Here is a 459,667-nt window from a genome sequence, read left to right as displayed (position 1 = left end):
CGGCGCGTCTGGGGTCTGGCAGGTGATCCAGCGCAATCACCATGATGAGGGAGAAGCTGCCGCCAAGGCCGGCGCCGCACAGCAGGCACCAGAGGATGGGGGCGGCCTGGGGGGCGAGCCAGAGGCCGCCAAAGCCCGCCACCTGCATCACTATGGCCAGCCCCATCCAGGGGCGCCTGTCCTCCTTGCGTGCCGCCAGCAGCGGCAGACCCAGGCCGCTGGCGGTCTGGGCCAGGGCCAGCCAGGCCACCAGCTCGCCCCCCTGCTGGGGGCTCCAGCCCAGCGCCAGGTAGGCGGGGGCCAGCCAGGCCACGACTATGCCGTAGCCGCTGTTGATGATGCCAAAGCAGGCGATCAGCAGCCAGGCGCGGGGCAGCGCGATCAGCCGCGGCTCCCCTGAAGGAGGGGAGTGCGACCGCGGCGGCCCGTGGCAGGCGCACCCGCCACCCTAGCCAGACGAGGGCCAGCAGCACCGGCAGGCTCCAGAGGGCCAGCGCCCGGGACCAGTCGAGGTGCAGGGCGACCCTCGGGGTGAGCACGGCGCCGAGCGCCCCGCCCCCCATCATGCAGGCCGAGAAGATCCCCATCACCAGGGGCACCTTGCCCGCAAAGGTCCCCTTGATGAGGCCGGGCAGTGTCCCCTGCACCAGGGCCGACCCCAGCCCGCACAGGGCGGCGCTGGCGATGAGCAGGGTGCCGCTGGACAGCCTGAGGCGCAGGGCGCTGCCCAGCCGTCAGCAGCAGCAGGGCCGCCCCAGCAGTTGGCGCGGCACTGGCGTGCCGAGCAGGGCTGGGGGTGAGCAGCACGCCGACCCCGATCAGCAGCAGCGGCAGCAGGGTGACCCAGGCCAGGGTGTCCATCCCCAGCGCCAGGGCTGCGTCCATCTCCCCGCCAGCCAGCGGGCCGATGGCGGTAAGAAAGGGGCGCAGGTTTAAGGCCCGTAGAGGGCGGCGGCCGGTCTTGGCAGGATCACCAGCACCAGCAGGGCGGTCTGGCCTGCTGGTTGATCCGCATTTTGTTGCTTCATTGGGTGCAGTTTGCCCCTCCCGGGTTCTGGGAGAAACAGGGAGCATTTGGGACGCGGAATCATCGGGGCTGAACATGGCAGATCACCGTCAAAGGAGGCAAAAACGTCAGCCTAGCGGGGTCTAAAGTCATTTGGAAATTAAATGATAGAATGACTTTCAGTGGTTTTGTAAATGGAGCGCCCCATGCTGGATCCCCTGTTACTGCGCAGTTTTGTCGCCATTATCGACACCGGCAGGTTTCACCCGCGCCGGTGAACGGGTCCATCTGACCCAATCCACCATCAGCCAGCAGATCCGCCGCCTTGAACAGCAGCTCGGCTGCCCGCTGCTCGATCGCGCTGGCCGTCAGGTGGTGGCGACGGCTGAGGGGGAAAAATTGCTGGGGCTGGCCCGCCGCATTCTGGCGCTGCTGGCCCAGGCCGAGGAGCAGGTGAGCGAGGGGAGCACCCCGCTGCGCCTCGGAGTGCCGGAGGATTTCGCCGCAGGTGCCATGACGGCTGTGCTGGCCGCCTTTGCCCGCGACTATACCCGAGGTGAGGCTGGAGGTGCAAAGCGATCTTAGCCACGTCCTGTGGCAGGCCTTCGAAGGGGGGGAGCTGGATCTGGCGCTGATAAAGCAGGGGAAGGGGCAGGGGGAGCCCATCGCCCGCTGGCGCGAGCCGCTGGCCTGGGTCGACAGCCGCGACTGGCCAGCCTGCGAGCGGGAGCCTGTTCCCCTGGTGGTGTTTCCGAGCGAAGGCCTCTATCGGCGCCAGATCACCGAGGCCCTGGATGCCAGGGGGATCCTCTGGCGCATCGCCTACGTGAGTGCCAGCCTCGCCAGCCTGCAGGGGGCGGTGAGCGCGGGCATAGGAGTGAGCCTGCTGCCCGCCCGATTGCTGCAGCCCGATCAGGTGGCGCTGGTGGACTGGCCGGCGGTGCGCTCGGTGGAGCTGGCCTTGCACCTGGGAGCAGGAGACAGTGAGCCCCTCAGCCGGCTGTGCGAGGCCCTGATCGCGCTCTGTGACGAGGTGATGGGGCCCAGGTAGGTACAAGCCAGGCCCGAGGCCTCAGGCCAGGGCTTGCCTCGGCACCACCGCGAGGCTGCCGCTAAAAGGCGTCGCCATAGCGCTCGAAATCCGGCTTGTGGGCGGATTCCCAGCTGGACCGAGCCAGCCAGTCGAGGGCGGCCTGCCAGGTCTGGGGCAGGGCATCGACATGGCCCAGATGGCGAAAGACCGCATACAGGTCTGGACCTCCGCCAGCTTGCGCTCGCTTGCGCTCGTAATCCTGTTTCACGATGGCCAGCGCCGCCAGCACCAGCTCGGGGGCCAGCTGGTTGGTCTCCAGCAGTTCGATGAGATCCACCGCGAGTTTTACCTCGGGCGGGGCAGTTTCCAGTGACATGGGCAGGGTTCCGGTTGCGGGAAGAGGGGGGATTATACAGGGGCGCCGCCGTTGGCCGAAAGCGCCCGCTGTATGTCGGGCAGGGGAATCACCAAGGTCAGAGGTGCTGGCGCATCTCTTTGTCGAGCTCTTCGCGCAGGGCCATCAGCTTCTTGGCGTAGTGCTGCAAGCTCAGATCCTGCTCGCTCACCGGCTGCCACTGGGGCACCGGGCTCGGCTTGCCGTGCTCGTCCATGGCCACGAAGATGATGATGCAGTGGGTGGTCTTGTGGCGAGCCGGGTCGGTGGGGTGGCGGCTATAGACATCCACCGCCAGGTGCATGCTGGTGGTACCTGTGTGGATCACCTTGGCATGGACCTCGACCAGCTGGCCTATCTGGATGGGACGTAAAAAGCGAATGCCCCCCACATAAACGGTGACGGCATAGCCGCCACACCAGCCGGCGGCGCAGGCGTAGCCGGCCTGATCGATCCACTTCATCACCATGCCGCCATGGACCTTGCCACCGAAGTTGACGTCGGCGGGTTCGGCGAGAAATTGCAGGGTCAGCTCATGATTTGGCACAGTTACATCCTTATTGCCTGAAGGGTTTCCCTGAGCTTTGCCCCCTCGGCCTGCCCGGTCAAGGGTTCATCCCCGATTCAGCACAGGGGCGAGGTGGTGGTGCGCATCCTGATCTGGCTCTATCAATGCACATGGCAAACATATTCACCTTGCAGGAGTGAGCTCATGCCATGAAACAGATGCTGGAACAGTTGCTGGGGGCTGGCAAAGGCTGGCTCAACGAAGGCGGTGACAAGCGCAAGGGGCAGATGCAGGGGGCGCTGGCCGGTGGCGCGCTGGGTCTGCTGCTGGGCAACAAGAAATGCGCAAATATGGCGGCAAGGCCGCTGCCGTGGGCGGCGCGGCGGCCCTTGGCGGGCTGGCCTACAAGCTCTATCAGGATTGGCAGGCCCAGCAGGCGGCACCGGCCCAGCCGACCCATCCCGTCAGCACTCTGGAAGGCAATGCGCTGGATGCCCGCGCGCCCTCTGGTGCGCGCCATGGTGGCGGCGGCCCGGGCCGATGGCCATATCGACGGCGCCGAGCGCCAGAAAATTCAGGAGTACCTGACCGAACAGGGCCAGAGCGATGCCGCCCGCTGGATTGACGCCGAGCTGGCCCGCCCCTGGATCCCCACGCGCTGGCGCGGGAAGTGACCGACATGGAGCAGGCCACCGAGGTCTATCTCGCCTCCCTGCTCGCCGTCGAGGTGGATCACTTCATGGAGCGCGGCTATCTCGATGAGCTGGCCCGTGCTCTCAAGCTCGATGACAACCTGAAAGCCAGCATAGAGCGCCAGGTGGCCCAGCTTAACGCCCCCGCCTGATACCCTCACCGCCATGGATTGCCGATAACGCCCCGCTCAAGGGGCGTTGTTTGGTTGCCCGCGTCAACTTTCCATGCGGATGAGCCTATTTGGATTGCGGGTGCCGACACCCCTATGATGGGTTTTTCCCCAGGCCACTGGGGTGAGGTCATCAGCCACAGGCAAGGAGCACCCATTGGAAATACGCAAGGCAACCGAGCAGGATCTCGATGCCATCGTCGAACTGGATCGGCAGATAGGGCAGATCCACTTCGAGCAGGCTCCCGAGGTGTTCTGCCCTCCCTCTTCGCAGCAGCGGGCGTTTCTGCTGGACGCCATCCAACGGGAGGGGCGGCTGTTTTGTGTCGCCGTGGTGGAGGGGGTGGTCGCGGGGTTTCTGACTGCCCGAATCGATATCAATGAAGCCATTCCGTTTCTTACCAAGCTGCCCGTCTGCCGCATCACGACAGTGGTGGTGGATGAGCACCACAGATCCCGTGGCATCGGCAAGGAGCTGATCGCCCATTGTGATGACTGGGCCAAGGCCCATGATGCCAGCCAGCTCAAGCTGGAAGTCATGTCATTCAATGACAGGGCCAGGTCGCTCTACGAGTCTCTTGGCTTCAAGCGCCAGTCAGAGACTTACGCCAGATAGCCCGACGTCCGGTGAATAAACAAAGGCCCCGTCATGGGGCCTTGTTTCGCCAGCGGCTCTTTGCCTCGATGGGGCGTGAGCTGCTGTTTTATCAGGCCCGCCAGCTGGGTGGAGCGCCTGCTCCAGCTGTTCGCTCCAGGGATGGGAGCTGTTGAGGCGCAGGCAGTGGTTGTGCTGTCCCTGACTGGAAAAGAGGGCGCCGGGGGCCATGGAGAAGCCGCAATCCAGGGCCTGGGCGTGCAGGGCGCGGCTGTCGAAATGGGCAGGCAGCTCCAGCCAGAGGAAGTAGCCGCCATCGGGGGAGGAGATCCGCACCTCGCCCGGCAACAGCCGCAGCAGGGCCGCCCGCATCTGCTGCTGGCGCTGGGCCAGGGTGTGGCGCAGGCGGCGAAAGTGGGCATCCACCCCGCCCTGGCGCAGCATGTCGGCGAGCGCCAGCTGGCTCGGCACATTGGTGGAGAGGGTGGACATCAGTTGCAGCCGCTGGATGCGCTCGGCATGGGGTCCCGCCACCACCCAGCCGACCCGAAAGCCCGGCGCCAGGCACTTGGTCCAGGAGCCGCACAGCAGGCTGTCGCCCCGGGCGTCCCAGCGTTTGATGGGGCTGGGGCGCTCGCGGCCAAAGTAGAGCTCGGCATAGACGTCATCCTCCACAAGCGGCACCTTGTGGCTGTTGAGCAGTGCCATCAGTTGCGCTTTGTGACGCATCCGGCATGGTGTGGCCCAGCGGGTGCTGCACATTGCCCATCAGCCAGCACGCCTTGACCGGAATGCGGGTGAGGGCGTCTTCCAGCAGCGTCGAGATCGATGCCCACCCCGGGGATCACAGGGATTTCCACCACCTTGAGCTGCAAGCGCTCTATGGCCTGCAGGGCGCCGTAGAAGGTGGGGGACTCCACCACTACCCAGTCTCCGGGCTCGGTCAACACCTGCAGGCTGAGGGAGAGGGCCTCCATGGCGCCTGTGGTGATGATGATCTCCTGGGGATCCACCGCCAGGCCGTCGCTGGCGTAACGCTGGGCGATGGCGCGGCGCAGCGCCTCGTTGCCGGGGGGCAGATCTGCGACAGTGCTGAAGGGGTCGAGGCGGCGCATGCAGCTCGCCAGCGCCCGCCCAAGCTGGGGATGGGGAACAGGGTCGGGTCGGCCACCGACATGCCAAGGGGCACCAGCTCCCGCGATTTACTCGCCTGCAACATCTCGAACACCAGATCGTTGATATCCACCGAGCCGCTGTAGTGGGTCTGGCTCGGCGTGTGCTGTACCAACTTGGGCGAGGCGGCCTTGACGTAGTAGCCGGACTGGGGGCGGGCGAGGATCCGCCCCTGGCTCTCCAGTAGTTGATAGGCCTGCAGCACCGTCATCGGGCTCAGGTTGTGGGTCTTGCAGCTCTGGCGAATGGAGGGGATGCGCTCCCCCGGTTGCCAGATACCGTCATCGATCTGGCTTTGCAGGCGGTCGGCCAACTGCTGGTAAAGGGACATGATCTGGATCAACTGTTATAGGTGTAACTCAATATAACTGCATCTGTTATAGGTGTCATGCTCCGTGATGTACTTGTCACGCACGAAACGTGCAAGGCAAATACAACAAAAGAGAGTGACGCATGATCAATCCGGATGATGTGGTCAGCCTCTCCCGAATACAGTTCGGCGCGACGGCGATGTTCCACTTTCTGTTTGTGCCCCTCACCCTGGGGCTGTCCTGGATCCTGGTGATCGCCGAATCCGCCTACGTGATGACCGGCAAGGTGATCTACAAGGACATCACCCGCTTCTGGGGCAAGCTGTTTGGCATCAACTTCGTCATGGGGGTCACTACGGGGATCACCCTGGAGTTCCAGTTCGGGACCAACTGGGCCTACTACTCCCACTACGTCGGCGACATCTTCGGCACCCCGCTGGCGGTGGAGGGGCTGATGGCCTTCTTCCTGGAGTCCACCCTGGTGGGCCTCTTCTTCTTCGGCTGGGACAAGCTCTCCCGGGGCCAGCACCTGCTGGTGACGGCGCTGGTGGCGCTCGGTTCCAACCTCTCCGCCCTCTGGATCCTCATCGCCAACGGTTGGATGCAGAACCCGGTCGGCGCCGAGTTCAACCCCATGACGATGCGCATGGAGCTGGTGGACGTGGCGGCGGTGATCTTCAACCCCGTGGCCCAGGTCAAGTTCGTCCACACTGTGGCGGCGGGTTATGTGGCCGCCTCCCTGTTCGTGATGGGGGTGAGCAGCTGGTATCTGCTGCGCCGCATGGAGGTGCGCTTCGCCCTGCGATCCTTCGCCATCGCCTCGGGCTTTGGCCTGGCCGCCATCCTCTCTGTCATCGTCCTCGGGGACGAGTCGGGCTACCGCTCCGGGGAGGTGCAGAAGGTCAAGCTCGCCGCCATAGAGGCGGAGTGGGAGACCGAACCTGCTCCGGCCTCCTTCACCCTGTTCGGCCTGCCGGATCAGAGTGCCGAGACCACTCACGGGGCCATCAAGATCCCCTATCTGATGGGCATCATAGCCACCCGCTCCCTGGATGAGCAGGTGACAGGCCTTAAAGATCTCAAGGCCGAGCACGAGGTGCGCATTCGCAGCGGCATGCTGGCCCACGAGGCCCTGGAAGCCCTGCGAGCGGATGGTAGCAATGCCGAGGCGAGAGCCACCTTCGAGCGCCACCGCGCCGATCTAGGCTATGGCCTCTTGCTCACTCCCTATGCCAAGGAGATCGGCAAGGCGGACGAAGGGGCCATTGCCAAGGCGGTGGACGACTCCATCCCCCAGGTGGCGCCGCTGTTCTGGAGCTTCCGGCTGATGGTGGGCATAGGGGGGGTGTTGCTGCTGCTCTTTGCCGCCGCCTTCCTGCAACTGTGCCGGGGCAGGCTGGTGCAATCCCCGCGTCTGCTCAAAGCCCTGTTCTGGAGCATACCGCTGCCCTGGATTGCCATAGAGGCGGGCTGGTTCGTGGCCGAGTTCGGTCGCCAGCCCTGGACCATCAGCGACGTGCTGCCGGTGTCGGCGTCGGTCTCCTTGCTGCAACCGGGTCAACTCTGGTTCAGCCTCATCGCCATCTTCCTCATCTACAGCAGCCTGCTGGTGGTGGAGCTGTTCTTGTTGCGTCATGTGATCCGCAAAGGGCCCGCCAGCCTGCAAACGGGTCGTTATCAAGGTGAAGTGTTGCAAAACGGGAGTCCCATCTGATGGATTACGAAACCCTGAAACTCGTCTGGTGGGGGCTGGTGCTCTTCCTGCTCATCGGCTTCGTGGTGATGGACGGCTTCGATCTCGGGGTCGGCCTGCTGCTCCCTGTGGTGGCCAAAACCGATGAGGAGCGGCGGGTGCTGCTCAACAGCGTGGGGCCCGTGTGGGAGGGTAACCAGGTGTGGCTCATCGCCGGTGCTGGCACCCTGTTCGCCGCCTGGCCCCTGGTCTATGCCGCCTCCTTCTCGGCCCTCTATGTGCCCTTCATGTTCCTGCTGTTCGGCCTCTTCCTGCGCCCGGTGGGCTTTGACTATCGCAGCAAGCTGCCGGACCCTGCGTGGCGCCGCTGGTGGGACAGGGCCCTGGTGATGGGGGCCCTGCTGCCGACCCTGGTGTTTGGCGCTACCCTCGGCTTCCTGCTGCAAGGCTTGCCGTTTCGTTTCGACTCGGCCCTTCGCATCCACTATGGCGCCTTCGATTTCAACTGGCCGCTGCTCTTCACCTGCATGGGCACGGCGCTGGCCTGCTGATGCTGCACGGTGCCAGCTTCCTGCAGTGCAAGACCCAAGGGGTGATAGCCGAGCGCTGCGCCCACCAGAGCCTCTGGCTCGGGCCCCTGGCGAGTGCTCTGTTTGCCCTGGGCGCGGTCTGGCTCAGCCAGATGCGTGGTTACCGGATAGCCGAGATTGGCGATCTCAACAGCGCCCTGACGCCCCTGATGAAAGAGGTGACGACGGCGCCGGATGGCTGGCTTGGCAACTTCGTGGCGCACCCGCTGCTCTGGGCTGTGCCTGTCCTCGGTCTCCTGTTGCCGCTCTTGAGCACGCTGGCAAGCCACCTTGGCCGGGCGCGGCTGGCGATCCTTGCCAGCGGCGGTGCCTGCGCCGCCATGATGCTGACCGTGGCCATCGCCCTCTTCCCCTTCGTGCTGCCCTCGTCCCTGGATCCGTCGAGCAGCCTGACCCTGTGGGACGGCACCTCCAGCGAGGGCACCCTTCTTATCATGCTGGGAATCGTCGCCGTGCTGATGCCCATCAACCTGGGTTATACCCTCTGGGTCTATTGGGTGGCGCGGGGCAAGATGAGTACCGAGCAGGTGCGCGAGCAGGGCCATAGCCTCTACTAACACCGGAATTGAGGAGTCTTCGATATGTGGTATTTCACCTGGATACTGGGGTTGGGGTTTGCGCTGCTGTGCGGCCTGGTCAATCTGCTCTGGCTGGAGGCGCGCTGGGCCGCGGATGAGGATCTCAAGGAGCCTTGATCCCGCCCCTGAAAATGAGAAAGGCCGACACCAGGTGTCGGCCTTTTTGTTTTTTTGCGCGGCGGATTAGATTGCCAGCGCCAGCCTGGCCTCGCGCTTCTCGCTTGCATGGGTGAGGCCATAGGCCAGCAGCACTATGAGGGCCCCGATCCAGGGTGTGTGCATCAACCCCAGGTGCTCCACCACAAAACCGCCCACCACGGATCCCAGCGCTATGCCGACGTTAAAGGCGGCGATGTTGAGGCCGGAGGCCACATCCACGGCGTTCGGGGTATGGCGCTCGGCCTGTTTTACCACCAGCACCTGAAGGCCCGGCACGTTGCCAAAGGCGAAGGCACCCCACACCAGCACTGTGAGCACCGCCAGCACCGGATGGGGCGCGGTGAAGGTGAGCATCAGCAGGATAAGTGCCAGGCCGCCAAACATCAGCTTCAGCGCGGGCAGCGGGCCCATCTTGTCCGCCAGCTTGCCGCCCCAGATGTTGCCGACCGCCACCGAGACCCCGTACACCAGCAGGATCAGGCTTACCGCATTGGCACCGAAACCGCTCACCTGTTGCAAGATGGGGGCGAGGAAGGTAAAGGCGGTGAAGGCGCCGCCGTAACCCAGGGCCGTCTTGGCGTAGACCATCAGCAGGGGCTTGTGGGTCAGCACGGCGAGCTGCTCGCGAATGGTGGAGGCTGTCCCCTTGGGCAGGTTGCTCGGGATCAGCAGCAGGCTGCCGACCATGGCGATGACCCCGAGTGCGCTCACCACCAGGAAGGTCTCGCGCCAGCCGAACTGCTGACCAATCCAGGTGCCGAGCGGTACGCCTGTCACCAGGGCGACGGTCAGGCCGCTGAACATGATGGCGATGGCGCTCGCCGCCTTCTCCCTGGCCACCAGACCCGTGGCTATGGTCGAGCCCACCGAGAAGAAGACCCCGTGGGCCAGGCCGGTGAGGATGCGGGCGACGATCAGGCTCTCATAGCCCGGTGCCTGCCAGGCCAGCAGGTTGCCGGCGGTGAAGAGCGCCATCAACCCCACCAGCAGCCACTTGCGCGGCAGCTTGCCGGTGAGCGCCGTCAGCACAGGCGCGCCTATGGCGACGCCCAGGGCATAGAGGCTGACCAAGAGGCCCGCCGAGGGGAGCGAGACATTGAGCTGCTCGGCTATGGTGGGGATCAGCCCCACTATTACAAATTCGGTGGTGCCGATCGCGAAGGCACTCAGGGTGAGGGCAAATAACGCCAGTGGCATACAAACTCCTTGGATAGTGGCTCCCGACGGGAGAATGGCGCCAGTATGCCGATGAGCTTTGTTGGCAAAAATGACGGCAACGTCAAATTACTTTTGCCAAATTAGCAGCAATGGATCCGTGGAATGGGGTAGAGGGAATGGCTGAGGCTGCGGAGACAAAGCGCGTAGAAGCAAGGCGTACAGACCGAGCTGGGAATAAAGAGGAAAGGGGCAAGGGCAGGGGGGCTGCTGCGCGGGCGGCGGTGGCGCGCGGTATTGGAGACAAAAAAAGCGGGAGGCACTGGGCCTCCCGCTGGTGTTCAAGAATGTCATTAGAGCGTTATTTGCTCCCTTCTCCCCTTGCGGGAGAAGGGTTGGGGATGAGGGGGAGGTAGCTTGCCCCTCACCCTAACCCTCTCCCGCAGGGAGAGGGGATAGCTCGTGGTTGCAATTGGCTAGTGAGGGTTGCCGGTATCCGCCGCCGCAGCGATAGATACAATGCGTCCTCTCCCGTTTAATCCCAATTCGGGGCGAAGTCCGGGTTGGCGCAGCGCTCCCCTCGCTCCAGGGTGGCAATCTGTGCCATCTCCTCGGGGCTGAGTTGCACCTTGAGGGCGGCCAGGTTGGCGGCGAGATTCTCCCGCTTGGTGGAGCTCGGGATCACCGTCATGCCCTGGGCCAGCAGCCAGGCCAGGGACACCTGGGCCGCCGAGACGCCGTGGCGCTTGCCTATCTCCATCAGCAGCGGCTCGCTCAGCACCTTGCCATAGGCCAGCGGCATATAGGCGGTGATGGCGATGCCCTGATCCTGGCAGAACTCCACCACCTTGCGGTTTTGCAACAGGGGATGGATCTCCACCTGCTGGTGGGCGATGGCGCCCGGCCCCAGGATAGCGATGGCTTCTTTAAGCTGGGCCACCGTGAAGTTGGAGACCCCGATCTCCCGGGTCAGGCCCCGGGCCTTGGCCTCGGCCAGCTGCTCCAGATAGACCGCCATCGGCACCTCATCCTTGGGGGAGGGCCAGTGAATAAGCGCCAGATCCAGATAGTCGGTGCGTAGTTTCTCCAGGCTCAGCTTCAGGCTCGGGATCACCTTGCTCGGGCCAAACTCGCTGATCCACACCTTGGTGGTCAGGTAGATATCCTGGCGGGGGACGCCACTTTCGCTCATCAAGCGGCCCACGTCGGCCTCGTTGTCATAGATCTGGGCGGTATCTATGTGGCGATAGCCGAGATCCAGACCCTGCAGCAGGGAGTCGCGCAGGGGCTGATCTTTCAGGCGAAAGGTACCAAGACCCAGGTTGGGCATCTTCATCATCATATTCCTCAAGTTATTGTTTCTACGCTCAATATTTTGTCGGCCCATCCTCGCATCCAGGGCTGGCAGAGGACAGGCCCCGGCTGGATTCAGGCTAGCTGATAGCGGCGAACGCTGGTGCTGGCAAACCAGCCCCGGGTGTTGGCCACGAAGGCGAGAAAATGGGGCTGCTGCTGGTGGGTACTGAGCGCCGCATCGCTCTCCCACTCCTCGTGGATCATCCAGCCGTGGGGGCTCTCCAGGCTCTGGTGCAGCCGGTAGCCAAGGCACCCGGGCTCTTGCCGGCTGGCGTTGACGAGCGGCGCCAGGGCGGCCCGACACTCGGCGGCGAATTCAGGTTTGGCCTCAAGTTCGGCAATCACGATCAGGGGGGATGGCATCTGAACCTCCTTGCTAAAACGACGGTCAGTATGCCCCCGGCAGACTGGGGGAAACAGGGCAGCAGTCGCAAAACACTATTGAGGGGAGAGCAGCAATGGGATGCAGTCAGAAATAAAGAGACCGGTTAAGCACCGGTCTCAGGCGATAACGAAACTTGCAAAAAATATTAATGCTCATGCTGTTCGAAAAAATTAGCTGGATAGTAAATGCTGCCTTTCAAATACAGACGCATGATGTTGTTCTATTTTATCATTTACGTAATTATCTGTGGCTCTAACTAGGTCTTTGATAAAGCGAATAACTTTTTCAAGCTCATCGCGTTTAATAAGGTGGGCTGATGGGATGCCTGAATTTATTGGCTTTGAGCGATGCGCAGCATCACCACGTTTTTTTATCCATTGATTTAGAGTGGCTCTGACCTTTTCTGGTTCATAGTTAGACCATCGCCATCCCTCAGTAACGTCAAAGCCTAAATAATCTTGAAATATTTTCTTGGTTTTATCAGAGCTGGGGTTATGGAATGTCTTTAAGTCGGCATGCAGCTTTTTTAGTATAAAATCGCCAAGGTAACTTCCTTGTACAATAGCAAGCTTCTTGTGCATTTCCTCGATGAGGCGATCTTCTACATATGTTTCCCATGCAGTGAGAGCCATTACAAGGCCTGCACGTTTTAATACTTCACTATTTGGAGGTGGGGGGTTAGCATTGACACTGTCAAAATGGGCTAATAACTCTTCGGCATCCTTTATTGCGTATTCAAATCCTTGAATTGCTTTTGACATGTTTTTCTTTCCAATGAAACTTATTTCGATAATGAGTTGGATTTTATAAATAGAGTGTCATCAATAACATTAATTGGCTCTAGCGGCAGAGTGATAGACCATTCTCCCTTAATCTGAAAGTTACACGATCACAAAATAGATGTTCTATCAGCGAATTTAAAGCTAAAAGAGCGAACGGTAAGCTTGAGGTATGGCTGAGGGTAGAGATTGTGCTTATCCACCCCTCGCCATCAGGCGGCCGGTTCGGACCAGACCGCAAACTCGTTGCCGCTGGGTTCGACAAAGTGGAAGCGGCGGCCACCGGGGAAGTCAAACAGCGGGCGGTTGATGATGCCGCCATGGTGCTGCACCTTGGCCTGGGTTGCCTCTATGTCGGCGCTGTAGAACACCAAGAGAGCCCCGCCCTGTGCGCTTTGGTTGCTGAGATCAGCGCGATAGAAGCCGCCATCCAGCCCCTCGCCCTCAAAGGCGCAGTAGTCGGGGCCGTAGTCGGCGAACTGCCAGCCGAAAGCGGCCTGAAAGAAGGCCTTGGTGGCGGCAAGATCCCTGGCTGCAAACTCCACATAGTTCAGTTTTTCATGGGCCTTGGTCATAAGGGTCTCCTTGTCCATGTCGGTGGTGATGTCGGTTGTCAGCGTTTTTTCGTGCGGATCGTGGAGTGCGGCAAGGCGTCCCAGGGGGTCAGCTTGAGCTGCTTGCGGCGCACCCAAACGATGATTCCCATCAGCAGACCGAAGCCTATGCCGAACAGCAGGCTCTGGCGCAGGGCGAAGGCCGGACTCACCTCATCTTGCCAGCCGAGGTACCACATCAACATCCCCCAGATGGCACCTGTCGGCAGACCAAAGGCAAGCAGGTTGACCAGAAAGCGTTCATGGTGGGGCGGTCTGAGTCGCAGGCCCAGTCTGCGCAGCAATCTGAGCAAGGGGGGATTGTAGTTGGCGTGCCACACGCCTTTGCTTTCAAGCTCCTGGTGGGCTGCCGCCAACCGCTCTTCGAAGTTCATGATGTTCATCCTTGCGATGGTTTGGCGCCATACGGTGCCTTCTTGGCGACATTGTATCGACAAAGCGTGTTGGTGGTTTGAGTTGGTCATCACGTTATTTATCTGTGGAAATAAAGAATTTGGCACCCTGCCTGCCTTGCCAACCCAGGGCCATTGCGCCTATAAAGCCCCATGACTCTTGCCAGGATGACAACAATGAAGACCCATTCCGATGAACTGACCCTGTTCGTGGCCGTGGTGGAGGCGGGCAGCTTTCGCCAGGCGGCGGAGAACCTCGGCATGGACAACTCCGTTGTGAGCCGCGGCATCAAGCGCCTCGAGGAGAAGCTCGCCACAGTGCTGCTCAATCGCACCACCCGGCGGGTCAGCCTGACCGAGGAGGGGAGCTGGTTCTATCAGCGAGCGGTGAAGGTGCTGACCGAGATGAGCGAGGCGGAGAGCCACCTGCTGATGCGACGGGAACAACCCGAAGGGATTCTGAGAGTCGACGCCGCCACCCCCTTCATCCTGCACCGGCTGGTGCCCATCATAGGGGAGTTCCGCCGCCGCTACCCCGGCATAGAGCTGCAACTGCACAGCTCCGAGGGCTTCATCAACCTGATGGAGCGGCGGGTGGACATGGCCATTCGTATCGGCGAGCTGACGGACTCCTCCCTGCGCGCCCTGCCCCTCGGGCGATCCAAGCTGCGGCTGCTCGCGTCCCCCGACTATCTGAAGGAGCGCGGCACCCCGCGCCAGCCAGCTGACTTGCTGGCGGGCCACGAGCTGCTCGGCTTTTTGCACCCCGATCACCTCAACCACTGGCCCCTGCTCAGCACTGAGCAGGGGGACAGGTTCGCCATCACCCCGACCCTGAGGGCCAGTAGCGGCGAGACCCTGCGCCAGCTGGCACTCAGAGGTCAAGGGATCGTCTGCCTGTCGGACTTCATGACGGGGGAGGACAGGGCGAGCGGCGCCCTGGTGGAGGTGCTGGCCCGCAGCAACAGCGGCGCCTCGCGCCCCATTCATGCGGTCTTCTACTCCGATGCCCAGCGGGATATCCGGCTGCGGGTCTGGCTCGACTTCCTCAAAGAGCAGCTCGGGGCCGAGGCGTTGTAGAGGGCATGCCGACAGTGCCAACCCCCTCCCGGCCTCCCCCTCCACGAGGGGAAGGGGTCATTTTCTCCCATCCCTTGGCAAGGGGAGGGCTGGGGTCAGGTGCGGTCAGAACACCCGCGCTCGCCAATAAAAAGAGGCCGACATCGCTGTCGGCCTCGTTCGTTTTCATCTCAAGGATGCATCGGCTGCCCGATTAATCCTCTTCGGCCCAGCGGCGTGAGCGTTCAACCGCCCTCTGCCAGCCGCTGTAACGCTTGGCGCGATCGGCTTTGTCCATCTGGGGGATGAACTCCCTGTCCACGCTGAACTTGTCTTCCAGCTCGTCGGAGCTCTTCCAGAAGCCCACGGCGAGGCCTGCCAGGAAGGCGGCGCCCATGGCGGTGGTCTCGATGCGGGTCGGACGCACCACAGGGGTGTGCATCATGTCAGCCTGGAACTGCATCAGGAAGTCGTTGGCGACGGCGCCACCGTCAACCTTGAGCGCGGCCAGCTTGATGCCGGAGTCCTGCTGCATGGCATCCAGCACGTCGCGGCTCTGGTAGGCGATGGATTCCAGCGCGGCGCGGATGATGTGGTTGCGGTTGGCGCCACGGGTCAGGCCGACCATGGTGCCGCGAGCATAGGGATCCCAGTAGGGTGCGCCCAGGCCCACGAAGGCCGGTACCAGGTAGACGCCGTTGGTGTCCCCCACCTTGCTCGCGAAGTAGTCGGTGTCGCGGGCATCGTGGATGATCTTCAGCTCGTCACGCAGCCACTGGATGGTGGCGCCGCCCATAAACACAGCCCCTTCCAGCGCGTAGTTCACTTCCCCTTTCGGGCCGATGGCGACAGTGGTCAGCAGGCCGTTGTTGGAGCGAACCGGCTCTGTGCCGGTGTTCATCAGCAGGAAGCAGCCGGTGCCATAGGTGTTCTTGGCCATCCCCTTCTCGAAGCAGAGCTGGCCGAACAGGGCGGACTGCTGGTCACCGGCGATGCCGGCGATGGGGATGCGGGAGCCGCCGCCACGGGTGGTGTAGCCATACACCTCGGAGGAGGGTTTGACCTCCGGCAGCATGGAGGCGGGGATGCCCAGCTCGTCCAGCATCCGCTCGTCCCACTTCAGATCGCGGATGTTGTAGAGCATGGTGCGGGAGGCGTTGGTCGGGTCGGTGACGTGCACTTCGCCGTTGGTCATCTTCCACACCAGCCAGGTGTCTATGGTGCCGAACAGCAGCTCGCCGCTCATCGCCTTCTCGCGGGCCCCTTCCACGTTGTCCAGGATCCACTTCACCTTGGTGCCGGAGAAGTAGGCGTCCAGCACCAGGCCGGTGTTTTCCCGCACGTACTCTTCCAGTCCGCGGGCTTTCAGCTCTTCACAGATGGCCGCGGTGCGGCGGCACTGCCAGACGATGGCGTTGTAGATGGGCTTGCCGGTGGCCTTTTCCCACACAACGGTGGTTTCACGCTGGTTGGTGATGCCGATGGCGGCGATCTGCTCGCTGTGCAGGCCGCTCTTGGCCAGCACCTCGGTGAAGACGGAGGACTGGGTCGCCCAGATCTCCATGGGGTCGTGCTCGACCCAGCCCGCCTTGGGGTAGTGCTGGGTGAATTCGCGCTGTGAGGTCGCGACTATGTTGGCGTCCTGATCGAACACTATGGCACGGGAGGAGGTGGTACCTTGATCCAGCGCGACGACAAATTTCTTTTCAGCAGACATGATGTTCTCCACGTTTGGGGGGACCGCTCTTAGGCGGCGGCCTCTTCTTTATTGGACAGCTTGGCGGCTTCTTCGGTCACGACACGGTTGCCCGGGACGCAGGGAGCCAGCACTTTCACATACAGAGCGGTACCCAGCTGGGCGCCGACTATGGGGCCGAGGATGGGAACCCAGAAGTAGGGGTTGTCGCGACCGCCGGTCAGGGCCACATCGCCCCAGCCTGCAAAGAAGGCGAACAGTTTGGGACCAAAGTCACGGGCCGGGTTCATGGCAAAGCCGGTCAAGGGGCCGAGGGAGGCGCCAATCACCGCGATCAGTATGCCGATCAGCAGGGCGGCCGCGAAGCCTTTGGGGGCGCCGTTGTTGTTGTCACCCAGCGCCATGATGCCCAGCATCAGGACGGCGGTGATCACCAGTTCGACCGCGAATGCCTGCATGTTGGAGAGCAGGGCATTGGGGTAGGTGGAGAAGATGCCGGCGGTGCCGAGGCTCTCTACGCTGCCGCGCACCACGTTGTGGGTCAGTTCCCACTGGGTGAAGAGGTTGCCGTATAGGAAGTAGACCAGGGCGGCGGAGGCGAAGGCACCCGCTATCTGGGCGATGATGAAGGGCACTACCTTGCGCTTGTCGAAGCCGCAGAAGGTCATCAGTGCCAGTGTCACCGCTGGGTTCAGGTGGGCGCCAGAGATGCCGCCGGTCACGTAGATGGCGATGGCGACCCCCAGGCCCCAGGTAATGGAGATTTCCCATTGCCCGAAGTTGGCGCCAGCCAGCACCAGGGCAGCCACACAACCGACGCCGAAGAAGATCAACAGGCCGGTGCCGATAAACTCGGCGAGGCACTCGCCGAGCAGGGTATTGGGTCTTTGTATGCTCATAGTTGTTATTCCTTATATCCACCCAGAGTAGGTTTGATGTTCCGTTTCGTTATCTTGCATTCCCATTTATTGCGTCCGAAAACGTTTCTTCTTGTTATTTGAGCTGACGCAAACGTTATGCTCGTTTGCGCTCGTTATTGGACGAGAGAGAAAATAAACCTTCTGTGCCAATTCACCAGACCCCCGCCACCGGAAATGTGGACAAGATCCCATTCATTGCTAAGAAAATGTGACGAAAAGCAACTGTTAGCGGTGTTAATACTCCTTAGTGAGTAGTCATGTTCCTTGCCCTGCAAGGGCTGGCGGCCGATGAGCGATCACTCACCGGGTGATATTTTCTGTAATAAAACTGCAATAATTTAGCCTTCATCACAGATTGAATGTTCACAAATGAGCACAATAGGCTCGCTTGCGAATAAGGACTCATCTGGTCGCAGGCATGATCGGGGCACCCTCAACCGCCCATAACAACAATAAGGAAGCAGAACATGCTTAGTCTCTTCAGGCCTGCACCCCACATAGAGCGGCTACCGGCCGACAAGGTGGATCCCTTCTACAAACGCATGCGCTGGCAGGTGTTTTTCGGGATCTTCTTCGGTTATGCCGGCTACTACCTGGTGCGCAAGAACTTCAGTCTGGCGATGCCCTACCTCATCGAGCAGGGCTTCTCCCGCGGTGATCTGGGCCTGGCCCTCTCCGGCGTCTCCATCGCCTATGGCCTCTCCAAGTTCCTGATGGGGAACGTCTCTGATCGATCCAACGCCCGCTACTTCCTCTCCGCCGGCCTGCTGCTCTCGGCCGGTATCATGTTCATGATGGGGACTGTGCATTGGGCTACCTCCAGCATCGCCATCATGTTCGTGCTGCTGTTCCTCAACGGCTGGGTTCAGGGCATGGGCTGGCCGCCCTGCGGTCGCACCATGGTGCACTGGTGGTCACAGAAGGAGCGGGGCGAAGTGGTCGCGGTCTGGAACGTGGCCCACAACGTGGGCGGCGGCATGATAGGTCCGCTGTTCATCCTGGGCATGGGCTGGTTCAATGACTGGCGCAGTGCCTTCTATGTACCGGCTGCTGCTGCCGCCGCCATTGCGGTGATTGCCTTCTTCGTGATGCGTGATACCCCGCAATCCGTGGGTCTGCCCCCCATCGAGGAGTACAAGGACGACTACCCGAAGGATTACAACGAGAGTCACGAGCAGGAGTTTTCCGCCAAGGAGATCTTCGTCAAGTACGTGCTGCACAACAAGCTCTTGTGGTACATCGCCATCGCCAACGCCTTCGTTTATCTCATTCGTTACGGTGTGCTGGACTGGGCTCCGACCTACCTGAAAGAAGCCAAAGACTTCAGCGTGGATCACTCCTCCTGGGCATATTTCCTGTACGAGTGGGCCGGTATTCCGGGCACCCTGCTGTGCGGCTGGATCTCTGACAAGATGTTCCAGGGCCGCCGCGCCCCGGCCGGCATACTCTTCATGGTGCTGGTGACCCTGGCTGTGCTGGTCTACTGGCTCAACCCGGCGGGCAACCCCACCGTCGACATGCTGGCACTGGTCGCCATCGGCTTCCTGATCTATGGCCCCGTCATGCTGATAGGTCTCTATGCGCTGGAGCTGGCGCCGAAGAAGGCGGCCGGTACAGCGGCGGGCTTCACCGGTCTGTTCGGTTATCTGGGTGGCGCCGTGGCGGCCAACGCCATGCTGGGCTACACAGTCGACCACTTCGGCTGGGACGGCGGCTTCATGGTGCTGACCGCATCTTGCGTGCTCTCCATAGTGCTGCTGGCAATGACCCTCAAGCATGAGAACATCGCCGTCGCTGCCAAGAAGGCCGCTGCCGACAAGGCATAAAACGTGATCCTGCCCTTATCGATTCGAAAAGGGATAGGGTACACTGCCAAAGGCCCCGCAATGCCGGGGCCTTTTTTCGTCTCTCAAGCGGAGTGCAAGCGTGAAGCAAACCCAACGACATCTGGAGATCCTGGACGTTCTGACAAGGCAGGGCTTTGTCTCGACCGACGATCTGGTGACCCATTTTGACGTCAGCCCCCAGACCATTCGCCGGGATCTGAACGATCTCGCCGAGCAGAACAAGATCAGGCGCCATCACGGCGGGGCCTCCCTGCATTCGAGTACAGTCAATACCGCCTACAGCGCCCGCAAGGTGATGCAGCTCAAGGAGAAGGAGCGTATCGCTCGCGAGGTGGCCGCCAATATTCCGGATGGCTCGTCGCTGTTCATCGACATCGGCACCACCACAGAAGCCATAGCCCGCGCCCTGCTGGATCACCGGGAGCTGCGCGTGGTCACCAACAACCTCAACGTCGCCAGCATTCTCACCGCCAAGGATGATTTCACCGTCATCATCGCCGGTGGCGAGATCCGCAACCGGGATGGCGGCATCGTCGGGGAGGCGACCCGTGACTTCATCGGCCAGTTCCGCATGGACTATGGCGTCATCGGTATCTCCGGCATCGACAACGACGGCTCATTGCTCGATTTCGACTACCACGAGGTGAAGATAGCCCAGGCCATCATAGCCCACTCCCGCCAGGTGTTTCTGGCCGCCGACCACACCAAGTTCGGCCGCAATGCCATGGTCAACCTCGGCAACCTCAACCAGATCCACGCCCTGTTCACGGATCAGGAGCCGCCCGAGAAGTTGATGCGACTGATGTCCCAGCATCAGATAGCCTGCCACATCTGCTGAGTCTCCCCACGCCGTATTAGCATCAGGCCGCCACCGGGCGGCCGCTTTCTTGTCGCTCTCTCTCGGGGCCTCTCCCCATGGCGGCCGCCTTGCTCCTGCTACCTTTCCCCTTTGTCCCTTTGTCCCTTTGTCCCTGTGCTCTGCTGGTCGCTGCGAGGCTTGAGCTAAAAACAACGGCTCTCTCCTCGTCCTCCATGGTGTGTCTCTGTGCTGGTGGCCCTCTCAGAGTCGGGCCCTGTCGGCCTCGGCCTCGGGCTGCCGCGCCCGCATCCGCTGCGGCAGATTTGCCCTGGCAGCAGTGACTATGGCAAGGGCCGGGGTGGCATCTTGTCACCGACCGGCAGCATTTTTAGCATTGTCAGAACAATCGCGATCACATTTCCCTCATAAAATGTTCGTTTATCATTTTTTCATGTTCTAATATGAGCGAAATCAAACATTGCCGGCATGGCGAACACAAAATAAGAAAGTAGGTGAACATGAGCGAACATTATGATCTGGTCGTCGTCGGCGGCGGCATCAACGGGGTCGGCATTGCGGCGGATGCGGCGGGGCGGGGGCTGAAGGTGGCGCTGTTCGAGGCGCAGGATCTCGCCTCGGCCACCTCGTCCAACTCCAGCAAGCTGATCCACGGTGGCTTGCGCTATCTCGAACATTACGAATTCAGGCTGGTGAAAGAGGCGCTGGCGGAGCGGGAGGTGCTGCTCGGCATGGCGCCGCACATCGCCCGTCCCATGCGTTTTCGCCTGCCGCACCGCCCGCACCTGCGCCCGGCCTGGATGATCCGCGCCGGTCTCTTCCTCTACGACAACCTGGCCAAGCGCGACAAGCTCAAGGGCAGCTGCGGCCTGCGCTTCCTGCCGCAAGATGGCCTCAAGAACGGCATCAACAAGGGCTTCGAGTATTCGGACGCCTGGGTCGATGACGCCCGCCTGGTGGTGCTCAACGCCATGATGGCCCGGGACAAGGGCGCCGAGGTGCAGACCCGCACCCGCTGCGTCAAGGCGGTACGCGGATCCAAACACTGGACCCTGACCCTGGAGCGGGAAGGGGGCGAGCAGTTCACCGTCACCTGCCGTGGTCTGGTCAATGCGGCCGGTCCCTGGGTCAAGACCTTCTATGACGAGAGCCTGCACGAGAAATCCCCCCGCGGCATCCGCCTCATCAAGGGCAGCCACATCATAGTGCCGCGCATCCATGAGCGCGAAGAGGCCTATATCCTGCAAAACGAGGACAACCGCATCGTCTTCGTCATCCCCTACCAGCAGGACTACTCCCTCATCGGCACCACGGACGTGGAGCACCATGGCAGCCCGCGGGAGGCGAAGATCAGCGAGGCAGAGATCAATTACCTGTGCAAGGTGGTCAACGCCCACTTCACCCGACAGATTGCGCCCTCCGAGGTCATCTGGACCTATGCCGGGGTGCGGCCGCTCTGCGATGACGAGTCCGACTCCCCGCAGGCGGTGACCCGCGACTACACCCTCGAGCTCTCCGGCGAATCCGACGGGGCGCCGCTCTTGTCGGTGTTTGGCGGCAAGCTCACCACCTATCGCAAGCTGGCCCAGGCCGCCTGCAACAAGCTCAAGCCCTGGTTCAGCCAGATGGGCGAGGATTGGACCGCGAGCAGCCGTCTGCCCGGTGGCGAGTTCGACTGCTCCACCACAGAGCTGGCCCGCGCCTACATGCTCGAATTCGACTGGCTGGATGAGCGCAACGCCCGTCGTATCGCCGAGGCCTATGGCAGTCACGCCCGTCTCTGGTTGCACGAGGAGCGCGGCCAGCACTTTGGCGCCGGCCTGTACGAGTCGGAAGTGCGTTATCTGATGAGCCGCGAGTGGGCCCATTCGATGGAAGACATACTGTGGCGCCGCAGCAAGCTGGGGCTGCGCCTCTCCGATACCGAACAGCAGCAACTGCACGCCTGGCTGGAGCAACACCATCACGCCCTGCCCAAGGCAAGCTGATGACAAGGCGGGCGGCCTTTGCCGCCCGCCGTTTAACTGCAATAAACCTCTGCTATAACAACTACCTACATCCAATAAACAATAACAAAGAGCCGTTTTTATGAAACAACCTCACCTCTCCCTGGTGGCCCTTGGCCTCGGGGTTGCCCTCGCATTGCCCGCCCTGGCCGCCGATGACGGCAAGATAGTGATCGCCCACCGTGGCGCCTCCGGCTATCTGCCGGAACACACCCTGGAGTCCAAGGCGCTGGCCTATGGCATGGGGGCCGATTACCTGGAACAGGACCTGGTGATGACCAGGGATGATCAGCTGGTGGTGATGCACGATCACTTCCTCGACGGCATCACGGACGTGGCGACGCGCTTCCCCGGCCGCGCCCGTCCGGACGGTCGCTACTACGTGGTGGACTTCACCCTGGCCGAGGTGCGCTCCCTGCGCATGACGGAGCCCTTCCAGCTGGTGGAGGGCAAGCAGGTGCCCGTCTATCCGGCCCGCTTCCCGCTCTGGAAGTCCGACTTCAAGATCCACACCTTCCAGGAAGAGATAGAGATGATCCAGGGGCTCAACAAGAGCACCGGCAACAACATCGGTATCTACCCGGAGATCAAGGCCCCCTGGCTGTTCCGCCACGAGGGCAAGGACATTTCGAAAGCCGTGCTTACCGTGCTCAAGGAGTACGGCTACACCGACAAGGGCGACAAAGTCTATCTGCAGAGCTTCGATGTGGATGAGCTCAAGCGCATCAACGGCGAGCTGATGCCGGCGCTGGGCATGGACTTGAAGCTGGTGCAGCTGATGGCCGAGACCGACTGGAACGAGACCATGGTCTACGACACCAAGGGCAAGGCGACCCCCTACGACTACGGCTGGATGTTCAAGCCGGGGGCCATGAAGACCATAGCCGCTTACGCCGACGGCATAGGCCCCTGGAAGCCGATGATAGTCACAGAGCCGGGCACGCTCGGCAAGCCGGTGTTCACCACCATGGTCAAGGAGGCCCACGCCGCCGGTCTCAAGGTGCACCCTTATACCTTCCGCCAGGATCAGGGGCAGATCCCGGCCTACGCCAAAGACTTCACCGACCTGCTCAACATCTTCCTCTATCAGGCGGATGTGGATGGGGTGTTCAGCGACTTCCCGGACAAGGCGGTGGCGGTCATCAAGGCCCACGGCAAATAATAAAAGAAGAGCAACACGGGAACGCAAGCGGGGCCAGGTGCCCCGCTTTTTTATGGCGGCAGGCCAGCCCCGGGAGTGATGAGGCATAGGGTGTAATTATTTGTTTACGATTTTCGTGGTGCAGAGGGGCTTTTGCACGCTACTTTCTGGCTGTTTTGGTCACAAGAGTGGTCATTAATCCATCTGTTGATGCAGTAAACCGCTAGTTTCACTTGATTGTTTGTTTTTCCTTGGTAAGGTGAGGGCGGTTGCGTAACAAAGCGCTGACTTGTGTAAACAAATTAATACACCTTGGCGCAATTGGCTTAAATACAGTAGAGAGAATGAGAAAATGCAAAGAGACCCCCTGAACAACATCCATATCCAGTCCGAACAAGTGATGATCACGCCTGCCCAGCTCAAGGAGAAGTTACCCATCTCCGACAAGGCGCTGGCATTCGTGCAAGGGGCCCGCAATACCATAGCCGACATCATCCACCGTCGGGATCACCGCCTGCTGGTGATCTGTGGACCCTGCTCCATTCACGACATGGACGCCGCCAAAGAGTACGCAACCAGACTCAAAACGCTGCATGATGCCTACCAGGACTCTCTCTACATTGTCATGCGGGTCTACTTTGAGAAGCCACGCACCACTGTCGGCTGGAAGGGCTTTATCAATGACCCCAATCTCGACGGCACCTTCGACGTGGAGCTGGGGTTGCACCGCGCCCGCGAGCTGCTCTGCTGGCTGGCGGAGCTGGAATTGCCGCTCGCGACCGAGGCGCTCGATCCCATCAGCCCCCAATACCTGGCGGAACTCTTCTCCTGGTCGGCCATCGGCGCCCGTACCACAGAATCCCAGACCCACAGGGAGATGGCCTCCGGCCTCTCCATGCCGGTCGGCTTCAAGAACGGTACAGACGGTAACCTCGGCACCGCCATCAACGCGCTGCAGGCGGCCTCCAGCCCCCACGCCTTCATGGGGATCAACCAGCAGGGCCAGGTTGCCTTGCTGCAGACCCAGGGCAACCCGGATGGCCACGTGATACTGCGCGGCGGCAAACACCCGAACTACGATTCGGTCAATGTGTCGCTCGCGGAAGAGGCGCTGGAAAAGGCGGGTCTGCTGCCTGGTCTGGTGGTGGATTGCAGCCACGGCAACTCCAGCAAGGATCACCGTTTGCAGCCCAAGGTGGCGGACAACGTCATCCACCAGATCCAGGAGGGCAACCGCTCCGTCATAGGGGTGATGCTCGAATCCAACCTGTTCGAGGGCAACCAGTCCAGCGAGCAGCCCAAGGAGCAGATGCGCTACGGCGTCTCCATCACCGATGCCTGCATCGACTGGGAGACCACGGCAACCCTGCTGGCCCGCTGCCACAGCCAGCTGGCGGCGCCGCTCAAGAGCAGAACCGCGCTGTAAGTCGTGGTATCTTGTCGTAACTGATTGAACCATAGAGGTATCACTGCCCACGCAGTGATACCTTGTTGCCTCTTGAATCACAGGGCGCCGCCGCCAGCGGCGCCGGCAGGGACTGGATATGGCTGAAGAGTTGAATGCCCTCAGGGACAAGATAGATGTGGTGGACAAGCAGCTGATCGATCTGCTGGCCGCCCGTCTGGCCCTGGTGGGGGAAGTGGGTGAAGTGAAGAGCCGCCACGGCCTGCCCATCTATGCGCCGGACAGGGAGGCGAGCATGCTGGCACGCCGCCGCGCCGAGGCCGAACTGCTGGGGGTGCCCGGCGATCTCATCGAAGATGTGTTGCGCCGGGTGATGCGCGAGTCCTACATCCTCGAATCGGCCAGCGAAAAAGAGAACCACTTCAAGTGCATGAAGCCGGATCTTGGCAAGGTGGTCATCATCGGCGGCCAGGGTCAGCTTGGCCGCTTGTTCGGCCAGATGTTCGGCCTCTCCGGCTACCGGGTCGAGAGCCTGGAGCAGGGCGACTGGCCGCGCTCTGACGAGATCCTCGCCGATGCGGGTCTGGTGATGGTGGCGGTGCCCATTGACATCACCTGCCAGATCATCGACCGGCTCGGCAAGCTGCCAGCAGATTGCCTGCTGGTGGACGTCACCAGTGTGAAGGCGGCGCCGCTCGAGCATATGCTGGCAGTGCACCAGGGGCCTGTCTTGGGGCTGCACCCCATGTTCGGGCCGGACGTGGCGAGCCTTGCCAAGCAGGTGATCGTCTGCTGCCAGGGCCGTGACCCTGCCGCCAGCCAGTGGCTGCTGGATCAGATGACTATCTGGGGCGCACGGCTGCAGCAGGTGGAGGCCAAGGCCCACGACGAGGCCATGACCCTAATCCAGGCGCTGCGCCACTTCGCCACCTTCGCCTACGGCTGGCACCTCTCCCGGGAGCAGGCCAACATCGACCGCCTGCTTAACTTAAGCTCCCCTATCTACCGGCTGGAGCTAGCCATGGTGGGGCGGCTGTTTGCCCAGGATCCCCACCTCTATGCCGACATCATATTGTCGTCACCGCAGAACCTGGCGATGATCCGCCGCTACTACCAGAACTTCGGCGAGGCGCTGGGGTTGCTGGAACGAGGGGACAGAGCCGGCTTCATCGAGGCCTTCTCGCAAGTATCCAGCTTCTTCGGCGAACATGCCGACGAGTTCCTGCGCGAGAGCCGCACCCTGCTGGCCCAGGCCAATGATCGTCGTCACCACGGCTGATGGCACGCATCCATAACAAAGGGGCCGCTTGGCCCCTTTTTTCATGCTGACCAGGCTGAAGCCCGGCTACTCGGCGGATGGCAGCCGCAGATCGGCGCCATCCCAACCCAGCGGCAGGGTGAGCAGCTGATCGATCAGCTCCCGACGATCGGATTTCTCCAGATAGGCGAGGTAGAGCGGGCGGCTCAGCGCCTGCCCCCCTTCCACCAGGTGCAGTTGTCCCTGCTCCAGGAAGGGGCTCACCATGCGCCGCGGCAGATAGGCGGCGCCCCCATTGGCCAGCACGAACTGCAGCGCCATGCTGGCTGAGCTCGAGTGCAGCACAGGGGTCTTCTGCAGGCTCTGCAACCGGCTCGAGGGCGGCTCGAAGCTGGTGCCCCAGTCGAGGTGAATATGGGGCATCTGCATCAGGCTGTCGGCATTGGCGGCCGGCTCCCGGCTCACCAGCTCGAACACCAGCTCGCCTATGGGGTGCAGGGCTATCTCGTCTATCTTGGTCGGCTCGGAGAGCAGGGCGAGATCGAGGGAGCGCTCCAGCAACTGGCGGCACAGGTGCTCGCGGGAGGCGGTTTCGAGCCGCACCGCCAGGCCGGGGGCCAGCGCATAGACATGGTTGAGCCAGTCGTTGAAGTCGAGCTCCCAAAACACTGCGGGCGCACCTATGGCGAGCTGCTGGCTGAAACCGGGGGAGAGGGCCACGTCCTGCTTGGCGCGGCCTAGCGTGTGCAAGATGGCGTCTGCATAGGGCAGCAGACGCTCACCCGAGGCGGTCAGACGGATGTTGTTGCGATGGCGGGCAAACAGGCTGACCCCGAGTTGTTGCTCGAGCTGGCGGATCCGAAAGCTCACCGCCGATTGGGTCAGGTAGAGATTCTCGGCAGCCCGGCCAAAGTGCCGGGTCTTGCTGACCTCGATGAAGGTCCGAAGCAGCTCGGTATCCATTAATCGAGGGACTCGTCGCTGCCACCACCGCCGCCACCTTCAAAGCTGCCGCCCGTGTCCTCATTGGCGCCACCCGCGACTGTGCACAGACGGTGCACCCGCTTGGGACCTATCACCTTCAGGTACTTGAACCATACCTTGGCGTGGGGGTTGCTGCCGGCTGCGCCAGACTTGACCTGCTCGATGAAGGCACTTTCTACGTCATCGCGTGGGGCCAGGTTGCCCTGATAGAGCGCCAGCATCACAGTGCCATATTTTTCCAGACTGTCCGCTTCGGCCACGGTGAATTCGCCACTGCGACGCAGGCCACGGGGAAAATGTTTGAAGTCGTTGAAACGCTTGTCTGATTCGAAGCTCATAGTGCTCTTGTTCTGGTTAGTTTGACCTTTGCGGGCAAGTATCATCAGGCCGTCGCAGAGTGCAAAATCAATTTTCTTACTATGTTAATAAATATCTTTTATCGAACAGCCTTTGTCTCATCCCGAGGGTGAATTTTGCGGTCAGCTGCACAAAAAGCCTGAAAAATAGTGGAGTTATGTCAGGTTTTGTACAGCTGAGCCCGCTCTCTGCAGGGTGAAAACAATAAAATAAAGGCGCCATACGGCGCCTTTTTGTGTTCATGAATTGGCTGAACCTGAGCGTTGGACACTCATTCAATCATGGCTGGCTGGGCCAGGTTGTCGGCACGCCACAGACGGTAGCGCACTTCATACTCCTGCGGCACATAGATGACGAACGGCAGCTTGGAGTTGTAGTTCACGAAGAAGCCCTGACCATAGATCTGGACGAAGCTCTCTTTCTTCTGGCCATCCGGGCAGGCCATCAGGGTGCTGACGGGGCCCGAGACCTGGCCCAGGGTCAGGTAGTTGTAACCCCAGCCCTTGACGCTGTGCTGTTCCAGGTTGCCGGCGAAGCGTGGCAGGTTGCAGTCAACCAGCATCTTCTTGCCCACTTGCAGCTCGACCATCATGTCGGCTTCGTTTTCGACTTCCGGCAGGCGGATCACGACACGTTCCTGGTTCACTTCGGCGGCAGGGAACATGCTGATATCAAATTTTTTCGGTTCGGCGGCGAAGGCATGGCCGCCCAGTAACAAGGCGCCCAGCAGGCTAAAACGCAATACGGTTTTCATCTGTACCTCATGGGATTGGTTCAACGCCGCTAGACTAACCGCTCTGCCCGTTTCACGCCAGCGCTCCGGCGCGCAAAACCCGCCTGAACCGGCACAGGGTGACGTAATTTGATGCTTTTTTGACGCCTTCCACCACAAAAAGGCCATTCGGGAGTAAACCGGGCAGGGGAGTCCCCGCCCGGACGGCTCACCTTACCAGCAGCACCTGCTTCGCCCAGGAACCGGGGGCCCGCATGCCGACGGCGCCACTGGTGATGTCCAGATAGGCGACCCCCTTGCTGGCGGGTACCGGGGTCGAGGACCAGAGGTAAACATAGCCGTCGTTCACCTCCTTGCCGTCACCGGCCATGGCGCGGGGGAAGAGGGTCTCGTTCAATGCCGGCTTGTAGCAGGCGGACTCCAGTATGCTGATGAGCTCCTTGATGGTAGGCAGGCGCCAATCGGTGTGGCCGCCGAAACCGTGGAGGGCATGGCTCGGCTCGGTGCGGATCCGCTCTGCGGTCAGCAGGGCCTGCTGCCAGTAGAGCCGGGTCGGCTCGCCGCTGCAGCTCCCATTTTGCCAGCGTTGACCGAGCTGGCAGCGCATCCAGGTGAGGCCGGAAGCCCGGTCGGTGACTGTGCCGTTGCCGCGATCCAGGAAACGGGAGCTGGGACTGGTGCGCGGCATGGTGTCGTCGCAGATGGCGATGGCCAGTGCCAGCGGGCTGCACAGGGTGAGCAGCAGGGTCAGAAGATACTTGTTCATCGGGTTACCTCGGCCACAAGGCGCAGTTGTATGGCATTGATTTCATTTTCGTTCTGGACGCCATAGGGGTAATCGGTGCCCGCATCCTCCCCCAGAAACTGGGGGCTGATGACGGCGATGGGGACGCTCTCTAGGCGCCGGGACGGGGTCAGGGTCTGGGTCCAGTAGCTGCCATCGAAGTCGCCGCTCGAGGGACCGACGTCGGGGAAGTAGCGCACATCCAGGCTGACCAGCTGGCCATCCTGGCGGGCGAGGGAGCCGTAGTGTTGCAGACTGCCGAGCTCCTGGGCCGTGGGCAGACGCCAGTGCCCTATGCCGCACAGCCGCTGCGCATTGAGCCATTGGCGATACTGCTCGGTGGAGCAGATGGCCTCCCCCTGGGGGCAGGCATAGTCCAGCTCCGCCTGACTGGGGTGATAGTTGCCAAATGCCCAGGCGAAGACCCTGTGCAGATCCCGCGGACTGTCGGCATCATCGAGCTTCTTCTCCCAGATGAGGCCGGTATTGAGATCCTCCACGCACTCCCAGTCGGGGGCATTGTCCGCCAGGGGCTGCCCCTTGCCGTCCAGCTTGCGATAGCGCAGGGGCGCCTGGTCCAGACTCGCCTCCTGGCCCGGGTGATCCGCAGGCTCCTGGGTCAGCAGGTAATCCACCCCGTCCGTGTAGGTGGTGACGCCGCCGGCGGTCACCAGGGCCCGGGGTTGCTGCTGCAGCACGGCGGCGAGCCGGGTCTGCTGGCTCAGGAGCTCGGGGCTGGCGGCAAAGTGCTGGGCGAGCTCGGGCAGCAGGGTGACCAGCCCCTGCCAGATCTGGCGCAGGCGCTCGCCCTCGGCGAGACCGGGCAGGGTGGCGACGTCAGCGCGCGCCGCCAGGGCCAGCTCGCCGAGGGCGCCATTGAATCCTTCCAGTTGCGCCAGGGCCGCGAGTCCCTGACCCGGTTGCAGGGGCGCCAGGGCGCGCAGCAGCTCGGTCAGGGCCTGGGCTGGCGGCAGCCCGTCCGCGACCCGGGTCTGCAATAGGGTGCTCAAGGGGGTGGGCGTCAGGGTCTGATCGTCCAGGCGCGCCGCCGGGTGGGTCAGGGTCAGGGCGCCCGGATCCTGGGGGATGAACAGCAAGGGGCTGGTGAGCAGGCCGGGGGCGCTGGCGCTCAACTGACGGGCACCCGCCTCGCCACTGACCGCGGGTTCACCGGCCTCGCAACTGTCGTTCTGGTTCAGGTTGGCGCACAGGGTACCCGTCGCTGGCAACTGGACCGTGAGGCGATAGTCGGGGGGCGTCAGGGGCGCATCGTCGGACTCGCCACCACCACAGGCGCTGAGCAGGGGGGCCAGCAGGCAGGCCAGCGGGGTCATTCTCATCTTCATTTCTTGTCCTTGGAGGGGCCTTGGCCCCTCTTTGCTTTTATAGGGATGGATCAGGTGCGACGGCAGAGGCGGCGCCAGAGGGCCAGCGGTAGCAGCCAGAGCAGGTTGAGGGCTCCGCCCCCGCTGCTGTCCGCGGTGTTGAAGTGGATGATGCCGTCATCCGGCGGGGCGACGGGCTCACCACACTGGGCGCCGATGCGCTGGCTGATGCTCCAGCCGTTGATGCGCCCCTGATTGCCCGGCTTGCTGTCCACCACTTCCAGGGTCCAGCGACCGGCCAGCGGCTCTCCCACCAGGGGAGTGAAGGGTTGCAGGGGCAGCAGCTCGGTGGGGAAGACCCCTTTGAGCCGTGGCAACGGGCTGTACCCCTTGTCCCAGATCTGGATGCGGGTGCCTGAGGGGGAGTTGAGCCAGATCTCCAGCTCATCGAGGGCCTGGTGCTGCAAGTCCAGGTTCAGTTGAAAACGATCGCTCACCCGGGCGTCGCTCTTCTCCAGCACCAGGCTGGTTTCGCTGATGCCGCGCACCTCCTCGCTCTGGGCATCCTTGAGGGCCAGCGGCTGGCCGTTGGCCCGGCTGATGACGGGGGTACCTATGGGCAGGGTCAGCGACTGCTGCCACTGACGCTCGGTCGGGCTGGTGCCGCTCATGGCGAGGCTTATCGGCAGGCTCACCTCGTCGCCACAGGCCAGCGGGCTCTGGGCCAGCAGCCGCAGGGTGGCGATGGTGCTGGCGCCGGCCGCCAGTGTGGTCGCTGACCAGGCCAGGGGATCGGCCTGCAAGCCGGCGGGCAGGGACAGGGTCAGGGCGTTGAGGGTCACCGGGCTGCTGCCGGGGTTGCTCAAGTTCAACTGCACCGACTGGCGCTGATCCAGCACAAGGGCGCTGCCCTCGGCCAGGGCTATGTTGACGGGCGCCTGCAACAGGCCGTGCTGGCGGAAGGCCTGCTCCAGATGGCTGGCGTAGTGACGGGCCGGGTAGAGCCGGGCTGCCGTGTCCACCGTGATGCGGGCCAGCTGTGGCATGCGGATGGCCGGGCCTAAGCCGAAGTGGGATTCGATGATGACGCGGTCAAACTCGTCCCTCGCCCCTTCCCCGTGCTCGGCCACCGACGCCAGCAGGGCCTGGAACAGCGGTGTGCCCCACAGCTGATCCCCGTTGCTGCCGTTGATGGTGCGGTGGGCCGGGTAGTTGTAGTCCGGGTGGTAGCGGGCCCGAGCATCGTCCAGCTGGCGCGGGGTGCGGTCGGTGAAGCGGGCATCCCAGTTGAACACAATGGCGGGCTCGAACTGGCGGCCCGCCTCGCTGCGCTGGCGATGGCTGGCGGCCAGGAAGTCGCCGAAGCCCTCGCCGATGGCGCCCCAGTCACCCTCTTCCCCGAGATCCGGCACTATGTGGTGCTGCACGCCGTGGCCGAACTCGTGCCAGATGACCATGGGATCCTCGGCATCGGGGACGCCGCTGCGACCCAGCTCCAGCCTGCGCTCGAACGGATCGTAGAGGGAGTTGTCCTGATAGCCTGCGTCCGTGTCGATGTCGAGGGCGCCGGGGATGAGGTCGGTGAAGCCGAGCGCCTTGAGGTGGCGCTGGGCCAGGTCCAGGTGGTAGTAGGCGTTGATGTCGGCAAAGCCCGGATCGTCCCGGGTCAGGCGAAAGGCCTGCTGGTTGTCTGCCCCGTAGGGGGCAATAGTGGGCTCGATGGCATCCACCACTCGAGCATGGGGGCCGCTCAGCACATAGTCAGTGCCCAGCAGGGTGACCGGCAGTTCCACCTTGTCCTGATAGGCGGCATCCGCCAGCACCAGGGCCTGGTGCCAGACCAGGCTGGCGTCTTGCAGCTGGGTGCGGGGATCGGGATCGAACACCCGCGCCAGGACCCGCTGATCCCCCGCCTCAGGGGTACGCACCGCCTGGGTGCTTGCCTGATCCCCCCAGCGGCCAAGTTCGCGATCCCCGTCGCAACTGGCAAACAGCTGGACTCGGCTGGCCTTGGCATTGCCCGCCTTGTGCTCGCTCACCCGCTGGCGCAGGGCCGGCACCAGGGTGTCGCCGTCACGCCAGTACCAGGCTTCGACCTGTCCCAGCGGCGCTATCTGGTTGCCGTCGGCGCGCAGCAAGTCCAGCAGGGGATCCAGGCTGGTGCTGGCATCGCAGCCGGGCGCTGCGCTCTGCAGGGGGCGCAGATTGTGATAGAGGCGCCAGGGTCTGCCGGTGCTGTCTATGCTGACGGCGGCCTGGGTGGTGGCCACCGGCAGGCCGTTGACCAGCATGCGGAAGCTATGGTGGTGGCCGAGCAGGCTGGCCCTGTCGTAGTCGGGGGCGAGGGTCACGCCGAGGCGCTGCTCCAGCCAGGCCTGGGGCGTGGTGGTCAGGGGTTGTTCATCGACAAACTGCAGCTCGGCCGCCAGCAGGGGCTGTGAGAGCAGGGTTGCCGCCAGCCAGAGGGCCAGGGAGGAGGGTTTCATGGGTGACTCCAAAACAGAAAAGGTGAATGGGGGCATCAGTGACGGACCCCCGCCAGGGAGAGCAGGAAGGCATACTCCCGGGCTGCGCGCAGCTCGGCCGTGCGGGGATTGGCCAGGTGGCCCCCCTCGAGTTCGGTGTGCAGCAGATAGGGGCCGGCCCCTGTGCTGTGGGCTCGCAGGCGGGCCAGCCACTTGAGGGGCTCCCAGTAGGGCACCTGGCTGTCGTGCAGCCCGGCCGTCACATAGAGGGGCGGGTAGGGGGCCGCGTGCAGGTTGTCGTAGGGGCTCAGGCGGCGCATGGCCGCATAGTCGGCCGGGATGGCCGGATTGCCCCACTCCCCGTACTCCTGGCGGGTGAGGGGCAGCTCGGGATCCTGCATGGTGCCGAGCAGGTCGACGAAGGGCACCTGCAGCACGGCCCCGGCGAATCGGGTCGGCGCCTGATTGAGGGCAGCCGCTACCAAGAGACCGCCGGCGCTGCCGCCCATGGCGAACAGCCGGGCGGGATCGATGGCGGGATCCCGGGCCAGGCTCTCTGCCACCGCCAGGAAATCGTCCACGCTGTGTTGCTTCTGCTGGCCGCGACCCTCCTTGTACCAGGCCTCTCCCAGCAGACCGCCGCCGCGCACATGGGCAATGGCGTAGACGAAGCCGCGATCCAGCAGGCTCAGCACCTGGGGCTGGTAGTAGGGGCGCATGGGGGTGCCGTAGGCGCCATAGCCGTAGAGCAGCAGCGCCTTGGGGGCCTGAATGTCCTTGCGCCACACCAGGGAGACAGGCACCCGGACGCCGTCCCGGCCGACCACCCAGCGCCGCTCGCTCCGGTAGGGAGAGGAGGAGGCCGGCTGCTCCTGGCCCCAGGTGCCGGAGGCCAGATCCAGCCAGCGCTGGTGCGGCGCCTCGGCCATGCCCTGGCGGCGGATCAGGATCTGCCCGCTGGCGGGGTCGTGGGCACCCTGGATCCAGGCCGTGCCGGCCCCTTCGGTGAGCGCCAGGCTGTGGGTCAGCTTGCCGCCTGCATCCAGCACATCGAGCCAGTCGTCCCCGGCCTTGCGGTATTGCAGCACAGTGTGGTGGGCAAACAGGCGCCACTTTTCGAGCTCACGGCCCTCGCCTGACCAGAGGGGTTGCCAGGGCCCGCTCGCTACCTGAGCCAGGCTGGGCGCCTGATAGAGACCCATGGCCCCGTCCCGGTTGCTCTTGACAAGCACCCTGTCCCCCTGGGTATCCAGATAGTATTCGAGCCCGCGCTCACGGGGCTTGAGCAGGGTGGGGCCGCCCTCATCCAGCAGGTATTGCTCCGAGCTGTCGTGGTTGTTGCTCTGCAAAATGAGGTGACGCTTGTCCGTGGTGCGATAGAGGCTGAGCAGCCAGGCGGGATCGGCCTCCTGGTGCACCAGCGCCTCCTTGCCTGCCTGCCAGGCCCACAGTTGCCAAGGGCGCAGGGTGTGGCGCTCGTTGGCGACCGTATAGAGGGTCTTGCCATCCAGGCTCCAGAGCAGGTCGGCGGTTCGGTGTGCCAGGGTGGCCTGGGTCTCGCCGCTCGCCAGATCCAGCACGGTGATGCGGTAGTCCCTGTCCCCTCGGTTGTCTTCGGCCAGGGCAAGCAGGCGGCCATCCGGGTGCAGGGCCCAGGCGGCAATCTCGTAGTAACCCTGGTCGGGTTGACGGGGGGCCAGCCGCTGGCGGGGGGCGGAGCCTGCGTCGCTGCGCTGCCACAGGCTGCCGTCCGCCGCCATGCGCCACTGGCTGCCGGCCTCGGTCAGCCACTCCTCTGGCAGAGGTTCGCCCCGCTCTCTGGTCTGCCACTCGGCTTGCAGCGTCTTCGCAAGCGGCTGCTGGCCGGCGAGCTGCTGTTCGGTCCAGCGGTTCTGCTCGCGCAGCAGCGTTAGCAGCTCGGGGGCGCGGCGACTGTCGTCACGCCAGCCGCCATAGGGATCGAGGCGGGCTATCTCCCCCTTCATCAGCTGTGGGCGCTCGGGGATAAGGGGCGCGGCCTCCTGGGTTGCCTCAGGAAGCGGGGCGGCAGGGGCCGGGGTGGCCAGCAGGCTGGCCAGTAGAAGCAGGCTGTGCATCAGATCCCCACGAAGGTGTAGCGCAGGCTGGCACTGAAGGTGCGGCCGCTCTGGGTGAAGAGTCCGGCGTCGGTACCGGCTTCCAGCCCGGCTACATCCTGATAGCGGGTGTAGCGGGTGTCGAACAGGTTATCGAGCTTGAGGTTGACCTTGAGGGCATCGGTGATCAGCCAGTCCGCCGTCATGGCGAGGCTGAACCAGCCCGCGCTGGTGAGGCAGGCATCCTGGCTCTTGGTCAGGCTGTTGCCGCAGCTGGGCACCCTGTCCATGGCGGCGGCGTAGTCTGCCTGCACCCCCAGGCTCCAGTCATTGGTCTGGTAGCTCAGGCGGGTGTTGCCCTCGAGAGGCGTCAGGGTGCGCAGCGCCTCGCCCTGGCTGTCTTCCCCATCGACCCAGCCGAGCTTGGTGGCCAGCTCCCACTCCTGGGTCAGCCAGTAGCTAGCGGCGATTTCCGCCCCCCAGGTCTCGGCCTTGGCCACGTTGCGGTACTGGCGAAGTATGACGCCGTCACTCAGGCGCAGCCCCACCTCGCGCCAGTCGATGAAGTTGTAGTAACGGTTGTAGAAGAGGGCCGGCTTGATGCTCCAGCTCTCCCCCTCGCCACTCAAACCCCACTCGAAGCTGTGGCTGGTCTCCTCCTTCAGATCCGTGTTGGCGATGATCTGGAACGGCGGCAGGGCGAAGTAGTGGGGAATGTTGCCGTACACCTTGTCGTAGGAGGGAGCCCGAAAGCCGTTGGCATAGCTGAGCCAGCTGCGCCACTGCTCGTTGACGCGGTAGCTGGTGGCCAGGCTCGGGGAGAGATGCCAGCTGTGGTTCTCGCCCTGATTGCCATCTTGCGGGCGCAGCCACTGGTGATCCATGCGCAAGGTGGGGGTGAATTGCCACCGGCCCAGGGTCGCCACGTCGCCGAGCCAGACCCCGGCCCGGTCGGTGCGGGCACTGCTGAAGGGCTCGGACTGGCTGGGCTGGGGTACGCCCGCCTCCAGGCTCAGCTTCTCCACCGGCCGCTCGTGGCGGGTACGCTCCAGCTCGACGCCGTAGCTCAGCTTGTGGACAAGGTCGCCGGTGACGAGATCCCGGCGCACGTCCAGCTCGCTGCCGACGCGGTCTTCGGTGAAGGTCGAGAGCTCCCGCTCGCTGCGGTAGCGGGGATAGCCGCTCAGCAGGTCGTTTTGCAGCAGGCTGCGTTTGTTGGCGCTGTTCTTGGAGTGGTTGCCATAGAGGCTCCAGGTGAACTGATCCGCCAGCAGGCTGCCGAGATCGCTGGCCTCCCAGCCAAGCTTGCCCCCCTGGGTGCGCTGGCTGCCTTGCTCATTGTATTGGCGCACCTGCCACTTGCCGTCGGGCTGGGGTACTTCGCGCGGTCCCTGATCCCGCTTCGCATTGTCCTCGAAGTAGTCGAGCTCGAGGCGCAGCAGGTGGTGATCGCTTAACGGGAAGCGGGAGCTGGTGGAGGCGCTGAGGCCGTCCAGATCCGCCGGGATGCGGCTCTCGTCATAGTTGGCGGTCTCGTGTCCCTGCCAGCCGGAGACCCGCAGCAGGTGCTCGCTATCCAGCACCCGGGCGGCGCCGGTGGCGCTCAGCTTCTGCTTGTCGCTGCTGCCATCCTGCAGCACCTTGCCGCCGAGATAGGCATCCTGCCCCTGCAGGTAGTCCTCCGGCTGCTTGGTGGAGATGACTATGGTACCGCCGATGGCGTCGGAGCCATGGAGGGAGGAGCCGGCACCCTTGGCGACCTCGATCTGCTTGACGTCATCGAGATCGAAGCTGAAACGGCCCACCTTGTCGTTGAGGTCGTCGGCGCCGAAGCCGTCGCTGACCCGCCCCCCATCCTTGATGATGAGCACCCGGTTGCCGCCCATGCCGCGGATGATGATGTTTTGCGGCCGACCGGCGGAGCCGGTCACCGAGACCCCGGGTTCGTTCTTGAACACATCGGTGAGCTCGGTGGCGACCTGGCGATCCAGCTCTTCTTCCGTGATGACAGTGATGGAGCCGGAGACATCGGACAGCTTCTGCTCGATGCGCTGCCCCTTGACCACTATGGTCTCGTGGGCCCTGGGTTCGGGATCTGTCCCGGCGGGATCGCTGGCGGCCAGGGCTGTACCGGACAGCAGCATGGGCCAGTAGTGAAGCAGTGTTTTCATTGTTGATAATGATTTTTATTTAAGCCTGAAGGGCGCGGATTATTGCAGATGAATCCCTCTGTATCAACGATTGATAATCATTATCATCTTTGTTTTATGATCTTGATCGGACTGAGGTTTTTTGAGAGAAGAGTCAGTAGTTGCAGGGCATACGTTTGCGAATGGCACTGGCCGGTGGAGGGGAAGAGGGCGTCCCGACTGGATCTCGAGACAATAAAAAGCCCGCCGAGAAGGCGGGCTGATTGGATCCATCAGAGCACCTAGGGGGTGCGATAGAAGCGGTTGAGTTCGTTCATCACCTGGATCATGGCGCCCATATCCGGGGTGCCGTGCTTGATGGGGCGATAGGTGTTGCGATCCAGCAGCTCGAAGTCACCCTGTTTGTTGAACTGGGTGATGGTGTTGTCCTGATAGATGGCAAAGTCATTCTGATCGCCGGCCAGCAGCCAGGTGCGCGGGCTGGTGTCAAACAGGCTGCGCCCCGTGCTGTAGTCGCGAGGGGGGTTGCGTACCCCCAGCATGCCCTTCATCAGGGTCGGCACCAGATCCAGGTGGCTGCTTGCCTGCTCCTGTGGCTGGCTCTCGACCCCGGGCCAGGCGAGCACCAGGGGAACCTGCACCTGATAGGGGGAGTAGTTGCTGCCATAGCCCCAGCTGTTGCTCTGGGTTTCGTTGAACTCCTGGCCGTGATTGGAGGTGATGACGACTATGGTCTGTTCGCTCAGCCCCTGCTGCTGCAGCTGGGAGAGCATCTGCTCCAGCAGCTGATCGGTGTAGAACACCGAGTTCTTGTAGCGATTCTCCAGCTTTTGCAGGTTCTCGGGTCTATAGGCGGTGGCCGGGTTGAACCGGGTCAGCTCGGGCTGGAAGGGGCCCTTGAGGCTGGCGGGCACCTGATAATCGCCCGGGCTCGAGAGATAGACCAGAGAGAACCAGGGTCTGTCCGCGGTGCGGGTGCCAAGCCACTGCTGCCAGTCGCCGATGAGGCGAGTGTCATCACTCTGGCGGGAGACAAACACCTGCTTGCGCAGGCCGGCGAGCAGGCTCTGCTGATATTGCTTGGCGTCTTCCAGCGCACCGAACAGGCCGAACTGGTAGTCCTGGCGCAGCATCTCGTCGAACAGCACCGGCGGGCGCTTGTCGGCACGGATGTCGCCATAGTAGTGGCCGGGGCAACCCGTAGAAGAGGCCGAACATCCCCATGGCGTCATCGTTGCCGCCACTCATGTGGCGTCTGTAGTTGAGGTGCTGATCCGCATAGCGCTGCAGATTGGGCATGTTGATGTTGTTGAGCATGTCGGCCCGCAGGGAGTCGACCACCACCACCAGCAGGTTCTTGTGCTCGCTCGGCGCACTCACGCTGAGGGGGCGCAGGGGATAGAGCAGACGATGCTCGGCGCTGCCCTGGTTCTCGGCCTTCTTCTCATACTGCTCGAGATCGAGCCAGCCATGCTTGGCCAGGAAGCTTCGGGCTGTCATGGGGTAGGAGAGCGGGAAGTTGGCGCGCTGCATGGTGATGGGCTGATACAGGGTCGCATCGGCCCAGCTGTTGACCAGGTGAGTCAGCATGAAGCAGACCAGCAGGGCCAGCCCTACCTGATTGCCGTACTGGCGGCGTTTACGCTTGTTGATCTTGCGCCACACATAGGCCGACAGCAGCAGTTGCAGCAGGAAGATGGTGGGCACGGCGACGAAGATGATGCTCCAGATAGAGCCCTCTTCGGTCTGGGCCTGATCCAGCAGCAGTTGCCACACCTGACCATTCAAGTGGAACTTGAACAGCTGGAAGACCTGGGTGTCGATGAGCAGCAGCACCTGCGCCAGGGTGGCGATGATGGCCGAAATGAAGCGCAGTGGCTTCTCCCTGGGCAGCACGAAGCTCAAGGGGAAGACGGTCAGCAGATAGGTGACGAAGCTCAGGAACGAGAAATGACCTATCCAGCTGATGATGAGATAGGTGACCCCGAGCGTGGTCGATGGCCAGCTGATGGAACCCAGATAGCGGGTCGCGATCAGCATGGCCAGGATGATGTTGAAGAAGGAGAACCAATGCCCCCAGGTGATCAGGCGAGAGACGTTATCACGATAGGGGTTGCCGGTTTCGACCATAATGATCCATCTGCTTGAAAAACATCAAAGAATGCGAAGAAACTCAGTGAGCATCGTGGCGATGATCCACCGAGGCGGTGAGCGCCTGGATGTACTTCTCGGTGATCGCCTGACGCTGGGCCGGGGCCATACCGTTGATGATGTTGGTGGTCAGGTTGCCAAGCACCATGAGACTGAGATCCACCGGCGCCTTGTGTTTCTCCAGGGCGGTGATCAGGTCGTTCATCAGGGCGTCAAACTGCTCGTTATTGTACTTTGATACGATGGGCATAATCTTGGGTTCATCTCGGTTCAAAGCGCCTTATAATACTTCACCCTTTCGGCTAACACTATGGCTTTGTGACATGAGTCTCGATATCGACAAGATCATTCTTCACTCCCTGCGCGCCGGCAATGACGGTCAGCCGCACGCCGATACCCGCAGTCAGACTCTGCCTGCCGACGAGGCGGTGCAAGGGCTGATGGCAGAACTGCATCGCATCTACAACGGCAAGGGTGGCAAGGGCTTCGGTTTCTTTGCCGACCCGGAAGCCGCCGTCGCCGAGCTGGCAGAAGGTGAAGAGGCTCCCAAGCAGCCGTCTCCGGCCTTTCGCATCGCCCTCGAACAGCTGCTTGGCGAGCAGACCGAATTCGTCCCCTTCTCTATCACCCTGACCCAGATGCTGGTCAAGCAGCTGGTGGAGCATGCCCTGGACGAGCAGGGCGTGCTGCTGATTGCCAAATACAACTATGTCGGGGTCGATTATCTGATGATTGCCCTGCTGGAGGGCAAGGAGAGCGTCACCGTCAGCGAGGCGCTGGACCTGCGTCACATCCATTACCTGGATATCGGCAAACTCAACCTGGTGGCCCGCATCGATCTGACCGAATGGAAAACGCAAGCAGATTCTCGCCGTTATATCACCTTCAGCAAGGGGCGGGTCGGTCGCAAGCTGGGGGACTTTTTCATGGATTTGCTGGGTGCCCGCGAGGGCATGGATGCCAAGGTACAAAATAAAGGCTTGCTGCAGGCGGTGGACGATTACTGCGACAGCCGCCAGCTCGAACCCGCGGAGCGCAATGATTACAAGAAGCAGGTCTTCAAATATTGCACCGAGCAGGCGAGCGCCGGTGAAGAGATCGAAATCAAGGAGCTGTCGGCGGAATTGCCTGGCGATGGCGATCTCGATTTTTACAGCTTCATCGGTCAGGAATATGAGCTGGAAGATCGCTTCCCGGCCGATCGCTCCACCCTGCGCGGTCTGACCAAGTTTGTCGGCTCGGGTGGCGGCCTGACCCTCAGCTTCGAGCAGAAATTGCTGAACAGTCGGGTCTTCTACGATCCCCAGACCGACACCCTGACCATACGTGGCGTGCCGCCCAACCTCAAGGATCAGCTGCTGCGCCAGTCATAATGTGATCCAGTCACCATTTCTGGCAAAAAGGCACCGGAGTTCGCTCCGGTGCCTTTTTATTTAAGGGGGAGATGAACCTGGAATCCGGCTTGGTACTTTTGTTAACACATTAAACAAAATAATGGAGTTGAAAGGGTTTTCAATGGGGTGAAACCCCTTTCAATGGTGTAAATTTATTTCTTTTTGGTAATTAATTTTCCATGCAAGGCCAAAAATATGGCGATAAATCCCGATAAGTCGCTGAAATAAGAAAATGTTTTCATAACTTTCTGGAAGAAAATACGTAATTGCATTTCAAAAATGCGAGGCGTGTCATGTGAGGCGTTGCAGGCTTGGGATAATATTCATCTCGCACACAATGCTCTTACAGCGCGGAACTAATACAAGGAAAGGCTCATGAAAAAGAAATTGCTGTCATCCCTGATCGGTCTGGCTACCCTGGGTGTGGCTTGTTCAGCCACTGCTGCGATTGACGAAGGTCAGCTGACCATCTGGATCAACGGTGACAAGGGCTACAACGGCCTGGCCGAAGTAGGCAAGAAGTTTGAAGCCGAGACCGGCATCAAGGTGACCGTCGCGCACCCGGACCAGGTAGAAGTGAAGTTCCAGCAAGCCGCCGCCACCGGCAACGGCCCGGACATCTTCTTCTGGGCTCACGACCGTTACGGTGAGTGGGTCAAGGCCGGTCTGCTGGTGCCAGTGACGCCGAACGCCGCCACCAAGGCCAAGTTCGAGCAGTTCGCCTGGGACGCCATGGCAGTCGATGGCAAGACCTATGGCTACCCGGTCGCGGTCGAAGCCGTCAGCCTGATTTACAACAAGGATCTGTTGCCCAACCCGCCCAAGACCTTCGAAGAGATCGCCAAGATCGACGAAGAGCTGAAGAAGAGTGGCAAGCGCGCCATCATGTGGGCCTATGACACCCCCTACTTCAGCTACCCCCTGGTGGCTGCCAACGGTGGTTACGCCTTCAAGAAGACCGCTACCGGTTATGACGTGAAAGACACCGGCGTGAACAACGCAGGCGCCAAGGCCGGTGTGGGCTACATCTCCGAGATGATCAAGTCCGGTCACCTGGAGAAGGGCATCGACTACGGTGTGATGGATGCCAAGTTCAACAAGGGCGAAGTGGCCATGATGATCAATGGCCCCTGGGCCTGGAGCAACCTGGACAAGAGCGGCATCAAGTACGGCGTAGCGCCGCTGCCGACCCTGAACGGCAAGCCGGCCAAAGCCTTCGTTGGCGTATTGGGTGCCACCATCAACGCCGCCAGCCCGAACAAGGATCTGGCCATCGAGTTCCTGGAAAACTACCTGCTGACCGACGCCGGTCTGGCACCGGTGAACGCCGACAAACCGCTGGGCGCCGTGGCACTGAAGTCCTTCCAGAAGACTCTGGAATCCGATGCCAACATCAAGGCCACCATGCAGAACGCCCAGAATGGCGAGCCGATGCCGTCCGTGCCTGAGATGAGCCGTTTCTGGTCTTCCTTCGAAACAGCCCTCAAGAACGTCACCTCTGGCCGTCAGAGCGTTGACGAAGCCCTGGATACCGCTGCCAAGCGCATCGTCCAGTAAGCTAGCACCAGGGAGGCCTTCGGGCCTCCCACTCTCTCCAATCTCTCTTGGCGCAATAAAGGTTAATTGGCATGGAAGTTGTACCTTCTATCGAATCCTATGCCGGTCCGAAGAAAGACAAGTACGTCTGGCTGAAGTGGACCATGGCGGCACTGATTGCAGTGCTTAATGGTTATGCGGCCGTGATGATGTATGCCAGCGGCGAGTGGGTGTTTGCCCTGCTCGATCTGGTGGTCGTTTCTGTCGGTCTCTATGTCTTCATGAACAAGAAGACCTATGCCCACCGCTATATCTTCCCCGGTGTGGCAGGCATGGTTGTTTTTATCATCTTCCCTCTTGCCTACACGATCGGCATCGCCTTCACCAACTACTCGGGTGCCAACCTGCTCTCTCTCGAGCAGGCACGGGATTTCCATCTGAAAAAAATCTATAAGGTGACTGGCGGTGAATTCGATTTCACCCTCCTGGGTGGTGAGAACAATCAGTTTCAGCTGCTGCTGCAACAGGACGACCAATCCTTTATCAGTCAACCCCTTACCCTGCTGAACAACAAGGCGCGTACCCTGGCCGTCCGTGAAGGACGGGTCCGTGACGAGCCACAGGTTGTTCAGCTGCAACCCCTGAACGGGGAAGCGCTCGACCAGGCGGCACCCATACGTGCCATCGTCGATCACCGCACTCACCTGAGTGCCCTGGATCTGGTACTGCCGGATGGCAACATCCACCTGACCCTGAGCAGCCTGCGCAAGTTTGCGGCGCAAAAGCCGCTCTATACCCAGCTGGTTGACGGGGCCGTGCTCAAGTCCGGTGTCGTTATCAAGGACGGCAACCTGCTGCGGGACAACCAGAACGGCGAGCTGATGCTGCCCAACGGCGATACCGGCTTCTATCAGTACATAGATGCTGACGGTCACTTCGTCGGCAAGGGCATGGCCCCTGGCTTCGTGGTGAGCGTGGGCTGGAAGAACTTCGTCCGCATCATGACAGACCCGGGTATCCAGGGTCCCTTCATGCAGATCTTCGTCTGGACGGTGATCTTCTCCGCCTGCTCCGTGGCCTTCACCCTGGCCATCGGCATGGTGATGGCGTGCCTGGTGCAGTGGGAGCAACTCAGGGGGCGCGGTTTCTACCGGGTCATGCTGATCCTGCCCTATGCGATACCGGCGTTCATCTCCATCCTGGTGTTCAAGGGCTTGTTCAACCAGAACTTCGGCGAGATCAACCTGTTCCTGGAAGCGGCGTTCGGCATCAAGCCGGACTGGTACACCACCCCCTTCCTGGCCAAGGTGATGATCCTCATCGTCAACACCTGGCTCGGCTACCCCTACATGATGATCCTCTGCATGGGCCTGCTCAAGGCCATCCCGGAAGATCTCTATGAGGCGTCCGCCATGGACGGTGCGGGTCCGGTACAGAACTTCTTCAAGATCACAGTGCCGCTCCTGATGAAGCCGCTGACCCCCCTGTTGATTGCATCCTTTGCCTTCAACTTCAACAACTTCGTGCTTATCCAGTTGTTGACCAACGGGGCGCCGGACATCATAGGGGCCAGTACCCCGGCCGGGACCACGGATCTGCTGGTGAACTACACCTACCGGATCGCGTTCCAGGGCTCGGGTGGTCAGGACTACGGTCTGGCCAGTGCCATCGCCACCGCCATCTTCCTGATCGTCGGCGCGCTTGCACTGCTCAACCTGAAATTGTCCAAAGCGGACAAGCTGTAAGGAGGCTTCTCAATGGCTATCGTACAACCCAAATCAGTGAAATACCGGGTGTGGGCAACCCACCTGGTCATGTGGGGCTTCCTGGCGCTGATCATCTTCCCGGTGATCATGGTTATCGCCATCTCGTTCCGTAACGGCAACTTCTCGGTGGGGGAGATAATCCCCTCCAACCCGACCCTGGATCACTGGAAACTGGCGCTTGGCATGTCCATCACCAACGCCGATGGCAGCATAACGCCACCGCCGTTCCCTGTGCTGACCTGGCTGTGGAACTCCATCAAGATCGCGGGCATCACGGCCCTGATGATAGTGGTGCTCTCCACCACCTGTGCCTATGCGTTTGCCCGTCTGCGGTTCCGTGGCAAGCAGACCATATTGCAGGGGATGCTGATCTTCCAGATGTTCCCGGCGGTGCTGGCGCTGGTGGCCATCTATGCGTTGTTCAACAAGATTGGCGACTACATCCCCTGGCTGGGTCTGAACACCCACGGCGGTTTGATCCTGGCCTACATGGGCGGCATAGCGCTGCACGTCTGGACCATCAAGGGCTACTTCGAGACCATAGACTCTTCCCTGGAAGAGGCGGCGGCCATCGATGGGGCGACCCCCTGGCAGGCATTCAGGTTGATCCTGCTGCCCCTGTCGGTGCCCATACTGGCGGTGGTCTTCATTCTGGCCTTCATCGGCTCCATCACCGAGGTGCCCGTGGCCTCCATCCTGCTGCAGGATGTGAACAACCTGACCCTGGCGGTCGGTGCCCAGCAATACCTCTATCCGCAGAACTATCTGTGGGGTGACTTCGCCGCAGCCGCCGTGCTGTCCGGCCTGCCCATCACAGTGGTGTTCCTGATGGCGCAGCGCTGGTTGGTCGGTGGCCTCACCGCGGGCGGTGTGAAAGGTTAAGTGGCGCCACGCAGCCAGCACCAAAGTGTTCCTGATGGTCAATCACAGGGCTGGTTAGTTGGTGGTCTCACCGCAGGCGGTGTGAAAGGTTAAGGTTTTAATGGCCGGGGGAGTGCTCCCCCGACTATCACGATTTGCACAGATTTCAGAGCGGAGCTCGTCATGGCTGAAGTAGTACTCAACAACGTTCGCAAAAACTACGATCCGGCTGTCCACAAGGACACGCTGCGCAACATCAACCTGGCCATCAAGGAAGGGGAGTTCATCGTCTTCGTCGGCCCGTCCGGTTGTGGCAAGTCCACCCTGCTGCGGATGATCGCAGGGCTGGAGGACATCACCAGCGGTGAGCTGACCATAGGCGGTCGTTACATGAACGACGTGCCGCCGGTGGAGCGCAACGTGGGCATGGTGTTCCAGTCCTACGCCCTCTACCCGCACATGAACATCTACGAGAACATGGCCTTCGGCCTCAAGCTCAAGAAGATGGACAAGGAGAACATCCACAAGCGGGTGATGCGTGCCGCCGAGATCCTTGGCCTCGAACCCCTGCTGGACAGAAAGCCCAAGGCCCTCTCCGGCGGTCAGCGCCAGCGGGTGGCCATAGGTCGCTCCATCGTACAGCAACCCCAGGTGTTCCTGTTTGACGAACCCTTGTCCAACCTGGATGCGGCCCTGCGGGTCAAGATGCGCATCGAGATCGCCAAGCTGCACAAGGAGCTCAACTCCACCATCATCTACGTGACCCACGATCAGGTGGAGGCCATGACCCTGGCCAACCGCATCGTGGTGCTGAGCCCGCTCAAGGGCGAGGCGACCACCAACCTGGAGCAGTTCGGCACGCCGCTCGAGCTCTACCACAACCCGGACAACAAGTTCGTGGCGGGCTTCATCGGCTCACCCAAGATGAACTTCCTGGCGGGGGAGCTGCTGGAGATAGGCGAGCAGGAGTGCGTGGTCAAGCTGACTTCCGGCGACACAGTGCGTGCCCGGGTCGATGCCCGCAGTGGCGCCGTCGGTGACAAGGTGGAGCTGGGCATTCGTCCCGAGCACCTGGTGCCGCTGGATCACGCCCACGCCGACAGCAAGGTGAGCGGCATAGTCCAGGTGGCAGAGCACCTGGGGGCAGAGTCCTTTGTCTACATGGACGTGGATGGCCACGACTTCACCGTCAAGGCCAGCTCGGATGTGGACGTGGCCACGGGTCAGGAGTACAGCGTCGGCATTCCGGCCGAGGCCTGCTACCTGTTCGATGTCAAGGAGCAGGCGTTCCCCCGTACCGCCAGATATATCCGCACCTGATGGTGTTGTTGTGCAGGTTTCCATAGTATTCAATGCCTTTTTGCCGGTCGAATGACCGGCTTTTTATTGCCTGCCCTGTGGGAAACCGGGCAGGCGGGGTGCCGGGGTGAAGGCTTAGAGCTCGGCGGTGATGTCGGGTACGAAGTTCTGGCTGGCCAGGGGCGGGCGCTCATAGCCCTCTGTCTTGATGGGGGGCAGCTTGATGGGCTCGTAGTGGATCGCCTCGTAGGGCACCTTGCCGAGCAGGTGGGCGATGCAGTTGAGGCGGGCACGGCGCTTGTCGTCGGCATCGACCACGAACCAGGGGCTGTCCTCGGTATCCGTGTAGGTGAACATGTCATCCTTGGCGCGGGAGTACTCCACCCAGCGGGAGCGGGACTGCAAGTCCATGGGGCTGAATTTCCAGCGCTTGATGGGGGTGTTGATGCGCTCCTTGAAGCGCTTCTCCTGCTCTTCATCACTGACCGAGAACCAGTACTTGATGAGGGTGATGCCCGAGCGAGTCAGCATCCGCTCGAACTCGGGGCAGGCACGGAGAAACTCGCGGTATTCGGCGTCGGTGCAAAAGCCCATTACCCGCTCCACCCCGGCCCTGTTGTACCAGGAGCGATCGAACAGCACCATCTCGCCCGCCGAGGGCAGGTGGGCGGCATAGCGCTGGAAGTACCACTGGGTGCGCTCCCTGTCCGAGGGGGCGGGCAGGGCGGTGACCCGGCAGACCCGGGGGTTGAGGGGCTCGGTGATCGCCTTGATGACGCCCCCCTTGCCGGCGGCATCGCGCCCCTCGAACAGCACCACCACCTTGAGCCCCTCCTGCTTGACCCACTCCTGCAGCTTGACCAGCTCCTCCTGCAGATGAGTGAGGTGGTGTTCATAGGTCTTCTTGTCCAGGCGCGGGCGTTTCTTGCTCTTTTCCTTCGGCATGATCTTCTCCTGTTTGAGTCCTTTCTGGGGTGACTCTTTGAGTCACTTCCAGCTTGCACCAGGGAGGCGCCACTGCCAAGGGGCGTGTTACACTGCCGCCCCATGAACAGCAGAAACAGAAAAAACATCAAGCCAATTATGGCGATTTACACTGCCGCCTTATCAGCCGCTGGCAATAGCAAAAACATCAAGCCCTTTATGGCGATTTGCACTGCCGTCTCATCAACGGCAGCTGGCAACAGGAGATAACATGAAGCATTTTATGGAGATAGCGGGCCGCCGCATGGCCTATCTGGACGAGGGGCAGGGCCCTGTGCTGCTCTTTGGCCACAGCTACCTGTGGGACAGTGCCATGTGGGCGCCACAAGTCGAGGCGCTCAAGGGCCAGTACCGCTGCATAGTGCCCGAGCTCTGGGGCCACGGGGATTCCGACCCCGTGCCGGAAGGCCCCTGCTCCCTTGAGACCCTGGCCCGGCATCACCTGGCACTGCTCGATGCCCTCGGCATCGAGGAGTGTGTGCTGGTGGGCCTCTCCATCGGCGGCATGTGGGGCGTGGAGCTGGCAGGATGGCACCAGCCGCCTCAAGGGCCTGGTGCTGATGGACAGCTTCGTCGGCCTCGGAACCGCAGATCACCTGCGAGCGCTACCTCGGCATGCTGGCGATGATCGAGCAGCTCGGCACCGTGCCGGCCCCCATCATCGAACAGGTGGCGCCGCTCTTCTTTGCCCATGAGCCGGATGCCGACTTGATGGCGGATTTCAAGGCGCGTCTGGCCGCCTGGCCAGCGGACAAGGTGGCCGCCATGGTGGCGGTGGGCCGCAGCTTTGTGACCCGCGAAGATCGCATCGAGTGGCTGGAAGAGATCACCACTCCCGCGCTGGTGATGACCGGCTGCGAGGACAAGGCGCGCCCGGTGCTGGAGGGCTATCTGATGGCCGAGGTGCTGGGTTGCCCGTTCAGGGAGATCCCGGCGGCTGGCCACATCTCGTCGCTGGAAAATCCCGCCTTCATCAATCAGCAGCTGACCGAGTTTCTGGCGGCGTTGTAAGCCTGAATTGGCTGCAGGCTGTACGACAGCTTGATGGTCGTGAAAGGGAGCCGAGGGCTCCCTTTTGTTTGTTCGTGTCTCACGGTTCGATTCATAACTGTTACCAGATATAGCCCAGCGCAAAACCGGCATAGAGCTCGCCGTCGTGCTGGACGATGGGGCTGTTTTTGATGTCCCGATCATACAATTCGTAGTTCATGGCAAACATGCCAATCCAGTTGGGGCTGAAGCGGTAGCTGGTGATGAGGCCGCCATGGGGAGAGGGTGGTGCCCGTATCCCAGGCGGGCGCTGGGCGGTGGCCTCGCTCCCGGAGATGCCGCCGAAGTAGTAGTTGGCCATCTTGTCGCTGCGCAGCATCAGCCCCATGCCGGGCATGATCAGCAGGTTGTCGCGCAGGATGGGGAAGTCGGCCCACAGCAGCAGCTCCTGTCCCTTGCTGCGGCCGGTGACATCGCTGTTGGCACGCACGGTCAGCAGGGCGTAGGGGGTGATGATGTTGCCACCGATCCCGCCTTCCAGCTGCCATTTTCGCTGCTCCATGCCGCTGAAGGCGGGGGAGTCCTCGGGATCCAGATTGCCAAAACGGACCCGGCCATAGCCGTAGAGGGCGACGTTCTCATCCTTGTGGAAGTAGTAGCGGGCCCGATCTCCCAGAAACATAAAGTCGTCGCCGAAGTAGATAAAGCCCGGGATGGCGTAGAGGGCGTTGTCCTGCGCTTCATAGCGGGCCTGTCCCCCGATGAGCGCCGCACCGGCGACAAAGCCCTTGTGGCACCGGGCTGGTAGGGCTGTCGCTGGTGAGCAGAACCATGGAGCCAAGATCGATATCGGCACGCGCTGGCATGGCGGCAGCGAGGAGCAGGGCCGTTAGCCCTGCCGCTCTGATTTGACGGAAAAATATCATGGACACTCCGTTGTCACGATTGCAGGGGAAGCAGGTTATTTCGCGGCACTGGGCATTTCGTCCCGCTTGGGCCAGGCGTTGAGCACAGCTTTCACCAGGGTCGCCAGGGGAATGGCGAAGAAGACTCCCCAGAATCCCCAGAGCCCGCCAAACACCAGCACGGCGATGATGATGGCCACAGGGTGCAGGTTGACCGCCTCGGAGAAGAGCAGGGGCACCAGCAGGTTGCCGTCCAGCGCCTGAATGACCAGATAGGCCACCATCAGCCAGGCGAAGTCCGGGGTCAGCCCCCACTGGAACAGGGCCACCATGGCGACGGGCACAGTCACCGCCACCGCCCCTATGTAGGGGATGAGCACGGAGAAGCCGACCGCCACCGCCAGCAGCACCGAGTAGCGCAGCCCCATCAGGGCGAAGGGGATGTAGGTCGCCACCCCGACGATGAGGATCTCGATCACCTTGCCGCGGATGTAGTTGATGATCTGATCGTTCATCTCCACCCAGACCCGGTTGACCAGGGTGCGATTGCGGGGCAGGAAGCGGCGCAGGCCGCCCATCAGCACCTGCTTGTCCTTGAGCATGAAGAACACCATCAGGGGCACCAGGATGGCGTAGATGAGGATGGCCACCACGTTGATGAGGGAGCTGAGGGAGGCGCTCACCAGATGCTCGCCGCCACTGAGGATGCGTTGGCGGATGTTGTCGATGATGGTCTCCACCAGGGTGACGTCGATGAGCTCGGGGTATTTGTCAGGCAGGGTGCGCACATAATCCTGAGCATGGGTCAGCATGGCCGGCGCCTCTTTGGCCAGATTGATCCCCTGACTGACCAGCGTCGGGATAAGACCCAGCAAGGAGGCCATCACTGCTACCGCAATAAAGAGCAGCAGAATGACGCTGGTGGCCAGGGTGCGCGACAGCCCCGCTTTTTGCAGCCGGCTTACCGGCCACTCCAGCAGATAGGCCATCACCAGCGCCACCAGCAGGGGGGCCAGCAGATCGCCAAACAGCCAGAGCACGGCAAGCAGAACACCAGCAGCAGGAAAAGGGTGACGGCATCGGGGTCGGAGAAACGGGTCTGATACCAGCGCTTGAATACTTCTAACATGACGACATCCTTTGGTTACTGGGGCTTGCCGTGGTGCTTTGCCCCGACAACCAACTGCAAAGAGAGGGTATTTGTCCGGCTTCTTGCTGCAACGTGACAGGCATGACCCTGGCGTTGCAGATAGGCCGGAATATCCTGCCGGGAGCCCGCATCGGCCAGCCGGATGGACAGGGATTGACCGGCGTTGGCCTGACGCAACCAGAGCTTGAGCCGGATCAGCGGCTCGGGACAGCGCCAGGGGGTCAGGTCGAGATATTCCATGGGGGCTCCATCACGCAGATGGCCGCTATTATGGCCGTGATAAGAGCATGAAACAACGCTTGTAGCCCTTGATGGGCAAGGGTATTCTGCCGAGGCCCTTTCTGATGGAGATAGAGATACTGTGGCCCGTTTTTCCCCCTTGATGGCATCGCTTCCCCTGCTGATATCCCTGATGAGCGCGACCTTTCAGGCTCAGGCGAACAACCAGCTGCCCGACATCGGCACCGCCGGGGTTGCCGCCCTGCCCATCGAGCAGGAAGTGCGCTATGGCAATGCCTTCATGCGGTTTGCCCGGGCGGGCTTGCCCATCATCGATGATCCCGTGCTGAGCGAATACATCGACGATCTGGGTCAGCGCCTGCTCACCAATGCCGACGGGGTGCGTTTCCCCTTTACTTTCTTCCTCATCAATGATCCCAGCATCAACGCGGCCGCCTTCCTCGGCGGGCGGGTCAAGGTCCACACCGGCCTCTTCCTCTACGCCGACAACGAGAGCGAGCTGGCCTCGGTGCTGGCTCATGAAATCACCCACGTGACCCAGCGCCACATAGCCCGCTACATGGAGGCGCAGGCGAGCAGCTCGGCCATGACCCTGGCCGGTCTGGTGGGCTCCATTGCGCTGGCGGTGATCAACCCCACCGCAGGTATAGCCGCGCTGCAGACCACCCTCGGGCTCTCCATGCAGTCGGCCATCAACTATACCCGGGACAACGAATACGAAGCGGACCGCATCGGCATGAAGACGCTCTATGACGCCGGCTTCGATCCCATGGGCATGGCCAGCTTCTTCCAGAAACTGGCGGCGGAGTACCGTTACGCCAGCAAGCCGCCCGAGATGCTGCTGACTCACCCCCTGCCGGAGACCCGGATCAGCGAAGCCCGCGCCCGCGCCAACAGCTATGGCCGCCGCGCCTTGCCCCCCAGCCTCGATTTCTGGCTGGCCAAGGTGCGCATCCAGGTGCGTTATGGCACAGAGAGCCCCCAGGCGCTGCTCACCTACTTCGACAGCCGCCTGCAGAAGGGGGACTACCCCCTCAAAGACGCCGCCACCTATGGCAAGGCGCTGGCCCTGCTGCAGCTCAAGCGCACCGACGAGGCCGATACCCTGATGCAGAGTCTGGCCGCCCGCCATCCGGAAGATCTCTTCGTGGTGGATGCCCTGACCGACATCGATCTCGCCAAGGGGCGCAGCGCCCAGGCCATCGCCCGGCTGGAGCGCTTCCGCACCCGGATGCCGGACAACGAGGTGGTAGTGGTCAACCTCGGCAACGCCTATCTGGAGGCGGGCAACTACAAGAAGTCCATCGCCATCCTGGATCCTTACGCCCGGGAGCACGACGAGAACAGCCTGGCCTGGAGCCTGCTGTCGGATGCCTATCGCAAGGCGGGAAGGATGACGGACTTGCACATGGCGCGGGCGGAGACCCTCTCCCTGCGCGGTGACTACCAGGCGGCCATCGACGAGCTGATCGTGGCCCGTGGCACCACCAGCGACAAGCTGACCCTGGCCCGCATAGAGGCGCGCATCACCCAGCTGGAGCGGGCGAAGAAGGATCTGGACAGCCTGAAGGGCTAGTCCGGCTGACCACGCCTGCATGCAACGGGGTGCACCAGAGATGGTGCACCCCGTGTCGTCATGGGGCCATCAGGGCCGTGCCGAGGAAGCTTGTGTGGCGGCCCAGGCCCGGAGGGCGGCGAGCTTGTGCTCATCGAGCTCCCCCACCAGGGTCTTTTGCAACTGCCCCTTGTCATCGAGCAGGTAGCTGGTGGGCAGTGCGCCAGGCCTTGGGAAGGGGAGGCTGGCCTCATCGAAGGGGACCATCAGGGGCACGGCTATCTGATAGCGGCGGGCCAGCTCGGCCAGCTCGCCGGGGGAGGCGGGATCATAGTTGATGGCGATCACCCCTATCTGCCCCTCCCGGTGCAGCGTTGCGAGCAGGGGCATCTCCCGCAGGCAGGGGGCGCACCAGGGGGCGAAGTAGTTGACCAGCAGCGGCTTGCCCGTCAGGGCGCTAAGGCTGAGTTTTTTGCCCGCCCCGTCGATGAACTGGGGGGCCGGCGTGCAGGCGCCCAGCAGGGCGGCCACAATCAGCCAACATATTCGTTTCATTTCCACAGCCCTCCCGCTTACCCTGCCCATCCGTTTCCCCTACAATAGCGCCATTTGTTGTCCCATCTTGCAATATCAGGGAGTTACCATGAGCGAGACCCAAATCTATCACAACCCGCGCTGCTCCAAGAGCCGTGAAACCCTGGCCTTGCTGGAACAGCACGGGGTAGCCCCCGAGGTGGTGCTCTATCTGGAACAGGCGCCGAGCGAGGATGATATCCGCACCCTGCTGGGCCAGCTGGGCTTTGCCGATCCGCGCCAGCTGATGCGCACCAAGGAAGATCTCTACAAGGAGCTGGGGCTGGCTGATGTGAACGGCGATGCCCTCATTCGCGCCATGCACCAGCATCCCAAGCTCATCGAGCGCCCCATCGTCATCAAGAATGGTCAGGCCCGCATCGGCCGCCCGCCCGAGCTGGTGCTGGAGATCCTCAAGTGAGCACCCGCTTCGCCCGTCTGCTGACCCTGGTCGGCTTCTTCGGCCTGCTGGCCTGGGTCATCCTCTGGCATCTGTGGCTCTCGCCCCACCCGGATCTCAACCCCTGGTTGCTGCCGGTGATCTGGACTGTGCCGCTGCTGTTCCCCCTGAAGGGCATAGTGCAGGGTAACCCCTACACCCACGCCTGGGGCAACTTCGTGCTGATGCCCTACTTCCTCCACGCCCTGACCCTGATCACCACGGATGAAGGGGAGCGGTGGCTGGCGGTGGTGGAGTTGGTGTTCACCACCCTGGCCTTCGTCGGCACCATCTATTACGCCCGCCAGCGCGGCCGTGAGCTTGGCCTCAGCATCCGCAAGAAAAAGGATGAAGTGCAGTAATACCTCCCTCTCAACGCCCCGCTCGGGGCGTTTTTTATTGTCTTGAACCGGCCTCGCCCTGGCCCGCGCGGTAGTGGGTGAGTTGCCCCTCACTAAAGCGCATCACCTCGGGATAGAAGCGCAGAAACCCCAGCTCACAGTCGCGCCAGCGGCCCTCATCCAGGGTATGGAGCGCCTCCCCCAGCAGCAGGGGACGACGCAGGCGCCGGCCTATGCCGTTGAGGGCCTGACCCAGTCCCTCCCGGCGTCCGTAGGAGGCGATCCAGTCCTGCTCGGCCATCCGTTTGAGGGCCATGGGCAGCCCCTCCGGCAGGCGGGCGTGATCCGCCAGCAGCTGGCCATAGCTCTGCTGCAGGAAGCGGGGCAGGGGATCCTGACTGAATTGTTGCCAGTGGTGGCTCAGCCAGTGGTCGTAGAGCATGTCCACCAGGATGCCGCCAAAGCGGCGCCAGGGTGCCTCGAAGCAGGCGACCGCCGCCCTGTGCTCGGGGTGGGCATCGGTGAAGGCATCTATCTTGCGGTGCAGCCAGATCCCCTCATCGAAGGGGGCCGCGAGGCCACTGGGCAGTGGCCCCTTGACGAAGTCCCCCAGCAGGTTGCCGGTGAGGGAGCTTCGGGTGTGGGCCGCCAGATGGAGGTGCGCCAGGTAGTTCATGGGATCAGGGTCGTTGGCAGGTCGATGACAAGGTGCTCAGAGCCTAGAGGATCCTGGTTCTGTTGGCCATGGTCAGGATTTTGCGATGGCCCTGCAAGCCCCTCTTGCAGGGCAAATTTGGGGCGTGCTAAGGTGGCTTTCATCTTTGTCACAGGACGCGACAAACCATCATGATGCGCAAAGCCAGAGGTTTCTTTCTGGCCTTCTACTTCAAGCCTTTCTACCTCTCCGAGTGGTTCGACGAATAGATCGAGGCCCCGGAGCAGCTCATTGACGCCCGTCGATCATTGATACCCGCCGATCATTGATATCTGTCGATCATTGATACCCATGGGGGCGTGATCTCGCTCATCCGCGTTTTGCCGTTTGTTGGCCATCGCTTGCCCAGGCTTGCGATGCCTTGACCGCGCCTGTGCGCTTTCTATGTAATGGAGTACTCATGATGAATACCAAACTGACCCTGTCAGCCCTCTTTGCTGCCTGCCTGCTCACCACCCCCGTCATGGCCAAGGAGTGGAAAACCGTGCGCTTCGGTGTGGAGGGCGCCTATCCCCCCTTCTCCTGGACCGATGCGTCGGGGGAGATCAAGGGCTTTGACATCGATCTCGCCAATGCCCTGTGCCAGCAGATGGCCGTCAAGTGCGGGCTGGTGGCGCAGGATTGGGACGGCATGATCCCGGCCCTGTTGTCGCGCAAATACGACGGGATCATCGCAGCCATGTCGATCACCGACGAGCGGCGCAAGAAGGTGGATTTCACCGCGAAATATGCCCATATTCCCAACCGCTTCGTGGCGGCCAAGGGCACAACGCTGGAGCTGACCCCGGCGGGGATGGCAGGCAAGCGCATAGGTGTGCAGCGTGCCACCACCCACGACAAGTACCTGACGGATAACTTTGGCTCCGATGTCACCATAGTGCGCTACGGCAATGCCGATGAGGCCTATCTCGATCTGAAGGCGGGCCGGGTGCTGGCCTTGCTGGCCGACGCCTCGGCCATCGATCAGGGGCTGCTCAGCAAGGCGGGCGGGGACAAGTTCGAGTATGTGGGGCCGGCCCTGACCGATCGCCAGTGGTTTGGTGACGGCATGGGAATTGCGGTACGCAAGGGCGATCAGGATCTCAAGGCCAAGCTGGACGAGGCGATCAAGACCCTGCGGGCCAATGGCAAGTATCAGGAGATCAACCAGAAGTACTTCAAGTACGATATTTATGGTGGTTGATGGGGGGGAGGGAGCTTGCTCCCTCTCTTTTTTCGCAGCAAGTGGTGATGAAACAAGGAGATGCCCATGTTGACCCTGATCGAGGGTGCGGAAATTCATAGCCCGGCCCCGCTCGGCCAGCAGGATCTGCTGGTGGCCGACGGCCGCATCGCCTGGCTGGGCAAGGGGCTGACTGTCCCTGCAAATTGGCCGTTGACTCGGGTCGATGGTCGCGGTCGCTACCTGGTGCCCGGACTGGTGGATCCCCTGGCCCATATCACCGGCGGCGGTGGGGAGGGCGGCTTTGCCTTTCGCACCCCTGAACTGGCCGCTGGGGAGGCCCTGGCGGCGGGTGTCACCACCCTGGTGGCGGCGCTCGGCACCGATAGCCTGACCCGCACCCCGGCCCAGGTGCTCGGCAAGGTGCGCGAGTTTCGCGCCGCCGGGGTGAGCGCTTACATGTATACCGGCTCCTATCACCTGCCGGTCAAGACCCTCACCGGCAGGGTGGAGTCGGACATCATGCTGATCCCCGAGGTGCTGGGGGTGGGGGAGCTGGCCATCAGCGATCACAGATCCAGTGCGCCGACTCATGACGAGCTGGCACGGCTGGTGAGCGAGGCGCGGGTGGCCGGGCTGCTTGCGGGCAAGAGCGGGGTCAGCTTCTTCCACGTCGGGGACGGCCGCGGGGCCCTGGCACCGCTGCGGGCCCTGCGCGATGGCACCGACATTCCCCTGCGCCAGCTCTATCCCACCCACTGCAACCGCAACCCCTGGCTCTTTGCCGAGGCCATCGACTGGGGCAGGGCGGGGGGCTGGATAGATCTCACCACCTCGAGCTTCCCCGAGCTGCTGGACGATGGCGAGCAACTGGCGGCAGAGGCGCTGGTGGCACTGCTGGCGGCCGGGGTGCCTGCCGATCGCATCAGCTTCAGCTCGGATGCCAACGCCAGCTTGCCGCGATTTGACGGCGAGGGGCGCCTTGTGGAGATGCGCTGCGGCCAGATTGCCAGCCTGTGGCAGGAGTGCGTTCGTGCCTGCGCCCTCGGGGTGTCGCTCGAGGTCGCCCTGGGGGTGGTCACGGTCAATCCGGCGCGGGCCCTGGGGTTGGCGGGCAAGGGGGTGATAGGGGTGGGGCAGGATGCGGATCTGCTGCTGATAGCGCCGGGGAGCCTCGCCATCGAGAGGGTGATGAGCGGTGGTCAATGGCGAACCTGAGCCAGTGTGCGCCCGTCAGTAAACGAAAAGCCCGGCACTGCTGCCGGGCTTTTTTCCGCCTGAGTAGTCGCGCCAGGCTCAGATAGCGAGGAAGCCCAGGATCAGGATGGGGCCGAGCAGGCTCAGGATAAAGCCCGAGACGATGGCCACCGGCACCACCTGGATGCCGCCGGATTTCTGGATGACCGGCAGGGTGAAGTCGAGCGCGGTGGCGCCGCCATAGCCGATGGCGGCGGAGGGGTGGCGACGCATCAGCACCGGAATGATGAGGATGGCGATGAGTTCGCGCCCCAGATCGTTGATGAAGGCGGCGGAGCCGAGCACGGGCCCCAGCTTGTCGGCCACCAGTATGCCCGACAGCGAATACCAGCCGAAGCTGGAGGCGAGCGCCAGGGCGTGGCTAGAGGGCATCCCCAGCAACTGGGCCGCCAGCAGGCTGCCGAGCCAGCTGCTGAGGATGACGGTGGCGGCTATCTTCATGCCCCAGGGGTTGAGCAGGATCTGGCGCAGCCGCATGCCGGAGTTGCGCATCTGGATGCCGATGAGCAGCAGCAACAGCATCAGGGCCCACTCGCTCCACTTGTCGATGGGCAGGGCGCGCAAGTCCACCAGTAGCCCCAGCAGCACGCCGCCGAGCACCACGAAGCAGAGCTGGAGGGACTCCCACAACAGATGCAGCTTGCTCGGCATCTTGGCGTCGCTCGCCTCATGGGTGGGGGGGCTGCGCCTGTCCAGCCACCAGAGTGCCAGCAGGTTGCAGGCGGTGATGGCGGCCAGCATCACCCCGGCCACCTTGAAGATCACCGCCAGGTTGCTGCCGAGGTTCTCCACATAGGCCAGCCCCAGCCCCATCAGGAACAGGATGAGGTAGACCATCTTGCCCAGCGACTGATTGATCAGCTTGATGAGCCGGGTGGAGGAGAGGGGGACAAGATAGCCAATCACCAGCGGCAGCAGGATCAGCAACACATTCAGCAACATTGGGGCCTCGGTCACAAAACTGGGAAAACGACACATTACCACTACTTATTGGCCAAGAGTCATAAATCCATGAGTTTGTATGCTTCATTCGACCCTTTTTTTATCGGTTTGTTACTTTTGCATGGCGAGGCCGCCTTCCCAGAGCCCTCTGGTCTCGGGTCGTCATCGTCAATAAAATCAATTCCATTTCGAAAAAAGTGCGTTTTGTTCGGCCGAGGCGGGGTGAATAAAGTGACTCTGAATGGCTTCTGACTGAAATGGCTGAATCTTCTTGCTACTGGTGCGTTCCGGGTATAAAAAGGCGGTATCTCAGAGATGGCGCAAAGCGGATTTTATGCAGACAAAGTGCTGAAAAATACCGCCAAGGCCAATAAAAATACAGATAAACCACTAAATACCTCGGTTCTGTATTGTTTTTTAACTACCTGAATGATATTTTCGCTGAAGGTTGCCATCGGTTAACTTTTTGTTAAATCTGCGATGGTGGAGTCACGCCGTAGCGGCGTCTAGGGACAGACAAGGTTGTAATGGATGAGCGACGTTGCCGCACTGGAAGTTCGTGAACTGCACAAGTATTTTGGCACCCACGAAGTGCTCAAGGGCATCGATATGACGGCCCGCAAGGGGGATGTTATCTCCCTGATCGGCTCCTCGGGTTCGGGGAAGTCGACCTTTCTACGCTGTATCAATCTGCTGGAAACCCCCTCTTCCGGCACGGTCTCACTCCATGGCGAGCTGATCCGCATGAAGAGCAATCGGGCCGGTGAACGCCTGCCCGAGGACATGCGTCAGGTGGAGCGCATTCGCAGCCGTCTGGCCATGGTGTTTCAAAGCTTCAACCTCTGGTCGCACATGACCATAATGCAGAACATCATCGAAGTCCCCATCCAGGTGCTCAAGGTGCCCCGTGCCGAGGCCATCGCCAAGGCGGAGCAACTGCTCAACCGGGTGGGCCTGTGGGAGCGGCGCGACTACTACCCCGGTCACCTCTCCGGCGGCCAGCAGCAGCGGGCCGCCATCGCCCGTGCCCTGGCGGTCGAGCCCGAGGTGATGCTGTTCGATGAACCCACTTCGGCGCTCGATCCCGAGCTGGTGGGCGAGGTGCTCGGCCTGATGCGCGAGCTGGCCGAAGAGGGGCGCACCATGCTGGTGGTCACCCACGAGATGTCGTTCGCCCGTGACGTCTCCAACAAGGTGATGTTCCTCCACCAGGGGCGGGTGGAGGAGGAGGGCAACCCCAAGGAGATCTTCGCCCATCCCAAGTCGGAGCGATTCAAACAATTCATCTCTTCCATCTATTGATGGGGGAGCGGTATGTTCAATATTCTGCGTTTTCAACGATCGACGTGTTTATCAAGGAGAGATACATGAACAAGCTGATGCTGGCGACTGCCGTGATGACGGCCCTGTGTTCCGGTAGCCTGATGGCCAAGGAGTGGAAAGAGGTACGGATCGGGGTGGAAGGTGCCTATCCTCCCTTCTCCTGGACCGAGCCGAGCGGCGAGGTGAAAGGCTTTGATATCGACATCGCCAACGCCCTGTGTGAAGAGATGAAGGTGAAGTGCACCCTGGTCAAGCAGGACTGGGACGGCATCATTCCGGCGCTGCTGTCACGCAAGTATGACGCCATCATCGCCACCATGGACATCACCGAAGAGCGCAAGAAGAAGGTGGACTTCACCCAGAAGTACCAGCACATTCCGGCCCGCTTCGCCGCCAAGAAAGGCACCGAGGTGCAGCTCGACAAGGCCTTCATGGATGGCAAAACCATAGCCGTGCAGCGCGCCACCTCCATGGACACCTACATCACCGACAACTTCCCCAACGCCACCATCAAGCGCTACGGCACCGCAGACGAGGCTTATCTCGATCTGAAATCCGGCCGGGTTGACTATGTGATGGCCGACTCCGCCGCCATCAGCGACGGTCTGCTGAAGAAAGAGGGTGGCGATGCCTTCGAATTCGTCGGCCCGAAACTGACCGATCCCAAGTGGTTTGGCGAGGGTGCCGGCATAGCGGTACGCAAGGCTGACAAGGATCTGAAAGAGAAATTCAATGCCGCCATCCTGGCCCTGCGCGCCAACGGCAAGTACAAGGAAATCAACGACAAGTACTTCGACTTCGACGTTTACGGCGAGTAACCCCCAGGCGCGCTACCCCGGGTAGCCGCCGAAGGGATTGCGGCGAATCATCACGACAGGTTGACCCTAGTCTGTAGTCATCGGGCCCGTTGTCTCTCGCAAGGGAGCGATGGGCCCGCTTAGTTGCAATGGAGCTGCATGTGTTTGGTTTGAAAGGATATTGGGACGGGCAAGCCCGCTCAATGCGTTGCAATGGAGCCGCATATGTTTGATTTGAAAGGATACGAAGCCTCCCTGCTGGAGGGGGCCTGGGTCACCCTGGAGGTGGCACTGGCCTCCCTGCTGCTGGCGCTGGTGCTCGGCATGCTGGGGGCGCTCGCCAAGCTCTCCCCCTACAAGTGGGCGCGCGGCATCGCGACCGCCTACACCACCGTCATTCGCGGCATCCCTGATCTGGTGCTGATGATGCTGCTGTTCTTCGGCGGCCAGGTGCTGATCAACGGGATCTGTACCTGGGTCAACGAGGCCTACAACAACTACCTGCTGGAGAGCAATCCGAACCAGGAGTGGGTCTCCCTGCTGCCGGATTACATCGACATCAGCCCCTTTGCGGCCGGGGTCGCCACCATAGGCTTCATCTTCGGCGCCTACATGACCGAGACCTTCCGCGGCGCCATCCTGGCGGTGGACAAGGGAGAGCTGGAAGCCGCCCGCGCCTTTGGCATGCGGGCGACCCAGGTGTTTGTACGGATCCTCTTCCCCCAGATGATGCGCCACGCCCTGCCGGGCTTTGGCAACAACTGGCTGGTATTGCTGAAAACCACGGCCCTGGTCTCCATCATCGGGCTCGATGACATGGTGCGAAAGGCGTCCCTGGCGGCAGGCTCGACCCAGCAGCCGTTTACCTTCTACATGGCGGTGGCGTTGATCTTCCTGATCTTCACCGCGGTCTCGACCTCGGCGCTCAAGTGGGCCGAGCGTCACTACGCCATCAAGACGAGGTAAGCCATGCCGTATTCAATGCAGTCATTCGTTTACTGTGATAGTCGCGGTGTCAGTGCCGAGCGTATCTACATCACGATCAAGACGAGGTAAGCCATGGATTTCTCCATCATTCTCAAGGAGTGGCCCACCTACTGGGAGGGCTTCTACACCACCATCTGGCTGGTGGCGGCCTCCCTTATGCTCGGCCTCATGCTGGCGGTGCCCATGGGCATTTTGCGCAACAGCCGCAACTGGCTGATCAAGGGGCCGATCTGGGCATATATCTACTTCTTCCGCGGCACCCCGCTGCTGGTGCAGCTGTTCATCATCTACTACGGCGCCGCCCAGTGGGAGTGGCTCAAGAACGGCCCCGCCTGGGTGCTCTTCTCCGAGGCCTGGTTCTGCGCCCTGCTGGCGTTCACCCTCAACACAGGTGCCTACACCGCCGAGATAGTGCGCGGCGCCGTGCTGAACATGCCCAAGGGGCAGATTGAGGCGGCCAATGCCTTTGGCATGAGCCGCTGGCAGACCCTCACCCGCATCATCTTGCCCAACTCGTTTCGCCGTGCGCTGCCCGCCTACAGCAACGAGGTGATCTTCATGCTGCAGGGCTCGGCGGTGGCGGGCATCATCACCATAGTCGACCTGACAGGTGCGGCGCGGATCATCAACTCCCGCTACTACAGCCCGTTCGAGGCCTTCCTGACCGCAGGCCTGCTCTACATGCTGCTCACCTTCGCCATCGTCTGGCTGTTCAAGAAGTGGGAGGCCCGCTGGCACGCCCACCTGCGCCCCCGCAGCGTATGACAAAAATGAAAAAGCCCGCAGCTGCGGGCTTTTTTATGGCGCCGGCCTCTGCAGGCTCAGCGTCCCAGATATTCCCTGTCGAAGAAGGTGTTGACCCAGTGGGGTCGGTAGACGGCGAGCAGTGTCATGGCCATGCCGTTGAGCAGGGCCTCGGGGAAGAGCAGCAGCGGCCAGATGGAGAGGTAGTCGGCACTGATGGTGTGCCAGGGGTAGGCGCCGCTCATCCCCATCAGCAGGGCACTGGCGAGGATCTTGACCGAGATGCTGAGCGCCCCCCCAAGAAAGGCGGCCACGAACAGGTAGACGAAGAGGTGGCGGGGCAGCCAGGCCCAGCTTGCCAGAAACAGCAGCCAGCTGGTGGCCACCGGCAGCGCGACACCGATGAGCGCCTGCCAGCCGAACTCCGCCAGATCGGTGACACCAAATGCCCCGAGGATCAGCAGGGTGAGGCAGGGGGCCAACAGGGCGAGGCGCCAGCCCAGCAGCAGGGTCAGGCTGGTGAGGCCGAGAAAGTGGATCTCCAGCCCCTCGTGGAGGCCTGCCCGCAAGGTCCAGAGCGGCACCAGGACGATGGCGCTCCCCAGGCAGAGGTGCTGATAGAGGGGGTTGGCGTGGAGGGTGCGCAGCAGGGAGGCGTTCAGGCTGAAGGCGAGCAGCACCAGCCAGAGCAGGAGGGCGGCGACTTGTCCTTCACTCATGACATGTTCCCTCGGATGTCACTGCCCGGGGATGAGACCGGGCGCTGGCGGCGCAATAAAAAGAGGCCACCCAGTGCCGGGCGGCCTCTTGTCTCAATACTTCACGTTGGGGTGGTATTTGCCGAGGATGGCCTGGACCCTGTCCATGGTCTCCTTGCTGGGGGGCTTGATCCCGGTCAGATCGTAAGTGTCTCCCAGCACGTCCCACTTGTGCTTGCCGAGTTCGTGGTAGGGCAGCAGCTCCACCTTCTCGACGCACTCCCCCAGCTCTGCGATGAACTGGCCGAGGCCTTCGGCGCTCTCGTCATCGTCGGACCAGGTGGGCACCACCACGTAGCGGATCCACATGGTCTGGCCGCGGGACGCCAGGTAGCGGGCAAACTCCAGGGTGTACTTGTTGCTGACGTGGGTGAGGGGGATGTGCTTCTCGTCGTTGATCTGCTTGATGTCGAGCAGCACCAGATCTGTGTTGTCGAGCACCCGATCGAGCAGCTCGTCGTAGTGACGCACGAAGCCGTTGGTATCCAGGCAGGTGTGGATCCCTTGCGCCTGGCAGGCGGCAAACAGCTCGGCGATGAACTCTTGCTGCAGCATGGCTTCCCCACCGGAGGCGGTGACGCCGCCACCTGAGGCATTCATGAAGTGGCGGTAGCTGGTGAGATCCTGCATCAACTCGGGCACAGTGACCTCGCGGCCGCCCTGGGTGTCCCAGGTGTCCCGGTTGTGGCAATACTTGCAGCGCATCAGGCAGCCCTGCATGAACACGATGAAGCGGATGCCGGGGCCGTCGACTGTGCCGCAGGTCTCGACGGAATGGATCCGGCCAATGATGTCGGGATTGCTGGTGTCGCTAACGGTGGCGGCAGGGATCCGCTGAGTGCCCTGATCGGCAGGGCCGCTGGTTTCAACGGCAGGGATCCGGTTAATGACTGACATAGACGACTCCAATTGTTCGGACAGGGTTCGAGCGGTCGTTATTTTATGACATAAAGCCCTATAAATCCTACCAGTTTAGCCTGCCGGGGTGGCACCCAGCAGACTCTCCAGTGCCTTGACGGGGAGCGGGCGGCTGGTCAGGAAGCCTTGGTAGTGCTGGCATCCCAGGGCCTTGAGCACGGCCAGCTGCTCCTCGTCCTCCACCCCTTCGGCGGTCACCGTGAAGCGAAACACCTTGGCGAGATCCAGGATGGCCTTGACGATGGCCTTGTCCTGCTCGCTGTGCACCAGCGTCTGGATGAAGCTCCTATCCAGTTTGACCTCATCGGCGGGCAGATCGCGCAAATAGGCGAGAGAAGAGTAACCAGTACCGAAGTCATCGATGGAGATGAGGATGCCCAGCCCCTTGAGCTGGCGGATCTTGGCGATGCTGTCCAGCCGGTTCTCCAGCACCACGGACTCGGTGACCTCCAGCAGCAGGCGCGACGGCGGAACCCCGGTATCGCGCAGCACGTACTCCACCTGCTGCACGAAGCCGGCGGTGTGGAACTGGCGGGCGCTGACGTTGACCGACAGATGGGGGATGGCGAGGCCGTTGTTGAGCCAGAAGCTGTACTGGGCGCAGGCGGTCTTCATCACCCAGTAGCCTATCTCCTGGATCAGTGTGGTCTCTTCGGCGATGGGAATGAAGTCCCCGGGGGGGATCATGGTGCCGTCCATCTTCTGCCAGCGCAGCAGGGCCTCCACGCCCGAGAGGCTGCCGTTGTCGACCCTGTACTGGGGTTGATAGTGCAGCACCAGCTCGTTGTTGCGCAGGGCATCGCGCAGCTGGTTGTTCAGGGAGAGCTTGCTCTTCTCCTTCTCCGCCATGGCCTCGCTGAAGAAAATGTGGTTGCCCTGGCCGGCCCGTTTGGCCATGTGGACGGCGGTATCGGCCTGCTGCATCAGGATCAGGTGATCCTTGTCATCGTCGCTGAACAGGCTGATCCCCACGGAGGCGCTGCAGTGCAGCTTGTGATCGCCGATGTCGAAGGGGAGCCGGAAAATGCTCATCAGTTCGCGGGCGAAGTGCTCCGCCAGTATCTTGGCGGTGACATAGCCCTGGCCCAGCGCCGTGAACAGCAGGGCGAACTCGTCCCCCGAGGTGCGGGCCAGCACCAGGTTCTCCTGGGGCAGGGACTTGAGCCGCACCACCACGGCCTGGAGCAGCAGATCGCCGCAGGCGTGGCCGAGGGAGTCGTTGATCGACTTGAAGTTGTCGAGATCCAGCAGCAGCAATGCCCCCCACTGCCCGTTCGGGATCGCAAGGGTGCGCTGCATGATGTCGTTCAGGCTGCGCCTGTTGTAGAGGTCGCACAGGTCGTCGTAATAGGCGAGCCGCTCTATGTGGCGGGCCGTTTCCCTCTCCTGGGTGATGTCGTGGAAGCTGCAGACGAAATGGCTGATCTCGTCCTCCTCATCCTTGACGCCGCTCACCATCAGCCGCACCGGGAAGAGATGGCCCTCCTTGTGCAGGCACTGCTCCTCGCCGAGCCAGTATCCCTGCTTATCGACGGCGGCAATGACCTCCTGCTTGAGGCTGTCGCCATAGTAGGTGGGCCTCAGGGCCTCGATATGCTGACCGAGCATCTCGTCATCTCCGAACCCTGTGATGCGGCTGAAGGAGTCGTTGACCTTGAGGATGATGCCGCCGTGATCCATCACCAGCAGACCGTCGTGGGTATTGAAGGCCACCTCGGCCAGGCGCAGGGCATCGTCGTTGGCGAGGCGCTGCAGCTCGATGGCGGCCCGCTCACGCTGCTCGTAGAGGGCATCGAGCAGGGGAATGGGGTCGGCCAGCGGCCCGTCGAGCAGCAGGGTGATCTGACCCAGGGGGACGCCGCCCTGGCCCTGGAGGGGAATGCCGATGTAGGCCTTGGCGTTGAGGGCCAGCAACTGGGTGGCCTGGGGATAGCGCAGGGGCAGGTCTTCCACATAGAGGCTCTGGCCGTGCTGGAAGATCTCCCGGCCCGGGCCTATCTCCATCCGCATGGGCTTGACCGCGGAGAAGGTCTCTCCTTCCAGCACGCAGCGGGGAATGAGCCAGAGATCCTGGCCACGCAGCTGAAACTCCCCGAGCCAGCCGATGCGGGCGCCGCTCGCCGTCATGGCCCAGCGCACCAGGGCGCGGCAATACTCATTGCCGGTCTTGCAACTGAGCCCGCTTGGCAGGGTGAAGGGGGAGGCCTCGGTCACCTCGAGTTCGGGCTGCCAGTGGCCCAGCAACTGGGCGCAGTGGCGCACAAGCTGCAGCGTATCTTCGCCTATCAGGGTCGTCTCGGCGTATTCGAGGCTGAGCACGCCGATGAGCTTCTCCTGCTCCAGCAGGGCGCCGTCCAGGCGGGAGCTGACATTGGCATTGGCCAGATAATAGTGCTGGCTCAGCATGGGTTGGTGGGCAGCCTCCGAGAAGCTCAGGGCGCCCCGGGTACGCAAGGCCCGGATGTAGCGGCTGTCACCGCGAATGGCACCGACAGAATCCGCATTCAGGGTGAAGACAGGGGTCAGCTGCTCGCTGCCGAGGGGGCCATTGGCCTGGTAGTGCCAGAGGATGAGGCGATCGGCCCCCAGGCACTCCCTGAGGCTCTCCAGCATGGGGGCATACTGCTGCTGGCTGGCCATCTGGCTCAGGCGCGGCAGTTGCAGCGACAAGCTGGCCGCACTCTCCTGGGGTTGGGTCTGCAGGCAGATGAGCCAGAAGGCGTCCTGTTCATGGGAGAGGGAGATATGCCACTGCTGGGCGGCAAAGCGCAGCAGCAGCTTGCCCCCCTTGCCGCTGGCGAGCCGCTGCTCTATGGGCTGGCGCAGGGCATCGGGCAACTGGGCCGGCCAGGCGCTGCGGGGCTCATCGAGCCAGTGGAGCGGGGTCTGCATCACATCGGTCAGGGCGACCAGCCGTTGACTACGGGTATCCAGGCGAAAGAACAGGGGGGCCTGGCTGGCTGTCGGGAGATGACTGAGCGCGGTAGACGACATGAACTGACACTATCCTGTTGAGCAATTGTCGGAGGGCAAGAATACTGCAAATCCGCGGCAAACAAAATTTCATTGAAACCTAAATTAGATTACTCTAATTTAATGTCAATTTCTCGTTGAGTGTGGAGTCTTGCAGATGAAACGGATCCTGATTGTGGGTGGTGTCGCCGGGGGGGCGTCGGCGGCGGCTCGCGCCCGTCGTTTGAGCGAAGAGGCAGAGATAGTGATGTTCGAGCGGGGCGAGTTTGTCAGCTTCGCCAACTGCGGTCTGCCCTATCACATCGGAGGGGATATTCCCAATCGGGATGCCTTGTTGCTGCAGACGCCCCAGAGCTTCAAGCGCCGTTTCAACGTCGATGTGCGGGTCTTCCACGAGGTGATCGAGATAGACAAGGGGGGCAAGAGCCTGCTGGTGCGCAACCTGCAAACCGGCGAGGAGCGGCGCGAGCCCTACGATATGCTGCTGCTGAGCCCGGGGGCGGTGCCCATTCGCCCTCCCTTCCCCGGCATCGACAGCCCGGGCGTGCACACCCTGCGCAACATCCCCGACATGGATCGCATCCTGGCGGCTTTGCACCATGACAAGCCGCGCCATGTCACCGTGGTCGGCGGCGGCTTTATCGGGCTGGAGATGATGGAGGCGCTGCACCAGCGCAAGCTGGAGGTCACCCTGCTGGAGCTCTCCGATCAGGTGATGGCGCCGGTGGATAAAGAGATGGCCAACATGCTCCATGCCCGTATCCGGGAAGAGGGGATCGATCTGCGTCTGCGCACCGGTCTCTCTGCCATCGAGCGTTTGGATGTGCCGGCAGAGAAGACCTCGGCCGTATCTGTCGCAAGCTGTGCCGGCCTGCGCCTGACCCTCAATGACGGCACCCATCTCGACACCGGCATGCTGATCCTCGCCATAGGCGTCAAGCCCGAGACCCTGCTCGCCGCCAAGGCGGGGCTGGAATTGGGCCCGCGCGGCGGCATCAAGGTGGATGCCGGCATGCGCACCTCGGATCCCTTCATCTACGCGGTGGGGGATGCGGTGGAGGAGACCGACTTCGTCACCGGCGAGTCCGTGCTGATCCCGCTGGCGGGCCCCGCCAACCGGCAGGGACGCATCGCCGCCGACAACATGCTGGGCCGAGCCGAGACCTACAAGAAGACGCAAGGCACCGCCATCTGCAAGCTGTTCGACCTGGCGGTGGCCAGCACAGGCCTCAACGAGAAGCGACTGGTGCAGCTGGGGCTGCCGTTCGAGAAGGTCTATGTCCACCCCGGCAGCCACGCCGGCTATTACCCCGGCGCCCATCCGATCAGTCTCAAGCTGCTGTTTGCCCCGGATGGCAAGATTTATGGCGCCCAGGCCATCGGCAAGGATGGCATCGACAAGCGCATCGACGTGCTGGCGGTGGCCCAGCGCGCCGGGCTCACCGTCTTTGACTTGCAGGATCTGGAGCTCACCTATGCGCCGCCGTTCGGCTCGGCCAAGGATGTGATCAACATGGCGGGCTTCGTGGCGAGCAACCACTTGAAGGGGGATACCATCCTCTGCCACGCGGCCGAGGTGCAGGCCCGCAACCCGCACCAGCTGGTGGTGGATGTGCGCAACGCCCCCGAGCTCGACAAGCTGGGGCGCATCCCGGGGGCGCTGCATATTCCCCTCGACGAGTTGCGCGGTCGTCTCGATGAGCTGCCCAAGGATAAAGAGCTGCTTATCAGCTGTCAGGTGGGCCTGCGCGGCCATGTGGCCTGTCGCCTGCTGAGCCAGCACGGCTTTCGGGTGAAGAACCTCTCCGGTGGCTTCAAGACCTGGCAATTGGCCATCGCCGAATAGGCCTGCCCGGCCGAAATGGCCCAATCGACTGCGTTGCATGAAAATGGGCCACTCCATGGAGTGGCCCATTTTTACACCATGAGCACAGCCCGATCAGGGGGCGCTGTCATTGAGCTGCTTGCGAATGTGGTGCTGCAAGACCGCCAGCATGGAGGCGCCGGAGAGGCCTATCATCAGGGCGCCGTTGACCGCCTCGAGGGGGCCGAGCAGCTTCCACTGCGGGCTCATGACGATGTCGCCATAGCCCAGGGTGGCGAAGTTGACCCCGGAGTGATAGACGGCCTCCTGCAGGGTGTCGAACTCCCCGAGCCACAGGAAGAGCCCGCCCCAGACGCCGATCTGTGCCAGGTTGCCCAGCATCACCAGGGTGATGATGCCAAACAGCGCCAGCATGCCTGCCAGCACCCCCTCACGCTTGCCGAACCGTTTGATGTAGAAGCGGATGCACCAGACGGATACCAGGGATTGCAACAGCATGTTGATCAGGATCACCGGGATGCCGACCATAAATATGAGAAACATGTCAGTCTCCTAACTTGGCTTCTGCCAGTGGGCGGCCGACCGGCCACCACTGCTCGAGCAGCAAGATACACAGCCAGCCATAGCCGGCCACCACCAGATAGAGGCCACAACGCATGGCCGCCGCCAACCACACATCCTTGCCGGTGGCGCTGTCCTCGATGGCCGGGCCAAACAGGATGAGCGCCGTGATCCAGGCGTTGCTCCAGAACGACGGCGAGCAGCGGCTCGCCACCAGGCGGATCAGACGCCGCGCCAGCCAGAGGGTCATCAGGGCCAGCATCAGTACCAGCATCAAGAGCGAGGGCCAGAGGCTGAGCCCCAGCCAGAGTGCGCAGGCCAGCAGGGCGCCCATCAGGGTCGAGAGCACCAGCTCCTGGCCCGCCTGTCTGGCGTTGAGGGAGGTGCTCTGCTGTGCCAGTGCCACCGTCTTCATCACCGCCGGAATGTAGAACGCCGGGTTGCCGAGAGCCAGCAGCCACACCGGCAGCACTATGGCGACGGCGCGCAGCGCCAGCCGTTTGGGATGTTCGGGGGGCAATGGCACCGGCCTTGCCGCCGCTCCCGCCACCGGCAGGGGAGGGAAGAGCGCGTGAGCCATGCGGTTGACCAGGGTGCCTATCAGGATCCCCAACCCCATCATCTGGGCGATGGCGATGGCCAGCGACTGCTCGATGAGCCCGGCCACCGGGATCACCGTAATGGCCATGATGAGCAGCATGGCGGCGGCCCCCTTGCCGGCCATCGACTGCTGCATCAGCAGGTAGAGCAGCAGGCCGATGAGCAGCACGGCCGCCAGGGCATAGTGGGTCAGCAGGGGGACCAGCAGCACCCCGGCGGCCATGATCCCCAGCAGCAGGAGCCCCCCTGCCAGCCCCTTCTTCAGGCCGAGCGCCTCCCCAGGGCGGCACAGCACCACCCAGGCCATGATGACGCCGAGGTGGGGCATGGGCAGGGCCAATCCGTAACAGATCCCCGCCGCGAGCCCGATGCCCGTGCCAATGCGCAGTACAGCCCTGTCGGCGTTATGCATATGGCGCCTCAATAGAGGAAGGAGAAGAGGCTCATCAGCCGGATATAGAGCGCCCCCAGGAAGTGCATCACCCCGCTCTCGCCGGTGTAGACCAGCACATCGGCCTGGCCGCCGACCCGCAGCGCCTCGACCGGCGGAAAGTCATCACTCTGGAAGGCGATTTTGACCGGGAAACGCTGCGCCTGACGCAGCCAGTCGCGGTTGTTGTCCACCGTGGGCAGGGCACCGGCGGGCTGGCTCTTGCCATCGCCTACCCCGTAGCCGACGCTGCGGATCTCCCCCTTGAACAGCTGTCCGGGCAAGCTGTCGAGCAAGATGGTGACCTTGTCCCCTGGCCGGACGTTGCCCAGGTTGTTCTCCGTCAGATCCGCCGACACCCAGACGTCATGGATGGCGATCAGTGTCATGGCCGGTGCGCCGGCCCCGATGAACTGGCCGGCATCCGTGCTGAGATCCGTGATGAGGCCGCGACCCGGTGCCACCACGCGGGTGTTCTGGCGATCCAGCTCGGCCTTGTGGACAGCCGAGCGGGCGCTGAGCAGCTGGGAGTTGTCATCGCCGCTCGCCCCGGCGGCCTCGATGGCGCGGCGGACGTCGGCTTCCGCTGCCGCCACCTGGCTCCTGGCCGTCTCGCGGGTGGCCTGGGCCACCTCGAGGCGACGCACCGAGATGGCGCCCGGATCCTCGCGATAGAGCCGCTCCTGGCGCTCCGCATCCTTGGCCGCGTTGTCATAGGCGGCGCGCATGGCCATCAGGGAGGCCTCGGCCGCCTTGACCCCTTCGGTGTTCGCCTTGACGCCGCTCAAGACCGTCTGGTAGTCGGAGTTGGCCTTGGCCAGGGCGATGTCATAGGGCTCGGGGTCTATCTCGAACAGGGGGGAGCCTGCGTCCACGTCCTGATTGTCGTGGACATAGACCCGCTTGATCTGGCCGGACACCTCGGCGGCGACGGGGACCACGAAGGCCTGCACCCGGGCCTGGGAGCTGTATGGAGTCAGCCGGTCCGCCAGCAGATACCAGATGAGCAGGAGGAGGATTGCAGCCAGCAGCCCTAGGGTGGCGCGGCGGCTGGCCTGGCCGGGAGATGCAGTGCTGTCAGTCATGGGAGCTTGCCTTCTTTGTCATGGGGGAGTGGGTTGCGTCGAGCAGGGGAGCCCAGTCGGCGCGCGTGCGCAGCTGGGCCTCCACCTCGGGGGTCACCAGGGGGCGTTCACGCCCCTGTTCCCAACCGCCACCCAGAGCCTTGTAGAGCGTGATGAGATCGCGCATCCGGGCGCCACGGCTGTTGACCAGGCGCTCCTGCTGGTTGAACAGGGCGCGCTGGGAGTCGAGCACCCGCTGGAAGTCCGCCATCCCCTCGCGATACTGGGTGTTGGCTATCTCGAGAGAGCGACGGGCGGCCTCGCCGGTCTGGGTCAGCAGGGCGATCTCGTCCTGGCCGTTGGCGTAGGCAACGGCCGCGTCATCCACCTCGCGGGCCGCCTTGAACACGCTGTCACGATAGCGCTCGTGCAGTTGCTGGAAGCGGGCGTCCTGCACCAGGATCTGGTTGCCGAGCCGTCCCTGATCGAGCAGGTTCCAGCTGAGCGAGGGACCGACGGCCCAGGAGAAGGTGCCGCTCTCCCCATTGGTGGCGTTGACGCCCAGGGTGCCAAGCAGGGTGATGGAGGGGTAGAGCTCGCTCTCGGCCACCCCTATCAGGGCCGACTGGGCGGCCAGTTGCCGCTCCGCGACCCGCACGTCGGGGCGTCGGCGCAGCAGATCGGCCGGCATCTCGGTGACCAGAGCCAGTTCGCCCTGGGGGATCTTGCCGGTGTTGGTGCCCATCTCGGGCAGGGGGCCCGGGGGTCTGGCAATCAGGGTCGAGAGGGCATTCTGGCTCTGGCGCAGGCTGGTCTCGAGTTGCGGAATGCCGGACAGGGTGCCCAGGTACTGGGTCTTGGCCTGCTGCACGTCCAGCTCGGCGCTGTTGCCGCTCTTGAACAGCCGCTCGGTGATCTCCAGGCTGCGCTGCTGGAGGCGGGCATTCTCCCGGGCTATGTAGAGGCGAGCCTCCACGGTGCGGATGCTCACATAGAGCTGGGCCACCTGGGCGGCCATCAGCACCTGGATGTCATCATACTGGGCCAGGGTGGCGAAGTAGTTGGCATCCGCTGCTTCGATGCCGCGTTCGAACTTGCCCCAGAAGTCGAGCTCCCAGCCGAGGTTGAACCCGGCGCCATAGCTGCTGCCGGCGCTGCTGTGGCCGTTGCGGGTCTGTCCGGCTTGCAGGAACTCGCCCGTGCCCACAGTAGCCTGGGGGCCGAGCAGGCTTTCGGCGATGCCGAGCTGGGCCTGGGCCTCGAGGATCCGCAAGCCTGCGATCCGCACGTCCGGATTCTTTCGCAGCGCTTCCTCAACCAGGGCACTCAGCACGGGATCGTTGAGCCGGTTCCACCATTGGCGATAGTCGGCGGTTGCGCTCGCCTGCTGACCCTCGCTGGCGCTGTGCCAGCTGGCCATCTCTTCGACTCTGGGAGCCTGATAGTCGGGGCCTAGCACTGTGCAGGCACTCAATAACAGGCACGCGCCCCCCGTGAACAGGGGGCGCATGGTGTGACGTTGGACGGCCATGGGGTTATTTATCCGCAGAAGCCAGACCTTCGTTGACCCAGGCCATGAAGATGCGATAGCCGATGGAGAGCAGGGTGGCGCCGATGAACATGCCGAGGATGCCACTGGCAGCCATGCCGCCAAGGGCGCCCAGCAGCACCACCGGCATGGGAGCATCGACACCGCGACCCAGCAGCAGCGGTTTGAGGACGTTGTCGGCCATGCCTGCGACGATCAGCAGAACGCTGTAGATGATGTTCACCGCAGTGCCGTGATCACCCGTGCTCCACATGTAGGCGATGGCGGGCGCCGTCACCAGGATCACGGGCACCTGGGCGATGCCGAGGATCAGCGCCAGGACGAAGAAGATGCCGACGGCCGGGATCCCTGCCAGCATCATGACGATGCCCGCCAGCAGCGCCTGGATGAAGGCGACCCCGATGACCCCTTGAGCGACGGCACGTATGGTGCTGGTGCACAGCTTGGTCAGCGCCAGACCCTTGCGTTCATCCGTGATGCGCATGGCGATGCGATCGGCGCTCGCAGCACCCGGTGCGCCCCAGGCCATCATGATGCCGGCCACGATGAAGGAGAAGACGAAGCCGAGTAAGCCACCCCCCATGCTGGCCAGGATGCCGACGACCTTCTTGGCCAGATCCCCGAGCTGTGGTTTGTAGCTGACGATGAGGCTGGGCAGATCCACCGAGGCCTTCAGCCAGACGGCATGGAGCTTGGCGCCCACCAGGGGGATGTCGGCGATGTCGGCGGAGGGCGCCGGGATCACCAGGGTGTTGTTGTTCACCTTGTCGACCAGGGAGCTGACGCTGTCACCCAGGGAGCTGACCATGACGACGGTAGGGGCCACGATGAGCAGCACCCCCAGCAAGACCAGCAGGGTAGAGGCCTTGCCCTGTTTCCCGCCCAGGCGCGCGGCAAAGCGCTGATGGAGGGGATAGAGGGTGACGGCCAGTATCAGGGCCCACAACATCATGTTCATGAAGGGGGAGAACACGGTGAAGCAGAAAGAGCCCAGTGCCAGGATAAGGCCAAACTTGATGAACATATCCAGGAATCTGGCAACCAACCTTTTTTCGACTATGGACAGATCATTATTTTCCATTCTGGTATGACTCCGACGGGGGATGAGCACACAACCATGCTGGCCCAACACAGGTGTCGGGCCAGCAGGCATAGGGTGTGTAGTGATAAAGAACACTGAGTTCAGCGTGTGGGGGGCACTCTGACCTTGCCTGCATTTAATTTATGGCACAGGAACTCAATGTTTAAAAAATATTTAACTGCTTGATATTAGGCTGATTGCTTCTACAACTTCAGCGGTGCCAGAGAATAAAGAGTATTCCTATACCACACAAGGGAACTGTTGCCCCCAGTCTAGCTTGGGTTCAGAAAACGGGGAGGAGTTTACCTGTATAAAATAACTGTCGAAAAAAGAGTTTCGAATGGGAAATATTATTTACTGGCTAATGAATAGCTATTTCTGCTGCCAGTAACCGCATGCCGTGGATGATGTGTCCGCCGCACTGAGCTTTGTGTTAATGGGGGCGACGTTTTATCCTATTGGCTCCTGCGCTGCGCTGGCGGCGACTCAACCCGGGATCAAACCTATGCGTCTCCTCAAGCCCTCTCCTGTGTCTCGCGTCCCTCGCTTACTGGCTTCGTTATTGGCGGGGTTGGGGGCTCTGCTGCTGGCAGGCTGCGGCCCGGACACCCCGGCGCCCGCATCCCCCCCAACCGAGGCGCAGCAGGAGGCCGGGGCACCGACCTCAGTGGTGCAGGCCAATGCCCGCCAGTACAGGGACGCCCCGGCGCTGGCATTGGTCTTCTCCGGCCCCCTGACGCCCAAGGCGAACTGGCAGAGTTGGCTCATTGTCAATGAAGGGGGCAAGCAGGTGCAGGGGGAGTGGATCCTGGCCGAAGATGGCCGCACCCTCTATTTCCCGAACGTCCAGCCCGACAAGAGCTATGAGGTGAGTCTCAAGGCGGGGCTGGGCCCATCTCCCCAGCGCTGGACCCTCAAGACCCGGCCGCTGGAGGCGGGGGCCTCCTTTACCGCCAGCGGCATGGTATTGCCCCTGCGCGAGGAGCTGCGCCTGCCCATCAGCGCGGTGAACGTGGACGAGGTCAACATCGACTTCTTCCGGATCAATGCCGAGTATCTGCCGCGCTTCCTGGCCGAGTATCGCCCCGGCGCCGGCATGGGCAACTGGGATCTGGAGCAGGTCACCCAGCGTGCCAAGCGGGTGTTCAGCGGTCGTTATGCCCTGGCGCTCGATGCCAACCGGCGCGAGACCCGCCTCATCAATGTGAAGGAGCCGCAACTGGCTGAGGCCGGGGTCTATTTTGCGGTGATGTCTCCCCTTGGCAACTACGACTGGCGCAAGGAGACCACCTATTTCGCGGTGAGCGACATGGGGCTCAGTGCCCGCCGCTATCGGGATCGACTAGAGGTGTTCGTCAGCTCCCTGGCAACCGCCGACCCCCTCAAGGAGGTGCAACTCTCCCTGCTCGACGAGAAGGGCAACCGGCTGCAGGTGCAGCAGACAGATCCGCGCGGTCACCGGCGTTTCGAGCAGGTGCAAGGGGCCCGCCTGCTGCTTGCCGAGCAGGGCAAGCATCTGGCGGTGCTGCGCCTCGATGGCGCGGCGCTTGATCTCTCCACCTTCGATCTGGGCACCCAGCCCTGGCAGGCCCAGCAGCTCTATCTGTTCAGTGGGCGAGATCTCTACCGCCCCGGCGAGCGGCTCGACAGCGAGATCCTGCTCAAGGGGCAGGATGGCCAGCTGTTGCCCGGCATGGCGGTGGAGCTGGAGGTGAAACAGCCGGACGGTCAGCTGCTGGAGCAGAAACGGCTGCTGCCTGACCCCCTGGGCGCCGCCCACTACGGCCTGCGCCTGCCGCAGGATGCCCCCCTGGGGCGCTGGACCATCACCCTCAAGACATCGGCAGGCAGCCGCTTCGAGTGGCCCTTCCTGGTGGAGGAGTTCCTGCCCGAGCGGCTGAAACTGCAGCTCGGCAAGGGGCCGGATGGGGAATTGCAGAGCCCGGAAGCGGCCCTCACCCTGCCGCTGCAGGGGGACTACCTCTATGGTGCCCCGGCGAGCAGCACCAAGGCGAAGGCGGAGGTAAAGATAAGCCGCGCCACCATGCCCTTCACCCAGTGGCAGGAGTTTACCCTGGGGGACGTGCTGCTCGCCGAGCAGGCCAAGGCGCTCGAACCCGTCAACCTCACCCTCAATGAGCAGGGGCAGGGAGCCTTCTTGCTGCAAGATGAGCTCGATGGCGTGCGTGCCCTCGGGCCGCTGGAGGTGGCCTACCGGGTGTCGCTCTCCGAGCCCGGTGGCCGCGCCGTCAATCGCAGCCGTACCCAGTACGGCTGGCCCGCCGGCAGCCAGTGGCCCGCCCTCAGGGCCGATTTCGTGGCGGAGCGGGCAGAGGGGGGCAAACCGCTGCCTTTCCAGATCCTCAACCTAGACGACAAGGGCCAGCCGGTGGCGGGCGAGGTGAAGGTGCGCCTGGTCAACGAGTACCGCGACTACTACTGGCACTACGCCGACGGCGAGGGGTGGAAGTACGAGTTCAACAGCCAGCCCTATCTGGAGCAGGAGCAGACACTGCAGCTGGACGGCAAGGGGCCGACCCCCCTCAGCTTGCCCTTGGCGGCGGGCTGGTATCGGTTGGAGGTGGAGAACAGCCAGGGCCATCAGTCCAGTCTGCGGGTCGAGATCGGCAGTTACGCTTGGGGTGGCGGTGGTGAGCAGGCGCGGCCCGACAAGATTGCCATCACCCTCGACAAACGTGCCTATCAGGCGGGCGACAAGGCCAAGGTGACCCTGGTCGCCCCCCGTCCGGGCAAGGGGTTGCTGCTGGTGGAAGATGGCGACGGCCTGCTCTGGTGGCAGCGCATCGAGCTGAACGCCGAAGGCGCCGGGCAGGGGGAAGGGCGTGGCGAGTTTGAGATCCCCATCAGCCCCGAGTGGCAACGTCATGATCTCCATATCTCGGCGCAGATCGCCGTCCCTGACAGCGAGTCGAGGCCGGCGAGCAGCAAGGGCATTCAAAGCCTGCGCTCGGTCGGCCTGGTGCCGCTGACGCTGGACCGGGAGGCTCGCCGCCTGCCGCTCACCCTGAGCGCGCCTGATAAAGCGGTGCCGCTCACCCGGCTCGAAGTGACCGCTACCTCCACCCCCAACAGTCAGGGGCGGGTGGTGCTGGCGGCGGTGGACAGGGGCGTGCTCAACATCAGCGACTACAAGCCACTCGACCCGTTCGAGATCTTCTTCGGTCGCAAGCGCTTCGCACAAGACTTGTTCGACAACTACGGTCAGGTGATCCCGCCCCAGGACGGCAAGCTGGCTCGCCTCAACTACGGCGGCGATGCCCCGGCCCTGAAGAAGGGGGGCGCACTGGAGAGCCGGGTCGAGGTCGCGGCGCTCTGGAGTGGCGAGGTGAGTTTCGACGAACAGGGCAAGGCGGTGATCCCGCTCGATCTGCCCAACTTCAACGGCGAGCTGGCGCTGATGGCGTTGGCCTGGAACGAGCAGCAGGTTGGAGAGGCTGAGCGCGCCGTCAAGGTAGTGGCGCCCCTGGTGGCCGAGATCGGCTGGCCGCGTTTTGGTGCTCGCGGGGATCAGACCCGGGCCCTGGTGCAGCTGCGCAATATGAGCGGCGAGGATCAGCGCCTTTCTCTTGAGTGGACCCTGAGCGGCGGCTTGCAGGCGGGGGGTGAGCTGCCCAGCACCCTTTCCCTGAAAAACGGCGAGGAGCAGTGGCTGACCCTGCCACTCACAGTGACAGGCGCCAGCGGCGTAGCAAGCCTGCAACTGGCGGCGAGCGGCAAGGATTTTGCGATAAGCCGCGACTGGTCGCTGCCGCTGCGCTCCCCCTGGCCTGCCCAGACCCGCCAGCGCTACCAGATGCTGGCCCCGGGTCAGCAGATGAGCTTTGCCCAGAGCGAGCTGGCCGGGCTGGATAGCACCAACCTGCAGGGGCTGCTCAGCCTCTCAGGCACGCCGCCCTGGGATCCGGCCGCCCAGTGGCAGGCGCTGGCCGATTACCCCTATGCCTGCCTGGAGCAGACCCTGTCGCGCGCCTGGCCTTACCTGCTGACCACGGCGGATGAGCGTGCCGCCTGGGCCAAACCTGCAGAGGGGAGCAAGCCGGTGAGCGAGGCGGATCTGCAGCGCGCCCTGCTGCAACGCTTGCAGCGGCTGCAACTGCCGAGCGGCGGTTTCGGTTTGTGGGATGGACGCTCCGACGAGGAGCAGTGGCTCACCGCCTATGCCGCCGACTATCTGCTGGCCCGCAAGGAGGCGGGGGATGCCGTGCCGGAGGCCATGCTGAGTCAGGCGTTGAACCGGCTGCAAAGCTATCTCACCGACAGCCAGTACGGGGAGCGCTGGAGCAGTGCCCCCGAGCATAGCCGGCTGGCCTATCAGGCCTACAGCGCCTATGTGCTGGCACGGGTGGGCAAGGCGCCGCTTGCCACCCTGCGCCTCATCTGGGAGCAGCAGGCCGATCACGCTCGCTCCGGTTTGCCGCTGCTCCACCTCTCGCTGGCGCTCTCGGCCATGGGGGATGAGCAGAACGCCGCCAAGGCCCTTGCCCGGGCGCAGGCGACCGAGCGCGGTGAGGATTATCTGGGGGATTACGGCTCTCCCCTGCGTGACCAGGCCCTCGAGCTATCCCTGCTTCGTCAGCACAAGCTGGCCGAGGAGCGCTGGCCAGCGCTGAGCGCCAAGGTAGCCGACACCCTGGCCCATCGCCAGTGGCTCAGCACCCAGGAGCGCCTCGCCCTGCTGCGGCTGGCGCAAGTTGATCCCGCCGCCGACTGGCAGGCCAGGTTGGTATCTACCGATGGCGAGCGCCCCTTTGCCGGCGAGGCCAGTGTGCAGCTCGGCGCCGCGGAGGCGCTGACAGCCAGCGCCGTTACCAACGAGGGCAAGGGCTCGCTTTATGTGCAACGCACTCTGATCGGCTACCCCGAACAAGCTCCTACTCGGTTGAGTCAGGGCATGAGTGTCACCCGCAGCTGGTTCAACGGTGACGGCAAGCAGCTTGATCCGGCCAAGGTACGGGTCGGCGATCTGGTGGTGGTGCGGCTCAATGTGAGTAGCGAATCGGCGGTGCCCGATGCCCTGCTGGTGGAGATGCTGCCGGCCGGTTTCGAGCTGGAGAATCCGGCCCTTGGCAACAGCATCAAGCTGGAAGAGCTTTCGATTGAGGGGAAACCGGCGTGGCAGAGTGAGTGGAACGACTACCTCAAGCATCAGGAGTTTCGTGACGATCGCTACACGGCGGCACTGGATCTGAGTGCGGGGGGCAACCAGCAGCTGGTCTACCTGATGCGGGCGGTGACGCCGGGCCGTTATCAGGTGCCGCCGACCCAGGTGGAGGACATGTACCGGCCTGAGCTGCGGGCCCTGGGGGAGGATATTCATGAGGTGAGCATCTCTGAGTAATCTTCCCTCCCTCGAGCGGGTTCGCCCGCTCACCCTCTGGCGGCGCGGCTGGCTGCGACTTTGTCACGATGGCCGTGTCTGCCTCGTCTGGTTGGGCCGTCTGCCGCGCTGGCTGCGTTTCTCGGTGCTGGGGGCTGTTGCCCTGCTCCTGTCGCTGCTGGCGCTGGATCGCCTCTTCCCGCCGCCACCGCTGGATCCCGCCTACGCGCGGGTGGTGCTCGATATGAAGGGTCGGCCGCTGCGCGCCTTCGCCGACACCAGCGGCGTGTGGCGCTACCCCGTGACCCTGGAGCAGGTCTCCCCCCGCTATATAGAGGCGCTGCTGGGTTACGAGGACCGTTATTTCTGGCGCCATCCCGGGGTCAACCCGGTTGCCATGGTACGCGGGGTTTGGCAGTGGCTGCGCTACGGGCGGGCCGTCTCTGGGGGCTCGACCCTCACCATGCAGGTGGCCCGCCTCATCGAGCCTTACCACAGGAGCGTGCCCGGCAAGCTGCGCCAGATGGCGCGGGCGCTGCAACTGGAGTGGCACTACGACAAGCGCACACTGCTCACCGTCTACCTCAACCGGGCCCCCTTTGGTGGCAATCTGGAGGGGGTGCAGGCGGCGAGTTTCGCCTATCTGGGCAAGAGCGCGGCCAAGCTGACCCACGCCGAGGCGGCGCTGCTGGCTGTGCTGCCCCAGGCCCCCAGCCGTTACCGGCCGGACAGGCACCCCGAGCGTGCCCGCGCCGCCCGCGACAAGGTGATGCTGCGGCTGGTGGCGCAGGGCGCCTGGCCCGAGGCAGTGTGGCAGGAGGGGCGTATCGAGCCTGTGCTGGCCCGCGGTCACTTCACGCCTATGGAGGCGCCGCTCTTTGCCCGGCTGGCGGCTGGCAGCCAGCCGGGGGCCCTGGTGCACACCACCATAGACGGGGATCTGCAGCGCTGGCTGGAGGCGCGGGTGGCGAGCTATATCCGCCGCTTCCCCGAGCAGACCTCCGCCGCCTTGCTCCTGGTGGACAACAGCACAATGGCGGTGCGCGCTTACGTGGGTAGCGCCGAGTATGGCAATCTGCGCCGCCACGGCTACCTCGACATGGTGCAGGCGATCCGCTCCCCCGGCTCCACCCTCAAGCCTTTCATTTACGGTCTGGCCCTGGACGAGGGGCTGGTGCACTCGGCCTCCCTGCTCTCCGATGCCCCGAGATTGGGTTCCGACTATAGACCCGCCAATTTTACCGGTGCCTTTCAGGGGCCTGTGACCCTCACCCAGGCGCTGCAGCAATCCCTCAACGTGCCGGCGGTGCAGGTGCTGGAGGCGCTTGGGGCGGACAAGCTGGTCAGCCGCCTCGACAACGCCGGGGTGCGGCTAGCGCTCTCGGACAAGCCCAACCCGGCCATTGCGCTGGGGGCGGCGGGCATTCGGCTCGAGCAGCTGGTGGCGCTCTACAGCGCCCTCACCCGGCAGGGGCAGGTGGCGATGCCGGTCTGGCTGGCGGGGCAGCAGGCGGTGCCCCGCCCCTTGCTGAGCCCGGGGGCCGCCTGGATCATCTGGCAGATCCTGAGCGCGCAGGGGCGTGCGGATCAGCCTTTTGCCAGCGAGGCGACCGGCCGGGTCAATCGACTGGCCTGGAAGACCGGCACCAGTTATGGCTATCGCGACAGCTGGGCGATGGGGGTCTCCGGTCGCTGGACCATCGGCGTCTGGTTGGGGCGCCCCGACGGCACCCCCATGCCCGGTTTTTACGGCCAGAGCGCGGCGGTGCCACTGCTGCTTTCGGTCTACTCGCGGTTGGCTGACAACAGCCCCCTGCCGGCACAACCCAACACGGTGAGCGAAGCCGAGACCTGCTGGCCGCTGGGGCGCAAAATGAGCGCGACCCTGCCTGAAGCCTGTTTGCAGCGCCAGAGCGCCTGGTTGCTGGAAGGGCGCGATCCTCCCACCTTGCCGGATCCCATGGACTGGCCCTCGCCACTGCGGCTGGTTGCGCTCACTGCCGGGGGCAAGCCGACTCTGACCCGTTGCTCCGATGCGGCGCAGTCGGGCTTCCGGGCACTCTGGCCATTGTCGCTGGAGCCGTGGCGGTCCCCCGGCGAGCGACGGCAGGCGCTGCTGGCCAGCGGCTGCGCTGGGGAGGGGCAGAGTGCCGAGCTGCAGGCCCCCATTCGCATCGTGGCGCTGGGGGAGGGCAATCTTATCCGCAGTCAGCGCTACCGGTTGCAGCCCAAGGTGTTGGGCGGTGTCGGTAAGCCAGCCTGGTTTCTCAATGGTCAGCGGCTGCGTTGGGATGGGGATCAGGTGCTGAGTGTGGCGGGGCGCTACCAGCTGGTGGTGGTGGACGAGGCGGGCAACAGCGATCGCATCGAGTTTCGGCTGGAGAATCCCTCCTGAGGCAGGCGGGTCAGAGGGGCCACCCGTTCAGGGCGACAATATCTTGACGGCAGCCCCTGTGCTGGCGCTGGATCAGGGTTTGACCTGACCCAGCCGGGTGAAGAAGTGCTGACTCTTGCGCTGGTGAAAGTGGCTCTTCTTGATGGGATGGAAGACAAGGTTGCTGCCGGGGTGACTCTCCTTGAGCCTGTGGATCATTGCCATGGCGGGCAATGAGCAGCTGACAAGGGTGGTGAGTGGCAGGCTGCGGGTCTCTGGGCCCAGCAACTGGTTGAGCCCCTGCTGCGCCTGCTCGAAGCGGGCCAGTACGGCAGGGTCGGCGTAGCCGCTGCCCAGCATGGTGAGCAGGGCATCCAGAGCCTGGTGGAAGGCCGCCAGCTGCTGGCGAAAACCGCTGCGCCCGCGCAGGGCAACCAGCTCATCGAAGGAGATCTCGGCGAGGTGAGTGGGCACTTGCAGCGGGATCTCGAGGTGGAAGCAATCCTGGCCGCCCCGGTTGTGGTAGCGGGATTCGAGCAGGTGAAGCAGCCTGTCCAGGTAGTCGTGATCCGTGATGAGGGCCCCCTCATTGGCGAGCGCCCACTCACGGGCGAGGCGCATGGAGAGCAGGTTGGCAAAGCGTCGCGCCATTCTGATCCCCCCCTCATCCCGGGTCGCAAAGCCGTGGCTCAGGCAAAAACCGTGCAGCCGCTCCAGACCCGGCTGGGCGGGGCAGAAGCAGTCGTGGTTGGCATGCTGGCGCCAGCGAGCGATCAACTCCTTGTTGCCAAACACCTTGTGGCGGACGAAATCGGGGGCGATAAGGCCGGTAATCTGATTTTCGATTTGGGGGGTGATGGCGGCAAAGAAGGTTGGTGCCGGCCGCTCGGCCAGCAGATCGCTCTGCTGGCGCAGGGTATCGAGCAGGGCGGTGAGGCCGCTCTTCTCGCTGACGGTGAAGACGAAGGCGAGCCGCTCCAGATAGACAAGAGCAAACTTGAGCCAGAGTTCATCCCGTACTTCCATGCCGGGGTAGTAGATATAGGTCTTCATCGGATCGTCAGTGTTCAAGCCGGTGGCCAAGGCGCAGGCTCGGGAATATACGCAAGATTGCCGCTTTGCGGCAAACATTGTGTGGGAAAATCTGCCGTCACCTGGCCAGTAGGCGCTGGCGCCAAACTTCTGATATAATTCGCGCCCTTAAATCAAGGCCACCCGAGTCAACACCATGAAGTTCATTATCAAGCTGTTCCCCGAAATCACCATCAAGAGCAAGTCAGTGCGTCAGCGTTTCACCAAGATGCTGCAGGGCAACATCCGTAACGTGTTGCGCCGCTTTGACGAAGACGCCCGCGTGCGGATGGACTGGGACAAGCTGGTAGTGAGCTCCCGCAACGATCAGTTCCACACCCAGTATCTCGAGACGCTAAGCTGTATTCCTGGCATCCAGTATTTCCTCGAAGTGAAGCTGAGCAACTTTACCGATCTGCACGACATCTTCGAGCAGACCCGCGCCGTCTGGGGCGATCGCCTGAAAGGCAAGACCTTCTGCGTGCGTGCCCGTCGCGTCGGCAAGCACGACTTCAGCTCCCTGGAGCTGGAGCGCTATGTGGGTGGCGGCCTCAACCAGCACTGTGAAACCGCCGGTGTGCGCCTGAAGAAGCCGGATATCCAGGTCAACCTGGAAGTGGAAAACGACGAGCTCTACATCATCAGTGCCGTCCACCACGGCATGGGCGGCTTCCCCATGGCGACCCAGGAAGATGTGCTGAGCCTGCTCTCCGGCGGCTTCGACTCCGGCGTGGCCTCCTACCAGTTCATCAAGCGCGGCTGCCGCGTGCACTACTGCTTCTTCAACCTCGGTGGCGCTGCCCACGAGATCGGGGTCAAGCAGGTCGCCTATTACCTGTGGAGCAAGTTCGGCGCCTCCCACAAGGTGCGTTTCACCGCCATCGACTTTGAGCCCGTGGTGGCCGAGATCCTCGAGAAGATCGACAACGGCCAGATGGGGGTGGTGCTCAAGCGGATGATGATGCGCGCCGCCGGCCAGGTGGCGGAAACCTTCCAGATCCAGGCCCTGGTGACCGGCGAGTGTGTGGGCCAGGTTTCCAGCCAGACTCTCACCAACTTGAACGTGATCGACCGGGTGACCGACAAGGTGATCCTGCGCCCGCTCATCACCTGGGACAAGCCGGACATCATCAGCGAAGCCCGTCGCATCGGTACCCTGGAGTTTGCAGAGACCATGCCGGAGTATTGCGGCGTCATCTCCAAGAAGCCAACCATCAAGGCAGTGCTGTCCAACATCGAGGCGGAAGAGGCCAACTTCGACTTCGCCATCCTGGACAAGGTGGTGAGCGAGGCCCGCTATCTCGACATTCGCCGCATCGGCGAAGAGACTGCCGCCCAGGTGCAGGAGGTGGAGACCACCCAGGTGCTGGCCGCCAACGAAGTCATCCTGGACATCCGCTCCAGTGATGAGCGCGACGAGAAGCCGCTGGTGGTGGAAGGGCGCGACGTCCTGCACATCCCCTTCTTCAAGCTGGCGACTGCCTTTGGCGATCTGCCCAAGGAGCAGACCTACCTGCTCTATTGCGATCGCGGCGTGATGAGCAAGTTGCAGGCGCTCTATCTGAAAGAGCAAGGCTTTGACAACGTCAAGGTCTACCGTCCCTGATAGCGGTGTGCATGCGCCCATAAAAAAATCCGGCCAAGGTGCCGGATTTTTTTATTTCACATCTTCGGTGACGATCAGGGGCAGGGGACTGGGGTAAAGGTCTCCTGGCCCTGGCAGCGCCAACCCATCTCGGCCTGACGCATCTGCCACAGGTTGTTGCTGCGAAACAGGGTCAGGATGTAGAGCATGTCGCTCTTCTGGCCATCGAGGGCCACCGAGAGCACCAGATCGTTGTCCAACTGCTGGGCATGGATGCGGGTGGGCACGTCTTCATGACCCACGAAGCGGCGAGCCACTTCGCGATAGTCGTTGACCCAGCCCTGCTGACTGCTGCTCGCCTGACGGATCTGCTGGTTGAACTGCTGCACCGGGGTGGATGCCAGGCGCCCGAACAGGGCCTGTGCCCCCGCATGAGCCGCTGCCACCATCATCAGAATCAGCGTGGTAATGAGCCCAAGTTTTTGCATGAGGTAATCCGGCTTGAAACGACCACTCTATGACAACAGAAAAGCGGGCTTGGTTCAATCTTGCCCCTGCAAGGGTGGGATCTCGCCCACCCAGACCCGGTTCAGTTGCGCTGCAACGAGAAGGTCGGCAGGGAGAGATGCCAGTAGATGGCGGCCACGCGCAGGCCAAAAACGGCCGTCATGCAGATGAGCATGGCGGTGACCCTGTCCATGTTGACCTCCAGCGCCAGGGTATAGAGGATGCCCCCCAGGATGCAGGCGGTGGCATAGATCTCCTTTTGCAGCACCATGGGCACTTCCCGGGCCAGCACGTCCCGGATCATGCCGCCCGCTACCCCCGTCATGGTGCCCATGAGCACAGCAATCAGCCCCGAGGTGCCGAAGTTGAGCGCCTTCTGGGCGCCAATCACGGTAAAGAGCGCCAGCCCGAAGGCATCGGCCACCGGCAACACATACCAGGGCATGCGGCGGGGCAACTTGACCATCCACATGCCGATGAGTGCCGTGGCGATGACGACCCAGATGTAGAGGGGGTCGCGTACCCAGAATACCGGGGTGGCGCCCAGGATCATGTCACGTATGGTGCCACCGCCGATGGCGGTCACCGCCGCCAGCACCATGACGCCGAAGCCGTCCATTCTGAGGCGCCCTGCCACCAATACCCCCGAAAACGCGAATACCGCAGTACCAAACATGTCGCTGATGTAAACAATCTGCTCAACCAGTGTCTGCATGGAGAACAACTCACGTCCAATAAATGATGGGGCGGCGATTTTAGGGGCAAGTGAGCCCAATCGCCAACAGTGCTCGACAAAATTGAGAGTCGGGACGGATTTTTTCTCGCAGCACGAACGGTAGTGTCTCATGGCCCCTGCCCCCGCCGTTGGCTAGCTTCAGAAGGTTGAGTCTGTCACTGGTTTTGGGCGTTTTTTTCCTTAAGTTTCCCCGAGAACATGCCGATATATAAGGTAAGCGGCGTTAATGCGATGAAGCGTTGAAAAAAATGCTAAAGACATCCAAAAACGAGCCGTTAAATAAGACGCATCGGGCACAGAAAATAATAAAGCCAGAGCAAATAGAAGAGTAAATTTAATAGCTTAGGAGAATAGTCATGGGCCTGTATATCAACACTAACGTTTCATCACTCAACGCGCAGCGTAACCTGATGAATACGACCAAATCACTGGATACTTCCTACACTCGACTTGGCATCTGGCTTGCGTATCAACAGTGCCAAAGATGATGCCGCGGGTCTGCAAATTTCCAATCGTTTGACCTCTCAGATCAATGGGTTAAATCAAGGTAACCGTAACGCCAACGATGGTATTTCGGGCGCAAACAGCGGAAGGGGCCATGGATGAAGTGACCGGCATGCTGCAGCGAATGCGTACGCTCGCTCAGCAGTCTTCCAACGGTTCTAACTCCGCCAGGACCGGGGCCCTTTGACAAAATAGGTGGAGTTAATGGGGGCTGAGGTCAACCGTATCTCCACCGCGACCACTTTCGCCGGCACCAAGCTGCTCGACGGTTCCTTCGGCGGCACCTTCCAGGTCGGTGCGGATGCCAACCAGACCATCAGTTTCAGCCTGAGTCAGGCAGATGGTTTCAGCATCTCCGGGATTGCGGCGGCGGCGGCAACCACCATTGCTGGTACCGCAGCTGCGGTCGGTATATCAACAGTCTTTGTTGGCGGTAGTGCTGGTGGTATCAGCATCAGCAGTCAGAGCAATGCCCAGAACGTACTGGCGGCTGTTGACTCCATGTTGACCGTGGTCGACAGCAAGCGCGCCGAGCTGGGTGCGGTGCAAAACCGGTTGGACTCCACCATCCGCAACCAGTCCAATATTTCGGAAAACGTCTCGGCTGCCCGCTCCCGTATCCGCGATGCAGACTTCGCCACCGAAACGGCCAACATGACCAAGCAGAATATCCTGCAACAGGCTGCCTCCAGCATTCTGGCTCAGGCCAACCAGCGTCCGCAGTCTGCGCTCTCCCTGCTGCAAGGCTAAGCTGACTGATTGCAAGAAAAAGAAAAGGGCGGTTGTTCAGGCCGCCCTGGTAAGCAAGATGGAACAATGGGGTGTTCGGATTTACGCCTTGTCCTATCGAAAGAGAGTTTCTTTTATTGGTATTACCCCTCGAGTGTTGCGCAGATCGTTCACTCTGTCACCCTCGAGGTTGTTCTCCTGAGCGTAAGCTCTTCTTTGGCCGACATTGTCGGCCTTTTTTATGGGCGCCGATAAACTGGCGACACATAAAACCCAGCATAAAACATGCCAATCTCTGTTGCGCAGACATGCATGAGTCGCGTCGGAGTGTCTCGTGACGACAGGGTTTTGCAGCCACGTCGCCTGGAAAAGGGCTGTTGTCCGTTTTTTGCGTGGGGAGGTTGAATAAATTGCTTAAAGCTTCTGATGGGACTGCCGTTACAGAGGGTGAAGCAAATCGAGGGGTGTTCGGAAAACCAACATTTGCGCAACTGCGGGTCCTGTGTCCGTTCAAACAGGGGGCCCGCCAGATGGCACAGATCGTTCAATCTGTCCATCTGAACGGTGGGACCCTGGCTGCATAGATGCAAACAGAGCCCGCAGTTTCTTGTTCATCAGGAGAAATCTTTTATGGCCATGTTTATCAATACCAACACTTCATCATTGAACGCCCAGCGTAACTTGATGAACACCACCAAGTCGTTGGATACCTCATACACCCGCCTGGCATCCGGTCTGCGTATCAACAGCGCCAAGGACGACGCGGCCGGTCTGCAGATCTCCAACCGTCTGACCTCCCAGGTCAATGGCCTGGATCAGGGCAACCGCAACGCCAACGACGGCATCTCCCTGGCGCAGACAGCAGAAGGGGCCATGGATGAAGTGACCGGCATGCTGCAGCGTATGCGTACCCTGGCCCAGCAATCTGCCAACGGTTCCAACTCCGCCAAGGATCGCGAAGCCCTGCAGAAGGAAGTGGATCAGCTGGGGTCTGAAATCAACCGTATCTCTACCGATACCACCTTCGCGGGTACCAAGCTGCTGGATGGAAATTACAACGGCAGCTTCCAGGTCGGGGCGGATGCCAACCAGACCATCAGCTTCAGCCTTTCCCAGGCGGGGGGGTTTAGCATTTCCGGTATTTCTGCTGCTGCGAACACAACTGTGACGGCAGCGAGTGGCGGTACCCTTGCCGTGAGCACTATCTTCTTGAGCGGCAGTGCCGGTGGCATCAGTATCAGTACTCAGACTAATGCGCAGAATGTCCTGGCCGCAGTTGATTCCATGTTGGGAATCGTCGATGGCAAACGTGCCGAGCTGGGTGCGGTGCAGAACCGACTGGATTCAACCATTCGCAACCAGTCCAATATCTCGGAAAACGTCAGTGCCGCCCGCTCCCGTATCCGTGATGCGGACTTCGCCACCGAAACCGCCAACATGACCAAGCAGAACATCCTGCAACAGGCGGCTTCCAGCATACTGGCCCAGGCCAACCAGCGTCCGCAGTCTGCCCTATCTCTGCTGGGCTAACGATGGACAGTGGCTGATTGAAACGGGAGAGATAAGATGACAACTGAACTCGGTAATCTGTCATCTGCCAATGGCGCTTCCTTACAGCTAAGTGACAAGAGCGGCCAAGTGGCCGCTCAACTGCTTTCTGGTTTAGTGGAAGAAACCTGGTGTTGCACTGCGGAAAAATCAGGATGTGACAAAAACTGATTCCAGCCGGTACAAAGCCAAGCAGAGATTGAAAAACAGGTACAAAATTTGCAAGAATTTGGCTTGCAACAAGGCTGGACGGTTAATTTCAGCATGGAGCAAGACTTGGGGCAGGTGGTGATCAAGGTGATGGACTTGATACCCGATCCGTTATACGGCAAATTCCGAGTGAAGAGCTGCTCGCAATTCACAAGCGGATCCAGGCTCTGCGTCAAGGGCTCCGGTCGCTAACCCGAAGCTTGGCCTGTTGCTGGATAGTGAGAATTTAAATCGAACAAATGAGGAGACGATAACATGGCAATTACCTCTGCCGGTGCGGGTTCTGGGCTTGATCTCGACAAGTGTGATTGCGGCCAGTGTGGCGGCGAAAAAAGCCCAGTTGCAACAACCGATCATCAAAACAAAACAGTACCCAGATCACCTTGTCTGGCATAGGTCAGCTAAATCATCTCTCACCACCTTCACTGACATCCTCGACAAGTTGAGTGCCCCCGGTGCTTTCAACAAACGGGCTATCAACATCACCCAGAGCAAAGATAACCCAGTGATGAAAGCGTGGAGAGCAAGTCTGGCGCCTCCAATGGCCAGTACAACGTCACAGTCAGTAAATTGGCGACCACCAGCCGCCAAGAGGGTATCTTTGATAGTTCCACCACTGCACTGGTCACCCAGGATGGGCAACTGACCTTCAAAGCCGGCGACAAGACGTTCAAGGTTGATGTTAAAGCGGGCGATACCCTGCAAGATATTCGCAAGAGCATCAACAGCAATAGTGACAACTTCGGCCTCAGCGCAAACATTGTTAACACTTCGGATGGTAAGGCAAAACTAATTATTGATTCGGGTATCTCTGGAGATGGCAAGGACTCGACCATCACTGGAAATACAGTCAGAACTTGGGATGTTCTCCATCGGTGCTCCTGGCAGCGTGATGAATCAAAAACATGCCGCGAGCAGTGCCGAAATTATAGTTGATGGCAATACACTAAAAAGTGATACCAATGTTTTTGATGATTCTATTCAGGATTTGAAACTTACGGTATTACGAGTATCTGATAAAGATAGCAGCGGTGATTCTCAAACCTAACAAAGTGGATATATCTACCGATAAATCTTCAATTGAAAGTATGGTGAAACAGTTCATCGATGGCTATAACGCACTTCAGGATAAGATGGACGAGCTGGGCAAGCGTAACAGTATTGTCGGTGGAGTTAGACAAGATGATGGTGGTGCTCTCGCCGGTGATGCCAGTACGCGAACAATTAGCAACTTTATGGATAATACCGTCACAGGAAATGGGTTGAGTACACATATTCAAGTAATTGAAATTGGCATAAAAATGGATAATAAGGGCAAGTTATCTCTAGAAGAAAAATTTGGCCAAGCAGTGGATAAGAATTTCGATCAGGTTGTGGCTCTATTCGGGGTGAATGGCCTTGCTGGTACGTTGAATAAAGGACTTAAAGTATACCAAGTCAGGTGGCATGTTGGCTGTAAGTGTACCGGTGAAGACCGAACGGAGACTTACGGTAACCCAGAAAACCGCAACGGCCAGTGCACAATTGGCAAAATATGAAGCCTCACTGCGTGCCCAATATGGCAGCCTGGATGCCTTGCTGGTCAAGATGAACAACTCGGCCTCTGCATTGTCCAGCCTGCAGACGAATTATCAGAAATCTTGATAGATCGAGAGTATTGAAATATGTACAAGCGCAATATCAAAGCCTATACCGCGGGCAACCTCGCAGCCGATCTGGCCACGGCGGATCCTCACCGTGTCATTCAATTGATGATGCAGGGTTGCCTGGAACGCCTGGCACAAGCCAAGGGCGCCATCGAACGCCAGGACATGGAAGCCAAATCGGTTGCCATCTCCAAGGCACAGGGATTGCTGCATGGTTTGCAGGATGCGCTGGATATGAGTCAGGGCGCCATGGCAGAAGACCTGTATGGGCTTTACGCCTATATGGACGAACGTATCTGGGATGCCAGTCTGGCACGGGACATTGCCCCCCTCGACGAGGTCATGGGACTGATGCTGACCATCAAATCCGGTTGGGATCAATTGCCCGAGGCTGAAAAACAGCAAGGTTTTCAGATGAGACAGCAGCTGGGTGAGCTGTGAGAGCCACTCTCACCGAGCTCGATGACGCACTGCGGGAAAATACCCGCTTGATGGACGCACTATTGCAGCAGCAGCAATATGATGAGGCCCTGCTCTGCATGGATGAGCGGCTGGCGTTGATAGGTCGTCTGGTGCAGTTTGTTCAAGATGACCCTGAACAACAAGAGGCTGTTGCGGTCCTGGCTGGCGAACTGTCCATTCAAGAAGAGAGCACGAAAGCCCTGGCAGCCAGCCATCATCACGCCATTTTCGAACAGCTGACCCACGTTGGGAAAGCCAGCAGGGCCGGGCAAGCGTATCGTGCAAACAGCAAGGAGTTCTGATGCCAGTCAATATTGATGCAGCCCTGATAAAAGCGGAACAGGATGCACTGCGACTTCAGCAGCAAGCGGAGCAGGAAGCTGCCATGAAGGTGGCGTTGCCCCTTCGCTTTGCACAAAATATGGCCGCGTTTCGCCAATATATTCCCCATATCGCTGACATGTATGAGGGCTATCAGCCTGCCCGTCCGTTCAAGTTCTTCTGCAATGAAAACGGTCAACCCAATCTGGCTTGGCTCGACGATGATGTCGCCGTGTACGGCGCCGAACCTTATCTCATCTGTGAGACGCTGGTGAAGGAGTTCATGGAGAAGGGGGGCTTGTCCAGGTTCTCCTTCAGCCAGGAGGCTAATGCGATAGGTTTCGTGCATGTTGATTATCTCAACAGGCTCAATGCCTATCTTGACGACATTTCTACGCGGGAAAAAATGCTCGGCCAGGTGCCCCATGAGGTACCGAGTGCCCTTATCTTCGGGGTGGGTCTGGGGTATCACCTCGGTTATCTCTATGAAAGATGCAAGATCGGTACTCTCTTCCTGTTTGAGCCGGACCTGGATCTCTTCTACGCCTCCTTGTTCTGCTTCGACTGGGCGCCATTGCTGACTTATCTGCATCAGGAGAATCTGGGGCTGCATATTTTGCTGGGGCAGGATGAAGAAACCATTGTCAAGGATTTTGCTTCGGCCATTCACAGCCGCGGCTCTTTCCTGATCGCCAACGCTTTCATCATGTGGGGTTATCAGAACGAGAGGATAAGAAAGCTGATAGAGAAGGTGCAGCAGGAATATTATCTGCTGGTCATGGGGTGGGGCTTCTTCGATGACAATTTGATCGCCCTGTCTCACACCATCAATAATATCGAGCGTGCTGTGCCCTTTTTGAAAAAGGGAGGAAAGGTCCCCGCTGGTTATTCTCGGACACCTGTCTTTATTATTGCCAATGGCCCCTCGCTGGATGATGCCATTGCTGTCATCGAGAAAAACAAAGACCAGGCCCTAATTATCTCCTGTGGCAGCGCGATTTCGGCCTTGCACAAGGTCGGCATCAAGCCGGACATTCACGTTGAAACGGAGCGGACCAAGATAGTCTATGACTTCCTGGTCAACTTGAACGATCCTGATTACCTGCGCGATGTCCTGTTCCTGAGTACGGATGTGATCCACCCCGATTGTGCTTCGCTATTCAATCAATCAGTGCTTGCATTCAAACTCAGCGAGCCCGGGGCGGCGATCTACCATAATTACTTTCCCCATTTGAACGCCTGCGCCGCCCTCGGTGGGGTGAACCCCCTGGTGGGCAATATAGGTCTCAGTGCCCCCATCCACCTTGGCTTTAAAAACCTGTATCTGTTCGGTCTGGATAACGGCTACAAGCACAAGGGGCACCATCATTCCAAACTCAGCTCGTACTATAACAACGAGGAGAGTGCGGGGGCTTTGGGGGAGATGATGTATGGCGATAGTTTGTGGCAACGGGAAGGGAATTTTGGCGGCATGGTGATCAGCAATGCCATGTTTGATACCTCGCGGCGGGTGATGGAGCAAGTACTGGCCACCAACGAAGATGTACGCTGTTTCAATTGCAGCGATGGCGCCAAGATAGAGAAGGCGAGGGCCCTGCCCAGTGCCGAGATAAACCTCTCTATCCCGGTTGAAAAATCCGCTCTGCTCGGGGAAATAGTTGCCTTGTGTGCACCAATTTCCTTGTCAAAGCAGGATGTCGAGTCGTTGCTGGATATCGAGTTCTTTAATATCTTCATCGACAAGATGGTGGCCGAATGGCAACAAGACTTCACATCTCGCAATGAGATAAATCAGCTGATGCTGCGCAACTTTGGCTATCTTGCCCAGATTTCTGCTACACGACAGCAGCATATTGCACAAGTCATGATAGGTTCGATGAACTATGTATTTACCCTGCTGAGCTCCATTCTCTACTCCTTCGAGGGGGAGGAAGAGACGCTGGTGCTGATGAAGCCGGCCATCGAACTCTGGCTGGAGTTCTTGGCGAAAGTCAGAGACATGTATCCCAAGGCGCTCGACAGTGTAGATATGAATGACAATGAACTGATGGCTCTGTTTAGAAAGAAAAGTTAGATACTCTGTCTATAACCTTTTTTAGACAAAAAGCACAGTTCCAAGGGGATAATAGCGAACAGTCAAACACCTTTTTGACTGAATGTTCGTTAATTTGAATATTCAGAGTTGTTCCAAGGTTAGAGGGTCAATATGACTGAAACCCTTCCCCTGACTGGCATTCAATAGTAAGAGGGAGGCATCATGCCTCCCTCGCTTTTTAGCTCTTATACCACGCGGGTTTGGACTCAAATTCGCTTAACTGACTTGCATTAGGCCCTTGGGTCGGTGTTTTTCTATCCCTTGGGATAAGGATTCTGTGCCGCGAGCAGGCGTACATCTTTTCGCAGGATCTGCACCGAGATCAGCGCATCCGGCTCAAGTTCAGCGCCACCGTCGTGATGCTGCACGTGTTCAAACAGGCGATGGTAGCCCGGGTGCCAGCCAAACAACTCTCCGTAATTCATCTTGTAGCTGAAGAGATTGGCGTGATGCTGATAGTCGTTGCGATAGTGGCCGGCCGGGGGATTGAAATCCAGTATGGTCATGAGGCCCCGATCCGTCAGCAGGGCATCACTGCCGGCGGCAATCCTGAACAGATCCTGGGGATCGCACAGATAGAGGCAGAAGCCGAAGATGATGAGATCGACCGGTTCTATTTCGGGCAGGCTGTCCGCTGTTCCCACAGTGAGCTGCAACCCTGGATAGCGGGAGAGCCCATCCTGGATGGCGCTGGCGGACGGATCCACCCCATAGCAACGGGCGCCGTAGTGCTCGGCCAGCTGCGCCAGCCGCCAGCCGTTGGCACAGCCTATCTCCAGGATCCTGGCAGGTTTGCTGCCCAGGTATTCCAGCGCCTTGAAGATGGGGTCACTCGCCAGAGATTTCTCGAGGATGGCGGCCTTATTGCGCTCGTACCACTCGTTCCCTTCCCGGGCCATGAAGACGTTTTTCTGTTGCATCTAGCGCTCCTCGGCAACTTGGGCAATCAATGGCCATGCCAGCGGTGTGCCAGCCTGAATATCCTGGCTTGCACGGCGACCCAGCAGGGAGGGGAGGTGAACCGGGGGTAATCCATCCGCAGGTCGGACGGAGCGGACATTGCGGGAGGTAAAGACCTCTCCGGCTTTCATCGGCTCACAGACGAAGAGTGAGCGGGAGAAGTGCCGGTTTGCCATCGCCTTGTCATTGAGGCTGTAGCAGACCTCCCCCAGGGCTGCTTCAACCTGCCTGATCCCGTCGACCATATGGCAGAACTCGTTCGGTGTCATGGAGAAGGAGGCGTCCGGCCCACCCAGGGCGCGATCCAGAATAAAGTGTTTTTCAATCACGCGAGCCCCCAGCGCCGTGGCGGCCATGGCCACGGCCTCTCCCAGGGTATGGTCGGACAATCCTACCTTCACCCCGAATGTCTGTCGCATATTGGGAATGGTGAGCAGGTTGGCCTCCTCCACCGGGGCGGGGTAGGAGGAGGTGCACTTGAGCAGGGTAATATCCTGATTGCCCATGCGGCGGCAGGCCTGCACGGCCGCATCGATATCGGCCAGGGTCGCGATGCCGGTCGAGATGATCATCGGCTTGCCCTTGCTGGCCGCGTATTCGATCAGGGGAATGTCGGTGATTTCGAACGAGGCGATCTTGTAGAGGGGAACATCGAGGTCTTCCAGAAAATCGACTGCTGTGACATCAAAGGGGGTGGAGAAGAAGACCAGCCCCTCTTTCTGCGCCTCGGCCTGGATGGCGGCATGCCACTCCCAGGGGGTATAGGCCTCCTGATAGAGCTTGTAGAGCGTGGTGCCATCCCAAATGGTGCCCTGATTGATCTGGAAATACTCATTGTCGCAATCCAGGGTGATGGTGTCGGCCGTGTAGGTCTGGATCTTGATGGCATCGGCACCACATGCCTTGGCCGCGCGTACCGTCGCCAGCGCCGTCTCCAGGGAGTGGCCATGGTTGGCAGACAGTTCGGCGATGATGAAGCAGCGATCCGGATTGATGGCGCTCGCCATGGCTTGGGTCATGAATGTGTCCACTCCTGTTCAGTGATCCCCATCAGCACGAGATCGACATGGTTTGTTGTTTGGGGGCGATAGACCGCCTCCCGCCAGGCGCCTTCATGGCGAAAGCCTGCTCTCAGATAGGCTTGAATGGCTCTTTCATTGTCCGCTGCGACCTCCAGCTTGAGACTGTGCAGATGGGCGACCTCGAAGGCGAGCCGGTTGACGGCGGTCAGTAGACGCGCGCCAAGCCGTTTCTCGCTGCGCCAGGGATTGCGATAGATCCCGAGCCAGGCCAGGCGATTGTGCCAGTCCAGCCGGTGCAGGGCGAGTACCCCCAGGAGCCCTTGAGGGTCCTGGCAGAGGTAGTTCAGGTTGCGGGTCTCCTGCTGTTGGCGTGCCATGAAGGCGCGATGCGCCTCCAGGCTGATGTCACCTCCGGTGTTCATCCAGCGTGCAATCTCCGGATGGTTGCGCATCTGCCAGACAGCCACTAGCTGCTGCTCGTCCAGCATGGAAAAAGGGATGAGGGTGACATCTGCCAGCTCGAAGCGCCGCTGCAGATCTATCTCTGGTTGAGCCATGAGAGGGCCTCCAGGGTGCCGTTTCCTGCCATCAGCGCTTGCAGCCTGTGTGCTCGTCTGGTGCGTTCATCCGGTGCAGCCAGTCTTGCCAGCCCTTGTTCCAGCCGGGAGAGCAAGCCGGCATCATGCCACCAGCCGCCCGGGAGGAAGGCGTCCGGCCCGCACCAGCCAGCCAGCTGGCTGGCCTGGTTGTCGGCAACGCCGATGAGCAGGCCCGGCAGACCGCAGCGCGCCAGCTCATAGGTCACCTGTCCTGCACTGCTGATGGCCAGATCGCAGCGACACATGAGAGCGGCCATCTGGTTGGCATCGAGGCGGTGATGTTGCCTAGATCCCGACAGTCGCGGATCGTGCTCCCGGATGACGACGTCCAGCGCCACCTCCGGACAGTGCTGGCGTAGCCAGGTGACCAACCCGGGAGTCAGGTCGCGCACGTCGGTTCCCCCCATGATGATCAGGATGCGCTCGATGCGCTCGGGAACCCGGGTTCGGGCGGGAACGGACCAGAACGGAGGGCGCAGGGGTTGCCAACCCGGTCCCCACTGCCAGAGGGCGGCACCGCACTTGTTGCCTGGGATTCCGGGGCTGGCATGGATCACCATCCCCTCTGGATAGTCCAGGCGCTCGGTGTCATCGAGGTAAATCACCCGCACAAACCCCGCCGCTATGCTCTGCAGTGTCGTCAGGCTCGCCGAATAAGAGTCGACAATGGCGACTGCCTGCTGCGGGGAGATGGGCTCTTGCTGCCAGTTGCCCCAGCGAACGGACTCCTCCTTGAGCATGGTGCTGGCCAGCTCATCGCCCTCGACCACCCAGTGGACAGTGCCGCCCTGTTGCCGCCAGGCGGCGGCATAGGCGCTGCAGCGACTGAGGTGACCCAGACCCCGCCCCTTGTCCCCTTCGCTGAAAATCCACAGGGGCAGCACTCAGCGCACCTTGAACACCGGCTGGATCGGCTCGCCATCCAGAGATTGGTGAATGGCCTTGTCGGCATCCAGACGGATAAGCGCTGGCAGCACCTCGGCATAGACGCTCAACAGGGTGTGAACGTCCTGCTCGCTGTGGGCGAGGTTGAGGTTGTGGCTGCCGAGGCTGAGAATGCCCCGCTTGCACAACTCCTGGATGAAGTAGCTTTTCAGCAGCCAGCTGGAGTGGTTGGCCGAATCGCCGATCAGCAGGAAGCTCCAGCTCGGGTGACCGGCGCTTTGCAGCCAGCTCGGGGCGTTTATTTGTTGCAGCAGTGCGTTGAGCCCATCGAGCAGTTGCTGGCCCCGCTCGGCCAGTCGTGCTGGCACGTCGAGCCGGCGCATCTTCTTGATGACGGCGTTGGCTGCCGCCAGGGCGATGGCATCGCCGCCAAAGGTGCCGGAGAAGAAGATATCCTCCATGCGGCACATGTACTGGCGGCGGCCTACCACGGCGGAGATGGGGAAGCCGTTGGCCATGCCCTTGCCAAAGGCGGCCAGATCCGGCGTGACGCCGAACAGGGTCTGGGCACCGCCGAGGTGGAAGCGAAAGCCGGTGATAGTCTCATCGAAGATGAGCAGGGCGCCGTGCTCATCACACAGCTGGCGCAGGCCGGGCAGAAACTCGGGGGTGGGCCAGGCGACGTTCATGGGCTCCAGGATCACGGCGGCAAATTCGCCGGGATGGGCCTCCAGCTGGGCCTTGAGGGAGCCCAGATCGTTGTAGTCGAAGCGATGGGTCAGTTCGCGTACGCACTCGGGCACCCCCAGATGGCGAGTGGTGGAGCCGATGTACCAGTCCTGCCAGCCGTGGTAGCCGCAGACGGCGACTCGCTCCCGACCGGTAACGGCGCGGGAGAGGCGGATGCAGGCGGAGGTGGCATCGGTGCCGTTCTTGCCAAAGCGCACCATCTCGGCACAGGGGATAAGCTCGATCAGCTGTTCGGCCACCTCGGTTTCCAGCCGATGGGGAAGTGAGAAGATGGAGCCCAGATTGAGCTGCTCCAGTACGGCCTGGTTCACATCCTGGTCGCAGTAACCCAGGCTGATGGCCAGCAGACCGCTGGCAAAGTCCAGATAGTCGTTGCCATCCACGTCCCATACCCTGGCGCCCTGGCCGCGGTCGATAAAGAGCGGTGCGGCGCCATAGGGGAAACAGAGGCGACTTTTGGAGAAGGTTTGGGAGCCCAAAGGAATGCTCTGTTCCGCACGTGCCGAGAGAGCCAGTGAATGTTGATAACGTGAGGTCATATGTGCTTCTCCTTGGCCAGCGAGGTTAGCCAATCCTTCGTTGCGCTGGTGCCGGGTATTCAGTGTTGCCAGCTCCGGCTGCTGCGCCAGCAGGGCGAGGATATCGTCTGTGGTGAAGGCGGGCTGGAGGAGAGAGCGGCGGTAAATGCGCTCTACCAGTTCAAAATCGGCAGGCTCATCGACGGTCCAGCGCAGGTGGGCCAGCGAAGGGTGCGGCTCAGTGTCCCGATGGAAAACTGCTCGGGATGACAGCGAACGTAATAGGTGACATGTTCGCGCTGGGCCGGGGTGTGTGGCTTTTTCCAGCAAGGTTGAGGGTCGCTCCTGCTCAGGATCTCCGCATCCAGTCCGTCCGGGTAGCTGGGATCCCAGCAGTTGCTGCTGTAGTCATAGCCGCCGGTCAGATGAAGCTCGATGAGCTCGTCGATGAGGGCGGGATCCGCGAGGGGGCAGTCGCCGGTGAGCCTGACAATCTGGCTGGGGCCAAAGGGTTGTGCCGCCAGATGAAAGCGCTGCAGCACATCGTTCAGGGGGCCGCGATAACAGGGAACATCCAGCTCTGCGCAGAGGGCCGCTATGGCCAGGTCGTCGGCCTGGTCACTGGTGGCAACCACCAGCTGATCCAGTCTGGCCGAGCGCTTGAGCCGTTCAATCTGGCGGGCGAGCATGGGGGCGCCTAGCAGGGGCTTGAGCACCTTGCCCGGCAGCCGGCTGAAGAACCAGTTCTGGCCTGCAGAATACCCAAGATCATCGTGTTCTCCAGAGTCCGGGGTTGATAAGGCCCTGCTCTATAGACGCCAGCGGGGCAATATCGGCCTCGTTGCTGATCCGCGCATGTAATGACTGGCTGATACGATAGCGGCCAGCTCCTGGGCATGGCACACACCGACAACAAAGCGGCTTACCTGTGGTAGGGCCGTCATGATGGAGAGGGCTCTGCCAAGCGGGGCCATCGAGGGATGCCAGTGGTCAAACCGTTCAAGTGCGGTAGCGAAACGCTGAAAATAGTCAGCTCGCTGTGTCGGCTGCATCAGCAACAGCCCCTGCAAAAAGAGCGAGCGAACATGGATTTCACACCCCATTTCTGCCAGCTTGTCGAGCCAGCCAGTGCGCAAAAAGCGTTGATCGAGCAAATTGGCAGGTAATTGTACCAGTTCCAGAGGATAGCCAGCTGCGCTCCAGGTATCGAGCTCTCCGGGGAGTAGACGGATATCCCGAGTTTGCCGATCGAGCCCTGTTGCTGCAAATCGGTGAGTAACTCGAACATGGCTGGAGAGGCATCCTGGCTGCGGTGCAGCAGCAAACCATCGAGCCGTTTTCGCCCCAGCAAACGCAAACTGTTGTTAATCGCGGCCTGAACATCGGAGAGCGGTAGCCCTGGTGCCAGCTTGTCGATTAGCGTGAAGCCGGTGGTATCTCTTTGCCCCAGCCTCTGCTCGGCATTGCCATAGGCCTGCGCTGTATCCAGGGTATCGATACCTGCTTGACGAGCCAATGCAATGATCGCGTCGAGTTCCTCATCGCTGACTTGTCCGTCGTGATTGCTGATCCCGTAATCCAGACCGAATTGCACTGTGCCCAGGGCTAACCGCATAGTGCCTGCTCCAGCGCATCTACGACCTGTTGCTGCTCTGAGTGTGTCAGAGCCGGAAACAGCGGGAGGGAGATTGCTCTCTGGTAGTAGGCTTGCGCGCCCGGATAGGCGGCTGGATCATGTCCCAGCCCACGGTAGTAGGGCTGGGCTGGGATAGGAATATAGTGAACGTTGACGCCAATGCCGGCAGCACGCAGGCGGGCAAACACCTGATCGCGTTCAGCTACCTGAATGACATAGAGGTGATAACCGCTCTGGCGGTTATTACTCTGCTGCAACGGCTGGACTGGCAAGGGGGATAACAGCGCGTCATATCGCCTGGCAAGTTCACGACGCTGGGCAATGAACTGATCAAGACGGCTCAACTGACTAAGCCCTAGTGCCGCCTGAATGTCGGTCAAGCGATAGTTGAAGCCCAGCAGTTGCTGCTGAGGAATACCACTCTCCGGGGGAGGGCATGAGCAGCGTTGCGGATCACGAGTGATTCCGTGGCTGCGATAAGAGTCGCAATCGGCTGCCAGCCGCTGATCCCGGGTGGTGACGGAGCTCCCTCTGCGGTCGTAATCGGCTTGACCGGATCAAAGCTGAAGACCGTCATGTCGCTGTGAAGGCAACTACCGATAGGTGACCCCTGATAGTGGGCACCCAGTGCATGGCAGGCATCCTCGATGAGAACGCCGTACTGGCGACAGAGCACCCCGATCTCTCGAGATCGCAAGGCTGCCCGGCCAGATGCACCGCAATCAGGGCTTTGGGCAGGGTGTGGGTAAGCACTGGACGCCTTGCAGCTTCGCGCGCAGCGCCGCCACGCAGAGGTTGCCGGTCTCGGGTTCCACGTCGACGAAATCCACCTGGGCACCGCAGTAGCGGGCACAGTTGGCCGAGGCGACGAAGCTGATGGCCGAGACCCAGACCCAGTCGTCCGCGCCCAGTTCCAGCGCGGCGCAGGCGAGATGCAGGGCCGTGGTGCCGTTGTTGCAGGCGATCACATGGGGGGCCCGGCAGTAGTCGGCCAGTCCCTGCTCAAAGGCGGGGACCATCTGACCTTGTGTTAGATAGTCCGACTTCAGAACGGCAACGACGGCATCGATATCTTCATCTGTGATGGATTGGCGTCCATAGGGGATCATTCGGTTAGCACCTGCTGGTTCATCGTTTTCAATTCCTCTATCGACAGGAAATGGCGATTATTGAGGGAATTGTATTCGAAGCCGGGCTCGACCAGGGTCGCCTGCTCCCCCAGGGCATTGATCGCGAAGTCATTGTTGCGACTCGTGAAGGTGATGCTGGGGGCGATGACGTAATAGTCATTGAACTCATAGGTATGGTAGGAGTCATCGGCCGGGCACATCACCTCGTGGAGCTTCTCGCCCGGGCGTATGCCGATGATCTCCTGGGGCAGCTCGGGGGCCATGGCGCTGGCGAGATCCGTGATGCGCACCGACGGGATCTTGGGAACGAACACTTCCCCCCCCTTCATGCGGGCAAAGTTGGTCAGCACGAACTCCACCCCCTGCTGCAGGGTGAGCCAGAAGCGGGTCATCTCGCCATGGGTGATGGGCAGGCGGCTAGCCCCCTCCTTGATCAACCGGTCGAAGAAGGGCACCACAGATCCGCGCGACCCCACCACGTTGCCGTAGCGCACCACTGAGAAGATGGTCGGGTGCTTGCCCGCCATATTATTGGCGGCCACGAACAGCTTGTCGGAGCAGAGCTTGGTGGCGCCATAGAGGTTGACCGGGTTGGCGGCCTTGTCGGTGGAGAGGGCGATCACCTTCTCGACCCCGTTGTTGAGCGCCGCCTTGATGACGTTTTCGGCGCCCCCGACGTTGGTCTTGATGCACTCCATGGGGTTGTACTCGGCGGCCGGCACCTGCTTGAGGGCGGCGGCATGGACCACGAAGTCCACGCCGTGCATGGCCATGTTGAGCCGCTCGGCATCGCGTACATCGCCGATGAAGTAGCGCATGCAGGGATGGTTGAAGCGCTGCTGCATCTCGAATTGCTTGAGTTCATCACGGGAATAGACGATCAAACGGCTCGGCGTGTACAGGGAGAGGACAGCCTCGATGAACTTCTTGCCAAAGGAGCCGGTACCCCCGGTGATCAGGATCGTTTTTCCGTTGAACATGTCATAGTCCCGTTATGGAGTGAGTATCTGTCAGGATAGAAAGCATATTTTATGCCATATCTTGTGGCGAGCCATCGGAGGGCTCGCCCGATGTGAAGCCCGGGTCTCAGGCCGATGGCGGCTTGCTGCGGGCGATGGCCTCACACAGCTGCTCCACCGCATTGAGGGCTCGCGGGGTGAAGCGGTGCAGCTCATCGGGATTGATGAGGAGGAGCCGCTGCTGCTTGACGGCATCCAGCATGGACCACTGGCGCCAGTGGGCCAGCACGGCAGGATCCCGGCTGCCAGCCAGGATGAGCGTGGGGTTGGCCTTGATCACCTGCTCCAGCCCGACCTGGGGGTAGGGGGAGCTGGCATCCGCCATGATATTGCGGCCGCCACAGAGCCTGATGGCGTGGCCCGGCCAGGTCGAGTCATTGACGCTGGTCAGCGGCGGATACCAGAGCTGATAGAAGACCGAGACCGGCTTGGGCTTGCCGTAGCGCTGTTTCAGCGCGTCCAGCCTGGCCAGATAGGCGTCGGCCTGCTGGTCGGCTTTCTGCCGGGTGCCGAGCAGGCGCCCCAGGCTGCGCATCTCTGTGGCCAGGGAGGCAAAGTCGGTGGGCTCCGAGTAGAAGACGGGGATGCCGAGCTTCTCGACGGGGGCCAGCATGCGGGACTGGGCCGAGCGCCAGGCCACCACCAGATCCGGCTTCTGGGCCAGCAGGGCCTCCAGGTTGATGCTGCGGTAGTTGGCGACCCGGGGCAGGGGCGCCACCTCGGGGGGGAAATCGGAGGCATCGTCGGTCGCGACTATGCGATCCCCGGCCCCTATGTCGTACAGCAGCTCGGTCAGATGGGGGGTGAGGCTGATGATGCGCTGCGGGGTGGCTGCCGCACCGGACAGGGGCCAGCCGAGCAGGCACAGCAACAGGCACAGGGCGCGAAGGGGGATAAGGTTAACCATGGCGAAGCGTCATCAGGGTCAGGAGCAGCGAGAGCCCGAGCCAGCCCCAGCCGATCAGCAGCAGGCGATGGAGCAGGCGCCGGGGCAGGGTGGCGTCGGGCTCGGTGCCTTCGTCAAACACCGGGAGGCGTACCAGCTGGCCCTGATAGTAGCGGGGGCCCCCTAGGCGGCAACCCGTGATCTGTGCCAGCAGGCTGAGCAGGCCGCCCATGGCCGGATAGGGCCAGCGCAGGGCAAGGCGCAGCTTGCTCCCAAGCTGGCGCAACCGGGTCAATGCGAGGGGGAGTGCCAGCAGCAGTATGGCGGGGGCGCAGAGCCCCTGATAGAGCGCACTGGCGGCGCGGCCGAAGTGGACGAACTCCGCCTGTTTCGGGCTCCAGGCCTGATTCATCAGCTGGGCGAGACGCCAGAGCAAGGCCCCTTGCACCCCGGCGAGGGCAAAGCCCAGCAGGGGGCCGGCCCACTGGCCGACGAGGCGTAGCACGCAGGTCTCGCTCACCGCCTTGTTCAATCCCATCACCGACAGGGCGCCCGTCTCTCGCCTGAGCCAGCTCGCGGCCTGCAACCTCGCCACCACCAGCGTCTCCTGGGTTGCCAGGGCGCGGCTCGTCTGGGCGAGTTCCCGCAGGGGGCGTGATTCCAGCATCAGCAGCAGGAACAGCAGGTCGAACAAGGGCTCGGAGAGGGAGAGATTGCGCACCGCCCAGAGGCCGGCGGCGCAGGGCACCCAGACCACCAGCAGGGCCAGCAGCCCCGCCTGGCGTTGCTGACTGGGGGAACCGTCCGGGCGATACACCTTGTGGCCGAGGCGGGTCAGCAGCGGCACAGTAGCGCCGGGCCTGAAACGGGCAGGCCAGGGCAGCAGGGCCTCGAGCAGGGCGGCACCCACCATGATGGCCGCCGTCGTCGAGGCGAGGGCGGTCATCAGGGCGTCCCAGGAGAGGGTATCGATCACAGCTTGCCGAGCAGCGCCATGATCACCTCGGCGGAGTGTTGACCCGCCACCTCGATGAAGGCATCGAAGGATTCCACCTGCTCCTTGCCGGCGATGTCGGACATGGCGCGCACCACCAGATAGGGCACCTTGAACATGTGGCATACCTGGCCGATGGCGGCCCCTTCCATCTCGACTGCCAGCATCTGCGGGAAGTCGGCGCGGGCCTTCGCAATCGCCTCGGGCTTGCACATAAACTGATCACCGGTGCAGATGAGGCCGACCTTGGTCTGATGCTTGCCTTGCTCGGCGATGCAGGACTGGGCCAGGGCGATGAGCTTGTCATCGCAGGGGAAGGCGGCGGGCTGCTGGGCCATCTGGCCCATCTCGTAACCGAAGGCGGTCACGTCCACATCGTGGAAACGCATCTCGCTGGCGATGACCACGTCTCCGATGTGCAGATCCTGGGCGAAGCCGCCGGCGGAGCCGGTGTTGATGACGCAGTCGGGGGCAAATTTTTCCAGCAGCAGGCTGGTGGCGACGCTGGCGGCAACCTTGCCGATGCCGGAGCGGGTCAGGATCACCTCTTTACCGGCCAGACGGCCCTGATAGAACTCGCAGCCGCCCAGTTGCAGGGTGGTGGGTTCACTCAGCTGGCTGCGCAGCAGGGCAACTTCCTGCTCCATGGCGCCGATAATACCTACTTTCATCATCTACCTCGTCTCTGTGGCCGCTGGGCCGGAAAAGTTGGCGGGGATGATAACAAAACTTGGCGGTGGCGCCGAGCATTCCTGTGGGGCTGCCGGGGCATCTCCTGCGTCAGTGGTAGTGATCGACCAGGGCGGCAAGCTCGCCGCTCGAGGCCAGCTGCTGCAAGGTGTTGGCAAAGAGCGCCAGCCGCTCTGGGGTAGTGCGGCGGTGGAACAGTATGTAGAAGGGGGTCTCTTCCATCACAGTGGGGAGAATGCGGATCCGCTCCCCCAGCCCGTGCTCGCGCAGATCGGATTCAAACCCCGGGGAGCGGTAGTAGACGAAGCGCCCCCGCTTCATCAGCAGCTTGTCGTAGTTGGCCTTGCTGCCGATCCCGCCGCTGTCGATGATGAGGCCGCCGATGGCCTGGAGCCGTGCGATGGCGCCGCTGCCGTGATTGATGAGGATGATCCCCTGCTGACCGAGTGCCCTGACATCCTCCCAACTGCGTATCTCGACCGGATCGTCGCTGCGTACCGCCAGGTGGTAGCGCACCGTGAAGATGGCGGGTTGCAGGTAGACGAACTGGCTGCGCCGCTCCGGGCTGTCCCCCACGCCGCAGATGAAATCCAGCTGGCCGTGCCGCACCTTCTTCTCCAGGCGCTTGAGGGGCAAGGTGCTCTGATCCCCCGCGATGCGCAGGGCCGGCTCCCGCGCCTCCATCCGTCGGAACAGATCGACGCAGATCCCGCCTGTTTTCCCTCCCGCCAGGGTCAGGTACTTGGGGGCCGAATCGGCTTGCGCCGCCGTGTGGTACACCTCGGTGGCACCGACGGCCCCACTGGCTGGGGCAAGCAGGCAAAGCAGCAGAGCCATCCGGACGATCATCTCATGCAGGGTCTCGATAGGGGGGGCGCGCACCCATCATCAGCCGGATCAGGAACGCAAGGAACTAGACATTAGGCTATTTATCAGCGTGTTATCAACCCAAGGCTGTATCCAGCGTCATCATCAAAGCAAAGCTGGCCATCGGCCCCGGTAGGAGATGGGTCTGATGGCCGTAGCGATTGGCTCGGGGATCACTGAGTGGGAAAAGACGGCTTGCATCCTGCCCCGGCCTCTTGCGCCCATATCAACCCAAGGCCGTATCCAGCGTCATCATCAGGGCAAAGCCGGCCATCAGGCCCAGGGTGGCATGGGTCTGGTGACCGTTGCGGTGGGTCTCGGGGATCACCTCGTGGGAGACCACGAACAACATGGCTCCGGCCGCGAGCCCGAGACCTATGGGGTAGGCAATGGCCATGCCGCTGGCGAGCCCGACCCCGAGCAGGGCGCCGAGCGGTTCCAGCAGGCCGCTGCCGATGGCCACCAGCACGGCGACCGAGGGACGAAAGCCGGCGGCGGACATGGCGAGCGCCACCGCCAGTCCCTCGGGGATGTCCTGCAGGGCGATGGCGGTGGTGAGCGGCAGCCCCACTGCCATGTCCCCCTGGGAGAAGCTGACCCCGATGGCCATGCCTTCCGGCAGGTTGTGCAGGGCGATGGCAAACACGAACAGCCAGACCCGGGAGCAGCTCTCGTGGCCGGGGCCGCAGGGGCCCGTCTTGTCGTGCTCGTGGGGGGTGAACTGATCCAGCCCCAGCATCAGCAAGACCCCCAGGGTCATGCCGGCCACCACCACGGCGGCGGCGAGAAAGCCGTCCCCTGTGATCCCCTCGGCCGCCTCCAGCCCAGGCAGCAGCAGGGAGAAGGCGCTGGCCGCCAGCATCATGCCGGCGGCAAAGCCCAGCATGGCGTCTTCCACCCGCTGGGGGACAGATCGCAGGAACAGGGCGGGCAGGGCGCCGAGCGCCGTGGCGGCAAACCCCGCGACGCCGCCGATGAGGCCATAACGCACCCCGGGGCTGATGTCACCGGCCGCCAGCATGATGAGGCTCTGCAACAGCAGCAACAACACGGCTGCCAGCGCGATAAAGAGGCCGATGGCGATCACCGGGCGTGTCCGCAGTTGTTCGCGCAGCTGGGCAGACCAGGAGGAAGCGGGCAGATACGAGCTGTTATCCATGAAACAGGGCCTCTTGTTACAGCAAATTGATGGCGTGGACGGCGAGGCGCCATCGGATTATGTTGGTCATTACAGCGAGCTGGGCCCCTTGTCCATGTCACTGCATCGATTGCATTTATCGGTTAACTATTTGAAATGATTTGGTCGCCTTCAATATTTTGTGATGAATGTCGGGTTGTACGGAAAAACAACTTGCTTTTTGCAACACGAAAGCTGGTGAGGAGTAGGCAGCTTTGTGATAGAGTGCGCGCCTCGCGAACGCGCCTTCCCCCGCTTTCGCAACCTTCCATCTCCCGTCAGGAAAGTCCGGGATACCAGCTTCATACGGATGTGATCGCCACTGTGCACCTGCTTGTCAGCAGTCGAGGATCACCAGCCAATCATGTTTTACAAAAATCTGTCTATCGGCAAAAAGATTGCCGTGGTTTTTGCGGTCATTGCCGCCGTCAACGTGATATTCGGTATTTTTCTCTCCAGCGAATTGCGCGGCGTGCGCGATCGCGTGCTGAATTTTACCGACTCCACCCTGCCGAGCGTGCTCTGTCGGTCGAAACCTGCTCTACGACGTATCCTATGTGCGCCGTGCCCAGTTTGCCCTGCTGATGGTGGATGACGCCGCCGACTGCAGGCCCGTCGTGGCCGTATCCAGGAGAGCGTGGCCAAGGTGGACAGGCCTTTCGTGCCTATGAGGCCACCGTCGGTGCCGACCATGAGCGCCAGGTGTTCAACCGCGCCAAGCAGGAGTGGCAACGCTATCTGAGCTCGGTCAATGTGGTGGATCAACTGCTGGTGCAGGGTCAGCTGGCCCAGGCCAGGGACGCGCTGTTCCAATCCAACGGTAGCTACACCGAGCTGGAGCAAGGGGTCAACGCCCTGGTGGAGGTGAACCTCGGCTTCGTGCAGGAGAACCGCGGCAGCCTGCTTGGCAGCGTCAACATGGTGACTACCTTCGCCACTGTGAGCATCGGAGCCCTGCTGCTGTTCATGGGGGTGATGACCTGGTTCCTCACGCGCCAGATCTGCCTGCCGCTGCAGGCCGTGGTCGCCCAGGCCAACGCCATAGCGCAGGGGAACTTGACCCACAGACTGGATCGCCAGCACATAGGGCAGGATGAACTGGGCATGCTGGCCAGTGCCTCCCTCAAGATGCAGGACAACCTGCGCGGTCTCATCGAGGAGGTGGTTGCCGCCGTGACCCAGCTGGGGGCCGCCATCGAGGAGGTGAGCGCCGTCTCCGAGCAGTCGGCCCAGGGGATCCAGAGCCAGCAGCAGGAGATCTCCCTGGTGGCGACCGCCATGGCCCAGATGAAGGCGACGGTGGCCGATGTGGCAGGCAACACCGAGACCGCGTCCGAGTCGGCCAGCTCCGCCAATACCTTGGCACGCCGTGGCAACCAGGATGTGCAGAGCTCGCTGATGTCCATTACCCGGGTTGCCGAGGAGATTGAACAGGCGGGCACCCTGGTCACCGAACTGGAGCGCGAATCAGCAGATCAACGTGGTAGTTGACGACCGAGGCCGGTTCCTGTGTCTTTCTTGGCGATCAGCTCAATCTTGTAACCGTCCGGGTCTTCCACGAAGGCGATGACGGTGGTGCCCCCCTTGACCGGGCCCGGCTCGCGGGTGATCTTGGCGCCGGCGGCGCGCAGGGCGTCGCAGGTGCCATAGATGTCGTCCGCTTCCAGGGCGATGTGGCCGTAGGCAGAGCCCAGCTCGTACTCGCTCACGCCCCAGTTGTAGGTGAGCTCGATGACGGCCTCGTCCTTCTCGTCACCGTAGCCGACGAAGGCCAGGGTGTACTTGTATTCGCTGTTCTCGCTCTTGCGCAGCAGTGTCATGCCCAGCACGCGGGTGTAGAAGTCGATGGAGCGTTGCAGGTCGCCGACGCGCAGCATGGTATGCAGAATTCTCATTGCTCAATTCTCCGGGTTGGTGATTGGTACTGCTTTCAATCTAGGTTGAGAGGCGGTCACGAGCGTACACCGTTTGCATGCTGCCCAGTCGATCAGCTCTCCGGGTAGACCTTTTCTTTGTACTCGCACAGGTCTTCGATGATACAGGAGCCGCAGCGTGGCTTGCGCGCCAGGCAGGTGTAGCGCCCGTGCAGGATGAGCCAGTGGTGCACATCCAGCTTGAACTCGGCGGGCACCACCTTGAGCAGCTTCTCCTCCACCTGATCCACGTTCTTGCCCACCGCGAAACCGGTGCGATTCGACACCCGGAAGATATGGGTGTCGACGGCTATGGTGGGCCAGCCAAATGCCGTGTTGAGCACCACGTTGGCGGTCTTGCGACCGACCCCGGGCAGGGCTTCCAGTGCCTCGCGGTTCTCCGGCACCTCGCCGCCGTGGCGCTCCAGCAAGATGGCGCAGGTCTTGATGACGTTCTCGGCCTTGGTGTTGAACAGGCCTATGGTCTTGATGTACTCCTTCACGCCGTCCACCCCGAGAGCCAGCATGGCGGCTGGGGTATTGGCCACTGGATAGAGCTTGTCGGTGGCCTTGTTGACGCTGACATCGGTCGCCTGGGCCGACAGCAGCACGGCGATCAGCAGCTCGAACGGCGTGGTGAAGTTGAGCTCAGTGGTGGGATGCGGGTTGTTCTCTCGCAACCGCTCCAGTATCTCTCTGCGTTTTTGGTTGTTCATGCCTTGCGTCCGATCATAGCTCGGTCGCCCGGACGCGGGCCGGGGCAACGTTGCAGTGGGCTACGGTAGCGGCCTGTTTGCGACCCATCCAGTCGTTGATGGCATTCTTGCCGGCGATGAGCAGGCCCAGGCCGATGAAGCCCCCCGGCGGCAAAATGGCCAGCAGCAGGCTGGCATCGGCATGGAACAGCTCGATGCGCAGGGACTTGGCCCAGTCCCCCAGCAGCAGATCGGCGCCGTCGAACAGGGTGCCCATGCCGATGATCTCCCTAAGCCCCCCCAGCACCAGCAGCACCAGGGTGAAGCCCAGCCCCATCATGAAGCCGTCGATCGCCGCCAGCAGGGGCGGGTTCTTGGAGGCATAGGCCTCGGCCCGGCCTATGATGACGCAGTTGGTGACGATGAGGGCGATGAAGATGCCGAGCGCCTGATAGAGGCCATAGGTGTAGGCGTTCATCAACAGCTGCACGCTGGTCACCAGGGCCGCGATGATCATCACGTAGACAGGGATGCGAATGTCCTTGGGCACCCAGTTGCGCACCAGGGAGATGGCCAGGTTGGAGCTTATCAGCACCACCATGGTCGCAAGACCCAGCCCCAGGGCATTGGTGAAGGTGGAGGAGACCGCCAGGGTCGGGCAGAGCCCCAGCACCTGCACCAGGGAGGGGTTGTTCTTCCACAGCCCCTGTAGCATCAGCTCCTTGAGCTCTTCGCGGCGGCTTTCCAGCTCGGCGATCGGGGCTGCGCCCGTTTCAATCTGTTCCATCTGGTTCATGATGGCTCGACTCCGTTAGTTCGCCGCCGGACAAGCCGGGGCGTTGCTGCAGCAGTTCGGGTTGCTCCTGCTGCAGTTTAAGCAGGTTCTTCACCGCCTTGACCACGGCTCGCGGGGTGATGGTGGCGCCGGTAAAGGCATCGAACTCGCCGCCATCTTTCTTCACCGCCCAGCTGGCTCGTTGTCATGGGTCAGGAATTTTCCGGCAAAGCTGTTGATCCAGTCCGATTTCTTCAGCTCGATCTTGTCACCAAGGCCCGGGGTTTCCTTGTGAGCGAGCACCCGCACGGCGGTGACGGTGCCCTTGGCATCAAAGCCCGCCACGATGCGGATTGCCCCGCTGTAGCCGTCCGGCGCGACGGTTTCCAGCGCATAGCCGGTCACCACGCCATTTTTGCTGGCGGTGTAGAGCGGCATGCGGCTGATCGCTGCCCAGATACTCCTGCTGGTCACCAGCTTGCAGCTGGCCACCAGATCGTTGTCATAGCTCCCCTCCGGCAGCAATACCGAGAGGGTCTGCAGCTTCTCCAGCTGCTGCTGGTGGGCGATTTTATCCTTGGTCAGCTCGTTGGTCAGCACCACCACGGCGGTGCAGGCCAGGGCGAACAGGGCCAGAATAAGGCCGTTTTTGCGCATGCTCTTTAACATGTCCCTGGGCTCCGTCAGCTGTGATGGTCAAAGGGCAGAAACATCATTTGCGGACGGGCTCCATACACTTTCGGGCGAGTCAGGCTGTCAATAAAGGGTACGCACAGGTTGGCCAGCAGCACGGCAAAGGCGAAGGCATCCGGATAGCCGCCAAAGCGGCGAATGATGTAGACCAGCACGCCGATCAGCACGCCATAGACCAGTCGGCCGCGCGGCGTGGTGCAGGCGCTGACCGGATCGGTGGCGATGAAGAAGGCCCCCAGCATGGTGGCGCCGCTGAACAGGTGGAACATGGGGGTGGCAGTCGCATCCGGGCTCACCAGATAGCCGATGGTGGAGGCCGCCAGCAGGGCACCGAGAATGGCGGTGGGAATGCGCCAGTTGATCACCTTCTGCTGCAGCAGGAACAGGCCGCCCAGCAGGTAGCCAAGGTTGACCCAGCTCCAGCCGATGCCGCCCCAGCCCTCAAACAGCGGGCCGCTGGGATCTCGCCGGTGGTGAGCCCCTGAGTCAGGCCCGGTTTTCAGGGTATCGAGGGGAGTCGCCATGGTCAGCCCATCCACCCCCTGCTTCAGCTGCGCCATGCTGTAGCCGTCGAGGCTAAAGCCGGTGAAGATCACCGACGCCGCATCACCAAAGCCGAGGCTGTAGGCGCGCACGCTCTCCGGCGGCAGCCAGCTGGTCATCTGCACCGGGAAGGAGACCAGCAGCAGCACATAGGCCACCATGGCCGGGTTGAACAGGTTCTGACCGAGCCCGCCATAGAGGTGCTTGGCGATGATGATGGCAAAGGCGGTGCCGAGTACCAGCATCCACCAGGGCAGCAAGGGGGGCAGGGAGAGGCCGATCAGCACGGCGGTGAGCGCCGCACTGCCATCCATCAGGGCTGGCTTGATGGCGCGGCCCCGCAGCTTGAGCACCAGCGCCTCGCACAGCAGCGCGGTCACCAACGCCAGCAGGATCTGGATAAAGGAGCCCCAGCCGAAGAACCAGGTCTGGGCCAGCAAGCCCGGCACGCAGGCCAGGATCACCAGCAGCATCAGGGTTCGGGTCTGTTTGCGGTTATGGGCAAACGGCGCAGTCGCAATATTGAACATGAGTCTGTCGATTACCTTGTGGTTGTTCGGTCGGCTGACGGGACATCTTCAGCGGCGGTCTCTGCGGCTCTGGCTGCCTCGGCCGCCAGCTTCTTCGCCTTGGCGCGGGCCACGGCGGCTGCAATGGCCGCTTTTTTCGGATCAACCGGGGCATCAGCCGCAGGGCGCTCGCTTCAGGCCGGCAGTGACGGCAAGTGGTTGCTCACTGCTGGCTGCATCGGTTTGCATCGGCTCGGCCGGTGCGCGCTCACCCTCAGTTCCGGCACTCTCTACCTGAGTACCAGCGCTTTCTACCTCAGCACTGGTACTTGCGCTCTGCTGGGCCAGCTTTTTGGCCTTGGCCCGGGCGATGGCTGCGGCGATAGCGGCCTTCTTGGGATCGACCGCTTCGCTTGCAGCCGTATCGCTTTGGCTGGTGGTTACTTCGCTCTTGGCTAGCGCCATGTCGCGGGTCTCCGCGCTTGCTGATAGCTCACCTTGCGTACCCTCAGCACCGGCACTTTCGCCCTGCTGGGCCAGCTTTTTGGCCTTGGCGCGGGCGATGGCAGCGGCGATAGCGGCTTTCTTGGGATCAACTGCTTCGCTGGCCGCAGATGGCGCATCGCTTTGGGTTGCAGCGGATTCGCTGGTGCCAGCATTTGCGGTCAGGTCGCCCTCAGCGCTGTCACCCTGCTGGGCCAGCTTCTTGGCCTTGGCACGAGCGATGGCTGCAGCGATAGCCGCTTTCTTGGGATCGACGGGCGCATCACTTTGGATGTCTGCTTCGGCTGCCGTGCCCTTGGCAGCGCTTACCGGTTCACCATTCGCCTCGGCCTTTTTGGCTTTGGCACGGGCAATGGCGGCGGCAATCGCCGCTTTTTTCGGATCAACCTCTGCCTTTTGCTGATCAGCATCTACCGCAGGCGCAGCAGTGGCTTCGGCAGTCACAGGCTCGGCGCTCTCGCCTGCCTGAGCGGCTTTCTTGGCCTTGGCGCGCGCCAGTGCGGCGGCGATGGCTGCTTTCTTGGGATCGCTGGCGGGGTCAACTGCTTCGGCGGATTGCGGCGCAGCGGCCGCTGTGTCGCTGTTTGCGCTCTCCGCCAGTTTGGCGGCGCGGCGCGCCTCCGCTTCCCGTTTGCGGGCTTCGCGGGCGGCAATCACGGCGCTGTTGTCGGGCAAGCCCTCGGCGGTGGCGGTAATGGCTGTGATGGGGGCATCCTGCTTGGCCTTGATGCGGGCCAGAGAGCCGCTGCCACCGGATCTTCCCCGCCTGCGGCGGCCATGGCCTGGCGACGCTGGGCTGCGGCCTCGGCGTGGCGAGCCTCCCGCGCGGCCTTGTCCCGCTCGAAGCGGGCCTGCTTGGCCTCGAAGCGCTGCTTGGCGCGCTCCGCCTTCTCGGCCTCGGCACGGACTTCGCGGATGTCATCCTTGGCAATCTTGTAGTACTGCACCAGGGGGATCTCGCTCGGGCAGACCCAGGCGCAGGCCCCGCACTCTATGCAGTCAAACAGGTTGAGCTTCTCGGCCTTGTCATACTCCTTGACCCGGCTGTACCAGTAGAGCTCCTGGGGCAGCAGGTTGGCGGGGCAGGCGTCGGCACAGGCGCTGCAACGGATGCAGGCCTGTTCGGGGCCGGGGGGCGGCAGCTCGGCGCGGGTGGGGGAGAGCAGGCAGTTGGTGGCCTTGACCACGGGCACCATGGCATGGGGCAGGGTGAAGCCCATCATGGGGCCCCCCATGATGACCCGCTGATCCGCCTCCGGTTGCAACTCGAAGCGTTGCAGCAGCCAGCGCACCGGCGTGCCGAGCCGCACCCAGGCATTGCCCGGCTGCTTGAAGGCATCCCCTGTGAGGGTGACGATGCGCGAGATGAGCGGCTCGCCGTCTATGATGGCGCGCTTGATGGCAAAGACGGTGGCGACGTTGAGCACCATGATGCCCATGTCGACCGCCCGGCCCCCCTTGGGTACCTGGCGCCCGGTGAGCAGCTCTATGGTCTGTTTGGCGCCGCCGGAGGGGTACTTGGTCGGCACCGACTTGACCAGCACATCCGGGTCTGTGGCATGGCGGGCCAGGGCGTCGATGGCCGCCGGCTTGTTGTCTTCCACCCCGATCAGGGTCAGCTTGGGCTTGAGCAGGTGCTTGAGCACCCGTATGCCGTCCATGATCTCGTCGGCATACTCCTGCATCAGGCGATCATCTGTGGTGATGTAGGGTTCGCACTCCAGGCCGTTGACGATCAGGATCTCGGTGAGCTGGCCGCGGCCATCGAGCTTGCTGTGGGTCGGGAAGACGGCGCCGCCGAGCCCCGCGACCCCCGCCTGCTGGATGCGCTCGAGCAGTTCGCCCCGCTCCAGATTCCAGTAGTCGGGTTGGGCCTGGCGTTCGCACCAGGCATCTTCCCCGTCCGGGGTCAGGATGACGCAGAGATCGTCAAGGCCCGAGGGGTGCGCCACCGTGTGCTGTTCGATGGCGGTGACAGTGCCCGAGGTGGAGGCGTGCACCGGCACTATGCGCCCCTTGTCGTGACGGGTCAGCGGCTGGCCCTTCTTGACCCTGTCACCCACCCGCACCAGCAGTTCGCCGGCCGGGCCCGCGTGCTGGCGCACCGGTATGATGAGCTGGGGGGGCAGACCCGCGTCCACGACCGGGGTCAGGCTGGACTGGTGCTTGTTCTCGGGAGGATGAATGCCACCGTGAAAATCCCAGAGGGTGCCGGCTTTGATGCGTTCTAGCAGATGCTGCATGGTTACTCCGCTGTTTATTCCACTATCTTGACCGGAATGGCGACCTTGGCCAGATCCCATTTCCAGTTGTCGACCGTGGTCGGCACCGGGATCATCTCGATACAGTCGGTCGGGCAGGGGTCGACGCAGAGATCGCACCCCGTGCACTCGGCCGCGATGACGGTATGCATCGCCTTGGTGGCGCCCAGGATGGCATCGACCGGGCAGGCCTGGATGCACTTGGTGCAACCTATGCACATGTCTTCGTGAATGAAGGCGACCTTCTTGACGGGGACGGCTGCTTCGTCGCCACCGTCCAGCGGCTGGGGCTCGACCCCCATCAGATCCGCTATCTTGCGCATGGTGGCATCGCCACCGGGCACGCACTTGTTGATCTGATCGCCGTTGGCCAGCGCCTCGGCGTAGGGCTTGCAGCCCGGGTAGCCGCACTGGCCGCACTGGGTCTGGGGCAACAGGGCATCGAGCTGGTCGACTATGGGGTCGGCCTGCACATGAAACTTGACGGCGGCATAGCCCAGAATGATGCCGAAGGAGAGGGCCAGCAGGGCCAGCACCAGAATGGCAAAGAGTATGTGAGTCATAGCGCTATATCTTGATGAGGCCGGTAAAGCCCATGAAGGCCAGCGACATCAGGCCGGCGGTGACCATGGCGATGGAGACGCCGCGAAAGGGGGTGGGCACGTCGGCGGCCACCAGACGCTCACGCATGGCGGCAAACAGGATCAGCACCAGCGAGAAACCGCAGGCAGCCCCGAAGCCGTAGATGATGCTCTGGATGAAGTTGTGGCGCTCGTTGATGCTCAGCAGCGCGACGCCCAGCACGGCACAGTTGGTGGTGATGAGGGGCAGGAAGATGCCGAGCAGGCGATAGAGGGTCGGGCTGCTCTTGCGGATCACCATCTCGGTGAACTGCACCACCACGGCGATCACCAGGATGAAGCCCAGGGTGCGCAGATAGGCGATGTCCAGCGGGATCAGGATATAGTGCTCCATCAGATAGGAGCAGGCGCTGGCGAGCGTCATCACGAAGGTGGTGGCCAGTCCCATGCCGATGGCGGTTTCCAGCTTGCCAGAGACGCCCATGAAGGGGCATAGGCCGAGAAACTTCACCAGCACGAAGTTGTTGATCAGCACGGTACTGACCAGTAAAAGCAGGTACTCAGTCATTGACGATGGGTTTTCCGGTGTGAAGGCGGCGGTATTATCTGATGTTAGGTGCCTTTAGACAACCGCAAGGCCGTATGGTTATTATTCGGGGGCCCAATTCATGGAGGCATTGTGCGCCCGCTACCCATACTGACCCTCACCCTGGCCATGCTGCTCTGGTCCAGCTCCTTCATCGCCCTCAAACATGTGCTGGAGGTCTGGTCCTTCGGCCAGGTGCTCTTCATGCGGATGTTGGTGGCCTCCTGCTGCTGGCTGCTTTGCTATCGCCAGCTTGGCCGGTTCAGCTACCAGAAGGGGGATTGGCGCTGGCTGGCCCTGATGGGCGCCCTGGAGCCCTGTCTCTATTTCCTGCTGGAGGTCAACGCCCTGCGCTACACCAGTGCCGGACAGGCGGGCATGGTCTGTGCGCTGCTGCCCCTGATGGTGGCCCTGGTGGCTTTCGTGTTGCTGAGGGAGCGGGTGAGCCGCCGCCAGCTGCTGGGTTTTGCCATCGCCATCTGCGGCATCGCCCTGCTGGGGCTGGCCGAGGGGGCGGATGAGTTCGCCTCCAACGCCCTGCTCGGCAACAGCCTGGAGATGGGGGCCATGCTCTGCGCCGCCACCTATTCGGTGGTGTTCAAGAAGCTCTCCAGCCGCTACGGCGTCATGACCCTGACCGCCCTGCAGGCCTTCGTCGGCACCCTCTTCTTCGCCCCCTTCGCCTTCAGTGCCCCCTGGCCTGCGGACTGGGACTGGCAGGACATGGGGGTCATCCTCTTCCTCGGTGCCTTCGTGACGCTCGGCGCTTACCTGCTCTACAACTGGTCGGTGACTCAGGTGAAGGTGACCCTGGCGGCCGCCTACGTGAACCTCATCCCAGTCTTTACCCTGCTGCTCGCCTATCTGCTGCTGGGGGAGACGCTGGGTTCCTTGCAATGGGTTGCCTGCGCCGCCGTGCTGGCCGGCATCGGGGTTGGTCAGTTGCCCGGGGGCAAACACCGGGTGCGCAGCGCCGCCGCCCAGAGTTGACTTCCCCCCGATCGGCTACAGTCTGGACAGGGACCTATGCTGGCCATGAAGGAGCCACACCATGAGCGATATGAAGTTGCTGGCCGAGGCCAAGACCTTGCTGAGCCACCACCCTTTTACCCTGGCCGATGCCAGGGCCCTGGAGGCCCTGGAGGAAGCAGCGGTGGGGGAGGAGGGGCTGTGCATCGCCGAGTTGTGGGAGCTGGCCCTGGGTCAGGCCGACGAGGAGGCGAGGCGCTATCTGCAGGGGGAGGATTGACGCCTCTTCAAGCCTCCTGGATGACAAAAAACAACGCGGGGCCTGGCCCCGCGTTGTTATTGGATGGCGCACTCCTGGCTCAGATGGAGAGACTCTTGACGGTGTCCGAGACGGAGTTGGCGTCTTCGATGATCTCCTTGATGACGTCGGCGATGATGTTGGCCTGATCCTGCCCCGCCACCGCCTTGCCTGAGACGACGGAGACGGTCTGGGTGATCTTGGAGGTGATGTCTGAGTTGTGCTTGATCACGGAGACGATCTCGTTGGTGGAGGTCGAGGTTCTGGCGGCAAGCTGCCTCACCTCGTCGGCGACCACCGCAAACCCCCGGCCCTGCTCGCCGGCCCTGGCCGCCTCTATGGCGGCATTGAGTGCCAGCAGGTTGGTCTGATCCGCGATGCCGCTGATGGTGGAGATGATGGACTCTATGCTCTTGGATTGCTGATTGAGCAGGTCTATCTGCTTGCTCACCTCGTTGACCGAGGTGTTGATGTGGGAGGAGGTCTCCAGCACCTTGTCGATCACCTCGCGCCCCTTGGCGGCACTGGCGACGGTTTCGCTGGCGATGGCGCAGGCCTTCTGGGCCGCCTCCCGGGTGGAGATGGATTTTTCCACCCGCTCAGTGATGTCGCTCGCCAGCTTGATGATTTTGACCACCTTGCCCTCGTGGTTGAAGATGGGGTTGTAGGTCGCCTCCAGCCAGATCTTCTCCCCGCGGTTGCCAAGGCGCATGAAGAGCCCGGACTTGATGTCCCCCGAGCCGAGATCGCGCCAGAAATTGGGGTTTTTCTGGTAGAACTCCGGATCGCAGAACTGGCGGTGGTGTTTGCCGACCACCTCCTCCAGCCGGTAACCGAAGCAGTGGAGGAAGTTCTGGTTGGCGGTGATGACGGTGCCGTCGGGCTGGAAATCGATCACCGCCAGCGACTTGTCGAGCGCCGCCAGCAGGGCCTGGGTGCGCTCCAGGGAGGACTGCTGCTGGGTCACGTCCGAGGCAACCTTGGCGACGCGTGCCACCTTGCCATCGATCATGATGGGGAAATAGGTAGCCTCCAGCCAGATAGCCTTGCCCGACTTCGACTGGCGGATGAAGCGGCCGTTGCGGGAGATGCCGCCGCGCAGATCCTGCCACAGGCTCTCGTAATCACGGGTCTTGACGTCCTCGGGGAAGCAGAGCGCACTGTGGTGCTTGCCAATTACCTCCTCACGTTGAAAGCCCACGATCTTCAGGAAGAGGTCGTTGACGAAGGTGACCATGCCCGCCGGGGTAAACAGGATGAAAGGCACCTGGGACTGGATGGCCTGCTCGAAAGCACCCAGCTCCGCCATCTTCGCTACCTGTTCACTCGCTTCCTTGCTTGCTTTGTGATTCCAGAACATACGGAGCTCCTCCATGAGACCCTTGAATGACAGACCGACAGTAATCTGAGTGAATTAACAATAGCATTGCTGCCTGATGAAGCTTCATCGACTCCGAATCAACTTTTTGAATATTTAATTTCAATCCTGATGAATTTTTCTCCCTCAATCAGGTTTCTAACGAAGATTGCTCCTGGCCGGATAGAGGCGAACAGCCAGACACTGATAGTGGCATGAGGGTGACCCTGTTGGCACTGACGACAGTGTTACCTTTTGGTGTCACAGTGCGGGCAGTGAGCCCATCCGGTGAAAAACGGGCCTGTGCACAGGGCAGGGGGAGGGGATTATTTTGACTGCTGGAGGGTGTTTATCTTCTTGTTCAGCGCCTCCATCTCGTTCTGGTATTGGCGCGCCACGGCCTGCCTTCTGGGAGAGCGTACTCTGCCCTCTAGATCGCTCGTCTCTGTCGTCGTCGCCCTCTGTTCGTTGTTGTCACCGGCTATCTCACGGTTCATCTGCTGTTTCTTTGTCTCCATCTCGGCGCGAAGCGCGTCTATCTGGCGCTGTTTCTGGCCGCTGGCTAGGTTCTCTTCGATCTCCCGGGTCTGTCTGGTGGCCCTCTCTACCTCCTCGGGGGAGGGGGTGTAGATATTGAGTGGCAGCGGCTTGGCGTCACTGCTGCAGGGGATGTCGCTGAAGGTGACCTGGCCGTTGCGGGTACATTGATAGACATCGGCACGGACAGCCGGGGCTGTGACGGCAACCAGACAGCCAAGCGTGATAATCAGCACGGGTGACATAGACTCCTCCTTGAATCCTCTCTTTGCACAGTAGTACAGAGGCCCTGACCAGACAATCAGCCACTATCGACGCCGCCAGTATGGGGCCGGCCATTTCCCCTGTCGTGTCGCCACTCGTCCGGGCTCCCTCGTGCCCCCGCCGGGATCGGGCGATCGGCATATGGGGTGTGGATTGAGGTGACATACGGCGGGATCTTGGCCGGTTTTCCCCGCAGTTCAACACATCAGAGCACCATAGCGGGCCACAATGAGGTATCTTATGCCCCGATTTCATCCATTTAACGGATCCGAGACCCCTATGATTATCAAACCCAAGGTTCGCGGCTTTATCTGCACCACCACTCACCCGGTCGGTTGTGAAGCCAATGTTCGTCGCCAGATTGCTTACACCCAGGCCAAGGGCACCATCGAGAATGGTCCCAAGAAGGTACTGGTGATCGGCGCCTCCACCGGTTATGGTCTGGCCTCCCGGATTGCCACTGCCTTCGGTAGCGGCGCCGCCACCATTGGCGTCTTCTTCGAAAAGCCGAGCACCGAGACCAAGACGGGCTCCGCCGGCTGGTACAACTCCGCCGCCTTCGACAAGGCTGCCAAAGAGGCCGGTCTCTACGCCAAGAGCGTCAACGGCGATGCCTTCTCCCACGAGTGCCGCGCCAAGGTGATCGAGCTCATCAAGCAGGATCTGGGTCAAATCGATCTGGTGGTCTACTCCCTGGCCTCCCCGGTGCGCAAGATGCCGGACACCGGCGAAGTGGTGCGCTCTGCCCTCAAACCCATCGGCGAGGTCTACACCTCCACCGCCATCGACACCAACAAGGATCAGATCATCACCGCCACCGTCGAGCCGGCGAACGAGGAAGAGATCCAGAGCACCATTACCGTGATGGGCGGTCAGGACTGGGAGCTGTGGATGGGAGCCCTGCGTGATGCGGGCGTGCTGGCCGACGGCGCCAAGTCCGTGGCTTACTCCTACATAGGCACCGACCTGACCTGGCCCATCTACTGGCATGGCACCCTGGGCCGCGCCAAGGAAGATCTGGACCGCGCCGCCACCGCCATCCGTGGCGATCTGGCTGCCAAGGGCGGCACCGCCCACGTGGCCGTGCTGAAATCCGTGGTGACCCAGGCTTCCTCTGCCATTCCGGTGATGCCGCTCTATATCTCCATGGCCTTCAAGATCATGAAGGAGAAGGGCATCCACGAAGGCTGCATGGAGCAGGTGGATCGCATGCTGCGCACCCGTCTCTATGCTTCCGACATGGCGCTGGACGAGCAGGCCCGCATCCGCATGGATGACTGGGAGCTGCGTGAAGACGTGCAGCAGACCTGCCGCGACCTCTGGCCCTCCATCACCACCGAGAACCTCTCCGATCTCACCGATTACGCCGGCTACAAGCAGGAGTTCCTTCGCCTGTTCGGTTTCGGTCTGGACGAGGTGGATTACGATGCGGATGTGAATCCGGATGTGACCTTCGACGTGGTCGAGCTCTGAGCCTGACAGCGTGACAACAGGGCCCTGCGGGGCCCTGTTTTTTTGCCGCTCATTCAAGCTGTTGCCGCAGGTTTATTATCCGCGATCACCTTTTTTCACTATCAAACCCGCTAGTCTTGCGCTGATCGGATCACAGACGGCATTGCCGAGGAACGGAAGCCATGACCACTCCAAACAAGGTGCCCAAGAAGCGCCAGCTCCCCACTGTCTATACCCTGCTTTTCATCATCATCGCCCTGATGGCGGCCCTCACCTGGGTGCTGCCGGCGGGCAAATACAACTATGTGACCGCCAAGACCCAGCAGCCTGTCGCGGCGGCGGCCGTGGCCGACTACAGCGGCGATGAGCGATTGCTGCCTGTGCCCGGCAGCTATACCGAGCTGCCTTCCCGGCCCCAGGGGGTGTTCGAGGTGCTCAAGGCCCCCATCCAGGGCTTCCACAAGGCGGCCGACGTGGCGCTCTTCGTGCTCATCATCGGCGGCTTTCTGGCGGTGACCATGCAGAGCGGGGCGCTCGATGCCGGGGTCGGGGCAATCGTGCGCGCCTTCGCCGGCCGCGAGCGGCTGCTGATCCCGGTGCTGATCGCGCTCTTTGCCCTCGGTGGATCCACCTTCGGCATGGCCGAGGAGACGGTGGCTTTCTGGGCGCTCATAGTGCCGGTCATGATGGCGGCGGGCTTCGATCGCATGGTGGCGGCGGGGATCATCCTGCTCGGCTCCGGGGTCGGGGTGCTCGCCTCCACCGTCAACCCCTTTGCCACCGGCATCGCCTCCGGTTTTGCCGGCATTCCCATCGGGGAGGGGATTGGTCTTAGGGTCATCCAGTGGCTGCTGTTGGTGATCTTCGCCTCCTGGTTCGTGATGCGCTACGCCAAGCAGGTGCAGCAGGACAAATCCCGCTCCGTGCTGGCCGACATCGTCTATGACGACGAATTCTCCCAGATGAAGAGCGGCAATCTTGCCTTCAGCGGCAAGCAGAAGCTCACCATGCTGGTGTTCTTCGGCACCTTCCTGCTGATGATCTATGCGGTGGTGCCCTGGGTGGATCTGGGGATAGATCTGCTGCCCACCTTTGGCTGGTGGTTCGACGAGCTATCCACCCTCTTCTTCAGCGCCTCCATCCTGATTGCGATCATCAACCGGATGCCCGAATCCAACTATGTGGCGACCTTCCTCAACGGGGCTCGGGATCTCATCGGGGTGGCGCTGGTAGTGGCGGTGGCGCGCGGCATCTATGTGGTGATGGAGCAGGGTGTCATCATAGACACCATATTGCACTGGGCCGAAGGACTGGTGACCGGACTCTCCTCGTCGGTCTTCATCCTGATGGCCTATCTGGTGCACATCATCCTGAGCTTCTTCATCCCCTCCACCTCGGGGCTGGCAACCGTCTCCATGCCGCTGATGGGGCCGCTGGCGGACTTCTCCGGCATTTCGCGGGATCTGGTGATCACCGCCTATCAGTCCGCCTCCGGCTGGATCAACCTGTTCGCTCCCACCGCCGCCCATCTGGTGGCGGGTCTGGCGCTCGCCAGGATCCCCTACAATCGCTTCGTGCGCTGGGTGCTGCCCTTCATCATCGGCGTGGCCCTCATCACCATGGCGGTGCTGGTGGCCGGTACCCTGCTCCACGGCTGAAAAACGACAGACAGCAAAAAGGCTCCCGAGGGAGCCTTTTTCATGAGCCTGCTTACTGCTTGTAGCCCTTGAGGAAGCGGGCGAGACGGCCTATGGCCTCTTCCAGCTCCTCTTCCCGGGGCAGGAACACCAGCCGGAAGTGATCCGGTGCCGGCCAGTTGAAGCCGGTGCCCTGCACCAGCAAGAGCTTCTCTTGCTGCAGCAGGTCGAACACCATCTTCTGGTCGTCGCGAATGTCGTACACCTTGGGGTCGAGGCGCGGGAACATGTAAAGCGCCCCCTTTGGCTTGACGCAGGAGACGCCGGGGATCTCGTTCAATAGCTCCCACGCCTTGTCCCGCTGGCGGCGCAGGCGGCCACCCGGCAGGATCAGCTCGTTGATGCTCTGATAGCCACCCAGCGCAGTCTGGATGGCGTGCTGCATGGGCACGTTGGCACAGAGCCGCATGGAGGCCAGCATCTCCAGCCCTTCGATGTAGCCCCTGGCACGGCCCTTGGGCCCGGTGATGACCATCCAGCCCTGACGGAAGCCGCAGGCGCGGTAGGCCTTGGAGAGGCCGTTGAAGGTCACCACCATCACATCGTCACACTGGGTGCAGACGCTGGTGTGGGAGATGTCGTCGTAGAGGATCTTGTCGTAGATCTCGTCGGCGAAGATGATGAGGTTGTGCTGGCGGGCGATCTCGATCAGCTCCAGCTGGAATTCGCTGCCATAGACGGCGCCGGTCGGGTTGTTCGGGTTGATCAGCACCAGGCCGCGGGTGCGCGGGGTGATGCGGGCGCGGATGTCGTCCAGATCCGGATGCCAGTCGGCCCCTTCATCGCAGCGGTAGTGCACCGCATGACCACCGGAGAGGGTGACGGCGGCGGTCCAGAGCGGGTAGTCGGGGGAGGGCACCAGCATCTCGTCGCCGTTGTTGAGCAGCGCCTGCATGGCCATCACGATGAGCTCGCTGGCGCCATTGCCGATGTAGATGTCGTCGATGTCGACCTTGCGCATGCCCTTTTGCTGGTAGTACTGCATCACCGCCTTGCGGGCCGAGAAGAGCCCCTTGGAGTCGCAGTAGCCCTGGCTCTGGGGCATGTTGAGGATCACATCCTTGATGATCTCTTCCGGCGCATCGAAACCGAACGGGGCCGGGTTGCCGATGTTGAGCTTGATGATACGGTGGCCTTCGTCCTCGAGACGGCGGGCCTCTTTATGCACCGGGCCGCGAATGTCATAGCAGACATCGTCGAGCTTGTGCGACTTGTCGATAGTGAACATGGTGAGCGTGATTCCTTCCCCTGGGGGCGCGTTGGCAGAAAAGCTTTTTTTAGTATCAAATTTCTCTACCCCTATTCTTCACAGAATTGAATGCTAGAACAATCTAATTTATGGAATAAATCCCTGATATTTACCCCTGAAACAGGGTTGCCAGTCTGTTAAATTCAGCAGGATCGTTTGCCTGTCTCGCGAGAGACTAGTGAAAGATGAGGGGGAGGTTCATAAAGCAGCAAGAGTGTATTGAATTATCCACCCCATCTGGCACGATTGGCTGGGGTAAAAATCTGCTCCCACCCCTGCTGCCGGCCAAGGGCGCGCGCAGCTCAGGGCGTCCTTTCATCCTGTCATCGAGGATCTTCATGCACGCACCCGCCACCGGTCGCTACCGCCACTTCAAGGGGGGTTACTATCAAGTGCTCGCCCTGGCCCTGCACACCGAAACCCAGGAACAGCTGGTTGTCTACCAATCCGAGCAGGATGCACAGGTCTATGCCCGCCCGGTTGCCATGTTCATGGAGTGGATTGAGCATCAGGGGCAGGTGGTGAGCCGCTTCACACCTGTGGCATGAGGGGGTGATCAAGGTCCATAAGAAAAGGCGCACCAGGCGCCTTTTTCATATGGGTATCGGGCTTACAGGCCCAGATTGGCTCTGGCATAGGCCTCAAAATCGGTGCAGCCACCGATGTGCTGCTCGTCCAGGAAGATCTGCGGCACTGTGGTGACGGGCTTGCCCGCCTTGGCGGCCAGATCGTCCTTGGTGAGCCCGGCGACGTTGATATCCACATAGCGGAATTCGAAGTCATCGCGCTCCCCGGTCAGTTGCTCGGCAATCTGCTTGGCACGAACGCAATAGGGGCAACCCGGGCGACCAAAAATTTCTACAAACATCTTTTCTCTCCGTTAGATAAGGCCGTTGAGACGAGGCTGGCGACAGCATAGCCTCGGCTTTGGGCCAGTCAAAGCTGAAAATACCGATACGCGCATTCGCCGTGCTCGATTGCACCCCGCCAGGTGCCGACACAGAGGTCGGCACCTTGGGCGGCACTCTGGATTCGTGGCTGCTGAGCGATGCGCTCCACTCAAGCCAGCCTTACTGCTTGGCACTCAGGATTCGTGGCTGCCGAGCGATCCGTTCCGCTCCACTCCACTCAAGCCTGCCTTACTGCTCGGCAATCTGGATGGGTTGCTGCTGATAGATGCTCTCCAGCACCCCCTTCTCGAACACCGTCCAGGGCCAGGCGGCCTTGCTGGCGCGGTAGCGCTCGTGGGTCGCCGGATCCTGGGAGAGGCCGCGCTGGAACATCACGAAGGCCTTGCGCTGGCCACCGGCGGTGTCGATAAAGCCGGCCAGGTTGGAGGTGCCGGTGATGGTGCCCGTCTTGGCGTGCACCTTGTTCTTCATCATGGGGGCGGTGACGCTGCGTCGCCAGGCCAGGGTGCCGTCCACCTGGGAACTCGGCAGCAGCTTGATGAAGTCGAGCTCGGCGTCGTTCTTCTGGATGAAGTTCAGCACCGACAGCATCTGGCGTGCGCTGATGAGGTTGTGAGCGGAGAGGCCGGAGCCGTCGGCCAGGGTGGCGTTGCCCAGATCTATGCCGTGCTTGGTCAGGATGGCGCGCACCGCCATGGTGCCGCTGCGATAGCTGCCCGGCTTGTTGTAGTAGTGACGACCCACGGTTTTGAGGAAGGTGTCGGCGTAGAGGTTGTCAGATTTCTTCAGCATCTTGGAGAGCATCACCGGCAGGGAGACCGAGTAGTGGGTGGCCAGGGTATCGGCGCTCACCGGAGCCTGATGGGTGACCCGCAGCAGACCATCGTGGCTGATCCCGGCGCGGTTCATGGCCCAGCGGATGTTGTCCCAGCCCCAGGCTTCCACGTCGTGGATAGCAAAGCGCAGGCCCTGCGGCTCCTTGTTCGGGGTGATGCAGCCCTTGAGTTCGTAGAAGTTGCCCTTGGCCATGTCCACTTCCAGGGCGCAGAACTGACGCGCCATGTCGCCATAGCTCATCACCTCCACGTTGTCGGCACCTATGCCGATAGGGACGCCGGTGGCGACGTTGCCCACCGCAGGCCTGCCAATCTGGGTGGCGGTGATGGTGCCGTAGGCGCAGTTCTTGTCGATGATGACGGCGGAGACGGGGGCTGCGAAGCAGAGGGTCTGATCCCCCCAGGACCAGCCGTTGCCGCGCTCATAGCCGTTGTAGGCGCCGGTGTTGACGTAGACATTGCCCTGGATGCGGGTGACCCCTAGCTGCTTGAACAGGGCCACCAGATCCATCCGCGACAGTGTGGGGTCGCCGACGAAGTTGATCCAGATGTCGCCATTGATGGTGTTGCCTTGTCTGGCGCCAGCCTGGGCCTGGATCTCGGTGGCGAAACGGAAGTCGGCGCCGAGCTCGAGGCGGGCGGCCAGGGCGGTCAGCACCTTCATGGTGGAGGCGGGGGCTATCATGTCGTCGGCGTGACGGGCAAATTCCACCCCGCTGTTGCCCTGGACTATGACGGCGTACTGGCCCCCCTTGGGCGGGGTCAGCGGGGTGGCCTGGGCCACCAGGGAAAAGAGAGCACAAAAACCAATCAACAACCGCTGCATAAGATCCTCTAACTGAACGAAGGGCGCCGGCAGTGCGATGCGCCCCTGATAATCAAACCTGGTGACTGTCATTTGCCCGCCAGACGGCGTGGCTAGGCAAAGGCGTTGGCAGTGCGGTACCGCCCTTCATAATCAAAAATTTTCTCCTTCACCTGCCAGAAACGCCCCGACTTGCGTGCGATGACGAAATCCGGGTGACGGAACTGGCTTTGCGCAGCCAGCACGCTCGCCAGAGTGGTGAATTCGGGCTCCAGGCCCGGGGCGGGCCAATGATGACGCACAAAGCGTTGTTGAAACAAGCGCCGCGCACCGCTGGTGTGAAAGGCGAAGTACTCCGTCAGGGTGAGACCGTCCTCATCGTGGTAGGTCACCTCCAGCCGCTCCCCCTGTTTGCCGCGCCCTGCGGTGAGGGTCAGCCCCGCGCAGCGAATGACCATGCAGTCCTTGAGATTGAGGGCTTCCTTGAGCTTGTCGTCGGGATCCACCAGCAACTGGTCGCAGCTCTGGCAGCGGCGGGCGGCGATGTCGTTTTCGGCGCCGCAGGCGGGACAGATCTTGGCGCGAAAGCGGTAGTCGCACTCCTCGCGGTGGCCCTCGTCATCTTCAAACAGCCCCTGGCAGCGGCGGCCGTAGTGCTCGACCACCTTGCCCTCCTCGTCTGTCTTGCCCCAGAAGGTGTTGGCAAAGCCGCAGGCGGGGCAGGGGACCTGTACCGGCTCTGTGCCGGCGTGGGGTCTTGGCTCTCCCACTTCGGGGGCAAACAGGTTGAAGTTGTTGCCTGCATAGTCGAGCACCAGACAATCTGTCTTGCCCGGCGACAGGCGCAGGCCGCGCCCGACGATCTGCTGATAGAGCGACACCGACTCGGTGGGGCGCAGCATCACGATGAGATCCACGTGGGGGGCATCGAAGCCGGTGGTGAGCACCGCCACGTTGACCAGAAACTTGATCTCCCGCTCCTTGAAGGCATGGATCAGGGCATCGCGCTCCGGCCCCGGGGTTTCGCCGGTGACGAGGGCAGCCGTCTGGGATTTGGCGAGCAGCAGCCCCTGAATTTCCCGGGCGTGCTCGACGGTGGCGGCGAAGATCATCACCCCTTGCCGCTCGGCGGCATACTCTAACACCTGACTCAGGATATGGGGGGTGACCCGCTGCTGGCGCTTGAGCTCGCCGTTGAGGTCCGCCTCGCTGAAGAGGCCGTTCTCCCTCGGCACCAGCTTGCTGAAGTCGTAGTGGACTATGGGGGCGTCTATCATGCGTGGCGGCGTCAGGTAGCCGTTTTTGACCATGAAGCGCAGGGGCAACTCGAACACGCAGTCGCCAAAGAGCCGCTCGCCGTGGCTCTTCACCATGCCGTGGTAGTGGCGCCGGTAGATCCAGCCCAGCCCCATCCGGTACGGGGTGGCGGTGAGCCCCAGGATCTTGAGGGCCGGATTGGCCCCCTTGAGATGGTCGATCACCTGATGGTACTGGCTGTCGTCATCGAGCGAGATTCTGTGGCACTCGTCGATGATGAGCAGGGAAAACGCCCCATCAAACGCGGTCAGGTTGCGGGCCACCGACTGCACCGAGCCGAACACCACCTGGGCGCTCGCCTCCTTGCGGGCCAATCCGGCGGCGAAGATGTCGGCCTTGAGTCCCCAGGCCTCGTACTTGGCGTGGTTCTGCTCCACCAGCTCCTTGACGTGGGCCAGCACCAGCACCCGGCCACGGGCCTTGCGGGCCAGTTCGGCGATCACCAGACTCTTGCCTGCCCCGGTGGGCAGCACCACCACGGCGGGATCCGGGTGCTTGCGAAAGTGGCTGATCACGGCGTTGACGGCGTCGGTTTGATAGGGTCTGAGAACGAACATGGGGGCGTGGCGTGTGAGCATGGTGCGGCGCAGGATGGCGCCATTATAGGGATCTTGGGGCCACAAAAACAGCGGGCCGGCATGATGCCGGCCCGCAGGTACCACCAAGGTGCTTAGTGGAAGGGGAACAGGTAGTTGAGCCAGCTGCCCATGCGCAGCAGGATCTTGCGCATGATGGCCACATGGTGCATGTGGTCGGTGTAGATGGCGGCCTGACCGCTGGAGCCCGCGATCACCTGATACTGGGCCCAGTCTGGATCCGTGATGCGGATGAGCACCGGCAGGCGACCCGGTTGCTGCGCCGAGCTCTGATCCACCAAGGGGGCGTTGGCTTGCACGTTGCCGGACGCTATGGCCGGGATGATGGCCTCGACCTTGCCCTTGAAGATACGGCCTGGGGCACCATCGATGACCACTTCCGCTTCGTCACCCGCCTTGAGGCGTTGCATGCTGTTCTGCCAGAACCAGCCCACATAGAAGTTCTCGTCCTTGTGAACGAAGGTCATCACGGGGCGATACAGGTAGGGAGTGGCCACCATGCCGGGGCGCAGGGCCATTTGCACCACATGACCATCGCTCGGGGCATAGACCACGGTTTGGGACTGCTGGTACTTGGCTTCCATCAGTTGGGCCTGCAGATCGTTCAGGGTGGCTTTCTGCTGGTCAATCTGGGCCACGATATCGTCCACGTTGGCCTGCGTCACGTCCAGATCGCGCTGTTTGCCGACGCCACGGCGCATCAGGTCTTTGGCGCGATCCCGGTCCAGCACTGGCGGAGCGGAGTCTGGCGCTGATGGATTTGAGGTGCTCGCGGCGGTGAGACGGTGCGGTGAGGCTGTTGACTTTCAGGCGAACGGCTCGTCATCGATCGAAACAGCACGTCGCCTTTTTCACCGGCTGGTTGGGCTTGCACCGGGACCTCGGTCACTCGTCCCTTCACCAGCGGAACGACAGGGGTGGAGACGTAGTAATTGCGCGCCATCTCGGCAGTAGGGGTGGTTGTAGTTCATCAGCATGATGAGGGTGCCGATGAGCAGACGCCACCCAGTGCTGCGGTCGGTACAGTCCACTTGTTGAGCGGGATGCGGAAGATTTTGAATATGGCTACACAGAGCGCCGTATAGGTCAGGATCAGTAGCAGGTCCATGGTTTATCCCTGTTGCTCACTCTGTTCGATAGTGTTGATACGGCTCTTCAGATCCGCCAACTCCTGCTTGAGGGCCGCCAGCTCCTCTTCATCTTTTTGCAGCCGCTGGCTAAAGCCCCAGCCGCGATCGGGGCGATAGATGGTTGCCCAGATCCAGAGGAAGGGCCACAGCACATGCAGGGTAAACAGGCTGACCCAACCTGCCACGTGAATGGCATCCTGATGAGGGTGATTACGATGTTTGGCAATCTCGTAAGGAATATCGTGGATAACGATGACTCCATAAAAAATGACCAGCCCGACAAAGACGAGCAGACCAAGTGCAAAATAATCAAGGGCCATTTATAACCTCCGCTGGCATGACGCACAGCTTAATCATTGGTTCCAACAAGCACTAAAGCAATTAAGAATCACACATTTATCGTCAGTTCGCCCGGAATCTTAAAGCTATTCGCTGTATTGAAGCTGAAGCCATTCAACAGTTGTTTTATTAGTCTTTTTGTCATTAAAAAAGGCGCCATCAGGCGCCTGAACCTCTGGTTGGGGCTGCTGCTCATGCTAGCCCAGGTCACGGCAGCATGGGCCGCCGAACCCCGGCTGGAGCCGACCGTGCAGGAGAAGGCACAGACCCTGGTGCTGCTCCATGAACCCATCGTCATGCTCCAGGCCAAGTTTGGCAGTCTGGATGGGGCGGGCAGGGTCCGGCTGGTGCAGGAGCGGCTCAAGCAGATGCAGGCCTCCGATCTTGAACAGCCGGTGGCCGTGGTGAGCGCCAGGCGCTTCGGTCAGGACAGCCGGGAGTTCCTGGTCAACGGCAAGCGGATCCTGGTGCTGGTGGAGGGGGATCTGGAAGCCCTCGACGAGCTGACGCTGGATCAGGCGAGCGAGCGTGTCCGGCAGCGGCTCGACAAGGTACGGCTCAAATACCTCGAGTTGCACTCCACCCCCTATCTGGTCAAGGCTGGCGGCTTGGCGCTCTTGTCCAGCCTGTTCTTCTTTGGTCTTATCTGGTCTCTGCAATGGGGTCATAGACGAGTCAGGAAGTGGCTCGCCAATCGCCTCCTGCTGCAGAAGGGATTGATCCCCCATCAGTGGCGCCAGGTAGCGGGCAACGTGGAGGTCCGCCTGCTCGGCCTGCTGACCCTGTTGCTGATCTTCATGCTCACCTATGGCTGGCTCACCTATGTGCTTGGTCTCTTCCCCCAGACCCGGGCCTGGAGCGAGCGGCTGGGAGACTCCCTGTTTGCCCTGTGCGGCGACATGCTGGAGGGCATGATTGCGGCCATGCCGGGCCTGGTGACAGTGATGCTGATCGTCATCATCACCCGCTTCTTCATCCGTATGCTGGCCATTCTCTTCGATCGCATCGAGCGGGGGCAGTTTCGCGTGCAGGGGCTGCATGCCGAGACCATAGGCGCGACCCGGCGGCTGCTCTCGGTGGTGATCTGGCTGTTTGCCCTGACCGTGGCCTACCCCTATCTGCCCGGTGCCGACTCCGACGCCTTCAAGGGGATCAGCGTCTTCTTCGGCCTCATGGTGACCCTGGGGTCGGCGGGCATCATGAACCATGCCATGAGCGGCCTGGTGCTCATCTACTCCCGCGCCCTGCGGCCAGGCGATCTGGTGCAGATTGGCGAGGTGGAGGGGATGGTGAGCGAGCTCAATGCTCTCTCCACCAAGCTGGTGACACGCCAGGATCACGAGGTGACCCTGCCCAATGCCGTGGTGGTGGGGGGCAAGGTGGTGAACCTGACGCGGCTGGCGGGGGAGAAGGGGGTCGCACTGCTGACCAAGGTGACGATCGGCTACGATGCGCCCTGGCGTCAGGTGCACGCCATGCTGGAACTGGCGGCCCGGCGCTGCACCATGCTCAATCAGACCGAGCCGCCCCTGGTGCGTCAGCTCAATCTGCAGGACTGGTATGTGGAATACGAGTTGCAGGTACGGATGAAGGCGGACTTGCTCCCCGCCGTGGTCAAGACCGAGCTCCACGGCCACATCCAGGATGTGTTCAACGAGTTCGGTGTGCAGATCATGTCCCCCAACTTCATCGCCCAGCCGGAGCAGGCGGTGCTGGTGGCCAGGGAGCACTGGTATCAGGCGCCCGCCGAGGCGCCCGGGACGCCCGCCAAGGAGTGAACCCCTGGAAAATGAAGAGGCCCGGCAGCAATGCCGGGCCTCTTGTCATGGGGAAAACACAGTCTCTGGACTCAGCTCTCCTTGGCTTCCCTTAGCTGGGAGGGTCTGAACTTCACCAGGAAGGCCAGGGTGATGAGGGCGGTACTCACCAGACCTATGATGGTGGAGACGTTCATCGCCAGCCCGAAGCCGATGGGAGCGTTGGCCAGGTAGGTGATGACCACGGCTGTCATGAAGATGGCGGGTATGGTGCAGATCCAGTGCAGCTTGCCCTCCTTGATGAGGTAGGCGGCGGCGGCCCACAGCATGATGACGGCCGTGGTCTGGTTGGCCCAGCCGAAGTAGCGCCAGATCACCCCAAACTCGGCCTTGGAGATGATGAAACCGAGGATGAACATGGGGATGGCGATGAGCAGGCGCTTGACCAGCGGCTTCTGGGTCATCTTCAGGAAGTCCGCCACTATGAGGCGGGCGCTGCGAAACGCGGTGTCACCTGAGGTGATGGGCAGGATCACCACGCCCAGGATGGCCAGAATGCCGCCCACTGTGCCGAGCAGGCTGGTGGAGACCTCGTGTACCACGGCCGCCGGGCCGCCGTTGGCCATGGTGGCGTTGAGCGCTTCGGTGCTGTCGTAGAAAGAGAGACCCAGGGTGCACCAGATGAGGGCGATGATCCCTTCCCCTATCATGGCGCCGTAGAAGATGAAGCGACCGGACTTCTCGTTCTGCATGCAGCGCGCCATCAGCGGTGACTGGGTGGCGTGGAAGCCCGATACCGCGCCACAGGCGATGGTGATGAACAAGAGCGGCCAGAGCGGCAGCTCGGTCGGGTGCAGGTTGGAGAAATCCATCCCTGTGTTGTAGAAGCCTTTGCCGGAGACGATGAGGCCTATGATGAGGCCGACCGACATGAACACCAGCAGGGCGCCGAAGATGGGATAGAAGCGGCCGATGATCTTGTCGATGGGGACTATGGTGGCGAGGATGTAGTAGGCAAAGATCGCCACTATCCAGTAGACCAGATCGGTGGAGGTGAGGTTGGCGAGCAGGCCCGCCGGGCTCAGCACGAAGACCACGCCCACCAGCATCAAGAGCACCACGGCGAACAGGTTCATGAAGTGCTTGGCGGCGGTGCCGAGGTGCTCACCGACCACGGTCGGTACAGAGGCCCCCTTGGCGCGCACCGACAGCATGCCGGAGAAGTAGTCGTGAACCGCGCCGGCGAAGATGCAGCCGAACACTATCCAGAGCATGGCGACCGGGCCGTAGAGGGCACCGAGTATGGGGCCGAAGATGGGGCCGACGCCGGCGATGTTGAGCAGTTGAACCAGGTAGACCTTCTTGTCCGACATGGGGACATAGTCCACTCCGTCGGCCATGGTGATGGCGGGGGTGGCCAGCTCGGGTTTGGGGCCGAATATGCGTTCGACGAATTTGCCGTAGATGAAGTAGCCCGCTACCAGCAGGCCGACACAGAGGAAGAACCAGATCATTGTTACGCTCCAGCATTGTTATTTTATGGTGTGCGCGGTCAGTCTAAAACGGTGGCGCCTGGCTGGCAGGTGAAACTCCCCGAGCGGCGCTTTGGCGCGCCGAGCGGTCGGCGGCTGTGATCAGGCGCACACTCCGCGGCTCAGTCCAGCCCCAGTTGATCTTTGAGCTCCTTGAGATAGCGACGACTGACCGGCACCCGGGCGCCGCTCGGGGTGACAATCTCTGCCAGCTGGTTATCCAGCAGCCGGATCTCGAAGATGGCGTTGGGGGAGACCAGATACTGGCGGTGACAGCGCAGCAGCGGGCTCTTTTCTTCCAGCGATTTGAGGGTGAGCTGGGTGTGGAACAGCTCGCCCTGACAGGCCACATGGACCCCGCCCAGATCGGAGAAGGCATATTCCACCTGCGCGATGGGCAGCAGCCTGACCCGATTGTGCAGATAGCCCGGAATGTGTTCGATGGTGGGGGCCAGCCGCTCGATGGGCTGCGGGGAGATATCCTGCTTGAGGCGAGCGAGGGTCTTGGCCAGCCGGGCGGGCTCCACCGGCTTGAGCAGGTAGTCGAAGGCGTTCTCTTCGAAGGCCTGAATGGCATATTCGTCAAAGGCGGTGACAAAGACGATGCGGGGCAGGGGGTCGAGCATGGCGACCAGCTCCATACCGCTCAGCTTGGGCATCTGGATATCGAGGAACACCACATCGGGCTTGAGGCGCTGAATAAGCGGCAGCGCCTCGATGGCGTTGGCCGCTTCCCCCACTCTCGATGGCGGGATCGCAGGCCAGCTGCAGCCTCAGCTCTTCGCGGGCGTAGTGTTCGTCATCGACAATCAGGGTGCGGATCATGGTTGCTCCTTGGGGATGGTGAACGACACCCGGGTCCACTGCTCAGGCTCGCAGGCAATGGTCACGCCATAGCGCTCGCCAAAGGCGCTTTTCAGTCGCCGATCGACAATGGTCATGCCAAGACCGTCGCCAGCGGGGTGCGCTTGCCAGGTGCCTGCATTATCTTCCACGTGGATGGTGACGCTGGTGGGATGCTCATCGGTCCAGAGGCGAATGCGCCCCTGCTCCAGCAGGGTCGAGATGCCGTGCTTGATGGCATTCTCGATCAGCGGTTGCAGGGTGAAGCTGGGCAGTCGCAGTGTGGCCAGATGGGGCGGGATCTCGTTTATCACCGTCAGCCGATCGCCAAAGCGGGCCAGCTCGATCTCCAGATAGGATTGGCAGTGCTCCTGCTCCTCCTGCAGGGTCGCAAGGCCGCTCTGGCGCTTGAGGTTCTTGCGAAAGAACAGCGAGAGGTGCAGCAGCAGGTCTGCGCCTTGTCCGGATCGCGCCGGGTGATGGCACTGATGGTGTTGAGGGTGTTGAACAGAAAGTGGGGGTTGATCTGGGCCTGGATCAGCTTGAGTTCGGACTGCACCAGCAGCCGCTGATGCTGCTCCAGCCGACCGGCCAGCAACTGCTGTGACAGCAGGTTGGCAATCCCTTCCCCAGGGTGTGGTTGATCTTGAGAAGACAGCCGCTTCTTCGGCTCGTAGAGCTTGATGGTGCCGATCACTCCTTTGTCCCCCTGCAGCGGGATCACCAGCACCGAACCCAGCTGGCATGCGGGGAGAGGCTGCAGCGATAGGGCTGGCTGTTGCCATCGGCAAACAGCACCTTGTTCTGGGCAATGGCCTGCATGGTGATGGCTGACGCAATGGGGGTGCCCGGCAGATGGTGATCTTCGCCGGTGCCGATAAAGGCGAGGATCTGCTCGGTGTCCGTGATGGCGACCGCCCCCACGCCGGTCTCCTCCTGAATGATGCGGGCAATCTTGTTGCTCGCCTCCGGGGTAAAGCCCTGACTCATGATCCCCACTGTGCGGTTGGCGATATTGAGCGCCTTGGCGGAGAAGACCCGGGAGAACTTCTCATACATCCGCTGCTGGTCGCGGATCATGCTGATAAAGAGCGCCGCGCCGCAGGAGTTGGCCAGGATCATGGGGGTGGCGATGGTGCGCACCAGCAGCAGGGATTTGTCGAACGGGGTCGCCACCAGCAGGATGATCACCATCTGCATGATCTCGGCATAGAGGGTGGTAAAGAAGGCGATGCGTGGTTCAAACAGGGCATCCGTTCGCCCCGAGCGCATCAGCCGCCAGTGCACTATGCCCCCGAGCAACCCCTCGCAGGTGGTGGAGATGGCGCAGGCGAGATCGGTAAATCCCCCCAGCGTATAGCGGTGCAGGCCGCCGGTCAGCCCCACCAGAAAGCCCACCAGCGGCCCCCCCAATAGCCCCCCAGCACGGCGCCGACCGCCCGGGTGTTGGCGATGGCATCATCGATATCGAGGCCCACATAGGTGCCGAGGATGCAAAAGCTGGAAAAGATGATGTATATCAGTATCTTGTGAGGTAGTCTCACGGAATAGTTGGCAAGCGGGCGCAGCAGCGGGCTTTTCGAGAAGAGATAGGCGATCACCAGGCTGACGCTCATCTGTTGCAGCAAGGAGAGGACCAACTGCATAAAAAACGCTTCCTCATAAGCCAGCTGAAAAAATATTCAGCCCGTGAACTGTGATCAAGATCTTGTTCTGTTGGCCCAACTGGGCGCAACGGGGGTCAGTTTGCCAGAACAAGTGGATAAAACCATATAAAATCAGCATGTTAAATTGATATTTGTGTAAGCGGCAGCGGGTTGATATTGATGGATGGAGCATGAATGTATCCGCTGGATACGCCACACGGAGGTGGCATGCTCCGCCCGGCCCCTTCGGCTGGGCGTTTTTTATACATGGTCAGTTGGCAACCTTCTGATGGGGGTTCGAGCAATTATTCCGGTTTGTCCAATGAGTTATCCCCAGCTTCTGGGGATAACTCAGAAGGCGAAAGTAGTAGCAGAAGCGGCGGGTCAGGTTGAAGAATGCCGTTGTCCCTCATCCAGCTCTTCCTGTTTGATAAAAGCAGTGATGGTGCGTTCATCTTCCCGCAGATCGATCATGGCGACGGCTTCCGGCCGCTGGGCCTTGATATAGGGCAGGATCTTCGGTTTGAGGGGCATGGTGGGCTCGGTCGAGAGCACCAGCGCAATGCTCTCGTCGGAAAGTTTCACCAGTGAACCCGGCGGATAGACCCCCAGCACCTTGACCAGCAACTGACCAGATTCTGGTCGAACTTCTTCTGGGATAACTTGTAGAGCTGGCTGATGGCCTGACTCGGCGCGGCCGGGTTACCGCTGTTGCGGGGATGGAGCAGCTCGTCGTAGAAGTCGACCAGCCCGATGAGGCGCGCCAGCGGCGGGATCTCCCCGCCCTTGATCCCGAGCGGATAACCGCTGCCGTCGAGCCGCTCGTGGTGCAGATGGGCGACCTGACGGATTTTCGGTTCAAAGGCGTTGAGCTGGGTCAGCATCTCCAGCCCGTACTGGGGATGCATATTGAGGAAGTTCTGCTCGGCCTTGCTGAGATCCCCCGTTTTTGGGTGATCTGGCTCGGGATTTTCAGTTCGCCGATGTCGTGGATAAGTCCCGCAAGTCCCGTCTCCTCAATCTCGATGGGGTTCATGCCGAGTTCGCGTGCCATCAGCATGGCGATAAAGGCGACGTTGAGGCTGTGTTGCAGCAGGATATCGGTGTGCTGGCTGCGGATAAGGTGCAGGCCCAGAGAGGCCCTTCATGCTCGGCGAGACGGGTGGCGACTGTGCGCACCATCTGGGCGGTGTTGGCCAGCCCCTCGTCGGGCTTGAGATTGAGGGCGCCGAGGGCGTCGCGAAGATCTGACAGGGATTGGCCGAATGCCTTGTCGGCGGTGCGAAGGGAGCGGCGAAAGGCCTTTTCGTCGAACGCGGGTTCAGTCGGGAGGGCGGAGGCATCTTGCGTCGCCCCGAGATCGGGTGAAGGTGCCGGCTCGGCCCGCAGCAGGGGCTCGACGGGCAGATCGCTCTTGTCGGGATCCACCATCAGCAGGGTGAGTTCGAGGTGGCGGAGAATGTCGAGCTGTTGCTGATCGCGGATCTTGAAGGCGTTGAACATGAAAGGGTGGCTGGTCCATCCCGTGGGGAGATGGATGTAGTGGCCGACTCTCAATTGTTCGATGGAGGCCTGGATCAGCGCCATAGACTCACTCTTCTGTCGAATTTGCCTATCAACAAGCTAGCAAAATTAAACAGATAGACAAACAAAAAAGCCCGCGCATGTGCGCGGGCTCTTGTCATCCTGGCCGGTTATCAGGCTTTGGATTTTTTCTTGCTGTCTACCTTGGCGTCGACTTTGGCCTCAACCTTGGTCGCTACCTGAGCTTCCTCGGTGAAGGGGCGGCCGTAGTAGGTGTCCATCAGTATGGCTTTGAGCTCGGTGATCAGCGGGTAGCGCGGGTTGGCGCCGGTGCACTGGTCATCGAAGGCTTCCAGGGCCAGCTGGTCAACCTTGGCCAGGAAGTCGGTCTCGTTCACGCCGGCTTCACGGATGGAGGCCGGGATGCCCAGAGTCGCTTTCAGCTCGTCCAGCCAGGTCAGCAGCTTCTCGATCTTGGCCGCGGTGCGGTCACCGGCGGCAGTCAGACCCAGGTGGTCGGCCACTTCGGCGTAGCGACGACGAGCCTGCGGACGGTCGTACTGGGAGAACGCGGTCTGCTTGGTCGGGTTGTCGTTCGCGTTGTAGCGGATGACGTTGCTGATCAGCAGGGCGTTGGCCAGGCCGTGCGGGATGTGGAACTCGGCACCCAGCTTGTGGGCCATGGAGTGGCACACACCCAGGAAGGCGTTGGCGAACGCGATACCGGCGATGGTGGCGGCGTTGTGCACCTTCTCACGGGCAACCGGGTCGTTGGCACCGTTCTGGTAGCTGGACGGCAGATACTCTTTGAGCAGTTTCAGGGCTTGCAGCGCCTGACCGTCGGAGTATTCGTTGGCCAGCACGGAGACATAGGCTTCCATGGCGTGGGTTACGGCATCGATACCACCGAAGGCACACAGGGACTTGGGCATACCCATGACCAGGTTGGCATCGACGATGGCCATGTTCGGGGTCAGCTCGTAGTCGGCCAGCGGGTACTTCATGCCGGTGGCGTCGTCGGTCACGACCGCGAACGGAGTCACTTCAGAACCTGTACCGGAAGTGGTGGTGATGCAGACCAGTTCTGCCTTCACGCCCATTTTCGGGAACTTGTAGATACGCTTGCGGATGTCCATGAAGCGCATGGCCAGATCTTCGAACGCTGTGTCCGGGTGCTCGTACATGACCCACATGATCTTGGCGGCATCCATGGGTGAACCACCGCCCAGGGCGACGATCACGTCCGGCTTGAAGGAGTTCGCCATCTCGGCGCCCTTGCGTACCACGGACAGGGTGGGGTCGGCTTCCACTTCGTAGAAGATTTCCACTTCCATGTTCAGCTTCTTGAGCAGACGAACCACTTCATCGGCATAGCCGTTGTTGAACAGGAAACGGTCGGTGACCACCATGGCGCGCTTCTTGCCTTCCAGGTCGCCCAGGGCGATCGGCAGGGAACCACGACGGAAATAGATGGATTTCGGAAGTTTGTGCCACAGCATATTTTCTGCCCGTTTTGCGACTGTCTTCTTGTTGATCAGGTGCTTGGGACCGACGTTCTCGGAGATGGAGTTACCACTCCAGGAGCCGCAACCCAGGGTCAGGGACGGGGCGAGAGCGAAGTTGTACAGGTCACCGATACCGCCCTGGGTGGAGGGGGTGTTGATCAGGATACGAGCAGTCTTCATCTTGTCGCCGAAGTACTTGATGCGGTCGGCGTTGCGATCCTGGTCGGTGTAGAGGCCGGAGGTGTGGCCGATACCACCGATGTTGACCATGTCGCAGGCCATTTCGACGGCTTCTTCGAAGTTCTTGGCGCGGAACATACCCAAGGTCGGGGAGAGTTTCTCGTGAGCGAACTCGTCCTCTGCACAAAGCTCCAGACCTTCACCGATCAGGATCTTGGTGGTGGCAGGCACTGTCACACCGGCCATGGCGGCGATCTTGGTGGCGGGCTGGCCCACGATGTCGGCGTTCAGGGCGCCGTTGATCAGCAGCACTTTACGCACCTTGTCGGCTTCGTCCTTGGAGAGGATGTAGCCGGCGTGAGTAGCGAAACGCTCCTTGACCTGGTTGTAGATGGAGTCAACCACGATGACGGCTTGCTCGGACGCACAGACCACGCCGTTGTCGAAGGTCTTGGACATCAGGATGGAGGCGACGGCGCGCTTCACATCGGCAGTCTCGTCGATGACGATGGGCACGTTGCCGGCACCCACGCCGATGGCGGGCTTGCCTGAGGAGTAGGCGGCTTTCACCATGCCCGGGCCACCGGTGGCCAGGATCAGGTTGATGTCATCGTGCTTCATCAGCGCGTTGGAGAGTTCGACTGACGGTTGGTCGATCCAGCCGATGATGTTCTTCGGGGCACCGGCGGCGATGGCTGCATCCAGTACCAGCTTGGCAGCGGTATTGGTGGAGTTCTTGGCGCGGGGGTGCGGGGAGAAGATGATGGCGTTGCGGGTCTTCAGGGAGATGAGGGCCTTGAAGATAGCAGTGGAAGTCGGGTTGGTGGTCGGCACTATGCCGCAGATGATGCCTACCGGCTCGGCGATGGTGATGGTGCCCATCTCGTCGTCCTGGCTCAGGATGCCGCAGGTCTTCTCGTCTTTGTAAGCGTTATAGATGTATTCGGAGGCGAAGTGGTTTTTGATGACCTTGTCTTCGATGATGCCCATGCCGGACTCAGCCACTGCCATCTGGGCCAGAGGGATACGGGCGTTGCTGGCGGCCAGTGCGGCGGCGCGGAAGATCTTGTCTACCTGCTCTTGCGAGAAGCTGGCGAATTCACGCTGGGCTTCTTTGACGCGGGCAACCAGTGCATCCAGTTCAGCCAAATTGGTTACTGCCATGTTTATCTCCTGATGATTTGAAAACTGTTTAGTAAGACCTTGGCAATGCCCGGCAATTATAGCCGCCCTGTCAAGGAGAGAATCACCATAACGGGGTATTTACATGCCTTACTAAATTGTTTTCTGGCTCGATTATAGAGCCGGGATGTGTCAGAAAAGATTGATCTGGATCATATGTAACAAAAGAACAAAAGAAATTTTGTTTCACCATCCCGACCGGCCAGATGTTACGCATTTGTAGAGTAGAGCGCCGGGGGGATGAACACGAGGTGAACAGCCATTTTTTCGCCTGGTGTCAAACCCTTGCCTCATATCCTCCCCTATTTCGCCGCTGGCAGGGGGGGCGCTGAGGCCCTGCCTGGCGGCGGCCCTTGAAAGCCTCTCGCCCCGAAGAGAGGCAGGCGTTTCATTTCTGTTGGAAAAAATGGTGGTTGTTTTCATCCAGTGCAGGGCCTTTGCGCCGGACTTTGGATGGCTGTTCGGCAAACACCATAACGACGCCTTTGTGGGGGCACTGCTTGCGCCATGGTTGTCCCGGGCACATCAGGATGAAGATTGGGCGCCAGCCAGGGGCGAGCCGTGGGGATGAATAGGGGTTATCCCCTGGGGGCCTCCGGATCAATCCATGAAAATGACGCTTTATTGAAGGGAAATAGGGTGATGGCTGGGCGTTTCGACATAAAACGCCACCATACTTTGCTGGCGTGTTAAATGGTCTCCATAACGGTTAACAACTCGATATGTTGATTTTTGTCGATTCATTAGAGGAACTAACTGAAAAGCCCCGGAAAGGGTGAGATTATTTGATTGGAGAAGGGAAATATCATGGTGTAAATTTACGCGCAGTTTGACGGGGATGGCCCTCGGTGGCCCGAATTGGTTCTGGATGGCGCTTATGGCAGCAATTGACTTCTCTTTATACCTGAAATTTTTCGTCGGCCTGTTTGCGATCATCAACCCGCTGGGTCTGTTACCGGTCTTTGTGAGCCTGACGGGCCACATGCAACCGGATGAGCGCAGGAAGACCAACACCACGGCCCACATTGCCGTGATGATTATCCTCATGGTCTCCATGACCATGGGGCAGCTGATCCTCGACGGTTTCGGCATCTCGCTGGCGTCGTTCCGCATTGCCGGCGGCTCGCTCATCACCCTGATCGCCTGGTCCATGTTGCAGGGCAAGCTGGGGGAGGTGAAGCACAACAAGCAGGAGAAGGGTGAACTGGCCGCTCGCGAATCCATCGCCGTGGTGCCGCTGGCACTGCCCCTGATGGCAGGCCCCGGGGCCATCTCATCCTCCATCGTCTATGCCAGCCAGAAGACCCTGACCGAGCTGATGGGCATGTTCGTGGTGGTGATGGCCTTTGCCTACTGCTCCTGGCTCATCTTCCGTGCCGCCCCTCTGCTGTTCAAGCTGATGGGCAATACCGGCATCAACGTGGTGACCCGTATCATGGGTCTCATCATGATGTCCCTCGGTATAGAGATCATGGTGGCAGGGATCAAGGGAGTCTTTCCCGGATTGATGTGATTCAGGTCTGTTTTGTCGGAGCCGGTCCTCGTGACCGGCTTTTTATTGTTTCTTTTTTGTTAGTCATTTCCTAGAATCGAGCGGCTTTGTATGAAAAACACCCATTGCGCGATATTTAAATGCTGAATAAATGGTTTAAAGCTGTTTTTTTGACCGCCAAAGCCGTCCCTACCTGATGATATCTATTGCATTATCAGAATTGTCAGGGAATTATGCGGGCAGCGGGATTTTTATCTCGTGAATGGACAAATGCATGGAACGTTCTTGTTGGAGTATGGAAATGACTCATAGAAAAACAATTATTAATACCCTTTTATTGACCGCACTCTTTGGTGGCGCCACCCTGGCCCACGCCGCCGACGTCCCCGCCGGCACCAAGCTCGCCCCCGAGCAGACCCTGGTGAAAGGCAATGGCTCCGAGCCAGCCACCCTGGATCCGCACAAGACCGAAGGAACGGTTGAATCCAATATTCTGCGCGACCTGTTCGAGGGTCTCGTCAGCTCCGGCCCCAAGGGTGAGACCCTGCCCGGCGTCGCCGAGTCCTGGGAAACCAAGGACAACAAACACTTCGTGTTCCACCTGCGCAAAGATGCCAAGTGGTCCAATGGCGAGCCGGTGACCGCCCATGATTTCGTCTTCGCCTTCCAGCGTGCAGTAGATCCCAAGACTGGCTCTCCCTATGCCTGGTACATGGAACTGCCGACCATAGTCAACGCCAGTGCCATCATCGCGGGCAAGAAGCCTGCCGACACTCTGGGCGTGAAGGCCAGCGACGACTACACCTTCGAAGTCCAGCTGGAAAAAGCCATCCCCTATTTCGTCAGCATGCTGTCCCACACCACCACCTACCCGGTCCCCAAGGCGGTGATCGAGAAGTTTGGTGACAAGTGGACCCAGCCGGCCAACATGGTCTCCAACGGCGCTTACAAACTGAAGGGCTGGGTCGTCAACGAGCGCGTCGATGTCGAGCGCAACCCCAATTACTGGAACAACGCCAAGACAGTGGTCGAGAAGGTCACCTACCTGCCCATCCAGTCCACCAACGCCGAGCTGAACCGCTACCTGGCCGGGGAACTGGATATCACCTACAACATGCCCATCGAGCGCTTCAAGCAGATGAAGAAGGAGCACCCGAGCGAGGTGCAGGTGAGCGGCTATGTGGGCACCTACTACTACACCTTCAACACCAAGCGCAAACCCTATGATGATGTGCGGGTGCGTACCGCGCTCACCTATGCCATCGATCGCAACGTGATCGCCGACAAGGTGATGGGCAAGGGCGAGACCCCGGGCTATGCCCTGGTGCCCGACTTCGTGGACGGCTTCAAGCCGGTGGCCCCTGCCTGGTCCAAGCTGACCCAGGCCGAGCGCGACGCCAAGGCGAAAGAGCTGCTGACCGAGGCCGGTTACGGCCCAGGCAACCCGCTCAAGTTCGAGCTGCTCTACAACACAGACGACAACCACAAGAAGGTGGCCGTGGCCGTCGCCTCCATGTGGAAGAAGCTGGGGGTGCAGGTGAGCCTGGTGAACCAGGAGTGGAAAACCTACCTGGAAACCCTCAAACAGGGTCAGTTTGATGTGGCTCGTCGTGGCTGGATTGCGGACTACAACGAAGCCTCCTCCATGCTGGATCTGATGCAGACCACTCACGGCAACAACGACGGCAAGTACTCCAATGCCGCCTTTGACAAGCTGATGAGCGAGTCGCGCAATCAGGTGGATGCGGATGCGCGCAACAAGCTCTATGTCCAGGCCGAAGAGATCCTGGCCAAGGACATGCCGATCGCCCCCATCTATCAGTACGTGACCTCGCGCATGGTCAAGCCCTATGTGGGCGGTTACCCGGCCAACCCGCTGGATAACCTCTACAGCAAAGACATGTACATCATTGCTCACTGAGTAAAGCAACAAGTCGCATAACAAGCAGGCCCGCCAGACGGCGGGCCTTAGTATTAAAACCGCGACCCTTTGGAAGCAGTACAGGACAGGAAATGTCTATGTTGAAATTCATCCTTAAACGTCTACTGGAAGCGATCCCGACTCTGCTGGTCTTGATCACAGTCTCCTTCTTCATGATGCGTTTCGCACCGGGTAACCCCTTTACCAGCGAACGCGCCCTGCCGCCGGAAGTGCTTGCCAATATCGAGGCCAAGTACGGCCTGGACAAGCCCATAGGCGTGCAATACCTCACCTATCTGGGCAACCTGGTCCAGGGAGATCTGGGGCCCTCTTTCAAGTACAAGGACTTCACCGTCAATGATCTGGTGAGCCAGGCGCTGCCTGTTTCCGCCAAGATAGGGAGCGCGGCTTTCGTCCTTGCCGTCTTGCTGGGAGTCACCTTCGGCACCATTGCGGCCTTGAAACAGAACACCTTCATCGATTATCTGCTGATGTCGTCGGCCATGGCCGGGGTGGTGATACCCGGCTTCGTGCTGGCGCCCTTGCTGGTGCTCTTCTTCAGTATCTACCTGGGCTGGTTCCCGGCGGGAGGCTGGCAGGGGGGCGGGGTGCAGTTCATGGTGCTGCCGGTGTTCGGCATGATGATGTACTACATCTCCGCCATCTCCCGCATCATGCGTGGCAGCATGATTGAGACCATGAACTCCAACTTCATCCGTACCGCCCGCGCCAAGGGGCTGCCGCTGCGCCATATCATCCTGAGGCACGCGCTGCGTCCGGCCATGCTGCCTGTGGTCTCCTATCTGGGCCCGGCCTTTGTGGGCATCATCACCGGCTCAGTGGTGATCGAGACCATCTTCGGTCTGCCGGGGATTGGCCAGCTGTTCGTCAACGGTGCCCTCAACCGTGATTACTCCATGGTACTCGGCCTGACCATTTTGGTCGGGGCGCTGACCATCACCTTTAACGCCGTGGTCGATATTCTCTATGCCGTCATCGATCCCAAGATCCGTTACTAAGCCGGGAGTACATCATGGTAGTCACAACTGAAAAGCGCGAAGCCGTCGAGGCGTTCGCCCAGCAAGTGGAAGTGGTGGAAGGACGCTCCCTGTGGAAGGATGCCCGTCGCCGTTTCCTGCGCAACAAGGCGGCCCTGACCAGCCTCATCATCCTGACCATCATAGGTCTGGCGGTGATCGTCGGGCCGCACCTGTCCCAATACACCTTCGACGATCCGGACTGGGGCGCCATGCAGGCCGCCCCTGACATGGAGACGGGTCACTGGTTCGGTACCGACAGCCTGGGGCGCGATCTCTTCGTGCGCACCCTGCTCGGCGGCCGCATCTCGCTCATGGTCGGCATCATGGGGGCCGTGGTGGCCGTCATCATTGGCACCCTGTATGGCGCCGCCTCCGGCTTCATCGGCGGTCGCGTCGACAGCCTGATGATGCGGGTACTGGAGATCCTCAACGCCTTCCCCTTCATGTTCTTCGTCATCATGCTGGTGACCTTCTTCGGTCGCAACCTGGCCCTCATCTTCCTCGCCATAGGCGCGGTGAGCTGGCTCGACATGGCGCGTATCGTGCGAGGCCAGACACTGAGCCTCAAGAGCAAGGAGTTCATCGAGGCGGCCCACGTCTGTGGCGTCTCCAAGTGGAAGATCATCACCCGTCACATAGTCCCCAACGTGCTGGGGATAGTGGCGGTCTACGCCACCCTGCTGGTGCCGGGCATGATCATGTTCGAATCCTTCCTGAGCTTCCTGGGGCTGGGTGTGCAAGAGCCCATGACCAGCTGGGGTGCCCTGCTGGATGAAGGCTCCAAGTCGATGGAAGTGGCCATCTGGCAACTCCTGTTCCCCGCCGGTTTCATGGTGGTGACCCTGTTCTGCTTCAACTTCCTCGGGGATGGTCTGCGTGATGCCCTCGATCCAAAGGATCGGTAAGACGCCAACGGATCGATAAGACGCCAACGGCGCCATAAGACCCATCCGCTGGACGCGCGGCGTCAGCCGGATGGGCAGGAAAGCATCACGAGAGATCGATAAGGAGTTTTGATATGAAGTTACTGGATGTGAAAGATCTGCGGGTCGAGTTCAAGACCCCGGATGGCAATGTGGTGGCGGTCAACGACCTCAACTTCTCCCTCTCTGCCGGCGAGACCCTGGGGATCGTCGGTGAGTCAGGCTCAGGCAAGTCTCAGACTGCCTTTGCCATCATGGGGCTGCTCGCCAAGAACGGCGTCATCACCGGCTCGGCCAAGTTTCAGGGGGACGAGATCCTGAATCTGCCGGAGCACAAGCTCAACAAGATCCGCTCCGAGAAGATCGCCATGATCTTCCAGGACCCCATGACCTCCCTGAACCCTTATATGAAGGTGAAGGATCAGCTGATGGAAGTGCTGATGCTGCACAAGGGAGTGAGCAAGGCGGCGGCGTTCGAGGAATCGGTGCGCATGCTGGACGCGGTGAAGATCCCCGAGTCGCGCAAGCGGATGAACATGTACCCCCACGAGTTCTCCGGTGGCATGCGCCAGCGGGTGATGATCGCCATGGCGCTCTTGTGCCGGCCGCAGCTGCTCATCGCCGACGAGCCGACCACGGCGCTGGACGTGACGGTGCAGGCCCAGATCATGACCCTGATGAACGAGCTCAAGCGGGAGTTCAACACCGCCATCGTCATGATCACCCACGATCTTGGCGTGGTGGCGGGCATCTGTGACAAGGTGCTGGTGATGTATGCCGGTCGCACCATGGAGTACGGCCGGGTCAACGACATCTTCTATCGCCCGAGCCACCCCTATACCGAAGGCTTGCTGCGCGCCATTCCCCGCCTCGATACCGAAGGGGAAGTGCTGCCCACCATACCCGGCAATCCGCCCAACCTGCTGCGTCTGCCCACCGGCTGCCCCTTCCAGGAGCGTTGCCACCGGGTGCACGAGATTTGCGGCCAGCAATCTCCAGTCCTGACCCCCTTCGGCGACGGACGGACAAGGGCCTGCCATTGGGTATCGGATGCCATGATCAAGGGGGTGAACTGATGGGTACTGACAAGAAACTGCTGCTGGAAGTGTCTGACCTCAAGGTTCACTTCAGCATCAAGAGTGACAAGGCCTGGCCTTGGGCCAAGCCCTCCGCCCTGAAGGCGGTGGATGGCGTCACCCTGCGCCTCTACGAGGGGGAGACCCTGGGCGTAGTAGGGGAGTCCGGTTGTGGCAAGTCCACCTTCGCCCGGGCCCTGATTGGTCTGGTGCCGGCCACCGACGGCAAGGTGGTGTGGCTGGGCCAGGATCTGACCAAGCTCGAGCAGGGGGCGCTGCGGGAGAAGCGCAAGGAGATCCAGATGATCTTCCAGGACCCGCTGGCCTCCTTGAACCCGCGCATGACCATCGGCGATATCATCGCCGAGCCTCTTGTCACCTTCTATCCCAATCTCTCCAGGGATCAGGTGAAGGAGAAGGTGCGGGCCATGATGACCAAGGTGGGGCTTTTGCCCAACCTGGTGAACCGCTACCCCCACGAGTTCTCCGGCGGCCAGTGCCAGCGCATCGGCATCGCCCGGGCGCTGATCCTGGAGCCCAAGATGATCATCTGTGACGAGCCCGTCTCGGCGCTGGATGTCTCCATCCAGGCCCAGGTGGTCAACCTGCTCAAGTCCCTGCAAAAGGAGATGGGGCTCTCCCTCATCTTCATCGCCCACGACTTGTCCGTGGTCAAACACATCTCGGATCGGGTGCTGGTGATGTATCTGGGCAACGCGGTGGAGCTCGGGACCCGTCAGGAGATCTTCGCCAACCCCCTGCATCCCTACACCAAGGCGCTGATGTCGGCGGTGCCCATTCCGGATCCGGATCTGGAGCGCAGCAAGGTCATCCAGATCCTGGAGGGGGACCTGCCGTCGCCGATGAATCCGCCGTCCGGCTGCGTGTTCCGTACCCGCTGCCCGGTGGCGGGCCCAGAGTGCGCCAAGACCCGCCCCATGCTGGAGGGGAACTTCGATCACGCGGTCTCCTGTCTCAAGGTGGATCCGCTCTGAGGGCGAGGGTGTGAACGAGCATGCGGGGCGCCCAGGTGGCGCCCCGTTTTATTTCCATCCGCGGTGAAGATGCCCCTTGGCGCCACCTTTGGAGGCTGTTACTATCCGCCGCACAAGGGGAGTAACTTCTCGCCGGTTTGTCGTCATTACGGTGCACCCATATCCTGCAGTGCACCCGGCAGCCGGGCAGTCGATGAAAATTGGCTGTAAGTGAGACCTTGCCGAGAGGCAAGGTGTATCTGCTCCAAACGCAAACCCACGCCTCTCGGTCGTGGGTTTTGTCGTTTTGGGAGAAGTGAATAATGGGTGAATGGTGGATGTGGACCGGTTTCTTCAGCATAGTGCTGGTCCTGTTGTGGATTGACATCCGCTTTGTCGGCGGCGGCAAGGCGCACAAGGTGTCCCTCAAAGAGGCGGGGATCTGGTCCCTGGTCTGGGTCAGCGTGGCCCTGCTGTTCAACCTGGCCATCTGGCTCTGGCTGGATCACAGTGCCGGGCGCGAAATCGCCAACGAGAAGGGGCTGGAGTTCCTCACCGGCTACCTCATCGAGAAGGCGCTGGCGGTGGACAACGTCTTCGTCTGGCTGATGCTGTTTGGCTACTTCGCCATTCCGGCCGAGCTGCAGCGCCGGGTGCTGCTCTACGGGGTACTGGGTGCCATCGTCATGCGCGCCGGCATGGTGTTCGCGGGCAGCTGGCTCATCGAGCAGTTCCACTGGATCCTCTATCTGTTTGGCGCCTTCCTGCTGCTGACCGGGGTCAAGATGCTGTGGGCCGCCGACAAGGAGCCGGATCTCGCCAACAACCCGTTGCTGGGCTGGATGCGCCGCCGCTTCAAGGTGACCGAGACCCTGGAGGGGGAGAAGTTCTTCGTCTGGCGTGACGGTGTGCGCTATGCGACGCCCTTGCTGCTTATTCTGGTGCTGGTGGAGGTGAGCGATCTCATCTTCGCGGTGGACAGCATCCCGGCCATCTTCGCGGTGACCACGGATCCCTTCATAGTGCTGACCTCCAACATCTTCGCCATCATGGGCCTGCGCGCCATGTACTTCCTGCTGGCCGGCGTCGCCGAACGCTTCGCCCTGCTGAAATACGGTCTGGCGCTGATCCTGATGTTCATCGGGGTCAAGATGCTGCTGCTCGACATCTTCAAGATACCGACCGGCATCGCACTGGGCGTGGTCGCGCTGATCCTGCTGGCCTCCATGGGGCTCAGCCTCTGGGTGACCCGCAAGAAAGTGACCGACCAGAAGACGGTGTAAGTAACCACAAGAAGGGCTCCCTCGGGAGCCCTTTTTCATTTCAGATCTGTGCTTAGCGCTTGATCTTCTTGGGGTTGGTGTAGCCCCAGATGGTGTACATGTCCGCCAGCAGGGCGCCGTTGTACTCCTCCAGATCCGCCTGCTTCACCTCGGCCTCACCCTGACGGCCGAACAGCACCACTTCATCACCGGGTTTCACCCCTTTGAGATCGGTCACGTCCACCATGATGGTGTTCATGGAGGTCTTGCCCACCACGGGCGCCTTCTGGCCCTGGATCAGCACATAGGCCTTGTTGCTCAGCGCACGGCGGTAGCCATCGGAGTAACCGAGCGGCAGGTTGGCGAGCAGGGAGTCGCGCTTGAGGGTGAAGGTGCGGTCATAGCCGACGGTGTTGCCCGCCGGGTAGTGGTTCACCGAGGCGACCTGGGTCTTGAACGCCATCACCTTCTTGTATTCGGTGTAGGAGGGGATGGTGTCACCGTAGATGATGCCGCCCGGGCGTACCATGTCAAAGTAGGCTTCCGGCACTTCCAGGGTGGCGAAGGAGTTGGCGGCGTGTATGGTGAGCTTGCTGCGATCCAGTTTGCCCGCGTCGATCAGCCACTGGTAGTCCAGCTTGAACTGGGCCAGCCCCAGCTTGACGTCCTCTTTCTCCTCCACCGGGAAGTGGGTCATGATGCCGACCGGGGTGATCCCCTTGAGCTTGACCATGGCCAGGGCATCTTCCTTGGCGTCCGCCTGGCGCAGGTCGATGCCGTTGCGGCTCATGCCGGCGGAGTTCAGACCTATGTGCACCGGAATGGTGGTATTGTGGCGCTGGGCGATGTCGGCGATCCCCTTGGCGCTCTCCAGGCTGCCGACCAGCTCTTCCAGCTTGTAGGGCAGGGCCTGTTCCACTTCGGCCGGGGTGGCGGCACGGACCCGCATCAGGCGGCCCTCGAAGCCCTTCTCGCGGGCCACGCGGGCCTCTTCATTGCTGGCGATGCCGATGCAGGGAATGCCCGCCTTGACCACGGAGGGGACCAGCAGATCGATGCCGTGACCGTAGGCGTCGGCCTTCATGATGGCGCAGATCTGCGGGCCCTTGTCGCCGAGACGATCCTTGAGGGTCTGGATGTTGTGCTCGAAGGCGGTCAAGTCCACCTCCAGCCAGGCGTTGGCGGCGGTCTGCTCCTGACCGTTGCGGGTGTCGCTGGCCAGGGGCAGATAGGGGGCGGCGACGGCCTGGCCAGCGAGCAACCCGAAGACCAGGGTCGCGAGCAGGGTTTTCTTGTGCATGGGATGGTTCCTTTTTTATTGTTTCGTTGAGGATGGGCCCGTGTCAGATGCGGGCCGCGGCATGGCTGGGTCAGCATGTTGCTATGCTAATGATATGTTTCACTTTTTACCCAGATGCCGACGCTGCGAGTGTATCGCAATGGCGTCATTTGTGGCACTTGTTGCAGGAAGAAAATATGCGTTTTGAGCTGCGTATTCCGCCCTTGTTGCTCTTTGTCCTGCTCGCCCTTGCCATGTGGCTGGGACGGGGGGAGGAGAGGGGGAGCGGGGTTTTGCTGGTGCTGGCCACGGCGTTGCTGCTGGCGGGGGCCGTGCTGGGGGGCGGGGCGCTGCTGTACTTTCGCCGGGAGCGTACCAGCGTCCATCCAATCCGCTTGCAGCAGAGCCGGGTGTTGGTGACCCGGGGGGTCTATCGCATCAGCCGCAACCCCATGTACCTGGGGCTGCTCTGCTGGTTGCTGGCGCTGGCTTGCTATCTCGGGGGCCCCTGGGTCTGGCTGGGGCCGCTGTTGTTGCTGGGCTGGCTCACCCGCTTTCAGATCTTGCCGGAAGAGCGCGCCCTGCGCGCCCGCTTCGGCATCAGCTATGTGCAGTACTGCCGGCGGGTGAGGCGCTGGTGCTGACCGCCAAACGAAAAAAGGCCCGCAGTTGCGGGCCTTTTGCTGGGTGTCCTTGACTCAAGCCTTGGCGAGTTCGCCCTCGGGCTGGGTCTCTCCCAGGCTGTCTTCGGTCTTGGCCACCACGCTGGCGGCGATGGCGTTGCCCAGCACGTTGGTGGCGGAGCGACCCATGTCGAGGAAGTGGTCTATGCCGAGCAGCAGCAGTATGCCGGCCTCCGGGATCTGGAACTGGTTCAGGGTGGCGGCAATCACCACCAGGGAGGCGCGCGGTACCCCGGCCATCCCCTTGGAGGTGACCATCAGCAGCAGCAGCATGGTGATCTGCTGGGCCATGCTGAGCTCTATGCCATAGGCCTGGGCGATGAACATCACCGCGAAGGTGCAGTACATCATGGAGCCGTCCAGGTTGAAGGAGTAGCCCATGGGCAGCACGAAGCTGGCGATGCGCTTGTCACAGCCGAACTTCTCCAGCCTGTCCAGGGTCTTGGGATAGGCGGCCTCGGAGCTGGCGGTGGAGAAGGCGAGCAGTATGGGCTCGCGGATCATGGCCAGCAGGGTCAGGATGCGGCGGCGGATGAAGAGGCTGCCCATGGCGATGAGCAGCAGCCAGAGGCAGGCCAGGGCCAGGTAGAACTGGGCCATGAAGGTGCCATAGGTGGCGAGGATGCCGAGCCCTTCCTTGGCGACCATGGCGGCGATGGCACCGAACACCGCGAAGGGGGCGAAGTTCATCACGTAGCCGGTCACCTTCAGCATGATCTCGGCGCTGCTTGCCATCAGCTTGACCACGGGTTTGGCTGCATCCCCCAGGGCGGCGGCGGCCAGCCCGAAGAAGAGGGAGAACACCACTATCTGCAGGATTTCGTTGGTGGCCATGGCCTCGATCACGCTTTTCGGGATGGCGTGGGTCACGAAGTCCTTGAGGGAGATGGCGGTGGCGGCCACCCCTGAGCTGGCGCCGTCATCGGGCAGGGAGAGGGAGAGGCCGACCCCTGGCTGCATCAGGTGCACCATCACCAGCCCCAGGGTCAATGACATCAGGGAGGCCAGCATGAACCAGCCCAGGGTCTTGGCGCCGATGCGGCCCACGGTGCGGGTGTCGCCCATCTTGGCGATGCCGACCACCAGGGTAGTGAACACCAGGGGGGCGATGATCATCTTGATGAGGCGCAGGAAGATGTCGGTCAGTATGGTGATGTCACTGGCAAAGGTGGCGGCCTGGGCCGGGGCAAACAGGCGATAGCCTTGCCCGGTAAAAATGCCAAGCAACATCGCAATGAGGATGGCAACGGTCAATTTGTTCATTTTCATGGGGGGACAGTCTCGATATGTGCAGTGCCTGTGCAGGTGGGTTTGGTGCCACCTAAGTCCGTTTTTGTGATCCGGGCCATGGAATCCTGACAGCCGGTATGCTGGCAGCATGCCTAATCATGGAGGGGAAATCCAGCGACTTATATCAGAACTTTATGTTGCAATTAGTTGTATGTGATGTAGATCTTGTAAATTAATTATATTAATCACTGTTTGTTTTCATCTTTGCCAGATAAATGGCTTCCAGGCTCTGGTCGTCCAATGGGGCTCTCCCGAGGGAGAAGATCAGCAGTGCCGAGGTGCGATGCTCTACCTGCATCTCGTCCATGAAGGTATCGGGTTCGTACTCATCGAAGCCGAACTGGGGGCGGGTCGGGGTGACCCTGACCGCATCCCGCGACAGGGTCAGCGACTGCACTTGCACCCAGGCATACCCCTGCGCCAGCGCCATCTCTCCCGCTCGCTTGAGCACGTACTTGCGGGCCGTCTCCCTGTCCACCAGATCGTTGCCCACAAACTCCAGCTGCCAGCGGGTCTCCCCGAGCTGGGTCTGGGAGAAGCCTGTCTGGCCGTTCCAGAAGGACTTTTCGCTGTCATAGGCGGTGGCGCAGCCGCCGAGCAGCAGCGAGCCGCACAGGGCGAGGACGAACAAGAGGGGGGAAGCTTGGTGACATGGTGCTGGCCCTTGGCTGAGAGGAGGTCACTACAGCACAACGGCGCTCATGAGACAATCGCCTGCCAGGGCGTTGCCGCGGAGAGACAAAAAGAAAAGGCCTTGTCGTTTGACAAGGCCTTTCTCGGGGAATTTGGTCGGTGTGAGAGGATTCGAACCTCCGACCCTCTACACCCCATGCAGATGCGCTACCTGGCTGCGCTACACACCGACGGAGTCAGCTCGGCTGACGGGGAGGGAGTTTATGGAGATGCCCCGATCCTGTCAACAGGGGAAATCCCGTGCCGAGATCGTTTGCCTGCTTTGCGAGCAACTTCGGATCAAAGTGCGACCAGTCGCGCATTTTGTCAGCACCCCACCGCCGTCTTGCATGAAAAACGGCCGCCCTGGTGGGCGGCCGTTTGGCGTGACGCTTTCAAGCAGAGATCAGCGGTTGAAGGTGAGCCGCTTGCCCAATACCTGGTCGGTGACCTGACCGTTCTGCCAGGCGATCTGGCCGTTGACCAGCGTCATCTCAATGGTGCTCTGGAAGCGGTAGCCATTGAAGGGCGACCAGCCGCACAGATAGAGCAGGTTGCTGTCGTTGACCACATAGGGTTTGCCGAGGTCCAGCAGCACTAGGTCTGCGAAATAACCCTCGCGGATGTAGCCGCGATCCTGCACCTGGAAGCGCTCGGCTACCGCGTGGGAGGTCTTCTTGACGATAGTCTCCAGCGAGAAGACGCCGTTGTGGTAGAGCTCCAGCAGCGCCTGCAGGGAGTGCTGCACCAGGGGCACGCCGGACGGCGCCTTGAAGTAGCTGTTCTGCTTCTCTTCCCAGGTGTGGGGGGCGTGGTCGGTGGCGATGATGTCGAGCACGTCGTTGCGCACCGCATCCAACAGGGCGTGCTGGTCGGCGGCGCTCTTCACCGCCGGGTTGCACTTGATCTGGCTGCCCAGGGTGTCGTAGTCCGCCTCGTTGAAGAACAGATGATGGACGCACACCTCGGCGGTGATGTTCTTGTCCTTGAGATCCTTCAGATCCGGGGTGGCGGTGAAGAGCGACAGCTCCTTGGCGGTGGTCAGGTGCAGCACGTGCAGCTTGGCACCGTACTGCTTCGCCAGCCCCACCGCCATGCTGGAGGATTTGTAGCAGGCGTCGGCGCTGCGGATGCGGCCGTGCTCGCGCATGGGCACATCCTCGCCCCACTTGGCGCGGGCCTCGTCTTCCAGCACCTTGATGGAGGGGGTGTCCTCGCAGTGGGTGACTATCATCACCGGGCTCTCGCGGAAGATGGCCGCCAGTGTCTCCTGGTTGTCCACCAGCATGTTGCCGGTGGAGGCTCCCATGAAGATCTTGATGCCGCAGGACTGCTTGGGATCCAGCTTCTTGATCTCTTCCAGGTTGTCGTTGGTGGCACCCAGGTAGAAGCTGTAGTTGGCGGCGGCGGAGTTGGCGGCTATCTGGTATTTGGCTTCGAGGGCGTCGATGGTGGTGGTCTGGGGATTGACGTTGGGCATTTCCATGAAACTGGTGGTGCCACCGGCGACGGCGGCCCGGGATTCACTGGCGATGGTCCCCTTGTGGGTCAGGCCAGGTTCCCGGAAATGGACCTGATCATCGATCATCCCGGGGATGAGGTGACGGCCTGCGGCATCGATCACCACGGCATCGGGGGCGCTGATGTCCGGGGCGATGCGGGCGATCCGCTCACCCTCGATCAAGACGTCGGAAGCATAGATGCGGCCTTCGTTGACCAGGGTGGCATTCTTGATAAGCAATTTGTTCATGGGGGGTTCCAGTTCCTTTGCCGATAATCCGGGGTCATAATATCGCAAACTGCACTTTCTCTGTAGCAAGGCCTGAGTGATGAAGTTATTTGTTAGAGATTTGACTGTGATCGATTCCAGCTATCTGTGCGAGCGTCGCGGCATGGTGGGGGAGAGCTGGCTGGTGGACATCGAGATGAGCGGCGAGCTCAACGAGATGAGCATGCTGCTGGACTTTGGTCGGGTGAAGAAGCTTATCAAGTCGATCATCGATGAAGAGGTGGATCACAAGCTGCTGGTACCGACCGAGAGCGCCCTGGTGCACATCCACCCCCTGGACGACGACGAGTGCACCGTGGATCTGCTGCGCCCGGGTCGCTCCATTCACCTGCGCTGCCCGGCCCAGGCGTTTGCCTTCATTCCCGCCCCCCAGGTGGACAAGGAGTCGGTGACCCGCTATCTGCTGGCGGTGCTGGCCAAGCGCTTGCCTGGCAACATCAAGGATCTCTCCCTGACCCTGCGTCAGGAGCAGATCGAGGGTGCCTTCTACCACTACAGCCATGGTTTGAAGAAGCACGACGGCAACTGCCAGCGCATCGCCCACGGCCATCGCTCTCCGGTCGAGATAGAGGTGGACGGGGCGCGCAACGAAGAGCTGGAGCTGAACTGGGCCGAGCGCTGGGCCGACATCTATCTCGGCACCCTGGAGGACAAGGTGGTCCTCTCCGAGCTGGAATTAAGCGATCTGGCCAAGGCCGAGCTGGGAGAGCATCACCTGGGCTTCAAGTACACAGCGCCCCAGGGGCTGTTCCAGCTCGCCATGCCGGCCGCCGAGGTCGAGATGATAGACACCGACACCACCATAGAGCTGCTGGCCCACTATATCGCCCGCGAAGTGAAGAAGCAGGTGGGGGACAAGTTCGTCAAGATTGTCGCCTATGAAGGGGTCGGCAAGGGCGCCATCGCCTACGCCTGATCTCCTTGCAAGCCGCAATAAAAACGAGGCCCCGCATCTGCGGGGCCTCGTCGTTTCAGGGCAATGGAAAAACAGACGGCCTCATCAGGCGCTGAGCCGGAAGCGCTGTACCAGCCCCTCCTGCTGCTCGGCCAGGCTGTCGAGCTGCTGGCTGGTCTCGGCGACCCGCTCTATGCCCTGATAGTTGAGATCCGAGATGTCCGAGATGCGGTTGAGGTTGGTGGCGATGTCGGCGCTGGTGGCCTGCTGCTGCTCGGCGGCGGAGGCTATCTGGCTCGACATGTCGCTGATGAGCACCACTATGCCCTGCACCTCCTCCATGGCGTTGTTCGCCTGGGAGCTCTGATCCACGCAGCTGTCCATCTCGCGGGAGCACTCCTGCATCACGTTGACCGCCCGGGCGACCCCCTGCTGCAGGTTCTCTATCATGGTCTGGATCTCGCTGGTGGACTGGGCGGTGCGACCGGCCAGGTTGCGCACCTCGTCCGCCACCACCGCAAAGCCACGGCCCTGCTCGCCGGCCCGGGCCGCCTCGATGGCGGCGTTGAGGGCCAGCAGGTTGGTCTGCTCGGCGATGCCGCGGATGACGTCGAGGATATTGCCAATCTGGCCGCTCATGGCGCTCACATCACCGATCACCTTGCCGGTCTGCTGCAGCTTGCCCGCCAGCTGATGGGTGGTGGTGATGTTGCCTGCCATCACCTTGCGGCCCATCTCGGAGGCCTTCTCCACGTCCTGCACCCGCTCCAGGGTCTGGTTGGCGGCCTGGGCCACCTCCCGCACCGAGGCTTCCATCTGGGTCATGGCGGCGGCGACCGAGGCGGTCTCCTGACGCTGCTTCTCCAGATCCGCCCGCACCGATTCTGTTGTGTGGCGGTTGTCGTGGGCGGCGCTGTTGAGCTGGGTTGAGGCCTGGGAGAGCTGCCTGAGCACGTCTCCCATCTGCTGGATCAGCAGGTTGATCTGGCTGCCGAGCTGGCCGAACTCGTTCTGGCTCTTGAAGCCGACCCGCTGGGTCATGTCACCCTGGGTCACCTCGGTCAGTACACGCAGCAGCTCTTTCAGGGGGCGGCGTATGGCCTTGCCGAGGGTGAAGGCCACCAGTATGGCGACGAAGATGGCGATGGCGATGCTGATCCCCTGGGTCAGGGTGCTCTGGGTCTGCACCCGATCGGAGGCCTTGATGCTGGCGTTCATCAGCTGCTGGCTCTGGGTGGTGATCCCCTCCAGCTTGTTCTGGATGCTGACGATGAGCTGGCTCGCCTGCTTGCTCTGCTCGCGCATGGTCTGCTGCTGCTTCATCAGCGCCAGGTATTGGGAGAGCACCCCTTCATTGGCGGTGGTGTCGCGCACGAAGCCATGGACGTAGTGGCCCATGTTGTTGTCGAACTCCTTGAGCTCCCCCTGGAGATCCTTGATGGTGCTGTTGAAGCCCTCGATCTGCATCTTGTTGCGCTTGAGCGCCGCTTCGATGGGGGCGGGGATGCTCTGGTTGAGGGCATCCATGGTGGAGAGCTCGATGGCGGAGAGCTTGGTGGTCAGGGTCTCGGAGAGCATCTTGATGAAGCTGTCGTCGACGGTGACCATCATGTCGCCGAGGTTCTTCTTGAACTGGGGCAGGCTGACCTGGAACTGGCCCTTGGCCTGGTTGACCTTGTGCAGCCGGGTGAGCAGGGCCTCGTGCTCGGTGGGCAGGGTCTGGGTCAGCTGCAGGTAGTCAGCCACCAGCTTGCCGAGGGCCGTCATCTCCCCCTGCAATTCGGGGTGCGTCGCCACCTGCTGCCTGAGGGTCGTCAGCATCTTGTCGACCTGACCCTTGGCCTGCTGCAGCTCGGCCACTTCCGCCGGCAGTTGCTTGGGATCCTGCTCGGTCAGCACGTCGGTGAGCCACTTGTTGGCGCTGAGCAGGCTTATCTGGGTCTGGCTGCTGGCGATCACCAGCGGCATGGACTCTTGTGTTACCTGATCCAGGGCATCGTTGAGTTCGCTCTGGCCGCGAAAGGTCAGTACCGCGCTGGCGACCATGACGGCGACCAGGATGGCAAAGCCCAGATAGACTCTCTGTAAGATCGAGAGGTCTGACATTGTTTGTTTCATTATTGTCCCGCTGTCTATGCAAAAGTCCCTTGCCTGAGTACCCCGTCCCTTTGGTACCCTGCATGCCCCCACGGGGAATGCCGCTGGGGTACTCGGGACGTCATCCTCACTATCGGTATTCTTCACAATAACTGAAGTGATTGGGACAACGGCTGTGTCAAATGTCGGCTTGTGTCACACTTGGCGGGCTGTGGCGACATTTTTGGGAGTCGCTTGAGTTTTGCATTGAATTTTCTTTTTCATATAAAGGAGTTACCCATGGCGCAAGAAACCATTTTCAGCAAAATCATCCGCAAGGAGATCCCCGCCGACATCCTTTATCAAGACGATCTGGTGACCGCCTTCCGCGACATCCAGCCCAAGGCCAAGACCCACATACTGATAGTGCCCAATGTGCTGATCCCCACGGTCAACGACGTGGAAGCGGATCACGAGCTGGCGCTCGGCCGCATGTTCACCGTGGCCCGCAAGCTAGCAAAGGAAGCCGGGATCGCCGAGGACGGCTATCGCCTCATCATGAACTGCAATCACCACGGCGGGCAGGAGGTCTACCACATCCACCTGCACCTGGTGGGTGGCCAGCCGCTGGGACCCCTGCTCAGCCTGTGATGCGTCCCGCCTCATTGACCGGCCTGCTGTTGGCCGGTCTGCTGCTGGGAGGCTGCGCCTCCCGCTGGCAAGATCTCTTCGTCTCCTATTCCGATCAGATGGTGCCACTGCGCAACCAGCTGCTGCTGGGTCATGCCGCCGAGGCGCTGCCGAAGGTGCGGGAATCGACCCCGGGGGACGACACCTATGTGCTGGATCAGCTTGAGAAAGGGCGCATCGCCTGGCTGGCGGGTCAGGATGCGATCAGCAAGCAGGGCTTTGCCGCCGCCGACAGCCGGCTCGCCTGGGAAGAGAACCAGGCCCGGTACCGCCTGAGCCAGGGGCTGGCCCAGGCGGGCAGCCTGCTCACCAATGATCAGACCATGGCCTACCGGACGCCGGACTACGAGCGCACCATGCTGCACCACTATCTGGCGCTGAACTACCTGCAACGGGGGGATGCCGAAGGGGCCCTGGTGGAGGTGCGCCGCGCCAATCAGGTGCAGGAGCGGGCGCTCAAGGCGCGGGCCGACGAGGTGCGCAAGGCGAAGGAAAAGAGCGAAGAATCAGAAACAGATGGGGAGATGCGCCAGCTGATGTCGCGCGGGGCACCCGAGCTCGATCGCCTGATAGGCCAGGTGAAAAACGGTTTCCAGAACGCCTACACCTTCTATTTCTCCGGCGTGCTCTATGAGGCGGCCGGGGATCTCAACGACGCCTGGGTGGACTATCAGCGGGGCTACCAGATAGCGCCGGACAACCAGAGCCTGCAGGATGCCCTGCTGCGCCTGGCCCGGCTTCGCGGCTCCGCGGACGAGCTCAAGGAGACCGAGAAAAAGGTGGGTCGCAAGGCGCCTCCACCGGCCAAGGATCGGGGCCAGCTGGTGGTGCTGTTTGAAGATGGCCTGATCCCGGCGCGGCGGGAGATCTTCCTGCCGCTGCCCATCTCCACCTCCAGCGGCGATTTTCGTACCTTTACCGTGGCGGTACCCTATTACGACAACAGGGCCAGCGACACAGGCCCGCTGATGGTGTCGGTGGGCAAGCAGGCCGGGCGGACCAGCTCGCTGGTACGACTCGAATCGCTGGCGGCCAAGGATCTGCAGGAGCGGCTGCCGGGCATGCTGACCCGTCAGGCCCTGCGGCTGGTGGCCAAGGAACAGCTGCGTCGCAGCGCCGCCAAGGAGGGGGGCGATGTGGGCAATATCCTGGTGGGCATCTTCAATACCCTCTCGGAGCGGGCCGATACCCGCAGCTGGCTGACCCTGCCCGCCGAGGCATCGAGCTGGCAGGGAATGGTCCCGGCCGGGGAGGTGCAACTCCAGCTGGGGGCGGGCAGCGCCATGCGCACACTCCCCCTCACAGTGCACGCCGGGCGCACCACGCTAGTCTGGGTGCAGCGCCTCGGCGCGGGCCTGAGCACCCGGGTGATGCCCCTATGAGTGCCCCTTTGGGCAAGGATCACAGACTGACCGGTTCGGCCCCTCGGCCACCGGCAAGGAGAACAAGATGAAAGCACATGGCTTGGCCCTCGGGCTGGTACTGCTGCTGGCGGGGTGCGCCACCAATACGTCCGGCGTGGCGCTCTATGGCGCGGCCGGGGCGGCTGCGGTGGCGGAGCAGCACCAGAACGTCAACGTCACCCTGACCGAACTCAGCCGCCGTCAGCAAAACGGCCTGCTGCAGGTCAACGTGGCCGCCGCCAGCACCCAGCGCGGCGACAACAAGTTGCAATACCTGTTCTATTGGTATGATGACGCCGGGCAGGAGGTGGCCAGCGATGGCCGCGGCTGGACCCCCATCAAGCTGCACGGCTACCAGACCCGCACCCTGTCCGCCCTGGCGCCGAGTCCGGCCGCCCGGGGCTACCGGATTTACGTACGCGAAGTGATTGAGGAATCGAACTGATGAGAATGAACCATGCCCTGCTGATATTGACCTCGGCCCTGCTGCTCGGCGGCTGCTCCAGCACCACAGTCAGCTATGGCGATCCCACCGAGACAGAGACGGTGACGGTGGATTACGGCTCCTCCGACTTGCAGGCCATCGCCGACAAGATGGCGGACTCCATGCTGGCCTCACCGGTCACAGGCGAGATCACCGCAGGGGGCCGTCCCGTGATGTTCATGGACTCCATCCGCAACAAGACCTCGGAGCACATCGACACCGAGGCCATCACGGACACCATCCGCACCAAGCTGCTGCGATCCGGCAAGTTCCGCTTCGTCGACATGAGCAAGGTGAGCGCGGTCAAGCAGCAGCTCGAGTACCAGCAGAGCAGCGGCATGGTGGATCCCGCCTCCATGGTGCGCCTGGGCAAGCAGACCGGCGCCCGCTACATGGTCTATGGCAACCTGGCCAGCATCGTCAAGGACAATGGCAAGGTGAAGGACGTCTACTACCAGATGACCATGAACCTGATGGATCTGGAGAATGGCGAGCTGCTGTGGGCCGATCAGAAAGAGATCCGCAAGCAGGCGAAGACCTCCACCTTTGGCTGGTGAGGCGACCCGGCAGCAGGGGGATCTGGCGGAGCTGAGCCTGTTGGCCAGCCTGCCGGCCCCCTGGCACCAGGGGCGCCTTGAGCCACTGGCGAGCGGCCTGACCAACGGCAACTACCGGCTGCGTCTGCCCTCGGGGCAGAGCGGCTTCCTGCGGCGCGGCCACCCGGATCCGGTCCGGCTCGGCATAGACCGCGCCACCGAGTGGCAGCTCTATCAGGGGGCAGTGGGGCAGGGGCTGGCCTTGCCCTGTCATCACGGCGATCCCGCCAGCGGCCTGATGCTGCTGGCGTGGTGCGACGAGCCGAACTGGGCCGTCTCCCCGCCGCCCCTGGCGACCCAAGCCCCCTTGCTGGCCGAGGTGCTGAGACGGCTGCACCGACTGGCGCTGCCCGCCGTGGTGATGGCGGTGCGGGCTCATGCCGCCGGTTATCGCGGCCGCCTGGCCCGGATCCCTGACTGGCTGCCTGCGCTGGAGCGGGCCCTGCTCGCGAGCCGCGAGCCGGACGACTGCTGGCTCCCTTGCCATCATGATCTCAATCCGGCTAACTTGTTGGGCCACAGGCCCTGGGTCATCGACTGGGAGTATGGCGCCGCCGGTCATCCCGGCTTCGAGCTGGCCAGCATACAACGCACCCATGGCTGGAGCGAAGAGCTGCGGTGCCAGTTGGAGAGCTGCTATCTTGAAGGCAGGGGAGGCGCTCATAAGCTGCTCAATGGCAAGGGATTCCAGGCCGATGCCTTCCTGCCCTGGGTCGATTACATCGGCCTGTTGTGGGCGCTGCTGATGGCGGAGCAACAACCCGGGCCCGACTATCAGGCCCTCATCGACATGAACCGCCAGCGCCTGGAATGAGATAGGCCAGAGGCCAGCGCGACGCTTATTTTCTACGACTTGGAGGCATGCATGGTGACCAGATTCTCATGGCGTCAACCCCGCAGCTGGAGCCTGCTGCTGCTCTGCCTGCTGCTGACCGGCTGCGCGACCCGGGTGATCTACTACTGGCTCGACTCGGCCATCGTCTGGCAACTGGACGACTACTTCTCCCTGGACCGCAGCCAGAAGACCCTGCTGGACAAGGAGGTGAAGGGGCTGATGGCCTGGCATCGCCAACACGAGCTGCCCATCTATGCCCGGGATCTCGATGCCCTGGCGAGGGCAGTGGCCAGCCCCATGACCCCGGCCCAGGTCACCCTGCACCTGGACCGCACCCAGGCCAGCCTGACCCGCACCCTGGAGAACGCCATTCCCCGCACCGTGCGTCTCGCCAGTACCCTGACCGATGCCCAGGTGGCGCGCTTCATGACCGATAGAGTGAAACGCCAGCAGGAGCGCAAGCATGACTTCGCCACCGAGCCCAAGGCGCAGATGCTCAAGGAGTTCAGGGAGAAGATGAGCGAGCGGCTGGTGTTCTGGATTGGCAAGGTGAAGCCGGCCCAGGAGCCGCTGATTGCCCAGTGGGCCGAGTGGCAATACGAGATGATGCCCCCCTGGCTCGAGTTTCAGGAGGCCTGGACCAAGGAGCTGGAGCGGCTGATGAAGCAGCGCCAGGACCCGGACTTTGGCAAGGAGCTGACCCGGTTGCTGCAACAGGGGGACGGCCTGATGGATGGCCGCTTCACCGGTTACACCGACCAGTCACGCCAGCGCACCATACAGTGGCTCAGCGCCCTCAGCCAGTCGATGGATCTCTCCCAGCGCGCCCACCTCTACACCCTGCTCAAGGACTATGCCGAGGACTTCGAGGCCATGACCCGCAGCCGCTGACGACCGCGTTCCGCACCGCAAGGGCGGCAGGCGTCATGGCCCGCCGCCCTTGTCCTTGTGGGGGGGCTATGGTAGTTTGCCCTTTCTATTATTCGGGAATTAACTTTTTGAGCCTGCTGGACAAAGTGAAACTGGCGGCGATGACCCTGCTCATCGCGCTCACTCTGTTGCTCTCTACCGTTTCGGTGGAGGGGCTCAAGGTACCCGCTTCCCAGCACGCCGCCCAGCTGATGGGGGAGGCCGCGGATCCCGCCGACGGCGCCCAGATGAACCACGGCGCCAGCGACAGCGACGACGGTGTCGTCAAGTTCGTCGGCTCCCACCAGAGCCACCTGCTGCGCCTCGAGCACTCCCTGAGCCGGGATCATCAGCCCGGCAGCGTGGTCTACGAGCTGGTCATGAGCTGGGCCCAGCAGGCCATACTGCTGCTGCTGTGCGGTCTGCTGCTCTACGCCGCCCTCTTCTACCCGAGGACGAGCTTTCGCGATCACTTCGCCAGCATCCACCGGCGCCGCCTGCAGCGCCGGCACCTGCAATACCGCTTCTCCCAGAGTTTCCTCGCCTGACCCCGATGGGGTCAGTCTGCCTGCTGTTGCCTCATCTTCTCTCTGTTGCTGTTCACTTTTAGTGAACGGCTAGGCTGTCTTGTTTCATTTTTTTGCACGGTGCGACCCGGCGTCGCCCTTGCCATCGCCTGACAGAGGCCGATTTCATGAGAAAAAAGAGTCATACCATACTGAACCGCATGAGCCCGTGGCAGTACGCCCTGCTGCTGCTGATGCTGGTCACCTTCACCTTCTATTCCCTGCCCACCTTCTTCGGTGAGCAGCCCTCCCTGGGCCTCCATGGCCAGACCCACCTGAGCGGGGCGCAGCAGCGCCTGCTGCAGGAGCACCAGATAGCGCCCCAGAAGCAGATCGAGCAGAAGGAGCGGATCGAGCTGGTGTTCGCCACCCAGGCCGAGCAGCAGCGGGCCAAGCAGTTGCTGGAGCAGCAGGGGGTGGACAGCGCGGCCCTCACCCTGGAGTTTCACTCCAATGCCCCGACCTGGATAAGCCAGCTCGGCGCCGATCCCATCAAGCTCGGGCTGGACTTGCGCGGCGGCTCCCAGCTGCTGATCGGGGTCGATGTGGACTTTGTCATCGACAACCAGACCAAGAACCTGGTGGATACCCTGCGCACCCGCTTCCGTGAGGCCAACCTGCGCGGCGCCAGCGTGATGCGCACCGCCCAGGGGGCCCTGGTCGTCACCCTGCCGGACGTCGACGGGCAGGAGGGCTGGCTCACTATCATCAAGGAGAGCGCCGGCACCCGTCAGGATCAGTGGAAGCTCTCCCGCTCCGGCAATGAGCTCAAGCTGGTGCTGAGCGAATCTGAGCGCACCCTGCTGGTGAACAACGCCGTGACCCAGAACCTGTCGATCCTCAAGAAACGGATCAACGAGCTCGGCATAGTCGAGGCCTCGGTCCAGCGTCAGGGTCAGGACGGCATCCGCATCGAGCTGCCCGGGGTGCACAACCCCAAGCAGGCGAAAGAGGTGATAGGCGCCACCGCGTCCCTGGCCTTCTACGAGGCCAAGGCCGACAGCCGCTTCTTCATGGCGGATCGCAACGGCCAGGCGGTCGGTCTGGCCCGCAAGCCGGTGCTGAGTGGCGAGCACATAGTCGATGCCCGCGCCAACATGGGGGAGATGGGTCAGCCCCAGGTAAACATAGTGCTCGACACCCTGGGTGGCAGCAAGATGAACCAGTTCAGCCGCCAGCACGTGGGCAAACCCATGGCCACCGTCTTCACCGAGTACAAGACCAACGCCGAAGGCAAGCTGCGGGCCAGAAGCGAGGTGATCAACGTCGCCACCATACAGACCGCCCTTGGCAACCAGTTCCGCATCACAGGGATTGGCAGCCTGCCGGAGGCCCAGGAGCTCGCCATGCTGTTGCGGGCCGGCGCCCTCACCGCGCCGCTGAAGATCCTGGAGGAGCGCTCAATCGGCCCGACCCTGGGGCTGCAGAACATAGAGGCGGGCTTCACCGCCCTGGCGTTCGGCATGGCGGGCATGATGCTGTTCATGATGGCCTGGTATCGCAAGTTCGGCTGGGTCGCCATCACGGCGCTCATCGGCAACCTGCTGATGCAGGTGGGGATGCTGGCGGTGCTGCCCGGCGCCGTGCTGACCCTGCCCGGGATCGCCGGTCTGGTGCTGACGGTGGGCATGGCGGTGGACACCCATGTGCTCATCTTCGAGCGGATCAAGGACAGGCTGCGGGAGGGGGGCTCCTTGGCCAACGCCATCGACTTTGGCTATCGCTCGGCGTTTCGCACCATCTTCGATGCCAACATCACCACCCTCATCTGCGCCGTGGTGCTCTATTCCATCGGCTCCGGGCCGCTGCAAGGCTTCTCGGTCACCCTTATTCTGGGTCTGCTCTCCAGCATGATCACCGGGATCTGGGGGACGCGCGCCATCATCAACCCCCTGTGGGGACGCAGCAGCGAAGCACCTGAAGGTGTAACGGGACACACCCTATCAAGATGCGGCTTTGGCGCGCCATCGGCCATGGATATGGCCGGGCGTCCGGAGCAGAACGGGGCCACTTGTTTCGCGGTTGAAAAATCATCGCGTAATAGCCATGCTGGCTGTGCCAACCCGGAGAGAATTATGTTGAGAATGATTGTGGCAATGGGATTGACTCGTTGGCGTTATATCGGCCTGTGGGCCTCTATCGCCCTGACTGTGGCCAGCGTGGCCATCTTGCTGGTGAATGGCCTGACTCTGGGGCTCGACTTTACCGGCGGGATCCTGCTGGAGTTCAATATCCAGACCCTGAAAGAGGCCCATGATCTCAATGCCATGCTGGTCTCCCCGCTGGCGGGAGCCGTGGAACTCAGCTCTGCCGGTGTTCCTGGCGAATGGCTGATCAAGTTGCCCCCCCATGAACTGCCCTGGCCCGCGGCGGATCTCGCCACCATGCTGACCCAGCAGTTGGGGATGCCGGTTGAGCCGCTGCGCACCACCATCGTCGGCCCGCAGGTGGGTGCCGAGCTGTTCCAGCAGGGGATGCTGGCGGTGCTGGTCGCTTCGCTGGCATGTCCGCCTATCTGGCGTTTCGCTTCGAGTGGCGTCAGGCCATCGGCATTCTGCTCTCGGTAGTCCATGACGCCATCGTAGCCCTGGGGCTGCTGGCGCTGTTCAATATCGAGTTCGACCTCAACGTCATCGCCGGCCTGATGGCGGTGATCGGCTACTCGCTCAACGACAGCATCGTCATCTCGGACCGGCTGCGGGACCTGCTCGGCTCACGCACCCAGATGGGGATACACCAGTGTTCCGATGTGGCCATCAAGGCCACCTTCAGTCGCACCATGATCACCTCGGGCACCACATTGTTCACCGTGGGGGCCCTGCTGTTGTTCGGCGGCGATGCCCTGTTCGGCTTCTCCTTCACCCTGTTCGCCGGCATCCTGGTGGGCACCATCTCCTCCATTACTGTGGCTTCCACCGTGCAGGAGCTGCTGGGGCTCTCCCCCCAGGCCTACCAGAAGAAAGAGGAGGAGCTGGCAGAGGCGGCCTGATGCCTTTGCCATTCCCTGAATGCAGAACGGGCCCCACTGGGCCCGTTTTTTTGTCTCTGTGGCTGGGCTAGAAGCCGGAGCCCGGTTGCTGCAAAAATTCGGCCTCTTCCGGGGTGCTGGTGCGCCCCAGGATGGCGTTGCGGTGGGGGAAGCGGCCAAAGCGCTGGATGATCACCTGATGGCGGCGGGCGAAGTCGGCGAATCCCTCGAAGGTCTCCCGGGCAGGGCCGTCCGCCTGCTCGGCCGCCAGTGCCTCGAACAGGGCCACGCTTCTGGCCTGCTGCTCCCGGGACTCCGCATGCTCCAGCGGCAGGTAGAAGAAGACCCGCGCCAGCGGGGAGAGGGCCTTGTCCGCGCCAAGGGACAGGCCCCTGAGGCAGAGATCCCGGGCCTTGGCATCCTGGGCAAAGGCCGCGGGCACGGCGCGATGTATGTTGCGCGGCAACTGGTCCAACAGCAGGATCAGCGCCAGCCTGCCCACCGGCACCTCGGCCCAGTGGGCGAGCTCGCCCTCTGCGGCGGCCTGTGCCAGCTCGCCAAAGCGGTGCGCCAGCAGCGCGTCCGTCTCGCGGCTCTTGCCCCACCAGAGGGGGGCTTGCCGGGCGGCGCGGGGGGCGTCGCCTGAGTCGTCGCCAAACCAGAAATCGAGCAGAGGTTGCCAGGGTTGCATGGGAACTCCTTGGGCCTGGGGCCTTGAGGTGAAACAAGGCCGATTGACCCTGTCATGGGGGGCTGCCGAAAGGGCGGCTTCTCGTTACACTGTGCCATCTTTTGCCCGAAATGCGGAACCCCAGATTAGCAAGGTCGTCGCCAGGCCACCTGCCCGAGGGGGTCTCACCACTGATATAAGGAATGCCTGATATGGCTGGAACCAGTTTGTTGGCCCTGCTCGACGATATCGCCAGCGTGCTCGATGACGTGGCCCTGATGACCAAGATGGCGGCCAAGAAGACCGCCGGTGTGCTGGGGGACGATCTAGCCCTCAATGCGGAGCAGGTCTCCGGGGTACGGGCCGAGCGGGAGCTGCCTGTGGTGTGGAAGGTGGCCAAGGGCTCGTTTCGCAACAAGCTGATCCTGGTGCCCGCCGCCATCGCCATCAGCGCCCTGATCCCCTGGCTCATCACCCCCTTGCTGATGCTGGGGGGCGCCTACCTCTGCTTCGAGGGGGCCGAGAAGCTGGCCCACAAGTTCCTGCCCCACGACAGCGGTGAGGCGGCCTCGTCAGCGCAGGCGATCCCGGACGATCTGGAGGCCTTCGAGCAGCAGAAGATAAAGGGGGCCATTCGCACCGACTTCATCCTCTCAGCCGAGATCATCGTCATCGCCCTCGGCACAGTGCAGGGCTCGAGCCTGGGCCTGCAGATCGCCGTGGTGGCGGGCATAGCCCTGCTGATGACGGTGGGGGTCTACGGCCTGGTGGGGCTCATCGTCAAGCTCGACGACATAGGCCTGCACCTGTTGCAAAAACCCGATGCCGGCGTCCTGCGCCGGGCAGTGGGGCGGGGGCTGCTGGTAACGGCGCCCCGGCTGATGCACCTGCTGGCCCTGGTCGGCACCATCGCCATGTTCATGGTGGGGGGCGGCATTCTGGTCCACGGCTGGCCCTTTGCCCATCACCTCATCGAGGGGGTGGCCGCCAGTCTGGCACCCCTGGCCGGGGGCGCCGTGCTGGCCGCGGTGACGCCGACTCTGCTGAGCGCCCTGGTGGGAGTGGTGGCCGGTCTGCTGCTGGTGCTGGCCATGACCCTGGTGGGCAAGCTGACCCCCGCGAAGTAGTAACGGCGGCCGCTCAGGAATCGTCCCCTGCCGACAGGGGGCGTCGCAGGCCGGATCTGCTGTTTGTTGACCAGAATGGGGGCTAGGCAAGGGCTGGCCCCCTTCGTACTATTTGGCGGCCACTGCCCACAGAGGCGGGGCGCCCACATGGACGCAAACAGACAAGGACAGTTATGACCAACACCCTTTGGCAGGATGATCACATCTATGCCGCCCCCGATTGCCCAGCCATCGACGCCGACTTCCAGCGCGCCGCAGAGACCCTGACCGAGATCGCCAACCTGCTGGCAAGCCTGCCAGAGACCCGGGACATCAATGCCTTGCGCCACCTGCTCAGGGCCATCCGCCGCCAGGCCAATGCCGTGAAAGCCCAAGCCTGGAACAGCCAGACCTTCGCCTACAACAGGCTTAGCCGCAACGGCCGCGACGAGGCCGCCCGGGTGCTGCTATCCCGTGGCCAGCAGTTGCAGGCGAGGCTGGCCCAGCTCGTCAAGCCGGTGGCCCTGTTCTGGCTGAATGCCCCCGAGGATCAGGTGCGGGCCCTGCTGCAGGATCCCGAGCTGTTCGAGCTGGCCTACCTCATTCGCCACGATCGCCGGTTGCAGGATCAGGCCCTCTCCCTCGAGAGCGAGCAGTTGATCGAGGGATTGGCGGTGGACGGCCTGCAAGCCTGGGGGGACCTCTACGACAGCCTGGTGGCCAGGCTCAGGCCAGTGGTTGCGGGGGAGCCCATGGGGCTGGCCCAGGCGGACAACTTGCTCGCCCACCCGGACAGGGCGCGGCGCGCCAGCGCCTGGCACGGCATTCAGGCCGCCTGGGCCGGGGAGCAGGAGACGGTGGCCGCCATCCTCAACGCCATCAACGGCTGGCGCAACGAGCTGGCGGCCCAGCGCGGCAAGGGGCGGCGGCTCGATGCTCTGGATCTCTCCTGTCATCAGGGGCACCTGGAGCGCGCCACCCTGGAGACCCTGATGACGCAGGCCGAGGCCCACAAGGCGCTCGGCAGGCGGGCCCTGCGAGCCATGGCCTGTGCCCAGGGGATAACGGATTTCGCCCCCTGGGATCTCTATGCCCCGGCGCCTTATGGGGCGCAGGCCAGCGTTGGTTTCGGACAGGCGCTGACGCTGGTGGCCGATGCCTTCGCCGCCTTCGATCCCGAGATGGGGGACTTCGCCCGCATGATGGCGGATCGGGGCTGGATAGATGCCGCGCCGAGCGACAACAGGCGCAGCGGCGCCTATTGCACCGAGTATGCCGACCCCGCCGAGCCCCGGGTCTTCCTCACCTTCGAGGGCACCATGGACAACGTCATCACCCTGGCCCACGAGCTCGGCCACGCCTGGCACAGCTGGCTGTTGCGGGACGCGCCACTGGCGCAGCGCGACTACCCCAAGACGCTGGCCGAGACCGCCTCGCTGTTTGCCGAGACCCTGGTGCGGGAGGCCCTGCTCGCCCGTGCGCAGACCCGCGAACAGCGCCTGGCCATCGCCTGGATGGACGGGGAGCGGGTCGCGAGCCTGCTGCTCGACGTTCCCTCCCGCTTCCACTTCGAGCGGGCGCTGGTGGCAGGCCGGGCCGAAGGGTATCTGGGGGCGGGCCAGCTGAGGGCCATGATGAAATCCGCGAAGCAGCAGTGGTATGGTGACAGCCTCAGCGAATATGACGAGCTGTTCTGGGCCAGCAAGGGCCACTTCTCCATCGCCGATCTCGGGTTCTATAACTACCCCTATCTGTTTGGCTACCTGTTCAGCCTGGGACTCTATGCCCAGAAGGAGCGGGTCGGTGCCGACTTCGTGCCGGCCTATCGGGCGCTGCTCGCCGACACCGGCCGCATGAGCGCCGAGAGCCTGGTGGAGAAGCACCTGGGGGTCGACATTCGCGAGCCCGCGTTCTGGCAAGAGAGTCTGCGCTATGTCGAGGACGCTGTGGTGCGCCTCGAGCGGCTGGTGTAGTCGCCCGTGTTTGATCCGGCTGGTGTCGCCGCCAGCCTTGGTATTCCTGTTCGTGGCCCTGGGGCCACCCCTGTTTCACGACGGGCCGGACCCGTCTCTGACAATGAGCGTTCGATGCAACAACGAGTCTACCCACAGCAGTGGCAAAATCAGCACATCTACCCCTCCCTCGACAGCAGCGTACTGGAAGCGGACATGAGCCTGGCCCGCGCCAGCCTCGCCGAGCTGGCGGTCTTTATCGACGGCCTGGGCCCGCTGCGTGATCAGGGCGCCGCCCTGCAGGATGGCTTGCGGGAGGTGCGGCTGCGGGCCCGGCGTATCCGCGAGATCGGTTGGAACATCGCCGTGCTGGCGGCCTGCACGGGGAGCCAGGATGCCCGGGATCCCCTGGCCAAGCAGCTGGCCTCCCGGGCCCGGGCCCTCAATGCGGACCTGTTCAAGACGCTGGCGCCCATCGAAGATCTGATGCTGGGGCTGCCCGAGGCCGAGTTCGGGCAACTGATGCAGGATCCCCTGCTCGGGGAGGAGGAGTACCGACTGCGCCACGAGCGCCGCTTGCAGGATCAACGGCTGCCGGTGGAGGCGGAGCAGCTGGTCATCGGCCTTGGCACCGACGGCCTGCACGCCTGGGGCAACCTCTACAACGATCTGGTGGGCAAGATCCGGGTGCAGGTAGCCGGCCAGGAGCGGGGGCTGGCAGAGGCGAGCAACCTGCTCTCCAGCCCGGATCGGGCGCAGCGCAAAGAGGCCTTCGACGCCATCAGCGCCGGCTGGGAGGGGGAGCAGGAGACGGTGGCCGCCATCCTCAACGCCCTCAACGGCTGGCGCCTGGAACTGGCTCGCCAGCGCGGCAGGGTGCGGACCCTGGATGCCCTGGATCTCTCCTGCCACCAGAGCCACATCGAGCGGGCGACCCTGGATACCCTGATGCAAGAGACCTGGCAGGCGCGGGGGCTGGGCCAGCGGGCCCTGGGGCTGATGGCCCGGCGGCTCGGCATAGAGGAGCTGGGGCCTGAGGATCTGTTCGCGCCGCCCCCGGCGAGCAGCCACCGCAGCATACCGTTCGAGGAGGCGATCGAGATCATCGCACTGGCCTTTGCCGGTTTCGATCCCGAGATGGGGGCGTTTGCCCGCATGATGGCCGAGCGCGGCTGGATTGATGCCGCCCCCACCCCGAACCGGCGCACCGGGGCTTACTGCACCAAGTTTGCGGATCCGGTGGAGCCGCGGGTCTTCATCACCTATGCCGGCACCATGGACAACGTCATCACCCTGGCTCACGAGCTGGGGCACGCCTGGCACAACTGGCTGATCCGGGACTTGCCCATGAGCCAGCGCAGCTACCCCATGACGCTCGCCGAGACAGCCTCCATCTTCGCCGAGACGCTAGTGCGCAGCGCCCTGTTCGAGCAGGCCCGAAGCGCCGAGGAGCGCCAGGCCATCGCCTGGGCGGAAGCCGACGGCGCCGCCACCTTCCTGGTCAACATCCCGGCCCGCTTTGACTTCGAGCAGGCCCTGGTGGCCGAGCGCGAGCAGGGCTATGTGTCATCTGCCCGGCTCAAGGCGCTCACCGACGAGGCCTGGGGGCGCTGGTATGAAGAGAGCCTTGGCCGCTATCACCCCATGTTCTGGGCCGCCAAGGCGCACTTCTCCATCGCGGGCTTCGGTTTCTACAACTACCCCTACCTCTTTGGCTACCTGTTCAGCCTCGGGGTCTATCAGCAGCTGATGAGCCGCAAGGGGGCAGGGGAGGCGAACGTGGCCGAGGCCTATCGCGCCCTGCTGCGAGACACTGGCCGCATGAGCGCCGAGGATCTGGTCGCAAAACACCTGGGGCAGGATATCCGCGAGGCGGCCTTCTGGCAGGGGAGCCTGGCCCTGGTGGCGGCGGCGGTGGATCGTTTCGAGCAGACCCAGAGCTGAGACCGGGCGTGGGCAGGGGCGCCGTGGATGCCTCGTCAGGGGCCTGGCGCCCCTTTTCCCCTGCCGAATGCGCCCAAAGGGGGTGGAAAAAGGATTTTCCGGCGGCGGGGGGCGTGATCCAAAGCAAGAAAGTGCGATGTTTTGGTGGCGCCTCGGCCGTTCGCTGGGGTAGTTTCGATAGAACCGACACAGTTCTTGAGGTCTTATCCATGATCATCTATCTGCATGGCTTTGATGCCACCAGCCCCGGCAATCATGAGAAAGTGCTGCAGTTGCAGTTTATCGATGATGATGTGCGCTTCGTGCACTACAGCACGGTTCACCCCCGCCACGACATGAGCCACCTGCTCAAGGAGGTGAAGAAGCAGCTCGACATGAGCACAGACCCCAAGCCCCTCATCTGCGGAGTCGGGCTCGGCGGCTACTGGAGCGAGCGGATCGGTTTTCTGTGCGGCATCAAACAGGTGGTCTTCAACCCCAACCTGCACCCGGAAGAGAACATGCAGGGCAAGATCGACAGGCCGGAAGAGTACGATGACATCGGCACCAAGTGTGTAACCGAATTTCGTAATAAAAATTCAGGAAACTGCCTGTGCATCCTTTCCGTTCAGGATGAAATCCGCGATAATCGGGACACTGAACGTGAATTGAAGAACTATTACGACATCGTATGGGATGAGCGCGAGACCCATAAGTTCAAGAACATCTCGCACCATCTGCAACGGATGAAGGCCTTCAAAGAAGCCTGAGCCATCACGTCAACCGATTTCGTTTTAGGGAGCCAATGGCTCCCTTTCGTTTTGAGGAACCAAGGAAAATCATCATGATGAATATTGTCGTTGTAGGCGGTGGCGCCGGCGGTCTCGAGCTCGCGACCAGCCTGGGCCGCAAGCTGGGCAAGAAGAACAAGGCCAGGATCACCCTGGTGGATCGCAACCGCACCCACCTGTGGAAGCCCCTGCTGCACGAAGTGGCCACCGGCTCCATGGATGCGGGCATCGACGCCCTGAGCTACCAGTCCCACGCCAAGAACCACGGCTTCGAATTCCAGCTCGGCAGCCTGACCGACATCAAGCGCGACGAGAAACGCATAGTGCTGGCGCCTATCCACGACGAGAGCGGCGCCCTGGTGGTCAACGAGCGGGAACTGGCTTACGACGTGCTGGTGATGGCCATAGGTTCTGTCTCCAACGACTTCAACACCAAGGGCATCAAGGATCACTGCATCTTCCTGGACAGCCCCTCCCAGGCGCATCGCTTCTACAACAGCATGATGAACCGCTTCCTGCAGTTCGCCACCGAATACAAGCCCGGTGACAAGGTGAAGATCGCCATCGTGGGTGGCGGCGCCACCGGCGTCGAGCTTTCCGCCGAGCTCTACAACGCGGTGGAGCAGCTCTATGCCTACGGCTTCAAGAACCTCACCACCGACAGCCTCAAGGTGACGCTGGTGGAAGCGGGCCCCCGCATACTGCCGGCGCTGCCTGAGCGCATCAGCGGCTCCGCCCACCAGGAGCTGGTCAAGCTCGGCGTGGACGTGCGCACCGCCACCATGATCACCGAAGCCACTAGCGATGGGCTGCACACCAAGGATGGGGAGCTGATTGAAGCAGACCTCATGGTGTGGGCCGCGGGCATCAAGGCACCGGACTTCATGAAGGAGATCGCCGGCCTCGAGACCAACCGCATCAACCAGCTGGTGGTCAAAGAGACCCTGCAGACCACCCGTGACGAGAACATCTTCGTCATCGGCGACTGCGCCGCCTGCCCGCAGCCGGACGGCAAGTTCGTGCCGCCCCGCGCCCAGTCCGCCCACCAGATGGCGACCCAGGCGTTCAAGAACATCCTGGCCAAGATGAACGGCGGCGAGATGAAGCCCTACCTCTACCACGACCACGGCTCCCTGGTGTCCCTCAGCCGCTTCTCCACAGTGGGCAGCCTGATGGGCAACCTGATGCGCGGCTCCATGATGGTGGAAGGTTACATCGCCCGCATCGTCTACATCTCCCTGTACCGGATGCACCAGGTCGCCCTGCACGGCTACATCAAGACCGGCCTCATCATGCTGGTGGGCCGCATCAACCGGGTGCTGCGCCCGAGCATGAAGCTGCACTAAGCCTGTGCCTTGAGTGGCAAGCACAAGACAAACGACAAGGAGAGGCCAGGCCTCTCCTTTTTTTATGGTCCAAGAGGGGGCTGCCTAGAAGCGCTTGCCGTAGTTCACGGCGAAGAAGTAGAGCGCCGGGGTGGGATAGTGACCTGAGAGGGATCTTTCATCGACGCTGGCGCTCTCCATGTGTATGTACTCAAAACCGGCCCCCAGGGTCTCCTGGGCGTTGAACGCATAGATAACTCCTGTGCCGAGGCGCAGCGCACTGCCGCTCGGCACCGTCAGGGAGGTGTGGCTCTGATCCCGATAGGCACTGCTGTCGTAGGCCACGCCGCCATTGAGGGTCCACTGCGGCGTCAGATCGTGCTGGAGCCCGACCGCCAGGTGGTAGCTGTCCTGATAGAGCCCCTTCTCTGAGGAGGTGCGGTCAAAGACGGCGACCTGGTTGTCGTTGTAGCGGCTCCAGTCCTGCCAGCCCAGATTGCCCATGATGGCCCAGTCGTGGGCGAAGGTGTGAAAGGCGCTCACCATCAACTGTTGGGGGCTGTTGACCATGCCGGAGAGGGGGATGGTGGCGCTGATCCCGGGCAGATTGGGGCGCGAGAAGGTGATGTCGCGGCCTATGTCGAAGTGATAGGTCACCTCGCTGGCATAGCCCAGCCCGACGCGGCTTCCCGGGTTCCACTCATAGAGCAGCCCCAGCTTGGCATTGAGGGCCCAGTCACTGTCGTCCTGCTTCTGCTCCCCGCCACTGCCCTCCCGGGTGAGGGCGAACAGGCCGTAGTTGATGCCGACCCCGGCCCCGAGCGACCAGTGCTCGTCGACGCGATAGGCAATGGATGGCTGCAGGGTGAGGCCGATCAGGGTGGCCTCCTTGATGAGCTGCTTGCCGGCCCAGTCGCCAAAATCCAGTCCCAGCCCGAAGTTGCCATAGAGCGCCAGGCCCGCCGACCAGCGCTCATCGAGCTGCTGGCTGTAGTAGGCGGAGGCTGCGGGGAACCAGCCGATGACGGTATCGACATCTCCCTCGGCGGGATCGTCCAGATCGTAGGGCACATCCCCGTAGAGCAGTTGCCCGCCCAGGGTAAGGTGGCGCCCCTCCAGGTGGCTCAGGCCAGCGGGATTCACCAGCTGCACAGTGGCATCCTGGGCCCTGGCGGCCATGCCGGCGGAGGCGAGCCCGAGATCATTGGTGCCGGTTTCGTACAGATAGAGGCCGGCACCCTCGGTGGGGGCGCTCAGCAAGGTGGCCAGTGGCAACAGCAGCAGCGTTCGTTTCATCAAGGTCCCTCTCCCATCAATCCGGAGGATCGGCCCCCTCCTGCAAGTGCCAGATGCATCTGTAAAAGGGGGAAAAGATCCGCGACACAGGCAGTATAGATGGCACTTTGGATGCTGAATCAATCACTTGTTCGCTCCGGGTGCGCGGCGTCTCCCGCTGTCCCCGGCAAGGCGGGGTTATGCTTTGGTCTTCGCCTTGCTACCATGGCGGCAACGGTGCCCAGCGCATCCTATTGAACCCACAGGAGACCTCATGATCCTCTCAACCACCCCCACCCTGGAAGGCAAGGCCATTCGTGAATACCGCGGCATAGTCGTGGGTGAAGCCATCCTGGGTGCCAACATCTTCAAGGACCTGTTCGCCGGCATCCGCGACATCATAGGTGGCCGCTCCGGTGCCTACGAAAAGGAGCTGGCCCGGGCCCGGGAGATCGCCTTCGAGGAGCTCAAGGAGCGTGCCCAGGCCCTGGGTGCCAACGCCGTGGTCGGCATCGACATCGACTACGAGGTGGTGGGCCAGAACGGCAGCATGCTGATGGTGAGCATCAGCGGCACCGCCGTGGTGATCTAGCTCGCCTTTGCCCCCTGGCCGCCCGCAGCAAGCCGACCCCGAGGTCGGCTTTTTTATTGGGCGCGGCACTCCTATGGTATGGGGGGCGATTCACCCTTCTCACCTTGCGGGAGAAGGGCTGGAGATGAGGGGGAGGCCCCGGGCCGGGAATATTGTTTAATTTTTCTGTCCAACCTGGTTATGTCGTTTGATTTATCTAAACAAAAAACGGCCTGCCCGGTGCCAGTCAGCCCTTGTCGGGATGAAAACACCTGGATTAGGATGGAGCCTTATGCCGGATCATGGGGATCCCGGCCCCCAGACTCTCAGGAGCGACTGTCATCCATGGCACTGCGCAAGCCCGCTGGGCTCAAACCCGGCGATACTATAGGCTTCTTCTCTCCCTCCAGCGCGGCCACCGCCTGGGCTCCCCGGCGATTCGAACGTGCCAGGGCGTTTTTGGAAGGGCAAGGTGTCAGGCTCAAGGCGGGCAGCCTGACCGGGGAGCGGGATCACTGGCGCTCCGGCTCCATAGCGGCGCGGGCCGCCGAGCTCAATGCCCTCATCCGGGATCCAGAGGTGCGCGCAATCATGTCGGTGATTGGCGGCAGCAACTCAAACTCCCTGTTGCCCTATGTGGACTACGAGGCGCTGAGAGAGGATCCCAAGATCATCGTCGGCTATTCGGACGTGACGGCCCTGCTGCTCGGCATCCACGCCCAGACCGGTTTGGTTACCTTCTATGGCCCGGCACTGGTGGCCTCCTTTGGCGAGCTCCCGCCGCTGGTGGACGAGACCCTGGCGGGTTTTCGCCAGATCTGTCTGGCGAGGGAGGCCAGCGCACCTCATACCCTGCCGACCCCAACCCACTGGACCGACGAGCGGCTGGATTGGGAAAACCAGAGCCGGGCCAAGTTGTGCCAGCCTAACCGGCTTGTCTCGGTGGGCAGCGGCCGGGTGCGGGGACGGCTGATGGGCGGCAACCTCAACACCCTGGCGGGGATCTGGGGCTCTCCTTATATGCCGACCATCCTGCAAGGGGATATTCTGCTGCTGGAAGACAGCCTCCATTTGGCAGAGACGGTGGAGCGTTCGTTTGCCCACCTCAAACTGTGCGGGGTGTTCGACCGCATAGGCGCGCTCATCCTCGGCAAACACGAGCTGTTCGACAGCCAGGGCAGCGGCCGGCGGCCCCTCGATATCCTGCTGGAGGTGGTGGGGGAGCCCGGCTTCCCCATACTGGCGGAGTTCGACTGTGCCCACACTCACCCCATGCTGACGGTGCCGCTCGGCATAGAGGCCGAACTGGATCTCGACAGGCAGACCCTTACCCTGTGCGAGTCCTGGCTCCGTTAGTCGCCAGAGAAATGCAAAGAGGCCGCAGTTGCGGCCTCTTTCACTTTCTCAGGTCAGGGATCAGGGCAGGGCATAGGCCCTGAAGGTATTGCAAGGATCTGCGGCCCCCATCTCTTCAATGTTTATTGATCTCAGGGTAATGCATCGGCCCGGAAGGTGTGGCAAGGATCTGCGGCCCCCGTCTCTTAAATGTTTATTGATCTCAAGGTAATACATCGGCCCGGAAGCTGGCGCGGATCTGCGGCACCAGGGGGGAGGGGTCGAAGCCCTTCTCCTCCCCCAGCACCGGATGGAGCACGGGCTTGTCCTCTATGGGGGTGAAGTCCCCTGCCAGCAGCGCTCGGGTGGCCTGTCCCATCTGGTAGAGCTGGCGCACCGGGGCGAACTGGCGATCGAGCGTGATGGCGCCGTCGTTGCGGGTGAAGGCCATCATGGGGATCTGGTAGGGGGCATCCCGGGGCGGCTTGGCGCCATGGATGTTCTTGCCCGCCGACATCAGGAAGGGCTGGTGATCCCCGAAGGCCACCACCAGGTAGCGCTTGCCGGAGCGATCGAGCGTCTTGAGCAGCCGCTCCAGGGAGGCCATGGCGTCCACCACCCCTGTGTAGTAGGTGTTGAGCAACTGCCTGTCCGCCGGGCTCTGATCCGGGCAGGCCCTGTCGATCTGCTGGGCCCGGTAGCGATCCCCGTCGAAGGGGCCGTGCCCCTGCATGGTGACCGCGTAGGCGAACAGCGGCTTGTCATCCTGCTCGCTGCGTCTGATCAGGTGATCGATGAGGGCATCGTCCGAGATGTAGAGCCCTTTATGTTCAAGCGTGGTGAAGCGGGTGTCGAACCAGCGCTCCTCGTAGCCGAGGGCCGGGATCGCCTTGGCGCGGCCCCAGAACTTCTCCACATAGGGGTGGGCGAACAGGGTCTGGTAGCCGTTCTGCCTGGCGCTCCTGGCAAGGCCGGGCACCTTGTCCGAGAGGTAGTAGTAGGGCACCACCCCCTGCTTGAGCAGACCCACCGGCAGGCCGGTGTTCATCTCGAACTCCGCCAGCACCGTCATGCCCCCTGTGGTGGGGGAGTGGATGGTCTTGTGCCACTGGGCCACGTCGGCGGGCAGGGAGAGGGTGGGGGCGGGGGCGCAGATCTTGCCCTGCCAGTCGAGCCAGAGCGACTCATATTGCAGCACTATCACCAGATCGAAGCGGGGCGGCTGGCCCGGTGCCGGCTGGCTGAGCTCGGGGGTGCGCTCGTTGATCTGCAAGGGGTAGCGGAAGATGTTGCCGCTTTGCAGCATCTCATCCACCAGGTTGAACAGGTAGAGGCCGGGACCGGCGCGGATGATGTCCCTGTGGTAGTTGACCGCCCTGTCCACGTAGCGGATGTTGGCCCCCAGCAGCTTGTTGCCGGTCTGGGTGGCGAACACGCAGAGCGCGAAGAAGGCGGCGGTAGCTGCGGCCGTGCGCAGGATCCAGCGAGACAGGGCGAAGCGCCAGCACAGGAACAAGAGCCCCAGCACGGCCAGTACCGGCAGCACGGGGTGTTGATCGAGCAGTATGTGCAGCAGGGCCATCAGGTTGCCGAGATCGTCCCCCCCAAGGGGCACCCCGTAGATGGCTATCTTCATGAAGTTTGCCAGCAGGCCTATGCCCGAAAGTGCCGTAAAGACCAGCCCCATATAGAGGTTGAAGCCCGCCAGGGCGCAGAGGCTCCAGCCCAGCACCATGCTGCCCCAGGCGAGGTAGTAGTGCTCGGGCCTAAAGCCGGACCAGAGCAGAAACTCCCCCAGCTTGAACACCACGAAGCCGTGCAGCAGCACGAAGGTGAGGTTGCCGAGCAGCAGGCTGCCCAGCACCCGGGAGCGGTAGCTGCGGCGCAGCCGCGGCAGCAGGTTTCAGCACGGCGGCGCTCAGGGCCAGCACACCAGAGAGGCTGGTCACCAGATAGGTGAGGTTGAAGCCTTGCTCCGGCAGGGTTTGCAGGATCTGGCTGAAATCGCCGCTCTCGGGGCGATCTTTGCCAGCAGCAGGCCAATGCGCAGTTGATAGCGGCTATCCAGCGCATCGTCCGGGGCACGCAGGGTGCTGTTGAGATCCAGGGTGCAGCGGTTGTTACGGCACACCTGACGTTTATCCACCGCCTGACTGAGCTGATCGATCCGCTCGCCCTTGTCGTTGAGCAGCTCCACCCGCACCTTGTCCCCCGCTTGCAGCGGCCCCCGCAACTGCCACTGACTGCGCACCACCAGATAGAGGCCACGGCTGTCGCTTTTATAGAGCAGGGCGTGGCGGCTGAGGGTGGCCAGCGGATTGTCGGCAGGCCCCAACACCAGCGGTTGGCCTTCCCAGCCAGCTGCCGGGATCCAGCGGCAACAGCAGGGTCAGCAGCAGCAATCCGCCTAGCAGAGCGAGTACCACAGAGGGCAGACTCAGGACCGGTTGGCGGCCTGAGGAGGGACGGTCATATGGGCTCATCCTTTGAGCGAGTGAGGGAGCAACGCTGCATCCGTATAGGTTTTGACCCGATGGTGCGGGCCTTGTTCCAGCTTGTCAATTTAATGACCGTTTAATGAATATTTGGTTACTGTTCAACCCTGCAAATTGTGATCCCGATCGAGGGGTTGCACGGAATATGTGATGAAAGCGTCATCATGGGGTTTTGCCGCTGGCCTGGGAGGGGAGCGCTGTTAGGCTCTCAATAGCGACAGGAGGTACATGTATGAATCCTAAAGTGATGGCGCGTCAGGCCAGATTGCTGCGCATGCTGGAGAGCGAGGAAGGAATCCGGATCGGGCGCGAGCGCGACTGCCCGTTGCCCCTGGCCCAGCTGACAAAGCTGACCGAGGATCACCCGGACGTCGTCAAGGTCTATGGTCAGGGGCTCACCGCCGAGGTGTTCCACCTCAAGGTGGAGGGCCATCACTGGTGCCTGAAGCGCTGCCGGCCAGACTCCCTGGTGGCCAACGTCGACGGCAAGACCGCCTTTCTCACCGAGCTGGAGCGGCGCCGGGAGATAGAGAGCCTGCGAGAATTGCACCCCACCATACTCTCCAACGTGGTCTGCACCAGCTTCGGCTCCGCCCGCGCCGGGGTGCTGGTCTCCCCCTGGCTGAGGGGAGACCCGGTGCGCAGGCTCAATGAGCGCAACCTGGCGCAGATGCTGGCGGTGGAGGCCGAACTGGCCCGCTGGGGCTGGTTTGACTGGGATCCGAGCCCGGGCAACCTGCTCGACGACGGCCAGCAGATCTCGGTGTTCGACTTTGGCTACATGTGGCCCTTCGATCCCCTGCACGAGTTCAACTCCAACGGCCTCACCGATCCGGCATTTCATGTGGCTGAGCGGCTGGAGACCCGCACCCTGTCCGGGCTCTGGCTGGAGGAGGCAGACCCCCTGCCGCTGTTTCGCCACTGGCGCGAGCTCTGCCTCGCCTGGGCGAAGGGGGAGTTGCAATATCTGTCACGGGAGGGGGCCAGCGCCCCCGTGCTGGCCCGGATGCAGGGGCTGGTGGGGGAGTGGAGTGCGGCGCTGGCAAGCGAGCAGGCGCTCGCCGCCAACTGGTGGCGCGACATGTATCGCAGCCACCGGCTCGACATTCTGGACGATCTCAGCGGCAAGAGCTGCGGCCCTGTGACCCTGCGCCGCCTCGACTGGCTGGAGCAGGCGGTGCGGGATCAATTCCCGGCGCTGGCCGATAACCTGGGATTTGATGAGGCCGGTCTCAACCAGGCGGCGCTGTTGCAACGGCTGGGGGGGCTGCGCGAGCAGATCCGGGCCAACCTGTTGCCGACCCGGACCAGCCAGCCTGCGCGCTGACATGGGGATGACAGAGTGACAAGAGGGGCGCATGGGCGCCCCTCTTCGTTGGTATAGCTTCTGGCGCCATGGCCTTCCCCCGATACCAGACCCTTCTGCCCCAGGGGGAGAAGGGTCTGGCCAGGTTTCGTCAGGCTCAGTCGAGCAGCTCCTGGTGGAGGCGGTTGACTATGTTGCCCGCCTCGCTCTCTTTCACCAGGAAGCAGAGGTTGTGGGCGCTGGCGCCGTAGCAGATCATCCGGATGTTGTGCTCGCGAATGGCGTCGAACACCCGGCTGCCCACCCCGGCGGCCTCGCTCATGCGGTTGCCGATGAGGGCCACCAGCGCGAAGTCGGTCTCCACCTCCACCTTGCACAGCTGGCCGAGCTCCGCCAGCACCTTGTCGCCCAGGATGGGCTCGCCGTTGCTCTGGCTGCCGGTGTGATCCAGGGTCAGGGAGACGCTCACCTCCGAGGTGGTGATGAGATCCACCGAGATGCGGTGACGGGCCAGGATGCCGAACACCTCCGCCAAAAAGCCGTAGGCGTGGAACATGTTGAGGCTGTGCAGGGTGACCAGCACCTGCTGGCGGCGCAGGGCCACGGCGCGAAACAGCGGGCTGGTCTCGGTGCTGGCGCGGATCCAGGTGCCACCGGCCGCGGGATCCCTGGCGGAGCCGACGAACACCGGAATGTCCTGGCGCAGGGCGGGTTGCAGGGTGGCCGGGTGCAGTACCTTGGCACCGAAGGTGGCCATCTCGGCCGCCTCCACAAAGCTGATCTCGGGGATGGGGCGGGCCCGGGTGACCAGGCGCGGATCCGTGGTGTAGATGCCGGGCACGTCGGTCCAGATCTCTATGCTGCCTGCGTCCAGCGCCTCGGCGAGCAGGGCCGCGCTGTAGTCGGAGCCGCCCCGGCCCAGGGTAGTGGTGCGGCCATCGGCATCGGCGCCGATGAAGCCCTGGGTGATGACCAGGCTGTCACCGAGCAGCGGGCCCAGCGTGGCTTGGCAGAGGGTGCGGGTGGCGGCGAGATCCACGGTCGCCTTGCCAAAGCGGCTGTCGGTGCGCAGCAGCTGGCGCGCGTCCTGCCACTGGGCCTTGATGCCCCGCTGGTGCAGCAGCTCGGTGAAGAGGCGGGTGGACATCAGCTCGCCGCAGGCGATGAGGCGGTCTGCCAGCTCGGCGTCCGTGTGCTGGCAGGCCTGGCGGGCCATGGTGCGAATGTCGCCGAGCTGGGCGTGAATGAGCGCGCTCACTTCGCCCGGGTTGCCGAGCGCCGTCAGTATGGCTTGCTGGATCCCGGTCAACTTGTCGAGCTGGGCATCCTGCCCGGCTTCGTCCAGTTCACCCTGGGCCAGGCTCACCAGCAGGTTGGTGACACCGGCGCTGGCGCTCAGAACCACCACCCGGGTCGCCGGATTGGCCAGCACCACGTCGGCGCAATGGTTCATGGCCGCGGCATCGGCGACACTGGTTCCGCCAAACTTGGCGACGTTGATCGGGTTCATTGCATACTCCTGTCTCAAGGTGAAAATCCGGTTTCATCGGGCAAAAGAGAGGAGGAGGCAGAAAATGGCAGGAAAACGTAAGGATCCCGGCCAGAAGCACTCCATCCGCGGTGCCCATCCCACAAGGATCCTGCTGGATGCCTGTGGGATGCACACGACCGATGACAACCCGGGGGATTCAGCCCCCGCAGCCGACGTTGAGGTATCCAGTTGCCTCACTCGTCTCGGCGCTGCTCCCCCTGACCCAAGTTCACCGGACTCTGGTGTCCTCCCTTGGGCTGCCTGGGCAGCGCTCCTCTTCTGGTGCCACCTCGGAAGGTGGCGTGCATGTAGAAATACCCTGCACTGGATTGCACTGTCAATCGAGTTTGTAAAAAAGTACACAATTGGCAACAACCAGGCACAAGATCAATCAGTTACGAAATCGTCTTGGACAAAACCTTGGAGCGACGCTGCCAGTTGTAGAGGCGCTGGCGCGCCACCGGCAGATCTTCCACTTCCAGGGGATCGAAGCCCCGCTCCCGGAACCAGTGGATGGAGCGGGTAGTGAGCACGAACAAGCGGCGGATGCCGAGCCGCTTGGCCCGCTCGGCCACCTTGGCCACCAGCTGATCCCCCCGGTTGGAGTTGCGGTACTCGGGATGGATGGCGACGCAGGCCATCTCGGCCATGGCTTCTTCCATGAAGCAGTAGAGCGCCGCGCAGCCGATGATCAGGCCGTCGCGCTCTATGATGGTGAACTTGTCTATCTCCATCTCCAGCTGCTCGCGGGAGCGGCGCACCAAGATGCCTTCCTCCTCCAGCGGCCGGATGAGGTCCAGGATGCCGCCGATGTCCTCTATGGTGGCGGCCCGCGCCCGCTCGGCGCTCTCGCGCACTATCTGGGTGCCGAGCCCCTCGCGGCTGAACAGCTCCTGCAGCATGGCACCGTCATCCTGATAGCTCACCAGGTGGGAGCGCGGCACGCCGCCGCGGCAGGAGGCGATGGCCGCGCGCAGGTAGCGGGCGGTGCCGGACATCTCCTCGCCCGCCTGCTCCAGCTCCACCAGCAGCTCCTCGGCCTGTTCGGGGAAGAGCTCGGAGATGGCCACGCCCTGCCTGTTCATCACCCCCTGGGTGCTGCTGAAGCAGATGAGTTTGTCGGCTTTCAGATCCACCGCCACCCGGCGCGCCACCTCTTCCGAGCTCAGGTTGAAGCTCTCGCCGGTGACCGAGCAGCCGATGGGGGAGATGAGCACCAGGCCATGCTGATCCAGCTGGCGGGTGATCCCCTCCACGTCGATGCGCCGCACCCGGCCGCTGTGGCAGTAGTCGATACCATCTTCCACCCCGAGGGGCTGGGCGGTGACGAAGTTGCCGCTCACCACGCTGATGCGCGCCCCCTGCATGGGGGTGTTGGCCAGCCCCATGGAGAGCTGGGCGGTGATGTCGTATTGCAGGCCGCCGCACACCTGCTTGATGATGGCGAAGCTCTGATCGTCGGTGACCCGGATCCGTCTGTGGTACTGGGCCTCGATGCCGGCACGGGCCAGCGCCTCGTCGTTTTGCGGACGCGAGCCAAACACTAGCACCAGGCGAATGCCGAGCGTCTGCAGCAGGGCGATGTCGCTCACTATGTTGGCAAAGTTGGGGTGACAGATGGCTTCCCCGCCCATCATCAGCACGAAGGTGGCACCCCGGTGCACGTTGACATAGGGGGTGGATTGCCGAAAGGCATGGACCAGGCTGGGTTCGCGTTCACGCACGTGTTTCGTTCCATAAAAAAGCAGCAATTTGCTCAATATATGAAAATAAATTCACAAATCAAGACTAAATATTGGTTTTGCTGTTTTGTGCCGCCATTTTGACCAGCCGCAGGCACCCTGCGCCTGGGCGAGCCGGGCGGCGGTCAGCCCGCTGAAGGGGCCGCCTTGGTTGATCCGGGCTCATAACCTGTTATCTTCGGGGTTCCTTTTCGTCAGCCGCCTCGCGCGGGATTTTATTCAAGGACAGGGCATATGGAGCAGATTATTTCACCGGCAGAGGCCCTGCCGGGACGACGGGAAGCGCTGGCGATCGGCCAGCAGCATGCCGTCAACGGCCACCCGACCCAGGGCCCCTGGCCCGAGGGGATGGAGCTGGCCTGGTTTGGCATGGGCTGTTTCTGGGGCGTGGAGCGCCTGCTGTTCTGGCAGCAGCCCGGCGTCTATTCCACCGCCGCCGGTTATCAGGGGGGCCTGACGCCGAACCCCACCTACAAGGAGGTGTGCAGCGGCCTGACCGGTCATGCGGAGACGGTGCAGGTGGTGTTTGACCCCAAGGTCATCAGCTATGGCGATCTGCTCAAGTTGTTCTGGGAGCAGCACGATCCGGCCCAGGGCATGCGCCAGGGCGGCGACATCGGCACCCAGTACCGCTCGGTGATCTTCTATGGGGATGAAACCCAGGAGGCCATCGCCCAGCAGAGCCTGGCGGCCTATCAGCAGGCCATGATGGCGAGCGGCGATGCCCGTGCCATCACCACCCGGATCCTGCCGCTGGCGCCCTTCTACTACGCCGAGGATTACCATCAGCAATATCTGGAGAAGAACCCGGAAGGCTATTGCGGCCTGGGGGGCATTGGCGTCTGCCTGCCGCCCAGCCTGAACCGCTGAGGCGCAGCCTGGATAAAACAGGGGCCATTAGGCCCCTGTTTCGTTTTTTTGAAAGAAATATTAAAAAAAGCGTCACGACCGGGAACTTAACCCAACCTCGGCAGACTAATCAGGGTAGCTACCATGGACGGCAGCCAAGACCAGACACATTTCTTGCCTCGATATTCATTCAACTGACAAGCGCGATGAATCGGAAGTGATAGCAAGCAGGGCTGCCCTTTGAGGCGGCCCTTTTCATTTTGCGGATCTTTGCGGGCCATGCGGCCGCGGGGAGGGGACTAGCCGATGGTGCTGTCGAACAGGTTCTTGATGAGATCGATGAACTCATCGAGGAAGGCGTGCTGGGCCGGGGTGGGCGCCCGCAGCCAGACGGCGGAGAGCACCTCCTCCAGATCGGCCACCACGGCGTCGGCCTCCTGCATGATCATGAAACGCACCTTGGGGTCGAGCTGGGGGTTCTGCTCGCAGATGGCCATGAGGTTGTCGGCCACCCGGTTGCTCACCAGATCCTCAATGGTCTGGGTGCCCGTGCCCTGCTGCTGGCTCTCGAACAGGCCCAGACTCTCTACCAGATACTCGATCAGCGCAATATAACCGTCGCTCTCTACCACCATGATGGCTGCCTTCATTCATTGCTTTGGGGAAATGGTGGGTATTTTAGTGGCTGGCCCTGGCTTGGCAAGCGGCAGTAGAGGCGATGGCGGACAAAACTGACCCCGCCGCGCTCCACGGTTTCCAATCCGGCCTGCTCGAAACCATGGCGCAGAAAGAGCGCGAGGCTGAAGGCGCTGGCCTCCGTGGTCAGGCTGTGCAGGCCCAGCTGGCTGGCCGCCTGCAAGGCCCGCTCCAGCAGCAGGCCGCCGAGCCCCTGGCGCGGATGATCCGCGCTCACATAGAGCAGGCTGAGGTGGCCGTCATCGCTTAAGGTGACAAAGCCAAGGGGCATGCCCTCCTGCTCCATGACCCAGCCGTGGTGCTCGCGCAGCTGGCTGGCGAGACCCGGATGACGGGCGCCCTGGGCCCATTGCTCCACCTGCTCCGGGCTGTAGTGCTCCGGGCCCAGGCGGCGCACCGACTGCTCGAACAGGGCGAGCAGGGCGGGGATGTGCTGCTCCCTCAGGGGCCTGATCCGGGCGGGCGCGGTTTTTTGTATCTGCGGCATGGCTGTTATCCTGCCTTTGCTGATAAGGTCGGCGCCTGCGGCCGCTTGGCCTTGGGCAAGCCCGCCACCACGCGCTGGTAGGAGTGTTCAATCCAGCCCTGCCAGAGCTCGGCGTCGAGGCTCTCGCTCAGGGTCACCGTATTCCAGTGCTGCTTGTTCATGTGCCAGCCGGGTTTCACTTCGGGGTGTATCTCTCGCAGCAGCAGGGCGAGTTCGGGCTCGCATTTGAGGTTGATGGTCAGCGGCTCTGCCTGCCAGTCCACCAGGGCGAACATCTTGCCGGCGATGCGATAGACCAGGATCTCTGGGCCAAAGGGGGTATCCTCGGTGGCGCCGGGCTGGCTTAGCAGAAATTCACGTAACGATGCAAGGCTCATACAAGACTCCATGCTGGTCCGATGATGGGTGGCAGCATATTCAGCGGGGCGCCCCTTCTGTTAATATGCCCGCCGAGTATATCCCCCAACCCCCCCGGGAGCCCATAAGATGTTGTACCACAAGACCTTTGAGCTTGGCCCCGAGCGGGATTGGGTGGTGTTCGTGCACGGTGCCGGCGGCAGCTCCTCCATCTGGTTCAAGCAACTGCGCGCCTACCGGGAGCACTTCAACGTGCTGCTGCTCGATCTTCGCGGCCACGGCCAATCCAACCAGTTGCAACAGGTGGTCAAGGGACACTACAGCTTCAGGGCCGTGACCGAGGACATACTGCGCCTGCTCGATCACCTGCGCATTCCCCGCGCCCATTTTGTCGGCATCTCCCTTGGCACCATCCTCATTCGCCACCTGGCCGAGCTCTGCCCCGAGCGGGTCAAGAGCATGGTGCTCGGCGGCGCCATACTGCGCCTCGACATTCGCTCCCGGGTGCTGGTGCAGCTTGGTCGGGTCGGCCAGCACATACTGCCCTACATGTGGCTCTACCGCTTGTTCGCCTTCATCATCATGCCGCGCCAGCACCATCAGGAGTCCCGCAACCTCTTCGTGCGCGAGGCCCGGAAATTGTGCCAGAAGGAGTTCAAACGCTGGTTCCGCCTCGCCACCGAGGTGAACCCCTTGATGCGCTACTTCAAGGAGCGCGCCCTGCCGATCCCGACCCTCTACCTGATGGGGGAGGAGGACCATATGTTTATCGCCCCGGTACGGGAGCAGGTCGCCCGAGACCCCTACAGCCAGCTCGAGATCATCGAAAACTGCGGCCATGTCTGCAATGTGGAGCAGCCGGAGCACTTTAATAGACAGTCGTTGGCGTTTTTGTCTAGCCAGACGGTCGCGGCCTAAGCTATTTAATGGGGGAAGGTTGGGTTTAGGGAGTTCAATTGAAAGTACATGAAAGAAAAGTCTTTTTTCGGCAGAATCATTTTCATCCAAGCTCCGATATTTAAATGTGAATTTTATAGTCTCAATTTTAAGGGGGCTTTAACGTCAGATTATGCTTTGCTGATCTAACCTACGACTCTATTTTGACTCCTCTGCTTTTTTTATTTTATTTTCAAGTTCAAAAACTAATGGCTCAATAATTTCAATCACTCGTTCTGGAGATTTAATTTCTCCGTATTTATTGAACATGAAGAAAGTCAATGGATCTTCGCTACGTAATGGATATTCATTTTTGAAAGATCGTGATAGTGCCTCAGAACAAAACTTTATTATATTGTCACCAGAATAATCATGCTCTCCATATGCTGATCGTAGGCCATGTTCTATGCGAGTCGATTTAGACAAATTCCAATACCTATCCTTGCATGATAAAACACGATCTAACAACTCTCTGAATCGCATAGAGTATATCGCTTTACTCGAATTAATCTTTAATTCTGTAAGTGATGCTAACTGCACATTTGTCATTTGAGCTGCTTCAAAAGCACCACTTTGAAATCCAGACTCGGATAACAATATGCCCCTATCCGCACCAATATCTGCCACTATTTCCCTGAGGGCCAAAATATGCAACTTATTCACTGGCTTCTGCCAATACTTACATTCAACAATCCATATTACATCAAACCCTTCAAAATGAGAGGTGACATATACATCTACATCATGACTGGTTCTTACCCCTTTCACGGATACATCTGTTCTCGCGTCTAATCCTATGGAACGGAAATATTCGGCAGTGTCCTCTTGATATTTTTTCCAATCTTTCATTTTATAATCACCGATTAACAGCTTTGGCTTTGCTCTAAAGATTACATTAGCGATTAATTAAAACTATTGAGAGTCTATCTTTTTTGTTAAAAAGTTTTTTTCAGCTCTGCTATGCATCTCATTAGTTCTTTTCCTTTTGTTGTGACAAACCACTTACCAGAAACATCCGTAATTAGCCCTAAGTCAGACAAATATACATGATGGAATGATTTTGGATCTCTAGCAATACCAAGTGTATAAGTAGATGCAAGGGCTTGGAAAATGAGCTTAGTTACAGAGGAGCTTTTTGAGTGAAGTTCAGATAGTACTACTAAATCAGGTGCCGTCAGTTTTGAAAACGTCCTCGCTATTTCAGGATGAATACTCCCTTCACTCATTTCCCTAGCTGTAAGGTTAGCCCACAACGACCGAATGAAATCATCAGATTGGCTGTCGGAGTTTTCTAATACAGTGTAAATTACTTGAGGTTTCACTACAACAAAACTAAAATCTCGAACGCCAGAATTCCTTACTTTTTCTGTCGCTTCTCGAAGTGTCTGTTCAGCAATGATTTTTTGGACTTCATTTAACGTATTGAACTTATGCTCGATTAGTTTCCCAATGCCAACTGTTGTAGCCGTAATTGGAAATATTAACTTGTTTACGATATCAATCGTCGCTCCCCAGACTTCCTTCGGTATGTTCTTAAGCACGTCCATATATACCCTCTGAATTATTATAATGCCTTTTATTATGAACACCTAAATAAACGGAATTCGTTATATCGGTAGGTCCGATTCACAAAGCGTAATCAGATTTTCGCGGATTTTTTGTTGGACTTACAAGCCAAAGTAATAAAATATATATTGCAAGGCAACAAAGGACCCACTGGGAAATGGTATCAAGCACCCACCAGTCTGCAGAGTAAAAAATCACTCAAAGCTAGGAATTTGAATGGCTTTTTGACGCCGATCAGATTCCAAGGTGCTCAATACCCCGTCATCTCCAAGTAGCCCAGCCCTTGCGCATCTCCCCCCACAGTCACAGCCCCCTCCCAATAGTCAAAACGCCCCGTCATGGCCTGATTGGGTTGGCGGGCACGGATGGTTAGATTGATATCGGCGGCCTTAAGCTGCCACTCGATGGGGTAGGGCTGACCCTTGGGGCCGCGCCAGGTCTTGCCCGGGGTGAGGCTGATGCTGTCGGGGGCGAGCACCCGGCTGCTGCCATCCTTGTCGATCAAGATGCCGTAGCGGTTCTCGGGTTCGGGGCGGCCCGCTTTGGTGCGCAGGCGAAACAGCATCAGCTCGCGGCCATCGGCAAGTTGCAGGGAAAACCAGTCCCAGCCCGACTGCCACTGGGCCAGTACCGAGCTGCTCCACTCGTGATCGAACCAGCCCTGGCCCGTGACATTGCGGGTCTCCCCCTCCAGGGTCAAAGTGCCGCTCAGTGTCAGGCGCGGGTAGGAGTAGTAGAAGGAGGCGTTGCCCGGGCTCTTCTCGCTGTAACCCGCTTTGCCCTGCAGCACCGCCGGCTTGGCGGCGCTCACCTCGAGGTTCAGCTCACCCATCTTGCTCTGCACCTTCAAGGTGGCGGGGAAGAGCGCATCGCCTTGAGAGGCCAGCCGCCACTCTCTTAGCCAATATTCGCCGCCGCTGGCCCCGGCGAGCCCCGGCCCCTGGCGGCTGGTGCGCTCATCCTGGCGGTGGGTACCACGGGCGAGATCCGTGATGGCGAACTGGGCCAGCCAGAGCTGGGGGCTGAGCCAGGGGTTGTCCGAGGTGAACTCCTGCTCGATACCCTGCCGAAAGAGGGTCCACTGCATGCCGTAGTCGCGCCCCTGCTCGTCTTTCAGGTTGCCGGTGAGATACCACCACTCGGATCTGTAGTCGGGGTGGGCGCCGTGATCGGCGGGCAGGCGGATGGGCTGGCCGGGCAGGGCCTTCCTGAACTGATCGCCGCCGCCCCCGAGCAGGGTGCCCAGATCGCTGGCACCGACCGCAGCGCCATGGAGGATGCAGGCGATCATCAACGGCCACTTCCAACTCAATTTCATACCACTCTCCTTGCGGCATACCAGGAGGCGAGCGCCCCGCACAGGGGGGCGAGCAAGAGCGCCGTGACAGCGTGCAAGGGGGCGGCTTCGAAGGCGAGGCGCCAGCCAAAGGCGCGGGGGTTGACCACCTCAATCAGCACCCAGGCGAGGCCATAGCCCACCGGCAGGGCCAGGAGCGCCGTGAGCAGCCCCAATCCCGCCCCCTGCCACACCAGCAGGCGGCGGCAGTGGCGGGGGCCTATCCCAAGGCTCTGCAGGGTCTGCAACTCGCCACGGCGGGCCCGCCCCAGCACCATGAAGGCGGAGCCGATGCCGACGAAGGCGATGCCGAGGATCAGCAATTTCAGCAGCTCGGTCACCACAAAGGTCTGATCGAACACCTTGAGCGCCGCGGCGTGGATGGCGGGGGCGGGCAGCAGGTTCACCCGCTCGCCAAAACGGGCACGCAGCCGATCGCTTAGGCCCTCGGGGTCTCCGTGCTGAAGAGGGCGAGGGATTGCACCGCGCCCCCTTCGAAGGCGTGCAGTATCTGCCCCTTGTCGCTGCCGTAATCCTGATAGACGCCAGTGACGGTGAGGGCCCTTGGCTCCCCTTCGCTCGTTACATCCAGGGTCTGACCCACTCTGACCCCGAGGCGCACCGTGAGCGGCTCGCTCGCCAGCACCTCGTCGGGCGCGGCGGGCCAGCGCCCGGCCAGCAAGGGATAGGCGGCCTTGAGCTCGGGGATAAAGTCCATCTGCGCCCACTCGATGGGCTGCCCCTGCCAGCGGGCGGGATGCACGGCGCGGCGCGAGGCGGCGCTCACTTCTGGCTCGGCGAGTATGGCGGTCAGGGTCTGCTCGCTCAGCTGGCCTCTGCTGCCTGCCACCCCCTTGGGGGCGCTGACATAGAGGTCGGCGGCGAGCCGCTGGCCGAGCCAGATCTCCACGCTCGAACGAAAGCTCGACACCATGACCCCGATGCCGATGGCCGCGGCTATGGCAAGTTGCAGCGCCATCACGGCGATGGCGGTGCGATCCAGATGGTATTGGGTCTCGGCCACCCCGAGCCGGACGCTGAGGGGGCCGTGCCCGCGCAGCCGCCCCAGCAGAGCGCGCAGGGCATCGGGCAGGGCGAGGGCCATGGCGAGCAGCCAGCCTCCGGCCACGAAGAGGGCGCCCCCCAGGCCGGTCTGCGGCAACAAGAGGCAGAGGGCGCAGAGCAACAGTATGGCGATGGCGAGCAGACGCCTGCGCCAGGGATGAACCGGCGGGCGGCTGCTCCCCTCCCGCAGTTCAAGAGGGGATTGGCGCAGCAACTGCCACCAGCCGGGGAGGTTGGCGGCAAGGGTGCCAGCCAGGCCTATCAGCAGCGCCTTGATGAGGCTGGTCGGGGAGAGGCGCAGCAGGTCGATGGGATTGGGGCCATAAAGGTCTGCCAGCGCCTGGGTGAGGTGTCCCATGAGGGCCAGCGCCAAGAGGCTGCCCAGCAGCAGCCCGAGCAGGGTGCCTATGGTGGCGAGAATGAGCAGCTCCAGGGCCAGATAGCGGAGTACCCGGCTTGGCGGCATCCCCAGGATGATGAGCTGGGCGAGCTGGGGGCGGCGCACGCTCTGCACGAAGCGCTGGGCGTTGAACACCAGAAACAATCCCACCGCCATGGCGAGCAGGGAGAGGGCGCTGAGGTTGAGGGCCAGGGCATCCCCGAGCTGGCTGGCATCGAGGGCAGGGCTGATGGGTTCGAACCAGAGCGGCTGATGGGGGTAATAGGTTTGCAGCGCCCTTTGCAAGGCATTGGCCTCTTCGTCGCTTAACTTGAAGACGATGCGATCCAGCCTTCCTGCCTTGCCAAGCAGGGGTTGGGCCAGGCCTATGTCGGTGACCAGCAGCCGCTCCATGGGGACGGCGCCCGGCTCGAAGGTACCCGCGAGGGTGAGGGTGAGCGTACGGGCGCTGTCCGCCTCACCGCCGCCCAACATAAAGCTCCGCGACTGCCCCGGCGACCAGCCGAGGCGTTTGGCCTCGGGGGCCGAGAGCCAAACGCTGTCGGCGCGGCTCAGGGGGAAGTCGGGTTCGCGCCCCGGCTGCTCGCCAAAGAGTCGGCGCAGGGGGCCCGGGTTGAAGAGATCCATCCCCAGCAGCTGGAAGCTGCGCCCCTGCTCATCCTTGAGCCAGGCGTGCAACTGGGGCATGGCGTCAAGATCCGGCTGGCTTCGCACCAGCCGAACGTAGAGCCCCTCATCCAGGCCACCGCTCGGGGCCAGGCGGTAGTTCGCTTCCCCCGCGAGCTGGCTGCGGGCGGCGACGAAATTGGTGCGGGCGCTGTGGTTCAAAAGCTCGATGGCCACCACCAGGGTGACCCCCAGCATGAGCCCGGCCAGGCTCATCAGGAGCAGCCAGGGGTGGGCGCGATAGAGGCGCAGCAGCGCCTTCAGCGGCAGCATGATGCATACCAGCGGCGGGCGTCACCCATGGGGTCCGGCCTCGAGCAACTGCCCCCCTTCCAGGCGCAGCACCCTGTCTGCCAGGGCGCCATAGCCGGGGTTGTGGCTCACCAGCAAGAGGCCTGCGCCGGTATCGCGCACCGCCGCCATCATCAGCCCCATCACCTGCTCGGCGTTGTGTTCATCGAGGCTGCCGGTGGGCTCGTCAGCGAGCAGCCACTTTGGCTGGTGAACCAGGGCCCGGGCCAGGGCTACCCGTTGGCGCTGGCCGCCGGAGAGCTGCTCCGGCCAGGCGTGGCGCTTGTGGCTCATCCCCAGGCGTTCGAGCAGGGCATCGAGGCGCGCCATGTCGCGGGGAAGGTGGTTTATCTCCAGGGGCAGGCAGAGGTTTTCCAGCACAGTGAGGGTCGGCAGCAGGTTGAAGTCCTGATAGACGATGCCAAAATGCCGGCCGCGCAGGCGGGCCCGCTCGTCCGGTGACTGGGTGTCGAGCCGGGTCTCTCCCAGCCAGATCTCCCCCTCATCCGGGGGGATGAGACCGGCAATGAGGTTGAGCAGAGTGGACTTGCCACAGCCGCTCTGCCCCAGCAGCAGACAGGTTTCGCCGGGGTTTAGCTTGAGATCCAGCCCGGCAAACAGGGGGGGCGTCTCACCGCCGTTGGCGAAGTGTTTACCGAGGTTGTGCAGATTCAGCATGGGATAACCGGTTGATGGCCAATGGCTTTCACAATGTCAGTCACTACTATGCCAGTTAGTGATCGCGCCTGCAAAAGGGATGAGGATCCTTGCTGGATCCCGCTTGCCAGAGGTGGTTAGAATAGGGGCTTCCATGGGTCACAGGATGAGCAAGGATGTTACACAAGCAAGTCAGTTTTATCGTCGACAGCAAGGGGGCCAAGCAGGCTGCCGTGGTCCCCATCGATATCTACAACGAGCTGATGACCCTGCAAAAGGCGCTCTCCGACAACAAGCCCGGCGAGCGCGAGCTCTACCACTTCAACGGCAAGGGGGCCGAGGCCCATGGCTATCCGGTGGGCAAGCGGCAGAACCCCGGCTTCATGGTGCAGGCGGGTTCCACCGCCAACGGCGAGGATGCCGCCTCCCTGCGCGAGGCGGTGATCGAGCTGCGCCAGGAGCTGCTGGCCAAGGGGGTGCTTGTGCCCCGAGCCGAGGGGGGCTTCGTGTTCAGCGCCGATCAGCTGTTCAACAGCCCGAGCCTGGCAGCCAGTCTGGTGGCGGGCAACAACAGAAGCGGGTTGGACGCCTGGCAAAACAGTGCCGGCTACACCCTCAAGCAATCCGGTTTCGGCAAAAAATCCCCCTGATGGCAAAACAGCGCCGGCTACACCCTCAAGCAATCCGGCTTTGGCAAAAAATCCCCCTGATCCCCTTGAGCCACGCCGCCTGCCCGGCCGAGGCGGGCAACAATGGATGGCAAAACAGTGCATACACCCTCATTGACCTGGATGAACCTGCCCGGCCGGGTGAGCTTTTGAGGGTGACTTCCCTGTCCGCTGCTAGCCTCAATGCCAGACAGTTCTCAAGAGACGCGCACTCATGTCTGGATCCTCACGCCTTGCCCCCTTGTCCGGGCTCTGCCTGTTTTGTGGCCCCGCCCTGGCCGAGGGCGGCCCCCTTGCTCTGACCCACAGCGGCGTCGGCCTCTTTGCCCTCGTCATCTTCGTGCTCGCCTACCTCCTGGTGATGGCCGAAGAGTACCTGAAGCTGCGAAAATCCAAGCCGGTGCTGATCGCCGCCGGCATCATCTGGATAGCCATTGGCGTCGTCTATGCGGACGCGGGGCTGAGCCCCCTGGCCCACGAGGGGTTTAGGCAAAACCTGCTGGAATACGGGGAGTTGATGCTGTTCCTGCTGGTGGCCATGACCTACATCAACGCCATGGAGGACAGGCTGCTGTTTGCCGCCCTGCGCGCCCGCCTGGTGCGGGCCGGGCTCAGCCTGCGCACCCTGTTCTGGCTCACCGGGTTCCTGGCCTTCTTCATCTCCCCCGTAGTGGACAACCTCACCACTGCGCTCCTGATGTGCACAGTGGTGCTCAATGTGGCCAACGAGGATCGCCGCTTCATCAACCTGGCCTGCATCAACATCGTAGTGGCGGCCAATGCCGGCGGCGCCTTCAGCCCCTTCGGCGACATCACCACCCTGATGGTGTGGCAGGCGGGCAAGGTGCCCTTCGGCCAGTTCTTCGCGCTCTTCATCCCCGGCCTGCTCAACTTCCTGATCCCGGCCCTCCTGATGAGCCTGATGGTGCCGCGCCATGCCCCCAGGGTGCTGGACGAGGAGGTGACGCTCAGGCGCGGGGCCGCCACCATAGTGCTGCTCTTCCTCCTCACCATAGGGACAGCCGTCGCCTGCCATCACTTCCTGCAACTGCCCCCGGTGCTCGGCATGATGACGGGGCTGGGCTATCTGCAATTTTTCGGCTTCTACCTGCGCAAGACCCAGCCTGGTGTCCTGGCGCGAGAGCGCGCCCTCTATGAGCGCACCGGTGACGAGGCGCGGCTGCTGCGCCTCGGCTCCATAGTGCCGTTCGACGTGTTCAACAAGATTGCCAAGGCGGAGTGGGACACCCTGCTCTTCTTCTACGGGGTGGTGATGTGCGTCGGCGGGCTCAGCTTCATGGGGTATCTGGCGCTGGCGTCCCAGCTCCTCTATCAGGGGGATCCGACCCAGGCCAATGTGGTCATAGGCCTGCTCTCCTCCGTCATCGACAACATTCCGGTGATGTTCGCCGTGTTGTCGATGGAGCCGCAGATGTCGACCGGGCAGTGGCTGCTGGTGACCCTGACCACGGGGGTGGGGGGCAGCCTGCTCTCCATCGGCTCCGCCGCCGGTGTGGCCCTGATGGGGCAGGCCAGGGGCATGTATACCTTCGTTGGCCATCTCAAGTGGTTGCCTGCCATTTTGCTTGGCTATATGGTCAGCATAGGGGCGCATCTGTGGCTCAACAGCGCCCTGTTCTGAGCACCATGAAGATTGCAAGGGAAGGGACTATGGGACAACTGTTCGAGGCGCTCTCGCCGCGCCATGTGGCCTTTATCGAGGCGCAGAAGATCTATTTTGTCGGCACGGCGGCGGAGGGCACGGTCAACCTCTCCCCCAAGGGCGGGGATTCGTTGCGCATTCTCGATGCCCATACCCTGGCCTGGCTCAACCTGACCGGCAGCGGCAACGAGTCGGCGGCCCATGTGTTGCAGAACCCGCGCATGACGGTGATGTTCTGCGCCTTCGAGGGGGCGCCCATGATACTGCGGGCCTATGGTCAGGCGCGGGTGCTGCACCGGGGTGACCCGGACTGGGAGACGGCCCTGGCGCGCTTCCCGGCCAGCGTGGCGGCCCGCCAGATCTTCCTGCTCGACATTGAACGGGTCCAGACCTCCTGCGGCATGTCGGTGCCCCTGTTTGACTACCAGGGGGACAGGGAGGATCTCGCCAACTGGTCGGCCCGCCAGGGCAAGGAGGGCATAGAGGCCTACTGGCGCAAGAAGAATCAGCTGAGCCTGGATGGCGTGGAGAGCGAGATCCTGGCCCGCAGCGGCTTGCCAGCAGACGCCTGAGGAGCCGCGTCCCTGATGCAAAAAGCCCTGTCCGGTGGACAGGGCTTTTTCGTGTCGGCATCGCGGTGAGCCTAAGAGCGCGTCAGGCCGCCCTGGCACGTTTGCCGGTGAGTATCCAGTAGCTGAGCGCCGAGCCCAGGCCACAGGCGGCGATGGCGATGGCCATGGGCAGCGGCGACTCGGGGGGATTGAGGTTGACCAAAATGCCCACCACGGCGCCTATGCCAAAGCGCAGTGTGCCCGCGAGCGCCGAGGCGGTGCCCGCCGACTGGGGGAAATGGCCCATCAGGCCCGTCATGGCGTTGGCCCCCACCAGGCTGATGTGCCCGACGAAGAGCACCACTGGGATGACGATGCCCCAGAGGCCCCCGGTCTGGCTCCAGGCGTTATAGATAAGCAGGGCCCCGGCCAGCGGCAGCACAGTCAGGCCGTATTGCAGCATGCGCTCGGCGCCCACCCCCTTCACCAGACGGCTGTTGACGAAGGTGACCACCATCATCAGCAGGATATTGAGGCCAAAGAGCCAGCCGTAGTGCTCGGTCGGTACCTTGAAATACTCGATATAGACATAAGGGGAGGCGCTCAGGAAGGCGAACATGCCAGAGCTCGACAGGGCGCCGCACAGCACATAGCCCATGGCGCCGCGGTGGGAGAGCACGCCCCAGTAGTTGCGCAGCACCTGGCCAAGCTTGAGGGGCTGCCTGTGTTCGGGTTTCAGGGTTTCCTGGATCTTCCACTGCATCACCACGCAGATGAGCAGGCTCACCCCCACCAGCAGCCAGAAGATCACCCGCCAATCGCTGTGGGCGCTGATGTAGCCGCCCACCACCGGGGCCACCAGGGGGGCCAGCGTCATCACCAGGATGACGAAGGACATGGCCCGCGAAAACGCATCCTTCTCGAACAGATCTCGCAGCAGGGCATTGACCACCACGGATCCCGCCGCGCCCCCTGCGGCCTGCAGCATACGCCAGGCCAGCAGCTCCGGCAGGGAGTCGGCCATGGCGCAGCCCACCGAGGCCACGGCGAACATCGTCAGTCCCGCCAGGATCACCGGCTTGCGGCCGAAGCTGTCGGCGAGCGGCCCGTAGAACAGCTGGCCGATGGCAAAGCCGCCGAGGAAGGCGCTGATGGTGAGCTGGGCCCCGTCTATGCTGGTGGCCAGATCCCGGGCTATGGCCGGAATGGCGGGCAGGTACATGTCCACCGCGAGCGGGGTCAGGCCCGCCAGGGCGCCGAGCAGGATGAACAGGAAGCGGGGAGAGAGGGGCGTGGCTTGAGGCATAGGGTATCCGAGTCGTGGCAGGGCCGGGAAAAGGGGCGAGTGTTGAGTCTATCAGCTTTGGCAGGCTTGAGCAGGTCTATCCTGCCCCGGCCCTTGAGGTCAGATCTGCGGCGAGATCAGTGCCCCGGACGCCTTGCCCTGTGGTGGCACAGAAGCAGCAGCCAGCCCAGCCACCCGAGCAAGGAGAGGGCATTGCCTGCCCGCTCGGGCCAGCGCGCCGTCAGCCTGAGGGTGAGGCTGTGGCTGCCCGCCGGCACCCAGAGCTGCATCAGGCCCTGGGGATTGGCACCCACCGTCAGCATCAGACGCTCGTCGAGCCAGGCCTGCCAGCCGGGGTAATCATACTGGTGCAGGACCAGCCGGGTCGGCACCGCCGCCGTCACCGCCAGGGTCAGGGCCCTGGGCTGCCAGCGGTGCACTGTCCAGCTGGCGCCCGGGGGCTCGGCGCTCACCGGGGGCTGGAATTCGTCCTTCCAGGCGAGCAGGGTCGGGGCGAACATGCCCCCCGGCACCTGCCTTGGCCTGTACTCCCGGGCGCTGCGCTTGCTGTCGAACTCGAGGGCCATGGCCTCCCGGGTGGGGGCCTGGGTGAGGGGGGCGTGACGGACGTAGGCGAGGGTAGTGATCAGGGTCAGCAGGAGTGTTCCCCACCAGAGCCACTGCCAGGGGCGGTGAGTGGGGGTGCCCAGCGCCACCACGGCGACCGTGGCCAGGGTGAGGATGAGATTGAGCCGCCAGGGAAACTGCACCCGTTGCAGGGGGGGCAGCAGGCTCCAGAGGGGCTGGCTCAGGGGCAACATCATCAGGAAGGCACCCACCCCGAGCGCCCCCCAGCACAGGAGCTCGGGGTGGCGCGGCTCGCGGGCGGCGGCCCAGGCGATGAGCAGCAGGGCCAGGGTCAGCAGGCTCTGCCATGCCAGGTGGCCGCGAAAGCGCCAGTCCCCCCAGCCAGAAGGCAGGCGGTCGAGGAAGTTGCGCCGAAAGTCGAACATGCCGCCGCGCATCAGCTCCATGGAGATGGCCCCCTGATCCGCCAGGGCGGGCAGCAGCAGGGCCGCCGCCATGCAAAGCCCCAGCCCCTGAGCCCCCAGGGCTATCCAGCAGGGCGCCAGGGTGCGGGATCGCCAGGCGAACCAGAGGGCGCGCACGCTGACCAGACCCATCATCAGCAGCAGGCTGGGCAGGTGGGAGAAGGCCAGCAGCGCCAGCCCCAGGATCAGCAGGGGCAGGCCCTGGCGCAGGCCGCGATGGGCGAGATCCTGGCCAAGCAGGATGAGCGGCGCCCAGGCGAAGGCCCAGAACTCCGCCAGGGCGAAGCGGGCATAGAGATCCATGGCCAGGTGATAGGGCAGGATCAGGTAGAGCAGGCTGACCGCCAGGGCCCGGCCCGTGGGCGTGGTGGCGCGCAGCCACAGATAGGCGAACGCGCCTGAGAGCAGCAGCGCCAGGGTGGCGCTGCCGAGCAGGGGATAGATGGCCTGCTGGGCGGGGGAGCCGGGGCCGGCAAAGAGGGCGCTGACGTAGTAGGGGAGCGGGGGATAGAAGAAGAAGGTGGGGCTGCCAAAGCCGCCATTCATGGCCATCAGCCAGCGGGGATAGAGCTCCCCTTGCCACAGCTGGCGGGCAAAATAGTGGCCGGAGAGCAGGTGGTGGAACAGATCGTGCCCCTGAGTGCCCCCCTGCAGCCAGATTGGCAGCACCAGGAGCGCGCTGGCCAGCGCCAGGATCAGGGGCACCAGTGCCCACTCCTTGCCTCCCTTCATGCATCCTCTCCCTGCCACGCCCATGCGCAGTGAGTGTAGACGAGTCAGCTGGCGCAGCGACGCGTTTGGGCCAGAGTCCCGCGCCTGTCAGCGTGGTATGGCGAGCCAGAGGCCGGGTTCGGCGCCAAAGCGGGGGGCAAACCAGTGCGCCTGGTGGGGGAGCGGCATCTCGCTCTGCGCTATGGAGCTGCGGCTGAGGCGGCAGGCCCCCTGGGTGAGAGCAAGGGCCGCATCCCCCTGGTACCAGCCATCGGTCACCGGCAGGGCCGTGGTTTCCCTAAGCAGCCGTACCCCCCACTGGGTCACCAGGGCCGGGCAGGTCCGTTCGGCCAGTCGGGCGGCCTGCACCATGGCGGGCGCGGCAGGCGGGGTGAGAGTGCTCATCAGCAGCAACAGGGCCCCCAGCATGGCAGGTCGCTCGCCCCATAGCGGCAGCCTGCCCGCCAGCAGCACTATGCCGAGCAGGGTGAGGGGAGCCAGATGGCGGGGATTGTCCGGGTTCTGGCCAAACAGGGTCCAGAGCAGCAGGGCGAGCCAGTAGAGGGGCCAGAGCGGCGACAGGGCTGCGGCTTGGTCTTTTGATCTTTGCCAGAGCGGCAGTACCAGCAAGGCTCCGACAGCCAAGGGCCAGAGCGGAGTGAGCTGATCATGGAAGGTGCGGGCCCAGCTCAGCAGCCGGTCGCCGTGCGCCGCCGCCGTGTTGCCCCACAGAGTGAAGTGGCCGTCGGTAAAGCGCCGCCCCTCGCCAAAATAGGCCCAGCCATCGGCCTGCCAGACAAAGAGCAGACTTATCAGCCCTACCAAAGCGATGGGCAGCAGAAATTTGCGCCGCTCACCCTTGTGCTCTATCCCGAGCCAGAGCGGCAGCAGGGCCAGCACAAAATAGGAGGGGCGCAGGGCCAGCAGCAATCCAACCATGAGGCCTGTCAGCGCTATCCTGCGATGCTGCAAGGCCAGCAGAGCCCCGAGCCAGGCGGCGAGCGCCGGCCCGTCCGAGAGGCCGGAGAGGGCAAGTGTCGGGGTGAGCGGCAGGGCCAGCACCAGCAGCCAGACGGGGGCGAGCAGGCTTGGTCGTTGCCATATTCTCACCGCCAGCAAGGCGGTGAGCGGCGCTATCAGCGCTGTGCCCAGGAGGCTCGCCCACTGCACCGCAGCGGCTGGGTCATCCACCGCCAGATTGATCAGCCGCGCCAGCCAGATAAAGGCGGGGTAGCCCGGGAAGTGGGGGGAGAACTCCAGCACGCTAAAGCGCACCACCCCGTGGGCGAAATTCAGGGCATCGTCGGAATCGAGGGCCACAGGGAAGGTAAATAGCCAGCCCGTCCAGACCAGTTGCAGAAGGATCAGCAAGTAGGGTCGATTAGCGAAGCGTAATCGGCCGTGGTGACGCCCCCCTTCTCCCCTTGCGGGAGAAGGACCGGGGATTAGGGGGGCCGTCATCATCGATGAAATGTCATCAGAGCGGCGCCAGCACGGCCATCAGCGCTTTTTCGGCTTCTGCGAAGGCGGCAGCATCGGCGGGCTTGGCGCCCACCCCGAATACCCCAGGGTTGCCGATGGCGTCCAGCACCTTGGCCAACGCCTGTTCGGCGGCCTTGCGATCCCCTTCACCGAGGGAGGGGAGGATCAAATCGAGGAAGCGCTTGCTCTTGACCACCAGCACCTTGGCGGTCTGGTAATCGCCGAGGTTCTGCCCGGCCCCCTCGAGGCGGCGCTCGATCTCGGCCTTGTAGGCTCGGTTGAGCAAAGCGGCTGTGGCAGCGGCATCTTTCCCCTTGATGGCGGCGGCCAGGGGCGCTTGCAGTGTCACCTTGTGGTGCTCTTCCAGATAGGTCAGCTCGTCGGCAATCTCGCTCAAGGTGGCGCTGGCATCCTTGCCGTCACTGGCGGCGCCAAGCAGCGCCTCGCGGGCGTCGATCAGCGGCTCCTTGCCTGCGGCGGCGTAGGAGTATGCCTGCGCCTGGCCGCTGAGGGTCAGCAGCGGGCCCGTCAGTAGGGCGAGGGCGATCAAGCCGTGGCGTATGGTCATCCTGTTCTCCTTGTTGATTTGTCCTGACGGCATGGCGCCAGTCCTGATTCGTTGGACCCCACCCCGCTCCCAAGGGGGAGGCCGGGAGGGGGTTGTTCCTGTTGCTACGCCACGCTCTGGGTCTCGATCACTGTGTTTTCGTTGCGATGATTGAAGATGGCGTGGCGTCTGTCCACCCCGTCGATCACCATGTCAGCGGCCATCATCCCCATCTCCATGGCGGTGTCGGTGAAGATGTAGCGAAACGTCCCCTGGCGACCTGTCATGATGAGGTTGCCAATCGGCATCAGCGCCTTGATGGCTTCGTTGCGGCGGGTCTGATAGCCAAGATCCATCAGCGGATAGGCGTATTCGCTGCGGGCCTCGAAGGTCTCATCGCCAAGCCTAGCGGTATCAACGCCTAGGCTCGCGAGATCGGCGGTGACCCGACCCCGCAGCTCGGCCAGCGGCGCCTGCCAGGTGGCATCCCCCGGATTGCAGGGGATCTCCAGCATCACCGAGGTCTGGCCCTGTGGCGCCATAAAGGGGCTGCGGCGGCGCGGCTCCTGCAGGCGGGTCGCCAGAATATGGGGGTCGGAGAGGTACTGCCAGGTGTTGTCCGACAGGTTCTCCTGTTTAAGCGGCATGTTGACGAAGCGCAAGGATCGGTAGTGCAGATCGCACGGCAAGCCCAGATGCTGGCAGGTGAGCGGCAGCGGCAGGGTGGAGATCACCTGATCGAAGGATTCGCTTTGCTCAATACCCTCTTGTTGCCAATAGACCCGCTCAATGCGGCCATCGACCTGCTCGAGGCGGCTGATGGTGGCGCCTGTCTTGACCGTCACGCCCTCTGCTACCAGCCGCTCCCCCAGGGTGGTGAAGATCTGGCCGAAACCATACTTTGGATAACGGTATTTGCGGGCATAGGTGCGCACCGAGAGGTTGCCCTTGCGTCTTGGTAGCAGGCGGCGTGCCACGTCTTTCAAATCGATGAGACTGATGCGCTGACCGGCCCAGTCGGCGGAGAGTTTGTCCGGGTTGATGCCCCAGAGCTTGCCGGTGTAACCCTCGAAGAACTGGCGGTAGAGGGTGCGGCCGAAGTGGCTCTGGATCCACTCGGCAAAGCTCGCCTTGGCGAAATCGTCCGGCTTCTTGGCAAAGGGCAACAGCAGCAGATCCTTCACCGCCCCCGCCATCAGGGTTAGGGGGGCAGTCCTCAGCAGGTTGGTGAGGTTCAAGGGGTAGTCATAGGTGCGCCCGCCGAAGCGGATCACGCTCTTTCGCTCGGCGTGGAGCAAGTCGTCCCCCATCAGCTCGTCGATAAAGGCGAGCAGCTCGGGGTTCTTGGTGATAAAGCGGTGGCCGCCGTAGTCGAAGCGATAGTCACCATCGTGCCCCTTGAAGGTCTGGGTGGCGCACATGCCCCCCACCACGCTCTCCTGCTCGAACAGGGTGACCGCAAAACCGGCCTGGCACAGGCGCCAGGCGGCCATCAGACCGGCGGGACCGGCACCCAGTACCGCAATCTTCTTGTTGTTGTCGCTCATGAGTGTTCCGAAACGGCTTGATAGCTAAGGGGACCGCGCCAGGGCGCGGCCCCCGAATGGGGTTGCAACTGGGGCGGGTTTATCCCTGCACCCGAGGGCGATAGCTGCGATGCCAGAGGGTGACGAAGATGGCCAGATAGGTGGCCCAGGTCAGCAACTGCAAGCCGGCCGGTGAGGCATTGTAGCCAAACAGGGCGCGCAGGAAGGTGCCGAAGACCCCTTGATCGTCGAGGATGTGGCTGATGTTGAACACGGGCGTGGTCCAGAAGGTGATGACGTCCGCCGCCTGCAACATGTTGACGGCGGACGACAGCAGCCCCGCGGCTATGATGATGATCAGCAGCCCGGTCCAGCGGAAGAAGGGGGCCAGCGCCACCTTGCGGGTGGAGCGCAGCAGCCCCCACACCAGCACCACAGAGACCAGCAGCCCCGCCAGCGCCCCCATCAGTCCCTCGTGCAGATCCACCCCTTGCCCGGAATAGACCAGGGCGGAGAAGAAGAGCACTGTCTCAAAGCCTTCCCGCATCACGGCGAGGAAGGCGAGCAGCACCAGGCCGAACAGGTTGCCGCCGTCGACAGCGGCATCGATGCGCGCCGTCATGGCCCCCACCTGGGACTTGGCCTGTTTTTGCATCCAGATCGCCATATAGGTGAGCACCAGGGTGGCGAAGATCAGTATCCCCGCCATCAAGAGGTGGTTGTAACGTTCGCTCTCGAACTGGCTCACCACCACCTGGAACAGGAAGGCGACGACGAGGGAGGCGACAAGACCCAGCCCCACCCCCAGATAGATGAACTTGTTGTAGCGACTCGCCCCCAGCTTGGCGAGGTAGGAGAGGCAGATGCCGACCAGCAGGAAGGCTTCCAGCCCCTCGCGCAGGGTAATGAGAAAACTTGCAAACATCAGGATTGAGGCTCCGTATCGGGCGTGATGGGGAGAGGCTGCAGGGTGAGTTGCAACCGATTTAGCTGCACTATGGGTGGCTCCGGCAAGCTCGGCTCGGCGGCGCGCACCGCATCACTGACCCACTTGGGGTAGGTGCGGAAATTGAGTTTGATATCGGCCTTGAAGGGCCCTTGGGCATCTGCGGGTAGCTGCCAGGCTTCATCGCGCCAGCCATCGGCCGGGATACGGGTGTCTTCCAGGAGCTTGGCGTAACGCCAGAACTTGAGCCCCACCGGTTTGCCGTCGGCATCGCCGAATACTTTGCGGAACAAGCGCGCATCCTCGGGCACGGCGCCCTCCACCGGCTGGCCGCTGGTGAGCACTATGTTGCCGCTGGCGTCGGTGACGGTCAGCTCCAGCCAGAGTTCGCGAAAATCGGCCACCCCGGTGGGCAGGGCATGGCCTGCGCCTGTATTGGCGACCCGCACCACCAGCTGCTGCCCATCGGCAGCCTGTTCTATACGGGCTGAGAGGGTAGCGCTGGAGCGCAGCAGGGCCAGGCTCTCCTGTTCAAGGTCGGGATTGCGCAGCCCCACCAGCTGGTGCTGGGCGCCGGTGAAGTTGTGGCGATAGAGCCGTTCTTTCACTGTGCCATTTTCGGTGGACTGGCCTGCCACCGGCGCGCCGCCGTTGCCCGGCTCCGGGTTCATATGGCAGTCGATGCAGCTGCGCCGCTTGGCGGGATCCTCGGCCTTGGCGAAGCTGGAGTTCTCCCACTCGTCCCAGGTGTTGACGATATTGGCGCCTGTGCCCGGGGCAAACTCGTTGTGGCAGGATTTGCACAGGGCCGCATCCTGATAGAAATCCTTCTGGTAGGAGGCCTTGTGCATGGCGGGACGGGCGTTGATCTGCCGCTCTGCCAGCCAGTGGCGGGCGCTGCCCCCCGGGGCATCCTCGAACACATAGCTTTCGCGGTCTTTGAGGTTCACCGTGAAGGCGCTGTTGCCGCCGGCATCTTCGAGCCTTGTGATGCGATGGCAGAGCACGCAGCCTGTCCCTTCCTCCACCACGGGTTCGCCTGCCTTGTGGGCGGCAATGAGCGAGGCGCCCCCCTGCTCGAACATGTGGGAGCCCTTGGGCAGCTCAGTCTGGCCGTTCAGCACCTGCTGGGGCATGTGGCAGCCCTGGCACCACTGACCGAAGGCTTCCCCTTCGGTTTCGCGGGCCAGGGCCTGCACCACCTTGTAGTAGGGGTGGGAGTTGCCCATCAGTCTGTGGTTGCTCTCGCTCCAGTCCTTGAACGCCTCTTGGTGGCAGTTCTGGCAGGAGGCGGAGTTGAGCCACTCCTTGGGATGGGTCGTCGGCGCCTTGGCCGGATCCCTGCGCGGGGCATCGAGCCGCAGCCAGTTGGCGAGATAGGGGAGGTTGCCATCTGCGGTGACGAAGGCGTGCAGATCTTCCATCATGGCCTTCACCTCGGGCTGGGGCTTGGCGGGATCCACAGTCTCGGCCCCATCGCGACCATCGTGGCCCATGCCGCCCTGAGTCTGCTGGGTCATGCGCAGGTATTCGCCGACGAAGTCCCCCGCCACCATGTTGGCGAGGTTGGCGTGGCCGTTGATGGCGTTGTCGCCGCTCTGCTGGCGATGGGCCGCCATCAGATGGCGGTTGGTGAAGTTGAACCCGTCCAGATGGCAGGAGTTGCAGCTCATCCAGTTGTCCCCGGCCATGGGGAAGCGGGCATTGGCGGCGGTGTTGCCCAGGTTGAACAGCAGCTCGCCACGCTTGAGGGGCTCGGGGCGTGGATCCGTCTCTACCAGCTTGGCGAAGTGGGGCACATCGACAGTGACCCGGGCGAAGGGGCCGCTGCCGCCGGTGTTGAGGCGGGTGAGATCCTGCCCCATGACGTTGTGCACCAGAATGTGGTCGCCGTCTACAAACAAGTCCCGTGGGTTCTGGCCCGGCAGGTGGCGCAAGAGCTGGGTCGCCTTGGCGCCTCCCTGAAACTTCTTGCGTCTGTGCCGGTTGCTGTTGGATTTACCGCTGCGCGACAAGTCGAACACCAGCAGATCTTCCGAGCCCGCCAGGGTCAGGTAGACCCGCTTGCCATCGGCGGCGAAGCGCGCGGCGAAGGGGTTGGAGACGATCTGGCTGCGGTTGCCGACGCTTGGCAGATTGATCTGCAAGAAGAGCTGCTTTCTTTCATCCACCCGCTCTTTCTCTTCATCGAGATCTATGATGGAGACGGCCGGGAAGACGGTGCTCTGGAACTGGAAGGGGTGGTCGAAACTCCACAGCACATGAGGCAGCCAGGCTTCGCTGCCATCGGGGGAGAGGGCGATGCCGTCCAGCAGGCGTGGCAATCCCTGAGAGTCGCTCGGCGTGTCGCTATGGGTCTCGGCCAAGGTAATGAGCTTGGGCTTGGGTAAGGCGGCGCCCTTGGCGCCGTTGCCAAGCTTGGCGAGATCATAGATGGCAAGCTGGCCCGTCATGGCGTGGGTGAGCAGCAGGCGATCGTCGTTAGTCAGGGCCAGTCCACGCGGAGTCTCGGCAACGGTCACATCCAGCTGGAGCTTGCCCGAGCTGTCGTAGGCCTGCAGGCGGCCAGCCTCGAACAGCGTGACCCAGAACCAATGCCGCTTGGCATCGAAGATGATGCCGTAGGGCCTGTGGCCGGTGGGGATCGTCTTTTCCAGATCGAGATCATCATCCAGCAGCAGCAGGCGATCGCCGCTGTAGTCGGTGACCAGCAGGGTGCCGTCATCGGCGCGGGCAAGCTGGCGCAGATCGCCCCCCAGCTGCACCTCCTTGAGTCGCTTGCCGCTGCCCCGCTCGAGCAGGGTGACGGAGCCCGCGCTCTGGTTGGCCACCAGCAGGCGAGGGGCGTCGCCCTCGTCATAGGCTAGCATGGCCGTGCCCATCTCCTGGGCGCTGGCAAGGGAGCTGCCCAGCAGCATGGAGAGGGCGAGTAGGCAGGAGAAGAGCAGCTTCAACATAAGATCAGGCACGCCATTTCAGGATGGTCCAGCGCCAGGCGTGGCGCAGCACCAGGGGCGTCAACGCTAGCGCGCTCAGCCAGTGGGCCCAGCTGGCGAGGTTGCCCAGGCTGTCCCCCGGGGTGCCGTGCAGCACCAGCAACAGGCCGCTGGCGAGACAGACCAGCAGCAGGCCTTCGATGATGCGGCCCGTGGTGCGCAGAAAGGGTTTGCGGCTCTTGTTCAGCAGGCTGCGATGGGAGAGCCAGAAGGCGCCAAACAACAGGGGAAACAGGGAGAGGGAGAGCATCACATGGAGAAACAGGTTCCAGCGTGCCAGGGACCAGACAGGGGTCAGTGGCTCCCACAGCAGCAGGCCGGAGAAGAACATCAGGTAGAGGGAGCCCTCGGCGGCCTGATGGTGATAGGCCAGCCATTGCCAGAGGTGTCGCGGTGAGAGGGAAAGGCTTGTCATAGGTGCTCCAGCACCCGGGCGGTTCGGCCCGGGGCGAGCAAGTTTACAATGGGGTAAGGGTAATGAAAAGAGTTATCAATTCGGCCGCTGATGAATAGATCCTGAATGAAATCAGGGCCGGGTCACTTGTGATCCGCCAGCCGCTCCGTGATGGCGTAGATGAGGGCGGCGGTGGAGAAGGCCAGGAAGACGATGACAGACCACTTCATCTCGATCTCGTTGCCGGTGCCATCTTCCAGGAAGGCCTTGAGCACTTCGATCCCGGCTATGGTCACCAGGGAGTTGATGACGATGAGTTTGAGGGACGCAAAGTTGATCTTGCTGAGCCAGTTGTCCCCCAGGGCCGCCCGCTGCTCCGGGGTCTTGATGAACTGCACATAACCGCAGATGGCCACCAGGATCAGCATCTGGGCCACCAGCACGAAGTCCACCAGGGTGAGCACCCCTGTGATGAGATCCAGATAGTCGATCTCGATGATGTCGCGGCACAGCACATAGAGCTGCATGGCGAACTTCACCATCAAGAGGGCGACGCACACCAGGATGCAAACATAGAAGGGGAACATCATCAGCCGGCTGCCGTTGAGCATGAAGTTGAAGCGGCGCATGGGGACTCCATCGAGAGGGAAGCGAATGGCAGCCAGAATATCTGGAAAGAGGGGGGCGGGAAAGCGCCATGGCGCTCCCTCGCCCGTTCAGAGGGGGAAGGGGGGAAGCTCTCGGAACAGCCGTTGCAACCCCTCGCCCCAGGCCTTGCGTAGGGCCTGGAAGTGGGGGTTCTGCTCTGTGATGCGGTGCAGCTGTGCCGCCGAGAAGCTCCCCTCGGAATAGACGAGCGCATCCAGGGGCAGGCCCACCGAGAGGTTGCTGCGCAGGGTCGAGTCGATGGAGATGAGGGCGCACTGCATGGCGGTCTGGAGTGGCGTCTCGTACTGGATGATGCGATCTATGATGGGCTTGCCGTACTTGCTCTCCCCTATCTGGAAGTAGGGGGTGTCCGGGCCCGCCTCGATGAAGTTGCCCTCCGGGTAGATGTGGAACAGGCGGTGGCGCTCCCCCCGGATCTGGCCCCCCAGCAGTATGTTGCAGCCGAAGTTGACATGCCCCTGCTGCTGGCCCCCATCCCGGCTGATGACGGTGCGTATGGTCTGGCCTATGAGGGCCGCGACCTCGTACAGACTGGGAAGGGCAAGGAGCTCCTGCCCCTGTGCCAGCAGGCTGATGACACTCTGGGTGGTGGCCAGGTTGCCGGCGCTTTGCAGCACTATCACCCTGTCCTCCCGGGTGAAGAGGTGCAGCTTGCGGAAGGTGGCTATGTGGTCCACCCCCGCATTGGTGCGCGAGTCGGAGGCGAAGACGATGCCATCTTGCAGGCACATGGCGACGCAATAGGTCATGGCCGCGCTCCCGCCAGCACTCCCGCCAGCACTCCCTGGGCCCTCATTGCTGCTGCCCATCCAGGCGAGTGACCCGCGCCTGGCTCTGCAACTGCTCGCAGCCGCCGCCGTAGCGCACCCCGCGCACCGGGCAGGCATCCAGGTAGTCCATGCCGACCGCGAGCTTGAGGTGCTCGTTGGCGGAGCAGGTGAGGTTGGTCACATCGAAGGTGTGCCAGCGAGCCTCAATCCACACCTCGGCCCAGGCGTGCATCGCCACGTGGCTGCTGTCCTGGCTGTAGAGGTAACCGCTCACGTACCTGGCCGGCAGACCGGCGTGGCGGCAGCAGGCCAGGAAGACATGGGTGTGGTCCTGACAGACGCCGCTGCCCGAGGCGAGGGCCTCGTCGGCGCTGAAGGTGGCGTCTGTGCTGCCCGGCTGATAGGGCATGCGGGCCAGGATGCGCGCCATCAGGCCCTGCAGGTCGGCCTGGGTCGGCTCGGAGGGCAGGCACTCCTGCGCCAGGGCGCGCAGGGCCTCGCTTGGGCAGGTAAGGGTGGTGGGCCTCAGGTAGCTCAGGGGAGAGATGAGGGAGTGCTCTTCGTCCTCCTGTGCATCGTCGCGGATCTCCACCTCGCCACGGGCGCGGATGAGGATCCCCTCGTGGGGGGACTCCAGGCTCAGCACGTGCAGTATGTTGCCGTAACCGTCCGTGGTGCAGGTGGCCTCCCCCGGCAGCTCCAGCTGCCAGGAGAGGATCTGCTGGCGGGCCGTGCTGTGCGGGGTCAGGCGCAGGTACTGGGTGCTGCGGCGCACCACGTCGGCATAGTGGTAGCGGGTCTGGTGATCGATGATGAGTCTCATAATACCTCCAGGTAGGCGGCGTGGATGCTCTGGCCGATGGCGCCGATGTCGCTGAGAAAGTCCCTCAGGTACGCCTGCATGCCGAGGGCAAACACATCCTCGATGGCGCCATAGGTCAGATGGGCGTTGAGTATGGTGGTGAGGCGGCGCGGCGTCTGGCCGGCGTTGCCTTCGATCTGGGCCAGGATGTGCTCCATCTCGTCGAGGCAGGCCCGCAGGGAGCGCGGCACCTCGTTGCGCAGGATCAGCAGCTCGGCGATGGAGGCGTGGGAGAGGGTCTTGTAGAGGGTCTGGTGCGCCTCGTAGGCCCCCACCGAGCGCAGCAGGGCGTTCCAGCGGTAGAACTCGCGCACGCTGTCCTCGTCCTCCCGGATCACCTGATACTTGACGGTGAGGATGCGCGCCGTGTTGTCGGCCCGCTCGATGAAGGTGCCAAGGCGCAGGAACCAGAGCACATCCCCCCGCATCATGGTGCCGTAGGTGGCGCCACGGAACTGGTGGGATCGCTCCTTGATCCAGTCGAAGAACTCCTGGGCCTGGCCGCTGGACAGCCCCCCCTTGCGGCGCCGGCGTATCTCTATCCAGGCGGCATTGATGCTCTCCCACACCTCTCCCGGGATCTTGCCGCGCACCCCGTGGGCATTGTCCCTGGCCATGCGCAGGCAGCTGAAGATGCTGCTCGGGTTCTCCTCGTCGAAGCAGAAAAATTGCAGCAGGTTCTCCATGTTCACCTGGCCGTAGCGGGCGAGGAAGGGTTCGTGGGTGCCGCTGATGGTGAGGGGGGCCAGCAGCTCGCTGTGATCGGCGTCGATGGAGGGCATCAGCGACATGGTCTGGGTGACGTCCAGCATGCGCGCCGTGTTCTCCGCCCGCTCCAGGTGGCGGGACATCCAGTAGAGTTCGCTTGCGGTGCGGCTCAGCATGGGTTGCCCTCCATGACCCAGGTGTCCTTGGTGCCGCCGCCCTGGGAGGAGTTCACCACCAGGGAGCCCTCGGTGAGGGCGACCCGGGTCAGGCCGCCCGGCACCAGGCGCAGCTCCTGGCCGGTGAGCACGAAGGGACGCAGGTCGATGTGGCGGGGGGCTATGCCCGCCTCGACGAAGGTGGGGCAGGTGGACAGAGAGAGGGTGGGCTGGGCTATGTAGTTGTCGGGCCTAGCCTTGAGCAGCTCGCGAAAACGGGCCAGCTCCTCGCGGCTGGCGCAGGGGCCGATCAGCATGCCGTAGCCACCGGCGCCATGGACCTCCTTGACCACCAGCTCCTCCAGGTGCGCCAGCACATAGGCCAGGGCATCGGGTTCCCGGCACTGCCAGGTGGGGACGTTGTTGAGGATGGGCTCCTCCCCCAGGTAGAAGCGGATCATCTCCGGCACATAGGGGTAGATGGACTTGTCATCGGCCACCCCGGTGCCGATGGCATTGGCCAACACCACGCCGCCGGCGCGGTAGACAGAGAGCAGGCCCGGCACGCCTATGAGAGAGTCCGGGTTGAAGGCCAGGGGATCCAGGTAGTCGTCGTCGATGCGGCGATAGATGACATCCACCCGTTTCAGCCCAGTGGTGGTGCGCATCAGCACCTGACCATCCTTGACCACCAGATCCGCACTCTCCACCAGCTCCACCCCCATCTGCTGGGCGAGGAAGCTGTGCTCGAAGTAGGCGCTGTTGAAGCGGCCCGGGGTCATCACCACCACGCAGGGGTTGTCCACCGGGCTGCTCTCGCGCAGGGTCTGCAGCAAGAGAGCCGGGTAGCGCTCCACCGGTGCTATGGGCTGGTTGTGAAACAGCTCCGGGAAGAGGCGCATCATCATCTTGCGGTTCTCCAGCATGTAGGAGACCCCGGAGGGGGTGCGCAGATTGTCCTCCAGCACGTAGTAGTCACCGTCGCTGTTGCGGATGATGTCGACCCCTGTGATGTGGACATAGGTGTTGCGGTGCAGGTCGACCCCCTGCATGCAGGGCTGGTACTGGGCATTGGTGAGGATCTGGGCGGCCGGAATCACCCCCGCCTTCAGGATGCGCTGATCGTGATAGATGTCGTGCAGGAAGGCGTTGAGGGCGGTGACGCGCTGGCGGATCCCCTTGTCCAGATGCTGCCACTCCTGGGCGGGGATGATGCGGGGAATGCTGTCGAACGGGATGAGGCGCTCGGCGCCATCGCCATCCCCATAGACGTTGAAGGTGATGCCGACCCGGTGAAACAGCAGATCGGCCTCCTCACGCTTGCGTTCTATGCTCTTCTCGTCGGTCTGGTGCAGCCACGCCAGGTAGGCGTGGTAGTGATCGCGAAACTGGTTGTTGGCGAGCAACATCTCGTCGTAGCAACCGGGTCCGGGCGGCTTGATGGGTAGCATAGGCAACTCCTTGTGACGTCCCTGAGGTCAGGAATTGCAAGGGCTGTGCCAGTCAACTGAGTCGCTATGAAGGCCGATATCAGTAATTTTATACTGATAAATCAGAAGGATGAGTGCAGTGTCATCAAAGAGGAAAGGACGCTGCACCAGACTGGTACCCCAGAGAGGGTAGTCCTGCGTCATCTTGTGGCAGCGCCCCAGGCGCGATGAGCAGAGGCGGACAGGGAGGGGAGGCCGCGCAGCTTCGCCTTGCCCCGCGCTGGGGCAGGGGAAACGAAAAAGCCCAGTCCTGAGACTGGGCTTTAGAAGATGGCTCCCTCGACAGGACTTGAACCTGTGACATACGGATTAACAGTCCGCCGTTCTACCGACTGAACTACGAGGGAATTGGCTCCTCCTACTGGACTTGAACCAGTGACATACGGATTAACAGTCCGCCGTTCTACCGACTGAACTAAGGAGGAATTGCCTGTCTCGTCGAGACGGAGCGGATATTAATGATCCCCCGGACGGGTGTCAACCCGCCATTCCACGGAAAAATGGCTTTTCGGCCCGTTTGCCCAAAACTTGGGCGCTGTGGACTATTTTCAGCACAATCAGCAGCTTGAGATGGCCCCGCCGGCAGCCACGGTTGAGCTGGCCGTGAAGGCGCGCCCCGGCCTGGAGGGGGCGGGGCAATGGATAAGCCGATCATGGAGGGGGGAGGTGATGCATGTGCCTCTCGATGGGCTTGCCTCTGAGGCGTTGGGCGGGGGATGCGGGCAGATGCAGGTTCGTGATGAGTAGATAACTAAATAGAGATGGCAGGGAATATCGGCGATATACCGATTGTCGATGAGCTTGCCTCTAAGGTGATGGTCGAGGGATGCGGGGAAGATACAGGTTCGTGATGACCGGGTAACTGAAGGGATGGCTGTGAAAATCGGCGATATGCGAGCTATCGATGACAATAATGCGGGGTAATGGCCATTTCTTGATCCTGCCCATCGAATTATCGGGCCGGCTCGGGTATGGTTGCTCTGGATACCATCGCCGCGTCGACAGCTCTGCCGGCCCTTGATGATGATCGGGTGCCGGTTCACTCCGGCCTTTGTCTCCCTCTTCTGGTATTACCCTAGACATGCACAATCAAGCTTCCTTACAAGGCGTGAAGCTGGCTATCGCATTGCGCCAATCCTGCATCGATGAACCCTATAGCGTGGCGCGCTTCGGCCGCGACCTCATCGCCGGCATCACGGTCGGTATCATCGCCATTCCGCTCGCCATGGCGCTGGCCATCGCCAGCGGGGTGCCGCCCCAGCACGGCCTCTACACCGCCATCATCGCCGGCATCGTGATTGCCGTGACGGGGGGCTCGCGCTTCTCCATCTCGGGGCCGACCGCCGCCTTTGTGGTGATCCTCTATCCGGTGGCCCAGCAATTCGGGGTGGGGGGCCTGCTGATGGCAACCCTCATCTCCGGCTTCTTCCTGGTGGCCATGGGGATGGCGCGCCTCGGTCGCCTCATCGAATACATTCCGCCCTCGGTGACCCTGGGCTTCACCGGCGGCATCGCCATCGTGATCGCCACCTTGCAGATCAAGGACTTCTTCGGCCTGCACGTTCCCGAGATGCCGGAAACCTATGTCGGCAAGGTGCAGGCGCTGGCCCATGCCCTGCCCAGCTGGCAGTGGGGTGATACCCTGGTGGGGGTGGCCACCCTGGCGGTGCTGCTGCTCTGGCCCAGATTGCGGCTGCCGGTGCCGGGTCACCTGCCGGCCGTGCTGGTGGGGGTAGGCCTGGGGGTCGGCCTGCACGCCCTGGGAGTGGACGTGGCCACCATAGGCAGCAAGTTCAGCTATACCCTGGCCGATGGCACTCAGGGCATGGGGATACCCCCCATAGCGCCGACCCTGGTGATGCCCTGGGCACTGCCCGGGCCGGACGGCGCCCCCGTGGTCTGGGATCTGGCGGCCATAGAGCGGCTGCTGCCCGCCGCCTTCTCCATGGCCATGCTGGGAGCCATCGAATCCCTGCTCTGCGCCGTGGTGCTGGACGGCATGACGGGGCGCAAGCACAGCTCCAACGGCGAGCTGGTGGGGCAGGGGCTTGGCAACATACTCGCCCCCTTCTTCGGCGGCATCACGGCGACGGCCGCCATCGCCCGCTCCGCCGCCAACGTGCGGGCGGGGGCCACCTCGCCCATCTCCGGCATAGTCCATGCGCTGGTGGTGCTGGCGGCCATTCTGGTGCTGGCCCCCTGGCTCTCCTGGCTGCCGCTCTCTGCCATGGCCGCCCTGCTGCTGCTGGTGGCCTGGAACATGAGCGAGGCTCACAAGGTAGTGGATCTGGTGCGCAGGGCGCCCCGCTCGGATGTGCTGGTGCTGCTGGTCTGCCTGTCCCTCACCGTCATCTTCGACATGGTCATCGCCATCACCTTCGGGGTGATCCTGGCGTCCCTGCTGTTCATGCGTGAAATCGCCAAGATGACCCGACTGCACAACCTGGCCGAGCACGGCCGTTATGCCAGCGAAGTGCCGGCGCAGACCCTGCTCTACAAGATCAACGGTCCCCTGTTCTTTGCCGCCGCCGAGCGGGTCTTCGAGGAGCTGCTGGCCCAGGTGGGGGAGCACAAGGCGCTGATCCTGCAGATGGAGGCCGTCTCCATCCTGGACGCCGGCGGGCTCTCTGCCTTCCAGCAATTTGCCAAACGCATGGCCAAGTCGGGCGTCCAGCTGAAGGTGGCCGAGTTGCAGTTCCAGCCCCTCAAGACCCTGGCGCGGGCCAAGGTGCGTCCTGTCCCGGGTGAGCTGGAGTTCTACGGCTCGCTGGAGGAGGCTATCAGAGGGGAACATTTGCACGAAGCGGTTGAAAATTGACGTAAAGGGATAGGAAACGGCATCTTTTTGGTCAGTTGGTTCGCAAATTGAGCAAACGATAGCAAAAGATGAAAAATGAGATTGACCGGCTTGCTCCTATCCCTTACATTACGCCCCGTTCCAGCGCAGCAGCGCAACGAACCACGTGGCGATTGAACACGTTAAAAGCAGTCAAAAATTTGGTGAGGTGTCCGAGTGGCTGCCCACCGCCGAAGTCGGTAAGAAAGCGCGCGTAGCGTGCTCCGAAAGCCACTTCAAAGAAGTAAAAATTTGGTGAGGTGTCCGAGTGGCTGAAGGAGCACGCCTGGAAAGTGTGTATACGGCAACGTATCGAGGGTTCGAATCCCTCCCTCACCGCCAAATTGAAAAACCGACCTCAGGGTCGGTTTTTTGCATCTGGGGACACCGCAAACCTGATGCCCATAGAGGGAGGGTGAGAACCCTCGCCGGGTTCGAGCAGAGCAGCTTGCTGCGATGAACGGCCAACGGCCGCCCCGAAGGGGTGAGCCACGCAGTGGCGAATCATCCCTCCCTCACCGCCATATTCAAAGCCCGACCTGATGGTCGGGCTTTTTTGTTGTTGGGATCGTCATCTCCTCGGCTTCAGCGCAGGGTGGCTGTGTCTCCTCGCCGGAGACGGCAATCCGTCCGTCTCAGGCCACCTTTTCCTTCCCTATCTGCATCAGAAGATCACCCCCACCAGCCTGTCGAGCAGTGTCTCGAAGGAGAAGAGGGTGAGGAGCAGGGGCAGGAAGGGCACCACAGTCGCGAGCACCAGTTGCAGGAACATGTCCCGACTGAATGGCATGGGCCTGACCTCCTTGATGACGGCATAGGCAGTACCCAGATCGGCGAGGGACTGGATATCCGAGGCGCCGAGCAGGGATTCCCCGTCTCTGTCCGCCGTGCGCAGCCAGCGGTGCTCGAAGCTGCGGCTGTACTCGGCGGCGAGGGCGCCATATTCCCGCAGTCCCAGACGCTTGGCAGCCAGAATATGGGGGGCAAAGACCGTCAGAGGCGCCAGCACCAGTAGCAAGCCGAAGCCGGCGAGCAGAATGATCTCCGGTTTGTAGGCGGTGAGTACGGCGGCGTCATAGAAGATCCGGTTGGCGATAAAGCCGGCCAGCTGGGCCCCCAGAGCTGTCAGCAGCGGCGAGTAGGCGTAGGCCGAGCCCCCAAGAAAGCCGAGGCCGCAGTTGCGATCGGGATGGGTCGGCATGAGGGAGAGGGGGATCCGGGAGACCTGCCAGAGGAAGCGGGTCCAGATCAGGAGCCGGTAGAGCCAGCGCAGGAGCAGAAACTGGATGATGGGGTTGCTCACCCAGAAAAACCAGAAACCGGGCAGGGTCAGGGTCGGGCTACCCCCTTCCATGGTGGCGTACCAGGTCGAGGACTCCAGGACGAAGGTGTGGGTCCGGATGAAGTACCCCATAGAGAGGACCAGCAGGATAAGCCCGACCTCCGCGGGGATCGAATTTCGCCAGATCATGGCGCTGCGAATGGCGTCATGAAAGCGTGGCAAGGAGAGCGGCGAGATCAACCCCCGTTCGATGAACTGGCTGACGATCCCCCGGATGCGCTGGTGGACGACGAGTTCGGCGAACACCAGCAAGGAGACGCAGATGAGAAAGCGGACATGGGTCTCTACGTCCAGCAGAAAGGGCACCGCCACCCCTTGCAGCAGGCTGCCGTCCCACCCGCACAGCAACAACAGGGGCAGCCAGCAGATCCCGCTCAGGACGAGGATCCGTCGCCTGATGTGCGCCTCTATGTCACCAAGATGCGCCCGGCTCCACAGCTGATAGAGGGGGCCCCCCAGGATCAGGGAGAAGTTGCTGGGATCGGACAGGGGAGGGCTGAGGGGATCGGGCGGGGTGACAGGCCTGTGATGCGACATGATTGGACCACCTTGCTGTGCGACAAATGTGCTATCCGACCGCCACCGGCTACCCTTGCCACCAGGGTGGAAGGGGAGGCTGCTGCATGCCGGGATTCGGGCTTGGAGTCATGAGTGCACCATGACGGATCCTCTGAGCTCAGCCTCTTTGCTGGCTGAAAACCCCATATGAAAACAGGATTAGCAGAGGAAAATGACTGCCGTGACGGCGGGTTCCACCGCAATGCCCCTGAGCCAAGCCCCATGGCTATAGGTATAGCGTTTGCCATGGACTGGCGATGTGATCTGCCCACGACAATTTTACCCTTGGGGAGCGCCAGCTTTCCCGATGATGGCTGGTATGGCTCCTTGCCTCAGGGCCGAGCCGTGTCAGAGAAAGAGGGGCGGCGATGGGTGAGATAACGGCAAGAGGATCCATGTATTCATCGCTGATGGCAGTATCACATGCTGGTGTGGGCAATATCTTGCCGCAATGGTGGGGTTAAATGCTGTCATTGCAATAAATGCCAGCGATAGACTCTGGATGCGCAAGGCGTTGCGGCATGCCGATGGGGGTGCGGACAAAAAATAACTTCAAGCTTTTGTTTTATAACAAAAAAATGAATTGGCATGGTCACTGCTAATGGTTTCGGTTGAGTGTCATTACCGTTCAACCCATCAGGAGCAAATCCATGCCAACTCCATGTTATATCAGCATCGAAGGTAAAACCCAGGGCAACATCACCGCCGGTGCCTTCACCTCCGACTCCGTCGGCAACATCTTCGTGCAGGGTCACGAAGACGAGATGCTGGTGCAAGAGTTCCAGCACGTCGTCACAGTCCCGACCGACCCGCAATCCGGTCAGCCTGCGGGCCAACGTGTCCACAAGCCGTTCAAGTTTACCGTGGCCCTGAACAAGGCCGTGCCGCTGATGTACAACTCCCTGGCCTCCGGCGAGATGCTGCCGAAAGTGACCCTGAAGTGGTACCGCACCTCGGTGGAAGGCAAGCAGGAGCACTTCTTCTCTACCGTGCTGACCGATGCCACCATAGTCGACATCGACTGCCAGATGCCCCACTGCCAGGATCCGGCCAACGCCGACTTCACCCAGCTGATCCAGGTCTCCCTGGCCTACCGCAAGATCGACTGGGAACACACTGTAGCCGGTACCTCGGGTGCCGACGACTGGCGTGCCCCCATCGAGGCTTGATGCCATGAGGGAGCACTCGACCGGGTGCTCCCTTTTATGAATCAGACAAGGAGGCAGCATGCCAAGAGAGTCGTTCTATCCCGATACCAATGAACCGCACATCCACCTGCACAGAGGGGGGGCCACCTTCACCGACATTGGCCACAGCCATAGAACCCTGGTGCGGGGCTCTTTGGTGTATCGCGGCACTCTGCAAGAGGTGCTCGCCGAGCTGCAAAGACGCGGTGATGCCCGCAGCCTCCAGATGGCGCAATACATCCAGGCCAATCTGGCGTGACCTCGAAGGCCGGGATGCCGGCCTGCTTGTGACTCCCACTCAATAACGCCCTGTCTGTTTTTCTTCTGCTCGTTTGCAGCTGTGAGCGAGCACAAGAAAGATCTCGACTGAAGTTCCAACCGCGCGCCTTTGGGCGTGCGGTAGCCATGGCGGCGAAAAAGTGGCAGCCAGGGCGGATCTCTCACTCCCCTTGACGTCACCCGGCAGTATTGCAGGGCCGGGTTCACAGCAGAGGCGCACCGATGGCAGACAGCACAGGATTACAATTTACCGTCAAGGTGGGGGCCCTGCCCGAGAGCACCTTTGTGGTGGCGGAGTTTGCCCTGGACGAGGGGCTGAACCAGCCATTTCGCCTGCGCCTTGAGCTGGCAAGCCCTGAGCCCGATGTGGATTTCGGCGCCGTGCTGGACCAGCCGTGCGAGCTCTTGGTGTGGTACAGCGGTGAACTTCAGCGCCGGGTGTGCGGTGTGGTGAGCGACATGGCGCAGGGGGACAGCGGTTTTCGCCGCACCCGCTACACCCTTGAAGCTAAACCGGCGCTATGGCGGCTTTCCCTTCGCCAGAATTCCCGCATCTTCCAGGCGCAGAAGCCCGACGAAATCCTCAGCATCCTGCTGCAAGAGCACGGCATCACCGACTACGCCTTTGCGCTCAAGAACGAGCACGCCAAGCGGGAATACTGCGTCCAGTACCGTGAGTCCGACCTCGACTTCGTCAATCGCCTCGCCGCGGAAGAGGGGCTCTTCTACTTCTTTGAGTTCGAGCAGGGCAAGCATCGCATCGTCTTTGCCGACGATGCAGCGGCCCTGACCGCTGGCCCCGCGCTCTTCTTCAACTTGGGCAATCGCTCGCTGGAACAAGGGCCCAATGTGCGCCAGTTCCACTACCGGGAGGCGGTGCGGCCTTCTGACGTAGAACTCAAGGACTACAGCTTCAAGACCCCGGCCTATGGCCTCTCCCACAAGAAGGTGGGGGCTGAGCTTGCGCACCAGCGCGATACCTACCAGCACTTCGACTACCCGGGCCGCTACAAGCTGGACCCGAGCGGCAAGGCCTTTGCCCAGCATAGGCTGGATGCCCTGCGTAACGACGCCGTCACCGGCAGTGGCAAATCCAACTGCGCGGCTCTGCTGCCGGGTCAGACTTTTACCCTCACCGAACACCCTAACGGGGCGCTCAATGCCGACTGGCAAGTGGTGCGCATCAGCCACACCGGCTTGCAGCCCCAGGCGTTGGAAGAGGAGGGGGGTAGCGGCCCCACCGTCTACCACAACGAGTTTGGGGTGGTGAAAGCGAGCACTACCTGGCGGGCGCTGATGCCGGCCAGGCCTATGGTGGACGGTCCGCAAATCGCCATAGTGGTGGGGCCTGAAGAGGAGGAGATTTACTGCGACGAGCATGGCCGGGTGAAGCTGCAGTTCCCCTGGGACCGCTATGGCTCTAGCAATGACATGAGCTCCTGCTGGGTACGGGTCAGCCAGGGCTGGGCGGGCGGCCAGTACGGCATCATGGCCATCCCGCGTATCGGCCACGAGGTCATAGTGAGTTTCCTCGAAGGGGACCCGGACCAGCCCATCATCACCGGTCGCACCTTCCATACCACCAATCGGCCGCCCTACGAGTTGCCGGCCAACAAGACCCGCACCGTGCTGCGCACCGAAACCCATCAGGGGGAGGGCTTCAACGAGCTGCGCTTCGAAGACCAGGCGGGGCAGGAAGAGATCTATATCCACGGTCAGAAAGACCTGAACCTGCTCATCGAAAACGACGTCGCCTGGCATATCAAGCACGACGAGCACAGGGACATCGACAATGAGCGGGTGACCCGCATCAGAAAGGTGCCGGGAAAGGAGGGGGCCCCATCGAGCCTGGGCAATGACCATCTGACGGTGGAAGGCGAAAAACGCGACCAGATCAAGGGCGATTATTCGCTGACCGTGGATGCGTCTATGCACCAGAAGCTCGGACAGAGCTGGCTCACCCAGGCCGGGCAGGAAGTGCACGTCAAAGCCGGTGCCAAGGTGGTGCTGGAAGCGGGATCTGAGATCACCGTCAAGGTGGGCGGCTGCTTTATCAAGGTCGATGGCGGTGGCGTCACCCTGGTGGGCCCCACCATCAAGATGAATTCGGGCGGCAGCCCGGGCTCGGGCGCCGGTTGGGCGGGCAAGTCTCCCATCGATCCCCAGGGGGTTACCGTACCTCCCCCACCCAAGGTGCCGCTGAGCCCGGCTCAGCTCGCCACCATGAAGAGTGCGGCTCCTTTCTGTGAGGAGTGCGAGAAGTGCAAGGAGGGGGCTTGTGAGATCTGAGGTCATCTCGTTACCCGAGTGGATCGGCGCACACAGCTCATCCTCTTTGTATGCCGTGCTGGCGGGGGCCAGCGATGCCGCCCCCTTACAGCACTACTACCAGCTGGATGGCCGTCATACCCCCCGTGGCCTCTATCTCGGCACTGCCTATGCAGACTGGCACCCCGTCATGCCCTATCTGGTGGCGCTGGATAAAGGCAGTGCCTTTCTGGAGTGGGCGTCCAGCACCTCGGCCCGTGATTGGGGATTTCTGCTCTCTACGGAGCAACTCGCCGACACACTCTATGCCCATCTGCAAGGGCTGACCCAGATCTGGCATCAGGGTGAAGCCGTGTTCTTTCGCTATTGGGATGGCGTGTATATGTCTGCCATCGTGTCGCAGCTTGGTGATGGCATGACAACTCTGTTGCCGCAACTGGATGCGATGTGGTGTCAGGGCAATGCATTTTCATGGGAACCATCGGAACCCTGTGCTGTACGTCCATTTCCCTGGTGGGAACTTCCTCCAGCTATCGCAGCAGTATTGGCCGGGCAAGATACAGGTCCCCTTATCAACAACCTGATGCAACAACTGGCAGATGAGAATGGCCAGCTTTACTGGTCTTTCCCCGAGGCCAATCTCAGGTGCAAAGTTGCCCGTTTCGTTTCCCGTTACCCATCCCCTGATATCGATCTATTTCCAGTGCTGGAAGCGGCGCTGCTCAATGAGGTTCAAGCATGAATAATGCCGGCCAGGCCGTCTTCACCCAGGTGATCGCCGATTATCGCAATGCCCTGACTGAGTACCGCAAGGATGCCGAAAGTTTCTTTCTCGGCGACATGCTGGGTATGGACATGGAACAGACCATCAAGGTTGGTGACAAGACGATAAAAGCCTCCTCGAGCAGCAAGAAGGCGCAATCCGTGGTGACGCAGTGCCCGTTGAGTGGCACTTTGCGGCTGGTCCATCTGTTTGAATCCGTGCGCTTTATTCCTATCGGTAATACCCCCTACAAGGTGGAAGCGGGCAAGATAGTTCGTGGACGTTTTGTCAGTGAAGCGGTAGCGAAGGAGGGAACCCTGGATGCCAAGGGGATTGCTGAAGTCGGGAAACTGACACCGGGCAAGTCCTATCGGGTGACCTTTTACCCCAAGGTGAAGAAGAGTGACCTTGACGCCTTGTTTGCCTCCTATGCTCCAGTGAAAAAAGATCTGGAAGCATGGCTTACCAAAGAATGGAACAACGAACACAAGGCGGCCTGGGGCCGTTACAGTGCCAAGGGGGCCGGATTTGGCAGTCATGTACTGGCGGCCGCCAGCGGCATTGGTAAAGCCCTGGTCGGGGTATGGGATGATCTCAAGACCATCTACGAATTGTTGGCCGATCCGGTGGGCAATGCCAAGAAACTGGCTGAATTCGGTGTAGATGCTGCAGCCATGGCCAAGGCGGGGGCATCCCAGATGGAAGCCGCCATGCTGGTATTGCAGGATGAAGCGCTTCTTTATCTTTATGCCTATGCCCTGGTGTGCTGGGTCAAGATGTTGCCGCCAGATCAGCAGACCGAGTTTGGGTCTCAGGTGATCTCCTCTGTGCTGATTGATGTCATCATCGGTGTGATTTTGACCGGTGGGGCTGGCCTTGCCGCCCGCTATGGTGCCAAGGCTGCATCAGTGGCTAAGAACAGCGATAGGGTGATGCGTCTGGTGACCTCGCTGGTTAACCTCTCCAAAAAGCACAATCTGGCTAAACATGCCCAAACGGCGAAGAAGGTGTTGATCGCCGGGTCTGCCAAGCTGACTCCTGCCAAGAAGGCTGATCTCAAACTGGTAGATGGCAGCACAAAAACGCTGGTAGAGAAAGGGACGGCAGCCAAGCGCAAATTCCAGCCCCATTCCGAGCTTAAGCAGCTTAAAAAGACGCCGGATGCTTCGAAAGCTGCGAAGACACCAGCCAATAAACCTCATCAAGCTGACGCCAAAACGAGCAAGAACAACTGCCCTGTCTCCATGGTGACGGGAGAGGAGTTGTTGGCGCTGGAAGATGCGCTGCTGCCCGGCCTGCTGCCCTTTACTTTTGGTCGCCTCTATCGCACGTCAGCTGTTGAACGTTCCTGTGGCATGGGGGCGGGGTGGAGTCATGCGCTGGCCCATCGGCTCGAACGTCACGGTGATAGTTTGACCTGGTGGGATCAGGAGTCGTTAACCATCGAACTGCCGCTGCCGTCGACAGCGAGGCCCATGATCACCAACCAGTTGTCAGAGGCGGCCGTTTATCTGGGGGATGAGCCTGACGAGGTGATAGTAGCCAAGGCGGGATCGCCCTTCCTGCATTTCACCTGGTATGGCAAGACAGGCCGTTTGACGGCCATGTCAGACCTTTATGGCAACCGGCTCACTATCCGTGCCGATGAGCAGGGGCGCCCCTGCTGGATAGAGAACGAGGGCGGTCTGGCTCTTCGCATTGTCTATCAGAAGGCATATCTGGCTGCTGTCGAATTGCAGCATTTTGACGGTATTAACTGGCAGCCAGAAGCGACCTTGCAACGTTATTACTATGACGATGCAGGACACCTGGTGGTGGCTGAAAACGGGGCCGGTGAGTGCGAACGTTACCGCTATCGTTCCGATGGGGTGATCCTGGAGCGCCGACTGGCGGGCGGCGCAGGGTTCTTCTGGGAATGGGAACGGGAAGGAAAGCTTGCGCGCGCGGTTCGCCACTGGAGTGATGTGGCTCGTTTTGATGTCAGTTACACCTGGGATGATGGCAAGGGTGAAGTGACGGTCAGCAATGCGGATGGCAGTCAGGAGGTGTACCAGCATGACAGCAACGCCCGGCTGATCCGTCAGCAAGATCCGGACGGTGCAGTCACTGAATTTATTTACAACGACAAGGGCCAAAAGGAGCTGGCTCGTGATGCCCTGGGGGGGGAGACCCTGTATCACTATGACGATGCAGGCTTGCTCTCCCTCGAGGTTGCCCCGGATGGCAACCAGACGGCCTATAGCTACTGGGATGGCCGTGTTCGCAAAGTCGTACAAGGGGATCGTGAGTGGCGTTTCGAGCGCAACCAGCAGGGCGATGTGGTTGCGAGACGGGATCCCCTTGGGCGGGAGACTCGCTACAGCTATAACGCGCAAGGCAAGCTCAGCACCGTGGTGCAACCCGATGGCAGCCGCATCGAACTGGGCTGGAACCGCCTTGGGCAGCTGATTGAGGAGAAGGGTGCCAACGGTGGCGTGACCCGCTGGCGCTATGACGAGCGGGGTCGCCAGATAGTACGGCGCGACCCGCGCGGCGCGATTACCCGTTATGAATGGAATGCGGCAGATCGCTTGCAAGCCGTGTATCTGCCTGGTGGTGGCTCCCGCCGTTTCGAATATAACGCCTACGGTAAGGTGACGGCCGAGTGGGACGAGCTGGGCCGCGAGACCCGCTACGAATATCACCCCGGCCTGCATCTGGTGAGCCGCCGCATCAACCCGGACGGCAGCGAGCTTAAGTATCGCTACGACAATGCCAAGCTCTTCTTGAGCGAGATTGAGAACGAGCATGGCGAACAGCACCGCATTCACTACTTCCCCAATGGCCTGGTCGCGCGGGAAACCGGCTTTGATGGCCGCACCACCGCTTACCGCTACGACCTTAACGGCCACCTGAGCGAGAAGGTCGAGTTTGGCAAGCAGGAGACCGAGTTGGTCACCCGCTATGAGCGAGACCCCATGGGGCGGCTGCTTAAAAAAACCTTGCCCGATGGCCGTGAAATCCAGTTCAGCTATGACCAGTACGGTCAGTTGACCCAGGTGGATGATGGCGCCTGGCCGCTCACCTTTGAATACGATACCGCAGGCAATCTGCTGGCCGAGCATCAGGGCTGGGCTTCCAGCTATTTCAAGCATGATGCCATGGGGCGGCTGGCCCACTGGCAGTTGCCCGATGGCAACAAGTTGGCTTACCACTACCTGCATGGCGAGCTAAGCGGGATTGATCTGAACGGCGCCGAGCTGACTCGCCACCAGAGGGTGGGCGGACTGGAGATGCGACGCAGCCAGGGGGCGCTGACCCAACAATACGAATATGACGAGCAGGGGCGCCTGACGGCGCTGCGACTGCAACGGGGCAAACAGGTCGCCCGTGAGCGGCGCTACGGCTATGACCGCACCGGCAATCTGCTGCAGATCAATGACAGCGTACAAGGGGAGCAGCACTACAGCTACGACCCGCTGGACCGCTTGCTGGAGGTGCGTGGTGAACTGACCGAGCGGTTCCTGCACGATCCGGCGGGCAACCTGTTGAGCCAGACGCTGGGTGGTAAGTTTGAGGGGGCGCGCACCCAGGGTAACCGGCTGCTGTTGAGTGGCGATCGCCATTTTGAGTACGACGAATTTGGCCGACTGGCAGTAGAGCGACGTGGCAAAGGCCAGTCGTTGGTTACCCGTTATCACTACGACTGTCAGCATCAGCTAGTCAGGGCTGAACTGCCGGATGGCACCACGGCCAATTATGACTACGACGCTTTTGGCCGCCGTATTCGCAAGACGGTGAGTGGGGCAAAGGACGGGCTGGTCACCGAATTCTTGTGGCAGGCCAACAACCTGATTGCCGAGAGCAGTTATCAGCTTGGTGGTGATAAACGTCGTACCGACGAGCAATACCGCAGCTTTATCTATGAGCCGGGCAGCTTCAAGCCATTGGTGCAGCTGGAAGGGGAAGGGCAGGAGGCCGAGGTATTCCATTATCAACTTGACCACCTCGGTACCCCGCTGGCGTTGACTCGTGATAATGGGGCGACCGCCTGGCAGGTGCGCTATCACGCCTATGGCAATGTGTGGCGGGAAGAGATCGCCGATGTTACCACTCCCTTGCGTTTTCAGGGGCAATATTTTGATGCCGAGACCGGCCTTCACTACAACCGGCACCGCTACTACCAACCTGAGACGGGTAGATTTATCACCCCCGACCCGATAGGCTTGGCGGGCGGTTTGAACAACTACCAGTACGCTCCCAACCCGACCGGCTGGGTGGATCCGCTGGGGTTAAGTAATGTACCGGGGCAATGTCCTGGTTCAGATAAAGATCTTACAAGACGAGAATATCTAAATAATCAGTTTGGCCGTACTGGTGATATCAATGCTGACATAAATCAGAGAGCTAGGAAAAAAATTGCATTTGACTTTTATAAGGGGCAGGGTTTTGCCGAGGAAAGCATACCTAGTCATTTGAATGGAATTGACTTCAGTCACGATGTGCGTGTTGAAACCCTCAATAGAGGTAAAAAAGTATATCAGTATCAATCACCAGGTGCCCCACAAGGTAATTACTATGCACTGCATAGCAGTGTAACGCCATCAGAGTTGGGTATTGGTAAGATGGGGGAGAATAGGGCTAAAGGTACAGTGGAACTTAAACTGAAAAAACAATATGTAGTTAATGAAAAAACTAAAGTGATTCGTTCTACCTCTAAGGAAATTGATGATACTTGGTCTGTTAGAGGTGTGAGTCAGCCATCTTCTGGTGGTGGCACCCAGCTCTTTACCACAGAAAAACATATATTTGTAGAGGGTGTTGAATAATGATTGATAAAGATGATTTTCAACAAATGGCTTTGAAAAACCGTTTTTTATTAGAGCAGTTTACAGATTTCAAAGAATTTTTTTTGTCATGGACCGCTTTGCTAAAAAAGAATGGTGATAGTTATCTAATTGAGAATGATGGTAGGGAAGGATGGTTGATTCTATATTCAGAGAATTCTAATGGAGGATGGGATGAGGTGGAAAAGGTTGTTTCTCATAAATTTCAAAAAGATGACTACGTAAAGCAATGTGAACTATGGTTGTCTAGAATATAAAGATAAAAATGTAAGTGTTGTGGTGTATGCGATTTTGGGTGAGCCTTCTAATGGTTGAGGTTGTATACCAAGCAGAGTCGTAGGCTCGATTTTTCCCCGCGTAAGCCGGTATTTTCTGAGTGATCAGTGCAGATCAGGTTATAGCTGGATACTCTTATTAACTCAGTTATTTTTTCAAAATGTGGATGTGTAAAGGTCAGAATAACGCCATTTTCTTATCTTTTTATATGTTGACTTCCCCTTTACTGTCAGGTGACGAGCTAGTGGGGCTGGCTGGGCAGCGAGACTCGCTACGAATATCAACTCGGGCTTCATTTGGTGCGTCGCCACATCCCGTGGGTGGCAGGGCGCTGACGTATCGCGACGACACCACCAACCTCTTCTTGAGCGAGATTGAAAACTAGGATAGCGAGAAGAGCATCGAATTCTTGTAGCAGGCCAACAACCTGATTGCCGAAAGCAGTTATCAGCTTGGTGGTGATAAACGTCGTACCGACGAGCAATACCGCAGCTTTATCTATGAGCCGGGCAGCTTCAAGCCATTGGTGCAGCTGGAAGGGGAAGGGCAGGATGCCGAGGTATTCCATTATCAACTTGACCACCTCGGTACCCCGCTGGCGTTGACTCGTGATAATGGAGCGACCGCCTGGCAGGTGCGTTATCGCGCTTATGGCAATGTGTGGCGGGAGGAGGTTGCTGAGGTGGCAACTCCCTTGCGTTTCCAAGGCCAGTATTATGATGCCGAGACAGGGTTGCACTACAACCGCCACCGCTACTACCAGCCCGAGACAGGTAGATTTATCACCCCCGACCCGATAGGCTTGGCTGGCGGGCTCAACAACTACCAGTATGCTCCCAACCCGACCGGCTGGGTGGATCCGCTGGGGTTAAGTAATGTACCGGGGCAATGTCCTGATGTTAATGAGGTTGCTCGACCTAAGCGACAAGGCGGGCCGGAAGAGCCGCCGCGTGTTGATGGTAGTAAACCTGACTTTTATGTTGGACCAAGTGGCTCGGATTCGACTTTGCCGAGTACTGGGTATCGGTATGATAGATATTTAAATGATGATGGCTCATTATATAAATACGGCCAAGATGCAATTAATACGGGAGAGGCTCGACTATCATATTTTGGTTTTGATAAATTAGATACAGGTGATCAGGTTACAGAGGCATTCCAGATCCGAGCACCAAAACATGTGACGATGAATGATCCAGATAAGTCATGGAGTGATGGACGATTACGTGTCAAGTTTGATACTTTGCAATTATATGATGAATCAGGTGTTCCAAGAGTGGAAGTGCCTAGAAGTCATGGGGGGAAAGGGCCTGATCTAGAACCATTCACTGAGGCTTATCCAGAGTATGGAAAGGGTGGTGCTAGACAATTAGTTCCTAACACGGATGAATCTTTATATATAAAGGCTGATGCAATTGATATTTTACCAAAGGAATGATTATGACCGAAGGTGAATACTTTAGAGAACAATTAATAATTCTTATTGAAAATCATAAAGAGGATTTTTTTTATGACTATGAAAATCTGATTGAAATTCTCAAAGATAAGAATAGACGAATACCCATAAGGGGGATTTGGGAGAGTATGAAAGGGTATGACCAATCAAAGTACTCTGATGCTGAGAAAGAGCTACTTGATGAAGCTATGTATCGTTATGGTTAGACCAATATAAATATTGAGATTCTCACGATTTTTACTGAGAACAAGCGTTCGAGGCTGAGTCGTAAGAGAGAATTTTAACTCAATAGAGATAACTTGGGTTGGATTGTTTTTTAACCAGCGCAAGGCGATCTGTACTATCGAGCAGTGGTTGTGACTAGGGCGGTAGGCTCGATTAGTTCAGCGTAATCTGCGTTCGAGAAGCAATCTGTATAGGTCTGGTTATCGCCGGACAGCGGACTGAACCGTTATTAACGCAGTTAGCCCTCTTTCAATATGTGGATGTGTAAAGGCCAGGATAACGCTATGTCCTGACTTTTCTATCTCTTTACTTCCATATCCCATACGGCAAGGTGACGGCCGAGTGGGACGAGCTTGGCTTCCAGCTATTTCAAGCATGATGCCATGGGGCGGCTGTCCCACTGGCAGCTGCCCGATGGCAACCAGCTGGCTTACCACTACCTCAATGACGAGCTAAGCGGTGTGTAGTGGTCACATCGATCATGCATAGCCTGCATGATCGATATATCTCTAACCAGGTGACATTTTGCTGCTATTGCGACATGGCTTGGTCCCGTGGTTCTGTATGAAAAGGAATTGAGGAAAACAAGTGAAGGTGATAAAAAAAGTATTCCTGCTCCTCTCTGTCATCATCTTGTCTCCCCTGTTGATTCCCATGGTTTATGTCGAAAGACGAAGAAAAAAATGGTTTTTATCAACGTTGCTATCCCCCCTGCCTGAAGAGATCCGAGTCGGCAGGTTGAACTCTCTGATGAATACCAATGCCGATGCGCTACAGAACGGTATAGTGTCAACACTTGTGGCGCTGAATTCCGATGAGCATTGGGGATGTCTCAATATCGACTGGCGAGATGTCGAGGAAGTTGAGTTACAGGGCAACGCATTGGCGGATATGCATGGTTTGAAGGAGCACTTCATTTGCTCCGAGCCGGATGAGGATGCATCGGTTTGGAGCATGTTGGTGCTTTATGACTTGTGGCTGCAAGCGCGAGGATATGAAGTTGTGCTTTGGGATTTAGATGCTGATCAATATACAGGTTTTATTTGTCGCTCTGATATTCTCGATAAGCTGTTAAACGAGGGGCGCAAGCTGGGTCTGAACCTGGTCAAGCTGGACCACGTGAACGAGCAATAGTGCTTTGTATCGGCATGAGGGTCTCTAGAAAACGGTCAATTTTAAAGAGAGCTGAAGAGAAATAGCAAATACATCAGGTGGTCAAAAAGTGTTATGCACGCAGCCACCCCCTCCATCTCAATTATTCGCAGATATAGATAATGACATACCGCACATTATGGTTGGTACTGGCTAGCAGCTGGTTAATCGCTTGTACCACAACTACACCACTCACCGAGTCTGAACTCTCTCAAGCTGCCCGCCAGGGCCAGGGCAAGGCGCAATATGAGCTTGCCAATCGTCTGGCTGCCAAGCCCGATTATCCAGAGGCGATGCGCTGGATGAAGCAGGCCGCGGATCAAACCGGGCCTTTGGCGGCGGATGCCGATATTCGCGGTAAAGCGGCGCTGCAGGTAGGGAGCTGGTATCAGGCTGGTTTGGGTGAGCCCAAGAACCCCAGGCTGGCCCATGACTGGTGGCAGCGTTCGGCCAAGCTGGGCAATCGGGACGCCAGCTATCAACTTGGCAAGGAATGCCAGCGTCAACACCAGGATAAGTTGGTGAGCGCGTGTCTCGAGTGGTTCGAGCAGGCTGCCAAACGGGATCATGCCGGCGCTCAGTTGATCCTGGGGGAGTGGTATGCCAGCCAGCCCGGCGCCGATGTCGATGCGGTTCAGTGGCTGGAAAAGGCCGCCGAGCAGGGTAATCGTGACGCCCAATATCGGCTCGGCCTGCGTTATGAGCAGGGCAAGGGGGTGAGCAAACGTCCCGACCTTGCCCAGCGTTGGTACGAAAAGGCTGCCGCTCAGCAGCAACCGGATGCCTTGTTGACCCTGGCTCGCAAAGCGAATACGACAGAGGCGTTTCCCCTTTATCAGCGTGCCGCCAATGCGGGCTCGCCATCAGCTCAGCTGTGGCTGGGGCAGGCCTATCTGGCGGGTGAACAGGTGCCCCAGGATCTGGCGCTGGGCAGGTACTGGCTGGAGCTGGCCGCAGGCCAGGGCTTCCATGAGGCCGAATACCAGTTGAGCCTGCAGCAGACCGATGAAGTTGCCCGTGAACATTGGCTGACCCTGGCTGCTGCTGGCGGTGTGAGTCAGGCTCAACTTGAGCTGGCAATCTTGCAGCAGGAGAGGGGAGAGCTGAAGGCGGCTCGCCAGAGCCTTTCCCTTGCGGCGGGTGAAGGCAATGTGGATGCCCGCTATGCCTATGGCGAGATGTTGCGGCTGGGACTCGGCGGCGAGGCGGACTACAGCCTGGCATTGAAACAGTACCGACTGGCGGCAAATGCCAACCACCGTCAAGCCCAATATCGTATGGGTACCATGCGTGAACAGGGCTGGGGGGCGCCTCGTAATAGATTGCATGCCTATGCATGGTATTTGCTGGCAGCCACGGATGGCAATACAGATGCGACAGCCGCCAGCCGTGAGCTGGAAAAAGGCATGACAGAACAAGAGAAGGGAGCTGGACAGAAACTGGCGCAGCACTGGTTTGTGACACTGGAAAAAAACCGTCAGCTGGTGCAGCCACGCAACGACATTTAGCGCCACGAATATGGTTGCCGATGTCACATATTCGCAGTGAATGAATGACATCTTTCCCCCCCTATTGCTCCGGTTCTCTTGTCACTAATCAGTCATGAAGCCGTTATGATGCCGTCATGAAACTACATCATGGCGGCTTTCTTATTTATCAGCAGATACCTTTTGTTACATAATCAATCTTTAAATAGATTGTTGATTGACCTTTTTCATGATGTGAAGTTCACTTCACATCTTTGGTAAATATCAGATTTATCCTACATTAATAATGGTTTTTTCTGATTTACTCTTGTTTGTTACAATTCTGTATTAAGCTCCCGACCATTCACTAACTAGTTGTTTTTATTTGGTTTTTTATTTCATTGTGCTTTTAAAATCCATATTTAATAATTTATTGTTGACTCATTGATATTTTAAAATATACCATTTGTCGCAAATGGCTCTCTAGCCAAGATGATCTCTAACAAAGAGTAGAGACGTTATCGGGTTGTATTAAGTAACAAGATGCATACTGTGTTTTCGGTTGCCAAGCCTCGCCTTGGCATATATCGAGAATGCACCGTCGGCTGATGTTTTTTTGTCAGGATCCCTGCCGATCCCGTCAACTGTCATTTGTTACAGTTGCTGACAGATGCATTGGCTATAAGCTTTAGGGTCTTCATGGATCCTTAACTTGGTATTTAGAGCATGGGAAAAGGAATTGATGGCGCCACTGTTGCGCCCAAAGAGCGTATCAATATCAAATATGTGCCGGCAACCGGTGGTCAACAGGCGGAAATAGAGCTTCCGTTGACCATGATGGTGGTTGGCAATATGAAAGGACGCACGGAAGAGACCCCCATTGAGGAGCGTCAAACCGTCTCCATCGACAAGAATAATTTTTCCTCTGTCATGAAAGAATCTGCACTGGAGCTGAAGTTCTCCGTTCCCAACCGTCTGGAAGAAAACAGCCAGGACGAGTTGCCAGTGTCGATCAAGATCCAGTCTCTGGAAGACTTCACCCCCGACAGCGTAGCCCAGCAGGTTCCCGAGCTGCGCAAGCTGCTGGAACTGCGTGAGGCCCTGGTTGCCCTGAAAGGACCCCTGGGAAATATCCCGTCCTTCCGCAATCGTTTACAGGATCTGCTGTCCAGTGACGAGGCTCGCGAGCAACTGCTCAAGGAGCTGGATCTGATTAAGCCTGCCGAGTGATCCGCAGATTAATTGACTGACTGATAAGGAAAAAATATGTCTTTGGTCGAAGAACAGGTTCAAGCGGGGGCGAGTGCGGCCTCCTCGTCCTTGCTGGACGAAATCATGGCGCAGGCCCGCATCACACCGGTGGATGAGGGATACAGTGTCGCCAAGCAGGGGGTTGCCGCCCTGATCGCCAACATTCTGGACAGCGGTACCACCTCGGAGCCGGTCAACAAGGCGCTGGTGGACAGCATGATTGTCGAGCTCGACAAGAAGCTGAGCAAGCAGATGGACGTCATCCTGCACGCCAAAGAGGTGCAGGAGCTGGAGTCCTCCTGGCGCTCCCTCAAGCTGCTGGTGGATCGCACCGATTTTCGTGAAAACATCAAGATCCAGGTGCTCCATGCGACCAAGGAAGAGCTGCTGGAGGATTTCGAATTCTCGCCCGAGATCACCCAGTCCGGTCTCTACAAGCATGTTTACTCGACCGGTTACGGCCAGTTTGGCGGCCAGCCTGTCGGCGCCGTGATCGGCGACTATGCCTTCACCCACAGCTCGCCCGACATCAAGCTGATGCAGTATGTCAGTGCGGTGGGGGCCATGGCCCACGCGCCTTTCATCTCCTCTGTCGCACCGGCCTTCTTTGGCGTGGACAGCTTCACCGATCTGCCGTCCATCAAGGATCTCAAGTCGGTCTTCGAAGGCCCGTCCTACACCAAGTGGCGCTCCCTGCGTGAATCGGAAGATGCCCGCTATCTGGGGCTGACCGCACCGCGTTTCCTGGCCCGTCTGCCCTATGATCCGACCGAAAACCCCATCAAGGGCTTCAACTATCAGGAAGACATCAGCTCGGATCACGACCATTACCTGTGGGGCAACACCGCCTATCTGATGGGCACCTCCCTGACCGACAGCTTCGCCAAGTATCGCTGGTGCCCGAACATCATAGGTCCCCAGAGCGGGGGGGCCATCCATGATCTGCCGGTGCATGTCTACGAGGCCATGGGTCAGCTGCAGGCGAAGATCCCGACCGAGGTGCTGATCACGGATCGCCGCGAATACGAGCTGTCGGAAGAGGGCTTCATCACCCTGACCATGCGCAAGGACAGCGACAACGCGGCCTTCTTCTCCGCCAACTCGGTGCAAAAACCCAAGGTGTTCCCGAACACCAAAGAAGGCAAGGAAGCGGAGACCAACTACAAGCTCGGCACCCAGCTGCCCTACATGTTCATCATCAATCGCCTGGCGCACTACATCAAAGTGCTGCAGCGCGAGCAGATCGGCTCCTGGAAGGAGCGTCAGGATCTGGAGCGTGAACTGAACGGCTGGATCAAGCAGTACGTGGCCGATCAGGAGAACCCGCCGGCAGATGTGCGCAGCCGTCGCCCGCTGCGTGCCGCCCAGATCAAGGTGCTGGACGTGGAAGGGGAGCCGGGCTGGTATCAGGTCGCCATGGCCGTGCGCCCGCACTTCAAGTACATGGGTGCCAGCTTCGAGCTGTCCCTGGTGGGTCGTCTGGACAAGGAATAATGCCCGATGCCGTATCTCTCTTCCTGGGATAGAGGCAATGCGGCCAGTCTGTTTGACCGGATCCGGGGGGAGGGGCTCGTCTCCTCCCCCCAATCGGACGTTGAGGAGCTGATCGACTCGGTCAAACGCCAGCTCGATCAGATCCTCAACACTCGCCCCGGCAATTGCCGCAGCGCGCCCGAGCTCGGTGTCATCGATCTCAATGATGCCACCCAGGGCAGCGCCGACATCCGTGGGCGGATCCGTGAGGCGATCCGGCAATGCATCCGCCGCTATGAGCCGCGGATCATTCATGTGGATGTCCGTTCACCCGACCATCAGGCGAGCCCGCTTGAGATGTCGTTTCAGGTGACGGCCCACGTGAGACTGGAGCATATCGAGCAGGTTACCTCGTTCAACGTCCATATGGACAGCCACCGTCACTACCGCATGGTCTGATCTCAATGTCGCTGGAACATTACTTCAGGGATGAATTGGCATTTTTGCGCCTGCAAGGGCGCGAATTTGCCGATGCGCATCCCGAACTCACCCGTTTCCTGTCGGAGCAAAATACCGATCCGGACGTGGAACGCTTGCTGGAAGGCTTCGCGTTTCTCACCGGCAATCTGCGCGCCAAGATAGAGGATGAGTTCCCCGAGCTGACTCACGGTCTGCTCAATATGCTCTGGCCCAACTATCTGCGCCCCGTGCCCAGCATGACCATCATGCAGTTCTCGGTCATTCCGGGAGCCATCACCCAGCCGGCGCTGGTGAAGCAAGGCTGCCAGCTCGACAGCCTGCCCATGGACGAAGTGACCTGTCACTTCCAGACCAGTCACGATGCCTGGGTCTATCCGGCCGATATCCGCCACATCGCTGCCCAAAGCGGCAACGATCTCTCCACCATTTCGCTGGATATCGCCCTGCATGCCCCCTTGCCATTGAGCGAACTGCAGCTGGACAAGCTGCGTTTCTTCCTCGGTGGCGACAGTTACACCGCCTATGAGCTCTACTTCTGGCTCTCCAACCAGCTCTCCCATATCGAGCTGGAGATCGACGGCAAGCGCTTTCGCCAGGAGGCCAAGGCACTCAAGCCCGTCGGCTTCGAGCGCGACGATGCGCTCCTGCCCTATCCGAACAACGTCTACTCCGGCTACCGGATCCTGCAGGAGTACTTCTGCTTCCCGGAGAGCTTCCTCTTCTTTGAACTCAGCGGTGGCGACTGGCCCAAACAGCCGCTGCCGGTGAGTGAATTCCAGATCCACTTCTGTTTCGACCGGCCCCTGCCGGCGGAACTCAAGATCCGCCCCGACTCCTTCATGCTCAACTGCGTGCCGGCCATCAATTTGTTCCAGCACGACAGCGAGCCGGTCAACCTCAACGGTCGCCAGACGGAGTACCCCCTCAAGGCGAGTTATCGCCATGCGGACAGCTTCGAGATCTTCTCGGTCGATGAGGTCGAGGGCTGGGTCGAGGGCAACCTGGGACGTTCCCGCGGTACGCCGCGCATCTATCAGCCGTTCGAGAGTTTCCAGCACCAGATAGAGCGGGCCAAGCAGCGGCTGGCGCTCTATTACCGGGTGCGGGTCAGAGAGTCGGTGAGCGGCGACGGTTTCGAGCACAGCCTCTCCTTCGTGCGGGGGGATGAAACCACCACAGTCAATCTGGATGAGTCCATCTCTGTCACCCTGACCTGCACCAACCGCTCCCGTGCCGCCCGTCTCAAGGTGGGCAGCATCTGCGTGCCCACCGGCAGCTCGCCCTCGTTTGCCACCTTCCGCAACCTGATCCGGCCGACCCGGCCGTTGCGGCCGGCCCTCGATGGCAGCCTGCACTGGACGCTAATCTCCAACCTCTCGCTCAACTATGTCTCCCTGCTGCGCCGCGATGCCCTGGTGCAGGTGCTGCGCACCTACGATTTTCCGGCACTGCACGACAAGCAGGCGGAGCAGGCGTCGCGCAAGCGGCTGGCGGGGATAGAGCAGATCGAAACCAGCCCGGTGGACAGGCTGGTGCGGGGCATGCCGGTGCGCGGGCTCAAGTCGGTGCTCTCCATCCGCCAGTCCGCCTTTGGCAGCGAAGGGGAGCTCTACCTGTTCAGCACAGTGCTGGCCCACTTCTTCTCGCTGTATGCCAGCGTCAATGCCTTCCACCTCCTTGAGGTGGTCAATCTCGACAACAAGGAGCGTTACCTGTGGCCAGTCCAGATCGGTCAGCACTCCCTGATGTGACGTCCGCCAGGGACGCACCCCGCTTCAGTTTCTTCCAGCTGGTTGAGCTGCTCAACCGGCTGGACGGTACCGATCAGGAGCGCAGGCTGGATCACCTGCCCGGGGATGAGGGGATCCGCTTCAAGGCGACCGCCTCCCTCGGTTTTCCCACCAGCGACGTGCTGCAGATCGGCCGCGATGGCAAGGGGCGCCACGAGCTGGAGGTGGCCTTCCTCGGTCTGCACGGCAGCCAGTCGCCCATGCCCGGCTACTACCTGGACTCCCTGGCGTGGGAGTACGCCCAGGGGGAGCAGAAGCTGGGTCTGTTTCTGGACTTCTTCCACCACCGTCTGCTGACCCTGCTGCACCGGATCTGGCGCAAGTATCGCTATCACGTGCGCTTTCAGGACAACGGCGAGGATGGTTTCTCCCGTCTGATGTTCGCCCTGGTGGGGCTGGGCAACGAGGCGGTCTGCCAGAGCCTGCCGGTCAACCGCGCCAAGATGCTCTCCTATGCGGGGCTGCTGGCCAGCCCCAGCCGCTCCCCCGAGGTGGTGGCCGGTCTGGTGGCCCACTGCTTCGATCTGGCGCAGGTGGAGGTGAGTGCCTGGCAGTGGCGCAGGGTGCCCATTCATCAGGATCAGCAAAACCGGCTGGGCAGCGCCTGCGCCACCCTGGGGGATGATTTTGTCATCGGCGACAAGGTGAATGACTGCGCGGGCAAGTTTTTATTGAAGATCAACAACCTGAGTTTTGGGCAGTTTCTCGGGTTTCTGCCGAACGGGGAGCACTTCCCCGCCCTGGTGACCTTTGTCTCCTTCATCCTGCGCGATCAGCTGGCCTGGGATCTGCGACTTGGTTTCGGCCAGGAGCAGGCCAGGGGGCTGCGGTTGGGGGAGGAGCAGAGTGCCCGCCTGGGGTGGAGTACCTTTCTTGGCCAGCCGCCGAGTGATCCCTTCGTGACCATTTGTGTGCAGGAGTGAATGTGGACGACTTTAACCAGCAACTTTCCCTGGTGGTGCTCAACAGCGAGCAGCTCGACGGCAACCAGCAGGGGCAATACCGCTTCGACGAGATGGGGGGGACCCTGGGGGCCTCCGAGCAGGATGACTGGCAACTGCGCGACAGGTTGGGGGCCGTGATGCCGGCCCACGCCAGGGTCGAGCACCAGGATGGCCGCTTCTGCCTGTGCGATCTGAGCGGCCAGACCTATATCAATGGCGCGACCTCGCCCATAGGGCGGGCCCGCAAGGTACATCTGGAGCAGGGGGACGAGCTCGTCGTCGGCCCGTTCCGGCTGCGGGCCTACCTGGGGGCCATCTCGGCCGAGCAGAGCCTGCAGCAGGTGCTGGGTACGCGCCCGGCCGAGCAGCTCGACGAGTGGCTGACCGGCGATGATCTGGCCAGCCAGCCCATGGCCGATCCGCGTGCCCTGGCCGTCGACCCCCTGCTGGCGCTGCAGCATGAGCGCTCCGCTCTGACCCCGCTGGTCGATGCTCGTCACCAGCCTGACTCGAACCCGCAACCGGGCAGGGAATACCCCTCCCTGTCCCCCTTTTCTGCCGCCGAGAACACCATGAACCAAGAATTTCTGGATATGCCCACCATAGAGAACCATCCCGATTATGCCCATCCGCTGGAGGGGGTCGATCACGTCGCCCTGACTCCGCTGATGCGTGGCCTGGGTCAGCCGTTGCAGTTGCAGGATACCCAGCAGGCTCACGACATGCTCGAAGAGATGGGCAAGACGGTGCGGGCCATGGTGGAGGGGCTGCTGCAACTGCAAAGCGATCAGGCGGCGCTGGCGGACAAGCACCTGCGTCCCATCGAGGACAACCCGCTGCGGCTCGGGCTCGACTATGACGAGACCCTGGCGGTGATGTTTGCCGAGCAGAAGAGCCCGGTGCACCTGACCGCCCCGGCGGCGGTGGCCGAGAGCCTGCGCAATGTGCGCATTCACCACGTGGCAAACCAGCAGGCGATCGGCGCGGCGCTGGACAGCATCCTTCAAGCCTTCTCGCCCGAGGCCCTGCTCGGTCGCTTCGAGCACTACCGCCGCACCGGCACCCCCGGCATGGCCGACGAGGGCTGGGCCTGGAACATGTATCAGCACTACTACCGCGAGCTCACCTCGGCCCGGCAGCAAGGGTTCGACAAGCTGTTCCACCAGGTGTATGCCCAGGCCTATGACCAGGCCGTGCGTCAGCAACAGGGACTGATTTGATGATACGTGCGTTGATGCTGGGGGCCTGTGTGCTGACCCTGGCAGCTTGTACCACCATGGGCAAGATGGCCGACGTGGCCATGAACCCGGACATCCAGGTGGGCAGCAATGACAGCCAGCCCTCCACCCTGGGGCTGAGCCTGGTGGCCGAGCCCGACGTCAACCCCAACGAGAGCGGGGAGGCGGCGCCGATCGAGTTTCAGGTGCTGTTGCTGGCGGAAGATTCCAAGCTGCTCGCCACCGACTACGACCAGGTGACAGAGGACGTGGAGAAGGCCCTTGGCAAGAACTACCTGGATCATCAGGACTACACCCTGCTGCCGGGGCAGTTCAAGTATCTGCCCCCCATCAAGCTGGACGAGAAGACCCGCTACATCGGGGTGATCGCACGTTATGCCGATCCGGACAGCGCCGAGTGGCGCAAGGTCATCAAGGTCAAGAGCAAGGGCGCGGCCTATCAAATCCTGGTTCATCTGCGTCTGGATGAAGTGGAACTGCAACAAGAAGAAGAATAACCATGTCGAGTCGAAATCGGGTTATCTGGCGTGAGGGGCTCTTCATCAAGCCCCAGCACTTCCAGCAACAACAAAGGCATTCGGACTACGCGCTGCACGCTCGCCTGAGCGCGCTCTCCGACTATTTCTACGGCTTGCAGTCGCTGGCCATCAACGAGGATTACCTCGGCTTTGGCCGCATCGCCCTGGTGGGAGCCACCGGCATACTGCCGGACGGCACCGTCTTCAATATTCCCAATGACGACGTGCTGCCATCCCCCCTGGAGGTCACCGACGCCTCGGTGGCGAACCAGAAGGTCTATCTGGCGCTGCCCCTCTCGGTGAGCGGTGTCAACGAGGTGGGGCAGGGGGGGCTGGTCTCCAGCCGGTTGCAGGCCCATCGCCACGACGTGCGGGATCTGCACAGCGAAGGGGGGGACGTGGTCTCCCTCGAGGTGGGAAGGGTCAGCCTGCGGCTGATGCTGGAGCGGGAAGATCGCAGCGCCTATGCCTCCCTTGCCATCGCCCGGATCCTGGACAAGCGCCCGGACGGCGGCCTGGTGCTGGATCCCAACTTCATGCCCTGCAGCATCAGCGTGTCGGCCATCCCGACCCTCAAGCGCTTCCTCGGCGAGTCGGCGGGGCTGGTGGCAGAGCGGGCCCGCAGCCTCTCCCAGCGCATCGCGGCGCCGGGTCAGCAGGGGGTCGCCGATGTGGCCGAGTTCATGATGCTGCAACTGCTCAACCGGGCCCAGCCCCAGCTGTCGCACCTCTCGCGTCTTGGCACCTTGCACCCGGAGCGGCTGCACGAGGCGCTGGTGCAGTTGTGCGGGGAGTTGATGACCTTCACCGACGAGTCACGCCTGCCCCCGGAATTCCCCGCCTATCGTCACGACGATCAGCAGGTGAGCTTCGAGCCGGTGATGCTGGCCCTGCGGCAGGCGCTGAGCACGGTGCTGTCGCCCCGCGCCGTCTCCATCCAGCTGCGCAAGCACCAGTACGGCGTCATGGTGGCCGTGGTGGGAGAGAGCGAGCTGATGCAAAGCGCCGACTTCGTGCTGGCGGTGCGCGCCCGTATGCCCCAGGAGCAGCTGCGCAAGCAGTTGCTGCAACAGACCAAGGTGGCCTCCAGCGACAAGATCCGCGAGCTCATCAGCCTGCAACTGCCCGGCATTCCGCTGCTGCCGCTGCCGGTGGCGCCTCGTCAGCTGCCCTATCACGCCGGTTACAGCTACTTCCAGCTCGATCGGCAGAGCCCGGCCTGGCAGATGCTGGCGGTGGGCAACACGCTCGCCTTCCACATCGCCGGCGATTTCCCGGAGCTCGACATGCAGCTCTGGGCCATCCGTAGCCAGTGATAGCACCAAGGAAACAAGCAAAGATGACCACGGACATTATCAAGAACGAGCAACTGAGCGACCTGCTGTTCGATCATGCCGAGCAGCTGGACATGGACTCGGACCACTGGTTCCGCCTGCGCGGCCAGAGCATCAACCCCATGATAGATGCGGTGACCCCCTTGCTGGGACTGGTACAGCGGGTGCGCCTGCTGTCGCGCCACGACAGGGTGCCCGAGCTCTATCAGCGGGTGGTGACCGAGATCCAGGCCATCGAACAGGAGCTGATGGCCCAGGGTTACGAGAATGGCGTCGTCCTCTCGTTTCGCTACATCCTCTGCACCTTCATCGACGAGGCCGTGATGGGTCGCGACTGGGGCAGCCAGAGCGAATGGTCCGAGCACTCCTTGCTGACCCGTTTTCACAACGAGACCTGGGGCGGCGAGAAGGTGTTCGTGCTGCTGGCCCGCCTGCAGGAAGATCCGGTGCGCTATCGCGACATCCTGGAGTTCATCTATCTGTGTCTCTGCCTCGGTTTCGAGGGGCGCTACAAGGTGATGAGCCAGGGACGGGACGAATTCGAGCGCATCGTCAGGCAGTTGCACAAGCAGCTGGCCCCCGAGGTCGGCGGCGAGGCCCCCAGCGTGTTTCACCTCGACCTCGGTCGTCAGGCCTCCCGCTACCAGCTGCGCAAGCAGGTTTCCCTGCGCAGCCTGTTCATGGGCGGGGCCCTGATCCTGGCCATCATCTTTGGCCTCTATCACCACCAACTCAATAACCAGACCCAGGACGTGCTGCGTCAACTGGGCGAATTATTAAAATAAATACTTAAGGAGAGCACGCCTTGATCCGTATAGAGCTACCCGTACTGGTGGAAAGACTCAACCCCATCTGCCGTCACATGCTGGAGGAGGCCGCGGCCCTCTGCGTCAACCATCAGGGGGCCGAGATCCGCATCGAGCATTTGCTGTTCAAGATGCTGGAGACCCCCCTCAGCGATGTGCGCCAGATCCTGAAAATGGCCGGGGTGGAGGTAGAGGAACTCAAGACACTGCTGCAGCCCTCGAGCGCAGACAGCGGTTATGGCCAGGGGTACCCCTCCTTCTCGCCGCTCCTGGTGGAGTGGCTGCAAGACAGCTGGCTGCTGGCCTCGGCCGAGCTGCAACACGCCCAGCTTCGCAGCGGCGTCATGCTGCTGGTGCTCTTGATGACACCCCAGCGCTACCTGCCGGGGTCGGTGACCCGGCTCCTGGCCAACGTCAATCGGGAGCTGCTGCGCCAGCAGTTCGACGAGTGGGTCAAGGATTCTGCCGAAACCCAGGTCACTGTTTCTGCAAACGGCACCTCGACCCAGGCCGCCTTGCCGGCCGATGCCAGCCTGCTGGCCCGCTTCACCGTCAACGTCACCGAACAGGCCCGTCAGGGCAGCCTGGATCCCGTGCTCTGCCGGGATCATGAAATTGACCTGATGATCGACATCCTCTCCCGTCGTCGCAAGAACAACCCCATAGTGGTGGGGGAGGCGGGGGTCGGCAAGAGTGCCCTCATCGAAGGGTTGGCCCTGCGCATGGTGGCGGGCCAGGTGCCCGAGAAGCTGCGCGGGGTCGAGCTGATGACCCTGGATCTCGGCGCCATGCAGGCCGGTGCCTCGGTCAAGGGGGAGTTCGAGAAGCGCTTCAAGGGGGTGATGCAGGAGGTCAAGGATTCGGTACGTCCTGTCATCCTCTTTATCGATGAGGCCCACACCCTGATCGGGGCCGGCAACCAGGCCGGCGGCCTGGATGTCTCCAACCTCATCAAGCCGGCCCTGGCCCGGGGGGAGCTGCGCACCATAGCCGCCACCACCTGGGGCGAATACAAGAAATACGTGGAAAAAGACGCGGCCCTGTCGCGCCGCTTCCAGCTGGTGAAGGTGGGCGAGCCCAATGCCGACGAAGCCACAGTGATACTGCGCGGCCTGCGCAGCATCTACGAGAAGGCCCATGGGGTGCTCATCGACGAGGAGGCGCTGCAAGCCGCCGCCCAGCTCTCCGCCCGCTACATCTCCGGCCGTCAATTGCCGGACAAGGCGATCGACGTACTCGATACCGCCTGTGCCCGGGTGGCCATCAACCTGACCACGCCGCCGCGCGCCGTCAGCCACCTGCAAAACGCACTGCGCCAGCGTGAGCTGGAGATCCGCCAGCTGGAGCGCCAGAGCCTGATTGGTCTGGGCGACAACGCCGAGCGCCTGGCCGAGTTGCAGGCCGCCCAGCAGGCTTGCCGCGAGTCGCTGGCCGAGCAGGAGGCCCAGTGGCAGCAGCAGCAGGGGTTGGTGCACCAGATTGTCGAGCTGCGCGCCGCCCTGCTCGCCGATCAGCAGGATGAGATGCTGGCCAGAGAGGCGCTGGATCTCGCCGATGCGCCGCTGGATCTGCAAGCCGCCGCCGAGACGCTGGCCGGCCTTGAGCGCGAGCTGGCCGCCCTGCAGCAAGGAGAAGTGCTGGTCTCCGCTCACGTCGACAAGACCCAGATTGCGGCCGTGATCGCCGAGTGGACAGGGGTGCCCCTCAATCGCATCTCCCAGGGGGAACTCGACGTGGTGACCCGGTTGCCGGAGTACCTCGGCGAGCTTATCAAGGGGCAGGATGTGGCGGTGGCCCACCTGCACAAACACCTGCTGACCGCTCGCGCCGACTTGCGCCGCCCGGGCCGACCGCTGGGTGCCTTCCTGCTGGTGGGGCCAAGCGGGGTCGGCAAGACAGAAACCGTGCTGCAGATTGCCGAGCTGATGTTCGGCGGTCGCCAGTACCTGACCACCATCAACATGTCCGAGTATCAGGAGAAGCACACAGTCTCGCGCCTGATTGGCTCGCCGCCCGGCTATGTCGGCTTTGGCGAGGGGGGCGTGCTGACCGAGGCCATTCGTCAGAAGCCTTATTCGGTGGTGCTGCTGGACGAGGTGGAGAAGGCCCATCCGGACGTGCTCAACCTCTTCTATCAGGCGTTCGACAAGGGCGAGCTGGCCGATGGGGAAGGGCGCATCATCGACTGCAAGAACGTGGTCTTCTTCCTCACTTCCAACCTCGGTTTCCAGACCATAGTGGATCATGCCGAGCAGCCGGACGATCTGCTGGATGCGCTCTACCCCGAGCTCGCCGCCTTCTTCAAGCCGGCCCTGCTGGCGCGGATGGAGGTGATCCCCTACCTGCCGCTGGGCCACGATACCCTGGTGCAGATCGTGGGTGGCAAGCTCAACCGTCTGGTCAGGCTGCTCAAGGAGCGTTTCGGTGCCGAGGTGGTGCTGGAAGAGGAGGTGGCCGAGGAGATATTGCGCCGCGCCAATCGCAGCGAGAATGGCGCCCGCATGCTGGAATCCGTCATCGACGGTGCCCTGCTGCCCCCTGTCTCCCTGCAACTGCTGCAGCGTCTCTCGGCCGGTGAACCCATCAAGTGCGTCCGTTTCTCGGTGGCCGATCACCAGTTCGTGGCCGAGGTGGAGGGCTGACCATGGAACAAGCCCTCGCCTTTGCCCTCGCCTTGACCCAGCAGCGCGACGAACAGCACCTGTGCCACTGGTGGAGCTCGACCCTGGACGCCAGCTTCCAGCCCAAGGGGATACTGCTTGGCATGCTGGATGTGAGCGGACGCCAGCTCGAATGCACCGGCTGGGTCAAGGGACAGGCCGTTGCCCTGGCCCTGGCGGTGGACGACTTTTCCCACCCGCTCGCCTATGTGCTGCACAAGGCCCAGTCCCGCACCTGGGACTCCCTCCATGGCGGCGCCCGCATAGAGCACGCCGGATTTCGCGCCCTGCTGGGCAATCTCGGTCAGCACTGCGGCCTGCATGCCTTGCCGCTTCTGGACGGCAACGGCAAGCCGTTCGCCGTGCTGGCCATGATGGATGAGGGGGCTGTGTTGCAGGGGTGGGCGGAGAGCCCCGAGCTGGCACAGCTGTCCCAGGTCTTTTGCAACCAGCTAACCCTCATTCGGGATCTGGGGCGCAGCCGCCGGGATCAGAGCGTGCTGCGGGACTCCCTGCGTCAGATGAAGGGGGAGGGAGAGCGGTTGCGCCAGCATGAGAAGCTGCTCGGCGATCAGCTGGTCGGCCAGTCGGCGGTGATCCGTGGGCTGCGCGAGCAGATAAGCCTGGCGGGCCAGCACAAGCTGACCGTGCTCATTCAGGGGGAGACCGGCAGCGGCAAGGAGGTGGTGGCCCGCCTGGTGCACCAGTGCTCGGATCGGGCGGCCAAGCCGTTCGTCGCCATCAACTGCGCCGCCATTCCGGAGAACCTCATCGAGAGCGAGCTGTTCGGTTACCAGAAGGGGGCCTTCTCCGGGGCGCTGGCCAACAAGGCGGGGCTGGTGGCCCAGGCCAATGGCGGCACCCTCTTCCTGGACGAGGTGGGGGACATGCCCGCCGCCATGCAGGCCAAGCTGCTGCGGGTGCTGGAAACCCGCAGCTACCGGCCCCTTGGGGCCGAGCAGGAGTACCACTCCGATTTTCGCCTCATCGCCGCCACCCATCAGCCCCTCAGCCGTCATGTGGAGGAGGGGCAGTTTCGGGCCGACCTCTACCACAGGCTCTGCCAGTGCCTGCTGTTGATTGCTCCCTTGCGGGAGCACATGGACGACGTGCCGCTCTTGTGCCAGCACTTCATGGCCCAGTTTGCCGCTCAGGATGGCAAGACCCTGGCGGGGTTGCAGCGCAAGTTCTTGAAGCAACTGCAAAGTTATGACTTCCCCGGCAACGTGCGAGAGCTGCGCAACCTCTTGGAGGTGGCCTGTGCCCACACCCGCCACGGGGAAGAGGTGGTGCTGGAGGCGCTGCCGCCTGAGCTGCGGGAGCGGGTCTGTGTGGAGCTGCCTGCCTCGATGGACGACTACAACCATATCCGGGATCTGCGCCGGGCCATGCAGCAGTACGAAGCCTCCGTTATCGAGGCGCGCCTGCGCCACTTCCAGGGCAACCGCATGCTGGTGGCCGAGAGCCTCAACATTCCCAAGCGCACCCTGGATCACAAGTGCCAGAAACTGGAGGTGAATTGATGAGCGTCCTCGGCCTATTGCTGCTGGCCGCCGGCAGCGCGGCGCCGCAGCTGGATATGCACGGCTGGCAACAGTGCCGCCGCGAACCCTCTCCCCTGGTGCGGCTCGCCTGCTATGACGCCCTTGGCAGTGGCCCCGACACAGAGTCAGGCGCGGGGGCTATGTCTGCCGCCTGGCAAGCCATCCGGGATCAGGAGCAGAGCCGTACCCCTGACAGCCCACCCTTCCTGCTGCAAAGCGACGAGGGGCGCGGCAGCGAGACGCTCACCCGTCCCGCCTTGCGGGGGGCGACCCTGGCCATAGGGTGCGTCGACAGCATCACCCATATCCGCCTGCGGCTCGATGCGCCCTGGGTCGGCGAGCAGGTGCAGATAGCGCTCGACGGCTCCCCCGGCAACAGCGCCCAGGGCTGGTTTATCCGGGACAAGGGAATGTTGCTGGAGTATGGCCGCGGCCTGCCCGCCATCGAGGAGCTCAAGCGCTGGATTGGCCATCGCGAGCTGCAGGTTCGGGCCGACAACGGCACTCAGGCTCGGGCCGCTAACGGCGTCGTGCTACGGGTCGACTTGAGCGGCCTGAAAGAGGCGCTGGCGCCGCTGCGCCAGCAGTGTCGCTGGTAGGGGGCGCCATGAGTTATCAACACCCCTGGTGTGCCCGGCTGCTCACCCCCTTGCCGGATGAACAGACGAGAGGCGCCGTGCTGGCCGACGAGCCGCGCTGGGACTATGTGGAGACAGAGCTGGTCAAACTGGGATCCCTGGCCCATGGCCAGGTGGATCTCAATGCGGTGGCAGAAGCCTGTCTGGGGTTGCTGGAGAGCCGCACCAAGGACATGCGGGTGCTGGCCCAGTTGCTGCGCTGTTTGCAGCATCCGGCCAAGGCGACCCCCCTGGGGGCCGCGCTCAGTCTGCTGGAAACCTGGATCCAGGCTTATTGGCTGCTGGCCTGGCCCGGCAATGCGAGCCAGAAACAGCGGCTGATGGTGCAAGTCGTCAAGCGCTTCGAGGGGGCTCTGCCACGGGTGAGTGACAGCGCCTCGGCGGCCGAGCTGGCCCAGTTGCTGGCCCAGGCCGAGCAGCTGGAGCGGGTCTGGCTGGCCCTGTGTCCGGACAAGGGCGAGCTGCTCGATCCCCTGCTGATGGGGTTGAAGCGGGCCCAGCGTCAGCAGGTGGCCCAGGCCCAGGCAGATGCCGGTGTGCAACCCGGGAGCAGCGCCGTCGTGGCGACGGCCGCCGCTACCGGCATGGCGGGTTCCATGGTGCTCAGTGGCAGCACCAAGGGATCCGGCGTCGAGATCGACAGCTCCAATGACAGGGCCTGGCGCCAGACCCAGCTCAAGGTGGCGGATCTGCTCATCGAGCGCCAGCCGGAGGCAGCGGTGGGCTATCGCCTGCGTCGTCACGCCATCTGGGCCGGCATCACGACTCCGCCCATGGTGGCCCGGGACAACAAAACCCAGCTGGCCCCCATGTCGGTGGACATGGTGGATGAATATCGCGCTGCCATGAACACCCCCGAGCAGGGGCTCTGGCTGCGCATCGAGCAGAGCCTGACCCTGGCCCCCTACTGGTTCGAGGGGCATCGCCTCTCGGCCGAGGTGGCCCAGAAGCTGGGATTTGCCGCCGTGGCCAAGGCCATCGCAGAGGAGCTCGATGGTTTCTTGCAGCGTCTGCCGGCCTTGCGGGACCTCGCCTTCAGTGACGGCAGCCCCTTCCTCTCCCCCGAATGTGGCCGCTGGCTGCAACCCGTCAGGGGTGGTGGGGGAGGCGAGGGAGAGTCCTGCCTGGCCGAAGAGATAGCCCAGCGCCATGGGGAGCAGGGGGTGGCTGCGGCCCTGGCCCTGCTCGATGAACGTATGGCGCAGATGAAGGAGCCAAGAGATCGCTTTCACGCCCAGCTGGTGCAGGCGGAGCTGTTGGCACAGGAAGGCATGGAGGCGCTTGCGCGTCAGCACTATCAACACTTGTGGCAAGAGGCGAGTCGCCTTGGGCTGTCGCACTGGGAACCCGGGCTGGTCAGCCGTCTGGAGAGCCAGGCGACCCCGTTGTCGAAATAAGTGCCGAAATGAGTCATTGAGTCGGAGTTGGATCACATTTTATGTTCAAAACCATATTTACCTGGTCAAGGCAACAGCTGCCGAAATTGAAACCCTCCTGGCCTCTGCTCGGTGTGGTGCTCTGGGCGCTTGCCCTGATCCTGGCGTGGTGGCTGGGCCCTCGCCTCGAGATCCGTGACGCCAAGCCGTTGGCGCCGCTGTGGGGGCGGGTGGTGTTCACCCTGCTCTGGCTCTGGCTGCTGCTGGGGGTGCTCTCCTGGCGGATGTGGCGCAAGATGCAGCAGCTCAAGGCCGAGCGCCAGCACGAGGTGGTGCTGGAGCAGGATCCGGTCAAGGGGCTGCTCGACAGGCAGGCGCTGTTCCTCGAACGCTGGCTGCAGGCATTGAATACCCATCTGGGCAAAGGGGCGCTCTACGCCATGCCCTGGTACCTGGTGCTGGGGCTGCCCGGCAGCGGCAAGAGCAGCCTTATTCACCGTGCCAACCCGGCCAACAAGCTCAATCCCAGGCTCGACACCGAGCTGCGCGACGTGGCGCAGGATCAGCTGGTGGACTGCTGGCTGGGGGAGCAGGCGGTGATGCTGGATCCCGCCGGCGAGCTCTTGTCCCAGTCCGAACCCGAGCTGGAGCCCCTGGCGCGCAAGCACGAGCGGCTCTGGCTGCACCTGCTGACCTGGCTGTCCGAACATCGTCGTCGTCAGCCCCTCAACGGCCTGGTACTGACAGTGGATCTGGCCTGGCTCTCCCACGCCAGCGTGGCCGAACGCAAGGCCTACGCCCAGCTGATGCGCGCGCGCCTGCAGGAGGTGTCGGCCACCATGAACACCCGGTTGCCGCTCTATGTCACCTTCACCAAGCTCGACCTGCTGCGCGGCTTCGACGTGGTGTATGAGCAGCTTGACAAGGAGGCCCGCGAGGCCGTGCTGGGGGTGACCTTCCAACCCGGTGACGGTCAATCCTGGCAGCAGGATCTGGCCCTGTTCTGGGATCAGTGGGTGGACAACCTCAACCAGAATCTGCCGGAGTTGATGCTGGCCCGGCTCGATGCCGCCCAGCGCAGCGCGCTCTTCTCCTTCGTGCGCCAGCTGGCGGGGCTGAAGGATTATGTCACCAGCCTGCTCGACGAGACCCTGGCCATAGAAGAGAGCAAGCCGCTGCTGGTGCGCGGTGTCTACATCAGCTCCGTCTATCAGCAGGGGGTGCCGTTCGATGCGTTCGCCCAGGCGGCCTCCCGCCGCTACAACCTGCCGGAGCCCATTCACTCCGCCTTGCGCGGGGAGTCCAACACCTATTTCGTGCGCAAGCTCTTTTCCACCATCATCTTCCCCGAGGCCCATCTGGCCGGGGAGAACCGGCTGCACACCCTCTATCGCCGCCGCCGCATGGCCATCGGCCTCGGTTGCTTGTCGCTGTTCTCGGCGCTTCTCATCGGTGGCTGGCACCACTTCTACCGGGTCAACGAGGAGGCGGGTCGCAATGTGCTGACCAAGGCCCAGGCCTTCATGGAGACCAACGAGGTGGCGGACGCCCACGCCTTCGGGGTGAGCCAGCTGCCGCGCCTCAATCTCATTCGCGAGGCGACCCTCTCCTTTGGCAACTACCGCGACCGTACCCCGCTGGTGGCCGACCTTGGCCTCTATCAAGGGGACGAGATTGGCCCCTATGTGGAAGGCTCCTATCTGCAACTGCTGAGCCTGCGCTTCCTGCCGGCCCAGATGCAGGGGCTGCTGGCGGATCTCGAGCAGGCACCGGCCGGCAGCGAGGAGAAGCTCTCCATCCTGCGGGTGATGCGGATGCTCGACGATGCGTCGGGTCGCAACAAGGAGCTGGTGGCGCAATACATGGCCAGCCGCTGGCAGAAGGCCTTCCCGGGACAGGGTGCGGTGCAGGAGCAGCTGATGGGGCATCTGGATTACGCCCTCGATCACACCGACTGGCACGGCGCCCGTGCAGCCCGGGATCAGGGGGCCATCACCGCCTTCGTACCCTTCAAGGAGCCCATCTATGGTGCCCAGCGCGAGCTTGGCAAGCTGCCCATGTATCAACGGGTCTATCAGAACCTGGTGGTGAAGGCGAATGATGTGTTGCCACCGGACCTCTATGTGCGCGACGAGGTGGGACCCACCTTCGACACCGTCTTTGCCCTGCGCAGCGACAGCGCCGGCCAGGTGCCTCGTCTGCTGACCTGGCCCGGTTTCAGCGACTTCTTCCAGAAGCAGGACAAGACGCTGATCGATCTCACCGCCATGGATGCCTGGGTGCTTGGCCAGCGCAAGCTGACTCAGCTGAGCGAGGCGGATCGCAAGGAGATCACCCGTCAGGTCAATGAGCGTTACGTCACCGACTACGTCAACCAGTGGCAAAAACTGCTGACCAATCTGGACGTGCAGACCCTGGAGAGTCCGGAGCAGGCACTGGACGTGCTCTCCGCCATCACAGGCAACGATCAGCCGTTCCAGCGGGTGCTGGCGGCTCGATGACAACACCCGCATTCGCAAGATCTCCGACGTGGAAGGGGATCCGGCCCAGGCCATCACGGCCCGCATAGGTCGCCCCTTCATGGCCACCAACGCGGCGCTGGCTGGCCGGGGTGAGCAGGGCCCGCTCATCTCGGAGGTGAACCAGAAGCTGGTGGAGTTGCAGCACTATCTGGAGCTCATCGTCAACGCCACCGAGCCGGGCCAGTCGGCCTTGAAGGCGGTGCAGCTGCGCCTGACCAACAAGTACGCCGACCCCGTGTTTGCCTTGCAGCAGTATGCCCGTGGCCTGCCGGCCCCGCTGGATCGCTGGGTGGGGCAGATCTCCGATCAGAGCTCGCGGCTGGTCATCGATCTCGCCATGTCCTCCCTCAATCAGGAGTGGCAGGACAAGGTGCTGGCCCCGTTCAACAGCCAGCTGGCGGGGCGCTATCCCTTCGAGCCCGGCTCCGCCAAGGATGTGCCCCTCTCCGAGATGGAGCGCTTCTTCGCGCCGGGCGGGACCCTGGACAGCTTCTACCAGGTCAATCTCAAGCCCATGGTGGAGAGCGGTCTGATGGAGGGGGAGCTGAGCTCGCCCATCCAGGCCGAGCTGGTGAAACAGCTGGATAGAGCCGCCCGCATCCGCCAGATCTTCTTCAGCCAGCAGGGCAACCTGGAGGTGCAGTTCGCCCTCGAGCCCATAGAGCTCACCGCCAACAAGCGGCGCAGCGTGCTGAACCTGGATGGCCAGTTGCTGGAGTACGCCCACGGTCGGCGCACCAAGATCCCGCTGGTGTGGCCCAACACCATGCGCGACGGGGCTGAGAGCAAGATCACCCTGGTGCCGGCTGCCCGCGAGCGCTCGCCGCGCAGCGAAGGCTTCGTCGGCCCCTGGGCCATGTTCCGCCTGATGGACAAGGGGGAGCTGACCCAGGTCAACGAGGCCACCTTCGATGTGCGCTTCCCGGTGGATCAGGGGTCCATGACCTATCGCGTCTATACCGACAGCGCGCAGAACCCCTTCACCGGCGGCCTGTTCAGCCAGTTCAGATTGCCTGAATCCCTCTATTGATCGAGTCGGGGGGACAGAGTGCCCCCGCATTTTGGAAGCTGATATGTCACAGAATCAACAAGGTCAGCAGGCGCTGAAAGTGGGGCGCGACCCCAGAATGTTGCCTGAATACGAGGCGCTGCGAGCGGAGATCAACAAGCTCAGCCACGCCTCCCGTCCCGAGGTGGACTGGCTCAAGATCCATCAGCTCGCGAGCCAGATCTTCGAAAAGCACGGGGTGGATCTGCAGACCGCCATCTATTTCACCCTGGCGCGCTCACGGCTGCAGGGCCTGAGCGGCTTTACCGAGGGGTGCGAGTTTCTCGCCAACCTCATCGTGACCCAGTGGGATAGCTTCTGGCCGCCGGTCCATCAGGAGCGGGCCCGCATCGAGATGCTGGACTGGTTTATCGCCCGCATCAGCGACGTCATTCGCCAGTACCAGATCAGTCACGAGGACAAGCGGCTGGTCTACCGCTGCGAGCGGGCGTTGCAGCTCATCAGCGAGAAGCTGCACAACGCGGGCTTGAGCCGCATTCCCCGGGTCGAGAACCTGGTGCACTTCATCGAGGGCTATACCCACCTCTTTGACGAGACTGAGATCGTCATCGTCTCCGATGAGCCCGGCCTCAAGGATGAGCTGCAGATCCCGCCCATGGTCTTCTTCAAGTCGGATATGGAGAGCGACCAGGGCGCTTCTGCCGGGGTGGCGACCGGGCACCTGCCCCAGGGCAGCATACTGGTGGGCCGGGAGAAGGGGCAGGTCAAACCGACAGTGCTCAAGATTGAGCAGCATAGCAAACAGCGTCCAGCCTGGTTCTGGTTTGGCTGCGGCCTGCTCAGCTGCGCCCTGCCGGTGATGGGCTGGCTTGGCTGGCAGCAGCAGCAGCAGGAGAAGATGGTGGTCGCCCAGCGCTTGCAGCAGCCGGCTGCCGAGTTGCCCAGGGCGCTCAGTTATGACGATATCCGCCAGGCGCGCATCGTGTTGGGGGAACAGGCCCTGCAAGGGATGGAGAGCGATCTGGTGGCCCGTTATCAGAACCAGCTTGCCCGGCTGGAGCAGACCTCGCCGCTCTATTGGTATCGCTATGGCGAGGGACTGCGTGCCTCGCTGCAGATGCTTTACCCCGACTCGCTGGCGGTCAAGTCGCTCGACAAGCAGTGGCAAAGCGCGCTGGCCGGCCAGCAGGGCGACGCTCTCGGCGTGCCGACCTATCTGGATGCCCGCGCCGGGGTGGATGCCCTGCTGGATCAACTGCTGGAGCTGGAGCGCCAGCGCAAGACGGTGACCATCTCCTATCTCAAGTCCCAGCTCTACGAGGTGCAGAAGAACCTGATGCAGAACATTCCGTTCAGCCTGCGCCTCGATGAGCTGGAGGCGAGAAGGGCCGCCCGGGAGCCCATCACGGCGGCGGATCTGAAGGGGCTGGAGAACGAGCTGAAGGCGCTCAATATCCGCCTCTATCAGTTGCAGCAAGGCAATGTTGGTGGGTGATCATGTTGCCCCGAGCAAGATATTGCGCAAGGAATAGAGAAATTCTCTATGTGGGCAAGGTTTTGCCATGTTTTCACGCAGTCCTGTGCCATCCATTGCAGTGCGCTGCGTCATGGTCGGAGTGGCTGGTTGTAATTGACTGATATAAAACAACATTTTCGCGTCATTTGCGTTGGCATGGAGGCTGCTGGACAGCCACCCCAATGTGCATTTACGCCTCCTGCCCACCCGGGTGGGCAGGAGCCATGGCAGGGCCGTCATCCGTGGCGCGCCCTTGCCCACACGGAGAATCCAGATGTGCCCTTCCATTGCATTGCTCGGTGACATAGGCACCGACCACGAGGGATTTCACCCCTCCCCGGTGATTGCCGCCAGCCCCGATGTGTTCCTCGATGGCAAGCCGGTGGCCCGGCAGGGGGATCCGCTGGCCCCCCACGACAAACCCAACAACCCCCCTCATCCGCGCAGCATCTCGGGGGGCGTTGGCTCGGTACTGGTCAATGGCAAGCCCATCGCCGTGACTGGCACCGCCATCGGCTGCGGCGGCGTTGTCATTGGTTCTGGCAGCGGACAGGCAGGATAAGGAGTCACTGATGGCAGACAGCACAGGATTACAATTTACCGTCAAGGTGGGGGCCTTGCCAGAGAGCACCTTTGTGGTGGCGGAGTTTGCCCTGGAAGAGGGGCTGAACCAGCTATTTCGCCTGCACCTCGAACTGGCAAGCCCCGAGCCCGATGTGGATTTCGGCGCCGTGCTGGATCAGCCCTGCGAGCTGCTGGTGTGGTACAACGGAGAGCTGCAGCGCCGGGTGTGCGGGGTAGTGAGCGATTTTGCTCAAGGGGACAGCGGTTTTCGCCGTACCCGCTACCAGCTGCTGGTGCAACCGGCCCTGTGGCGACTGTCGCTTCGCCAGAACTCCCGCATCTTCCAGGCGCAGAAGCCCGACGAAATCCTCAGCATCCTGCTGCAAGAGCACGGCATCACCGACTACGCATTTGCGCTCAAGAACGAGCACGCCAAGCGGGAATATTGCGTCCAGTACCGGGAGACCGACCTCGACTTCGTCAATCGCCTCGCCGCCGAAGAGGGGATGTTCTACTTCCACGAGTTCGAGCAGGGCAAGCACCGCATCGTCTTTGCCGACGATGCGGCGGCCCTGACCGCCGGCCCCGAGCTCTTCTTCAATCTCGGCAACCGCTCCCTGGAGCAAGGGCCCTATGTGCGGCAGTTCCACTACCGGGAGGCGGTGCGGCCTTCTGACGTAGAACTCAAGGACTACAGCTTCAAGACCCCGGCTTACGGCCTCTCCCACAAGAAGGTGGGGGCTGAGCTTGCGCACCAACGGGATACCTACCAGCACTTCGATTTTCCGGGCCGCTACAAGCAGGACCCGCAGCGGCAAGGCCTTTGCCCAACACCGGCTCGATGCGCTGCGCAACGATGCGGTGGCGGGCAGCGGCAAGTCCAACTGCGCGGCCCTGCTGCCGGGCCAGACCTTCGCCCTCACCGAACACCCTAACGGGGCGCTCAATGCCGACTGGCAAATCGTGCGTATCCAGCACACCGGCTTGCAGCCGCAGGCACTGGAAGAGGAGGGGGGCAGCGGCCCCACCGTCTATCACAACGAATTCGGCGTGGTGAAAGCGAGCACCACCTGGCGGGCACGCGTCGATGCCGGGCCCCTCACAAGCCGATGGTGGATGGCCCGCAAATCGCCATGGTGGTGGGCCCCGACGGTGAGGAGATTTACTGCGACGAGCACGGCCGGGTGAAGCTGCAGTTCCCGTGGGACCGCTACGGCTCGAGCAACGACCAGAGCTCCTGCTGGGTGCGAGTCTCCCAGGGCTGGGCCGGCGGTCAGTACGGCATGATGGCCATCCCGCGCATCGGCCACGAGGTCATTGTCTCGTTCCTGAAGGGGGACCCCGACCAGCCCATCGTGACTGGTCGTACCTATCACGCCACCAACGGCCCCCCTACGAGTTGCCGGCCAACAAGACCCGCACAGTGCTGCGCACCGAGACCCACCAGGGTGAAGGGTTCAACGAGCTGCGCTTCGAAGACCAGGCGGGGCAGGAAGAGATCTATATCCACGGTCAGAAAGACCTGAACCTGTTGATAGAAAACGACGCCGCCTGGCATATCAAGCACGACGAGCACAGGGACATCGACAATGAGCGGGTGACCCGCATCAAGGCCAATGACCACCTGACGGTAGAGGGGGAGAAGCGGGACCAGATCAAGGCTGACTATTCCCTGACCGTGGATGCCAGCATGCATCAGAAGCTCGGCCAGTCATTGTTGGTGGAGGCCGGGCAGGAAGTGCATATCAAGGTGGGCGACAAGCTGGTGCTGGAGGCTGGCTCCGAGATCACTCTCAAGGGGGGTGGCAGCTTTGTGAAAGTTGACCCGAGCGGCATCAAGCTGGTCGGCCCCGCCATCAAGCTGAATGCCGGCGGCAGCGCAGGGTCAGGATCCGGCTGGGCAGGAAAAATACCGATTGACCCTAAAATGCTAGAGTCGGTATCTCTCTCTAGAGAGACTGTATTTCAAAAAAGTGCCCTACGTTTTGCAGCAGAGCATGCAAATTTTTTTATGAGTGATCAGTATATGGGGGCACAATACGTCATTAAGGATGCCCAAGAGAATACTGTTTTATCTGGACGTATCAGTGAGGATGGCAAACTTCCTTCATATATACATGATGGCTCCCCGCAAGAAATGACTCTCTATCTTGGCGCGTTAACTTGGACAAGCCAAGAGTTGCCATGGGAGGACGTTCTCGAGGAGGATGAACCAGATGATTATGATTGGAGTGAACTTGATGAGCATTATCTATCAATGTTGGATGATGACAGTAGTTGTTTACTGATGGCTTGGGATCATGATGAAGTTTTTAGAGAGGTTTGAGCGATGAATCAATGGATTGCTTGCCTGTATGATGGAAAAACAAAAACAGCCCAATATCAAGGACTTAAAGGTGCGTGTCTGCTAAGGAAGGGTGGGACTTTGCCTTGGCGAACGAATAATCCTGGCAATCTCAGGCCCAGAATGGTTAATGGAAAACCTCAACCTAAGAAAGTTACGAGTCATATCGGGTTCGCAAAGACAGAGAGTAATGGTTTTTTTCTCATTTTTCCTAGTTATGAAGTAGGATTTGCAGAGTTAAAGAAAAATTTGATTCGTATGCATGGTTATAAAACCGTAGAAAATGGAATCAGAGCGTATGCTCCGTCTCATGAGAACAATACATCGAAATATATATCTGATCTAGAAAAGCTATCAGGTATTTCTCGTTCAAAAACCATAAATAAATTGAGTGTTTCCGAGCTTGATGATGTTGCCCATGCTATAGAGGTTATTGAGGGATATCACAATAATAAGGATGATCGTAAGGAGGTGATAACAAAGCTTAGCAATGTAATTGTAAGTGATGGCTCCAGACCTATTTCAGGTCAAGTTGTAGTCTTGAAAAGTGGTGATATTCAGAAAGAATTCATTACAGATGAACGTGGTTTGGTACCTCCTATACCTCATATTGTATTTACATGTACAATAAACGTATGTGTTCCTAATCCTATAGATGGATCCATGAAGGAAATTGCCATTATTGATCCTAGTGGCCCGGCAAAAAATGTTTTAGCTGTTTTTGATGGGATTGTTGCAAAAGCAAAAACGATGCCTTTAGATCCACCAGTAGGGCAGCCATTACCTGAACGTAAAAAATTTCAGTACACAATAAAATCAGGCGATTCGCTATGGAAGGTTGCCAAGGTATTAAAAACCAGTGTTGATGCCATAGTGAATGCTAACAATATAAAGGATCCCGCTAGAGTCTACCCAGGGACCAAAATATGGATATTGCCAAAAGCTAATAATAGCACTGAACTAATAACTGCTCAGTCTGCAGTGCCAAAGAAACTCCAATCTAAATCGCCTATATCTATAAGTGCAGGAGCTGGGAAAAAGGCTAGCAAAGCGGTAGCAACTGTAGCTATTGATACTACAAGGGATAGCAAAGGAAAACCCTTAGCTACGATACCAATTATTGGGGAAGAGGCGCCTTGGATGAGTATTGCTATTAGGGAGGCAAAAAAATGGCATGGTACCAAGGAGGATAATATTACTGATAATTATCATGCTTTAACTGGCAATGCGTGGCTTAAAAGTTTATCTGGCACGAATAATGCTTGGTGCGCTTCTTTTGTTAGCTATTGTCTACAAGAAGCAGGTTATGCAAAACCTAAAAACTCTCAGAGGGCTAAATCTTTTCTTGAAGATACTTCGAGGTTTGTAGAGATAAAAGATCCTATATATGGCTGTATTGCATGTGGGAGATCACATGTGACTTTTTTTTATGGTGAGGGTAGCAATGGCTTTATAATAGGGTTAGGTGGTAATCAAGGAGATAGTATTAAATTTTCTAATTTTAAAGGGATGAGGTATGTTGTGCCTGTTTCATATTATGAGAAATATAAAACAACTAAAAGCAAGGCTATGAGAAAATTTAATATAGATGAGCTAAACAAAGAGTTTTCAATCAATGAAAAAACTCAAAGAAATGAGAGCACAAGATGAATAAGTTTATTTTTGCTTTTTTATTTGTGGCCTTTTCATCAGCCGCATTTGAGGTTAAGTTAGATGATGGACACTCATTTTTGTTTGTAGTGAAAAAAAACAATCTAGATGTAAAAATGACAGCGAAATCTATAGGAAAAGAAAAAATTGATTTTGAGGTTCATGATTATATTTATAATTGTGAGTTAGACTCAGAATTGTCTTTGATTAAAACCTCCTTGGAAAGCAAGTCTATAGGTGGAGTTCAAACCACCCTTTTCGCCTATCGTATAGGTTGTTTCGGTGGTGTTGAACCTATCCCAATAAAGTATTTTGCATTTCAAAATGGTATTAAATATGCCCTCAGAGGCGAAGAAACGATACAAACGCCAAATGGAAATTATGGCGGAGAAGGAGGGGCTATACCTGGACGGAATCTTAAAAAAAATACCATTCTTTATAAATATATGCGAGATAGATGGAAGAGTATATCACTACGTAAATATGAGGGATAATAAGGAGGGGAATTCTGGGGATGTACAAATCTATTTATCATCTAACACCGGCCTCAAACCGGTGTTTTCTTGTGTCGTCATCAATTTAGAAGGCGTGATCGCAGCTCTTCCAAATAGTTGATTTGGTGGTGTGTCTCTGGCATGGAGGCATTCATTTAAGTGATGAGGGCGATTCAGCTCGGATCCCGACGGATTCCTGGACAAGGCTGACACTGACGGCAAGGAGGGGGGAGACTTTTTCAGTTCCCTCTATGAAGAGCTGGTGACAGATCGGGATGGCGATGGCAGTATCAGTGCCGATGAAATCAAGGCGGCGATGGCTGAGAAAATGGTTGCAGACAAAGTGCGAAAGCTGTTTATTAAGCACGAAAGTGAATGGATAAAGCGCAATACGTGCCCAAGGCTCGAGCAAGAGCTGAAAAACATGCCAAACTTATGCAAATACGTACTGGAAGTCACCAATAAGATGGCCTGGATAGAAGAGGCCACTGCTGTGGTGGGGGATACCAAGCCTTGGTTTATTCATCCTACGGGGATGATGGGGTTAGTGGGAGATATTAACAGTAAGGAGTTGTCACTAAAAATTGATTATGACTTTATTCATACTTTAGAAGGGGGGATGATTTTAAATGGTTATGTACCTGAGCCAGAGAGAAGTCAAAGTAGTGTGACTGTCTCAGTTGGTTTTTACTTAGGTGCAAGGGATTTATCAGACCTTAACAGGCTTAATCTGAAACCGTCTTTGATCTCCAAGCTAACACCATATTTAACTAAGAAAAAACTCGAGGCTGACCGCTTTGTAAAAGCCAATCCTTTAGTTATAACTCCGGATGAAGCAAATGAAATCTACTTGGCTGTAAAGAAACAAAGTACAGAGGATTTAATTAGAAAATATAACTCTGAAAGTGCAGTTAAGTTCGAATCCTTGCCTAAGGAAGCGCAGACTGTTATTGCTTCTGTGGAGTATCAATATGGATCCCTGAAAATTAAAACACCAGCTTTATGGGAACAGGTTGTGAATCAAGAGTGGCAAGATGCATATGACAACCTATTAGATTTTGGTGATGCCTACATTTCAAGAAGACGTAAAGAAGCAAAATATTTAGAGGCTATTCTATGAAACTCTTAGTGATTATTTCCATGTTCTTATCGTTCTTTGTTTCAGCTAAACAAGACACATTTTCAAAATCAGAGTTGCAAGGTATATATGATAATTTAAATATATCAACATTTAGAAGCTCTTTAATGCCTAAGCGAACAAAAGACAAAATATATCTAAGGCAAATGGAATTATCTAATCCAGTTTTTTTTAAAAATGGTTTTTTAATAGAGACCAGTGACTGGAAATATACCTTTACCATTATAGAAAAAAAAGATAAAAATCGAGATGGAACTCTTGATTATGCACTTTGCTTTTCTGATAAATCAACGGTGGGGACATATAGTTCTATGCAACCCATGCTAATATCACCACTAGGTGTCAATGGTCAGTTTATAGCTCTGGCATTTACGGTTGATGGCTGCTGACTCGACTGCAGTAAATATCTATTTTATACATTCATGCTAGCTAGATGAACTGCATAATAATATTTTAGTTAGTAATATTTATATGTCAGTCAGCCATCTCTTGGCTGACTGGTATGTTCTAAAAATTTATTTTTAAGAAAAATAGCCACTCTCTAGCAAATCATAATAATAACCTATGATTTAATACGGTGCTGCTCCAGAACCGTATTGGTGACCTCTTTTATACTTATTTAAGGTATTCAGGATGGAGGCTTCACTATGGACAATGGTTCCCTCTTCGCATTGCTTGTACAGATCTAGTTATAACCTGACAGTGGCCTCAAACCGGAGTTTTTTTACGCTACATTATTGCGCACTTCCTTCGGTATCTATTTCAGGCTTTTCTTGAGCATGTGGTAGGGGGTCGGATCAATTTATATTATCAGAAAAGGAGCTTCGGCGCAGGGATTGTGGAATGAAACTGGCTCTGGTAGGGGGCAAATGATAGCCCACAAAAAGCTCTAACAGGATATAGACGCTTTTTAACCCTACTAGATGCACAACCATTTACTCAGCAGGAAGCCGATAAAAAGTGGTATAGACGGATCTGCCAAGATTGGCGAAAATTTATTGAACAGCGTATAGTAACTCTAGAGTGACTGATATGAAAAAATATTTATTCTTAATGTTTATTATACTATCTTCGGCTTGCCATGCTGAAGATGTCGGTGCAGATTATCGGTGCTTTGTGAGCACAGATGGTAAAATCAAAATGCGAATGATGTGGGCCTCAACTGCAGGTTGGGTTGGGGGATATGTGCAATACGGAAAAAGTAAAGATAAAATAACTATAGTCCAAGTGAATTATGAAGAAGAGACGAATGACGAAGGTCGACCATATGCTGTTAATAGTGACTGGGTTGAAATAATTGATGGCAAGATAAATGGACGGTATCACTTTGGTTACCAAGGTGCTAACTTTGACAATGTGTTTTATATAAATGCTAAAGGAAAGAAATTTGATTTTTCTCAAGCGTTAGAAAATCATGAGGATTGTTTTTGATTACGAAACTTGTGGAATTTATACATCGAGGTGTCACCACCTCTTAGAGGTCATGGATTACAGTTGGGGGACAATCATTCCCCCAGCATAGCTTTGTTCTCAAGGGGCACGCATATAGGTTTAGTCGATACAATCGTATTATCATCCCACTCAATAGATCTTAAATAAAGTGTAACTATTTATGATTATCCTAGGGTATTTTTTTGCATCATCGATAGCAATGTTTGATGTAAAGCAATGCGAGAAACTTGATTTAACAGCACGATTTAAGTGTGTTGAAATGTTGTATAACAAGTCAGATGCAGAACTGAATAAAGTTTATAAAAATCTTTTTTCATACTTACAGAATGATTATGAGGGGATTGGTGAGCCTAGAACGAAATACTTAAAATTAGCTCAACGTGACTGGATTAAGTTTCGTGATTCTAGTTGTAACTTTGAAAATCCACAAGGTATGGGGTCTGGCGGAGAGGGTTTTGGTGTCGAATACCTAACCTGTCAGCTTGAAAAGACTGCCGACAGAATCGATTATTTAAATAAATTTAACCAGAATTAAAAATTGTCTAAGAAGAGATTTAATTTCACTAAAAGGCAGAGCTGAAAAAATTCGACTCTGTCTGCTATGATTATTTGGTTCGCTAATACAATAAAATCTGGGATATTCATCTTTTTGAGAGATACACACTGGCTGTACAGATTTAGTTATCACCTGACACCGGCTTAAGGCCGGTGTTTTTATATCCAAGATCATGAAACAGCGGCGGCATCACTATCTTTCTTGATTTTTCTTTTCGCGTCAGGGAGCAGATCTCGCTGTTGTCGTGTTTGTAGAGGGCTTGCGAAAGGAGGATTACTTGAGGCTCACACTAGGCAGGAGATTAAAAAGAGGGGTTATCGGGTGCAGATGTCCTGAGACTGACGCTCAGCAACCAGGTATTCCGATTAATTAATCGACTCTGTAGTGCCAGCTTCTTGCCTTTCTTGGGTATATCTCCTTAAAAAATTGTGATCTCTGTTGCGAGAATATCCGATATCAGCCACGAGAAAATGTTTCTGTGACAACGCTTTCATTTTCGAATATACGATGCTCGAAATAAGTGAAGTTTATAAGTATTTAATACACCCCCTCCCAAAAATAACCCCTAATGGGTATTTTGTAGTTGAGAATGGTTTTCGGTAACCTATCGCTGCATATGAATTTTTTGTTTTGTGGCGATGAGTTTTATCGGCGACTAATACCCTTCGACTTGATAAAGATCAACATACAGAGCGAGGGGGAGGCATAGCATTCCCGCCATTAAGCATTTGTCAAACAATGCTCACTGACGGGAATAAAAAGAATGGTCGAGGATACATTTTTATCGGCTCATGGAATTAATCGCCGTGACTTTATGAAATTGTGCGCCGGGATGGCCGCAACCCTGGGATTAAGCCAGAATGCCGTGGCCAAGATGGCCACGGCGCTCACCAGCCCCGAGCGGCCGCCGGTGATCTGGATTGGGGCGCAGGAGTGTACCGGTTGCACCGAGTCACTGCTGCGCGCGACCCACCCCACCATAGAAAACCTGATCCTCAACACCATCTCGCTGGAGTACCACGAGGTGCTCTCGGCGGCCTTTGGTCATCAGGCGGAAGAGAACAAGCACAACGCCATCAAGCGCTATAAAGGCAAGTATGTGCTGGTGGTGGATGGCTCCATTCCCCTCAAGGATGGCGGTGTCTACTGCATGGTGGCCGGTGAGCCCATCGTCGACCATATTCGCCGTGCGGCCGCCGATGCGGCTGCGGTCATCGCCATCGGCTCCTGCTCCGCCTGGGGCGGCGTGCCCGCCAGTGGTGGCAACCCGACCGGCGCCGTCAGTCTGGAGGAGGCCCTCGGCAATATCGGCACCCCCATCATCAATATCCCGGGTTGCCCGCCCAATCCCCACAACTTCCTCACCACAGTCACCTACTACATCACCTACGGCAAGCTGCCGGCGCTGGACAGCAAGAAGCGTCCGCTGTTTGCCTATGAGCGCCTGATCCATGAGAACTGCGAGCGTCGTCCGCACTTCGACGCAGGCCGCTTTGCCAAGGAGTTCGGTGACGAAGGCCACCGTCAGGGCTGGTGCCTCTACCATCTGGGCTGTAAAGGACCGGAGACCTATGGCAACTGCTCGACCCTGGAGTTCTGCGACGTGGGCGGCGGCATCTGGCCGGTCGGTATCGGCCACCCCTGTTATGGCTGCAACGAGCAAGGGGTCGGTTTTAGCAAGGGGATATTCCAGCTCGCCAAGGTGGAGAACCCGACCCCGCGGGTGGATAAACCCGATGTGAAGATCCAGGAGGGGGGCTATACCTCGCCCACCGCGACTGGCCTTATCGGTGGCGCCCTCGGGGTGCTGGTAGGGGTGAGTCTGATGACGGTGCGTGAACTCGGTCGCCAGCAGAAGCGCCACGAAGCCGGGCAGCACCCATCACGGGAGGAATGACCGTGAACAGACGCAACTTCCTCAAATTCGCCTCCGTCGGTGCATTGGCGGCGGGCACAGCCGTCCCCGGCACCGCACTGGCGGCAGCCAAGAACAAGCCGCCCATTCCCGGGTCGCTCGGCATGCTCTACGACTCCACCCTCTGCGTAGGCTGTCAGGCCTGTGTGGCGGAGTGCCAGCGTTTGAATGGCAACCCGGCCAATCCGGAGGGAGCACAGACCTGGTCCACCAACGACAAGCTGACCCCCTACACCAACAACATCATTCAGGTGTGGAAGAGCGGCAGCGGCGAGCACAAGGATCAGCTGGTGGATGGCTATGCCTACATCAAGAAGCAGTGCATGCACTGTGTCGATCCCAATTGCGTTTCCGTCTGTCCGGTGCAGGCTCTACGCAAGGATCCCAAGACCGGCATCGTTCACTACGACCCGGACGTCTGCACCGGCTGCCGCTACTGCATGGTGGGTTGCCCCTTCGATGTGCCCAAATATGACTACGACAATCCGCTTGGGGCCATCCACAAGTGCGAGCTCTGCAACCAGAAGGGGCTTGAACGGATTGATCAGGGCAAATTGCCCGGCTGTGTCGAGGTGTGCCCGACCGGCGCCGTGATCTTCGGTACCCGCGAGGATCTGATGGCCGAGGCCAAACGCCGCCTGCTGGCGAGCCCGGGCAGTGAATACGCCTATCCCCGCCAGACCCTCTCCGCCAACGACCCTTATCTGCATGAGGTGCCGAGCTACCAGCCTTACGTCTATGGCGAGAAGGAGGGGGGCGGCACCCAGGTGCTGGTGCTGGCCGGGGTGCCCTACACCAGGCTCGACATGCCGGACTTGCCGGAGCTCTCCTCCGGTGCCCGCTCGGAGCATATCCAGCACACCCTCTACAAGGGGATGGTGCTACCCATGGTGGTGCTGACCGGGCTCTCGGTGCTCATTCGCCGCAACAGCAAGAAGAATGGCCACGATCACCATGATGACGAGGGCCATGGGCCTGACAGTCACCAGGATCAGGGCTCGGCAAAGGGAGGCAAGGATCATGAGTAATCACAAGGCGCATCCGCTGGGCGGCAAGCTGGTCAGCTGGCCCGTGCTTGTGCTGGCCCCCTTCGCCGTGTTGTGCGGCATGCTTATTCTCAAGCGTCTCTTCTTCGGGCTGGGCTCGGTCACCGATCTCAACGGGGGTTATCCCTGGGGGCTCTGGATCTCGTTTGACCTGCTGATAGGCACCGGCTTTGCCTGTGGCGGCTGGGCACTGGCCTGGGCTGTCTATGTGTTTAACCGGGGTGAGTATCACCCTTTGGTGCGACCGGCCCTGTTGGCGAGCCTGTTCGGCTACTCGCTCGGTGGTCTCTCCATCACCATAGACGTCGGGCGTTACTGGAACCTGCCGTACTTCTACCTGCCCGGTCACTTCAACACCTCCTCGGTACTGTTCGAGACGGCGGTCTGCATGACCATCTATATCGGAGTCATGGCGCTGGAGTTCGCGCCCGTGCTGCTGGAGAAGTTCGGCTGGAAGGCGTCACTCATTCGCCTCAACAAGATCATGTTCTTCGTGTTGGCGCTGGGGGCCCTGCTGCCCACCATGCACCAATCCTCCATGGGCTCCTTGATGATAGTCGCGGGGGAGAAGATACATCCGCTCTGGCAAAGCTACGAGTTGCTGCCGGTCTTCTCCTTGCTCACCGCCTTCATCATGGGCTTCTCCATCGTAGTGTTCGAGGGCTCTTTGGTGCAGGCGGGGCTGGCGGGGCGTGGGCCCAACGAGAAGTCACTCTTCTACAAGCTGACCCAGGTGATCGACATCTTCCTGATCCTGTTTGTGGCGCTGCGCTTTGCCGAGATCGTCATCAACGACAAGTCGGAGTACCTCTCCGAGTGGAATCGCTACGCCTTGATGTTCTGGAGCGAGATCGCCCTGATGATATTCCCGCTGCTGGTGTTCCACTGGGACAAGAGCCGCCGCGACTCGCGCATGTTGTTCCTGGGGGCCCTCAGCATGCTGCTGGGCGCAGCCCTCTGGCGACTGGATTACTCCCTGCTCGCCTTCAACCCCGGCAATGGCTACCACTACTTCCCCTCTGCGGAGGAGGTACTGATCTCCCTGGGCTTCGTCGCCATCGAGGTGTGTGCCTATTTGCTGTTGATCCGGCTGCTGCCGGTACTGCCATCACTTGAACGTGTTCACCAAGATTATCAGGCCCGAGGGAAAGCCAACGTATGAGCCAACGTATCACCATAGACCCCATCACCCGCATTGAGGGGCACCTGCGTATCGACTGCGAAATCGAAGGCGGCAAAGTGACCAAAGCCTGGTCGTCCGGCACCATGTGGCGCGGGATGGAGGAGATCGTCAAGGGCAACGACCCGCGCGATGCCTGGATGATAGTGCAGCGCATCTGCGGGGTCTGCACCTCGATCCATGCCATCGCCTCGGTGCGGGCGGTGGAGAACGCCATCGGCGCCAAGGTACCGGTCAACGCTCAATTTATCCGCAACCTCATCATCGCGGCCCACAACATTCACGATCACATAGTCCACTTCTACCAGCTCTCGGCGCTGGACTGGGTGGACATCACGGCGGCCCTTGAAGCCAATCCGCAGAAGGCGGCGGACATCCTCAAGGGGGTCTCTACCTGGTCCCTCAACAGCGCCGAGGAGCTCGCCAAGGTGCAGGAGAAGATCCGCGCGCTGGTGGCGAGCGGCCAGCTCGGCATCTTTGCCAACGGCTACTGGGGTCATAAGGAGATGAAGCTGAGCCCGGAGGTGAACCTTATCGCCGTGGCCCACTATCTGCAGGCGCTGGAGTGCCAGCGCGATGCCAACCGCATCGTCGCCATCCTGGGGGGCAAGAGCCCGCACATTCAGAACCTGGCGGTGGGCGGCGTGGCCAACCCCATCAACCTGGATGCGCCGAGCGTGCTCAACCTCGAGCGGCTGCTCTATGTGAAGAGCTTTATCGACCGGCTCGGCGAGTTTATCGAGCAGGTCTACAAGGTGGATGCCGCCATCATAGCCGCGCACTATCCCGAGTGGCTGGCACTGGGGCAGGGGGCCAAGCACTACCTGAGCGTGCCCGAGCTCCCCACCGACGCCGACGGCGGCAGCTTCCTGATGCCGGGCGGCTATATCGAGAATGGCGATCTGGCGAATTACCGCCCCATAGAGAGCCATCAGGATGCCTGGCTGATGGATGGCATCGCCGAGAGCAACAAGCACGCCTGGTACAAGGATGACGAGCCGCTCAAGCCGTGGGAGGGCAAAACCGAGCCCAACTACACCGGCTGGCAGGATGACGGTAAGTACTCCTGGGTCAAATCCCCCACCTTCTACGGCAAGGTGGTGGAAGTGGGGCCGCTCGCAGACTTGCTGGTGAAGCTCGCCGCCAAGCACCCTGGCACTGTGACCCATTTCGATCAGCTGAACGGCATCTACAAGGCGCTGACCGGTTCGGCCATCAAGACTGAACAGCTGCACTCCACCCTGGGCCGCATCATTGGCCGCGCGGTGCGTTGCTGCGTGCTGAAAGACACCCTGGCGCACCAGTGGCAGGCGCTCATCGACAACATCGGCAAGGGGGACTTCACCGCCTACATCAAGGCCGAGATCCCGGCGGATAAAGAGTTTCGCGGGGTGGGCTTTGAAGAGGCGCCGCGGGGCATGCTCTCCCACTGGGTAGTCATCAAGGAGGGCAAGATCGCCAACTATCAGGCAGTGGTTCCATCGACCTGGAACTCGGGCCCGCGCAACTTCAACGACGAACCCGGCCCCTACGAGCAGGCGCTGGTGGGCACCCCGGTGGCGGATCCCGCCAAGCCGCTGGAGGTGGTGCGCACCATCCACTCGTTCGACCCCTGCATGTCCTGCGCGGTGCACGTGGTGGATACCCAAAATGGCGAAACGACTCAGGTGAAGGTGCTGTGATGAACACCCTGATCCTGGGAGTGGGCAACCTGCTCTTGAGCGATGAAGCCGTCGGCGTGCGTATCGTCGAGGCGCTGGGGCGCGAATACCGTTTCGCTCCCGGCATAGAGCTGCTGGACGGCGGCACCGCCGGCATGGAGCTGCTCGAAGCCATGGCCAGTCGTGACCACATCATACTGGCGGACGCAGTGCGAAGCGGTAACCCGCCGGGCACTGTGGTGACCCTGCAGGGCGAGGAGATCCCGACCCTGTTTGGCCGCAAGCTCTCCCCGCACCAGCTGGGATTGGCAGACGTGCTCTCGGCGCTGCATATGACGGGGGAATCCCCCAAGCGGCTCACCCTGATCGGCATAGAGCCTGAATCCCTCGAACCTCGCATCGGTCTCACCCCGCTAGTGGCGGCGGCCATGGGGGAGGCGACGGATAGGATCTTGACCCTGCTGGCCAGCGTCGGCGCCCCCGCCATTGCGCTTTCTGAACAGGAAAAGGCAAAACAGCAGCAGGAGGGCCTATGGCGCAGTCCCATTTAAGCGAGTTTGATGCCGTACAGGAGTTTTCGGGTTTTGCCACTAATCCCGCGCCCCTGCTGGTGGCCCAGTATGAGCGAATTGCCCGGGAACAGATGCAAGGGCTGCCCTTCTATCACGCCACCATGCCAATCGTGGTGGAGTGTGTGCTGTTTGAGGGGCAGTGGCTCGGCTGCGTACTCACCCCCTGGATGCTGAGCCTGGTGGTGCTGCCGGGGCCGGATCAACGTTGGCCGGTGCGCAGCAGCAGCGATCGGCTCGCCCTGCAGCTCCCCTGCGGCAATATGACCTTTATGGTGGGTGAGCTGCCCGAGACGGGGCAGCTGCTGGCCTGCTCTCTGATGTCGCCGCTCGATCCGCACCTCGGTGCCGAGCAGGGGCGCACTCTGGTGAGCAGCACCCTCAAGATGCTGCACTCCTTGCCGGTGCAGCAAGGCGGTGACGTGGATCTGGGTCGCAGACGGCTGTTTGGAGCCCGCCTCAGCCAGGGGCTAGGCGCTACCGAGTCCTAGTTTCAGGGAGCATCCGCCATATATCGGGGGCCCCTGTCGGCCCCCTCGTTCGATGTGTCGCCCGGCGCCCTGCGTCGGTTGGCTCAGATGGATAAGGAGTCTTATGACCATCCCCCGTCATGCCCGCAGCCAGGTTCGCCCTTATGGCGGCGCCCCTGTGGTCGCCACCCTGCTGCTGGCCCTGCTCTCGGGCATGTCTCATTCGGTGCAGGCCGCCCAACCTGTGCCCACCGAGCTCAAGCTTGCCATCGGCAGTGAGCCCACCGAAGGGTTCGACCCCCTGCTTGGCTGGAGTCACGGCAGCCATCTGCTGCTGCACAGCCCGCTGCTCAAGCAGATTGCTGGCGATAGTGCGGATCTCGGCTGGCAGGATCTGCTCACCGAATCTGTGACCCCGAACCAGGATGGCAAGGGGTGGCTTATCCGCCTCAAGCCCGGCCTGAAATTCTCCAACGGCGCGTCGCTCACCGCCGAAGATGTGGCTTTTACCTACAACAGCGCAGCCAAGGGCGGCGGCAAGATCGATATGGGCAATTTCGTGAAGGCTGTAGTGGTGTCGCCCACCGAGGTCGCCATCGTCTTGAGCGCCCCCCAGAGCACCTTCGTCAACGTGCTGGGCTCCTTGGGGATAGTGTCAAAGCGGGATTACGACGCCAAGGCGTATGCCCAAAAGCCTGTCGGTGCCGGCCCTTATCGGCTGGTGAGCTTCCTGCCCGGTCAGCAACTGGTGGTGGAAGCGAACCCCTATTACGCCGGTGGCAACAATGATTTCAAACGGCTGGTGTTTGTCTTTATCGATGAGGAGAGCGCCTATGCCGCCGCCCAGAGCAGCCAGCTCGATCTGGTGCGCATCCCCCCGTCGCTGGCGCCCACAGTGCCGGATTCGCTGCGGCTCTGGGTGCGGCCGAGCGTGGAGAACCGCGGCATCGTCTTCCCGATCCCGCCTGCGGGCGGCAAGGATGCCAAGGGTTATCCCATCGGCAACGACGTGACCGCGGATGTGGCGGTGCGCCGCGCCATCAACTACGCCATCGACCGCCAGCTGCTGGCCGATCAACTGCTGGAAGGGCACGCCATTCCCGCCTACAGCGCGGTGGAGGGGCTGCCCTGGCAGGGTAAATCGACAGCCTTCAAGGATGGGGATGCCGCCCATGCCAACGCCCTGCTCGACGAGGCGGGCTGGAAGATGGGCAGCGATGGCATTCGCCACAAGGGCTCCCTGCGAGCCGCCTTTACCCTCTGGTACACCAGCGGTGACAGCACCCGCCGGGATCTGGCGGAAGCGGTGCGCGCCATGCTCAAACCCATCGGGCTCGAAGTGAGCCTCAAATCAGGCAGCTGGGAGCAGGTGGAGCGCGAGATGCACGCCAATCCGGTGTTGATGGGGTGGGGGAGTCTGGACCCCATGGAGCTCTATCACCACTACCAGAGCGGTTCCGGCGGCGTGGAGTTCTACAACCCTGGCTACTACAGCAACCCTGTGGTGGATGGCCACCTCAAGCAGGCGCTGGATGCTCCTAACTGGCAGGCGGCCGTGCCGTTCTGGCAGCAGGTGGAGTGGGATGGCAAGAGCGGCGCCGGGGTGCAGGGGGATGCCGCCTGGGCCTGGCTGCTCAACGTGCAGCACACTTATCTCGCCAACCGCTGCATCGACCTTGGCAAGGGGGCGCCAGAGATCCACGGTAGCTGGTCTTTGCTCAACAACCTCTCTGACTGGCGGTGGACGTGCCGTTAAGTTCGCCCTTGAGTCATTCAGGTTATCTGTTGCTAAAAGCCCTGCTGCGTCTGGCAGGGCTGTTATGTCTGGTCTCTGTCGCCACCTTTGTGCTGCTGAGCTACTCCCCCATCGATCCCATCAAGGCCTATATCGGCAACGATCTGCTCCATGTGCCGCCCGAGCAGTACGCCCGCATCGCCGCTCGCTGGGGGCTGGATCAGCCGCTCTGGCTGCGCTATTGGCACTGGTTCGGTCAGGTACTCCGGGGGGATCTCGGCTACTCCATGCTCTATAACGCGCCTGTGGGTGAAGTCATAGGCCAGCGCTTTGCTGCCTCCTTCCTGCTGCTGGCGGGCGCTTGGCTGCTCTCCGGCTTTTTCGGCATCTTGCTGGGGCTCTGCGCTGGTCGCTATCTCAACCGCTGGCCCGATCGCCTGATTTGCCGTTTTGCCTACCTGCTCGCCTCCCTGCCCACCTTCTGGGTCGGCCTGTTGCTGCTCGCCCTGTTTGCGGTGCACTGGCCGTTACTGCCGGTCTGCTGCGCCTGGACGCCGGGCCTCTCTGCCGATGAGGCGGACTGGTTGATGCGATTGCGTCATCTGCTGCTGCCGGTGACCACGCTGGCGCTACTCGGGGTGGGCAACATTGCCCTGCATACCCGGGGGCGAGTGGCCGAGGTGCTGGAGAGCGACTTTATTCGCTACGCCCGCGCTCAGGGGGATGGCGGCTGGCCCATGCTGCGTTTTCATGTGCTGCGCCATGCTCTGACCCCGGCGATCTGCCTACAGTTTGCCTCCCTCGGTGAGCTGATTGGCGGGTCGCTGTTGGCGGAGAAAGTTTTCTCTTATCCGGGGCTCGGGCAGGCCACCGTGGATGCGGGGCTGCGAGGGGATATCCCCTTGCTGATGGGCATAGTGCTTTTTTGCACCCTGCTGGTTTTTATTGGCAACACGGTGGCTAGTTTGCTGCTGGCCCGTATCAATCGGGGTTGGGAGGGTGAGCATGCTGTTTAATCCGCTCCCCTCCATACTGCGGCTGGGTTTTGCCCTGCTCGGATTGGCGCTGCTGGCCGCCTACGGCTGGAGCCTATCTCATCAAGATGTGCCCATGGATCTGCTGGCTCGCCAGCAGCCCCCCTCGCTGGCGCACTGGTTCGGGACCGATCAGATGGGGCGGGATCTCTGGTTGCGCGCCTTTCAGGGTACCCTCACCAGTCTTGAGCTGGGGATCAGCACGGCCCTGTGCAGCGGCCTGCTGGCCATGGTGGCGGCCAGCGTGTCGCTCATTCATCCCAGATGCGATGTGGCGGTGCGCCTCGTGATCGACGCCATGCTGGCGCTGCCCCATATGCTGCTGCTGATCCTGATCTGCTTTACCCTGGGGGGCGGCATGCGCGGGGTGATCCTGGCGGTGGCGCTGACCCACTGGCCCAAGCTGGCGCTGATCCTTTGCGCAGAAGCGCGGCGGATCGCCTGCAGCGACTATGTGGTGCTGGCCCGTTGTCAGGGGATGGGGGCGCTGCGTCGCTGGCGCACCCACCTGCTGCCGGGGCTGTTGCCCCAGTGGTTTATCGGCACCCTGCTGATGTTTCCCCATGCGGTGCTGCACAGCGCCGCCTTGAGCTTTCTCGGCTTTGGTCTGGCGGCCCATGAGGCCTCCCTTGGCCTGCTGCTGGCCGATGCCTTGCGTTATCTGGCCGGTGGCGGCTGGTGGCTGGCCCTCTTCCCCGGCCTGATGCTGCTGACGTTGGTTTTACTGTTTGATCAGGCTACCCGGGCCCTGCATCAGCTCTGGTTTAGGGGTGAACCATGCTGATATTTGAAACCGCCATCTGGCGTCAGCACAGTCTGGCTGGCGCTGCTGTTCGATCAGGTTACTCGCGCGCCCTGAAACAGTTGCTGTGGCAAAGGAGTGAACCATGTTGAGTTTTGACCAGGTGACCATAGAGGCGGCCCACTACTCCTGGCTGGGACGGCGCAGCTGGCAGCCATTGCTGACCGATATCAGCCTGCAACTGGCACCGGGGGAGATAGTGGCGCTGGTGGGGGGAAGCGGCGAGGGCAAGAGCCTGCTGCTGCAAAGTGCCCTGACCCTGCTGCCGGACAACCTGCGGATGCGTGGCACCATCTCCCTTGATGGCGTGCCCCTGTGCGACGCCAGCCGTGCCCGTCTGCGCGGCCATACCCTCTGCTATGTGCCGCAGGGGGTGAGCGCCCTCAATCCACTACTGACGGTGGAGCGCCAGCTGGGCCGGGCGGCGCGTCTCTGTGGCCAGAACGGTTCCCGCGAGCGGCTCGGCGAACAACTGCAGCGCTACCAGTTGCCCGCTGCCACCCTGGAGCGCTATCCGCGCCAGCTCTCCGGCGGCATGGCCAAGCGCATTCTGGCCTGCACTGCGGCGCTCGGCGGTGCCCGCTACATTCTGGCGGATGAGATCACCGCCTGGCTCGACGAGGGGCTGGCCTGCCTGCTGCTCGGCCAATTGCGCGAATTGGCCAATCAGGGCAGTGGTATTCTCTGGGTCACTCACGATCTGGCGCTGGCGGCTCGGTTTGCCGATCGCATAGTCGCGCTGCATCAGGGGCAGGTGAGCGATACCCTGAGCTGTCACCATCTGCGCCAGGGGCAGGGGAGCGAGATGCTCCGTGCCCACTGGCAGGCGCTGCCGGAGTTCAACGCGCTTTTCTCGGTGCCGGAGGTTTCATAATGTTGGAAGTACGAAATCTCACCATCGCCCAGGGGGAACGCCCTCTCTGGCAGGGGCTATCACTGGCCGTCAAAGCGGGCGAACGGCTCGGCATCTTTGCCCCAAGCGGTTATGGCAAAACCACGCTGGGGCGGGTATTGGCGGGTTGGCAACCAGTTCGGGGAAGCGGGGAAATAGTGCTGGATGGGCAGCCTTTACCTAAGCCAGTGAAAGGCTACAACCCCATCCAGCTGGTGCCCCAGCACCCGGAACTGACCTTCAATCCCTATCGCACCACAGGGCAGGCGCTCTGGGACGTGTGGCGCCCGGACGAGGCCATGCTGGCCCGTTTTATGGTCAAGCCCGAGTGGCTTGGTCGTAAACCCGGTCAGCTCTCCGGTGGCGAGCTGGCCCGCATCGCGCTGCTGCGTGCCCTCGATCCCCGCACCCGGTTGCTTGTCGCCGACGAGGTGACCGCCCAGCTGGATCCGCAAATCCAGCGCCACATCTGGCGGGAGTTGATGGTTGAGTGCGAGCAGCGCGGGCTTGGCATGCTTGTCTTCAGTCACCAGCAGGCACTGCTGCGCCAGGTGTGCCACCGGCTGATCCGTGTCGGCGAGGGGCCATCCGAGCAGGCGGCTGCCGTGAGCAGCGCGGCCTGAGCGCTGGCGTACCCCCTCATCCCCAACCCTTCTCCCGCGAGGGGAGAAGGGAGCAGATGGTGCCCTCTCCCTGGGGAGAGGGCCAGGGTGAGGGGACGCGAGTATGAGTCGCTTGCCATTCGGTATAGAGAGAACACCTGATAAGGTTCGCAGATAAAGAGAGGGAGGCATCGCCTCCCTCTCTTGTTTTCTACCGTTATCAGAGGCGTTTAACCGGTTCTGGTTCAAGCCGTAGCCAGCCAGTTGAGCCAGGCATCCATTCCTTCGCCTGTGGTGGCGCTGACCTGGATCACCTGAATATAGGGATTGACCCGTTTGGCGTTCTCGATGCAGCGGGCCACGTCAAAGCTGACATGGGGCAGCAGATCGATCTTGTTGATCACCATCAGCTGGGCGGCGGCGAACATGTCGGGATATTTCAGCGGCTTCTCTTCCCCCTCGGTGACCGAGAGGATCGCCACCTTGTACTTCTCGCCGAGATCGAAGCTGGCGGGGCAGACCAGATTGCCCACGTTCTCGATAAAGAGGATGCCCCCTTCATTGGCAGGCAGCTGGTGGCAGGCGTCGTGAACCATTTTGGCATCCAGATGGCAGCCCTTGCCGGTGTTGATCTGCACGGCAGGGACGCCGGTGGCACGGATGCGATCCGCATCGGCACTGGTCTGCTGATCCCCTTCAATCACAGCGCAGGGGCGTTTGTCGGCCAGTTGGCGCAGGGTTTCGCACAGCAGGGTGGTTTTGCCTGAACCCGGGCTAGAGACGAGATTGAGCACCAACTGGGCCGCCTCGTCGAAGTGTTCGCGGTTGTGGGCCGCCAGCGCGTTGTTCTTGGCAAGCACATCCATCTCGATGGCGATCAGCTGGCGTTGCCCCATGCCGGGGACCGACAATCCCGCTTCCCCTTTGCCGTAGTGCAGATCAGCCTGCAGATGCTCATGCTCATGCTCATGCTCATGCTCATGCTCATGCTCATGGCTGTGGTCATGTGGATGCGCGTGGGAATGGCCGTAGTCATGGGTGTGGTCATGATCATGCTGATGGTCGTGGGGGTGATCATGGTGGTGCTCGTGAGGGTGATCATGACCCTCTGCCACCGCGGGGGCCCGCACACCGTGGTAGTGGTGATGGACATCCCCCTGATGGTGATAATGGTGGTGAATAATCAGGGTGCGCGGTGCGCTCTGCTCATGGGAATGTTGGTGATGAGCCTCATGAGCATGATGATGGCCGTGCTCATGATCGTGGGGGTGGGCATGGTCGTGTTCATCTTCATGGCCGGCGATCCGCGCCTGGCCGCATCCGCATACGCTACACATATCAACTTACCTCGATGTCGGTGATGCGCAGGCTGTTCCCTTGCGCGACTCGTAATTTGTATCCGCCACACTCGGGACAGGCCTGCCCGCGCTCGGTGAGGGTGACCGTCTGGTTGCAGTCGTAACACCAGGCCTCTGCCGCCTGGTGCTGAAAGTGAAGTTGGGCCCCCTCGACGACTGTGCCCTTGGCGGCCGCCTCGAAACAGAAGGCAATGGTATCCGGGTCAACGCAGGAGAAGCTGCCGACCTCGAGCCAGAGAGCGGTCACCTTGTTAAAGCCCCGCTGGGTGGCCTGTTCGGCCGCCAGATCGATGGCGGCCATGGCCAGAGACATTTCGTGCATGGTGGCTCCTTAACCGATATGGGAAGGAGCAGTGGCTCCTCCCTGTCATTGGGTGAACGGCATGGCCGATCAACAGATCCGCGGGAGCAGTTCCCCTTGCGGCAGCTCCAGATAACGGCGGCTGCCCCAGGGGTTGTTCAGGATCACCTTGTGGCGATCACTTGCCAGCACCACGCCGATCTGGCTGGCGGCTGGGTTGAATTGCCGCAAGATGCCCAGCGCGTCCTGCGCCTGTTCGGCAGGCAGGGCCAGCACCATGGTCCCCTCGTTGGCGAGATCATGGGGCTCGAAGCCGTAGAGCTCGCACAGGCCGCGCACCGGATCGCACACCGGGATGGCGGACTCCTCCAGCTCGATGGCCACCTGGGAGGCGGTGCTCCACTCATTGAGCACGGCGGCGAGGCCACCGCGGGTGGCATCGCGCAGGGCATGGGGGGTAATGCCAGCTTTTAGCAGCGCTTCTACCTGTGGCCAGAGGGTGGTGCAGTCGCTTTTCAGATCAGATCCCAGTTGCAGGGCGTCGCGGGCCATCAGGATGCAGGCGCCGTGGCTGCCGATATCCCGCGACACCAGAATGGCGTCACCGGCCTTGAGGTTGCGCACCGAGATGCCCCGGCTCTGTTCAGGCAGCGGGAAAGTGCCGACCCCGCTGGTGTTGATAAAGATCTTGTCGGCCGCCCCCTTGGGCACCACCTTGGTGTCGCCGCAGACGATGCGGGCGCCGCTCTTGGCCAGCTCTGCGGCCATCGACTCGACGATGCGGGCGAGATCTGCGTAGGGGAAGCCCTCCTCGATGATAAAGCTGGCGCTCAGATACTCGGGCTTGGCCCCCATCATGGCCAGATCGTTGACCGTGCCGGCGATGGCCAGCTTGCCGATATCGCCCCCCTCGAAGAAGAGCGGCGAGACGGTAAAGCTGTCGGTGGTGAAGGCGACGGGGCCGCTCACCGGCAGCAGGGCGGCATCTTCACCGCGCAGCAGGATCTCGTTGCCAAAGTGGCGAAAGAAGAGCTGGTTGATCAGCTGGTTCATCTCGACACCGCCGCCGCCGTGGCTTAACTGAATTTCTCTCATCGGGTCTGGTTCTCCACAAGATTGTCGAAACAGGCTGGTTCATCTCCACCCATCACCCGACCACTGTGGCTAAGTTGGATTTCTCTCATTGTTCCTGGATCCCCATATATCGGTAGTAGGCATTGCAGGCCCCCTCGGAGCTGACCATGCAGCTGCCCATGGGCTGGGTCGGGGTGCAGCCCCGGCCAAAGACTTTGCACTGATTGGGCTTGGCCAGGCCGCGCAGAATATCGGCGCACTGGCACGCCTTGTGGTCATCGATGGGGGTCTGGCTGAGCTGGAAGTGACGCTCCGCATCGCGCTTGGCAAAGGCATCCCGCAGGCGCAGGGCGGAGGCATTGATGTCCCCCAGACCTCGCCAGCGAAAATGCTCGCGAGTCTCGAAAAAGCGCTCGACCAGCCGCTGGGCGGCTTTATTGCCACTGGCAGTGACGGCGCGGGTGTACTGCACCTCCAGCGCGTAGCGACCCTCCACCTTCTGGCGCACCATCATCAGCAGCGCCTCCATCACATCCACCGGCTCGAAACCGCTCACCACCACGGGTACCTGATAGCGCTGGACTATGGGCAGGTAGATATCGGCGCCTGTGATGACGCTGACGTGAGAGGGGCCGATAAAAGCGTTCACCTTGGCCACCCCGTCGGCCATCACGGCGTGAATGGCGGGGGGCACCAGCACATGGTTGATATGAAACAGCAGGTTCAGGGCCCCTTGTTCTTCAGCTGCTGCCAACAGCGCGGCCGTCATCGGGGTGGAGGTTTCGAAACCTATGGCGAAGAAGACCACGGTTTTCTCCGGGTTCTCACGGGCGATGCGCAGGGCGTCTAGGGGGTCATAGACGGGGCGGATATCGCTCCCCTTTGCGCGCTGCTGGGCCAGCGTGCCTTTGGAGCCCGGCACCCGGACCATGTCTCCCAGGGTGACCAGAATGACGTTGGGTTGGCGGGCCAGCTCGATGGCCTGATCGATGCGTTCTTTGGGCATGATGCAGACCGGGCAGCCGGGACCGTGGACAAACTCGATGCTGGCGGGCAGCAGCTGGGGCAGGCCGTACTTCATGATGGTGTGGGTATGGCCGCCGCACACCTCCATCACCCGCAGCGGCTCGGGGAGTAATTTGGCAAGCTCGGTGATCTGGGCGGCGAGGGCTCGGATGACGTCGGGCTGGCGAAAGCCCTGAAACAGGTCATTCAAGGTCAGCATGGCAAGATGTCCTGCTCTGGCATCAGGGCCACCATCTGGCGGAAGCTCTCGAGGCTGGCCTGCGCCTCCTCTTCGTCAATCTTGCTCATCACAAAGCCGATATGGAGCAGCACATAGTCGCCCACCTGGAGAGGCTCTTCGAGCAGCATGCAGCTGACGCGCCGCTGCACCCCCAGGGTGTCGACGGTGACGCAGTTATCTTCGGGGTGCAGCTGCACCACCTGAGAGGGGATGGATAGACACATGGATTTCAGGACTCCGACAAGGTGGCACAACCGGTTGTGGCAGGCTGGTGCGTGGCAATATGGTGGATGGCAAACCAGAGCTGACCGGCGGCGATGCCACCGTCATTGAGCGGCAGGGTTTCGCTGGTCAATACCTGCCGGCCAGCGGTTTCGAGAGCGGGCACCAGCTGGTCCATCAGCACCCGGTTTTGAAAGACGCCGCCCCCGAGCGCCACCGGATAGCCGGGGAAGCGCTCGGCCAGAGCAACGACCAGATTGCTGATGGCACGGATAAAACCGGCGGCCAGGCTGGCGGTGGAGGAGCCTTTTCTCTGCTCGCTGATAAGGGTTCTGAGCAACTCTGCCCACTCGATCTGCAGTGGTCCCTCTGCGCTCTGGTGCAGGCCAAAGACGAGGGGGAAGGGCAATTCATCGGGGGGCAGCTGCAAGGCCGCTGCCTCCAGCAGAAGCCCCGCTTCGCCCTCGTAATCCGGGGTATCGATCACCCCCAGCAGCGCCGCCACGGCATCGAACAGCCGGCCGATGGAGCTGGTATAGGGGGCGTTGCGGCCCAGGTGCCAGAGCTGGTGCAGGTTGCTGATCCGCTTAAGGGGCAGTCGCTTGATCGCCGGAATATCGAGGGCGCTGATCTCCTCCACGCCATACGACTCAAACAGCAGCCCCAGCAGCTGGCGCACCGGCTCGCGGATGGCCGCCTCGCCGCCGATCAGCTTGAAGGGGGCAAGGTGGGCAACGCGTGCAAAGCCCTTCACATCGGCCAGCAGCAGCTCACCGCCCCAGAGGGTGCCATCATCCCCAAGGCCGGTGCCATCAAAGGCAAAACCCAGCACCAGGTCTGTGATGTCGTGCTCGGCCATCACAGCCAGCAGGTGGGCGTGATGGTGCTGCACCTCGAGATGGGTCGCACCCTGATGGTGGCAATAGCCCTTGGCCCACTGGTGGCTGAGGTAGCCCGGGTGGCAGTCCGAGACCAGCAGTTCGGGTTTGAGATCGTAGAGATCACGGAAGGTAGCCAGGGTCTGCTCGAAGTGGCCCTGCATCGGCAGGCTGTGCAGATCGCCGATATAGGGGCTGTAGATGCGCTGGCGGCCGAAGGCGAGCGCCAGCTGGTTCTTCTGCTGCGCGCCGACCGCCAAGAGCGGCACCTTGACCGCCAGTTTCAGGCTGGGGGTGCAGGGGGCATAGCCCCGGGCCAGCCGCAACGTCTGGCGGCGTCCACCCGCCCACTGCACCAGACTGTCGTCGCAGGGGTGCAGTATGGGGCGGTTGTGATCCAGGATGCCGTCAATCTCGCTGCCGAGCTCCCTGACCACAGCCTCGCACTCGATGAGGATCGGGCTGCCGCGACCATTGGCGCTGGTTGCCACCAGCGGTAGGGCGCATGCGTCCAGCAGCAGTTGATGGAGCGGGGTGTAGGGGAGCATGACCCCAAGGTAGGGGATGCCGGGGGCTATCCCCTCGGCCAGCGGCGCCGCTGGTTGTGGTGATTTTGAGAGCCGATCATCCTTGGTGCGTTTGCGCAGCAGGGTAATGGGTCTGGCCTGAGAGGCGAGCAGCGTCCACTCCGCCTCGCCGCCGGTGACATGCAATTTGGCCTCTGCAAGGGAGCCCATCATCACCGCCAGCGGCTTGCGCTCGCGCCGCTTGAGCTGGCGAAGCCGCGCCACGGCGGACTCGCTGCGCGCATCGCACATCAGGTGATAACCCCCCATCCCCTTGACCGCAATCAGCGCCCCCGCTTGCAGGGCGTGGGCGGCCATTTGCAGGGCATCCTCCCGCTCGGCCAGGGCATCACCCTTGCCGCTGCGCCAGCTGAGGTGGGGTCCGCACTCGGGGCAGCTCACCGGCTGGGCGTGGTAGCGTCTGTCCAGCGGGTTTTCATAGGCCGCCGCGCAGCGCGGGCACATGGCAAAGCCCGCCATGGCGGTGTGGGGTCTGTCATAGGGGAGGCGGCGGATGAGGGTGTAGCGCGGGCCGCAGTGGGTGCAGTTGGTAAAGGGGTAGTGATGGTGGCGATCGCTCGGGTTGGCCACGTCCCGGGCGCACGCCTCGCACATCCCCTGATCCGGCGAGATGGCGACCGTAGCGGCGCTCTGCTGCTGACTCGCCTTTATATGGAATTGACCGTCATAATGGCCATCGAAGTCGGGGTCATCGTTTTGGGGCAGAACCCGCTCGCTGAAATGATCGATACGGCTCAGCGGCGGCGCCAATTCCCGCAGTTCGCGGGCAAAGGCGGCCAGCTGCTCGGGGGAACCCTCGGCACCGATAGTGACGCCGCTCGCATCGTTCAGCACATAGCCGGCAAGGCCGTGGCGCAGCGCCAGCCCATAGACGAAGGGGCGAAAGCCGACCCCCTGCACGATGCCGTCGATATGAAATTCGCGGCGCGGCAGGCAAGCGGGCCGACTCCTCCCTTAGGCGCGGCTTTAAAGGATATCCCCATGAAATTCAGTCCCCTGCTCGATGAGATGATGAAGGCGCTGCAGGTCTTGCCGGGCGTGGGCCCCAAGTCGGCCCAGCGCATGGCGTTCACCCTGCTGGAGCGCGAGCGCAGCGGCGGCCTGCGTCTCGCCTCCCTGCTCAATCGGGCGCTGACCGAAATCGGTCATTGCAGCCACTGCCGCACCTTCACCGAGAACGATCGCTGCGAGATCTGCGCCAATCCCAAGCGCGAGGAGAATGGTCTGCTCTGCGTGGTGGAGAGCCCGGCAGACGTGGCGGCCATCGAGCAGACTGGCCAGTTCTCCGGTCGCTACTTCGTGCTGATGGGCCACCTGTCGCCCCTGGACGGCATAGGCCCCGAGGAGCTGGGGCTGGAGATCCTGGAGCGGCGCCTCAAGGATGAGCACATCAAGGAGCTGATCCTCGCCACCAACCCCACCATAGAGGGGGATGCCACCGCCTGGTATATCGCCGACATGGCCCGCGCCGCCGGGGTGGAGGTGAGCCGCATCGCCCACGGGGTGCCGGTGGGCGGCGAGCTGGAGCTGGTGGATGGCACTACGCTGTCCCACTCCCTGATGGGACGCCAGCGTATCTAAACCAGCGGATGAGCCTGCTGCGAAACCGTGATCAAGGCTCATGTGCTGCTCGCTTATGTGAAACCAGGGGCTCACGTATACCTATACGTTCCGGTTCCTGCGCTGCGCTTCACCTTGCTGACGGCTTCTCGCGACGGCTCATAAACAGGTTTGGCTGGATGGTACAAAAAATGGGCAGTCAAGCCTGCGACGAGGGGCCAGTGTGCAACTTTGCTCTCAAGATTGCACGCAAGCCCCTTGATATTTGGTGGGCCAACCCCATCTAGGTTGGGAATCTGTTCAACCCGACGTTTTGAGGACTGGTCGATGACCCAAAGTGTTCACGCCGAAACCCACGGCTTTCAGACTGAAGTCAAACAACTGCTGAGCCTGATGGCTCACAGCCTCTACTCCAACAAAGAAGTATTCCTGCGCGAGCTTATCTCCAACGCCTCCGATGCGGCGGACAAGCTGCGCTTCAAGGCGCTTTCCGATGCCTCTTTGTTCGAAAACGACGGCCAGCTGCGCGTGCGCCTGGTGGTGGACAAAGAGAACAAGACCCTGACCATCTCGGACAACGGCATCGGCATGACCCGTGACCAGGTAATCGAGCACCTGGGCACCATAGCCAAGTCCGGTACCGCCGAGTTCTTCAAGCACCTCTCTGGTGATCAAGGCAAGGACTCCCAGCTGATCGGTCAGTTCGGGGTGGGCTTCTACTCCGCCTTCATCGTCGCCGACAAGGTGACCGTCATCTCCCGCGCCGCCGGCACCGAGCCGGGCCAGGGCGTACAGTGGGAATCCGAAGGGGAAGGCTCCTTCACGGTCGCTGACGTGACCAAAGAGGGTCGCGGCACCGACGTCATCCTGCACCTGCGTGCCGATGAAGAGGAGTTCCTGGACGACTGGCGCCTGCGCGCCGTGGTCGCCAAGTATTCCGACCATATCTCTGTGCCGGTGGAGATGTTCAAGGAGGGCACCCCGGATCGGGAAGAAGATGGCGAGACCATAGTCGGCACCCCGGGCGAGTGGGAGCAGGTCAACCGTGCCACCGCGCTCTGGACCCGCAACCCCAAAGACATCAAGGACGAGGAGTATCAGGAGTTCTACAAGCACGTCGCTCACGACTTCGAAGACCCGCTCTTGTGGGGTCACAACCGGGTGGAAGGGGCCCAGGAGTACACCAGCCTGCTCTACATCCCGGCCCGCGCGCCTTTCGATCTCTACAACCGCGAGCAGAAGCACGGCCTCAAGCTCTACGTGCAGCGCGTCTTCATCATGGACGACGCCGAGCAGTTTATGCCGACCTACCTGCGCTTCGTCAAAGGGGTGCTGGACTCCAACGATCTGCCGCTCAACGTCAGCCGCGAGATCCTGCAAGACAACAAGGTGACCGCCTCCCTGCGCAAGGCCTGCTCCAAGCGCGTCCTGACCATGCTGAACAAATTGGCCAAGGACGATAGCGAGAAGTACGCCAAGTTCTGGAGCGAGTTCGGCAACGTGCTCAAAGAGGGCCCGGCCGAGGATTACGCCAACCGCGAAGAGATCGCCAAGCTGCTGCGCTTTGCCAGCACCGCCGGCGAGGGCGAGGCCCAGACCGTGTCGCTGGAGGATTACGTTGGCCGCATGAAGGAAGGCCAGCAGAAGATTTACTACATCACCGCCGACTCCTATGCCGCGGCCAAGAACAGCCCGCACCTCGAGATCTTCCGCAAGAAGGGCGTCGAAGTGCTGCTGATGTGGGAGCGGGTGGACGAGTGGCTGATGAGCCACCTCACCGAGTTCGACGGCAAGCAGCTGGTCTCCGTCACCCGTGGCGAGCTGGACTTGGGCGAGCTGGAGGACGAGGCGTCCAAGCAGGCCCAGGAGGAGGCTGAAAAAGCCAACGCCGGTCTGGTGGCGCGGGTCAAGCAGAGCCTGGCCGATGCGGTGAAAGAGGTGCGTGTCACCCACCGCCTGACCGACTCGCCGTCTTGCATCGTTACCGACGACCACGGCATGAGCACCCAGATGATCAAGCTGATGCGCGCCGCCGGCCAGCCGGTACCGGAGCAGAAGTACATCTTGGAGCTCAACCCCGACCATGCGCTGGTGAAGAAGCTCGACACCATCGAAGACGAGGCGCTGTTCGGTGAGTGGGTCAGCCTCTTGCACGAGCAGGCCCAGCTGGCGGAGCAGGGCGGCCTCAATGATCCGGCGAGCTTCGTCTCCCGTATCAACCGTCTGCTACTCCAGGCGTGATGTGATTGGCCCACTGCAAGGCAGTGGGCTTTTTTTTGGCCGACGCCGCCCCCGGGGCGGCGTTGTCCACCCTGGATGTCTGCTGCATTTTCAATCATTTTTCGTGGCAGGGGCCTGCGTCTTTGGTCGCAGAGACGGCGCCAGGGGCTGGTGATAATCTGGCCACTCACACGGGGCGAGCTTGTTAATATGGGCGAAAACGTGTAGTTTTTTGCCTTCTCAAGAATTGAATAACCAATCAATTAGGAGCGTGTATGCGCATTGTTCTGTTGGGAGCACCGGGTGCCGGCAAAGGTACCCAGGCTCAGTTCATCATGGAAAAACACGGTATTCCGCAGATCTCCACCGGCGACATGCTGCGTGCGGCGATCAAGGCGGGTACCGAGCTGGGCCTCAAGGCCAAGGCCGTGATGGACGCAGGTCAGCTCGTCTCCGACGACATCATCATCGGCCTGGTCAAAGAACGTATCGCGCAACCGGATTGCGCCAACGGCTTCCTGCTGGACGGCTTCCCCCGCACCATCCCCCAGGCGCAAGCCATGAAGGATGCCGGTGTGGTGGTGGACTTCGTGCTGGAATTCGCGGTGCCGGACGAAGAGATCGTCAAGCGCATGAGCGGTCGCCGCGTGCACTCCGGCTCCGGCCGTACCTACCACGTGGTGTTCAACCCGCCGAAAGTGGAAGGCAAGGATGACGTGACCGGCGAGGATCTGGTGATCCGTGCCGACGACGAAGAGACCACGGTTCGCAAGCGTCTGGATGTCTACCATCAGCAGACAGCGCCGCTCATAGGCTTCTACGGCAAGGAAGCGGAAGCGGGCAACACCCGTTACGTCAAGATCGACGGCACCCAGCCGGTGGATCAGGTCAGCAAGCAGCTGGCCACCATCCTGGGCTAAGCCCGTTACATTGCCATCGTCACAGTCCCCTGGGCCATCAGGCAAATGCCATAAAAAGGGCCCAGCATGGGCCCTTTCTTGCATTCAGACATAACAACAGAACGACAGGAAGCATACGTGACCACGAAAACCGGAATCTTGCTGGTCAATCTGGGTACCCCAGCCGCCCCCACCACCGCCGCCGTCAAAGCGTTTCTCAGCCAGTTTCTGCACGATCCCCGGGTGGTCGACCTGCCGCGCTACCTCTGGTGCCCGCTGCTCCACTTCATCATCTTGCCAACCCGCTCGCCCAAAGTGGCCAAGCTCTATCAGCAGGTGTGGACCGAGCAGGGCTCGCCGCTGATGGTGATAAGCAAGCAGCAGCGCGCTGCGCTGGAGCAGGAGCTCAAGCGGGAAGGGGTCGATGTGCCGGTGGAGCTGGCGATGACCTATGGTTCCCCTTCGCTGGATGAGGGCTGGCAGGCGCTCAAGGCCAAGGGGTCAACCGGGTGATCCTGTTGCCGCTCTATCCGCAATATTCGGTCAGTACCACCGCCTCGGTGTTCGATGCCTGGGGCAAGGCGATGAAGCAAGAGCGCAATCTGCCGGTGGTGCGGCTCATTCGTGATTACCACGCCCACCCCGAATACATTCAGGCGCTGGCCATGAGCGTGCGCCGTCACTGGGAGCAGCACGGTCAGGGTGATCACCTGCTGATGTCGTTCCACGGTATTCCCGAGCGCTACGAGCACGAAGGGGACCCCTATGGTCACCAGTGTCGCGCATACCGCCAGCCCTGCTGGCCGAGGCGCTCGGGCTGGAGGCCAGGGCAGTGGACGGCCAGCTTCCAGTCCCGCTTTGGCAAGGAGGAGTGGCTGAAGCCCTACACCGATGACCATCGGCGGCATGCCTGCAGCGGGTATCAAGCGGCTCGATGTGATCTGCCCGGCCTTTGCCGCCGACTGCCTCGAAACCCTGGAGGAGATCCAGGTGCAGAACCGCGCCGTCTTCATGGACGCGGGGGGAGAGCAGTTCCACTACATACCAGCCCTCAACAGCGATCAGGCCCACATCCGCATGATGGTGTCGCTGATCTGCCGCGAGCTGGCGTGAGGGGGCTTCACGGCCGCGACTATGCGCGCCGGGTGTTCGGGTTCAACGATAAAGGAGTGTCTTGATGATGCATATCACGCTGATCTACGGCGGCCTGCTGGGGCTCTTGTTCCTGCTGCTCTCGTTCTGGGTGGTCAAGCGCCGTGCCCAGTTCAAGGTGATGATAGGGGAAGGGGAGGCGCCCGAGATGCTCTCCGCCATCCGTGCCCACGGCAACTTCGCCGAGTACGTGCCGCTCACCCTCTTGCTGATGGCCCTGTGCGAGCTGGCCGGGGTGGGAGCGCTCTGGCTGCACCTGGGTGGGGCGCTGCTGCTGGTGGGGCGCATACTGCACGCCATCGGCATCCAGATCCCCAAGGCGCCGAACAAGCCGCGCCTGTTTGGCACCCTGTTTTTCTGGCTGTCCCTGGGACTCTTCTCGGTGCTGGCGCTGGTGCAGGGCTTGTCATTCGGCTGATGCCAGAGGCCACTTGAGTGCGAAAAACCACCTCAGCGCGAGGTGGTTTTTTGAGGGGGGAAGATCAAACGTTTTCCTCGCAAACCCTTGCCTATACTGACCCCATATTTTAATCGGGCGACTTTTCGGCGGGGTGGATTGTGTTAAAATCCCGCCCCTCTTTCCCCCAGAGCACAGAAGATTGCCATGAAATTTCCCGGTCAGCGCAAGTCCAAACACTACTTCCCGGTCGACAGGCGTGATCCCCTGATCCCGCAAAATCCCCAGCTCACCGAACTGGGCAAGGCCTATGTGGTGGGTATAGATCAGACTCTGGTGGATATCGAAGCCCATGTGGACGAGGACTTTCTGAACCGGTACGGCCTGAGCAAGGGTCACTCCATGCTCATCTCCGATGACGTGGCCGAGCGGGTCTATGAAGAGCTCAAGGCCAACAACATGGTGGTGAGCGAGTTTGCCGGCGGCACTATCGGCAACACCATGCACAACTACTCTGTGTTGGCCGATTCCCACTCCATCCTGCTCGGGGTGATGAGCCAGGACATCCGCATCGGCAGCTACGCCTACCGCTATCTGTGCAACACCTCATCCCGGGTCAACCTCGACTACCTGCAGCCGGTGGACGGCCCTGTCGGTCGCTGCTTCACCTTCATCACCGAAGGGGGCGAGCGCAGCTTTGGCATCAACGCCGGCAAGATGGACCACCTGGATGTGGAGCACATCCCTGAGGCCATCATCAAGGACTCCTCCGCCCTGGTGATCACCGCCTACCTGGTGCGCGGCGCCGACGGCACTCCCATGAAGGAGGCGGCCATGGCTGCCGTCCGTTATGCCCGCGAGGCCGGTGTGCCCGTGGTGCTGACCCTGGGCACCCGTTTCGTCATCGACGAGAACCCCCAGTGGTGGCGTGACTTCATCAGCGAGAACGTGACAGTGCTCGCCATGAACGAGGACGAGGCCGAGGCCCTGACCGGGATCAAAGATCCGCTCGGCGCAGCCGACAAGGCGCTGGACTGGGCCGACATGGTGCTCTGCACCGCCGGTCCCATCGGCCTCTACATGGCGAGTTACACCGAGGAAGACTACAAGCGCGAGACCACCCATACCCTGCTGCCCGGGGTGATCCCCGAGTTCAACATGTATGAGTTCAGCCGCCCCATGGCCCGCGAGAAGTGCCGCAATCCGGCGCGGATCTACTCCCATATCTCCCCCTACATGGGCGGCCCGGAGAAGATCAAGAACACCAATGGTGCCGGGGATGGTGCCCTGTCCGCGGTGCTGCACGACATGGTGGCCAACGCCTATCACCGCATGAATGTGCCGAACTCCGCCAAGCACCTCTCCGAGTTCCTCACCTACTCCTCCCTGGCCCAGGTGTGCAAGTACGCCAACCGGGTGAGCTACGAGGTGCTGGCCCAGAGCAGCCCGCGTCTCTCCCGCGGCCTGCCGGAGAAGGAAGACAGCCTGGAAGAGGTGTACTGGGAGCGCTGATACCGTCATCCGGTCGACAACAAGAAAGGGTGCCACTGGGCACCCTTTCTTGTTTTTGGGGCTGGATCATGTTTTTGGCACTGCTTTTGCTGTCATCGTGGACAGGCCGCGCCATGGCGACATACCTTGTTAACAACATGTAGCTGGTTCGGGACTAGGGTATGTTGAGACAATGGAGTATCGGCCGGCGCCTGTCGCTGGTGACCCTGATGGTGCTGGCGCTACTGGGACTGCTGCTGTTCTTCTGCCTGCAGATCTATCAGCAGGGGCTGATGGGGGAGAAGAGCCGTCAGACCCGGGCCCAGGTCGAGACCGCCTACAGCCTGGTGGCCGGATTCGAGGCCAGGGTACGCAAGGGGGAGCTCGACGAGGGGCGCGCCAAGGCCGAGGCCCTCGCGGCGATCAAGGGGCTGCGGCTACGGCGAGGAGGATTACTTCTGGATCAATGACAGCCACCCCACCATGGTAATGCACCCCATGAAACCCGAGCTGGACGGCAAGGATCTCTCCGGGGTGGAGGACAAGCAGGGGCTCAGGCTGTTTGTGGCCTTCGCCGATCTGGCGAAGGCGCAGGGCGCGGGAGAGGTGGCCTACTACTGGCCCAAGCCCGGGGTGGAGGAGCCGGTGCGCAAGATCTCCTACATCAAGCGCTTCGCCCCCTGGGACTGGATCATCGGTACCGGCGTCTATGTGGACGACGTCGAGGCCCAGTATCAGGAGGTGCTGCGCACCCTGCTCGGGATAGGCCTGGTGCTGGCCATACTGCTGTTTGCCGTGGTCGGGCTCATAGTGCGCAGCATAGTGGTGCCCCTTTCCCAGTCGGTATCGGCCCTCGGCAACATCGCCAGGGGGGAGGGGGATCTGCGTTTTCGGCTGCCGGAGTCGGGCCGGGACGAACTGAGCCAGCTCTCGGTCAACTTCAACCTCTTCGCCGGCCAGATGGCGCAACTGGTGGGGCGCAGCCAGCAGATCACGGCCCAGAACCGGGAGCAGGCGCACCAGCTGGCCCAGATCGTCGACCGGACCGGCGCCATCGTCACCGGCCAGGAGCAGGACACCCTGCGGGTGGCCAGCGCCATGGAGCAGATGACGGTGAGCAGCAGGGAGGTGGGCCAGCACGCGGCCCAGGCCGCCGAGGCGGCGGACTCCGCGCTCAATCTCGCCCAGCACGGGCGTCAGGTGGTGGCCCAGACCAGGGAGACCATCAGCCAGCTGGCGGACGAGATGGTGGAGACGGTGCAGGCGGTGAGCCAGCTCGAGCAGGAGACCCAGCAGATTGGCTCAGTGCTTGACGTGATCCGGGGGGTGGCGGAGCAGACCAACCTGCTGGCCCTCAATGCCGCCATTGAGGCGGCCCGGGCCGGCGAGCAGGGGCGTGGCTTCGCTGTGGTGGCCGACGAGGTGCGCACCCTGGCGACCCGCACCCACAGCTCCACCGACGAGATCCGGCAGATGATCCTGCGGCTGCAGGAAGGGGCGGGCCGGGTGGTCAGTGGCATCACCCAGTTGCAGCAACTCTCCCGCTCCACCGCCGACAGGGCAGGTGATGCCGACGGCGCCATTCATGCCATCGATGGATCTGTGCACACCATCAATGCCATGAATAGCCAGATCGCCACAGCCGCCAGCGAGCAGAGCAAGGCGGCCGATGAATATAATACGACCGCCCTGGTCTCCATCTCCCAGCAGGCCAGGGAAGCGCAGGCCCAGAACTGCCAGACGGAGCAGGCGACGAGCGCGTTGGCACACTCGAGCGATGAGTTGAGTGCGCTAGTGAGTCAATACCGTACCTGATCCCCGACGCGTCAGGGATATTGGGGCGCAAGAGCGGTAAGATGCTTGAGTCCATGTCACTTTTGCGACACCATTTGGCCACCGCATTGCCACTCGGCACTGCCGTGGCCGCAGCACCCGATAGAGAGAGAGCCCCATGAGTAAGTTAACTGACAATCTTGACGCCAATTTCCAGCTGTTCATCGAAGAAGTCCGCGAGTCGGGTCAGGTGTGGGGTCTGCGTTACGGTGAAGACTGGGTGGTGTGCCGCTCCGCCGAGTTCGAAGATGCCGACGTCATGCCGCTGTGGTCTGCCGAGGGCGATGCCCGTCTGCACTGCGTGGACGAGTGGGCGGACTACGAGCCGGAAGTGATCGAGCTCGAAGAGTTTCTCGACATCTGGATCAACGATCTGGACGAAGACGATGTGCTGGTCGGCCCGAACTGGAACGCCGATCTGGAAGGCCAGGAGCTCGAGCCCATCGAGCTGGCCAAGGCGCTGGTTGAGCTAGACGCCTGAACCACACTGCATTGAGCCGGGCCTGCCCCGTCTGATGAGAACCGATATCCGCGAGGATGTCGGTTTTTTTATGGCCGGCTTGCAGAATACTGAATGAAAAGGCGATTTGCCTTTGCACCCGTCAGAGGGATGGTCCATCATCAACCTTTTGCCGAGCGGGAGGAGCCATGTTTGTATTCGACGTCACCGGCGTTGCAGGGGCGCGAGCCGAGATCCGGGTTCAGGCGCTGGACTGGGGGCAGAGCGGCCCCGTCACCTTCCGCTGCGATGACGATCAACTGGCGGTGCTGCTGCTGACCGACTGCCGCTGCGATGCGGTGGGCTTCTTCAATCTGCTGGCGGGCTGCAAGCCGCTCTACCTGGAGCAGTGGCTCAGCTATCTGCAGGAGACCGGCCGCATCGCCAAGCAGAGCTGCCAGCTGGAGAGCCCGGCCCAGGAGGATTACCTCGCCCGGGCGGGACTGGCGGACGAGGAGCTCAATGCCTTGCTCGGTCAGGTCTACAAGGTGGCCGGTTTCAATCGTCTGCAGATCAACCGTTACCTCAAGAACCGCCACAACCCGACCATGCTGGCGACCCGTTACGATCAGAAGGAGCTGGAGCGCTATCGCCAGCTCAATGACATCATTCTGACCCTGCTGAAGTTGAAACGTCCCCAGTGAAGACCCCCGGATGGCTGATATCAGGCCGCAACTGCTGGGGCTTGGCGATGAGATAGCCCTGCAATCCCGTCCACATACATGCCCTGCAGCAGCTGCTTCTGACCCAGCTGCTCCACCCCTTCCGCTATCACCTGACACCCCATCCGGTGTGACACGTCGACTATCATCCGCACGAACTGCTGGTTGGTCAGTCCTGCTCCAGCCCGGTGATGAGGGCGGATCCAGCTTGATGTAGTCGGGCTTGAGCTCGCGAAGCAGGGTGAAGGACCCTATCCCCTTGCCGAAGTTGCAGATGGCGGAGCGACTGCCGTTGCGCCTGAGCAGTTCAACACCCGCTTGGCCCCGGTCAGGTTGCGCTCCAGATGCTCTTCATCCAGTTCGAACACCAGGTTGGCGCTGGTGTTGGGGTCCTTGAGCAGCTGGCGGTCCAGCCAGATCAGAAAGGCGCTGTTTTGCAGCAGGTTGCTGGAGAGGTTGATGCCCCAGCGACTCTGATTCGCGCCAAAGGCCCGGTACTGGCGCATGATGTGGGTCACCAGCATCTGTTCCAGCCGCATCACCATGTCCAGCCGCTGGGCCATGGCGAACAGGGTGTCGGTGGGCAGCACAGTGCCGTCGGCACTGCTGAAACGGGTGTAGATCTCGTTGTAGGCCAGCATGCTGCGGTGCAGGGCTGGATCGGCTGGTAGGTGAAGCTGATGCGCTCCTGCTCCAGCAGCTCGGTCAGTACCAGCTTCCAGTGATGCTGCCCCTGCAGCTCCACCACGCTGTCATCCTGCTGGATGGCCCAGCCGTTGACCGTCTCGGTCTGGGCGCGGGCCAGCGCCAGATCCGCCCTGGCCAGAATGGCCTCGATCTTCTGGCCGCTGCTGAGCCGGGTCAGCCCGGAGTAAGCGGCGCTCTCCAGTTCATGCTGCTGCTGATAGTGATCGAAGGCCATCTTCAGATCCCGCCCGAGCAGGGGGGGCGGGATGTTGGCGACCGGCTGCACCAGCACCGCGAAGTCGGCCCCCGAGATGCGATAGACCTGATGGCCCGGGAAGCGGCTGACCACCCTGGTGATGATATTGGCGATATCCTTGATGTAGGCATCCCCGGACTGAAAGCCGCGCTGGGCGTTGAGCTTGCCAAGCTCGGTGGCGCGGATCAGCACCAGGGTGGCGGTCTGGGTGTCCTGATCCCGCTGCAGCAGCTCGGTCATGTCGCGGCGAAAGGCGTGGCGGTTTTGCAGCTGGGTCAGTTCGTCCTGGGTCGCCTGGTTGTGCAGCTCGCTGATCTGGCGGTGAGCATCGCGCTCGGCCTCGTTGAAGTGGGCGAGCAGTTGCAGCAGGGCTGCCTGGGCCTCGGGGGTGGTCAGGCAAGTGGGGTCGCGCAGCTGCAGCGCCCGGCACCACACCTGCTCCTGATGCTGCGCTGCCATCTGCTGGAGGCGCAGGGTCAGCATGCTCAGCAAGCCGAAGCCGAGCAGGCTGGTGGCGAGGATGATAAGCAGGGTCAGCAGCGTGCTGGTGAAGGCGAGCCAGAGCCCCTGCAACAGCAGCAGGGGAGCACAGAGGAGAGCGATCACCAGCAGTGGTTGCTCCCGAGCTTGTTCAACATGGTGTCATCCTTGATGATGTGCTTGATGCTGAAATTAACCAAGCTCGCGCCGCAAAGCATGAGATCCTCGAGCAACTCCATGGAAAAGGGCCAATTGAAATCAGTTAAATGTGAGTGAAACCACTTTCATGGCGCCGGAAACAGGCGAAGATGAATCGAAAATGGACCAAAACAAGGCAGAGGTAGATATGTTGCTAGAACCCGTAGACACAGCCAAAGCACGGCAACTATTGAATCAGAGTATGGCCTTGGTGCTCGCAGGGGGACGCGGTAGTCGCCTGAAGCAGTTGACCGACAATCGCGCCAAGCCCGCCGTCCATTTCGGCGGCAAGTTCCGCATCATCGATTTCGTGCTTTCCAACTGCATCAACTCCGGCATTCGCCGGGTGGGTGTGGTCACCCAGTACAAGTCCCACAGCCTGCTGCGCCACCTGCAATCTGGCTGGTCCTTCCTGCGCTATCAGATGAACGAGTTCATCGATCTGCTGCCCGCCCAGCAGCGGGTGGACGAGGTGCACTGGTATCGCGGCACCGCCGATGCCATCTACCAGAACGTCGACATCATTCGTGACTACGGCCCCAAATACATAGTGGTGCTGGCGGGGGATCACATCTACAAGATGGACTATGCCGCCATGCTGCTCGATCACGTGCGCCTCGGCGCCAAGGTGACGGTGGCCTGCATCGAGGTGCCGCGCGCGGAGGCGTCCGCCTTCGGGGTCATGGACATCGACGAGCAGCGCAAGATCCGCGCCTTCGTGGAGAAACCGGCCAACCCGCCCGCCATGCCGGGCAATGACCAGATCTCCCTGGCCTCCATGGGGATCTACATCTTTGATGCGGAATACCTCTATCAGCTGCTGGAGGAGGACATCCACAATCTGGAGTCCAAGCACGACTTCGGCATGGACGTGATCCCGCGCATAGTGGGAGAGGGCAAGGCCTTTGCGCACCCCTTCACCATCTCCTGCGTCGGTGCCAAGGAAGGGCAAAAGCCCTACTGGCGCGACGTGGGGACTCTGGACTCCTTCTGGGAGGCGAACATGGATCTCGCCTCCGTGGTGCCCGAGCTCGACATCTATGACGAGAACTGGCCCATCTGGACCAGTCAGAACATGTCGCCCCCCGCCAAGTTCGTGCAGGACAGAAACGGCCAGCACGGCATGACCATCAACTCCATGTTCGCGGGCGGCTCCATCGTCAGCGGCTCCTTCGTGCTGAACTCTGTGCTCTTCACCAATGTGCGGGTGCACTCCTTCTGCACCCTGGATCAGGCGGTGATCTTCCCCGGGGTCGAAGTGGGGGCGGGCTGCCGCCTGCGCCGGGTGGTGGTGGACAAGGGCTGCAAGCTGCCCGATGGCCTCTTGTGGTGGGGGAGAACGCGGACGAGGATGCCCGTCGCTTCTACCGCTCCGAGCAGGGAATCGTGCTGGTGACCAAGGAGATGGTGGCCAAGCTCGGCTGATGAGCCTGAGATGTCTAGTCCTGAAATAGGTTTACACATTTTCGTCTAGCTTCACGTGACTCAGAACCCCCGATGTACTGCATCGGGGGTTCTGTATGCCAACGCATGATGTGGTCGCTCCAGGTTGTAAATATCCACCGCCTCGCGCACCATCTCCCGCGCTTGCGCCAGGTCCTGTGGGCTTTGCAGCAGCAACTCTCCTTTCAATATCCCATTCACCCGCTCCGCCAACGCATTCTGGTAACAGTCATAGCCATCCGTCATCGAGCATTTCACCCCGTACCGTGCATGCAATGACTGATACAGGCCCGAGCAATACTGCACGCCGCGGTCCGAGTGATGGATAAGCTCCCCGCCGCCACGCCGTTGCTTCAGCGCCTGTCTGAACGCCATCGCCACCGACTCGGCGTGCATCCCTTCGTGCACGTGATGACCCACTATCTTGCGTGAGTAAGCATCCGTCACCAGGCTCAGGTACAGCGGCCCGCTCCTGGCTGGCAGATAAGTAATGTCGGCGACCCAGACTTGCTCTGGAGCCACCGGCGTGACCTGCTCCGGCCCTGCCTTGAGCAAGTTGGGATGACGGTAGAAGCGGTGAAAACTGTGGGTGGTCTTGTGATACGCCCGCCCGGGCGGCACCAGCAGGCGGTGCTCGGCCAATATCTGAAACAGCCTGTCCCGCCCGACCTTCAGCCCGGCATCGTCCTGGCCCTGCAGCAGATAATGCAGCTTACGGGTGCCCACCCGTGGCTGTCGCAGCCGAACTTTGCGCACAAAGCGCACCACCTGCAATCCTTGTGCGTGGCGCAGGTCTGCAACCCGATTGCGCTTGTAGTAAGCCTGACGGCTTATCCCCAGAAACCGGCAAGCCCTGACGATGGTCAGCCTCTCGACTTGCCGTTGCGAGAGGACTTGCCGGGTCGCTTTTTTACGATGGAGACGCCGTAGTCGTTCTTCAATACATCGACGACGGCCTCAAAGAACTGGGCCTTCTGGCTCATCAGCGCTAGCTGCTGCTCGAGTTCCTTGATGCGCTGTTCGGGCGTCTGGTTGTCGGGGTCAGGCATGGTGATGCTCCTGCCGGCGCGCACAGAAGCCCCCTGGCTCCAATCCTGCCGACCATGTTTACGCAACCATACCAGAACGGTGGAGTTGCCCTGAATGCCATATCGGGCTTGTGCCTGCTGGCAGGTGAGCTCGCCTTTTTCAATCTGCTCGACCAGCGCCAGTTTAAAAGTCAGCGAGTAATCGCGCTGTGTCCGTTTCACACCTTGTCCCATCGGGTTCTCCATTGATTGGGGGGAAAGGTGTAAACCATATTCAGGACGGGACAAGACCAACAAAAAGGGAGCCTTGAAGGCTCCCTTTTTCATGCGGTCATCGCTGACTTATTCGCTGACGATGGCCTTGCCGGCCATCACCATGGCGGTGCCGTGCTTGCCGCCCGCGGCAGTCACCTGGGGCACGCCGTCTTCGTCGGTGTCACCACCGGCGCTGTCGATGACGTTCTCGCCGGAGTCGCCGACCCACTCGGCCATCTGCATGCCGCCGTTGACTGTGCCACGGAACCAGCTAACGTACTGGCCGGTCAGCTTGGCCAGCTCCAGCTCGGGTGCCTTCTCGGCCCCTTCGTTGCGCAGGTTCAGCATGGCAGAGCGCAGGGCGCCGGAGATGGCAGCCTGGGTCCAGGGGGTGTATTCACCCTGCTTGCCCGCCAGCCAGGTGCCCGCCTTGGCATTGAAGTAGGCCTTGTCGGTGGCGATGAAGAGATCCCGTGCGGCAGTGCGGTACTTGGCATCCGAGGTGGCCAGGAAGGCGGCGGTCAGGCCACGGATGGCGGCAAATTGCGCCTCTATGGATTGACCGGCATCCAGCGACCCACCCAGGGTCAGGCCGTCGTGGACCAGGCCGTTCTTGCCCACCAGCTTGCCGAGGATGAAGTCAGCCTGCTTGCGTACCAGCTCGAGTGCCTGTTGACCCTGCTGGGTCTTGAGGTTCAGCTCGCCGTTGTCACCTGCGGCGTAACCGACCGGCAGGGCATCCTGGGCGCGCTGGAAGATCTGCAGGGCGACCAGGGCGTAGGCGGCGTCGAAGGTGGTGACGTGAGCGCTCTGCTTGCCCTCTTGCCAGCTGTCCACCAGGGTACCGGCCTTGGGCTCGAAGTGCAGGGCGGCCAGGTTCTTGAAGGTCAGGTTGGAGAGGTTCAGCGCCAGGGAGAAGGCATCGCTGCCCGCCACTGCCTTGGCCAGATCATTGGCCTTGTTGGCGGCCGGGGCGGCGGCGAAGGGGGCGCCGTCAAACACGGCGTGGAAGGCCGGGTTCTGGTTGGTGTTGGCGCTGCGCTGATCGCTGAAGGCGTAGAACTCGGAGAGCGGCCACAGCAGCATCCAGGCATCGCGCAACTGGGCTGAGCCGTCCACCACCTCAAGCTTGCCGATGGCACCGACGTCGTTCTTGCTGGTTTCGGTCACTTTCACCTGATGGGGGAAGTAGACGACACTCTTGGCCGGATCGTACTGGGGGCTGATCTTGGCGCCGAGCTGCTTGCCATCGAAGCCGAGCTGGCCCTGCAGTATGGCCAGCTTGTCGATGGACTGCTCGGTCAGCATCATGCCGTTGAAGCCGTCGGCGGCGGAGACGCCGAGCTTGTGCTTGCCATCCTGATCCATGGTGGCGGACGCGGCTTCCACCTCTTCATCGCTCTCGGCCACGTGCATGCCGCCGAGGAAGTCCTGGGACCACATCACTTCCTTGAGCAGTATGCCGCCCACGGCCGCCGGGACCAGCAGGTTGTCACTGCCGCTCCAGCGCAGGGTGGCGTAGTCGCGGAAGTAGGCCGGGACCTGGGTCTTGACCGATTTCTCGGTGCCCTTGGCGGTCTTGATGGTGAGCTGATCGCCGTTGACCGGGGCGGCGTTCACCGCTTGGGCGAACTCCGGGTTGGCGGAGGCGTAGGGCAGGGAGAGGGGGATACATGCCTTGGGGCACCTCATCGGCCGGGAAGCCGACGGCGTCGGCCATGGCCAGTACCCGCTTGCCAAGGTCGGCCAGGGTGCCGCCACGGGCCTGGTTCTGCGGCCCGTTCACCAGGTGCGGGCCCATGCCGGACTGGTAGTTGAGGGCGTACATCGCCTCTTCGGAGTACTCATAGGATTCGATGCCGGCGGCGAAGTCGAAGGGAGTCGGTTCATCGGCGCGGTTGGCGTCCAGCACGTCCAGATCCAGCCCCAGGGCTTCGGCCAGCGGCTCGCCGGAGAGTTCGAATTCGGTATAGGCCAGCATGCTGGCGGCGGTGTTGAAGGTCTTGTCTTCCACCTTGACGGCAGCGTGCGCGGCGCTGCTGAGCAGTGCACAGGCGATCGCCTGCACCAGTACGGTTTTTCTCATGTCCTTTTCACCCATATGTTTGATTTTATTATGACGCTTCTCATGAATCTAAATGAGAATGGTGTGCATTATGAGGCAAGGGAGGAAACTTTAGAAGCGAAAAACCGCGCCCCTGGGGTCTGGGGAGAGGGGGGCGCGGCGGCAGGGGTTACATCAGCTTGAAGGGGATCACCAGACGACCGGGCTCCACCTTGAGGGCCTCGACCTTCTCCTTGATCCTGGCCTCGTTCTTGCGACTGCCATCCAGCCGATAGACAGGGGTCTGGGAGAGGAAGAGGGAGAGGGACTGGTTGAAGGTGGGCAGCAGCGGCGTGAGGGCGGCGCCCACGTCGGCCGGCTCTGTCTTGACCGAGATGAGTTCGAGGTCACGCAGGTAGATGGCGCCCTGCTCGGCCACATAGTCCGGGCGGGCACTGAGGGAGAGGCGGATCTTCATCTGCTGGCTGCCAAGGGGGCTCGCTACCTCCAGATCACCGGCGGCATCCAGCTCTACCCTGTCGGCGCGGGTGCGACCGATGCGACTCTCCATGTCGTCCAGGCGGATCTTGCTCGACATGATGCCGGGGATCCCCAGCTGTTTCTCGAAGGCGACTCGCTCCTTGAGGTACTGGTTGATCTCGCCCTCGCTGACGCTGTACTGGGTGAGGGAGCAGGCCGCCAGCAGCAGGGCGAAGGGGAGCAGAAGCAGGTGCTTTAACATGGGAAGGTTCCATCAAATGGGTGGCAACAACAGATGGCGCCATCTTAGGGGCAAAGCGGGTCGGCCGCCAGTGGGGGCAGCCTGACCCCGTTTCTGTCGCATCCCCCATATGGGGATGGCATTTCGTGTTCATTCGAGTAGCGTTGCCACCCCTGCGCCGGCAGGCCAGCCGCGGCGCCATAGTGCCAATACCCATAGAAAAGCCCCTGTTTTATCGACTCAAAATCCCATTGACCCCGTGATTTCAAAGCGAGTATTTTACCGCCGCACAAAATCAAACTGATAATCATTATCATTTTGAATCTTTTTGAGGGTGTAACGTGAATACTCGTGTAATGGAAAATGGCGCACCTGCCGAGGCGGACACACCGCCAGACTTCTTGTTTACCTCGGGTCAGGGGAGCCTTGGTGCCTATGACCTGGGTCAACCCATAGCGACCCCAGCCGGTGACTGGCCTCTGTTGGCGCAGCAGATAACCCGGGCCCTCGATGCCGCCAAGGCCGCCGGCCAGGCCAACCCCTTGCTCATCGGTGCCTTCGCCTTCGATCCGGCGGAAGCCTCCTGTCTCTATGTGCCCGGCCGCTATGAGCGGGGGGAGCGTGCCGCGCCCGAGGCCATGCCCAACATGGCCAACCAGGTGATCTCGGCCAACAGCACGCCCGCCGCCGCCGAGTTCAAGTCTTCGGTCAGCGCCGCGTTGGATGCGTTCGCCCAAGGCAAGCTCGCCAAGGTGGTGCTGTCGCGCAAGCTGATCCTTACCCTGCACAAGCCCGCCGACCCCGAGCGGGTGCTGGCCCGCCTGATGGCTCAGAACCCCCACGCCTTCCACTTCTCCCTGCCGCTCGGCCAGGGCCGTCGACTGCTTGGGGCCAGCCCCGAGCTGCTGCTGCGGGTCAGCGGGGGAGAGGTCTTCACCCACCCGCTGGCGGGTTCCGCCAGACGGGCGAGCGAGCCGGTGCAGGACGAGGCGGTGGCCCGGGATCTGCTGGCCTCTCGCAAGGATCAGCATGAACACAAGTTGGTGATCGACGAGATCCGCCGGGTGCTGACCCCTCATTGCCGTGAGCTGGCGATCCCCCAAAAACCCACCCTGATGAGCACCGACACCCTCTGGCATCTGGGTACCCCCATAGCGGGCCAGCTGCATGGCAGCGATGCCTCAGTGCTCTCTCTTGCCTGCCAACTCCATCCCACCCCGGCCCTGTGTGGTTATCCCACGGATCTGGCGCGCCAGTTCATCCGCGAGCAGGAGCCCTTCAGGCGCGCCCTGTTTAGCGGCATCGTCGGCTGGTGTGACAGCCAGGGCAACGGCGAGTGGGCCGTGGTGATCCGCTGCGGCGTGCTCGATGGCCACCAGGTGGAGCTGTTTGCCGGCGCGGGCATAGTGGCAGGCTCGGATCCCGCCATGGAGTGGGCCGAGACCGGCACCAAGCTGGGTACCATGTTGAAAGCCCTGGGCCTGAGTCTGGAGGTGGCGCAATGAGCGATGCCAGCCGTTTCCTGCCCTATAGCCGCTGGCCCGAGGAGCTGGCCCAGCAGTACCGCGCCAAGGGCTATTGGCGCGGAGAGCCCCTGACCGCCATGCTGGCGCGCCAGTGCGAGCTGGCCCCCGATGCCGAGGCTATCCTCTGCGGCGAGCGCCGCTTCAGCTATCGCGAGCTGGACGCCGCCTCGAGCCGATTGGCCGGGCGATTGGCCCACTGCGGCCTGGGGGTGGGGGATACCGCTCTGGTGCAGCTCCCCAACGTGGCCGAGTTCTATCTGGTGTTCTTCGCCCTGCTCAAGGCTGGCATTGCTCCGGTCAACGCGCTCTTTAGCCACAACCGGCTGGAGCTCCTCTCTTATGCCGAACAGATCACACCGCGCCTCTTTGTCGGCTCGCTGGCCCATCCGCTGTTTGAGAGCAAGGGTCGCGAGAGCGAGCTGCTGACAACCATCGGCGCCGAGCTGGTGCTGCTGGATGGCGACGGGGGGGAGCTGGGGCTGACCCGCTGGCTGGCGCAGTTGGATGAGAGTGAGCCGGTGAAATGTGGCCCGACTCCGGCGGACGAGGTGGCCTTCTTCCAGCTCTCCGGCGGCAGCACAGGCACCCCCAAGCTCATACCCCGCACCCATGACGACTACTACTACAGCGTGCGCCGCAGCAATGAAATCTGTGGACTCGGCCCCCATACCCGCTATCTGTGCGCCCTGCCGGCGCCCCACAACTTCCCCTTGAGCTCCCCTGGCGCCTTGGGGGTGTTCGAGGCGGGCGGCGCCGTGGTGCTCGCACCCGATCCTAGCCCCATCAGCTGTTTCCCGCTGATTGCCCGCCACCAGATCAACCTCTGCTCACTGGTGCCGCCGGCGGTCTCCCTCTGGTTGCAGGCGGCCGAATCTGATCCGTCCGTCCGCAGTCAGCTTGAGAGCCTCGACCTGCTGCAGGTGGGCGGTGCCAAGCTCGCCGAAGCGGTGGCGCGCAAGATCACCCCGCTGCTCGGCTGTCGGCTGCAGCAGGTGTTCGGCATGGCGGAGGGGCTGGTCAACTACACCCGGCTGGATGACCCGGACGACAAGGTCATTCACACCCAGGGCCATCCCATGAGCCCGGATGACGAGGTGCGCGTGCTGGACGAGGAGGGCAACCCGGTTGCCCCGGGCCAGCCCGGCGCCCTGCACACCCGGGGCCCCTACACCTTCCGCGGCTACTACCAGAGCCCGACCCACAACGCCCGTGTGTTCGATGCCGATGGCTTCTACTGCTCCGGCGATCTGGTGGTGCAGGATGCCGATGGCTACCTCACGGTTGTGGGGCGGCTAAAGGATCAGATCAACCGGGGCGGCGAGAAGATAGCGGCGGAAGAGGTGGAGAACCAGCTGCTGCACCACCCGGCCATCACCCAGGCGGCCCTGGTCTCCATGCCCGACAGCGCCATGGGGGAGAAGAGCTGCGCCTTCATCGTCAGCACGGATCCCGCCTTGAAGCCGCTGGCCTTGCGCAAGTTTCTGCGTGAGCGCGGCGTGGCGGATTTCAAGCTGCCCGACCGTTTCGAAACTCTGGATGCCCTGCCCATGACGGCGGTGGGCAAGATTGACAAGCAGGGGCTGCGGGCGCGTATCGCCGAGATCATCGCCGCCGGCCAGCCCCTGACAACAGCTTAAAACTAAAAAGGAATCATGACGTTATGGCTATCCCAACCCTGAACAACTACGCCATGCCCAGCCAGTGGAAGGCCAACAAGGTCAACTGGACCCTGAACCCCAAGCGCGCCGCCCTGCTGATCCACGACATGCAGGAGTACTTCACCGCCTTCTATGGCGAAAACAGCCCGCTGATCGCGGCCCTGACCGAGCGCCTGGTCGCCGTGCGCAAGCAGTGCAAGGCCCTCGGCATTCCGGTTTTCTACACCGCCCAACCCAAGGATCAGGCCCCCGAGGACAGGGCCCTGCTCAACGACATGTGGGGCCCGGGTCTCAACAAGAGTCCCGAGCTGCAACAGGTGGTGGCAGCACTGCGTCCGGAGCGTGACGATATTGTGTTGGTCAAGTGGCGCTACAGCGCCTTCCAGCGCTCCGAACTCGAACAGATGCTCAAAGACCTGGGGCGGGATCAGCTCATCATAGGCGGCATCTACGGCCATATCGGCTGCATGATGACCGCCTGTGACGCCTTCATGCGCGACATCCAGCCCTTCTTCTTGGCGGACGGGGTGGCGGATTTCTCCCTGGCCGACCACCAGATGGCGCTCGACTACGTGGCGACCCGCTGCGGCAAGGTGGTGCTCAGCGAGGAGGTGCTGGCCCTTGCCCCGGCTTCTGCTTCTGCCGCCCAGAGCAATCCGCTCCTGACCAATCCGTTGCTGACATATGAGGGGCTCAAGGCGCGGCTGTTGAGTCATATCGACGAGGAGGAAGGGGAGTTTGACCCGGACGAGAACCTTATCGACTACGGCCTCGACTCGGTGCGTATCATGTCCCTGCTCACCGAGTGGCGCGCCGCCGGGGTGGAGTTGGGCTTCGTGGACTTGGCCAAGCTGCCGACCCTCAATGGCTGGTGGCGCCTCATCGAGGCCAGGCTGGCAGCCCAGGCGCTGGAGGTGACCCCATGAACCGCTTCCCCTTGACCATACCCCAGCAGGGGCTCTGGTCCGGACATCTGCTCAATGACGACAAGGCGATGTTCAACACCGCCGAGTGCATCGCCTTTGACGGCAAGGTCGAGGCGGCCGTGCTGGCTGCGGCCCTTGCCAAGGCGGTGGGGGAGTGCGAGGCGCTCAAGGGCCACTTCGAGCAGGACGGCGAGACGGTCTGCTTCGTCCCGGCCGAGCTGCCCCTGGCCTATGAAGAGGTCTCCCTCGAGCGCGATGACGAGACGTTGGCCCGCACCTGGGCCTGGGCAGATCTGCGCCGTCCGTTCGAGCTGACGAGCCAAGCACCCTGCCGCTTCGCCCTGCTGCGTGGCCCCGGCCGCGATTACCTCTACAGCTGCGTGCACCACATCGCTCTCGACGGCTTTGGCACCACCTTGCTGTTCCAGCGTATCGCCGAGCTTTATGCAGAGGAGCTGGTCGGGGAAATGGACTCCCCATCCCCCTTCGGCTCCTTGGCTGAGGTGCTGGCCGAAGAGGCGAGCCGCGAGCAGAGCGGCAAGAACGCCGCCGCCCGCAGCTTCTGGCAGGAGCAGCTGCAAGGCTGGCCCGAGGTGAAGTCCTTTGGTGACACCCGCGCGCCCATCGCCGCCGAATTTATCCGCGAGAGCCGCCCCCTGCCGGCGGCGCTGTGGCAGGCGCTGACCGGCTTTGCCGACGAGCACAAGCTGGGCTGGCCGGATCTGCTGCTGGCCGGCCTCTCGGCCCAGCTGTCGCTGTCGAGCGGCCAGAGCCAGACCCTGCTCGGCCTGATGATGATGAACCGCATCGGGTCTGCGTCCCTGACCGTGCCCTGCATGCAGATGAACATCACCCCCCTTGCCCTCGATCTTGGTGAAGAACTGGATCTGGCGGGGGCGGCCGGCGCCGTGGCCAAGGCCAAGCGCGGGGTGCGCAAGCATCAGCACTACCGCTACGAGCTGCTGCGCCGCGACCTTGGCCTGGTGGGGGGGGACAAGCGGCTGTTCGGCCCCCTGGTCAACATCATGCCGTTTGATCACGCCCGCCGCTTCGGGCCGCTCAGTGCTCATATCCTCAACATCAGCGCCGGGCCGGTGGAGGATCTCACCATAGAGGTGCAGGTCGGCGCCGATGGCCAGCCCAGACTGGATCTGGACGCCAACCCCGGCTGCTACCAGCAGGGAGATCTGGCGGCCATCGCCGATACCCTGTTTGCCCTGCTGGGACGCTGGCTGGCCGAGCCCGCCCAGACCCTGGGGGCGCTCAAGGCCGACTGGCTGGCGGAGGATCGAGCCAGAGCCCTGATCGCCGGCCCAGCCCATGAAGCTCTCCAGGTGCGCCCCGTACTGGATGCGCTCTGCCACTTCGCCGCCCAGACCCCGGACAAGATTGCCTTGATTCAGAGCACGGAGCAGGGAGAGGCGAGCGTCAGCTACGAGGCGCTACTGGCCAGATCCGAACAGATGGCGGCCGCTTTGCAGACTGCCGGTGTCGCTCCCGGCGACAAGGTGGGGGTCATGCTGGCCCGCACCCCCCAGGCCATCTTCGCCCAGCTGGCGGTGCTGCTGGCGGGCGCCGTCTATGTGCCCCTCGACCCCGAGCAGCCGCTGGAGCGCCAGGGCCATATACTGCGGCTGGGGGAGGTCAAGACCCTGATCACCCAGGCCGAGTATCGTCACAAGCTGGCCAGCCTGTTTGAGGGCCGCACCCTGCTGGCGGGGGACCTGGTGAGCGACGATCGGCTCAATCAGCCTGCCGCCGGCCGCGCCGTCGCCTACCTGATGTTCACCTCGGGCTCGACCGGCCTGCCCAAGGGGGTGGCGGTCAGCCACGGGGCGCTGGATCACTTCGCCGCCGCGGCCCGCTGCCGCTATCACCTGGATGAAGGAGCGCGGATGCTGCAATTCGCCCCCTTCAACTTCGACGCCAGCATAGAGGAGGTGTTCGCTACCTTAAGCGCCGGTGCCACCTTGGTGCTGCGCACCGACGCCCTGCTCGAATCCATGCCCGCCTTTGCGGCCGGGGTGGAGCAGATGGGGATCACCCACCTCGATCTGCCAACCGCATTCTGGAACGAGTGGGTGGTGGCGCTGACGGCGGGTCAGGCCCACATCCCTGCCAATCTGGCCACCGTCATCATAGGTGGCGAGGCGGTCTACCCCGAGCAGCTAGCCCAGTGGCAGCGCCAGGGCCGCTCCGATGTGCGTCTCTTCAACACCTACGGCCCCACCGAAACCACAGTGGTGGTGACCACCCAGGAGCTGCAGCAGGAAGATCCGAACCAGGCCCAGCTGCCCATAGGCCTGCCGCTGCCCGGCATGCAGGCGCTCATTCTGGGGGCGGGGGAGCAACCCGCCATCGAGGGTGAGCTGGTGCTGCTCGGGCCACAGCTGGCCAACGGCTATGTGGGGGGCGTGCAAGGGAGCTTTGGCACCCTGAGGATCGGTGAAGAGGATCTGCCCGTCTATCGCACAGGCGATCGGGTGCGGCTGGCGGCCGGCCGGCTGGTTTATCTGGGCCGGCGCGACAACGAATTCAAGATAAGCGGCTATCGCATTCAGCCCGGTGAGGTGGAGGCCCAGTTGTTGGCCCTGCCGGGGGTGGATGAGGCCTGTGTGCAGGGGGTGAGCATCGGCAGCGTGCGCCGGCTGGTGGCCTTCGTGGCGGGGCCGGAGCGCGACAGTCGGGTCATCAAGGCGCAGCTCGCCAGGGTGCTGCCCGCCGCCATGATCCCCACCGACTATCGCCACTATGACCAGCTGCCTCGCACCGGCTCCAACAAGCTGGATCGCAAAGCCCTGCTGGCCGCCTACCAGGCGGGCGGCGAAGCCTTGACCCTTGGCAGCGAGACTGAGAACAGAGTCGGCGCCATCTGGCAGCAGATCCTGGGGCTGGCCACCATGGCGCCTGCGGACAACTTCTTCGAGCTGGGGGGCCAGTCCCTGCAGACCATACAGATAGTCAACCGGCTCGGCGCCGAGTTCGGGGTGCAGGTCAAGGTCTCCGATGTCTTCGATCACCCCCGTCTGGACGACTTCTGCCGCTTCCTCGACAGCCTGCTTTCCGAGGATGAAGAGAGCGTGGAGATGGTGTGGTGATGAACAAGGAGCAACAAGCAATGGCCTTTGATTTCAGTGGCAAGCGGGTCTGGGTGACCGGGGCCGGGCGCGGCATCGGCCGCGAGGTGGCGACGCAGTTCGTGGCGGCCGGAGCAATCGTGGTGGGACTGGATCTGGCGTTTCCCGAAGCCGACTACCCCTATGCCCCCCGGCTGCTCGATATTGGCGATGCCGCAGCGGTGAACGCCTGCTGCGAGCAACTGCTGGCAGACGGAGGGCTGGATGTGCTGGTCAACGGGGCCGGTGTGCTGCGCCTCGGCCCCACCGAGGCGCTGAGCGATGACGACTGGCACGATTGCATGACGGTCAACGCCAGCGGTGTCTTCTATCTGCTGCGGGCCCTGGTGCCCCACTTCAAGGGACAGAAGCGCGGTGCCATCGTCACCATAGGCTCCAACGCCGCCCATGTGCCGCGCATGCAGATGGCGGCCTATTGCGCCTCCAAGGCGGCGGTCACCAGCCTGACCCAGACGGTGGGGCTGGAGCTGGCACCCTTCGGCGTGCGCGCCAATCTGGTGTCGCCGGGCTCGACGGACACCCCCATGCTGCGCGGCATGCTGCCGAACGAGGAGGCCATGGCCCGCACCATTGCCGGGCTGCCGGAGCTGTTCAAGCTCGGTATCCCCCTGCGAAAGGTAGCTACCCCGGCGGAGATCGCCCATACCGTGCTCTTCCTGGCCTCGGACTTGGCCAGCCATATCACGCTGCAGGATCTGGTCGTCGACGGCGGCGCCACACTAAGTGCCTGATTGCACACCGCCTAGAAGCGCCAGAGGTAATTTATGAACAATATGATTTTGCTGTTGAAACAGCTGGAACGGCAGGGGGTGAAGCTGGCTCTGAACGACAAGGGCCAGCTCATCTCCCAGTCGAGCAAGGAGGCGGTGACGCCGGCCATCGGCGCCACCATCAAGGCGCACAAGGATGAGCTGGTGCGCTGCCTGGCGGCCCGCGTCGCCTTCGAGGCACCTATCGAGGTGCAAGGGGCATTGAGCGGCCCGCTCTCCTCCTCCCAGAGCGGACTCTGGTTTATCGAGCAGTACGAGGAGGCCTCCCACCTCTACAATATGCCGGTCTACTTTCGGGTGAGCGGCGAGCTGGACACGGCGGCGCTGGAGTTTGCCTTCGACCATCTGTTTGCCCGCCACCCCAGCATGCGTACCCGTTTCATCAAGGACGAGGCGGGCAGGGGGGCGCAGGAGATCCTGCCCCACACGCCCTTCAAGCTGCAGATCGAGGACGTGAGCGCAGAACCCATTGCCGAGCGCGAGGCCTATGTGGCCAGGCGGGTACGCGAAGAGATTGGGCGCCCCTTCTCCCTGACCCAAGGGGACTTGAGCCGGGTGCACCTCATTCGCCTCGGCAGCCGCGAGCACGTGCTGCTGATCACCCAGCACCACATCATCTCCGACGGCTGGTCGGTCAAGAACATGTTCGCGGATCTCAAACGCGCCTTTCTTGCCCATCAGAACCGCGAACCCCTGCAGGTGAGCGAGCTGCCGCTCACCTACATCGACTATGCCCGCTGGTTCAACTCGCCGCGTTTTCTGGATTATCACGCCGAATTCAAGCCGTTCTGGGTCGACAGGCTCGGTGGCAGCCCCGAAGTGCACGGTCTGCCGCTGGACAAGCCCCGCCCGGCCCATCAGGCCAGCGGCGGCGAGCTGGTCTTCTCCACCATAGACAACGCGCTATGGGAGAGCTTCAAGCGCCTGTGCCAGCGCCACAGCACCTCCAATTTCATCGGCCTGCACGCCCTCTTTGCCCTGCTGATGGTGCGCCAGAGCGGCGAGAAGGAGGTCGTCATAGGCACGCCGCTGGCGTACCGCGAGCGCCACGAAATCGAGTCCCTGGTGGGCTTCTTCGTCAATACCCTGGTGCTGCGCACCCGGCTGGAGGGGCGCCCCAGCTTTGTCGACTATCTGCAGCAGTGCCGGGAGGAGGATCTGGCGGCCTTCGATCACCAGCTCTACCGCTTCGAGGCGCTGGCCGAGGCCATTGGCGCCGATCGCACCACCGCCATCAACCCCATCTTCCAGATCATGCTGGTCTATCAGGCCAAGGTGGATTTCAACGATCTCATCCCCGGCTGCCAGCTGGTGGAGGAGACCTCCCCCGTGTTGCCCGCCAAGACCGACATCTCGGTCAAGGTGACCGAGCTGATGGACTCGGTGCGGGTGGACTGGCTATTCGCCACCGCCCTGTTCGAGCGGGAAACAATCCAGGCTTATGCCGATCGCCTGCTGCACCTGATGCGCGCCGTGGTAGCGGCCCCCGAGACCGAGATCTGGCAACTGCCGCTGGAGGCGGGCACAGACCGGGCCGCGCTGGCCGCCGAGCTTGCCGAGCTGCCGCGGGATTACCCCAGCCGCGACACCCTGCTCTGCCATATCGAGCGGCGCGCTATTCAGTTGCCGGACGCGCTGGCGGTCAGCGACGGCGCGCAATCGTTGACCTATGGCGAGCTGGAGGTGCGTGCCAACCGGCTGGCCCACTGGCTGCTGGCCCGAGGCGTAACGCCGGGGAGCGCCATCGGCATCCAGGCCAAACGGGATGTGGCCTTCGTGGTCGCCCTGCTCGCCTGCTGGAAGGCGGGGGCGGCCTGTGTGCCGCTGGATCCTGCCTATCCCGCCGAGCGGCTGGCTCATATCCTGAGCGACGCCAGCATTGCGCTGGTGCTGGGGGGAGAGCCGGATGCGCGGCTTGGTGAGGCGTTGGCGGGCACGACTGCCGCGTATCACGATCTGCACCAGCTTGCGCTGGACAAGATGCCAACCAGCACGCCGGCACTGCCTCGGGACGCCGCCATGCTGGCCCAGATCATCTACACCTCCGGCAGCACCGGCCTGCCCAAGGGGGTCATGGTGGAGCAGGGCAGCCTGGTCAACCTGATGGGGGATCACAGGGCGCGCATCGAGCTCGATCAGAACGGCGCCATGTTCAACTGCATGTCTCTGTCGTTCGATGCGGGCAATATGACCAGCTTGCTGCCGCTCTACTGCGGCGCGGCCCTGCACTTTGGCGAGCCGGGCGAGGGGGCCATCATGGCCGCGATCAACTGTGGCGCCAGCCACATGATACTGCCGACCGCCTTGCTCGCGAACCTGCTGCCGCCGGCGGATCTCGGTTCCCTCAAGGCCATAGGTTTTGGCGGTGAAGCCTGCCCGAGCAGCCTGGTGGAACGCTGGGGGGAGCGGGTTGCGCTTTACAACATGTACGGCCCGACCGAGTGCACAGTCACGGCGCTCTGCGCGCGGCTCGTGCCGGGTCAGCCCATCACCATAGGCCAGCCCATCAACAATTTAAAAGCGCTGATCCTGGACGAAGGGGGCAACCTCTGCCCGGTGGGGGTGCCGGGCGAGCTCAGCCTGAGTGGTCTGGGTCTTGCTCGTGGCTACCTCAATCTACCGGAGCGAACCCAAGAGGCTTTTATCGAGCTGGCTCTCGACGGTCGTACCCATCGCCTCTACCGCACCGGCGATCGGGCGCTCAGGCGCCGCGACGGCAACATCCAATATCTGGGCCGGATTGACGAGCAGATCAAGCTGCGGGGCTATCGCATCGAGCCGGGGGAAATAGAGACCCGGCTTGCCGAATTGTGCCCGGCTATTCGCCAGATCAAGGTGGTGGTGCAGGAGGGGCGCCTGCTCGCTTACGCCTGTTTGCAGGCCGGGGCGAGCGAGCCCGACGGCGATGCCCTGCTGCAGCGGGCCGGCGAGTGTCTGCCCGAATACATGGTGCCGGCGCGCCTCTGCTGGCTGCCCGAGATGCCGCTCACCCCCAACGGCAAGCTGGACTTGCGCCGCCTGCCCGCCATCGTCTGGCAGCAGAGCAAGGGCGAGCCGCAAAACGAACTGGAGCAGACAGTGCTTGCCATCTGGCAAGGGGTGCTCAAGCAACCGCTCGGGGTGGAGGATGACTTCTTCCGCTTAGGCGGTGACTCCATCCTCAGCATCCAGCTCACCACCAGGCTGCGGGATGCGGGACTGCACTGCAGCGTCAAGGACGTGTTCGAGGCCAAGACGGTGCGCCGCCTCTGCCGCCAGCTCGGCCAGCAGCAGGCCGTCAGCCACAGAAGCGAGCAGGGCAGCCTGACCGGTGAGTTCCCGCTCCACCCCATTCAGCACTGGTTCTTCGAGCAGGGCTTCGCCAGGCCCGGCCACTGGAACCAGGGGGTAATACTGCGCCTGCCCGCCGGGGTGGACGATGCTGCCCTGCGCGGCTGGCTGGATGCCTTGCGCCAGCACCACGATGCGCTGCGTCTGGCGGTGACCCCGACCGGCCAGCGCTATCTGGCCGAGCTGCCATTGCCGCCGTTGCCGACCCTGGATGCAGGGGTACTCGGCGGGGCTGAACTACAGACTCGCCTGACCGAGCTGCAGGGGGATCTCGATCCCGCCAGTGGCCACACCCTGGCCTGGGCCCGCCTGCGTAATCTCTCTCTCGAGGGCGAGCGGGAGGGTGAGCGTGAGACGGTGGAGGGGCTCTTCCTCGCCTTCCATCACCTGGTGATCGATGCCGTCTCCTGGCGCATTCTGGCCGAGGATCTCGCCCGGGTGAGCAGGGGCGAGCCCCTGCCCGCCAAGGGCAGCAGCTATCGCCAGTGGGGCGAGGGGCTCGCGGCCTACGCCAGACGGGAAGAGAAGCAGCTTGGCTTCTGGCTGGCCCAGGGGGAGGGCAGCCAGCGAGGCCTGCTGGAGGCCGAACGCGCCGAAAATGGCCGCGCCGCCGCCAGCCTGCTGCAATTGGACAAGGAGACCACGGCCCGCTTGATCGACCCGGCCAATCAGGCCTTCTTCACCCGGGTACCCGACTTGTTGCTGGCCGCCCTGACTCGCACCCTGAGCGAGCTGGGTTATGGCACACGTCACTGCGTGATGCTGGAAGGGCACGGCCGCGAGGCAATCGATGCTGAACTCGATGTGAGCCGCACCCTGGGCTGGTTCACCAGCACCTATCCGCTGGCGCTGGCCGATGAGCCAGAGTGGGATGCGCTGGTGTGCGCCACCAAGGAGCGGCTGCGGGCCGTGCCGGACAAGGGGGTGGGTTTCAACGCACTGCGTCTGCACCATCCCCGTGGCTGGGAACTGCCAGAGGCACTCATCGTCTTCAACTATCTGGGAGTCAGCCATCAGGGTGAGGCTGCTCAGCCCTGGCAGCCCCTGCCGATGGCGCCGGGGGCGCCCTCCTCACCGGACAACCTGCCGCGAGAGCTTGTCAGCCTGCACGGGGGCGTCTATGACGGCTGCCTCACCCTGCGCCAGGTCGGCGCTCTCAATCAGCTGGCGAGCGACGCCCTGATGGCGCGGCTAGGGGCCAATATCGAGGCCCTGGTGGTGCACTGCTGCGCCCAGAAGGCCCCGCGCCACACCCCGAGCGACTTCCCGGGGCTTGGACTCTCGCAAGCCGCGCTGGATCGGGTGCTGAGCGGGCGCGAGGTGGAGACACTGCTGCCCATGACGTCCTTGCAGCAGAGCATGTTCCATCACAGGGCGCTGGCGCCTCGTGACACGGCTTACCACCTGCAGACAGAGATAGACTACCACCAGCCGCTGGACATGACGGTCTATCGTCAGGCCTGGCAGGCACAGATCGCCCGCTGGCCGGCCCTGCGCAGTGAACTGGTGCTGGCGGACGGGATTGCGTTGCAGCGCATCCTGCAACGGGCCGAGCTGCCGTTCCACTATCAGGATCTGGTGGGGGATGAGCAGGCCGAGGCCCATATCGCGGCCTATCGCCAACGGGATCTGGCCCGGCCCATAGCGCTGGATGCGGCCCCCTTGCTGCGGGTCGCCTGCTTCAAACTGGCCCCCGATCACCACAAGGTGATCTTCAGCGCCCATCACTGCGTGCTGGATGGCTGGAGCGGCCCTGTGTTGCTGGGCAGCCTGCACAGTCACTATCAGCAACTGATGAAGGGCCAGCAGCCCCAGGCAGAGCCGGATACCGCCTGGCTCGAATTCGGCCGCCATATGGCGAGCCAGGCCAGCGCAGCTGAGGCCTACTGGCAGGGGCGTGGCGCGCTGCTGGCCAGACCCAATGATCTCTCCCGCCTGTTCGGGATGACGCTGGATCCCCACCTGCCCCAGCGCTATACGCAACATAAGCCTGCGGTGTGCGGCCAGCCCCTGGCACCGCACATGTCGGCTCGACTGGAAGCCCGCGCCCGCGAGTTGGGGGTGACCCCGGGGCTGCTGGCCCAATACGCCTGGCATCGCCTGCTGGCCCGCCGCTGTGGCGATGCCGTCACCCTGGTGGGCAACGTGACGCCGGGCCGGGACTATCCCATCGAGGGGATCACCGCGAGCGTCGGCCTCTATATCAACAGCCTGCCTCTGGCCCTGGAGTGGCGCAACGAGTTAAGCCTGGCCGAGCATATAGCCAGGCTGCAGTCGGATTTGATGGCGCTCAATGAGCACGGCATCCAGTCGCTCTCGGCGCTGACGAAAGGCAGGGCGCGCCTGTTCCAGAGCCTGTTCGTGTTCGAGAACTACCCCATGCCGGCGGCCCCTGCCGCCCCCGAGCCCCATCAGCTGGTGCCCCGCTTTGGCGCCGTGGTGGAGAAGGTGGAGCTGCCGCTCTCCCTGGTGGTAAACGCCCGCGGCGGCCGGCTCAACCTGCGCCTCGAGTTCGACGGGGATCTGATCCCCATGGCGCGGGCCGAGGCCGTGCTGGCCGCCTGGATAAGTGAGCTGGAATGGCTGGCGCAGGCGGACCTGAGCCAACCCGCCAAACCGGCGGCGGCCGTGCTATCCCCAGCGCAAGGGGCAGCCACACCATCGGCAGTCACACAGGTGGCCGCTTACAGGGCTGAGTCCGGGCTGGTTCAGCCACCGGCCGAGGCCCGCGTTCTGGTGGCCCTGTGGGAGCGCCATTGCGGCGTGCCCGGTGTCTGGCAGCAGAGCCTGCAGGATCTGGGGGTGGACTCGGTGCAGCAGCTCGCCCTGCTGGCGGCCCTCAATGAAGCCTTTGCCGATGGGCGGGGCCCCCTCAGCCTGGGGGATCTCAAGACATACGGCTCCCCCTGCCGGCTGTTCAACCATTGGCTGGTGCGCCAGCCCGAGGAGGTGCTATGACGATGGCGATAGGCTCAGGCAAGGGGGTCGGGGCAAGGGAGCACTCCCTCGGCTCTCGGCTGGCGGCTTGCCTCGCCGCCACCCCGCTGGCCCCCGCCATCCGCCTGGGCGGGGTCGGTATGAATGAGCTTGACAGGAGTGAGTCCGAGACAGCAGAGCCCTGGCTCAGCTACGGGGAGCTCAATGGGCGGGTCGAGCAAGTCGCCGCCCGCCTGCAAGGGCTGGCGGTGGGGGAGCGGGTCGGCCTCTATCTGGCGCGCAGCCCGGATCTGGTGGCCAGCCTGCTCGCCTGCCTGCGCCTCGGCCTCACCTTGGTGCCGCTCGAGCCTGATTTCCCGGTGGAGCGGCTGCAGGGGATCGCCCGTCAGGCGCGCCTGTCGGCGGTGATCTGCGATGACGAGGTGGGGGCCCCGGATTTCGGTTGTCCCCTGCGCTCCCTCAAGGGGCCCGCCCCTGGCGGGACTCCCTCCTGGCCCAGGGTGGACGACGCACTGGCGGCCTACATGATGTTCACCTCGGGATCCACCGGCGAGCCCAAGGGGGTAGTCATCAGCCGCCGGGCTTTGCTCTGCTTCCTCGACGGGATCCGCGAGCGGCTCGGGTTATCACCTAACTGCCACTGGCTCTTTATCACCACACCGGCCTTCGACATCTCCTTGCTGGAGATGCTGGGGCCGCTCTGGGGCGGTGGCCGGCTGACGGTGGCGGGCGGCGAGCACAACAAGGATCCCCTGGGGATGCTGGCCCTGCTGGCGACAGACCCCTCCATCAACGTCCTGCAGGCCACCCCGGCTTGCTGGCGCATGCTGCTCAAAGCCGGCTGGCAGGGACGCGAGCAGCTCACCGCCTTGTGCGGCGGCGAGGCGCTGGACTCAGGATTGGCCGAGCAGCTCTGCGCTCGCACCCAGCGACTGTGGAACTGCTACGGGCCCACCGAGGCCACCGTCTGGTCCCTGGTGAGCGAGGTGTGCTGGCCACCGTTTGATGGGCAGATCACCATCAACCACAGCCTGCCCGGCTACCGCCACTGGGTGCTGGACGAGGCGGGGCAGCCGGTGGCAGAGGGGGAGTGCGGCGAGCTTTGCATCGAGAGCCCGGCCCTGTGCGAGGGTTACTGGCGCAAGCCTGCTCTGACGGCGGCCGCCTTCCTGCGCCTGGAGAGCCACCGCCTCTACCGAACCGGGGATAGGGTGCGACGGCTGGGGGCGGACAGCTTCCTCTATCTCGGGCGGCGAGACGATCAGGTAAAGCTGCGGGGCTTTCGCATCGAGCTGGGGGAGGTGGAGGCTGGCCTTCGCCGTCAACCTGGGGTGCAGGAGGCGGCGGTGCGCCTGGTGGGCGAGGGGGACGAGGCCATGCTGGTGGGCTACGTGGAGGCGAAAAGCGGGGTGATCCTCAACCGGCTGGCCCTGCGCAAGGGGCTGCAGGCCAGCCTGCCGCACTACATGGTGCCGGCGCGGCTCATGCTGCTGGATGCCCTGCCCAAGACCGGCAGCGGAAAATTGGACAGAAAGGCGCTGCCCTTGCCGGAGTAGCATTGTCCGAAAGCGTAGAGAAACAAAGAAGCCCGCATGATGCGGGCTTCTTTTTGGCAGTCAATCGAGGGTGGGATCAGTGAGGGATGGGGGTCGCGTCCGGCTTGGAGAGCAGCCCCTCGACATCCTCAATGACCCTAAGGGCCGCCTGGGGGCCGCCGGTGGAGGTCCAGAGCGACCCGTCCACGGCGCCGAAGCGCTTGCCCTTGATGGCGCCGAGCTGCTGGAAGGCCGGGGTCTGCTCGGCCTGCTTCATGGCATCCACCGCATCGCCGCTGGCGCTCAGGGTGCCGACCACCAGCCAGTCACCGTCCAGCAGGTTGAGGGATTCGAGGCTGAGGGCCGGGGAGTGGGGGCTCTTGTCGCCTATCTGGTGGGCAGGGCGAGCCAGCCCCATCTCGGTGACCACGCTGCTGGCGAAGGTGCCGCCGTGCATGTAGCTAGGCCCCTTGGGGTTCCAGCGCACTATGCTCACCTGCTCCCCCTGGTGCTTGGCGAGCTTGCTGCGGGCCTGTGCCAGGCGGGCGTCATACCGGGCGAGGAAGGCCTTGGCCTCGGCCTCCTTGTTCATCACCTGGGCGCTGCGGTTGAACACGGTTTTCCAGGGCTCGCCCCAGTTGCCGGTGACCACTGTGGGGGCTATCTCCTGCAGCAGAGCCAGGAGCTCTGGCTTGGTCTGGCCGGTGAGGATGAGGTCGGGCTCCAGATCGATGAGTTTCTCCAGATTGGGGTTGTCGAGATCCCCGACCACCTGGATCGCCTTGCCCGCCTTGTCCAGCAGATAGCGGGGCAGGGTGCCCTGGCCGCGGCCGTTGACTGTGCCGACTGGTTGCACCCCCAGGGTCAGGGCGCTGTCGAGATCGAGCTCGCTCAGCACCACGACGCGCTGGGGATCATCGGGGACAGTGTGGGACTGGCCGTTGGCATCGAGCACCTGGCGGGTGCCGGCCTGGGCCTGAAAGCCGACCAGACTGGCCAGCATGAGCGCGGCGGCCAGGGGGGAGGAGATCTTCATGGTTACATCCTTAATGGGTGAAATCGGCGGCACTCTTGGCCCATGCCGGGCGGCCCCTGTTGGTCGTGCCTGCCAGTCAGCCTAAAACCGGGGTCCAAATGGGCGGGGACATGCTACCACAGAAGCGTAAGTGAGAAACATTGTCATTTGTATTTGTGGTGCTGGCCCTGGCGGTTTTGTTACCATAAGGCTCCATTGCGAGGAGCCCAGATGCCCCCCTTATCCCCTCTCACCCCCTTCCTTTTGCAACGGGATCGCCTGCTGCTGCCGGGCTCCCCAGATCTCCTGTTGCACCGCATCTGCTTCGATGCCGCCGCCTTTACCCCCGCCTGCTTCGAGGCCCAGGGCATGGCGTTGCCCGCCAGTCTGCAAGGGGCAGCCCCCAAGCGGCTGGGGGAGTTTCTGGCGGGGCGCCTCGCGGCCCGCGAGGCCCTGCGCCCCTTCGGCCTGGCGGGGAGTACAGTGGCCATAGGGCGCGCCCGCGAGCCGCTCTGGCCTGCGGGGATGGAGGGGAGCATCAGCCACAGCCAGCTGGCGGGACAGGGGGTGGCGCTCTGCGGGGTGCGCCCCACCCAGGGGGGGATGGGGCTGGATCTGGAGGCCTGGCTGGGGGATGAGCAGGGGCGCCAGCTCTGGCCCGGCATAGTCGATGAGGATGAGTGGGGGCGGCTGGAGGCCGGGGTCGGCGCGGTAGGGCTCGACAGAGCCCGGGGGCTGACCTTGGTGTTTTCCGCCAAGGAGAGCCTGTTCAAGGCGCTCTATCCCAGGGTGGGGCGCTATTTTGACTTTCTCGATGCCCGCTGGCTGGGGATGATGGATCAGACCCTCACCCTGGAGCTTAAGGCCCCCCTGACGCCGACCCTGCCCGCCGGCTGGCGCTGCACCCTGCACTGGCAGCGGTTGCCGGGGGGCGTGCTCACCACCTTGCTGCTGTGAGCGGCGCCCGGGCTCTCTTGCCCCGTCACTGCCCAGACAGAGAAACCGCCATCAGGCGGTTTCTTGCTATCTCTCTCAGGCCGACTGCTTGCCCCGCGCTGTATCCTGGCGCTCTTCACTGCGCCGGCGCGGCACTATGACGGGGGCGCCATCGCCGGGGGCGTGAAGTATGTCCACATCGGTCTGGTAGAGACGATCGATCAGGGACTTGGTCACCACCTCACGGGCCGGGCCCATGGCCTGGATGCCGCCGTCCCCCAGGGCAATCAGCTCGTCGCAGTAGCGGGCGGCGGTGGCGAGATCATGGATCACGATGAGCACCGTCTTGCCCTCGGAGGCGACCCTGTGGATGGCCTCCATCACCTCGGTCTGGTGGCCTATGTCCAGGGCGCTGGTGGGCTCGTCCAGCAAGATGAGATCCGCATCCTGGGCCAGCACCATGGCGAGCCAGACCCGCTGGGCCTGTCCGCCGGACAGCGAATTGGCGCTCTGCTGCCAGATGGCATCGAGCTGCATCCGCTCCCGGGCCCAGTCCACCATGCGGGCGTCCTCCTCGCTCCACTGGGTGAACCAGCCCTGATGGGGATGGCGGCCATACTGCACCAGCTGCTCGACCCGGATGCCAGGCGGCACCAGCGGCCGCTGGGGCAGGTAGGCCAGTTCCCGGGCCAGGGCCTTCATGCCATAGCTACCCAGGGGCTTGCCCTTGAGCAGTATCTCCCCGGACTGGGGCTGCTCCTGGCCTGCCAGGAGTTTGAGCAGGGTGGACTTGCCGCCCCCGTTGGGGCCGACTATGCCCACCAGCTTGCCCTGGGGGATGGAGAGGGAGATCTCCTTGAAGATGGCCTTGTGCTGGTAGCCGAAATGGAGTCGATTCACGGTGAGCGTCATCAGGCGGCCCTCGGTCTGTCTTGGAAATGGATGAATGGCATGGTCAGTCCGCCCGTTGTCTGTCTTTGATCAGGATGAAGAGCAGCAGCAGGCCGCCGAGAATGCGGGTCATGATGCCGGTGGCCACCTCGTGGGGGCTGGCCAGCACCCGCACCAGGGTGTCGCTGGCGAGCAGCATCAGGGCGCCGCACAGGGCCGCTATCCAGAGTGGCACTATGCGATCCCGGGAGAGCCAGGAGGCGAGTATGGGGGCGGCCATGGCGATGAAGACCACGGGGCCGCCGATGGCGGTGCCAAGGGCCGCGACTATGATGGCCTGGGCCAGCACCCCGAGCTGCACCCGGTTGACGTTCACCCCCAGGGTTCTGGCGGTGACGGATCCTAGGCGCAGCACGCCGAGGGCGCGGGAGAGATAGACGACCCAGGGGCAGATGAGCAGGATCAGTATCCCCACAGGCACCACAGTGCCGTAGCCCTGGCCGACGAAGTTGCCCATGTTCCAGAGATAGAGGCTGGTGAGGTGCACCAGGGACTGGGTGGACATGGCGAACTGGCCGATGGCGTTCATCAGCTCGGAGACGCCTATGCCGATCACCACGAACAGGTAGCCCTGCTCACCCGGCTTGTTGCACAGGGCATAGAGCACGGCGGCGGCAAACAGGGCGCCGAAGGGCGCGGCCCACCAGGGCCAGCTGCCCAGGGTCAGGTAGAGGGAGAAGATGATGATGGCAAGCGACGCCCCCTCGTTGACCCCTATCATGTCCGGGGTGGCGAGGCGGTTGCGGACCAGGGTCTGTACCAGGCAGCCGGAGAGACCCATGGCGGCGCCGGCCACCAGCACGGCGACGATGCGCGGCAGCCGGATCTTGAACACCGTCACCTGGTCGAGCCGGCTCCCCTCCCCAAGCAGTGTCTGGACGACCCCCATCATGGTGATCTTGCCGGAGCCCAGGGTCAGGGCCAACAGGGAGAGCAGGGTGAGGGCGAGCACTAGCCCGAGGGTGATTAGCCAGGCGCGGAGCTCCAGCAGCAGGGTGCGGCGGCCGAGGCGCAGGCAGAGGGTGCCGGTGGGGAGTGAGGTCTCGGGCAGGGTGCCCGTCAGGGTGTCATTCATGGGGTTGTTCATGGGAGGGCACCTTATTTGACGGCCAGCAGGGAGCGGAAGCCGCCGCTGCGCACCACCAGGATGAGCACGGGGGCGCCGATCAGCGCCAGGATGACGCCGTTGGGCAGTTCGAACGGCTGCAGCAGCCAGCGCGCCAGTATGTCGGCGCCGAGCAGGAACAGCACCCCGAACAGGGCGGAGAAGCGCACCTGGATGGCCAGGCGCACCGGCTCCACCAGACGGGCGCAGTAGGCGGCCAGGAAGCCGACGAAGCCGATGGGACCTGCGATGGCGATGGCGCAGGCGGTGAACAGGGTGGCGGCCAGCAGCACGCCGATGCGCACCCGGGTCGGCCGTATGCCGAGCGCCTGGGCCTGGTTGTCCCCCATCTGCATCAGGGTGAGCTGGCGGCAGAGCGCCAGGGTCAGCAGCAGGGCGGCCAGCGCGAAGGGGATCACCGTCAGCACGGACTCCAGGCTGGAGGCGGCGAGCGACCCTAAGTTCCAGAAGCGGAACTGCTCCAGCACCACCCGGTTGGAGAGCAACAGGAAGTTGGAGAGGCCGCCGAAGGTGGCGGAGAGGGCGACCCCCACCAGGATGAGTTTGAGGGGGTTGGAGCGCCCCACCATGAGGCCGAGACCCAGCACGATTAGGTTGCCGAGCAGGGCCCCCATGCCGGACCAGAGCAGATAGCCGTAGGCGGATTCGACACCAAAATAGGTCAGCCCGATGACCAGGGCGAAGACGGCGCCGGCGTTGACCCCGAGCAGGCCGGGTTCGGCCAGGGGGTTGCGGGTGGCGCTTTGCAGCATGGAGGCGGCGAGTGCGAGACAGACCCCCACCACCAGGGCCGCCAGGGTGCGGGGCAATCGCAGGGTATTGACTATCATGGCGAGTTTTTCATCGGCCACCAGGGCGGGATCGCCCAGCAGGAAACCGGCGACCTCGCGGCCACCATAGACACCGGCGCCTGTGGCCAGTGACAGAGAAATCAGCAATATGAGGAGCAGCACTCCGAGCCAGAACAGCTGAGCTTGGTATCTGAGCACGCAACAACTCCTTTGATAGGGGGCAGTAGAAACGCAAAAAGGGAGCCCCGATCTCGGGGCTCCCGCAGGGAGATCTTACAGCTTGTAATCTACGCCAGCGTAGACGGTGCGACCTTCCAGGATGAAGTCGGCGTCGGTGGCCACCTCATCACGCTTGGTGTTGGTGAGGTTGGTGATGCCGAGCTTGAAGTCCAGCGCCGGGGTGACAGTCCAGTTGGTGTTGACGTCCAGGGTCTGGTAGTGCTTGGAGGTGAACGCCTGGGAGTTGCGGGCCGGGACCTTGATCACCTGGCTGCCGACATATTGCCAGGCCAGGTTGGCGCTGACGAACTCGCTCGCCTGCCAGTCCAGACCGAGGTTGCCGGTGTGATCCGGGGTCTTGGCCAGATCATCCCCTGTGCTCCTGTCCACTGAGTCCAGCAGGGTGAAGTTGCCGGTCAGCGTCACGTTGTCCAGCACGTCGACCCAGCCGGTCAGCTCCAGACCCTTGATGCGGGCCTCCTTGACGTTGAGGTAGGTCATCACGGTCGGACGGTAGCCCGGGCCCCACTGATCGCTCTGGATCAGATCCTCGATCTCGTTGTGGAAGCCGGTCACCCCGGCGCCGAAGCGCGCGGCCTCGTAGGCGGTGCCCAGCTCATAGCTGACGGCGGTTTCCGGCTTCAGATCCGGGTTGCCGATGACCTGGCAGGCGCCGCGGCAGGCGGTGGTGGAGAAGCCTTCGCTGGACTGGGCCAGGGTCGGGGCCTTGAACGCCTTGCCGGCGCCCCCCTTGATCACCCACTCGTCGGTCAGGGTGTAGAGGGCATAGGCGCGCGGGCTGAACTCGGTGCCATAGGTCTCGTGGTGATCCAGACGACCGGAGAGGGTCAGGGCCAGATCGCCGAAGCCGAACTCGTCTTGCAGGTAGACGGCGCTCTGGGTCGCATCCACGCTGCCATTGGCGATGTTGCGGCTGTGTTCCAGCTCTGTCTTGCGCAGCTCGGCGCCTGAGGTGAGCAGGTGATCACCCAGGTAACCGCTGACCTGACCGTCCACAGTGTTGTTGGTCTGGGTGACATCGGCGGCGCCGCCATTGAGCTGGGAGTCATCCATCAGATCGATCTGCTCGAAGTAGTAACGAGCCCGGCTGTCGAAGTGCTCCCAACGGCCGTTGTGGGTCAGCCCCAGGCTCAGGCGATCCAGGTTCTGCACGTTGTGGGGGGTGGCCGGTGCGGTCGGGGCGCGGGGCACGTTGTTGAAGTAGCTGTCCATGTCGTTCTGGTTGTAACCCAGATCGAAGTCGATGTCCTGGTTGTCCGCTACCAGCCACTTCAGGCTGGTCAGCACGTTGACCACTTCACGCTTCTCCAGGGCATCGGCGTCCGGGTTGTTGGACTGATCGCTCTTCCAGTTGTCGCGCTGATAGCCTTCCACCACCACGCTGCCCAGCAGCTTGTTGTCGATGAGGGCGCCGGAAACGTAGGCGCTGGCCTGGTTGGCATCGCCGCCATCACCCTCGGTGGGCATGCTGTGGGTGTAACCGACGGCAGCCTCTGTCTTCTCCCTGGCCTGGCGCAGGATCACGTTGACTACGCCGCCCAGGGCATCAGCCCCGTACAGGGAGGAGACGGGGCCACGGATCACCTCGATGCGCTCGATGGCGGCCATGGGGATGGAGCTCAAGTCGAAGTCGTTGCCGTAGGCGCTGCCCAGGGTCTCGCGGGCGTTGACCCGTTTGCCGTTGATCAGCAGCAGGGTGTAGTCACCCCCCATGCCACGGATCTTGATCTCGTTGCGGCCGGTGGGGTTGGTGGAGACTATGTTGACCCCCGGCACGTGCTTGAGGGCATCGCCGATGTTGTTGACGTTCATCTTGTCCAGATCGGCACGGGTCACCACCGAGACGCTGGCCGGGGCGGACAGCTCGGTGTGCTTGGTCTGGGTGGCGGTGACCACCATGGTCTCGTTGGCCTTGACCGACTCTGCCTGGGCCAGGCCAGGTACGGCCAGCAGGCCGAGGGAGAGCAAAATCGGGTTCAAACGAAATACGCCATGCTGCAACTGCATTGTCAAAACTCCATGAATAAACAGAGGTTATGGGGTAGGGCGCTGTGGGCCCAAATGCTCACTGACTTCCTTGTCTGGCCGTACCAGACGCGGGGTTATTGTTATTCCTTGTCTGCGCCAGTCCCTTGAGCAGGAGCCAGACGCCACCGCAGGCCAGCAGGCCGCAGCCGATATTGATCCAGGCCAGGGTGGGCAAAGCCGTGCAGGGCACCCGTGCTGTCCGAGACCAGAGATACCTGGCCGAGAGCAGGCTGCCGAGACCGGCCGCCACATTGGTGACCGTGCCCTGAAAAGACATGAAGGCGGCGCGCTGATGGGGGCCGGAATGGAGGCCGTGATGGCGAGGGTGGTGCTGGCGCGGGCCGAGCTCAGGGCCATGAAGAGGGTAAACAACAGGTAGACGGGCAGGCCGACTGGCATGGCGAAGCCGAGCAGGGTGACCAGGGCCAGCAACAGGCTGGTGAGCAGTATGGCGCCCTGGGCACGCCCCTGGTCTATCCAGCCGCCGCACAGGCGCATGGTGGCCATGCTGGTGAGGCCACCGCACAGATAGAGGGCGGCGATCTGCTCCCGTGGGAAACCTAGGTTGAACTGGAAGTAGTTGGCAAAGTGCGGGATCAGCAGGAAGTGGCCGAACATCTGCAGACAGAGGATGCACAGGGCCCCCTGACAGAGCGGCGAGCCCAGCAGCTGGCGCAGCCCCTGGCCCTGCGGGGCTCGGGTCACCGGCAGTGAGGGCAGCAGGCGGGCGCAGAGCAGGGCCAGCAGCAGGCCGCTCGCACCAAACAGCAGGAAGGGGCTCTGCCAGCCGAGCCACTGGGCCAGCACCAGGGCGACGGGCACGATCAGGATGGCGGCCAGCGAGAATGCCATCCCCACGTAGGCGAGGCGACGCCCGCGATCGCTTGGGGGCACCAGATCCAGCACGGCGGCCATCAGGATGGCGGCAAGGGGCCCGGCCACACAGCCGGACAGGATGAAGAGCAGCAGCAGTTGCTGACTGTCTTGCACCAGGGCGCAGGCCATCAGCAGCAGAAAACGCAGGGTGAGCAGCACCAGCAGGGCGGGTTTGCGGTTGACCCGATCGAGCCAGGGGGCGGCCAGGAGTCCCATCAGGGCGGCTCCCAGGGTGGCGCCGCCACTGAAGTAACCGGTCTGCTCAGGGGCCATGCCGAGGCTTGTCACCAGATCCGGCCCGAGGGGCATCACCATCATCATGCTGCCCATGGAGAGCATGTTGATCAGCAGGGCCAGATGGATGGCAGCAGGGGAGGAGACGACAGGTTCTGGCTTCATCAGAGGCTGACTCGAAAAAATGAGTCCGAATTGTATCCGAGGGATATTGTTGTGACAACAAATGATAACCATTTTTATTTGTATTGAGTGGTCTCTCAATGAGTCTTTTCTTTGGGCTCGAAAACGAGCCGGATAAGGACCTTCATGACTCCGTCATGGGCCCGGCAGTTTTGCCCCTTGCCATTGCAATCGGGGCGCCATGGCCCATGATGGCAAGGAGTGATGAGAGAGACGCCATGAGAGACGGCAAAAGGGACGGCAAAAGGGACGGCAAGAGGGGGACGAGGATGAGAGCTTGGTGTTGGGTGCTCGGGTGCTGCGTGCTTTGGGCCTTGCCCCTGCGGGCCGAGGTGAAGGTCATACCTGTGTTTGAGGCAGAAGGGATGGTGCAGACCCTCAAGGAGCTATACCCCGAGCTTGGGGTCAGTGCCATGGGCAACCAGCTGGTGCTGAGCGGTACGCCCGCCCAGTTGCAGGAGGCCGAGAGGGTGCTGGATCAGCTCAACCAGCCGCCCCAGAGCCTGCTTATCGAGTGGCGGGTGGCGGGGGCGTCCAGCAGCCGGCAGGCGGGGATAGGCATCGGCAATGACAACGCCAAGCGGCAGTGGCTGCTGGAGGGTGGGGCCGAGGATTACCAGCGCACCCAGCAGGACAACTGGCAGGTGCGCGGCCTCTCGGGGCGGCCCGTGCTGCTGCAGATGGGCTCCTATCAGCCGGTCACCTTCTATCGCTGGCAGGGGGGTCGGGTGGTGGGCATGATGCCGCTGATAAGCGGCCTCTACGCCACCGCCACCCTGATAGGTGACAGGGTACAGATAGCCCTCAGCAGCGAGCAGGCCAGGCTTGAGCGGGGTGACATCAAGACTGGGCAGAGCGCCACCGAGGTGAGCGGCGCCCCGGGGCAGTGGCTGACGGTGGGGGAGCTATCCACCAGTCAGGGGGGTCAGGGGGCCGCGCTGTCCAATCCGTCACGGGTCGGGGTGGCGAGCGGCAGTGAACGCCAGACCCTGCAGATCCGGGTCACTCGCCAATGAGGCGGCCGACGGTGCCCGTTAATGGGGTTGATCCCGGGTGTAATCCCGCAGCTGGCGGCTCTTGAGCAGATACCAGAGCGCCCAGAGGCTGGCGACCAGCACCAGGGCGGTGGGCCAGCTGAACGACCATTTCTGCAGATTGAGGCTGTGCAACTGCATCAACAGACCGCTCGCGGTGGAGCAGAGCAGCAGGCCCCGGCTGTGGCGTCTGAGCCAGGCGCGCAGGCTGTTAGTCTGCTGATAGGTGCCGCCAAAGGCGAGCAGCGCCAGCATGGCGGGCACGTCCGTCAGCAGGCTGATGTAGAGGCTCATCTTGTCCGGGTAGAAGAGGGTCAGGATGGCGCTGCCGCTCTCCCGGGTGACGCCGGCCATCAGAAACAGCCAGACCGAGCGGGTCAGCAAGAGGGCGATGGGCCAGAACCAGAGCGGCGGCCGCAGTTGGCCATGATCGTCATATCGATGTTCGGGGTAGAGGGTCATAAGGCCCGTTCCGGGGTTGAACTATAGATGCAGGGGATATGGGGCGGGGGGCGGCCCTTTGCAAGGCGGGGGAATTAATCGGGGGGCCAGTGCCCCCCAATCTCTGCTTGGCTTGTCTGATGCCGGATGGCGTTACAGCCAGCCCTTGCGCTTGAAGAAGAGGCCGGTGCCGAGCGACGACATCACCATCAGCACCAGGGACATCTGATAGCCGTATTCCCAGGCGAGCTCCGGCATGCGGCCGAAGTTCATGCCATAGATGCTGGCGATCAGGGTGGGGGGCAGGAAGATCACCGCAGCCACCGAGAAGATCTTGATCACCTTGTTCTGCTCCAGATTGGTCACCCCCATGGAGGCCTCCAGCTGGAAGTTGATCTTGTCAAACAGGAACTGGGTGTGGGGCAAGAGGGACTCCACGTCGTGCAGCATCTCGTCGATCCACTTGTTCTGCTCCCCTGTCATGCGCTGGCGCAGGCTGCGTTTGAGGAAGCGCAGGGCTCGGCGGGTATCGTGCAGGGAGAGACGGATCTGGCCGTTGGCCTCTTCCTGGGCCATCAGCTCCTTGAGCATGGAGTTGATCTGATCCGGCTCGAAGATCTGATCGGCGGTGTTCTCCAGGGTCTTGTAGCCATCCTCGATGAGATCCGAGAGGTACTCCACCTTGAGGTTCTGCACCTCCAGCAGGATGTCGAGGGCGTTCTCCACCTCCAGCCTGTCCTGGCGCATGTAGTGGCGCAGCAGGCGCACCAGGCCGATGTCATCCTCGCGAATGCTGATCAGCAGGTTGTTGCGCAGGGTAAAGGAGACGTGGACACCCTTGGTGTCGCGGCCGATCCGCTGGGGGAACAGGGAGTGGATGTGCAGACCATCTGTGTCCCAGTAGAAACGGGCGGAGGCCTCGATGTCGTCCAGCTCTTCCTTGTCGGGCACCTCTTCCAGGAAGAGGCCCGTCAACCATTCTCGCTCCGCCGTGCCCGGCTTGTAGGCATCCAGCCAGACGGTGTTGTCGGGGACTATGTCGTCCGGTCCGAGCGTGACTATGTCCAGCACCTTGTTATTGAGAATGTAGGCGGTGATCATCTGTCCCCCCTTAAGAAGTCGTGGGTAATCAGGGATGGTTGCACAGGTTCATGCGGCCCTAGATCGCACAGAAAGCGATCCCATGAAATAGCATAACGAGGCCGATGGACAACCTGAATGCGGCGAACTATACAGGGGCGGGCCCCGCTTGTCAGGGGCTATTCATCGGGGGTTCAGCCTGTTTGCTCAAAAAAACGGCGAGGTCGGAGCAGCTGCCGGCATCCCGTTACCGCTTTAAAGAATGCGCTGCCTCGCCTCCCCGGGACTGGGCATCTTTGGCGCTTTCAGACTCAGGTCTGGACCACACCGGTCACATATTGGGGTAGTTGGGCCCCGAGCCTCCCTGAGGCGGGGTCCAGACGATGTTCTGGGCTTGAGCATCCTTGATGTCACAGGCCCGTTTGCCCATCTCACATATTGGGATAGTTCGGCCCCGTGCCTCCCTAAGGAGGTGTCCAGACGATGTTCTGGGGCTGAGCATCCTTGATGTCAGGCCCCAGCCCGAACCGCGCCGGTCACATATTGGGATAGTTGGGGCCGGATCCTCCCTGGGGTGGCGTCCAGACGATATTCTGGCTGGGATCCTTGATGTCGCAGGTCTTGCAGTGAATGCAGTTGGCCGCGTTGATCTGCAGGCGAGGCTGGCCCTCCGCTTCCGGGATCTCGGCCTCAATGATCTCAAAGACGCCAGCCGGGCAGTAGCGCTGGGCGGGCTCCGCCCAGGTGGGCAGGTTGACCGCCACCGGGATGCGCTCGTCCTGGAGCCTCAGGTGGCAGGGCTGATCCTCGTCGTGGCTGGTGTTGGCCAGATACACCGAAGAGAGCTTGTCGAAGCTGAGTCGCCCGTCCGGCTTGGGGTAGTCGATGGGCTGGCAGCGGCTGGCCAGGCGCAGTTGGCGGTAGTCCGGCTCCTTGTCCAGCAGGGTAAAAGGAGAGGCGCGGGCAAACAGCCGTTGCTCCAGCCAGTTGAAGGCGCCGCCGAGCCAGGGGCCGAAACGGTGCAGGGCGGCGCCGAAGTTGCGGGCAGCGATCAACTCCCTGGCCAGCCAGCTCTGTTGCAGCGCATCGCCATACTCGGCGAGATCCCGCCCGCCCTCATCGCCGCCGCGCAGGCTCATGGCGACAGTGCCGGCCGCCAGCATGCCGGATTTCATGGCGGTGTGAATGCCCTTGATGCGGGAGAAATCCAGGGTGCCCGCATCGCAGCCGATGAGCAGGCCGCCGGGGAAATGCATACGGGGCAATGAGTGCCAGCCCCCCTTGGTGATGGCCCGGGCGCCGTAGCTGATGCGCTCCCCCCCCTGCAAGGTCTGCGCGATGAGAGGGTGGTGCTTGAGGCGCTGGAACTCGTCGAAGGGGCTGAGCCAGGGATTCTGGTAGTTGAGATCGACGATGAGGCCGACCGCCACCTGGTTGTCCGCCAGGTGATAGAGATAAAAGCCCCCCTGACTCTTGCTGCCCCGCTGCTCCCCGAGCGGCCAGCCGCTGCCGTGCAGCACGCGGCCCGGTTTGCCTGACCGGCGGGCACCTGCCACAGCTCCTTGAAGCCGATGGCGTAATGCTGTGGCTGGGCTGGGGCTGTTTTCCAGATGGAAGTCGGCGATCAGCTGCTTGCCGAGATGGCCGCGGGCCCCTTCGGCAAACAGGGTGTAGCGGCCGAGCAGCGCCATGCCGGGCACGTGATCCGCTTTCGGATTGCCTGCACGTCGAGCCCCAGATCGCCGGTGATCACACCCTTGACCCGGCCCGCTTCCATGATGAGTTCGCTCGCCGCGAAGCCGGGGTAGATCTCGACCCCGAGCGCCTCGGCCTCCCGGGCGAGCCAGCGGCAGAGGTTGCCGAGGCTGATGATGTGGCAGCCGTCGTTGTGCATGCGCGGCGGCACCGTCCAGTTGGGCAATTGCAGGGCGCGCGACGCGCTTTGCAGCAGATGGACCTGATCATCCGTGACCGGTACGCCGAGGGGTGCCTCTTGCCAGCGCGCCGGCAGCAGCTCCTTGAGGGCGACGGGATCGAGCAGGGCGCCGGAGAGCAGATGGGCGCCCACTTCCGCCCCCTTCTCCAGCAGGCAGACCGAGAGAGCCGGGGCCTGCTGCTTCAATGCGATTGCGGCACTGAGGCCAGCCGGGCCGCCACCGACGATGACGACATCAAATTCCATTGCTTCGCGTTCCATCTTGCCTCTGCGCTCGACTTGGCCTAGGGTAGTGCTGGTAGTTTACGTAAACGTAAACCATTTTGTCAGCATAAAAGTGTGAGAGTGCAAAAATGGATTCACTCAACCGATACGAGGGATGACCGCCATGAAGCTGCTGGTCGCTGTCAAACGGGTCGTTGATTTCAACGTCAAGATCCGGGTCAAGAGCGATGGCTCCGATGTGGAGCTCGCCAATGTGAAGATGGGCATCAACCCGTTTTGTGAGATCGCGGTGGAGGAGGGGGTGAGGCTGCGCGAAGCCGGGGTGGCCACCGAGCTGGTGGTGGTGACCCTGGGCCCCGAGGTGGCGGCCGAACAGCTGCGCCATGCCCTGGCGCTGGGGGCGGATCGGGCCCTCACTATGTCACCGACGAGACCCTGACCCCGCTCACCGTGGCCCGCGCCCTGCAAAAGGTGTGCGAGCGGGAGCAGCCCAGCCTGGTGCTGCTCGGCAAGCAGTCCATCGACTCTGACAACAACCAGGTCGGCCAGATGCTCTCGGCCCTCTGCGACTGGCCGCTCGCCACCTTCGCCTCTGCCATCAAGCTGGTGGAGGGGGAGCTGCAGGTGACCCGCGAGATAGACGGTGGTCTCGAGACCCTCGGCATGGGGCTGCCCGCCGTGGTGACTGTGGACCTGCGCCTGAACGAACCCCGCTTCGCCTCGCTTCCCAACATCATGAAGGCCAAGCGCAAGCCGATTGAGAGCGCTCCCTTTGCGGCCCTTGGGGTTGAGCCCGCCGGTCAGACCCGGCTGCTCGGGGTGATGGCGCCTGCCCCCCGGCGCGCCGGCATCAGAGTGGGCTCGGTGGACGAGCTGCTGGACAGGCTCAAGAACGAAGCCAAGGTGATCCCATGAGCGCATGGCGGGTCACGGCCTATCTCGCGGGCCGGCTGGCTGCCGCCAGCGGGCGCGTTGGCGAACAGGCAGGAACAACAACGGACGACATCAAGGTGCTGCCATGAGCGTACTCATTATTGCCGAACATCATCAGGGCCAGCTGGCGGACAGCGCCGCCCGTCTGGTCACGGCGGCGACCCGGCTCGACGCCGAGGTCCACTTGCTGCTGCTGGGCCAGGGGCTGGCGGAGGCGGGGGAGCAGGCGGCCTCCTTGCAGGGAGTCACCCGGGTGCTGCTGGCCGAGCACCCCATGCTGGCGGAGGGGCTCAATGACGGTATCGATCGGCTGCTGGCCCCCGTGGTGCGGGATTATCAGCACTGCCTGATGGCGGCGAGCAGCCACGGCAAGGATCTGCTGCCACGGGTGGCGGCCAGGCTGGGGGTGGAGATGATCTCCGAGGTGACGGGCATAGAGGGGCCGGATACCTTCCTGCGCCCCCTTTATGCGGGCAACGCCATTGCCCGGGTGGCGAGCACGGCGCCCGTCAAGGTGCTCAGCATACGGGCATCGGCCTTCCCTTGCGCCGAGAGCGGGGGGGCTGAGGCCAGGGTCGAGCACCTCCCCGTCCCCGAGCTGGGCTGCCGGACCCGGCTCATCGAGCGGCGCGCGGTGCGATCCGCACGGCCTGAGCTCGGCGCGGCGCGGGTGGTGGTCTCAGGCGGGCGGGCGCTCGGATCGAAAGAGCAGTTTGCCCTGATTGACGCCCTGGCCGACAAGCTGGGGGCCGCGGTCGGTGCCTCGCGGGCCGCGGTGGATGCGGGTTTTGTCGCCAACGATCTGCAGGTGGGCCAGACCGGCAAGATAGTGGCCCCCGAGCTCTACATAGCTATCGGCATCTCGGGGGCCATCCAGCACCTGGCGGGGATGAAGGAGTCCAAGGTGATAGTCGCCATCAACAAGGACCCGGAAGCCCCCATCTTCCAGGTGGCGGACTATGGCCTGGTGGGGGATCTCTTCACCCTGCTGCCGGAGCTCACCGCCAAGCTGTAAATTTGCCAAAAAGGGGCACAGGAAGCCGTCTGTGCTGTCTCGCCCCCGTTTCCATGCATGTTCTCTGCAAGCCCTGGCCCGTTCAGGGCTTTTTCCATGGTGTCGGCGTCGGCCATGGGGGCAAAAGGTTGCGCCAGATCCCAAAAAGCCTTTGCCCCCACGGGGGCCTGTCGTGTAAAAACATTCAAGTCATCGATCACTCTCATCCATTCACGGAAAGCGTCATGAGCAAACAGATTTACAACTTCTGCGCCGGCCCCGCCATGTTGCCGGTTGAAGTCATGGAGCGCGCCCAGCGCGAATTTTGTAATTTCCAGGGGCTGGGAGCCTCGGTCATGGAGCTCTCCCATCGCGGCAAGCCCTATATGGCAGTCGCCGAGAAGGCCGAAGCCGATCTGCGCGACTTGCTGGCGGTGCCGGACAACTACAAGGTGTTGTTCATGCACGGCGGCGGTCGCGGCCAGTTCTCTGCCGTGCCCATGAACCTGCTCGGCGGCGCCAATAAAAAGGCCGATTACCTGCTGACCGGCGTCTGGGCCCAGAGCGCCGTGGATGAGGCCCAGAAATACGGGGACATCCAGACCTTCAAGGGGGTGGCGAAGAACGAGCAGGGGATAAGCCACCTGCTGCCGACCCCGGCGTTTCGCGCCGATGCGGCCTATGTGCACTACTGCCCGAACGAAACCATAGATGGCATAGAGATGTTCGACATCCCGGCCACCGGCGATGTGCCCCTGGTGGCGGATCTCTCCTCCACCATCCTCTCCCGTCCCATCGATGTGAGCCGCTTCGGTATCCTCTACGCCGGTGCCCAGAAGAACATAGGCCCGTCCGGTCTGGCCATCGCCATAGTGCGGGACGACCTGCTGAACCAGGCGAGAGCCGACGTGCCCTCGATCTTTGACTACCAGCTCACCGCCAAGAACGACTCCATGTTCAACACTCCCCCCACCTACGCCTGGTATCTGGCCGGCCTGGTGTTCGAGTGGCTCAAAGAACAGGGCGGGCTGGAGGCGATGGAGGCGCGCAACAAGGCGAAGGCCGATTTCCTCTACGGCTACCTCGACGACTCCAGCTTCTACGGCAACAAGGTGGACGTGGCCTGCCGCTCCCGCATGAACGTGCCCTTCCAGCTGAAAAACGAGGCCCTGGACAAGCAGTTCCTGGCCGAGTCGGAAGCGGCCGGTCTGCTGGCGCTCAAGGGGCACCGCATCGTCGGCGGCATGCGTGCCAGCCTCTACAACGCCATGCCGCTGGAAGGGGTCAAGGTGCTGGTCGGCTTTATGGATGGCTTTGCCAAGCGCCACGGCTGAGCCGCCGCTCACGCGCTGGCTGCGACGCCGTGATCAAGGCTCATGTGCTGCGCGGAACCTCATTGATGGGTATCAACTCCGGTTCCTGTGCTGCGCTTTACCTTGCTGACGACCTCTCGCGACAGGGCGTGAACAGCTGCCAGGGTATTGCCGTTGATGCAAGGCGCCGGGGACTCCCCGGCGTCTGTTTTTCCAGAAGATCCTGACCGCCAGCCCGGCTGCCCCGGTTTTGTGCCACAGACGGTCTTGCCGCGCGGGGCGCGTGCTGTTAACGTCCGGTCAGGTGATTTACTTGAGATTGTACAGGAAGTCTATGAATTCGTTGCGTTTGGAACCCATTTCTAGCGTGGCCGGGGTGGTCAATATGCCTGGCTCCAAAAGTGTCTCTAACCGAGCCCTGCTGCTGGCAGCCCTGGCACGGGGCACTACCCGGCTGACCAACCTGCTCGACAGCGATGACATCCGCCACATGCTGGCGGCGCTGACCCAGCTCGGGGTCAAGTACAAGCTCTCCGCCGACAAGACAGAGTGCATCGTGCATGGCCTGGGTCGCAGCTTTGCGGTATCGGCACCGGTCAACCTCTTCCTCGGCAACGCCGGCACCGCCATGCGTCCGCTCTGTGCCGCGCTCTGTCTGGGCTCCGGTGAGTACATGCTGGGGGGCGAGCCGCGCATGGAAGAGCGTCCCATCGGTCATCTGGTGGATGCCCTGCGCGAAGCGGGTGCCCATATCCAGTACCTGAAAAAAGATGGCTATCCGCCCCTGGTGGTGGATGCCAAGGGTCTGTGGGGCGGCGACGTGCACATCGACGGCTCCGTCTCCAGCCAGTTCCTGACGGCGTTTTTGATGGCGGCCCCCATGGCGGCCGGCGACACCCGCATCCACATCAAGGGGGAGCTGGTCTCCAAGCCCTACATCGACATCACGCTGCACATCATGAAGCAGTTCGGGGTGGTCATCGAGCACGATGACTACAAGGTGTTCTACATCAAGGGCAACCAGACCTATGTCAGCCCCGGTGACTTCCTGGTGGAAGGGGATGCCTCCAGCGCCTCCTACTTCCTCGCGGCGGGCGCCATCAAGGGCAAGGTGCGGGTCACCGGCATCGGCAAGCACAGCATCCAGGGGGACATCCACTTCGCCGACGTGCTGGAGAAGATGGGCGCCCGCATCACCTGGGGCGACGACTTCATCGAGGCCGAGCAGGCCCCCCTGCACGGCGTCGACATGGACATGAACCACATCCCGGATGCGGCCATGACCATAGCTGTCGCGGCGCTGTTTGCGAAGGGGCCCACCGCCATTCGCAACATCTACAACTGGCGGGTGAAGGAGACGGATCGCCTGCACGCCATGGCGACCGAGCTGCGCAAGCTGGGCGTGGAAGTGGAGGAGGGGCACGACTTCATCGCCGTCACCCCGCCGGAGCAGCTCAAGCACGCCGAGATCGATACCTACAACGATCACCGCATCGCCATGTGCTTCTCCCTGGTGGCGCTGTCCGATACCGCGGTCACCATCAATGATCCGGGTTGTACCTCCAAGACCTTCCCGGACTACTTCACCAAGCTGGCCAGCATCAGCCAGGCTTAAGTCCGTCGGGCCCGCCTTGTGCGGGCCCGTTCGTTTCTGCCTCCCGTCTTCTCCTCCGGTTTGCCAACGCCCTTAGCAGTATTATTCAAACTTGCAAGGTGCGCCGATAAAATTCCTTGTAGAAGAATGTAATTTTCTATTTACACCGTCCCGGTCGCGGGCTAGATTGAAGTTTCTTCATCGCAGTCATTTAGCAGGAAACTTGGTCATGCAGCATCAAACCGACGACGTTCGTATCAGTGAAATCAAAGAGTTATTGCCCCCGGTTGCGGTGCTTGAGAAGTTTCCGGCGACCGAGACCGCATCAAATACCGTGTTTGAATCCCGCCAGGCCATCCATCAGATCCTGGCCGGTGAAGATCAGCGCCTGCTGGTGGTGATAGGCCCCTGCTCCATCCACGATCCCGTGGCCGCGCTGGAATACGGCAAGCGCCTCAAGACCCTGCGCGACGAGCTCAAGGGCCAGCTGGAAATCGTGATGCGGGTCTATTTCGAGAAGCCGCGCACCACAGTGGGCTGGAAGGGGCTGATCAACGACCCCTACCTCGACAACAGCTGCCAGATCAACGACGGCCTGCGCCTGGGTCGCAAGCTGCTGCTGGATCTCAACGACATGGGGCTGCCGACCGCCTCCGAGTTCCTCGACATGATCACCCCGCAATACGTGGCGGATCTGATGAGCTGGGGTGCCATCGGGGCCCGTACCACCGAATCCCAGGTGCACCGCGAGCTGGCCTCGGGTCTCTCCTGCCCGGTGGGCTTCAAGAACGGCACCGACGGCACCATCAAGGTGGCCATCGATGCCATCGGCGCCGCCAGCGCCCCGCACCACTTCCTGTCGGTGACCAAGTACGGTCACTCCGCCATCGTCTCGACCGCCGGCAACCCGGATTGTCACATCATATTGCGCGGTGGCCGCGAGCCGAACTACAGCGCCGCCCACGTGGATGAGGTGGTGAAGGGGCTGGACAAGGCCGGTCTGCCCCAGAAGGTGATGATCGACTTCAGCCACGCCAACAGCAGCAAGCAGTTCAAGAACCAGATGCTGGTGGCCGAGGACGTGGCAGGTCAGCTGCGCGCCGGCAGCAAGGCGGTGTTCGGCGTCATGGTGGAGAGCCACCTGGTGGAAGGCCGTCAGGATCTGGTGGAAGGGTGCGAGCTCACCTTCGGTCAGAGCATCACGGATGCCTGCATCGGCTGGGCCGATACCGAGGTGCTGCTGCGCAATCTGGCCGATGCCGTCGCCACCCGCAACGCACTCTGAGGCCGGGGGGATGCCCCGCTCACGGCAATAAAAAAGCGCGACCCCAGGGTCGCGCTTTTTGTTGGCTCAAAGAGGGGCTTACTTGGCCCGCTCCTGGAGGCCGGGGGGATGCCCCGCTCACGGCAATAAAAAAGCGCGACCCCAGGGTCGCGCTTTTTGTTGGCTCAAAGAGGGGCTTACTTGGCCCGCTCCTGATGACCGCGCAGGCGGATGTTGATCATCTCCACCACCAGCGAGAAGGCCATGGCGAAGTAGATGTAGCCCTTCGGAATGTGCATGTCCAGCCCCTCGCCGACCAGGGCGACACCGACCAGGATCAGGAAGGCGAGCGCCAGCATCTTGATGGTGGGGTGCTCGTCGACGAAGTCACCTATGGCCTTGGCGGCAAACATCATGACGCCGACGGCGATCATGATGGCCAGCACCATGACGGGCACGTGATCCGCCATGCCGACCGCTGTGATGACGGAATCAAGGCTGAAGATGATGTCGAGGATGGCGATCTGCACCAATGTCGACATGAAACCGGCGGTCTTGCTCACCATGCCGGGCTCTTCGGCGGCGCCCTCCAGGCTCTGGTGGATCTCGTGGGTACTCTTGGCGATGAGGAACAGGCCCCCCACCAGCAGGATGAGATCCCGGCCCGAGATGGCTTCATCCAGCATGCTGAACAGCGGCTCGGTGAGGCGCATCACCCAGGCCAGGGAGAGCAGCAGCAGGATGCGGGTGCCCATGGCAAGCCCCAGCCCCAGGATCCTCGCCTTCTGGCGCTGAGCCTCCGGCAGTCGCCCCACCAGGATGGAGATAAAGATGATGTTGTCGATGCCCAGCACGATCTCGAGCAGGGTCAGGGTGGCGAGCGCCACCCAGGCTGAGGGGTCAGCAATCCATTCCAGCATGATTGAACCTTGGTTGAAAAATTTGAAGCAGCGCATTCTAGCAGGGGGTTATGGCTTGTCCCAGTAGCGCGAAAAGATAAAAATGGCAGCCATCCAACGGGAGGAAAACATGTTTCGATTAGGGCTCATCATCAACCCCATCGCCGGCATTGGCGGTGCGGTCGGTCTCAAGGGCAGCGACGGCATGGTGGCCGAGGCGCTGGCGCGGGGCGCCATGCCCAAGGCCCGGGAGCGGGCCCGTCAGGCCCTGCTGCCCCTGTGCTCGCTCACAGACCAGTTCGAGCTGCTGACGGTGGCGGGAGAGATGGGGGAGACACTCGCCGCCGAGCTGCATTTGCCTCACCGCATCCTCTACCAGCCTGCCGGTGCCCAGACGTGCGCCGAGGACACCCGGGCCGCCGCCCTGGCCCTGCGTGAGGCTGGGGTGGATCTGCTGCTCTTTGCCGGTGGGGACGGCACAGCCCGGGACATCTGCGCGGCTGTGGGGGAGTCCTGCCATGTGCTCGGCATCCCGGCGGGCTGCAAAATCCACTCCGGTGTCTACGGCGTGACCCCGACGGCGAGCGGCCGGGTGGCGGCGCGGATGATAGCGGGGGAGCTGCTGAGCCTGGTGGATGCCGAGGTGATGGACATCGACGAAGAGGCGTTTCGGGCGGGCAAGGTGCGCGCCCGCCACTACGGCCAGCTGCTGGTGCCCGGGGATCTGCGTTACGTCCAGGCGGTCAAGCAGGGCGGGCGGGAGTCCGAGGAGCTGGTGCTGGCGGATCTCGCCGCCGGCGTGGTCGAGCAGATGGAGCCTGACACCCTCTATCTGATGGGGTCGGGGAGCACAGTGGCCGCCTGCATGGCAGAGCTGGGTCTGGAAAATACCTTGCTCGGTGTGGATCTGGTGGAAAATGGCCAACTTATCGGGCAGGATCTCAGCGCCGCCGAGATCCTGACCCGGATCCGCGGTCGTCGCTGCCGCCTGATCATTACCCTGATCGGTGGTCAGGGACATCTGTTCGGGCGCGGAAATCAGCAACTGAGTCCAGAGGTGATCCGGGCCGTCGGGCGAGACCATATTCAGGTGCTCGCCACCAAGTCCAAGCTGGCGGCCCTCGATGGCCGTCCGCTGCTGGTGGATACCGATGACCCGGCACTGAACCGGTCGTTACGTGGTTATCTGCGCATAACCACGGGATACAAGGATCAGGTCATCTACCCGGTGGCCAACCCGGAATAGGACATCAAGGATGCGGCTGGCCTGGCGCCAGAGAGCCGCGATCAACAAGATCGCGGTTCCACTCCCCCGAATTTTTTGCCGGCAATCCCGGAAATGAGGCTGCGTTAAATGACGATTCACGATTTTGAACACAAGTTGTTGGGACTGATCGACGCCATGGTCGCCACGGCCAGCGAGGACGAACTGTTTGCGGGCGGCTACCTGCGGGGTCATATCTCGCTCGCGGTGGCGCGCGCCGAGCTGGAGGGCAAGACCCTGGTGCGGGACGTAAAGAGCTATGTGCTGCGCAGCCTGAACGAGGCCATCTTGCAGGGGGAGCTCTCCGAGCAGGATGAGGTGCTGGTGCAGGAGATGTGGAAGCGGCTGCAGCAGCAGGCGGAAGCTTGATCCCATTCGCAATTCAAACAGAAGTTTAAGTAATCTGCTTCCCTGAGTGTTATCAAAAGGTTAATAATGAGGCTCGCCTTTTGTTTCAGGGATTAAACTATGGCCTCCACCTCACGCATTGCCACCAAACTGCCGCTCGAGATGCTCTATCACTGGGAGCGGCAGTGTCCCGACCGGATCTATCTTCGCCAGACCATCAACCGCGAATACGTCGACTTCACCTGGGGTGAGGTCGCCGACGAGGCGCGCCGCATGGTGACGGCACTGCGTGCCCTGGGGCTGGTCCCGGGGGACAAGGTGGCCCTGCTCTCCAAGAATTGCGCAGAGTGGTTCATCGCCGATCTCGCCATGCAGATGGGGCAGTACGTGAGCGTGCCCATCTATCCGACCGCCAACGTCGACACCATCGAATACGTGCTGCGCCACAGCGAAGCCAAGGCCATCTTCGTCGGCAAGCTGGACGACTGGAAGAGCCAGGAGGCGGGGGTGCCCGCGGATCTGCTGCGCATAGCGCTGCCCTATGACACCATGCCGTCCGCCCACCAGTGGGACGCGCTGCTCGATGCCCACGAGCCCATCCCGGACAGCCCGGTGCAGGCACCGGATGCCCTGTTGAGCCTGGTCTACACCTCTGGCAGCACCGGCAAGCCCAAGGGCGCCATGCTGAGCGTGGAGCGCTACGCCTGGTCCTGCGAGAAGCTGGTGGAGGCAGTCTCCCTGACGGCCGCGGATCGCGGCTTCTCCTACCTGCCGCTTGCCCACATCACCGAGCGGGTCTACATCTACGGCGGCAGCCTGTTCAGTGGCGCCACCATCGCCTTCCCCGAGTCCCTCGATACCTTCATCGAGGACGTCAAGCGCTGCCGACCCACCGTCTTCATCTCGGTGCCGCGGCTGTGGGCCATGTTCCGCATCAAGATCCACGAGAAGCTGCCCCAGAAAAAACTCGCGCTGCTGCTCAAGATCCCGCTCATCTCGGGTCTCATCAAGAGCAAGCTGCAAAAGGGGCTGGGGCTGGATCAGGCGCGGGTGCTGGGCTGTGGCTCGGCCCCGGTGGCCCCGGCGCTGCTCGAGTGGTATCACAGCATAGGCATCGAGATCACCGAGGCCTGGGGCATGACCGAGAACCACGCCTACTCCACCCTCAACTATCCCTTCCGGGCCGACAAGATAGGGACTGTGGGCAAGGCGGGCCCCGGGGTGACCCTCAAGATCTCCGACGAGGGGGAGATCCTCTGCCGCTGCGACGGCATGATGCTGGGCTACTACAAGGATCCCGAGCACAGCGCCGAGGCCATCGACGCCGAGGGCTGGCTGCACACCGGCGACATGGGCAAGCTGGACAGGGAGGGCTACCTCACCATCACGGGCCGCATGAAGGACGTGTTCAAGACCGCCAAGGGCAAGTACGTGGCGCCCGTGCCCATCGAGGGGATGCTGGGGCAGGAGCCCATCATAGAGCAGCTGTGCGTCATCGGTTACGGCATGCCGCAACCGGTCGCCCTGGTGCAGCTCGCCGAGAGCGCCATGAAGGGGGACAGGGGGGCGGTCGATGCCCAGCTGGAGGCCGCCCTGACCCGGGTCAACGGCCAGCTCGAATCCCATGCCCGCCTGCGCGGCATCCTGGTGGTCAAGAGCCCCTGGAACATCGAGAACGGGGTGTTGACCCCCACCATGAAGATCCGCCGCCACCTGCTGGAGCAAAAATACGCGGACATAGGCGAGCGCTGGTCCGGTGCCAGGACCATCATCTGGGAGTCCTGACAGGGGCGCGCACTAGTTGGAATATCAATGAGATCAGGGGAGCCAGCGGCTCCCCTGATACATACTGGGCGCAAATCAGCGCGTCGCGGCCAGTGCAGACCCATGATCCGGGGTGCCTGGCAGGGGGCAAAGGTATTTGGAAAATTAATGCAAAAAGGGGAGCCAGTGGCTCCCCTAATACATTCCGGCGCCGGATCAGACCGCCAGGTACTCCAGCTGGACGGATCCCAGGGCCTTGAGGGTCGACTGGGCCGAATCCCGCTGGCTGATCTGGCCATCCTTGCTCTCCAAGAGCACGGCGCGGCGCACTGCGGTGAGCTCCTCGCCACCCAGCACCGCGTGGGCGCAGGCCATCTGCATGGGGGGGAGGCTGGGGTTGAAGGCGGCGTTCTCGGCGTAGCGGCCGCAGAAGATGCGACCATCCTCGAACTGCAGCGCCACAGCGGCATAGCCCTGGCTGTAGGGGGCATAGCTCTGGCGGGCGGCGGCCAGCGCGGCCTGCCACAGGGGGTCGTCGCTCTCGAGCACCAGCTCGTCGTGGGCCTGGGGGCTCATCAGGGCATCGGTGATCTCGAGATCGGCGGGGCCGAAGGAGTGGGGCAGGAAGGACTGCAGCTCGCTCAAGTCGTCCGGCAGGGAGACTTTGAGGGTCTTGGCGGTGCTCAGCTCGTTCATGAACTGGCGGCAGTGACCGCAAGGGGTGTAGTTGACGGTGATTTCACTGATCCCGGTCTCGCCGCCGAGCCAGGCGTTGGAGATGGCGGACTGCTCGGCGTGCACCGAGTGGAACAGCCCCTGACCGGCAAACTCCATGTTGGCGCCAAAATACCAGCTGCCGCTCAGGCCGCAGGCGATGGCGCCGACGAAGAACCTGGAGATGGGAGCGACCGAGCAGGCGGCCGCCAGCGGCAGCAGGGCCAGGCGCAGGGCCCGATCGTCGAGCCCGGTGGCGGCTTTCAGCGTCGCCACCTGCTCAGGGGTAAAACGGGCCTGGAAATCGTCCCCCAGCATGGGCAGCAGGGCGGCCTGGAGCGGGGCGGAAAGGGTCTCGAACGGCTTGGCAAAGCGGGGATGCATACTGTGTCCTCAAAGGCCAATTGGGGGGCCATTGTAGGGAGCAAGCGCGGCGAAATGTGTGAGCGCGCTCACGCCTTGATGGGCAAAGGGCCGGGGATGGTAAAGGAAACGTTTGTCTTTCGCAATCTGTGCGCTTGCTCGCAGCACTGAGGGCATGGCGGCGTCGTATGGACTGCTTGAAGGGACAAAGAGGCCATGGCCGCAGGGGGCGGCCATGGCAGAGGGCGTGGCGCCGGGCTCAGGTCAGCCAGTGATAGAGGGCAAACAGCAGGGGGGCGACGGCGGCGGTCAGCACGCCGCACACCACCATGGCGAGCGACGAGAAGGCCCCCTGGGTGACGCCCTGCTCGGCGGAGGCGGCGGTGCCGATGGCGTGGGCACAGGCCCCCATGGCGAGTCCCTGGGCCTCGGGGTCGGTCACCCGCATCAGCCTGAGCAGGGGATAGCCTATCAGGGCCCCCAATATCCCCACCACCACCACCACGGCGGCGGCGATGGCGGGAATGCCGCCGAGGGACTGGCTGACGCTCATGGCCAGCGGCGTGGTGATGGACTTGGTGGCGATGGAGGCGAGCAGGGCCGGATCCGCCCCCATCAGGTGGCCAATGCCCAAGGTGGTGCAGACCGAGATGAGCACAGAGGTGAGGGTGCAGAGGATGATGGGCTTGAGCTTGTCCCGGATCTGGCGGGCCTGCTGATAGAGGGGCAGCGCCAGCGCCACCACGGCGGGCTCCAGCAGGGCCGTGATGGGGGCGGTACCCTGCTGGTACTGATCCAGCGGCAGATCCAGCCAGAGCAGCAGGCCAATGATGACGGCGGTGGGGATCAGCACCGGATTGATGACGGGCCAGGGCAGGCGGCGGTAGAGGGCCCGGGTCATGAAATAGAGCGCCAGGGTCAGGGGAATGGCCAACCAGAACATCATTGTCTGTTCATCCTCTGGTAGAGATGGCCGACGGCGCCCAGGATCAGCACTATGCCGAGCACCACGCAGAGCATGATGAGGCCGAAGGATTGACGCAGGGGCTCGAGCCAGGCCACCAGACCGACGGCGACCGGCACGAACAAGACCCCCATGTGGCGCAGCAGCAGGCCGCCCCCCTGCTCGACCCAGGAGAAGCGGATCAGCTGCAAAGAGAGCAGCACGAACAGCAGCAGCATGCCGATGATGCTGCCGGGGAAGGCGAAGGGCAGCAAGGCGGCCAGGACCTTGCCCGCCAGCAGGCAGGCGATGATGACCAGAAAATCACGAAGGTAGCGCAAGGCGCGTTGCAACAGCACGGGGGCCTCATCTTGGCAACTGTGAGCGAGGTCGCAGTTTAACAGGCACGGGGGGCATGGAACAGGGTCAACTGACCCACAGGGGATACAATGGCCCCGGCATCATCCCCATTCACATGAAGGAGCTCCCATGTCGTACCCCTCTTTCCTGGCCAGATTGCGCCAGTTGCCCGCCGATCCCGCCCTGCCTCCCCAACTGCTGCAAACCCGTCAGTGGGACGGCCCCCTGTGCCGGGTGAGGCTGGACAATACCGGGTCCAGCCCCGAGGCCGTTCGCCACTGGCGGCTGTTTGAGGGGGCGCTTGGGCTCTCTCCCGACGCGGCCATCTACGGAGAGGGGTTCCAGATGCTGGCCCAGACCATGGGCAGCTGGGCAGGCCCCCGAGCCGGTGGGCCGCTGCCCCGACGCCAGCGTCTATCGCATCACCGAGGATAACGGCTATCACACCGTCCACAACCTGCTGCTGGTGGCCTGCGAGGGGGGCTGGCTGCTGCTGGCGTTCGCGAGCTGCCACCGCTTCGGCGGCGAGTTCCGCCTCTATCCGGACGGCCGCCTGGAGATAGTGATGAACGCCGAAGGGCGCACCCTCGCACCCGGCCAGCACTGGCAGAGCGAGGCGCTGATCTGCCTGGAGGGGCCGGACAGGGAGGCACTGCTGGGGTCGCTGGCGGACTATATCGAGGCCGAACACCCTTCGCTGGTGGCGGACCTGGCCGCGCGCCCGAGTGGCTGGTGCTCCTGGTATCACTACTATGCGGACGTGAGCGCCGCCGACATTCGCGAGAACCTGGCGGTGCGGGCGATGCGCTTCCCGGCTCTGCGTTACGTGCAGATAGATGACGGCTATCAGGCCAGGATGGGGGACTGGCTCACCCCTTCATCCAAGTTCGAGCAGGGGGTGGCAACCTTGGCCGGGGAGATCCGCGCCGCCGGCTGCGAGCCCGCGCTCTGGGTCGCCCCCTTTATCGCCGAGCCCGGCTCCGACGTGTTCCGCCAGCACCCGGACTGGTTCGTGAAGGGGGAGGATGGCCTGCCGCTGCCCTCGGAGCGGGTCACCTACGGCGGTTGGCGCTGCACCCCCTGGTATGTGCTGGACGGCACCCATCCCGAGGTGCAGGCCCACCTGGAGCAGGTGTTTCGCACCCTGCGCGAGCAGTGGGGCATCCACTACTTCAAGCTGGATGCCAACTTCTGGGGCGCCATCCACGGGGGCCGCTTCCATGACCCCGCCGCCACCCGGGTCGAGGCCTATAGATGTGGCATGGCCGCCGTGCTGCGCGGGGCCGGGGAGGGCGCCTTCCTGCTCGGCTGCAACGCCCCCATCTGGCCTAGCCTTGGCCTGGTGCACGGCATGCGGGTGAGCGATGACGTGGAGCGCCAGGGCCGGCGTTTTCGCCAGATAGCGCGGGAAGCCTTCTGCCGCGCCTGGCAAAGCGATCGGCTCTGGGCGCTGGATCCCGACTGCGTCTGCCTGCGGGATATCCCGGGCCAGCACGCCAGCGAGTCCGAGTATCAGTTCCACCTGGCCGCCCTGGTGGCGAGCGGCGGCATGGTGCTGGCCGGCGACCGGCTGCAGGATCTGGACGAGGTGCAGGGGACGCACCTTGGCAAGCTGCTGGCCCTGTGCGCGGCGCGCACCCCGGCTGCCCGTTTCGATGACATGGGGTTTGGCCGCGGCCGAGTGGCCCTGCCCGGGGGCGGCGAGCTGCTCTGCCTGTTCAACTGGGGCGAGCATGCTGCACAGTTTGAGCTGCCAGCAGGGGGCACGGATTTCTGGGACGACACCGCCCTGGGAGAGACGCAGGAACTGGCGGGGGGCCAGGGGCGGGTGATCCGCTACTCCTGAATGCCGCACTCAGCAAAAAGGCTCCCTCGGGAGCCTTTTTATCGGGTGGGGTTGACCCCTAGAAGTGCCACTCCATCCCGATGGCGTAATTGGCGGAGCCATAACCCGGGATCTCGTTGCTGGAGGCGAGTGCCTTGAGGGTCAGACGGGCGCCCAAGGGAATGCCGAGCCCCATGCCGATGGCGACCTCGTCGCTCTGATCCCCCATCATGTCGACCCGCAGGGTGCGATAGAGGGAGAGATCCTGGCTCATCTGGGCATAGATCTGGGACGACTTGTTGTAGAGCTGACCGAAGATCTCCATCTGGAAGCCGTTCTGGGGCGTGATGGCCAGGGGAATGCCGGCGAAGCGATAGAGATCCGAGTGGTTGAAATAGCTGTTGGTGATCTGGGGGGTGAAGTCGGTCTGCTGATAGAGGGTGCTAAAGTTGCGCTCGATCAGCTGATAGGTCTGCTCCGGCAGACGCAGCAGGTAGTCCGGCACCTCGAAACGTACCCCGGCCAGGGTGGCCTGGGGCAGCAAGGCACAGACGACAAGGGTGAGAGCAGGCAGTGCTGAACGCATATAACGAAAGATCCCCAACAGTCGAGGCGCGGCATCCATGCCGGCAGCGCATGTAATCATCAAACTATCAGGAGCTTGGCTCCCCTGCTCATTATGTCGCGGGCGCGGGGAGCCGACAGGGTTTTAAGTGTGAAATGCCTCACATCTCATAGATCTTCCAGATAGTGATAGAGACTCTTTAGGATCGCAAAGTTCCGTTCGTTACTCTGATTCTGCTCCGCCAGCGCCTCGAGACGGGGCACATAGTCCGGCAGACGGCGGCTGAAGTAGTCGCTGCAATGCAGGCGCCAGCGCTTCTGCTCCGCTTCGCTCAAGGTGTGGGGCCAGTTGCGGGCGCGGTAGCGGAACAGCATCTCCGGCAGCCGCGAGTCGCTGAAGGCAAACTCCCGCTCCCCCAGCAGATCCGCCGGGGTGGCGCGCACCAGATCCATGGTGGACTTGTCGCCGTGGCCGAAGAAACCGGCGTAGAGCTGGGTATCGGGATCGCTGTCATTGCTGCCGGCAAACTCCTGATTGAACACCTCCACCAGTTTCTCCCGCACCTCGGGATGGGCCCGCAGCAGATCCAGGCTCTTGCGGCACTGCTCCCTGTCTATGCCAAGCTGGTCGGCCCGCTCCGGGGTCAGGGTGGCGGCCGGCGCCAGCACAGGGCACTTGTTGATGTGCACCAGCTTCACCGGAATGGCCGCCAGATCCCCGAGATCATCCTTCCTGGTGTAGAGGCGCTCGCGGATCTCCTCGCTGGTGAGCTCGACAAGGGGGGTCGGGTCGCGGGTCAGATCCACCATGATCACCGCGTTCTGGTTGGTCGGATGCCAGGCCAGCGGCGACACCCAGCTTGCGCACCCCTGCCAGGGGGAGAACATGCCGGAGACATGGACCAGGGGCTTCATGGTCACCACATCGATGAGCGCCTTCACCTTGTTCTTGTTGCGCAGGGCAAACAGGTACTCAAACAGCTTGGGTTGGGCCTTTTTCACCAGCTTGGCCATCTCTATTGTGGCCAAGACGTCGGAGAGCGCGTCGTGGGCATTGGCGTGGGCCACCCCGTTGGCCACCGTCAGCCTCTCCAGCTTGAAGCTCGGCTTGCCCTCGTCGTCAAGGGCCCACTCTATCCCCTCGGGGCGCAGGGCGTAGCAGGCCCGCAGCATGTCGAGAATGTCCCAGCGGGAGTTGCCGTTCTGCCAGGCGTAGGCGTAGGGGTCATAGAAGTTGCGATAGAGGGTGTAGCGGGTCACCTCATCATCGAAGCGGATGCTGTTGTAGCCCAGCACGCAGGTATTGGGGGTCGCAAACTGTTCGTGGATCTGGCGAATGAAGTCCGCCTCGCAGAGCCCGTCCTTCATCGCCTTCTGCGGCGTGATGCCGGTGATGAGGCAGGCTTCCGGCTCCGGCAGGTAGTCCGCGGGCGGCTTGCAATAGATCACCAGCGGCTCGCCGATGATGTTGAAATCGGCGTCGGTGCGAATGCCCGCAAACTGCGACGGCCTGTCCCTGGCGGGGCTGATGCCGAAGGTCTCGTAATCGTGGAAATAGAAAGTGGGCTCGCTGCCGGGCTGTGCTGTTTTGCTCATGTTGCTCGAGGTGAGGTGTCCGATGGCGGCGCCATGGCGCCTGGGTGGGCGGTGCCATGCACCGCAGTTGCCAGCATGGTAAACCATAGCGCAGGCAGAGCGAAGCCCGGGCGCCCTGGCTGCCGGTTTATTGGGCGGAAAGTGATATGTGGTGGGTTCAGGTCTGGTATGCATGGTTCATGCTGACATGTGCTTGAAAATGTGACATGTGAGTCTGTACAGTACTTAAAATCCAGATTACCAATCTATATCATCAGACCATCACAGATTTGGCATGTTCGTTCGTCCAAGAGCGAATGCGTAAGAAAATGTTATCAGAGTGTGTTTTTGCATTAAAAATGAGCAAAATAAGGAAGAATAATGCACGAGAGTAATATCGAGTTGTTGTGTCATGAAGCCGAAAGATTGTTAGAACTTAACATTGACTTGCTGCAAAAAATGCTCACAGAACCGAAAGTTCTGGGCGATAGCAATGCTCAATTGTTTGATCGCAGTAAAGCTGAAAAGAGAATTGAAGAGTTGCAGGGGGAGCAAAAAAAAATTCTCGGGAAAGAAATGGTCCTTGCAGTTGTGGGTACTATGAAAGCGGGTAAATCCACGACCATTAACGCGATTGTCGGCAAAGAGATCCTACCCAACCGCAATCGCCCGATGACATCGATTCCAACCTTGATTCGTCATGTGCCGCGTAAAATAATACCAGAGTTGCGACTCGATAATATTGAGCCTATCCAGAAACTGTTCGTGACGTTGCAGAAGAAAATCGATACTGAAGATGGTAAAAAACTACTCACTGAGCTGAAAAAAGATCAGGCACTATGGAAGTTGCTAGATATTATTGCTGATAATACATGGATTAAAGGCAATTACTATGGTGAAGAGGATATATTTTCTTGTCTCGCTTCGCTTAACGACTTGGTTCGTTTGGCTACAGCGTTACGTGTGGATTTCCCTTTTTCTGCCTACGAAGAAGTCCATAAACTCCCAGTAATTGAGGTAGAGTTTAGCCACCTTGTCGGAATGGATGATAGCCAAGGTACGCTGACACTCTTAGATACACCTGGCCCTAATGAGGCAGGTCAACCTCAGCTACAAGCAATGATGCGCGATCAGCTACAAAAAGCCTCCGCTGTTCTTGCGGTGCTAGATTACACCCAGCTGAAATCAGAGGCGGATCAGCAAGTACGTAAAGAATTAAACGCTATTGCAGAGGTTGCTGCTGGTCGCCTATTTGTACTGGTCAATAAATTCGATCAAAAAAACGCTAATAGCGACAACGCTGAGACCGTTAAACAGGCAATTCCCGCCATGCTAGATAGCGGCGCACTAAACAGTGATCGTGTTTACCCTGGTTCATCTCTTCGAGCTTATTTGGCAAACCGAGCGCGCAGTGTAGTAGATCAAGCAGGTAAACTCTCTGTCAGCGAAGAATGGGTTGATGATTTTGCCAAAATGGCATTTGGTCTCGACTGGAGAGAAGAGGAAGATGATGTTCTTGCTGATGTGGGCGTTGTGCTCAAAAAGGCAAACACAATCTGGCGTACATCACTATTTGAGAAACTGATTACTGAAGTGATCCAAGCTGCTCATGCGAAAGCCGCAGCGCTAGCAGTTGACTCTGCTGCAGCTAAGCTGGTACAGAATGCTGAAAATATCGACGAATATCTGTCGTTACGTCATCAGGGGTTGCAAGCTAGTATCCATACCTTACAGACACAAATTAAAGGCCTTATCAACGACATTGAGGAGGTTGCGGCTTGTCAGCAAGAAGTTGATAAGGAGGTGAAGTGTGTCATGGGGGAAATCACCCATGAAACTAAAAACTTGTTAAATAACGCTGAAAGCAAGTTGGAAAAAGAACTGGATAAGTACTTCCAAGAAGGGAAGCGCCAAGAAGAAGCGCTGAACAAGGAATTTGAACGTCATTCAAAACATGGCAAAAATAACAGTGGAGAAAGTGATAAACGAGGGGTTTTCGGCACTTTATTTGGGGCCTTGGCTGGAAGTGTTGGGCAGCAAACTCGTGATTTTGATCCAGAAAATCCAGAAGTTAAATTTTCTGAACATACTGAAGCAATGCAGTTTATTAAAAAGATTGAAGAGTCAGTTATTAGTATTTTAGCTGAAAAAGAAAAAGAAATTAAACCAATGTTGACCAAAATTGTGGGGGGCATTGAAGGCAGCTTTCATTCTAAAACAATGTTAGCAGTTGATAAGATTGCAAGCCAAATTAACTCACGTCTGGAGGAAGATGGCTTTACTGTGAAAATATCTTTCCCGAAAGTCAGTGAGTTGAAGACTCATCTTGCCACCGACACTCGTATAGCTAATCTGCTAGAGCAGAAAACATTTAGCGAAACACGGCATCGTCGATCCAGTGGCGTGTGGGGAACGTTATGCGGTTGGTTTAACACAGATGATTGGGGCTGGGAAACTTATAAAGAAGATGTCACCCGTAGTGTGGTGAATATTAATACAATTAAGAATGCTGTCAGAAATCAGACCAAAGAGCATTTTGAAAAACTGAATAACGCTATTGATCAGCAAGTCAACGCCCCAATTCTCAAAGAGATTGAAAGCTTCTTCATTACATTCAAAGGCAAGGTGGAGCAGCTTCGACATACTCTGATCCAGAGCACAGAAGATCATAAAAGTAGCCAGCAAGAACAAGAACAATTGACTGAGCGCCTTAGTGTTCTGAGAAAGCTAACACCGGAGATGATCAGTGACAGTAAGATACTCAAGAAAGAGTTGGAGCCGATGCTGTGATATCATCATTTACTGCAACATTTCCTAATAGCGAGGCATGCCAAATTCTGGCATGCCTGCCAGAGAAATTTATTGTTGACTTCGCCAATGGGATAGACGTGGTTCACGACCATGTGCGTCAACAAACGGATCAATCCTTTTTTCGGCGCATTAAAGAGGGATTCAGTGGACGATCATCCCAACGTCAACAAGCCATCAATGCATCGTTGCTAGATGGGGTGGAGGCCTCTCTCAATTGGCTTACCGAGTTAACGTCATCACTTGCTACCACCAACTATGCGCTTGCACAGGTGAACGATAGGGTCAGTTCGTTGATGCAGGATACCGCTACCATTGCGCACTATTCTGCAGACACTCGCGAACAGTTGAACATGTTGGCGACACAAGTTAATAAACAGTTACATCATCTGGAACAACAACTTCGTAGTGTCGATCGGCTGCAACGCGGCCAGCTGCATTTGGAACAAATATTTTCCATTTGGAAAGCAGGTCGATATTCACTCCTACCTCTGGCTGGACGTTGCTATGTTGCACTGGAAGAGCTGCGTTGGGGGGCATTTGGTGAAGTGATCCGCCATGGTGAACCGCAACAGGCAAAACAGTTACTGGATATTCTAAGAAATCGAGCAGTGGTTCAGCTTGCAGAAGACCATAACAGTCCAACATCGATGTGCCACGACACGCGTAGTTGGTTAACCTGGCAGGGTGAGCATGAGCAACACAGTGACTGGTCCGCAGCGGTTAACTGGTTGGCGGACTGGTGTAATGAAGATACTCATCCCATCATCTGGTCTACTACACAGTCATACAGTGCTCTGCCTATACGTATGCCACGGTTGTGTTCTGCAGAACGCATTGCTGGTGCGATGGTCGATGAAATCTTCAGCAAGGAGTTAGTATGGATCAGCCGATGAAAGTAGGGCTGGCACTTTCCGGTGGAGGGGCCATAGGTGCTTATGAGGTTGGTGTGGTCAGAGCCTTGGCTGAATCAGGTACAGATCTTCATGTTGTTGCTGGTGCTAGTATCGGTGCACTAAATGGGGCTATTTTGGCCTCTTCAGATACTTTGGCTCAGGCTGCAGAAAGGATGACGGAAATTTGGTCGCATCTGGGCAATAGCAAGGTGCTAGAGCTAAACAAATCTATCTATTTCTCACTACTGACACAGTTTGGCTTAGGGTTCGGCACACCAGTACTAAGCAAAGCAGGAGGCATTATATTCGAGGCTCTCAGTCGTGCTGCATTGGTTACGGGGGGGGTAGGGCAGCAAAGTGACTCGTTGTTATCTGATCAGCCACTTATCGATTTGATGAACCGCTATCTGGATATCGATGCCTTATCTTCCGGATTGCCATTGTACGTTTCCTTATATCCTACAGAAGGTGGCATGAAAGATATTTTTAATTGCATAGCCGCCGAGTTTGGGGTCGGTACGACTCGTATTTCGGAGTTCCATCACGTACAAAGTTTACCTGTCAATCAACAGAAAGAGGCGTTGCTAGCCTCTGCCGCGTTACCCTTATTGTTTAAATCACGCGAGATTAATGGTGTGCTTTACAGTGATGGTGGAATGGGAGGCTGGCATACAATGCAGGGCAACACACCAGTAAAACCTTTGGTTGACGCTGGTTGCAATATGGTGATTGTCACTCACTTAAGCGATGGCTCGCCGTGGGACCGCCACAATTTCCCAGACACTACTGTGTTGGAGATTCGCCCGCAAGGTTCCTTAAAACGTCATGATGGTTTATTTGGAGGTGGAAAGGATCTGCTTGGCTTTACTGCCCAGCATATCCGTTCATGGATTGAGCAGGGTCACCATGACACAATGAGTGTAATAGGGCGAATCCAGAAACCTCTTCAAGCTCGACAGGCACTTCGTGCTTCGGAAGTGATCGTTTCAGACAGCCAAGACAGGAATATTCAAACTGGTATAGCGCTAAAAAGCGCTATGGATAGGTTGAGATAATCGCAAAAAGTTAATGTCGTTGAACTCAGATAAATTGGGTCATAGGCCTGCGACATTAAGACTAAAAATGTGAGAGGCGTCATGCCTCTCTTTTTTTGTCGTGGTTAATAATCTACATTTTTGAGCTTGAAGGTACAGCCTTGCTGAATTAGCACCTCCCGATTTTCCAACACTAGCGGGTAGAGCAGTGGATGCTGTTGGTGTTCGCCGTTATAGCTCACTTGCATCCGCTCCAGCGCGTAATGCATCAGGGGGATCCGCTGTGTGATCTGGAGGCTGCCATCCGTCATGGCGTAGTCGCTGGCGATGATGGCTTGCTGCCCTTCGCTGAGGCTAGGATTGGGGGTGACTACGGCGGTGACTAGGGTGTTCCACTCCAGATCCTGATCCCGGCCGTGAGGGGAGGCATCCAACAGTTCCGGCTCTCCGCGAAAACGGCTCATCACAAAATCCAGATATTCCCCTTTCTTTTCGCAATAGGCCCGCACATGCCAGCGGATCCCGTCATAAACCAGGGTGTGGGGCACGATATTGCGGCCGCTCTGCTCCTCTGAGCTCAGCGATACATAGTCCACATCCACCCGTAATTGGCCCCGAGCCGCTTGCACCAAACCACGTACGATCTTTGGATCGATATGGCGGTTTGGCACATCCAGGATCTCTATGTGGCCGTAGCGCAGATCCATCAAGGGTAGGGTTAGAACCCCTGATTCGTGCTGGCGTTGATATTGCTTCTCCCGGTGCAGCAGCATCAGGTACTCGTCCACCTTGCCTTCACTAAAGCGGGGCACAAATTGCTCGGTGGGTTTGTATCCCTTCAGACTTTTGTCATAGACCAGTCCCTCTGGCGAGTAGCAGGTCAGGTAGTGGTTGATATCCCGCGAGGCCTGTTGGCGGCCGATATTGAAGGCTTTCATCAGGTGATTGGTAGTCAGCCTCCCCTCCCACTGCAGCACGATCTCCAGCAGGCGAAAACGCAGGGTTTGATCCCAGGTGAGTTCTTTGGGTGTCATATGTGCTCCAAAATGCGACATGTGTATGTAACCAGTATCGTCATGAGTATACAGGCTACATATAATGAGTCCATCTGAAGCGGCGTCAAGAGAGTATGTCATGAACTACAAGCTGGTTCTCACCTACCACTGTCAAGCCTTGTGCCATATGCCATTGAGGGGGATTGTCGCTACAGCCATAGGCTCTCTGTTCATGTTTGGCAGGGGCAAGTATTACAGGGAGAAAAAAGTGTTTTACCTCAAGCATTTCGCGCTCAGGAAACCGCAAGCAGGAGGTGATCTGATACTCCAAAATGCTAACACCCGCATCGCCACTACCTGATTTGGCCAGGTAGCGACATCGTTACCATCAGCAACCGCATCACTTATTTCAAACACCATCGTCACTGAGGTTCTATGAATTCAAATCTGATATTGGATCAGGCGGCAATGCCTCTGATCATGGGTATCTGTTGCCTGCTGCCAGCCGAGCAGGTCGGCGAACTTGTGACTGTGATTGCAGAAGAAGAGGGTCGATTGGGCGTTATGTCATTGACGGAGGCCGAGGGAACGCCTCACTGTATTGAGCTGCGCAGATTGACGCGTTTGGCTTTGCATATTGATCGGCATCGGTTGGATCGTACTGTTCTGCCCATCTATCAAGGGCGGGAGCAACTGATGGCAGGGGCTGCTGCATTGTTGGATGACGATGCGACTCTTGCATGTGGTGATGCCATGCGGTTATTGGCATTGCAGCTCGAAAAGCTGTTGAGGGGAGGCCGTGGCAGTACACAGGCCAAACTGGACGGGCTAACCCTCAGTGTGATGGAGCAAAGAGCGCTGGCCGCCCAGTCCCCCAACACCGGTGCTGTGGTGCGGGGGAGCTGGCGCCGAAAATCACGTAATCAGCTTGGCCGAGGCAATTGGCTCGATGTGGTCGAAGCGGCGCTCTGGTGTTTTTGGCATAGCGACACCCTGCAAGATGGCGAAGCCCTGCTTGGAGCACTGCTGGGCGCAGATATCCGAAGTGCGCGTTGTCTATGGCATGTTGGCGGGAGCCTTTTACCTGGCGGATTAGGCCGAGCTACGTAACCCCTCAGTGACGGACTAACTCGTCATTTCCACCACCGGATAACAGGCGTCTCCCCACAGGGTTTGTGGATGGGCCATCATCAGCTCGATGATCACCGGGATAAGCTTGCCTAACAGGTTTGCACAATCTTTAAGTTGCTTGCGATTGACCGAACTATTCCAGGTGGCGCCGCCATGCATTAGTTGATTTCGCAGAGTATAGAGACGGTTAAATACGACACCCAGCAACTGCGGTGTATTGCTGCTTGCCAGTGCTTGGGATGCCATTTTCTTGCCCTGTGCCAGTCGTTCCTTCCATAGTGTTTCGCTTATCTTGCCACTGTGAAATCCCAGAAGCCTTGGAGTACAAAAGGGGTATCCAGCAAAATACGGATACACCCAGAAAATTCCTGCCACACGAGCTGCTCGATCTGCCTGTGCTCATCCAGCTCGCACAGTTTTTCCAGAAAGCCTTTGAAGGTTTCCTGCTCTGACAAGCGGCGATTGTCATCGATTTCGGTGGCATAGGCAGCGTTGAACGCAATCCAGAGAAAAATGAAGCGGCCATCTTCATCTTCTGCCATCTCTGCCCGCTGCAGCCAGCTCAATGCGCGATGCACACGCAACTTTAGGTTGGCAGGTGAGTGTTCACGTATTTCACGGTGACGATTTTTCAGTTGTTCGAAATTCAACAATGATCTCCTTCTCCATCGGATGAATAGTCAGAATTCGAGGCCCTAAATTCGCTAACGGTATTGCGGGTGGACCGTCTGACAAATGGCGAATCGGTTGGGATGGCAAACTTGAAATCAGGCTTACTTTCGGACTGCATCCCGTATCTTGGCCATCGCCAGTTCCACCATGTTGGCTGGTGCTCTTTCAAGTGGTGAGTGACTGCATTTGGGGCATACCTCGAACCAGGAGAGGCCACACACAAGCGCGTCACTCTTAGGGACAACCGTCTTTTGCCAGCCGCATTGGGGGCAATGAAAGGTAAATGGAGGTGGAGGTACAGGCATGACATTCCCTAAATAGGTTCCTTTGGGCCTAGCCTACCACGGTTCGATATTGATGGTCGCAGCCTTGGTCACAGACTTTCAGCGATATCTGCATCTTGAAGTGTGCTCATCATCCCGGACTGAATCGCCGCGGCTCCAATCAGTAGAAAGATCAACCCCTGATACAAAATATCTCCTCAGGGGTTACCACTGGGTGGGAGCGCCGGCATCAGGGTGTGCAGGTCGAGCAGGGTGAAGTAGCCGCCTTCGTCGGGATACCAGCCGCCGGTGTCTATGTAGTAGACATTGCCAAGGCGGGCCGGGCGGCCTACCGGGGTGTGGCCCACCACCAGGGCGACGAGACCCTCGACGCCGCTCTCGTCCAGCCGCTCGATGCGGCGCCTTGACCAGAGGCAGACGTTCTTGATGGCCCTAAGTTTCCCGCCGCTCACCCCCGCATCCAGTGTGTCCAGCAGCCCCTGCCAGGAGGAGAAGGGGCAATCGGCGTGGAGCAGTCCGACCGGGCCGGCCGGGGTGGCCACTTCGATGGCGATAGGCAGGGTGCGGTAGTGGGCGGCGAACGCCCCCTGTTCGCCCGGGGTCAGCTGCTGAAACCAGCCGCCGCCGTTCTGGATCCAGTTCTCCCGATCGCAGCTCTCGTAACGGCAGACGTAGTCGTCGTGATTGCCGCAGACAGGGTGAAACCAGGGCTTGGCCAGCCAGTCGAGCACGGCTGTGCAGTCGGGGCCGCGATCCGTCAGATCGCCGACGGAGAAGAGGCGATCCCGAGCGGGGTCGAATCTCGCCTGGTTCAGGGTCTGTTCCAGCTGCGAAAAGTAGCCGTGGATATCGCCGACGGCGAGATCCCGCCCCAGAGGATTGCGGGAGAAGCGTCTGATCAGCGGGGTCGGGTTCATGGCTTGCCTCCTTGTCTGGTGTGACCGGCTCGCGGCGCCGCCGGATGGCCTATGGGGGATCAGGGCTCGTGGACAAGTGCAGCATGGCATGCTCTGCCTCGCCATAGTAGAGGCAGGTGGGGGAGGCTCTTTCGCGTCGAGGTGACAGGCGGCCTGCATAAAGGAGGGCCGTTTGCCGCCTTGCCGGCAGATCCCGGATAAAAAAATGCCAGTCGGTGTTGACTGGCATGGTGTGATAGCGGCCCGGCGTCGGGATCAGAGCAGGTCTTCGAGCTGGTACTTCTTGAGCAAGGTGTCGAAGGTGCCATCGGCCTTGACGCTCTCGATGGCGGCATCGAACTGGCTCTTGAGCTTGTCATCGTTTTTGCGCAGGGCCACCGCTACCCCTTCTCCCAGGATCTTGTCCTGAGTGCCGTTGTACTGGGGACCGACGAAGGCGAACTGCTTGCCCATCTCCTTGTCGAGGAAGCCGACCTTCAACTGCACCATGTTGCCGAAGGTGTAGTCGGCGCGGCTGGACTGCAGATCCAGCATGGGGGACTGGGCGTTGACGTAGCGCTTGATCTTGGCCACGTCACCGTAGCGGGCGGTGATGAAGTTGTCCTGGGGGGTGCCCTCCTGCACCGCTATCACCTTGCCCTTGAAGTGCTCAGGGGTGTCGGCAAAGTCGGCCGCCTTGTCGCTGCGCCCCACGAAGCGGTTCTGCATCATGTAGTAGACCTGGCTGAAGGCGACCTTCTGGCGCCGCTCGTCCGTGATGTTCATGGAGGACATGATGGCGTCGTACTTGCGCACCTGCAGGCCGGGGAGCAGGGCATCCCAGGGCTGGTTGATCACCTCGCACTCTGTCTTCATGGCCGCGCACAGGGCATAGGCGAGATCCACTTCGAAGCCACCGAGCTTGCCGTTGCTGTCGACCATTTCGAAGGGGGGGTAGGTGGCGTCGGTGGCGATCACCAGGGGTTTGGCGGCCGCCTGGCCGGCGGTGGCCAGGGCCAGCATCATCATCAGTGTATTGAGTTTCATGGTCAGTCCCTTGAAGTGTGGTGTCATTCCTATGGTTCTAAATGGTGCCGGCCTCAGGGGCCGACGGCTATCTTGCGATGAGTGAGGGCCGGCAGCTGGCTGCGCACCTTGCGCTGGGCCGCCAGATCCAGGGTGGCGATGGCCAGTCCCTGACCCTCCTCTACCTGGGCCAGTACCCGGCCCCAGGGATCGATGATCATGCTGTGGCCGAAGGTGCGGCGCCCGCCGGGGTGCTCACCTCCCTGGGCCGCAGCCAGCACGAAGGCGAGGTTCTCCACCGCTCTGGCCCGCAGCAATAGCTCCCAGTGCGCCAGTCCGGTGGTGTGGGTAAAGGCCGCTGGCAGGGCGATGAAGTCGGGGGTGGGCCCCAGGCGAAACAGCTCGGGGAAGCGCAGGTCGTAGCAGATCCCGAAGCGCAGCACGCCCCAGGGCAGGGGATGGCTCACCACCTCCCGGCCCGGGCTCATGGTCGCGGCCTCGTCATACTGCTCCTGCCCGGTGCAAAAGCCAAACAGGTGCAGCTTGTCGTAGCGGCTCGCGAGCTGCCCTTGCGGGTCGATCAGCAGGCTGCTGTTGTGCATCTTGCCGGGCTCGTCGCTTTCAAGGGGCAGGGTGCCAGCCAGTATCCAGATCCCGAGCTCCCGGGCCAGCTTCTGGGCCCAGGCCAGCAGAGGGTGATCGCTCACGGGGGCGGCCAGGGCGACCCGCGCCCGCTCGTCGGCAGGCATCAGGTAGAAATATTCCGGCAGCAGGGCCAGCTCGGCCCCCTCGGCCGCGGCCTGACGCAGCAGCGCCTCGGCCTGGGCCAGGTTGTGGTCAAGCTGGTCCCCGGACACCATCTGCAGGACGGCAACGCGCAGTGAATCCATGTTGCCTCCTAGACGCCGCACAGGCGCTCGGCGCCCGCCAGCAGGGTGTCGTCATCCTTGGAGAAGGAGAGGCGGATGACCCGCTGATCCGTGCCGTCGTGATAGAAGGCGGAGACGGGTATGGTGGCGACCCCGTGGTCGCGGATGAGGCGCTGCACGAAGAGGCTGTCCGGCTCGTCGCTGATCCGTTCATAGCTCGCCAGCATGAAGAAGCTGCCGGCGGAGGGGAGCAGGGTAAAGCGCGAGTCCGCCAGGGCCGAGACCAGCAGGTCCCGCTTGCGCTGGTAGAAGTCCGCCAGCCCCTGGTAGTGGGCCGGTTGCTGCAACAGGTGGGCGAAGCCGTACTGCATGGGGGTGTCGGCGGCGAACATGGCGAATTGGTGCACCTTACGGATCTCCTCCATCAGGGGGCGGGGCGCCACGCAGTAGCCCACCCGCCAGCCGGTGACGTGGAAGGTCTTGCCGAAGGAGAAGACGGCGACGGAGCGCTCCACCAGCTCCGGATAGCGGATCACGCTCTGGTGCAGGGCGTCGTCGAACACCACGTGCTCATACACCTCGTCCGAGAGGATGAGTATGTCGGTGCCGCGCACCAGGCGGGCGAGGTGCTCCTGATCCCCCGCCTGCCAGACGGTACCGGTGGGGTTGTGGGGGGTGTTGAGCACTATCATGCGGGTGCGCGGGGTGATGCGGGCCGCCACCTCCTCCCAGGGGATGGCGAAATGGGGGGCCTTGAGGGCGATCACCACAGGGGTGGCCCCCTGCAGCTGGATCATGGGGCGGTAGCTGTCAAACGCCGGCTCGAACATGATCACCTCGTCCCCAGGGTGCACCAGGGCTGTGATGGCGCAGAACAGGGCCTCGCTGGCGCTGGCGGTGATGGTGATTTCCTCGCCCGCGTCAAAGTGGTGGCCATAGCTGGTCCCTATCTTGGCCGCCAGTTGCTCGCGCAGGGCGGGCAGCCCCGTCATGGGGGCATACTGGTTCTCCCCGGCCAGCATGGCCTCGTGGGTCACCCGGATGAGCTCGGGATCGCAGGGGAAACTCGGGGCCCCCTGGGAGAGGTTGATGCTGGGATGGCGGGCGGCCAGATCCCCGATCACGCTGAAAATGGTGGTGCCCACCTGGGGCAGTTTGCTGACAATGCGGGGGGAAGACATGGCGCCGTCACCGATGTGTGTGAAAGATGTCCCTTTTTAGCCCTCGCTTCCTTGCCGGACAACGGATTATTCGGCATGTTATGCATGAGTTTTTCTCAAGCATGGAGCCTTGTATGTTGTCCAGCCAACCCCGCAGCCAGTTGCCCCTGTATGGCTTGCAGGTTTTCGAGTGTTCTGCCCGCCACCTGAGTTTCACCCTGGCCGCCGATGAGCTGTGCGTGAGTCAGGGGGCGGTGAGCAAGCAGATCGCCCAGCTGGAGGCTCGCCTCGGCCACCTGCTGTTCGTGCGCGGCACCCGCTGCCTGGCCCTGACCCCGGCCGCCGAGCGCCTGCTGCCCTTCGTTCGCGAAGGGCTGGCCCGCATGGGGGAGGGGCTCAGCGCCCTGCAAACCCTGCCCCACGAGCAGGCCATCAGCATCAAGGTGCCCTCCTGTGCCAGCCGCTGGCTGCTGCGACGGTTGCAGGCGTTCGAGGGGGAGGCAGTCGAAGTGCGCGGCAGCCACAGCCACGGCATCGATTTCTCCCGGGAGCCCTTCGATCTCGCCATCGTCTATCAACCCTGTCAGGCCAGGTACCCCCACAGCCAGCCGCTGTTCCAGGAGCGGCTGACCCCGGTCTGTGCCCCCGCCTTTGCCGCCAAGCACCGCCTGTTCGAGCGCACCATAGAGGAGCTGCCCCTGCTGCCCCTGCTCCATGCCAGCGCGGATCGGCGGGATTGGCGCAACTGGTTCGCCGCCTTCCTCGCCACCCCCTGGCAGCCTCAGGGCGGCCAGCTGTTCGATACCCTGGACCTGGCGATGAATGCCGCCTTGCAGGGATTCGGCCTCTCCCTCGGGGACCCGACAATCGTGGCCGAGGAGCTGGAGAGCGGTGCCCTGGTCGCCCCCTTTGCCCCCGTGCTCAGCACGGATCACGAGTATGCCCTGCTCGCCCGCCCCGACAGCCAGCGTCAGGGGGTGGCCCGCACCTGTCAATGGCTGCTGGAGAGCCGCGACCAGCCCTGATCGCCGTCAGTGCCTCCCCTGACGGGGTGACATCTGTCTGCCCCATCAAAAAAGCAACAGCCCCGCGGGCGGGGCTGTTTCATGGTGATGGCCGCTGGCCGATTAAGGGGTCAGTGGCAGATCTTGTAGTAGACCTCGTTCCAGCGCAGTTGCTCCTTGAGCGCGGGGATGCGGGTGTGCTCGTCAATCACCACGAACTCTATGCCCATGATGTCGGCGAAGGTGCGCAGCTGCGCTATGTCGACCGCCTGGGTGAACACCGAGTGGTGGGCGGCCCCCGCCAGGATCCAGGCCTCGGCACTGGTTTGAAGGTCGGGCATGGGTTTCCACAGGGCGCTCGCCACCGGCAGTTTGGGCATGGCCTCTGGCAGGTCCACCACTTCGAGCTGATTGACCACCAGGCGGAAGCGATTGCCCAAGTCGATGAGGCTGGCATTGACCGCCTTGCCCGCCGGGGCCGCGAACAGCAGGCGGGCCGGATCGGCCTTCTTGCCAATCCCCAGGTGCTGGGCGTCCAGCACGGGTTTATCGGCGGCGATGGAGGGGCAGACCTCCAGCATGTGGGCCCCCAGCACCAGGTTGTTGCCCGCCTCCAGGTGGTAGGTGTAGTCCTCCATGAAGGAGGCGCCGCCCGCCAAGCCATGTCCCATCACTTTCAGGGTGCGCAGCAGGGCCGCTGTCTTCCAGTCCCCTTCTGCCCCAAAGCCGAAGCCTTGCTGCATCAGGCGCTGGCAGGCGAGCCCCGGCAGCTGGTGCAGGCCGTGGAGATCCTCGAAGGTGGTGGTGAAGGCGCCGAAACCGCCGTCGGTGAGGAATTTCTTCATCCCCAGCTCCTGGCGCGCCGCCTCATAGAGGGAGGCTCGCAGCGGCCCACCCGCCTGTACCGCCTCGGTCAGGGTGTAGGTCTCTTCGTATTCGGCCAGCAGCGCCTCGATATCGCTGTCGGACACGGCGTTGATCACCTTCACCAGATCGCCGACCGGGTGGTAGTTCACCTGATAGCCGAACTGGATCTGGGCCTCAATCTTGTCGCCTTCGGTGACCGCCACGTTGCGCATGTTGTCGCCAAAGCGGGCGATCTTGAGGTGGCGGCTGTCGTGGATGGCGGCGGCAACTCGCATCCAGTTGCCAATCTTCTGTCTGGCCTCTTCATCCTGCCAGTGGCCCACCACCACGGTGCGGGGCAGCCGCAGGCGGGCACCCATGAAGCCGAACTCGCGGCCGCCGTGGGCGGTCTGGTTCAGGTTCATGAAGTCCATGTCGATCTCGCTCCAGGGGAGATCCCGGTTGAACTGGGTGTGGAACTGCAGCAGGGGTTTTTGCAACTGACTCAGGGCCGGGATCCACATCTTGGCGGGGGAGAAGGTGTGCATCCACACCATGAGCCCCACGCACTGCTCGCTGTGGTTGGCATCCCGGGCCACCGCGCTTATCTCATCGAGTGTGGTGCCTGTGGGCTTGAGCACTATCTTGAGGGGCAGCCCGGCCCCCTCGTTGAGTTGGCTGGTGATGGTGTGGGCGTGATCGGCCACCTGCTTCAAGGTGGTGGCGCCATACAGGTGCTGGCTGCCGACCAGGAACCACACTTCCAGCTGTTTCATCAATTCCATCTTGGTGTCCTCTTTTTACGCTTTTGTCTGGCCGTAATAGGCGTGTTTGCCATGTTTGCGCTGGTAGTGCTTCTCCAGCAGGTAATGGGGCAGGGGGCGGGCTGCGGGGTTGATCTGGCCGGTGAGCCAGGCCATGCGCGCCACCTCTTCCAGCACCACAGCGTTGTGTACAGCGTCCTCGGCGCTCTTGCCCCAGCTGAAGGGGCCGTGGTTGGCCACCAGCACCCCCGGCATGGTGAGAATGGGGGTCTGTTTGAGGGTCTCGACGATGAGATGACCGGTCAGCCCCTCGTAGTCCTCTGCAACCTCCCCCGGGGTGAGCAGGCGGGAGCAGGGGATCTCGCCGTTGAAGTAGTCGGCCTGGGTGGTGCCGAAAATGGGAATGGGGCGTCCGGCTTGGGCCCAGGCGGTGGCATGGGTGGAGTGGGTGTGCACCACGCCGCCAAGTTCGGGATAGGTGCGATAGAGCACCAGGTGGGTGGCGGTGTCGGAGGAGGGACGCAGGGCGCCTTCCAGCTGCTTGCCCGCGAGATCCAGCACCACCATGTCCTCGGCCCGCATCCGCTCGTAGCTGACGCCGCTCGGCTTGATGACCACCAGACCCTGTTCCCGGTCTATGCCGCTCACGTTGCCCCAGGTGAAGGTCACCAGACCGTGGCGCGGCAGATCCAGGTTGGCGGCGAGTACCTGCTCCTTGAGGGTGTTGAGGCTCATGCCAGTGCCCCCCGGTTGTAGAGGGGCTCGGCGGCGGCGCCCCAGGCGAGGTAGCGCTGGTAGAGCCGCTCATACTCGGCGACCCGCACCGGATCCGGCTGGTGGGTGCGCTCCACGGCGCTCGCCATATGGCGCTGGGCATCAGCCACATCGGCGTAGAGACCGGCCGCCACGGCGGCAAAGATGGCCGCCCCCAGGGCGCAGCACTGATCCGAGGCCACCACCTGGATGGGTCTGTTCATCACGTCGGCGCAGGTCTGCATCACAGTCGTTGATTTGCGGGCAATGCCGCCAAGCGCAATCACCTGCTCCACCGGCACCTGCTGGCTGGTCATGCACTCCATGATGCTGCGGGCCCCGAAGGCGGTGGCGGCCACCAGGGCGCCGAACAGGTCGGGCGCATCGGTACCGAGGTTGATCCCCGTGAGGGTGCCCTGCAGGCGCTGGTTGGCATAGGGGGTGCGGCGGCCGTTGAACCAGTCGAGTACCACCGGCAGGTGGGCGAGATCGCGCTGCTGCTCCCAGGCGGCGGCGAGGCTCGGCAACAGCTCCCGCTTGTGGGCCTCGATGGCGGTACGAAGCTCGGGGTATTGGGCGGCGAGGCTGTCTAGCGGCCAGCCGAGCTGGCGCTGATACCAGGCATAGATGTCGCCGAACGCCGATTGTCCCGCCTCCAGCCCCACCATGCCCGGCACCACGCTGCCGTCCACCTGACCGCAGATCCCGGCAATGGCGCGCTCGCCTATGGTGGCCTCATCCGCGATCAGGATGTCGCAGGTGGAGGTGCCTATCACCTTGACCAGGGCATTGTTGCCGGCCCCGGCCCCCACAGCCCCCATGTGGCAGTCAAAGGCGCCGCCCGCGATCACCACTTCGCAGGAGAGGTGCAGTCGCTCGGCCCACTCCGGGGTCAGGGTGCCGACCGGCAGATCGGCGGTCCAGCTGTCGGTAAAGAGGGGGAAGTCGAGATCCTCGGTCAACAGCGGATCCAGGGCGTTGAGAAAGTCGGCGGCAGGCAGGCCGCCCCAGCTCGGGTGCCAGAGGGACTTGTGACCGGCGGCGCAGCGCCCGCGCTTGAGGGTCGCCGGGGCCTGGGTGCCGCTCAGTATGGCGGGGACCCAGTCGCACAGCTCGACCCAGTTGCAGGCGGCGGCGCGCACTGCCGCATCGGCTCGGGAGACGTGCAGTATCTTGGCCCAGAACCACTCGGAGGAGTAGATGCCGCCTATGTAGCGGCTGTAGTCGGGGAACTGGCCTCCGTGACACAGCGCCGTGATGGCCTCGGCCTCCTCGATGGCGGTGTGATCCTTCCACAGCACGAACATGGCGTTGGGGTTGTCGGCAAATTCCGGGCGCAGGGCCAGCACCCGCCCTTCCTCATCGATGGGGGCCGGGGTGGAGCCTGTGCTGTCCACCCCTATGCCGCGCACCGCGGTTCGCTGGGCTGGGGTGAGCTGACTCACCACAGCCACCACTGCCTGCTCCATGGATTCGATGTAGTCGAGGGGGTGGTGGCGGAACTGGTTGTTGACCGGCTGGCAGTAGTGGCCGGCCTGCCAGCGTGGGTAATAGACGACATGGGTCGCCAGCTCGGCGCCGTCCTGGCAGCGCACGGCGAGTGCCCTGACCGAGTCGCTGCCGAAATCGAGTCCGATGACGATGTGCTCAGACATATGTGCTCCTGACCATCAATGAGGGGTGACTGGGGAGGAACCATAGGAGATGCACCGGACGGACGGTTAGCCATTGGCTGCTGGAAATATGGATTTAAACGCTACAAGCGCAAGAGGGTGACCCTGGTCGAGGATTCCATATGTAACGATTTTGCTAAATATATAGACAAAATAGCTGCAATCTCATGGCGTGATCCTGCTCTCCATTTTTCCATGTGAAAACGATTACAACTTGGTTCGCTCATCTAGCAACAACAATAACGTCATGTTTGGACATGTTTTTATGTGGCGGTCAGAGGAATGGACCCAATGGCTGCGTTTCATGGATACATGGATTGATGGAACATCTGGAGACACTCGCATGAACAAAATCGTTAAAGGCATGATCGCGATGGGGTTTGCCCTTGGTATGGCAAATTCTGCTTTCTCGGCCGAGGCGCTGAAGCTGGGCTACCTGGTCAAGCAGCCGGAGGAGCCCTGGTTCCAGACCGAATGGAACTTCGCCGACAAGGCGGGCAAGGATCTCGGTTTCGAGGTGATCAAGATAGCCGTCCCCGATGGGGAGAAGACCCTCAATGCCATCGACAGCCTGGCGGCCAATGGCGCCAAGGGTTTCGTCATCTGCACCCCAGACCCCAAGCTCGGGGCCGCCATCATGGCCAAGGCCAACAGCATGGATCTGAAGGTCATCACTGTGGATGACCAGTTCGTCAACGCCAAGGGGCTGCCCATGGAGCAGGTGCCCCTGGTGATGATGGCCGCCACCAAGATTGGCGAGCGCCAGGGTCAGGAGCTCTACAAGGAGATGCAAAAACGCCAGTGGGACCTGAAGGCAACCGGGGTGCTGGCCATCACAGCCGATGAGCTGGATACCGCCCGTCGCCGGGTCGACGGCTCCTTGAGTGCGCTCAAGGCTGCCGGTTTCCCTGAAGGCCAGATCTACCGCTCCCCCACCAAGGCCAACGACATTCCGGGGGCTCTGGATGCCGCCAACTCCATGCTGGTGCAGCACCCCGAGGTCAAAAACTGGCTCATCGTCGGCATGAATGACAACACAGTGCTCGGCGGCGTGCGTGCCACCGAAGGGCAGGGCTTCAAGGCCGAGAACGTCATCGGCATCGGCATCAACGGGGTGGATGCGGTGAACGAGCTCTCCAAGTCCAGCGCCACCGGCTTCCTCGGCTCCCTGCTGCCAAGCCCGGACGTGCACGGCTACAAGAGCATCCAGATGCTCCATGACTGGGTCGTCAATGGCACCGAGCCTGCCAAGTTCACCGAAGTGACCGATGTGGTGCTCATCACCCGCGACAACTTCAAGGTCGAGTTGCAGAAGAAAGGTCTGTGATCGCCAACCCCTGATACCCATGCCGGCATGGTGCCCTGCGCCGTGCCGGCTGGCTGGAGTCATGTCATGAATCAAGTTCCATATCTGGAGTTTTGCGGCATCAGCAAGGAGTTCCCCGGCGTCAAGGCGCTGCAGAACGTCTCCTTCTCCTGCCAGCAGGGCTCGGTGCATGCGCTGATGGGGGAGAACGGCGCGGGCAAATCCACCCTGCTCAAGATCCTGAGCGGCTTTCAGGCGCCCACCACAGGGGTGGTGAAGCTGGCCGGCCAGGAGAAGGTGTTTCAAGACACGGTCGACGCCCTGGAGAGCGGGATCGCCATCATCTATCAGGAGCTGCATCTGGTCCCCGAGATGACCATCGCCGAGAACATCTACCTCGGCCAGCTGCCCACCCGGCGCGGGGTCATCGACAGGGAGAAGCTCTATCAGGATGCCGCCAGGCAGCTGGCGCGCCTCGGCATGGATGTGTCGCCGGAGACGCCGCTCAAATACCTGTCCCTCGGTCAATGGCAGATGGTGGAGATCGCCAAGGCCCTGACCCGGGACGCCAGCGTCATCGCCTTCGACGAGCCGACCAGCAGCCTGTCGTCCCGCGAGATAGATCAGCTGTTTCGGGTCATTCGCCAGTTGCGGGACGAGGGCAAGGTCATTCTCTACGTCTCCCACCGGATGGACGAGATCTTCGCCCTGTGCGATGCCATCACCGTCTTCAAGGATGGCCAGTTCGTGCGCACCTTCGCCTCCATGGCCGAGGTGGACCGGGATCTGCTGGTCAAGACCATGGTGGGGCGGGATCTGACCGACATCTATGGCTACAGCCCGAGGGCACTCGGCGAGGTGGGCCTCAAGGTAGAGAACCTGATGGGGCCGGGACTCAAGGCGCCGGTGTCGTTTGAAGTGAAACGCGGCGAGATCCTCGGCATCTTCGGCCTGGTGGGAGCCGGTCGCAGCGAGCTGATGAAGCTTGTCTTCGGCGCCGAGAAGGCGCGTGGGGGCGAGATAGCCGTGTTTGGCAAGCCGGTGCCCATCCGCAACCCCATCGACGCCATTCACAGCGGCATCATGCTCTGCACCGAAGACAGAAAGGCGCTCGGCATCATCCCCATCCACTCGGTGCAGGAGAACATCAACATCAGTGCCCGCCGCCACAAGGCGTGGGGGGGCTTCTGGATCAACCAGAAGTGGGAGGACGAGAACGCCAGGCTGCGGATCCGCGACATGCGGGTCAAGACCCCGTCACCCCATCAGGCCATCATGAACCTCTCCGGCGGCAACCAGCAGAAGGCCATTCTGGGGCGCTGGCTCTCCGAAGACATGAAGGTGATTTTGCTCGACGAGCCGACCCGCGGCATAGACGTCGGGGCCAAAAACGAGATTTACAACGTGATTTACGATCTGGCCAAGGTGGGCATCGCCGTGGTGGTGGTCTCAAGCGAGCTGCCTGAGGTGCTGGGCATCGCGGATCGGATCATGGTCATGCGGGAGGGGGTGATAGCAGGGGAGCTCTCCCACGACGAGGCCGACGAGGTCAAGGCGCTCAATCTGGCCATGCCGGCCCGTTAATCCCCCGTGACTGCAACGGGATAGCACCCAGAATTTTTAGGAGAAATACAATGACAACAACTACCTCTGCCGGTCAGGCCACGACCGTCTCGGCGGCCACCGGCTCAAGAGTACAACTGGCCCGCGTCTGGGATCAGTACGGCATGCTGGTGATCTTCGCCATCCTGTTCCTGCTGGCCTGCGCGCTGGTGCCCAACTTTGCCAGCCTGATCAACATGCGCGGGCTCGGGCTGGCCGTCTCCATGTCGGGCATGGTGGCCTGTGGCATGCTGTTCTGCCTCGCCTCCGGCGAATTCGACATGTCGGTCGGTTCTGTGGTGGCCTGCTCCGGCGTCGCCTGCGCCGTGGGCATCAACGCCACCGAGAGCATCACGGTCGGCATCCTGGCCGGCATGTCGGTGGGGGTGCTGTTTGGCCTCATCAACGGCATCGTAGTGGCCAAATTCAAGATCAACGCCCTCATCACCACCCTCGCCACCATGCAGATGGCGCGAGGGGTGGGCTACATCATCTCGGACGGCAAGGCGGTCGGCATAGTGGAAGAGGGCTTCTTCGAGCTCGGCAACTCAGCCCTGCTCGGGATCCCGACCCCGGTCTGGCTGACGGCACTCTGCTTCGTGCTCTTTGGCCTGCTGCTCAACAAGACCACCTTCGGCCGCAACACCCTGGCCATGGGGGGCAACGAGGAGGCCGCGCGCCTCGCCGGGGTCAACGTGGTGCGCACCAAGATCATCATCTTCACCATGACCGGGCTGATCGCCTCCATCGCCGGCATCATACTCGCCTCGCGCATGACCTCGGGCCAGCCCATGACCTCCATCGGCTTCGAGCTGGTGGTGATCTCCGCCTGCGTGCTGGGTGGGGTCTCCATGAAGGGGGGGATTGGCAAGATCTCCTACATCATCGCCGGTGTGCTGATTTTGGGGCTGATGGAGAACGCCATGAACCTGCTCAACATCTCCCCCTTCGCCCAGTACGTGGTGCGTGGCCTTATCCTGCTCGCCGCCGTGCTGTTCGACCGCTACAAGCAGGTGCGCAAGGCGCGGGTCTGAGCTGTTGCGCCCTCAGGCACCAGGTCGGCCCACGCTGGCCTGGTGCCTCCTTCGAGCAAGCTGTGAGCCAGTTCAATAAATTCACATCAGGCCGCTTGCGAAAATAGGTTGTTCCAACGCCGGATCTCTACAATGGCCCAAGCCGATTTTTTTACCCAAGCGCTGTTTTCCGCCATGTCTTCGATGCAAAAAGAGAAGCCGAAACAACTCAATCCCCTGTTGCCGGGGTACGCCTTCGATGTCTTCCTGGTCTCGGGCATGACCCCCATAGAGCAGGGGAGCGCCCTCGACTTCATCATCGACCGCCCCCAGGGCATGAAGGGCTTCATCGTCAACCTGACCATCAGGGGCAAGGGGCAGATCTTTCAGGGGGATCAGGCCTTCACCGTGGAGCCAGGGGACCTGCTGCTGTTTCCGCCGGCGGCCGTGCACTATTACGGCCGGGCGCCGGATGCCCGGGAGTGGTATCACCGCTGGGTCTATTTTCGGCCGCGGGCCTATTGGGCAGACTGGCTCAAGTGGCCCCAGGTGACGGAGCGGGTGGGGCGATTGCAACTGGCAGACAATCAGTTGCTCGCCGAATTTGACGCCCTCTTCCTCGACATCGAAGAGACCCACCAGCAGCTCAGGCCCATGTCGGAACAGCTGGCCATGAACCTGCTGGAGCGGCTGCTCATCCGCTGCTACGAGGCCTCCTCCCTCAGTGCCTACCCCACCATAGATCACAGGGTTCACCAGGCGTGCCAGATCCTGAGCGAGTCCCTCTGTGCCGAGATCTCGGTGGAGGCGCTGGCCGAGCAGGTCTTCTTGTCCCCCTCGCGCCTCGCCCACTTGTTCCGCGAGCAGGTGGGGGTGAGCATAGTGCGCTGGCGTGAGGATCAGCGGATCATGCGGGCCAAGCTGCTGCTGCAGACCACCCCCATGTCGGTGGCCACCATAGGCCAGCAGGTGGGTTATGACGATCAGCTCTACTTCTCCCGGGTGTTCAGGAAACGGGTCGGGGTCAGCCCCACCGAATACCGCAAGTGCGCCACCCCCCTGTGATGCCGGGCACGGCAAGCTCCCAGAGATGACAAAGCCCTCATGGTGAGGGCTTTTGTTATTCATGGACGGCAAGGGGCGGGGATCAGCCCTGGCGAGCCTTGAATCTGGGATTGCTCTTGCAGATCACGAACAGCTTGCCGCGTCGACGAACGATCTGGCAATCCGGGTGACGTGACTTGGCTGATTTCAGGGAGGCGAGCACTTTCATGATGTCTCTTTTCCTTTGTTGAAGAATTGGCCGAATCGCTGACCGAAGCGGGCAACCTGTCCTTCCTTGCCGACCTGCTTCTGCTTGCCGGTATAGAAGGGGTGGGAGGCACTGGAGACATCCAGCGTCACATAGGGGTAGGTGTTGCCATCTTCCCATTGCTTGGTGCGATCGGTCTGCAAGGTAGATCCGATCAGGAAGCAGGTGTTGCTGGCCAGATCGTGAAACAGGACCTTGCGGTATTCAGGGTGAATATTGGGGCGCATGATTGTCTCTTTTTGTTATGTTATAACACAAGCTGATGATGCGATGAATGAGAACCAATATCAACCATTTTTTCTCCTGAGGTGACTAGGCAGGATGAAACGCGCTCAACGAAGGGGGGGCTGGAGGGAATGCAGATGTGGTCATGACAGGGGAGAACGATGGATTGTTGAGCGATGGAGGTGGAACGAGTAGCTGAGCCTTTACTTTTGGTTTTTACTGTATAAAAATACAGTTAACCATTATGGAGACCTATCCTATGCGCCTGGAAATCATCATCGACAGAAAACATCAGATCCCCACTGCGACCATGGAGGCGCTGCGCCAGGAGTTGCTCAAGCAACTGGGCGAGCGATTCCCTGATCTGCATGTGCGGGTCGCCCCGGGCAGTGCCATGGCTCTGACGGTCAGCCGTGCCAGCAAGGAGGACAGGGAACTGGCCGAGACCATGGTGCAGGAAGTATGGGAGAACGCCGAGAGCTGGATGCCGGAGGCAGAAGGCGCTGAGGCCTGATCAGGGGCTGGTTGTCGATTTGCCTGTCCTGGTGAGGCTCTCACCCCGATTTGAACGAAACGCAGCTCAAGGCTGCGTTTCGTGTTTGTGGGCAGGGGGCCGGGGGCTTAGCCAGGCCAGAAAAATCAGAGCCCGGCCCAGCGTTTGAGGCTGCCGCTCTGTACCCGCTGGTTGGCCTCTGCGATGTCGCCATTGGCGTGAAGCGTCTTGAGGGCAATGGGCAGGGCAGTGCGCACCTCGTCGGCCGTCATCCCTGCCTGGAGTGCGGGATGATAGGCAAGCTTGAGCAGCACATAGTCGAGACCGGTGGGGAAGCTGTCGATGCTGTTGTCATTGAAGATGGAGGGAAACACCTTGTTCGAGTCGTTGGGCAGGCCCATCACCTGGGTGAGCTCTTCCACCACGCAATCCAGGAAGCGGCCCTTGGCCCGGCTGTAGTCCACCGGGATGATGATGGTGGCACGGGTGATCTCGTAGCGGGCATTGGTGGCGAAATTGGCCAGGCAGATCCCCTCCTTGAGGGCAATGCTGACGGAGTCATCCTGGCGCATGGTGCGGCCGGCCCAGCTGGCCATCTGCTGGTGCCTTGTCATGATGAGGGTGAGATTGGGGTTGTCGTTGACAAGCTGTATGGGGTGGCCGGTGATCCTGGCCAGATGCTGGCTTTGCACCTTGACCACCTCGGCCTGCAGCGCCTTGTCGCCAAATTCGTTGATGAGCTTGAGGCGGATGGGGCCTTGCCAGCGGGAGAAGCGTACCTGGGCCTCATGCCCATATTCCCGCTTCATGGCGACTTCCATGAAGCTCTGGACCAGATAGTCGTTGCTCTGCCAGCGTTCGGCGGCCTGCAGGGTGCAGGGCAGCAGCGTGGCGAGCCACAGGGCCAGCATCCGGCCTGGCGTGATATGACGACGGCTGTGCCCTGAACGAGTGTGCCCTGGGATCATCTTGCCTCCTTGCAATCGATAGGGTCAGCCCGAGGAGCGTTCGATGTCACGCCAGGTGAGCCAGAGCCTGAGATCGAACTCCAGTTGATGATAGTCCGGTTCCATGTGCTGACAGAGCTGGTAGAAGGCCTTGTTGTGATCCTTCTCCCGCAAGTGGGCCAGCTCGTGCACCACTATCATCTTCAGGAAGGCGGGATGCGCCTCCTTGAACAGGGCGGCGATGCGGATCTCGTTCTTGGCCTTGAGCTTGTTGCCCTGTACCCGGCTGACATAGGTGTGCAGGCCGAGGGCATCCTTGATCACATTGATCTTGCCGTCGAAGATCACCTTGGAGAGCGGCGCCGAGCTTTTCAGGTAGCGGTTTTTCAGCTCCATGGTATAGGCCAGCAGCGCCTTGTCACTCTGGACGAGGTGGGTCTCGGGGTAGCGTTTGGCCAGCATCTCGCCGAGTTTCCCCGCCGCGATCAACTGCTGTACCTGGCTCTTGAGCGGGTCAGGATAGCCCCCCAGATAGGTCAGTTCGGCCATGATGTCTCCCCCTTCACACTAAAAAAGAGCGCCATTGTAATCATGATGGGCCCCCTTGAACACACGTCTGCACACCAATGAAAGGGGCCGTCGCTGTTGCCAGCAACGGCCCCGACTTTCGTCAATCGGTCTCAGCGACGGCGATAGAGACCCGGATCCACCTCTTCGTAGCGGTCCGTCAGATATTGATAGAAGGCGAGGCTGGAGGGAGAGCTCGGCGTTTTCAACTGCTCTGCCACCCGCTCCGGCTTGGCGATGATGAACTTGGGATCCTGCCGCCTGATGTCGGCCAGCACCCGCTCGCGCACGTCATAGGGCGGGTTGACGTTGGCGAAGAACAGATAGGCGGAGGCGGGCTGGCGATCTGTCCACAGATAGTATTGCGGCTGTATGCCATCGACCCAGATCTTGTCGGCAGGCCCGGTCTCGGCCTTGATCCTGTCGACCCTTACCTGGGCCGGCGGATTGAACGGCTTGCCCTTGAGGTTGCCCTCCCAGGCGTTGTTGACCAGGAGTGCCAGCATGGCGAGCGACGCCAGCCAGGGGGTGGCGCTGCGTACATCCCAGGCGCGCCAGAGCGGTACCAGGATGAGCACAGGTAGGGCCCACAAGAGACTGTTGCCGAGCACTTCGCGCACTCGCGGCAGCGACCACTCCTTGGTGCTCCAGCCGTAACCGAGCTGCTGGGCCAGCAGCCAGCTGGCGGTCAGCACCACCAGGGAGATGCAGAGCAGGCCCAGGGCATCGGACTGCTGCTCGCTGCGATCCAGCAGGCAGGCGAGTGGCAGCAGGCCAAGCTGCAGGTAGAGCACGTCGTAGTGATCGAACACGTGGCCGGAGACGGAGTTGGCGATCAGGGTGAAGAGCACGCCGAACAGGGTGGCGCAGAGGGCGGGCAGATACCACTCCTGGCGGCGTCCCAGCATCAGCACAATGAAGGCCGGCAGCAGCATGACGAGGCCGGTACGCAGCAAGCCGACGGCCCCCACTTCCGGGGAGAAGCCGTTGCCGTAGCTCCCCTCGAAGAAGATGCCGAAGGCGTAGTATTTGAATTCGGCCAGCAGCCCGTGGTGCTGGAAGTAGGCAAACAGCGGGCCGCCGATCAGGGCCAGCCCCAGCAGGCTGGAGCAGAGCAGACCGAAGGCGCAGCGCCACTGCTCACGCAGACACCAGTGGCAGAACAGCACCAGATACCAGGCCCCCCAGAAGGCGCCGTTGTTGGTGCGCATCCAGGCCACTATGGCGAAGGTGAGGGCCGCCACCAGGGCCGGGCCCCAGCGAAACTGCTTGTCCAGCAGCAGGGTGATGAAGGCCCACTGGGCGATGAGGGCCAGGTGGAAGGTCCAGTCCTCGGTCATGTTGCCGTAGTAGTAGCGGGTGCTGTAGAGCGCGAGGAGCGCCAGCATGCTGCCGAGGCGGGCCCGCAGGGAGAGACCCAGCTGGGAGAAGGCCTGCCAGCTGGCGAGCAGGCCGAGCCAGCAGAGGATCCACTCTAGCAGCCAGATCCCGAAGAAGCCCCCCAGATGGTATCCGAGCGCATCGAGGGCGAAGATCATGGGGCCCTTGATGTCGATCATGTCCCGGTAGAGCACGCCCCCCTCGCTCCACATCTTGCCCATCACAGCGAACAGGGAGGCATCAAAGCCGGGCGCCATGCCGTGGAACAGCGGGTTGCGCAAGCAAAACAGCAGCGCCATCAGGGCGGTGAGCAGGACAACCAGCGGCTTGAGCCCGGGGTTGTAGCGCTGAGGGGTAAAACGGATGGCGTGATTCATGGATGACCTGTTCCTGCGGGAAAGACGTAAAAGCGGGCCTATCTTGCCGAGGCCGGCAGTCCGATGCAATGGGCTGGGGTGATGTGTTTGAAATAATGTATAAAAGTAACGTTTTCAGTGCCTGCATTGCACAAGACGAACGGCGGTACCTGGTGTTGCCGAGGACTGGCAGTTTGATGCAATGGGCTGGGGTGATGTGTTTGAAATAATGTATAAAAGTAGCGTTTTCAGTGCCTGCATTGCACAAGACGAACGGTGAAACCAGGTATTGCCGAGGGTGACAGTCCGCTGCAATGGGGCTGGGGACTGTGCTCGAAAAATGTAATAAGCGCCGCTCTCACGAAGAAAAGCGGCGCCTTGACAGGGGATGGCCCGATGAGGGGTCTCAGGCCATGGGACTGGCACCCTGGTATTCCACCAGCGGCGGCAGGGGGGCCAGCTCGGGCAGATGGCGGGCCCAGCGGATAAAGGCATCGGCCAGGGTGATGCCGAGCTCCTGGTTGTGCTGGGTCAGGGTGCGGGCCAGGGCCGTGTAACCCTCCTTGCCGGAGGCGGTGTAGGCGCTGGAGACTCCCCGATAGATGGCATCCATCTCGACGCTCTGCCACTGACCGGGACTCGCCTCCCATTCGAGGCGGGTGATCCGGCTCCCCTTGGGCCTGTCGGCCTGATAACTGAAGCGCATCCCGGCGGTATAGGGGAAGCTGCCGCTGCCATTGCCGACCACGCCGTTGTTGGTGGCGTTGTCGATGGCACCTTCCAGCGCCTCCGCCAGCTCATGGCCGTGCACCCGGTAGAGGGTGAGCGGGATGGCAAAGGGCAGCAGGCGCCCGGCGATGTCCGCCTCGCTTAGGGGCCCGGGCTCGAGAGAGCAGCGCACCCCCCCTGCGTTGTGCAAGGCGAAGTCCACCTGACCTACCTGTTCGCGGGCACCGGCCAGCATGGCGCTCGCCACTAGGGGGGCGACCTGGCTGCCGGCGGGCAGGGCGGCATCGGGCAGGCGCTGATGGTGCAGTGGCCCGGCGAGGCGGGTCACTATGCGCCGGGTCATGGTCTCGAGCTCGGGTCGGTAGCGCTTGGCCAGGTGCTGCTCGAGCTCGGGGGCCGGCTCGCAGAAATGGAGGCCTGCGGGCGGGGGCGAGGCAAAGGGCCAGGGCTGCCAGGGCAGCCACTCCAGCTGGCCGCGGCTTCGGCAAACTCGCCCGCGCTCATCAAACTCCAGCTCGCACACCCCGAGGCAGAGGGCGCTGTGGGCCGCATGCAGTATGGCGACCCCCTCGATCATCAAGGGGTAGCTCCCCTCGCTTATCAGCCCGAGCGGGGCCAGATCCCCCAGCTGGCTGTGGGTGTGGCCGCCGACAATCAGGCTGAGTTCGGGGAAGCGGGCCGCCAGCCGCTTGTCCTGCTCCAGCCCTAGGTGACTGAGCAATATGATGTGCGCTATTCCTTCGGCCTTGATCTCGCCGAGGGCGGCGCTCAGGGTCTCCTCTATGCCGTGGAAGCGGGTGTGGGGATCCGGGCTCGCGATGGCGGCCATCTGCGGCAAGGTGATGCCGAGCAGGGCGAAGGGGACGCCGTCGATGACGCGCCTGTGCCAGGGGCGGCTGGCATCAAACAGGTGAGGCAAGCCGTGCAGCCGCAGCGGGGCATCGGCAGGCTCCTGGCTGCTGTCGAGGTTGGCGGCCAGCACCGGATAGTCGAGCTGGCGCAGAAACTCCACCAGCGGGCCGTTGCCGAGATCGAATTCATGGTTGCCGATCACCATAGCATCCGGTCGCAGCAGGCCGAGCAAGTCGGCGTTGGCCCGTCCCTTGAAGCGGTTGAAATAGAGCGACCCCTGGAAGGTGTCACCCCCGTGCAGCAGCAGGCAGGTCTGGCCCGCGGCGGCGGCCTGCTGGCGCAGGGCGGTCAGCCGGGTCAGGATGCGGCCGTAGCCGCCACATTGGGTGCGCCACTCGGACTCACCCTCAGGGGAGAAGCGCATGGGCGCGCCATCGAAATGGGAGTGGCAGTCACTGAAGTGGGCAAGTTGAACCGTAATACTCAAGGCTCGGTCCTCCTTAGGGAAAAAGAGCACCGAGTCTACTGCAAGGGGTGGGGGGGATGCCAGCCCGGCAGACGCCGGGCTGGAAAAGAGTCAGACGGTACTCAGGCAGGCACCAGGATCTGGGTGGCCAGGATCACCACCAGCAGGCCGACGGCGACCGGCATAGAGGTGCGTTTGACCACCTCGAACGGGGAGAGGTTGCCCATGCCCGCACAGGCGACCACCACCCCGGAGACCGGCGAAATAGTACGACCCAGATTGGAAGCCTGCAGCATGGGGATGACCAGGTAGGCGGGATTGACGCCCAGACTGGTGGCCAGGTGCGGGATCAGCTCCACGAAGGCGTAGAAGGGGGCGTTGCCCGAGCCGGTGGTGAAGGCGGCCAATGTGGTGATGACCACCAGCACCAGCATGATGATGATGCCGCCTGTGCCAAAGCTCTGGGCCAGATCCAGGAGGTTGGCGATGAAGCCGAGCCCCATCAGCCCCTGGGCGAAGACCCCGGCCCCCACCAGCAGCATGACCACGCCGGCGAAGGCGTCAGCCATGCTGCGCCAGCACACTTGCAGGCCGTCCAGCAATTCCTTGCCGTTGTGTTTGCGCACCAGCTCCAGCAAGGCGGCCAGCACCAGGCAGATGACGATGATGGTGACTATGTCGAGCTTGGGGCCAAGCTTGCCGTCAAACAGCAGCACGCCGATGATGGGGGTGAACGGCAGTATGGCGTAGAAGCCGGGGGCATCTGTGATGAGATCGCTCGGGGCGACCGCCTCGTTGTGCTCGCCGGACTTTCTATCCAGATAGCGCTGCCAGAAGAAGTGGGTCACCGCCATGGCGGCTATGGCCGTCAGGGAGATGGGCAGGGTCAGCTTGAAGGCAAACTCGATGAGCTCCATGTTGGCGGCCTGGGCGGCCATCACCACGTCCCCCGAGGTGGGGGCCAGAATGATGGCGGCCGGGGAGGCGCACACCGCAGCCGCGGCGCCACGGGAGATCCCCATGTTGACCATCAGCGGGAACAGGGTCGCCATCAGCAGCACACCGAGGCCGGTGGCGGAGCTCACCGCCAGCGACATGGCGCAGGCCACCAGGTAGGCGGCTACCAGCAGTATGTAGGGGGACTTGATGATGCCGAGGGGCTTGCTGGCCAGCTTCACCAAGATGGTGTTGGCGCCTATGTGGCTCATGTAGCCGGCAAAGCCGCACAGCACCATGATCAGCATGCCGAGGCCACCGCCTCTGTCTACCAGCAGGAAGCGCACGTACTCGAACACGTCGGTAGCCACGTGGCCGGTGGAAGCGACGCTGGCAGGCAGCACCGCCTTGCCCATCAGGGCGGTGATCGCCAGCAGCAGGAGGCCGCCGCTGAGCAGCACCCCGGTCGCCGAATAGCCCTTGAAGATGTAGCGACCCACGGCCAGGGGTGACCAGGGTGCCAATAAGGAGTTCCATCATAAATAGGTTCCTGAGTATGGAGTGACGTCGGGCATCTAGTGGGCTGAGCAGAGGGTTGGACTGGCTAGCTCGACATGTGCCAACAAAAACGCCGGGATTATTACCTCATAAGGAGTAATTCACCATGGGGATGGTGGCTGGCTGTGATCTCCCTTGCAAATCCCCATCCGGAACAGGGTCGGATCCCGCCCCTTTGCCGCCCCCGGCACCGAGAGCAGGTGACAGCGTCCCTGATCGCGGTTAATCTCCCACACTGACTATTAATTCATTGATTATTAATTGAAATTACGCCGGACTCACAAGGAGCAAGGCAGCACAGCGATGGGATTCTTCAGCAAGACAGGGGCGGTGGCGGCCCTCATATATGCCGCCTCAATCGGAGCGGCACCCTCCCATTATGCAGGTATTCGGGTGGCGCCCGATATCAAGGTCGATTTCCAGTTCTATCGGGTATCAGGGGCCGATGTGGCCGCCGTGATGCGCCAGATAGCCAGGCAGGTACCGGCCCAGGCCGATGGCCATATCGGCAGGGCCAGCTATCAGCTCTCCTGGCAGTTGCAGACCAGAGCGACCCCGGCGCGCTGCGAGCTGGATCAGGCCAGCGTGACGGCCCGCATCCAGGTCAGGGTGCCGAACTGGATGGACAAGGGCAGGGCGTCCGTGGTGGAGCGGCAGAAGTGGGACAAGCTGGTGGCGGCCATGTTCGACTACGAGAGCCGTCACAAGGACATATTGCTGGAGAGCGTCAGCCAGCTTGGCATCCGGCTCGCCCAGCTGCCCGTTGCCCAGGATTGCGCCGCCTTGCAGTACCAGGGCTGGCAACAGGGGCAGGCAGTGCTGGAGGCAACCCGCGATCGATTCGCCACCCTGGCGCAGCAGACAGATCGGGGGCGCAAGCTCGGGGTCATCTGGCCAGACAGTTGAGCATCATCGCCAATAAAAAACGGGCTTCCCTGGGGAAGCCCGTTTTTTATTGGCGCGCTGGATGGTGCGGCGGTCGGCAGCGGCCGCTACGCCTCCTTGGCCTAGTCCCGTAGCGGCTTGCCCTTGCGCAGCCTGCGTACCCAGTAGCGGGCCGGATGGAGCGCCTCCAGCAGATCGGCGGCCAGCGGCAGCGGATCACCGCAAATTTCGCTCGCGACCAGCTCACCGCAGAGCGGCGCCGAGCACAGACCACGGGAGCCGAGGGCGCCCAGCACATAGAGACCGGTGTGCAGGGGCAGCGCGCTCTGCTGATCAGTAGGCGCTTTAGGGTCGTGATCCGCCAGGCTTGCCAGTCTAGCAATTGGCCCCACCACTGGCAGGTGATCCCGGCTGGCGCAGCGCACTCCCACTCGCGCCTCCTTGCCGCTCACGTCCACCTCGGCAGGCCAGCTTTGATCCGGCAGGCAGGCTTGCAGCCGCGCCTGGTTCTGAACCTGCTCCTCGGCACTATACGCGAGGGTGCTCTGGTTGCGACCATAGCTGGCCCCGATGCAGTGCGCTCCGTCGTGGGCCGGGGTGAGGTAGCCGTCGTAGCAGAGCACAGTCTTGAGCTGGCTTAACCGCGCTGTGGTCGGTACATGGCTCACCTGACCGCGCACCGGGTAGAGGGGGAGTTCCGCAAAGGGGATCAGGGCGGGCAGCTGGTGACCGGCGGCCACCACCAGGTTGGGAGCCAGCCACTGGCGGCCATCCTGGCTCTCCACCTGCCAGCCGTCCGCCAATTCGGTAATGGTGCTCACTGGTGTGCGGTATTCAAGGCGCAGCAGGCCGCTGGCTTGCGCTTCTTTCAGGGCGGCGCGGGTGAGATCCGCCGGGCAGAGCCAGCCCCCCAGGGGATAGCTGACACCACCATGACCGCAGGGCAGGCCGACCACCTGCTCAACTTCTGAGGCAGAGAGTGGGTGCATCAGCTCGGGGGGGAAGGGGCCCTGACCCATCTTGGCGAGCTTGGCGGCGGATTTCTCGTCATAGCCAAGCTGGGTGACGCCGCACAGGGAGAAGGCGATGGGATGGCGCGCGGCCAGGGCCTGCAGCCGCTGGCGGGCATAGCCGAAGGCCAGGGAATAGAAGCGCGACAGCGCATCGTGCTCCCCATTGAGCAGGGGATAGAGCGCCCCCTGGCGGTTGCCGGAGGCGCCGGTGGCGGGCTCGCCCTCTGCACACAGCAGGGTCACCTTGCGGCCCCGCTCCACGAGAGACAGTGCCGTCATGGCCGAGGCGATGCCGCCGCCGATGATCAGCACCTCGCCGTCCCGGCCGACGGGACGGGCATACCAGGGGGAGATGCTCTGCTCGGGCGATTTGTCCTCCCGCATCCCTGCCAGCATCTCCCGCTTGCTGCCGTGGCCCTTGACCTTCTTCATGGCAAAGCCGGCGTCAATCAGGCCGCGGCGCACGAAACCGGCGCAGGTAAAGGTGGAGAGGGTCGCGGCGGGGCGGGCGAGGCGAGCGAGACCATCGAACAGCGCTTGCGTCCACATTTCGGGATTCTTGGCCGGCGAGAAGCCATCAAGATACCAGGCATCCACCAGACCCTGGGGCCCGTGAGGCACCTGGGGCAGCATCTCCTTGATGTCGCCAAGCCAGAGATCGAGGCGGATGCGGCCGCCGGCAAACAGCAGACGGTGGCAGCCGGATACCGGCAGCGGCCACTGGTCGATGAGAGGCTGGCTTAAGGACGCCAGCTCGGGCCAGGCCGCCAGGGCCTTGCGCAGATCGGCCTGGGCCAGGGGGTATTTCTCGAAGCTGATGAAGTGCAGGCGCGAGCCGTTGCCGGATTGGGGCGCCTGTTCCAGGAAGGCGGCCATTGTCGCCAGAAAGTTAAGACCTGTGCCGAAACCTGTTTCGCCAATCACGAAACTGTCACTATCGTGGTGCGAAAATCGTGCCGGTAGGTGATTTTGCAATAAAAAGACGTAGCGGGTTTCACTTAGACCGTTATCATTGGAAAAGTACACATCCCCGAACTCACTGGAGACTGGAGTTCCCGCTTCATTCCAGTCCAATCGGGCATGATGTAAGGATGTTTGACTCACGTTTTCCTCTGCTCGCGTCATAAATTCGCGGGCATTCTACGTGAAAGCAGACCAGTTTGGCAGCCGAAAGCGGGTAGACTCGGTGCCAGTTTTTCCAGACGAGATGAATTAATGAGAAGAGCAGTGATCACCGGTATCGGCGTCATCTCCAGTATCGGCAACAACAAGGAAGAGGTGCTGGCCTCCCTGAAAGCAGGCAAATCCGGCATCACCTATTCCGAGCAGTTTGAACAGTACAACCTGCGCAGCCGTGTCTGGGGTAACATCAAACTCGATCCGTCTGAACTGATCGACCGTAAAGTCATGCGTTTCATGGGTGACGCCGCGGCCTATGCCTATCTGTCCATGGAGCAGGCCATCGCTGACGCGGGTCTGCCAGAGGATCAGGTCTCCAACGAGCGTACCGGCATAGTGGTCGGCTCCGGCGGCGCCTCCGGCAAGAACACCTCAGAGTCTGCGGACATTGCCCGTGAGAAAGGGGTCAAGCGCGTGGGTCCCTACATGGTGCCGCGCACTATGTCCTCCACCACCTCTGCCTGCCTGGCCACCCCGTTCAAGATCAAGGGTGTCAACTACACCATCAGCTCCGCCTGTGCCACCTCTGCCCACTGCATAGGTCACGCACTGGAGTTGATCCAGCTTGGCAAGCAGGACATCGTCTTCGCCGGCGGCGGCGAGGAGCTGGACTGGTCTTCCACCATACAGTTCGATGCCATGGGCGCCCTCTCCACCAAGTACAATGACACCCCGGAAAAGGCGTCCCGTACCTATGATGCGGACCGCGACGGTTTCGTCATCTCCGGTGGCGGCGGTATCCTGGTGGTCGAGGAGCTGGAACATGCCCTGGCCCGCGGTGCCCACATCTACGCCGAGATCACCGGTTACGGTGCCACCTCCGACGGCTACGACATGGTCGCCCCGAGCGGTGAAGGCGCTGTGCGTTGCATGAAGATGGCGATGAAGGACGTCGGCTCCGTGGACTACATCAACACCCACGGTACCTCCACCCCGGTCGGTGATACCAAGGAGCTGGAAGCCATCCAGACCCTGTTTGGCAGCAATGCGCCCAAGCTCTCCGCCACCAAGGCGATGACGGGTCATGCCCTGGGCGCCGCCGGTGTGCACGAGGCCGTCTACTCCCTGCTGATGATGGAACACGGCTTCATCGCCCCCAGCATCAACATCGAGAACCTGGACGAGAAGGCCGTGGGTCTGCCCATAGTGCGCGCCTACGAAACCGCCGATCTCAATACCGTCATGTCCAACAGCTTCGGCTTTGGCGGTACCAACGCTTCCCTGGTCTTCAGCAAGTTCAAGGCTTGATGAACCGATGAAGTGAAAAAAGGCGCCGAAAGGCGCCTTTTTTATTGGGCTTGAACTGGGTCTCAGGCCGGTTCGGCCAGGGGTAGCCGCATATAGACGGCGCCCTCGCCGTACTCCTCCAGCGACTTGGGGGTCCTGGCTGGCACGAAGCCCTGCTTGCGCCAGAAGGCCGGGGCATCCTGTACCGCCACCAGCCCGGCATGCTGGTAACCCTCATCGCTGGCAAAGGCGAGGGCAGTAGCGAGCAGCCGCTGGCCCACCCCCAGGCCGCGCGCCTCGCCACTGACAGCGAGATCGTGCAGGTAGAACTCCTCGTGGTCGGTGAGGGGCTGCAAGGGTTGCGAGAGCGGAGGAGGGCAGTGGGCACGCCAGGGATGACAGAGCAGATAGCCGAGCACCTTGCCCTGGCGCTCGGCGACCCAGCAGCAGGCGGGGGCGAGCTCTGCCTTGTTGCTCATCACCTCGAGGGGCTCGGGCTCCAGCTGGTGGTAGCACTCGCTCTGAATGGCCATGATGGCGGGCCAGTCTGGGGGCCGTATGGTTCTTATCTTGATCATCGTACTGGAGGGCGTGCGCCCCTGGTCAACCCATGAAAGAAGGGGGTCAGCATAACCCAAGGGGCGCGCAAACGGAACCGGGGTCCCTCAAGGCTCAGCGAACGGCCTGCTTGCTCACCACCTTGATCAGCTGATAACGCACCGAGGAGGCGTCCGCCGGCACGTCGGTGAGCTGCTCGGTGCGCACTTCCAGCTGATAACGGAAACCGGGCTCGAAGGTGAAGCCTTCGATCTGCTGGTAGAAGAGGGTCCAGCTCTCACCGGGCTGGCTGCGCACCTGCATGCACTTCATGGGGGCGACACCGACGCAGTCGGCCAGCTTGTCCTGGATATAGAGGGTCTCTGTGGTCGGGGTGCTCTGGCAGGCGCTGAGCAACAGGGCGGAGCAGAGGAGCAGGGGAGCTTTCATGACGGGTGTCCTTGGCGTAAAAGGGCGCGATTAAACCCTCAAATGAAAAGGCGGTCAATGACCGCCTTTGTAACAAACCATGACAACTTGCCGGATCAGCGTTGATCGAGCGGAGTGAAATCCCGTTGGGCCAGGCCGGTATAGAGCTGACGCGGACGACCGATCTTCTGATCCGGGTCCGAGTGCATCTCGTTCCAGTGGGCTATCCAGCCGATGGTGCGGGAGATGGCGAAGATCACGGTGAACATGGACATGGGGATGCCGATGGCCTTCATGATGATGCCGGAGTAGAAGTCCACGTTCGGGTAGAGTTTCTTCTCGATGAAGTAGGGGTCGGACAGCGCGATGTGCTCCAGCTCCATGGCCACATCCAGCAGCGGATCCTTGATCTGCAGCTCGGTCAGTACCTCGTGGCAGGTTTCGCGCATCACAGTGGCACGGGGATCGTGGTTCTTGTAGACCCGGTGACCGAAGCCCATCAGGCGGAAGGGGTCGTTCTTGTCCTTGGCCTTGGCAATGTACTCGGGGATGCGATCCACGGAGCCAATCTCTTCGAGCATCTTGAGACAGGCTTCATTGGCACCACCGTGGGCCGGTCCCCACAGGGAGGCGATCCCCGCGGCGATACAGGCAAACGGGTTGGCACCGGAGGAGCCTGCCAGACGCACGGTGGAGGTGGAGGCGTTCTGCTCGTGATCCGCATGCAGGGTGAAGATGCGATCCATGGCCCGCTCGACTATGGGGTTGACCTTGTACTCTTCGGTCGGCACGCCAAACATCATGTGCAGGAAGTTGCCGGCATAGGAGAGGGCGTTGCGCGGCTGCATGAAGGGCTGGCCGATGGAGTACTTGTAACACATGGCGGCCAGGGTCGGCATCTTGGAGAGCAGACGGAAGGCGCAGATCTCGCGATGTTCTTCGTTGTTGATGTCGAGGGCATCGTGATAGAAGGCGGACAGGGCGCTGACCACACCGCACATGATCGCCATGGGGTGGGAGTCACGGCGGAAGCCGCGGAAGAAGAAGGCGATCTGCTCGTGCACCATGGTGTGGCGGGTGACCAGGCGTTCAAATTCCGCATATTGCGTCTTGGTGGGCGCCTCGCCGTACAGCAGTATGTAGCAGACTTCCAGGTAACTGGCCTGGGTGGCCAACTGGGCGATGGGATAACCACGGTGCAGCAAGACACCCTGATCTCCGTCGATATAGGTAATGGATGATTTGCAAGCACCGGTGGCCATAAAGCCGGGGTCGAAGGTGAAATACCCTTGCGCGCCCAGTTTTCTGACATCGATTACATCGGGTCCAACAGTACCGGACAGGATCGGTAGTTCTACCGGCTCTTTTCCGGGCAGATGTAGGGTGGCTATCTTATCAGCCATAGCACGTCTCCTTTGCTCTTTTATAATTTGGTTCCAGTCCTACTTTATTACGACTTTCATGACGCTGGCAAAGGTTCTTACCCGTACCACGGCGGCTGGAGCGCCTTATTTGAACCAGAGAACCACCTTCTTGTCAATTTTCTTGAATGATCATTAATGACTTGTTAAAGCGGTTGTGAGATCTGGTTTACGGTTTTGGGTTTTCTATGTAGCTAATTGATTGTCATTGGTTAAGGCCGCCGATATACTGCGCCTCGTGGGTGATGGCCGTCGGTGTTTGAAACGCTTTCGCAAAGCCAGATGTGATATCTAAAATGTTGTTTTTGGCTTTTCCGAGTTGTTTTGGTAACAAAAACCTAACAAATGCCACTCCTAGCCCTCAAAGCGTGTGAAAACAATAACTAACGTGCTCAATGGAGCTGAGTGGGCAAAGCCGTGAAAAATAAACAGAGACCTGTAAACCTCGACCTGCAAACGATCAGCTTTCCTGTCACCGCCATCGCTTCCATCTTGCACCGTGTCTCAGGGGTCATCACCTTTGTGGCGCTGGCCATCTTGCTGTGGATGCTTGGTACTTCACTCTCCTCTCCCGAAGGATTTGAAACCGTCGTTGCCATCATGGACAACTTCCTGGTCAAGTTCGTGTTGTGGGGGATCCTGACTGCGCTGGCATACCACATAGTGGGCGGCCTGCGTCACCTGGTCATGGACATGGGGCATTGGGAAGAGCTGGATTCCGCGAATCAGAGTGCCCGGGTGGGCTTCGTGATTACCGGGATTCTGGCGGTATTGGCGGGGGTACTGGTATGGTAACCAATTCTGCAACTTTCGGGCGCAGCGGTGTTCATGATTACATCCTGATCCGCGCCACCGCCCTCATCATGACGGCTTACGTCCTCTACCTGGTCGGCTTTGTCGCCTTCAACGACATTACCTACGAGGTGTGGACCGGCTTCTTCGCCACAACCTTCACCAAGGTCTTCACCCTGCTGACGCTCTTGTGCGTCCTGATCCACGCCTGGATCGGTCTGTGGCAGGTGCTGACCGACTATATCAAGCCGGTCGGGCTGCGCGGTGCGCTGCAGTTTGCGCTGGTGGTGGTGCTGTTCGTCTATCTGATGACGGGTTTCGTCGTGCTGTGGGGTGTGTAAGGTGACTATTCCAACTCGTGAATTTGATGCGGTCGTGATCGGTGCCGGTGGTGCCGGCATGCGCGCCGCGCTGCAGATTGCCCAGTCCGGCAAGAGCTGCGCACTGCTTTCCAAGGTTTTCCCGACTCGTTCCCACACGGTTTCCGCCCAGGGCGGGATCACGGTCGCCCTGGGCAATGCCCATGACGACAACTGGCAGTGGCACATGTATGACACCGTCAAGGGCTCCGATTACATCGGTGACCAGGAAGCGATTGAATACATGTGCAAGACGGGCCCCGAGGCCATCTACGAGCTGGAGAACATGGGCTTGCCCTTCTCCCGCTTCGACAACGGCTCTGTCTATCAGCGCCCCTTCGGCGGTCAGTCCAAGAATTTTGGCGGCGAGCAGGCGGCCCGTACCGCGGCGGCTGCCGACCGGACAGGTCACGCCCTGCTGCATACCCTGTATCAGCAGAACGTCAAGAACAAGACCACCGTCTTCTCCGAGTGGTATGCCCTGGATCTGGTGAAGAATCAGGACGGCCACATCGTCGGCTGTACCGCCATCGACATGGAGAGCGGCGAAGTCGTCTACTTCAAGGCCAAGGCCACGGTGCTCGCCACCGGCGGCGCCGGTCGCATCTACCAGTCCACCACCAATGCCCACATCAACACGGGTGACGGCGTCGGCATGGCACTGCGTGCCGGGGTTGGCGTGCAGGACATGGAGTTCTGGCAGTTCCACCCCACCGGCATCGCCGGGGCAGGGGTACTGGTGACCGAGGGTTGCCGTGGTGAAGGCGGCTATCTGCTCAACAAAGATGGCGAGCGCTTCATGGAGCGTTATGCGCCCAACGCCAAGGACCTGGCCGGTCGCGACGTGGTGGCTCGCTCCATCATGATCGAGATCCGCGAAGGCCGTGGCTGTGACGGTCCCTGGGGCCCGCACATCAAGCTCAAGCTGGATCACCTCGGCAAAGAGGTACTGGAATCCCGTCTGCCGGGCATCTGCGAGCTCTCTCGCACCTTCGCCCACGTGGATCCGGTCAAGGAACCCATTCCCATCATCCCGACCTGCCACTACATGATGGGCGGCGTGCCGACCAGCGTGAACGGCCAGTGCCTGACCCAGGATAAGGACGGCAACGACGTCCCCGTGGTCGGTCTGTTCGCGGTGGGGGAGATAGCCTGTGTCTCCGTGCACGGTGCCAACCGCCTCGGCGGCAACTCCCTGCTGGATCTGGTGGTGTTCGGTCGTGCCGCCGGCATGCACCTGGTAGAGACACTGGGCGAGATGGATCATGGCCGCGATGCCTCCGAGTCCGACATCGCCGCGGCGCTGGCCCGCTTCAATCGCTGGGAGAACAACCGCGATGGCGAGGATCCCGCCGAGATCCGCCGTGACCTGCAACGCTGCATGCAGAACAACTTCTCCGTGTTCCGTGAAGGGGACGCCATGGCAGAAGGGCTGGCCGAGCTGAAACTCATCCGCGAGCGCCTCAAGAATGCCCGTCTGGACGACACCTCCAAGGAGTTCAACACCCAGCGCATCGAGTGCCTGGAGCTGGACAACCTGATGGAGACGGCGTTTGCCACCGCAGTTGCCGCCAACTTCCGTACCGAGAGCCGGGGCGCCCATAGCCGCTTCGACTTCCCGGAGCGTGACGACGAGAGCTGGTTGTGCCACAGCCTCTATCATCCGGACACCGAGTCCATGACCCGTCGCGCGGTCAACATGTCACCCAAGACCCGTGAGGCGTTCCCGCCCAAGGTCCGGACTTACTGATTGCGGAGCCAAGCACAATGAACGTCACATTCTCGGTATATCGCTATAACCCGGACGTTGATAACGTCCCCCATATGAAGGAATATCGTCTTGATATTCCTGAAGGTTCCGACATGATGGTGCTCGATGCACTGATCCAGTTGAAAGAGCTGGATCCTACTCTCTCCTTCCGCCGCTCGTGCCGCGAAGGGGTCTGTGGATCAGACGGTCTCAACATGAATGGCAAGAACGGTCTTGCCTGCATCACCCCGCTCTCCGATCTGCTGAAGAAGGGCAACAAGGTCGTCATCCGGCCCCTGCCTGGTCTGCCGGTGATCCGCGATCTGGTGATCGACATGACCCAGTTCTACACCCAGTGGGAGAAGGTCAAGCCCTTCCTCATCAACGATGAAAAACTGCCGCCCGTGCGTGAGCACCTGCAATCCCCCGAAGAGCGCGCCAAGCTGGATGGCCTGTACGAGTGTATTCTCTGTGCCTGCTGCTCCACCTCTTGCCCCTCCTTCTGGTGGAACCCGGACAAGTTCATAGGCCCTGCCGGGCTGCTCGCCGCCTACCGCTGGCTGGCGGACAGCCGCGACACCGCCGCCACTGAACGACTGGGCAATCTGGATGACGCCTTTAGCGTGTTCCGCTGCCACGGCATCATGAACTGCGTGAACGTCTGTCCCAAGGGCTTGAACCCGACCAAGGCCATCGGTCAGATCAAGTCGATGTTGCTCAACCGGGCTGTTTGATACCAGGGCCAGGGCGCCTTGCGCCGGGCCCGACCTCTGGATAGCCATCCCGTCCCGGGATGGCTATGACCCTACAAGCTGCGCTGCAGTGAACAAGATGTACAAGGGATAGAAATGCATAACGGCGTGATGAAGGCCTGGTTGGAGTCATCTCACCTGGCTGGTGCGAATGCAAGCTACATTGAGGATTTGTACGAATCCTTCCTGGAAAACCCCGACTCCGTAGCCGATGAGTGGCGCAGCCTGTTTAGCGAGCTGCCCCAGGTCAATGGCCATGCAGTTGAACAACCCCACTCCCAGGTTCGCGACTATTTCCGCCGCCTGGCCAAGGATCCCTCCCGTTACAGCGCCCCTGTCTCCGATCCCCAGGTGGATGCCAAGCAGGTGCGCGTACTGCAGCTGATCAACGCCTTCCGCTTCCGCGGTCACCAGAATGCCAATCTGGATCCCCTCGGCCTCTGGACCCGTGAAACCGTTGCCGAGCTCGACCCGGCATTTCACAACCTGCAGGGCGCAGACATGGAGGCCACCTTCAACGTGGGCTCCTACGCCATAGGTCGCGAGACCATGGTGCTCTCCGATCTCTACGCCTCGCTGAAGAAAACCTACTGCAGCAGCATAGGTGCAGACTACATGCACATCACCTCCACCGAGGAGAAGCGCTGGCTGCAAGACCGTCTTGAATCCATCGAAGGGAAGGGGACCTATACCCTCGAAGAGAAGACCCGCTTCCTCGAGAGCCTGACCGCCGCCGAAGGGCTGGAAAAATACCTGGGTGCCAAGTTCCCGGGGGCCAAGCGTTTCTCCCTGGAAGGGGGCGATGCCATGGTGCCCATGCTGAAAGAATTGATCCGCCGCGCCGGTGAGCAGGGCTGCAAAGAGGCCGTCATCGGCATGGCCCACCGGGGTCGCCTGAACGTGCTGATCAACGTGCTGGGCAAGCGCGCCCAGGAGCTGTTCGACGAGTTCGCCGGCAAGCACGGCGAATCCTGGGGCACAGGGGATGTGAAGTACCATATGGGCTTCTCCTCCGACTTCGCCACCCCGGGCGGCAACGTCCACCTGGCGCTGGCCTTCAACCCGTCCCACCTCGAGATCGTCAACCCAGTGGTCATCGGCTCGGTCCGTGCCCGCATGGACAGACGCGGTGACAAGGACGGCTCCAGCGTCTTGCCCATCACCATCCACGGTGACTCCGCCATCGCGGGGCAGGGTGTGGTGGCCGAGACCTTCAACATGTCCCTGACCCGTGCCTACGGCGTCGGCGGCACTGTGCGCATCGTCATCAACAACCAGGTCGGTTTCACCACCTCCTATCAACGTGACCTGCGCTCCACCGAATACTGTACCGACATCGCCAAGGCGGTGCAGGCGCCGGTGCTGCACGTCAACGGGGATGACCCGGAAGCCGTGGTGCTGGTGACCCAGATTGCGCTGGATTACCGCAACACCTTCAAGCGCGATGTGGTGATCGAGCTGGTCTGCTACCGTCGTCACGGTCACAACGAGGCCGATGAGCCGAGCGCGACCCAGCCCCTGATGTACCAGAAGATCAAGCAGCACCCGACGCCGCGCAAGATTTACGCCGATCAGCTGATTGGCGAAGGCACCATCACCCCCGAGCTGGCCACCACGCTAGTCAACGACTATCGCGATACCCTGGACAGGGGCGAGCGGGTGAGCAAGGAGTGGCGTCCCATGGAGCTGCACTCCGTGGACTGGACCCCGTACCTCGGTCACGACTGGGCCATGAGCTACGACAGCACTGTGCCCATGGATCACCTGAAATCCCTCGGCGAGCGCATCAGCCAGTACCCGGCGACCCATGTGCTGCAACGCCAGGTCGAGAAGATTTACGAAGACCGCCGCCTGATGGCCGCCGGCGAGAAGCTGGTGGACTGGGGCTTTGCCGAGACCCTGGCCTACGCCACCCTGGTGGACAAGGGTGCGCGCATCCGCTTCACCGGGGAAGACTCCGGCCGTGGCACCTTCTTCCATCGCCACGCCGTGCTGCACAACCAGACCGATGCGAGCACCTACACCCCGCTGTGCAACTTGCACGACGAGCAAGGTCCGTTCGAGATCTATGACTCTGTGCTGACCGAGAACGCGGTACTGGCGTTCGAATATGGCTACGCCAGCGCCGAGCCGGCCGGTCTGACCATCTGGGAAGCCCAGTTCGGCGACTTCGCCAACTGCGCCCAGGTGGTAGTGGATCAGTTCCTCTCCTCCGGCGAGCAGAAGTGGGGCCGGATGTGCGGTCTGACCATGCTGCTGCCCCATGGTTACGAGGGGCAGGGCCCTGAGCACTCCTCCGCCCGTCTGGAGCGCTATCTGCAGATGTGCGCCCAGCACAACATGCAGGTGTGCGTGCCCTCCACCCCGGCCCAGGTGTTCCACATGCTGCGCCGCCAGGTGGTGCGCCCGATGCGCCGTCCGCTCATCGTGATGACGCCGAAATCCTTGCTGCGCCACCCGCTGGCGGTGAGCAAGCTCGACGAGCTGGCGACCGGCACCTTCCAGAACGCCATCGGCGAGATCGATGCCCTGGATCCGAAAGCCGTCAAGCGGGTGGTCTTCTGCTCCGGCAAGGTCTACTACGACCTGCTCGATGCCCGTCGCAAGGCGGAGCAGCAGGATGTGGCCCTGGTACGGATCGAGCAGCTCTACCCCTTCCCGGAAGAGGAAGTGCGCGCCATCCTGGCCGATTATGCCCACGTCACCGATTTCGTCTGGTGTCAGGAAGAGCCGCAGAACCAGGGCGCCTGGTACAGCACCCGCCATCACTATGACAGCGTGCTGCCAAGCAATGCCCGTCTGCGTTACGCCGGTCGTCCGGCCTCGGCCTCACCGGCCGTCGGTTACATGTCTGTCCACGCCAAGCAGCAGAAAGCCCTGGTGGAAGACGCGCTGACCCTGGAATAAACGAGTTGTGAAGGGGAGGGGGCACTGTGAAGCCGACCCTCTCCGTCTCTGGAACAAGCCTGCTGGCCAAGAAGTAACAAGGAACTGATTACATGACTATCGAGATCAAGGTACCGGACCTGCCGGAATCAGTGGCGGACGCCACCATCGCCACCTGGCACAAGAAACCGGGTGATCTGGTTGCCCGTGACGAAGTGCTGGTTGACATCGAAACCGATAAAGTCGTGCTGGAAGTCCCCGCGCCGGAAGCCGGCGTGCTGGGCGACATCCTGCAACTGGAAGGCGCGACCGTGCTCTCCCGCCAGCTGATCGCCATCCTCAAGGCGGCCCCTGTGGCCGGTGAAGAGACCAAGGAGAAGCCGGTGGAAGTGGCAGCCGATGACGCTGCCGACGGCCTGAGCCCCTCGGTGCGCCGCCTGGTGGCCGAACACGACATCGACGTGGCCAAGCTGACCGGCACCGGCAAGGGTGGTCGCGTCACCAAGGAAGACGTGGATGCCTTCATCAAGAACCTGGGCAAGCCGGCAGCCCCCGTCGCCGCCGTGGCAGCCGCACCGGTTGCGCCCATAGCCCCGCTGGCCGGTCGCACCGAGAAGCGCGTGCCCATGACCCGTCTGCGCAAGCGCATCGCCGAGCGTCTGCTGGAGGCCAAGAACACCACCGCCATGCTGACCACCTTCAACGAGATCAACATGGCGCCCATCATGAAGCTGCGCAAGCAGTACGGCGAGATCTTCGAGAAGAAGCACGGCATCAAGCTCGGCTTCATGTCCTTCTACGTGAAGGCCGTGGTCGAATCCCTCAAGCGCTACCCGGAAGTGAACGCGGCGCTGGATGGTGATGATGTGGTGTACCACAACTACTTCGACGTCAGCATCGCCGTCTCCACCCCCCGTGGTCTGGTGACCCCTGTGCTGCGTGACTGCGACAACATGAGCCTCGCCGACATCGAGAAGGCCATCAAGGATCTGGCGGGCAAGGGCCGTGACGGCAAGCTGACCGTGGACGAACTGACCGGCGGCAACTTCACCATCACCAACGGCGGCGTGTTCGGCTCCCTGATGTCCACCCCCATCATCAACCCGCCCCAGAGCGCCATTCTGGGCATGCACAAGATCCAGGACAGACCCATGGCCGTCGATGGCAAGGTCGAGATCCTGCCGATGATGTACCTGGCGCTCTCCTACGATCACCGCATCATCGACGGCCGCGAGTCCGTGGGCTTCCTGGTCTCCATCAAGGAGCTGCTGGAAGACCCGACCCGTCTGCTGTTGGATGTCTGAGCAAGAGTGACTGAAAGATAACGAGGGGCCGCCCAGGCCCCCATTCACAGGGGATTGAGAAACACGAGCCCCGGACGGAAATACCTACAACACGGATAGAGCATCTATGAATCTGCATGAATATCAGGCAAAACAGCTGTTTGCCGAGTATGGCCTGCCGGTCTCCGAAGGTTATGCCTGTGCTACCCCGCAGGAAGCGGCCGAAGCGGCCGACAAGATTGGTGGCAATACCTGGGTCGTCAAGTGCCAGGTCCACGCCGGTGGCCGTGGCAAGGCGGGCGGCGTCAAGCTGGCCAAGAGCAAGGACGAGATCCGTGCCTTCGCCCAGAACTGGCTCGGCAAGAACCTGGTGACCTATCAGACTGACGCCAACGGTCAGCCGGTCACCAAGATCCTGGTAGAGTCCTGCACCGACATCGCCAAGGAGCTCTACCTCGGCGCCGTGGTTGACCGTGGCAGCCGCCGCGTGGTCTTCATGGCCTCCACCGAGGGTGGCGTGGACATCGAGAAGATCGCCCACGAAACCCCGGAACTCATTCACAAGGCTGCCATCGATCCCCTGGTGGGCCCGCAGGCTTATCAGGCCCGCGAGCTGGCCTTCAAGCTGGGTCTGGTCGGCGATCAGATCAAGCAGTTCACCAAGATCTTCATGGGTCTGGGTCAGATGTTCCTGGACTGCGACTTCGCCCTGCTGGAGATCAACCCCCTGGTCATCACCGACAAGGGCAACCTGCACTGCCTCGACGGCAAGATCAACATCGACGCCAACGCCCTGTACCGTCAGCCCAAGCTGCGCCAGATGCACGATCCGTCCCAGGATGACCCCCGCGAAGCGCACGCCGCCCAATGGGAGCTGAACTATGTGGCGCTGGATGGCAACATCGGCTGCATGGTCAACGGCGCCGGTCTGGCCATGGGCACCATGGACATCGTCAACCTGCACGGCGGTTCCCCGGCCAACTTCCTGGACGTCGGCGGCGGCGCCACCAAGGAGCGCGTGACCGAGGCCTTCAAGATCATCCTGTCTGACAGCAAGGTACAGGCCGTGCTGGTCAACATCTTCGGCGGCATCGTGCGCTGCGACATGATCGCGGAAGGCATTATCGGCGCGGTCAAGGAAGTGGGGGTCAAGGTGCCCGTGGTAGTGCGTCTGGAAGGCAACAATGCCGAACTGGGTGCCCGTAAACTGGCCGACAGCGGCCTCAACATCATCGCCGCAACGAGTCTGACTGACGCAGCTCAGCAAGTGGTTAAAGCAGCGGAGGCCAAATAATGAGCGTTCTGATCAACAAAGACACCAAGGTGATCTGCCAGGGCTTCACCGGCGGTCAGGGTACCTTCCACTCCGAACAGGCGATTGCCTATGGTACCCAGATGGTCGGCGGCGTGTCACCGGGCAAGGGTGGCACCACCCACCTGGGCCTGCCGGTGTTCAACACAGTCCGTGACGCCGTGGAAGCCACAGGCGCCACCGCCTCCGTCATCTATGTGCCTGCGCCCTTCTGCAAGGACGCCATCCTGGAAGCCATCGATGCCGGCATCAAGCTGATCGTCACCATCACCGAAGGCATCCCGACCCTGGACATGCTGCAGGTCAAGGTGAAGCTGCAGGAAACCGGCGTGCGCATGATCGGCCCCAACTGCCCGGGCGTCATCACTCCGGGTGAGTGCAAGATCGGCATCATGCCGGGCCACATCCACAAGCCGGGCAAGGTGGGCATCGTCTCCCGCTCCGGCACCCTGACCTACGAAGCGGTCAAGCAGACCACGGACGAGGGCTTCGGCCAGTCCACCTGCGTCGGCATAGGTGGTGACCCCATCCCGGGCTCCAACTTCATCGACATCCTGGAGATGTTCCAGAACGATCCCAAAACCGAAGCCATAGTGATGATCGGCGAGATCGGCGGCAGCGCCGAAGAAGAGGCGGCGGCCTATATCAAGGCCCACGTCACCAAGCCGGTGGTCTCCTACATCGCGGGTGTCACCGCTCCGGCTGGCAAGCGCATGGGTCATGCGGGCGCCATCATCGCCGGTGGTAAAGGCACTGCAGCAGAGAAATTTGCCGCCCTGGAAGATGCCGGCGTGAAAACCGTGCGTTCCCTCGCCGATATCGGCAAGGCCCTGCGCGAAGTGACCGGCTGGTAAGTTAGTTAGCCTGTTATCTCTAATAAAAATGCCGCCCTTGGGCGGCATTTTTTATGGATAGAATATGATTATGGTCACTCTTCAAATAGTTATTCTATCTACAGCTAGATCTTGAATAGAACCCTGCGCAGGATAGATGATGGCTAAATGACAATTTATTTTTTCATATTTCGTGGGTAGCGATATTTATGATGGAATTATTTGATACAAACCAGAGTAAAACTGTGCTTGCTAAATTTAGGCAAAAAATTGATGGCTTAGTTCCTTCGGATGATTTCGATAAACAGCGGAATAGTCTTATCCGCCTAATTGTTAATGCTATGGAAAAAAGACCTAGTGAATGGAATACGTTCTGTCAGATAAATATAAAGTGGATAGGCGATCAATTCATTAATAGGCTTGCTGATGAAAAAGATCTAACGAAAGATCGATTGGATGATATTTGCTCGATGTGTTTTAGATTTCTTTTCGAGCTGTATCTCTCAACCAAAAATGACCTGGCAATGGAGTTCGAAGCTGCAAGACGCTTCGTCTTTGATAATGTAAACTTATTTGAAGTTACGGCCAAGGAACAGATTGAGTTTGCGATCCGTGACATGCCTATTAGTATTTTCAAGGAGATTGCAAACAGTGAGGGAATTGAAAGTTTAAAGAATTTCGATGCTGTTTCAGAAAAAATTAAAAATATTAAAGAAGAATGGGATAGAGACTTAAGTGAGAGGGAGAGTAGAGCAAGAAATATAGAGGCGTCTCTATCTAAGTACGAGAATGCGTTTAACTTTGTTGGTTTATTTCAAGGCTTTGATGATTTAGCAAATGAAAAGAAAAATGAACGGGACGGGATTCTATTTTGGCTTAAATTGTTGTCTGTGATAATTATCTTACCGATAGTTGCTGAATTTGTACTCATATATAAGAATATAGATAACATATCTGCCATTAGAGATGGTTTATTGGTATCCATTTTTCCAACGCTTTCTTTAGTTGCGATCTCTATTTATTACTTTAGAGTTCTTCTTTTTAATTACAAGTCTGTTAAATCACAGTTATTGCAAATAGACCTTAGGAAAACATTATGCAGGTTCATTCAAAGTTATTCTGGGTATGCTAGCGAGATAAAAAGCCAAGATGCCGATGCTTTAGATAAATTTGAACGAATCATATTCTCTGGAATAGTGACCGAGGATGGAAGCCTGCCGTCTACGTTTGATGGAGTTGAACAAATAGGAAACTTCATAAAGTCGATTAAGTCCTAGGCTGTAGGAAATCTGGGGCTTCACCTTTTTGACTGCAGTGTAACCGTGTACTTGGTTTAATCTCGTATGTTGGGCTTCGCAGGCTCAGCCACAACCTACAGGCGTTGTAGGTTGGCGCTGAGCGTAGCGAAGCCCAACGTTTAACCGCAGTTTCTGACCTTTCCGATTCTCTGGCATCTCCCCGTTTACCTTGAAAAATCGGACCATAAGGCGTATAACCACGCGCTTGTCAGCGTATTGAGTGAGCCCATTGCCATGCAGCAAAAAGTGCCGCAGTTAAACGAAGTGCAGACCGCCCCCTTCTGGCAGGCGAAGAGCCTGCAACAGATGACCATGACGGAGTGGGAGTCCCTGTGCGATGGCTGCGGCAAGTGCTGCCTGAACAAGCTGATCGACGAGGACACCGAGGAGCTGGTGTTCACCAACGTGGCCTGCAACCTGCTCAATACCAAGACCTGCCAGTGCTCCGACTACGGCAACCGTTTCAAGAAAGAGCCGGACTGCCTGCAGATCACCCACGACAAGATTGCCGAATATGACTGGCTGCCATCGAGCTGTGCCTACCGCCTGCTGGCGGAGGGGCAGAGTTTGCCTGAGTGGCATCCGCTTATCACCGGCAGCCGCAGTGCCATGCACCAGGCCGGTCAGTCGGTGCGCGGCAAGGTGGTGCACGAGGTGGATGCCGGCGACTGGATAGATCACATCATCACCTGGGCCAGCTAACGCCAGCCTGTCTATCCGGCCAGCCGCGAGCCGTACCAACTGCGAAGGGGCAGGGGACTCACACTCTCCTGCCTCTTCGGCTTTCTGGCTTTTTCCTAAGCGCAGTGAAGGCGTCTATTTGTCCGCCTTGCCCGCCGCATCCGCCAACCGGGCCAGCTGTTTGTCATACCAGGCCACAGGGCGGTTTTCATCTTCCGCTCGCTCCTTGCGCCGGATGGCGTTGCGTACCACCATGGCCCCCAGCCAGCGCAAGGGCTCCGGCGGGAAATAGCCGCGCGGGCCGCTCACCAGGGCGCATTCGCGCCATGGTTTATCCGCTTCCCGCACATCATCTCTCACCAGGGCCGCCAGTATTTGACCGCCCATCCAGCTCTGGGCCACTCCGTTGCCCGAATAGCCGAGGCCATAGACGACGTTGGGCTGCGCGCGCCAGTGGCCGAAGAAGGGAAGGCCATCCACCGAGCGATCGGAGGCGCCGCACCAGCTGGCGGCGACGGGCACCTCTGCAAGGGCCGGAAAGAAGCGGCGCAGGGTGCGGGTGAGGGGGGCAAGATAACGGCTGGGGGAATCGAACTCGGCCAGATGGCGGTTGGCAAAGGCGAAGGTGTTGCCCCCCTTGCCCAGCATCAACCGCCCTTGCGGGGTGGATCTGTAGTAGTGCACGAAGGTGCGGCCATCCACCACGGAGCGACCGTGCGCGAGTTGCTGGGCGGCCAGTGCCTGTGGCGCCGGGTCGGTTATCACCATATCCGAGGAGACCAGCACTATGCTGCGGCGAAACTCGCGAAAGTGCGCCGTCATGGCGCTGTTGAGGGCCAGCACCACCTTGCGGGCACGCACCTCACCCTGCGGCGTTTGCACCCGCACAGGCTGGCCTGCGTCGAGGCGCTGCATGGGGGAGCCTTCATACACCTCGACCCCGAGTTCCCGTGCCACCCGCAGCAGGCCGCGCACCAAGAGTGCCGGTTGCACCGAGCCCGCGTGGGGGCTGTAGAGCCCCTCCAGATGAACGTGGGAGCCGCTCTGGCTCGCCAGTTTATCCTCTTCAATCGCCTGCCACTGGTTAAGGTCCGCTCGCTTTAGTTCCCGCAATACCGGCTCCATCAGACCCCGCTGGGCCTCGCTGGTGGCGGTGTAGCAGGTGCCCTCGACCCTCAGTTCCGCCTCTATCTGATGCGCCGCGCAGAAGCGGGCGATCTCGTATACCGCCTGCTCGGAGCCTTGCACCAGCCAGGCGGCCTGCTCCTCCCCAAACAGGCGCTTTAACGTCAAGTACTTGGCTGACCAGGTGAGCAGGCAGCCGCCGTTGCGCCCGGAGGCCCCGCTGCCACACAGATCTTTTTCCAGCACCAGGATGCGCAAGTGAGGCTCGGCCTGTTTAAGGGCGATAGCGCTCCAGAGTCCGGTAAAGCCGCCGCCGACGATGCAGACATCCACTTCGTGCTGGCCTTGAAGGGGCGTGGAGGGGGCGGGTTGTTCGGTGGCCAGGGCCTCAGCCAGCCAAAAGGGGCGAGTGGACATGATGACTCCTTGAAGATGTTATTGATGGCGCCAGCGCTGGGTGCGATCCAGCAGGGCGCGGCTCAAAAAGAGCTGGAGCAGCTTGACGGTGGCGGCGGCCAGCAGGATCAGGGTGGCCATGGCGGCGGCCGCGGCGGTATCGCCGGAATCCTCCATGTTCAGCACGGCGATGGAGGCGAGCACGCTGTCGCTCGAATAGAGGAAGATCACCGCCGAGGTGGTGGTCATGGCGTTGACGAACAGATAGATGAAGATCTCCAAGAGCGCAGGCAGGGAGGCGGGCAGGGTGACGCGCCAGAACGCCTTCCAGAGTGGAATGCGCAATGAGATGGCCACCAGCTCCAGCTCCCTGGGCAATTGTTTCAGGCTGGTCAGCGCCGTCATATGGCCCACTGTGTAGTAGTGGATGACGCAGGAGAGCACCATGAGCGGCAGGGTGCCATGGAGGCTGCCAAACAGCGGATTGCCGTTGAAAAAGAAGATGTAACCCAGCCCCAGCACCATGCCGGGCACCGCCAGCGACAGCATGGCGAGCAGATGCAACAACTGGCGAAGCCATGCGAAGTGGCGCCCCTTCTCCTGCGCCCAGGCCAGCACCATGACCAGCACTGTGCCCACAAGGGCGGTATAGAGGCCCAACTGCAAGGTGTTGGTAAAGGGCTGCCAGCCGTAGACGCTGTTGCTGTCAAAGGCGTAGTGATCCAGCGTCAGCCCAAGGTTATAGGGCCAGAACTGCACCAGTGAGCCATAAACGGCCATCCCGACCAGCGCCAGAAACAGCAGGGCCCAGAGAGTGCACCAGCCGAGCGCCAACAGATCCCGCAGCCGATGGGGTTTGGGCTGATAGGGCACCGCCTTGGTGCTGCTCTGCTCCTGCATCTTGCTGCGTACCCTGTGCTCCAGCGCAAAGCTCAGCAGCGCCGGCAACAGCAGGGTAACGCTGGCAACGGCGCCGAGTGAGAAGTTCTGCATCCCAATCACCTGCCGGTAGATATCGGTGGCCAGCACGCTGTACTGGCCGCCAATCACCTTGGCCACCCCGAAGTCGCAGATGGTGAGGGTGAAGACGGCGATGGCGGCGCTGAGCAGGCCATAACGGGCGGTAGGCAGGGTGACGGTGACAAAGGTGCGCCAGCCGCTGCTGCCCAGGACTCGGGCCGCCTCATAGAGGCGCGCGTCGCTCTGACCGAGCGCCGTGATGAGGATCATCAGGGCGTGGGGGAAGCACCAGAAGCCCAGACCAATGACAATGCCGATGGGGCCGTAGATGCTCTCGCCCCCAAGCAGCCCCTTGGCAACTCCCTGATTGCCAAACCAGTAGACCAGACTGATGGCGGGGAGCAGGGAGGGCATCAAGAGCGGAATAAGGCCTACCAAGCGAAACAGGCTCTTGCCCGGCATGCAGGTGCGGGTGAGGGCATAGGCGTAACCGAAGGCGATGGTCACCACCAGGGCTGTGATCAGTACCCCGAGCCAGAGGGTGTTGCCGAGGGTTTGACCCAGATGAGGGGAGTCGATGTAGGCTTTGACGTTGGCAAGCCCCACCCAGAGGCCATTTTCGTCTTGCAGGCTTTTTTGCAGCATGGTGAGCAGCGGCAGCAGCAGGCCGCCGGTGAGCAGGGCAATACCTAGCAGAAGCAGCAGGAGTTGCAGCAGCTGATCCCGGCTCCAGCCGGAGCAGAGCCGCTGCCACAAGGGGTAGCGAGGCTGGGGCTCTTGGGTTGCCTGTTCTGATGTTGCCTGTGCTGGGGTTGCCAGTGCCGGAGTGGAGAGATGAGGGCTCATGGGCGTTCCCCTTCAAACAGCTGCATGGCCCCGGCGGGCCAGTGCAGGGAGCAGCGCATGCCGCTTCGCCAGCCACCCTGTTCGTGGTGGGGCAGCTCCTGGGTCGGGCGCTCCACCAGAATTTGCTGCGGGCCCAGATAGGTGTCGGCGGTGCAGATAAGGCGCTGGGCTGCGCCGAGAAACTCTACCTGATCGATCTGCGCTTCTACGCCATGCTGACCAGGATAAGGCTCATGGGGGGCGCCCAGGGTGATCGCCTCGGGGCGTATGGCCACCTGCAATTTGCTGCCGGCAGCGGCCCGGTTGGCGAGCGTCAAGGGCTGTTCGTTGAGGCGCACCTGAGTGGGGCCTAGCACCAGGGTGTCGAGGAAGTTCATGGTGCCGACAAAGCTTGCCACGAAGCGGCTCGCAGGCTGGTGGTAGATCTCCTGCGGTGTGCCCACCTGCACTATGCGGCCGCTCTCCATCACTACTATACGGTCCGCCATGGTCAGGGCTTCTTCCTGATCGTGGGTCACCATGATGGTGGTGATGCCAAGGCGCTGCTGCAGGGCGCGGATCTCGCTGCGAAGGTGGGTGCGCACCAGGGCATCCAGGGCGCTTAACGGTTCGTCCAGCAGCAGCAGGCCGGGGGAGAGCGCCAGCGCCCGGGCCAGCGCCACCCGCTGCTGCTGGCCGCCGGAGATCTGGCTCGGGTACTTGTGGGACTGGGCATCGAGATCCACCAGCGCCAGCCAGTGATCGACCCGCTCCTTGATGGCATCGCGCGCCAGCCCCTGATTCTCAAGGCCGAAGGCGATGTTCTGGGCCACCGTCAGGTTGGGGAAGAGGGCATAGGACTGAAACACTATGCCAAAGTCCCGCTCCTGGGGGGGCAGCAGGGAGATATTGCGCCCCCCTTGCCAGATCTCGCCGCTGTCCGGCAGATCCAGCCCGGCAATGGCTCTGAGCAAGGTGGTCTTGCCGCAGCCGGAGGGGCCGAGAAAGCAGATGAACTCCCCCGGATGGATGCTCAGAGAGATCCCCTTGAGGGCCTGGAAGGCACCGAACTGCTTGTTGAGGTGTTGAATGTCCAGATAGGGCTGGGTCATGTTTCGACTCGCTACTGATTTGGTATATACCAGTTTGCCGGTGAAGTGTGACGGTCAGGTGATCGGGGGATGACAGCTTGATGACAGTCAGATGACGGCGGGCATTCGGCAGGTGGCTTGGCCGCGTGCAGACGGGCGGGGCGCTGCCCATTGGGGGTGAAACAAAAACTGGGAGCGAAACCCAAAAAGCGAAGGCCAACACCTGTTGGCCTTCGGCAAGGGGTTGATTGGCAGCGGTTTGTCTGGGGTACACAAACCGCTCCTTCAGGATTACTGCTTGGCTTCCGACTTGCCGTCGAAGCTGGCACTCCACTGGGTCAGGATGGCGTTGCGCTCGCGGGCTGCCCAGGCAAAGTCGTTGTCGATCATCTGCCCCTTGATATCCGCCGGATAGCCCGCTCTCGGTTGGGCGACCCCAGGGATGGCGACCACGGCGAACGACTTGTTGTAGAGGGCGTTGGCCTGCTCGGTGGCGGCAAAGTCGAGCAGCTGCTTTGCCGCATCCAGCTTGGGGGTGCCCTTGATGATGGCGGCGGCTTCCATGTCCCAGCCCGAGCCTTCGCTCGGGAACACCACCTCTATGGGGGCCCCCTTGGCCTTGAGGCTGGTGGCCGGGAAGTCAAAGGAGATGCCGATCACCGTCTCGCCGCTGGCGGCCAGCTTGCAGGGGGCCGAGCCCGAGTGGGTGTAGCGGTCTATGTTCTGGTGCAGGCCGTTCATGAACTGCCAGCCCTGCTGCTCGCCCATGGTCTGCAGCCAGCCCGCGACGCTCAGGTAGCCGGTGCCGGAGGAGCTGGGGTTGGGCATGATCACCTTGCCCTTGTAGATAGGCTTGGTGAGATCGGCCCAGCTGGTCGGCGCCGGTATTCCTTGCTTCTCTGCCTCTACCTTGTTGAAGCAGATGGCGCTGAAGAAGGCGTCCAGACCAATCCAGTGGGGCTCGGCCTTGCCGTCACGAAAACGGCTGTCGAGCTTCTCCAGCCCCTTGGGGGCGTAACCGGTCAGCATCTGCTGCTGATCGAGCTGCATCAGGCTGGTGGCCGCCAGTCCCCACACCACGTCGGCCTTGGGCTGGGCTTTTTCAGCCAGCAAGCGGGCTGTGACCACTCCGGTGGAGTCACGCACCCACTTGATGTTGATATCCGGGTGCTGGCGCTCAAACGCCGTCTTCAGCTCGCCGAGCTGCTCCGGCTCGAAGGCGGTGTAGACGGTGAGATCGGTCGCGGCCAGTGCCGGGGCTGTCATGGCGGCCAGCACGGCGGCGGCCAGCAAATGGGTTCCCTGTTTCATCCTCTTCTCCATTTTGGTTGGCTTGGTATAAACCAGATTGGTCGAAGCAGAGGCTAGGGGAACTTTATGACGGTACGGTGACGGCTCAGTGACGTTTTGCCGCACTCGATTTGCCGCACTTAACTTGTCTGTTCCTAATTCTGGGTATCCACCTCTATCTCCAGACTGTCGTGGCGCCAGTACTCCAGATCGAAGTCGAGCACCCGGCCGTGCTGATCGAAGTTGAGTCGCTCCAGGCGCAGGGCGGGTAGCCCGGCGGTGGCCCCCAGCGCCTTTGCCACCTCGTCCGGCAGGGCGGTGGGGAAGAAGCGCACCTGCATGCGGGCGTAGTGAAGATCGTAATGGGCCTGGTAGATCTCGGTCAGGCTGCCGGCAAGATCCAGCTCCAGCAGACCGGGAACCCGCTCTGGCAGGCAGTGGTTTTCGCAATAGCAGATGGCGCGCCCGTTGGCATAGCGCAGCCGCTTGAGCAGAAACAGGCTGTCAAACGGCTTGAGCTGCAACTGCGCCATCAACGCGGGTGGCACCGCCTGGCGGCTTTTTTCCAGCAGCTCGGTACGCGGCTCGCCCCCTTGCTCTCGCACTATCTGGTGAAAGTTGGAGGTGCGCCTGGGGTTGAGGCGAAAGCGCGGCGGGGTGACGAACCAGCCCCGGCGATCCTCCCGATAGATGAGGCCATTGGCCTCCAGCTGCACCAGCGCCTCGCGGATGGTGACCCGGGTGGTGCCGTAGAGTTCCCCCAGCAGCCGCTCGGAGGGGAGTTTGTCGTTGGGGGTCAGGCCCCCCGCCAGGATCTGGTTGGCGAGGGCATCCTTGATCTGCAGGTATTGGGGTTTGCTCATGAAAATCCTTGGCTGGGCAGTGGTTGGGGCGCAGGTCCGGTCGCTAAATGGAGGCGATATAATGCGTTGGTAGATACCAGTGTTGCCCCTGTTGTTCAGGCTACCTAGATTATCGCGATCCCGGCGCCGAAAATGAATTTTTTGTTGCACGTGGCCCCACCCCTTTGACCTTGGCGGGGTAGTTACCCACAATGCGCTCATTCTGGTATATACCAAAAGGAGCGAAGTCATGACCCATATTCCTGCGGCCCCCGCCGCCGTCGATTACCTGCTGCTGACCCCGGGCCCCCTCTCGACCACCGCCACTGTGCGCGCCGCCATGCTGCAAGACAGCTGCACCTGGGATGCGGACTACAACCTCGGCGTGGTGGAGCCCATCCGCCGCGAGCTGGTGCGGCTGGCCACTGGCCCGGAATATGAAAGCGACTACAGCGCCGTGTTGCTGCAGGGGAGCGGCAGCTATGTGGTGGAGAGCGTGCTGGGCTCGGCGATCGGTGCCGACGAGTGTCTGCTCATCATCAACAACGGCGCTTACGGCGCTCGCATGGGTGAGATGGCCCGCTGTCTTGGCCTGCGCCACCACGAGCTAGACTGCGGCGAGACGACCCGCCCCGAGCCTGCCGCCATCAAGGCCATGCTGGCGCGCCACCCCGAGATCACTCACTTGGCCATGGTGCACTGCGAGACCACCACTGGCATGCTCAACCCCCTTGAAGAGGTGGCTGAGCTCTGCCAGCGCCGCGGCATTCGCCTCATCGTCGATGCCATGAGCAGCTTTGGCGGCATCCCCATCGACATGGGGCGCCTTGGCATCGAGTTTCTCATCAGCTCTGCCAACAAGTGCATTCAGGGGGTGCCGGGCTTTGGCTTCGTCATCGCCCGTCGCGCCGCGCTGACGGCCTGCGCCGGTCGCGCTCGCTCTGTCTCCCTCGACCTGCACGCCCAGTGGCAGACCATGGAGCAGCAGGGGGGAAAGTGGCGCTTTACCTCACCCACCCATACGGTGCTCGCCTTTGCCCAGGCCCTGCGCGAGCTGGATGAAGAGGGGGGCATTGCCGCCCGCCATCAGCGCTACAGCGAGAACCAGCGCATTCTGGTGGCGGGGATGGCCGAACTCGGCTTTGCACCGCTACTGCCCGAGCAGTGGCAATCCCCCATCATCACCGCCTTCTACTCCCCGGCTCACCCGGACTACCGCTTCGCCGACTTCTATCAGCGGCTCAAGGGGCAGGGCTTTGTCATCTATCCGGGCAAGGTCTCCCAGGCCGATTGCTTCCGTATCGGCAATATCGGCGACGTGACCCCTGGGCGGGTGCGCGAGCTGCTCGCGGCCATGGCCAGCGCCTGCTACTGGCAAGGGGAAGCGTGATGATGATGCGCAATGCTCTTCACGGCAGCGGCCGGGCCGACAGCGAAGGGGACATCAATCTGGGGGAGGGACGCGTGCGCTGGTGGGCAGATCAGAGCGAGGCGGTGCAGGCGGGATTGGCGGAAGATAGCCGCTACTTCCTCCATCAGGCCCTCTCCAGCCCCTGCCTCGATCTGCTTGAGGGGGCGCAGGGGAGTTGGCTGACCAGCGTATCGGGCAAACAGTACCTCGATTTTCACGGCAACAGCGTTCATCAACTGGGCCACGGCCACCCCAACGTCGTGGCCGCGGTGCAGCAGCAACTCGCCGATCTGCCGTTCGCCCCCCGCCGCTACACCCATCAGGTCGCCATCGACTGCGCCCGCACTTTGGCCGAGCTGGCTCCCAGGGATCTCAACCGGGTGCTGTTCGCCCCCGGCGGCAGCGAGGTGGTGGGTATTGCCCTGAAGCTCGCCCGCTTTATTACTGGTAACAGCAAGGTGGTGTCCCTGTGGGATGCCTTTCACGGCGCCTCCCTCGATGCCATCTCGGTCGGCGGCGAGGCCTGCTTTCGCGCGGGCATGGGCCCGCTGATGGCCGGGGTGGAGCGCATCCCGCCCCCTACCCGTTATCGCGGCGTCTGGTATCGCGGGGAAGGGGATGACCTGCACTACGCCGATTATCTCGAGTACGTCATCGAGAAGGAGGGGGGCATTGGCGCCTTTATCGCCGAGCCCATCCGCAACACCGATGTGCAGGTGCCTTCAAAAGCCTACTGGCAGCGGGTGCGGGAGATCTGCGATCGTCACAAGGTGTTGCTGATTGCCGACGAGATCCCCAATGCCCTGGGTCGCACCGGCCACTGGTTCAGCTTCGAAGAGTTTGGCATCGAGCCAGACATCATCTGTCTGGGCAAGGGGCTGGGGGGCGGAGTGGTGCCGTTTGCCGCACTGATCACCCGCGACCGTTTCAATCAGGCCGCAGCTATTTCGCTGGGTCACTACACCCATGAGAAGAGCCCCATCGGCTGTGCGGCGGCCCTCGCCACCATAGCCACCATCCGTGAAGAGGGGCTGCTGGCCAAGGTGCAGGAGGATGGCCGCTTTATGGCGGCAGAACTCGCGGCGCTTGCCGAGCGCCACCCGTTGATCGGCCAGGTGCGCGGCATAGGTTTGCTCTGGGCGCTGGATCTGGTGGTCGATCACCAGAGTCGCACCCGCAATAGCCAGGCCGCCGAGCGGTTGCTCTACCGCTGCCTGGAACTCGGGCTCAGCTTCAAGGTCTCCCAGGGCAACGTCATCCAGCTCTCGCCCCCCCTTAATATCGCCCGCGCCGATCTGGTGCGCGCCATCACCATTCTCGATCGCGCCCTCGGCGAGATCGCCCTTTCACCGGAACAGGAAGATCACCATGACTGACTTGCAGATTGCCGTAGCCCCGAGCACAGACGTGGAGGCGCTGATCCTCGACTGGGCCGGCACCGTCGTCGATTTTGGCTCCTTCGCCCCCACCTCCATCTTCGTCGAGGCCTTCGCCCGCGCCTATGACTTCCCCGTGAGCCTGGAGGAAGCGCGCCAGCCCATGGGCCTTGGCAAGTGGGATCATATCGCCGCGCTGGGCCGTCTGCCCTCGGTGGATGCGCGCTGGCAGGCCCGCTTCGGCCACCCCATGAGCCATGCCGAGGTGGACCACATTTATCACACCTTTATGCCGCTGCAGATTGCCGCCGTGACCCGCTTCGCCGCCCCCATACCAGGTGTGCTGCCGGTGCTGGAGGCGCTGCGAGCACAAGGGATGCGGATCGGATCCTGCTCCGGTTACCCCCGACCGGTGATGGAGGCGCTGGTGCCGGCGGCAGCCGAGTACGGCTATAGCCCCGATCACTGGGTTGCCACCGACGATCTCAAGGCGGGCGGGCGCCCCGGCCCCTGGATGGCGCTGGCCAACCTGATTGAGCTGGGAGTGAGTGCAGTGCATCGTTGCATCAAGGTCGATGACGCCGTGCCCGGCATCAGCGAGGGGCTGAACGCCGGTATGTGGACCGTAGGTCTGTCGGTCTCCGGCAACGAGTTCGGTGCCACCTGGGAGGAATTCACCGCCATGAGCGAGGTGGAGATAGCCGCCAAGCGCGCACCGGCTGAGGCCAAGCTGCGGGGGGCGGGGGCTCACTACGTGATCGATACCCTGGCCGATATCGCCCCGGTTATCGCCGATATCAACCGCCGTCTGGCGGCAGGGGAGCGGCCCTGAACAAGGCGGTATGAGGGAAGGGGAGGCTTGGGTTGTCATCGGCCTTGCAAGCCGCTGAGGCCTGAAGCTGAAGAGCAGACATAAAAAAACCGGCGCCTGGGCGCCGGTTTTTGTTCACCGAGATTCTATTACAGAGAGGCGGTGAAGGTACGGGTGATGACGTCTTGCTGCTGCTCTTTGGTCAAAGAGTTGAAGCGAACGGCATAACCGGATACGCGGATGGTCAACTGCGGATATTTCTCCGGGTTTTCCATGGCGTCCAGCAGCATTTCACGGTTCATCACGTTGACGTTCAGGTGCTGACCACCTTCCAGGTTGGCTTCATGGTGGAAGTAACCATCCATCAGGCCGGCCAGGTTGGCTTTCTGGGCTTCCATGTCTTTGCCCAGGGCGTTCGGTACTATGGAGAAGGTATAGGAGATACCATCTTTGGCGTAAGCGAACGGCAGCTTGGCGACGGAAGTCAGGGACGCAACGGCACCCTTCTGATCACGACCGTGCATCGGGTTGGCACCCGGGCCGAACGGCGCACCGGAACGACGGCCATCCGGGGTGTTACCTGTCTTCTTGCCGTACACCACGTTGGAGGTGATGGTCAGCACGGACTGGGTAGCCACGGCACCACGGTAGGTATTCAGCTTCTGAATTTTCTTCATGAAGCGCTCGACCAGGTCACAGGCGATGTCATCGACGCGAGCGTCGTTGTTACCGAACTGCGGGTACTCGCCGTCGATTTCGAAGTCGATGGCAACGCCATCTTCGTCACGAACCGGCTTGACCTTGGCGTACTTGATGGCAGACAGGGAGTCAGCCGCCACGGACAGACCGGCGATGCCGCAAGCCATGGTGCGATAGACGTCACGGTCGTGCAGCGCCATCAGGGAGGCTTCGTAGCTGTACTTGTCGTGCATGTAGTGGATGATGTTCAGGGCGGCGACGTACTGCTTGGCCAGCCAGTCCATGAAGTGATCCAGCCTGTCCATCACGTCGTTGTAGTCGAGGTACTCGGACTTGACCATTTCGGTTTTCGGGCCGACCTGGATCTTGAGCTTTTCGTCCATGCCGCCGTTGATTGCATACAGCATGGTCTTGGCCAGGTTGGCACGGGCACCGAAGAACTGCATCTGTTTGCCGACGATCATCGGGGACACGCAGCAAGCGATGGCATAGTCATCGTTGTTGAAGTCCGGACGCATCAGATCGTCGTTCTCGTACTGAACGGAAGAGGTCTCGATGGATACCTTGGCGCAGTACTTCTTGAAACCGACCGGCAGCTTCTCGGACCAGAGTATGGTCAGGTTCGGCTCAGGGGACGGGCCCATGGTGTACAGGGTGTTCAGCATACGGAAGCTGTTCTTGGTGACCAGGGTACGGCCATCAACGCCCATACCGGCCAGGGTCTCGGTTGCCCACATGGGGTCGCCGGAGAACAGTGAATCGTATTCAGGAGTACGCAGGAAGCGAACCATGCGCAGCTTCATGACCATGTGGTCCATCAGCTCCTGGGCTTCTTGCTCGGTCAGCAGGCCTTTCTTCAGGTCACGCTCGATGTAGACGTCCAGGAAGCTGGAGGTACGACCGAAGGACATGGCGGCACCGTTCTGGGACTTGACTGCCGCCAGGTAGGCGAAGTAGGTCCACTGCACGGCTTCTTTGGCGGTCTTGGCCGGTACAGAGATGTCGCAGCCATATTTGGCGGCCATCACCTTCATCTGGGCCAGGGCACGGTGCTGCTCGGAGATCTCTTCGCGCAGACGGATGGTGGCTTCCAGGTTGACACCGTTTTCCAGATCAGCCTGCAGGGACTTGAACTGGGCCAGTTTGTCGGCCATCAGGAAGTCGATACCGTACAGGGCTACACGGCGGTAGTCACCTATGATGCGGCCACGGCCGTAGGCATCCGGCAGACCGGTGATGACGCCGGATTTACGGCAGTTCAGGATGTCCTTGGTGTAAACGTCGAACACGCCCTGGTTGTGAGTCTTGCGGTACTCGGTGAAGATCTTCTCGACCATGGGGTCAAGTTGACGACCGTAGACTTCGCAAGAGGTCTTGACCATCTTGATACCGCCGTTGGCGATGATGGCGCGCTTGAGCGGCTTGTCGGTCTGCAGACCGACGATCTGCTCCAGGCTCTGATCGATATATCCGGCATCGTGAGCGGTAATGGTGGAGGGCAGGTCGGTATCAAAATCGACCGGCGCGTGAGTGCGGTTCTCGATCTTGATCCCTTCCATGACCTTGTCCCACAGCTTGGTGGTAGCTTCGGTCGCGCCAGCCAGGAAGGACTCGTCACCTTCATACGGGGTGTAGTTCTTCTGGATGAAGTCACGGGTGTTGACAGAGGTCTGCCATTCACCGGCCGCGAAGCCTTCCCATGCTTTTTGGAACTGTTCGTTAAGTTCTGCCATTTTCATTACCTCTCAAGGTATTTATGTGTCTGCCGCCATCCTTAATGATGGCGACGGAAGATAAACCAGTAAGTCAGACCAACCATGACGCCGCCACCAATGATATTACCAAGGGTGACCGGAATGAGGTTGTTTAGGACGAAGTTGGATACGGTCAAGTCGGCGAACGATGCCGGGTCCTGGCCGATGGCCTGCCAGAATTCCGGGCCTGCTACCGCATGGATGGCGATGCCGACCGGGATCATAAACATGTTTGCGATGCTGTGCTCAAAGCCGGAGGCCACGAACATGGCGACGGGGAGCAGCATCACCATCACCTTGTCGGTGGCAGTGCGGGCGCCGAAGGCCATCCACACGGCGAGACACACCATGAGGTTGCAGAGGATGCCAAGGGCCAGGGCCTCGAAGAAGGTGTGATGGATCTTGTGCTGGGCCACTTTCATGGCATTCAGCCCCCACTGACCATCCGCCGCCGTGTATTCGGCCGACATGATGATGAGCGCGACTATGATGAGCCCGCCGATGAGGTTGCCAAAGTAGACCAGACCCCAGTTCTTGAACAGCTGAGCCCAGCTGATGCGGTTGGCGGCCTTGGCCACCAGGGTCAGGGTGGTGGAGGTGAACAACTCGGCACCGAGCAGTACGCACAGAATGAGACCGAGGGAGAAACAGAGACCGCCGACCAGCTTGGACATACCCCAGGCCATGCCGCTCGATCCCGTGGTGACGGTGATATAGAAGACGAATGCGATGGCGATGAAAGCACCTGCCGTGATGGCCAGAGGAATGACCTTGTGGGCGGGCTTGGTTGCCTTGGCATAGGTAATGTCTTCGGCCAGCGCGGCTATGGCTTCGGGCTTCAGACAATCAAAGGGAGATTCTGCTTTCAATTCTCAGTACCTGCATATTTTGCCTGTGGAAATCATAACAAAGGGGCTGATCCCCAAAATTGACTCCGATCAAGAATTACAGATTGTGAATGTAATTTTACTACAGGTTTTTTCTTCATCCGGAAGCTTGACTTTACACCAGGTTTCAGGTGAAACAGAAATGCGTCTGTTTTTAATTTCATGATTTTTAAGAATTTATATCTTTCTCATCAAAAAAAGCACCGGCAATGCACCTTTACGCCTCCCGAACATGATGAACCTCAAATTGACAACCCCCTAAGAGGTATTTTTTGTTATTAATTTCATCTTTGAGTGAGGGCCCGCCAAAGCGTAGCCCATAAAACAGAAGGGGCCATCAGGCCCCTTCGTCACACTAGCATATCAGTTCCACGTATGGATTCGTTTGGCTTTTTGCAGTTTCTCGTAGGCCGCGAGCAATTTCTGATGCAGCGGGAACTGGGAGAGGGACAGATCGGCCGCCTCCAGCCCGTGGAAACGCGCCTCGCCGCGGGCATGGGCCCAGGCCTCGGCCAGGGTCTCTTCCCCGAACATGCGGGCGAACACCGGGCGGTACTGCTCGGGGTCACGCTCTTCATCCAGGAACAGCTCGACGCAGGCGCGCAGGGCGCGGTAGTAGTTGGCGCGATCCGCCGGGAACACCGACTGGTTGAACTCCATGGTCCAGTCGATGAGATCCAGCGCGCTTTCCAGCTCACCGGCGGCCAGCGCCAGCATGGCTTTGAGCTCACCGACCCGCAGGGTGTGCAGGGCTGTGCCCTTGGCGGCGGCGATGCCGAGCAGCTCGCGCACCCGGGTGCGCTCGTCGTGACCCTCTTCATCCAGCTGATCAAAGAGTGCCATGTACTGCTCCGCGTCCCACTCCAGGGACGGCAGGGCCAGGATGATTTCTCGCAGGTGGGCGCCCATGGTGTTGTTGGCCAGCAGCAGATCTTCGACCGGATAGATGTCGGACATGCCCGGCACCAGGATGCGGCAGGCGTAGACGCCCAGGTGCTCGTAGTCGGCGATGTAGACCGGCTGCTCCAGCTCGTGGAAGATGCCGATCAGGTGATCGAACTCCTCCTGGGAGGTGCCGCGGAAGTCCCAGTCGGCAAACTCGAAGTCGGACTCCTGCTTGAACAGATCCCAGCTGATGAGGCCGGAGGAGTCGATGAAGTGGGTCTCCAGATTGTGGTGATCCGCCACCTGCTCGTTGTCGAATGACGGCGGCACGAAGACGTCCAGATCCTTGAGGCCACGGCCCTGCAGCAGCTCGGTGACGGTCCGCTCGAAGGCCACCTCGAAGCGCGGGTGGGCGCCGAAGGAGGCAAAGCAGGTGCCGTTGCTCGGGTTGAGCAGCACCACGCAGATGACCGGATAACGGCCACCCAGGGAGGCATCGAAGCTGTAGATGGGGAAGCCTTCGGCCTCCAGCGCATCGATGGAGGCCTTGATACCGGGGTAGCGGGCGATCACCTCGTTCGGGATCTCGGGCAGGCTGATGGCTTCGGCGATGATCTTGTTCTTCACGTGGCGCTCGAACACCTCGGACAAGCCCTGGGTGCGGGCCTCGGTCCTGGTGTTGCCGGCGCTCATGCCGTTGGAGACATAGAGGTTGCCGATGATGTTCATCGGGATATAGACGGTCTGATGATCGGACTGACGCTCGAACGGCAGCGCGACTATGCCGCGCTCTTCGTTGCCGGATTGCAGATCCACCAGCATGTCGGCAGTCACTTCGCCATCCGGGTTGTAGAACTTGCGGGTGAAGCTGTCGAGCAGACCGGCAGGCAGTTGGTCACCCTGGATGGGGAACCACTTCTCGTTCGGGTAGTGGACGAAGTCGCCGTTCGCTACCTGCTCGCCCAGATAGAAGTCGGCGAAGAAGTAGTTGGTGGAGAGACGCTCGAAATACTCCCCCAGGGCCGACGCCAGGGCCGCCTTCTTGCTGGCTCCCTTGCCGTTGGTGAAGCAGAGGGCGCACTCTTTGTCCCGGATGTGCACGGACCAGACGTTGGGCACTGGGTTGAGCCAGGATGCCTCTTCGATATCAAACCCCAGGGCCTGCAACTTGGTCTGGAACCGCTCGATGGAGTCTTCCAGCGCCGCGTCCTTGCCGGGAATAAAAGTGTGGTCGGTCATCACAATATCCTGATTTTTAATGGCTCATGTTCGGTCGCAGATAATAGCATGAGTGGCGGGAAAAGCGGCCAGGACAATCCCCTTCCAAGTGCGGGTCAAGTTGCCGTCGGTGGCCGGCATAGTTTGGGTTATTAGCTCTCCTGAACAACATTAAGAAAAAGTAGATTTTTTTATGCCATGCCGCCGTCCATCATGGGGCCGACTTGTTTCTTCGTGGTGACAAGCATCACGCGCTAGCCCTCTGGGCATGGGTCACCTGGCCTCGTCTGCCGTTATCGCCTTCGCCACGATTCACCCATTGGGAGTTGCTATGCCATTCATGACACCACAGATTGATGCCAGGGTGACCAGCCTGGCCCCGGGATTCCGGGCCCTGAGCATCCAGGTCGACGGGGCCACCATGGTCGATCGCAACGTCGGCGCACAGGCGCTGGCGCGGGCCTGCCAATACGTTGCGGCGGGCGGTGCGCCCTGGGCACAGGATCATCTGTCCGCCTGGGGGGAGGTATTCAAACGCTTCGGTGCCAAGCCCCAGCGGACCCCCTGCTCGGCCCAGGCGCTGCTCAAGCGGGTGCAACGGGAGGGCAGCCTGCCCTGCATCGATCCTGTCGTCGATCTCTACAACGCCATCAGCATCGAATACGCCATCCCCGTCGGTGGGGAGGATCTCACCGCTTATGAGGGGTCGCCCCGGCTGATCATTGCCGATGGCACCGAGTTGTTTGACACCATGAAGGAGGGGGCCCCTGCCCACGAGACCCCCGAACCTGGCGAGGTGGTCTGGTGTGATGACAGAGGCGTGACCTGTCGCCGCTGGAATTGGCGTCAGGGGACCAGAACCCGGCTCAGCGCCGAGTCCGGGCAGATGTGGTTCATCCTGGAAAGCTTGCCTGAAATGCCGCTGGCGGCGCTGCAGGAGGCCGGTGATCGGCTGATCGAGGGGTTAAGGCAGATGATGCCGGGCGCCCGGATTGAGAGTGTGCTGATAGGAAGCCCAGACGGGGCATGAGGAAAACATAATGGCCACCCTGGGTGGCCATTTTTAATACGCGCTGCTGGGGCGCCGCTGGGCTGCGCTTCCATCTCGTTATCAGCCGATAAACTTGAGTCCCAGAATACCGCCGATGATCAGCAGCAGGCAGAGCACCCGGGCCAGGGTGGCTGGCTCGTTAAACAGCCAGATCCCCATCAACACTGTGCCGACCGCGCCTATGCCGGTCCAGACCGCGTAGGCTGTGCCAAGGGGCAGTTGTTTGACCGCCATGGCGAGCAACAGCACGCTCACCCCCATGGCAGCTAGGGTCAGCAGGGTGGGGAGGGGACGGCTGAAACCGTCGGTGTACTTGAGGCCGATGGCCCAGGCGACCTCGAACAGGCCGGCCAGTAGCAGGAGTAACCAGGGCATATGAATATTCCACGCGGGGCAGGGTCGTCCCTGCGAGTCAAGAAGACCTTGGGGTCGTCCCCAGGGGGCAGTGGTTGCCAGTCGGACATCATGATGCCTGACCGATGGGGAGTCCGCCAAGCGCGGTAGCCCGGAACCCATGGTTATTGCGGCAAATGACACAGATTATTGCGCAATTCGACTTGCGCCCGTCGCCACAATCCGTAATGTGGACAGACGCATTAATTACACATCATGCTTGTGGCCAATTTGTGAACGGACCCGTGTCCGGCAAGGGATCACGGCGTATGAGACTTCATTTTTACAGCAGCTATCCAGGGTAGGACATTATGAAAAAAGTTGGTTTGGTCGGTTGGCGTGGCATGGTGGGTTCGGTACTGATGAGCCGGATGCAGGAAGAGAAGGATTTTGCCCGCATTCAACCCACCTTCTTCACCACCTCCCAGGCCGGTGAGGCCGCCCCCAATTTCGGCGTCGATGCCGGCACCTTGCAGGACGCCTTCGATATCGAGGCGCTGGCCGCACAGGAGATCATCATCACGGCTCAGGGTGGCGACTACACCAAGGATGTCTATCCCCGTCTGCTGGCCTCCGGCTGGCAGGGTTACTGGATTGATGCCGCCTCCTCCCTGCGCATGGAGAAGGACGCCGTCATCATCCTGGATCCGGTCAACGGCGACGTGATCGACGAGGCGCTGGACAAGGGGATCAAGACCTTCGTCGGCGGTAACTGTACCGTCAGCTTGATGCTGCTGGCCCTGGGTGGCCTGTTCAAGGCCGATCTGGTGGAGTGGGTGAGTGTAGCCACCTATCAGGCCGCATCGGGCGGTGGTGCACGCCACATGCGCGAGCTGGTCACCCAGATGGGGCTGCTGCGTGACGAAGTGGCGGTGGAGCTGGCGGATCCCGCCTCCGCCATCCTAGACATCGAGCGCAAGATCACCGAGAAGACCCGCTCCGGCACCATGCCGGTGGACAATTTCGGCGTGCCGCTGGCCGGTGGCCTCATCCCCTGGATCGACACCAAACTCGACAACGGCCAGAGCCGCGAAGAGTGGAAGGGTCAGGCCGAGACCAACAAGATCCTGGGGATCGAAGATACCGCCATTCCGGTGGATGGTCTCTGCGTGCGGATCGGTGCCCTGCGCTGCCACAGTCAGGCCTTCACCATCAAGCTGAAGAAAGACGTGCCGCTCCCCGAGATCGAGGCCCTGCTGGCCGCCCACAACGACTGGGTCAAGGTGATCCCGAACGATCGCGACATCACAGCCCGCGAGCTGACCCCGGCCGCCGTCACCGGTACCCTCAGCATCCCGGTAGGCCGTCTGCGCAAGCTCAACATGGGCCCGGAATACCTGGCGGCCTTCACCGTGGGTGACCAACTGCTGTGGGGCGCCGCCGAGCCGCTGCGCCGCATGCTCAACATCCTGCTGGCGCGCTGACAGGGGATAGCTCGCAAGAGCACACAATAAGGAAGGCCTGGCCTTTCTTATTGTGCCGGCACATCGAGCGACATAAAAAAACGGCATCCTTGCGGGATGCCGTTTTTTAATTGATCCAGTTTGACTCTTACATGTTCTGTGCTTCGTTTGGCACGATGACAGAGGCGTGATTTCCTTTCGGCCCCTGCTGCAGTTCAAAGTTGACTGCCTGACCCGCTTTGAGGGTCTTGTAACCTTCCATTTGAATCGTGGAGTAGTGAGCGAAGATGTCTTCACCACCGCCTTCCGGACAGATAAACCCAAATCCTTTTGCGTTGTTGAACCACTTGACTGTTCCGGTTGCCATACATCTACATCCTTTTATTGATTACCCTGAAGTCGTTGAGTAACCTGCGCCAGCCTTATATAACTAGAGCATCACCCCGTAGCAGACGGGCGCCGATTAGCAAGTAACCAATCTAGTCCAACTTTTAAGCGAGTCAAGAAGTTGTTAACAACCGATGTGATCTGGTTAACAAGTCTATTGACAATCTTGAGCGAGACGGTAGTAATCTAGAGGTACCAAAGCGCAACTATGAGCAAGCAGAAAGAACTCTTTGCTAATGAAGAGATTGCAGAAGCAGAGAAAACGAAGCTGCAACCGCCACCCATGTACAAGGTCGTCTTGAACAACGATGACTACACACCGATGGAATTCGTGGTGGAGGTGCTGCAAAGGTTCTTTGGTATGGATCTGGAGAAGGCCACTCAGGTCATGCTGAGCGTGCATTATAGTGGTAAGGGAGTCTGCGGCACATTTACCGCCGAGATTGCCGAGACCAAAGTGGTCCAGGTCAACACCTATTCACGTAATAACGAACATCCACTGCTATGTACCATGGAAAAGGCTTGAATCTGATGACTTGATGGCGATAACGACACCGCATTGTTGCTGTACTGAGGGGAGGTGCCTATGTTGAACAAAGATCTAGAAAAGACGCTGAACGAGGCTTTCAAACTGGCCCGTGACGAGCGCCACGAATTCATGACCGTCGAGCACCTGTTGTTAGCCCTGCTGGATAACAGCTCAGCCCATGAGGCGCTGAGTTCGTGTGGTGCGGATGTGGAGCAGATGCGCAAGGAGATCCGCGCATTCATCAATCAAACGACCCCGCTCATCCCCCGCGATGACGAAGACAGAGAAACCCAACCGACCCTTGGCTTCCAGCGCGTGCTGCAACGTGCCGTGTTCCATGTCCAGTCGTCGGGCAATACCGAGGTGAGCGGCGCTAATGTGCTGGTCGCCATCTTCAGCGAGCAAGAGTCCCAGGCCGCCTATTTCCTGAAAAAAGCCGAAATAAGCCGCCTGGATGTGGTGAACTTCCTCTCCCACGGGGTGCGCAAAGACAGCAAGCCCGAGAGTGGCGGCAACAATGCCGAGTCCGATGATGAGGTCTCGTCAGCCCAGATCGAGAGCTTCGCCACCAATCTCAACCAACTGGTGCTGGAGGGGCGCATCGACCCGCTGATCGGTCGCGATCAGGAGCTGAGTCGCACCATCCAGGTGCTCTGCCGTCGTCGCAAGAACAATCCCTTGCTGGTGGGGGAGGCTGGCGTGGGCAAGACCGCCATCGCCGAGGGGCTCGCCTATCGTATCGTCAAGGGTGACGTGCCCGAGGTGATAGCTAACAGCACTATATATTCCCTGGACATGGGCTCCCTGCTGGCAGGCACCAAGTACCGCGGTGACTTCGAGAAGCGTCTCAAAGTGCTGCTCAAGCAGATCGAACGCCAGGAAGGGGCCATCCTCTTCATCGACGAGATCCACACCATCATTGGGGCGGGTGCAGCCTCCGGCGGTCAGCTGGATGCGGCCAACCTCATCAAGCCACTGCTCTCCAATGGCTTGCTGCGCTGTGTGGGATCCACCACTTATCAGGAATATTCCCAGATCTTCGAAAAAGATCGGGCTCTGGCGCGCCGTTTCCAGAAGATCGACATCGTCGAGCCGAGCATAGACGACACAACCCGTATCCTGATGGGGCTCAAGAGCCGCTATGAGGCGCACCATGGCGTGCGTTATACCGTCAAGGCCATCCGTGCCGCGGTCGAGCTCTCCGCCAAGTACATCAACGACCGCCACCTGCCGGACAAGGCCATCGACGTGATCGACGAGGCGGGGGCGGGGCAGCGTTTGTTGCCGGTCAGCAAGCGTAAAAAAGTGATCAATGTGCCGGAGATCGAGGCCATAGTCGCGAAGATTGCCCGCATCCCGGAGAAATCAGTCTCCTCTTCCGACAAGGAGGTGCTGAAGAACCTGGAGCGCAACCTCAAGATGGTGGTGTTCGGCCAGGACAAGGCTATAACCGTATTGACCGATGCCATCCGGCTGTCACGCTCCGGCCTTGGCAACGAGCGTCGCCCTGTGGGCTGCTTCCTGTTTGCCGGCCCGACCGGGGTGGGCAAGACCGAAGTCACCCAGCAGCTCGGCAAGGCGCTCGGGGTCGAGGTGCTGCGCTTTGATATGTCCGAATACATGGAGCGCCATACCGTCTCCCGGTTGATTGGGGCACCTCCCGGCTATGTGGGCTTCGAGCAGGGCGGCTTGCTGACCGATTCTGTGCTCAAGCATCCCCATTCGGTGGTGCTGCTGGACGAGATAGAGAAGGCCCACCCGGATGTCTTCAACTTGCTGCTGCAAGTGATGGACAACGGCACCCTGACGGACAACAACGGGCGCAAGGCCGATTTTCGCAACGTGATCCTGGTGATGACCACCAACGCAGGGGTGCAGGAAACCCAGCGCAAGTCTATTGGCTTCCAGCAGCAGGACATGAGCCACGATGCCATGGCGGTGATCAACAAGACGTTCAGCCCGGAGTTCCGCAACCGGCTCGATCACACCATCTGGTTCAACCATCTGGACATGACGGTGATCCATCAGGTCGTCGACAAGTTCATCGTCGAACTGCAGGTACAGCTGGATGCCAAAGGGGTGTCACTGGAGGTATCTGAAGAGGCGCGCCACTGGTTGGCCGAGAAGGGGTATGATCGGGCAATGGGTGCAAGACCCATGGGACGGGTCATTCAGGAGCACCTCAAGAAGCCGTTGGCCAATGAGATCCTGTTCGGCTCACTGGTCGATGGCGGAGTGGTGAGAGTGGAGCTGGTGAATAACAGCCTCAGCTTTGACTTCCAGGTCAATGTTGAAGCTGTCTCTCACTAAATGTAATTGAGGCCAGAAACGACAAAAAACCCCAGCCGAGAGGCTGGGGTTTTTTGCTGAATTCCTGGCTTAGCGAGAGCGGAAAACAATACGTCCCTTGGAGAGATCGTACGGAGTCAGAGCCACCGTTACTTTGTCCCCAGTCAGGATACGGATGTAGTTTTTGCGCATCTTGCCGGAAATATGAGCGATAACCACGTGACCATTTTCCAGTTCCACACGGAACATGGTATTGGGCAAGGTTTCGAGAATGGTACCCTGCATCTCAATACTGTCTTCTTTAGCCATTGAATCCTCTTGATAAGCCACAACAAAAAACCGCTGGATCATGCCGGATTTAAGGCTATGTGTAAAGTTTACTCGGGCTTGGTGTCGATATTTTTCCATTCTCCCTGCACCAGCAGCTCGTGGGGCAGGTATTGGCGTTTGTAATTCATCTTGCGACAGGCCTCCACCAGATAGCCCAGATACAGCCAGCTGCGGCCCGTGCGCCTGGCTAGTTCCAACTGGCTCAGAATGGCAAAGGTGCCCAGAGAGCGGTCGGCATAGTCAGGATCGAAGAAGGTATACATGGCGCTCATGGAGTGGGGTAGCAGGTCCGTGGTGGCCACCCCGATGAGGCGTCCCTCCTTGCGTATCTCCATGTAGAGCGGTGGCATCCAGTCGCAGTGCAGGAATCCCTTGTACTGGGTCCGACTCGGCGGGTACATGCTGCCATCGTGGTGGCGCTCGCGGATGTAGCGCTCATAGAGCTGGTAATACTCGGGTTTGTCGTCGTAACTCAGCACCAGCTCGAGATCCCGGTTCAGCTGACGCACGCGTTTCTGACTGCGGTTCGGCACGAAACGCTCGCTGTGGATGCGCAGGGACTGGCAGGCACTGCAGGCCGGGCAATGGGGGCGATAGATGTCGTTGCCACTGCGCCTGAATCCTGCCGTCAGCAGTCGCTCATAACCGGCCGCATTAAGCAGCTCATGATCCATCAGTACCAGCAACTGCTCCTGCTCATGGCCGAGGTAGCTGCACGGGTGTCTAGGGGTCAGGCCTACCTTGAGGATCACTTCTTCTGTCATAGGCTGATTCTCCTCTGCTGCCAGCAACCGTCCTGCAGTGGTTGCCTGGTCAGGCGCGCCAATGTGGTCAGAAACCGGCTTCTTGGCCACTCCTGGACCCCCAGGGTGGCCAGGAAGTCGTTCTGCATCTGGCAATCGATGAGGGCACCCCCATGGCGTGAAAAGTGACGACAGAGCGCCACCATGGCCAGTTTGGCGCCGTTATCGATGCGGCTGAACATGGATTCGCCGCAGAAGAGGCGGCCAAGGGAGAGGCCGTAGAGCCCCGCCTGCAACTCCCCGTCCTGCCAGATCTCGACGGAGTGGGCATGGCCCAGGCGGTGCAACTGCCGATAGGCGTCGATCATGGGGACGCTTATCCAGGTGCCGCTGGCGCTGCGACGGGGGGCGGCGCAGGCCGCTATCACCTCATCGAAGGCACTGTCGACGGTAATGTCAAAGGTGGTGCGGCGCAGATACTTCTGCAGGCTGCGCCCTATGTGCAGCTCATCGGGCACTATCACCCCCCTGGGATCCGGCGACCACCACAGCAGTGGCTGGTGTGGCTCATTCCACGGAAAGATCCCGCTGTGATAAGCTGCCAGCAATCGAGCAGGAGAGAGATCTCCCCCGATCGCCAGCAGGCCATTGGGCTCTTCCAGCGCATGGCTGGGGGAGGGAAACCAGCACAGCTCATCATCCAGTTCGGTGAGATAGCGAGACATAAGACAGAGGTTCACAGATGAAGGCCATTATCCTGATAGTATCCAGCTTGCTGGGCTTTGTCACGGCGCCCGCCTGGGCCGCACCCTATGAGCGCAATACGGCGCGCCCCGTCGATCAGGTGGTGTTTGGCCAGGTGGATACGGTGCGCAACATCACCCAACGCCAGGTGCTGGAATCCGAGCATACCGGCTGGAAAACCCTGGGGGGCGCCGTGCTGGGGGGGCTGCTCGGCAACCAGTTTGGCGGCGGTCATGGGCGGGAGATAGCCACCGCCGTGGGGGCATTGGCGGGGGCGGCCGCGGTGCAGCACTACCAGTCAGGGGGCAGCGTGGTGGAGAACAAGCTGGTGGAGCTGCTAATCCGCAACGAGCAAGACGGGCTTATCAACGTGATCCAGGATTACGATCCGGCCATGGTGTTTGCGAGGGGGGACAAGGTGCGCATCCTCTATTTCAGCGATGGGGTGCGGGTCGACAAGACCTATTGAGGAAACCCGTGAACGGGCAGGGAGCCATGAGGAGGGGGAATAACCCGGCGGCCGCAAGGGGCGCCGGGCGGTACTACACGAAGCGTCTCACTCGAGACGTGCTCAGGCGTCCTGGGAGACTATCTTGTCACGACCCGTGTTCTTTGCCTGATACAGCTGGCGATCTGCCTCGCAGAGCGCCTCGTCCATGGAGAGCCGCCCGACGTTGATGACGCCAAAACTGGCGCGCACGAACAGCGGCACTTCCCGTGACAGCGGCTGCTGACGCAGCTGTTGGCGCAGCCCTTCCAGCCGCTTGAGCAGCACGGGAACCGGGCAATGGGGCACCATCAGGGCAAACTCCTCCCCACCGAAGCGGGCTATCATGGCATCCGGGAAGAACTGGGAGAGCAACCGGGTCAGGTGGCAGAGCAGCTCATCGCCGATGGCATGGCCCCAGTGATCGTTGACCTGCTTGAAATGATCCACATCGAGCACGCACAGGGCGAGCTGCGCCTGCTGACGCTGATGCTCCTCGAACAACTTCTGCCCCTCGTTGAACCAGTAACGCCGGTTGTAGAGCCCGGTCAGGTAGTCGCGATTGGCGGATTCCTGGATGCTGTTGAACTGCTCAAGGGCCTCCAGATTGTGGCTGACTCGGCACTGCAGCTCCTCGGGCTCGAACGGCTGGTTGAGAAAATCGTTCGCCCCTTGCTTGAGGTAGCGGGCAGAGAGGCCGTGCTTGTCCGACACCGAGATGCCGATGATGGCGAGCTGCTGCTTGCTGTAGCGCTCCCGCAGCATCCGCACCAGGCTGATGCCGTCTATCTCCGGCATGTAGTAATCCACCAGCATCAGGCGAATGGCCGGGTGCTGCTCGAGCAGGGCCAGGGCATCCCGGGCGCAGGTTGCCTCGTGCACCAGCAGCAGTTGCTTGCGCAGCTGGGCGGCGGTGCGATGACGAGAAGTGAGCGAATCATCGACCACCAGCACCTCTATGGCCTGGTTGAGGTAGAGGCGGTGCACCAGGCTGACGGCGTATTGCAGGGAGTGGCGTGAATCCTTCATCACGTAATCCAGCACCCCGGCCTCCAGCCAGGCTTCCCGTTTCTCCTCGCTGATGTCGGCGGTGAGGATCACCACGGGCAACCCTCGCGCCAGCAACACGTTGACGGCTTCTCCGCTCGGGGCATCCGGCAGGGTGAGATCCACCAGGGCGACCACGTACTCTTCTCCCTGGCAGTCGCGGGCGCCCTCCAGGGTATCGAACGCATCTATCTCCAGCCCGGTTTGCTGCGCAATGGCCTGGGTCAACATGCGGCGCACCGTCAGGCTGTCTTCCACAATCAATATTTTCCGTTTCATCCGGCTCCTTAAAAGAAAAGGGCATGCCACTTGGCATGCCCTTTATATCCTTGTGCTTATTGTGCGTCCAGATATCGCTCGGCATCCAGGGCCGCCATGCAGCCGGTACCGGCTGAGGTGATCGCCTGACGGTAAACGTGGTCGGCCACGTCGCCGGCGGCAAACACGCCCGGGATGCTGGTCTGGGTCGCGAAGCCTTCCAGGCCGCCACGGACCTTGAGGTAGCCGTTTTCCATTGCCAGCTGGCCTTCGAAGATCTGGGTGTTGGGCTGGTGACCTATGGCGATGAAGACCCCCATCAGCGGCAGCTCGGAGGTAACGTCGTCCCGGGTGCTGCGCAGGCGCACGCCGGTCACGCCCATGTTGTCACCCAGCACCTCGTCCAGGGTCTGGTGGGTGTGCAGCACTATGTTGCCGCTCTCGACCTTGTCATTGAGGCGCTTGATCAGGATCTTCTCGGCGCGGAACTCGTCGCGGCGGTGGATCAGGTGCACCTTCTTGGCGATGTTGGCCAGATAGAGCGCCTCTTCCACGGCAGTGTTGCCGCCGCCGACCACGGCCACTTCCTGGTTGCGATAGAAGAAACCGTCACAGGTGGCACAGGCGGAGACGCCGCGGCCCTTGAAGGCCTCCTCGGAGGGTAGCCCCAAGTACTTGGCGGAGGCGCCGGTGGCGATGATGAGCGCGTCGCAAGTGTATTCACCGTTGTCACCCTTGAGACGGAAGGGGCGCTGGGTCAGCTCCACTTCATTGATGTGATCAAAGAGGATGCGGGTATCGAATTTTTCCGCATGCTCTTTCATGCGCTCCATCAGGGCCGGGCCGGTCAGCCCTTCCGCATCACCTGGCCAGTTTTCCACCTCTGTGGTGGTGGTCAGCTGACCACCTTGCTGCATGCCGGTGATGAGCAGGGGATTGAGGTTGGCGCGGGCGGCGTAGACGGCGGCGGTGTAACCCGCCGGGCCTGACCCCAGGATCAGCAGTTTGCTATGAATGACTTGGCTCATGATGTGATTTCCGAGACGTGATGAGTTTGCGCGATTGTAGGTAATTCGTGATCCGGGGTCAAAGGCCAGGGCATCGATTGTGGCAATCGCCAAAGAGGGGGAGGGGGGCCGGATTGCGCCATAAAAAAACCGCCCATCGCGGGCGGATTTTCACTCATCGACACACCCTTGCGGGGGCGGGATCAGTTCAGCAGGGTCAGGGGATCCGTGTAGGCCAGGTTGTGCGCCACGGCGACCTCCTTGCAGGTGATCTTGCCCGCCATCACGTTCAGGCCGTGCAACAGGTGGGGATCGCTGAGCAGTGCACCGCGATAGCCCTGTTCCGCCAGCTTGATGATGAAGGGCAGGGTGGCGTTGTTGAGGGCCACTGTGGAGGTGCGGGCCACGGCGCCTGGCATGTTGGCCACGCAGTAGTGCACCACCTCGTCGACGATGAAGGTGGGATCCTCATGGGTGGTGGCGTGAGAGGTCTCGACGCAGCCGCCCTGATCGATGGCCACGTCCACGATGGCGGAGCCCGGCTTCATGCGTGCAATGTGGTCACGGCTGACAAGTTTTGGCGCAGTGGCGCCCGGCACCAGCACGCCGCCGATGACCAGATCCGCCGCCAGCAGGTGGCGCTCCAGGGTCTCGCGATTGGAGTAGACCACCTTGGCTGCTCCCTGGAACTCGCTGTCGAGACGGCGCAGGGTGTCGATGTTGTTGTCGAGTATGGTGACATCGGCACGCAGGCCGATGGCCATGCGGGCTGCGTTGGAACCCACCACGCCACCGCCGATGATCACCACCTTGGCCGGTTCGACCCCGGGCACGCCGCCGAGCAGCACGCCGCTACCCCCGCGGGACTTCTCCAGCGCCTGGGCGCCGGCCTGAATAGACATGCGTCCTGCCACTTCCGACATGGGTGCCAACAGGGGCAGACCGCCACGGCCGTCGGTGACTGTCTCGTAGGCGATGCAGACGGCGCCGCTGTCGACCAGCTCCCGGGTCTGGGCCAGGTCTGGCGCCAGGTGCAGGTAGGTAAAGAGGGTCTGGCCCGGACGCAGCATGGCGCGCTCGACCGCCTGGGGTTCCTTGACCTTGACGATCATCTCCGCCTTGGCGAAAACGTCTGCTGCGGAGGCCAGGATCTCGGCTCCGGCAGCCAGATAATCTGCGTCACTGAAGCCAATGCCATTTCCTGCGCCGCTTTGGACGAAAACGGTATGGTTTCGTGCTGTCAGTTCACGTACACTGGCCGGAACCATGCCTACGCGATATTCATGGTTTTTTATTTCCTTAGGTACACCGATAATCATGCTATCCCTCGTCTATCGATTGGTGGTTTATGTTGCCCAGATGTTAAGCAACATTTGCGCCTAGTATATTCAGGTATTGACAGGATTTGTGACCATTATTATAAAATGACTGGTGATTCTTACCAAAAAATAGCCAAAGGATGGAATTAAATGATGGAAGCTAAGAGTCGGCTAAAGGATTTGGACAGGATTGACCGCAACATTCTGAATGAACTGCAAAAGGATGGCAGGATTTCGAACGTTGAGTTGTCCAAACGAGTTGGCCTGAGTCCTACACCGTGTCTGGAACGGGTTCGTCGCCTCGAGCGTCAAGGCTATATCGAAGGATATGCCGCTATTCTGAACCCTCATTATCTGGATGCGTCTCTGCTGGTGTTCGTGGAAATTACCCTCAATCGTGGCGCCCCCGACGTGTTCGAACAGTTCAACAAGGCTGTTCAGGTGCTCGAAGAGATCCAGGAGTGCCATCTGGTGTCCGGTGATTTCGACTATCTGCTCAAGACCCGCGTCAGCGACATGTCGGCCTATCGCCGCCTGCTGGGGGAAACCCTGCTGCGTCTGCCCGGCGTCAATGACACCCGTACCTATGTGGTCATGGAAGAGGTCAAGCAGAGCAGCCGTCTGGTGATCAGCACCCGATAAGCGGGATTGTGCTGTGACTTGCAAGCACCACGACGAGTCACGATAGTCAGAAACGAGCGGCCGGTCCGCTCGTTTCTTCTTATTACTGTATTCATGGCCCCGCCCTCAGGCACTGGCTGACAATCGGTGGGCTTTTCAGGGATACTAGGCCCCCTATCCCCGCATTACATGTTTTCAGAAAGGAGCCGGAGTTTGGCCGATAAAAAGCTGTTTACTCCTTTGTCAGGTACGCAACGGATCTTCGAGGCCGTCTTGATCGCCATCACGCTGATGGCTGCCTATCTCTTGCTTGCCCTGTTGACCTACCATCCCGCCGATCCCGGTTGGTCCCAGACCTCCTGGCAGGGAGAGGTGAAGAACCTGGCGGGCAGCGCCGGTGCCTGGCTCGCCGACATCACCATGTTCACCTTCGGGGCCTTCTCCTATCTGGTGCCTCCCCTGGTGGTGCTGCTCGGCTGGAGCCTGTTCTGGCGCCCGAGCCGGCTGCTGGAGGTGGACTATCTCACCCTGTCGGTGCGCATCATCGGCTTCGTGCTGACGGTGCTCGGCATGTCGGCCATTGCCAGCATGAACTTCAATGACTTGCAGAATTTCTCAGCGGGCGGCCTGGTGGGGGACGTGATAGCGTCCGCCGTGGTGCCCCTGTTTGGCGGGGTCGGGGCCAACCTGATGCTGCTCTGCTTCGTGGCCACCGGCATCACCCTGTTCACCGGCTGGTCCTGGCTCACCATAGTCGAGCGGATCGGTGCCACCTGCACCGGCAGCGTCAGCGCCATCTACCATTTCCCGACGACCTTGGGTCGCTGGCTGACCGGCGGCTGGCGCCAGCCCCGTTTTGAGGGACCGGACCCCCTGCTGGAAGGGGGCGTGGGAGCCCTGGAGCTCGACGAGGAAGAGGACGAGCCCCATAGCAGCTGGACGCGCAACCCCAAGGCCAAGGGGAGCCAGAAGTCAAAATCTGACGAATGGCTGCCGGAGCTCGATGACGACACCTTCCAGTTCGATCCGCAATTCGATGATGAAGAGGACGAGCCGGCGCCCGTGGCCAGACCCAAGCGCGCCGCCGTTGCCAATGCCCGCCGTCAGCCGGCCCTGGCCGATAACGGGGATGACGAGCTCGATCTGCCCTGGGCGGAAGGGGAGGAGGCCGCTGCCGCCCCTGCGGTCGCCGCACCGGTCAAGCCCAAGCGTCGCCCCCAGCCCGCCATGGCGCCGCTGCCGAGCATAGATCTGCTGGACAGACCGCCCGCCAAGACCCAGATGATGAGCAAGGACGAGCTGGACCGCATGGGCCGGCTGGTGGAGGCGAAACTCGCCGACTACAACGTGCAGGCCAAGGTGGTCGGCGTCTATCCGGGCCCCGTCATCACCCGCTTCGAGCTGGATCTGGCGCCGGGCATGAAGGCGAGCAAGATCACCAACCTGTCGCGGGATCTCGCCCGTTCGCTGTCCGCCAGCAGCGTGCGGGTGGTGGAGGTGATCCCGGGCAAGACCTTCGTCGGCATCGAGCTGCCCAACCGGGTACGCCAGACCGTCTACCTGCGCGAGACCCTGGACTGCGAGGCCTTCTCTGGCAGCCACAATCCTCTGACCATGGGGTTGGGGCAGGACATTGCGGGGGAACCCGTGGTGGTGAACCTCGCCAAGATGCCCCACCTGCTGGTGGCCGGTACCACGGGCTCGGGCAAGTCGGTGGGGGTGAACACCATGATCATCTCCATGCTCTACAAGTCATCCCCCGATGATCTGCGCTTCATCATGATCGACCCCAAGATGCTGGAACTCTCGGTCTACGAAGGTATCCCCATCTGCTGACCGAGGTGGTCACCGACATGAAGGACGCCGCCAACGCCCTGCGCTGGTGTGTAGGAGAGATGGAGCGTCGCTACAAGCTGATGTCCGCGGTCGGGGTGCGCAACCTTAAGGGTTACAACGACAAGGTGCTGGCCGCGGCCGCCGAGGGCGAGCCCCTGCGGGATCCCCTGTGGCGTCCGGGTGACTCCATGGATCAGATGCCGCCTGAGCTCGAGAAGCTGCCCCACATAGTCGTGGTGGTGGACGAGTTCGCCGACATGATGATGATCGTCGGCAAGAAGGTGGAAGAGCTCATCGCCCGTATCGCCCAGAAGGCGCGGGCCGCCGGTATTCACCTCATCCTCGCGACTCAGCGTCCGTCGGTGGATGTCATTACCGGCCTCATCAAGGCCAACATCCCGACCCGGATCTCCTTCCAGGTGTCGAGCAAGATCGACTCCCGTACCATCCTGGATCAGGGCGGCGCCGAATCCCTGCTCGGCATGGGGGACATGCTCTACATGCCGGCCGGTACCTCGAACCCGACCCGGGTCCACGGCGCCTTCGTCGATGACCACGAGGTGCACAAGGTGGTGGCGGACTGGAAACTGCGCGGCGAGCCGAACTACATCGAGGAGATCCTCTCCGGTGAGTCGGACGGCGAGGGCGGTGGCGGCGAGTACGGCGGCGGCGGTGACGAGGAGCTGGATCCCCTGTTCGACGAGGCGGTCGCCTTTGTGGTGGAATCCCGCCGTGGCTCGACCTCCAGCGTGCAGCGCAAGTTCAAGATTGGTTACAACCGGGCGGCCCGTCTCATCGAGCAGATGGAAAACCAGGGCATCGTCAGCTCTCCGGGGGGCAACGGCCAGCGCGATGTGCTGGCACCGCCTCCGGTGCGTGATTAAGCCTTCATATCATCCTGGCCATGTCTGCGGACATGGCCTTTTATCTGACCCTCTTCAACGGGAATCGCGATGAAAAAAGCATTATTGATGGGTTCTGTACTGTTGCTCGCCAGCAGCCAGGTGTGGGCCGATGCGGCCAGCGATCTCAAGCAGAAGCTGACGGGCGTCAGCCTGTTCTCGGCCAAGTTTGCCCAGACCGTCTATGACAGCAAGGGCAAGGAGCTGCAGAAGGCGAGCGGCTCCCTGCTGGTGCAGCGCCCGAACCGCTTCAACTGGCACACCACTGCCCCGGACGAGAGCCTGATAGTGGCGGACGGCAAGGATGTGTGGGTCTATGACCCCTTCGTCGAGCAGGTCACCGCCCTCAAGATGAAGGATGCGGTGCTCAACACCCCCTTCGTGCTGATCGCCGGCAACGATATCGGGCTCTGGAAGAACTACGACGTGACCCAGCAGGGGGACGTCTACACAGTCACCAGCCGCAACAAGGATGAGCTTATTGCCTCCTTTCGCATCACCTTCGACCGTCAGAACAACATCAGCCGGTTCGATGTGAAAGAGGCCCAGGGGCAGTGGAGCGAATTCGTCTTGAGCAGCTTCAACCGCAAGCCGGTGCTCAAGGGCAACGAGTTCGTGTTCAAGATACCCAAGGGGGTCGCACTGGACGATCAGCGCTGATGAGCCCTCTCTCTTCGGATCTCCGGTCGGGCCGTCATCCGCTGACGGCCCCTCGGGGGCTCTCAACCAAGATGAGCAAGCGCTCTTTGGAATCATCGTCGGAGCGCCTCTCACCGGCGGCCGGCGTGGCACTGGACGGTTAACGCAGATGAGCAACTTGTCCCTGGATTTCTCGTCGGACTTTCGTCCGCTGGCGGCCAGGATGCGGCCGCAGAACCTGGATCAATACATAGGTCAGCAGCACATCCTGGGGGCCGACAAGCCCCTGCGCAAGGCGATCCTGGCGGGGCTCTGCCACTCCATGATCCTGTGGGGGCCGCCCGGTACCGGCAAGACCACCCTCGCCGAGCTGATGGCCCACTACTGCCAGGCCGAGGTGGAGCGGCTCTCCGCGGTCACCTCCGGCATCAAGGAGATCCGCGCCGCCATCGACAAGGCGAAGGAGAACAGCTGGCGCGGGGTGCGCACCATCCTCTTCGTGGACGAGGTGCACCGCTTCAACAAGAGCCAGCAGGATGTGTTCCTGCCCCACATCGAAGACGGCACCATCACCTTTATCGGTGCTACCACCGAAAACCCCTCGTTCGAACTCAACAACGCACTGCTCTCCCGGGCCCGGGTCTACCTGCTGAAAAGGCTTGAGGAAGACGACATCCTCGCCATGCTCGATCAGGCGATGCAGGATCCGCGCGGTCTCAATGACCCCAGTCTCACCTTTGCCCCCGGGGTGAAGGCGGCGCTGGCCAAAGCCGTGGATGGGGACGGGCGCAAGTCCCTCAACTATCTGGAGCTCCTGGCCGACATGGCCGAGGCCAATGGGGCAGGGGAGAGGGTGATCGACAGCGCCCTGCTTGCCGCCGTGGTGGGGGAGCACGTGGCACGTTTTGACAAGGGCGGGGATCACTTCTACGACCTCATCTCGGCGGTGCACAAGTCCATTCGCGGCTCGGCGCCGGATGCGGCCCTCTACTGGTATGCCCGCATGGTGAGTGCCGGTTGCGATCCCCTCTATATTGCCCGCCGATTGCTGGCGATTGCCTCGGAAGACGTGGGCAACGCCGATCCCCGCGCCATGCAGGTGGCGCTGTCAGCCTGGGACTGCTTCCATCGCATAGGCCCGGCGGAAGGGGAGCGGGCCATCGCCCAGGCCATCGTCTACCTTGCCTGCGCCCCCAAAAGCAATGCGGTCTATACCGCCTGGAAGGCGGCGCTCAACGATGCCAAAAACCTGCCGGACTTCGAGGTGCCGCCGCACCTGCGCAACGCGCCGACCAAGCTGATGAGCGAGCTCGGCTATGGCGCAGAGTACCGCTATGCCCACGATGAACCCGGCGCCTATGCCGCCGGCGAGGAGTACTTCCCCCCCGAACTGGCTGGCAGGCACTACTACCAGCCCACCGAACGGGGCCTCGAGAAGCAGATCGCCCAGAAGCTCGACTATCTGCGCGAGCTGGACCGCCAAAGCCCGCGCCAAAGAGAGAAGTAAGGGCGCCTTGCCCGGGCAGCATGGCGATCCCTCGGATCGGCGAAGATAAGCCTGCCGATGCCGTCAAACTTGGCAAAAACGACAGCAATACGCCCTGTTCGGGCGGGGGGGCGGTCTGCTACACTGCCCCTCTGACCCCGCTTGTCTTGGCCTTGCACCATCTTCTTGATTTAGAAGGCCCGATTCCGAAGACATAGGGGTGCGCCAACCGATGTTAACTTCCGGATCTGTTTTCTCGCCAGGGCGGATGACCCAGGCCCAGATCCCATTAAAAAAAGTAGGTAAACCATGCTGGATCCCAAATATCTGCGCAGCGATATCGAAGAGGCCGCCGCTCGTCTGGCTGCACGTGGCTACGCGCTGGACGTAGCGGCTGTCAATGCTCTGGAAGAGAAACGCAAGGATCTGCAGTCCCGTACCCAGGAGCTGCAGGCCGAGCGCAACGCCCGCTCCAAGTCCATCGGTGAGGCTGCCCGTCGCGGCGAAGATGTGGCTCCCCTCAAGGCCGAGGTGACCAAGATCAACGACGAGCTGGAGACCAGCAAGGTCGAGCTCGAGGCACTGCTGGCCGACATCAAGGCCATCTCCGACGCCATCCCCAACCTGCCGAGCGACAGCACCCCGGTGGGCCGCGACGAGAACGACAACGTGATCGTTCGCCACTGGGGTACCCCGCGCGAATTCAGCTTCCCGGTGCGCGATCACATCGATCTCGGCGAAGCGGCCAAGGGCGTGGACTTCAAGAACGGCGTCAAGCTCTCCGGTGCCCGCTTCGTGGTGATGAAGGGTCAGATTGCCCGCCTGCACCGCGCCCTGGCGCAGTTCATGCTGGACCTGCACACCCTGCAGCACGGCTACACCGAATGCTACGTGCCCTACCTGGTGAACCCGGACAGCCTGTACGGCACCGGCCAGCTGCCCAAGTTCTCCCAGGATCTCTTCAACACAGGTATCGAGGGCGAAGGGGAAGACGAGGGCAAGGTGCGCAAGTTCTCCCTGATCCCGACCTCCGAAGTGCCGCTCACCAACATGGCCCGCGACGAGATCTTCGACGAGCAGGAGCTGCCCATCAAGATGACGGCCCACAGCCCCTGCTTCCGCTCCGAAGCCGGCTCTTATGGCCGAGATACCCGGGGTCTCATCCGCATGCACCAGTTCGACAAGGTCGAGATGGTTCAGCTGGTGCACCCGGAAAAGTCCTGGGATGCGCTGGAAGAGATGGTGGGTCACGCCGAGAAGGTGCTGCAACTGCTGGAGCTGCCCTATCGCGTGATGGCGCTCTGTACCGGTGACATGGGCTTCTGCGCCGCCAAGACCTACGATCTGGAAGTCTGGCTGCCGGCTCAGAACACCTACCGCGAGATCTCCTCCGTCTCCAACTGCACCGACTTCCAGGCGCGCCGCATGCAGGCCCGCGTGCGTGTCGATGGCAAGCCGCAACTGCTGCACACCCTGAACGGCTCCGGCCTGGCGGTGGGCCGCACCCTGGTGGCGGTGATCGAGAACTACCAGCAGGAAGACGGCCGCATCGCCATCCCGGCGGCGCTGCAGTCCTACATGGGCGGCCTGACCCACATAGGGTAAGCGCCTCTTGCTGAACACAACGCCATGGCCATGCCATGGCGTTGTGCATTTGGGCGCCAGTCGCCCCCCGGCAGGGGAGAGGAGCAGTCTCCTTCGGCGCTCCATTGAACCTTTAACACATTTTTATCAAGCATTGCGCAATCGTTTTTGTTAGACTGCGCCGCAATTTCGCAGGACATCTTTTTCTATGGTCTGGATTGATTACGCCATCATCGGCATCGTCGGTTTCTCTGCCCTCATCAGCCTGGTGCGCGGCTTCCTGAAGGAAGCCATGTCCCTCGTCACCTGGTTCGTCGCCTTTTTCATTGCCAGCCATTTCTATCCCGATCTCGCCATCTACTTCACCTCCTTCTCCGACGCCATGGTGCGCAACGGCCTGGCCATCGCCGCCCTCTTCGTCGCGACCCTGATCCTGGGGAGCGTGGTCAACTACGTGGTGGGCCTGCTGGTGGAAAAGACGGGACTCTCCGGCACGGATCGGGTGCTGGGTGTCTGTTTTGGCGCCATTCGCGGGGTACTGATCGTCAGTGCCCTGCTGTTTTTTATGGATACCTTCACCAGCCTCTCCCAGAGCGACTGGTGGGTGGCGTCCAAACTGGTTCCCGAGTTCAAGCCGGTGATCCAGTGGTTTTTCGGGTTCATGCTGAACTCGTCCAGTTTTCTTCAACAGGTACAGTGACTTCGAGGTAGCAAAGACATGTGCGGTATTGTCGGTATAGTTGGCACCACCCCCGTCAATCAGGCCCTCTACGACGCCTTGACGGTGTTGCAGCACAGGGGACAGGATGCCGCCGGGATCGTGACCATTGACAGTGGAAACTTCCGGCAACGCAAGGCCAACGGCCTGGTGAAGGATGTGTTTGAAGTGCGCCACATGCAGCGACTGAAGGGGCATATCGGCATAGGACATGTCAGATATCCCACCGCAGGCAGCTCCAGTGCCGCTGAAGCCCAACCTTTTTACGTGAACTCTCCCTACGGCATGGTGCTGGCCCATAACGGCAACCTCACCAACGCCAAGGATCTCAAGGAGCAGCAGTTCAAGGTGGCCCGCCGCCACATCAACACCACCTCGGATTCCGAAGTGCTGCTGAACGTGCTGGCCCATGAGCTGGATCTGTGCGACAAGATGGCGCTGCGGCCGGAGGACATCTTCTCTGCGGTGCGCAAGGTGCACCAGCAGATCCGCGGCGCCTATGCCGTGGTGTCGCTGGTGATAGGCCACGGCCTCATCGGTTTCCGCGATCCCAACGGCATTCGCCCGCTGATCCTGGGTCGTCGCGTCGACGATCAGGGCCAGGTGGAGTACATGCTCGCCTCCGAGAGCGTGGCGCTGGACGCCATCGGTTTCGAGACGGTGCGTGACGTCGCCCCGGGCGAGGCCATCTACATCACAGAGCAGGGCCAGCTCTTCTCCGAGCAGTGTGCGGAGAACCCCCAGATGAGCTCCTGCATCTTCGAGTACGTCTACTTCGCCCGTCCCGACTCCTGCATCGACAAGGTTTCCGTCTACGCCGCCCGCCTCAACATGGGTCGCAAGCTGGGCAAGAAGATTGCACGGGAGTGGGAAGATCTCGACGTGGATGTGGTCATCCCCATCCCCGAGACCTCCTGCGATGTGGCGCTGGAAATCGCCCATACCCTGGGTCTGCCATACCGTCAGGGCTTCGTGAAGAACCGCTACATAGGCCGTACCTTCATCATGCCGGGCCAGACCCAGCGCAAGAAGTCGGTGCGTCGCAAGCTCAACGCCATCAGCTCCGAATTCAAGGGCAAGAAGGTGTTGCTGGTGGATGACTCCATCGTCCGTGGCACCACCTCGGAGCAGATCATCCAGATGGCCCGTGAAGCGGGGGCGGCCAAGGTCTACTTCGCCTCGGCAGCACCGGAAATTCGCTTCCCCAACGTCTACGGCATCGACATGCCCACCGCCAACGAGCTGATCGCCCATGGCCGTGAAGTGGAAGAGGTGTGCAAGCTGATTGGCGCCGATGGCCTGATTTTCCAGGATCTGGAAGATCTGGAAGAGGCGGTGCGGGAGATCAACCCCGAGCTGCGCCACTTCGAGACCTCGGTGTTCAACGGCCACTACGTGACCTCGGATGTGGATCAGGGGTATCTGGACCACCTGAACGCCCTGCGCAGCGACGACAACAAGGCGGTGCGCGAGTGGCAGGAAGGGACCAGCAACCTGGAGATCTTCAACGAAGGCAGTTAAACGTTTTCCATTTACCGTCGACATGAAACAGAGATGGGGGCTCAGGCCCCCATCTCTGTTTTCGTCTCTGTCTCAAGCCGCCCCCCTCACCGGGGCGGCCCTCGTCACGCCAGATCTTCCCCGTTGCTGGCGATCACCTGTCGGTACCACCAGAACGACTTCTTGCGCCTGCGCGCCAGGGTGCCCTGGCCGGCATCGTCCCTGTCCACGTGGACGAAGCCGTAGCGCTTGCTCATCTCGCCGGTGGAGGCGGACACCAGATCGATGCAGCCCCAGCTGGTGTAGCCCAAGAGTGGCACCCCGTCGGCGATGGCATCCCCCATGGCGCTGATGTGCGCGCGCAGGTAGTCGATGCGATAGTCGTCCTCTATCTCGCCATCGGCGTTGATCTCGTCGATGGCCCCCAGGCCGTTCTCCACCAGGAACAGGGGCTTCTGATAGCGATCGTACAGGCTGTTTATGGTGATGCGAAGGCCGAGCGGGTCTATGCCCCAACCCCACTGGCTCTGCTGGATGTGGGGGTTTCGCAGGGACTTGACCACGTTGGCGGCGCTGGTGTTGTCCTGGTTCATGTCGGCCGAGGCGCAGCGGGAGGCGTAGTAGCTGAAGGAGACGAAGTCGACGCCGTGTTTGAGAATGTCATCATCCTCCGGCGCCTTGACGAGCTGGATCCCCTTCTCGCGAAACAGGCTGGCAGCATAGGCCGGGTAGGCGCCCCTGGCCTGCACATCGATAAACAGCAGGTTCTCCCGCTCCTTTTGGAGCGCGGCCCAGACATCTTCCGGTTTGCAGGAGTAGGGGTAGAAGCTGCCCCCCGCCAGCATGCAGCCCACCTGGTTGTGCGGATTGACCTCGTGGGCAATCTTGGTCGCCAGGGCGCTGGCGACCAGCTCGTGGTGGGCGGCCTGGTATTTGACCTGCTCCCTGTTTTCCCCTTCCTCGAACACCAGCCCGGCGCCTGAGAAGGGGCTGTGCAGCAGGATATTGATCTCGTTGAAGGTGAGCCAGTACTTCACCAGACCATCGAATTGCTCGAAGCAGGTGCGCGCGTAGCGGGTGAAGAACTCCACCATCTTGCGGTTGCGCCAGGAGCCGTACTCCACCACCAGGTGCATGGGCACGTCGAAGTGGCACAGGGTCACCAGGGGCTCGATGCCGTACTTCTTGCACTCCTCGAACAGCGCCCGGTAGAAGGCGATGCCCTCGGGGTTGGGCTCTTGCTCGTCCCCCTTGGGATAGAGCCGGCTCCAGGCGATGGAGGTGCGAAACACGGTGAAGCCCATCTCGGCCATCAGGGCGATGTCTTCCTTGTAGCGGTGATAGAAATCTATGGCCTCGTGGCTTGGGTAGAACTCGTCATCCCGCAGGGTGAAGCGCTGCTCCTGGCCGAGTTTGACCGCCATGCGGTTGGCACCGTGGGGGATCATGTCGACCGTGGTCAGCCCCTTGCCCCCTTCGAGATGGGCCCCTTCCGCCTGGTTGGCGGCCAGGGCGCCGCCCCACAGGAAGCCTTGTGGAAATCTTGCTAACGACATTGGTTACCTCTTGTCATGTCTGATAGGGGAGTCACGCACCGGCGGTGGCCTGCGTCTGGCTGGCCGCGACGGGCTGGGGAGCGGCGCTCTCGCCGGGTACCTCCACAGGTATGTCCTCAAAGCCCATCAGCAGGGTCAGCACGAAGGAGAGCACCACCGAGAGTGCCATCACGGCGAACACCCAGGCGATGCTCATGGGGTTGGCCGGATCGAAGAACTGCACGCTGGTGAAGAGCCCGGGGGCCGCCATGGAGTGGCTGGCGAGCCCGGCCATGCCTGCCACGGCGCCGCAGATGAAGCCGCTGATAAGGCTGGCGATGAGGGGCCGCTTCAATCGCAGGGCCACCCCGTAGAGGGCGGGCTCGGAGATCCCCGCCATGATGGCGGAGGCGGCCGCCGCCAACGCGGTCTGGCGCAGCTCGGGGTTCTTGGTGCGCCAGGCGACGGCCAGGGAGGATCCGCCGAGGGAGAGGTTGGCGCCTATCTCGGAGGGCATCACCATGCCTTCCTTGCCGGTCTCGGCGATGGTCTGGATGATGGTCGGGGTGAAGACGCGGTGCATGCCTGTCATCACCAGCAGCGGCCAGAGCGCGCCCATGATGGCCACCGACAGCCAGCCGAGGTAGTCGTGAACCGTGTAGACCAGGCCCGAGATTGCGGTGCCAATCCAGATGCCGATGGGGCCGATGAGCAGGATGGCGAGCGGCGCCGCGATCAGCACTATCAGCATGGGCTTCAAGAAGTTCTTGGTCACCGCCGGGTGATGCGATCGACCCAGCGCTCTATGTAGGAGAGGCACCAGGTCATCACCAGGGCCGGGATCACGGTATAGGTGTATTTCACCGCCGTGACCGGGATCAGGGCGAAGGTCACCTGCTCCCCCTCGGCGGCCCTGGCCATCAGCTCGATGAAGCTGGGGTGCACCAGCACGCCGGCGATGGCGATGGCGAGCGACATATTGGTCTTGAACTTGACGGCGGCGGAGGCGGCCACCATCAGGGGCAGGAAGAAGAAGGCGCCGTCCCCGGCCACAGTGAGTATGGTGAGGGTCGAGGATCCTTTCTCCAGCACCCCTGTCATCTCCAGCACCATGGCCAGCAGCTTGAGCATGGAGCCGCCGATGATGGCCGGAATGAGGGGCGACATTGTGCCGATCAGGGCGTCCAGAATGGCGGCGCCCATGCGGCGCAGGCTGAAACCTGGCTTGGCCGCTGGCACGTCTCCCTGTGCGCCTTCCGGCAACTGGGCAAGCACCTCGCGATAGGCGTGGGAGACCATGTTGCCGATGATCACCTGGCACTGGTTATCACTGCTGACCACCCCAAGTACCCCGGCAGTGGCCTTGAGCGTTGGGCTGTCCACCAGGGTGGGGTCTTGCAGCACGAAGCGCAGGCGCGTCATGCAGTGGGTCACGGCGACTATGTTGCCGGTTCCGCCGAGGGCCGTGATGACCTTGCCGGCCAGGGCCGCGTAGTTCTTTGACATCTAGTCGTATCCTTTTTACCAAATGAGGCTTGTCGAACCCCGTCATTGACGACGGGAAGAACGGGAATGAAACTGTATTGTGGAACCGGTTCCATACAGCATGCGCAGTTTCATGCTCACAGACAAGACGGCCGCACCGCCATTGTGCAGAACCGTGAATGGGATCACTGAAAGGGGGGGCCTGCGCCCATTCTCGTTAGCACAAGCGGGTCCCGTGCAGTACACTGCGGCCCGTCGAGAAGAGGGGAAGATGATGACGACTATGCTGGAGGTGGCGAAGCGGGCAGGGGTGTCGAAGGCGACTGTCTCCCGGGTGCTGTCGGGCAATGGCTATACCAGTCAGGAGACCCGGGATCGGGTGTTCCAGGCCATAGAGGAGAGCGGCTATCGCCCCAACCTGCTGGCGAGGCAGCTGGCCACCAAAAACACCCAGACTCTGGGCCTGGTGGTGACCAATACCCTCTATCACGGCGTCTATTTCAGCGAGCTGCTCTCCCACGCGGCGCGGTTGACCGAAGATCGGGGCCGGCAGCTGATCCTGGCCGACGGCAAGCACAGCGCCGAGGAGGAGCGACAGGCCATCCAGTACCTGCTCGACTCCCGCTGTGACGGCGTCATCATCTACCCGCGTTTTCTCAGCGTCGAGGAGATGGACGAGATAATCGAGCAGCACTCCCAGCCCATCATGGTGCTCAACCGCAAGTTACGGCGCCACCCGGCGCACTGCGTCTACGCCGATCAGCAGGCGGCCGCTGCGGCCGTGGTGGACAGGCTGGTCGGGATGGGGCACAGCGACATCGCCTTCATCACAGGCTCGGCGGATTCCCCCACCGGTATGGAGCGTCTCGCCGGCTACCGCGAGGCCCTTGCCCGGCACGGCATTCCCGTGCGAGAGGCACTGATCGCCCCCGGCAAGTGGACCCCCGCCTGCGGCGCGGCCGGGGTCTCGACCCTGCTGGCGCGCGGGGTGAGCTTCAGTGCCCTGATCGCCAGCAACGATGACATGGCGATCGGTGCCATCAAGCAGTTGCACGAGAGCGGCCTGTCGGTGCCGGAGCAGGTCTCTGTGGTGGGGTTCGACGACATCGCCCTGGCTCCCTACGTCATTCCTTCGCTGGCCAGCGTCAAGATGCCGGTGACCGAGATGATCCAGGAGACCATCAGCCGGCTGATCACCATGGTGGAGGAGGGGGAAGCCGGTGAGCTGCCCTCTTTCAGCGGCAAGCTGGTCCGGCGCGATTCCCTCAAGCGCCTGCTGGAGTGAGGCCGCCTCTGCGCTGGGCAGGCGGGGCGGGATCCGTTAGCATGGGCCCCCTTCGCGGGCTTCGCCCGCCGTATCAAGCCGCATCAATATATGCCAATCAAGACTAACCAGAGAGCACAAGAGTTCAGATGGATGACCTGCTAGCCCCCGTTCGTCAGTTCCTGCATTGTGAGACCCCGGATGAGTGGGTAGAAATGGCGCGGGATCCCGCCCAGTTGCCGACCCTGCTCATCGATCACGCCAACTGCGAGAACAAGGCCGCCCTGACGGCCCACAGCCTGGTGCGCCGCTACTGCCTGCCCAAGGAGAAGCGCCACCTGCTGCCCAAGCTTGAATTTTACCGTGAGCTGGATGCCATCCCCGAGAAGGCCGAGATCCTCGGCAAACGCACCATGGGGGAGTCAGACAGAAGCGTGTTCGCCGAGCTCGAACGCAATCCCCTGCTGTTTCCCATGGTGCGGCTCATCCAGGAGGAGCTGCACCACTTCGAGCAGGTGCTGGAGATAATGCAGGCCCGCGGCATCCCCTATGGGCCCGTCACCGCCTCCCGCTATGCCCGCAGCCTGCTGGCCCACGTGCGTACCTACGAGCCGGCGGCCGTGGTGGACAAGATGATCATCGGCGCCTACATAGAGGCGCGCTCCTGCGAGCGCTTTGCGAAGATTGCCCCCCACCTGGGCGAGGAGCTGGGCCGCTTCTATGTCTCCCTGCTGCGATCGGAGGCGCGCCACTACCAGGATTATCTGGCACTGGCCGAGCAGTACGCCGGGGAGGATATCAGCGAGCGGGTCGCCTATTTTGGCCGGATTGAAGCAGAGCTTATCTGCTCGCCGGATCCGCAGTTCAGGTTCCATAGCGGCCTGCCTGTCAGATCTGACAGTTGTTGAGCCCAGAGGGGCTGCCTACTATCTCGGTGTTCCTACTACGAGCGACGCAATCACTTTTTTGAGCGCAATCCCCCGGCGACTGATTCGACATCAGGCCGGGTTTTTTTATGCCCGGCCCATGGGCCGGAGGGGGAACGGCTGGGGATCAGCGGCGATATTCGTTGTTGTAGTTCTGGATCAGGCGGCGGGTCACGTCGTGCTGGGGATCGGCAAACACCTTGAGGGTCTTGCCGCGCTCCACCACCCGGCCCTCGTGCATCACCAGCACCTCGTCGCTGATGTGGCTGACGATGCCCAGATCGTTGGCCACCAGCACATAGCTCAGCCCCGTGGTCTCCTGCATCTCCAGCAGCAGGTTGATGATCTGGGAGCGCACCGAGATGTCCAGGGTCGAGAGCGCCTCGTCGGCCACCACTATCTTGGGATTGAGGATGAGCGCCCGCGCCAGCCCCACCCGCTGCTGTTGACCGGCGGAGAGCATCTGGGGGTAGAAGAGTGCGTGATCCGCCAGCATGCCCACCATGCGCAGGGTCTGGACCACCTTCTCCCGGCGCTCCTCCTCGCTCAGGGCCGTGTTGAGGCGCAGCGGCGTCTCCAGGATCTGGCCGACCCGGATCTTGCGGTTGAGCGAGGTATTGGGGTCCTGGAAGATCATCCGCAGCAGCTTGCAGCGGGTCTGATAGTCACCGTGAACCAGGGGCTGCCCCTCGATGGCGATTTCGCCGCCACTCGGCTCTATCATGCCAGCCAGGATCCGCGCCAGGGTGCTCTTGCCAGAGCCCGCCTCGCCGACGATGGCCAGGGTCTGGCCCACTCCGAGATCAAACGACAGGGGCTTGATGGCCTCCACCGCCTGGCGCCGGAACAGGCCGGTGCGGTTCTGATAGGTCTTGCACAGGCCCCTGACCTGCAACAGGGCGGGTTCGATCACAGGCTGGGCTCCTTTATGGCGGCATTCATGGTCAGGCTCATTTCTTCGATTCTTCCATGTTCAGCGGGCAGTGGCAGCTGGGAAATGGATCTCCCTTGGCCTTGCTGATTGGACATGGAGTGGTGATGACTCGGGTTCATTTCTTCGGCTCTTCCATGTTCAAGGGGAAGTGGCAACTAAATTGGTGTCCCTTGACCTTGCTCATCAGCGGGGTCTGCACGCACTGCTTCTGGGCGTAGGGGCAGCGGGGGCCGAGGCGGCAGCCGATGGGCAGGTGCTGCAGGGGGGGGATCACCCCGGGCAGGGTCTCGAGCCGGGACTTGTGGCGCACCAGCTTGTCAAAGTCGGGAATGGACTTGAGCAGGGCGTCCGTATAGGGGTGGCGGGGGGATTCGAGGATCTGATCCCGGGTGCCCACTTCCACCATCTGGCCGCAGTACATGATGTTGATGGTGTCGGTCAGGTTGGCGATGGCGGCGATGTCGTTGCTGATGATGAGGATGGTGGTGTTGCCCAGCTTGTTCATCTTGTCCAGCAGCCGCAGGATCTGGGAGTGGGTGGTGGACTCCATGGCACTGGTGGGCTCGTCCGCCACCAGCAGCCGCGGCTGGTTGGCGATGGCCATGGCGATCATCACCTTCTGGCACATGCCATCCGACAGCTCGTGGGGATAGGCCCGCATCACCTTGCGGTGATCCTTGACCCCGACTCTGTGCAGCAGGGCGATGGCCCGCTTCTTGCGCCACTGGAAGCGCTGCCAGAACTTGCCGGCGAAGGCGCTGGTGGGGATGGCCTCTTCCAGCTGGGTGCCTATCTCCTCGGAGGGGTCGAGGCAGCTGATGGGATCCTGGAAGATCATGGCGATCTCCCGGCCCATGATGCGGCGTCGCTCCTTGGGGGCCATGGTCAGCAAGTCCATGTCGTTGAAGCGCATCCGGTCGGCGCGCACCGTCCAGTTGTCCTTCTGGATGCCGACGATCACCTTGGCCACCAGGCTCTTGCCCGATCCCGATTCTCCTACCAGGCCGCGGATCTCCCCCTCGTTCAGGGTCAGGCTGACCCTGTCCACCGCCTTGACCTTGCCCTGGGGGGTGTCGATCTCTATGGTCAGGTTGCGTATGTCGAGCAAGGGCATCAGTGGCGCTCCTCATGAGGCTGTGGCAGGGCGTGCTGCATCTGGGCCATGCCGTCCTTGATGGTATAGAGCCGCAGTATCATCAATCGTTCCCCTCTTTGAGCGCTTCGCGAATGCCTTCACCCACCAGGTTAGTCACCAGCACGCTGAACAAAATGGCCATGCCCGGCAGGGTCACTGTCCAGGGGGCCAGATAGATGAGATCGCTCGAATCCGCCAGCATGGCGCCCCACTCCGGCTGGGGTGACTGGGCCCCGAGGCCGAGAAAGCCCACCGCCGAGATATCCAGGATGGCGGCAGAGAGGGTCCGGGTGGTCTGAGTCACCAGGGTTTCCACTATGTTCGGCAGTATGGCGAGGCGCATGATCCGCAAGGGGGGCGAACCGTCGAGGCGGCTCGCTATGATGTACTCCTTCTGCATCTCGGCGTGGACGGCGTTGTAGGTCGCCCGTATGAAGGGCGGGATCAGCGCCAGCGTGATGGCGATCAGGGTGTTGAACAGCCCTGGCCCCAGGATGGCGACCACTATGATGGCCAGCAGCAGGGAGGGGATGGAGAGCAGGGTATCGAGCAGGTGATGGAGCACGCTCGACTTCACCCCCTTGCTCATGCCGCCGAGGATGCCGATGGCGGAGCCGACGAGGAGCGCGATCACCACCACCAGCAAGGCGTTGCCGAAGGTGAGGCGGGCCCCCACCACGAGGCGGGAGAGGATGTCTCGGCCCAGATCGTCGGTGCCGAGGAAGTAGTCGATGTTCCCCGTGCTGGCCCAGGAGGGGGCCAGCAGCAGGCGGCCGCTGTGCTGATCATCGATGCCGTAGGGCACCACCAGGGGGCCCACCAGGGTGATGAGCAGCAGCAGGCCGAAGCACCAGAGCCCCCCCATGGCCAGCGGATTGCGGCGGTAGGAGGCCCAGGTCTGCTCCAGGGGGGAGAGGATCTTGAGCTCCGGATAGATGTTCGATTTATCGTGCATGATACAGGCTCCAGCCCTGGCCATGAGCGGGGTCAGTCTTGTGTTGCATAGGGTACCTTGCACCGTGCCGGATACAGCATGAGGGCGGTGAGCAGCGCGAGGCCGACATGCTGGCGTGCGTGCCGCTGTGGGCGTACTCAGTCTTGTTTTGCATAGAGTTCTTTGCGCCGTGCCGGATACATTATGGTGGTCAGCAACTCGGTGCTGACGCTGATGAAGATGACGAAGCTGGCCACCACCAGGAAGGCGCCGCGGATGGCGGCATAGTCCTGCAGCGCTATGCTGCTCACCAGCCAGCGGCCGATCCCGGGCCAGTCGAATACCACCTCGGTGATCATGGCGGAGGTGAGCACGCTGCCGAGTTGCAGGCCGAGCAGGGGCAGCACGGGGGGCAGGGCATTCTTGAGGCCGTGGCGCCAGACGATCTGGCGGCGGGAGAGACCACGGCTGGCGGCGGCCTTGATGTAGTTCTGCTTCATCACATCGATGAGGGAGCTGCGCACGTGGCGGATCACCTCTGTGGTGGGCACCACGGCCAGCACCAGGGATGGCAGCACCAGGTGGCGCAGGGCGTCATGGAGTGCCGCCTCGCGCCAGGGCTCCTGGCTCATCAGCACGTCGACGATGGCGATCCCCGTGATGGAGGGAACGTCGTAGAGCAGGCTGATCTGGCCCGAAGAGGGCAGCCAGCCGAGATCCAGGGAGAAGAACATCACCATCAGCAGCGCCAGCCAGAAGACGGGCACGGCGTAGCCGATGAGGCCGGCGGCCATGATGGAGAGATCCAGGCCACGCCCCTGATAGAGGGCCGCCAGGGTCCCGAGCGGGATCCCCACCAGCAGCGAGATGGCAAAGGCCGCGAGACAGAGGGTCAGGGTCGCCGGGAAGTAGTGACGGATCTCGTCAAGCACCGGCAGGCCGGAGACGCTGGATAGGCCGAAATCCCCGGCGGCGATGCGCTGCAGGAAGTCCGGGTAGCCGTGCCAGAAGTCCAGCTGATGGCCGATGAGCCGATAGTCCAGCAGATAGGCGACAAAGGTCAGCGCCAGCAGGGTGATGAGCAGCAGGTTGATGCGGCGCAAGGTGTATAAAAGCATGCTTACTCCCGATAGGCCTGGTTGAAGGTGGTGCCGCCAAAGGGCATGAGGGTCAGTCCCTGAATGTCACTGCGGCTCACCTGGGTGCGCAGGGCATGGGCCAGCGGGATGAGCGGCAGCTGTTCGTTGAGCAGCGACTGGGCATAGTAATAGTTGCGCAGGCGGAAGGCGAGTTGCGGTGTGGTCACAGCGTCGTCCAGCAGCTGATCGAAGGCGGGGCTGCACCAGCGGCTGTAGTTGTTGCCCCGCTCGACGGCGGCGCAGCTCAGCAGCTGGCGGAAGAAGTTGTCCGGATCCGCGTTATCGGCGATCCAGCCGGAGAGCAGGCTGTCATATTGCCCGTGGGCGAGCCGGGTCTCGATGACCGGCCAGGCCTGCTGCACTATCTTGAGCTTCACCCCTATCTTGGCGAGATCGCTGCGCATCAGCTGGGCCGTCTTGAGACCGTCCGGGTTGTAGGGGCGGGCGCCCGGCTGCACCAGCACCTGCATCTCGAACCCTTTCTCCAGCCCCGCCTCCTTGAGCAGCTGACGGGCCCGTTTCAGGTCGGGCTTGCGCTCGGGCAGGCTGGGGTTGTAGCCCCATGAGAGGGCGGCAGCAGGCTGTTGGCGGGCAGGCCGGTATCGAAATAGACCGCCTGCAACAGGTTGTCGATATTGATGGCGCTGGCAATGGCCTGACGCACCTTGACCTTGTTGAACGGGGCCTTGCGGGTATTGAGGGCCAGGAAGGCCACGTTCATCCCCGACTGGACCGAGAGGCTGAGGCGGGAGTCCTTGTCTATCACCGACAGCTGGCTGGCGGAGGGGGTGCTCATCACGTCGCACTCGCCGGTCAGCAGCTTGGCGAGCCGCTTGGACGACTTGGGGGTAATGTCGTAGATGAGCTGCTCAATCTTCGCTTCGCCGCCCCAGTAGCCGGGGTGGCGCAGGTAGCGCACGAACTCGTTGTGGCGATACTCCTTGAAGCTGAACGGGCCCGGTGCCGATGGGGCGGCTATCCAGCAGGGCCGGCGTGCCCGCCTTGCAACATCTGCTCGGCGTATTCGGCGGAGAGGATCACCGCATAGTCGCTGGCCAGGGTGGCGAGGAAGGAGGCATTCGGCTGGTTCAGCTCGAACACCACCGTCTGCGGCCCCTTCTTGTAGACCCGCTTGATCAGCAGATCTTGCCCCAGGCTGTAGAAGTAGGGGTAATCGCCGCCCGAGACATTGTGATAGGGGTGCTGCTCGTCAAGCTGGCGGGCATAGGTGAAGACCACATCATCGGCATTGAAAGTGCGGGTGGGCTTGAACCAGGGGGTATGGTGAAACGTCACCCCCTTGCGCAGGGTCAGGGTATAGGTGAGGCCATCCTCGCTGACATGCCAGTTGGTGGCGAGCGCCGGCTCCAGCGCCAGGGTGTTGGGGTTCACCTCCAGCAGGCGGTCGTAGAGCGGACGGGCACTGGCATCCAGTGTCACCCCGGAGTTGGAAACATGGGGATTGAAGGAGAGGGGGATCCCTCAGCACAATAGATGAGTCCGGTTTTGGAGGCCTCGGGTTGCTTCTGGCAGCCGGTGACCAGCACCAGCAGACCCAGCAGCAAGGGTGTGAGCATTCTCATTGTTGAACCATGTTCTTATAGGGGGTTTTGTACAGCACGTTTTGATACAAATGGGTGCCAGCGCGAAGGCTGGCGTGTTGCCATTGTTGTCATCCCCCTCGAGCATCTAATTTGCCGCGCTCCTTCAGAGGGTCAGTCTTGTCCTGTTGCATCGTTATCATCACCCTCGAGCAGCTGGTATTTGCGCAGCATGCCCCTGAACTGGTGGTAGCTCAGGGTCAGCAATTGGGCGGCTTTGCGCTGATTATACTGGGATTGCTGCATCGCTTGCTTGAGTAAATTAATCTCGTATTCCGCGACCGCCCCTTTGAGATCCAGTGGCAGGCTCATGGGGGGATGCAGATTGTACCTCGCTCGGGCAACTCTTGCGCAGGTTGCCTGGCACGGGGGCGCCAGGGGGAGTCGAAGGGGTTGATCACCAGCTCCGAGAGCGGTAACTGCGGATTGCCCTGACGGTAGAGGCTGCGCTCCACCACGTTCTTGAGCTCCCGCACGTTGCCGGGCCAGGGGTAATCTTGCAGCAACTGGGTCGCCTTGCGGGAGAAGCCGGCAAACAGCGGATACCCCAGCTCCCGGGTCATGCCGTGGGCGAAGTGCTCCGCCAGCATCAATATGTCTTCTCGCCGCTCCCGCAGCGGGGGCAGGGTGATGACATCGAAGGCCAGCCGGTCCAGCAGATCGTGACGAAACTGTCCCCGGGCCGCCAACTGCGGCAGATCCTCGTTGGTGGCGCACACCAGGCGCACATCCACCTTGAGTGCCTTGGCGCCGCCCACCCGCTCGAATTCACCGTACTCTATAACCCGCAGCAGCTTCTCCTGCACCCGGGCGCTGGTGGTGGCCAGCTCGTCGAGGAACAGGGTGCCGCCATCGGCCCGCTCGAAGCGACCCTGATGACGCTTGGCGGCGCCGGTGAAGGATCCCGCCTCGTGGCCGAACAGCTCGGTTTCCAGCAGGCTCTCGCTCAAGGTGGCGCAGTTGATGGTGACAAAGCTTTGATCCCAGCGATCCGAGAGATAATGTAGGCGGTGGGCAATGAGCTCCTTGCCGGTCCCCCGCTCGCCGATGATCAGCACGGGTTTGCGCAGGGGGGCGAGTCGCGAGGCCTGCTCGATGATCTCTAGAAACGCGTTGGACTCACCCAACAGACTTTCCGTGGCCGTGGTCATCCTGATCCCTGTTCGTTGAAAAATCTGGTTAATCTTACCAAAAGTTGGTTATTTTAATCATCTCTTGTTCCGGGCATCTTGAAACTCATGGAGAGTGCCCATATAAATCAACAAGTTAATTATTGTTCCAGATTGGCACACAAGTTGCCATTGTCAATGGAGAAACAACCCAATGCCCATCACAGGAGTACAACCATGAGTATTTTTTCCCGCCTGGCCGACATCATCAATTCCAATCTGACGTCCCTGCTCGACAAGGCCGAGGATCCCCAGAAGATGGTGCGCCTGATCATCCAGGAGATGGAAGATGAACTGGTGAAGGAGCGCTCCAACCTGGCCCGCTTCCTCGCCAACCAGAAAGAGATTGGCCGTCAGGTCAGCCGCCATCAGGAGCGGGTGAACGAATGGCAGGCCAAGGCCGAACTGGCCCTGACCAAGGGGCGCGAGGATCTGGCCCGTGCCGCCCTCATCGAGAAGAACAAGCAGAGCGAGCTTGCCGAGGCGCTCTATCGCGAGCAGCAGGCGGTGGACAGCGGCATCGACAAGCTGGGTGACGAGATCCGCCAGCTGGAAGCCAAGCTCGAAGACGCCCGTGCCCGCCAGAAGGCGATGGCCATTCGCAGCGAGGCCGCCAGCAGCCGTTTGAACGTGCAGAGCCAGGTGGCCCGTGGCGACAGCCAGGCCGTGGTCAGCAAGTTCGAGCGCATGGAGCGCCGCATCGACGAGATGGAGGCCCGCGCCGATCTCGGCCAGTCCGACAAGGCGCTCGCCCAGCAGTTTGCCGAGCTGGAAGCGGACGATCAGATCAGCCGCGAGCTCGAGGCCATGCGCCAGAAGCTCGGCCAGAGCGACACCGCCTCGAAAGGAGAGTGATGAATGGAAGACATTCTTGGGATATTGGCGACGCCACTCATCGTCTTCATGGTCATAGTGGCCCCCATCTGGCTGGTGCTGCACTATCGCGCCAAGGGCCGGATCGGTGCGGGTCTCGCCGACAATGAGCGGGAGCAGTTGCAGGGCCTGCTGGTCCGAGCCGAGAAGATGCAGGAGAGAGTAGGGGCACTGGAATCCATTCTGGATGCCGAGGTCCCCGGTTGGAGGAACAAGGTATGAGCGCCTCGAATAACTCTCGCAATCTCTACCGGGATCCCCAGAAGGGCAAGATAGCCGGCGTCTGCGCCGGTCTTGCCGACTACTTCGGGGTGGAGACCTGGATAGTGCGGCTGCTGGCCATCACAGGCCTCATCTTCGCCGGTTTCATCACCTTCACCGCCTACATAGCCGCCTGGTTCCTGCTCGACAAGAAGCCGGTCACCCTCTACGGGGAGCAGGAGGCGGATTTTGCCGAGGTGCGCATGAAGGCGCGCAGCTGGCAGGCGGGGGTCACCCCCCATCAGGCGCTCGGCCGCATCGCCCAGGAGCTCGACACGCTCGAGCCCAGACTGCAACGCATCGAGAAGCTGGTGACCTCCAAGGAGTTCACCCTGCAGCGCGAGTTCAGCAAGCTCTGAGTACCGCAAGGGCGCGGGGCCCTGGCCCCGGCCCTTATCCCCATGGTTCGGCTGTGACAGGAGAAAAAGACCCGCCTTGATACGCAACAAACTCGAACAGTCATGGTCTGTGCTGCAGCACAAGGCCTTTGAGGTGGTGAACAGGGCTCGGGATCGCCACATCCGGCTGGCGGTCACCGGCCTGTCCCGCAGCGGCAAGACCGCCTTCATCACGGCGTTGGTCAATCAGCTGGAGCACGCCGCCATCGACGGTCGCCTGCCCCTGTGGGATGCCCAGCGCCAGGGGCGGATCCTCGGCGCCCGCCGGGTTCCCCAGCAAAATGCCCACATTCCCACCTTCCCCTACGAGCGCGGCCTCGATGCCCTGTTTGGCGATCCCCCTGCCTGGCCCGAGCCGACACGTGGGGTGGCTGAGGTGCGCCTGGAAATTCGCTACCGCACCCGCCACCCCTTGCGTCGGCACCTGGGGGAGATCTCCACCCTCTATGTGGATCTGGTGGACTACCCCGGCGAGTGGTTGCTGGACTTGCCGCTGCTGGATCTGAGCTACGAGCAGTGGAGCGAGCAGGTGGCAAGCCAGTTGCGTCGCCCCGAGCTGCAGGCCCTGGCCGCCGACTGGCTGACCCCCGGCTGGCAGGCCGAGCAAGCCTTCGAGGAGCGGCCGGCGAGCCAGCTGGCGGCGCGTTACACCGATTATCTGCACGCCTGCAAGCGCGAGCTGGGGCTGCACCTTATCCAGCCGGGCCGTTTCGTACTGCCGGGGGAGTATGCCGGGGCGCCGCTGCTGCAATTCGTGCCCTGGGTCTGGGACAAACCCGCCCAGGAGCCCGCCGATGGCAGCCTCTACGCCACCTTCAAGCAGCGCTTCGAGCAGTACAAGCAGCACCTGGTGCAGGGCTTCTACGAGCAGCACTTCGCCGGCTTCGATCGCCAGATAGTGCTGGTGGACTGCTTGGCGCCCCTCAACGCCGGGGCCGCCAGCTTTGGCGACATGCAGCAGGCCATCGCCCGCATCATGGAGAGCTTCGCCTATGGCAAGAGCAACTGGTGGCGCCGCCTGTTCTCCCCACGCATCGACAAGCTGTTGTTCGTGGCGAGCAAGGCCGATCACGTCACCCCGGAGCAGCATGGGCCCCTGGTCTCCCTGCTCCAGCATCTGGTGAGCAGCGGCCGGGGCCAGGCCCGCTTCGAGGGGATAGAGACCGAATGCCTGGCGCTGGCCGCCATCAAGGCCACCGAGGTGGGCAAGGGGCAGGCCAATGGCCGCGAGTTCCCGGCCATCCGTGGCACCAGCCTGGCAGGGGAGCCGCTCTTGCTGTTTCCCGGGGAGGTGCCACCCCAGATACCGCCTGCCCAATGGTGGCAAAGCCAAGGTTTTGATTTTCAGGCATTTCGCCCCATGCCCATGAGCGCCCATCAGGCGCTGCCCCATATCCGGCTGGACGCGGCACTGGAGTTCTTGCTCGGGGATCACCTCGAATAACCGGCGCCGCACCAAGGAGCAGAGAACAAGATGAACGATCAGACAACACAGACGATGCCGCTGCAAGGCAAGGTGATCCTGGAGCCGACCCTGTCGGTGGCGAGCGAGGCGCCGCCCCCGGCCCCGGCCCAGCGGCTGGAAGAAGAGAGCTTCGAGCGACTCGAGGAGCTCGATGAGTTCACCGAGGTGGCCCCGGCCCTGACGGTGCGGCCCCGTCGCCGCCATCGCCTGCTGGGTTGGGGGCTGGGGGCGGTCGGCCTGCTCTCCCTGGGCCAGTTTGGCGCCTTCCTCTACGACCAGTTTCTCACCACCCCGCTCTGGGGCGGTGCCTGGCTGCTGGCTTCTGGCCTGGTGGCGGTGGGCACGGCTGGCGTGGTCGGGCGTGAGTGGCTGCGGCTGCGCACCCTCAAGCGGCGCCAGGATGTGCGCTCCCGGGCCGAAGATCTGCTCGCCCATCAGGGGGTGGGGCAGGGGCAGGCATTTTGCGAGGCCCTGGCCGAAAAGAGTGGCGACAAGGGGCGGGAGGGGTATCAGACCTGGCTCGGCCAGCTCGACGAGAGCCACAGCGATCGGGAGGTGCTGACCCTCTACAGCCAGCTGGTGCTTGGCGAGCGGGACAAGCTAGCCCAGGCCCGGGTCGCCAAATGGTCGGGGGAGGCCGCCGTGCTGGTGGCCCTGAGCCCGCTCGCCACCGTCGACATGATGCTGATGTTGTGGCGCAACCTGCGGATGATAGAGGATATCGCCGATGTCTACGCCATCGAGCTTGGCTACTGGAGCCGCATTCGCCTCATCCGCCAGGTGTTTCGCAACATGCTCTATGCCGGTGCCACCGAGCTGGTGACAGAGGTGGGCATGGATCTGCTGGGGGCCGAGCTCACCGCCAAGCTCTCCGCCCGCGCCGCGCAAGGGGTGGGGGCCGGCCTGCTCACCGCCCGCCTGGGGCTGCGCACCATAGAGGCGTGCCGCCCGCTGCCCTGGTGTGCGGACGAGAAACCCAGGCTAGGTGAGCTGCGCAAACGGCTTGTCGGCCAGCTGGCGGGCTATCTTCGCAAGTCATAGGGGCCATTCAAGGGCGGTGATCTCCCTGCCTGAGCCATCCCCCGGGCGGCTTGCCTCAACCACGGCAGCGCCCCGGGAAAGCATATCGAGATGTCACAAATTATTTACATATGTGGCAGTCAGCCGACCTCGGGGTCGGCTGCTTTTTTGATGGGCAAGCCGTTACAGTGATCCTGAAGAGCAACGACAAGGGGCCTTTAGGGGCCGAAGATGGCAGGGATCATGGCAAGCCGCTACACAGCACACCAACCGGACGATCAGGGTTGCATCCACTACTCGGAGGAAGAGCAGGGGACCTGGCAGATCCTGATCGCGCGCCAGCTCGCGGCGCTCGAGGGCAAGGCCTGCGACGCATACCTGGCGGGGCTGGATAGGCTGGCACTGCCCCGGGATCGTATCCCGCAACTGGGGGAGATCAACGCCGCCCTGACCCCCACCACCGGCTGGTCGGTGGCCGCCGTGCCCGCGCTCATCTCCTTCGATCGTTTCTTTGCCCTGCTGGCGGATCGCCAGTTTCCGGTGGCTACCTTCATCCGCCGCCGGGACGAGCTCGACTATCTGCAAGAGCCCGACATCTTCCACGAGATCTTCGGCCACTGCGCCATGCTGACCAATCCCGCCTTCGCCCACTTCACCCACCTCTATGGCCAGCTCGGGCTGAACGCCAGCAAGGAGGAGCGGGTCTATCTGGCGCGGCTCTACTGGTTCACCGTGGAGTTTGGTCTCCTGCAGGAGGGGGAGGGGCTGCGCATCTACGGGGGCGGCATCCTCTCCTCCATCGGCGAGACCGCCTATGCCCTTTCCGGCAAGCCGGTGCTGCAACCCTTCGATCTGCTGGAGGTGCTGCGCACCCCTTATCGCATCGACATCATGCAGCCCGTCTATTTCGTGCTGCCGAGCCTGGATTGCCTCTACCGCCTGGGGCCGCAGCAGATCATGGCGGCGGTGGCCGAGGCCCGTCGCCTCGGCCTGCGTCCGCCCCGCTTTGCCCCGGCCTCTGGCCGGCAGGCGAGCTAACCCCGTTTCCAACCCATTCCATTGATGAAAGGAGTCCCGAATGTCTGAACTGGCAAACCAGCGGTGCGAAGCGTGCCGCGCCGATGCCCCCAGGGTGAGCGAGCAGGAGCTGAGCGAGCTGATGCACGCCATCCCCGACTGGCAGCCCCTGGTGGTGAACGGCGAGCTGCAACTGAGGCGAGAATTTGCCTTTCGCAACTTCAAGGAGGCGCTGGCCTTCACCAACCGGTTGGGCGAGCTGGCGGAGGCCGAGTTCCATCACCCGGCGATCTTGCTCGAGTGGGGCAAGGTGACAGTGAGCTGGTGGACCCACAAGATAGGTGGATTGCATCGCAACGACTTCATCATGGCGGCACGCACCGACGAGTTGATGAAGTAACCGCGGCTTGACGCGGAGAAACAGGGCCTGCCCGGTGAAAACGGGGCAGGCCCGCATTTTTATGGGGGAGCGCTCGCACTGGCGGGATCGAGTCTGTATCATCCGGCTATTCAGAATGTTAGCTAGGAAGTGTGTGCCGAATGCGTCTTGAAGTCAGCTGTGAAGACCGTCTGGGCCTGACCCGGGAACTGCTCGACCGACTGGTGGAGCACAACATCGATCTGCGCGGCATCGAAATCGATACCTCAGGCATCATCTATCTCAATTTCCCCGAGCTGGAATTTCGCGATTTCCAGCATCTGATGCCGGAAATTCGCCGCATTCCCGGCGTCTATGACGTCAAGACCATCCCCTATATGCCCTCCGAGCGGGAGCATCACGAGATAGAGGCCCTGCTCAAGGCGCTGCCGGATCTGGTCTTCTCCCTCGACAGCAAGGGGCGGGTGACCCAGGCCAACCAGGCCGCCCTCACCACGCTGGCGCTGCCACCGGAAGAGGTGCGCGGGGTGGCGCTCGCATCCCTGGTCAAGGGCTTCTCCTTCGCCCGCTGGCTGGAGGCGAGCGAGATCAAGCCCCAGACCTGCAAACTCAGCCTCGGCGGCGAGGAGTACCTCGGCGATCTGATGCCGCTGTTCGTGGCCGAGGAGAAGGGCAAACAGGCCCTGGCCGGCGCCGTGGTGGTGCTCAAATCCGCCCGCCGGGTCGGCATGCACTTCAGCGCGCTGCACGCGGTGGAAGTCGGGGGCTTCGAGCACCTGCAGGCCGAGAGCCAGAAGATGAAGGAGGTGCTGGCTCAGGCCGCCAAGCTCGCGATGCAGGATGCCCCCTTGCTCATCGTGGGGGAGACCGGCACCGGCAAGGAGTTGCTGGCCCGCGCCTGCCACGGCGCCAGCCTGAGATCCAGCCATCCCTTCATGGCGCTCAACTGCGCCGCCATGCCGGACAACGTGGCCGAGAGCGAGCTGTTTGGCTACGCCCCCGGCGCCTTTGGCAACAACACCGAAGGCAAGCGCGGCGTGCTGGAGCTGGCGAGCGGCGGCACCCTGATGCTGGACGAGATAGGCGACATGTCTCCCCATCTGCAGACCAAGTTCCTGCGGGTGCTGCAAGACGGCGTCTTCCGCCGGGTCGGGGACGAGCAGGAGGTGAGGGTCAACGTGCGCTTTATCTGTACCACCCAGAAGCAGTTGCTGGATCTGGTGCACGAAGGCAAGTTCCGCGAAGATCTCTACTACCGCCTCAACGTGCTGAGTCTGGCGCTGCCCCCCCTGCGCGAGCGCAAGGCGGACATCATGGCCCTGGCACAGCAGTTCGTCTCCCGCTTCGCGAGCGAGTTGCAGCGCCCACGCCCGCGCTTTACCCGCAACATGGCCGAGTACCTGACCGCCTACCGCTGGCCCGGCAACGTGCGCCAGCTGCGCAACTGCCTCTACCGGGCCATGACGTTGCTGGAAGGGGACGAAATAGGCCCCGAGCACGTGGACCTGCCGGTGGCGGCCGACGCCATGCCCCTTATCGACGAGTGGTTCGAGGGGGGGCTCGACGAGGCGGTGAAGCGCTTCGAGAGCCGGCTGCTGGAGCGGCTCTACCCGGCCTTCCCCTCTACCCGGCAACTGGCCAAGCGGCTCGGCGTGTCGCACACCGCCATCGCCAACAAGCTGCGAGAATACGGTATCAGCAAGAAGTAATCCGCGCCTTGATGCCTCACCACCAAAGAGCCCGTCGCCAGACGGGCTCTTTGGTTTTCTTTATACGGCTCTGAGCAATGATGGCGGGGTGAGCCTTGTCAGGCCATCACTCAGCCAACTTACTATCAGCGTCTATATATCCGAACCGCAGTGCCATAGCAGCGGTGTTGTCAAGGCGGTCAGTTTCTGATCATGCTTGTTACGCTTTCCCCCGTATCCTGGCGTGTCTGGTGCCCGTGCTGGTTGCACTCGGGCTGCTGCTGCCCCGTGCGGGTTGGCGGAAACGGCCGGCGTGAGAGCCGCGGCGACGGCGGTCAGGGAGCCGTGCTCGATATCATGAGCTACACCCGCTGGCCCACCGAGCCTGCGGTGCTGCGCATGTGCGTGGCGGCGCCGACCGAATATGCCGGCGCGCTTTTTACCATCAACCGTCAAGCCAATGGCCGCCCGGTACAGGTCCATCGCTACGAGGCGAACGATCCGGCTATCAGCAGTAACTGCGATGTGCTCTATCTGGGGGTGCTCGACGAGCCGACCCGGATTGCGCTGTTTGCCCGCCTGCAGGGACACCCAGTGCTCAGCATCAGCGAATACAACCACGACTGCACCAGCAGTTCGGTGTTCTGCCTGCAGACCGCTCAGGACAAGAGCGGATACGTTTTAAAGTTAATCTGGATGCCCTGGCCCTAAGCGGTGTGAAGGTGCACCCGGCCGTGCTCAAGCTGGCCCATGCCGACAAGGAGGGCCCATGAGACGACACGCCAGCGTGGCTCCCGCCGTCTGACCCTGCGTCAGAGCCTGGGGCGAACCCATCTGGTGGCGGCCATCACCGCCGTCAGCGTGGCGGGACTCTTTTGACCTGGTGGCCCTGCTGGTGGTGCGGTTGTACGCCGACCACAACCTGGAACTGGTGGCTCGCGCCATCAGCTACAGCGCCGAGCGGCGGTGGTGTTCCACGATGAGGAGGCGGCGAGCGAGGCGCTGCTAGCGGCATCGTTGCCCATGAAGAGGTGGCCGAGGCCACCATCTTTCTGAACAATGGCCAGCTGCTTGCCAGCTGGGTGCGCCCCAGAAGCAACCCGCTGGTGACGCTCTTGAGGACTATCTGGCCCAACTGCTGATGCCGGGGCCGGTCAAACTCCCCATGTTGCGAGGGGGTGAGCAGATCGCCACCATCGAGCTGCGCGGCCATGGCGAATACCTGTTGCTGTTCCTGCTCTCGGTGGTGCTGGCGATGGTGGTCTGCCTGGTGCTGAGCGCCATGGGGCACTCTATGTGGCCGACCGGATGCAGTTCTCCATCACCGCACCGCTGCGCAAACTGGCAAGGTGGCCCACTCGGTGCGCCGTCAGCGCACCCTGGGGATGCGGGTGCCCGACCGGCCGATATCGTCGAGATCAACGAGCTGGGGGATGACTTCAACTCCCTGCTCGACGAGCTGCAAGCCTGGCAGGCCCAGCAGGCCCGCGAAAATGCCAGCCTGCTCCATCAGGCGACTCACGATGCCCTGACCGGACTGCCCAATCGCGCCCTGTTTGAAGCGCGGCTCGGTCAGGCGATCATGCCTCGGCGAGCAGGGGAGGGATTCGCCTTGCTCTACCTCGATTGTGATCGCTTCAAGCAAATTAATGACACCTGGGGCATAACGCCGGTGACGAGGTGCTGATCGCGCTCTCAAGACGGGTGCAGCATCAGCTGCGTCCGGATGATCTGGTGTTTCGCCTCGGTGGTGACGAGTTTGCGGTGCTGGTTGGCCCCCTTGTCCAGCGGGCATGAGGTGGAAGATGTGATTGGCCGCATCCAGCAGGCGATGGCAGACCCCGTGGCGCTGCGTGATGGTCGTCAGCTGGGGGTCGGCATCAGCGTCGGCTCCGCCCTCTACCCCGAGCAGGGGGAGACGGCGGATACCTTGTTGCAGGCTGCCGACGGCGCCATGTATGAATCCAAACGACAACGCAGGGAGGGACACAGAGACAACCAGACAACCACGTGAAATTGATATGGAAAATAATGAAAGGACAAGAATGATGACGTTTTTCAACCTGATGAGAGCAGGTCTGTTCGCACTCTTGCTCGGTGGGCTGGCGGCTTGCCAGAGCGCTCCCCAGGGCCTCACGCAGGCGCAGATCGCCGCACTCAAGGAGCAGGGGTTTCACCTGACCGACGAGGGCTGGACCCTGGATATCTCCAACAAGGTGCTCTTTGCCAACAACGTGGGGGTCCTCAATCCCGACACCCGCCAGGTGGTGGAAGCCTTGGGCAGGGCCCTGATTGAGGTGGGGCTGAACCGGGCCCGGGTGGACGGTCACACCGACTCCAACGGCGAGGCGGCTACAACCAGCAGCTCTCCCTGAAGCGGGCCCAGTCGGTGGCCGAGGTGCTGGTCTCGGTCGGCATGAAGCCAGCCAATCTGGAGATCCATGGCCGTGGCGAGACCATGCCGCTGGCGGATAACAAGACCAGCCGCCGGCCGGGCCGCCAACCGCCGGGTTGCCATCGTCATAGACAACGGCTGATCTGCCCAGCCCGGCGTCAGCGCCCTGATCCCGCCACCGGGATCCTTCCTCTGGCCTGACCGCGTGTGTGCCACCACTCTCCCGCCGGAGAGTGGCTCTCTTCCTGCCACGCCTCCTGCATTATCTCGCTTTACATCTGCTCTCGCGCCCAGGCAGAGGGGGGAGATGACGTCCTCTCAATGCCCCTGACTTGATCCAGCACAACACAAGGCTTAACTGATATTCGTTATCATTTGCATTATTTCCAGACGGTAACCTGCCAGTGATGACGCCACAGTTCACCCCGACCATGACGGGGCTCGCCACCCCGGATCCCCTGAAGTTCGCCTTTGGCGCCAAGACCTCGGCCCATGCCAGCCGGGGCGGCGCAGGCCCCCTGACGCTGGACGACGCCGGCTGGCAAGCCTGGTGGCAGCGACCGAGCGAGGCCCAGGAGCGGGCGCTCTATATCCATGTTCCCTTCTGCCGCAAGCGCTGCAGCTTCTGCAACTTCTTCGAAAATGGCGCCAACCCGGCGCGCATGAGGCGTTATATGGCGGCCCTGTGTGACAGTCTGCACCGGGCCGCCGACTCTCCCTTTGGCCAGAGTCACCCCTTCTCGGCCGTCTATGTGGGGGGCGGCACCCCCACCGACATGGCGGCGGACGATCTGGCGCGCCTCGCCGAGGCTATCCGCCGTTTTCCGCTGATGGCCGATGCGGAAGTGACCCTGGAGGGGCGGCTCAACGGCTTTGATGATGAGAAGTGGCAGACGGCCCTGGCGGGGGGCTTCAACCGCTTCTCGTTCGGGGTGCAGAGCTTCAACACAGAGGTGCGCCAGCAGGCGGCCCGTTTCGACGACAGGGAGACACTGCTCGCCCGGTTGGAGGAGCTGACCCGGGATGACGCTGCCGTCATAGTGGCGGATCTCATCTTCGGCCTGCCGGGGCAGGATGAGGCCCTGTGGCGCCAGGACATCGCGGATGTGATGACCAGCGGCGTGCACGGGGTGGATCTCTACCAGCTCATCCCCATGCAGGGCACCAATCTGGATCGGGCGCAGGAGAAGGGCCGGCTCGGCTGGTCCGCCGATGGTCAGCAGCGGGCGACCATGTATGCCTATGGCGCCCGCATCCTGGAGCAGGGGGGCTGGCAACGGCTCTCCTGCAGCCACTGGCGGCGAAGCGAGGCCGAGCAGAGCCGCTACAACCAGATGGCCAAGCGCGGCGCCGAGATCCTCCCCTTCGGTGCGGGGGCGGGGGGCAGCATTCATGGCCACGGCCTCATGTATGGCCGGGATCTAGGGGCCTGGCACCAGGCGCTGGCGGCCGGTCAGCGTGCCCCCGGCATGGTGATGAGGCCCAATCCCAACGGGCCCATGGACGGCCTGCTGCGCGGTGGCCTCGATACCGGCTGGCTTGCCCTCGGGCGCTTGCCATCCCCCTTGCGGGCGCATCTGTTGCCGCTCTTTGAGCGCTGGCAGCAGCATGGCCTGGCCGAGCTGACCGGGGAGACACTGGCGCTGACCCTGGCGGGGCGCTTCTGGAACGTCAATCTGCAGGCAGGTTTGTTCGAATATCTGCAGTCAAATCCCCTGGGAGGGGAGGCGGCAACCCCAGCCGCTCATCCGGGCGGGGCCCGGCATCATTCACCGGTGTAGCGGGCAGGGGCAAGACTAAGGAGGGAACGAAAGGGGGGCCGCTTGATGGCCCCCCTTTCGTTATTGGTTGTGCACTTCCTCCACCCGCACCCGCAGCTCCCCCTCTGCGAGCATGGTGACCAGTTGCTGGCCCGGGCTCACCTGGGCGGCGCGGCTTATCACCTCGCCACTTGGCGTGCGGGTGATGGAGTAACCCCGCCCCAGGGTGGCCAGCGGGCTTATCCCGTCGAGCCGGGCACTCAGCATGGCGAGGCGGTGGGCGGCCATATCCTGGCGCTTGCTCATCAGGCTATGGAGCCGCTCCTCGGCCAGCTGGTGGCGGCGCTTGCCGGCGGCCAGCAGCGTTGAAGGGCTCCTGGCCTGCAGCCGCAGCTCGAGGTTCGCGAGGCGCCGCTCCCCCTGATGCAGGCGCAGATTGAGCAGTTGCTGCAGGCGGCCGGACAGCTCGTCCAGACGCTGGGACTGCTGCTCCAGCCGGCGCTTGGGATCCTGATGGTCGAGCCGCTTTTGCAGCAGCGCGAAGCCATGGCGGGCGTCGGTCTGGCGCCGGGAGATGGCCTGTACCAGACGCTGCTTGAGGTGCACCAGGCGCTGGGCGCGGGCGCTTCTGTCCGGTGCCACCAGCTCGGCGGCGGCGGAGGGGGTGGGGGCGCGCAAGTCGGCGGCGAAGTCGCTGATGGTGACGTCCACCTCGTGGCCCACAGCGCTCACCACCGGAATGGCGGAGTTGGCGATGGCGCGGGCCACCGCCTCCTCGTTGAAGCACCAGAGATCTTCAAGGGAGCCGCCGCCGCGACCGACGATGAGCACATCCACCTCGGCGCGGCGGTTGGCAAGAGTGATGGCCGCGACTATCTGGGAGATGGCGGCGCTGCCCTGCACCTGGGTTGGGTAGATGAAGACAGGCAGATCCGGCGCCCGGCGCTCAAGCACCGTCAGCATGTCGTGCAGGGCGGCGCCGGTGGCCGAGGTGACCAGCCCCACGGCGCGGGGCTCACGAGGCAACGGGCGCTTGCGGCCCTCGTCGAACAGCCCTTCGGCGCCGAGGCGGCGCTTGAGCTCCTCGAAGCGCAGGGCCAGCATGCCGTCCCCGGCGGGCTGCATCGATTCGATGATGAGCTGGTAGTCGCCGCGGGGCTCATAGAGGGAGACCCGCGCCTGCACCAGTACCTGCATGCCATCTTGCGGTCGGAACGGCACCCGGCGGTTGTTGCCCTTGAACATGGCGCAGCGCACCTGGGCCGAGATGTCTTTCAAGGAGAAATACCAGTGGCCCGAGCTTGGCATCGCCAGGTTGGAGAGCTCCCCCGTCAGCCACACCAGCCCCAGATCCTGCTCCAGTATCATGCGCACGGCGCTGTTGAGGCGGGTGACGGTGAAGATCTGTTGTTGCCTGCTCTGGCTGGATTCGTCGAGGTGGTTCAAGGCTGGCCCTGCTGCTGTGTCCGCCGGAGCGGGGAGAAAACGATGGGGCACATCTTAACGCAGTTCGGGGCGAACGCCGAGCGGCGCTGGCCCTGTCGGGTTCAGCGTGCGTCCGGATCCTGGCAGGCTGCGCCCGGGACTGAACGGCCGGGGGCTGGCCTGGCTGGTCACCACCAGCCAGACCGAGAGGCAGACGACCAGCGCCCCCGCCACGAAACCGCCGGTGAAGGTCTCGCCCAGCACCAGCGCGCCCCACAAGATGCCAAAGGGCGGGATCAGGAAGGTGACCGTCAGGGAGCGCAGGGGCCCGATATCGGCGATCAGCCTGAAGTAGATCAGATAGGCGAGGGCGGTGCAGATGAAGCCGACCGCCAGCACGCTGGCCCAGGCGGTCGGGGAGGGCCCAGTCGACCGCGGGGCCGGCCGCCAGCTGGTAAGCGAAAAGGGCAGCAGGAACAGGCTGGCACCCAGCTGGCTGCCAAAGGCCACCAGCTTGGCATCGAGCCCGCCGCGATGGGTGATCCAGCTGCGGGTGAGGAAAGCCGGCGCAGCCATAGCAGGCGGTGGCGATGAGGCAGGCCAGCACGCCGGTGACGAGATTGCCGGTCAGGCTCACCTCTCCCGTGGTGGTGATGAGGGCTATGCCCATCAGCCCCAGCATGACGCCGCTCCACTTGCGCAAGGTCAGCGTCTCGTTGAAGAAGGAGAAGCCGATGAGGGCCCCCATCAGCGGCGTGGTGGCGTTCAGGATGGCCGAGTAGCCGGCGGGCAGCCAGAGAGCGGCGATGGCGTACATCAGGAAGGGCACGCCCGAGTTGATGATGCCGAGCACCATGATGGATTTGAGCTTGCCCTGGAACTGCATGGGGGTGCGCAGCAGCAACAGCATGGCGGCGAGCCCGACCAGGGCGAAGAAGACCCGCAGGAAGGTGGTGTTGACGGCGCCAAACGCCGGGGCGGCGATGCGCATGAACAGGAAGCTGGCGCCCCAGATGGCGGCCAGCAGAAGCAGGCGCCCATAATCGGCAGGTTTCATGGTGTCGTCCTTGAGGTGATGGTGGCCAATATTGGCGCTGCATCGGCATGATGCCGACAAGGTGCCTGTGCTGGCAACTGCCTGGATGGCAGCAGGGCATCCATGCCCTGGCGTGCCGGCTTGTGGGTGACGGGAGCGTTACGGCTCCGGCTGGCTCACGAAGGCAATCTTGTGCAGGCCGTGTTGGGAGGCCTGGGCCATCACCCTGGCGATGATGCCGTACTCCACCTTGCGATCGATGCGCAGCTGGATCGGGCAGCTCCCCCTTGGTTTCGCCAGCCTCTCCATCTTGGCGAGCAGGGTCGGCTTCGTCGACCTCCTGGTCGTTCCAGTAGATCTTGCCGGCGCCATCGATGGCGAGGTTGATGTCCTGCTTGTCTGGCTGGGTTGATGGACTGGCTGCTGGCCTCGGGCAGCTCGATCTTGACCGCGTTGGTGAGCAGGGGGGCCGTGATCATGAAGACGATGAGCAGCACCAGCATGACATCTATCATGGGGATCATGTTGATCTCGGAGAGGGGTTGATCGTCCCCCTCGTCCGACAGTTTGCCAAATGCCATCAGCCGCGCCCCTGTCTGGTTTCCCGCTCGACCAGCGGGGTGACGTTGTTGGTGGCGACCTGCTCGAAGCCGGTCACCAGCAGGGTAAACAGGTCGTGGCCAAACTCCTCCAGCGCCGCGAGCCTGAGGCGATTGCGCCGCACGAAGAAGTTGTAGATGAGCACGGCCGGCAGGGCGACCGCGAGGCCGAAGCCGGTCATGATCAGCGCCTCGCCCACGGGGCCGGCGACCTTGTCCAGACTGCTCTGACCGGCGGCGCCGATAGCCAGCAGGGCGTGGTAGATGCCCCAGACGGTGCCGAACAGCCCGATGAAGGGGGCTGCCGAACCCACCGAGGCGAGGAAGGCCAGCCCCTGTTCCAGCCGCACCCGCTCCTGGGCGATGGCCCGGCGCATGGCGCGCAGCAGATATTCATCCGGCGAGCCCAGCTTGCAGCTGACTGCACGCTCCTCAGCCCGGTTCAGCTGGGCCACGGCCGCCAGCGCGGCGCCGGTCAGCCGGCCATAGGCCTCCTGCGGTGGCAGGTGGGCCAGCTGGCGCTCCATCTCCTGCACGCTGTCATGCTGCCAGAAATCGGCGATGAAGCGGGCGTTGAGGCGTTGTGTCCGCTGCGCGAGATAGCCCTTGAGCAGGGCGTAGTAGCAGGTACCAAGGGACATCAATACCAGCAGGATGAAGGGGATCAGCCCCACACCGCTGTTCTGGCTGAGCAGGTGGGCGATGCCCATGCCGTTGCTTGCGATTTCAGGATCCATGTTCAAGCCCTTAATTTGAAAATGATGGTGACTTTTGCCGAGGCCTCGACGGCCACGTTGTTCTGTTTGGCAGGAATGAATTTCCAGCGGCTGACGGTCTTGCGGGCCGTCATGTCCAGCCGCCGATAGCCGCTGCTCTTGTCCACCTCCACCGAGGCGGCGGTGCCCTCGGCCGTCACCCGCACATTGAGGATGACGCGCCCCTCTTCTCCCCGTCTGCGTGATTCCGGGGGGTAGGGGGGCTCGGGGTTGTTCAATCTGGCGTCCCGGGCGATGGGGGCGCTGCTGCCCCCGCCTGTCCCGCTCTGGCTCGTCTTGGTGGGGGCGCTGTTGCTGCCGCGACTCAAGGAATTGGCCGCGGTCAGCGGTGCGGCTGGGGCCGCCGGTGCCGTCACCGGCTGGGCCTTGGCGACAGGTTTGGCCACGGGCGCTGGCGGTGCCTTGGGCACCGGCCTGGGGGCGGGTCTCCTGACCACCGGCTTGGACTGCTTCTGCTTAACGGGCGTGGGCGGCTTGACGACCTTCGGCTGGGCCGGGGTGGGCGCTGGCGCCACCGGTCTGCCCGGCGCGTCATGCTGGTTCGACTCCCCGGCCCAGCGGGCAGAGAGGGTAATGGGTTCGGGCGGCGTGACGGAGGCGGGGCGGCTGCCTTGCATCAGCCACAGGAGGGCGAGGTGCAAGACAAGGGCGACGCTCAGGCAGGCAAGGTGAACCGGACCCAATCCCTGCTGGTTGCGGCCGTGAGTCGGCCTCATTGCGCAGGCATTCACCAGTCTGCCTCCTTGCTGGTCGTCATATTCGTACTCAAATGCCCATGGAATTGGCCCCGGATCCGGGCCTTGGCGCCCAGCATGCGCCATCGGATAGCCTGCAAACAAGAAACATTATCAATCGCGTTTTAATCGCAACCCTCAGTAAACAGGCGGTGCCGGACCCTGACAGGGGCGCGATAAAGAGGTGGGATTCTAGTGGCAGGCGCCGGGCTTCACCCTGGCCCACGGCCTAAGCAAAAATGAAAGCGCTATCAATCACATATGCATTATTTGCGGGGCGATTCAGGTCACATTTCATACGTATCTGCCATGAGTCGGCCAGTGCACGCCCTAGACTGGCGTGACTCATTCGAAGGCGGGACTGTAGCGGATGGGGAATGCCGGGGCACACCGGCGTCACACACAAAACAATGAAAATAAAGGACTATCAATGGCTAGATGGATACTCGCGGCCGGATTGTTGGGAACCCTGATCACGGCGCCCTGCGGGGCGGCGGCGGAGTGGTTCTTCCGGGGCACCGCGAATGGATGGGCGGCGACCGCCATGGTGTCGACCGATGGGCTCAACTTTGACACCTGTCAGTTCTTCCAGAGCGGGGACGCCAGCGGCGGCCCGCGCTTCAAGATCGACCGATACGGCAACTGGCAGCAGAGCTACCCAACCGCCGACTACGCGGTCACTGCCAACACCCACTATCAGATCCGCATTCATGCCGGCACCCAGGCCATCACCACCACGGCGGTGGCGAGTTGCGAGGCCTCGGGGTTTGCCAGGACGCTGCCGCAGCTTCAGGTGCGCGGTACCTTCAATGGCTGGGCCAGCCTGCCCATGACGCTGGTGGCCGACCACCTGTGGCAGGCCGAAGCCTACATGGATGGCAAGGCCAACCAGCGGCTCAAGTTCGATCAGGCGGGGGACTGGGCCATCAACTTCGGCGACAGCAACGCCGATGGTGTGCTGGAGCGCAGCGGCGGCGACATCCTCTGGAGCGGCACCGGAACGGTGCGCTTCCAGGTCAATGACGAGACCCAGGCCTACAGCATCACGCCGCTCGGGGACGACAATCAGCCCCCCATAGCTGTCATCACCCCGGGCGGCACCCTGAATGTCGCTGTGGGGGATGCGCTCACCTTGAGCGGCAGCGACTCCACGGATCCCGATGGCCAGATTGCCAGCTATCTCTGGAGCAGCGGCGAAACCACGGAGAGCATCAGCGTCAACACGGCTCAGGCGGGCACCTTCACCTATGGCCTGACGGTCACCGACGATCAGGGGGCCAAGAGCAGCAGCAGCGTGAGCCTGGTGGTGGCCGCCCCCCAGACCGGCGGCAGCTGGTATTTCCGCGGTACTCCCAACAACTGGGGCCTGACCGCCATGATCAGCGAGGACGGAGTGACCTTCTGTACCGAGCAGGCCTTTGGCGGCAGCAACCCCCGCTTCAAGATTGATCGCAAGGGGGACTGGACCGAAGCCTATCCGGCCCAGGACTACAAGGTGAGTGCCAACACCAGTTACCGCATCTGCTTCGATAGCCAGGACAAGACGCTGGAGGCGGCACCTCTGGCCGGCGCCGACAATCAGGCGCCCACTGTGACCGCCACCCCGGCCCCGGGCAGCTATGCAGAGGCGCAGTCCATTACCCTGGGGGTGAGCGACGATAACGACAGCGCCCCCAGGGTCCATTTCACCACGGACGGCAGCCAGCCCACCACGGCGTCCCCCCGCTACGCCGGCCAGGCCATTGTCGCCAGCGACAAGGGCAGCGGCACCGATCTGGTGATCAAGACATTGAGTGTCGATGGGACCGGCAATCAAGGGGAGCAGAGCTTCAGCTATCAGATTGGCGAGAGCCCGGTGGCGGGGGGCGATTTTCGTGGTGAGAGCATCTATTTCCTGCTGACCGCCCGCTTCTACGATGGGGACGGGAACAACAACTACCATAACCGGGATCGCTACAAGGCGGGGGATCCCCACTGGCGTGGCGACTTCAAGGGGCTCATCGAGAAGCTCGACTACATCAAGGATCTCGGCTTCACCGCCATCTGGGTGACGCCGCCGGTGGAGAACCGCTCCGGCCTCGACTATCACGGCTATCACGCCTACGACTTCTATCGGGTCGATCCCCGGCTGGAGTCGCCGGGGGCGGGCTACCGGGAGTTCATCCAGGCCGCCCACGCCAAGGGGATCAAGGTGATACAGGATGTGGTGATCAACCACTCCAGCCAGTACGGCCTGCGTGGCAAGACCTGGATCGATCGCCTGCCGGTCAAGTACTACGTGCCGGCAGGATCCAGCCAGGGGCTCATCAACAACGGGCCCTATCAGGGCAACCTCGGGGACTACGCCAGCGCCAACCGCTGTGACGATGACAACCCCGCCGCCCCCGACTGGTACAAGGCCCGCTGCCAGTCCGATCCGGCCGGCACCCAGCCCCTGATCGATCCCAAGACAGGGGCCAACGTGCCGAGCGCAGGCTACAACCCCAACCGCTTCTTCGGCATCGATGCCCAGACCCTGGATCCCAGCTGGTATCACCTGGACGGTTTCATGTCCGGCGGCGACTGGGAAAACCCGCTCGCCCTGCAGCGCAAGCACATGGCGGGGGACTGCATCGATCTCGCCACCGGTAACCAGAACGTCAAGGATTACCTCAACGGCGCCATTCGTCAGTACCTCGACATGGGGGTGGATGCCATCCGCATCGATACCCTCAAGCACATAGAGCGGGACGAACTGCTGACCTATGTGCACGATTGGCAGGCCCACAAGCCGGGGCTGTTCGTGTTTGGCGAGAACCTGGTCAAGGGCACCGGCTGGGGATCCGAGCTGGCCAACGACAACGCCTCCGCGGTGATCCGCCCCTGGTGGTACACCCGCACCACGGCGAACCCGGCCAACCCTCGCGCTGGCGGTGATTCGGGTCTCTCGGTGCTGGACTTCTCCCTCTTCTCCACCTTCCGTGACAACGTCACCAAGGGGAGCTTTGGCGGAGTGGGGGGGATCTTCGCCATGGACTGGGTCTATGGGGATGCCACCAAGCTCATCACCTTCTTCCAGAACCACGACGTGGGGCCGGACAATGACTTCAAGTACCGCTACGGTGGGGAAGAGGGCAATGCGGCCATGACCTATAACCTGCTCTGGACCGCCCGCGGCATCCCGACCCTCTACTACGGGGAGGAGGTGATGTTCCAGGCCGGCAAGCCGCAAGACATCGACGGGGCCACCATGACGGTGGATCAGACCGGCCGTGCCTACTTTGGGGACGTGCTGGACAACCCGGCCACCCCGAGCCACCCGCTTTATCAGCACATCAAGCGCCTGAACCAGATCCGCAAGGCGGTGCCCGCCCTGCAGAAGGCGCCCATGAGCCAGGTGAACGAGTGGGGGAGCGGCATCAGCTTCGTGCGAGATCTCGGCGCCGAGGGGAGCTACGCAGCCGTGGGCCTTGCTGCCAACTCGGCCCAGCAGATAAGCCTGAGCGGCCTGAAAAACGGCACCTACACGGATGCGGTTACCGGTACCACGGTCAGCGTCAGCAACGGCAGCCTGAGCTTCCAGGTGCCCGCCTACTCGGCCCGGGTCTGGGTGCTGAACGGCCCCGGCAAGGTGGGAGCCGACGGCAAATACCTCAAATAAGGGGCGCCTGTAATGGTGTGCAGCGAGTCGGCCTTGGGGCCGACTTTTTTATGGCGCCGAGGCATGAAGCGGGGGATGAGGGCCGGCGCATCCCACCCAGGTCGCGCCGGGTGAGGCAAGCGCAGGGCCCTAAATTGCACATCTTTGGTGCGCTTGCCCTGATATGGTGCATTTTCTTGTTGTTTGCCCTTGACCCAATCCCGCAGAAACATGTCAGACAGCCCCATGGCGCCCTCCTGATGTGCATCTTCCATGCTGTAAAGTGAGATTTTATCGGCATGATCAACCGAATAAACGGGTTTATTAGGAAGGACCACGACACGTTTTGTGGTTAATTGGGTAAACATGCTGATCCGGCATGGGGGCTGATCCCTGGATTGGTATGATCCATCTGTTTTTTGATGGTTATGCGGAATTTAAATTCGATTTTTTATGGTATCTCGGACTCTTGTTTTGATTGGCGCTCTTTTTGCTGTGACTTGTCAGGCCCATGATGGCTATGTCAGGGGCAGGGGGCCGCAAGGTCGGGGGCTGGTGCCAGCAGGCTGAATGCACCGCCGCCATCCGTGCCGGAACGGCCTGGTTTTCGGGCAAGGGACGCCACAATCAATTCGTGTCAAGGAGTCATATGGAAGGTGAAATGACCATGCAGCCGGCGGCTGTGGGCAGAGGGTTGGCCCACACCCTCAAGGACGACGTCTACGGCATGATCCTCGGGGTCATGTTCATCGCGGTCGGCCTCAACCTGCTCAAGTGCTCCGGCATGATCACCGGCGGCATAGCGGGCATAGCCCTGCTGCTCGCCCACGTCAGCAGCCTGCCCATAGGGGTGCTCTTCTTCCTGGCCAACCTGCCTTTTCTGGTGTTCAGCTACTTCACCATGGGGCGGGGCTTCATGCTCAAGACGCTGGTGGTCAATGTGGCGCTCTCGGCCGCCACCCAGGGGGTGCCGCTGCTCTTGACGGTGAGCTACATCCACCCGCTGTTTGCCGCCCTGGTGGGGGGCACCTTCCTCGGCATGGGGGTGCTCTCCCTCGCTCGCCACAACGCCTCCGTAGGGGGCATAGGCGTGGTGACGCTCTGGCTGCAAAGGCGCACCGGCATCAACGCAGGCAAGAGCCAGATGCTGCTCGATGTGCTGGTGTTTGCGCTCTCCCTGCTCACCTTGCCGCTCTCTCTGCTGCTCTGGTCCACCTTGAGCGCGCTCGCCATGAACGCCATGCTGATGAACTGGCACAAACCCGGTCGTTATCAGGGGGGCTGAGTGGCGGCCCTGAGGGGGAGGGGAATTGTTAAAAAGTGACCCGAGGGGCGCCTGGCGGGCATTTGGCTGCCAACGGCAAAAAAGATCATCTTGTTGCGAAAAAAGGCATGGTTACGCCTGAATTTATTGGTTTTTTGCCCCGTTGGCGGCGTTAAACCGGGCTAAACCATAAAAAATTCAAAAAACTTCTTTACCAGTGACCAATGCATGAGTAAAATTTGTCGGCAATATTTTACACCCCCACTCCTCAACGGTGAGATATTGCCATGCTCAGGATTGCCAAAGAAGCGCTGACCTTCGACGATGTACTGTTGGTTCCAGCACACTCCACTGTTCTTCCGAATACCGCCGACCTGCGTACCAAGCTCACGTCTGCTATCTCCCTGAATATCCCGATGATTTCCGCTGCCATGGACACAGTGACCGAAGCCCGTCTGGCTATCGCACTGGCCCAGGAAGGCGGTATCGGCTTCATTCACAAGAACATGTCCATCGAGCAGCAGGCTGCCGAAGTGCGCAAGGTCAAGAAGTACGAGAGCGGCGTGGTCTCCGACCCCGTCACCGTACGCCCTGACATGACCATTGCCCAGGTCAAGGAGCTGAGCCACAAGAACGGTTTCGCCGGTTACCCAGTGGTCACTGACGGCAACCAGCTTGTCGGCATCATCACCGGCCGTGATGTGCGCTTCGTGATCGATCTCTCCCAGACCGTTGAACAGATCATGACCCAGAAGGATCGTCTGGTCACCGTGCGTGAAGGGGCCCCTCGCGAAGAGGTGGTTGCCCTGATGCAGAAGCACCGTATCGAGAAGGTGCTGGTGGTGAACGCCGACTTCAAATTGAAGGGCATGATCACCGTCAAAGACTTCCAGAAAGCCGAGCGCAAGCCGAACGCCTGTAAAGACGAGCGCGGTCGTCTGCGGGTCGGTGCCGCCGTCGGTGCCGGTGCAGGCAACGAAGAGCGCGTCGCCGCCCTGGTGGAAGCCGGTGTGGACGTGCTGCTGATTGACTCCTCCCATGGCCACTCCCAGGGCGTGCTGGATCGCATCAAGGCGACCCGCGACGCCTATCCTGAGCTGCAAATCATAGGTGGCAACGTGGCCACCGCCGCCGGTGCCCTGGCGCTGGTCGCTGCCGGCGTCAATGCCGTCAAGGTCGGCATAGGCCCTGGCTCCATCTGCACAACCCGCATCGTGACCGGTGTTGGCGTGCCCCAGATCACCGCCATCTCCGACGCCGTTGACGCCCTGGAAGGCACCGGCGTGCCGGTGATTGCCGATGGCGGCATCCGCTTCTCCGGCGACGTGGCCAAGGCCATAGCCGCGGGCGCAAGCTGCGTCATGGTGGGCTCCATGTTTGCCGGTACCGAAGAGGCGCCGGGCGAAATCGAGCTCTATCAGGGCCGCTCCTTCAAGTCCTACCGCGGCATGGGCTCCCTCGGCGCCATGTCCAAGGGCTCCAGCGATCGCTACTTCCAGACCGACAACGCCGCCGACAAGCTGGTGCCGGAAGGTATCGAAGGGCGCGTGCCGTACAAGGGCCGCCTCAAGGAGATCATTCACCAGCAGATGGGCGGCCTGCGCTCCTCCATGGGCTTGACCGGCTGCGCCACCATAGACGACATGCGCACCAAGGCCGAGTTCGTGCGCATCTCGGGCGCCGGGATGAAAGAGTCCCACGTCCATGATGTGACCATCACCAAAGAAGCCCCCAACTACCGGATGGGCTGATAAAACGGGGCTCTGGCCCCGTTTCTTTAACACGTTTTTATCCCCACGCTTTTTGTGATAAATCAGCCTGATGCAGGAATAAAATGACTAAAGACATTCACCAGCACCGCATCCTCATCCTGGATTTCGGTTCCCAGTACACCCAGCTTATCGCCCGTCGTGTCCGTGAAATCGGCGTCTACTGCGAGTTGTGGGCCTGGGACGTAACCGAAGAGCAGATCCGCGAATTCAATCCGAGCGGCATCATCCTCTCCGGCGGCCCGGAATCCGTGACCGAGGCGAGCAGCCCCCGTGCCCCCGAGTACGTCTTCAACGCTGGCGTGCCGGTGTTCGGCATCTGCTACGGCATGCAGACCATGGCCGAGCAACTGGGCGGCAAGGTGCAATCCTCCACCCTGCGTGAATTCGGTTATGCCCAGGTCGAAGTGCTGGGCCACTCCGGCAAGACCAGCGCCCTCTTGCGCAACATCGAAGACGCCATCGCAGAGAACGGCCACGCCCTGCTGGACGTCTGGATGAGCCACGGCGACAAGGTCACCGAGATCCCGGCCGGCTTCACCACCATAGCCCAGACCGCGACCTGCCCCCATGCGGCCATGGCCGATGAGGCCCGTCGCTTCTACGGCGTGCAGTTCCACCCGGAAGTGACCCACACCCGTCAGGGTGCCCGCATGCTGGAGCACTTCGTCAAGGAGATCTGTGGCTGCGAATGCCTCTGGACCCCGGCCACCATCATCGACGACGCCGTCGCCCGCATCCGCGAGCAGGTGGGTGACGATGAAGTGATCCTGGGCCTCTCCGGCGGCGTGGACTCCTCCGTGGTCGCCATGCTGGTGCACCGCGCCATCGGCGATCGCCTGACCTGCGTCTTCGTCGACAACGGCCTGCTGCGCCTGAACGAAGGCACCCAGGTCATGGAGATGTTTGGCGATCACTTCGGCCTCAAGATCGTCAAGGTCGATGCCGAAGAGCGCTTCCTCTCTGCCCTGGCAGGTGAAGACGAGCCGGAAGCCAAGCGCAAGATCATTGGCCGCGTCTTCGTAGAAGTGTTCGACGACGAAGCCAAGAAGCTGAAAAACGCCAAGTGGCTGGCGCAAGGCACCATCTACCCTGACGTCATCGAATCTGCCGCCAGCAAGACCGGCAAGGCCCACGTCATCAAGTCTCACCACAACGTCGGCGGCCTGCCGGAAGAGATGAAGATGGGTCTGGTGGAGCCGCTGCGCGAGCTGTTCAAGGACGAAGTGCGCCGCGTCGGTCTCGAACTCGGTCTGCCCTACGACATGCTCTACCGTCACCCCTTCCCGGGTCCGGGTCTGGGTGTGCGGGTGCTCGGCGAGGTGAAGAAAGAGTACTGCGATCTGCTGCGCAAGGCAGATGCCGTCTTTATCGAAGAGCTGCGCAAGGCCGACCTCTACAACCAGGTCAGCCAGGCGTTCGCCGTCTTCCTGCCGGTACGCTCCGTCGGCGTCATGGGCGATGGTCGCAAATATGACTGGGTCATTGCCCTGCGCGCCGTCGAGACCATCGACTTCATGACAGCCCACTGGGCTCACCTGCCGTACGACTTCCTCGGCCATGTGTCGAATCGCATCATCAACGAGATCAACGGCATCTCCCGCGTGGTGTACGACGTCTCCGGCAAGCCGCCCGCAACCATCGAATGGGAATAAGCGGCTAACGCCTCTTCACCCTTCAAGCATAAAAATGTAAAAGACGCCCTTGCGGCGTCTTTTCTTTTTCCAA

General features: G+C 61.7%; 369 protein-coding genes, 4 tRNA genes, 1 other RNA gene, 41 pseudogenes and 1 riboswitch (1 of these 416 cut by a window edge). Of the genes and pseudogenes, 219 read left to right on the top strand and 196 right to left on the bottom strand.

Features of this window, described 5'->3' with window-relative positions:
- Positions 1-945, bottom strand: a pseudogene (locus tag ACF2JD_RS02075) (MFS transporter); its annotated part reaches 221 nt to the left of the window's first position; the annotation flags it as partial.
- A 267-nt stretch (positions 946-1,212) separates the two neighbouring features.
- On the opposite strand from ACF2JD_RS02075, the pseudogene ACF2JD_RS02070 reads away from it, so the two are divergent.
- Positions 1,213-2,057 (top strand): annotated as a pseudogene (locus tag ACF2JD_RS02070) (LysR family transcriptional regulator).
- 61 nt (positions 2,058-2,118) lie between these two features.
- Here the strand turns inward: ACF2JD_RS02070 and ACF2JD_RS02065 are convergent.
- The 3 genes and pseudogenes from ACF2JD_RS02065 to ACF2JD_RS02055 all read right to left on the bottom strand — a co-directional run bounded on the left by ACF2JD_RS02065 (position 2,119) and on the right by ACF2JD_RS02055 (position 2,980).
- Positions 2,119-2,307 (bottom strand): GyrI-like domain-containing protein, encoded by a 189-nt coding sequence (locus tag ACF2JD_RS02065; protein ID WP_440986874.1) that lies wholly within the window; start codon positions 2,305-2,307, stop codon positions 2,119-2,121.
- Positions 2,284-2,415: pseudogene (gene rsmS, locus ACF2JD_RS02060) on the bottom strand (pleiotropic regulatory protein RsmS); the annotation flags it as partial. The gene ACF2JD_RS02065 and the pseudogene rsmS, both read right to left, overlap by 24 nt.
- Before the next feature lie 97 nt (positions 2,416-2,512).
- Positions 2,513-2,980 carry a hotdog domain-containing protein gene (locus tag ACF2JD_RS02055; protein ID WP_440986657.1) on the bottom strand — a complete coding sequence of 156 codons (468 nt, stop codon included), beginning with the start codon at positions 2,978-2,980 and terminating at the stop codon, positions 2,513-2,515.
- Positions 2,981-3,150: 170 nt separating this feature from the next.
- Here ACF2JD_RS02055 and ACF2JD_RS22570 point away from each other — a divergent pair.
- Together ACF2JD_RS22570 and ACF2JD_RS02040 are read left to right on the top strand one after the other, a co-directional pair.
- Positions 3,151-3,785 (top strand): annotated as a pseudogene (locus tag ACF2JD_RS22570) (tellurite resistance TerB family protein).
- A 175-nt stretch (positions 3,786-3,960) separates the two neighbouring features.
- Positions 3,961-4,419 carry a GNAT family N-acetyltransferase gene (locus ACF2JD_RS02040; protein ID WP_440986656.1) on the top strand — a complete coding sequence of 153 codons (459 nt, stop codon included), beginning with the start codon at positions 3,961-3,963 and terminating at the stop codon, positions 4,417-4,419.
- Here the strand turns inward: ACF2JD_RS02040 and ACF2JD_RS02035 are convergent.
- Positions 4,407-5,902, bottom strand: a pseudogene (locus ACF2JD_RS02035) (aminotransferase-like domain-containing protein). The gene ACF2JD_RS02040 and the pseudogene ACF2JD_RS02035 sit on opposite strands and share 13 nt — an antisense overlap.
- A gap of 122 nt (positions 5,903-6,024) precedes the next feature.
- On the opposite strand from ACF2JD_RS02035, the gene ACF2JD_RS02030 reads away from it, so the two are divergent.
- From ACF2JD_RS02030 to cydX, 3 genes and pseudogenes are all read left to right on the top strand, one after another.
- Complete coding sequence (locus tag ACF2JD_RS02030; RefSeq protein ID WP_440986655.1) at positions 6,025-7,596, top strand: cytochrome ubiquinol oxidase subunit I; 1,572 nt, start codon at positions 6,025-6,027, stop codon at positions 7,594-7,596.
- A pseudogene (gene cydB, locus ACF2JD_RS02025) lies at positions 7,596-8,722 on the top strand (cytochrome d ubiquinol oxidase subunit II). Before ACF2JD_RS02030 ends, cydB begins: the two are co-directional and overlap by 1 nt.
- A 24-nt stretch (positions 8,723-8,746) precedes the next feature.
- A complete protein-coding gene (gene cydX / locus ACF2JD_RS02020; protein WP_025326454.1) occupies positions 8,747-8,860 on the top strand; it encodes a cytochrome bd-I oxidase subunit CydX in 114 nt (37 codons plus the stop codon).
- A gap of 66 nt (positions 8,861-8,926) precedes the next feature.
- On the opposite strand, the gene ACF2JD_RS02015 is transcribed toward cydX, so the two are convergent.
- The 6 genes from ACF2JD_RS02015 to ACF2JD_RS01990 all read right to left on the bottom strand — a co-directional run bounded on the left by ACF2JD_RS02015 (position 8,927) and on the right by ACF2JD_RS01990 (position 13,565).
- Positions 8,927-10,099, bottom strand: coding sequence for an MFS transporter (locus ACF2JD_RS02015; protein ID WP_427256128.1), 1,173 nt, complete (start codon positions 10,097-10,099; stop codon positions 8,927-8,929).
- A 493-nt stretch (positions 10,100-10,592) separates the two neighbouring features.
- Positions 10,593-11,396, bottom strand: a complete 804-nt coding sequence (gene dkgB, locus ACF2JD_RS02010; protein WP_440986654.1) for a 2,5-didehydrogluconate reductase DkgB — start codon at positions 11,394-11,396, stop codon at positions 10,593-10,595.
- An 89-nt stretch (positions 11,397-11,485) separates the two neighbouring features.
- On the bottom strand, positions 11,486-11,776 hold the full coding sequence (locus tag ACF2JD_RS02005; protein WP_440986653.1) for an antibiotic biosynthesis monooxygenase: 291 nt from the start codon (positions 11,774-11,776) through the stop codon (positions 11,486-11,488).
- Positions 11,777-11,968: 192 nt separating this feature from the next.
- On the bottom strand, positions 11,969-12,559 hold the full coding sequence (locus tag ACF2JD_RS02000) for a HEPN domain-containing protein (RefSeq protein ID WP_171275814.1): 591 nt from the start codon (positions 12,557-12,559) through the stop codon (positions 11,969-11,971).
- 230 nt (positions 12,560-12,789) lie between these two features.
- Positions 12,790-13,152, bottom strand: a complete 363-nt coding sequence (locus tag ACF2JD_RS01995) for a VOC family protein (RefSeq protein ID WP_440986652.1) — start codon at positions 13,150-13,152, stop codon at positions 12,790-12,792.
- A 38-nt stretch (positions 13,153-13,190) separates the two neighbouring features.
- A complete protein-coding gene (locus ACF2JD_RS01990) occupies positions 13,191-13,565 on the bottom strand; it encodes a DUF6404 family protein (protein WP_440986651.1) in 375 nt (124 codons plus the stop codon).
- A 195-nt stretch (positions 13,566-13,760) separates the two neighbouring features.
- On the opposite strand from ACF2JD_RS01990, the gene ACF2JD_RS01985 reads away from it, so the two are divergent.
- Positions 13,761-14,663 carry a LysR substrate-binding domain-containing protein gene (locus ACF2JD_RS01985; protein WP_408848068.1) on the top strand — a complete coding sequence of 301 codons (903 nt, stop codon included), beginning with the start codon at positions 13,761-13,763 and terminating at the stop codon, positions 14,661-14,663.
- 193 nt (positions 14,664-14,856) lie between these two features.
- Here the strand turns inward: ACF2JD_RS01985 and glpK are convergent, their stop codons facing one another.
- The gene (glpK, locus tag ACF2JD_RS01980) at positions 14,857-16,359 is read right to left on the bottom strand and encodes a glycerol kinase GlpK (protein ID WP_440986650.1); all 1,503 of its coding nucleotides are present in this window, start codon (positions 16,357-16,359) and stop codon (positions 14,857-14,859) included.
- A gap of 29 nt (positions 16,360-16,388) precedes the next feature.
- Entirely contained in the window at positions 16,389-17,237 is an 849-nt protein-coding gene (locus ACF2JD_RS01975) for an MIP/aquaporin family protein (RefSeq protein WP_005327692.1), read from the bottom strand.
- 488 nt (positions 17,238-17,725) lie between these two features.
- On the opposite strand from ACF2JD_RS01975, the gene glpT reads away from it, so the two are divergent.
- From glpT to tyrA, 6 genes are all read left to right on the top strand, one after another.
- The gene (gene glpT, locus ACF2JD_RS01970) at positions 17,726-19,084 is read left to right on the top strand and encodes a glycerol-3-phosphate transporter (protein WP_111912610.1); all 1,359 of its coding nucleotides are present in this window, start codon (positions 17,726-17,728) and stop codon (positions 19,082-19,084) included.
- Between the two features lie 100 nt (positions 19,085-19,184).
- Entirely contained in the window at positions 19,185-19,943 is a 759-nt protein-coding gene (locus ACF2JD_RS01965) for a DeoR/GlpR family transcriptional regulator (protein ID WP_005328190.1), read from the top strand.
- Positions 19,944-20,422: 479 nt separating this feature from the next.
- On the top strand, positions 20,423-21,910 hold the full coding sequence (glpD, locus tag ACF2JD_RS01960) for a glycerol-3-phosphate dehydrogenase (RefSeq protein WP_440986649.1): 1,488 nt from the start codon (positions 20,423-20,425) through the stop codon (positions 21,908-21,910).
- 100 nt (positions 21,911-22,010) lie between these two features.
- The gene (glpQ, locus tag ACF2JD_RS01955) at positions 22,011-23,090 is read left to right on the top strand and encodes a glycerophosphodiester phosphodiesterase (RefSeq protein ID WP_429147800.1); all 1,080 of its coding nucleotides are present in this window, start codon (positions 22,011-22,013) and stop codon (positions 23,088-23,090) included.
- A gap of 331 nt (positions 23,091-23,421) precedes the next feature.
- Entirely contained in the window at positions 23,422-24,495 is a 1,074-nt protein-coding gene (locus ACF2JD_RS01950) for a 3-deoxy-7-phosphoheptulonate synthase (protein ID WP_440986648.1), read from the top strand.
- 118 nt (positions 24,496-24,613) lie between these two features.
- Positions 24,614-25,753 carry a bifunctional chorismate mutase/prephenate dehydrogenase gene (gene tyrA / locus ACF2JD_RS01945; RefSeq protein ID WP_440986647.1) on the top strand — a complete coding sequence of 380 codons (1,140 nt, stop codon included), beginning with the start codon at positions 24,614-24,616 and terminating at the stop codon, positions 25,751-25,753.
- Between the two features lie 66 nt (positions 25,754-25,819).
- Here tyrA and hdfR read toward each other — a convergent pair whose 3' ends face one another.
- The 10 genes and pseudogenes from hdfR to ACF2JD_RS01895 form a co-directional block, all read right to left on the bottom strand.
- Positions 25,820-26,695, bottom strand: coding sequence for an HTH-type transcriptional regulator HdfR (gene hdfR, locus ACF2JD_RS01940; protein ID WP_025326467.1), 876 nt, complete (start codon positions 26,693-26,695; stop codon positions 25,820-25,822).
- Positions 26,695-27,054 (bottom strand): DUF413 domain-containing protein, encoded by a 360-nt coding sequence (maoP, locus tag ACF2JD_RS01935; RefSeq protein WP_162627362.1) that lies wholly within the window; start codon positions 27,052-27,054, stop codon positions 26,695-26,697. Before maoP ends, hdfR begins: the two co-directional genes overlap by 1 nt.
- 290 nt (positions 27,055-27,344) lie before the next feature.
- A complete protein-coding gene (eco, locus tag ACF2JD_RS01930; protein ID WP_005328180.1) occupies positions 27,345-27,827 on the bottom strand; it encodes a serine protease inhibitor ecotin in 483 nt (160 codons plus the stop codon).
- A gap of 187 nt (positions 27,828-28,014) precedes the next feature.
- On the bottom strand, positions 28,015-28,572 hold the full coding sequence (locus ACF2JD_RS01925; protein ID WP_139745137.1) for an Lcl C-terminal domain-containing protein: 558 nt from the start codon (positions 28,570-28,572) through the stop codon (positions 28,015-28,017).
- Entirely contained in the window at positions 28,569-29,924 is a 1,356-nt protein-coding gene (locus ACF2JD_RS01920) for an Lcl domain-containing protein (RefSeq protein WP_440986873.1), read from the bottom strand. The genes ACF2JD_RS01925 and ACF2JD_RS01920 overlap by 4 nt, the downstream gene beginning before the upstream one ends.
- Before the next feature lie 62 nt (positions 29,925-29,986).
- Positions 29,987-32,401 (bottom strand): proprotein convertase P-domain-containing protein, encoded by a 2,415-nt coding sequence (locus ACF2JD_RS01915; RefSeq protein ID WP_440986646.1) that lies wholly within the window; start codon positions 32,399-32,401, stop codon positions 29,987-29,989.
- Between the two features lie 35 nt (positions 32,402-32,436).
- Complete coding sequence (locus tag ACF2JD_RS01910) at positions 32,437-34,476, bottom strand: prolyl oligopeptidase family serine peptidase (protein ID WP_440986645.1); 2,040 nt, start codon at positions 34,474-34,476, stop codon at positions 32,437-32,439.
- A complete protein-coding gene (locus ACF2JD_RS01905; RefSeq protein WP_440986644.1) occupies positions 34,476-36,626 on the bottom strand; it encodes a TonB-dependent hemoglobin/transferrin/lactoferrin family receptor in 2,151 nt (716 codons plus the stop codon). The genes ACF2JD_RS01910 and ACF2JD_RS01905 overlap by 1 nt, the downstream gene beginning before the upstream one ends.
- 260 nt (positions 36,627-36,886) lie before the next feature.
- Positions 36,887-38,735 (bottom strand): annotated as a pseudogene (locus tag ACF2JD_RS01900) (DUF3413 domain-containing protein).
- Positions 38,736-38,778: 43 nt separating this feature from the next.
- On the bottom strand, positions 38,779-39,006 hold the full coding sequence (locus ACF2JD_RS01895; RefSeq protein ID WP_011705556.1) for a YejL family protein: 228 nt from the start codon (positions 39,004-39,006) through the stop codon (positions 38,779-38,781).
- A gap of 73 nt (positions 39,007-39,079) precedes the next feature.
- On the opposite strand from ACF2JD_RS01895, the gene yejK reads away from it, so the two are divergent.
- The 5 genes from yejK (at position 39,080) to ACF2JD_RS01870 (ending at position 45,633) form a co-directional block, all read left to right on the top strand.
- Positions 39,080-40,129: a nucleoid-associated protein YejK gene (gene yejK, locus ACF2JD_RS01890; RefSeq protein ID WP_163157045.1), complete on the top strand. Its 1,050-nt coding sequence runs from the start codon at positions 39,080-39,082 to the stop codon at positions 40,127-40,129.
- Positions 40,130-40,525: 396 nt separating this feature from the next.
- Complete coding sequence (gene malE / locus ACF2JD_RS01885) at positions 40,526-41,707, top strand: maltose/maltodextrin ABC transporter substrate-binding protein MalE (protein WP_106887277.1); 1,182 nt, start codon at positions 40,526-40,528, stop codon at positions 41,705-41,707.
- 71 nt (positions 41,708-41,778) lie between these two features.
- On the top strand, positions 41,779-43,431 hold the full coding sequence (malF, locus tag ACF2JD_RS01880) for a maltose ABC transporter permease MalF (protein ID WP_106887276.1): 1,653 nt from the start codon (positions 41,779-41,781) through the stop codon (positions 43,429-43,431).
- A 12-nt stretch (positions 43,432-43,443) separates the two neighbouring features.
- Positions 43,444-44,334, top strand: coding sequence for a maltose ABC transporter permease MalG (gene malG, locus ACF2JD_RS01875; RefSeq protein ID WP_025326477.1), 891 nt, complete (start codon positions 43,444-43,446; stop codon positions 44,332-44,334).
- 162 nt (positions 44,335-44,496) lie between these two features.
- The gene (locus tag ACF2JD_RS01870; RefSeq protein ID WP_111912768.1) at positions 44,497-45,633 is read left to right on the top strand and encodes an ABC transporter ATP-binding protein; all 1,137 of its coding nucleotides are present in this window, start codon (positions 44,497-44,499) and stop codon (positions 45,631-45,633) included.
- Positions 45,634-45,747: 114 nt separating this feature from the next.
- Here the strand turns inward: ACF2JD_RS01870 and ppk2 are convergent, their stop codons facing one another.
- Positions 45,748-46,557 (bottom strand): polyphosphate kinase 2, encoded by an 810-nt coding sequence (ppk2, locus tag ACF2JD_RS01865; RefSeq protein WP_106887274.1) that lies wholly within the window; start codon positions 46,555-46,557, stop codon positions 45,748-45,750.
- A gap of 250 nt (positions 46,558-46,807) precedes the next feature.
- On the opposite strand from ppk2, the pseudogene ACF2JD_RS01860 reads away from it, so the two are divergent.
- Positions 46,808-47,607: pseudogene (locus ACF2JD_RS01860) on the top strand (alpha/beta fold hydrolase).
- A gap of 100 nt (positions 47,608-47,707) precedes the next feature.
- Here the strand turns inward: ACF2JD_RS01860 and ACF2JD_RS01855 are convergent.
- From ACF2JD_RS01855 to ACF2JD_RS01845, 3 genes and pseudogenes are all read right to left on the bottom strand, one after another.
- Positions 47,708-48,427 carry a MipA/OmpV family protein gene (locus ACF2JD_RS01855; protein ID WP_440986643.1) on the bottom strand — a complete coding sequence of 240 codons (720 nt, stop codon included), beginning with the start codon at positions 48,425-48,427 and terminating at the stop codon, positions 47,708-47,710.
- A 120-nt stretch (positions 48,428-48,547) separates the two neighbouring features.
- A pseudogene (locus ACF2JD_RS01850) lies at positions 48,548-49,620 on the bottom strand (AI-2E family transporter).
- Between the two features lie 15 nt (positions 49,621-49,635).
- Positions 49,636-49,881 carry a sulfurtransferase TusA family protein gene (locus ACF2JD_RS01845; protein ID WP_440986642.1) on the bottom strand — a complete coding sequence of 82 codons (246 nt, stop codon included), beginning with the start codon at positions 49,879-49,881 and terminating at the stop codon, positions 49,636-49,638.
- Positions 49,882-50,002: 121 nt separating this feature from the next.
- Between ACF2JD_RS01845 and bepA the strand changes: the two genes are divergently transcribed.
- On the top strand, positions 50,003-51,457 hold the full coding sequence (gene bepA, locus ACF2JD_RS01840; RefSeq protein ID WP_353852474.1) for a beta-barrel assembly-enhancing protease: 1,455 nt from the start codon (positions 50,003-50,005) through the stop codon (positions 51,455-51,457).
- Between the two features lie 69 nt (positions 51,458-51,526).
- On the opposite strand, the gene ACF2JD_RS01835 is transcribed toward bepA, so the two are convergent.
- The gene (locus ACF2JD_RS01835; protein WP_168235397.1) at positions 51,527-52,021 is read right to left on the bottom strand and encodes a TlpA family protein disulfide reductase; all 495 of its coding nucleotides are present in this window, start codon (positions 52,019-52,021) and stop codon (positions 51,527-51,529) included.
- A gap of 58 nt (positions 52,022-52,079) precedes the next feature.
- On the opposite strand from ACF2JD_RS01835, the gene arsC reads away from it, so the two are divergent.
- Both arsC and ACF2JD_RS01825 read left to right on the top strand, forming a co-directional pair.
- Entirely contained in the window at positions 52,080-52,430 is a 351-nt protein-coding gene (gene arsC / locus ACF2JD_RS01830) for an arsenate reductase (glutaredoxin) (protein WP_139746228.1), read from the top strand.
- Positions 52,427-52,810: a DUF2069 domain-containing protein gene (locus ACF2JD_RS01825; protein ID WP_111912780.1), complete on the top strand. Its 384-nt coding sequence runs from the start codon at positions 52,427-52,429 to the stop codon at positions 52,808-52,810. The genes arsC and ACF2JD_RS01825 overlap by 4 nt, the downstream gene beginning before the upstream one ends.
- Before the next feature lie 34 nt (positions 52,811-52,844).
- Here the strand turns inward: ACF2JD_RS01825 and ACF2JD_RS01820 are convergent, their stop codons facing one another.
- Complete coding sequence (locus ACF2JD_RS01820) at positions 52,845-53,465, bottom strand: acyl carrier protein phosphodiesterase (RefSeq protein WP_168235396.1); 621 nt, start codon at positions 53,463-53,465, stop codon at positions 52,845-52,847.
- Between the two features lie 439 nt (positions 53,466-53,904).
- On the opposite strand from ACF2JD_RS01820, the gene ACF2JD_RS01815 reads away from it, so the two are divergent.
- Together ACF2JD_RS01815 and iadA are read left to right on the top strand one after the other, a co-directional pair.
- Complete coding sequence (locus ACF2JD_RS01815; protein ID WP_440986641.1) at positions 53,905-54,687, top strand: lysine/arginine/ornithine ABC transporter substrate-binding protein; 783 nt, start codon at positions 53,905-53,907, stop codon at positions 54,685-54,687.
- A 66-nt stretch (positions 54,688-54,753) separates the two neighbouring features.
- Entirely contained in the window at positions 54,754-55,884 is a 1,131-nt protein-coding gene (gene iadA, locus ACF2JD_RS01810) for a beta-aspartyl-peptidase (RefSeq protein ID WP_440986640.1), read from the top strand.
- A 78-nt stretch (positions 55,885-55,962) separates the two neighbouring features.
- Here iadA and ACF2JD_RS01805 read toward each other — a convergent pair whose 3' ends face one another.
- Entirely contained in the window at positions 55,963-56,865 is a 903-nt protein-coding gene (locus ACF2JD_RS01805; protein ID WP_106887262.1) for a lysine exporter LysO family protein, read from the bottom strand.
- Between the two features lie 531 nt (positions 56,866-57,396).
- On the opposite strand from ACF2JD_RS01805, the gene ACF2JD_RS01800 reads away from it, so the two are divergent.
- From ACF2JD_RS01800 to ACF2JD_RS01785, 4 genes are all read left to right on the top strand, one after another.
- Positions 57,397-58,167, top strand: coding sequence for an ABC transporter ATP-binding protein (locus ACF2JD_RS01800; protein ID WP_025326493.1), 771 nt, complete (start codon positions 57,397-57,399; stop codon positions 58,165-58,167).
- A gap of 65 nt (positions 58,168-58,232) precedes the next feature.
- Positions 58,233-59,006 (top strand): ABC transporter substrate-binding protein, encoded by a 774-nt coding sequence (locus tag ACF2JD_RS01795; protein ID WP_042649367.1) that lies wholly within the window; start codon positions 58,233-58,235, stop codon positions 59,004-59,006.
- Between the two features lie 204 nt (positions 59,007-59,210).
- Positions 59,211-59,951 (top strand): ABC transporter permease, encoded by a 741-nt coding sequence (locus tag ACF2JD_RS01790; protein WP_042649366.1) that lies wholly within the window; start codon positions 59,211-59,213, stop codon positions 59,949-59,951.
- A 93-nt stretch (positions 59,952-60,044) separates the two neighbouring features.
- On the top strand, positions 60,045-60,737 hold the full coding sequence (locus ACF2JD_RS01785; protein ID WP_042649365.1) for an ABC transporter permease: 693 nt from the start codon (positions 60,045-60,047) through the stop codon (positions 60,735-60,737).
- Between the two features lie 56 nt (positions 60,738-60,793).
- Here ACF2JD_RS01785 and ACF2JD_RS01780 read toward each other — a convergent pair whose 3' ends face one another.
- The 3 genes from ACF2JD_RS01780 to ACF2JD_RS01770 all read right to left on the bottom strand — a co-directional run bounded on the left by ACF2JD_RS01780 (position 60,794) and on the right by ACF2JD_RS01770 (position 65,386).
- On the bottom strand, positions 60,794-61,435 hold the full coding sequence (locus ACF2JD_RS01780; protein ID WP_111912790.1) for an energy-coupling factor ABC transporter permease: 642 nt from the start codon (positions 61,433-61,435) through the stop codon (positions 60,794-60,796).
- Between the two features lie 93 nt (positions 61,436-61,528).
- The gene (pflA, locus tag ACF2JD_RS01775; RefSeq protein WP_082030047.1) at positions 61,529-62,371 is read right to left on the bottom strand and encodes a pyruvate formate lyase 1-activating protein; all 843 of its coding nucleotides are present in this window, start codon (positions 62,369-62,371) and stop codon (positions 61,529-61,531) included.
- A 75-nt stretch (positions 62,372-62,446) separates the two neighbouring features.
- Positions 62,447-65,386, bottom strand: coding sequence for an EAL domain-containing protein (locus ACF2JD_RS01770; RefSeq protein ID WP_440986639.1), 2,940 nt, complete (start codon positions 65,384-65,386; stop codon positions 62,447-62,449).
- A gap of 136 nt (positions 65,387-65,522) precedes the next feature.
- Between ACF2JD_RS01770 and ACF2JD_RS01765 the strand changes: the two genes are divergently transcribed.
- The gene (locus ACF2JD_RS01765; protein WP_440986638.1) at positions 65,523-67,211 is read left to right on the top strand and encodes an FAD-dependent oxidoreductase; all 1,689 of its coding nucleotides are present in this window, start codon (positions 65,523-65,525) and stop codon (positions 67,209-67,211) included.
- A 93-nt stretch (positions 67,212-67,304) separates the two neighbouring features.
- Here the strand turns inward: ACF2JD_RS01765 and ACF2JD_RS01760 are convergent, their stop codons facing one another.
- Genes ACF2JD_RS01760 through ACF2JD_RS01740 form a run of 5 tightly spaced genes read right to left on the bottom strand, consistent with a single transcriptional unit; the run spans position 67,305 to position 72,418 of the window.
- Entirely contained in the window at positions 67,305-67,733 is a 429-nt protein-coding gene (locus ACF2JD_RS01760) for an ion channel (RefSeq protein WP_139744508.1), read from the bottom strand.
- A 1-nt stretch (position 67,734) separates the two neighbouring features.
- A complete protein-coding gene (locus ACF2JD_RS01755) occupies positions 67,735-68,763 on the bottom strand; it encodes a DUF2955 domain-containing protein (RefSeq protein WP_163134898.1) in 1,029 nt (342 codons plus the stop codon).
- A gap of 8 nt (positions 68,764-68,771) precedes the next feature.
- On the bottom strand, positions 68,772-69,866 hold the full coding sequence (locus ACF2JD_RS01750) for an HlyD family secretion protein (protein ID WP_106887233.1): 1,095 nt from the start codon (positions 69,864-69,866) through the stop codon (positions 68,772-68,774).
- Positions 69,859-71,376, bottom strand: coding sequence for an efflux transporter outer membrane subunit (locus ACF2JD_RS01745; RefSeq protein WP_440986637.1), 1,518 nt, complete (start codon positions 71,374-71,376; stop codon positions 69,859-69,861). The genes ACF2JD_RS01750 and ACF2JD_RS01745 overlap by 8 nt, the downstream gene beginning before the upstream one ends.
- Before the next feature lie 4 nt (positions 71,377-71,380).
- Positions 71,381-72,418 (bottom strand): AI-2E family transporter, encoded by a 1,038-nt coding sequence (locus tag ACF2JD_RS01740; RefSeq protein ID WP_234570474.1) that lies wholly within the window; start codon positions 72,416-72,418, stop codon positions 71,381-71,383.
- A 562-nt stretch (positions 72,419-72,980) separates the two neighbouring features.
- Here ACF2JD_RS01740 and ACF2JD_RS01735 point away from each other — a divergent pair.
- Positions 72,981-77,834, top strand: coding sequence for an alpha-2-macroglobulin family protein (locus ACF2JD_RS01735; protein WP_440986636.1), 4,854 nt, complete (start codon positions 72,981-72,983; stop codon positions 77,832-77,834).
- Positions 77,835-77,886: 52 nt separating this feature from the next.
- On the top strand, positions 77,887-80,208 hold the full coding sequence (gene pbpC, locus ACF2JD_RS01730; protein WP_440986872.1) for a penicillin-binding protein 1C: 2,322 nt from the start codon (positions 77,887-77,889) through the stop codon (positions 80,206-80,208).
- A 72-nt stretch (positions 80,209-80,280) separates the two neighbouring features.
- On the opposite strand, the gene ACF2JD_RS01725 is transcribed toward pbpC, so the two are convergent.
- Complete coding sequence (locus ACF2JD_RS01725; protein WP_440986635.1) at positions 80,281-81,240, bottom strand: hypothetical protein; 960 nt, start codon at positions 81,238-81,240, stop codon at positions 80,281-80,283.
- A gap of 175 nt (positions 81,241-81,415) precedes the next feature.
- Between ACF2JD_RS01725 and thiI the strand changes: the two genes are divergently transcribed.
- Positions 81,416-82,864 (top strand): tRNA uracil 4-sulfurtransferase ThiI, encoded by a 1,449-nt coding sequence (gene thiI / locus ACF2JD_RS01720; RefSeq protein ID WP_440986634.1) that lies wholly within the window; start codon positions 81,416-81,418, stop codon positions 82,862-82,864.
- Positions 82,865-82,938: 74 nt separating this feature from the next.
- On the opposite strand, the gene ACF2JD_RS01715 is transcribed toward thiI, so the two are convergent.
- Together ACF2JD_RS01715 and ACF2JD_RS01710 are read right to left on the bottom strand one after the other, a co-directional pair.
- A complete protein-coding gene (locus tag ACF2JD_RS01715; RefSeq protein ID WP_005326432.1) occupies positions 82,939-83,331 on the bottom strand; it encodes a hypothetical protein in 393 nt (130 codons plus the stop codon).
- A 101-nt stretch (positions 83,332-83,432) separates the two neighbouring features.
- Positions 83,433-84,065, bottom strand: a complete 633-nt coding sequence (locus ACF2JD_RS01710) for a trimeric intracellular cation channel family protein (RefSeq protein ID WP_025326511.1) — start codon at positions 84,063-84,065, stop codon at positions 83,433-83,435.
- A gap of 377 nt (positions 84,066-84,442) precedes the next feature.
- Here ACF2JD_RS01710 and ACF2JD_RS01705 point away from each other — a divergent pair.
- The 9 genes and pseudogenes from ACF2JD_RS01705 to ACF2JD_RS01665 all read left to right on the top strand — a co-directional run bounded on the left by ACF2JD_RS01705 (position 84,443) and on the right by ACF2JD_RS01665 (position 91,580).
- Positions 84,443-85,340: pseudogene (locus ACF2JD_RS01705) on the top strand (flagellin N-terminal helical domain-containing protein).
- A 609-nt stretch (positions 85,341-85,949) separates the two neighbouring features.
- Entirely contained in the window at positions 85,950-86,849 is a 900-nt protein-coding gene (locus ACF2JD_RS01700; RefSeq protein ID WP_025326513.1) for a flagellin N-terminal helical domain-containing protein, read from the top strand.
- Between the two features lie 36 nt (positions 86,850-86,885).
- Positions 86,886-87,038 (top strand): hypothetical protein, encoded by a 153-nt coding sequence (locus ACF2JD_RS01695; RefSeq protein ID WP_440986633.1) that lies wholly within the window; start codon positions 86,886-86,888, stop codon positions 87,036-87,038.
- 48 nt (positions 87,039-87,086) lie between these two features.
- Entirely contained in the window at positions 87,087-87,269 is a 183-nt protein-coding gene (locus ACF2JD_RS01690) for a hypothetical protein (protein ID WP_440986632.1), read from the top strand.
- 324 nt (positions 87,270-87,593) lie between these two features.
- Positions 87,594-88,013: a flagellin hook IN motif-containing protein gene (locus tag ACF2JD_RS01685; protein WP_440986631.1), complete on the top strand. Its 420-nt coding sequence runs from the start codon at positions 87,594-87,596 to the stop codon at positions 88,011-88,013.
- 95 nt (positions 88,014-88,108) lie between these two features.
- On the top strand, positions 88,109-88,615 hold the full coding sequence (gene fliD, locus ACF2JD_RS01680) for a flagellar filament capping protein FliD (RefSeq protein ID WP_440986630.1): 507 nt from the start codon (positions 88,109-88,111) through the stop codon (positions 88,613-88,615).
- Positions 88,616-88,741: 126 nt separating this feature from the next.
- Positions 88,742-89,164 carry a flagellar export chaperone FliS gene (gene fliS, locus ACF2JD_RS01675; RefSeq protein ID WP_025326517.1) on the top strand — a complete coding sequence of 141 codons (423 nt, stop codon included), beginning with the start codon at positions 88,742-88,744 and terminating at the stop codon, positions 89,162-89,164.
- 50 nt (positions 89,165-89,214) lie between these two features.
- Positions 89,215-89,487 carry a hypothetical protein gene (locus ACF2JD_RS01670; RefSeq protein ID WP_440986871.1) on the top strand — a complete coding sequence of 91 codons (273 nt, stop codon included), beginning with the start codon at positions 89,215-89,217 and terminating at the stop codon, positions 89,485-89,487.
- Complete coding sequence (locus ACF2JD_RS01665) at positions 89,487-91,580, top strand: 6-hydroxymethylpterin diphosphokinase MptE-like protein (protein WP_440986629.1); 2,094 nt, start codon at positions 89,487-89,489, stop codon at positions 91,578-91,580. Before ACF2JD_RS01670 ends, ACF2JD_RS01665 begins: the two co-directional genes overlap by 1 nt.
- 275 nt (positions 91,581-91,855) lie before the next feature.
- Here ACF2JD_RS01665 and ACF2JD_RS01660 read toward each other — a convergent pair whose 3' ends face one another.
- The 16 genes and pseudogenes from ACF2JD_RS01660 to ACF2JD_RS01585 all read right to left on the bottom strand — a co-directional run bounded on the left by ACF2JD_RS01660 (position 91,856) and on the right by ACF2JD_RS01585 (position 104,716).
- Positions 91,856-92,521: a methyltransferase domain-containing protein gene (locus tag ACF2JD_RS01660; protein ID WP_440986628.1), complete on the bottom strand. Its 666-nt coding sequence runs from the start codon at positions 92,519-92,521 to the stop codon at positions 91,856-91,858.
- A complete protein-coding gene (gene pseI, locus ACF2JD_RS01655) occupies positions 92,522-93,580 on the bottom strand; it encodes a pseudaminic acid synthase (protein WP_440986627.1) in 1,059 nt (352 codons plus the stop codon).
- Entirely contained in the window at positions 93,577-94,140 is a 564-nt protein-coding gene (pseH, locus tag ACF2JD_RS01650) for a UDP-4-amino-4,6-dideoxy-N-acetyl-beta-L-altrosamine N-acetyltransferase (protein ID WP_440986626.1), read from the bottom strand. Before pseH ends, pseI begins: the two co-directional genes overlap by 4 nt.
- Entirely contained in the window at positions 94,122-95,066 is a 945-nt protein-coding gene (locus tag ACF2JD_RS01645) for a hypothetical protein (protein ID WP_440986625.1), read from the bottom strand. The genes pseH and ACF2JD_RS01645 overlap by 19 nt, the downstream gene beginning before the upstream one ends.
- Entirely contained in the window at positions 95,067-96,356 is a 1,290-nt protein-coding gene (locus ACF2JD_RS01640) for an aminotransferase class III-fold pyridoxal phosphate-dependent enzyme (protein ID WP_440986624.1), read from the bottom strand.
- A gap of 152 nt (positions 96,357-96,508) precedes the next feature.
- Entirely contained in the window at positions 96,509-97,051 is a 543-nt protein-coding gene (locus tag ACF2JD_RS01635; RefSeq protein WP_440986623.1) for a cytidylyltransferase domain-containing protein, read from the bottom strand.
- A 335-nt stretch (positions 97,052-97,386) separates the two neighbouring features.
- Entirely contained in the window at positions 97,387-97,950 is a 564-nt protein-coding gene (locus ACF2JD_RS01630; protein ID WP_440986622.1) for an aldo/keto reductase, read from the bottom strand.
- Positions 97,941-98,483, bottom strand: a pseudogene (locus ACF2JD_RS01625) (DegT/DnrJ/EryC1/StrS family aminotransferase); the annotation flags it as partial. The gene ACF2JD_RS01630 and the pseudogene ACF2JD_RS01625, both read right to left, overlap by 10 nt.
- Before the next feature lie 74 nt (positions 98,484-98,557).
- Positions 98,558-98,647 (bottom strand): annotated as a pseudogene (locus tag ACF2JD_RS01620) (DegT/DnrJ/EryC1/StrS family aminotransferase); the annotation flags it as partial.
- A gap of 46 nt (positions 98,648-98,693) precedes the next feature.
- Complete coding sequence (locus ACF2JD_RS01615) at positions 98,694-99,080, bottom strand: aminotransferase class I/II-fold pyridoxal phosphate-dependent enzyme (protein WP_440986621.1); 387 nt, start codon at positions 99,078-99,080, stop codon at positions 98,694-98,696.
- A complete protein-coding gene (gene pseB, locus ACF2JD_RS01610) occupies positions 99,077-100,081 on the bottom strand; it encodes a UDP-N-acetylglucosamine 4,6-dehydratase (inverting) (protein WP_440986620.1) in 1,005 nt (334 codons plus the stop codon). The genes ACF2JD_RS01615 and pseB overlap by 4 nt, the downstream gene beginning before the upstream one ends.
- A gap of 106 nt (positions 100,082-100,187) precedes the next feature.
- On the bottom strand, positions 100,188-101,027 hold the full coding sequence (locus tag ACF2JD_RS01605) for a cobalamin-binding protein (RefSeq protein ID WP_429163839.1): 840 nt from the start codon (positions 101,025-101,027) through the stop codon (positions 100,188-100,190).
- Positions 101,020-101,952, bottom strand: coding sequence for a cobalamin biosynthesis protein (locus ACF2JD_RS01600; protein ID WP_440986870.1), 933 nt, complete (start codon positions 101,950-101,952; stop codon positions 101,020-101,022). Before ACF2JD_RS01600 ends, ACF2JD_RS01605 begins: the two co-directional genes overlap by 8 nt.
- Positions 101,953-101,978: 26 nt before the next feature.
- The gene (mtnN, locus tag ACF2JD_RS01595) at positions 101,979-102,671 is read right to left on the bottom strand and encodes a 5'-methylthioadenosine/S-adenosylhomocysteine nucleosidase (protein WP_111912465.1); all 693 of its coding nucleotides are present in this window, start codon (positions 102,669-102,671) and stop codon (positions 101,979-101,981) included.
- Positions 102,672-102,780: 109 nt separating this feature from the next.
- On the bottom strand, positions 102,781-103,539 hold the full coding sequence (locus ACF2JD_RS01590) for a transporter substrate-binding domain-containing protein (RefSeq protein WP_440986869.1): 759 nt from the start codon (positions 103,537-103,539) through the stop codon (positions 102,781-102,783).
- Positions 103,540-103,783: 244 nt separating this feature from the next.
- Complete coding sequence (locus ACF2JD_RS01585; RefSeq protein ID WP_440986619.1) at positions 103,784-104,716, bottom strand: ZIP family metal transporter; 933 nt, start codon at positions 104,714-104,716, stop codon at positions 103,784-103,786.
- 382 nt (positions 104,717-105,098) lie between these two features.
- Here ACF2JD_RS01585 and ACF2JD_RS01580 point away from each other — a divergent pair, with 382 nt between their 5' ends.
- Complete coding sequence (locus ACF2JD_RS01580) at positions 105,099-105,329, top strand: hypothetical protein (RefSeq protein ID WP_440986618.1); 231 nt, start codon at positions 105,099-105,101, stop codon at positions 105,327-105,329.
- Positions 105,330-105,436: 107 nt separating this feature from the next.
- Complete coding sequence (locus ACF2JD_RS01575) at positions 105,437-106,225, top strand: HAMP domain-containing protein (RefSeq protein WP_440986617.1); 789 nt, start codon at positions 105,437-105,439, stop codon at positions 106,223-106,225.
- On the opposite strand, the gene gloA is transcribed toward ACF2JD_RS01575, so the two are convergent.
- From gloA to rsxA, 8 genes and pseudogenes are all read right to left on the bottom strand, one after another.
- On the bottom strand, positions 106,210-106,629 hold the full coding sequence (gene gloA, locus ACF2JD_RS01570; protein ID WP_440986616.1) for a lactoylglutathione lyase: 420 nt from the start codon (positions 106,627-106,629) through the stop codon (positions 106,210-106,212). The two genes, ACF2JD_RS01575 and gloA, sit on opposite strands and share 16 nt — an antisense overlap.
- 92 nt (positions 106,630-106,721) lie before the next feature.
- Positions 106,722-107,363 carry an endonuclease III gene (nth, locus tag ACF2JD_RS01565; protein WP_043129311.1) on the bottom strand — a complete coding sequence of 214 codons (642 nt, stop codon included), beginning with the start codon at positions 107,361-107,363 and terminating at the stop codon, positions 106,722-106,724.
- A gap of 13 nt (positions 107,364-107,376) precedes the next feature.
- Positions 107,377-108,138 carry an electron transport complex subunit RsxE gene (locus tag ACF2JD_RS01560; protein WP_440986615.1) on the bottom strand — a complete coding sequence of 254 codons (762 nt, stop codon included), beginning with the start codon at positions 108,136-108,138 and terminating at the stop codon, positions 107,377-107,379.
- Positions 108,116-108,786 (bottom strand): annotated as a pseudogene (rsxG, locus tag ACF2JD_RS01555) (electron transport complex subunit RsxG). The gene ACF2JD_RS01560 and the pseudogene rsxG overlap by 23 nt, the downstream one beginning before the upstream one ends.
- A 14-nt stretch (positions 108,787-108,800) precedes the next feature.
- Complete coding sequence (rsxD, locus tag ACF2JD_RS01550) at positions 108,801-109,883, bottom strand: electron transport complex subunit RsxD (protein ID WP_440986614.1); 1,083 nt, start codon at positions 109,881-109,883, stop codon at positions 108,801-108,803.
- A gap of 11 nt (positions 109,884-109,894) precedes the next feature.
- Positions 109,895-112,609, bottom strand: a pseudogene (gene rsxC, locus ACF2JD_RS01545) (electron transport complex subunit RsxC).
- A gap of 14 nt (positions 112,610-112,623) precedes the next feature.
- A complete protein-coding gene (rsxB, locus tag ACF2JD_RS01540; RefSeq protein WP_106887208.1) occupies positions 112,624-113,190 on the bottom strand; it encodes an electron transport complex subunit RsxB in 567 nt (188 codons plus the stop codon).
- Between the two features lie 4 nt (positions 113,191-113,194).
- Positions 113,195-113,776 carry an electron transport complex subunit RsxA gene (rsxA, locus tag ACF2JD_RS01535; RefSeq protein WP_106887207.1) on the bottom strand — a complete coding sequence of 194 codons (582 nt, stop codon included), beginning with the start codon at positions 113,774-113,776 and terminating at the stop codon, positions 113,195-113,197.
- A 111-nt stretch (positions 113,777-113,887) separates the two neighbouring features.
- On the opposite strand from rsxA, the gene ACF2JD_RS01530 reads away from it, so the two are divergent.
- A complete protein-coding gene (locus ACF2JD_RS01530; protein ID WP_440986613.1) occupies positions 113,888-114,784 on the top strand; it encodes an EamA family transporter in 897 nt (298 codons plus the stop codon).
- Positions 114,785-114,845: 61 nt separating this feature from the next.
- Positions 114,846-115,043, top strand: a complete 198-nt coding sequence (locus ACF2JD_RS01525) for a hypothetical protein (RefSeq protein WP_408817026.1) — start codon at positions 114,846-114,848, stop codon at positions 115,041-115,043.
- 79 nt (positions 115,044-115,122) lie between these two features.
- On the opposite strand, the gene ACF2JD_RS01520 is transcribed toward ACF2JD_RS01525, so the two are convergent.
- On the bottom strand, positions 115,123-116,421 hold the full coding sequence (locus tag ACF2JD_RS01520; RefSeq protein WP_394293348.1) for a methyl-accepting chemotaxis protein: 1,299 nt from the start codon (positions 116,419-116,421) through the stop codon (positions 115,123-115,125).
- 323 nt (positions 116,422-116,744) lie between these two features.
- Entirely contained in the window at positions 116,745-117,200 is a 456-nt protein-coding gene (locus tag ACF2JD_RS01515) for a DUF4124 domain-containing protein (protein WP_392416356.1), read from the bottom strand.
- 298 nt (positions 117,201-117,498) lie between these two features.
- On the opposite strand from ACF2JD_RS01515, the gene fabV reads away from it, so the two are divergent.
- Both fabV and ACF2JD_RS01505 read left to right on the top strand, forming a co-directional pair.
- The gene (fabV, locus tag ACF2JD_RS01510; RefSeq protein WP_440986612.1) at positions 117,499-118,692 is read left to right on the top strand and encodes an enoyl-ACP reductase FabV; all 1,194 of its coding nucleotides are present in this window, start codon (positions 117,499-117,501) and stop codon (positions 118,690-118,692) included.
- Positions 118,693-118,853: 161 nt separating this feature from the next.
- On the top strand, positions 118,854-120,329 hold the full coding sequence (locus tag ACF2JD_RS01505; RefSeq protein ID WP_440986611.1) for a YfcC family protein: 1,476 nt from the start codon (positions 118,854-118,856) through the stop codon (positions 120,327-120,329).
- A 52-nt stretch (positions 120,330-120,381) separates the two neighbouring features.
- Here the strand turns inward: ACF2JD_RS01505 and ACF2JD_RS01500 are convergent, their stop codons facing one another.
- Positions 120,382-121,596: a pyridoxal phosphate-dependent aminotransferase gene (locus ACF2JD_RS01500; protein ID WP_106887201.1), complete on the bottom strand. Its 1,215-nt coding sequence runs from the start codon at positions 121,594-121,596 to the stop codon at positions 120,382-120,384.
- A gap of 359 nt (positions 121,597-121,955) precedes the next feature.
- Here ACF2JD_RS01500 and ACF2JD_RS01495 point away from each other — a divergent pair, with 359 nt between their 5' ends.
- Positions 121,956-122,165 (top strand): DUF1653 domain-containing protein, encoded by a 210-nt coding sequence (locus tag ACF2JD_RS01495; RefSeq protein WP_182785702.1) that lies wholly within the window; start codon positions 121,956-121,958, stop codon positions 122,163-122,165.
- 62 nt (positions 122,166-122,227) lie between these two features.
- On the opposite strand, the gene ACF2JD_RS01490 is transcribed toward ACF2JD_RS01495, so the two are convergent.
- The 5 genes and pseudogenes from ACF2JD_RS01490 to ACF2JD_RS01470 form a co-directional block, all read right to left on the bottom strand.
- The gene (locus tag ACF2JD_RS01490; RefSeq protein ID WP_413825261.1) at positions 122,228-122,485 is read right to left on the bottom strand and encodes a GrxA family glutaredoxin; all 258 of its coding nucleotides are present in this window, start codon (positions 122,483-122,485) and stop codon (positions 122,228-122,230) included.
- A gap of 271 nt (positions 122,486-122,756) precedes the next feature.
- Positions 122,757-124,190 (bottom strand): D-alanyl-D-alanine carboxypeptidase/D-alanyl-D-alanine endopeptidase, encoded by a 1,434-nt coding sequence (dacB, locus tag ACF2JD_RS01485; RefSeq protein ID WP_234677589.1) that lies wholly within the window; start codon positions 124,188-124,190, stop codon positions 122,757-122,759.
- Positions 124,191-124,282: 92 nt separating this feature from the next.
- Positions 124,283-126,043 (bottom strand): DEAD/DEAH box helicase family protein, encoded by a 1,761-nt coding sequence (locus ACF2JD_RS01480; protein WP_440986610.1) that lies wholly within the window; start codon positions 126,041-126,043, stop codon positions 124,283-124,285.
- A gap of 113 nt (positions 126,044-126,156) precedes the next feature.
- Positions 126,157-127,190 (bottom strand): annotated as a pseudogene (locus ACF2JD_RS01475) (HlyD family secretion protein).
- Positions 127,191-127,193: 3 nt separating this feature from the next.
- Positions 127,194-127,532: a DUF3302 domain-containing protein gene (locus ACF2JD_RS01470; protein WP_005337862.1), complete on the bottom strand. Its 339-nt coding sequence runs from the start codon at positions 127,530-127,532 to the stop codon at positions 127,194-127,196.
- Between the two features lie 213 nt (positions 127,533-127,745).
- Here ACF2JD_RS01470 and ACF2JD_RS01465 point away from each other — a divergent pair, with 213 nt between their 5' ends.
- On the top strand, positions 127,746-129,329 hold the full coding sequence (locus ACF2JD_RS01465; protein ID WP_440986609.1) for a mechanosensitive ion channel domain-containing protein: 1,584 nt from the start codon (positions 127,746-127,748) through the stop codon (positions 129,327-129,329).
- A gap of 71 nt (positions 129,330-129,400) precedes the next feature.
- Here ACF2JD_RS01465 and ACF2JD_RS01460 read toward each other — a convergent pair whose 3' ends face one another.
- The 5 genes and pseudogenes from ACF2JD_RS01460 to adhE all read right to left on the bottom strand — a co-directional run bounded on the left by ACF2JD_RS01460 (position 129,401) and on the right by adhE (position 137,702).
- The gene (locus ACF2JD_RS01460) at positions 129,401-130,822 is read right to left on the bottom strand and encodes a carbon starvation CstA family protein (protein WP_106887196.1); all 1,422 of its coding nucleotides are present in this window, start codon (positions 130,820-130,822) and stop codon (positions 129,401-129,403) included.
- 140 nt (positions 130,823-130,962) lie between these two features.
- Positions 130,963-131,665, bottom strand: a pseudogene (gene btsR / locus ACF2JD_RS01455) (two-component system response regulator BtsR).
- A pseudogene (locus tag ACF2JD_RS01450) lies at positions 131,662-133,329 on the bottom strand (LytS/YhcK type 5TM receptor domain-containing protein). Before ACF2JD_RS01450 ends, btsR begins: the two co-directional pseudogenes overlap by 4 nt.
- Positions 133,330-133,690: 361 nt before the next feature.
- A pseudogene (locus ACF2JD_RS01445) lies at positions 133,691-134,916 on the bottom strand (HD-GYP domain-containing protein); the annotation flags it as partial.
- Positions 134,917-135,026: 110 nt separating this feature from the next.
- Positions 135,027-137,702 carry a bifunctional acetaldehyde-CoA/alcohol dehydrogenase gene (gene adhE / locus ACF2JD_RS01440; RefSeq protein ID WP_163153832.1) on the bottom strand — a complete coding sequence of 892 codons (2,676 nt, stop codon included), beginning with the start codon at positions 137,700-137,702 and terminating at the stop codon, positions 135,027-135,029.
- Between the two features lie 895 nt (positions 137,703-138,597).
- On the opposite strand from adhE, the gene ACF2JD_RS01435 reads away from it, so the two are divergent.
- The 7 genes from ACF2JD_RS01435 (at position 138,598) to ACF2JD_RS01405 (ending at position 146,429) form a co-directional block, all read left to right on the top strand.
- The gene (locus ACF2JD_RS01435; protein ID WP_162520114.1) at positions 138,598-139,233 is read left to right on the top strand and encodes a YchE family NAAT transporter; all 636 of its coding nucleotides are present in this window, start codon (positions 138,598-138,600) and stop codon (positions 139,231-139,233) included.
- A gap of 280 nt (positions 139,234-139,513) precedes the next feature.
- Positions 139,514-141,133: an ABC transporter substrate-binding protein gene (locus tag ACF2JD_RS01430; protein ID WP_163134993.1), complete on the top strand. Its 1,620-nt coding sequence runs from the start codon at positions 139,514-139,516 to the stop codon at positions 141,131-141,133.
- A 98-nt stretch (positions 141,134-141,231) separates the two neighbouring features.
- The gene (oppB, locus tag ACF2JD_RS01425; protein WP_106887190.1) at positions 141,232-142,152 is read left to right on the top strand and encodes an oligopeptide ABC transporter permease OppB; all 921 of its coding nucleotides are present in this window, start codon (positions 141,232-141,234) and stop codon (positions 142,150-142,152) included.
- A 14-nt stretch (positions 142,153-142,166) separates the two neighbouring features.
- Positions 142,167-143,078 carry an oligopeptide ABC transporter permease OppC gene (gene oppC / locus ACF2JD_RS01420; RefSeq protein ID WP_111912458.1) on the top strand — a complete coding sequence of 304 codons (912 nt, stop codon included), beginning with the start codon at positions 142,167-142,169 and terminating at the stop codon, positions 143,076-143,078.
- Between the two features lie 113 nt (positions 143,079-143,191).
- The gene (locus ACF2JD_RS01415; RefSeq protein WP_440986608.1) at positions 143,192-144,172 is read left to right on the top strand and encodes an ABC transporter ATP-binding protein; all 981 of its coding nucleotides are present in this window, start codon (positions 143,192-143,194) and stop codon (positions 144,170-144,172) included.
- On the top strand, positions 144,172-145,167 hold the full coding sequence (gene oppF / locus ACF2JD_RS01410; RefSeq protein ID WP_106887186.1) for a murein tripeptide/oligopeptide ABC transporter ATP binding protein OppF: 996 nt from the start codon (positions 144,172-144,174) through the stop codon (positions 145,165-145,167). Before ACF2JD_RS01415 ends, oppF begins: the two co-directional genes overlap by 1 nt.
- Before the next feature lie 302 nt (positions 145,168-145,469).
- Positions 145,470-146,429 carry a TerC family protein gene (locus ACF2JD_RS01405; protein ID WP_139744901.1) on the top strand — a complete coding sequence of 320 codons (960 nt, stop codon included), beginning with the start codon at positions 145,470-145,472 and terminating at the stop codon, positions 146,427-146,429.
- Positions 146,430-146,481: 52 nt separating this feature from the next.
- Here the strand turns inward: ACF2JD_RS01405 and alr are convergent, their stop codons facing one another.
- Complete coding sequence (alr, locus tag ACF2JD_RS01400; RefSeq protein WP_440986607.1) at positions 146,482-147,708, bottom strand: alanine racemase; 1,227 nt, start codon at positions 147,706-147,708, stop codon at positions 146,482-146,484.
- A 176-nt stretch (positions 147,709-147,884) separates the two neighbouring features.
- Here alr and ACF2JD_RS01395 point away from each other — a divergent pair, with 176 nt between their 5' ends.
- A complete protein-coding gene (locus tag ACF2JD_RS01395; RefSeq protein WP_440986606.1) occupies positions 147,885-148,331 on the top strand; it encodes a methyltransferase in 447 nt (148 codons plus the stop codon).
- Positions 148,332-148,385: 54 nt separating this feature from the next.
- On the opposite strand, the gene ACF2JD_RS01390 is transcribed toward ACF2JD_RS01395, so the two are convergent.
- The 4 genes from ACF2JD_RS01390 to ACF2JD_RS01375 all read right to left on the bottom strand — a co-directional run bounded on the left by ACF2JD_RS01390 (position 148,386) and on the right by ACF2JD_RS01375 (position 152,082).
- Complete coding sequence (locus ACF2JD_RS01390) at positions 148,386-149,639, bottom strand: dicarboxylate/amino acid:cation symporter (RefSeq protein WP_162520068.1); 1,254 nt, start codon at positions 149,637-149,639, stop codon at positions 148,386-148,388.
- Between the two features lie 202 nt (positions 149,640-149,841).
- A complete protein-coding gene (locus ACF2JD_RS01385) occupies positions 149,842-150,291 on the bottom strand; it encodes a CC0125/CC1285 family lipoprotein (protein WP_440986605.1) in 450 nt (149 codons plus the stop codon).
- Positions 150,292-150,446: 155 nt separating this feature from the next.
- Positions 150,447-150,523, bottom strand: a tRNA-Pro gene (locus ACF2JD_RS01380).
- Between the two features lie 215 nt (positions 150,524-150,738).
- Positions 150,739-152,082, bottom strand: a complete 1,344-nt coding sequence (locus ACF2JD_RS01375; protein WP_106887180.1) for a dihydroorotase — start codon at positions 152,080-152,082, stop codon at positions 150,739-150,741.
- A 79-nt stretch (positions 152,083-152,161) separates the two neighbouring features.
- On the opposite strand from ACF2JD_RS01375, the gene ACF2JD_RS01370 reads away from it, so the two are divergent.
- Positions 152,162-153,037 (top strand): 6-carboxytetrahydropterin synthase, encoded by an 876-nt coding sequence (locus ACF2JD_RS01370; protein WP_440986604.1) that lies wholly within the window; start codon positions 152,162-152,164, stop codon positions 153,035-153,037.
- A gap of 84 nt (positions 153,038-153,121) precedes the next feature.
- Here ACF2JD_RS01370 and ACF2JD_RS01365 read toward each other — a convergent pair whose 3' ends face one another.
- Positions 153,122-155,134, bottom strand: coding sequence for a methyl-accepting chemotaxis protein (locus ACF2JD_RS01365; protein ID WP_440986603.1), 2,013 nt, complete (start codon positions 155,132-155,134; stop codon positions 153,122-153,124).
- 258 nt (positions 155,135-155,392) lie between these two features.
- Here ACF2JD_RS01365 and hinT point away from each other — a divergent pair, with 258 nt between their 5' ends.
- The 9 genes and pseudogenes from hinT to secF all read left to right on the top strand — a co-directional run bounded on the left by hinT (position 155,393) and on the right by secF (position 163,564).
- Complete coding sequence (gene hinT, locus ACF2JD_RS01360; RefSeq protein WP_440986602.1) at positions 155,393-155,743, top strand: purine nucleoside phosphoramidase; 351 nt, start codon at positions 155,393-155,395, stop codon at positions 155,741-155,743.
- Positions 155,743-157,164, top strand: coding sequence for a COG3014 family protein (locus tag ACF2JD_RS01355; RefSeq protein ID WP_440986601.1), 1,422 nt, complete (start codon positions 155,743-155,745; stop codon positions 157,162-157,164). The genes hinT and ACF2JD_RS01355 overlap by 1 nt, the downstream gene beginning before the upstream one ends.
- Before the next feature lie 67 nt (positions 157,165-157,231).
- Positions 157,232-157,630 carry a YcfL family protein gene (locus ACF2JD_RS01350; RefSeq protein ID WP_106887119.1) on the top strand — a complete coding sequence of 133 codons (399 nt, stop codon included), beginning with the start codon at positions 157,232-157,234 and terminating at the stop codon, positions 157,628-157,630.
- Positions 157,630-158,226, top strand: coding sequence for a penicillin-binding protein activator LpoB (lpoB, locus tag ACF2JD_RS01345; protein ID WP_411668842.1), 597 nt, complete (start codon positions 157,630-157,632; stop codon positions 158,224-158,226). Before ACF2JD_RS01350 ends, lpoB begins: the two co-directional genes overlap by 1 nt.
- Positions 158,216-159,079 carry a phosphotransferase gene (locus ACF2JD_RS01340; protein ID WP_440986600.1) on the top strand — a complete coding sequence of 288 codons (864 nt, stop codon included), beginning with the start codon at positions 158,216-158,218 and terminating at the stop codon, positions 159,077-159,079. The genes lpoB and ACF2JD_RS01340 overlap by 11 nt, the downstream gene beginning before the upstream one ends.
- Before the next feature lie 51 nt (positions 159,080-159,130).
- A complete protein-coding gene (locus ACF2JD_RS01335; RefSeq protein ID WP_106887116.1) occupies positions 159,131-159,991 on the top strand; it encodes a DUF6279 family lipoprotein in 861 nt (286 codons plus the stop codon).
- Positions 159,992-160,059: 68 nt separating this feature from the next.
- Positions 160,060-160,557, top strand: coding sequence for a hypothetical protein (locus ACF2JD_RS01330; RefSeq protein WP_168234814.1), 498 nt, complete (start codon positions 160,060-160,062; stop codon positions 160,555-160,557).
- 146 nt (positions 160,558-160,703) lie between these two features.
- A pseudogene (gene secD / locus ACF2JD_RS01325) lies at positions 160,704-162,485 on the top strand (protein translocase subunit SecD); the annotation flags it as partial.
- A gap of 165 nt (positions 162,486-162,650) precedes the next feature.
- Positions 162,651-163,564 (top strand): annotated as a pseudogene (secF, locus tag ACF2JD_RS01320) (protein translocase subunit SecF).
- Between the two features lie 67 nt (positions 163,565-163,631).
- Here secF and ACF2JD_RS01315 read toward each other — a convergent pair.
- Complete coding sequence (locus ACF2JD_RS01315; protein ID WP_163149149.1) at positions 163,632-164,234, bottom strand: DUF924 family protein; 603 nt, start codon at positions 164,232-164,234, stop codon at positions 163,632-163,634.
- A 191-nt stretch (positions 164,235-164,425) separates the two neighbouring features.
- Here ACF2JD_RS01315 and ACF2JD_RS01310 point away from each other — a divergent pair, with 191 nt between their 5' ends.
- The 5 genes from ACF2JD_RS01310 (at position 164,426) to ACF2JD_RS01290 (ending at position 171,331) form a co-directional block, all read left to right on the top strand.
- A complete protein-coding gene (locus ACF2JD_RS01310; protein WP_106887111.1) occupies positions 164,426-165,340 on the top strand; it encodes a DUF808 domain-containing protein in 915 nt (304 codons plus the stop codon).
- 173 nt (positions 165,341-165,513) lie between these two features.
- On the top strand, positions 165,514-167,292 hold the full coding sequence (locus ACF2JD_RS01305; protein WP_440986599.1) for a M3 family metallopeptidase: 1,779 nt from the start codon (positions 165,514-165,516) through the stop codon (positions 167,290-167,292).
- Between the two features lie 114 nt (positions 167,293-167,406).
- Positions 167,407-169,215, top strand: coding sequence for a M3 family metallopeptidase (locus ACF2JD_RS01300; RefSeq protein WP_440986598.1), 1,809 nt, complete (start codon positions 167,407-167,409; stop codon positions 169,213-169,215).
- A 209-nt stretch (positions 169,216-169,424) separates the two neighbouring features.
- Positions 169,425-169,964, top strand: coding sequence for an alpha/beta hydrolase YcfP (gene ycfP, locus ACF2JD_RS01295; RefSeq protein WP_163137317.1), 540 nt, complete (start codon positions 169,425-169,427; stop codon positions 169,962-169,964).
- A 74-nt stretch (positions 169,965-170,038) separates the two neighbouring features.
- Positions 170,039-171,331 (top strand): NAD(P)/FAD-dependent oxidoreductase, encoded by a 1,293-nt coding sequence (locus ACF2JD_RS01290; RefSeq protein ID WP_139744328.1) that lies wholly within the window; start codon positions 170,039-170,041, stop codon positions 171,329-171,331.
- Between the two features lie 84 nt (positions 171,332-171,415).
- Here ACF2JD_RS01290 and ACF2JD_RS01285 read toward each other — a convergent pair whose 3' ends face one another.
- Complete coding sequence (locus ACF2JD_RS01285) at positions 171,416-172,606, bottom strand: outer membrane protein transport protein (protein ID WP_440986868.1); 1,191 nt, start codon at positions 172,604-172,606, stop codon at positions 171,416-171,418.
- A 253-nt stretch (positions 172,607-172,859) separates the two neighbouring features.
- Between ACF2JD_RS01285 and ACF2JD_RS01280 the strand changes: the two genes are divergently transcribed.
- Together ACF2JD_RS01280 and ACF2JD_RS01275 are read left to right on the top strand one after the other, a co-directional pair.
- A complete protein-coding gene (locus tag ACF2JD_RS01280) occupies positions 172,860-173,177 on the top strand; it encodes a heavy metal-binding domain-containing protein (RefSeq protein WP_025326589.1) in 318 nt (105 codons plus the stop codon).
- A gap of 324 nt (positions 173,178-173,501) precedes the next feature.
- Positions 173,502-174,512 carry an LD-carboxypeptidase gene (locus ACF2JD_RS01275; protein ID WP_440986597.1) on the top strand — a complete coding sequence of 337 codons (1,011 nt, stop codon included), beginning with the start codon at positions 173,502-173,504 and terminating at the stop codon, positions 174,510-174,512.
- A gap of 202 nt (positions 174,513-174,714) precedes the next feature.
- Here the strand turns inward: ACF2JD_RS01275 and ACF2JD_RS01270 are convergent.
- A pseudogene (locus ACF2JD_RS01270) lies at positions 174,715-176,974 on the bottom strand (LTA synthase family protein).
- 244 nt (positions 176,975-177,218) lie between these two features.
- Here ACF2JD_RS01270 and ACF2JD_RS01265 point away from each other — a divergent pair.
- Positions 177,219-178,313, top strand: coding sequence for a hypothetical protein (locus ACF2JD_RS01265; protein WP_440986596.1), 1,095 nt, complete (start codon positions 177,219-177,221; stop codon positions 178,311-178,313).
- 136 nt (positions 178,314-178,449) lie between these two features.
- On the opposite strand, the gene lysC is transcribed toward ACF2JD_RS01265, so the two are convergent.
- Positions 178,450-179,802, bottom strand: a complete 1,353-nt coding sequence (lysC, locus tag ACF2JD_RS01260) for a lysine-sensitive aspartokinase 3 (protein ID WP_025326592.1) — start codon at positions 179,800-179,802, stop codon at positions 178,450-178,452.
- Positions 179,803-179,888: 86 nt separating this feature from the next.
- Positions 179,889-180,110, bottom strand: a riboswitch (Lysine riboswitch).
- Positions 180,111-180,218: 108 nt separating this feature from the next.
- Complete coding sequence (gene argA, locus ACF2JD_RS01255; RefSeq protein WP_025326593.1) at positions 180,219-181,547, bottom strand: amino-acid N-acetyltransferase; 1,329 nt, start codon at positions 181,545-181,547, stop codon at positions 180,219-180,221.
- Positions 181,548-181,799: 252 nt separating this feature from the next.
- On the opposite strand from argA, the gene msrA reads away from it, so the two are divergent.
- Complete coding sequence (gene msrA / locus ACF2JD_RS01250; protein ID WP_440986595.1) at positions 181,800-182,435, top strand: peptide-methionine (S)-S-oxide reductase MsrA; 636 nt, start codon at positions 181,800-181,802, stop codon at positions 182,433-182,435.
- A 278-nt stretch (positions 182,436-182,713) separates the two neighbouring features.
- On the opposite strand, the gene ACF2JD_RS01245 is transcribed toward msrA, so the two are convergent.
- The 3 genes from ACF2JD_RS01245 to ACF2JD_RS01235 are packed head-to-tail and all read right to left on the bottom strand — an operon-like array spanning position 182,714 to position 183,974.
- Positions 182,714-183,049: a DUF3802 family protein gene (locus ACF2JD_RS01245; protein ID WP_106887973.1), complete on the bottom strand. Its 336-nt coding sequence runs from the start codon at positions 183,047-183,049 to the stop codon at positions 182,714-182,716.
- An 11-nt stretch (positions 183,050-183,060) separates the two neighbouring features.
- Positions 183,061-183,597: a GNAT family N-acetyltransferase gene (locus ACF2JD_RS01240; protein ID WP_440986594.1), complete on the bottom strand. Its 537-nt coding sequence runs from the start codon at positions 183,595-183,597 to the stop codon at positions 183,061-183,063.
- A gap of 5 nt (positions 183,598-183,602) precedes the next feature.
- On the bottom strand, positions 183,603-183,974 hold the full coding sequence (locus tag ACF2JD_RS01235; protein ID WP_111912337.1) for an MmcQ/YjbR family DNA-binding protein: 372 nt from the start codon (positions 183,972-183,974) through the stop codon (positions 183,603-183,605).
- A gap of 109 nt (positions 183,975-184,083) precedes the next feature.
- Here ACF2JD_RS01235 and ACF2JD_RS01230 point away from each other — a divergent pair, with 109 nt between their 5' ends.
- Positions 184,084-184,872 carry an alpha/beta fold hydrolase gene (locus tag ACF2JD_RS01230; protein ID WP_404835169.1) on the top strand — a complete coding sequence of 263 codons (789 nt, stop codon included), beginning with the start codon at positions 184,084-184,086 and terminating at the stop codon, positions 184,870-184,872.
- Positions 184,873-185,049: 177 nt separating this feature from the next.
- On the opposite strand, the gene ACF2JD_RS01225 is transcribed toward ACF2JD_RS01230, so the two are convergent.
- The 5 genes and pseudogenes from ACF2JD_RS01225 to ACF2JD_RS01205 all read right to left on the bottom strand — a co-directional run bounded on the left by ACF2JD_RS01225 (position 185,050) and on the right by ACF2JD_RS01205 (position 190,892).
- Entirely contained in the window at positions 185,050-185,739 is a 690-nt protein-coding gene (locus tag ACF2JD_RS01225; RefSeq protein ID WP_440986593.1) for a restriction endonuclease, read from the bottom strand.
- A gap of 86 nt (positions 185,740-185,825) precedes the next feature.
- The gene (locus ACF2JD_RS01220) at positions 185,826-186,431 is read right to left on the bottom strand and encodes an Abi-alpha family protein (protein ID WP_440986592.1); all 606 of its coding nucleotides are present in this window, start codon (positions 186,429-186,431) and stop codon (positions 185,826-185,828) included.
- 275 nt (positions 186,432-186,706) lie between these two features.
- Entirely contained in the window at positions 186,707-187,774 is a 1,068-nt protein-coding gene (locus ACF2JD_RS01215; RefSeq protein ID WP_440986591.1) for a lipocalin-like domain-containing protein, read from the bottom strand.
- A pseudogene (locus ACF2JD_RS01210) lies at positions 187,771-190,196 on the bottom strand (FtsX-like permease family protein). Before ACF2JD_RS01210 ends, ACF2JD_RS01215 begins: the two are co-directional and overlap by 4 nt.
- Positions 190,197-190,217: 21 nt before the next feature.
- Entirely contained in the window at positions 190,218-190,892 is a 675-nt protein-coding gene (locus ACF2JD_RS01205; RefSeq protein WP_440986590.1) for an ATP-binding cassette domain-containing protein, read from the bottom strand.
- 155 nt (positions 190,893-191,047) lie between these two features.
- On the opposite strand from ACF2JD_RS01205, the gene ACF2JD_RS01200 reads away from it, so the two are divergent.
- The 3 genes from ACF2JD_RS01200 to ACF2JD_RS01190 all read left to right on the top strand — a co-directional run bounded on the left by ACF2JD_RS01200 (position 191,048) and on the right by ACF2JD_RS01190 (position 193,774).
- Positions 191,048-191,521: a DUF4357 domain-containing protein gene (locus tag ACF2JD_RS01200; RefSeq protein WP_025326602.1), complete on the top strand. Its 474-nt coding sequence runs from the start codon at positions 191,048-191,050 to the stop codon at positions 191,519-191,521.
- Positions 191,522-191,753: 232 nt separating this feature from the next.
- Entirely contained in the window at positions 191,754-193,181 is a 1,428-nt protein-coding gene (gene nhaD / locus ACF2JD_RS01195) for a sodium:proton antiporter NhaD (RefSeq protein ID WP_395948625.1), read from the top strand.
- 29 nt (positions 193,182-193,210) lie between these two features.
- Positions 193,211-193,774: a pyridoxamine 5'-phosphate oxidase family protein gene (locus tag ACF2JD_RS01190; RefSeq protein WP_290028566.1), complete on the top strand. Its 564-nt coding sequence runs from the start codon at positions 193,211-193,213 to the stop codon at positions 193,772-193,774.
- An 82-nt stretch (positions 193,775-193,856) separates the two neighbouring features.
- Here the strand turns inward: ACF2JD_RS01190 and ACF2JD_RS01185 are convergent, their stop codons facing one another.
- The 15 genes from ACF2JD_RS01185 to ACF2JD_RS01115 form a co-directional block, all read right to left on the bottom strand.
- Positions 193,857-195,059, bottom strand: a complete 1,203-nt coding sequence (locus ACF2JD_RS01185; protein WP_395948624.1) for a Bcr/CflA family multidrug efflux MFS transporter — start codon at positions 195,057-195,059, stop codon at positions 193,857-193,859.
- A 116-nt stretch (positions 195,060-195,175) separates the two neighbouring features.
- Positions 195,176-196,822 (bottom strand): hypothetical protein, encoded by a 1,647-nt coding sequence (locus ACF2JD_RS01180; RefSeq protein WP_440986589.1) that lies wholly within the window; start codon positions 196,820-196,822, stop codon positions 195,176-195,178.
- Positions 196,823-196,909: 87 nt separating this feature from the next.
- Positions 196,910-198,172, bottom strand: coding sequence for a hypothetical protein (locus tag ACF2JD_RS01175; RefSeq protein ID WP_440986588.1), 1,263 nt, complete (start codon positions 198,170-198,172; stop codon positions 196,910-196,912).
- Between the two features lie 106 nt (positions 198,173-198,278).
- A complete protein-coding gene (locus ACF2JD_RS01170; RefSeq protein ID WP_440986867.1) occupies positions 198,279-198,851 on the bottom strand; it encodes a hypothetical protein in 573 nt (190 codons plus the stop codon).
- Between the two features lie 104 nt (positions 198,852-198,955).
- The gene (locus ACF2JD_RS01165; protein ID WP_440986587.1) at positions 198,956-200,377 is read right to left on the bottom strand and encodes an NAD(P)/FAD-dependent oxidoreductase; all 1,422 of its coding nucleotides are present in this window, start codon (positions 200,375-200,377) and stop codon (positions 198,956-198,958) included.
- Between the two features lie 79 nt (positions 200,378-200,456).
- Entirely contained in the window at positions 200,457-201,281 is an 825-nt protein-coding gene (locus ACF2JD_RS01160; protein WP_290071383.1) for an FTR1 family iron permease, read from the bottom strand.
- Positions 201,281-204,259 (bottom strand): YncE family protein, encoded by a 2,979-nt coding sequence (locus ACF2JD_RS01155; protein WP_440986586.1) that lies wholly within the window; start codon positions 204,257-204,259, stop codon positions 201,281-201,283. Before ACF2JD_RS01155 ends, ACF2JD_RS01160 begins: the two co-directional genes overlap by 1 nt.
- Before the next feature lie 4 nt (positions 204,260-204,263).
- Positions 204,264-204,713 (bottom strand): hypothetical protein, encoded by a 450-nt coding sequence (locus ACF2JD_RS01150; protein ID WP_139746347.1) that lies wholly within the window; start codon positions 204,711-204,713, stop codon positions 204,264-204,266.
- A 122-nt stretch (positions 204,714-204,835) separates the two neighbouring features.
- Positions 204,836-205,321 (bottom strand): YqhA family protein, encoded by a 486-nt coding sequence (locus tag ACF2JD_RS01145; protein WP_106887087.1) that lies wholly within the window; start codon positions 205,319-205,321, stop codon positions 204,836-204,838.
- Positions 205,322-205,408: 87 nt separating this feature from the next.
- The gene (locus ACF2JD_RS01140; protein WP_440986585.1) at positions 205,409-206,110 is read right to left on the bottom strand and encodes a peptidase; all 702 of its coding nucleotides are present in this window, start codon (positions 206,108-206,110) and stop codon (positions 205,409-205,411) included.
- 43 nt (positions 206,111-206,153) lie between these two features.
- The gene (locus ACF2JD_RS01135) at positions 206,154-206,954 is read right to left on the bottom strand and encodes a transglutaminase family protein (RefSeq protein ID WP_042648101.1); all 801 of its coding nucleotides are present in this window, start codon (positions 206,952-206,954) and stop codon (positions 206,154-206,156) included.
- Positions 206,951-207,877, bottom strand: a complete 927-nt coding sequence (locus tag ACF2JD_RS01130) for an alpha-E domain-containing protein (RefSeq protein ID WP_289975158.1) — start codon at positions 207,875-207,877, stop codon at positions 206,951-206,953. The genes ACF2JD_RS01135 and ACF2JD_RS01130 overlap by 4 nt, the downstream gene beginning before the upstream one ends.
- The gene (locus ACF2JD_RS01125; protein WP_163137298.1) at positions 207,871-209,307 is read right to left on the bottom strand and encodes a circularly permuted type 2 ATP-grasp protein; all 1,437 of its coding nucleotides are present in this window, start codon (positions 209,305-209,307) and stop codon (positions 207,871-207,873) included. The genes ACF2JD_RS01130 and ACF2JD_RS01125 overlap by 7 nt, the downstream gene beginning before the upstream one ends.
- A 310-nt stretch (positions 209,308-209,617) precedes the next feature.
- Positions 209,618-209,693, bottom strand: a tRNA-Asn gene (locus ACF2JD_RS01120).
- Positions 209,694-209,695: 2 nt separating this feature from the next.
- A tRNA-Asn gene (locus tag ACF2JD_RS01115) sits at positions 209,696-209,771 on the bottom strand.
- 656 nt (positions 209,772-210,427) lie between these two features.
- Here ACF2JD_RS01115 and dauA point away from each other — a divergent pair.
- The 3 genes from dauA to ACF2JD_RS01100 all read left to right on the top strand — a co-directional run bounded on the left by dauA (position 210,428) and on the right by ACF2JD_RS01100 (position 212,706).
- A complete protein-coding gene (dauA, locus tag ACF2JD_RS01110) occupies positions 210,428-212,164 on the top strand; it encodes a C4-dicarboxylic acid transporter DauA (protein WP_163149127.1) in 1,737 nt (578 codons plus the stop codon).
- A 272-nt stretch (positions 212,165-212,436) separates the two neighbouring features.
- Positions 212,437-212,524: transfer RNA gene (locus ACF2JD_RS01105), tRNA-Ser, on the top strand.
- Between the two features lie 53 nt (positions 212,525-212,577).
- A non-coding RNA gene (locus tag ACF2JD_RS01100) (RtT sRNA) lies at positions 212,578-212,706 on the top strand.
- A 140-nt stretch (positions 212,707-212,846) separates the two neighbouring features.
- Here the strand turns inward: ACF2JD_RS01100 and ACF2JD_RS01095 are convergent.
- Complete coding sequence (locus ACF2JD_RS01095) at positions 212,847-214,061, bottom strand: hypothetical protein (RefSeq protein ID WP_139746076.1); 1,215 nt, start codon at positions 214,059-214,061, stop codon at positions 212,847-212,849.
- Positions 214,062-214,732: 671 nt separating this feature from the next.
- Here ACF2JD_RS01095 and hcp1 point away from each other — a divergent pair.
- The 6 genes from hcp1 to ACF2JD_RS01065 all read left to right on the top strand — a co-directional run bounded on the left by hcp1 (position 214,733) and on the right by ACF2JD_RS01065 (position 223,662).
- On the top strand, positions 214,733-215,251 hold the full coding sequence (gene hcp1 / locus ACF2JD_RS01090; RefSeq protein ID WP_025326621.1) for a type VI secretion system effector Hcp1: 519 nt from the start codon (positions 214,733-214,735) through the stop codon (positions 215,249-215,251).
- A 58-nt stretch (positions 215,252-215,309) separates the two neighbouring features.
- Positions 215,310-215,528: a hypothetical protein gene (locus ACF2JD_RS01085; protein ID WP_139746077.1), complete on the top strand. Its 219-nt coding sequence runs from the start codon at positions 215,310-215,312 to the stop codon at positions 215,526-215,528.
- A gap of 242 nt (positions 215,529-215,770) precedes the next feature.
- The gene (gene tssI / locus ACF2JD_RS01080; protein ID WP_440986584.1) at positions 215,771-217,837 is read left to right on the top strand and encodes a type VI secretion system tip protein TssI/VgrG; all 2,067 of its coding nucleotides are present in this window, start codon (positions 215,771-215,773) and stop codon (positions 217,835-217,837) included.
- Complete coding sequence (locus ACF2JD_RS01075) at positions 217,827-218,558, top strand: DUF4123 domain-containing protein (RefSeq protein WP_440986583.1); 732 nt, start codon at positions 217,827-217,829, stop codon at positions 218,556-218,558. The genes tssI (ACF2JD_RS01080) and ACF2JD_RS01075 overlap by 11 nt, the downstream gene beginning before the upstream one ends.
- The gene (locus tag ACF2JD_RS01070; protein ID WP_440986582.1) at positions 218,555-223,387 is read left to right on the top strand and encodes a polymorphic toxin type 46 domain-containing protein; all 4,833 of its coding nucleotides are present in this window, start codon (positions 218,555-218,557) and stop codon (positions 223,385-223,387) included. Before ACF2JD_RS01075 ends, ACF2JD_RS01070 begins: the two co-directional genes overlap by 4 nt.
- Entirely contained in the window at positions 223,387-223,662 is a 276-nt protein-coding gene (locus ACF2JD_RS01065) for a hypothetical protein (protein ID WP_408849600.1), read from the top strand. The genes ACF2JD_RS01070 and ACF2JD_RS01065 overlap by 1 nt, the downstream gene beginning before the upstream one ends.
- 311 nt (positions 223,663-223,973) lie before the next feature.
- On the opposite strand, the gene ACF2JD_RS22565 is transcribed toward ACF2JD_RS01065, so the two are convergent.
- Positions 223,974-224,249, bottom strand: coding sequence for a hypothetical protein (locus ACF2JD_RS22565; RefSeq protein ID WP_456305319.1), 276 nt, complete (start codon positions 224,247-224,249; stop codon positions 223,974-223,976).
- On the opposite strand from ACF2JD_RS22565, the gene ACF2JD_RS22560 reads away from it, so the two are divergent.
- From ACF2JD_RS22560 to ACF2JD_RS00970, 19 genes and pseudogenes are all read left to right on the top strand, one after another.
- The gene (locus ACF2JD_RS22560; protein WP_456305322.1) at positions 224,208-225,119 is read left to right on the top strand and encodes an RHS repeat-associated core domain-containing protein; all 912 of its coding nucleotides are present in this window, start codon (positions 224,208-224,210) and stop codon (positions 225,117-225,119) included. The genes ACF2JD_RS22565 and ACF2JD_RS22560 overlap by 42 nt on opposite strands.
- 2 nt (positions 225,120-225,121) lie before the next feature.
- Positions 225,122-225,343, top strand: a complete 222-nt coding sequence (locus ACF2JD_RS01055) for a hypothetical protein (protein WP_042036294.1) — start codon at positions 225,122-225,124, stop codon at positions 225,341-225,343.
- Between the two features lie 607 nt (positions 225,344-225,950).
- Positions 225,951-226,496, top strand: coding sequence for a DUF6630 family protein (locus ACF2JD_RS01050; RefSeq protein WP_440986581.1), 546 nt, complete (start codon positions 225,951-225,953; stop codon positions 226,494-226,496).
- Between the two features lie 140 nt (positions 226,497-226,636).
- The gene (locus tag ACF2JD_RS01045) at positions 226,637-228,022 is read left to right on the top strand and encodes a tetratricopeptide repeat protein (RefSeq protein WP_440986580.1); all 1,386 of its coding nucleotides are present in this window, start codon (positions 226,637-226,639) and stop codon (positions 228,020-228,022) included.
- Positions 228,023-228,706: 684 nt separating this feature from the next.
- Positions 228,707-229,210 carry a type VI secretion system contractile sheath small subunit gene (gene tssB, locus ACF2JD_RS01040; RefSeq protein WP_025326628.1) on the top strand — a complete coding sequence of 168 codons (504 nt, stop codon included), beginning with the start codon at positions 228,707-228,709 and terminating at the stop codon, positions 229,208-229,210.
- A 36-nt stretch (positions 229,211-229,246) separates the two neighbouring features.
- Complete coding sequence (tssC, locus tag ACF2JD_RS01035; RefSeq protein WP_025326629.1) at positions 229,247-230,725, top strand: type VI secretion system contractile sheath large subunit; 1,479 nt, start codon at positions 229,247-229,249, stop codon at positions 230,723-230,725.
- A 6-nt stretch (positions 230,726-230,731) separates the two neighbouring features.
- The gene (gene tssE / locus ACF2JD_RS01030; protein ID WP_025326630.1) at positions 230,732-231,163 is read left to right on the top strand and encodes a type VI secretion system baseplate subunit TssE; all 432 of its coding nucleotides are present in this window, start codon (positions 230,732-230,734) and stop codon (positions 231,161-231,163) included.
- Positions 231,164-231,168: 5 nt separating this feature from the next.
- Positions 231,169-232,935: a type VI secretion system baseplate subunit TssF gene (tssF, locus tag ACF2JD_RS01025; RefSeq protein WP_440986579.1), complete on the top strand. Its 1,767-nt coding sequence runs from the start codon at positions 231,169-231,171 to the stop codon at positions 232,933-232,935.
- Complete coding sequence (tssG, locus tag ACF2JD_RS01020) at positions 232,899-233,897, top strand: type VI secretion system baseplate subunit TssG (RefSeq protein ID WP_139744855.1); 999 nt, start codon at positions 232,899-232,901, stop codon at positions 233,895-233,897. The genes tssF and tssG overlap by 37 nt, the downstream gene beginning before the upstream one ends.
- A gap of 2 nt (positions 233,898-233,899) precedes the next feature.
- Complete coding sequence (tagH, locus tag ACF2JD_RS01015; protein WP_408846834.1) at positions 233,900-235,138, top strand: type VI secretion system-associated FHA domain protein TagH; 1,239 nt, start codon at positions 233,900-233,902, stop codon at positions 235,136-235,138.
- The gene (tssJ, locus tag ACF2JD_RS01010; protein WP_139744853.1) at positions 235,138-235,653 is read left to right on the top strand and encodes a type VI secretion system lipoprotein TssJ; all 516 of its coding nucleotides are present in this window, start codon (positions 235,138-235,140) and stop codon (positions 235,651-235,653) included. The genes tagH and tssJ overlap by 1 nt, the downstream gene beginning before the upstream one ends.
- Before the next feature lie 2 nt (positions 235,654-235,655).
- Positions 235,656-236,990 carry a type VI secretion system baseplate subunit TssK gene (gene tssK / locus ACF2JD_RS01005; RefSeq protein ID WP_425933743.1) on the top strand — a complete coding sequence of 445 codons (1,335 nt, stop codon included), beginning with the start codon at positions 235,656-235,658 and terminating at the stop codon, positions 236,988-236,990.
- Positions 236,991-237,013: 23 nt separating this feature from the next.
- Positions 237,014-237,793 (top strand): type IVB secretion system protein IcmH/DotU, encoded by a 780-nt coding sequence (gene icmH, locus ACF2JD_RS01000; protein ID WP_162519181.1) that lies wholly within the window; start codon positions 237,014-237,016, stop codon positions 237,791-237,793.
- 20 nt (positions 237,794-237,813) lie between these two features.
- The gene (tssH, locus tag ACF2JD_RS00995) at positions 237,814-240,456 is read left to right on the top strand and encodes a type VI secretion system ATPase TssH (RefSeq protein WP_440986578.1); all 2,643 of its coding nucleotides are present in this window, start codon (positions 237,814-237,816) and stop codon (positions 240,454-240,456) included.
- A 2-nt stretch (positions 240,457-240,458) separates the two neighbouring features.
- Complete coding sequence (locus ACF2JD_RS00990; protein ID WP_394293297.1) at positions 240,459-241,997, top strand: sigma-54 interaction domain-containing protein; 1,539 nt, start codon at positions 240,459-240,461, stop codon at positions 241,995-241,997.
- A complete protein-coding gene (gene vasI, locus ACF2JD_RS00985; protein ID WP_440986577.1) occupies positions 241,997-242,617 on the top strand; it encodes a type VI secretion system-associated protein VasI in 621 nt (206 codons plus the stop codon). The genes ACF2JD_RS00990 and vasI overlap by 1 nt, the downstream gene beginning before the upstream one ends.
- 8 nt (positions 242,618-242,625) lie before the next feature.
- Positions 242,626-244,053, top strand: a complete 1,428-nt coding sequence (gene tssA / locus ACF2JD_RS00980) for a type VI secretion system protein TssA (protein ID WP_440986576.1) — start codon at positions 242,626-242,628, stop codon at positions 244,051-244,053.
- 41 nt (positions 244,054-244,094) lie between these two features.
- Positions 244,095-247,584: pseudogene (tssM, locus tag ACF2JD_RS00975) on the top strand (type VI secretion system membrane subunit TssM).
- A gap of 43 nt (positions 247,585-247,627) precedes the next feature.
- Complete coding sequence (locus ACF2JD_RS00970) at positions 247,628-249,058, top strand: VasL domain-containing protein (RefSeq protein ID WP_440986575.1); 1,431 nt, start codon at positions 247,628-247,630, stop codon at positions 249,056-249,058.
- On the opposite strand, the gene ACF2JD_RS00965 is transcribed toward ACF2JD_RS00970, so the two are convergent.
- The gene (locus ACF2JD_RS00965; RefSeq protein WP_440986574.1) at positions 249,059-249,214 is read right to left on the bottom strand and encodes a hypothetical protein; all 156 of its coding nucleotides are present in this window, start codon (positions 249,212-249,214) and stop codon (positions 249,059-249,061) included.
- 139 nt (positions 249,215-249,353) lie between these two features.
- On the opposite strand from ACF2JD_RS00965, the gene ACF2JD_RS00960 reads away from it, so the two are divergent.
- From ACF2JD_RS00960 to ACF2JD_RS00855, 22 genes are all read left to right on the top strand, one after another.
- Positions 249,354-249,641 (top strand): type VI secretion system PAAR protein, encoded by a 288-nt coding sequence (locus ACF2JD_RS00960; RefSeq protein WP_025326642.1) that lies wholly within the window; start codon positions 249,354-249,356, stop codon positions 249,639-249,641.
- A gap of 10 nt (positions 249,642-249,651) precedes the next feature.
- On the top strand, positions 249,652-250,578 hold the full coding sequence (tssI, locus tag ACF2JD_RS00955; RefSeq protein ID WP_440986573.1) for a type VI secretion system tip protein TssI/VgrG: 927 nt from the start codon (positions 249,652-249,654) through the stop codon (positions 250,576-250,578).
- Positions 250,505-250,831, top strand: a complete 327-nt coding sequence (locus ACF2JD_RS00950) for a contractile injection system protein, VgrG/Pvc8 family (RefSeq protein ID WP_440986572.1) — start codon at positions 250,505-250,507, stop codon at positions 250,829-250,831. Before tssI (ACF2JD_RS00955) ends, ACF2JD_RS00950 begins: the two co-directional genes overlap by 74 nt.
- Entirely contained in the window at positions 250,753-251,169 is a 417-nt protein-coding gene (tssI, locus tag ACF2JD_RS00945; RefSeq protein ID WP_440986571.1) for a type VI secretion system tip protein TssI/VgrG, read from the top strand. Before ACF2JD_RS00950 ends, tssI (ACF2JD_RS00945) begins: the two co-directional genes overlap by 79 nt.
- Complete coding sequence (locus ACF2JD_RS00940; protein ID WP_440986570.1) at positions 251,067-251,969, top strand: bacteriophage T4 gp5 trimerisation domain-containing protein; 903 nt, start codon at positions 251,067-251,069, stop codon at positions 251,967-251,969. Before tssI (ACF2JD_RS00945) ends, ACF2JD_RS00940 begins: the two co-directional genes overlap by 103 nt.
- 3 nt (positions 251,970-251,972) lie before the next feature.
- Positions 251,973-253,637: a TIGR02594 family protein gene (locus ACF2JD_RS00935; RefSeq protein ID WP_440986569.1), complete on the top strand. Its 1,665-nt coding sequence runs from the start codon at positions 251,973-251,975 to the stop codon at positions 253,635-253,637.
- A complete protein-coding gene (locus ACF2JD_RS00930) occupies positions 253,634-254,131 on the top strand; it encodes a M949_RS01915 family surface polysaccharide biosynthesis protein (protein WP_408836442.1) in 498 nt (165 codons plus the stop codon). The genes ACF2JD_RS00935 and ACF2JD_RS00930 overlap by 4 nt, the downstream gene beginning before the upstream one ends.
- A 262-nt stretch (positions 254,132-254,393) precedes the next feature.
- Positions 254,394-255,251 (top strand): pesticin C-terminus-like muramidase, encoded by an 858-nt coding sequence (locus ACF2JD_RS00925; RefSeq protein WP_440986568.1) that lies wholly within the window; start codon positions 254,394-254,396, stop codon positions 255,249-255,251.
- Positions 255,248-255,658: a hypothetical protein gene (locus ACF2JD_RS00920; protein ID WP_440986567.1), complete on the top strand. Its 411-nt coding sequence runs from the start codon at positions 255,248-255,250 to the stop codon at positions 255,656-255,658. Before ACF2JD_RS00925 ends, ACF2JD_RS00920 begins: the two co-directional genes overlap by 4 nt.
- 643 nt (positions 255,659-256,301) lie before the next feature.
- Positions 256,302-256,700, top strand: a complete 399-nt coding sequence (locus ACF2JD_RS00915; protein ID WP_234567973.1) for a hypothetical protein — start codon at positions 256,302-256,304, stop codon at positions 256,698-256,700.
- Positions 256,701-256,920: 220 nt separating this feature from the next.
- Positions 256,921-257,256, top strand: a complete 336-nt coding sequence (locus ACF2JD_RS00910) for a lysozyme inhibitor LprI family protein (RefSeq protein WP_234567975.1) — start codon at positions 256,921-256,923, stop codon at positions 257,254-257,256.
- Between the two features lie 784 nt (positions 257,257-258,040).
- Positions 258,041-259,174 (top strand): hydrogenase 2 small subunit, encoded by a 1,134-nt coding sequence (gene hybO, locus ACF2JD_RS00905; RefSeq protein ID WP_168234857.1) that lies wholly within the window; start codon positions 258,041-258,043, stop codon positions 259,172-259,174.
- Positions 259,171-260,220: a hydrogenase 2 operon protein HybA gene (hybA, locus tag ACF2JD_RS00900; protein WP_440986566.1), complete on the top strand. Its 1,050-nt coding sequence runs from the start codon at positions 259,171-259,173 to the stop codon at positions 260,218-260,220. The genes hybO and hybA overlap by 4 nt, the downstream gene beginning before the upstream one ends.
- On the top strand, positions 260,213-261,400 hold the full coding sequence (hybB, locus tag ACF2JD_RS00895; RefSeq protein ID WP_139744840.1) for a Ni/Fe-hydrogenase cytochrome b subunit: 1,188 nt from the start codon (positions 260,213-260,215) through the stop codon (positions 261,398-261,400). The genes hybA and hybB overlap by 8 nt, the downstream gene beginning before the upstream one ends.
- Complete coding sequence (gene hybC / locus ACF2JD_RS00890) at positions 261,397-263,100, top strand: hydrogenase 2 large subunit (protein ID WP_440986565.1); 1,704 nt, start codon at positions 261,397-261,399, stop codon at positions 263,098-263,100. Before hybB ends, hybC begins: the two co-directional genes overlap by 4 nt.
- On the top strand, positions 263,100-263,630 hold the full coding sequence (locus ACF2JD_RS00885; protein ID WP_440986564.1) for a HyaD/HybD family hydrogenase maturation endopeptidase: 531 nt from the start codon (positions 263,100-263,102) through the stop codon (positions 263,628-263,630). The genes hybC and ACF2JD_RS00885 overlap by 1 nt, the downstream gene beginning before the upstream one ends.
- The gene (gene hybE / locus ACF2JD_RS00880; RefSeq protein WP_408751718.1) at positions 263,612-264,139 is read left to right on the top strand and encodes a hydrogenase-2 assembly chaperone; all 528 of its coding nucleotides are present in this window, start codon (positions 263,612-263,614) and stop codon (positions 264,137-264,139) included. Before ACF2JD_RS00885 ends, hybE begins: the two co-directional genes overlap by 19 nt.
- A 103-nt stretch (positions 264,140-264,242) precedes the next feature.
- The gene (locus tag ACF2JD_RS00875; RefSeq protein ID WP_440986563.1) at positions 264,243-265,874 is read left to right on the top strand and encodes an ABC transporter substrate-binding protein; all 1,632 of its coding nucleotides are present in this window, start codon (positions 264,243-264,245) and stop codon (positions 265,872-265,874) included.
- Positions 265,859-266,869 carry an ABC transporter permease subunit gene (locus ACF2JD_RS00870; RefSeq protein ID WP_440986562.1) on the top strand — a complete coding sequence of 337 codons (1,011 nt, stop codon included), beginning with the start codon at positions 265,859-265,861 and terminating at the stop codon, positions 266,867-266,869. Before ACF2JD_RS00875 ends, ACF2JD_RS00870 begins: the two co-directional genes overlap by 16 nt.
- Complete coding sequence (locus ACF2JD_RS00865; protein ID WP_440986561.1) at positions 266,859-267,671, top strand: ABC transporter permease subunit; 813 nt, start codon at positions 266,859-266,861, stop codon at positions 267,669-267,671. The genes ACF2JD_RS00870 and ACF2JD_RS00865 overlap by 11 nt, the downstream gene beginning before the upstream one ends.
- 103 nt (positions 267,672-267,774) lie before the next feature.
- On the top strand, positions 267,775-268,563 hold the full coding sequence (locus ACF2JD_RS00860) for an ATP-binding cassette domain-containing protein (RefSeq protein ID WP_440986560.1): 789 nt from the start codon (positions 267,775-267,777) through the stop codon (positions 268,561-268,563).
- Positions 268,563-269,204: an ATP-binding cassette domain-containing protein gene (locus ACF2JD_RS00855; RefSeq protein ID WP_440986559.1), complete on the top strand. Its 642-nt coding sequence runs from the start codon at positions 268,563-268,565 to the stop codon at positions 269,202-269,204. Before ACF2JD_RS00860 ends, ACF2JD_RS00855 begins: the two co-directional genes overlap by 1 nt.
- 224 nt (positions 269,205-269,428) lie before the next feature.
- Here ACF2JD_RS00855 and hypB read toward each other — a convergent pair whose 3' ends face one another.
- Positions 269,429-270,298 (bottom strand): hydrogenase nickel incorporation protein HypB, encoded by an 870-nt coding sequence (gene hypB / locus ACF2JD_RS00850; protein ID WP_456305318.1) that lies wholly within the window; start codon positions 270,296-270,298, stop codon positions 269,429-269,431.
- Between hypB and ACF2JD_RS00845 the strand changes: the two genes are divergently transcribed.
- Positions 270,188-270,544: a hypothetical protein gene (locus ACF2JD_RS00845; RefSeq protein WP_456305317.1), complete on the top strand. Its 357-nt coding sequence runs from the start codon at positions 270,188-270,190 to the stop codon at positions 270,542-270,544. The two genes, hypB and ACF2JD_RS00845, sit on opposite strands and share 111 nt — an antisense overlap.
- Here ACF2JD_RS00845 and hypA read toward each other — a convergent pair.
- The 5 genes from hypA to hypF form a co-directional block, all read right to left on the bottom strand.
- Positions 270,522-270,863, bottom strand: a complete 342-nt coding sequence (gene hypA / locus ACF2JD_RS00840) for a hydrogenase maturation nickel metallochaperone HypA (RefSeq protein ID WP_413825429.1) — start codon at positions 270,861-270,863, stop codon at positions 270,522-270,524. The two genes, ACF2JD_RS00845 and hypA, sit on opposite strands and share 23 nt — an antisense overlap.
- Before the next feature lie 69 nt (positions 270,864-270,932).
- Entirely contained in the window at positions 270,933-271,937 is a 1,005-nt protein-coding gene (gene hypE, locus ACF2JD_RS00835) for a hydrogenase expression/formation protein HypE (RefSeq protein ID WP_440986557.1), read from the bottom strand.
- Between the two features lie 85 nt (positions 271,938-272,022).
- Positions 272,023-273,141 (bottom strand): hydrogenase formation protein HypD, encoded by a 1,119-nt coding sequence (hypD, locus tag ACF2JD_RS00830; RefSeq protein WP_440986556.1) that lies wholly within the window; start codon positions 273,139-273,141, stop codon positions 272,023-272,025.
- Positions 273,135-273,386, bottom strand: a complete 252-nt coding sequence (locus ACF2JD_RS00825) for a HypC/HybG/HupF family hydrogenase formation chaperone (RefSeq protein WP_017784111.1) — start codon at positions 273,384-273,386, stop codon at positions 273,135-273,137. The genes hypD and ACF2JD_RS00825 overlap by 7 nt, the downstream gene beginning before the upstream one ends.
- A 5-nt stretch (positions 273,387-273,391) precedes the next feature.
- The gene (gene hypF, locus ACF2JD_RS00820) at positions 273,392-275,782 is read right to left on the bottom strand and encodes a carbamoyltransferase HypF (protein ID WP_440986866.1); all 2,391 of its coding nucleotides are present in this window, start codon (positions 275,780-275,782) and stop codon (positions 273,392-273,394) included.
- A 48-nt stretch (positions 275,783-275,830) separates the two neighbouring features.
- On the opposite strand from hypF, the gene recR reads away from it, so the two are divergent.
- The 10 genes and pseudogenes from recR (at position 275,831) to ACF2JD_RS00770 (ending at position 285,544) form a co-directional block, all read left to right on the top strand.
- Positions 275,831-276,430 carry a recombination mediator RecR gene (gene recR / locus ACF2JD_RS00815; protein WP_025326665.1) on the top strand — a complete coding sequence of 200 codons (600 nt, stop codon included), beginning with the start codon at positions 275,831-275,833 and terminating at the stop codon, positions 276,428-276,430.
- A 306-nt stretch (positions 276,431-276,736) separates the two neighbouring features.
- Positions 276,737-278,650, top strand: a complete 1,914-nt coding sequence (htpG, locus tag ACF2JD_RS00810; protein WP_440986555.1) for a molecular chaperone HtpG — start codon at positions 276,737-276,739, stop codon at positions 278,648-278,650.
- 254 nt (positions 278,651-278,904) lie between these two features.
- Positions 278,905-279,549, top strand: a complete 645-nt coding sequence (gene adk, locus ACF2JD_RS00805) for an adenylate kinase (protein WP_440986554.1) — start codon at positions 278,905-278,907, stop codon at positions 279,547-279,549.
- A gap of 66 nt (positions 279,550-279,615) precedes the next feature.
- A pseudogene (hemH, locus tag ACF2JD_RS00800) lies at positions 279,616-280,641 on the top strand (ferrochelatase).
- Positions 280,642-280,705: 64 nt separating this feature from the next.
- Positions 280,706-281,098: an MAPEG family protein gene (locus ACF2JD_RS00795; protein WP_025326669.1), complete on the top strand. Its 393-nt coding sequence runs from the start codon at positions 280,706-280,708 to the stop codon at positions 281,096-281,098.
- A gap of 186 nt (positions 281,099-281,284) precedes the next feature.
- Entirely contained in the window at positions 281,285-282,589 is a 1,305-nt protein-coding gene (locus ACF2JD_RS00790; protein ID WP_171275944.1) for an inosine/guanosine kinase, read from the top strand.
- Positions 282,590-282,750: 161 nt separating this feature from the next.
- Positions 282,751-283,038 carry a cache domain-containing protein gene (locus ACF2JD_RS00785; protein ID WP_440986553.1) on the top strand — a complete coding sequence of 96 codons (288 nt, stop codon included), beginning with the start codon at positions 282,751-282,753 and terminating at the stop codon, positions 283,036-283,038.
- A gap of 28 nt (positions 283,039-283,066) precedes the next feature.
- Entirely contained in the window at positions 283,067-284,383 is a 1,317-nt protein-coding gene (locus ACF2JD_RS00780) for a methyl-accepting chemotaxis protein (RefSeq protein WP_440986552.1), read from the top strand.
- Between the two features lie 136 nt (positions 284,384-284,519).
- Positions 284,520-284,882: a DUF2750 domain-containing protein gene (locus ACF2JD_RS00775; RefSeq protein ID WP_010674427.1), complete on the top strand. Its 363-nt coding sequence runs from the start codon at positions 284,520-284,522 to the stop codon at positions 284,880-284,882.
- 167 nt (positions 284,883-285,049) lie between these two features.
- Positions 285,050-285,544 carry a hypothetical protein gene (locus ACF2JD_RS00770; protein ID WP_440986551.1) on the top strand — a complete coding sequence of 165 codons (495 nt, stop codon included), beginning with the start codon at positions 285,050-285,052 and terminating at the stop codon, positions 285,542-285,544.
- A 20-nt stretch (positions 285,545-285,564) separates the two neighbouring features.
- On the opposite strand, the pseudogene ACF2JD_RS00765 reads toward ACF2JD_RS00770, so the two are convergent.
- Together ACF2JD_RS00765 and ACF2JD_RS00760 are read right to left on the bottom strand one after the other, a co-directional pair.
- Positions 285,565-286,203, bottom strand: a pseudogene (locus tag ACF2JD_RS00765) (EAL domain-containing protein).
- Complete coding sequence (locus ACF2JD_RS00760) at positions 286,101-287,111, bottom strand: diguanylate cyclase domain-containing protein (protein ID WP_440986550.1); 1,011 nt, start codon at positions 287,109-287,111, stop codon at positions 286,101-286,103. The pseudogene ACF2JD_RS00765 and the gene ACF2JD_RS00760 overlap by 103 nt, the downstream one beginning before the upstream one ends.
- 220 nt (positions 287,112-287,331) lie before the next feature.
- Between ACF2JD_RS00760 and glgC the strand changes: the two are divergent.
- Positions 287,332-288,608, top strand: a pseudogene (glgC, locus tag ACF2JD_RS00755) (glucose-1-phosphate adenylyltransferase).
- 60 nt (positions 288,609-288,668) lie between these two features.
- On the opposite strand, the gene ACF2JD_RS00750 reads toward glgC, so the two are convergent.
- The 3 genes and pseudogenes from ACF2JD_RS00750 to ACF2JD_RS00740 all read right to left on the bottom strand — a co-directional run bounded on the left by ACF2JD_RS00750 (position 288,669) and on the right by ACF2JD_RS00740 (position 292,695).
- Positions 288,669-289,888, bottom strand: a protein-coding gene (locus ACF2JD_RS00750) for an IS3 family transposase (RefSeq protein ID WP_440986865.1) whose coding sequence is annotated in 2 segments (ribosomal slippage) — positions 288,669-289,540 and positions 289,540-289,888 — 1,221 coding nt in all. Because the reading frame shifts where the segments join, the coding sequence is not laid out codon by codon here.
- A 108-nt stretch (positions 289,889-289,996) separates the two neighbouring features.
- Positions 289,997-291,995: pseudogene (locus ACF2JD_RS00745) on the bottom strand (hypothetical protein).
- 148 nt (positions 291,996-292,143) lie between these two features.
- On the bottom strand, positions 292,144-292,695 hold the full coding sequence (locus ACF2JD_RS00740) for a lipoprotein (protein WP_025326676.1): 552 nt from the start codon (positions 292,693-292,695) through the stop codon (positions 292,144-292,146).
- 320 nt (positions 292,696-293,015) lie between these two features.
- Here ACF2JD_RS00740 and ACF2JD_RS00735 point away from each other — a divergent pair, with 320 nt between their 5' ends.
- Genes ACF2JD_RS00735 through ACF2JD_RS00705 form a run of 7 tightly spaced genes read left to right on the top strand, consistent with a single transcriptional unit; the run spans position 293,016 to position 308,514 of the window.
- Positions 293,016-294,179: an isochorismate synthase gene (locus ACF2JD_RS00735; protein ID WP_440986549.1), complete on the top strand. Its 1,164-nt coding sequence runs from the start codon at positions 293,016-293,018 to the stop codon at positions 294,177-294,179.
- Positions 294,176-295,837: a (2,3-dihydroxybenzoyl)adenylate synthase gene (locus ACF2JD_RS00730; RefSeq protein ID WP_440986548.1), complete on the top strand. Its 1,662-nt coding sequence runs from the start codon at positions 294,176-294,178 to the stop codon at positions 295,835-295,837. The genes ACF2JD_RS00735 and ACF2JD_RS00730 overlap by 4 nt, the downstream gene beginning before the upstream one ends.
- A 23-nt stretch (positions 295,838-295,860) precedes the next feature.
- Entirely contained in the window at positions 295,861-296,784 is a 924-nt protein-coding gene (gene amoB, locus ACF2JD_RS00725; protein ID WP_440986547.1) for an amonabactin biosynthesis bifunctional protein AmoB, read from the top strand.
- Positions 296,781-299,882 carry an amonabactin biosynthesis non-ribosomal peptide synthetase AmoF gene (gene amoF, locus ACF2JD_RS00720; protein ID WP_440986546.1) on the top strand — a complete coding sequence of 1,034 codons (3,102 nt, stop codon included), beginning with the start codon at positions 296,781-296,783 and terminating at the stop codon, positions 299,880-299,882. The genes amoB and amoF overlap by 4 nt, the downstream gene beginning before the upstream one ends.
- Positions 299,883-299,902: 20 nt before the next feature.
- Positions 299,903-300,652: an amonabactin biosynthesis protein AmoA gene (gene amoA / locus ACF2JD_RS00715; protein WP_440986545.1), complete on the top strand. Its 750-nt coding sequence runs from the start codon at positions 299,903-299,905 to the stop codon at positions 300,650-300,652.
- 33 nt (positions 300,653-300,685) lie between these two features.
- Positions 300,686-306,979 carry an amonabactin biosynthesis non-ribosomal peptide synthetase AmoG gene (gene amoG, locus ACF2JD_RS00710; RefSeq protein ID WP_440986544.1) on the top strand — a complete coding sequence of 2,098 codons (6,294 nt, stop codon included), beginning with the start codon at positions 300,686-300,688 and terminating at the stop codon, positions 306,977-306,979.
- The gene (locus tag ACF2JD_RS00705; protein ID WP_440986543.1) at positions 306,976-308,514 is read left to right on the top strand and encodes an amino acid adenylation domain-containing protein; all 1,539 of its coding nucleotides are present in this window, start codon (positions 306,976-306,978) and stop codon (positions 308,512-308,514) included. Before amoG ends, ACF2JD_RS00705 begins: the two co-directional genes overlap by 4 nt.
- 76 nt (positions 308,515-308,590) lie before the next feature.
- On the opposite strand, the gene ACF2JD_RS00700 is transcribed toward ACF2JD_RS00705, so the two are convergent.
- Positions 308,591-309,529: an ABC transporter substrate-binding protein gene (locus ACF2JD_RS00700; RefSeq protein WP_440986542.1), complete on the bottom strand. Its 939-nt coding sequence runs from the start codon at positions 309,527-309,529 to the stop codon at positions 308,591-308,593.
- Positions 309,530-309,739: 210 nt separating this feature from the next.
- On the opposite strand from ACF2JD_RS00700, the gene ACF2JD_RS00695 reads away from it, so the two are divergent.
- Positions 309,740-310,465, top strand: coding sequence for a 4'-phosphopantetheinyl transferase superfamily protein (locus tag ACF2JD_RS00695; RefSeq protein WP_440986541.1), 726 nt, complete (start codon positions 309,740-309,742; stop codon positions 310,463-310,465).
- A 75-nt stretch (positions 310,466-310,540) separates the two neighbouring features.
- On the opposite strand, the gene ACF2JD_RS00690 is transcribed toward ACF2JD_RS00695, so the two are convergent.
- The 5 genes and pseudogenes from ACF2JD_RS00690 to ACF2JD_RS00670 all read right to left on the bottom strand — a co-directional run bounded on the left by ACF2JD_RS00690 (position 310,541) and on the right by ACF2JD_RS00670 (position 316,855).
- Entirely contained in the window at positions 310,541-311,356 is an 816-nt protein-coding gene (locus tag ACF2JD_RS00690) for an amonabactin ABC transporter ATP-binding protein (RefSeq protein ID WP_234568155.1), read from the bottom strand.
- A gap of 43 nt (positions 311,357-311,399) precedes the next feature.
- Entirely contained in the window at positions 311,400-312,482 is a 1,083-nt protein-coding gene (locus tag ACF2JD_RS00685) for an amonabactin ABC transporter permease subunit 1 (protein ID WP_234568152.1), read from the bottom strand.
- 11 nt (positions 312,483-312,493) lie between these two features.
- A complete protein-coding gene (locus tag ACF2JD_RS00680) occupies positions 312,494-313,510 on the bottom strand; it encodes an amonabactin ABC transporter permease subunit 2 (protein WP_163137028.1) in 1,017 nt (338 codons plus the stop codon).
- A 75-nt stretch (positions 313,511-313,585) separates the two neighbouring features.
- The gene (locus ACF2JD_RS00675) at positions 313,586-315,559 is read right to left on the bottom strand and encodes a siderophore amonabactin TonB-dependent receptor (protein WP_290028486.1); all 1,974 of its coding nucleotides are present in this window, start codon (positions 315,557-315,559) and stop codon (positions 313,586-313,588) included.
- Between the two features lie 58 nt (positions 315,560-315,617).
- Positions 315,618-316,855: pseudogene (locus tag ACF2JD_RS00670) on the bottom strand (siderophore amonabactin export MFS transporter).
- A gap of 287 nt (positions 316,856-317,142) precedes the next feature.
- On the opposite strand from ACF2JD_RS00670, the gene ACF2JD_RS00665 reads away from it, so the two are divergent.
- Entirely contained in the window at positions 317,143-317,889 is a 747-nt protein-coding gene (locus ACF2JD_RS00665) for a hypothetical protein (protein ID WP_440986540.1), read from the top strand.
- Positions 317,890-317,907: 18 nt separating this feature from the next.
- Here ACF2JD_RS00665 and ACF2JD_RS00660 read toward each other — a convergent pair whose 3' ends face one another.
- The 4 genes and pseudogenes from ACF2JD_RS00660 to ACF2JD_RS00645 all read right to left on the bottom strand — a co-directional run bounded on the left by ACF2JD_RS00660 (position 317,908) and on the right by ACF2JD_RS00645 (position 321,625).
- Positions 317,908-318,369, bottom strand: coding sequence for a DUF2919 domain-containing protein (locus ACF2JD_RS00660; protein WP_106887046.1), 462 nt, complete (start codon positions 318,367-318,369; stop codon positions 317,908-317,910).
- A gap of 132 nt (positions 318,370-318,501) precedes the next feature.
- Positions 318,502-319,449: a magnesium/cobalt transporter CorA gene (gene corA / locus ACF2JD_RS00655; protein WP_440986539.1), complete on the bottom strand. Its 948-nt coding sequence runs from the start codon at positions 319,447-319,449 to the stop codon at positions 318,502-318,504.
- A 310-nt stretch (positions 319,450-319,759) separates the two neighbouring features.
- Positions 319,760-319,849: pseudogene (locus tag ACF2JD_RS00650) on the bottom strand (4Fe-4S dicluster domain-containing protein); the annotation flags it as partial.
- A 115-nt stretch (positions 319,850-319,964) separates the two neighbouring features.
- A pseudogene (locus tag ACF2JD_RS00645) lies at positions 319,965-321,625 on the bottom strand (electron transfer flavoprotein-ubiquinone oxidoreductase).
- Positions 321,626-321,752: 127 nt separating this feature from the next.
- On the opposite strand from ACF2JD_RS00645, the pseudogene ACF2JD_RS00640 reads away from it, so the two are divergent.
- From ACF2JD_RS00640 to aroG, 5 genes and pseudogenes are all read left to right on the top strand, one after another.
- Positions 321,753-322,504: pseudogene (locus ACF2JD_RS00640) on the top strand (electron transfer flavoprotein subunit beta/FixA family protein).
- A gap of 103 nt (positions 322,505-322,607) precedes the next feature.
- Positions 322,608-323,537, top strand: coding sequence for an electron transfer flavoprotein subunit alpha/FixB family protein (locus ACF2JD_RS00635; protein WP_408857139.1), 930 nt, complete (start codon positions 322,608-322,610; stop codon positions 323,535-323,537).
- A gap of 224 nt (positions 323,538-323,761) precedes the next feature.
- Positions 323,762-324,850, top strand: a complete 1,089-nt coding sequence (gene serC / locus ACF2JD_RS00630; RefSeq protein WP_440986538.1) for a 3-phosphoserine/phosphohydroxythreonine transaminase — start codon at positions 323,762-323,764, stop codon at positions 324,848-324,850.
- Positions 324,851-325,163: 313 nt separating this feature from the next.
- A complete protein-coding gene (gene aroA / locus ACF2JD_RS00625) occupies positions 325,164-326,444 on the top strand; it encodes a 3-phosphoshikimate 1-carboxyvinyltransferase (RefSeq protein WP_440986537.1) in 1,281 nt (426 codons plus the stop codon).
- 208 nt (positions 326,445-326,652) lie between these two features.
- Positions 326,653-327,708 (top strand): 3-deoxy-7-phosphoheptulonate synthase AroG, encoded by a 1,056-nt coding sequence (aroG, locus tag ACF2JD_RS00620; protein ID WP_106887042.1) that lies wholly within the window; start codon positions 326,653-326,655, stop codon positions 327,706-327,708.
- 176 nt (positions 327,709-327,884) lie between these two features.
- Here the strand turns inward: aroG and ACF2JD_RS00615 are convergent, their stop codons facing one another.
- Positions 327,885-328,607: a TerC family protein gene (locus tag ACF2JD_RS00615; RefSeq protein ID WP_404835121.1), complete on the bottom strand. Its 723-nt coding sequence runs from the start codon at positions 328,605-328,607 to the stop codon at positions 327,885-327,887.
- A gap of 109 nt (positions 328,608-328,716) precedes the next feature.
- Between ACF2JD_RS00615 and ACF2JD_RS00610 the strand changes: the two genes are divergently transcribed.
- From ACF2JD_RS00610 to ACF2JD_RS00600, 3 genes are all read left to right on the top strand, one after another.
- Positions 328,717-329,832, top strand: a complete 1,116-nt coding sequence (locus tag ACF2JD_RS00610; RefSeq protein WP_290071892.1) for an ATP-NAD kinase family protein — start codon at positions 328,717-328,719, stop codon at positions 329,830-329,832.
- A gap of 108 nt (positions 329,833-329,940) precedes the next feature.
- Positions 329,941-330,219: a YfcL family protein gene (locus ACF2JD_RS00605; protein WP_005332956.1), complete on the top strand. Its 279-nt coding sequence runs from the start codon at positions 329,941-329,943 to the stop codon at positions 330,217-330,219.
- Between the two features lie 99 nt (positions 330,220-330,318).
- Positions 330,319-331,983, top strand: a complete 1,665-nt coding sequence (locus tag ACF2JD_RS00600; RefSeq protein WP_440986536.1) for an AMP-binding protein — start codon at positions 330,319-330,321, stop codon at positions 331,981-331,983.
- Between the two features lie 195 nt (positions 331,984-332,178).
- On the opposite strand, the gene cdd is transcribed toward ACF2JD_RS00600, so the two are convergent.
- From cdd to ACF2JD_RS00585, 3 genes are all read right to left on the bottom strand, one after another.
- Complete coding sequence (gene cdd / locus ACF2JD_RS00595) at positions 332,179-333,060, bottom strand: cytidine deaminase (protein ID WP_440986535.1); 882 nt, start codon at positions 333,058-333,060, stop codon at positions 332,179-332,181.
- 238 nt (positions 333,061-333,298) lie between these two features.
- Entirely contained in the window at positions 333,299-333,985 is a 687-nt protein-coding gene (locus tag ACF2JD_RS00590; RefSeq protein WP_111910933.1) for an LrgB family protein, read from the bottom strand.
- On the bottom strand, positions 333,982-334,341 hold the full coding sequence (locus ACF2JD_RS00585) for a CidA/LrgA family protein (RefSeq protein WP_106887037.1): 360 nt from the start codon (positions 334,339-334,341) through the stop codon (positions 333,982-333,984). Before ACF2JD_RS00585 ends, ACF2JD_RS00590 begins: the two co-directional genes overlap by 4 nt.
- Positions 334,342-334,471: 130 nt before the next feature.
- On the opposite strand from ACF2JD_RS00585, the pseudogene ACF2JD_RS00580 reads away from it, so the two are divergent.
- A pseudogene (locus ACF2JD_RS00580) lies at positions 334,472-336,188 on the top strand (glycoside hydrolase family 36 protein).
- A 58-nt stretch (positions 336,189-336,246) separates the two neighbouring features.
- On the opposite strand, the gene ACF2JD_RS00575 reads toward ACF2JD_RS00580, so the two are convergent.
- Both ACF2JD_RS00575 and sbcB read right to left on the bottom strand, forming a co-directional pair.
- Positions 336,247-336,753: a hypothetical protein gene (locus ACF2JD_RS00575; RefSeq protein WP_163137013.1), complete on the bottom strand. Its 507-nt coding sequence runs from the start codon at positions 336,751-336,753 to the stop codon at positions 336,247-336,249.
- 146 nt (positions 336,754-336,899) lie between these two features.
- Positions 336,900-338,327 carry an exodeoxyribonuclease I gene (gene sbcB, locus ACF2JD_RS00570; protein ID WP_440986534.1) on the bottom strand — a complete coding sequence of 476 codons (1,428 nt, stop codon included), beginning with the start codon at positions 338,325-338,327 and terminating at the stop codon, positions 336,900-336,902.
- 360 nt (positions 338,328-338,687) lie between these two features.
- On the opposite strand from sbcB, the gene ACF2JD_RS00565 reads away from it, so the two are divergent.
- Genes ACF2JD_RS00565 through ACF2JD_RS00555 form a run of 3 tightly spaced genes read left to right on the top strand, consistent with a single transcriptional unit; the run spans position 338,688 to position 343,065 of the window.
- Positions 338,688-341,096, top strand: coding sequence for a dynamin family protein (locus ACF2JD_RS00565; RefSeq protein WP_440986533.1), 2,409 nt, complete (start codon positions 338,688-338,690; stop codon positions 341,094-341,096).
- Positions 341,093-342,010, top strand: a complete 918-nt coding sequence (locus ACF2JD_RS00560; protein ID WP_234568125.1) for a YjcZ-like family protein — start codon at positions 341,093-341,095, stop codon at positions 342,008-342,010. The genes ACF2JD_RS00565 and ACF2JD_RS00560 overlap by 4 nt, the downstream gene beginning before the upstream one ends.
- Entirely contained in the window at positions 342,007-343,065 is a 1,059-nt protein-coding gene (locus ACF2JD_RS00555; protein WP_440986532.1) for a patatin-like phospholipase family protein, read from the top strand. Before ACF2JD_RS00560 ends, ACF2JD_RS00555 begins: the two co-directional genes overlap by 4 nt.
- A 104-nt stretch (positions 343,066-343,169) precedes the next feature.
- Here the strand turns inward: ACF2JD_RS00555 and ACF2JD_RS00550 are convergent, their stop codons facing one another.
- Complete coding sequence (locus tag ACF2JD_RS00550) at positions 343,170-344,078, bottom strand: WYL domain-containing protein (protein WP_411165931.1); 909 nt, start codon at positions 344,076-344,078, stop codon at positions 343,170-343,172.
- A gap of 100 nt (positions 344,079-344,178) precedes the next feature.
- Between ACF2JD_RS00550 and ACF2JD_RS00545 the strand changes: the two genes are divergently transcribed.
- Entirely contained in the window at positions 344,179-344,400 is a 222-nt protein-coding gene (locus ACF2JD_RS00545) for a hypothetical protein (protein ID WP_139744413.1), read from the top strand.
- Between the two features lie 74 nt (positions 344,401-344,474).
- Positions 344,475-345,149 carry a hypothetical protein gene (locus tag ACF2JD_RS00540; protein WP_440986531.1) on the top strand — a complete coding sequence of 225 codons (675 nt, stop codon included), beginning with the start codon at positions 344,475-344,477 and terminating at the stop codon, positions 345,147-345,149.
- Positions 345,150-345,164: 15 nt separating this feature from the next.
- Here the strand turns inward: ACF2JD_RS00540 and ACF2JD_RS00535 are convergent, their stop codons facing one another.
- The 6 genes from ACF2JD_RS00535 to ACF2JD_RS00510 form a co-directional block, all read right to left on the bottom strand.
- On the bottom strand, positions 345,165-345,416 hold the full coding sequence (locus ACF2JD_RS00535) for a hypothetical protein (protein WP_440986530.1): 252 nt from the start codon (positions 345,414-345,416) through the stop codon (positions 345,165-345,167).
- 41 nt (positions 345,417-345,457) lie between these two features.
- Positions 345,458-345,820: a hypothetical protein gene (locus ACF2JD_RS00530; RefSeq protein WP_440986529.1), complete on the bottom strand. Its 363-nt coding sequence runs from the start codon at positions 345,818-345,820 to the stop codon at positions 345,458-345,460.
- A gap of 503 nt (positions 345,821-346,323) precedes the next feature.
- Positions 346,324-347,043 (bottom strand): metallophosphoesterase, encoded by a 720-nt coding sequence (locus tag ACF2JD_RS00525; protein WP_440986528.1) that lies wholly within the window; start codon positions 347,041-347,043, stop codon positions 346,324-346,326.
- A 255-nt stretch (positions 347,044-347,298) separates the two neighbouring features.
- Positions 347,299-348,069 (bottom strand): ABC transporter substrate-binding protein, encoded by a 771-nt coding sequence (locus ACF2JD_RS00520; protein WP_139744410.1) that lies wholly within the window; start codon positions 348,067-348,069, stop codon positions 347,299-347,301.
- 53 nt (positions 348,070-348,122) lie between these two features.
- Positions 348,123-348,938 carry a nitrilase-related carbon-nitrogen hydrolase gene (locus ACF2JD_RS00515; protein ID WP_440986527.1) on the bottom strand — a complete coding sequence of 272 codons (816 nt, stop codon included), beginning with the start codon at positions 348,936-348,938 and terminating at the stop codon, positions 348,123-348,125.
- 8 nt (positions 348,939-348,946) lie between these two features.
- Positions 348,947-350,098 (bottom strand): methionine aminotransferase, encoded by a 1,152-nt coding sequence (locus ACF2JD_RS00510; RefSeq protein ID WP_440986526.1) that lies wholly within the window; start codon positions 350,096-350,098, stop codon positions 348,947-348,949.
- Between the two features lie 113 nt (positions 350,099-350,211).
- Here ACF2JD_RS00510 and ACF2JD_RS00505 point away from each other — a divergent pair, with 113 nt between their 5' ends.
- Positions 350,212-351,102 carry a LysR family transcriptional regulator gene (locus tag ACF2JD_RS00505; protein WP_440986525.1) on the top strand — a complete coding sequence of 297 codons (891 nt, stop codon included), beginning with the start codon at positions 350,212-350,214 and terminating at the stop codon, positions 351,100-351,102.
- A 110-nt stretch (positions 351,103-351,212) separates the two neighbouring features.
- Here ACF2JD_RS00505 and araA read toward each other — a convergent pair whose 3' ends face one another.
- Genes araA through ACF2JD_RS00490 form a run of 3 tightly spaced genes read right to left on the bottom strand, consistent with a single transcriptional unit; the run spans position 351,213 to position 355,099 of the window.
- Complete coding sequence (gene araA / locus ACF2JD_RS00500) at positions 351,213-352,712, bottom strand: L-arabinose isomerase (protein WP_440986524.1); 1,500 nt, start codon at positions 352,710-352,712, stop codon at positions 351,213-351,215.
- Between the two features lie 15 nt (positions 352,713-352,727).
- On the bottom strand, positions 352,728-353,426 hold the full coding sequence (locus tag ACF2JD_RS00495) for an L-ribulose-5-phosphate 4-epimerase (protein WP_139744405.1): 699 nt from the start codon (positions 353,424-353,426) through the stop codon (positions 352,728-352,730).
- Positions 353,423-355,099, bottom strand: coding sequence for a ribulokinase (locus ACF2JD_RS00490; protein ID WP_440986523.1), 1,677 nt, complete (start codon positions 355,097-355,099; stop codon positions 353,423-353,425). Before ACF2JD_RS00490 ends, ACF2JD_RS00495 begins: the two co-directional genes overlap by 4 nt.
- Before the next feature lie 361 nt (positions 355,100-355,460).
- Between ACF2JD_RS00490 and ACF2JD_RS00485 the strand changes: the two genes are divergently transcribed.
- The 4 genes from ACF2JD_RS00485 to araC all read left to right on the top strand — a co-directional run bounded on the left by ACF2JD_RS00485 (position 355,461) and on the right by araC (position 360,103).
- A complete protein-coding gene (locus ACF2JD_RS00485; RefSeq protein WP_163149068.1) occupies positions 355,461-356,444 on the top strand; it encodes an arabinose ABC transporter substrate-binding protein in 984 nt (327 codons plus the stop codon).
- Between the two features lie 66 nt (positions 356,445-356,510).
- Positions 356,511-358,007 carry an L-arabinose ABC transporter ATP-binding protein AraG gene (araG, locus tag ACF2JD_RS00480; protein WP_411650103.1) on the top strand — a complete coding sequence of 499 codons (1,497 nt, stop codon included), beginning with the start codon at positions 356,511-356,513 and terminating at the stop codon, positions 358,005-358,007.
- Positions 358,008-358,057: 50 nt separating this feature from the next.
- Complete coding sequence (gene araH / locus ACF2JD_RS00475) at positions 358,058-359,059, top strand: L-arabinose ABC transporter permease AraH (protein ID WP_263685214.1); 1,002 nt, start codon at positions 358,058-358,060, stop codon at positions 359,057-359,059.
- 132 nt (positions 359,060-359,191) lie between these two features.
- A complete protein-coding gene (araC, locus tag ACF2JD_RS00470) occupies positions 359,192-360,103 on the top strand; it encodes an arabinose operon transcriptional regulator AraC (RefSeq protein WP_111910948.1) in 912 nt (303 codons plus the stop codon).
- An 82-nt stretch (positions 360,104-360,185) separates the two neighbouring features.
- Here the strand turns inward: araC and ykgO are convergent, their stop codons facing one another.
- Positions 360,186-360,311 carry a type B 50S ribosomal protein L36 gene (gene ykgO, locus ACF2JD_RS00465; RefSeq protein ID WP_010674479.1) on the bottom strand — a complete coding sequence of 42 codons (126 nt, stop codon included), beginning with the start codon at positions 360,309-360,311 and terminating at the stop codon, positions 360,186-360,188.
- Positions 360,308-360,577, bottom strand: coding sequence for a type B 50S ribosomal protein L31 (locus ACF2JD_RS00460; RefSeq protein ID WP_025326721.1), 270 nt, complete (start codon positions 360,575-360,577; stop codon positions 360,308-360,310). Before ACF2JD_RS00460 ends, ykgO begins: the two co-directional genes overlap by 4 nt.
- 257 nt (positions 360,578-360,834) lie before the next feature.
- Here ACF2JD_RS00460 and ACF2JD_RS00455 point away from each other — a divergent pair, with 257 nt between their 5' ends.
- Entirely contained in the window at positions 360,835-361,089 is a 255-nt protein-coding gene (locus ACF2JD_RS00455) for a DinI family protein (RefSeq protein ID WP_025326722.1), read from the top strand.
- A 125-nt stretch (positions 361,090-361,214) separates the two neighbouring features.
- On the opposite strand, the gene ACF2JD_RS00450 is transcribed toward ACF2JD_RS00455, so the two are convergent.
- From ACF2JD_RS00450 to dcuC, 5 genes and pseudogenes are all read right to left on the bottom strand, one after another.
- A complete protein-coding gene (locus ACF2JD_RS00450; protein ID WP_440986864.1) occupies positions 361,215-361,979 on the bottom strand; it encodes a DUF2927 domain-containing protein in 765 nt (254 codons plus the stop codon).
- 81 nt (positions 361,980-362,060) lie between these two features.
- On the bottom strand, positions 362,061-362,564 hold the full coding sequence (locus tag ACF2JD_RS00445; protein ID WP_111910960.1) for a M48 family metallopeptidase: 504 nt from the start codon (positions 362,562-362,564) through the stop codon (positions 362,061-362,063).
- 131 nt (positions 362,565-362,695) lie between these two features.
- Complete coding sequence (locus ACF2JD_RS00440; protein ID WP_440986522.1) at positions 362,696-364,339, bottom strand: hypothetical protein; 1,644 nt, start codon at positions 364,337-364,339, stop codon at positions 362,696-362,698.
- Positions 364,340-364,724: 385 nt separating this feature from the next.
- Entirely contained in the window at positions 364,725-366,386 is a 1,662-nt protein-coding gene (locus ACF2JD_RS00435; protein WP_440986521.1) for a 5'-nucleotidase C-terminal domain-containing protein, read from the bottom strand.
- A gap of 101 nt (positions 366,387-366,487) precedes the next feature.
- Positions 366,488-367,841 (bottom strand): annotated as a pseudogene (dcuC, locus tag ACF2JD_RS00430) (anaerobic C4-dicarboxylate transporter DcuC).
- A 321-nt stretch (positions 367,842-368,162) separates the two neighbouring features.
- Here dcuC and ACF2JD_RS00425 point away from each other — a divergent pair.
- Entirely contained in the window at positions 368,163-368,765 is a 603-nt protein-coding gene (locus ACF2JD_RS00425; protein WP_408836391.1) for a DUF922 domain-containing protein, read from the top strand.
- A gap of 101 nt (positions 368,766-368,866) precedes the next feature.
- Here ACF2JD_RS00425 and mnmC read toward each other — a convergent pair whose 3' ends face one another.
- On the bottom strand, positions 368,867-370,882 hold the full coding sequence (gene mnmC, locus ACF2JD_RS00420) for a bifunctional tRNA (5-methylaminomethyl-2-thiouridine)(34)-methyltransferase MnmD/FAD-dependent 5-carboxymethylaminomethyl-2-thiouridine(34) oxidoreductase MnmC (protein WP_440986520.1): 2,016 nt from the start codon (positions 370,880-370,882) through the stop codon (positions 368,867-368,869).
- A 90-nt stretch (positions 370,883-370,972) separates the two neighbouring features.
- Between mnmC and fabB the strand changes: the two genes are divergently transcribed.
- Positions 370,973-372,184 (top strand): beta-ketoacyl-ACP synthase I, encoded by a 1,212-nt coding sequence (fabB, locus tag ACF2JD_RS00415; RefSeq protein WP_111910965.1) that lies wholly within the window; start codon positions 370,973-370,975, stop codon positions 372,182-372,184.
- Between the two features lie 62 nt (positions 372,185-372,246).
- Here the strand turns inward: fabB and ACF2JD_RS00410 are convergent, their stop codons facing one another.
- The 3 genes from ACF2JD_RS00410 to ACF2JD_RS00400 all read right to left on the bottom strand — a co-directional run bounded on the left by ACF2JD_RS00410 (position 372,247) and on the right by ACF2JD_RS00400 (position 374,532).
- Positions 372,247-372,741 (bottom strand): GNAT family N-acetyltransferase, encoded by a 495-nt coding sequence (locus tag ACF2JD_RS00410; RefSeq protein WP_163156402.1) that lies wholly within the window; start codon positions 372,739-372,741, stop codon positions 372,247-372,249.
- A 94-nt stretch (positions 372,742-372,835) separates the two neighbouring features.
- The gene (locus ACF2JD_RS00405) at positions 372,836-373,150 is read right to left on the bottom strand and encodes a DUF4377 domain-containing protein (protein ID WP_106886998.1); all 315 of its coding nucleotides are present in this window, start codon (positions 373,148-373,150) and stop codon (positions 372,836-372,838) included.
- A gap of 95 nt (positions 373,151-373,245) precedes the next feature.
- The gene (locus ACF2JD_RS00400) at positions 373,246-374,532 is read right to left on the bottom strand and encodes a citrate synthase (protein ID WP_440986519.1); all 1,287 of its coding nucleotides are present in this window, start codon (positions 374,530-374,532) and stop codon (positions 373,246-373,248) included.
- A gap of 423 nt (positions 374,533-374,955) precedes the next feature.
- On the opposite strand from ACF2JD_RS00400, the gene sdhC reads away from it, so the two are divergent.
- The 10 genes from sdhC to ACF2JD_RS00350 all read left to right on the top strand — a co-directional run bounded on the left by sdhC (position 374,956) and on the right by ACF2JD_RS00350 (position 386,517).
- Positions 374,956-375,345, top strand: a complete 390-nt coding sequence (sdhC, locus tag ACF2JD_RS00395; RefSeq protein WP_025326734.1) for a succinate dehydrogenase cytochrome b556 subunit — start codon at positions 374,956-374,958, stop codon at positions 375,343-375,345.
- Entirely contained in the window at positions 375,339-375,683 is a 345-nt protein-coding gene (gene sdhD, locus ACF2JD_RS00390) for a succinate dehydrogenase, hydrophobic membrane anchor protein (protein WP_005326929.1), read from the top strand. Before sdhC ends, sdhD begins: the two co-directional genes overlap by 7 nt.
- A gap of 1 nt (position 375,684) precedes the next feature.
- Entirely contained in the window at positions 375,685-377,451 is a 1,767-nt protein-coding gene (gene sdhA / locus ACF2JD_RS00385; protein WP_106886997.1) for a succinate dehydrogenase flavoprotein subunit, read from the top strand.
- Between the two features lie 17 nt (positions 377,452-377,468).
- Positions 377,469-378,185 (top strand): succinate dehydrogenase iron-sulfur subunit, encoded by a 717-nt coding sequence (locus ACF2JD_RS00380; protein ID WP_025326736.1) that lies wholly within the window; start codon positions 377,469-377,471, stop codon positions 378,183-378,185.
- A 114-nt stretch (positions 378,186-378,299) separates the two neighbouring features.
- Entirely contained in the window at positions 378,300-381,110 is a 2,811-nt protein-coding gene (sucA, locus tag ACF2JD_RS00375) for a 2-oxoglutarate dehydrogenase E1 component (RefSeq protein ID WP_139744392.1), read from the top strand.
- A 92-nt stretch (positions 381,111-381,202) separates the two neighbouring features.
- A complete protein-coding gene (gene odhB / locus ACF2JD_RS00370; RefSeq protein ID WP_106886994.1) occupies positions 381,203-382,393 on the top strand; it encodes a 2-oxoglutarate dehydrogenase complex dihydrolipoyllysine-residue succinyltransferase in 1,191 nt (396 codons plus the stop codon).
- A gap of 106 nt (positions 382,394-382,499) precedes the next feature.
- Positions 382,500-383,666, top strand: a complete 1,167-nt coding sequence (gene sucC / locus ACF2JD_RS00365) for an ADP-forming succinate--CoA ligase subunit beta (protein WP_106886993.1) — start codon at positions 382,500-382,502, stop codon at positions 383,664-383,666.
- Positions 383,666-384,538 (top strand): succinate--CoA ligase subunit alpha, encoded by an 873-nt coding sequence (sucD, locus tag ACF2JD_RS00360; protein ID WP_042649072.1) that lies wholly within the window; start codon positions 383,666-383,668, stop codon positions 384,536-384,538. The genes sucC and sucD overlap by 1 nt, the downstream gene beginning before the upstream one ends.
- A gap of 188 nt (positions 384,539-384,726) precedes the next feature.
- Positions 384,727-385,794: a hypothetical protein gene (locus ACF2JD_RS00355; RefSeq protein ID WP_163136961.1), complete on the top strand. Its 1,068-nt coding sequence runs from the start codon at positions 384,727-384,729 to the stop codon at positions 385,792-385,794.
- A gap of 285 nt (positions 385,795-386,079) precedes the next feature.
- A complete protein-coding gene (locus ACF2JD_RS00350; protein WP_440986863.1) occupies positions 386,080-386,517 on the top strand; it encodes a YcgN family cysteine cluster protein in 438 nt (145 codons plus the stop codon).
- A gap of 114 nt (positions 386,518-386,631) precedes the next feature.
- On the opposite strand, the gene ACF2JD_RS00345 is transcribed toward ACF2JD_RS00350, so the two are convergent.
- The 5 genes from ACF2JD_RS00345 to phnR all read right to left on the bottom strand — a co-directional run bounded on the left by ACF2JD_RS00345 (position 386,632) and on the right by phnR (position 393,046).
- Entirely contained in the window at positions 386,632-388,038 is a 1,407-nt protein-coding gene (locus ACF2JD_RS00345; RefSeq protein WP_440986518.1) for an FAD-dependent oxidoreductase, read from the bottom strand.
- Positions 388,039-388,056: 18 nt separating this feature from the next.
- Positions 388,057-389,823 carry a putative 2-aminoethylphosphonate ABC transporter permease subunit gene (locus ACF2JD_RS00340; protein ID WP_440986517.1) on the bottom strand — a complete coding sequence of 589 codons (1,767 nt, stop codon included), beginning with the start codon at positions 389,821-389,823 and terminating at the stop codon, positions 388,057-388,059.
- Positions 389,820-390,914 (bottom strand): putative 2-aminoethylphosphonate ABC transporter ATP-binding protein, encoded by a 1,095-nt coding sequence (locus ACF2JD_RS00335; protein ID WP_440986516.1) that lies wholly within the window; start codon positions 390,912-390,914, stop codon positions 389,820-389,822. The genes ACF2JD_RS00340 and ACF2JD_RS00335 overlap by 4 nt, the downstream gene beginning before the upstream one ends.
- Positions 390,915-391,184: 270 nt before the next feature.
- The gene (locus ACF2JD_RS00330; RefSeq protein ID WP_106886988.1) at positions 391,185-392,204 is read right to left on the bottom strand and encodes a putative 2-aminoethylphosphonate ABC transporter substrate-binding protein; all 1,020 of its coding nucleotides are present in this window, start codon (positions 392,202-392,204) and stop codon (positions 391,185-391,187) included.
- A gap of 134 nt (positions 392,205-392,338) precedes the next feature.
- Positions 392,339-393,046, bottom strand: a complete 708-nt coding sequence (phnR, locus tag ACF2JD_RS00325) for a phosphonate utilization transcriptional regulator PhnR (RefSeq protein ID WP_290028428.1) — start codon at positions 393,044-393,046, stop codon at positions 392,339-392,341.
- 229 nt (positions 393,047-393,275) lie between these two features.
- Between phnR and phnW the strand changes: the two genes are divergently transcribed.
- Genes phnW through phnX form a run of 3 tightly spaced genes read left to right on the top strand, consistent with a single transcriptional unit; the run spans position 393,276 to position 396,644 of the window.
- Positions 393,276-394,415: a 2-aminoethylphosphonate--pyruvate transaminase gene (gene phnW / locus ACF2JD_RS00320; RefSeq protein WP_440986515.1), complete on the top strand. Its 1,140-nt coding sequence runs from the start codon at positions 393,276-393,278 to the stop codon at positions 394,413-394,415.
- Positions 394,415-395,812, top strand: coding sequence for an aspartate aminotransferase family protein (locus ACF2JD_RS00315; protein ID WP_440986514.1), 1,398 nt, complete (start codon positions 394,415-394,417; stop codon positions 395,810-395,812). Before phnW ends, ACF2JD_RS00315 begins: the two co-directional genes overlap by 1 nt.
- Positions 395,805-396,644, top strand: coding sequence for a phosphonoacetaldehyde hydrolase (gene phnX / locus ACF2JD_RS00310; RefSeq protein ID WP_440986513.1), 840 nt, complete (start codon positions 395,805-395,807; stop codon positions 396,642-396,644). The genes ACF2JD_RS00315 and phnX overlap by 8 nt, the downstream gene beginning before the upstream one ends.
- 128 nt (positions 396,645-396,772) lie before the next feature.
- On the opposite strand, the gene pflB is transcribed toward phnX, so the two are convergent.
- The 3 genes from pflB to ycaO all read right to left on the bottom strand — a co-directional run bounded on the left by pflB (position 396,773) and on the right by ycaO (position 402,087).
- Positions 396,773-399,055 (bottom strand): formate C-acetyltransferase, encoded by a 2,283-nt coding sequence (gene pflB / locus ACF2JD_RS00305; protein ID WP_025326749.1) that lies wholly within the window; start codon positions 399,053-399,055, stop codon positions 396,773-396,775.
- Between the two features lie 41 nt (positions 399,056-399,096).
- Entirely contained in the window at positions 399,097-399,945 is an 849-nt protein-coding gene (gene focA, locus ACF2JD_RS00300) for a formate transporter FocA (RefSeq protein WP_106886983.1), read from the bottom strand.
- Positions 399,946-400,326: 381 nt separating this feature from the next.
- A complete protein-coding gene (gene ycaO / locus ACF2JD_RS00295) occupies positions 400,327-402,087 on the bottom strand; it encodes a 30S ribosomal protein S12 methylthiotransferase accessory factor YcaO (RefSeq protein ID WP_429183042.1) in 1,761 nt (586 codons plus the stop codon).
- Positions 402,088-402,397: 310 nt separating this feature from the next.
- Between ycaO and ACF2JD_RS00290 the strand changes: the two genes are divergently transcribed.
- A complete protein-coding gene (locus ACF2JD_RS00290; protein WP_440986512.1) occupies positions 402,398-403,096 on the top strand; it encodes a phenylalanine--tRNA ligase beta subunit-related protein in 699 nt (232 codons plus the stop codon).
- Between the two features lie 81 nt (positions 403,097-403,177).
- Here the strand turns inward: ACF2JD_RS00290 and sugE are convergent, their stop codons facing one another.
- Positions 403,178-403,492, bottom strand: coding sequence for a quaternary ammonium compound efflux SMR transporter SugE (sugE, locus tag ACF2JD_RS00285; protein WP_106886980.1), 315 nt, complete (start codon positions 403,490-403,492; stop codon positions 403,178-403,180).
- A gap of 329 nt (positions 403,493-403,821) precedes the next feature.
- On the opposite strand from sugE, the gene asd reads away from it, so the two are divergent.
- A complete protein-coding gene (gene asd, locus ACF2JD_RS00280) occupies positions 403,822-404,934 on the top strand; it encodes an aspartate-semialdehyde dehydrogenase (protein ID WP_440986511.1) in 1,113 nt (370 codons plus the stop codon).
- Positions 404,935-405,061: 127 nt separating this feature from the next.
- Here asd and cspD read toward each other — a convergent pair whose 3' ends face one another.
- Positions 405,062-405,280, bottom strand: coding sequence for a cold shock-like protein CspD (gene cspD, locus ACF2JD_RS00275; protein WP_005300025.1), 219 nt, complete (start codon positions 405,278-405,280; stop codon positions 405,062-405,064).
- Between the two features lie 228 nt (positions 405,281-405,508).
- On the opposite strand from cspD, the gene clpS reads away from it, so the two are divergent.
- Positions 405,509-405,826 carry an ATP-dependent Clp protease adapter ClpS gene (clpS, locus tag ACF2JD_RS00270; protein WP_005325410.1) on the top strand — a complete coding sequence of 106 codons (318 nt, stop codon included), beginning with the start codon at positions 405,509-405,511 and terminating at the stop codon, positions 405,824-405,826.
- 60 nt (positions 405,827-405,886) lie between these two features.
- The gene (clpA, locus tag ACF2JD_RS00265) at positions 405,887-408,139 is read left to right on the top strand and encodes an ATP-dependent Clp protease ATP-binding subunit ClpA (protein WP_106886978.1); all 2,253 of its coding nucleotides are present in this window, start codon (positions 405,887-405,889) and stop codon (positions 408,137-408,139) included.
- A gap of 69 nt (positions 408,140-408,208) precedes the next feature.
- Here clpA and infA read toward each other — a convergent pair whose 3' ends face one another.
- From infA to aat, 3 genes are read right to left on the bottom strand one after another with little or no spacing between them, the layout of a single operon-like run.
- Positions 408,209-408,526: a translation initiation factor IF-1 gene (gene infA / locus ACF2JD_RS00260; RefSeq protein WP_231557514.1), complete on the bottom strand. Its 318-nt coding sequence runs from the start codon at positions 408,524-408,526 to the stop codon at positions 408,209-408,211.
- Positions 408,496-409,212: an arginyltransferase gene (locus ACF2JD_RS00255; protein WP_139435447.1), complete on the bottom strand. Its 717-nt coding sequence runs from the start codon at positions 409,210-409,212 to the stop codon at positions 408,496-408,498. The genes infA and ACF2JD_RS00255 overlap by 31 nt, the downstream gene beginning before the upstream one ends.
- Positions 409,209-409,916 (bottom strand): leucyl/phenylalanyl-tRNA--protein transferase, encoded by a 708-nt coding sequence (aat, locus tag ACF2JD_RS00250; RefSeq protein ID WP_440986510.1) that lies wholly within the window; start codon positions 409,914-409,916, stop codon positions 409,209-409,211. Before aat ends, ACF2JD_RS00255 begins: the two co-directional genes overlap by 4 nt.
- Positions 409,917-409,933: 17 nt before the next feature.
- On the opposite strand from aat, the gene ACF2JD_RS00245 reads away from it, so the two are divergent.
- Complete coding sequence (locus ACF2JD_RS00245; RefSeq protein WP_234568032.1) at positions 409,934-410,404, top strand: outer membrane lipoprotein; 471 nt, start codon at positions 409,934-409,936, stop codon at positions 410,402-410,404.
- 102 nt (positions 410,405-410,506) lie between these two features.
- On the opposite strand, the gene ACF2JD_RS00240 is transcribed toward ACF2JD_RS00245, so the two are convergent.
- The 3 genes from ACF2JD_RS00240 to ald all read right to left on the bottom strand — a co-directional run bounded on the left by ACF2JD_RS00240 (position 410,507) and on the right by ald (position 414,053).
- Positions 410,507-411,748, bottom strand: coding sequence for a diguanylate cyclase (locus ACF2JD_RS00240; RefSeq protein WP_440986509.1), 1,242 nt, complete (start codon positions 411,746-411,748; stop codon positions 410,507-410,509).
- Between the two features lie 56 nt (positions 411,749-411,804).
- On the bottom strand, positions 411,805-412,755 hold the full coding sequence (gene trxB, locus ACF2JD_RS00235; protein WP_440986508.1) for a thioredoxin-disulfide reductase: 951 nt from the start codon (positions 412,753-412,755) through the stop codon (positions 411,805-411,807).
- A gap of 182 nt (positions 412,756-412,937) precedes the next feature.
- Positions 412,938-414,053, bottom strand: a complete 1,116-nt coding sequence (gene ald / locus ACF2JD_RS00230; protein WP_163149032.1) for an alanine dehydrogenase — start codon at positions 414,051-414,053, stop codon at positions 412,938-412,940.
- 150 nt (positions 414,054-414,203) lie between these two features.
- Here ald and lrp point away from each other — a divergent pair, with 150 nt between their 5' ends.
- From lrp to purF, 7 genes and pseudogenes are all read left to right on the top strand, one after another.
- A complete protein-coding gene (lrp, locus tag ACF2JD_RS00225; RefSeq protein ID WP_005300047.1) occupies positions 414,204-414,695 on the top strand; it encodes a leucine-responsive transcriptional regulator Lrp in 492 nt (163 codons plus the stop codon).
- A 192-nt stretch (positions 414,696-414,887) separates the two neighbouring features.
- A pseudogene (locus ACF2JD_RS00220) lies at positions 414,888-417,394 on the top strand (DNA translocase FtsK 4TM domain-containing protein).
- A 69-nt stretch (positions 417,395-417,463) separates the two neighbouring features.
- On the top strand, positions 417,464-418,072 hold the full coding sequence (lolA, locus tag ACF2JD_RS00215; RefSeq protein WP_440986507.1) for an outer membrane lipoprotein chaperone LolA: 609 nt from the start codon (positions 417,464-417,466) through the stop codon (positions 418,070-418,072).
- Between the two features lie 148 nt (positions 418,073-418,220).
- A complete protein-coding gene (locus ACF2JD_RS00210) occupies positions 418,221-419,558 on the top strand; it encodes an AAA family ATPase (protein WP_440986506.1) in 1,338 nt (445 codons plus the stop codon).
- 288 nt (positions 419,559-419,846) lie between these two features.
- A complete protein-coding gene (gene serS / locus ACF2JD_RS00205; RefSeq protein ID WP_408781407.1) occupies positions 419,847-421,142 on the top strand; it encodes a serine--tRNA ligase in 1,296 nt (431 codons plus the stop codon).
- Between the two features lie 187 nt (positions 421,143-421,329).
- A complete protein-coding gene (locus tag ACF2JD_RS00200) occupies positions 421,330-421,821 on the top strand; it encodes a CvpA family protein (RefSeq protein ID WP_163136943.1) in 492 nt (163 codons plus the stop codon).
- Between the two features lie 18 nt (positions 421,822-421,839).
- Positions 421,840-423,360: an amidophosphoribosyltransferase gene (gene purF / locus ACF2JD_RS00195; protein ID WP_025326767.1), complete on the top strand. Its 1,521-nt coding sequence runs from the start codon at positions 421,840-421,842 to the stop codon at positions 423,358-423,360.
- Between the two features lie 104 nt (positions 423,361-423,464).
- Here the strand turns inward: purF and ACF2JD_RS00190 are convergent, their stop codons facing one another.
- The 3 genes from ACF2JD_RS00190 to ACF2JD_RS00180 are packed head-to-tail and all read right to left on the bottom strand — an operon-like array spanning position 423,465 to position 426,380.
- Positions 423,465-424,895 carry a 6-phospho-beta-glucosidase gene (locus ACF2JD_RS00190; RefSeq protein WP_440986505.1) on the bottom strand — a complete coding sequence of 477 codons (1,431 nt, stop codon included), beginning with the start codon at positions 424,893-424,895 and terminating at the stop codon, positions 423,465-423,467.
- 31 nt (positions 424,896-424,926) lie between these two features.
- A complete protein-coding gene (locus tag ACF2JD_RS00185) occupies positions 424,927-425,625 on the bottom strand; it encodes a PTS transporter subunit EIIC (protein ID WP_440986862.1) in 699 nt (232 codons plus the stop codon).
- Positions 425,626-425,645: 20 nt separating this feature from the next.
- On the bottom strand, positions 425,646-426,380 hold the full coding sequence (locus tag ACF2JD_RS00180) for a PTS transporter subunit EIIC (RefSeq protein WP_440986504.1): 735 nt from the start codon (positions 426,378-426,380) through the stop codon (positions 425,646-425,648).
- Positions 426,381-426,630: 250 nt separating this feature from the next.
- Here ACF2JD_RS00180 and ACF2JD_RS00175 point away from each other — a divergent pair, with 250 nt between their 5' ends.
- Both ACF2JD_RS00175 and miaE read left to right on the top strand, forming a co-directional pair.
- Positions 426,631-427,644 (top strand): substrate-binding domain-containing protein, encoded by a 1,014-nt coding sequence (locus ACF2JD_RS00175; protein WP_440986503.1) that lies wholly within the window; start codon positions 426,631-426,633, stop codon positions 427,642-427,644.
- Positions 427,645-427,772: 128 nt separating this feature from the next.
- A complete protein-coding gene (miaE, locus tag ACF2JD_RS00170; protein ID WP_440986502.1) occupies positions 427,773-428,531 on the top strand; it encodes a tRNA isopentenyl-2-thiomethyl-A-37 hydroxylase MiaE in 759 nt (252 codons plus the stop codon).
- A 145-nt stretch (positions 428,532-428,676) separates the two neighbouring features.
- Here miaE and ACF2JD_RS00165 read toward each other — a convergent pair whose 3' ends face one another.
- From ACF2JD_RS00165 to pspF, 7 genes and pseudogenes are all read right to left on the bottom strand, one after another.
- Complete coding sequence (locus ACF2JD_RS00165; RefSeq protein ID WP_111910994.1) at positions 428,677-429,462, bottom strand: peptide ABC transporter ATP-binding protein; 786 nt, start codon at positions 429,460-429,462, stop codon at positions 428,677-428,679.
- A gap of 136 nt (positions 429,463-429,598) precedes the next feature.
- Positions 429,599-430,597 carry a peptide ABC transporter ATP-binding protein gene (locus ACF2JD_RS00160; RefSeq protein ID WP_005325353.1) on the bottom strand — a complete coding sequence of 333 codons (999 nt, stop codon included), beginning with the start codon at positions 430,595-430,597 and terminating at the stop codon, positions 429,599-429,601.
- An 82-nt stretch (positions 430,598-430,679) separates the two neighbouring features.
- The gene (locus ACF2JD_RS00155) at positions 430,680-431,573 is read right to left on the bottom strand and encodes an ABC transporter permease subunit (protein ID WP_005325348.1); all 894 of its coding nucleotides are present in this window, start codon (positions 431,571-431,573) and stop codon (positions 430,680-430,682) included.
- Between the two features lie 137 nt (positions 431,574-431,710).
- The gene (locus tag ACF2JD_RS00150; RefSeq protein ID WP_440986501.1) at positions 431,711-432,670 is read right to left on the bottom strand and encodes an ABC transporter permease subunit; all 960 of its coding nucleotides are present in this window, start codon (positions 432,668-432,670) and stop codon (positions 431,711-431,713) included.
- Positions 432,671-432,672: 2 nt separating this feature from the next.
- A pseudogene (locus ACF2JD_RS00145) lies at positions 432,673-433,610 on the bottom strand (ABC transporter substrate-binding protein).
- A 56-nt stretch (positions 433,611-433,666) separates the two neighbouring features.
- Positions 433,667-434,131, bottom strand: a complete 465-nt coding sequence (locus ACF2JD_RS00140; RefSeq protein WP_440986500.1) for an ABC transporter substrate-binding protein — start codon at positions 434,129-434,131, stop codon at positions 433,667-433,669.
- A 275-nt stretch (positions 434,132-434,406) separates the two neighbouring features.
- A pseudogene (pspF, locus tag ACF2JD_RS00135) lies at positions 434,407-435,443 on the bottom strand (phage shock protein operon transcriptional activator).
- A 195-nt stretch (positions 435,444-435,638) separates the two neighbouring features.
- Between pspF and pspA the strand changes: the two are divergent.
- From pspA to hutW, 14 genes and pseudogenes are all read left to right on the top strand, one after another.
- A complete protein-coding gene (gene pspA / locus ACF2JD_RS00130) occupies positions 435,639-436,316 on the top strand; it encodes a phage shock protein PspA (RefSeq protein ID WP_106886961.1) in 678 nt (225 codons plus the stop codon).
- Between the two features lie 3 nt (positions 436,317-436,319).
- A complete protein-coding gene (gene pspB / locus ACF2JD_RS00125) occupies positions 436,320-436,556 on the top strand; it encodes an envelope stress response membrane protein PspB (protein WP_106886960.1) in 237 nt (78 codons plus the stop codon).
- Complete coding sequence (pspC, locus tag ACF2JD_RS00120) at positions 436,553-436,954, top strand: envelope stress response membrane protein PspC (protein WP_106886959.1); 402 nt, start codon at positions 436,553-436,555, stop codon at positions 436,952-436,954. Before pspB ends, pspC begins: the two co-directional genes overlap by 4 nt.
- A 76-nt stretch (positions 436,955-437,030) precedes the next feature.
- Entirely contained in the window at positions 437,031-438,437 is a 1,407-nt protein-coding gene (locus tag ACF2JD_RS00115; RefSeq protein ID WP_440986499.1) for a YcjX family protein, read from the top strand.
- Between the two features lie 30 nt (positions 438,438-438,467).
- Entirely contained in the window at positions 438,468-439,499 is a 1,032-nt protein-coding gene (locus tag ACF2JD_RS00110; RefSeq protein ID WP_290028402.1) for a YcjF family protein, read from the top strand.
- Positions 439,500-439,721: 222 nt separating this feature from the next.
- Positions 439,722-440,516: a phenylalanine 4-monooxygenase gene (gene phhA, locus ACF2JD_RS00105; RefSeq protein ID WP_440986861.1), complete on the top strand. Its 795-nt coding sequence runs from the start codon at positions 439,722-439,724 to the stop codon at positions 440,514-440,516.
- Between the two features lie 40 nt (positions 440,517-440,556).
- A complete protein-coding gene (locus ACF2JD_RS00100) occupies positions 440,557-440,895 on the top strand; it encodes a 4a-hydroxytetrahydrobiopterin dehydratase (protein WP_106886956.1) in 339 nt (112 codons plus the stop codon).
- A 140-nt stretch (positions 440,896-441,035) separates the two neighbouring features.
- A complete protein-coding gene (gene tyrR / locus ACF2JD_RS00095; RefSeq protein WP_440986498.1) occupies positions 441,036-442,583 on the top strand; it encodes a transcriptional regulator TyrR in 1,548 nt (515 codons plus the stop codon).
- Between the two features lie 192 nt (positions 442,584-442,775).
- A pseudogene (locus ACF2JD_RS00090) lies at positions 442,776-443,335 on the top strand (YfiR family protein).
- Complete coding sequence (locus tag ACF2JD_RS00085) at positions 443,313-443,441, top strand: hypothetical protein (RefSeq protein ID WP_440986497.1); 129 nt, start codon at positions 443,313-443,315, stop codon at positions 443,439-443,441. Before ACF2JD_RS00090 ends, ACF2JD_RS00085 begins: the two are co-directional and overlap by 23 nt.
- Positions 443,442-443,703: 262 nt before the next feature.
- A pseudogene (locus tag ACF2JD_RS00080) lies at positions 443,704-444,359 on the top strand (diguanylate cyclase domain-containing protein).
- Positions 444,343-444,576, top strand: coding sequence for a diguanylate cyclase domain-containing protein (locus ACF2JD_RS00075; RefSeq protein WP_440986496.1), 234 nt, complete (start codon positions 444,343-444,345; stop codon positions 444,574-444,576). Before ACF2JD_RS00080 ends, ACF2JD_RS00075 begins: the two are co-directional and overlap by 17 nt.
- A 34-nt stretch (positions 444,577-444,610) precedes the next feature.
- Positions 444,611-445,099, top strand: a pseudogene (locus ACF2JD_RS00070) (OmpA family protein).
- A gap of 265 nt (positions 445,100-445,364) precedes the next feature.
- Positions 445,365-446,738, top strand: coding sequence for a heme anaerobic degradation radical SAM methyltransferase ChuW/HutW (hutW, locus tag ACF2JD_RS00065; protein ID WP_440986495.1), 1,374 nt, complete (start codon positions 445,365-445,367; stop codon positions 446,736-446,738).
- Between the two features lie 60 nt (positions 446,739-446,798).
- Here the strand turns inward: hutW and xseA are convergent, their stop codons facing one another.
- Both xseA and ACF2JD_RS00055 read right to left on the bottom strand, forming a co-directional pair.
- On the bottom strand, positions 446,799-448,163 hold the full coding sequence (gene xseA, locus ACF2JD_RS00060) for an exodeoxyribonuclease VII large subunit (protein ID WP_440986494.1): 1,365 nt from the start codon (positions 448,161-448,163) through the stop codon (positions 446,799-446,801).
- 54 nt (positions 448,164-448,217) lie between these two features.
- Positions 448,218-448,718 (bottom strand): EamA family transporter, encoded by a 501-nt coding sequence (locus tag ACF2JD_RS00055; protein ID WP_440986493.1) that lies wholly within the window; start codon positions 448,716-448,718, stop codon positions 448,218-448,220.
- A gap of 14 nt (positions 448,719-448,732) precedes the next feature.
- Here ACF2JD_RS00055 and ACF2JD_RS00050 point away from each other — a divergent pair, with 14 nt between their 5' ends.
- Entirely contained in the window at positions 448,733-448,924 is a 192-nt protein-coding gene (locus ACF2JD_RS00050; protein ID WP_440986492.1) for a hypothetical protein, read from the top strand.
- Here the strand turns inward: ACF2JD_RS00050 and ACF2JD_RS00045 are convergent.
- The 4 genes and pseudogenes from ACF2JD_RS00045 to ACF2JD_RS00030 all read right to left on the bottom strand — a co-directional run.
- Positions 448,852-449,133: pseudogene (locus ACF2JD_RS00045) on the bottom strand (EamA family transporter); the annotation flags it as partial. The gene ACF2JD_RS00050 and the pseudogene ACF2JD_RS00045 sit on opposite strands and share 73 nt — an antisense overlap.
- A gap of 204 nt (positions 449,134-449,337) precedes the next feature.
- Positions 449,338-449,759, bottom strand: a pseudogene (locus ACF2JD_RS00040) (ExbD/TolR family protein).
- Complete coding sequence (locus ACF2JD_RS00035) at positions 449,759-450,514, bottom strand: MotA/TolQ/ExbB proton channel family protein (RefSeq protein WP_440986491.1); 756 nt, start codon at positions 450,512-450,514, stop codon at positions 449,759-449,761. The pseudogene ACF2JD_RS00040 and the gene ACF2JD_RS00035 overlap by 1 nt, the downstream one beginning before the upstream one ends.
- A 2-nt stretch (positions 450,515-450,516) precedes the next feature.
- Positions 450,517-451,284 (bottom strand): TonB family protein, encoded by a 768-nt coding sequence (locus ACF2JD_RS00030; RefSeq protein WP_440986490.1) that lies wholly within the window; start codon positions 451,282-451,284, stop codon positions 450,517-450,519.
- Between the two features lie 433 nt (positions 451,285-451,717).
- Between ACF2JD_RS00030 and ACF2JD_RS00025 the strand changes: the two genes are divergently transcribed.
- Positions 451,718-454,927 carry an alpha-amylase family glycosyl hydrolase gene (locus tag ACF2JD_RS00025; protein ID WP_440986489.1) on the top strand — a complete coding sequence of 1,070 codons (3,210 nt, stop codon included), beginning with the start codon at positions 451,718-451,720 and terminating at the stop codon, positions 454,925-454,927.
- On the opposite strand, the gene ACF2JD_RS00020 is transcribed toward ACF2JD_RS00025, so the two are convergent.
- Complete coding sequence (locus ACF2JD_RS00020; RefSeq protein WP_440986488.1) at positions 454,858-455,274, bottom strand: hypothetical protein; 417 nt, start codon at positions 455,272-455,274, stop codon at positions 454,858-454,860. The two genes, ACF2JD_RS00025 and ACF2JD_RS00020, sit on opposite strands and share 70 nt — an antisense overlap.
- A 281-nt stretch (positions 455,275-455,555) precedes the next feature.
- Here ACF2JD_RS00020 and ACF2JD_RS00015 point away from each other — a divergent pair, with 281 nt between their 5' ends.
- The 3 genes from ACF2JD_RS00015 to guaA all read left to right on the top strand — a co-directional run bounded on the left by ACF2JD_RS00015 (position 455,556) and on the right by guaA (position 459,594).
- Positions 455,556-456,191: a YitT family protein gene (locus ACF2JD_RS00015; protein WP_106886946.1), complete on the top strand. Its 636-nt coding sequence runs from the start codon at positions 455,556-455,558 to the stop codon at positions 456,189-456,191.
- Between the two features lie 266 nt (positions 456,192-456,457).
- Positions 456,458-457,921 carry an IMP dehydrogenase gene (guaB, locus tag ACF2JD_RS00010; protein WP_041205879.1) on the top strand — a complete coding sequence of 488 codons (1,464 nt, stop codon included), beginning with the start codon at positions 456,458-456,460 and terminating at the stop codon, positions 457,919-457,921.
- Positions 457,922-458,004: 83 nt separating this feature from the next.
- Positions 458,005-459,594, top strand: coding sequence for a glutamine-hydrolyzing GMP synthase (gene guaA / locus ACF2JD_RS00005; RefSeq protein ID WP_440986487.1), 1,590 nt, complete (start codon positions 458,005-458,007; stop codon positions 459,592-459,594).
- Positions 459,595-459,667: the final 73 nt, after the last annotated feature.

Origin of the sequence: Aeromonas ichthyocola (assembly GCF_046087985.1) — a bacterium.
In the GTDB taxonomy this organism is placed as follows: Bacteria; Pseudomonadota; Gammaproteobacteria; order Enterobacterales; family Aeromonadaceae; genus Aeromonas; species Aeromonas rivipollensis.
Note: the sequence above shows the minus strand (reverse complement) of the source record. Positions and strands in the feature narration are given on the sequence as shown.

Excerpts from the sequence above, each read along its gene's own strand:
- ACF2JD_RS00990 (WP_394293297.1), top strand. The coding sequence starts at position 240,459 with ATGGAACAAGCCCTCGCCTTTGCCCTCGCCTTGACCCAGCAGCGCGAC.
- ACF2JD_RS01605 (WP_429163839.1), bottom strand. The coding sequence starts at position 101,027 with ATGGTTAACCTTATCCCCCTTCGCGCCCTGTGCCTGTTGCTGTGCCTG.
- ACF2JD_RS01750 (WP_106887233.1), bottom strand. The coding sequence starts at position 69,866 with ATGACTGACAGCACTGCATCTCCCGGCCAGGCCAGCCGCCGCGCCACC.
- serS (WP_408781407.1), top strand. The coding sequence starts at position 419,847 with ATGCTGGATCCCAAATATCTGCGCAGCGATATCGAAGAGGCCGCCGCT.
- ACF2JD_RS01460 (WP_106887196.1), bottom strand. The coding sequence starts at position 130,822 with ATGATCTGGTTCTTCCTCTGTGTCGGCCTGCTGGTAGCGGGCTACTTC.
- ACF2JD_RS01795 (WP_042649367.1), top strand. The coding sequence starts at position 58,233 with ATGAACAAGCTGATGCTGGCGACTGCCGTGATGACGGCCCTGTGTTCC.
- rsxD (WP_440986614.1), bottom strand. The coding sequence starts at position 109,883 with ATGTTCAATATTGCGACTGCGCCGTTTGCCCATAACCGCAAACAGACC.
- ACF2JD_RS00155 (WP_005325348.1), bottom strand. The coding sequence starts at position 431,573 with ATGCACGATAAATCGAACATCTATCCGGAGCTCAAGATCCTCTCCCCC.
- ACF2JD_RS01355 (WP_440986601.1), top strand. The coding sequence starts at position 155,743 with ATGCGTCCCGCCTCATTGACCGGCCTGCTGTTGGCCGGTCTGCTGCTG.
- ACF2JD_RS00610 (WP_290071892.1), top strand. The coding sequence starts at position 328,717 with ATGTTTCGATTAGGGCTCATCATCAACCCCATCGCCGGCATTGGCGGT.
- ACF2JD_RS00445 (WP_111910960.1), bottom strand. The coding sequence starts at position 362,564 with ATGGCCGAACTGACCTATCTGGGGGGCTATCCTGACCCGCTCAAGAGC.
- ACF2JD_RS00085 (WP_440986497.1), top strand. The coding sequence starts at position 443,313 with ATGCCGACAAGGAGGGCCCATGAGACGACACGCCAGCGTGGCTCCCGC.
- ACF2JD_RS01125 (WP_163137298.1), bottom strand. The coding sequence starts at position 209,307 with ATGCTACCCATCAAGCCGCCCGGACCCGGTTGCTACGACGAGATGTTG.
- ACF2JD_RS00935 (WP_440986569.1), top strand. The coding sequence starts at position 251,973 with ATGAATCAATGGATTGCTTGCCTGTATGATGGAAAAACAAAAACAGCC.
- ACF2JD_RS01330 (WP_168234814.1), top strand. The coding sequence starts at position 160,060 with ATGGTAGTTTGCCCTTTCTATTATTCGGGAATTAACTTTTTGAGCCTG.
- ACF2JD_RS01135 (WP_042648101.1), bottom strand. The coding sequence starts at position 206,954 with ATGAGACTCATCATCGATCACCAGACCCGCTACCACTATGCCGACGTG.
- tyrR (WP_440986498.1), top strand. The coding sequence starts at position 441,036 with ATGCGTCTTGAAGTCAGCTGTGAAGACCGTCTGGGCCTGACCCGGGAA.
- ACF2JD_RS02000 (WP_171275814.1), bottom strand. The coding sequence starts at position 12,559 with ATGTCAAAAGCAATTCAAGGATTTGAATACGCAATAAAGGATGCCGAA.
- oppC (WP_111912458.1), top strand. The coding sequence starts at position 142,167 with ATGGTAGTCACAACTGAAAAGCGCGAAGCCGTCGAGGCGTTCGCCCAG.
- ACF2JD_RS01990 (WP_440986651.1), bottom strand. The coding sequence starts at position 13,565 with ATGAACTTCGAAGAGCGGTTGGCGGCAGCCCACCAGGAGCTTGAAAGC.
- cdd (WP_440986535.1), bottom strand. The coding sequence starts at position 333,060 with ATGCATCCCCGCTTTGCCAAGCCGTTCGAGACCCTTTCCGCCCCGCTC.
- ACF2JD_RS22565 (WP_456305319.1), bottom strand. The coding sequence starts at position 224,249 with ATGGAATACCTCGGCATCCTGCCCTTCCCCTTCCAGCTGCACCAATGG.
- ACF2JD_RS01185 (WP_395948624.1), bottom strand. The coding sequence starts at position 195,059 with ATGCCTCAAGCCACGCCCCTCTCTCCCCGCTTCCTGTTCATCCTGCTC.
- ACF2JD_RS01585 (WP_440986619.1), bottom strand. The coding sequence starts at position 104,716 with ATGGATAACAGCTCGTATCTGCCCGCTTCCTCCTGGTCTGCCCAGCTG.
- fabB (WP_111910965.1), top strand. The coding sequence starts at position 370,973 with ATGAGAAGAGCAGTGATCACCGGTATCGGCGTCATCTCCAGTATCGGC.
- ACF2JD_RS00200 (WP_163136943.1), top strand. The coding sequence starts at position 421,330 with ATGGTCTGGATTGATTACGCCATCATCGGCATCGTCGGTTTCTCTGCC.
- ACF2JD_RS01790 (WP_042649366.1), top strand. The coding sequence starts at position 59,211 with ATGTTTGATTTGAAAGGATACGAAGCCTCCCTGCTGGAGGGGGCCTGG.
- ACF2JD_RS01895 (WP_011705556.1), bottom strand. The coding sequence starts at position 39,006 with ATGCCCATCGTATCAAAGTACAATAACGAGCAGTTTGACGCCCTGATG.
- tssC (WP_025326629.1), top strand. The coding sequence starts at position 229,247 with ATGTCTTTGGTCGAAGAACAGGTTCAAGCGGGGGCGAGTGCGGCCTCC.
- ACF2JD_RS00015 (WP_106886946.1), top strand. The coding sequence starts at position 455,556 with ATGGAAGGTGAAATGACCATGCAGCCGGCGGCTGTGGGCAGAGGGTTG.
- ACF2JD_RS00780 (WP_440986552.1), top strand. The coding sequence starts at position 283,067 with ATGAAACCCGAGCTGGACGGCAAGGATCTCTCCGGGGTGGAGGACAAG.
- ACF2JD_RS01480 (WP_440986610.1), bottom strand. The coding sequence starts at position 126,043 with ATGTTCGTTCTCAGACCCTATCAAACCGACGCCGTCAACGCCGTGATC.
- ppk2 (WP_106887274.1), bottom strand. The coding sequence starts at position 46,557 with ATGCCGAAGGAAAAGAGCAAGAAACGCCCGCGCCTGGACAAGAAGACC.
- mtnN (WP_111912465.1), bottom strand. The coding sequence starts at position 102,671 with ATGAAAGTAGGTATTATCGGCGCCATGGAGCAGGAAGTTGCCCTGCTG.
- hcp1 (WP_025326621.1), top strand. The coding sequence starts at position 214,733 with ATGCCAACTCCATGTTATATCAGCATCGAAGGTAAAACCCAGGGCAAC.
- ACF2JD_RS01985 (WP_408848068.1), top strand. The coding sequence starts at position 13,761 with ATGAAGACCCATTCCGATGAACTGACCCTGTTCGTGGCCGTGGTGGAG.
- cspD (WP_005300025.1), bottom strand. The coding sequence starts at position 405,280 with ATGGCAACCGGAACAGTCAAGTGGTTCAACAACGCAAAAGGATTTGGG.
- ACF2JD_RS01310 (WP_106887111.1), top strand. The coding sequence starts at position 164,426 with ATGGCTGGAACCAGTTTGTTGGCCCTGCTCGACGATATCGCCAGCGTG.
- ACF2JD_RS01290 (WP_139744328.1), top strand. The coding sequence starts at position 170,039 with ATGATGAATATTGTCGTTGTAGGCGGTGGCGCCGGCGGTCTCGAGCTC.
- ACF2JD_RS01130 (WP_289975158.1), bottom strand. The coding sequence starts at position 207,877 with ATGCTGAGCCGCACCGCAAGCGAACTCTACTGGATGTCCCGCCACCTG.
- guaB (WP_041205879.1), top strand. The coding sequence starts at position 456,458 with ATGCTCAGGATTGCCAAAGAAGCGCTGACCTTCGACGATGTACTGTTG.
- ACF2JD_RS01095 (WP_139746076.1), bottom strand. The coding sequence starts at position 214,061 with ATGTCGCATCACAGGCCTGTCACCCCGCCCGATCCCCTCAGCCCTCCC.
- ACF2JD_RS01435 (WP_162520114.1), top strand. The coding sequence starts at position 138,598 with ATGGCAGCAATTGACTTCTCTTTATACCTGAAATTTTTCGTCGGCCTG.
- ACF2JD_RS00960 (WP_025326642.1), top strand. The coding sequence starts at position 249,354 with ATGTGCCCTTCCATTGCATTGCTCGGTGACATAGGCACCGACCACGAG.
- ACF2JD_RS01140 (WP_440986585.1), bottom strand. The coding sequence starts at position 206,110 with ATGACCTATTGCGTCGCCATGTGCCTGCAAGATGGCATCGTCTTCGCC.
- hdfR (WP_025326467.1), bottom strand. The coding sequence starts at position 26,695 with ATGGATACCGAGCTGCTTCGGACCTTCATCGAGGTCAGCAAGACCCGG.
- recR (WP_025326665.1), top strand. The coding sequence starts at position 275,831 with ATGAAATTCAGTCCCCTGCTCGATGAGATGATGAAGGCGCTGCAGGTC.
- ACF2JD_RS00440 (WP_440986522.1), bottom strand. The coding sequence starts at position 364,339 with ATGAATCACGCCATCCGTTTTACCCCTCAGCGCTACAACCCCGGGCTC.
- arsC (WP_139746228.1), top strand. The coding sequence starts at position 52,080 with ATGAGCGAGACCCAAATCTATCACAACCCGCGCTGCTCCAAGAGCCGT.
- ACF2JD_RS01735 (WP_440986636.1), top strand. The coding sequence starts at position 72,981 with ATGCGTCTCCTCAAGCCCTCTCCTGTGTCTCGCGTCCCTCGCTTACTG.
- tssF (WP_440986579.1), top strand. The coding sequence starts at position 231,169 with ATGTCGCTGGAACATTACTTCAGGGATGAATTGGCATTTTTGCGCCTG.
- ACF2JD_RS01375 (WP_106887180.1), bottom strand. The coding sequence starts at position 152,082 with ATGAACAAATTGCTTATCAAGAATGCCACCCTGGTCAACGAAGGCCGC.
- ACF2JD_RS00740 (WP_025326676.1), bottom strand. The coding sequence starts at position 292,695 with ATGTTAAAGCACCTGCTTCTGCTCCCCTTCGCCCTGCTGCTGGCGGCC.
- ACF2JD_RS00825 (WP_017784111.1), bottom strand. The coding sequence starts at position 273,386 with ATGTGTCTATCCATCCCCTCTCAGGTGGTGCAGCTGCACCCCGAAGAT.
- ACF2JD_RS01785 (WP_042649365.1), top strand. The coding sequence starts at position 60,045 with ATGGATTTCTCCATCATTCTCAAGGAGTGGCCCACCTACTGGGAGGGC.
- ACF2JD_RS00185 (WP_440986862.1), bottom strand. The coding sequence starts at position 425,625 with ATGCTGATAGTGCTGATCGCGGCGCCGCTCGCCATCCTGCTCATCGGC.
- asd (WP_440986511.1), top strand. The coding sequence starts at position 403,822 with ATGAAAAAAGTTGGTTTGGTCGGTTGGCGTGGCATGGTGGGTTCGGTA.
- ACF2JD_RS01365 (WP_440986603.1), bottom strand. The coding sequence starts at position 155,134 with ATGAAACAAACAATGTCAGACCTCTCGATCTTACAGAGAGTCTATCTG.
- ACF2JD_RS01995 (WP_440986652.1), bottom strand. The coding sequence starts at position 13,152 with ATGACCAAGGCCCATGAAAAACTGAACTATGTGGAGTTTGCAGCCAGG.
- hybB (WP_139744840.1), top strand. The coding sequence starts at position 260,213 with ATGAGTAATCACAAGGCGCATCCGCTGGGCGGCAAGCTGGTCAGCTGG.
- ACF2JD_RS01490 (WP_413825261.1), bottom strand. The coding sequence starts at position 122,485 with ATGTTTGTAGAAATTTTTGGTCGCCCGGGTTGCCCCTATTGCGTTCGT.
- ACF2JD_RS00525 (WP_440986528.1), bottom strand. The coding sequence starts at position 347,043 with ATGAACCCGACCCCGCTGATCAGACGCTTCTCCCGCAATCCTCTGGGG.
- ACF2JD_RS01350 (WP_106887119.1), top strand. The coding sequence starts at position 157,232 with ATGAAAGCACATGGCTTGGCCCTCGGGCTGGTACTGCTGCTGGCGGGG.
- ACF2JD_RS01055 (WP_042036294.1), top strand. The coding sequence starts at position 225,122 with ATGACCGAAGGTGAATACTTTAGAGAACAATTAATAATTCTTATTGAA.
- pflA (WP_082030047.1), bottom strand. The coding sequence starts at position 62,371 with ATGTCAGTCATTAACCGGATCCCTGCCGTTGAAACCAGCGGCCCTGCC.
- ACF2JD_RS01665 (WP_440986629.1), top strand. The coding sequence starts at position 89,487 with ATGCCAGTCAATATTGATGCAGCCCTGATAAAAGCGGAACAGGATGCA.
- ACF2JD_RS00675 (WP_290028486.1), bottom strand. The coding sequence starts at position 315,559 with ATGCAGTTGCAGCATGGCGTATTTCGTTTGAACCCGATTTTGCTCTCC.
- ACF2JD_RS00035 (WP_440986491.1), bottom strand. The coding sequence starts at position 450,514 with ATGGATCCTGAAATCGCAAGCAACGGCATGGGCATCGCCCACCTGCTC.
- ACF2JD_RS01870 (WP_111912768.1), top strand. The coding sequence starts at position 44,497 with ATGGCTGAAGTAGTACTCAACAACGTTCGCAAAAACTACGATCCGGCT.
- lysC (WP_025326592.1), bottom strand. The coding sequence starts at position 179,802 with ATGAACCCGATCAACGTCGCCAAGTTTGGCGGAACCAGTGTCGCCGAT.
- pflB (WP_025326749.1), bottom strand. The coding sequence starts at position 399,055 with ATGGCAGAACTTAACGAACAGTTCCAAAAAGCATGGGAAGGCTTCGCG.
- ACF2JD_RS00730 (WP_440986548.1), top strand. The coding sequence starts at position 294,176 with ATGAGCGATGCCAGCCGTTTCCTGCCCTATAGCCGCTGGCCCGAGGAG.
- ACF2JD_RS00485 (WP_163149068.1), top strand. The coding sequence starts at position 355,461 with ATGAACAAAATCGTTAAAGGCATGATCGCGATGGGGTTTGCCCTTGGT.
- sdhD (WP_005326929.1), top strand. The coding sequence starts at position 375,339 with ATGGTAACCAATTCTGCAACTTTCGGGCGCAGCGGTGTTCATGATTAC.
- ACF2JD_RS01910 (WP_440986645.1), bottom strand. The coding sequence starts at position 34,476 with ATGCACAGCCTGCTTCTACTGGCCAGCCTGCTGGCCACCCCGGCCCCT.
- tssB (WP_025326628.1), top strand. The coding sequence starts at position 228,707 with ATGGGAAAAGGAATTGATGGCGCCACTGTTGCGCCCAAAGAGCGTATC.
- ACF2JD_RS01815 (WP_440986641.1), top strand. The coding sequence starts at position 53,905 with ATGATGAATACCAAACTGACCCTGTCAGCCCTCTTTGCTGCCTGCCTG.
- ACF2JD_RS01145 (WP_106887087.1), bottom strand. The coding sequence starts at position 205,321 with ATGCGCCGCTTCAACTTCATGCTCAACGGCAGCCGGCTGATGATGTTC.
- ACF2JD_RS01165 (WP_440986587.1), bottom strand. The coding sequence starts at position 200,377 with ATGAGCGACAACAACAAGAAGATTGCGGTACTGGGTGCCGGTCCCGCC.
- eco (WP_005328180.1), bottom strand. The coding sequence starts at position 27,827 with ATGAAAACCGTATTGCGTTTTAGCCTGCTGGGCGCCTTGTTACTGGGC.
- thiI (WP_440986634.1), top strand. The coding sequence starts at position 81,416 with ATGAAGTTCATTATCAAGCTGTTCCCCGAAATCACCATCAAGAGCAAG.
- ACF2JD_RS00245 (WP_234568032.1), top strand. The coding sequence starts at position 409,934 with ATGAAGGCCATTATCCTGATAGTATCCAGCTTGCTGGGCTTTGTCACG.
- ACF2JD_RS01405 (WP_139744901.1), top strand. The coding sequence starts at position 145,470 with ATGGGTGAATGGTGGATGTGGACCGGTTTCTTCAGCATAGTGCTGGTC.
- ACF2JD_RS00790 (WP_171275944.1), top strand. The coding sequence starts at position 281,285 with ATGAAATTTCCCGGTCAGCGCAAGTCCAAACACTACTTCCCGGTCGAC.
- ACF2JD_RS00495 (WP_139744405.1), bottom strand. The coding sequence starts at position 353,426 with ATGAGCCTCAACACCCTCAAGGAGCAGGTACTCGCCGCCAACCTGGAT.
- ACF2JD_RS01215 (WP_440986591.1), bottom strand. The coding sequence starts at position 187,774 with ATGAAATTGAGTTGGAAGTGGCCGTTGATGATCGCCTGCATCCTCCAT.
- ACF2JD_RS00290 (WP_440986512.1), top strand. The coding sequence starts at position 402,398 with ATGCCATTCATGACACCACAGATTGATGCCAGGGTGACCAGCCTGGCC.
- ACF2JD_RS00660 (WP_106887046.1), bottom strand. The coding sequence starts at position 318,369 with ATGACCCTCTACCCCGAACATCGATATGACGATCATGGCCAACTGCGG.
- ACF2JD_RS00355 (WP_163136961.1), top strand. The coding sequence starts at position 384,727 with ATGATGGAATTATTTGATACAAACCAGAGTAAAACTGTGCTTGCTAAA.
- ACF2JD_RS01770 (WP_440986639.1), bottom strand. The coding sequence starts at position 65,386 with ATGTCGTCTACCGCGCTCAGTCATCTCCCGACAGCCAGCCAGGCCCCC.
- ACF2JD_RS00920 (WP_440986567.1), top strand. The coding sequence starts at position 255,248 with ATGAAACTCTTAGTGATTATTTCCATGTTCTTATCGTTCTTTGTTTCA.
- ACF2JD_RS01200 (WP_025326602.1), top strand. The coding sequence starts at position 191,048 with ATGTTACACAAGCAAGTCAGTTTTATCGTCGACAGCAAGGGGGCCAAG.
- ACF2JD_RS00110 (WP_290028402.1), top strand. The coding sequence starts at position 438,468 with ATGAACGATCAGACAACACAGACGATGCCGCTGCAAGGCAAGGTGATC.
- ACF2JD_RS00555 (WP_440986532.1), top strand. The coding sequence starts at position 342,007 with ATGAAAGTAGGGCTGGCACTTTCCGGTGGAGGGGCCATAGGTGCTTAT.
- hinT (WP_440986602.1), top strand. The coding sequence starts at position 155,393 with ATGGCGCAAGAAACCATTTTCAGCAAAATCATCCGCAAGGAGATCCCC.
- cydX (WP_025326454.1), top strand. The coding sequence starts at position 8,747 with ATGTGGTATTTCACCTGGATACTGGGGTTGGGGTTTGCGCTGCTGTGC.
- ACF2JD_RS00795 (WP_025326669.1), top strand. The coding sequence starts at position 280,706 with ATGATGCATATCACGCTGATCTACGGCGGCCTGCTGGGGCTCTTGTTC.
- ACF2JD_RS01430 (WP_163134993.1), top strand. The coding sequence starts at position 139,514 with ATGACTCATAGAAAAACAATTATTAATACCCTTTTATTGACCGCACTC.
- glpQ (WP_429147800.1), top strand. The coding sequence starts at position 22,011 with ATGAAACAACCTCACCTCTCCCTGGTGGCCCTTGGCCTCGGGGTTGCC.
- ACF2JD_RS01950 (WP_440986648.1), top strand. The coding sequence starts at position 23,422 with ATGCAAAGAGACCCCCTGAACAACATCCATATCCAGTCCGAACAAGTG.
- ACF2JD_RS01740 (WP_234570474.1), bottom strand. The coding sequence starts at position 72,418 with ATGTTCATCAAGTTTGGCCTTATCCTGGCACTGGGCTCTTTCTGCTTC.
- ACF2JD_RS00510 (WP_440986526.1), bottom strand. The coding sequence starts at position 350,098 with ATGTCTTCCCCCCGCATTGTCAGCAAACTGCCCCAGGTGGGCACCACC.
- ACF2JD_RS00490 (WP_440986523.1), bottom strand. The coding sequence starts at position 355,099 with ATGTCTGAGCACATCGTCATCGGACTCGATTTCGGCAGCGACTCGGTC.
- ACF2JD_RS01915 (WP_440986646.1), bottom strand. The coding sequence starts at position 32,401 with ATGAAACCCTCCTCCCTGGCCCTCTGGCTGGCGGCAACCCTGCTCTCA.
- ACF2JD_RS01160 (WP_290071383.1), bottom strand. The coding sequence starts at position 201,281 with ATGTTTGCAAGTTTTCTCATTACCCTGCGCGAGGGGCTGGAAGCCTTC.
- ACF2JD_RS01370 (WP_440986604.1), top strand. The coding sequence starts at position 152,162 with ATGAAGTTATTTGTTAGAGATTTGACTGTGATCGATTCCAGCTATCTG.
- ACF2JD_RS00160 (WP_005325353.1), bottom strand. The coding sequence starts at position 430,597 with ATGCCCTTGCTCGACATACGCAACCTGACCATAGAGATCGACACCCCC.
- ACF2JD_RS00050 (WP_440986492.1), top strand. The coding sequence starts at position 448,733 with ATGAGGCAGGCCAGCACGCCGGTGACGAGATTGCCGGTCAGGCTCACC.
- ACF2JD_RS00175 (WP_440986503.1), top strand. The coding sequence starts at position 426,631 with ATGATGACGACTATGCTGGAGGTGGCGAAGCGGGCAGGGGTGTCGAAG.
- araH (WP_263685214.1), top strand. The coding sequence starts at position 358,058 with ATGACAACAACTACCTCTGCCGGTCAGGCCACGACCGTCTCGGCGGCC.
- ACF2JD_RS00565 (WP_440986533.1), top strand. The coding sequence starts at position 338,688 with ATGCACGAGAGTAATATCGAGTTGTTGTGTCATGAAGCCGAAAGATTG.
- ACF2JD_RS00055 (WP_440986493.1), bottom strand. The coding sequence starts at position 448,718 with ATGGCTGCGCCGGCTTTCCTCACCCGCAGCTGGATCACCCATCGCGGC.
- ACF2JD_RS01500 (WP_106887201.1), bottom strand. The coding sequence starts at position 121,596 with ATGTTCACTATCGACAAGTCGCACAAGCTCGACGATGTCTGCTATGAC.
- ACF2JD_RS00240 (WP_440986509.1), bottom strand. The coding sequence starts at position 411,748 with ATGAAACGGAAAATATTGATTGTGGAAGACAGCCTGACGGTGCGCCGC.
- ACF2JD_RS01495 (WP_182785702.1), top strand. The coding sequence starts at position 121,956 with ATGCACGCACCCGCCACCGGTCGCTACCGCCACTTCAAGGGGGGTTAC.
- ACF2JD_RS01335 (WP_106887116.1), top strand. The coding sequence starts at position 159,131 with ATGGTGACCAGATTCTCATGGCGTCAACCCCGCAGCTGGAGCCTGCTG.
- ACF2JD_RS00190 (WP_440986505.1), bottom strand. The coding sequence starts at position 424,895 with ATGTCGTTAGCAAGATTTCCACAAGGCTTCCTGTGGGGCGGCGCCCTG.
- fliS (WP_025326517.1), top strand. The coding sequence starts at position 88,742 with ATGTACAAGCGCAATATCAAAGCCTATACCGCGGGCAACCTCGCAGCC.
- nth (WP_043129311.1), bottom strand. The coding sequence starts at position 107,363 with ATGAACAACCAAAAACGCAGAGAGATACTGGAGCGGTTGCGAGAGAAC.
- ACF2JD_RS01715 (WP_005326432.1), bottom strand. The coding sequence starts at position 83,331 with ATGCAAAAACTTGGGCTCATTACCACGCTGATTCTGATGATGGTGGCA.
- ACF2JD_RS01505 (WP_440986611.1), top strand. The coding sequence starts at position 118,854 with ATGACCACTCCAAACAAGGTGCCCAAGAAGCGCCAGCTCCCCACTGTC.
- tssE (WP_025326630.1), top strand. The coding sequence starts at position 230,732 with ATGCCGTATCTCTCTTCCTGGGATAGAGGCAATGCGGCCAGTCTGTTT.
- ACF2JD_RS01070 (WP_440986582.1), top strand. The coding sequence starts at position 218,555 with ATGAATAATGCCGGCCAGGCCGTCTTCACCCAGGTGATCGCCGATTAT.
- ACF2JD_RS01805 (WP_106887262.1), bottom strand. The coding sequence starts at position 56,865 with ATGTTGCTGAATGTGTTGCTGATCCTGCTGCCGCTGGTGATTGGCTAT.
- ACF2JD_RS02015 (WP_427256128.1), bottom strand. The coding sequence starts at position 10,099 with ATGCCACTGGCGTTATTTGCCCTCACCCTGAGTGCCTTCGCGATCGGC.
- ACF2JD_RS01640 (WP_440986624.1), bottom strand. The coding sequence starts at position 96,356 with ATGACCTCACGTTATCAACATTCACTGGCTCTCTCGGCACGTGCGGAA.
- ACF2JD_RS01905 (WP_440986644.1), bottom strand. The coding sequence starts at position 36,626 with ATGAAAACACTGCTTCACTACTGGCCCATGCTGCTGTCCGGTACAGCC.
- ACF2JD_RS00915 (WP_234567973.1), top strand. The coding sequence starts at position 256,302 with ATGAAAAAATATTTATTCTTAATGTTTATTATACTATCTTCGGCTTGC.
- ACF2JD_RS00600 (WP_440986536.1), top strand. The coding sequence starts at position 330,319 with ATGGCCTCCACCTCACGCATTGCCACCAAACTGCCGCTCGAGATGCTC.
- ACF2JD_RS01780 (WP_111912790.1), bottom strand. The coding sequence starts at position 61,435 with ATGAGTGAAGGACAAGTCGCCGCCCTCCTGCTCTGGCTGGTGCTGCTC.
- ACF2JD_RS00635 (WP_408857139.1), top strand. The coding sequence starts at position 322,608 with ATGAGCGTACTCATTATTGCCGAACATCATCAGGGCCAGCTGGCGGAC.
- ACF2JD_RS01275 (WP_440986597.1), top strand. The coding sequence starts at position 173,502 with ATGGCACTGCGCAAGCCCGCTGGGCTCAAACCCGGCGATACTATAGGC.
- ACF2JD_RS00210 (WP_440986506.1), top strand. The coding sequence starts at position 418,221 with ATGAGCAACTTGTCCCTGGATTTCTCGTCGGACTTTCGTCCGCTGGCG.
- ACF2JD_RS01710 (WP_025326511.1), bottom strand. The coding sequence starts at position 84,065 with ATGCAGACACTGGTTGAGCAGATTGTTTACATCAGCGACATGTTTGGT.
- pspB (WP_106886960.1), top strand. The coding sequence starts at position 436,320 with ATGGAAGACATTCTTGGGATATTGGCGACGCCACTCATCGTCTTCATG.
- purF (WP_025326767.1), top strand. The coding sequence starts at position 421,840 with ATGTGCGGTATTGTCGGTATAGTTGGCACCACCCCCGTCAATCAGGCC.
- ACF2JD_RS00695 (WP_440986541.1), top strand. The coding sequence starts at position 309,740 with ATGCCCCCCTTATCCCCTCTCACCCCCTTCCTTTTGCAACGGGATCGC.
- ACF2JD_RS00875 (WP_440986563.1), top strand. The coding sequence starts at position 264,243 with ATGACCATCCCCCGTCATGCCCGCAGCCAGGTTCGCCCTTATGGCGGC.
- ACF2JD_RS01240 (WP_440986594.1), bottom strand. The coding sequence starts at position 183,597 with ATGCCGCAGATACAAAAAACCGCGCCCGCCCGGATCAGGCCCCTGAGG.
- phhA (WP_440986861.1), top strand. The coding sequence starts at position 439,722 with ATGGCAAGCCGCTACACAGCACACCAACCGGACGATCAGGGTTGCATC.
- ACF2JD_RS01580 (WP_440986618.1), top strand. The coding sequence starts at position 105,099 with ATGTTTTACAAAAATCTGTCTATCGGCAAAAAGATTGCCGTGGTTTTT.
- sucD (WP_042649072.1), top strand. The coding sequence starts at position 383,666 with ATGAGCGTTCTGATCAACAAAGACACCAAGGTGATCTGCCAGGGCTTC.
- fabV (WP_440986612.1), top strand. The coding sequence starts at position 117,499 with ATGATTATCAAACCCAAGGTTCGCGGCTTTATCTGCACCACCACTCAC.
- ald (WP_163149032.1), bottom strand. The coding sequence starts at position 414,053 with ATGATTATCGGTGTACCTAAGGAAATAAAAAACCATGAATATCGCGTA.
- corA (WP_440986539.1), bottom strand. The coding sequence starts at position 319,449 with ATGATCACCGCCTACATTCTCAATAACAAGGTGCTGGACATAGTCACG.
- ACF2JD_RS01845 (WP_440986642.1), bottom strand. The coding sequence starts at position 49,881 with ATGGAATATCTCGACCTGACCCCCTGGCGCTGTCCCGAGCCGCTGATC.
- ACF2JD_RS00025 (WP_440986489.1), top strand. The coding sequence starts at position 451,718 with ATGGCTAGATGGATACTCGCGGCCGGATTGTTGGGAACCCTGATCACG.
- ACF2JD_RS01925 (WP_139745137.1), bottom strand. The coding sequence starts at position 28,572 with ATGAACAAGTATCTTCTGACCCTGCTGCTCACCCTGTGCAGCCCGCTG.
- ACF2JD_RS01205 (WP_440986590.1), bottom strand. The coding sequence starts at position 190,892 with ATGCTGAATCTGCACAACCTCGGTAAACACTTCGCCAACGGCGGTGAG.
- ACF2JD_RS01280 (WP_025326589.1), top strand. The coding sequence starts at position 172,860 with ATGATCCTCTCAACCACCCCCACCCTGGAAGGCAAGGCCATTCGTGAA.
- ACF2JD_RS00535 (WP_440986530.1), bottom strand. The coding sequence starts at position 345,416 with ATGGCATCCCAAGCACTGGCAAGCAGCAATACACCGCAGTTGCTGGGT.
- ACF2JD_RS00450 (WP_440986864.1), bottom strand. The coding sequence starts at position 361,979 with ATGCTGGCCCTGTGGCTCGCCACGCTGCTGCCCTGCACCCTGCAGGCC.
- mnmC (WP_440986520.1), bottom strand. The coding sequence starts at position 370,882 with ATGACGCGAGCAGAGGAAAACGTGAGTCAAACATCCTTACATCATGCC.
- aat (WP_440986510.1), bottom strand. The coding sequence starts at position 409,916 with ATGTCTCGCTATCTCACCGAACTGGATGATGAGCTGTGCTGGTTTCCC.
- ACF2JD_RS01315 (WP_163149149.1), bottom strand. The coding sequence starts at position 164,234 with ATGCAACCCTGGCAACCTCTGCTCGATTTCTGGTTTGGCGACGACTCA.
- ACF2JD_RS00150 (WP_440986501.1), bottom strand. The coding sequence starts at position 432,670 with ATGCTTTTATACACCTTGCGCCGCATCAACCTGCTGCTCATCACCCTG.
- sbcB (WP_440986534.1), bottom strand. The coding sequence starts at position 338,327 with ATGAGCAAAACAGCACAGCCCGGCAGCGAGCCCACTTTCTATTTCCAC.
- ACF2JD_RS01180 (WP_440986589.1), bottom strand. The coding sequence starts at position 196,822 with ATGAAGGGAGGCAAGGAGTGGGCACTGGTGCCCCTGATCCTGGCGCTG.
- ACF2JD_RS01085 (WP_139746077.1), top strand. The coding sequence starts at position 215,310 with ATGCCAAGAGAGTCGTTCTATCCCGATACCAATGAACCGCACATCCAC.
- ACF2JD_RS01725 (WP_440986635.1), bottom strand. The coding sequence starts at position 81,240 with ATGAAGACCTATATCTACTACCCCGGCATGGAAGTACGGGATGAACTC.
- malG (WP_025326477.1), top strand. The coding sequence starts at position 43,444 with ATGGCTATCGTACAACCCAAATCAGTGAAATACCGGGTGTGGGCAACC.
- phnR (WP_290028428.1), bottom strand. The coding sequence starts at position 393,046 with ATGAGCAAACCCCAATACCTGCAGATCAAGGATGCCCTCGCCAACCAG.
- guaA (WP_440986487.1), top strand. The coding sequence starts at position 458,005 with ATGACTAAAGACATTCACCAGCACCGCATCCTCATCCTGGATTTCGGT.
- tyrA (WP_440986647.1), top strand. The coding sequence starts at position 24,614 with ATGGCTGAAGAGTTGAATGCCCTCAGGGACAAGATAGATGTGGTGGAC.
- ACF2JD_RS00505 (WP_440986525.1), top strand. The coding sequence starts at position 350,212 with ATGTTGTCCAGCCAACCCCGCAGCCAGTTGCCCCTGTATGGCTTGCAG.
- araG (WP_411650103.1), top strand. The coding sequence starts at position 356,511 with ATGAATCAAGTTCCATATCTGGAGTTTTGCGGCATCAGCAAGGAGTTC.
- oppF (WP_106887186.1), top strand. The coding sequence starts at position 144,172 with ATGGGTACTGACAAGAAACTGCTGCTGGAAGTGTCTGACCTCAAGGTT.
- ykgO (WP_010674479.1), bottom strand. The coding sequence starts at position 360,311 with ATGAAAGTGCTCGCCTCCCTGAAATCAGCCAAGTCACGTCACCCGGAT.
- aroG (WP_106887042.1), top strand. The coding sequence starts at position 326,653 with ATGCAGCATCAAACCGACGACGTTCGTATCAGTGAAATCAAAGAGTTA.
- ACF2JD_RS02005 (WP_440986653.1), bottom strand. The coding sequence starts at position 11,776 with ATGCCATCCCCCCTGATCGTGATTGCCGAACTTGAGGCCAAACCTGAA.
- clpS (WP_005325410.1), top strand. The coding sequence starts at position 405,509 with ATGAGCAAGCAGAAAGAACTCTTTGCTAATGAAGAGATTGCAGAAGCA.
- ACF2JD_RS00615 (WP_404835121.1), bottom strand. The coding sequence starts at position 328,607 with ATGCTGGAATGGATTGCTGACCCCTCAGCCTGGGTGGCGCTCGCCACC.
- dauA (WP_163149127.1), top strand. The coding sequence starts at position 210,428 with ATGCACAATCAAGCTTCCTTACAAGGCGTGAAGCTGGCTATCGCATTG.
- araA (WP_440986524.1), bottom strand. The coding sequence starts at position 352,712 with ATGGAATTGATGAAACAGCTGGAAGTGTGGTTCCTGGTCGGCAGCCAG.
- glpT (WP_111912610.1), top strand. The coding sequence starts at position 17,726 with ATGCTTAGTCTCTTCAGGCCTGCACCCCACATAGAGCGGCTACCGGCC.
- ACF2JD_RS01695 (WP_440986633.1), top strand. The coding sequence starts at position 86,886 with ATGACAACTGAACTCGGTAATCTGTCATCTGCCAATGGCGCTTCCTTA.
- ACF2JD_RS01150 (WP_139746347.1), bottom strand. The coding sequence starts at position 204,713 with ATGACAAGCCTTTCCCTCTCACCGCGACACCTCTGGCAATGGCTGGCC.
- ACF2JD_RS00515 (WP_440986527.1), bottom strand. The coding sequence starts at position 348,938 with ATGGATTCACTGCGCGTTGCCGTCCTGCAGATGGTGTCCGGGGACCAG.
- sucC (WP_106886993.1), top strand. The coding sequence starts at position 382,500 with ATGAATCTGCATGAATATCAGGCAAAACAGCTGTTTGCCGAGTATGGC.
- ACF2JD_RS00410 (WP_163156402.1), bottom strand. The coding sequence starts at position 372,741 with ATGATCAAGATAAGAACCATACGGCCCCCAGACTGGCCCGCCATCATG.
- ACF2JD_RS00020 (WP_440986488.1), bottom strand. The coding sequence starts at position 455,274 with ATGTTTACCCAATTAACCACAAAACGTGTCGTGGTCCTTCCTAATAAA.
- ACF2JD_RS01230 (WP_404835169.1), top strand. The coding sequence starts at position 184,084 with ATGTTGTACCACAAGACCTTTGAGCTTGGCCCCGAGCGGGATTGGGTG.
- ACF2JD_RS01390 (WP_162520068.1), bottom strand. The coding sequence starts at position 149,639 with ATGAAAATGAACAAATTGACCGTTGCCATCCTCATTGCGATGTTGCTT.
- ACF2JD_RS01045 (WP_440986580.1), top strand. The coding sequence starts at position 226,637 with ATGACATACCGCACATTATGGTTGGTACTGGCTAGCAGCTGGTTAATC.
- ACF2JD_RS01800 (WP_025326493.1), top strand. The coding sequence starts at position 57,397 with ATGAGCGACGTTGCCGCACTGGAAGTTCGTGAACTGCACAAGTATTTT.
- pseH (WP_440986626.1), bottom strand. The coding sequence starts at position 94,140 with ATGGCTCAACCAGAGATAGATCTGCAGCGGCGCTTCGAGCTGGCAGAT.
- ACF2JD_RS00845 (WP_456305317.1), top strand. The coding sequence starts at position 270,188 with ATGTGGATGCGCGTGGGAATGGCCGTAGTCATGGGTGTGGTCATGATC.
- ACF2JD_RS01630 (WP_440986622.1), bottom strand. The coding sequence starts at position 97,950 with ATGCGGTTAGCCCTGGGCACAGTGCAATTCGGTCTGGATTACGGGATC.
- dkgB (WP_440986654.1), bottom strand. The coding sequence starts at position 11,396 with ATGATGAAGATGCCCAACCTGGGTCTTGGTACCTTTCGCCTGAAAGAT.
- alr (WP_440986607.1), bottom strand. The coding sequence starts at position 147,708 with ATGCACAAGAAAACCCTGCTCGCGACCCTGGTCTTCGGGTTGCTCGCT.
- infA (WP_231557514.1), bottom strand. The coding sequence starts at position 408,526 with ATGGAAAAATATCGACACCAAGCCCGAGTAAACTTTACACATAGCCTT.
- ACF2JD_RS00690 (WP_234568155.1), bottom strand. The coding sequence starts at position 311,356 with ATGACGCTCACCGTGAATCGACTCCATTTCGGCTACCAGCACAAGGCC.
- ACF2JD_RS01245 (WP_106887973.1), bottom strand. The coding sequence starts at position 183,049 with ATGGTGGTAGAGAGCGACGGTTATATTGCGCTGATCGAGTATCTGGTA.
- ACF2JD_RS00930 (WP_408836442.1), top strand. The coding sequence starts at position 253,634 with ATGAATAAGTTTATTTTTGCTTTTTTATTTGTGGCCTTTTCATCAGCC.
- ycaO (WP_429183042.1), bottom strand. The coding sequence starts at position 402,087 with ATGACCGACCACACTTTTATTCCCGGCAAGGACGCGGCGCTGGAAGAC.
- hypD (WP_440986556.1), bottom strand. The coding sequence starts at position 273,141 with ATGCTGACCTTGAATGACCTGTTTCAGGGCTTTCGCCAGCCCGACGTC.
- ACF2JD_RS01660 (WP_440986628.1), bottom strand. The coding sequence starts at position 92,521 with ATGCAACAGAAAAACGTCTTCATGGCCCGGGAAGGGAACGAGTGGTAC.
- ACF2JD_RS00860 (WP_440986560.1), top strand. The coding sequence starts at position 267,775 with ATGTTGAGTTTTGACCAGGTGACCATAGAGGCGGCCCACTACTCCTGG.
- tssK (WP_425933743.1), top strand. The coding sequence starts at position 235,656 with ATGTCGAGTCGAAATCGGGTTATCTGGCGTGAGGGGCTCTTCATCAAG.
- malE (WP_106887277.1), top strand. The coding sequence starts at position 40,526 with ATGAAAAAGAAATTGCTGTCATCCCTGATCGGTCTGGCTACCCTGGGT.
- ACF2JD_RS01920 (WP_440986873.1), bottom strand. The coding sequence starts at position 29,924 with ATGACCCCGCTGGCCTGCCTGCTGGCCCCCCTGCTCAGCGCCTGTGGT.
- ACF2JD_RS00520 (WP_139744410.1), bottom strand. The coding sequence starts at position 348,069 with ATGAAACTCAATACACTGATGATGATGCTGGCCCTGGCCACCGCCGGC.
- miaE (WP_440986502.1), top strand. The coding sequence starts at position 427,773 with ATGGATGACCTGCTAGCCCCCGTTCGTCAGTTCCTGCATTGTGAGACC.
- hybE (WP_408751718.1), top strand. The coding sequence starts at position 263,612 with ATGGCGCAGTCCCATTTAAGCGAGTTTGATGCCGTACAGGAGTTTTCG.
- icmH (WP_162519181.1), top strand. The coding sequence starts at position 237,014 with ATGACCACGGACATTATCAAGAACGAGCAACTGAGCGACCTGCTGTTC.
- ACF2JD_RS01835 (WP_168235397.1), bottom strand. The coding sequence starts at position 52,021 with ATGGGCAGGGTAAGCGGGAGGGCTGTGGAAATGAAACGAATATGTTGG.
- ACF2JD_RS01745 (WP_440986637.1), bottom strand. The coding sequence starts at position 71,376 with ATGGCCGTCCAACGTCACACCATGCGCCCCCTGTTCACGGGGGGCGCG.
- yejK (WP_163157045.1), top strand. The coding sequence starts at position 39,080 with ATGAGTCTCGATATCGACAAGATCATTCTTCACTCCCTGCGCGCCGGC.
- oppB (WP_106887190.1), top strand. The coding sequence starts at position 141,232 with ATGTTGAAATTCATCCTTAAACGTCTACTGGAAGCGATCCCGACTCTG.
- ACF2JD_RS01525 (WP_408817026.1), top strand. The coding sequence starts at position 114,846 with ATGAGCGATATGAAGTTGCTGGCCGAGGCCAAGACCTTGCTGAGCCAC.
- maoP (WP_162627362.1), bottom strand. The coding sequence starts at position 27,054 with ATGAGCTTCGAATCAGACAAGCGTTTCAACGACTTCAAACATTTTCCC.
- serC (WP_440986538.1), top strand. The coding sequence starts at position 323,762 with ATGAGCAAACAGATTTACAACTTCTGCGCCGGCCCCGCCATGTTGCCG.
- ACF2JD_RS01235 (WP_111912337.1), bottom strand. The coding sequence starts at position 183,974 with ATGAGCCTTGCATCGTTACGTGAATTTCTGCTAAGCCAGCCCGGCGCC.
- ACF2JD_RS01520 (WP_394293348.1), bottom strand. The coding sequence starts at position 116,421 with ATGTTCTGGAATCACAAAGCAAGCAAGGAAGCGAGTGAACAGGTAGCG.
- ACF2JD_RS02030 (WP_440986655.1), top strand. The coding sequence starts at position 6,025 with ATGATCAATCCGGATGATGTGGTCAGCCTCTCCCGAATACAGTTCGGC.
- pspA (WP_106886961.1), top strand. The coding sequence starts at position 435,639 with ATGAGTATTTTTTCCCGCCTGGCCGACATCATCAATTCCAATCTGACG.
- ACF2JD_RS00545 (WP_139744413.1), top strand. The coding sequence starts at position 344,179 with ATGAACTACAAGCTGGTTCTCACCTACCACTGTCAAGCCTTGTGCCAT.
- ACF2JD_RS01820 (WP_168235396.1), bottom strand. The coding sequence starts at position 53,465 with ATGAACTACCTGGCGCACCTCCATCTGGCGGCCCACACCCGAAGCTCC.
- ACF2JD_RS00550 (WP_411165931.1), bottom strand. The coding sequence starts at position 344,078 with ATGACACCCAAAGAACTCACCTGGGATCAAACCCTGCGTTTTCGCCTG.
- ACF2JD_RS01560 (WP_440986615.1), bottom strand. The coding sequence starts at position 108,138 with ATGAACCAGATGGAACAGATTGAAACGGGCGCAGCCCCGATCGCCGAG.
- ACF2JD_RS01765 (WP_440986638.1), top strand. The coding sequence starts at position 65,523 with ATGAAACGGATCCTGATTGTGGGTGGTGTCGCCGGGGGGGCGTCGGCG.
- ACF2JD_RS00455 (WP_025326722.1), top strand. The coding sequence starts at position 360,835 with ATGCGCCTGGAAATCATCATCGACAGAAAACATCAGATCCCCACTGCG.
- ACF2JD_RS00405 (WP_106886998.1), bottom strand. The coding sequence starts at position 373,150 with ATGAAAGCTCCCCTGCTCCTCTGCTCCGCCCTGTTGCTCAGCGCCTGC.
- amoF (WP_440986546.1), top strand. The coding sequence starts at position 296,781 with ATGAACCGCTTCCCCTTGACCATACCCCAGCAGGGGCTCTGGTCCGGA.
- clpA (WP_106886978.1), top strand. The coding sequence starts at position 405,887 with ATGTTGAACAAAGATCTAGAAAAGACGCTGAACGAGGCTTTCAAACTG.
- ACF2JD_RS00400 (WP_440986519.1), bottom strand. The coding sequence starts at position 374,532 with ATGGCTGATAAGATAGCCACCCTACATCTGCCCGGAAAAGAGCCGGTA.
- ACF2JD_RS01590 (WP_440986869.1), bottom strand. The coding sequence starts at position 103,539 with ATGATCGTCCGGATGGCTCTGCTGCTTTGCCTGCTTGCCCCAGCCAGT.
- ACF2JD_RS00700 (WP_440986542.1), bottom strand. The coding sequence starts at position 309,529 with ATGAAGATCTCCTCCCCCCTGGCCGCCGCGCTCATGCTGGCCAGTCTG.
- ACF2JD_RS00885 (WP_440986564.1), top strand. The coding sequence starts at position 263,100 with ATGAACACCCTGATCCTGGGAGTGGGCAACCTGCTCTTGAGCGATGAA.
- ACF2JD_RS00540 (WP_440986531.1), top strand. The coding sequence starts at position 344,475 with ATGAATTCAAATCTGATATTGGATCAGGCGGCAATGCCTCTGATCATG.
- ACF2JD_RS00340 (WP_440986517.1), bottom strand. The coding sequence starts at position 389,823 with ATGAGCCCTCATCTCTCCACTCCGGCACTGGCAACCCCAGCACAGGCA.
- ACF2JD_RS00785 (WP_440986553.1), top strand. The coding sequence starts at position 282,751 with ATGTTGAGACAATGGAGTATCGGCCGGCGCCTGTCGCTGGTGACCCTG.
- ACF2JD_RS00855 (WP_440986559.1), top strand. The coding sequence starts at position 268,563 with ATGTTGGAAGTACGAAATCTCACCATCGCCCAGGGGGAACGCCCTCTC.
- htpG (WP_440986555.1), top strand. The coding sequence starts at position 276,737 with ATGACCCAAAGTGTTCACGCCGAAACCCACGGCTTTCAGACTGAAGTC.
- tssJ (WP_139744853.1), top strand. The coding sequence starts at position 235,138 with ATGATACGTGCGTTGATGCTGGGGGCCTGTGTGCTGACCCTGGCAGCT.
- hybC (WP_440986565.1), top strand. The coding sequence starts at position 261,397 with ATGAGCCAACGTATCACCATAGACCCCATCACCCGCATTGAGGGGCAC.
- glpD (WP_440986649.1), top strand. The coding sequence starts at position 20,423 with ATGAGCGAACATTATGATCTGGTCGTCGTCGGCGGCGGCATCAACGGG.
- dacB (WP_234677589.1), bottom strand. The coding sequence starts at position 124,190 with ATGCAGCGGTTGTTGATTGGTTTTTGTGCTCTCTTTTCCCTGGTGGCC.
- ACF2JD_RS01700 (WP_025326513.1), top strand. The coding sequence starts at position 85,950 with ATGGCCATGTTTATCAATACCAACACTTCATCATTGAACGCCCAGCGT.
- ACF2JD_RS00180 (WP_440986504.1), bottom strand. The coding sequence starts at position 426,380 with ATGTCAAAGAACTACGCGGCCCTGGCCGGCAAGGTCATCACGGCCCTC.
- ACF2JD_RS01265 (WP_440986596.1), top strand. The coding sequence starts at position 177,219 with ATGAATCCTAAAGTGATGGCGCGTCAGGCCAGATTGCTGCGCATGCTG.
- tssI (WP_440986571.1), top strand. The coding sequence starts at position 250,753 with ATGGTGGATGGCCCGCAAATCGCCATGGTGGTGGGCCCCGACGGTGAG.
- nhaD (WP_395948625.1), top strand. The coding sequence starts at position 191,754 with ATGTCTGGATCCTCACGCCTTGCCCCCTTGTCCGGGCTCTGCCTGTTT.
- trxB (WP_440986508.1), bottom strand. The coding sequence starts at position 412,755 with ATGAGCCAAGTCATTCATAGCAAACTGCTGATCCTGGGGTCAGGCCCG.
- ACF2JD_RS00770 (WP_440986551.1), top strand. The coding sequence starts at position 285,050 with ATGTTTGTATTCGACGTCACCGGCGTTGCAGGGGCGCGAGCCGAGATC.
- sucA (WP_139744392.1), top strand. The coding sequence starts at position 378,300 with ATGCATAACGGCGTGATGAAGGCCTGGTTGGAGTCATCTCACCTGGCT.
- ACF2JD_RS01300 (WP_440986598.1), top strand. The coding sequence starts at position 167,407 with ATGCAACAACGAGTCTACCCACAGCAGTGGCAAAATCAGCACATCTAC.
- ACF2JD_RS01225 (WP_440986593.1), bottom strand. The coding sequence starts at position 185,739 with ATGAAAGATTGGAAAAAATATCAAGAGGACACTGCCGAATATTTCCGT.
- ACF2JD_RS00330 (WP_106886988.1), bottom strand. The coding sequence starts at position 392,204 with ATGAAACAGGGAACCCATTTGCTGGCCGCCGCCGTGCTGGCCGCCATG.
- adk (WP_440986554.1), top strand. The coding sequence starts at position 278,905 with ATGCGCATTGTTCTGTTGGGAGCACCGGGTGCCGGCAAAGGTACCCAG.
- ACF2JD_RS00910 (WP_234567975.1), top strand. The coding sequence starts at position 256,921 with ATGTTTGATGTAAAGCAATGCGAGAAACTTGATTTAACAGCACGATTT.
- ACF2JD_RS00335 (WP_440986516.1), bottom strand. The coding sequence starts at position 390,914 with ATGACCCAGCCCTATCTGGACATTCAACACCTCAACAAGCAGTTCGGT.
- tssI (WP_440986584.1), top strand. The coding sequence starts at position 215,771 with ATGGCAGACAGCACAGGATTACAATTTACCGTCAAGGTGGGGGCCCTG.
- ACF2JD_RS00380 (WP_025326736.1), top strand. The coding sequence starts at position 377,469 with ATGAACGTCACATTCTCGGTATATCGCTATAACCCGGACGTTGATAAC.
- msrA (WP_440986595.1), top strand. The coding sequence starts at position 181,800 with ATGGAGCAGATTATTTCACCGGCAGAGGCCCTGCCGGGACGACGGGAA.
- glpK (WP_440986650.1), bottom strand. The coding sequence starts at position 16,359 with ATGTCTGCTGAAAAGAAATTTGTCGTCGCGCTGGATCAAGGTACCACC.
- ACF2JD_RS00315 (WP_440986514.1), top strand. The coding sequence starts at position 394,415 with ATGATGATGCGCAATGCTCTTCACGGCAGCGGCCGGGCCGACAGCGAA.
- ACF2JD_RS00255 (WP_139435447.1), bottom strand. The coding sequence starts at position 409,212 with ATGACAGAAGAAGTGATCCTCAAGGTAGGCCTGACCCCTAGACACCCG.
- ACF2JD_RS00345 (WP_440986518.1), bottom strand. The coding sequence starts at position 388,038 with ATGTCCACTCGCCCCTTTTGGCTGGCTGAGGCCCTGGCCACCGAACAA.
- araC (WP_111910948.1), top strand. The coding sequence starts at position 359,192 with ATGGCCCAAGCCGATTTTTTTACCCAAGCGCTGTTTTCCGCCATGTCT.
- vasI (WP_440986577.1), top strand. The coding sequence starts at position 241,997 with ATGAGCGTCCTCGGCCTATTGCTGCTGGCCGCCGGCAGCGCGGCGCCG.
- ycfP (WP_163137317.1), top strand. The coding sequence starts at position 169,425 with ATGATCATCTATCTGCATGGCTTTGATGCCACCAGCCCCGGCAATCAT.
- ACF2JD_RS00965 (WP_440986574.1), bottom strand. The coding sequence starts at position 249,214 with ATGTTGTTTTATATCAGTCAATTACAACCAGCCACTCCGACCATGACG.
- hutW (WP_440986495.1), top strand. The coding sequence starts at position 445,365 with ATGACGCCACAGTTCACCCCGACCATGACGGGGCTCGCCACCCCGGAT.
- ACF2JD_RS01305 (WP_440986599.1), top strand. The coding sequence starts at position 165,514 with ATGACCAACACCCTTTGGCAGGATGATCACATCTATGCCGCCCCCGAT.
- pseB (WP_440986620.1), bottom strand. The coding sequence starts at position 100,081 with ATGTTCAACGGAAAAACGATCCTGATCACCGGGGGTACCGGCTCCTTT.
- ACF2JD_RS00100 (WP_106886956.1), top strand. The coding sequence starts at position 440,557 with ATGTCTGAACTGGCAAACCAGCGGTGCGAAGCGTGCCGCGCCGATGCC.
- ACF2JD_RS00575 (WP_163137013.1), bottom strand. The coding sequence starts at position 336,753 with ATGCGTTCAGCACTGCCTGCTCTCACCCTTGTCGTCTGTGCCTTGCTG.
- ACF2JD_RS01600 (WP_440986870.1), bottom strand. The coding sequence starts at position 101,952 with ATGACCGCCCTCGCCTCGACGACGGCGGCCATCATGGTGGGTGCCGCC.
- ACF2JD_RS01670 (WP_440986871.1), top strand. The coding sequence starts at position 89,215 with ATGGACGCACTATTGCAGCAGCAGCAATATGATGAGGCCCTGCTCTGC.
- hybA (WP_440986566.1), top strand. The coding sequence starts at position 259,171 with ATGACCGTGAACAGACGCAACTTCCTCAAATTCGCCTCCGTCGGTGCA.
- odhB (WP_106886994.1), top strand. The coding sequence starts at position 381,203 with ATGACTATCGAGATCAAGGTACCGGACCTGCCGGAATCAGTGGCGGAC.
- hypE (WP_440986557.1), bottom strand. The coding sequence starts at position 271,937 with ATGAGAGAAATTCAGTTAAGCCACGGCGGCGGCGGTGTCGAGATGAAC.
- ACF2JD_RS00685 (WP_234568152.1), bottom strand. The coding sequence starts at position 312,482 with ATGAACAACCCCATGAATGACACCCTGACGGGCACCCTGCCCGAGACC.
- ACF2JD_RS01470 (WP_005337862.1), bottom strand. The coding sequence starts at position 127,532 with ATGGCCCTTGATTATTTTGCACTTGGTCTGCTCGTCTTTGTCGGGCTG.
- amoB (WP_440986547.1), top strand. The coding sequence starts at position 295,861 with ATGGCTATCCCAACCCTGAACAACTACGCCATGCCCAGCCAGTGGAAG.
- ACF2JD_RS01285 (WP_440986868.1), bottom strand. The coding sequence starts at position 172,606 with ATGAAACGAACGCTGCTGCTGTTGCCACTGGCCACCTTGCTGAGCGCC.
- ACF2JD_RS00605 (WP_005332956.1), top strand. The coding sequence starts at position 329,941 with ATGACGATTCACGATTTTGAACACAAGTTGTTGGGACTGATCGACGCC.
- pspC (WP_106886959.1), top strand. The coding sequence starts at position 436,553 with ATGAGCGCCTCGAATAACTCTCGCAATCTCTACCGGGATCCCCAGAAG.
- ACF2JD_RS01615 (WP_440986621.1), bottom strand. The coding sequence starts at position 99,080 with ATGATCCCCTATGGACGCCAATCCATCACAGATGAAGATATCGATGCC.
- ACF2JD_RS01515 (WP_392416356.1), bottom strand. The coding sequence starts at position 117,200 with ATGTCACCCGTGCTGATTATCACGCTTGGCTGTCTGGTTGCCGTCACA.
- ACF2JD_RS01465 (WP_440986609.1), top strand. The coding sequence starts at position 127,746 with ATGCTAGCCCAGGTCACGGCAGCATGGGCCGCCGAACCCCGGCTGGAG.
- amoG (WP_440986544.1), top strand. The coding sequence starts at position 300,686 with ATGAACAATATGATTTTGCTGTTGAAACAGCTGGAACGGCAGGGGGTG.
- aroA (WP_440986537.1), top strand. The coding sequence starts at position 325,164 with ATGAATTCGTTGCGTTTGGAACCCATTTCTAGCGTGGCCGGGGTGGTC.
- sugE (WP_106886980.1), bottom strand. The coding sequence starts at position 403,492 with ATGCCCTGGTTACTCCTGCTACTGGCCGGCCTGTTCGAGGTCGCCTGG.
- adhE (WP_163153832.1), bottom strand. The coding sequence starts at position 137,702 with ATGGCAGTAACCAATTTGGCTGAACTGGATGCACTGGTTGCCCGCGTC.
- ACF2JD_RS00425 (WP_408836391.1), top strand. The coding sequence starts at position 368,163 with ATGGGATTCTTCAGCAAGACAGGGGCGGTGGCGGCCCTCATATATGCC.
- ACF2JD_RS00460 (WP_025326721.1), bottom strand. The coding sequence starts at position 360,577 with ATGCGCCCCAATATTCACCCTGAATACCGCAAGGTCCTGTTTCACGAT.
- amoA (WP_440986545.1), top strand. The coding sequence starts at position 299,903 with ATGGCCTTTGATTTCAGTGGCAAGCGGGTCTGGGTGACCGGGGCCGGG.
- malF (WP_106887276.1), top strand. The coding sequence starts at position 41,779 with ATGGAAGTTGTACCTTCTATCGAATCCTATGCCGGTCCGAAGAAAGAC.
- ACF2JD_RS01975 (WP_005327692.1), bottom strand. The coding sequence starts at position 17,237 with ATGAGCATACAAAGACCCAATACCCTGCTCGGCGAGTGCCTCGCCGAG.
- lolA (WP_440986507.1), top strand. The coding sequence starts at position 417,464 with ATGAAAAAAGCATTATTGATGGGTTCTGTACTGTTGCTCGCCAGCAGC.
- ACF2JD_RS00775 (WP_010674427.1), top strand. The coding sequence starts at position 284,520 with ATGAGTAAGTTAACTGACAATCTTGACGCCAATTTCCAGCTGTTCATC.
- ACF2JD_RS01755 (WP_163134898.1), bottom strand. The coding sequence starts at position 68,763 with ATGCATAACGCCGACAGGGCTGTACTGCGCATTGGCACGGGCATCGGG.
- rsxA (WP_106887207.1), bottom strand. The coding sequence starts at position 113,776 with ATGACTGAGTACCTGCTTTTACTGGTCAGTACCGTGCTGATCAACAAC.
- ACF2JD_RS01395 (WP_440986606.1), top strand. The coding sequence starts at position 147,885 with ATGCGTTTTGAGCTGCGTATTCCGCCCTTGTTGCTCTTTGTCCTGCTC.
- ACF2JD_RS00590 (WP_111910933.1), bottom strand. The coding sequence starts at position 333,985 with ATGATGTTCTGGTTGGCCATTCCCCTGACCCTGGCGCTCTATTTCATG.
- phnX (WP_440986513.1), top strand. The coding sequence starts at position 395,805 with ATGACTGACTTGCAGATTGCCGTAGCCCCGAGCACAGACGTGGAGGCG.
- ACF2JD_RS01065 (WP_408849600.1), top strand. The coding sequence starts at position 223,387 with ATGATTGATAAAGATGATTTTCAACAAATGGCTTTGAAAAACCGTTTT.
- lpoB (WP_411668842.1), top strand. The coding sequence starts at position 157,630 with ATGAGAATGAACCATGCCCTGCTGATATTGACCTCGGCCCTGCTGCTC.
- lrp (WP_005300047.1), top strand. The coding sequence starts at position 414,204 with ATGATGGAAGCTAAGAGTCGGCTAAAGGATTTGGACAGGATTGACCGC.
- iadA (WP_440986640.1), top strand. The coding sequence starts at position 54,754 with ATGTTGACCCTGATCGAGGGTGCGGAAATTCATAGCCCGGCCCCGCTC.
- ACF2JD_RS01155 (WP_440986586.1), bottom strand. The coding sequence starts at position 204,259 with ATGTTGAAGCTGCTCTTCTCCTGCCTACTCGCCCTCTCCATGCTGCTG.
- ACF2JD_RS01415 (WP_440986608.1), top strand. The coding sequence starts at position 143,192 with ATGAAGTTACTGGATGTGAAAGATCTGCGGGTCGAGTTCAAGACCCCG.
- rsxB (WP_106887208.1), bottom strand. The coding sequence starts at position 113,190 with ATGACTCACATACTCTTTGCCATTCTGGTGCTGGCCCTGCTGGCCCTC.
- tssA (WP_440986576.1), top strand. The coding sequence starts at position 242,626 with ATGAGTTATCAACACCCCTGGTGTGCCCGGCTGCTCACCCCCTTGCCG.
- ACF2JD_RS01760 (WP_139744508.1), bottom strand. The coding sequence starts at position 67,733 with ATGTTTCTCATATTTATGGTCGGCATCCCGGTGATCCTGATCAACATG.
- ACF2JD_RS00705 (WP_440986543.1), top strand. The coding sequence starts at position 306,976 with ATGACGATGGCGATAGGCTCAGGCAAGGGGGTCGGGGCAAGGGAGCAC.
- pseI (WP_440986627.1), bottom strand. The coding sequence starts at position 93,580 with ATGACCCAAGCCATGGCGAGCGCCATCAATCCGGATCGCTGCTTCATC.
- gloA (WP_440986616.1), bottom strand. The coding sequence starts at position 106,629 with ATGAGAATTCTGCATACCATGCTGCGCGTCGGCGACCTGCAACGCTCC.
- ACF2JD_RS00970 (WP_440986575.1), top strand. The coding sequence starts at position 247,628 with ATGTCACAGAATCAACAAGGTCAGCAGGCGCTGAAAGTGGGGCGCGAC.
- ACF2JD_RS00665 (WP_440986540.1), top strand. The coding sequence starts at position 317,143 with ATGAGAGCTTGGTGTTGGGTGCTCGGGTGCTGCGTGCTTTGGGCCTTG.
- ACF2JD_RS01170 (WP_440986867.1), bottom strand. The coding sequence starts at position 198,851 with ATGACCATACGCCACGGCTTGATCGCCCTCGCCCTACTGACGGGCCCG.
- hybO (WP_168234857.1), top strand. The coding sequence starts at position 258,041 with ATGGTCGAGGATACATTTTTATCGGCTCATGGAATTAATCGCCGTGAC.
- ACF2JD_RS01190 (WP_290028566.1), top strand. The coding sequence starts at position 193,211 with ATGGGACAACTGTTCGAGGCGCTCTCGCCGCGCCATGTGGCCTTTATC.
- phnW (WP_440986515.1), top strand. The coding sequence starts at position 393,276 with ATGACCCATATTCCTGCGGCCCCCGCCGCCGTCGATTACCTGCTGCTG.
- hypA (WP_413825429.1), bottom strand. The coding sequence starts at position 270,863 with ATGCACGAAATGTCTCTGGCCATGGCCGCCATCGATCTGGCGGCCGAA.
- ACF2JD_RS00865 (WP_440986561.1), top strand. The coding sequence starts at position 266,859 with ATGCTGTTTAATCCGCTCCCCTCCATACTGCGGCTGGGTTTTGCCCTG.
- tssI (WP_440986573.1), top strand. The coding sequence starts at position 249,652 with ATGGCAGACAGCACAGGATTACAATTTACCGTCAAGGTGGGGGCCTTG.